392 protein-coding genes, 12 tRNA genes, 1 other RNA gene, 3 pseudogenes, 1 riboswitch and 1 other annotated feature (2 of these 410 cut by a window edge) are annotated in these 461,373 nt (G+C 44.7%); of the genes and pseudogenes, 149 read left to right on the top strand and 259 right to left on the bottom strand.

Translation table 11 applies throughout. The annotated features are described in order from the left end of the window. From hutI to AC6I7V_RS05980, 5 genes are all read left to right on the top strand, one after another. Positions 1–969, top strand: partial view of an imidazolonepropionase gene (gene hutI / locus AC6I7V_RS06000; protein WP_498011536.1) — the 3' portion only. It extends 276 nt beyond the left edge of the window; 969 of the gene's 1,245 nt are visible here — the last part of the coding sequence; its start codon lies off the left edge, out of view; it ends in the stop codon at positions 967–969. Continuing rightward, complete coding sequence (gene hutG / locus AC6I7V_RS05995) at positions 956–1,951, top strand: formimidoylglutamase (protein ID WP_498011535.1); 996 nt, start codon at positions 956–958, stop codon at positions 1,949–1,951. The genes hutI and hutG overlap by 14 nt, the downstream gene beginning before the upstream one ends. 44 nt (positions 1,952–1,995) lie before the next feature. Then, positions 1,996–3,690: a urocanate hydratase gene (hutU, locus tag AC6I7V_RS05990; protein ID WP_032549217.1), complete on the top strand. Its 1,695-nt coding sequence runs from the start codon at positions 1,996–1,998 to the stop codon at positions 3,688–3,690. A 14-nt stretch (positions 3,691–3,704) separates the two neighbouring features. Beyond that, complete coding sequence (hutH, locus tag AC6I7V_RS05985; RefSeq protein WP_498011534.1) at positions 3,705–5,237, top strand: histidine ammonia-lyase; 1,533 nt, start codon at positions 3,705–3,707, stop codon at positions 5,235–5,237. A gap of 267 nt (positions 5,238–5,504) precedes the next feature. Continuing rightward, positions 5,505–6,230 carry a DUF3581 domain-containing protein gene (locus tag AC6I7V_RS05980; protein WP_498011533.1) on the top strand — a complete coding sequence of 242 codons (726 nt, stop codon included), beginning with the start codon at positions 5,505–5,507 and terminating at the stop codon, positions 6,228–6,230. Between the two features lie 161 nt (positions 6,231–6,391). Here AC6I7V_RS05980 and AC6I7V_RS05975 read toward each other — a convergent pair whose 3' ends face one another. From AC6I7V_RS05975 to ydiJ, 3 genes are all read right to left on the bottom strand, one after another. Then, complete coding sequence (locus AC6I7V_RS05975) at positions 6,392–7,996, bottom strand: S1 family peptidase (protein WP_498011532.1); 1,605 nt, start codon at positions 7,994–7,996, stop codon at positions 6,392–6,394. Positions 7,997–8,129: 133 nt separating this feature from the next. Further along, positions 8,130–8,591, bottom strand: a complete 462-nt coding sequence (locus tag AC6I7V_RS05970) for a methyltransferase family protein (protein WP_255230873.1) — start codon at positions 8,589–8,591, stop codon at positions 8,130–8,132. 59 nt (positions 8,592–8,650) lie between these two features. Continuing rightward, on the bottom strand, positions 8,651–11,686 hold the full coding sequence (ydiJ, locus tag AC6I7V_RS05965) for a D-2-hydroxyglutarate dehydrogenase YdiJ (protein WP_498011531.1): 3,036 nt from the start codon (positions 11,684–11,686) through the stop codon (positions 8,651–8,653). A 220-nt stretch (positions 11,687–11,906) separates the two neighbouring features. Here ydiJ and AC6I7V_RS05960 point away from each other — a divergent pair, with 220 nt between their 5' ends. The 7 genes from AC6I7V_RS05960 to AC6I7V_RS05930 all read left to right on the top strand — a co-directional run bounded on the left by AC6I7V_RS05960 (position 11,907) and on the right by AC6I7V_RS05930 (position 17,856). Continuing rightward, positions 11,907–12,590, top strand: a complete 684-nt coding sequence (locus AC6I7V_RS05960) for a DUF3334 family protein (RefSeq protein ID WP_255230875.1) — start codon at positions 11,907–11,909, stop codon at positions 12,588–12,590. 180 nt (positions 12,591–12,770) lie between these two features. Then, entirely contained in the window at positions 12,771–13,460 is a 690-nt protein-coding gene (locus AC6I7V_RS05955; RefSeq protein WP_498011530.1) for a DUF2786 domain-containing protein, read from the top strand. Between the two features lie 119 nt (positions 13,461–13,579). Next, positions 13,580–14,248: a YiaD family glycine zipper/OmpA-like lipoprotein gene (locus AC6I7V_RS05950; RefSeq protein WP_032549227.1), complete on the top strand. Its 669-nt coding sequence runs from the start codon at positions 13,580–13,582 to the stop codon at positions 14,246–14,248. 62 nt (positions 14,249–14,310) lie between these two features. Next, positions 14,311–15,324, top strand: a complete 1,014-nt coding sequence (locus AC6I7V_RS05945) for a hypothetical protein (protein ID WP_498011529.1) — start codon at positions 14,311–14,313, stop codon at positions 15,322–15,324. Between the two features lie 165 nt (positions 15,325–15,489). After that, on the top strand, positions 15,490–15,678 hold the full coding sequence (locus AC6I7V_RS05940; protein ID WP_255230878.1) for a hypothetical protein: 189 nt from the start codon (positions 15,490–15,492) through the stop codon (positions 15,676–15,678). Positions 15,679–16,097: 419 nt separating this feature from the next. After that, positions 16,098–16,520, top strand: coding sequence for a SulA-like leucine-rich domain-containing protein (locus tag AC6I7V_RS05935; protein ID WP_255230879.1), 423 nt, complete (start codon positions 16,098–16,100; stop codon positions 16,518–16,520). A gap of 232 nt (positions 16,521–16,752) precedes the next feature. After that, positions 16,753–17,856 carry a phosphoribosylaminoimidazolesuccinocarboxamide synthase gene (locus tag AC6I7V_RS05930; RefSeq protein ID WP_498011528.1) on the top strand — a complete coding sequence of 368 codons (1,104 nt, stop codon included), beginning with the start codon at positions 16,753–16,755 and terminating at the stop codon, positions 17,854–17,856. Between the two features lie 151 nt (positions 17,857–18,007). Here the strand turns inward: AC6I7V_RS05930 and AC6I7V_RS05925 are convergent, their stop codons facing one another. Then, the gene (locus tag AC6I7V_RS05925; RefSeq protein WP_255230881.1) at positions 18,008–18,385 is read right to left on the bottom strand and encodes a transporter; all 378 of its coding nucleotides are present in this window, start codon (positions 18,383–18,385) and stop codon (positions 18,008–18,010) included. Positions 18,386–18,591: 206 nt separating this feature from the next. Then, positions 18,592–20,982, bottom strand: a complete 2,391-nt coding sequence (locus tag AC6I7V_RS05920; protein ID WP_498011527.1) for a helicase-related protein — start codon at positions 20,980–20,982, stop codon at positions 18,592–18,594. A 184-nt stretch (positions 20,983–21,166) separates the two neighbouring features. Here AC6I7V_RS05920 and AC6I7V_RS05915 point away from each other — a divergent pair, with 184 nt between their 5' ends. From AC6I7V_RS05915 to AC6I7V_RS05905, 3 genes are all read left to right on the top strand, one after another. After that, complete coding sequence (locus tag AC6I7V_RS05915) at positions 21,167–22,855, top strand: NAD-dependent malic enzyme (RefSeq protein ID WP_255230883.1); 1,689 nt, start codon at positions 21,167–21,169, stop codon at positions 22,853–22,855. A gap of 146 nt (positions 22,856–23,001) precedes the next feature. Next, positions 23,002–23,730, top strand: a complete 729-nt coding sequence (locus AC6I7V_RS05910) for a SanA/YdcF family protein (protein ID WP_261882968.1) — start codon at positions 23,002–23,004, stop codon at positions 23,728–23,730. Between the two features lie 197 nt (positions 23,731–23,927). Next, positions 23,928–25,298: an SLC13 family permease gene (locus tag AC6I7V_RS05905; RefSeq protein ID WP_255230885.1), complete on the top strand. Its 1,371-nt coding sequence runs from the start codon at positions 23,928–23,930 to the stop codon at positions 25,296–25,298. A 183-nt stretch (positions 25,299–25,481) separates the two neighbouring features. Here AC6I7V_RS05905 and AC6I7V_RS05900 read toward each other — a convergent pair whose 3' ends face one another. Further along, complete coding sequence (locus AC6I7V_RS05900; RefSeq protein ID WP_498011526.1) at positions 25,482–26,777, bottom strand: GGDEF domain-containing protein; 1,296 nt, start codon at positions 26,775–26,777, stop codon at positions 25,482–25,484. 285 nt (positions 26,778–27,062) lie between these two features. Here AC6I7V_RS05900 and AC6I7V_RS05895 point away from each other — a divergent pair, with 285 nt between their 5' ends. Together AC6I7V_RS05895 and AC6I7V_RS05890 are read left to right on the top strand one after the other, a co-directional pair. After that, positions 27,063–27,887: a DUF2797 domain-containing protein gene (locus tag AC6I7V_RS05895; RefSeq protein ID WP_255230887.1), complete on the top strand. Its 825-nt coding sequence runs from the start codon at positions 27,063–27,065 to the stop codon at positions 27,885–27,887. Between the two features lie 195 nt (positions 27,888–28,082). Further along, complete coding sequence (locus AC6I7V_RS05890; protein ID WP_255230888.1) at positions 28,083–28,514, top strand: MarR family winged helix-turn-helix transcriptional regulator; 432 nt, start codon at positions 28,083–28,085, stop codon at positions 28,512–28,514. 58 nt (positions 28,515–28,572) lie between these two features. Here AC6I7V_RS05890 and AC6I7V_RS05885 read toward each other — a convergent pair whose 3' ends face one another. The 3 genes from AC6I7V_RS05885 to AC6I7V_RS05875 form a co-directional block, all read right to left on the bottom strand. Continuing rightward, positions 28,573–29,808 carry a cysteine desulfurase-like protein gene (locus AC6I7V_RS05885; RefSeq protein WP_498011525.1) on the bottom strand — a complete coding sequence of 412 codons (1,236 nt, stop codon included), beginning with the start codon at positions 29,806–29,808 and terminating at the stop codon, positions 28,573–28,575. Continuing rightward, positions 29,792–30,448, bottom strand: a complete 657-nt coding sequence (locus AC6I7V_RS05880; RefSeq protein ID WP_255231749.1) for a 2OG-Fe dioxygenase family protein — start codon at positions 30,446–30,448, stop codon at positions 29,792–29,794. The genes AC6I7V_RS05885 and AC6I7V_RS05880 overlap by 17 nt, the downstream gene beginning before the upstream one ends. A gap of 680 nt (positions 30,449–31,128) precedes the next feature. Beyond that, positions 31,129–31,908, bottom strand: coding sequence for a hypothetical protein (locus tag AC6I7V_RS05875; protein WP_498011524.1), 780 nt, complete (start codon positions 31,906–31,908; stop codon positions 31,129–31,131). Positions 31,909–33,273: 1,365 nt separating this feature from the next. Here AC6I7V_RS05875 and trxB point away from each other — a divergent pair. The 4 genes from trxB (at position 33,274) to azu (ending at position 38,673) form a co-directional block, all read left to right on the top strand. Continuing rightward, on the top strand, positions 33,274–34,233 hold the full coding sequence (gene trxB, locus AC6I7V_RS05870) for a thioredoxin-disulfide reductase (RefSeq protein WP_255230891.1): 960 nt from the start codon (positions 33,274–33,276) through the stop codon (positions 34,231–34,233). A gap of 154 nt (positions 34,234–34,387) precedes the next feature. Continuing rightward, entirely contained in the window at positions 34,388–36,172 is a 1,785-nt protein-coding gene (gene cydD / locus AC6I7V_RS05865; protein WP_255230892.1) for a heme ABC transporter permease/ATP-binding protein CydD, read from the top strand. Beyond that, positions 36,165–37,886 carry a heme ABC transporter ATP-binding protein/permease CydC gene (gene cydC / locus AC6I7V_RS05860; RefSeq protein ID WP_255230894.1) on the top strand — a complete coding sequence of 574 codons (1,722 nt, stop codon included), beginning with the start codon at positions 36,165–36,167 and terminating at the stop codon, positions 37,884–37,886. Before cydD ends, cydC begins: the two co-directional genes overlap by 8 nt. Positions 37,887–38,220: 334 nt before the next feature. Continuing rightward, positions 38,221–38,673: an azurin gene (gene azu, locus AC6I7V_RS05855; protein WP_261882962.1), complete on the top strand. Its 453-nt coding sequence runs from the start codon at positions 38,221–38,223 to the stop codon at positions 38,671–38,673. Between the two features lie 83 nt (positions 38,674–38,756). Here azu and AC6I7V_RS05850 read toward each other — a convergent pair whose 3' ends face one another. The 8 genes from AC6I7V_RS05850 to AC6I7V_RS05815 all read right to left on the bottom strand — a co-directional run bounded on the left by AC6I7V_RS05850 (position 38,757) and on the right by AC6I7V_RS05815 (position 49,085). Further along, positions 38,757–40,640, bottom strand: a complete 1,884-nt coding sequence (locus tag AC6I7V_RS05850; protein ID WP_255230896.1) for a methyl-accepting chemotaxis protein — start codon at positions 40,638–40,640, stop codon at positions 38,757–38,759. 460 nt (positions 40,641–41,100) lie between these two features. Beyond that, positions 41,101–42,672: a BCCT family transporter gene (locus AC6I7V_RS05845; protein ID WP_255230897.1), complete on the bottom strand. Its 1,572-nt coding sequence runs from the start codon at positions 42,670–42,672 to the stop codon at positions 41,101–41,103. Positions 42,673–42,995: 323 nt separating this feature from the next. Next, a complete protein-coding gene (locus AC6I7V_RS05840; protein WP_032549257.1) occupies positions 42,996–43,634 on the bottom strand; it encodes a response regulator in 639 nt (212 codons plus the stop codon). Further along, entirely contained in the window at positions 43,627–44,982 is a 1,356-nt protein-coding gene (locus tag AC6I7V_RS05835) for a cache domain-containing protein (protein WP_255230898.1), read from the bottom strand. Before AC6I7V_RS05835 ends, AC6I7V_RS05840 begins: the two co-directional genes overlap by 8 nt. 153 nt (positions 44,983–45,135) lie before the next feature. Continuing rightward, the gene (locus AC6I7V_RS05830) at positions 45,136–46,419 is read right to left on the bottom strand and encodes a TRAP transporter large permease (protein WP_032549260.1); all 1,284 of its coding nucleotides are present in this window, start codon (positions 46,417–46,419) and stop codon (positions 45,136–45,138) included. 10 nt (positions 46,420–46,429) lie between these two features. Continuing rightward, entirely contained in the window at positions 46,430–46,963 is a 534-nt protein-coding gene (locus tag AC6I7V_RS05825; protein WP_255230899.1) for a TRAP transporter small permease subunit, read from the bottom strand. Between the two features lie 181 nt (positions 46,964–47,144). Next, positions 47,145–48,239 carry a TRAP transporter substrate-binding protein gene (locus AC6I7V_RS05820; RefSeq protein ID WP_255230900.1) on the bottom strand — a complete coding sequence of 365 codons (1,095 nt, stop codon included), beginning with the start codon at positions 48,237–48,239 and terminating at the stop codon, positions 47,145–47,147. A 453-nt stretch (positions 48,240–48,692) separates the two neighbouring features. Further along, entirely contained in the window at positions 48,693–49,085 is a 393-nt protein-coding gene (locus AC6I7V_RS05815) for a hypothetical protein (RefSeq protein WP_032549263.1), read from the bottom strand. 221 nt (positions 49,086–49,306) lie between these two features. On the opposite strand from AC6I7V_RS05815, the gene AC6I7V_RS05810 reads away from it, so the two are divergent. Next, on the top strand, positions 49,307–50,062 hold the full coding sequence (locus tag AC6I7V_RS05810) for a DUF2982 domain-containing protein (protein WP_255230901.1): 756 nt from the start codon (positions 49,307–49,309) through the stop codon (positions 50,060–50,062). Positions 50,063–50,122: 60 nt separating this feature from the next. Here the strand turns inward: AC6I7V_RS05810 and AC6I7V_RS05805 are convergent, their stop codons facing one another. The 15 genes from AC6I7V_RS05805 to nrfB form a co-directional block, all read right to left on the bottom strand. Beyond that, entirely contained in the window at positions 50,123–50,776 is a 654-nt protein-coding gene (locus tag AC6I7V_RS05805; protein WP_498011523.1) for an MBL fold metallo-hydrolase, read from the bottom strand. A 138-nt stretch (positions 50,777–50,914) separates the two neighbouring features. Further along, positions 50,915–51,463 carry a peptidoglycan L,D-endopeptidase MepK gene (mepK, locus tag AC6I7V_RS05800; protein ID WP_255230903.1) on the bottom strand — a complete coding sequence of 183 codons (549 nt, stop codon included), beginning with the start codon at positions 51,461–51,463 and terminating at the stop codon, positions 50,915–50,917. Positions 51,464–51,637: 174 nt separating this feature from the next. Continuing rightward, positions 51,638–53,182 carry a L,D-transpeptidase family protein gene (locus AC6I7V_RS05795; protein ID WP_498011522.1) on the bottom strand — a complete coding sequence of 515 codons (1,545 nt, stop codon included), beginning with the start codon at positions 53,180–53,182 and terminating at the stop codon, positions 51,638–51,640. 82 nt (positions 53,183–53,264) lie between these two features. Continuing rightward, complete coding sequence (locus AC6I7V_RS05790; RefSeq protein WP_498011651.1) at positions 53,265–54,353, bottom strand: DUF1513 domain-containing protein; 1,089 nt, start codon at positions 54,351–54,353, stop codon at positions 53,265–53,267. Beyond that, positions 54,343–55,401, bottom strand: a complete 1,059-nt coding sequence (locus AC6I7V_RS05785; protein WP_498011650.1) for an imelysin family protein — start codon at positions 55,399–55,401, stop codon at positions 54,343–54,345. Before AC6I7V_RS05785 ends, AC6I7V_RS05790 begins: the two co-directional genes overlap by 11 nt. Positions 55,402–55,561: 160 nt before the next feature. Then, positions 55,562–56,950, bottom strand: coding sequence for a di-heme oxidoreductase family protein (locus AC6I7V_RS05780; RefSeq protein WP_498011521.1), 1,389 nt, complete (start codon positions 56,948–56,950; stop codon positions 55,562–55,564). Between the two features lie 153 nt (positions 56,951–57,103). Further along, the gene (locus AC6I7V_RS05775; protein ID WP_255230906.1) at positions 57,104–58,363 is read right to left on the bottom strand and encodes an imelysin family protein; all 1,260 of its coding nucleotides are present in this window, start codon (positions 58,361–58,363) and stop codon (positions 57,104–57,106) included. A gap of 172 nt (positions 58,364–58,535) precedes the next feature. Then, entirely contained in the window at positions 58,536–59,135 is a 600-nt protein-coding gene (locus tag AC6I7V_RS05770) for a GTP cyclohydrolase II (protein WP_261883130.1), read from the bottom strand. A gap of 227 nt (positions 59,136–59,362) precedes the next feature. Continuing rightward, positions 59,363–59,539, bottom strand: a complete 177-nt coding sequence (locus tag AC6I7V_RS05765) for a hypothetical protein (protein ID WP_255230907.1) — start codon at positions 59,537–59,539, stop codon at positions 59,363–59,365. Positions 59,540–59,629: 90 nt separating this feature from the next. Beyond that, positions 59,630–60,064, bottom strand: a complete 435-nt coding sequence (gene nrfF, locus AC6I7V_RS05760) for a heme lyase NrfEFG subunit NrfF (protein ID WP_255230908.1) — start codon at positions 60,062–60,064, stop codon at positions 59,630–59,632. Continuing rightward, positions 60,061–60,630 (bottom strand): DsbE family thiol:disulfide interchange protein, encoded by a 570-nt coding sequence (locus AC6I7V_RS05755; protein WP_498011520.1) that lies wholly within the window; start codon positions 60,628–60,630, stop codon positions 60,061–60,063. The genes nrfF and AC6I7V_RS05755 overlap by 4 nt, the downstream gene beginning before the upstream one ends. Next, on the bottom strand, positions 60,608–62,542 hold the full coding sequence (locus tag AC6I7V_RS05750; protein ID WP_498011519.1) for a heme lyase CcmF/NrfE family subunit: 1,935 nt from the start codon (positions 62,540–62,542) through the stop codon (positions 60,608–60,610). Before AC6I7V_RS05750 ends, AC6I7V_RS05755 begins: the two co-directional genes overlap by 23 nt. 55 nt (positions 62,543–62,597) lie before the next feature. After that, positions 62,598–63,572 carry a cytochrome c nitrite reductase subunit NrfD gene (gene nrfD / locus AC6I7V_RS05745; protein WP_498011518.1) on the bottom strand — a complete coding sequence of 325 codons (975 nt, stop codon included), beginning with the start codon at positions 63,570–63,572 and terminating at the stop codon, positions 62,598–62,600. Positions 63,573–63,574: 2 nt separating this feature from the next. Continuing rightward, positions 63,575–64,261 carry a cytochrome c nitrite reductase Fe-S protein gene (gene nrfC, locus AC6I7V_RS05740; protein WP_255230912.1) on the bottom strand — a complete coding sequence of 229 codons (687 nt, stop codon included), beginning with the start codon at positions 64,259–64,261 and terminating at the stop codon, positions 63,575–63,577. Positions 64,262–64,264: 3 nt separating this feature from the next. Beyond that, positions 64,265–64,849, bottom strand: a complete 585-nt coding sequence (nrfB, locus tag AC6I7V_RS05735; RefSeq protein ID WP_255230913.1) for a cytochrome c nitrite reductase pentaheme subunit — start codon at positions 64,847–64,849, stop codon at positions 64,265–64,267. A gap of 481 nt (positions 64,850–65,330) precedes the next feature. On the opposite strand from nrfB, the gene nrfA reads away from it, so the two are divergent. Further along, the gene (gene nrfA / locus AC6I7V_RS05730; protein ID WP_498011517.1) at positions 65,331–66,761 is read left to right on the top strand and encodes an ammonia-forming nitrite reductase cytochrome c552 subunit; all 1,431 of its coding nucleotides are present in this window, start codon (positions 65,331–65,333) and stop codon (positions 66,759–66,761) included. 210 nt (positions 66,762–66,971) lie between these two features. On the opposite strand, the gene AC6I7V_RS05725 is transcribed toward nrfA, so the two are convergent. Then, a protein-coding gene (locus AC6I7V_RS05725) for an IS1182 family transposase (RefSeq protein WP_498010706.1) occupies positions 66,972–68,407 on the bottom strand; the annotation gives its coding sequence in 2 pieces (ribosomal slippage) (positions 66,972–67,234 and positions 67,234–68,407; 1,437 coding nt in all). A gap of 141 nt (positions 68,408–68,548) precedes the next feature. Between AC6I7V_RS05725 and AC6I7V_RS05720 the strand changes: the two genes are divergently transcribed. Continuing rightward, positions 68,549–68,893 (top strand): rhodanese-like domain-containing protein, encoded by a 345-nt coding sequence (locus AC6I7V_RS05720; protein WP_498011516.1) that lies wholly within the window; start codon positions 68,549–68,551, stop codon positions 68,891–68,893. 92 nt (positions 68,894–68,985) lie between these two features. Here AC6I7V_RS05720 and AC6I7V_RS05715 read toward each other — a convergent pair whose 3' ends face one another. Together AC6I7V_RS05715 and gyrA are read right to left on the bottom strand one after the other, a co-directional pair. Further along, a complete protein-coding gene (locus AC6I7V_RS05715) occupies positions 68,986–69,612 on the bottom strand; it encodes a TPR domain-containing protein (RefSeq protein WP_498011515.1) in 627 nt (208 codons plus the stop codon). A gap of 161 nt (positions 69,613–69,773) precedes the next feature. Beyond that, on the bottom strand, positions 69,774–72,404 hold the full coding sequence (gene gyrA, locus AC6I7V_RS05710; RefSeq protein WP_255230917.1) for a DNA topoisomerase (ATP-hydrolyzing) subunit A: 2,631 nt from the start codon (positions 72,402–72,404) through the stop codon (positions 69,774–69,776). Between the two features lie 258 nt (positions 72,405–72,662). Between gyrA and ubiG the strand changes: the two genes are divergently transcribed. The 4 genes from ubiG (at position 72,663) to yfaE (ending at position 77,700) form a co-directional block, all read left to right on the top strand. Continuing rightward, complete coding sequence (ubiG, locus tag AC6I7V_RS05705) at positions 72,663–73,406, top strand: bifunctional 2-polyprenyl-6-hydroxyphenol methylase/3-demethylubiquinol 3-O-methyltransferase UbiG (protein WP_498011514.1); 744 nt, start codon at positions 72,663–72,665, stop codon at positions 73,404–73,406. 505 nt (positions 73,407–73,911) lie between these two features. Further along, complete coding sequence (gene nrdA, locus AC6I7V_RS05700) at positions 73,912–76,188, top strand: class 1a ribonucleoside-diphosphate reductase subunit alpha (protein WP_498011513.1); 2,277 nt, start codon at positions 73,912–73,914, stop codon at positions 76,186–76,188. A gap of 100 nt (positions 76,189–76,288) precedes the next feature. Further along, on the top strand, positions 76,289–77,422 hold the full coding sequence (gene nrdB / locus AC6I7V_RS05695) for a class Ia ribonucleoside-diphosphate reductase subunit beta (protein ID WP_032549288.1): 1,134 nt from the start codon (positions 76,289–76,291) through the stop codon (positions 77,420–77,422). After that, entirely contained in the window at positions 77,422–77,700 is a 279-nt protein-coding gene (gene yfaE, locus AC6I7V_RS05690; protein WP_255230919.1) for a class I ribonucleotide reductase maintenance protein YfaE, read from the top strand. The genes nrdB and yfaE overlap by 1 nt, the downstream gene beginning before the upstream one ends. Before the next feature lie 101 nt (positions 77,701–77,801). Here the strand turns inward: yfaE and AC6I7V_RS05685 are convergent, their stop codons facing one another. Further along, a complete protein-coding gene (locus AC6I7V_RS05685; RefSeq protein WP_498011512.1) occupies positions 77,802–79,037 on the bottom strand; it encodes a CinA family nicotinamide mononucleotide deamidase-related protein in 1,236 nt (411 codons plus the stop codon). A gap of 210 nt (positions 79,038–79,247) precedes the next feature. Between AC6I7V_RS05685 and AC6I7V_RS05680 the strand changes: the two genes are divergently transcribed. From AC6I7V_RS05680 to AC6I7V_RS05665, 4 genes are all read left to right on the top strand, one after another. After that, complete coding sequence (locus AC6I7V_RS05680; RefSeq protein WP_261882941.1) at positions 79,248–80,156, top strand: DUF3943 domain-containing protein; 909 nt, start codon at positions 79,248–79,250, stop codon at positions 80,154–80,156. 217 nt (positions 80,157–80,373) lie between these two features. Next, positions 80,374–80,886, top strand: a complete 513-nt coding sequence (locus tag AC6I7V_RS05675; protein WP_372065394.1) for a glycine cleavage system transcriptional repressor — start codon at positions 80,374–80,376, stop codon at positions 80,884–80,886. A gap of 219 nt (positions 80,887–81,105) precedes the next feature. Next, complete coding sequence (locus AC6I7V_RS05670) at positions 81,106–82,722, top strand: DUF1566 domain-containing protein (RefSeq protein ID WP_498011511.1); 1,617 nt, start codon at positions 81,106–81,108, stop codon at positions 82,720–82,722. Beyond that, positions 82,722–83,264, top strand: coding sequence for an Lcl C-terminal domain-containing protein (locus AC6I7V_RS05665; protein WP_498011510.1), 543 nt, complete (start codon positions 82,722–82,724; stop codon positions 83,262–83,264). Before AC6I7V_RS05670 ends, AC6I7V_RS05665 begins: the two co-directional genes overlap by 1 nt. 56 nt (positions 83,265–83,320) lie before the next feature. Here AC6I7V_RS05665 and nspC read toward each other — a convergent pair whose 3' ends face one another. The 10 genes from nspC to uvrY all read right to left on the bottom strand — a co-directional run bounded on the left by nspC (position 83,321) and on the right by uvrY (position 93,528). Further along, positions 83,321–84,460, bottom strand: a complete 1,140-nt coding sequence (gene nspC, locus AC6I7V_RS05660; RefSeq protein ID WP_498011509.1) for a carboxynorspermidine decarboxylase — start codon at positions 84,458–84,460, stop codon at positions 83,321–83,323. A 201-nt stretch (positions 84,461–84,661) separates the two neighbouring features. Next, positions 84,662–85,915, bottom strand: a complete 1,254-nt coding sequence (locus AC6I7V_RS05655; protein ID WP_261882937.1) for a carboxynorspermidine synthase — start codon at positions 85,913–85,915, stop codon at positions 84,662–84,664. Positions 85,916–85,923: 8 nt separating this feature from the next. Beyond that, positions 85,924–88,845: a pyridoxal phosphate-dependent class III aminotransferase gene (locus tag AC6I7V_RS05650; RefSeq protein ID WP_498011508.1), complete on the bottom strand. Its 2,922-nt coding sequence runs from the start codon at positions 88,843–88,845 to the stop codon at positions 85,924–85,926. An 872-nt stretch (positions 88,846–89,717) separates the two neighbouring features. Beyond that, a tRNA-Gly gene (locus AC6I7V_RS05645) sits at positions 89,718–89,793 on the bottom strand. Between the two features lie 30 nt (positions 89,794–89,823). After that, positions 89,824–89,910, bottom strand: a tRNA-Leu gene (locus AC6I7V_RS05640). A gap of 77 nt (positions 89,911–89,987) precedes the next feature. Then, positions 89,988–90,063, bottom strand: a tRNA-Gly gene (locus AC6I7V_RS05635). Positions 90,064–90,088: 25 nt separating this feature from the next. Beyond that, positions 90,089–90,162 (bottom strand) — tRNA-Cys (locus tag AC6I7V_RS05630). Between the two features lie 269 nt (positions 90,163–90,431). Continuing rightward, positions 90,432–90,989: a CDP-diacylglycerol--glycerol-3-phosphate 3-phosphatidyltransferase gene (gene pgsA / locus AC6I7V_RS05625; protein WP_032549299.1), complete on the bottom strand. Its 558-nt coding sequence runs from the start codon at positions 90,987–90,989 to the stop codon at positions 90,432–90,434. A gap of 46 nt (positions 90,990–91,035) precedes the next feature. Next, positions 91,036–92,868: an excinuclease ABC subunit UvrC gene (gene uvrC, locus AC6I7V_RS05620; protein ID WP_084181804.1), complete on the bottom strand. Its 1,833-nt coding sequence runs from the start codon at positions 92,866–92,868 to the stop codon at positions 91,036–91,038. A 15-nt stretch (positions 92,869–92,883) separates the two neighbouring features. Further along, positions 92,884–93,528 (bottom strand): UvrY/SirA/GacA family response regulator transcription factor, encoded by a 645-nt coding sequence (uvrY, locus tag AC6I7V_RS05615; RefSeq protein WP_032549301.1) that lies wholly within the window; start codon positions 93,526–93,528, stop codon positions 92,884–92,886. Between the two features lie 439 nt (positions 93,529–93,967). Here uvrY and AC6I7V_RS05610 point away from each other — a divergent pair, with 439 nt between their 5' ends. Continuing rightward, the gene (locus tag AC6I7V_RS05610; protein WP_498011507.1) at positions 93,968–96,331 is read left to right on the top strand and encodes a DNA polymerase II; all 2,364 of its coding nucleotides are present in this window, start codon (positions 93,968–93,970) and stop codon (positions 96,329–96,331) included. Positions 96,332–96,397: 66 nt separating this feature from the next. Here AC6I7V_RS05610 and AC6I7V_RS05605 read toward each other — a convergent pair whose 3' ends face one another. Further along, positions 96,398–97,165 (bottom strand): nucleotidyltransferase domain-containing protein, encoded by a 768-nt coding sequence (locus AC6I7V_RS05605; protein WP_261882933.1) that lies wholly within the window; start codon positions 97,163–97,165, stop codon positions 96,398–96,400. Between the two features lie 137 nt (positions 97,166–97,302). Between AC6I7V_RS05605 and efpL the strand changes: the two genes are divergently transcribed. From efpL to AC6I7V_RS05590, 3 genes are all read left to right on the top strand, one after another. After that, complete coding sequence (efpL, locus tag AC6I7V_RS05600) at positions 97,303–97,872, top strand: elongation factor P-like protein EfpL (RefSeq protein ID WP_032549304.1); 570 nt, start codon at positions 97,303–97,305, stop codon at positions 97,870–97,872. 9 nt (positions 97,873–97,881) lie between these two features. Further along, positions 97,882–98,211: an HI1450 family dsDNA-mimic protein gene (locus AC6I7V_RS05595; protein WP_032549305.1), complete on the top strand. Its 330-nt coding sequence runs from the start codon at positions 97,882–97,884 to the stop codon at positions 98,209–98,211. Positions 98,212–98,309: 98 nt separating this feature from the next. Next, positions 98,310–98,792 carry an RNA methyltransferase gene (locus tag AC6I7V_RS05590; protein WP_032549306.1) on the top strand — a complete coding sequence of 161 codons (483 nt, stop codon included), beginning with the start codon at positions 98,310–98,312 and terminating at the stop codon, positions 98,790–98,792. 241 nt (positions 98,793–99,033) lie between these two features. Here the strand turns inward: AC6I7V_RS05590 and rluB are convergent, their stop codons facing one another. The 3 genes from rluB to rnm all read right to left on the bottom strand — a co-directional run bounded on the left by rluB (position 99,034) and on the right by rnm (position 101,772). Beyond that, a complete protein-coding gene (rluB, locus tag AC6I7V_RS05585; RefSeq protein WP_032549307.1) occupies positions 99,034–100,074 on the bottom strand; it encodes a 23S rRNA pseudouridine(2605) synthase RluB in 1,041 nt (346 codons plus the stop codon). Between the two features lie 160 nt (positions 100,075–100,234). Continuing rightward, the gene (locus tag AC6I7V_RS05580; protein ID WP_032549308.1) at positions 100,235–100,855 is read right to left on the bottom strand and encodes an L-threonylcarbamoyladenylate synthase; all 621 of its coding nucleotides are present in this window, start codon (positions 100,853–100,855) and stop codon (positions 100,235–100,237) included. Beyond that, positions 100,852–101,772 (bottom strand): RNase RNM, encoded by a 921-nt coding sequence (rnm, locus tag AC6I7V_RS05575; RefSeq protein ID WP_255230930.1) that lies wholly within the window; start codon positions 101,770–101,772, stop codon positions 100,852–100,854. The genes AC6I7V_RS05580 and rnm overlap by 4 nt, the downstream gene beginning before the upstream one ends. A gap of 119 nt (positions 101,773–101,891) precedes the next feature. Here rnm and trpL2 point away from each other — a divergent pair, with 119 nt between their 5' ends. From trpL2 to AC6I7V_RS05530, 9 genes are all read left to right on the top strand, one after another. Continuing rightward, positions 101,892–102,017 (top strand): tryptophan operon leader peptide, encoded by a 126-nt coding sequence (trpL2, locus tag AC6I7V_RS05570; RefSeq protein WP_255230931.1) that lies wholly within the window; start codon positions 101,892–101,894, stop codon positions 102,015–102,017. After that, positions 101,964–102,078: a sequence feature (Trp leader region), on the top strand. It overlaps the preceding gene by 54 nt. Positions 102,079–102,203: 125 nt before the next feature. After that, positions 102,204–103,799, top strand: a complete 1,596-nt coding sequence (locus tag AC6I7V_RS05565) for an anthranilate synthase component 1 (protein ID WP_498011506.1) — start codon at positions 102,204–102,206, stop codon at positions 103,797–103,799. Positions 103,800–103,801: 2 nt separating this feature from the next. Next, positions 103,802–104,410, top strand: a complete 609-nt coding sequence (locus AC6I7V_RS05560; RefSeq protein ID WP_408694163.1) for an aminodeoxychorismate/anthranilate synthase component II — start codon at positions 103,802–103,804, stop codon at positions 104,408–104,410. Positions 104,411–104,419: 9 nt separating this feature from the next. Then, a complete protein-coding gene (gene trpD, locus AC6I7V_RS05555; RefSeq protein ID WP_255230934.1) occupies positions 104,420–105,418 on the top strand; it encodes an anthranilate phosphoribosyltransferase in 999 nt (332 codons plus the stop codon). Positions 105,419–105,442: 24 nt separating this feature from the next. Next, the gene (gene trpCF, locus AC6I7V_RS05550; RefSeq protein WP_498011505.1) at positions 105,443–106,870 is read left to right on the top strand and encodes a bifunctional indole-3-glycerol-phosphate synthase TrpC/phosphoribosylanthranilate isomerase TrpF; all 1,428 of its coding nucleotides are present in this window, start codon (positions 105,443–105,445) and stop codon (positions 106,868–106,870) included. Between the two features lie 138 nt (positions 106,871–107,008). After that, positions 107,009–108,199: a tryptophan synthase subunit beta gene (gene trpB, locus AC6I7V_RS05545; protein ID WP_498011504.1), complete on the top strand. Its 1,191-nt coding sequence runs from the start codon at positions 107,009–107,011 to the stop codon at positions 108,197–108,199. Beyond that, complete coding sequence (gene trpA / locus AC6I7V_RS05540; protein WP_255230936.1) at positions 108,199–109,005, top strand: tryptophan synthase subunit alpha; 807 nt, start codon at positions 108,199–108,201, stop codon at positions 109,003–109,005. Before trpB ends, trpA begins: the two co-directional genes overlap by 1 nt. Positions 109,006–109,431: 426 nt before the next feature. Then, entirely contained in the window at positions 109,432–110,631 is a 1,200-nt protein-coding gene (locus tag AC6I7V_RS05535; protein ID WP_253895403.1) for a dicarboxylate/amino acid:cation symporter, read from the top strand. Positions 110,632–110,758: 127 nt separating this feature from the next. Then, positions 110,759–112,195, top strand: a complete 1,437-nt coding sequence (locus AC6I7V_RS05530) for an IS1182 family transposase (protein WP_498010782.1) — start codon at positions 110,759–110,761, stop codon at positions 112,193–112,195. Between the two features lie 150 nt (positions 112,196–112,345). Here AC6I7V_RS05530 and AC6I7V_RS05525 read toward each other — a convergent pair whose 3' ends face one another. The 5 genes from AC6I7V_RS05525 to hisC form a co-directional block, all read right to left on the bottom strand. Then, the gene (locus AC6I7V_RS05525) at positions 112,346–113,653 is read right to left on the bottom strand and encodes a TRAP transporter large permease (protein ID WP_498011503.1); all 1,308 of its coding nucleotides are present in this window, start codon (positions 113,651–113,653) and stop codon (positions 112,346–112,348) included. A 21-nt stretch (positions 113,654–113,674) separates the two neighbouring features. After that, complete coding sequence (locus AC6I7V_RS05520) at positions 113,675–114,154, bottom strand: TRAP transporter small permease (RefSeq protein WP_255230939.1); 480 nt, start codon at positions 114,152–114,154, stop codon at positions 113,675–113,677. A gap of 67 nt (positions 114,155–114,221) precedes the next feature. Continuing rightward, positions 114,222–115,181 carry a TRAP transporter substrate-binding protein gene (locus AC6I7V_RS05515; RefSeq protein ID WP_498011502.1) on the bottom strand — a complete coding sequence of 320 codons (960 nt, stop codon included), beginning with the start codon at positions 115,179–115,181 and terminating at the stop codon, positions 114,222–114,224. Between the two features lie 565 nt (positions 115,182–115,746). Next, the gene (locus tag AC6I7V_RS05510; protein ID WP_498011501.1) at positions 115,747–116,520 is read right to left on the bottom strand and encodes an ABC transporter substrate-binding protein; all 774 of its coding nucleotides are present in this window, start codon (positions 116,518–116,520) and stop codon (positions 115,747–115,749) included. Between the two features lie 10 nt (positions 116,521–116,530). After that, on the bottom strand, positions 116,531–117,655 hold the full coding sequence (hisC, locus tag AC6I7V_RS05505; RefSeq protein WP_498011500.1) for a histidinol-phosphate transaminase: 1,125 nt from the start codon (positions 117,653–117,655) through the stop codon (positions 116,531–116,533). Between the two features lie 181 nt (positions 117,656–117,836). Between hisC and AC6I7V_RS05500 the strand changes: the two genes are divergently transcribed. The 6 genes from AC6I7V_RS05500 to AC6I7V_RS05475 all read left to right on the top strand — a co-directional run bounded on the left by AC6I7V_RS05500 (position 117,837) and on the right by AC6I7V_RS05475 (position 121,353). Beyond that, positions 117,837–118,724, top strand: coding sequence for a LysR substrate-binding domain-containing protein (locus AC6I7V_RS05500; protein WP_255230942.1), 888 nt, complete (start codon positions 117,837–117,839; stop codon positions 118,722–118,724). A 302-nt stretch (positions 118,725–119,026) separates the two neighbouring features. Then, entirely contained in the window at positions 119,027–119,275 is a 249-nt protein-coding gene (locus AC6I7V_RS05495) for a hypothetical protein (protein ID WP_255230943.1), read from the top strand. 109 nt (positions 119,276–119,384) lie between these two features. After that, positions 119,385–119,948 (top strand): septation protein A, encoded by a 564-nt coding sequence (locus tag AC6I7V_RS05490; RefSeq protein ID WP_255230944.1) that lies wholly within the window; start codon positions 119,385–119,387, stop codon positions 119,946–119,948. A 118-nt stretch (positions 119,949–120,066) separates the two neighbouring features. Then, on the top strand, positions 120,067–120,462 hold the full coding sequence (yciA, locus tag AC6I7V_RS05485; RefSeq protein WP_255230945.1) for an acyl-CoA thioester hydrolase YciA: 396 nt from the start codon (positions 120,067–120,069) through the stop codon (positions 120,460–120,462). A gap of 197 nt (positions 120,463–120,659) precedes the next feature. Next, the gene (locus AC6I7V_RS05480; RefSeq protein ID WP_032549334.1) at positions 120,660–120,956 is read left to right on the top strand and encodes a YciI family protein; all 297 of its coding nucleotides are present in this window, start codon (positions 120,660–120,662) and stop codon (positions 120,954–120,956) included. A gap of 1 nt (position 120,957) precedes the next feature. Next, positions 120,958–121,353 carry a GspS/AspS pilotin family protein gene (locus tag AC6I7V_RS05475; RefSeq protein WP_255230946.1) on the top strand — a complete coding sequence of 132 codons (396 nt, stop codon included), beginning with the start codon at positions 120,958–120,960 and terminating at the stop codon, positions 121,351–121,353. A gap of 116 nt (positions 121,354–121,469) precedes the next feature. On the opposite strand, the gene metE is transcribed toward AC6I7V_RS05475, so the two are convergent. Then, positions 121,470–123,785: a 5-methyltetrahydropteroyltriglutamate--homocysteine S-methyltransferase gene (metE, locus tag AC6I7V_RS05470; RefSeq protein WP_498011499.1), complete on the bottom strand. Its 2,316-nt coding sequence runs from the start codon at positions 123,783–123,785 to the stop codon at positions 121,470–121,472. Between the two features lie 270 nt (positions 123,786–124,055). On the opposite strand from metE, the gene AC6I7V_RS05465 reads away from it, so the two are divergent. Beyond that, the gene (locus tag AC6I7V_RS05465; RefSeq protein ID WP_498011498.1) at positions 124,056–124,967 is read left to right on the top strand and encodes a LysR substrate-binding domain-containing protein; all 912 of its coding nucleotides are present in this window, start codon (positions 124,056–124,058) and stop codon (positions 124,965–124,967) included. Positions 124,968–125,086: 119 nt separating this feature from the next. Here the strand turns inward: AC6I7V_RS05465 and AC6I7V_RS05460 are convergent, their stop codons facing one another. Both AC6I7V_RS05460 and AC6I7V_RS05455 read right to left on the bottom strand, forming a co-directional pair. Continuing rightward, positions 125,087–125,287, bottom strand: a complete 201-nt coding sequence (locus tag AC6I7V_RS05460; protein ID WP_150871959.1) for a DUF4250 domain-containing protein — start codon at positions 125,285–125,287, stop codon at positions 125,087–125,089. A gap of 152 nt (positions 125,288–125,439) precedes the next feature. Next, a complete protein-coding gene (locus AC6I7V_RS05455; RefSeq protein ID WP_261882917.1) occupies positions 125,440–126,120 on the bottom strand; it encodes an HI_1241 family integral membrane domain in 681 nt (226 codons plus the stop codon). A gap of 246 nt (positions 126,121–126,366) precedes the next feature. On the opposite strand from AC6I7V_RS05455, the gene AC6I7V_RS05450 reads away from it, so the two are divergent. Continuing rightward, positions 126,367–128,736 (top strand): YgiQ family radical SAM protein, encoded by a 2,370-nt coding sequence (locus tag AC6I7V_RS05450; RefSeq protein WP_498011497.1) that lies wholly within the window; start codon positions 126,367–126,369, stop codon positions 128,734–128,736. Between the two features lie 134 nt (positions 128,737–128,870). On the opposite strand, the gene AC6I7V_RS05445 is transcribed toward AC6I7V_RS05450, so the two are convergent. The 3 genes from AC6I7V_RS05445 to AC6I7V_RS05435 are packed head-to-tail and all read right to left on the bottom strand — an operon-like array spanning position 128,871 to position 131,801. Beyond that, entirely contained in the window at positions 128,871–129,332 is a 462-nt protein-coding gene (locus AC6I7V_RS05445) for a GtrA family protein (RefSeq protein ID WP_255230951.1), read from the bottom strand. Continuing rightward, positions 129,310–130,785 (bottom strand): ArnT family glycosyltransferase, encoded by a 1,476-nt coding sequence (locus tag AC6I7V_RS05440; RefSeq protein ID WP_498011496.1) that lies wholly within the window; start codon positions 130,783–130,785, stop codon positions 129,310–129,312. The genes AC6I7V_RS05445 and AC6I7V_RS05440 overlap by 23 nt, the downstream gene beginning before the upstream one ends. Beyond that, entirely contained in the window at positions 130,782–131,801 is a 1,020-nt protein-coding gene (locus AC6I7V_RS05435) for a glycosyltransferase family 2 protein (protein ID WP_498011495.1), read from the bottom strand. Before AC6I7V_RS05435 ends, AC6I7V_RS05440 begins: the two co-directional genes overlap by 4 nt. Positions 131,802–131,931: 130 nt before the next feature. On the opposite strand from AC6I7V_RS05435, the gene AC6I7V_RS05430 reads away from it, so the two are divergent. The 3 genes from AC6I7V_RS05430 (at position 131,932) to AC6I7V_RS05420 (ending at position 134,936) form a co-directional block, all read left to right on the top strand. After that, positions 131,932–132,609: a response regulator transcription factor gene (locus AC6I7V_RS05430; protein ID WP_255231754.1), complete on the top strand. Its 678-nt coding sequence runs from the start codon at positions 131,932–131,934 to the stop codon at positions 132,607–132,609. Continuing rightward, positions 132,606–133,877: a sensor histidine kinase gene (locus tag AC6I7V_RS05425; protein ID WP_498011494.1), complete on the top strand. Its 1,272-nt coding sequence runs from the start codon at positions 132,606–132,608 to the stop codon at positions 133,875–133,877. The genes AC6I7V_RS05430 and AC6I7V_RS05425 overlap by 4 nt, the downstream gene beginning before the upstream one ends. A 135-nt stretch (positions 133,878–134,012) precedes the next feature. Continuing rightward, on the top strand, positions 134,013–134,936 hold the full coding sequence (locus tag AC6I7V_RS05420; RefSeq protein ID WP_498011493.1) for a pyridoxal-phosphate dependent enzyme: 924 nt from the start codon (positions 134,013–134,015) through the stop codon (positions 134,934–134,936). 54 nt (positions 134,937–134,990) lie between these two features. Here AC6I7V_RS05420 and AC6I7V_RS05415 read toward each other — a convergent pair whose 3' ends face one another. The 12 genes from AC6I7V_RS05415 to AC6I7V_RS05360 all read right to left on the bottom strand — a co-directional run bounded on the left by AC6I7V_RS05415 (position 134,991) and on the right by AC6I7V_RS05360 (position 147,282). Continuing rightward, positions 134,991–136,244, bottom strand: coding sequence for a D-amino acid dehydrogenase (locus AC6I7V_RS05415; RefSeq protein ID WP_255230956.1), 1,254 nt, complete (start codon positions 136,242–136,244; stop codon positions 134,991–134,993). Between the two features lie 257 nt (positions 136,245–136,501). Beyond that, on the bottom strand, positions 136,502–137,491 hold the full coding sequence (locus tag AC6I7V_RS05410; RefSeq protein WP_255230957.1) for a DHH family phosphoesterase: 990 nt from the start codon (positions 137,489–137,491) through the stop codon (positions 136,502–136,504). A gap of 56 nt (positions 137,492–137,547) precedes the next feature. Beyond that, positions 137,548–138,354 (bottom strand): ETEC_3214 domain-containing protein, encoded by an 807-nt coding sequence (locus AC6I7V_RS05405; protein WP_255230958.1) that lies wholly within the window; start codon positions 138,352–138,354, stop codon positions 137,548–137,550. 2 nt (positions 138,355–138,356) lie between these two features. Continuing rightward, positions 138,357–138,527, bottom strand: a complete 171-nt coding sequence (locus tag AC6I7V_RS05400; RefSeq protein ID WP_255230959.1) for a hypothetical protein — start codon at positions 138,525–138,527, stop codon at positions 138,357–138,359. A 77-nt stretch (positions 138,528–138,604) separates the two neighbouring features. Next, positions 138,605–140,098, bottom strand: a complete 1,494-nt coding sequence (locus tag AC6I7V_RS05395; RefSeq protein ID WP_255230960.1) for a transglycosylase SLT domain-containing protein — start codon at positions 140,096–140,098, stop codon at positions 138,605–138,607. 84 nt (positions 140,099–140,182) lie between these two features. After that, complete coding sequence (locus AC6I7V_RS05390; protein ID WP_255230961.1) at positions 140,183–140,794, bottom strand: lipoprotein; 612 nt, start codon at positions 140,792–140,794, stop codon at positions 140,183–140,185. Positions 140,795–140,797: 3 nt separating this feature from the next. After that, positions 140,798–141,784 carry a hypothetical protein gene (locus tag AC6I7V_RS05385; protein ID WP_255230962.1) on the bottom strand — a complete coding sequence of 329 codons (987 nt, stop codon included), beginning with the start codon at positions 141,782–141,784 and terminating at the stop codon, positions 140,798–140,800. A 66-nt stretch (positions 141,785–141,850) separates the two neighbouring features. Next, positions 141,851–142,834, bottom strand: coding sequence for an LPP20 family lipoprotein (locus tag AC6I7V_RS05380; protein WP_255230963.1), 984 nt, complete (start codon positions 142,832–142,834; stop codon positions 141,851–141,853). Between the two features lie 753 nt (positions 142,835–143,587). Next, the gene (locus tag AC6I7V_RS05375) at positions 143,588–144,373 is read right to left on the bottom strand and encodes an HAD-IIB family hydrolase (protein WP_498011492.1); all 786 of its coding nucleotides are present in this window, start codon (positions 144,371–144,373) and stop codon (positions 143,588–143,590) included. 35 nt (positions 144,374–144,408) lie between these two features. After that, positions 144,409–145,692 carry a TRAP transporter large permease gene (locus AC6I7V_RS05370; RefSeq protein WP_150871913.1) on the bottom strand — a complete coding sequence of 428 codons (1,284 nt, stop codon included), beginning with the start codon at positions 145,690–145,692 and terminating at the stop codon, positions 144,409–144,411. A gap of 9 nt (positions 145,693–145,701) precedes the next feature. Beyond that, positions 145,702–146,166, bottom strand: a complete 465-nt coding sequence (locus AC6I7V_RS05365; RefSeq protein ID WP_261882902.1) for a TRAP transporter small permease — start codon at positions 146,164–146,166, stop codon at positions 145,702–145,704. A 102-nt stretch (positions 146,167–146,268) separates the two neighbouring features. After that, a complete protein-coding gene (locus AC6I7V_RS05360) occupies positions 146,269–147,282 on the bottom strand; it encodes a C4-dicarboxylate TRAP transporter substrate-binding protein (protein WP_498011491.1) in 1,014 nt (337 codons plus the stop codon). A 244-nt stretch (positions 147,283–147,526) separates the two neighbouring features. Here AC6I7V_RS05360 and AC6I7V_RS05355 point away from each other — a divergent pair, with 244 nt between their 5' ends. Then, positions 147,527–148,231 carry a glycerophosphodiester phosphodiesterase family protein gene (locus AC6I7V_RS05355; protein WP_498011649.1) on the top strand — a complete coding sequence of 235 codons (705 nt, stop codon included), beginning with the start codon at positions 147,527–147,529 and terminating at the stop codon, positions 148,229–148,231. 9 nt (positions 148,232–148,240) lie between these two features. Next, complete coding sequence (locus tag AC6I7V_RS05350; protein WP_498011490.1) at positions 148,241–148,993, top strand: DeoR/GlpR family DNA-binding transcription regulator; 753 nt, start codon at positions 148,241–148,243, stop codon at positions 148,991–148,993. A 10-nt stretch (positions 148,994–149,003) separates the two neighbouring features. On the opposite strand, the gene AC6I7V_RS05345 is transcribed toward AC6I7V_RS05350, so the two are convergent. Next, a complete protein-coding gene (locus AC6I7V_RS05345) occupies positions 149,004–149,936 on the bottom strand; it encodes a LysR family transcriptional regulator (RefSeq protein ID WP_255230969.1) in 933 nt (310 codons plus the stop codon). A 271-nt stretch (positions 149,937–150,207) separates the two neighbouring features. Between AC6I7V_RS05345 and AC6I7V_RS05340 the strand changes: the two genes are divergently transcribed. Both AC6I7V_RS05340 and AC6I7V_RS05335 read left to right on the top strand, forming a co-directional pair. Further along, positions 150,208–150,879 carry a DUF1826 domain-containing protein gene (locus AC6I7V_RS05340; RefSeq protein ID WP_498011489.1) on the top strand — a complete coding sequence of 224 codons (672 nt, stop codon included), beginning with the start codon at positions 150,208–150,210 and terminating at the stop codon, positions 150,877–150,879. 679 nt (positions 150,880–151,558) lie between these two features. Beyond that, the gene (locus AC6I7V_RS05335; RefSeq protein ID WP_498011488.1) at positions 151,559–152,593 is read left to right on the top strand and encodes a sensor domain-containing diguanylate cyclase; all 1,035 of its coding nucleotides are present in this window, start codon (positions 151,559–151,561) and stop codon (positions 152,591–152,593) included. Positions 152,594–152,764: 171 nt separating this feature from the next. Here the strand turns inward: AC6I7V_RS05335 and AC6I7V_RS05330 are convergent, their stop codons facing one another. From AC6I7V_RS05330 to AC6I7V_RS05300, 7 genes are all read right to left on the bottom strand, one after another. Then, positions 152,765–153,661, bottom strand: a complete 897-nt coding sequence (locus AC6I7V_RS05330) for a DUF7281 domain-containing protein (protein WP_498011487.1) — start codon at positions 153,659–153,661, stop codon at positions 152,765–152,767. Continuing rightward, positions 153,658–156,450 (bottom strand): Mks condensin complex protein MksF, encoded by a 2,793-nt coding sequence (locus AC6I7V_RS05325; protein WP_498011486.1) that lies wholly within the window; start codon positions 156,448–156,450, stop codon positions 153,658–153,660. Before AC6I7V_RS05325 ends, AC6I7V_RS05330 begins: the two co-directional genes overlap by 4 nt. Further along, complete coding sequence (locus AC6I7V_RS05320) at positions 156,444–157,013, bottom strand: condensin complex protein MksE (protein WP_498011485.1); 570 nt, start codon at positions 157,011–157,013, stop codon at positions 156,444–156,446. Before AC6I7V_RS05320 ends, AC6I7V_RS05325 begins: the two co-directional genes overlap by 7 nt. Beyond that, positions 157,003–158,280, bottom strand: coding sequence for an MksB family condensin complex protein (locus AC6I7V_RS05315; RefSeq protein WP_498011484.1), 1,278 nt, complete (start codon positions 158,278–158,280; stop codon positions 157,003–157,005). Before AC6I7V_RS05315 ends, AC6I7V_RS05320 begins: the two co-directional genes overlap by 11 nt. Positions 158,281–159,484: 1,204 nt before the next feature. After that, positions 159,485–160,546, bottom strand: a complete 1,062-nt coding sequence (locus AC6I7V_RS05310) for a tyrosine-type recombinase/integrase (protein WP_498011483.1) — start codon at positions 160,544–160,546, stop codon at positions 159,485–159,487. 370 nt (positions 160,547–160,916) lie between these two features. Further along, entirely contained in the window at positions 160,917–161,237 is a 321-nt protein-coding gene (locus tag AC6I7V_RS05305; RefSeq protein ID WP_498011482.1) for a hypothetical protein, read from the bottom strand. A gap of 100 nt (positions 161,238–161,337) precedes the next feature. After that, positions 161,338–162,285 (bottom strand): hypothetical protein, encoded by a 948-nt coding sequence (locus AC6I7V_RS05300; RefSeq protein ID WP_498011481.1) that lies wholly within the window; start codon positions 162,283–162,285, stop codon positions 161,338–161,340. Positions 162,286–162,465: 180 nt separating this feature from the next. Here AC6I7V_RS05300 and AC6I7V_RS05295 point away from each other — a divergent pair, with 180 nt between their 5' ends. Next, the gene (locus tag AC6I7V_RS05295) at positions 162,466–162,840 is read left to right on the top strand and encodes a hypothetical protein (RefSeq protein WP_498011480.1); all 375 of its coding nucleotides are present in this window, start codon (positions 162,466–162,468) and stop codon (positions 162,838–162,840) included. Continuing rightward, positions 162,827–164,062 carry a VapE domain-containing protein gene (locus tag AC6I7V_RS05290; RefSeq protein ID WP_498011479.1) on the top strand — a complete coding sequence of 412 codons (1,236 nt, stop codon included), beginning with the start codon at positions 162,827–162,829 and terminating at the stop codon, positions 164,060–164,062. Before AC6I7V_RS05295 ends, AC6I7V_RS05290 begins: the two co-directional genes overlap by 14 nt. A gap of 104 nt (positions 164,063–164,166) precedes the next feature. Here AC6I7V_RS05290 and AC6I7V_RS05285 read toward each other — a convergent pair whose 3' ends face one another. From AC6I7V_RS05285 to AC6I7V_RS05255, 7 genes and pseudogenes are all read right to left on the bottom strand, one after another. Continuing rightward, the gene (locus AC6I7V_RS05285) at positions 164,167–167,115 is read right to left on the bottom strand and encodes a type I restriction endonuclease subunit R (RefSeq protein WP_498011478.1); all 2,949 of its coding nucleotides are present in this window, start codon (positions 167,113–167,115) and stop codon (positions 164,167–164,169) included. A 36-nt stretch (positions 167,116–167,151) separates the two neighbouring features. After that, positions 167,152–167,826, bottom strand: a complete 675-nt coding sequence (locus AC6I7V_RS05280; RefSeq protein WP_498011648.1) for a restriction endonuclease subunit S — start codon at positions 167,824–167,826, stop codon at positions 167,152–167,154. Between the two features lie 48 nt (positions 167,827–167,874). Further along, positions 167,875–169,410, bottom strand: a pseudogene (locus AC6I7V_RS05275) (type I restriction-modification system subunit M); the annotation flags it as partial. A 773-nt stretch (positions 169,411–170,183) separates the two neighbouring features. Beyond that, complete coding sequence (locus AC6I7V_RS05270) at positions 170,184–171,491, bottom strand: site-specific integrase (protein WP_498011477.1); 1,308 nt, start codon at positions 171,489–171,491, stop codon at positions 170,184–170,186. 89 nt (positions 171,492–171,580) lie between these two features. Then, positions 171,581–171,668, bottom strand: a tRNA-Ser gene (locus tag AC6I7V_RS05265). Between the two features lie 154 nt (positions 171,669–171,822). Beyond that, positions 171,823–172,272, bottom strand: a complete 450-nt coding sequence (locus tag AC6I7V_RS05260; protein WP_261882887.1) for an L-alanine exporter AlaE — start codon at positions 172,270–172,272, stop codon at positions 171,823–171,825. Between the two features lie 247 nt (positions 172,273–172,519). Continuing rightward, positions 172,520–174,955: a hybrid sensor histidine kinase/response regulator gene (locus AC6I7V_RS05255; protein ID WP_498011476.1), complete on the bottom strand. Its 2,436-nt coding sequence runs from the start codon at positions 174,953–174,955 to the stop codon at positions 172,520–172,522. 138 nt (positions 174,956–175,093) lie between these two features. Here AC6I7V_RS05255 and AC6I7V_RS05250 point away from each other — a divergent pair, with 138 nt between their 5' ends. Further along, positions 175,094–175,663: a UPF0149 family protein gene (locus AC6I7V_RS05250; RefSeq protein ID WP_255230974.1), complete on the top strand. Its 570-nt coding sequence runs from the start codon at positions 175,094–175,096 to the stop codon at positions 175,661–175,663. 98 nt (positions 175,664–175,761) lie between these two features. Here AC6I7V_RS05250 and AC6I7V_RS05245 read toward each other — a convergent pair whose 3' ends face one another. From AC6I7V_RS05245 to aspS, 18 genes are all read right to left on the bottom strand, one after another. Then, complete coding sequence (locus AC6I7V_RS05245; protein WP_498011475.1) at positions 175,762–176,817, bottom strand: potassium channel family protein; 1,056 nt, start codon at positions 176,815–176,817, stop codon at positions 175,762–175,764. A gap of 178 nt (positions 176,818–176,995) precedes the next feature. After that, a complete protein-coding gene (nadA, locus tag AC6I7V_RS05240; RefSeq protein ID WP_255230976.1) occupies positions 176,996–178,057 on the bottom strand; it encodes a quinolinate synthase NadA in 1,062 nt (353 codons plus the stop codon). 117 nt (positions 178,058–178,174) lie between these two features. Next, entirely contained in the window at positions 178,175–178,957 is a 783-nt protein-coding gene (gene ybgF, locus AC6I7V_RS05235; RefSeq protein WP_498011474.1) for a tol-pal system protein YbgF, read from the bottom strand. 31 nt (positions 178,958–178,988) lie between these two features. Then, a complete protein-coding gene (pal, locus tag AC6I7V_RS05230) occupies positions 178,989–179,531 on the bottom strand; it encodes a peptidoglycan-associated lipoprotein Pal (RefSeq protein ID WP_255230978.1) in 543 nt (180 codons plus the stop codon). A 110-nt stretch (positions 179,532–179,641) separates the two neighbouring features. Then, positions 179,642–180,994 (bottom strand): Tol-Pal system beta propeller repeat protein TolB, encoded by a 1,353-nt coding sequence (gene tolB, locus AC6I7V_RS05225; protein WP_372068355.1) that lies wholly within the window; start codon positions 180,992–180,994, stop codon positions 179,642–179,644. A 12-nt stretch (positions 180,995–181,006) separates the two neighbouring features. Further along, positions 181,007–182,074 carry a cell envelope integrity protein TolA gene (gene tolA, locus AC6I7V_RS05220; RefSeq protein ID WP_498011473.1) on the bottom strand — a complete coding sequence of 356 codons (1,068 nt, stop codon included), beginning with the start codon at positions 182,072–182,074 and terminating at the stop codon, positions 181,007–181,009. A gap of 13 nt (positions 182,075–182,087) precedes the next feature. Further along, the gene (gene tolR / locus AC6I7V_RS05215; protein ID WP_255230981.1) at positions 182,088–182,531 is read right to left on the bottom strand and encodes a protein TolR; all 444 of its coding nucleotides are present in this window, start codon (positions 182,529–182,531) and stop codon (positions 182,088–182,090) included. A gap of 3 nt (positions 182,532–182,534) precedes the next feature. Next, the gene (gene tolQ / locus AC6I7V_RS05210; protein ID WP_255230982.1) at positions 182,535–183,218 is read right to left on the bottom strand and encodes a protein TolQ; all 684 of its coding nucleotides are present in this window, start codon (positions 183,216–183,218) and stop codon (positions 182,535–182,537) included. Then, a complete protein-coding gene (ybgC, locus tag AC6I7V_RS05205) occupies positions 183,208–183,645 on the bottom strand; it encodes a tol-pal system-associated acyl-CoA thioesterase (protein ID WP_498011647.1) in 438 nt (145 codons plus the stop codon). The genes tolQ and ybgC overlap by 11 nt, the downstream gene beginning before the upstream one ends. Before the next feature lie 166 nt (positions 183,646–183,811). Beyond that, positions 183,812–184,114, bottom strand: a complete 303-nt coding sequence (gene ybgE / locus AC6I7V_RS05200; protein WP_372068359.1) for a cyd operon protein YbgE — start codon at positions 184,112–184,114, stop codon at positions 183,812–183,814. Next, positions 184,107–184,214 carry a cytochrome bd-I oxidase subunit CydX gene (gene cydX, locus AC6I7V_RS05195; RefSeq protein WP_000270284.1) on the bottom strand — a complete coding sequence of 36 codons (108 nt, stop codon included), beginning with the start codon at positions 184,212–184,214 and terminating at the stop codon, positions 184,107–184,109. The genes ybgE and cydX overlap by 8 nt, the downstream gene beginning before the upstream one ends. Before the next feature lie 31 nt (positions 184,215–184,245). Then, the gene (gene cydB / locus AC6I7V_RS05190) at positions 184,246–185,382 is read right to left on the bottom strand and encodes a cytochrome d ubiquinol oxidase subunit II (RefSeq protein ID WP_255230984.1); all 1,137 of its coding nucleotides are present in this window, start codon (positions 185,380–185,382) and stop codon (positions 184,246–184,248) included. Between the two features lie 13 nt (positions 185,383–185,395). Further along, on the bottom strand, positions 185,396–186,982 hold the full coding sequence (gene cydA / locus AC6I7V_RS05185; RefSeq protein ID WP_261882882.1) for a cytochrome ubiquinol oxidase subunit I: 1,587 nt from the start codon (positions 186,980–186,982) through the stop codon (positions 185,396–185,398). Between the two features lie 555 nt (positions 186,983–187,537). Next, positions 187,538–188,548: a Holliday junction branch migration DNA helicase RuvB gene (gene ruvB, locus AC6I7V_RS05180; RefSeq protein WP_498011472.1), complete on the bottom strand. Its 1,011-nt coding sequence runs from the start codon at positions 188,546–188,548 to the stop codon at positions 187,538–187,540. Positions 188,549–188,671: 123 nt separating this feature from the next. Then, positions 188,672–189,283, bottom strand: a complete 612-nt coding sequence (ruvA, locus tag AC6I7V_RS05175; RefSeq protein WP_498011471.1) for a Holliday junction branch migration protein RuvA — start codon at positions 189,281–189,283, stop codon at positions 188,672–188,674. Between the two features lie 91 nt (positions 189,284–189,374). After that, positions 189,375–190,835, bottom strand: a complete 1,461-nt coding sequence (locus AC6I7V_RS05170; protein ID WP_498011470.1) for a methyl-accepting chemotaxis protein — start codon at positions 190,833–190,835, stop codon at positions 189,375–189,377. 153 nt (positions 190,836–190,988) lie between these two features. Then, on the bottom strand, positions 190,989–191,510 hold the full coding sequence (ruvC, locus tag AC6I7V_RS05165) for a crossover junction endodeoxyribonuclease RuvC (RefSeq protein ID WP_032549418.1): 522 nt from the start codon (positions 191,508–191,510) through the stop codon (positions 190,989–190,991). Positions 191,511–191,659: 149 nt separating this feature from the next. Then, the gene (aspS, locus tag AC6I7V_RS05160; RefSeq protein WP_498011469.1) at positions 191,660–193,444 is read right to left on the bottom strand and encodes an aspartate--tRNA ligase; all 1,785 of its coding nucleotides are present in this window, start codon (positions 193,442–193,444) and stop codon (positions 191,660–191,662) included. A gap of 306 nt (positions 193,445–193,750) precedes the next feature. Here aspS and AC6I7V_RS05155 point away from each other — a divergent pair, with 306 nt between their 5' ends. From AC6I7V_RS05155 to AC6I7V_RS05130, 6 genes are all read left to right on the top strand, one after another. Further along, positions 193,751–194,635 (top strand): DUF72 domain-containing protein, encoded by an 885-nt coding sequence (locus tag AC6I7V_RS05155; protein ID WP_498011646.1) that lies wholly within the window; start codon positions 193,751–193,753, stop codon positions 194,633–194,635. Between the two features lie 132 nt (positions 194,636–194,767). Beyond that, positions 194,768–195,496 (top strand): carboxy-S-adenosyl-L-methionine synthase CmoA, encoded by a 729-nt coding sequence (gene cmoA / locus AC6I7V_RS05150; protein ID WP_498011468.1) that lies wholly within the window; start codon positions 194,768–194,770, stop codon positions 195,494–195,496. A gap of 216 nt (positions 195,497–195,712) precedes the next feature. Then, the gene (gene cmoB, locus AC6I7V_RS05145) at positions 195,713–196,684 is read left to right on the top strand and encodes a tRNA 5-methoxyuridine(34)/uridine 5-oxyacetic acid(34) synthase CmoB (RefSeq protein WP_032549422.1); all 972 of its coding nucleotides are present in this window, start codon (positions 195,713–195,715) and stop codon (positions 196,682–196,684) included. 248 nt (positions 196,685–196,932) lie between these two features. Further along, the gene (locus tag AC6I7V_RS05140; RefSeq protein WP_255230991.1) at positions 196,933–197,670 is read left to right on the top strand and encodes an ATP-dependent zinc protease family protein; all 738 of its coding nucleotides are present in this window, start codon (positions 196,933–196,935) and stop codon (positions 197,668–197,670) included. 18 nt (positions 197,671–197,688) lie between these two features. Then, complete coding sequence (locus AC6I7V_RS05135) at positions 197,689–199,194, top strand: inactive transglutaminase family protein (RefSeq protein WP_255230992.1); 1,506 nt, start codon at positions 197,689–197,691, stop codon at positions 199,192–199,194. 3 nt (positions 199,195–199,197) lie between these two features. Beyond that, complete coding sequence (locus AC6I7V_RS05130; protein ID WP_255230993.1) at positions 199,198–200,163, top strand: alpha-L-glutamate ligase-like protein; 966 nt, start codon at positions 199,198–199,200, stop codon at positions 200,161–200,163. Positions 200,164–200,323: 160 nt separating this feature from the next. Here AC6I7V_RS05130 and AC6I7V_RS05125 read toward each other — a convergent pair. The 6 genes from AC6I7V_RS05125 to cmoM form a co-directional block, all read right to left on the bottom strand. Beyond that, positions 200,324–201,759 (bottom strand): IS1182 family transposase gene (locus AC6I7V_RS05125; protein WP_498011467.1). Its coding sequence is split into 2 segments (ribosomal slippage): positions 200,324–200,586 and positions 200,586–201,759, totalling 1,437 coding nucleotides; the frame shifts between segments, so codons are not numbered across the junction. 137 nt (positions 201,760–201,896) lie between these two features. Then, complete coding sequence (gene fdhF / locus AC6I7V_RS05120; RefSeq protein ID WP_498011466.1) at positions 201,897–206,123, bottom strand: formate dehydrogenase subunit alpha; 4,227 nt, start codon at positions 206,121–206,123, stop codon at positions 201,897–201,899. 239 nt (positions 206,124–206,362) lie between these two features. Next, positions 206,363–210,817: a chromosome partition protein MukB gene (mukB, locus tag AC6I7V_RS05115; protein ID WP_498011465.1), complete on the bottom strand. Its 4,455-nt coding sequence runs from the start codon at positions 210,815–210,817 to the stop codon at positions 206,363–206,365. Then, complete coding sequence (mukE, locus tag AC6I7V_RS05110) at positions 210,814–211,578, bottom strand: chromosome partition protein MukE (protein ID WP_255230996.1); 765 nt, start codon at positions 211,576–211,578, stop codon at positions 210,814–210,816. Before mukE ends, mukB begins: the two co-directional genes overlap by 4 nt. Next, positions 211,559–212,896, bottom strand: a complete 1,338-nt coding sequence (mukF, locus tag AC6I7V_RS05105) for a chromosome partition protein MukF (protein ID WP_498011464.1) — start codon at positions 212,894–212,896, stop codon at positions 211,559–211,561. Before mukF ends, mukE begins: the two co-directional genes overlap by 20 nt. A gap of 136 nt (positions 212,897–213,032) precedes the next feature. Further along, a complete protein-coding gene (gene cmoM / locus AC6I7V_RS05100; protein WP_498011645.1) occupies positions 213,033–213,815 on the bottom strand; it encodes a tRNA uridine 5-oxyacetic acid(34) methyltransferase CmoM in 783 nt (260 codons plus the stop codon). A gap of 115 nt (positions 213,816–213,930) precedes the next feature. Here cmoM and elyC point away from each other — a divergent pair, with 115 nt between their 5' ends. Next, the gene (gene elyC, locus AC6I7V_RS05095) at positions 213,931–214,806 is read left to right on the top strand and encodes an envelope biogenesis factor ElyC (protein ID WP_255230997.1); all 876 of its coding nucleotides are present in this window, start codon (positions 213,931–213,933) and stop codon (positions 214,804–214,806) included. Positions 214,807–214,926: 120 nt separating this feature from the next. Here the strand turns inward: elyC and torR are convergent, their stop codons facing one another. Next, positions 214,927–215,640, bottom strand: a complete 714-nt coding sequence (gene torR / locus AC6I7V_RS05090) for a two-component system response regulator TorR (RefSeq protein ID WP_255230998.1) — start codon at positions 215,638–215,640, stop codon at positions 214,927–214,929. A 256-nt stretch (positions 215,641–215,896) separates the two neighbouring features. On the opposite strand from torR, the gene torD reads away from it, so the two are divergent. From torD to AC6I7V_RS05060, 6 genes and pseudogenes are all read left to right on the top strand, one after another. Beyond that, positions 215,897–216,544 carry a molecular chaperone TorD gene (gene torD / locus AC6I7V_RS05085; RefSeq protein WP_255230999.1) on the top strand — a complete coding sequence of 216 codons (648 nt, stop codon included), beginning with the start codon at positions 215,897–215,899 and terminating at the stop codon, positions 216,542–216,544. A 321-nt stretch (positions 216,545–216,865) separates the two neighbouring features. Continuing rightward, positions 216,866–217,870, top strand: a complete 1,005-nt coding sequence (gene purR, locus AC6I7V_RS05080) for an HTH-type transcriptional repressor PurR (RefSeq protein ID WP_498011463.1) — start codon at positions 216,866–216,868, stop codon at positions 217,868–217,870. Positions 217,871–218,041: 171 nt separating this feature from the next. Beyond that, positions 218,042–218,126, top strand: a riboswitch (cyclic di-GMP riboswitch). A 128-nt stretch (positions 218,127–218,254) separates the two neighbouring features. Next, on the top strand, positions 218,255–218,845 hold the full coding sequence (locus AC6I7V_RS05075; RefSeq protein ID WP_498011462.1) for a TfoX/Sxy family DNA transformation protein: 591 nt from the start codon (positions 218,255–218,257) through the stop codon (positions 218,843–218,845). Between the two features lie 117 nt (positions 218,846–218,962). Then, positions 218,963–220,399, top strand: a pseudogene (locus tag AC6I7V_RS05070) (IS1182 family transposase). Between the two features lie 182 nt (positions 220,400–220,581). Continuing rightward, positions 220,582–221,262, top strand: coding sequence for a TVP38/TMEM64 family protein (locus AC6I7V_RS05065; protein WP_255231002.1), 681 nt, complete (start codon positions 220,582–220,584; stop codon positions 221,260–221,262). Between the two features lie 13 nt (positions 221,263–221,275). Then, positions 221,276–221,596 carry a putative signal transducing protein gene (locus tag AC6I7V_RS05060; protein ID WP_498011461.1) on the top strand — a complete coding sequence of 107 codons (321 nt, stop codon included), beginning with the start codon at positions 221,276–221,278 and terminating at the stop codon, positions 221,594–221,596. A 126-nt stretch (positions 221,597–221,722) separates the two neighbouring features. On the opposite strand, the gene AC6I7V_RS05055 is transcribed toward AC6I7V_RS05060, so the two are convergent. The 4 genes from AC6I7V_RS05055 to topA all read right to left on the bottom strand — a co-directional run bounded on the left by AC6I7V_RS05055 (position 221,723) and on the right by topA (position 228,568). Next, entirely contained in the window at positions 221,723–222,520 is a 798-nt protein-coding gene (locus AC6I7V_RS05055; RefSeq protein WP_255231004.1) for an alpha/beta fold hydrolase, read from the bottom strand. A 225-nt stretch (positions 222,521–222,745) separates the two neighbouring features. Further along, positions 222,746–224,200 carry a glycogen synthase GlgA gene (gene glgA / locus AC6I7V_RS05050; RefSeq protein WP_255231005.1) on the bottom strand — a complete coding sequence of 485 codons (1,455 nt, stop codon included), beginning with the start codon at positions 224,198–224,200 and terminating at the stop codon, positions 222,746–222,748. Further along, positions 224,190–225,407, bottom strand: a complete 1,218-nt coding sequence (glgC, locus tag AC6I7V_RS05045) for a glucose-1-phosphate adenylyltransferase (protein WP_498011460.1) — start codon at positions 225,405–225,407, stop codon at positions 224,190–224,192. Before glgC ends, glgA begins: the two co-directional genes overlap by 11 nt. Positions 225,408–225,937: 530 nt before the next feature. After that, entirely contained in the window at positions 225,938–228,568 is a 2,631-nt protein-coding gene (gene topA / locus AC6I7V_RS05040; protein WP_255231007.1) for a type I DNA topoisomerase, read from the bottom strand. 437 nt (positions 228,569–229,005) lie between these two features. Here topA and AC6I7V_RS05035 point away from each other — a divergent pair, with 437 nt between their 5' ends. Continuing rightward, the gene (locus AC6I7V_RS05035; RefSeq protein WP_150871813.1) at positions 229,006–229,251 is read left to right on the top strand and encodes a YciN family protein; all 246 of its coding nucleotides are present in this window, start codon (positions 229,006–229,008) and stop codon (positions 229,249–229,251) included. A 139-nt stretch (positions 229,252–229,390) separates the two neighbouring features. Here AC6I7V_RS05035 and aroA read toward each other — a convergent pair whose 3' ends face one another. Then, the gene (gene aroA, locus AC6I7V_RS05030) at positions 229,391–230,671 is read right to left on the bottom strand and encodes a 3-phosphoshikimate 1-carboxyvinyltransferase (protein WP_498011459.1); all 1,281 of its coding nucleotides are present in this window, start codon (positions 230,669–230,671) and stop codon (positions 229,391–229,393) included. Positions 230,672–230,834: 163 nt separating this feature from the next. After that, positions 230,835–231,290, bottom strand: coding sequence for an outer membrane lipoprotein (locus AC6I7V_RS05025; protein WP_498011458.1), 456 nt, complete (start codon positions 231,288–231,290; stop codon positions 230,835–230,837). Between the two features lie 50 nt (positions 231,291–231,340). On the opposite strand from AC6I7V_RS05025, the gene aat reads away from it, so the two are divergent. From aat to infA, 3 genes are all read left to right on the top strand, one after another. Next, positions 231,341–232,054, top strand: a complete 714-nt coding sequence (aat, locus tag AC6I7V_RS05020; RefSeq protein ID WP_498011457.1) for a leucyl/phenylalanyl-tRNA--protein transferase — start codon at positions 231,341–231,343, stop codon at positions 232,052–232,054. Beyond that, positions 232,051–232,749, top strand: a complete 699-nt coding sequence (locus tag AC6I7V_RS05015; RefSeq protein ID WP_498011456.1) for an arginyltransferase — start codon at positions 232,051–232,053, stop codon at positions 232,747–232,749. Before aat ends, AC6I7V_RS05015 begins: the two co-directional genes overlap by 4 nt. An 82-nt stretch (positions 232,750–232,831) precedes the next feature. Next, positions 232,832–233,050: a translation initiation factor IF-1 gene (gene infA / locus AC6I7V_RS05010; protein WP_001040192.1), complete on the top strand. Its 219-nt coding sequence runs from the start codon at positions 232,832–232,834 to the stop codon at positions 233,048–233,050. Between the two features lie 232 nt (positions 233,051–233,282). Here infA and clpA read toward each other — a convergent pair whose 3' ends face one another. Both clpA and clpS read right to left on the bottom strand, forming a co-directional pair. Beyond that, positions 233,283–235,553 carry an ATP-dependent Clp protease ATP-binding subunit ClpA gene (clpA, locus tag AC6I7V_RS05005; protein ID WP_498011455.1) on the bottom strand — a complete coding sequence of 757 codons (2,271 nt, stop codon included), beginning with the start codon at positions 235,551–235,553 and terminating at the stop codon, positions 233,283–233,285. 42 nt (positions 235,554–235,595) lie between these two features. Next, on the bottom strand, positions 235,596–235,916 hold the full coding sequence (clpS, locus tag AC6I7V_RS05000; protein ID WP_255231014.1) for an ATP-dependent Clp protease adapter ClpS: 321 nt from the start codon (positions 235,914–235,916) through the stop codon (positions 235,596–235,598). A 541-nt stretch (positions 235,917–236,457) separates the two neighbouring features. On the opposite strand from clpS, the gene cspD reads away from it, so the two are divergent. Then, positions 236,458–236,679, top strand: coding sequence for a cold shock domain-containing protein CspD (gene cspD / locus AC6I7V_RS04995; protein WP_255231015.1), 222 nt, complete (start codon positions 236,458–236,460; stop codon positions 236,677–236,679). 128 nt (positions 236,680–236,807) lie between these two features. Here cspD and AC6I7V_RS04990 read toward each other — a convergent pair whose 3' ends face one another. Continuing rightward, positions 236,808–239,033 carry an NADP-dependent isocitrate dehydrogenase gene (locus tag AC6I7V_RS04990; protein WP_498011454.1) on the bottom strand — a complete coding sequence of 742 codons (2,226 nt, stop codon included), beginning with the start codon at positions 239,031–239,033 and terminating at the stop codon, positions 236,808–236,810. A 621-nt stretch (positions 239,034–239,654) separates the two neighbouring features. Between AC6I7V_RS04990 and AC6I7V_RS04985 the strand changes: the two are divergent. Continuing rightward, positions 239,655–240,251: pseudogene (locus AC6I7V_RS04985) on the top strand (pseudouridine synthase); the annotation flags it as partial. Positions 240,252–240,412: 161 nt separating this feature from the next. On the opposite strand, the gene AC6I7V_RS04980 reads toward AC6I7V_RS04985, so the two are convergent. After that, complete coding sequence (locus AC6I7V_RS04980; protein WP_255231018.1) at positions 240,413–241,408, bottom strand: porin; 996 nt, start codon at positions 241,406–241,408, stop codon at positions 240,413–240,415. Positions 241,409–241,922: 514 nt separating this feature from the next. On the opposite strand from AC6I7V_RS04980, the gene dinG reads away from it, so the two are divergent. The 5 genes from dinG to AC6I7V_RS04955 all read left to right on the top strand — a co-directional run bounded on the left by dinG (position 241,923) and on the right by AC6I7V_RS04955 (position 246,765). Continuing rightward, entirely contained in the window at positions 241,923–243,998 is a 2,076-nt protein-coding gene (gene dinG, locus AC6I7V_RS04975; protein ID WP_498011453.1) for an ATP-dependent DNA helicase DinG, read from the top strand. A gap of 107 nt (positions 243,999–244,105) precedes the next feature. Next, positions 244,106–244,885: a sulfite exporter TauE/SafE family protein gene (locus tag AC6I7V_RS04970; protein ID WP_255231020.1), complete on the top strand. Its 780-nt coding sequence runs from the start codon at positions 244,106–244,108 to the stop codon at positions 244,883–244,885. A gap of 16 nt (positions 244,886–244,901) precedes the next feature. After that, entirely contained in the window at positions 244,902–245,450 is a 549-nt protein-coding gene (locus AC6I7V_RS04965; protein WP_498011452.1) for a primosomal replication protein, read from the top strand. Continuing rightward, positions 245,440–245,610: a pleiotropic regulatory protein RsmS gene (rsmS, locus tag AC6I7V_RS04960; protein WP_255231022.1), complete on the top strand. Its 171-nt coding sequence runs from the start codon at positions 245,440–245,442 to the stop codon at positions 245,608–245,610. Before AC6I7V_RS04965 ends, rsmS begins: the two co-directional genes overlap by 11 nt. Before the next feature lie 21 nt (positions 245,611–245,631). Then, a complete protein-coding gene (locus tag AC6I7V_RS04955; RefSeq protein WP_498011451.1) occupies positions 245,632–246,765 on the top strand; it encodes a ribosomal protein uL16 3-hydroxylase in 1,134 nt (377 codons plus the stop codon). Positions 246,766–246,836: 71 nt separating this feature from the next. Here AC6I7V_RS04955 and AC6I7V_RS04950 read toward each other — a convergent pair whose 3' ends face one another. Continuing rightward, a complete protein-coding gene (locus AC6I7V_RS04950) occupies positions 246,837–248,954 on the bottom strand; it encodes a methyl-accepting chemotaxis protein (RefSeq protein ID WP_498011450.1) in 2,118 nt (705 codons plus the stop codon). Between the two features lie 270 nt (positions 248,955–249,224). On the opposite strand from AC6I7V_RS04950, the gene xthA reads away from it, so the two are divergent. Next, entirely contained in the window at positions 249,225–250,031 is an 807-nt protein-coding gene (gene xthA, locus AC6I7V_RS04945) for an exodeoxyribonuclease III (RefSeq protein WP_255231025.1), read from the top strand. Positions 250,032–250,078: 47 nt separating this feature from the next. Here xthA and AC6I7V_RS04940 read toward each other — a convergent pair whose 3' ends face one another. The 6 genes from AC6I7V_RS04940 to AC6I7V_RS04915 form a co-directional block, all read right to left on the bottom strand. Then, positions 250,079–252,811, bottom strand: a complete 2,733-nt coding sequence (locus tag AC6I7V_RS04940; protein WP_498011449.1) for an ImpA family metalloprotease — start codon at positions 252,809–252,811, stop codon at positions 250,079–250,081. 178 nt (positions 252,812–252,989) lie between these two features. Further along, positions 252,990–253,667 (bottom strand): ABC transporter permease, encoded by a 678-nt coding sequence (locus AC6I7V_RS04935; protein ID WP_255231027.1) that lies wholly within the window; start codon positions 253,665–253,667, stop codon positions 252,990–252,992. Positions 253,668–253,669: 2 nt separating this feature from the next. Next, positions 253,670–254,410 (bottom strand): ABC transporter permease, encoded by a 741-nt coding sequence (locus AC6I7V_RS04930; RefSeq protein ID WP_255231028.1) that lies wholly within the window; start codon positions 254,408–254,410, stop codon positions 253,670–253,672. A 79-nt stretch (positions 254,411–254,489) separates the two neighbouring features. Continuing rightward, complete coding sequence (locus AC6I7V_RS04925) at positions 254,490–255,257, bottom strand: ABC transporter substrate-binding protein (RefSeq protein WP_255231029.1); 768 nt, start codon at positions 255,255–255,257, stop codon at positions 254,490–254,492. 107 nt (positions 255,258–255,364) lie between these two features. After that, positions 255,365–256,135, bottom strand: coding sequence for an ABC transporter ATP-binding protein (locus tag AC6I7V_RS04920; protein ID WP_032549478.1), 771 nt, complete (start codon positions 256,133–256,135; stop codon positions 255,365–255,367). A 240-nt stretch (positions 256,136–256,375) separates the two neighbouring features. Then, a complete protein-coding gene (locus tag AC6I7V_RS04915; RefSeq protein ID WP_498011448.1) occupies positions 256,376–257,818 on the bottom strand; it encodes a hypothetical protein in 1,443 nt (480 codons plus the stop codon). 440 nt (positions 257,819–258,258) lie between these two features. On the opposite strand from AC6I7V_RS04915, the gene AC6I7V_RS04910 reads away from it, so the two are divergent. The 8 genes from AC6I7V_RS04910 (at position 258,259) to AC6I7V_RS04875 (ending at position 270,839) form a co-directional block, all read left to right on the top strand. Then, complete coding sequence (locus tag AC6I7V_RS04910; protein ID WP_255231031.1) at positions 258,259–259,800, top strand: DUF3360 family protein; 1,542 nt, start codon at positions 258,259–258,261, stop codon at positions 259,798–259,800. Between the two features lie 342 nt (positions 259,801–260,142). After that, entirely contained in the window at positions 260,143–262,419 is a 2,277-nt protein-coding gene (pflB, locus tag AC6I7V_RS04905; protein WP_255231032.1) for a formate C-acetyltransferase, read from the top strand. Between the two features lie 201 nt (positions 262,420–262,620). Further along, positions 262,621–263,622, top strand: coding sequence for a lipid A deacylase LpxR family protein (locus tag AC6I7V_RS04900; protein ID WP_261882850.1), 1,002 nt, complete (start codon positions 262,621–262,623; stop codon positions 263,620–263,622). A gap of 163 nt (positions 263,623–263,785) precedes the next feature. Further along, positions 263,786–264,526 (top strand): pyruvate formate lyase 1-activating protein, encoded by a 741-nt coding sequence (pflA, locus tag AC6I7V_RS04895; protein WP_255231034.1) that lies wholly within the window; start codon positions 263,786–263,788, stop codon positions 264,524–264,526. Between the two features lie 238 nt (positions 264,527–264,764). After that, positions 264,765–265,265: a YfbU family protein gene (locus AC6I7V_RS04890; RefSeq protein WP_498011447.1), complete on the top strand. Its 501-nt coding sequence runs from the start codon at positions 264,765–264,767 to the stop codon at positions 265,263–265,265. 707 nt (positions 265,266–265,972) lie between these two features. Continuing rightward, complete coding sequence (locus AC6I7V_RS04885; protein ID WP_255231036.1) at positions 265,973–267,907, top strand: PrkA family serine protein kinase; 1,935 nt, start codon at positions 265,973–265,975, stop codon at positions 267,905–267,907. Between the two features lie 86 nt (positions 267,908–267,993). Then, on the top strand, positions 267,994–269,265 hold the full coding sequence (locus AC6I7V_RS04880) for a YeaH/YhbH family protein (RefSeq protein WP_255231037.1): 1,272 nt from the start codon (positions 267,994–267,996) through the stop codon (positions 269,263–269,265). A gap of 11 nt (positions 269,266–269,276) precedes the next feature. Next, complete coding sequence (locus AC6I7V_RS04875) at positions 269,277–270,839, top strand: SpoVR family protein (protein ID WP_255231038.1); 1,563 nt, start codon at positions 269,277–269,279, stop codon at positions 270,837–270,839. Between the two features lie 101 nt (positions 270,840–270,940). Here the strand turns inward: AC6I7V_RS04875 and sohB are convergent, their stop codons facing one another. Then, complete coding sequence (gene sohB / locus AC6I7V_RS04870; RefSeq protein ID WP_261903855.1) at positions 270,941–272,008, bottom strand: protease SohB; 1,068 nt, start codon at positions 272,006–272,008, stop codon at positions 270,941–270,943. A gap of 133 nt (positions 272,009–272,141) precedes the next feature. Between sohB and AC6I7V_RS04865 the strand changes: the two genes are divergently transcribed. Continuing rightward, complete coding sequence (locus AC6I7V_RS04865; RefSeq protein ID WP_255231041.1) at positions 272,142–272,885, top strand: YciK family oxidoreductase; 744 nt, start codon at positions 272,142–272,144, stop codon at positions 272,883–272,885. A 77-nt stretch (positions 272,886–272,962) separates the two neighbouring features. Here AC6I7V_RS04865 and AC6I7V_RS04860 read toward each other — a convergent pair whose 3' ends face one another. The 7 genes from AC6I7V_RS04860 to hinT all read right to left on the bottom strand — a co-directional run bounded on the left by AC6I7V_RS04860 (position 272,963) and on the right by hinT (position 279,233). Beyond that, positions 272,963–274,252, bottom strand: coding sequence for an NAD(P)/FAD-dependent oxidoreductase (locus AC6I7V_RS04860; RefSeq protein ID WP_498011446.1), 1,290 nt, complete (start codon positions 274,250–274,252; stop codon positions 272,963–272,965). A 454-nt stretch (positions 274,253–274,706) separates the two neighbouring features. Further along, positions 274,707–275,246: an alpha/beta hydrolase YcfP gene (gene ycfP, locus AC6I7V_RS04855; protein ID WP_498011445.1), complete on the bottom strand. Its 540-nt coding sequence runs from the start codon at positions 275,244–275,246 to the stop codon at positions 274,707–274,709. Positions 275,247–275,354: 108 nt separating this feature from the next. Further along, positions 275,355–276,209, bottom strand: a complete 855-nt coding sequence (locus tag AC6I7V_RS04850) for a phosphotransferase (RefSeq protein WP_498011444.1) — start codon at positions 276,207–276,209, stop codon at positions 275,355–275,357. 127 nt (positions 276,210–276,336) lie between these two features. Next, positions 276,337–276,927 (bottom strand): penicillin-binding protein activator LpoB, encoded by a 591-nt coding sequence (gene lpoB / locus AC6I7V_RS04845; protein WP_255231045.1) that lies wholly within the window; start codon positions 276,925–276,927, stop codon positions 276,337–276,339. Positions 276,928–277,027: 100 nt separating this feature from the next. Beyond that, positions 277,028–277,411, bottom strand: a complete 384-nt coding sequence (locus AC6I7V_RS04840; protein WP_255231046.1) for a YcfL family putative periplasmic lipoprotein — start codon at positions 277,409–277,411, stop codon at positions 277,028–277,030. Continuing rightward, positions 277,411–278,736, bottom strand: coding sequence for a COG3014 family protein (locus tag AC6I7V_RS04835; RefSeq protein ID WP_498011644.1), 1,326 nt, complete (start codon positions 278,734–278,736; stop codon positions 277,411–277,413). The genes AC6I7V_RS04840 and AC6I7V_RS04835 overlap by 1 nt, the downstream gene beginning before the upstream one ends. A gap of 146 nt (positions 278,737–278,882) precedes the next feature. After that, positions 278,883–279,233, bottom strand: a complete 351-nt coding sequence (gene hinT, locus AC6I7V_RS04830; RefSeq protein WP_150871736.1) for a purine nucleoside phosphoramidase — start codon at positions 279,231–279,233, stop codon at positions 278,883–278,885. 278 nt (positions 279,234–279,511) lie between these two features. Here hinT and AC6I7V_RS04825 point away from each other — a divergent pair, with 278 nt between their 5' ends. Then, entirely contained in the window at positions 279,512–281,503 is a 1,992-nt protein-coding gene (locus AC6I7V_RS04825; protein ID WP_498011443.1) for a methyl-accepting chemotaxis protein, read from the top strand. Between the two features lie 182 nt (positions 281,504–281,685). Further along, positions 281,686–282,852 carry a DUF1887 family protein gene (locus tag AC6I7V_RS04820; protein ID WP_261882840.1) on the top strand — a complete coding sequence of 389 codons (1,167 nt, stop codon included), beginning with the start codon at positions 281,686–281,688 and terminating at the stop codon, positions 282,850–282,852. 191 nt (positions 282,853–283,043) lie between these two features. Here AC6I7V_RS04820 and udp read toward each other — a convergent pair whose 3' ends face one another. The 3 genes from udp to AC6I7V_RS04805 form a co-directional block, all read right to left on the bottom strand. Next, positions 283,044–283,802, bottom strand: coding sequence for a uridine phosphorylase (gene udp, locus AC6I7V_RS04815; RefSeq protein WP_285403279.1), 759 nt, complete (start codon positions 283,800–283,802; stop codon positions 283,044–283,046). 298 nt (positions 283,803–284,100) lie between these two features. Next, a complete protein-coding gene (locus AC6I7V_RS04810) occupies positions 284,101–286,425 on the bottom strand; it encodes a zinc/cadmium/mercury/lead-transporting ATPase (protein WP_498011442.1) in 2,325 nt (774 codons plus the stop codon). 148 nt (positions 286,426–286,573) lie between these two features. After that, entirely contained in the window at positions 286,574–286,990 is a 417-nt protein-coding gene (locus AC6I7V_RS04805; RefSeq protein WP_255231051.1) for a CBS domain-containing protein, read from the bottom strand. Between the two features lie 405 nt (positions 286,991–287,395). Between AC6I7V_RS04805 and AC6I7V_RS04800 the strand changes: the two genes are divergently transcribed. Continuing rightward, positions 287,396–287,665: a hypothetical protein gene (locus AC6I7V_RS04800; RefSeq protein WP_152468425.1), complete on the top strand. Its 270-nt coding sequence runs from the start codon at positions 287,396–287,398 to the stop codon at positions 287,663–287,665. Positions 287,666–287,759: 94 nt separating this feature from the next. On the opposite strand, the gene AC6I7V_RS04795 is transcribed toward AC6I7V_RS04800, so the two are convergent. Then, positions 287,760–288,716, bottom strand: coding sequence for a glycosyl transferase family protein (locus AC6I7V_RS04795; RefSeq protein ID WP_255231052.1), 957 nt, complete (start codon positions 288,714–288,716; stop codon positions 287,760–287,762). 310 nt (positions 288,717–289,026) lie between these two features. Between AC6I7V_RS04795 and AC6I7V_RS04790 the strand changes: the two genes are divergently transcribed. Beyond that, a complete protein-coding gene (locus tag AC6I7V_RS04790) occupies positions 289,027–289,521 on the top strand; it encodes a peptidylprolyl isomerase (protein WP_255231053.1) in 495 nt (164 codons plus the stop codon). A gap of 59 nt (positions 289,522–289,580) precedes the next feature. Here AC6I7V_RS04790 and AC6I7V_RS04785 read toward each other — a convergent pair whose 3' ends face one another. From AC6I7V_RS04785 to AC6I7V_RS04775, 3 genes are all read right to left on the bottom strand, one after another. Next, entirely contained in the window at positions 289,581–290,444 is an 864-nt protein-coding gene (locus AC6I7V_RS04785) for a DMT family transporter (RefSeq protein ID WP_498011441.1), read from the bottom strand. 205 nt (positions 290,445–290,649) lie between these two features. Further along, positions 290,650–293,751 carry an efflux RND transporter permease subunit gene (locus AC6I7V_RS04780; protein WP_498011440.1) on the bottom strand — a complete coding sequence of 1,034 codons (3,102 nt, stop codon included), beginning with the start codon at positions 293,749–293,751 and terminating at the stop codon, positions 290,650–290,652. 7 nt (positions 293,752–293,758) lie between these two features. Next, a complete protein-coding gene (locus AC6I7V_RS04775; protein ID WP_498011439.1) occupies positions 293,759–294,847 on the bottom strand; it encodes an efflux RND transporter periplasmic adaptor subunit in 1,089 nt (362 codons plus the stop codon). A gap of 207 nt (positions 294,848–295,054) precedes the next feature. Between AC6I7V_RS04775 and AC6I7V_RS04770 the strand changes: the two genes are divergently transcribed. Then, positions 295,055–295,669 (top strand): TetR/AcrR family transcriptional regulator, encoded by a 615-nt coding sequence (locus AC6I7V_RS04770; RefSeq protein WP_498011438.1) that lies wholly within the window; start codon positions 295,055–295,057, stop codon positions 295,667–295,669. Positions 295,670–295,689: 20 nt separating this feature from the next. Here AC6I7V_RS04770 and AC6I7V_RS04765 read toward each other — a convergent pair whose 3' ends face one another. Then, on the bottom strand, positions 295,690–296,580 hold the full coding sequence (locus tag AC6I7V_RS04765) for a LysR family transcriptional regulator (RefSeq protein WP_498011437.1): 891 nt from the start codon (positions 296,578–296,580) through the stop codon (positions 295,690–295,692). 423 nt (positions 296,581–297,003) lie between these two features. Here AC6I7V_RS04765 and AC6I7V_RS04760 point away from each other — a divergent pair, with 423 nt between their 5' ends. Both AC6I7V_RS04760 and AC6I7V_RS04755 read left to right on the top strand, forming a co-directional pair. Beyond that, positions 297,004–297,309: a monooxygenase gene (locus AC6I7V_RS04760; RefSeq protein ID WP_498011436.1), complete on the top strand. Its 306-nt coding sequence runs from the start codon at positions 297,004–297,006 to the stop codon at positions 297,307–297,309. A 60-nt stretch (positions 297,310–297,369) separates the two neighbouring features. Further along, positions 297,370–297,747, top strand: a complete 378-nt coding sequence (locus AC6I7V_RS04755) for a hypothetical protein (RefSeq protein WP_498011435.1) — start codon at positions 297,370–297,372, stop codon at positions 297,745–297,747. Positions 297,748–297,799: 52 nt separating this feature from the next. Here AC6I7V_RS04755 and AC6I7V_RS04750 read toward each other — a convergent pair whose 3' ends face one another. Next, complete coding sequence (locus tag AC6I7V_RS04750; protein WP_498011434.1) at positions 297,800–298,324, bottom strand: lipocalin family protein; 525 nt, start codon at positions 298,322–298,324, stop codon at positions 297,800–297,802. A gap of 205 nt (positions 298,325–298,529) precedes the next feature. On the opposite strand from AC6I7V_RS04750, the gene AC6I7V_RS04745 reads away from it, so the two are divergent. Continuing rightward, complete coding sequence (locus AC6I7V_RS04745) at positions 298,530–300,206, top strand: amidohydrolase (RefSeq protein ID WP_498011433.1); 1,677 nt, start codon at positions 298,530–298,532, stop codon at positions 300,204–300,206. 124 nt (positions 300,207–300,330) lie between these two features. Here the strand turns inward: AC6I7V_RS04745 and AC6I7V_RS04740 are convergent, their stop codons facing one another. Beyond that, entirely contained in the window at positions 300,331–300,930 is a 600-nt protein-coding gene (locus tag AC6I7V_RS04740; protein WP_255231062.1) for a LysE family translocator, read from the bottom strand. A gap of 120 nt (positions 300,931–301,050) precedes the next feature. Between AC6I7V_RS04740 and AC6I7V_RS04735 the strand changes: the two genes are divergently transcribed. Next, on the top strand, positions 301,051–301,536 hold the full coding sequence (locus AC6I7V_RS04735; RefSeq protein ID WP_004739989.1) for an Lrp/AsnC family transcriptional regulator: 486 nt from the start codon (positions 301,051–301,053) through the stop codon (positions 301,534–301,536). A 103-nt stretch (positions 301,537–301,639) separates the two neighbouring features. Here the strand turns inward: AC6I7V_RS04735 and AC6I7V_RS04730 are convergent, their stop codons facing one another. Continuing rightward, positions 301,640–303,010, bottom strand: coding sequence for an L-serine ammonia-lyase (locus tag AC6I7V_RS04730; RefSeq protein ID WP_498011432.1), 1,371 nt, complete (start codon positions 303,008–303,010; stop codon positions 301,640–301,642). Between the two features lie 25 nt (positions 303,011–303,035). Beyond that, complete coding sequence (locus tag AC6I7V_RS04725; RefSeq protein WP_255231065.1) at positions 303,036–304,577, bottom strand: sodium:solute symporter family transporter; 1,542 nt, start codon at positions 304,575–304,577, stop codon at positions 303,036–303,038. Positions 304,578–304,925: 348 nt separating this feature from the next. Between AC6I7V_RS04725 and AC6I7V_RS04720 the strand changes: the two genes are divergently transcribed. From AC6I7V_RS04720 to AC6I7V_RS04705, 4 genes are all read left to right on the top strand, one after another. After that, entirely contained in the window at positions 304,926–306,221 is a 1,296-nt protein-coding gene (locus tag AC6I7V_RS04720; protein WP_498011431.1) for an MFS transporter, read from the top strand. A 128-nt stretch (positions 306,222–306,349) separates the two neighbouring features. Next, positions 306,350–307,366, top strand: coding sequence for a nuclear transport factor 2 family protein (locus AC6I7V_RS04715; RefSeq protein WP_498011430.1), 1,017 nt, complete (start codon positions 306,350–306,352; stop codon positions 307,364–307,366). Positions 307,367–307,562: 196 nt separating this feature from the next. Further along, complete coding sequence (locus AC6I7V_RS04710) at positions 307,563–308,657, top strand: porin (protein ID WP_498011429.1); 1,095 nt, start codon at positions 307,563–307,565, stop codon at positions 308,655–308,657. Positions 308,658–308,873: 216 nt separating this feature from the next. Further along, positions 308,874–309,899, top strand: a complete 1,026-nt coding sequence (locus AC6I7V_RS04705) for a LacI family DNA-binding transcriptional regulator (RefSeq protein WP_498011428.1) — start codon at positions 308,874–308,876, stop codon at positions 309,897–309,899. A gap of 70 nt (positions 309,900–309,969) precedes the next feature. Here the strand turns inward: AC6I7V_RS04705 and AC6I7V_RS04700 are convergent, their stop codons facing one another. Together AC6I7V_RS04700 and AC6I7V_RS04695 are read right to left on the bottom strand one after the other, a co-directional pair. Next, positions 309,970–311,472, bottom strand: coding sequence for an arylsulfatase (locus AC6I7V_RS04700; RefSeq protein ID WP_255231069.1), 1,503 nt, complete (start codon positions 311,470–311,472; stop codon positions 309,970–309,972). A gap of 10 nt (positions 311,473–311,482) precedes the next feature. Beyond that, the gene (locus AC6I7V_RS04695; RefSeq protein WP_255231070.1) at positions 311,483–311,872 is read right to left on the bottom strand and encodes a DUF4345 domain-containing protein; all 390 of its coding nucleotides are present in this window, start codon (positions 311,870–311,872) and stop codon (positions 311,483–311,485) included. A gap of 140 nt (positions 311,873–312,012) precedes the next feature. On the opposite strand from AC6I7V_RS04695, the gene AC6I7V_RS04690 reads away from it, so the two are divergent. The 4 genes from AC6I7V_RS04690 (at position 312,013) to AC6I7V_RS04675 (ending at position 316,016) form a co-directional block, all read left to right on the top strand. Next, positions 312,013–312,780, top strand: a complete 768-nt coding sequence (locus AC6I7V_RS04690) for a hypothetical protein (RefSeq protein WP_498011427.1) — start codon at positions 312,013–312,015, stop codon at positions 312,778–312,780. Between the two features lie 446 nt (positions 312,781–313,226). Next, positions 313,227–314,129 carry a DMT family transporter gene (locus AC6I7V_RS04685; protein ID WP_498011426.1) on the top strand — a complete coding sequence of 301 codons (903 nt, stop codon included), beginning with the start codon at positions 313,227–313,229 and terminating at the stop codon, positions 314,127–314,129. 260 nt (positions 314,130–314,389) lie between these two features. Beyond that, positions 314,390–315,358: an acetylxylan esterase gene (locus AC6I7V_RS04680; protein WP_498011425.1), complete on the top strand. Its 969-nt coding sequence runs from the start codon at positions 314,390–314,392 to the stop codon at positions 315,356–315,358. Then, positions 315,348–316,016: an esterase family protein gene (locus AC6I7V_RS04675; RefSeq protein ID WP_498011424.1), complete on the top strand. Its 669-nt coding sequence runs from the start codon at positions 315,348–315,350 to the stop codon at positions 316,014–316,016. Before AC6I7V_RS04680 ends, AC6I7V_RS04675 begins: the two co-directional genes overlap by 11 nt. A 99-nt stretch (positions 316,017–316,115) precedes the next feature. Here the strand turns inward: AC6I7V_RS04675 and AC6I7V_RS04670 are convergent, their stop codons facing one another. Beyond that, positions 316,116–316,673, bottom strand: a complete 558-nt coding sequence (locus AC6I7V_RS04670; RefSeq protein ID WP_498011423.1) for a YceB family lipoprotein — start codon at positions 316,671–316,673, stop codon at positions 316,116–316,118. A 202-nt stretch (positions 316,674–316,875) separates the two neighbouring features. Between AC6I7V_RS04670 and AC6I7V_RS04665 the strand changes: the two genes are divergently transcribed. Then, complete coding sequence (locus tag AC6I7V_RS04665; protein WP_498011422.1) at positions 316,876–317,277, top strand: thiol-disulfide oxidoreductase DCC family protein; 402 nt, start codon at positions 316,876–316,878, stop codon at positions 317,275–317,277. Positions 317,278–317,298: 21 nt separating this feature from the next. Here the strand turns inward: AC6I7V_RS04665 and AC6I7V_RS04660 are convergent, their stop codons facing one another. Further along, positions 317,299–318,384 (bottom strand): alpha/beta hydrolase, encoded by a 1,086-nt coding sequence (locus AC6I7V_RS04660; RefSeq protein WP_261882818.1) that lies wholly within the window; start codon positions 318,382–318,384, stop codon positions 317,299–317,301. A 219-nt stretch (positions 318,385–318,603) separates the two neighbouring features. Here AC6I7V_RS04660 and AC6I7V_RS04655 point away from each other — a divergent pair, with 219 nt between their 5' ends. The 3 genes from AC6I7V_RS04655 to AC6I7V_RS04645 all read left to right on the top strand — a co-directional run bounded on the left by AC6I7V_RS04655 (position 318,604) and on the right by AC6I7V_RS04645 (position 321,070). After that, positions 318,604–319,308 carry a response regulator gene (locus AC6I7V_RS04655; RefSeq protein WP_261882817.1) on the top strand — a complete coding sequence of 235 codons (705 nt, stop codon included), beginning with the start codon at positions 318,604–318,606 and terminating at the stop codon, positions 319,306–319,308. A gap of 31 nt (positions 319,309–319,339) precedes the next feature. After that, the gene (locus AC6I7V_RS04650) at positions 319,340–320,686 is read left to right on the top strand and encodes an ATP-binding protein (protein ID WP_498011421.1); all 1,347 of its coding nucleotides are present in this window, start codon (positions 319,340–319,342) and stop codon (positions 320,684–320,686) included. A 96-nt stretch (positions 320,687–320,782) separates the two neighbouring features. Then, the gene (locus AC6I7V_RS04645; RefSeq protein ID WP_255231080.1) at positions 320,783–321,070 is read left to right on the top strand and encodes a Bor family protein; all 288 of its coding nucleotides are present in this window, start codon (positions 320,783–320,785) and stop codon (positions 321,068–321,070) included. Positions 321,071–321,159: 89 nt separating this feature from the next. Here AC6I7V_RS04645 and AC6I7V_RS04640 read toward each other — a convergent pair whose 3' ends face one another. Beyond that, on the bottom strand, positions 321,160–321,426 hold the full coding sequence (locus tag AC6I7V_RS04640) for a DUF5062 family protein (protein WP_032549558.1): 267 nt from the start codon (positions 321,424–321,426) through the stop codon (positions 321,160–321,162). 147 nt (positions 321,427–321,573) lie between these two features. Further along, positions 321,574–321,909, bottom strand: coding sequence for a zinc ribbon domain-containing protein YjdM (locus AC6I7V_RS04635; RefSeq protein ID WP_498011420.1), 336 nt, complete (start codon positions 321,907–321,909; stop codon positions 321,574–321,576). Between the two features lie 195 nt (positions 321,910–322,104). Between AC6I7V_RS04635 and AC6I7V_RS04630 the strand changes: the two genes are divergently transcribed. Next, positions 322,105–322,353: a DUF3297 family protein gene (locus AC6I7V_RS04630; RefSeq protein ID WP_032549560.1), complete on the top strand. Its 249-nt coding sequence runs from the start codon at positions 322,105–322,107 to the stop codon at positions 322,351–322,353. Positions 322,354–322,396: 43 nt separating this feature from the next. On the opposite strand, the gene AC6I7V_RS04625 is transcribed toward AC6I7V_RS04630, so the two are convergent. The 4 genes from AC6I7V_RS04625 to adhP all read right to left on the bottom strand — a co-directional run bounded on the left by AC6I7V_RS04625 (position 322,397) and on the right by adhP (position 325,566). After that, positions 322,397–322,726, bottom strand: a complete 330-nt coding sequence (locus AC6I7V_RS04625) for an AzlD domain-containing protein (protein WP_032549561.1) — start codon at positions 322,724–322,726, stop codon at positions 322,397–322,399. Further along, complete coding sequence (locus AC6I7V_RS04620) at positions 322,723–323,442, bottom strand: AzlC family ABC transporter permease (RefSeq protein ID WP_032549562.1); 720 nt, start codon at positions 323,440–323,442, stop codon at positions 322,723–322,725. The genes AC6I7V_RS04625 and AC6I7V_RS04620 overlap by 4 nt, the downstream gene beginning before the upstream one ends. 85 nt (positions 323,443–323,527) lie before the next feature. Beyond that, on the bottom strand, positions 323,528–324,355 hold the full coding sequence (locus tag AC6I7V_RS04615; protein ID WP_498011419.1) for an AraC family transcriptional regulator: 828 nt from the start codon (positions 324,353–324,355) through the stop codon (positions 323,528–323,530). A gap of 194 nt (positions 324,356–324,549) precedes the next feature. Further along, the gene (gene adhP, locus AC6I7V_RS04610; RefSeq protein ID WP_255231085.1) at positions 324,550–325,566 is read right to left on the bottom strand and encodes an alcohol dehydrogenase AdhP; all 1,017 of its coding nucleotides are present in this window, start codon (positions 325,564–325,566) and stop codon (positions 324,550–324,552) included. 289 nt (positions 325,567–325,855) lie between these two features. Here adhP and AC6I7V_RS04605 point away from each other — a divergent pair, with 289 nt between their 5' ends. Both AC6I7V_RS04605 and AC6I7V_RS04600 read left to right on the top strand, forming a co-directional pair. Beyond that, positions 325,856–326,206: a hypothetical protein gene (locus tag AC6I7V_RS04605; protein WP_498011418.1), complete on the top strand. Its 351-nt coding sequence runs from the start codon at positions 325,856–325,858 to the stop codon at positions 326,204–326,206. Positions 326,207–326,355: 149 nt separating this feature from the next. After that, positions 326,356–327,117, top strand: coding sequence for a transporter substrate-binding domain-containing protein (locus AC6I7V_RS04600; RefSeq protein WP_498011417.1), 762 nt, complete (start codon positions 326,356–326,358; stop codon positions 327,115–327,117). Between the two features lie 408 nt (positions 327,118–327,525). Here the strand turns inward: AC6I7V_RS04600 and AC6I7V_RS04595 are convergent, their stop codons facing one another. The 19 genes from AC6I7V_RS04595 to AC6I7V_RS04505 form a co-directional block, all read right to left on the bottom strand. Continuing rightward, positions 327,526–327,966, bottom strand: a complete 441-nt coding sequence (locus AC6I7V_RS04595) for a DUF411 domain-containing protein (RefSeq protein ID WP_390519363.1) — start codon at positions 327,964–327,966, stop codon at positions 327,526–327,528. A gap of 20 nt (positions 327,967–327,986) precedes the next feature. Continuing rightward, positions 327,987–328,505: a hypothetical protein gene (locus AC6I7V_RS04590; protein WP_498011416.1), complete on the bottom strand. Its 519-nt coding sequence runs from the start codon at positions 328,503–328,505 to the stop codon at positions 327,987–327,989. A gap of 58 nt (positions 328,506–328,563) precedes the next feature. Continuing rightward, positions 328,564–329,103 (bottom strand): copper-resistant cuproprotein CopI, encoded by a 540-nt coding sequence (copI, locus tag AC6I7V_RS04585; protein ID WP_498011643.1) that lies wholly within the window; start codon positions 329,101–329,103, stop codon positions 328,564–328,566. Positions 329,104–329,175: 72 nt separating this feature from the next. Next, positions 329,176–332,301 (bottom strand): efflux RND transporter permease subunit, encoded by a 3,126-nt coding sequence (locus AC6I7V_RS04580; RefSeq protein ID WP_390519367.1) that lies wholly within the window; start codon positions 332,299–332,301, stop codon positions 329,176–329,178. Next, the gene (locus AC6I7V_RS04575; RefSeq protein WP_498011415.1) at positions 332,298–334,010 is read right to left on the bottom strand and encodes an efflux RND transporter periplasmic adaptor subunit; all 1,713 of its coding nucleotides are present in this window, start codon (positions 334,008–334,010) and stop codon (positions 332,298–332,300) included. Before AC6I7V_RS04575 ends, AC6I7V_RS04580 begins: the two co-directional genes overlap by 4 nt. A gap of 13 nt (positions 334,011–334,023) precedes the next feature. Beyond that, positions 334,024–335,409 carry a TolC family protein gene (locus tag AC6I7V_RS04570; RefSeq protein WP_498011642.1) on the bottom strand — a complete coding sequence of 462 codons (1,386 nt, stop codon included), beginning with the start codon at positions 335,407–335,409 and terminating at the stop codon, positions 334,024–334,026. Positions 335,410–335,507: 98 nt separating this feature from the next. After that, positions 335,508–335,918: a hypothetical protein gene (locus AC6I7V_RS04565; RefSeq protein WP_498011414.1), complete on the bottom strand. Its 411-nt coding sequence runs from the start codon at positions 335,916–335,918 to the stop codon at positions 335,508–335,510. A gap of 77 nt (positions 335,919–335,995) precedes the next feature. Beyond that, entirely contained in the window at positions 335,996–337,315 is a 1,320-nt protein-coding gene (locus AC6I7V_RS04560) for a heavy metal sensor histidine kinase (protein WP_498011413.1), read from the bottom strand. Then, positions 337,312–337,995 (bottom strand): heavy metal response regulator transcription factor, encoded by a 684-nt coding sequence (locus AC6I7V_RS04555; RefSeq protein WP_498011412.1) that lies wholly within the window; start codon positions 337,993–337,995, stop codon positions 337,312–337,314. The genes AC6I7V_RS04560 and AC6I7V_RS04555 overlap by 4 nt, the downstream gene beginning before the upstream one ends. 35 nt (positions 337,996–338,030) lie before the next feature. After that, positions 338,031–338,366, bottom strand: a complete 336-nt coding sequence (locus AC6I7V_RS04550) for a P-II family nitrogen regulator (protein ID WP_498011411.1) — start codon at positions 338,364–338,366, stop codon at positions 338,031–338,033. 76 nt (positions 338,367–338,442) lie between these two features. After that, positions 338,443–338,823, bottom strand: a complete 381-nt coding sequence (locus tag AC6I7V_RS04545) for a DUF3316 domain-containing protein (protein ID WP_152471219.1) — start codon at positions 338,821–338,823, stop codon at positions 338,443–338,445. A 419-nt stretch (positions 338,824–339,242) separates the two neighbouring features. Further along, positions 339,243–339,467 carry a hypothetical protein gene (locus AC6I7V_RS04540; RefSeq protein ID WP_152471220.1) on the bottom strand — a complete coding sequence of 75 codons (225 nt, stop codon included), beginning with the start codon at positions 339,465–339,467 and terminating at the stop codon, positions 339,243–339,245. 20 nt (positions 339,468–339,487) lie between these two features. Then, positions 339,488–339,775 (bottom strand): hypothetical protein, encoded by a 288-nt coding sequence (locus AC6I7V_RS04535; protein ID WP_152471221.1) that lies wholly within the window; start codon positions 339,773–339,775, stop codon positions 339,488–339,490. A 180-nt stretch (positions 339,776–339,955) separates the two neighbouring features. Then, complete coding sequence (locus AC6I7V_RS04530) at positions 339,956–342,676, bottom strand: heavy metal translocating P-type ATPase (protein ID WP_152471222.1); 2,721 nt, start codon at positions 342,674–342,676, stop codon at positions 339,956–339,958. Position 342,677: 1 nt separating this feature from the next. Further along, positions 342,678–343,112: a MerR family transcriptional regulator gene (locus AC6I7V_RS04525; RefSeq protein ID WP_253895671.1), complete on the bottom strand. Its 435-nt coding sequence runs from the start codon at positions 343,110–343,112 to the stop codon at positions 342,678–342,680. Between the two features lie 678 nt (positions 343,113–343,790). After that, the gene (gene cas6f / locus AC6I7V_RS04520) at positions 343,791–344,408 is read right to left on the bottom strand and encodes a type I-F CRISPR-associated endoribonuclease Cas6/Csy4 (protein WP_152471224.1); all 618 of its coding nucleotides are present in this window, start codon (positions 344,406–344,408) and stop codon (positions 343,791–343,793) included. A 9-nt stretch (positions 344,409–344,417) separates the two neighbouring features. Continuing rightward, the gene (csy3, locus tag AC6I7V_RS04515) at positions 344,418–345,449 is read right to left on the bottom strand and encodes a type I-F CRISPR-associated protein Csy3 (protein ID WP_152471225.1); all 1,032 of its coding nucleotides are present in this window, start codon (positions 345,447–345,449) and stop codon (positions 344,418–344,420) included. A gap of 13 nt (positions 345,450–345,462) precedes the next feature. Further along, on the bottom strand, positions 345,463–347,544 hold the full coding sequence (locus AC6I7V_RS04510; protein ID WP_498011410.1) for a type I-F CRISPR-associated protein Csy2: 2,082 nt from the start codon (positions 347,542–347,544) through the stop codon (positions 345,463–345,465). 2 nt (positions 347,545–347,546) lie between these two features. Next, on the bottom strand, positions 347,547–348,758 hold the full coding sequence (locus tag AC6I7V_RS04505; RefSeq protein ID WP_152471226.1) for a TniQ family protein: 1,212 nt from the start codon (positions 348,756–348,758) through the stop codon (positions 347,547–347,549). Between the two features lie 250 nt (positions 348,759–349,008). Here AC6I7V_RS04505 and AC6I7V_RS04500 point away from each other — a divergent pair, with 250 nt between their 5' ends. Continuing rightward, positions 349,009–351,489 carry a PAS domain-containing hybrid sensor histidine kinase/response regulator gene (locus AC6I7V_RS04500; RefSeq protein WP_498011409.1) on the top strand — a complete coding sequence of 827 codons (2,481 nt, stop codon included), beginning with the start codon at positions 349,009–349,011 and terminating at the stop codon, positions 351,487–351,489. A 160-nt stretch (positions 351,490–351,649) separates the two neighbouring features. Here the strand turns inward: AC6I7V_RS04500 and AC6I7V_RS04495 are convergent, their stop codons facing one another. Both AC6I7V_RS04495 and AC6I7V_RS04490 read right to left on the bottom strand, forming a co-directional pair. Beyond that, positions 351,650–353,029, bottom strand: coding sequence for a DEAD/DEAH box helicase (locus tag AC6I7V_RS04495; RefSeq protein ID WP_498011408.1), 1,380 nt, complete (start codon positions 353,027–353,029; stop codon positions 351,650–351,652). Continuing rightward, a complete protein-coding gene (locus tag AC6I7V_RS04490) occupies positions 353,023–353,568 on the bottom strand; it encodes a VspR family transcription factor (RefSeq protein ID WP_152471229.1) in 546 nt (181 codons plus the stop codon). Before AC6I7V_RS04490 ends, AC6I7V_RS04495 begins: the two co-directional genes overlap by 7 nt. Before the next feature lie 101 nt (positions 353,569–353,669). Here AC6I7V_RS04490 and AC6I7V_RS04485 point away from each other — a divergent pair, with 101 nt between their 5' ends. Further along, complete coding sequence (locus tag AC6I7V_RS04485; RefSeq protein ID WP_152471230.1) at positions 353,670–353,984, top strand: helix-turn-helix domain-containing protein; 315 nt, start codon at positions 353,670–353,672, stop codon at positions 353,982–353,984. On the opposite strand, the gene AC6I7V_RS04480 is transcribed toward AC6I7V_RS04485, so the two are convergent. From AC6I7V_RS04480 to AC6I7V_RS04460, 5 genes are all read right to left on the bottom strand, one after another. After that, on the bottom strand, positions 353,981–355,075 hold the full coding sequence (locus AC6I7V_RS04480; RefSeq protein WP_172974337.1) for a TniB family NTP-binding protein: 1,095 nt from the start codon (positions 355,073–355,075) through the stop codon (positions 353,981–353,983). The genes AC6I7V_RS04485 and AC6I7V_RS04480 overlap by 4 nt on opposite strands. Next, entirely contained in the window at positions 355,044–356,909 is a 1,866-nt protein-coding gene (locus tag AC6I7V_RS04475) for a Mu transposase C-terminal domain-containing protein (protein WP_498011407.1), read from the bottom strand. The genes AC6I7V_RS04480 and AC6I7V_RS04475 overlap by 32 nt, the downstream gene beginning before the upstream one ends. A gap of 2 nt (positions 356,910–356,911) precedes the next feature. Next, the gene (locus AC6I7V_RS04470; protein ID WP_498011406.1) at positions 356,912–357,535 is read right to left on the bottom strand and encodes a Tn7 transposase TnsA N-terminal domain-containing protein; all 624 of its coding nucleotides are present in this window, start codon (positions 357,533–357,535) and stop codon (positions 356,912–356,914) included. 118 nt (positions 357,536–357,653) lie between these two features. Further along, positions 357,654–357,750, bottom strand: an RNA gene (gene ffs, locus AC6I7V_RS04465) — signal recognition particle sRNA small type. Between the two features lie 214 nt (positions 357,751–357,964). After that, positions 357,965–358,708 (bottom strand): VP0952 family biofilm-associated protein, encoded by a 744-nt coding sequence (locus tag AC6I7V_RS04460; protein WP_498011405.1) that lies wholly within the window; start codon positions 358,706–358,708, stop codon positions 357,965–357,967. 51 nt (positions 358,709–358,759) lie between these two features. Between AC6I7V_RS04460 and AC6I7V_RS04455 the strand changes: the two genes are divergently transcribed. Beyond that, complete coding sequence (locus tag AC6I7V_RS04455; protein ID WP_255231089.1) at positions 358,760–359,062, top strand: MGMT family protein; 303 nt, start codon at positions 358,760–358,762, stop codon at positions 359,060–359,062. 43 nt (positions 359,063–359,105) lie between these two features. On the opposite strand, the gene AC6I7V_RS04450 is transcribed toward AC6I7V_RS04455, so the two are convergent. Beyond that, entirely contained in the window at positions 359,106–359,546 is a 441-nt protein-coding gene (locus AC6I7V_RS04450; protein ID WP_372069023.1) for a YbaY family lipoprotein, read from the bottom strand. Between the two features lie 167 nt (positions 359,547–359,713). Here AC6I7V_RS04450 and tesB point away from each other — a divergent pair, with 167 nt between their 5' ends. Then, positions 359,714–360,574 carry an acyl-CoA thioesterase II gene (gene tesB, locus AC6I7V_RS04445; RefSeq protein ID WP_498011404.1) on the top strand — a complete coding sequence of 287 codons (861 nt, stop codon included), beginning with the start codon at positions 359,714–359,716 and terminating at the stop codon, positions 360,572–360,574. 116 nt (positions 360,575–360,690) lie between these two features. Here the strand turns inward: tesB and AC6I7V_RS04440 are convergent, their stop codons facing one another. Then, entirely contained in the window at positions 360,691–361,146 is a 456-nt protein-coding gene (locus tag AC6I7V_RS04440) for an Lrp/AsnC family transcriptional regulator (protein WP_255231092.1), read from the bottom strand. A 147-nt stretch (positions 361,147–361,293) separates the two neighbouring features. Here AC6I7V_RS04440 and AC6I7V_RS04435 point away from each other — a divergent pair, with 147 nt between their 5' ends. Next, positions 361,294–362,358, top strand: coding sequence for a PLP-dependent cysteine synthase family protein (locus tag AC6I7V_RS04435; protein ID WP_498011403.1), 1,065 nt, complete (start codon positions 361,294–361,296; stop codon positions 362,356–362,358). Positions 362,359–362,448: 90 nt separating this feature from the next. On the opposite strand, the gene AC6I7V_RS04430 is transcribed toward AC6I7V_RS04435, so the two are convergent. The 3 genes from AC6I7V_RS04430 to AC6I7V_RS04420 form a co-directional block, all read right to left on the bottom strand. Further along, positions 362,449–362,769, bottom strand: a complete 321-nt coding sequence (locus AC6I7V_RS04430; protein ID WP_032549579.1) for a DUF1244 domain-containing protein — start codon at positions 362,767–362,769, stop codon at positions 362,449–362,451. Between the two features lie 113 nt (positions 362,770–362,882). Then, complete coding sequence (gene vexH, locus AC6I7V_RS04425) at positions 362,883–365,996, bottom strand: vibriobactin export RND transporter permease subunit VexH (RefSeq protein WP_498011402.1); 3,114 nt, start codon at positions 365,994–365,996, stop codon at positions 362,883–362,885. After that, positions 365,996–367,063 (bottom strand): efflux RND transporter periplasmic adaptor subunit, encoded by a 1,068-nt coding sequence (locus AC6I7V_RS04420; protein ID WP_255231095.1) that lies wholly within the window; start codon positions 367,061–367,063, stop codon positions 365,996–365,998. The genes vexH and AC6I7V_RS04420 overlap by 1 nt, the downstream gene beginning before the upstream one ends. Positions 367,064–367,476: 413 nt before the next feature. Here AC6I7V_RS04420 and AC6I7V_RS04415 point away from each other — a divergent pair. The 7 genes from AC6I7V_RS04415 to AC6I7V_RS04385 all read left to right on the top strand — a co-directional run bounded on the left by AC6I7V_RS04415 (position 367,477) and on the right by AC6I7V_RS04385 (position 368,755). Next, a tRNA-Tyr gene (locus AC6I7V_RS04415) sits at positions 367,477–367,561 on the top strand. A gap of 114 nt (positions 367,562–367,675) precedes the next feature. Then, positions 367,676–367,760 (top strand) — tRNA-Tyr (locus AC6I7V_RS04410). A 114-nt stretch (positions 367,761–367,874) separates the two neighbouring features. Next, positions 367,875–367,959, top strand: a tRNA-Tyr gene (locus tag AC6I7V_RS04405). 115 nt (positions 367,960–368,074) lie between these two features. Continuing rightward, a tRNA-Tyr gene (locus tag AC6I7V_RS04400) sits at positions 368,075–368,159 on the top strand. A gap of 113 nt (positions 368,160–368,272) precedes the next feature. Next, positions 368,273–368,357 (top strand) — tRNA-Tyr (locus AC6I7V_RS04395). A gap of 113 nt (positions 368,358–368,470) precedes the next feature. Further along, a tRNA-Tyr gene (locus AC6I7V_RS04390) sits at positions 368,471–368,555 on the top strand. A gap of 115 nt (positions 368,556–368,670) precedes the next feature. Further along, positions 368,671–368,755, top strand: a tRNA-Tyr gene (locus AC6I7V_RS04385). Between the two features lie 308 nt (positions 368,756–369,063). On the opposite strand, the gene AC6I7V_RS04380 is transcribed toward AC6I7V_RS04385, so the two are convergent. Then, entirely contained in the window at positions 369,064–369,972 is a 909-nt protein-coding gene (locus AC6I7V_RS04380) for a Tim44 domain-containing protein (RefSeq protein WP_498011401.1), read from the bottom strand. A 209-nt stretch (positions 369,973–370,181) separates the two neighbouring features. Between AC6I7V_RS04380 and AC6I7V_RS04375 the strand changes: the two genes are divergently transcribed. The 3 genes from AC6I7V_RS04375 to AC6I7V_RS04365 all read left to right on the top strand — a co-directional run bounded on the left by AC6I7V_RS04375 (position 370,182) and on the right by AC6I7V_RS04365 (position 373,765). Further along, a complete protein-coding gene (locus AC6I7V_RS04375) occupies positions 370,182–370,772 on the top strand; it encodes a TetR/AcrR family transcriptional regulator (RefSeq protein ID WP_255231097.1) in 591 nt (196 codons plus the stop codon). A 49-nt stretch (positions 370,773–370,821) separates the two neighbouring features. Next, positions 370,822–372,696 carry an MFS transporter gene (locus AC6I7V_RS04370; RefSeq protein ID WP_498011400.1) on the top strand — a complete coding sequence of 625 codons (1,875 nt, stop codon included), beginning with the start codon at positions 370,822–370,824 and terminating at the stop codon, positions 372,694–372,696. 148 nt (positions 372,697–372,844) lie between these two features. After that, entirely contained in the window at positions 372,845–373,765 is a 921-nt protein-coding gene (locus AC6I7V_RS04365; RefSeq protein WP_498011399.1) for a YeiH family protein, read from the top strand. Positions 373,766–373,869: 104 nt separating this feature from the next. On the opposite strand, the gene AC6I7V_RS04360 is transcribed toward AC6I7V_RS04365, so the two are convergent. The 7 genes from AC6I7V_RS04360 to AC6I7V_RS04330 form a co-directional block, all read right to left on the bottom strand. Then, positions 373,870–374,037, bottom strand: coding sequence for a hypothetical protein (locus AC6I7V_RS04360; RefSeq protein ID WP_255231100.1), 168 nt, complete (start codon positions 374,035–374,037; stop codon positions 373,870–373,872). Between the two features lie 108 nt (positions 374,038–374,145). Continuing rightward, positions 374,146–375,546, bottom strand: a complete 1,401-nt coding sequence (gene menE / locus AC6I7V_RS04355) for an o-succinylbenzoate--CoA ligase (RefSeq protein WP_498011398.1) — start codon at positions 375,544–375,546, stop codon at positions 374,146–374,148. A gap of 74 nt (positions 375,547–375,620) precedes the next feature. Next, positions 375,621–376,628: an o-succinylbenzoate synthase gene (gene menC, locus AC6I7V_RS04350; protein WP_255231103.1), complete on the bottom strand. Its 1,008-nt coding sequence runs from the start codon at positions 376,626–376,628 to the stop codon at positions 375,621–375,623. A gap of 74 nt (positions 376,629–376,702) precedes the next feature. Then, positions 376,703–377,569, bottom strand: a complete 867-nt coding sequence (gene menB / locus AC6I7V_RS04345; RefSeq protein WP_032549592.1) for a 1,4-dihydroxy-2-naphthoyl-CoA synthase — start codon at positions 377,567–377,569, stop codon at positions 376,703–376,705. 130 nt (positions 377,570–377,699) lie between these two features. Continuing rightward, positions 377,700–378,500, bottom strand: coding sequence for a 2-succinyl-6-hydroxy-2,4-cyclohexadiene-1-carboxylate synthase (menH, locus tag AC6I7V_RS04340; protein WP_255231104.1), 801 nt, complete (start codon positions 378,498–378,500; stop codon positions 377,700–377,702). Positions 378,501–378,509: 9 nt separating this feature from the next. Beyond that, complete coding sequence (gene menD / locus AC6I7V_RS04335; RefSeq protein ID WP_498011641.1) at positions 378,510–380,234, bottom strand: 2-succinyl-5-enolpyruvyl-6-hydroxy-3-cyclohexene-1-carboxylic-acid synthase; 1,725 nt, start codon at positions 380,232–380,234, stop codon at positions 378,510–378,512. 11 nt (positions 380,235–380,245) lie between these two features. Further along, a complete protein-coding gene (locus AC6I7V_RS04330; RefSeq protein ID WP_255231105.1) occupies positions 380,246–381,553 on the bottom strand; it encodes an isochorismate synthase in 1,308 nt (435 codons plus the stop codon). Positions 381,554–381,844: 291 nt separating this feature from the next. Here AC6I7V_RS04330 and AC6I7V_RS04325 point away from each other — a divergent pair, with 291 nt between their 5' ends. Together AC6I7V_RS04325 and yfbR are read left to right on the top strand one after the other, a co-directional pair. After that, positions 381,845–383,062: a pyridoxal phosphate-dependent aminotransferase gene (locus AC6I7V_RS04325; RefSeq protein WP_150871535.1), complete on the top strand. Its 1,218-nt coding sequence runs from the start codon at positions 381,845–381,847 to the stop codon at positions 383,060–383,062. Positions 383,063–383,306: 244 nt separating this feature from the next. After that, on the top strand, positions 383,307–383,834 hold the full coding sequence (gene yfbR, locus AC6I7V_RS04320; RefSeq protein ID WP_498011397.1) for a 5'-deoxynucleotidase: 528 nt from the start codon (positions 383,307–383,309) through the stop codon (positions 383,832–383,834). A gap of 240 nt (positions 383,835–384,074) precedes the next feature. On the opposite strand, the gene AC6I7V_RS04315 is transcribed toward yfbR, so the two are convergent. The 15 genes from AC6I7V_RS04315 to rimK form a co-directional block, all read right to left on the bottom strand. Next, positions 384,075–384,554, bottom strand: a complete 480-nt coding sequence (locus AC6I7V_RS04315) for an Hsp20 family protein (protein ID WP_261882778.1) — start codon at positions 384,552–384,554, stop codon at positions 384,075–384,077. A 232-nt stretch (positions 384,555–384,786) separates the two neighbouring features. Further along, the gene (gene groL / locus AC6I7V_RS04310; RefSeq protein WP_255231109.1) at positions 384,787–386,391 is read right to left on the bottom strand and encodes a chaperonin GroEL; all 1,605 of its coding nucleotides are present in this window, start codon (positions 386,389–386,391) and stop codon (positions 384,787–384,789) included. 32 nt (positions 386,392–386,423) lie between these two features. Further along, positions 386,424–386,714 (bottom strand): co-chaperone GroES, encoded by a 291-nt coding sequence (locus AC6I7V_RS04305; RefSeq protein ID WP_255231111.1) that lies wholly within the window; start codon positions 386,712–386,714, stop codon positions 386,424–386,426. A 276-nt stretch (positions 386,715–386,990) separates the two neighbouring features. After that, a complete protein-coding gene (istB, locus tag AC6I7V_RS04300) occupies positions 386,991–387,731 on the bottom strand; it encodes an IS21-like element ISVch3 family helper ATPase IstB (RefSeq protein WP_046225198.1) in 741 nt (246 codons plus the stop codon). Positions 387,732–387,741: 10 nt separating this feature from the next. Then, the gene (gene istA / locus AC6I7V_RS04295; RefSeq protein WP_046225199.1) at positions 387,742–389,274 is read right to left on the bottom strand and encodes an IS21 family transposase; all 1,533 of its coding nucleotides are present in this window, start codon (positions 389,272–389,274) and stop codon (positions 387,742–387,744) included. Between the two features lie 493 nt (positions 389,275–389,767). Then, complete coding sequence (locus tag AC6I7V_RS04290; protein WP_255231112.1) at positions 389,768–389,977, bottom strand: helix-turn-helix domain-containing protein; 210 nt, start codon at positions 389,975–389,977, stop codon at positions 389,768–389,770. 9 nt (positions 389,978–389,986) lie between these two features. Next, positions 389,987–390,502 (bottom strand): DUF2975 domain-containing protein, encoded by a 516-nt coding sequence (locus AC6I7V_RS04285; protein ID WP_498011396.1) that lies wholly within the window; start codon positions 390,500–390,502, stop codon positions 389,987–389,989. A gap of 31 nt (positions 390,503–390,533) precedes the next feature. Continuing rightward, positions 390,534–390,791, bottom strand: a complete 258-nt coding sequence (locus AC6I7V_RS04280; protein WP_261882775.1) for a hypothetical protein — start codon at positions 390,789–390,791, stop codon at positions 390,534–390,536. A gap of 459 nt (positions 390,792–391,250) precedes the next feature. Continuing rightward, positions 391,251–392,126 carry a universal stress protein gene (locus AC6I7V_RS04275; protein WP_261882774.1) on the bottom strand — a complete coding sequence of 292 codons (876 nt, stop codon included), beginning with the start codon at positions 392,124–392,126 and terminating at the stop codon, positions 391,251–391,253. Positions 392,127–392,296: 170 nt separating this feature from the next. Further along, entirely contained in the window at positions 392,297–392,860 is a 564-nt protein-coding gene (locus AC6I7V_RS04270) for a mechanosensitive ion channel family protein (protein ID WP_261882773.1), read from the bottom strand. Next, entirely contained in the window at positions 392,860–393,795 is a 936-nt protein-coding gene (locus tag AC6I7V_RS04265; RefSeq protein ID WP_255231117.1) for a CorA family divalent cation transporter, read from the bottom strand. Before AC6I7V_RS04265 ends, AC6I7V_RS04270 begins: the two co-directional genes overlap by 1 nt. Positions 393,796–393,869: 74 nt before the next feature. Then, positions 393,870–395,213 carry a magnesium transporter gene (locus AC6I7V_RS04260; RefSeq protein WP_498011395.1) on the bottom strand — a complete coding sequence of 448 codons (1,344 nt, stop codon included), beginning with the start codon at positions 395,211–395,213 and terminating at the stop codon, positions 393,870–393,872. Then, a complete protein-coding gene (locus AC6I7V_RS04255; RefSeq protein WP_255231119.1) occupies positions 395,206–395,346 on the bottom strand; it encodes a hypothetical protein in 141 nt (46 codons plus the stop codon). Before AC6I7V_RS04255 ends, AC6I7V_RS04260 begins: the two co-directional genes overlap by 8 nt. A gap of 47 nt (positions 395,347–395,393) precedes the next feature. Beyond that, positions 395,394–396,416, bottom strand: a complete 1,023-nt coding sequence (locus AC6I7V_RS04250) for a succinylglutamate desuccinylase/aspartoacylase family protein (protein ID WP_498011394.1) — start codon at positions 396,414–396,416, stop codon at positions 395,394–395,396. Further along, positions 396,416–397,321: a 30S ribosomal protein S6--L-glutamate ligase gene (rimK, locus tag AC6I7V_RS04245; RefSeq protein WP_255231121.1), complete on the bottom strand. Its 906-nt coding sequence runs from the start codon at positions 397,319–397,321 to the stop codon at positions 396,416–396,418. Before rimK ends, AC6I7V_RS04250 begins: the two co-directional genes overlap by 1 nt. Before the next feature lie 339 nt (positions 397,322–397,660). Between rimK and AC6I7V_RS04240 the strand changes: the two genes are divergently transcribed. Beyond that, positions 397,661–399,004 (top strand): anti-phage deoxyguanosine triphosphatase, encoded by a 1,344-nt coding sequence (locus AC6I7V_RS04240; RefSeq protein WP_498011393.1) that lies wholly within the window; start codon positions 397,661–397,663, stop codon positions 399,002–399,004. Between the two features lie 25 nt (positions 399,005–399,029). Here the strand turns inward: AC6I7V_RS04240 and AC6I7V_RS04235 are convergent, their stop codons facing one another. Continuing rightward, positions 399,030–399,647 carry a tRNA-uridine aminocarboxypropyltransferase gene (locus AC6I7V_RS04235; RefSeq protein ID WP_498011392.1) on the bottom strand — a complete coding sequence of 206 codons (618 nt, stop codon included), beginning with the start codon at positions 399,645–399,647 and terminating at the stop codon, positions 399,030–399,032. A 9-nt stretch (positions 399,648–399,656) separates the two neighbouring features. Between AC6I7V_RS04235 and rrtA the strand changes: the two genes are divergently transcribed. After that, positions 399,657–400,190 carry a rhombosortase gene (gene rrtA / locus AC6I7V_RS04230; protein WP_498011391.1) on the top strand — a complete coding sequence of 178 codons (534 nt, stop codon included), beginning with the start codon at positions 399,657–399,659 and terminating at the stop codon, positions 400,188–400,190. Positions 400,191–400,299: 109 nt separating this feature from the next. On the opposite strand, the gene AC6I7V_RS04225 is transcribed toward rrtA, so the two are convergent. From AC6I7V_RS04225 to tig, 7 genes are all read right to left on the bottom strand, one after another. Continuing rightward, positions 400,300–400,596: a ComEA family DNA-binding protein gene (locus AC6I7V_RS04225; protein WP_255231126.1), complete on the bottom strand. Its 297-nt coding sequence runs from the start codon at positions 400,594–400,596 to the stop codon at positions 400,300–400,302. Positions 400,597–400,957: 361 nt separating this feature from the next. Beyond that, positions 400,958–402,823 carry a peptidylprolyl isomerase gene (gene ppiD, locus AC6I7V_RS04220; RefSeq protein ID WP_255231127.1) on the bottom strand — a complete coding sequence of 622 codons (1,866 nt, stop codon included), beginning with the start codon at positions 402,821–402,823 and terminating at the stop codon, positions 400,958–400,960. A 216-nt stretch (positions 402,824–403,039) separates the two neighbouring features. Next, the gene (locus AC6I7V_RS04215) at positions 403,040–403,312 is read right to left on the bottom strand and encodes an HU family DNA-binding protein (protein ID WP_004736083.1); all 273 of its coding nucleotides are present in this window, start codon (positions 403,310–403,312) and stop codon (positions 403,040–403,042) included. A gap of 192 nt (positions 403,313–403,504) precedes the next feature. After that, complete coding sequence (gene lon / locus AC6I7V_RS04210; protein ID WP_255231136.1) at positions 403,505–405,856, bottom strand: endopeptidase La; 2,352 nt, start codon at positions 405,854–405,856, stop codon at positions 403,505–403,507. Positions 405,857–405,988: 132 nt separating this feature from the next. Then, a complete protein-coding gene (gene clpX / locus AC6I7V_RS04205) occupies positions 405,989–407,269 on the bottom strand; it encodes an ATP-dependent protease ATP-binding subunit ClpX (protein ID WP_255231137.1) in 1,281 nt (426 codons plus the stop codon). 83 nt (positions 407,270–407,352) lie between these two features. Next, on the bottom strand, positions 407,353–407,979 hold the full coding sequence (gene clpP / locus AC6I7V_RS04200) for an ATP-dependent Clp endopeptidase proteolytic subunit ClpP (RefSeq protein ID WP_032549604.1): 627 nt from the start codon (positions 407,977–407,979) through the stop codon (positions 407,353–407,355). A 105-nt stretch (positions 407,980–408,084) separates the two neighbouring features. Continuing rightward, positions 408,085–409,383: a trigger factor gene (gene tig / locus AC6I7V_RS04195; protein WP_255231138.1), complete on the bottom strand. Its 1,299-nt coding sequence runs from the start codon at positions 409,381–409,383 to the stop codon at positions 408,085–408,087. Between the two features lie 628 nt (positions 409,384–410,011). Here tig and AC6I7V_RS04190 point away from each other — a divergent pair. The 3 genes from AC6I7V_RS04190 to AC6I7V_RS04180 all read left to right on the top strand — a co-directional run bounded on the left by AC6I7V_RS04190 (position 410,012) and on the right by AC6I7V_RS04180 (position 413,448). After that, positions 410,012–411,826 (top strand): sensor histidine kinase, encoded by a 1,815-nt coding sequence (locus tag AC6I7V_RS04190; RefSeq protein WP_498011390.1) that lies wholly within the window; start codon positions 410,012–410,014, stop codon positions 411,824–411,826. Between the two features lie 10 nt (positions 411,827–411,836). Beyond that, on the top strand, positions 411,837–413,174 hold the full coding sequence (locus AC6I7V_RS04185) for a sigma-54-dependent transcriptional regulator (RefSeq protein WP_255231140.1): 1,338 nt from the start codon (positions 411,837–411,839) through the stop codon (positions 413,172–413,174). A 94-nt stretch (positions 413,175–413,268) separates the two neighbouring features. Continuing rightward, on the top strand, positions 413,269–413,448 hold the full coding sequence (locus AC6I7V_RS04180) for a hypothetical protein (protein ID WP_261883118.1): 180 nt from the start codon (positions 413,269–413,271) through the stop codon (positions 413,446–413,448). Between the two features lie 42 nt (positions 413,449–413,490). Here AC6I7V_RS04180 and AC6I7V_RS04175 read toward each other — a convergent pair whose 3' ends face one another. The 12 genes from AC6I7V_RS04175 to prmB all read right to left on the bottom strand — a co-directional run bounded on the left by AC6I7V_RS04175 (position 413,491) and on the right by prmB (position 427,504). Beyond that, complete coding sequence (locus tag AC6I7V_RS04175; protein WP_255231141.1) at positions 413,491–414,852, bottom strand: TRAP transporter large permease; 1,362 nt, start codon at positions 414,850–414,852, stop codon at positions 413,491–413,493. A gap of 2 nt (positions 414,853–414,854) precedes the next feature. After that, positions 414,855–415,589, bottom strand: a complete 735-nt coding sequence (locus tag AC6I7V_RS04170; RefSeq protein WP_255231142.1) for a TRAP transporter small permease — start codon at positions 415,587–415,589, stop codon at positions 414,855–414,857. A 66-nt stretch (positions 415,590–415,655) separates the two neighbouring features. Beyond that, positions 415,656–416,651 (bottom strand): TRAP transporter substrate-binding protein, encoded by a 996-nt coding sequence (locus AC6I7V_RS04165; protein WP_255231143.1) that lies wholly within the window; start codon positions 416,649–416,651, stop codon positions 415,656–415,658. Positions 416,652–416,959: 308 nt separating this feature from the next. Further along, on the bottom strand, positions 416,960–418,072 hold the full coding sequence (locus tag AC6I7V_RS04160; RefSeq protein WP_032549615.1) for an ABC transporter ATP-binding protein: 1,113 nt from the start codon (positions 418,070–418,072) through the stop codon (positions 416,960–416,962). 6 nt (positions 418,073–418,078) lie between these two features. After that, positions 418,079–418,936: a carbohydrate ABC transporter permease gene (locus AC6I7V_RS04155; protein WP_008218366.1), complete on the bottom strand. Its 858-nt coding sequence runs from the start codon at positions 418,934–418,936 to the stop codon at positions 418,079–418,081. Further along, on the bottom strand, positions 418,933–419,871 hold the full coding sequence (locus AC6I7V_RS04150) for a carbohydrate ABC transporter permease (protein ID WP_498011389.1): 939 nt from the start codon (positions 419,869–419,871) through the stop codon (positions 418,933–418,935). Before AC6I7V_RS04150 ends, AC6I7V_RS04155 begins: the two co-directional genes overlap by 4 nt. A 181-nt stretch (positions 419,872–420,052) precedes the next feature. Beyond that, a complete protein-coding gene (locus AC6I7V_RS04145) occupies positions 420,053–421,300 on the bottom strand; it encodes an ABC transporter substrate-binding protein (RefSeq protein ID WP_261882760.1) in 1,248 nt (415 codons plus the stop codon). 110 nt (positions 421,301–421,410) lie between these two features. Beyond that, a complete protein-coding gene (locus tag AC6I7V_RS04140; protein WP_498011388.1) occupies positions 421,411–422,856 on the bottom strand; it encodes an ATP-binding protein in 1,446 nt (481 codons plus the stop codon). 16 nt (positions 422,857–422,872) lie between these two features. Next, entirely contained in the window at positions 422,873–423,601 is a 729-nt protein-coding gene (locus AC6I7V_RS04135; protein WP_261882758.1) for a response regulator, read from the bottom strand. Positions 423,602–423,748: 147 nt separating this feature from the next. After that, positions 423,749–425,215 (bottom strand): protein adenylyltransferase SelO, encoded by a 1,467-nt coding sequence (locus tag AC6I7V_RS04130; RefSeq protein WP_498011387.1) that lies wholly within the window; start codon positions 425,213–425,215, stop codon positions 423,749–423,751. A 434-nt stretch (positions 425,216–425,649) separates the two neighbouring features. Then, the gene (locus AC6I7V_RS04125; protein ID WP_498011386.1) at positions 425,650–426,291 is read right to left on the bottom strand and encodes a LysE family translocator; all 642 of its coding nucleotides are present in this window, start codon (positions 426,289–426,291) and stop codon (positions 425,650–425,652) included. Positions 426,292–426,571: 280 nt separating this feature from the next. Further along, positions 426,572–427,504: a 50S ribosomal protein L3 N(5)-glutamine methyltransferase gene (gene prmB / locus AC6I7V_RS04120; RefSeq protein ID WP_498011385.1), complete on the bottom strand. Its 933-nt coding sequence runs from the start codon at positions 427,502–427,504 to the stop codon at positions 426,572–426,574. 102 nt (positions 427,505–427,606) lie between these two features. Between prmB and smrB the strand changes: the two genes are divergently transcribed. Then, positions 427,607–428,098, top strand: coding sequence for an endonuclease SmrB (smrB, locus tag AC6I7V_RS04115; RefSeq protein ID WP_498011640.1), 492 nt, complete (start codon positions 427,607–427,609; stop codon positions 428,096–428,098). 145 nt (positions 428,099–428,243) lie between these two features. On the opposite strand, the gene sixA is transcribed toward smrB, so the two are convergent. Continuing rightward, complete coding sequence (gene sixA, locus AC6I7V_RS04110) at positions 428,244–428,708, bottom strand: phosphohistidine phosphatase SixA (protein WP_498011384.1); 465 nt, start codon at positions 428,706–428,708, stop codon at positions 428,244–428,246. A gap of 303 nt (positions 428,709–429,011) precedes the next feature. Between sixA and AC6I7V_RS04105 the strand changes: the two genes are divergently transcribed. Beyond that, positions 429,012–431,789, top strand: coding sequence for an insulinase family protein (locus AC6I7V_RS04105; protein ID WP_498011383.1), 2,778 nt, complete (start codon positions 429,012–429,014; stop codon positions 431,787–431,789). Between the two features lie 244 nt (positions 431,790–432,033). Here AC6I7V_RS04105 and fadJ read toward each other — a convergent pair whose 3' ends face one another. After that, positions 432,034–434,235, bottom strand: coding sequence for a fatty acid oxidation complex subunit alpha FadJ (gene fadJ / locus AC6I7V_RS04100; RefSeq protein WP_498011382.1), 2,202 nt, complete (start codon positions 434,233–434,235; stop codon positions 432,034–432,036). Then, positions 434,235–435,542 carry an acetyl-CoA C-acyltransferase FadI gene (gene fadI / locus AC6I7V_RS04095; protein WP_255231153.1) on the bottom strand — a complete coding sequence of 436 codons (1,308 nt, stop codon included), beginning with the start codon at positions 435,540–435,542 and terminating at the stop codon, positions 434,235–434,237. The genes fadJ and fadI overlap by 1 nt, the downstream gene beginning before the upstream one ends. 553 nt (positions 435,543–436,095) lie before the next feature. On the opposite strand from fadI, the gene AC6I7V_RS04090 reads away from it, so the two are divergent. The 4 genes from AC6I7V_RS04090 to AC6I7V_RS04075 all read left to right on the top strand — a co-directional run bounded on the left by AC6I7V_RS04090 (position 436,096) and on the right by AC6I7V_RS04075 (position 440,483). Next, positions 436,096–436,644: a sigma-70 family RNA polymerase sigma factor gene (locus AC6I7V_RS04090; RefSeq protein WP_255231154.1), complete on the top strand. Its 549-nt coding sequence runs from the start codon at positions 436,096–436,098 to the stop codon at positions 436,642–436,644. After that, the gene (locus AC6I7V_RS04085; protein WP_498011381.1) at positions 436,637–437,365 is read left to right on the top strand and encodes a DUF3379 domain-containing protein; all 729 of its coding nucleotides are present in this window, start codon (positions 436,637–436,639) and stop codon (positions 437,363–437,365) included. The genes AC6I7V_RS04090 and AC6I7V_RS04085 overlap by 8 nt, the downstream gene beginning before the upstream one ends. Positions 437,366–437,662: 297 nt before the next feature. Further along, positions 437,663–438,931, top strand: a complete 1,269-nt coding sequence (locus tag AC6I7V_RS04080) for an outer membrane protein transport protein (protein ID WP_498011380.1) — start codon at positions 437,663–437,665, stop codon at positions 438,929–438,931. Between the two features lie 298 nt (positions 438,932–439,229). Further along, complete coding sequence (locus AC6I7V_RS04075) at positions 439,230–440,483, top strand: outer membrane protein transport protein (protein ID WP_498011379.1); 1,254 nt, start codon at positions 439,230–439,232, stop codon at positions 440,481–440,483. Positions 440,484–440,561: 78 nt separating this feature from the next. Here AC6I7V_RS04075 and AC6I7V_RS04070 read toward each other — a convergent pair whose 3' ends face one another. The 22 genes from AC6I7V_RS04070 to flhA all read right to left on the bottom strand — a co-directional run. After that, complete coding sequence (locus AC6I7V_RS04070) at positions 440,562–441,350, bottom strand: MlaA family lipoprotein (protein WP_498011378.1); 789 nt, start codon at positions 441,348–441,350, stop codon at positions 440,562–440,564. 116 nt (positions 441,351–441,466) lie between these two features. Next, positions 441,467–442,687: a c-type cytochrome biogenesis protein CcmI gene (ccmI, locus tag AC6I7V_RS04065; RefSeq protein ID WP_498011377.1), complete on the bottom strand. Its 1,221-nt coding sequence runs from the start codon at positions 442,685–442,687 to the stop codon at positions 441,467–441,469. After that, positions 442,687–443,172: a cytochrome c-type biogenesis protein gene (locus tag AC6I7V_RS04060; protein ID WP_498011376.1), complete on the bottom strand. Its 486-nt coding sequence runs from the start codon at positions 443,170–443,172 to the stop codon at positions 442,687–442,689. The genes ccmI and AC6I7V_RS04060 overlap by 1 nt, the downstream gene beginning before the upstream one ends. Then, complete coding sequence (locus AC6I7V_RS04055; protein ID WP_255231162.1) at positions 443,169–443,720, bottom strand: DsbE family thiol:disulfide interchange protein; 552 nt, start codon at positions 443,718–443,720, stop codon at positions 443,169–443,171. The genes AC6I7V_RS04060 and AC6I7V_RS04055 overlap by 4 nt, the downstream gene beginning before the upstream one ends. Continuing rightward, positions 443,720–445,690, bottom strand: a complete 1,971-nt coding sequence (locus AC6I7V_RS04050; RefSeq protein ID WP_255231163.1) for a heme lyase CcmF/NrfE family subunit — start codon at positions 445,688–445,690, stop codon at positions 443,720–443,722. Before AC6I7V_RS04050 ends, AC6I7V_RS04055 begins: the two co-directional genes overlap by 1 nt. Then, positions 445,687–446,169 carry a cytochrome c maturation protein CcmE gene (gene ccmE, locus AC6I7V_RS04045; RefSeq protein WP_498011375.1) on the bottom strand — a complete coding sequence of 161 codons (483 nt, stop codon included), beginning with the start codon at positions 446,167–446,169 and terminating at the stop codon, positions 445,687–445,689. Before ccmE ends, AC6I7V_RS04050 begins: the two co-directional genes overlap by 4 nt. Beyond that, positions 446,166–446,372: a heme exporter protein CcmD gene (gene ccmD / locus AC6I7V_RS04040; protein WP_032549636.1), complete on the bottom strand. Its 207-nt coding sequence runs from the start codon at positions 446,370–446,372 to the stop codon at positions 446,166–446,168. The genes ccmE and ccmD overlap by 4 nt, the downstream gene beginning before the upstream one ends. Positions 446,373–446,387: 15 nt before the next feature. Then, complete coding sequence (locus tag AC6I7V_RS04035; RefSeq protein ID WP_255231165.1) at positions 446,388–447,128, bottom strand: heme ABC transporter permease; 741 nt, start codon at positions 447,126–447,128, stop codon at positions 446,388–446,390. Between the two features lie 136 nt (positions 447,129–447,264). Further along, on the bottom strand, positions 447,265–447,933 hold the full coding sequence (gene ccmB / locus AC6I7V_RS04030; protein ID WP_255231166.1) for a heme exporter protein CcmB: 669 nt from the start codon (positions 447,931–447,933) through the stop codon (positions 447,265–447,267). Position 447,934: 1 nt separating this feature from the next. Further along, a complete protein-coding gene (gene ccmA, locus AC6I7V_RS04025; protein ID WP_032549639.1) occupies positions 447,935–448,552 on the bottom strand; it encodes a cytochrome c biogenesis heme-transporting ATPase CcmA in 618 nt (205 codons plus the stop codon). Between the two features lie 273 nt (positions 448,553–448,825). Further along, positions 448,826–449,332, bottom strand: a complete 507-nt coding sequence (locus tag AC6I7V_RS04020; protein WP_255231168.1) for a DUF2802 domain-containing protein — start codon at positions 449,330–449,332, stop codon at positions 448,826–448,828. Next, positions 449,332–449,826 carry a chemotaxis protein CheW gene (locus tag AC6I7V_RS04015; RefSeq protein ID WP_032549641.1) on the bottom strand — a complete coding sequence of 165 codons (495 nt, stop codon included), beginning with the start codon at positions 449,824–449,826 and terminating at the stop codon, positions 449,332–449,334. The genes AC6I7V_RS04020 and AC6I7V_RS04015 overlap by 1 nt, the downstream gene beginning before the upstream one ends. Before the next feature lie 37 nt (positions 449,827–449,863). After that, positions 449,864–451,009 (bottom strand): chemotaxis protein CheW, encoded by a 1,146-nt coding sequence (locus AC6I7V_RS04010; protein WP_498011374.1) that lies wholly within the window; start codon positions 451,007–451,009, stop codon positions 449,864–449,866. Beyond that, a complete protein-coding gene (locus tag AC6I7V_RS04005; RefSeq protein WP_255231170.1) occupies positions 450,996–451,778 on the bottom strand; it encodes a ParA family protein in 783 nt (260 codons plus the stop codon). The genes AC6I7V_RS04010 and AC6I7V_RS04005 overlap by 14 nt, the downstream gene beginning before the upstream one ends. Before the next feature lie 10 nt (positions 451,779–451,788). Next, positions 451,789–452,901, bottom strand: coding sequence for a protein-glutamate methylesterase/protein-glutamine glutaminase (locus tag AC6I7V_RS04000; protein ID WP_498011373.1), 1,113 nt, complete (start codon positions 452,899–452,901; stop codon positions 451,789–451,791). A gap of 13 nt (positions 452,902–452,914) precedes the next feature. Continuing rightward, on the bottom strand, positions 452,915–455,107 hold the full coding sequence (locus AC6I7V_RS03995) for a chemotaxis protein CheA (protein WP_498011372.1): 2,193 nt from the start codon (positions 455,105–455,107) through the stop codon (positions 452,915–452,917). Positions 455,108–455,116: 9 nt separating this feature from the next. Beyond that, positions 455,117–455,848, bottom strand: coding sequence for a protein phosphatase CheZ (locus tag AC6I7V_RS03990; RefSeq protein WP_255231173.1), 732 nt, complete (start codon positions 455,846–455,848; stop codon positions 455,117–455,119). A gap of 111 nt (positions 455,849–455,959) precedes the next feature. Continuing rightward, entirely contained in the window at positions 455,960–456,328 is a 369-nt protein-coding gene (gene cheY, locus AC6I7V_RS03985) for a chemotaxis response regulator CheY (RefSeq protein ID WP_008218307.1), read from the bottom strand. Positions 456,329–456,371: 43 nt separating this feature from the next. After that, positions 456,372–457,106, bottom strand: a complete 735-nt coding sequence (locus AC6I7V_RS03980; protein ID WP_255231174.1) for an RNA polymerase sigma factor FliA — start codon at positions 457,104–457,106, stop codon at positions 456,372–456,374. After that, a complete protein-coding gene (locus tag AC6I7V_RS03975) occupies positions 457,099–457,986 on the bottom strand; it encodes a MinD/ParA family protein (RefSeq protein WP_032549648.1) in 888 nt (295 codons plus the stop codon). Before AC6I7V_RS03975 ends, AC6I7V_RS03980 begins: the two co-directional genes overlap by 8 nt. A gap of 13 nt (positions 457,987–457,999) precedes the next feature. After that, positions 458,000–459,475 carry a flagellar biosynthesis GTPase FlhF gene (gene flhF, locus AC6I7V_RS03970; protein WP_498011371.1) on the bottom strand — a complete coding sequence of 492 codons (1,476 nt, stop codon included), beginning with the start codon at positions 459,473–459,475 and terminating at the stop codon, positions 458,000–458,002. Between the two features lie 27 nt (positions 459,476–459,502). Beyond that, positions 459,503–461,373, bottom strand: the 3' portion of a protein-coding gene (gene flhA / locus AC6I7V_RS03965; RefSeq protein WP_255231178.1) for a flagellar biosynthesis protein FlhA. It continues 229 nt past the right edge of the window; 1,871 of the gene's 2,100 nt are visible here — the last part of the coding sequence; its start codon lies beyond the right edge, outside the window — the gene reads right to left on this strand; its stop codon occupies positions 459,503–459,505.

Here is a 461,373-nt window from a genome sequence, read left to right as displayed (position 1 = left end):
AGATTAAAAGGTGCAGCCTACACTGACATCGCAGCGCAAGGTGGCGGAATCTTATCGACAGTTCGAGCAACACGTGCCGCGAGTGAAGAAGAACTCATTGAGCTAGCGCTACCACGCCTCGATGGTCTGCTAAGTAGTGGCGTTACCACGGTTGAAGTTAAGTCCGGCTATGGATTGACACTCGAAGACGAGTTAAAGATGCTCAGAGCAGCTAAGGCTTTAGAAAACCATCGTCGTGTGCGTATCACAACTACACTTTTGGCGGCACATACCGTTCCACCTGAGTTTAAAGACAACGCCGATGAGTATGTCGACCTTATCTGTGACACTATCATCCCACGAGTCGCTGCGGAAAAGCTTGCAGATTCAGTCGATGTGTTTTGTGAGTCGATTGGCTTTACGTTAGAGCAAACCGAGCGCATCTTTCAAGCGGCCATAAAGCATGGCTTGTCTATCAAAGGTCACACTGAACAACTCTCTAATATGGGCGGCAGTGCATTAGCCGCAAACTATGGAGCGACCTCTGTCGATCATATTGAATATCTCGACCTTGCTGGCGTGCAAGCACTAAATGAAAACAATACCGTCGCAAACCTGCTACCGGGCGCTTTCTACTTTTTAAAAGAGACCCAGTTACCACCTATCGAACATCTACGTGAATACAAAGTACCAATGGCTCTTGCTACCGACTTAAATCCCGGTACTTCACCCTTTGCTGATCTCACGTTGATGATGAACATGGGCTGCACTCTCTTTGGTTTAACTCCGGAAGAGTCTTTGAGAGGCGTTACCTGCCACGCAGCGCAAGCCATTGGCAAAGCCGGTTCTCGCGGGAAAATTGTAGAAGGTTACGACGCAGACTTCGCAATCTGGAACATTGAGCACCCAGCGGATCTTAGCTATCAGGTCGGTGTACCACGTCTATCCAAACGTATCGTTGCAGGAGAGCTATGTCATGACAGCTTCTAATCTAACCCAGCACAATCACAAGTGGACAGGTCGTGATGACCTAGAAGATGGAGTGGATGGTAAACGAGTTCACCACATCACGCAGATCGTTGATTGTCAGAATATCCCTTCTGAGCAAGGCGTTGCCCTTATCGGCTTTGAAACTGACGCTGGCGTCGCACGAAACAAAGGACGCGTCGGAGCTAAGCAATCACCGAACCTCATTCGCCAAGCACTCGCAAATATGGCTTGGCATAACAAAGCGAATGTTTACGATCTCGGAAATGTAACGTGTGAAGGTGATGATCTGACTCACGCACAAACACAGTGTGCGGAGGTTGTGACTGAAGCCCTTAAGGAAACACGCACTATCGTATTGGGGGGTGGACATGAGATTGCTTGGTCATCATTTCAGGGGTTAGCCAACCACCTTGATCAGAGATCACAAGACCAACCACCTCGTATCGGCATCGTCAACTTCGACGCGCATTTCGATTTGCGTGAACATGAAAGCGAGATTGCCGATGTAAAACCAAGCTCTGGCACGCCATTCAATCAGATCCACCAATGGTGCCAAAATAATGGCTGGCCGTTTCATTACGCTTGTTTAGGCGTGAGCGCTGCGAGCAATACGCAAGCTCTGTTTAAAAAAGCAGACGCGCTCAATGTGTGGTATTTGAACGACCACCAGATCACCTACCCTAACCTAGTCGGTAACTTAGAAAAGCTGTCTGAATTTATCAAACAGTGCGACTACTTATACCTAACCATCGATCTTGATGTTTTCCCAGCAGCTACTGCACCCGGAGTCAGTGCTCCAGCAGCACGTGGAGTCAGCTATGACAATCTCGCGCCGCTGTTAGAACTAGTACTTCAACACCCTGATAAATTGCTACTCGCTGACATTGCTGAGTACAACCCAAATTACGACATAGACCAACAAACGGCTCGACTTGCTGCGCGCCTATGTTGGGATATCGCCAACGCTATGGCAAACGCATAACTTTAATAAAAACAAAAGATAACGTGAACATAAGGAAATCCAACATGACGGAACATCACAATAGCGACCCTCGCCTAGATACCTCACGTGAGATTCGCGCTCCGCATGGTACGACACTGCGTACTAAATCTTGGCTGACAGAAGCGCCACTACGCATGTTAATGAACAACCTAGACCCAGACGTAGCTGAGCACCCTCACTCGCTGGTTGTATATGGTGGTATTGGCCGCGCTGCTCGCGACTGGAAATGCTTCGATACTATTGTTGAAGTACTAGAGCGCCTAGAAGACGACCAAACCCTATTGGTACAGTCAGGCAAACCAGTGGGCGTTTTCCCAACTCATAAAGACGCACCACGTGTATTAATTGCCAACTCAAATATAGTACCGCACTGGGCAAACTGGGAGCACTTTAACGAGCTCGATAAACAAGGCTTGATGATGTACGGCCAAATGACCGCAGGTAGCTGGATCTACATCGGCTCACAAGGCATCGTTCAGGGTACTTACGAAACCTTCGTTGCAATGGCTAAACAGCACTTCAATGGTGATGCAAAAGGTCGCTGGATCCTAACTGGCGGCCTTGGCGGGATGGGCGGCGCTCAACCTCTAGCGGCAACCATGGCAGGTTTCTCTATGATCGCGGTTGAGTGTGACGAATCTCGTATCGATTACCGTCTGCGTACTGGCTATGTAGACAAAAAAGCTACCAGCCTAGATGAAGCAATGGCTATCATTACAGAATCTGAAACACCCGTCTCTGTTGGTCTACTTGGTAACGCAGCCGACGTATTCCCAGAACTTGTTGAACGCAACATCACCCCAGATGCCGTAACAGACCAAACCTCTGCTCACGACCCACTCAATGGCTACCTACCTCAAGGTTGGTCAATGGAGAAAGCAGCGGAAGAGCGCTTAGCCGATGAAGCGAAAGTAGTAAAAGCTGCGAAGCAATCTATGGCGATCCAAGTGCAAGCGATGCTAGATCTGCAAGAACGCGGTGCAGCAACCGTGGACTATGGTAATAACATTCGTCAAATGGCACTGGAAGAAGGCGTCGAAAACGCATTCGATTTCCCAGGTTTCGTTCCTCAATATATCCGCCCTCTTTTCTGTGAAGGTATTGGTCCATTCCGTTGGGCTGCACTGTCTGGTGATCCAGAAGATATCTACAAAACTGACCAGAAAGTAAAAGAGTTGATTCCGGACAACCCACATCTTCACAACTGGCTAGATATGGCTCGTGAACGCATTCAATTCCAAGGTTTACCTGCTCGTATCTGTTGGGTTGGTTTGAAAGACCGTGAGCGTTTAGGTCAGGCGTTCAACGAAATGGTTAAAAATGGCGAACTAAAAGCACCCGTCGTTATTGGTCGTGACCACCTAGATTCAGGCTCAGTAGCAAGCCCTAACCGTGAAACAGAAAGCATGATGGATGGCTCTGACGCTGTATCAGATTGGCCACTACTCAACGCACTACTGAACACAGCTGGCGGCGCAACTTGGGTATCTCTGCACCACGGTGGTGGTGTAGGTATGGGCTTCTCGCAGCACTCAGGCATGGTGATCTGTTGTGATGGTAGTGATGATGCGTCTCGTCGTATTGCTCGCGTACTGCACAACGACCCAGCGACTGGTGTAATGCGACACGCTGATGCAGGCTACGACATTGCGAAGCAGTGCGCGAAAGACCAAAAACTAGACCTACCTATGCTAAACGCTGAACTACGTAAGCTTTAAGAGTGAGAGAAGATATGTTGAACCTATTACTGAAACCAGGACAACTTGGCCTATCCGAGCTTCGTAAAATCAGCCGTAGCCCAGTGAACCTATCGTTGGACCCTGAAGCCATTCCGGATATCGAAGCAAGCACTCAGGTCGTTGAACAAGTGATCGCCGAAGATCGTACCGTGTATGGCATCAACACTGGTTTTGGCTTACTCGCAAACACGAAAATCGCACCTGAAGATTTAGAAGTACTACAGAAAAGTATCGTGCTTTCGCATGCGGCTGGTATCGGCAAGTTCATGTCTGACGAAACCGTTCGTCTAATGATGGTGCTAAAGATCAACAGCTTGTCACGTGGCTATTCAGGTATTCGTCTTAAGGTCATCAATGCACTTATCGACCTAGTGAACGCGCAAGTCTATCCTTGTGTGCCACAAAAAGGCTCTGTAGGTGCATCGGGCGACTTGGCACCCCTTGCTCATATGAGTACGGTTCTACTGGGTGAAGGTCAAGCGCGTCACAACGGCAAGATCATTACTGGCCTAGAAGCGATGCAAATTGCAGGGCTTGAGCCAATTACCCTCGCACCGAAAGAGGGTCTAGCACTACTCAACGGCACTCAAGCTTCTACAGCATTTGCACTAGAAGGCCTGTTTGCGGCAGAAGATCTATTTGCGTCTGCAACAGTATGTGGTGCGATGTCAGTAGAAGCGGCGCTTGGAAGCCGTCGACCTTTCGACCCTCGTATCCACCGCGTACGTGGCCACCGTGGTCAAATGGACGCTGCACTGGCTTACCGTCACCTACTCGATCAAACCAGTGAAATTGGTGAGTCTCATACTTGTTGTGAAAAGGTTCAAGATCCGTATTCACTGCGTTGTCAGCCTCAAGTGATGGGTGCTTGTTTGCAACAGATTAGAAATGCAGCGGATATCCTAAATATTGAAGCAAACTCTGTGTCTGATAATCCATTAGTGTTTGCAGACGATGGCAATATTATTTCTGGTGGTAACTTCCACGCAGAACCTGTGGCAATGGCCGCTGATAACTTAGCCCTCGCGATTGCAGAAATCGGTAGCTTGTCAGAGCGACGCATGGCTCTGCTTATCGATAGCGCATTAAGCAAACTACCTCCATTCTTGGTCGATAACGGTGGTGTGAACTCAGGCTTTATGATCGCTCAGGTAACTTCTGCGGCACTAGCAAGTGAAAACAAAACACTCGCGCACCCTGCTTCGGTTGATAGTTTGCCAACCTCTGCAAACCAGGAAGATCACGTATCAATGGCAACATTCGCAGGCCGTCGCTTACGTGACATGGCCGAAAATACCCGTGGCATCCTTGCCGTTGAATACTTGTCAGCAGCGCAAGGGCTTGATTTCCGAGCGCCAAACAAGTCTTCAGCTAGAGTGGAAGAAGCGAAGCAAATTCTACGAGAGAAAGTCAGCTTCTACGACAAAGACCGCTATTTCGCGCCAGACATTGAACAAGCTAACTTGCTGCTTAAGCTTTCAGTACACAACCATCTAATGCCTGACGGTATTCTATGTAGTTTCTAAGTAGCAATTTTCTAAGCTAATAAATTAGCTGCTTAACCGACTAAGCCTGCACTTCATTACCCCGAGTATCGAGTGCAGGCTTTAATAATTTGCCCCTTTACCTTCCTAGTCACCCCTGCCATTTGCAGCATCAATATAACAATCAAGATCACATAAAACCTACACGGTCGATCAGTAGAATATGAACACAGTCACTAACTGGATAGACCATTAGATTCGAATTAGTCCGTTATAATCGCCCCAGTTTTGATAATGAATAGCGGTATTATGTTTCTAACACCATACGTTTCTACTGAAGAAAACAAATTTCAATTCACTCGTGAACAAGCTAGTCACTTCGCAAAAAAGGTTGCTGGTGATTTCAACCCAATTCACGATGAAGATAACAAACGCTTCTGTGTACCTGGCGACCTACTATTTGCGGTTCTACTGCAAAAGCAAGGCATCAGCCAAAAGATGCGTTTTGATTTTTCAGGCATGGTAAGCGATGGCATTGCATTAGATGTAGAAAACAAATGCGATAAAGAAAGTGCTGTTGTTGATGAGAAAGGCAAAGAGTACCTACACATGACATGTGAAGGTGAAACAAGCCAAGATCAAGCCTTCATCGAGCATGTCGTGACTAACTACGTTCAGTTCTCGGGCATGAACTTCCCGCACATCATGGTTCCTCTTATGGAAGAGCAACAGATGATGATCAACTGCCAACGTCCTCTGGTTATCTATGAAAGCATGGAAGTAGAGTTTTCTCGTTTAGACCTAACTCACCCAGAAGTTGCGTTCTCTGGCGCAACATTCGACGTTGAAGGCAAGCGCGGTGTGGTAACTCTTAACTTCGATTTTAAAGAAAATGGCGAAGTGGTTGGTAAAGGCGTTAAACGCATGGTAGCAAGTGGTCTTAAGCCATACGACCAAGCGTCAGTTGACGACCTAGTAAACCGCTTCAACGAGCGCAAAGATATGTTTCTAGCACAGTTCGCTGCAGCCGCTTAATGAGTCAAACTTCTCTATAGCGCAAAGCAATAGCAAAAATTATAAAGCCCAGCTTGAGATAAGCTGGGCTTTTTGATGTCTGCAACCTAATTGACGACAGGTAAGGTTTCAACAAAAAGAGCTTCACACTATGAAGCTCTTTAAATCAAAACACTGGGAAATTAGTGGCGTTTTCTTAGTAAACCAACGCCCACTAACATTAGCAACCAGTGCCAGCTAAATGAACCACCGCCGCCGCCCGACTTAGCGACTTGAGTACCACTTGATTTAGAGATCACAACCTCATTAGTGTATTTAAGGTTGCTGAACTTAATTTTATCTTGGCCACCAATACCATTTTCGTCCTTTGCATAAGCAATCATTATGCTATTGCCAGTTTCACGGACTAATCTAAGCTGAGCAGTATCTGATCCAGTACCCGACTTAGAGTATTCTAACTGTCCATTAACAAAAATAAGCATATAATCGTAGTTTTGCTCAGTCGACACATTCAAGTCTAACGATACTGTACCTCTTGGAATACCCTGGATACTGATACGAGCTATTTGAGCATGACTTAGTGATGGTGAAACGATCTCACTGCCTTCCACTCTCCACGCTTCGGTGCTCAATATTTCACTGTTTGGAATATTAATCAGAGAGGCGGCATTTTGATTTAACTCACGAGCACCTATCACATTCACATTACTTGTTACCACCTCAGACCCTGCCAAATCGGTATTTATCTGGACACCAAATGGGTCCTTGCCGATTAAATTAATCTCTTTGGTCACTTGGATTTGACAAGTTTCACCAACCGCAATGTTGTTACAACCGTTGTTAACGATGACAGCACCTTTCAACGGAGTGACATTAGAAACCGTAATTACCTGATCACTGTAGTTTGCAAACTCAAAGGTATGAGTAAGCTCTCCAGGAGTACGCATACCAAGGTACTCATTTTCACGATAGCTAAAGCCTTTTGTTTTATCAGCGATCCATGATTCAAAATGGCTTATGTTGGTGTAAACACCATAAGCATTAGCTTGGGCACATCCATCTCCCCAACTAACAATACCTAACTGTTCGTAACTCCCATTGGTTTCTAAAATGATGGGGCCACCACTGTCACCTTGACAAGAGTCTTTCCCACCAGCAGGAAAGCCCGCACAGAACGCATCATCGCCAATAAAACCATAGTTCGAGTTATTATCACCCGCAGCTTGGCATATAGCTTGGTCGACTAGAGGTACATTCACCTGGAACAAGTTACTATTTGAAGCGTAGCGGTCTGAGGCGTCTTGATCTCCCCATCCCATGACCGTTAAGGTTTGACCATTTTGTAGATTCCCGCGTGTAAAGCGATCAACTAAAGAAACCTGTTTCTCTTGAGGCTCTTCCGTTAATTCCAATATAGCAATATCGTTGTTCAATCGAATGCGGTTGTAATCGGCATGCATGTAGATATTTTTCACAGAATATCGATGGCTCTCCGCCTCACTTGAAGCGAGATTCGATGTCCCGATAACTACATCGAAATCTTTACCACTCATAGCGTCAACACAGTGTGAAGCTGTCAAGACATAACGCTTTCCTATATAACTTGCACCGCAAAATTGTCCGTTGTACGCATCAATATCTTTAAATACAAGTGCCGTCATAAATGGCCAGCTATCCGTAGCAGCTTGCTCACCATTAATTATTCGAGAAGAAACGTCAGCGAACGCTGATGTCGAAGACAAACATGCCAATCCAATAACAGCGGACAGCAATTTAGTCTGTTTCATATTTTACCTAGCCTTAAATACTTCTATTAGTTGGCGCAGGCTAATTTATAAATAAAACATATGAAACATGAGTTTTGTATTTTTGTGACGTACATTAAGGTGTGAGATTTATTCTCATTTACAGATCACCTTTTTAAATCCAGCGGCGAACTTTCTGTTTGTAATCAACGTATTCAGCCCCAAATAGCGATTCCAATGCTTGCTCTTCAGGAAGGATTTGAAAGCGGTTCATATAGATAACGAACAACAAGCTAAGCGCAAGACTAAATAGATTTTGAAGATAATATCCGAAACAAAAGAGCAGGATGAAGAGCGCAAGATACATTGGGTTTCTGCTGTATCCGAAGATACCTGAATCAACCACCAATGAGGCACTGTCCACTTTGATTGGATTGACGGTAGTTTTATATTTTTTGAATTCCCAAACCGCAGAAAGGCCAATCACACCGCTACTCAAGATACCCACGAATAATATGAGCTGATGATAAGGAAGAGAGAACGAGGCTGACGTCAGACTATTGGCTAGCCAATACGACAACAACAAAAAAACAACAAATAGCGCGAGCGGTGGTACTTTTAATTCCAAGAACTTCATAGCCTTCCCTATGCGATATTGAGATATTAAAAAGCCCAGTCATTGCTGGGCTTCATCATTTATATCAATCTTTCAAGTGCTTGTAGTGGGTGAGCAAGTTTCTCTCCCTCGAAGCGCTTAACCTGACTTCTGCAAGAATACCCGGTTGCAAGGCATCGATCTTTCGGAAGATCTTGAATTTGTGGCTTCCAACTCAATCCATAGATATCTTTCGACATCTGTAGCTTATCGACTTCGTGACCAAAAGTACCGGCCATACCACAACAACCCACAGGCACCGTCGTTAACCCGGCACCAAAGTGAGCGAATATTGCGCCCCACTCTTTCTCTGCATTTGGCATTTTGGTCTTTTCAGTACAGTGAGCAAACAGGTACCACATCTCTTCGCTAGACTCGCGAGTAGCAAACTCTTGAAGACGTGGCAGCATCCATTCATGCACGGTGAGTACATCAAAATCACCACGCTTATCACCGAGAACTTCTAAGTATTCATCGCGGTAACAAAGTACCAGAGCCGGATCAACACCCACAAGTGGTATACCGATATCCGCAATAAGCGATAAGAAATCAGCGGTCGATTTGGCGTTCTTAGCAAATTTGCTCAAGAAGCCCTTTATATGTTGAGCCTTACCATTTGGTTTGAATGGTAGAACAACCGGAGTTTTCCCAAGCTTAATAAGTAACGAGACAAAGTCTTCAACCACGTCTGCGTCGTAATAACTGGTGAATGGGTCTTGAACGATCAGAACGTGCTGTTGTTTTTGTTCCTTCGACAGACCTTCTAAGTACTGTAAGTCAAACGCCTTGAGCTGCTTTTCAGATAGTCGCTTATCCAGCGTAGGCACAGACATCAAAGGTGCATCAACATAACCTACGGTTTTTGCTGTCGCGCTTTTCACCCACTTCTGAGACAGAGCCGCGTTGACAACTTTTGGCGCTTTTGCCATTAACGGCAACATGGTTTCAATGTTCGCCACCAAATAGTCTTTCGCCGGACGTTGGTAACGAGAGTAGTAGATATTTAAGAAACGAGAGCGGAAGCTTGGAACGTCAACTTTAATCGGACACTGGCTCGCACACGCTTTACACGCAAGACAGCCATTCATCGCTTCATGTACTTCATGAGAGAAGTCGTATTCGTGACGCTTGTTCAGCGAGTTACGAACACGTTCAATCATGGTCTTAACGGGTGTTGAGTCGCTAAGTGCTTGTTGCTCCAAATCGAGGATATCGACACCCTGCTCGGTCAATTGACGTAACCACTCACGCACTAAGCCCGCTCTGCCTTTTGGAGAATGACGACGATCAGCCGTCACCTTCATCGATGGGCACATCGGTGAGCTTGTATCGTAGTTAAAACATAGACCGTTGCCGTTACACTCCATCGCTTGCTTGAAGCTATCACGGACTTGCACATCAATCTGACGATCGTAGTAACCGCGTTTAGTGTCGGTGACTTTAACCAGCTCTGCATCACTATCAAGCGGTGTACAGATCTTACCTGGGTTCATCTTGTTGTGCGGGTCAAACGCCGCTTTTACTCGACGAAGCTCCGTGAACAGCTCTTGACCAAAGAAGTCTGGACCATATTCAGAGCGATAACCCTTACCATGTTCACCCCACATCAAGCCGCCGTATTTCGCCACCAGCTTAACGACGTCATCGGAGACTTCATGCATCAACGCTTCTTGTTTCGGATCGCAAAGATCCAGCGCTGGACGCACGTGCAGAACCCCCGCATCCACGTGGCCAAACATGCCATAGTTTAAAGACTTAGCATCAAGCAGTTCACGGAACTCCGCAATAAAGTCAGCTAGGTTCTCTGGTGGCACACAAGTATCTTCAGCAAATGCAACAGGCTTAGCTCGTCCTTTTGCGGCACCCAACAGGCCTACGGCTTTTTTACGCATGTTATAGATACGACCTATGCTCGCTAAGTCACTGCACACTTGAAAACCGATAATACCCGCTTCTTCCACTTCTAGCATTTGGTTCAAGCGTTCAGTCAGTGCACTCACTTGAGCTTCAACTTCAGCCTCATCCTGACCAGCAAACTCAACCATATTGATACCGAGCATCTCTTTATTCGGCACATCAGTCAGCAAATCACTCACTGTATGCCAAACAATATCTTGCTTAGCGAGATTCAATACTCGTGAGTCAACGGTTTCGACAGACAAAGCATTCGCTTCCACCATAAATGGCGCATTACGCAATGCAGAGTCAAACGAGTTGTATTTCACGTTGACGAGCGTTCGAGCTTTGGGAATAGGAGTAAGATTTAGCTTGGCTTCAGTAATAAAAGCCAACGACCCCTCTGCACCACACAAGACGCGAGTGATATCAAAACGGTCGTTTTCTTCATTCAACGCGTTCTTTAGGTCGTAACCCGTAAGAAAGCGGTTCAATGGTGGGAATTTTTCTAGGATTTGTTGACGTTTTTCACGACAAACAGATTCCGTCACTTCTAACGCTTTATGGGCGTACTCACCAACGTTAGGTAACCCATTTGAAAGGTCTGACTCCAGAATAGAACCGTCAGCAAACACCGCTTGTAGCGATAACACATGATCGGACGTTTTGCCGTATTTCAGCGAGCCTTGACCAGAAGCATCCGTATTGATCATACCGCCAAGTGTGGCGCGGTTACTGGTCGAAAGATCGGGGGAAAAGAAATAGCCATAAGGTCGAATCGCATCGTTCAATTGATCTTTGACGATACCCGCTTGAACACGCACCCAACCCTCTTTCTCGTTTATCTCAATGACTTGATTCATGTATCGAGAGAGGTCGACCACCACACCTTTCGTCAAGGATTGCCCATTCGTACCAGTACCACCGCCACGTGGCGAAAAAGTCACTCTTTCATACGTGGATTTGGCACTTATTTTTCCGACCAACGAAACATCGTGAGTAGTCTTAGGGAGTACCACCGCCTGTGGCAACTGTTGATAAACACTATTATCGGTTGCGACGGCTAAGCGGCTTGAATAATGAGATTCGATGTCACCAGTAAAACCGGCCGCTTTTAACTCTTCTAAAAAGCGAACAACAACTGGATCGACATCAGCATTGAGTTGAAGTCTTGGTAACATTTGCTTCCTGCCCCTACTTCGCTGATCCTATCAGCAATGGGTTAAATTAGAATTTTAATAATTTTCTTTGAATTTCGTCACTTTACTACTAATAAGTTCATATAAAAAGGTGATCAAATAAGAATCTCAGTGCAAGAATGCAATAATAGTCACTTTTCTATTCATTCAGCACCAGTATACTGAATGGTGTTTTATTAAAGATACCCATGAGCGCAATATAATGAGAAAAAATAAGACAGTCACAACAGAAGACATTCTTCTAAAACTTTGCCAATCGGTATCAAGCGTACTGACTTCTGCAACTGCCTCCTCTGTTCAATACTCAGCGATGGTTCAAAAGATCAGTAAGACCAGCCTTAAACCAGATTTTGGTTGTTTTGTTCTGTTCGATGGCGGATTTTCTGGCCTTGTTGTTATTAATTTTACTTCAAAGGCCGCACTAGAGATCTACACCAACTACATGCGCAACATGGGCATGCCGGAAGATGAGCTTGCTGTACTGCACACCTCTGACGAAGTGGGTGATGTTTTGGGAGAGCTGATGAACCAATTGGTTGGCGACTTTACCAACAAAGTACGTAAAGAGCTGCAAACTAACATCACCCAAAACCAGCCAAAAATGTTAGCACTGAACAAGCAAGTTAACCTATCAGTAGATACGAACTTGGACCGCCCACAAGCGCGCCGTGTGACTTTCTCTACTGAAAAGAACAACATTTTCTACCTAGAGCTGGCAATGGACAAAACCGAGTTTATCCAACTTGAGGAGTTTGAAATTTCTGAAGATGAGTGCCCAGACAGCATATTAGAAGCAACTCAAAAGAAAATGAATGATGGCAAGACAGACAACAAACTGTCTGACAACGACGCCGCAGCAGACTTGCTTGACGAACTCGGCATCTAGTAATCGAAACCTCGCTTTCACCTTCTCAAAACACCATCAATAATTTGATGGTGTTTTCATTTCTAAGATGACTTTTAGATCAAGCACTCCCATTGCTAACAAGACTTTTACTTTCTGTTGCTCACTAAAACGGGTAAAATATCGGACTTTTAAAAAAATGTGGTAATGATTAGTCGATCGATGGATAAGAAAAGAGCCCTCAAAAAAATTGCCAAGTGCTTAGAGCTTGGAAACTCAGCCAACGTTAACGAAGCCGCTAACGCGATCAAAATGGCACATAACTTGATGCTCAAATACGGCCTCAAGAAGGACGATATTGAATTCATCAAGATGGGGAAAACTCAATCAACACATCTTCTGCCCGCTAACATTAGCTCAACCCTTCTACGTGTCATTCGTGGTATCAATACCAAATTTGGTGTGGAAGCAGTGCTTCTCAATCACAAAGGCCTGAAGCGCGCCGAATTCATCGGTGAAGCCGACCGTGCGATATTCGCAGCCTTCGCTTTTGACATTATCTACCGTGAAATGAATGAGCACACTGGCCAGTTCCGTAATAGTTTTGCGGGTTCAGGCACGAGTTCACCTGAAGTGACTCGCCGAGTAAACTCGTTTGTCTCTGGCTGGGTTGAAGGCGCATTGGAAAAACTGCCGACTATCACGCCTGATGATGAGTCAAACAACAAAATCAATAACTACATTGATAAAGAATTTAAAAACATCGACCGCGAAACCTTCAAGCAACAACTAAAAGAAGCAATGAAAAACCTTACTGCTGATTATGAGGTAGGGTTAAAGAAGGGTCGTAAGTTATCTGTAAACCGTCCTGTCGCTGGTGCACAGGCGGCCAAGCGGATAACAAAGTCTTAAGACTGGCTATATACTTAAAAATTAAACCGCTAATAGAAGTTTCCTCGACGGATATACAGAACAATATGTTTGTCATACACATCGACTGTATGACTGAAGTACAACATGGAGACAACACGTTGAAAAAAATCACATTAGCACTTGCGCTGACTATCGCTCTAACCGGCTGTCAGGCGACTCAGCGTCAAAACGCAACGACAGGTGAATCTGAAACAAACTCTGCGACACAAGGTGCTCTGATCGGTGCTATCGCTGGTGCCGTAGCGGGCGCAGCAACGGGGGATGACTCTAAAGATCGTCGTAAACGTGCACTCATTGGTGCTGCAGGTGGCGCGGCTGTCGGTGGGGGTATTGGTTACTACTTCGACCAACAAGAAGCGGCATTACGCCAAGAGCTACTTAACTCTGGTGTTCAGGTTGAGCGTGTTGGCGAAAACCAACTGCTACTTCGCCTAGAAAACGGCATCGGTTTTGAATCGGGTTCTTACGCTCTTGAGCCAAGCATCCACAAAACACTGCGCGGTGTGGCCCGTATTCTGGTTGAGTACCCTGACACAAGCCTAGTGATCGATGGTCACACAGATAGTACTGGTAGCGAATCTACCAACCAAATCCTATCTGAGCGTCGTGCTGAATCTGTGCGTGCATTCTTGATCTCTCAAGATGTCGCAGCAGGCCGTGCTATTGCTCGTGGTAACGGTGAACGCTACCCAATCTGTGACAATGGCACATCACAAGGTCGAGCATGTAACCGTCGCGTAGAAATACAAATTCTACCGTTGAAATAATCTCGATTAAGCCCAGCCAATCGCTGGGCTTTTTTATAGGAACTACCAAGAAAGATGGATCTATGTTGCACAAGGTCATTTTAATTCCCCTACTTTTTTGTCTTCTTAGCGCCCAATCATTTGCAGAGATAACAAAGCAAGAACTGACTCAGCTTCAAGAGAAGGCTAATCAAGGCAACTCAGAAGACGAGTTTCGTCTGGCACAGATCTACTTGAATGAGCCGAGCATCAAAAACGAAGAAGAGGCTTTTTATTGGTTTTCTCAAGCTGCAGAACAAGGTCACCAGCAAGCTCAACTGCAAACTGCTGATATGCTGCTCACGGGGCTTGGAACTCATAAGGATATTAACGCTGCTGCCCTTTGGTATACGCAACTTGCTATAGAAGGCAATCATCAAGCGGCATTCAACTTGGGCGAGCTTTATGAACAAAAACCCGAGTCATTTGATGGACTTGACCAAGCCGGGTTGTGGTATCGTCTGGCAAGCTCTCAACTGCCTCAAGCTCAGCAAGCTTATGAACGAGTACTCCAAGCACAATTTAATCAGCGACGCTCACAACAAGTTTCATCATTTAAAGCACTAGATGAGCAATATAGTGAGCAGGCCACGACACAACCAACTCATTCATCTCCCGTAAATGTGTCGTCGACTAGCCAACAAAGCCAAGCTTCTCAAAATCTGACCATTGGTTTCGCTATTGTAATTACCTTGCTGCTTGGCTTAACAGGCTTTCTCATCGCTAAGTTGCGTCAAGGTGACAGTACAAAAACTGAAGACATCAGTCGAGAGCAAATCAAGCTCAAAGATATTCAGCTTAAACAACAAAAGCACCAAATCGCCACACTCTACAAAGAGCTGAAGAAACGACAAGGCAGTAAGAGTCACCACAACCTTCAGCTTGCCTGTGCTGTGTTCGGATACAATGTTTCGGCGATCCCTGAACAAAAGCAGATCAAACTTCGCTACAAGCAACTCTCTAAAATTTATCACCCTGATGGCCAAGGAAGTGATGAAGAGATGAAAAGGTTGAATGCAGCCCTGAAAACAATTTTACAAAATGTTACCAAAACGTAACAAATAAAATCTTTCAGGGATGACTTAGTGCACGGAAACCCATTTCTATTGGTGTCGCAAACGATCTCCCTCTCAAAAACAGGTAACAAACAATTAACTTATTAGTACTACTTGTGTCATAATTCACGCCGAAAATACACCTGACGATACAGGTGAGGAGAGGATATGTTCACAATTGAAGGCGTATGTGATTGGTGTAAAAAGCCAAGCCTAGTAAAAAAACATGACTACCTTGATGGTAAGTCTCATAGTTCATGCGAAAAGTGCAATGACATTGCAACCATGGACGTTCGCCAGTTCAATATCGGCGAAATGGAAATGAGAGCAAAACTCTCCGAGGCAACGAGAAGATAGTAGTCTCAACACGGAAGTAAAAAAGCGCCATCAAGGCGCTTTTTTGATCCTGCTCACTTACCGCATCTACCATCCCTATTCGATACACCATTACCTCCCTTTCGCCTTTGTCCTTAAGCCCTCTTTAGCTTCTAAAGAGACCTTCTATCCAAACAAGTCACCTCAGTGCCTATACAGTACTTTTATCAAACCACTGTATAAACCTGTATAGAAAAGGTGCTATGGATCTCAAACCTTCTTAATCATGAGAAATTTTGATATTTCAGTCGAATTTAAAAACACAATCTAAAACAATAGCTTAATATAAACCTCGAGTCAGATTTCGAGGTTTTGTTCAATATTCCCTCAAAAAATTGCTTGATCTTATGCACCACTAAAACTACTGTATACACATACAGCATGTATATAAGGACAGCAAAATGATTCAAGCTCACGTAAAAGCACAACACTCTAGCCCGCTAGTTCAATGCGCATTTTCTTCAGCATCACACCTGCCGCAAAGCTCTAATCAATATCGCCACCAAGCAAACTTGCTAGCGCGTATGGCTTTGCTGTCCAATCAAGAACAGTGGTTACTGTTTACTGCTCAAACCCCTCGCCCATCAGCAAAAGAACTCTCTCAGTTCAACATTTGCTGTGAGCGCATCATTCACATGAAACCTTCTCGCCAAATGAGCGAAATGGAGACTGTAGAGAAAGCGATTCGCTCTCGAAACGCGAGTGCCATTATCGCAAGCAACCAAATCGATTCATTTGGTCAACAGTATTTACGTGAGCTTGCGATCCAATACCAATGTGAAGTCTTCTTTGTCGAGCACAACACAACGCATCATGTCCACTAATCAAACACTGTCCGCCCTGCTCTTTACTGTTGAAACCACTGACAGCATTGAGCAGTTTTTTTTGCAATTAATTCAGTGCTAGGAAAGTGCAGATAAAAAAGAGATTTCAAAGAAAAAGGCAAACGTTTGCTTTTTCTCTGGAAGCTGAATTTAGATTGGGTATAATGCCCACCTAATCGAGTGTGTTATGCACTTCTCTGTACGACGTTTGATAAAAGATAGGAATGTCTAAATGAGCCTCGCTGATCAAGTTCTAGCCGTAAATGATGATCTACCCATCCGTACTGATAAACCTGTCCACAGTGGCAAAGTTCGTTCAGTTTACTGGTTAACCGAAGAAGATAGTCAAAGACTAATCAAAGAGAAAGGCTACGATGTCGCGCCTGATGCGCCGTTAGCCATTATGGTAATTAGTGACCGTATCTCTGCATTTGACTGTATTTGGCATGGCGAAGGTGGCTTGAAAGGTGTTCCTGGTAAAGGTGCCGCGCTCAACGCTATCTCTAATCACTGGTTTAAGCTGTTTAAAGACAACGGACTGGCTGATAGCCACATTCTAGATATCCCTCACCCATTCGTTTGGATCGTACAAAAAGCACGCCCTGTTATGATTGAAGCGATTTGTCGCCAATACATTACCGGTTCAATGTGGCGCGCATACGCTAATGGCGAACGTGAATTCTGTGGCATCGAAATGCCAGAAGGCTTAGAGAAAGATAAGAAGCTTCCTGAGCTACTGATCACGCCATCGACCAAGGGTATTCTTAAAGGCATTCCTGGCGTACCAGAAGCAGATGATGTCAACATCACTCGTCAGAACATCGAGCAGAACTTCGCTGCGTTTAACTTCACTAAAGAGAGCGATATTGCTCACTACGAGAAGCTACTCAAAGAAGGCTTTAGCGTGATTCGCGAAGCATTGAGCAAGGTTGATCAGACCTTCGTTGATACCAAGTTTGAGTTTGGTTACGTCAATGATGCTCAGGGCAATGAAAAGCTTATTTACATGGATGAAGTTGGCACGCCAGATTCATCACGTATTTGGGATACTCAAGAGTACAACAAAGGCAACATCGTAGAGAACTCGAAAGAAGGCTTCCGCCAGTTCTTGTTAAACCACTTCCCAGATGCTGATATTCTACTTAACAAAGAGCGTATGCCTGAACGCGAAGCATTAGCACGTGATAACGAACTGCCGCTTGATGCCTTAATGTCCCTGTCTCGCACCTACCTTGATATTGCTGAAAAGATCACAGGCAGTAAGATTGAACTGAGCGAGAATCCAAAACAAGAGATCGTCGACATCCTACGCGCTGAGTACGACCTAATCGACTAACATTCATTTTTATCAATAAGGTTTGTTACTCAAAGGGCCACTTACCACTTTATTAATCAAATAAATGAATTAATGAAGTAGATAAGCGGCCCTTTATCAGCATTAGACTTAATTCGTCATCGAATTCCGCGTTGAGATAACGCCTTGCTATCTATAACTTGATTGTGAACTCTTCAGCCGAATTTCCGGTGATCACCAAGTGGCTTCGTGATTCAATGTACTCGATCTGTTCATCTTCCAACGAATATGGCATTACAACTTTCAGTTCGTTGATACCTTCCAACTTTGCCAATTTAAGTAACACTACGATATTTGATTCGTCACTCTTCCTCGTAGAGAGTGATTTGAGTGCCTTTTCCCATAAACGATCTTCCGGAGTCGATAGATCTTTAATGCTATCTTTCCATACTGTACCGAACACAGGGGCAAATGTGGTGAGTGCTTCTAGAAAAGTCCATTTTTTATCGCATGACGCGCCAAGAAAGTTTGTGTAATCAAATTCTACACAGGTCTCTTTTTGTTTATCCATGATGTCCCCCGACACATTGGCAACACAATATACTTTTAATATCCACCAACTCTTTCTATATAGCAATAGGATATAGAAGAATGGTCTTTTATGACCTTTTGATTGGTTAAAATGGCATATAAAAATCAATTTTGTAACAAAAGACGAACTGAAAACTCATATATGCGCCTATTTGATTAATATTTTACAAATTGAAGTAATTCCTCTTATTTCACATCCACAATACGACTTGCTTTCTTATATTGAATGCGCCAACCAGACCAAACTGGTAGCTCCCAACGCTTAGGTGGTGTTTTACGTCCACCGCTCGAGTAATGAACATACACAAGCTTTCTTTGAGGAAGGTATTCAACATCGATATGAAGATCGGCCAATGATAAATGGAAAGGGTATTTTTCTGCAAACTCCTCATATTCCCAATAAGGAATACCGGCAAACGGGATATCTTCTGCGTTGAACATCTCTAATTCATCCACTTGGCTTACACCCAACTCTTCTAACTGCGCAGCAAACCAATCAACAAAGTTGAGCTTTTCAATTTCTTGTGAGTGTTCGTGACTTTCACTCAACCCCATTCGCACATAAAGCTGCCAATGTTTGATCTCCTGAGTTCTCTGCTTCGCGAATCCTCGCAAATACTGCTCGCTTACAACCATATCGATGACAGGCTTAAGTGAGAGTTGACCTTGCGCCTCGATCTGCTTGGTGTCGATCACACGACCCGCGTAAACCAGAGACATAATCGTATACACCTGCCCAGAACGGTCTGCTTGCTCTTCAACGACCGTGTCACCTTGCTTCCACTCTCCCAGCTCTTGATCTACAAGCAACGAAAGCGGGAGCGGCGCAACCGTAGTTGCTAAGGTCAATGTCTGCTTTACCCCTCTTCCCGGTAAACTATAGGTATCGAGCACAAGCAAAGCTTCACTGCCGTCTGGCACTCGATTTTCCCGACCTAACATCACTTCGAGCTGCCCATTGGCGAACGCCTCACGCCGCTTTGTTCGCCGTACAAAAGCCAGCTCAGGGTGCAGACGCAAAATCTCTTTGAGTAAATCGACTCTGTTGAATCGAGAAGCAACCTCCAATTGAGGAAGTTCAAACAGTTCGCGCATCTGTTCCGCTAAACCTTGAGCCTCCAACAGAGCTTGCTTATCAACCGTAACATGAGGGAACTGTTTACCTCGGACGAGACCGATTAGTAAAGCAATGTCACACCCCTCTCTCTCTTCTTTAAACAGAGCATCCAAATGTTCTGGATTGTTCGGCAGTTGATAAAGTCGAGCGGGAACGGAAAGCGCTGCGGTAAGATCTATCATCGCCTCTTTAAGCGCTTTAGATTTTATCCGAGTAACAATGTCGGCATGCAAGGCATCAATCGGCAAAGGATACATGCGTTGACCATGCTCTGTCGCCATTCCCTTTTCATCTATCGCCTCCATCAAAAGCAAAGCCTGCTTCGCTTTCAGCAATGATTTTTCTGGTAACTCATCTAATAGGTCTAAACCTTCAAACGTCATCTGACAACAAGCTGCCGCTAACATCGGCTCAATCAACTCTTCACGTTGCATCTCTGGTGGTGTAACAAGCTCCAATGCGGCATGTTCACCAAATAGACGTACACACTGGCCATCCATAACACGCCCTGCACGACCTGCTCGCTGTTTCGCACTGGCACGAGATATCGCTTTCAAGGTTAGCGTTGTTCGACCATTGCGCTGCACCGTTCGGCGCTCCAAACCAGAGTCGACCACCAACGCAATATTCGGGATGGTTAACGAGGTCTCTGCTACGTTGGTCGCCAAAATGACTTTGGTCTTACGCTGAGGTGTATCCAGTGGAATATCGGACAATGCGCGATTGCGCTCGCTATCGGAGACCGACGCATAAAGCGGGCAGACTTCAACCTCTTCGATGGCATGCAGCATTTGAGCCGTTTGTAGGATCTCTTTCTTGCCCGGTAGAAAAACAAGAATGTCACCCATGCACGCTTCTAGTTGTTGCTTCACTTCATCAGCAACGCGACGTTCGATATTACGACTATCAGGTAAGTGACGAGAGTCCAGCGCGCGATGTTCAATCGAGACATGATAATTTCGACCTTCACAAGTGATACGCTCTGCATCAAGATAGTGAGCAAGCTTGGCTCCTTCGATTGTTGCAGACGTTACAATTAATCGATGTTGGCTACGCGCTTTTAAGATCGCAACCAGCAAGTCAATGTCCCAGCGACGTTCATGAAACTCATCGACGACCACGATATCAAACGTCTTTAGCCCATCTTCTACTAACCATCGCAAAGCGACGCCGGGAGTGACAAAGGTCACCTGAGTCGATTCGCTGTATTTGGCGTCTAACTTGATCGCATATCCTACGTCTTCTCCCAATGGTTTACCGGAGGAAGTCGCCAAATACTCAGCCAGTGAAGTACATGCAATACGCCTTGGTTCAATCACCAATACCCGACCGTGCTTTGCCGCCCAAACAGGTAAACGCGTCGACTTACCAGAGCCAGTTTCAGCTTCTACAACGAGATGACTTGAAGGAAGGCTTTGATGAAATGCATGTTCATAACAATCGATGGGTAGTAGAGACATAAAAGGTGTTAATAGATAAAAAACGTGAGCTAAGTATACCTAAATCTTCACGCGATATTCGACAAGTGTGGTAAAGCAGTGAGATCATCATTTTGTTTGGTTATATCAGGGATAAACAGTTTACAATTGAATAACTAAACCGTTATCATTTTTCTGTTTTTCTTTCTCCCATATTAGGCTTCCAATGAACAACGACAAACGCCCTCTGTACATCCCATATTCGGGTCCTGCACTACTAAGTACTCCTCTTTTAAACAAAGGCAGTGCATTCACCGCTGAAGAGCGTGCTTCTTTTAACCTAGAAGGCCTTCTGCCTGAAAATACAGAAACGATTCAAGAGCAAGTTGGTCGTGCTTACAAGCAGTACTGCAACTTCGAAAGCGACATGGATAAGCACATTTATCTGCGCAACATCCAAGATACTAACGAAACACTCTTCTATCGTTTAGTTCAGAATCATATCTCTGAAATGATGCCAATCATCTACACACCAACTGTAGGTGCAGCATGTGAAAACTTCTCTAACATTTACCGTCGTGGTCGTGGTCTGTTTATCTCTTACCCGAACCGCGATCGTATCGATGACCTACTGAACAATGCGACTAACCACAATGTAAAAGTGATCGTGGTAACGGACGGTGAGCGTATTCTTGGTTTGGGAGACCAAGGTATCGGTGGTATGGGTATTCCAATTGGTAAGCTTTCTCTATACACAGCGTGTGGCGGCATCAGCCCAGCTTACATGCTACCTATCGTTCTTGATGTTGGTACCAACAACCCTCAACGTCTAGCAGACCCAATGTACATGGGCTGGCGCCACCCTCGTATCACAGGCGCAGACTACAACGCATTTGTTGAAGAGTTCATTCAAGCAGTTCAACGCCGTTGGCCAGATGCTTTGGTTCAGTTCGAAGACTTCGCTCAGAAGAACGCAATGCCACTGCTTGAGCGCTACAAAAACCGCATCTGCTGCTTCAACGATGACATTCAAGGTACTGCTGCTGTAACAGTTGGCTCACTATTGGCGGCTTGTAAAGCGGCAGGTAGCAAGCTATCTGAGCAACGTGTGACATTCCTTGGTGCAGGTTCAGCGGGTTGTGGTATCGCAGAAGCGATTATCGCTCAGATGGTGTCTGAAGGTATCAGCGATGCGCAAGCTCGCTCACAAGTTTACATGGTTGACCGTTGGGGTCTTCTACAAGAAGGCATGCCAAACCTACTCGACTTCCAACAACGTCTGGTTCAAACCAAAAAGAACACTGAAGGTTGGGAAACAGAAGGTACTGGTTTCTCTCTATTAGATGTTGTCCGTAACGCGAAGCCTACTGTACTTGTAGGTGTATCTGGGGCACCGGGTCTGTTCAGCAAAGAAGTTATCCAAGAGATGAACCTTCACTGTGAACGCCCAATCGTGTTCCCTCTATCGAACCCAACAAGCCGTGTTGAAGCGACGCCAAACGACATCATTCGCTGGACAGAAGGCCAAGCACTTGTTGCAACAGGTAGCCCGTTTGAGCCAGTGACTCACAAAGGCACGGTTTACCCAATCGCACAGTGTAACAACAGCTACATCTTCCCAGGTATCGGCCTTGGTGTTCTAGCGGTTAATGCTTCTCGCATCACAGACGAAATGCTGATGGAGTCAAGCCGTGCGCTAGCGACTTGCTCTCCACTAGCAATCAATGGTTCTGGTGCTCTTCTACCGCCATTGGAAGAGATCCACACGGTATCGAAAAAGATTGCTTTTGCCGTTGGTAAGAAAGCGATCGAGCAAGGTGTTGCACTAGAGATCACAGAAGAAGCGCTACAGCAAGCTATCGACCAACACTTCTGGCAGCCAGTGTACCGTCGCTATAAGCGTACTGCTTTCTAAGTCAGATTGAAGATCATCTCTAAAGCCTCTGCCCAGCAGAGGCTTTTTCTTTATCTAGAGATCACTTAATCGTTCATTTTTATAAGGTATTTTTGGTACTATCGACTATTCGTTAACGATGCTCAGGCGCAAGGACCCTACCTCGAGTGAAATTCAGTTCTTCAAATTTGATTGCACTTTTAAACAAGGCGAGCAAAAAGATCCAAACCACCCTACTTTCCGTGTTTATCATTGTGTTAATTGGGGCAGCGACAGTAATTGCCATTGATTACTGGGTTTCTTGGCAAGCTAAAGGGCGTATCATTACTCAGATTGAAGACGTTCCTCAACGAGAGGTTGCGGTTGTTTTAGGGACAAGTAAGTACCTAGGTCGTACTCTCAACGAATACTATAAGCACCGAATCGACGCCGCTATCGATCTGTATAACCAAGGTACCATCAATCAATTTCTTCTGAGTGGTGACAATGCACACCGCTCTTACAATGAGCCTTGGACCATGAAGCGCGATCTGCTTAAAGCTGGAGTACCTGAAGATCGCATCAATCTCGACTACGCAGGTTTTCGTACCCTTGACTCGATTGTCCGTGCCAAAAAGATTTTTGATACCGATAACTTTCTGATCATCACTCAAAAATTTCACTGTGAACGCGCGCTCTTCATCGCGAGCTCTTACGATATTCATGCACAGTGCTTGGCTGTTTCTGGGCCAACTAAACACTCTGGTTTCTCTATTCGACTGCGTGAAGTTTTTGCACGAACCAAAGCATTTTTAGACCTCTACATCATAGGGACCGCACCGAAATTTTTAGGCCCTAAAGAGCCGATTCAACCAAGCGCAACCCCTGAAAACAGTAATCCACAAACCGATGTGTAGAAATCTACACATTTTCGATTTGTCGCCTCACACTTTGCTACACCAAGAACAAAACACATCAACACTCCTTTATTAACTTGAGTAACATTCTGTCAACAAAGCCTGACCCTACATCAAGTCAAACACCTCGAACACAATAAGCGCCACATAAAAAATAGGCGCGCCTAATAACAGAGGTGAAACAAAAGGAGCGCCCTATGACGGCACTTGTTACTACACTGAAACACTGGTTGTTCACCCGCAACAGCATGATCCTAATCGGGAATTTCTTGTTGTTTGCGACCTTGATTAATACCCTGCCATTCGAATCGCAGGTCAACACTGGTCTGAGTATCTTGATCTTTGTTGCCATACTTTGGCTTACAGAGGCGATTCACGTCAGCGTCACAGCACTGCTTGTTCCATTGCTCGCGGTTTTATTTGGTGTCTTTAATACCCCTGCGGCACTGGCAAACTTCTCCAACCCAATTATCTTTCTTTTTCTAGGTGGGTTTGCGTTAGCTGCAGCATTGAATAAGCAAGAGCTCGACAAAGCGATCGCGGACAAAGTACTTCTGATTGCTAAAGGTAAAATGTCAGTGGCAATTTTCATGCTGTTCGGTGTAAGTGCGGGCCTATCAATGTGGATTTCAAACACCGCCACCACAGCAATGATGCTACCTCTAGTTTTGGGTGTGATGAACAAAGTCGACCAAAGTGAAGACCGCAATACTTATGTATTCGTTCTACTTGGTATCGCTTACTGTGCTTCAATTGGTGGTATCGCAACACTAGTAGGTAGCCCACCGAACGCAATCGCAGCGGCAGAAGTTGGATTAAGCTTTACGGAGTGGATGGCGTTAGGTCTTCCTATCTCTCTCATTCTTCTACCAACTGCAATGGTGATCCTATATGTGATGACTAAGCCGAAACTAAACCACACTTTCGAGCTAGACCATAAGCCAGTGGAGTGGACCAACAGCAAGAAAATCACACTATCCATCTTCTTGCTTACTGTCACTCTGTGGATTTTCGGTAAACCAATCAACGCAATGATCGGTGGCTTTTCGAAGTTCGATAGCTTAGTTGCTATTGGCGCTATCGTTCTGCTTGGTGCCTCTCGCGCTGTCGAATGGAAAGATATTGAGAAAACAACAGACTGGGGCGTATTGATCCTGTTTGGCGGCGGTATCTGTCTAAGTAACATCCTTAAAGCGACAGGCACAAGTGTTTTCCTAGCTCACTCTCTAAGTGGTTTCCTAGAGCAGGCTGGCGTGCTTCTGACTATCTTAGCGGTTGTGGCTTTTGTGGTATTCCTAACGGAGTTTGCAAGTAACACAGCAAGTGCAGCACTACTGGTTCCAGTATTCGCAACGATTGCTGAAGCACTAGGTATGTCACCAGTTATCTTGTCTGCTCTGATTGCAGTAGCCGCATCATGTGCCTTCATGCTGCCTGTTGCGACACCACCAAACGCAATCGTGTTCGGCTCTGGTCACATCAAACAGAAAGAGATGATGCGTATCGGTATGGTGCTTAACATTGTATGTATTATGGCACTAACACTGTTCGCTTGGATCTTCTGGTAATTCACACTCCTGCTCCACACTAACGGGTTGTGATTCCCCCTAGCAACCCGTTCCATAATCATAGCCTGCCACAGACTGAAAATAAGGCAGGCATGCTTTCCCTTTGGTGGCCTCACGCGCCACCTCTTTTTTCGATTCCCTTCGTTACATCCCCCCGCTAAATAGCCAGTCAAAACTCTAGTGTTACTGACTCACCACCACTTGGTTTCTGCCTGAATGCTTGGCTTGATAAAGTGCCTCATCTGCCCTAGCAATAGTTTCTGTCATCCGCTCCTGTTTCATTTGAGCAACGCCGATACTGCAGGTCAAAGGATCTCCATGAATCCATAAGTGTTGACCCACAATAGTTCGAATTTTCTCAGCTTTGGCTTGGGCTTCTGCAATAGAAGTCTCCGGACAAAAAACGATGAACTCCTCGCCACCCCATCGGACTAGCTTGTCGGTTGAGCTGATTAAGCTCCCCACTACCATAGAAAACTCACGCAGAATGTGGTCACCCATTTGGTGGCCATACTGATCGTTCACTGACTTGAAATGGTCGATATCAAAATAGAGCATGCTGAACAGACCATAACCCTGCTTTACGTCTTGAGATTGAGCTTTCAGCCAATCACGAACAGCATGACGATTCAGTGTTCCAGTCAGCTCATCGCGATTGGCAAGCTCTGAGAATTCAAAGTTCTGTTCACGAAGAGATTTGTTTACGTTCTTTAGATGTGCATGACGCTTTTCCGCAATCATCATTCGCTTGCGAGAGCTGTGTAGCTCCGACAATAAAAATACCGTACCAGTTCCAACCCACACAAACAGCAGAATAAGAAACAAACTTTCTGCACGGATGTAAGAACCTTCAAATTCGATACTCTTTATCACAATCTGATGATGACCGAGTTTGGCTCCTGACCCCGTTGCAAACTCCACCAAGTTGACATTTGAATATTCCGGTGCCGAGTGTTCCATTGCAATATCGTTATCCGCTAACCACCAGGTCATGACTTGCAAGTTTGCAATCGGGATGTCAATAACACCACCATCGACACCTGGCTGAAACTCCATACCATTGTATTTAAAGGAGTACTCGTCATCTGGTGTTGAATAGGCAGCGTTGTAATTGCGCAGATAAGTTCTCAGCCGACCGCTGGACGCTTCACTAGTGTGGTAATCGATATTGACTCGGAAAGTATGATATTGAGAAAGGTCGAGCCCGATGCTGGGATCTGAGTTGATTTTGATAGACAGGCCACAATAAGGCCACGGGTATTCAGACTCTATTAGTTCGCAGTCCAATACATAGCGACCACCTTTTAAATTTAAGACCGATGAACTTTTCCCGCTGTCCACCTTGTCGCTGGTCGCAATAAACTCGTATTTGTCAGGCGTTATAGCCGTAATGACGCGATTTCCACTGACTTGATATAGCAGAACAATCGCTAAAGTCGCCACAACCAAAAATATGACAACCTTATGTATCCACTTCACTGGTTTTGTTCCCAATTTTCTACGCTCTGATGGCGCTTTATTTACGACACTTACAACATTCTACGCTCTACGCCAAACAGTCGCAGCTCGCTCCCATCGTTATAACACGGCTTTTCAAAATGTCATACTCTAATTTAGAAGGTGCTCAATAAAAGCTCGAACACCTTGTCTCGTATCAATATTACGTACCTAGAGCATCTCTATTTGGTATACTGACTGGATAATCAATGCGGCAAAGGCTACGGCTAGATCGCGAAATATAATCAAAAACGCACGAGTAATGTCATGTCTTTATTAGCGAAAGGAACACTCAAAAAAATGAGTGCTTCTCTTGATGGTACAGTTACGTATCGTCTACCGGTCGGCGAAGAGTTTGTAGAATTAAACCCTCTGATCGGCAAAACCATTAACCTTACCCACACAGGCAATATTTTCTGCTGCTCTTGCGGTAAGAAAACCAAGAAAAGTTACTCTCAAGGCCACTGCTTTGTTTGCATGAAGAAGCTAGCCAGCTGCGACATGTGCATCATGAAGCCAGAGACTTGTCACTACGACCAAGGAACCTGCCGCGAGCCGCAGTGGGGTGAAGAGAACTGTATGGTTGATCACTTCGTGTATCTATCAAATACCTCAAGTCTAAAGGTAGGGATTACTCGTCATACTCAGATCCCAACACGTTGGATTGACCAAGGTGCTACTCAAGGCCTACCCATCTTGAAAGTGAAGACTCGTCAGATTTCTGGACTGATTGAAGTTGAATTGGCAAAACATATCGCAGATAAAACCAACTGGCGCACACTTTTGAAAGGTGATGGCGACAACATCGAATTGGTTGAACGCGCGAAAGAGTTGCTGCCTCTTGTGGAAGACAAAATTCAGGAAATCAAAGCTACATTTGGTGATGATGCCATTGAGGTTCTGAATGAAAGTATCACACCACTGAGCTACCCTGTTGAACAACACCCGGTGAAGATCACATCACACAACTTCGACAAAAACCCAGAAGTAAGTGGCGTACTGCAAGGTATTAAAGGCCAATATCTGATTCTTGATACGGGCGTGATCAACATTCGTAAATTCGGCTCTTACGAAGTAGAAGTCTCAGCTTAGTAACATTCCACATAAAAACGCCCAGTGAAAGCTTTCACTGGGCGTTTTTGTTTACTCGGTGTTTTTGCAGCGACTGCTGATTGATCGCAGTTTGACCCTTTATTCTCGCCCTCAGTCTTGAATTAGGTCCACATTAAGTTGATAATATCAACTATAATTCATTTTCAATAGCAACTCGTTGATTGAGGCGTTTTTATGTCGCAAGGTAAGTCACTGGATAGCCTGTTTAAATTGGTGCATGCCGTCAAAAGAAATGTGCATGAAAAGATAGAGGCGTTGGACCTCGATATCGCACCCATGCACGTGCGTGTATTAAAGATCATCACCAAGAAGCCGCAGTGTACTGCTGTTGATATCGCGAACTTTTTGGACCGAGATAAGGCGCAAGTGACTCGCCTTCTCAGTGCCTTAATTAAACAAGAATTGATCGTTAAAGAGCCCAACCCTGAAGACAAGCGCAGTCAATATTTGGCTATCACCGCGCACGGTAAAGCCATTGTTGATCAGCTAACTGAGGTTGATAGCGAGATGTTTGAGAAGATGAAGATAGGTATCCATAGCGATGAACTCGCAACCTTTGAGCGAGTGGCTAAAACAATGGCTCAAAACCTCAGTTCGAGAGGATAAAAAAACAAAGAGCGCACTATTTTCGAGTGCGCTCTTTTCATTGGATTGTAAATCCAGATTAGTCTTTACGAAGAATGCCTTCCAGCACATTGAACAGTAAATCGATCTCTTCGATTGTGTTGTAGTGCATACAGCCGATTCGAACAACGCCTGTCTCTTCAATACCCAGCTGCTTAACTAAACCAAGTGCGTAAAAGTGTCCATTCCAAACACAGATATTGTGCTCGCCTAGCGCTCTAGCTATCGATTCTGGTGAGTGATCATCGAACGTAATTGCGAACGTCGGTGTACGCAAGTTCGAATCATAAGTCGTTTTACCGTAGAGGTGAACTCCAGTTAGCTCACTCAACCTTTGTAAGAAATACTCACTTAACTGACTCTCATGGCGATTGTACAGTTTGTAACTCTGCTCCAAACGTGTTCTTAGGCTCTCTGCTGGGTCACCACACTGTGCAAGGTAGTCAACCGCGGCAATCACACCTGCTAGCCCTTCAAAACTCTGAGTACCGGTTTCAAAACGACCTGGGCCAACATTGGTGGCAGGTTCCACTTTGTAAGGCTTCAATGTATGTAACCACTGAGGAGCGACATACGCGATACCAACGTGAGGTCCGAAAAACTTGTATGCAGAACACGCTAGAAAATCACAATTAAGTTTCTGTACATCGATCAAGTGGTGAGGTGCATAGTGAACGGCATCCACATAAACCTGCGCACCTTTACTGTGCGCCAGTTCCACGACTTTCTGTACGTCAACAATTGAGCCTGTTGTATTGGAAGCAAAAGTCACCGCAACCAATCGAGTCTTATCACTCAGTAGAGATTCAAAATGCGCCATGTCTAGGCTACAGTCTGATTCGTCTACACGCACTTGATGTACTGCCACGCCTTTATCTTCCGCCGCTTGCTGCCAGCTTGATACGTTAGAGTAGTGATCGAGTGCGGTAACAATGATCTCATCGCCCTCGTTCCAATCACGACTGATTGCTCGGCTCAATTGGAACGTCAGCGAAGTCATGTTGGCACCAAAAACGATGTTGCCAGAAGACTCTGCGTTCAGTAATGCTTGAACCGACTCTCTCGCCTGCTGCATTAACCCTGTTGTTTTCTGGCTCGAAAAGTAGTGTCCACCTAGATTTGAATTAAAATGGCCAAGATACTCAGTCATTGAGGCTAGGACATTTTCAGGGACTTGCGAACCACCAGGCCCATCAAAAAAAGTAACAGGCTTGCCATTATGATGTTGGCTTAACGCGCTAAATTGCTGGCGAACTTCATTAAGAGTGAAGGACATTACGCTCATCCTTTGCTGTTAGTACGAATACATCCATATGACCCACTTCATCATGGTCAATCGTTCGAATCGGTTGAGCATTGTGCCAAAGCTTGCTGTCTGCGAGCATCGCCACTTCACCATCTTCAAGTACTTTTCTAAAGAATGGCGCTTCGTGGGAGTCTTGGTAAAGCATGATTTCACCACCAACAATGTTGTGGCGGTTCATACCGATCAGTGCGATGTGGTCAAAACCATCTTGGTGCACGCCTTCAGGGGCTACTTGCGTCTCTTCGTAAATTGCTGAGATGCGGATTTGATGAATTTCGATCTCTTGACCGTCTTTCAAACCATTCGTCTCGATGAAGAGCTCACACATCTCTTGCATGCCTTCACTCTGTAGAATGTTGGCTTCAACAGGTTCAAATTCGCGTACTACGTCGCCTTGAAAGTGATTAATGTCTTCTGATTGAACAAAGTTGTGCTTGTCCTGTTCCACAACCTTACCACCGCAAAAACGAATTACCGAGTATCTTCTTAGACGAAACTTGCCATCTGCATGTTCAGTGCTTGGTAGCTTTTCAAACGAAGGTGACAACTCTTCAACGGCATGGTTGCTGAGGTGGGTAATATGTAGGGTGTTTTCGTGAGCATGTAACATCATCGACTCCTTAATGAATGTCCACTTTACTTATTTTATTTAACCTTTTGTTTACATAAATGATACGTGAAGATCTGGTTAAATCAACTTTAAACAACCATTTATTCTGCTGTAGAGATAAATTTAAAACTTAATGCCAACTTGAATTCAAAAACCAGTGATTAAAACCAGTTCAAAAGTTGGGCACCTTTAAAATTCAGCACACTTCACTGGCTAGTTTAATTCACTATTTTTAATTAAAAAGGCAATGTTTAATTTGGCACGCTATTCTCTAATTTTCTGCGGAGCTTTGTGTTTTGAAGGGAATGAATGAGGAATTTGGGTGAGCAGAAATGGACAAACATCATAATGATTGCCAGAAAAAACGGTACAGATTGAAATGCGACACACCTAACGAAGCAACAGCTATTAATCTCTTACACAGTGATAGCACATTGGTTAGTTTATCAACGGTAAGTATCCAAACGCCTTTGCTTGCACGTCTGGAACAGGTCGAGTTCGGGGGGAACTCGGCCGCCCCAGTGTTACACTTGCTTTCTTAGTAAGAGAAAAATTAGCTTGCTTCTCGGCCTAGTAAGTACCCAAAATCAAAGTTGTGGAGGAAACGCGCTTCGCGATATCATGCAAATCTTCTAAAAGGTACTGACCAATACTTGTACCCGTATCATCCACACCAATGATTAATGTTGCTGTCGTTTTAAGTCCTTATCAGGCAATAAACTGATGAGAAAATCACGCCCCTCTTTCGCTTTTTTGGATACTGCACTTGGGTGATATGTGCGATAAGACTTAATTAGTCGATCTCCAAACTTTAAATCAAAGCTCCACAATTGTTTGCTTGATAAACCATGTTCTTGAAAATAGTGTTTCCGATTTATACATACATTGCTATCTCCATCTATGGGAAAAATCTGTCTGCGTGCAGATACGGAAGATTTATCGAATCCATTCACAAATAAGATGATATCGGGCTTTAAGATCTCTATTTGAGCAAATAACAACCTTTCTGATAAAGCTACTATTTCTTCGTAAATTGGAGATTTTTTAGGGATAGTCTTATTTAGCGCAAAACAGAATAGATTGGAGTAAATCAACCCTTCCGTTCCTGATTTTTCCGCCACACTTCTAGTGAAATTATGGAACGCTTTACCTCGGGAATTCTTCTTATTTAACTGATTGAAAAAAAATGAGCTATGGCATTTTAATGCTTGCTCGACACAATTTTTCCTATCTCTTAAATCAACGTCTTCTTTCTCATTCCACTTCCAACCCTTTGTCTCCCGACCGATGATCATTATCTTATTTTGTGCTCGATGATAATTGGGACTAACAGCTGTTAGAAACAATCCAGATAACCCTTTGACCTTTGGGTCATCTGACTTATTCGCAATAAGGTAGGCATCATCAACGTCTTTGAGGATATCTAAGTAGGCGTCTCGCAATTCTTCGTTTTTTGTCATTGTGTAACATATCCACTCTCTTAAAGAGGTAATGTTGCAGTGATTTACGCTGGAATCAAATCAATTGCATTAATGAGACTGTAAAAGAATGATAAGGAACGCGTTTTAATCAAGGCGATATACATTAACTACTAGAATTTAAATACTCCACATTAACTGGTGATTTAACTCACGAGTTGAATAGGAACACTTAAACTTCGAAAAGAGCAACGAAAGCCCAAACTCTGAATCTATACATGTATGGCTGATTTGTTGAATGAGAAGATACGTGAGCAAACTAAAGTTAACTAGTAATTCACTTTTTGGGGTTAGGATAGTGCTCGAAATGGAAATGGAAGCGAATTAGCGACAATGTGTTGCCCTAAAGCTATGTTTAGTTATTTAAGTATAAAAATACCATCTCTTATTTTAACCAAAGATCAAGAAATTTTATTTATGAGCGGACAAAATTAGATCATCATTAAAAAGTAAGTTTTCTACTGATAATCAGATACTAGTTCAATGGGTAAGTGGCCACTTACAGTTTTTTTTCAATATAGTAGTTATCCACAAGAACTCCTATTTCTTTGCCTTGAAAAAGTCTTTGGCACCTTTTATCTTGTAACTCGTCTGCCATATACCTACAAGATATAGTGGCTTTTAATCCACAATGTATGAAGGAGTTATACAGAATAGAATTGTTTCTTCCGACAGAAACGAAAGAACCCCACCAAAAGGCAGGGTTCGAATTCGGAGCCAAGTCTAGAGTAGTTGACGCTACTCGAAAAGTGACCAATGAGTATCTTTGTATTGATACCGACAATCGAGACTATAGATCGTGATCACTGGCTTGACAACAATAATCACTCAACTATGAGGAAGCCAAAATGCTCTACGATAACCTTAAGTCCTTACTACGTAAGGTCTTAGAGACAAGCGTAACTGTGTTTAAGTTACGACCGGATCTCTTTGTCAAAGGTTTAATCTACACGGCTCACGTTATACGCGACCTGTTTAGAGACTAGCGATACTACGAAAAGACAGCGTTGCTGCTGTCTTTTTATCTTCCTATAGTATTAATCTATTATACAATATCACTACCCAAAGCCCTTACGGGATCCCAAACTTCGTTTTTAAGGTTTCTTAGCAAACGAAGGGACGGCTACCACTCATTAAATGCTCTGCCAATGTTATCTCCCCTCGCTACACCTTAAACCTAGCGATGTTCTCACTGCCTTTTCAGCCACGAGAACGTTTGTCTCGGTTAAGTTCTAACCTATAACGATTAATTACATTTGCGCCCTTGTTAAAACTTTAATTGCCCTCATATTTTCCATACAATCATCAGCGATTATAAATAAAAACGAATTAAACCTCGGAGTCCTCATGAGCGACGTAAAGCATTGTAATTTATTGATTCTTGGTTCTGGCCCTGCCGGCTACACTGCTGCTGTTTACGCAGCTCGTGCTAACCTAAATCCAGTTCTTGTTACCGGCATGCAGCAAGGTGGTCAATTAACAACAACCACTGAAGTTGAAAACTGGCCTGGTGATGCCGAAGGACTAACAGGGCCGGGTCTTATGGAGCGTATGAAAGAGCACGCCGAGCGATTTGAAACTGAAATCCTATTCGACCACATTAACGAAGTGGATCTATCGAAGCGTCCTTTCACACTGAAAGGTGATTCGGGTGAGTACACTTGTGATGCATTGATCATCTCAACGGGTGCTTCAGCGAAATACCTAGGTCTTGAATCTGAAGAAGCATTCAAAGGTCGTGGCGTGTCCGCTTGTGCTACGTGTGATGGTTTCTTCTATCGTAACCAGAAAGTTGCCGTCGTGGGTGGTGGTAACACAGCCGTTGAAGAAGCACTTTACCTTTCAAACATCGCGTCTGAAGTTCACCTAATCCATCGTCGTGACACATTCCGCGCTGAGAAGATCTTGGTTAAGCGTTTAATGGACAAAGTTGAGAACGGTAACATCGTACTTCACACAGACCGCACGTTAGATGAAGTTCTTGGTGACGACATGGGCGTAACAGGCGTTCGCATTAAAGATACTCAGTCTGATAAGACAGAAGATATCGACGTAATGGGCGCGTTTATCGCTATCGGCCACCAGCCAAATACTGGCATCTTCAAAGGCCAACTAGAAATGAAGGACGATTACATTGTTGTTCAATCTGGCTTAGAAGGTAACGCAACTCAAACCAGTATCGAAGGTGTGTTTGCTGCGGGCGACGTAATGGATCACAACTACCGTCAAGCGATCACATCAGCGGGTACAGGCTGTATGGCGGCACTTGATGCGGAACGTTTCCTAGACGGACTGACCGATAAGTAAAACCTCAGTTTTCAATTTTGCCGATTGGCACGCTAAATACTGAGTTTAAATACACTTTGTTATAATTCCCTAGAACCCCGTGGTATATCCACGGGGTTTTCTTTTGTATACTAGCCGCCCTCAACCGAATAATAATTATCATTAAGCCTTCATAATGGATAAGAAAAAACAACGCAGCTTGAATAAATGGCTTAAGCAACAAAGCGGCCTCGCAAAGCGCTGGCTCATGATTGCTATCGGCCTTGGCGTACTTTCAAGCGTGTTCTTGGTGGCGCAAGCTGCCCTTCTCGCCTCTATTCTTCATCAACTGATTATCGAACATGTCGATAAATCTGAGCTAGTCGGCCATTTTGCAGGTCTGGCTCTGTCGGTGGTTGGTCGAGCTGGTTGTACTTGGGGGCGAGAGATCGCCGGTTACCGTTGTGGTGAGCAAGTTCGTGTTTATATCCGTCAACTGATACTCGATAAGCTTCGAGAGCTTGGCCCTGCTTACATCAAAGGCAAGCCTGCAGGCACATGGGCAACGCTATTGCTAGAGCAAGTCGAAGACATGCAAGACTTCTTCTCGCGTTACCTGCCTCAGATGTCTCTTTCGGTGATGATTCCGTTTGTTATCTTGGTGGTAGTTTTCCCAGTAAACTGGGCAGCCGGTCTTATCTTCCTTATCACTGCGCCGCTGGTTCCTATCTTTATGGCACTGGTGGGTATGAAGGCAGCCGATGCCAACCGCAAGAACTTTAAGGCGCTGCAACGATTGTCTGGTCACTTCTATGACCGTCTACAATCAATGACGACGATTCGCCTGTTTGACCGTACATCAGCGGAAACAGAAGTGCTGCACGGTGCATCGGAAGTGTTCCGTACTCGAACTATGGATGTATTGAAGATCGCTTTCCTATCTTCTGCGGTTCTAGAATTCTTCACGTCGCTTTCTATCGCAATGACCGCGGTTTACTTCGGTTTTACTTACATTGGTGAGCTGAACTTCGGTCACTACGGTGCTGGGGTTACTCTATTCGCTGGCCTGTTTATTTTGATTCTCGCGCCTGAGTTTTACCAACCCCTGCGCGATCTGGGCACCTACTACCACGCCAAGCAACAAGCGGTAGGTGCTGCAGAGAGCATTGTTGAGTTCCTAGAAACAGACATCAACAAAGTAAAATCAGGTGATACGCAGCTAAACAGCGACGCTGGAATATCCATTGAAGCTCAAGACCTTAAAGTGTTGAGCCCAGAGGGTGTTCAGTTAGTTGGCCCTATCAGCTTTGCACTTAATACTCAGCAATCCACGGCCCTTGTAGGCCCAAGCGGTGCGGGTAAAACGAGTTTGATCAATGCCATTCTTGGTTTCATGCCATATGAAGGAAGCTTGAAAATCAATGGTGTTGAGTTAAGGGAGCTTGATCTTGCGTCTTGGCGTAAAGCGATCAGCTGGGTTGGTCAAAACCCGCTACTATTGCACGGCACCATCCGTGACAATGTCACGCTAGGTAAACAGGACATCAGTGATCAAACTGTTCAACAAGCGCTAGAGCAATCTTTCGCGGATGAGTTTGTTCAAGAGCACGGGCTGGATTACATGATCTCGGATCGCTCTGGCGGCTTGTCTGTCGGTCAGTCACAGCGTTTAGCGCTTGCTCGTGCGATGATTCAAAATGGTCAATTCTGGTTACTGGATGAACCGACTGCCAGCCTAGATACACGCAGTGAAAAACTGGTCATGCAAGGCATCAACAACCGCATCCAAAACAACACTGCCCTACTCGTGACGCACCAACTTGCGCCACTTCAATCGGTAGATAACATCTTAGTTTTACGCGACGGTACGCTCGTCGAGCAAGGCAGTTTCAATGAGCTGTCTCAGTCTGGCGGTCTTTTTCAAGAGATGCTAAGCGCGAATTTGGCTCAACAAGATAATAAAGGTAATTTAGATGCGTGATTTACTGCCTTACCTGAAACTGTATAAGAAACATTGGTTTGGGCTGTCTTTGGGCATGCTCCTAGCCTTCTTAACTTTAGCTGCATCTATCGGTTTGTTGACCCTGTCTGGTTGGTTCATTTCCGCTTCTGCCGTTGCTGGCCTGACGATCGCTCGTGAAACCTTTAACTACATGTTGCCAGGTGGCGGCGTGCGTGGTCTTGCAATGAGCCGTACCGCTGGCCGTTGGGGTGAGCGTGTAGTGAGCCACAATGCGACCTTCAAGCTGTTAACTGATCTACGTATCTTCTTCTTCAAAAAGCTGGCACCGCTTATCCCAGGTCGTATTTCAAATCTGCGTGATGCTGACCTACTTAACCGCTTAGTTGCTGATGTCGATGCAATGGACCATGTTTACCTACGACTGGTCAGCCCGGTGACAGTCGGTGTGTTAGGCATCTTCTTCCTAACCGCATTTTTGATGTGGTTTGATAGCTCTCTAGGCTTAATTTTAGGCTCTATCCTATTGATCATGTTGATCATCTGGCCGGTATTGTTCTACAAGCTGGGCAAACGCAATGGTGGCGAGCTAACCCAAAACAAAGCCGAACTACGTGTTACCACACTGGACTGGATTGAAGGCTACAGCGAGCTAACCCTGTTTGGCGCTGAAGAACGCTACCGCAATGCGATTCTGAACACGCAACAAAAGCTAATGGCGAATCAGTTCGTCAATGCCAACCTAACGGGTATGGCGTCAGCGGCATTGATGCTGTTCAACGGCTTAACTTTAGTGCTGATGTTGTGGCTTGCTGCAGACGGTGTTGGTGGCAACGCACCAGACCCACTGATCGCATTGATGGCGTTCGCTACCATGGCGAGCTTTGAACTGCTAATGCCTATCGCAGGCGCGTTCCAACACTTGGGTCAAACGTTAACTTCGGCGCGTCGCTTGAATGAAGTAATTTTGTCTGAGCCAGAAGTTCAATTCAACGATAGCAAGCTTGATATTGACCAACCGTTGGATATTCAATTCAACGCGGTGTCATTCCAATATCCAGACTCTGAGCGCACGGTATTGAACTCGGTCGACCTATCGATTCCAGCGAACAACAAAGTGGCGATTGTCGGCCAAACAGGTTCAGGCAAGTCGACTTTGATTCAGTTGCTGACTCGCTATTGGGATCCAAAACGTGGCGTGATTTCGATTGCGGGTATCGACCTCACCCAATGGAATGAGAGCCAGCTACGTGAATCCATCAGTGTGGTAAGCCAGCGTGTTGATATCCTCAATGGTAGCCTGCGTGACAACCTACTTATTGCCAAGCCGCAAGCTAGCGACGAAGAGCTGAAAAGCATTCTGTCGAGCGTTGGTCTTGAGAAACTGCTTGACGACAATGCACTCGATGCATGGTTAGGTGACGGAGGCCGTCAGCTCTCTGGTGGCGAGAAGCGTCGTATCGGCATTGCACGTGCCATTCTTCACGATGCCCCTATCCTACTGTTGGATGAGCCTACCGAAGGCTTAGATAAGCAGACAGAGAAAAGCATCATGGCGCTGTTTGAGCAGCACTTCGAAGGCAAGACGGTTATCTTCATTACTCACCGTCTGATTGGACTAGAGAAGATGGATTCTATCGTCTTGATTGAGCAGGGTGAGATTGTCGAGCAAGGCTCTCATAGTGAGCTTCTGTCGGGTGAAGGTCGTTACTTCCAACTTCGACAAGCCATCTAAAACAGAGTCTCTACTATCGAGATACAACGACAAAGCCCGAGCACATTGTACTCGGGCTTTTTAGTGTCTCACCTTCAACTACTCTGTAGTGTTATTCTCACACTCTGAAGCCACTATACACATGAAAAAGTTAGCAACGACAATTGGCCCACGACTAAGGCAGCTCAACACTACCCCCTCACTTTCTACGAATATGATTTACTAACAAATATAACGCAACGAGTTGCTTATAATTCTGGGTGCAGCACATTTCTATGATCAACTCTCGAAGATAATACGTATCGATCGTTTTTAAGGAAAGACCTCCCCCAAAAACAATAATGGAGAACAAAGTATGTCTTTACGATTAATCGCAACCACCGTCGCTCTTCTCGGTGCGAGTTTTACTGCTCAAGCGGCTTCTGATTGTGAAATATCAATTGATGCCAGTGATCAAATGAAGTTTTCAACAGATACCCTAAGCGTTCCTGCTAGCTGCAAAGAAGTGACGCTAACACTGAACCACACTGGTTCTTTACCTGCACAATCAATGGGGCACAACGTTGTCATCACTGATACGGCATCGGTTCAAGCCGTCGGTATTGATGGCATGTCTGCTGGTCTAGATAACAACTACGTAAAGCCGGGCGATGATCGTGTGTACGCCTTTACGCGCATTATTGGTGGGGGCGAATCAGCTTCTGTTACGTTCAGCACTGAGAAAATGCAAGCCGGTGGTGACTACTCATTTATCTGTTCTTTCCCAGGCCACTGGGCGATTATGAAAGGTAAGTTTGAGTTCAAATAATCCGCTTCGAAATTGATTCCCAAAGTAGATATTAAAAAGCCCCAACCTAAATCCAGGTTGGGGCTTCGTTTTATTGAGTTCGTTTACAGCTTGAAGCGGCTGATTTCGTTCTCTAGTTCATGAGAAAGTTCAGACAGCTGAGCCGCTTGCTCTGCAGCTTGGTGCGCTTCATCAGCCAGTTGATTTGACACGTCACGAATACCTTCAGTATTGCGAGTAATCTCAGACGTTACCGATGCTTGCTCTTCTGCCGCAGAAGCAATTTGTGTCGCCATGTCACTGATACGTTCAACCGCAGCGTGAATCTGCGTTAGGCTCGCGGCAGCAGAGTTTGCATCATCTACACTGGTTTCAGCGAGCGAACGGCTATCGTTCATAATGCTAACCGCTTTACCCGTTGTGCCTTGAAGCAGTTCAATAGTTTGTTGGATTTCTTGCGTAGAGCCGTGTGTGCGTTGGCTTAGAACACGCACTTCATCAGCTACGACAGCAAAGCCACGACCTTGTTCACCAGCACGTGCCGCTTCAATAGCTGCGTTCAATGCCAGAAGGTTAGTCTGCTCTGCAATACCCTGAATGTTCGAAAGAATCGTGTTGATGCTGTTACCGTGTTCTTCTAGCTCAATAATAACATTGGTTGCTACTTGAACTTCTTGCGCAAGGTTCTGAATCGAGTTTTGAGTTTGAGTCACTTGACCCGTACCGTGCTCACATGCACCTACCGCTTCTGATGAGTTCTGTGCGGTGTGATCTGCGTTGCCTGCGATCTCTTGAGTAGCAGCTGCCATTTCATTTACAGCAGTCGCAACCATGTTGATCTCATCTTGTTGCATCTGGATACGAGCACTACGTTCTTCCGCTTGAGAAGCTGTTTGACGAGCTTGGTTCGCCAAAGAAGCCGATACTTCACTCAACTTAAGCACCATAGTATGCATATTGCCCACAAAGCGGTTAAAGTTTTCAGCCAGTTGACCAATCTCATCATCGCTCTTAGGTTCAAGACGTTGAGTTAAATCGCCTTCACCTGATGCAATCTCTTCAAGAGCAAGAGATACACGGTTTAGGTCACGGAACAAGAAGCCTACTAACCAAGACACTAGTGCGATAACCACTAAAGTGATGATGACAGCAGTCGTGATTAACTGAGTAAGAAGTGTTGAGTGGCTCGCTTCTTCTGTTGTGCGATCCATTTGAATTGCAAAGATCCAGTTCGTGTCTGGTACTTTAGTGAAGTAAAGCAGCTTCTCTTTGCCACCTTCGTTAATGACCTCGATACTACCGGTACGAACTGCGTTCTCAATAGTCGACATCGAGATATCGTTAGACAGTTCGCTCACTGACTTTAAGCTCAATGCTGAATTTGGGTGTGCTAAGAATGTACCGTCTGTTGCATCGATCAACATTGCGTATGCGTTGTCGCCTACATCAAGGCTGATTACATCGCTAACCAGTTGATCAATCAATACGTCGGCTCCAACAACACCAACGAATTGACCGTTCTTACGCACAGGTTCAGCGATTGTTACTAGAAGCGCTTTAGTGATCGCATCCGTGTACGCCGTTGTGATGATCTGCTTACCTGCAGCGTTTGCTTCTTGATACCAAGGACGCTGGCGTGGGTCATAACCTGCGCGGTTGCGCTCTGGATGAGAGCGGTACATACCACCTTCTGGTGTACCAAGGAAAATATCGTCAAAGCCACCTGCAATGCGAGCTTGTTTTAGATAGGGAACAACATCGCTCTCTTGCGAAAAATCATTAAATGCAGATGCAATGTCTCTACGAATATCAATCCAATTTTTAATACCTTCAGAAGCTGCTTCCGAGACACTTTCTGCTCGGGTGTAAATACCGCTGCGAGTTTGTTCAAATAGTTGGTTTGCAGAGAGCCATGTCAACACAGTTGCCATAACTACCACTGCTGATAAGCTTGCGCCTATCAACTTTTGCTTTAATGTTAATTTCATACTTAGTACACAAGTGGTTGGAAAACCCGCGCATACTAACCAAATTAATAACCAAATTCGAGTATTATTAACAAATAAATATGCAACCTAACGTCACTAAATTCATAACTTTATAAAATGACAAAAGCTTGTCACTTCGCCAATTTTACAACACTCAAATTGCTCTCTTTTCTGCTTATACCAATCACAGTAAGTAAGTGATCAAAAATAGCGCAGGAAAAAGGCTTGAGAACAAGGCAGTTTTTCTGCAACAGAGAGTTTCGATAAGTAGTTATTCTACAATCAAAAATTCTAACGCAGTTATCGAGCATTTTAACAAGCTAGGGTGAGCAAATATTTAACACGATTGGTATTATAAACCCTTTAAATTTTGTGTATTAAAAAGGCGAAAGAGCATCACTCTTTCGCCTCATATTTGGGTTGCTTCAAGTCTATTTCACCTGAAGACTAAACAATCTTATTAACGTTTCTCTGTGCGCATACCCATTAGCAGGCTAAAACACATCAATAACAAAATAAGTGTAAACGGAAGAGCCGTCGAAATCGCGCCAGCTTGCAGTGCTTGTACCGCTTCTGTACCACCAACCCAAAGCAGTGCTACCGCAATTGCACCTTCAAGGAAAGCCCAGAATACGCGCTGCGGTACTGGAGTATCAACTTTACCACCCGCGGTGATGCTATCGATAACTAATGAACCTGAATCCGACGAAGTAATGAAAAACACCAGTACGAGAATCACTGCGACAATTGACAGCAGCGTACCAAACGGCAGCACATCAAACATTTGGAACATCGCTAAAGAGATATCAGTGAGGCCTTCAGTACCCAGTTCGCCAACGCCATTCATAATTTGGTCAATCGCCAAACCACCGAACACTGACATCCAAATGATGGTTACTGTCGTCGGAACAATCAGTACGGCTGTGATAAATTCACGAACAGTACGCCCCTTAGAAACGCGCGCAATGAACATACCTACAAATGGTGACCAAGAGATCCACCAAGCCCAATAGAATACCGTCCAACCGTGGAGCCAAGCTTCATCTTCACGACCATGCGGATTACTCAATGGAATAATGTTCTCAATATACGCCATCAAGGTAGTTGGAATAGATCCCAAAGTAACAGCGTAGCCAATCAAACCAACCAAGATCAGTAGTAAGAACGCCACCAACATGTTGATGTTACTGATGACTTTTACACCACCATCAATACCACGCAGTACTGATACCACAGCAAGCAAAGTTACAACGCTGATAACGATGACTTGCAGTGACAACCCTGCTTCAATACCAAATACATGCTGGATACCTGAAGCGGCTTGCTGTGCACCTAAACCAAGAGATGTCGCAAGACCAAACAGCGTTGCCAGTACCGCTAAGATATCAACTAGGTGACCTGCCCAGCCCCACGCGCGGTCGCCTAAGATCGGATAGAAAATAGAGCGAATTGATAGCGGAAGACCTTTGTTGTAAGTAAAAAACGCCAAAGACAATGCAACCACACCGTAGATAGCCCAAGGGTGTAGACCCCAGTGGTACATGGTTGCACCCATTGCCAAACGCGCCGCTTCTGGAGTGTTAGGTTCAACGCCAAGAGGTGTCTCATACCAGCCGGTAAAATAGGCTGCTGGCTCTGCCACACTCCAAAACATTAGGCCAATACCCATACCTGCGGCGAACAACATTGCCAACCACGACATGAACGAGTAATCAGCCGTTGCGTCATTACCACCCAAACGAATCTTACCAAAAGGTGAGACGATCAAAGCTAGGCAGAACACCACGAAAATGTTACCAGACCAGATGAATAGCCAATCAAACGAGTTAATGATTTGCCATTTGACACCATCCAGTGCCGCCTTAGCCGACGCGGTATCTGTAACCAAGATCGCAATTAAAAACAGCGCAATAAGACCCGCACTAATACCAAAAACAGGGTTGTGAACATCAAAACCCCATTTTTGTACATTATCTTGACCTACCGTGTAGTCGGTACTATCGATACTATATTTATCTATACCTTTAGTCATTATCCCTCTCTACGGAATACTACTAATATCCCTAACCATATTGTGACTAAATAAAACAAACCAGAACATTCAATCCAAGTAGAGCAAGTTCGTTGTCACAGCAATTCAAATACTTGGATGTCTGAAGTTTAGCAGGTTAAAATATTGTTTTCAGTAAACCAGAGGCGGTTCGATGATTTTTTATTCAAATAATAATAAACCACCCTATCAAATGAATAAAAATAAGCCAATTACATCCTTCTAATTTAACCAAAATACTTTTAGGTCGAAGCATTTCTATTTTTTAAACGCAGTTTTTTTTAAGAGCAGAAACAAGAGAAGGTTCATTCAACAAGGCCTGAATTGACCGCGAATTTCGCCAGCTCAGCAGTCGAGTGAATATCCAATTTGTGCTTTATATTTTGCCTGTGCGTTTCTACCGTTCGGTAGCTAATATCCAATGTCTTGGCGATGGCTTTACTGCTCTCCCCTTTCGCAACGAGTTTCAATACCGCCTCTTCCCGCCGACTCAACGGATTCTTTGCTGTTTGAGTAGGAGTGATAGGCTGGGTAAACAGAGTCTGAGTCACCTTCTCACAGAAGTAGGTCGAGCCTTGATTAACCGTCTTAATCGCCTGCACCATTTTCTCTGCTGAGATCTCTTTGAGCATGTAGCCCACCGCCCCCGACTGCATCACCTTCATGATGTATTCGCGGTTGTCGTGCATGGTTAGCATCAGCACTTTGATATCCGGCGTCTCTTCTTTGATCAAGCGAGTGGCATCAATTCCATTCATGATCGGCATACTGACATCCATCAGCACCACATCAGGTTGTAGGTCTTTCACCACTTCAACCGCTTCCAAACCATTGCTAGCTGACCCAATGACTTCGATCTTAGGCTCCAAGTGCAAGCGCGCGATAAATCCATCTAATACCACTTGATGATCATCGACGATCACCACTTTAATTGGTTTATCCATAAACTAATCCATCTAATTTTAATAATACGGTGATTTCAGTGCCGAACCCCGGCTCACTTTCCAATTCAAATTCACCGCCGATAAACTCAACACGTTCACGCATATTGCGCAGTCCAATGCCCGACTTGCGTAGTGTTGCACTGACGTCAAAACCGACACCGTCATCGCGTATAATCAGCTGCAACATGCTTCCCAAAGGCTGAAGTGCAACACTCACACTATTGGCACTTGCGTGTTTCTCTATATTCGTTAGTGACTCCTGAGCAACACGATAAAGTGTTGTTGTCACTTCCGATTTCAACTTTAAACCGTTTAAACTGATTACCGCTTCCGTCTCTATCTCAGAGTGTGATTTGAAATCAATCAACAGTGAATTCAGCGCCGCTTCAAGCCCTAAATCATCCAAAGCACTTGGCCGCAGATTGTGAGAAATATGCCTAACTTCATTAATTGCCGTCATTAATGAGTTCTGGCACTTCTCCAAATGTCGTTTCTGGGTGTCATCATCCAGTTTAGTCCCTAACAGCTCTAGGTGACATTTACTCGATACAAGTAATTGATTGATCCCATCATGCAGCTCACGAGCCAAATGCTTTTTCTCGTCTTCTTGGAACATCACTGTCTTATATGCAAGCTCTTTCAGGCTCTTGTCTGCAATACGATGTTCATGCAGGTTAACCGCAAGTGTCAGCACCACAATCACGGCTACCGTCACCGTCACAATAACTATCATGGTGAAGAAAGTGGTTTCGATATTGTTATTGACCGCAGACTGCATATTGGTCACTTCTTGAGAGACATCTTCAATATATAGCCCGGTTCCTATCATCCAATTCCATTTACTTAGCCATGACGCGTAACTCAGTTTAGGAACAATCTCATTAGTCGACGGCTTCTGCCACAAATAATGGTGAAAGCCACCGCCACTTCTCGCCTGAGCCAACAACGACTCAATCAGATAATTGCCGTTTTCGTCTTGAAGATGAAGAAGGTTTTCTCCCTGCAGCTCAGGCATTACAGGATGAACCAGATTGGTGCCAAACTCGTCATAAACAAAGAAGTAACCATCTGAACCATAACTCAATTTACTGATGATCGCCTTGACGGTTTGCTGAGCTTCGTCTTGGTCCATATCGGGATCGTTGTAGATGTGAGAGATAGCATCAAACGCCAGATCAACCAGATCTTTCAACGCAGACTCTTTGGATTTAATCAGGCTTGCATGGAATAGCTCCACCTCTTTTTCACCCAAGGTCTTGGCTTGGAAAACAGAGATCCAACTGGTGAGAGCCATTACCAACAACAAGGGTAATAGACTTAACAGAATCAGTTTCGCTTTTAGAGGCATTTCCACTCCTTGGATACGTCAGCTCTATATGCTTTAATTATTTCGCTCTTTGGCCGAAACGGCCAATCTCCTTGCAGCTTAGTACAAAAACAAAGCTGCCCCTAAGAGCAGCTTTACTTTATCAAGACTTGTTAATTTTATGTAATCAGGCGATCACATTCCGTAGAATTCAGGGAATACCAATAGCGATGCAAGCACCAGTATCTGAATCCCGATAAACGGCATTACACCACGGTAAATATCACGAGTCGTCACACCTTTTGGCGCTACCCCTTTCAGGTAGAACAAACTAAATCCGAATGGTGGTGTTAAGAAAGAGGTTTGTAGATTCATTGCGATCAAGATTGCAAACCACGTCATGTTGATGCCCATGATCTCAGCAACGGGTGCAATGATTGGAACGATGATGAAACAGATTTCAACAAAGTCGATGAAGAAACCAAGAATCAAAATAACCAACATCGTGATGATCAGGAAGCCCCACTTCTCACCCGGAATTTGTAGCATCCACTCTTCAACTAGATAATCACCACCGGTGTAAGTAAACGCCATAGAGAAGGCTGTTGCACCCAGCAGGATAGCAAATACCATTGCTGTCACTTTCACTGTCTCTTTTGACGCTTCGTATACCATTGTCCAACTAAACTGACGGTAAAGCAGCGCTAATACGATAGCACCGGCACCACCAAGCGCGGCTGATTCCGTTGGCGTCGCAACACCCGCAAAGATTGAACCTAGTACCACAACAATGAGAGCTAGCGGCGGAATTACAGCTTTTAGCGCGGTGATAACTTCTTGCTTACGACTGATGTTATCGTCACTTGGAATAGCTTGCGCCGCTTCAGGGTTCATTTTTGCGTAGATGAGGATATACAGCACATAAGCGCCAACCAATACCAAACCAGGCCATACTGCCGCTTGGAAAAGGTCGCCAACCGGTACACCAAGCACATCACCTAATAGAATAAGTACGATAGAAGGTGGAATGATCTGCCCCAGAGTACCTGAAGCACAGATGGTGCCACACGCTAATCCTTTATCGTAGTTGTACTTAAGCATAACAGGGAGCGAAATAAGGCCCATAGCTACCACTGAAGCCCCTACTACACCTGTCGAGGCTGCTAGCAACGCACCAACTAAAACCGTCGAGATAGCGATACCGCCTCGTACACCACCAAACAGCTTACCCATGGATTCAAGTAACTGCTCAGCAAGACGAGTTTTCTGTAATACCAAACCCATGAACACGAACAGTGGCACCGCCATCAATACCGTATTTTCCATGATGGATTGGATTCGATAAGGCATGAAGGCAAACATATCCATGCCTTCGGCCCACACACCAAAAATCAACGCGATACCACCAAAGGTGAACGCAACCGGGAAGCCAAGTAGCAACGCAAATAAGGCTACAAAAAACATTACAATACCGATCATTTTTGTCTCCTTACTTTTGCTCGTGTGACTGAATCAGGTGTGGATTAAATATTTTGTTCAGCGAGTGCAGCATCAGGCCAACACCACTGATTGCCATAAATAGGAATGACAATGGGATCATCGCTTTAATAATCCAGCGATAAGGCAAGCCGCCCGGGTCTCCCGATGTTTCACCTAGTGAGTAACTCTCTTTGGCAAAATCAATACCGTACCAAGCTACCAACAGGCAGAACGGGAACAGGAAGAATATTGTTCCTAGTAGATCTATAATAGCTTGAGCGCGATTGGAAAGGCGCTCGTAGAACAGGTCAACACGTACGTGGCCGCCCGCTTTGATAGCATAAGGAACACCAAGTAGGAATACAGCCGAGAATAGGTGCCATTCCATCTCCTGAAACGCAATCGACACGTCGTTAAATACATAACGCATCACAACGTCGTACACCACATTGGCCAGCAACATGATGAACAGGATGCTGGATAACCAGCCAAGGAAATCACCAAAACGATTAAAGGCTCGTTCGATATAAATTAGACTTCTCATTCCCTACTCCATGGAATTTGAAATGGCTCCGCTCAATGCAACAGCGGAGCTGTATTAGAGGCTCTTGGCGTTTCGTTATTATTTAAGGTGAAACTGCAAAGAGGTTTTCTTGGGCTTCTCGGTAGCTTAAGACTTTCCCAAGCTACCGATTTTTTGGATTACGTCTTACTACACAAACCAATTATTGCGCTTGGCTGTTTAGGTAAGCACGGTGTGAGATGTTTGACCATGGACGAACTTGCTCGATGTAAGCCGCTTGCGAAGCTTGGATCTCTTTCGCTGTTGCGTCTTTGTCAGCATGCTCTTTCAATAGGCGGTCATTCGCTTCACGAAGTGCACTCATTACTTCAACTGGGAAGTCCTTTACCTGTACATTTGGGTACTCAGACTGGATTGAAGCCCAGTTCTTACCACTTTCGTGCTTAGATTGTGTGTACATATCGTAAGCCGCCGTCTTCATCGCTACTTGTAGAATCGCTTTCAAGTCATCTGGTAGCTTGTTCCAAGTACGTTTGTTGATTAGGAACTGAAGCTCTGTACCTGGCTCATGCCAACCTGTGTAGTAGTAAGGTGCGATTTTGTGGAAGCCCATACGTAAATCTAGAGATGGACCTACCCACTCCAGTGCATCAATCGTACGACGCTCTAGAGACGTGTATAGCTCGCCCGGTGCGATGTTTGTAGGCTTAGCGCCTAGCTCAGCTAAGATTTCACCAGCGAAGCCTGGGATACGCATTTTAAGACCTTGTAGATCTTCTACTGAGTTGATCTCTTTCTGGAACCAACCACCCATCTGAGTATCTGTGTTACCACCTGGGAATGAAAGTAGGTTATGTGGAGAGTAAACTTTCTCCATCAGCTCCATACCGCCACCGTAGTAGAACCAAGCATACTGCTCTGTTGGTAGCATACCGAAAGGCATAGAAGTAAAGTAAAGTGTGTTTGGCACCTTACCCTTCCAGTAATACGATGCGGAGTGACCCATATCGTACTGACCAGATTTCACCATATCGAATACACCTAATGGCGCTTTGTGTTTATTCGCAGAGTCGATACGAATTTGTAGACGACCGTTCGACATCTCTTCAGCCATCTTGGCCATATTCTTAGTGGTGTCACCGAAAATTGGGAAGTTTGGTCCCCAAGTTTCCGCCAGTTTCAAACGATAGACCTTCTCAGCAGCTGTTGCGCCAGTCGCAACCATTGCTAAACAAGCTGTTGCGGTAACCGCCACGTTTTTAAACACTCGAGTGAGGGAGTTAGAAATAAGACTCATGTTCACGTCCTTTGTTGGGTTCAATACTCTTTCTATGAGCACTTTATGATTCAACAAAAGAATGCATCGACATCCGTTAATAAGAAATGGGAATGAGCACGCAGGTTATTCCGCGAATAAATTCAGTATTAGACCAAAGAACTACGTAGTAATACGTAGGAATTCTACCAATATGACGCCAGTTAAAGCGACAGAGAAGAGATGAGCAAGAGCTCGCCAAGAAAACTTCGTACGTAGTAATCTAGGGCTAAAGTTAATAACATTTTACGAGAACGTGACAGACATCGTATGGAGTGCAATGCACATATGAGCCCAAGCTCTTATTGAGAACTGAGAAAGCCCTTGTAGATTTGCTATGTTCAGAGGCAGAAGATAGTCTGATCGGCACCAGATCAAAAAAGCCTCGATAAAATCGAGGCTTAAAACTTAGAAAGCGAATTAATTCCAAAGGAATTAGATTGCTTTGTAGACAACCTTGTTACCTGCAAGCTGTTCTTTCGCTACTAGGTTTTCTTCAAGAAGTTTTTTCAATGCGCCTGTTGCCCATGAACCAGCTTTCGCATCTTCTTGACCAGCCGCTAGGCCGATACCTTTAGGGTTGATGCCGTCGGCATTGCTAGCAACGATGTCTAGAACTTGTTGCTGTTTAGGAGTCAGTGATACAGACGCCGCTTTTGGTGCTGCTACTGTTTTCTCTACCGCTGGTTTTGCTGCTACAGTTTTTTCTGCTACAACTTTCTCTGCGACAGGCTTTGCTGTTTTTGGCGTTGCTTCTACTTTTGCTACAGCCGCTTTAATGCGCTTTTGCAGCTTCGCCTGCACCTTACGCTTATGAGCAAGTCTCATTGAATATTTCTCCAGTTCACTGCTCTAACTCGCAGTGGTGAAAATTTGAAGCGCGATTTATACCAAAAAACGGGAGCTATTTGTAGAGTGGAGCGTCGAAAGTCGACGAAAAATAACGATATTGTCTATCAACGTCTATTATTTAGACAGGGCATTATTAATTCGAGGTCATATCTACTGGTTATCCATCCAGACCCAAAATATGAAACTTGGTGAACCCTATGGAAACACGTCATATTGCAAATTTTTCACTGCCTAAATTCAAAAGTGCCTATCGTTATGTTGCTGTCATCTTGGGCTTCGTTTGCTTATTAGTTGCTCTCTATTATGACGCTCCACGCTTGCTTTTTGTTGGCGCCTTTTTAGTCATCGTTTTACTTGTCGCAGGCTACTATTTAATGCTGCGTAGCAGAGTGCTGTTTACGTTAACACCAACTCATTTCCAACAACACTTTTACAAAGGTGGTTGGGTGCTGAAATGGTCAAATATAGAAAAGATTGGCCTATGCACCTATCAACAAGATGGATGGCATCAACCTCTTCCTTGGATTGGCATCAAAATTCGAGACTACGCCCCTTACCTTGATTCCATCTGCCCTAAGATCACAACTGAACTGCTACTAAACCAACGAGCACTGCTCTACCTTGGTGCTAAGCAAGCGGGGCATGAATCTAAGTTTGAAGACATTGTTTTGGACTCATCGCAATTCAACGGAAAGATGCACTTCAGCGAAGATGACCATAATGTTTTTATCGACCAAGACGCGCTCAATGCTTCAAAGGTACAGACTCTAACAAAAGAGAGAGACAAGCGTTGGCAATATTCAGGTTTACAAGCGATGTTGGCCAACCGGATGCGTTATCAACGAGAGTATCATGGCTACGATATCTTTATATCAACCAATGACTTGAAAATGAGTGGAGAAGAATTTGTGGGGCTTGCTAGACGTTACCTTGCAGCGGCAGAACGTGAGTAATAAAAGCAATAAACAGCTCTTGAGCGAGCTGTTTATTTAGAAATCAGTTATACCGCTCGTTTAGTAAAGAGGCATTTCGTCAGCAACGAACGGGTTAGATGCACGCTCACGACCGAATGTCGATTCAGGGCCATGACCCGGAACAAACGTCACATCGTTACCCAGTGGCCAGAGTTTAGTTTTAATCGACGAGATTAGCGTATTGAAATCACCTTGAGGGAAGTCTGTACGACCAATCGCACCGTTGAACAGTACGTCACCAACAAACGCCATGCGCGCTTCTTCACTGAATAGGACAACGTGACCTGGGGTATGACCTGGCGTGTGGATAACATCGATCACTTGATTACCAAACGTCACCTTATCCCCTTCATCTAGCCATGCATTAGGTTCAAATGCCTTACACAGAGGGAAACCAAACATTTGACTTTGGTTCTCTAGACCTTGAAGCCAGAAGTTATCTGCCTTATGCGGTCCAACAATCTCAACATTTAAGATTTCTGCCAGTGGAACCGTGCCGCCTACGTGATCTAAGTGACCATGAGTAAGTACCAAATTCACCACCTTTACACCCAACTCTTCGATGATTACTGCTAACTGTGAAACGTCACCGCCTGGATCAACAACAATGCCTTCCATGGTTTCATCACACCACACAATCGAACAGTTTTGAGAGAAAGAGGTAACCGGTACAACTTGATACTTGAGAGACATATACAAACCTTAGAAAGCAAACTTAATAATGGCTAATTTAGCGTTCCATTACATAATCTGGCGCAAACTATGACATTTGATGTCTATTTTGACAAGTTTTGAGCTTGGTACAACCGAATCCAGTAACCGAGGAGTTGGTTACCAGCTACGCACAGGGCCAGTATCAATGTGAATGAAATTACTACGCGCATAATAACCTACACCTCCCGCTTGCAAACTTTTCGCGGCATCACGTAGCTCTTTCAGGTTTACACCATCGATACGAAAATCGATCGCTTTACCCAACATGTGGTAGCTCTTTTTCGCCACACCACTTGAGTTTGAGCGAAGCGCTTCATTGGTCGCTGGAGAACGGTAACCCGATATGATCTGTACTTCTTTTTGAATACCAAGAATATTTTGAATTTGGGTGATTTGATCAAACAGCTTTTTGTCCATTGGATGAATTTCATTACGACGGAAATCGCGACACAACTTACTCAAGCGCGCCATTTCATCACCCACGTAATTCTTACCATCGAAGTAGCAACTTTCCAATCGTTCACCGGTATGAAGGTTATTCATGCTAATGACTCTAGGTTGGTCTGGGTAAGAAGCAAACGCGAGAGAAGGAGTGAGCGAAGCTGCGACCACAGAGCCACCAGCAATAGTGAGAAACTGACGGCGAGAGAATACATTTTGAGACATACAGCAAAAAATCCCATTAAATCGAACAAAAAACGCACGATACATAATGGGTATAGCGACGTCAATGCGCAAAACTTGCTCAAAGACGCTATTTTGGATGCCTTAAAACTCTTAGTTATTGATAGGCTTTACAAAATCATCTATAAAATTTTGTTTGTAAACTTTTGGTTAAGATCACCCTTCACCACCTTCCTTATCGTATTGGTAAACGTCACCGCGATACTGAATTCCTTCTTCTTCAAACAGAACGGTTTGATAAATAATATGCACCGGGATTCGTTTTTTTAGCCTCACTTTGGTGTTCGGACCAAGCAAACCATCTTGTTGTGGTGCCTTTCTAACTTTAGTTGCAAACAACAACTCTGCGAGCTCTTCGGCATGTTCTACACGGATACAACCAGAGCTGTAAGCACGGAAATCATCATTGAATAGCCCCTTACTCGGCGTATCGTGTAAATAAATCGCCCGCTTATTTGGTGTATTGAATTTATACAAACCTAATGCGTTTCGCGAACCCGCTTCTTGCCTCATACGATATGGGAAGGAGTTGAAGTTGATGCTCTGCCAATCAATGAGCTCGGGATCTATGGTTTCCATCGTTCTCCAGCCATCAATAACTCGAAAATTGTTGCTAGTTAGGTAGCTCTCGTCGGCACGTACTTTCGGCAAAATATCTTTTACCATGATCTTCCACGGTACGTTCCAAGTCGGATTGAGAATCACGGAGTCGAGATTAATCTCTAACAACGGGGTCTTGCGTGATTTTCTGCCCACAACAACCTTAGATTCAAAGACCTCTTTGCCTCCCTCCCAATACTTCATATCAAAGCTAGGCACGTTAACCACAATCAGTGAGTCTCTATCTTTCGGCCACAAACGTGCACGCTCCGCATTCAACGCAATCGCTCGTAAACGATCATCAAACGGCATATTGATCCACTTCAATGTATTGGGGCCTATGATCCCATCAGGTTTTATTCCGTGAATCTTTTGGAAGGATTTGACTGCAATCTCTAACTCGAGATCGAACATCGGAATATTTGGGTCAACGTGCGAGGTATCGACGCCCACCAAAGCCATTCGCTCCAATAAAATGGGCTTTTGGGTAATCTCATCGTCAAGCCTTTTGAGTCCGATTTGGTCGTACATAGGGACAGTCTCACTCATCGCTTGAGATAGGACAGCGTACGACTCTTTAAGCTGATCGAAATTACCCACAGGCGGCGCATAAGAAAGCACCAATTCCAGCAGGTAGCCGTTATTGATACTGTCCAGTAAGCGTGCGATGGTCTCTGGGGTAGGCTCAGGTAGCCTATCTCGCAATTTCTCCGAGAAGTACCACTCTTTACCAACCAGCGGAGCCTTCTCTACATAGCTTAAATAATACAGAAGCGCATCTGTGGTGAGGATATCCACTTTGTCCCATTCGCCTGACGCTTTGTGCTCTGCGATTTGCTTAAATTGCTTACTAAAAAGAGGGGCAAATTGCGCTTTGTCGATGAGCGACAGCTGAAATTCAAAAGCATTAGATGCTGCTAATGACGCCCAAACCACGGGATAAGAGGTCTCTTGATAGATACGCTGAGTCAGCTCTGGATACAGGAGAGAAAATGACAGATCAGAGCCGGGCTTGATATCCTGTCCCATATGATGACCGGCGGAGCCCCACGAATGCGTGGAGACCACCAGTAATATGGCGAAAATATACTTCACTAACATGCGATGCTCCTGATGCCAAATCATCTTTTAAGTATGGCAAAGAAATGGAGCAAGCATGTTATTTTTTAAAGATTTTTATGCATTAGGTTGCACTCCAATGGTTATCCCATTGAATACCCGATTGAAGTATCGATTTATCGTTTGGTTTAGACTGACTGATCACACCACCAGCGCCTGAACTCAGCCGAAACTCATCATCAAATAGGACCACACCAGAAGCATCAGCTAGGTATGAAAGCTCGACCAGCTCACGCGTCTGTTTCGACCAAATTCCGTAGCAATTACCGCGCGGAGATGTCGCTAGTATCCACTCTTCAGATGCGGCAATACTCGCAATATAGTGATTAAACCTCGCCCACTGTTCTGGCTCAGCGTTCAAACTGACAAACTCTCCCCCTTTAGTGTGCATCGCGAGTAGAGATGGGTACTCGTCTGGTTCACCGCGATATTGCTGTCCGCATAACACAGTCTCTGCGCCATCATGCGCTAGATGTCGAATACTCAATTTCTTATCAGGCAATCCCACTTGGTCGAGAATTTGCCCCTTAGGAGAGAGGTAGGTCAGGCTTGGCATCATGGTATCGAGATTTTTCGGCGTGCGGCCATCAGTATGAACCCCGCCAACACCAATCGCTAAATCACCACTTGGCATGATGATCACTTCATGAGGGCCAATGCCAAAACCACTAAACTCTTCAACTTTGGCGTAGTGTTGCTCTACGTCGTAAACGCCAATCACCCCTTCACTGGTGTCACTCTTACCTTCGGTCGCATACAGATAACGACCATCTAGCGAGTAAACGCCATGTCCGTAGAAGTGGCGATTATTGCCTTTAACCGTCATTTTCAACTGTTGCCCAGTCATGTGGTCAAACACGATAAAGAAGTTACCCGGACGACGAGCAAATACCACAGCATGGTTTTGCTTGGGACTGATGGCAACACCATGCCCACGTTCTGGGATCGGCAACTGGCTCATTGGTTGACCAAATTGATCGGCAACCACCGCAGAGAAGCGAGCTCTACCGTTCAGTGCACAACCAATCAGTTTAGGCGAACCATCTGTTACTTGATTCGATTGATTGGAAGCACAACCAAACGGCAGCACTGGAACAGCGGCACAACCGAGCGCCGCCTTCAACAGGTTTCTACGTGTAGAATCAGTCACCATCGGTTGCATTAAACCCTATTACCACACCAAGTTCGATCGCCACTTCTTCGTGAATCAAATATTTCAGCTGTTCTAGTTTGTTGTATTGAGACAAAACTAAACGGTAGCCTTCTTTGCTTTGCAACAAGTCAAACAAGCTCTCTTGCTCTGGCCAAGTTTCAATGGTTTGCTCAAACTGAGTGAAAACACGGTCAGCAAGGTCCTGATGCCCCTGCTCTCGTAGAATTGCATCTAACCCTTTGCCATCGGCCAAATATAGCGCCTCCAATGCAACAACATTCGCTTTTAGTTGAGCTAATGAAGTTTGCGCGCGCCATGATTCAGAAAAGTATGGTCTTGGCTTACCAATTTTAGCGAGTGGACGGCTCAACTTCTTCATGCTGTAGTCGAGTTGATTCGTCATAAGCGCAATGTACTCAGATTCCCATTGCTTCTCATCAAGAGAGGTCCACGGGTTAACCTGCCAAGCCGATACAATGGTGGACGACTTCACAGCTAAATTTTGTGCAATGGCTGCAACGCTTTTGCAACCAGACTCTTTGTCAGTCAGTAATGGGGAAGCTTTGTCGTAAAAGGACCATTCAAGTGCGCCTAGGCCTTGAACCGTCACACTTTGAAGCGCGATATCTTGCTGCGTCCAACGTTTATCCTGCTGGTTAAGCTGACTCATTTTCAGCCCAGTGGTGTTCTTTTTATCTGGCCAGAACTGTACATTCCAGCTCTCTTCAAGTGCTTTTGCAGGGCCACGCTCCTGCCCTTGCAACGCCATCCAAGCCGTCATAGTTTGCTGCCACTCCGACTTTAGCTGATCCAATGTTACTGCATCGCTTTGGCAATAAGATTCAACCGCTGCTTCTAGCTCAGACGCTTGTTTCGCAAAATTTACCGCTGAATTGAATTCAGTCAGATAAACATTTGTGCTCAAGTGTTGAGTCGTATCGGCAGAGTAACCAAGATTTGTCTCTCGTGAAACGCTGGATTCTCCCGAAGACTGACACCCCGCCACAACCAGAGCTGAAAGCGGAAGAGCCCACAATTTGTTTTTCATGAATAGCTTATTTTTCATGTTATTACCTAATGTTGAGCATTGTTGCGCGTTTGATTATTGGTTTCCGTCACGCATAGCAAAGAAAATTCACAAGACTAAGGTCTATTGACCTTAATAAACATTGTGAATTTCTGATAAAGATATAGAGCCTGAACGTCGATTATAACGAGTTTAAGAACGCAATAAGTGCGTCACGTTCAGACTTATTCAACTTGAGCACGTTCTGCTTAGCTTGCTCAGCTTCACCACCGTGCCAAAGCACAGCTTCCATCACGTTACGAGCTCGTCCATCGTGCAATAGGAACGTATGGCCGTTAACTTCTTGCGTGTAGCCCAAGCCCCAAAGTGGTGTCGTTCTCCACTCACGGCCATTCGCCAAGTATTCAGGACGGTTATCTGCCAGGCCTTCGCCCATATCATGTAAAAGCATATCGGTATACGGACTGATAAGTTGTTTAGACAGTGCCGGTAGCCCTTCTCGCTCCATAGTACGGATATCGGTTTGGTGACAGCTTTGACAACCCGATTGCGCAAACAGTGCCTGCCCCTTAACGACTTGTGGATCCTCTACATTTCTGCGAATTGGTACTGCTAAGTGTTGAGAATAGAACTCGACAAAGTCGAGAATGTTGTCACTCACTTCCGGTTTACCGCCATCAGGGAAATCAGTGCACGTTGATTGCGCCGAAGTGCAGTTTTCATTTGGGAATAGGTTACTTGTTAGACCTAAGTCACCATTAAACGCCGCAGCATTTTGCTGCATGAGGTTCGGTTGCCCCGCTTTCCAGCCGAAGCGACCTAGAGACATTTCATTAGTGCGAACATCGAGCACTTGGTTTGCTTTACCAGACACTCCATTGTTCTCTAGCTGTTGCTGCTTAGCAAAACCTAGAATGGTCTCTTCTGGGATACTTTCTAATAGGCCAAGACCAATCATCGGTGGTGCGACACGCGCTGAGAATTGTGCTTTAGGGTGCATCTCGCCAAAGGCTAAATCGGTGATGGTTAATGTTGGCTTGCGAAGTGTTACAACACTGCCATCGGCAAACGTCACAGGCACATCAGTATAGGAGATATTGATCTTGCCTTCAGGCTGAACACCTTGAATTGCAAAGTCTTGAAGTTGACCACCGTACGTTGGCTCAGGAATCACACCATCACGAATAAAAGCGGTTTTCTGCTCTGCCGTTTCTGCAGGGATGCTGAGGCGAACCAACATCGAAACGGCATTCTCATCGCCTTTTTCAGGCGCGTGTCCACGTCCATCTTTGATGTGACAGTTTTGACAACCGTTAGTATTAAATAGTGGACCTAAGCCATCACGAGCATCTGTCGATGAAGGCGCCGGAACCCATGGGTTTCTGAAGAAGCTATTACCGACACTAAAGTCCAGACGCTTGGTCATGGGCAGGTTTGCTGCAGGAAGAGAGAATGCGTTCGCTCCCTCTTTTTTGACGGTAGTCTTACCGCCAGAGTAAACATCGTGGGCGTGTAATGGAGGAACGAAAAACAGAGCGGTTAAAAACGAGGCGGAAAGATACGACTTCATACATTGCCTTTGCTAAGTTAGTGAGTAGTTAGCTTCGTTGTACTTTTTATTGGCTAATACTTAGATTTATTAGATTGGGTTAGCTTTGATGATTAAGGCTCAACAAATAAGGGCTCAAACGAGCCCTTATAAATATCGAGACATCACGAAAGATTAAAATTCGTGATCAGCTGTATCTGGGTTTAAGCTATCGATACCAATGATGCCCGCTGCACGCTCGATTGCAGCCGTTTGAGATACCAGCGCAACAATAGTTTTATTCACAAGTGCGTTACCCGCCGCGTTGTCTGCTGCGATCAGTTGATCGAAATACTCGTTGTTCTTCTCTGCCGAAGAAACAAGCTCACCAACTTGTGCGCGTGCTAGGTCAAACTGCTTCTGGATCTCTTTTGCCGCTTGCTTATCTTTTTGCTCAACAAGATCGTAGATGCTTGGACCAGAAAGCAATGTACCGTCTTCACGCTTGTACAGACCTGTGTAGACGTTGTAGATGCCTTGCTCGTTGTAGTAGTGAGAGTTGTGCGTATTGTCAGAGAAACAATCGTGCTCATCTTCAGTAGAGTTAGCTTCTAATGCTACCTTCATACGCTCACCAGCAAGCTCACCAAGAGACAGAGAACCCATGCCGAATAGCATCTTACGTAGGCCATTGTCACTAGATTCTGCGAGTAGCTCTTGACGGTAGTTACCCTTCTCATCCGCAGACCACTGCTTTTCCATCCACTCAAGATCTTGAACTAGAAGTTCTGCCGCCGCTTTAAGGTAAGCGCCACGACGCTCACAGTTGCCATTTGTACATTCCGCCCCAACCACAAAATCTGTGTATGCACGCGCACCAGCACCAGCGTTAGTACCGTTTAGGTCTTGACCCCAAAGTAGGAATTCAATTGCGTGGTAACCCGATGCAACGTTCGCTTCAGAACCACCGATCTCGTTTAGGTCAGCGATAAGCTCTGGTGTGATGTTTGATGCGTCAACTTTAGTTTGACCAATTTGGAAGGTTTCGTTTGCAACGATGTTTGCACTCGCGCCTTCGTTACCTAGCTCGTATTGGTAGTCAGTTGAAACGTAGTCGATTAGACCTTCATCTAGTGGCCATGCGTTTAGTTGACCTTCCCAATCATCAACCACAGCGTTACCAAAACGGAACACTTCAGACTGTTGGTAAGGAACGCGAGACTCCAACCAAGCTTGCTTTACCTGTTCAAAGTTACTCGCAGACGGCGAAGCTAAAAATGTGTCGATAGAAGAGTTAAGAGCTTTCGCTGTAATCACAGAGTCAGCAAATACCGCGTGCGCGATGTCAGCGTAGTGCTCGACAACTTGATCTTGGGTCACTGCTGCAAAAGATGAAGCAGAAGCAAAAATGAGTGACGAAGTAACCGCTTTAGTCACTAAAGATTTAATGGTCATGAAGCATCCTTGTTGAGCTTGAATTATTATAAATATCGGTAGTGCAAACCATTATCATTTGCACTACTTATTGCAATAATACAAATTTACAATTTATTTGCAAGGCAAATACAAAAAAACCTCACAAATGTGAGGTTTTTTCTTCATTTTATGCTAACTGCAACATGTTACATCAGTCGATGTTTAAGTTGTGCTTACCGTGAGACACTTTTGCTTTGAGGTAATTTTCATTACCAGACTTGATATGAGCCGCGGTGTTTACGACCTCTTCGATCTCAATACCGTAAGACTTCAGCTCGTTGATTTTTTTAGGGTTGTTAGTAATTAGACGGATTTTAGTCACCTCTAATGCACGCAACATCTCTGCAGCTTCAGTGAAATCACGTAAGTCATCACCAAAACCTAGGTGATTATTCGCCTCGTACGTATTCATACCTTCGCTTTGCAAACGGTAGGCGTCAATTTTGTTGTAAAGGCCAATACCTCGACCCTCCTGACGAAGGTAAAGAATAATACCGCCAGACTCCCCCATGCGACGAATCGTCTCGTCTAACTGTTCACCACAATCACAACGTGACGAGTGGAACACATCCCCAGTCAAACACTCTGAGTGCATGCGAACGAGAGGGATTTGTTGCGTTTTGTCTGCTGCTCTGAAAATCACAGCAACGTGTTCTTTGTCTGTTTTTAAGCCGTGGAATGAAAGAAGCTCTGCATCAATGTTGCTGCTTGCTCCAACTTTAAAATCTACTCTGGCACGAACTTCCGCCATATCTACACTCACTTGCAATTCGTTGTATTTAACAGCGCTACGTTATTCATTTCAGTAATAATTTTGTAGCGAACAATCTAATGATAGACACTATGGCGCTGTTGATCACTTTTTTCAAGGCTCCGAACCAAGAAAATGTTATAATATAACACTATTTGTTAGCAGTATTAAAAAACCCCACACCAACTAGGTTGACATGGGGTTATAAATTAGGCTGTTAGATTGACTTAACCGACCTGTTTCTGCTTCCAGATCACGAGTTGAATCCAAGCGTTTTCCAACTCAGCCAGCTCTTCTTGCGTCAAAATGGAGACGGTTGACTTAGCACTGTACTTATCTGCCCACTGTTCAGACTGGACATGGCTATAAAACTCTTTTTTTAGATTTGAGATTACGTTTTCCACCAATACGTCCTTATATTGAAGTGCCAAGTCATATACGAGTCATATATGTTACAAAATACAGATCTTGAGGTAAACAATTAATTTAATTTTTTATGGACTCGCCTTAACACTTTTAATTAGCAAATATACAAATAGCAATAATAAGAGAAGCGGGAAGAGCCAAAGTAACCCATTTGTCATTTTGAACGCGGGTTTATATAAAACAAATTCCCCATATCGCTCAGTCATATATTCAATGATTTGTGTATCGGTTTTTCCAGACTTAACCATGCTAAATACATGAAGTCGTAAATCTTTCGCTATTGGCGAATTTGATTCAATCAAATTTTGATTTTGACACTGAGGGCAACGTAATGTTTTCGCTAATGATATTGCTTGTTGCTGCTGAGCTAAATTATCAAATTCAAACAACTCAACTTCTATCGCAACCTGTTTGTTATTAGAAACAAACAGCTCATTCGCTTTTATTAGTGGGCTGACACCTAACGCACTCAAGAACAACAATGCCAATACTAAGCACTTCATAACGTTGCCTTATTCGTAAAATAGTCAGCAAACTCCTCTTGCCACACTTGTTGTGTCATTGCTCCCACTAGCTTTTTAATCACTCTCCCCTGTTGGTCAACTAAGTATGTCTCTGGTGTACCAATAACGCCTAGATCCAACGCCAATTTGCCATTAGGGTCGCTTATCACTTGATAGTACGGATTACCGGAAGTTTGAAGCTCCTTAATTGCCGCTGCAGCCGTGTCACGATAGTTCAAGCCAATGATAGGAACATCATTATCTGCAAGCTTTAATAAGACTGGATGCTCTTGCTTACATATTCCGCACCACGAAGCCCATACATTCACTAATTGGTATGGATGTGCAGTCACATCTTCTCTCGTCAAAGTAATAGGGGCATTTCCGCCTACCGCACTTCCGACAGATATGGATAGACTCGCAAGCGAAAACTCAGGGAAATCTCTTGTATGTTGCTCGGTGACACTGACTTGTTGTTTTTTACCTAAAGCCAAACCAAAGACGACCATCACTACAGCAGTAATGGCAAACAGCATCACCATTTTATTGCGAACATTGGATTTCATAACCTGTCTCCTTGATTCGTCGCTGATACCTTTGCACGACTAACACTAAACCTCCTAACATCATGAGTAACGCACCCAACCAAATCCAGCGCACATACGCTTTGTACTGCACTCTAAATGCATAACCTTGACGATCGACCTTCTCTCCCATTGTGATGTAGATGTCGCCATGCCAGAACCACTTCATCGCAGGTTCACTCATATTCATCACCCGTACAGGGTAATGGCGACGTTCGGGGGCGATAACGAAACGATGCGCTTCGTTTGAGACCTCAATAACGCCTCTCTCTGCTGTGTAGTTGTTTCCTACATAAAGCTCTGTCTCTTGATAGGCCAACGTCCAGTCGATAAATTCAACTTGGCTCTGCGGTGCCAAACGGTAGCTCGCTTCAAAAGAGTGAAAACTGTTCATCCCAGCTCCTACCGCGAGAATAGCCACACCAAGATGCGCTATCGACATTCCAAATAGCTTACGCTGATAACGCGTGTTACGGGCGCGCCACAGGCCATAGCCATGGGTGAAAACGACCCAACACGCTAAGCACCAAGTAACCAATACCATCCTTGAGATTGAGTACACGTTGCTAGTTAACACTTGTGGTACGTATAGAAGTACGCCACTTGCCATTGAAACCACTGCCAATAACATCGCTAACTTGAGCGAACATTGTGGCTTACACACCATTAGTGGTGCGATACCCATCATCACAAGAGCCAATAGCCCTAATGGTGCAATCAACAGATTGAAATACGGCGCGCCAACAGAAATTGTCCCTAGACCTAACAATTCGAAAACCATTGGGTAGAAAGTACCAAACAGAACAATCGACATCGCCAATATCAACATCAGTGCGGCGATCAACACCATAAAGCCTTTACTTTTAAAACTAACAATCGCTTGCGATTCGAATTGCTCCCCTTTAATGATTAACAGGGAGAAAGAGCTCAGTAATACCAAAACTAGGATCAAAAGTAATGACATTCCTTTGGTCGGATCAACCGCAAATGCATGTACTGAAGTAAGCACTCCAGAGCGAACAATGAAAGTGCCTAAGATACTTAGACTAAACGTGATAAAAGCTAAACTGAAAGACCACTTCAATAACTGTTTCTTACCATTGGCAACGCCCAAAATATGCAGTAACGCCGTCGCGGTTAGCCAAGGCAACAAGCTCGCGTTTTCAACCGGATCCCAGAACCACCAGCCGCCCCAACCTAGCTCGTAGTAAGCCCACCAAGAGCCAAGCGCAATACCCGCGGTTAAGAAGCACCAAGCCACTAAGCACCATGTTCGGCAATGTCTTACCCAATCAAATTCAATAGGTTTGACCATCAAGGCCGCAACTGAAAACGCCAAAACAACAGAAAAACCGACGTAGCCAAGGTAGAGCAATGGCGGATGAAAAATCAGCCCAACATCCTGCAACATAGGGTTCAGATCGCGTCCTTCAGTAACAAACACTGAATTAAGTTCAAATGGATTGGAAGCAATCAAGGTAAACCAAGCGAACACCGTGATAAGTAGATTCATTACCCAAAGGACTGCATCACAATAGTCCGTTCGATAATGATCTCGTCTGGCGATAAGCCCTGCCCAGCAGCTTAAGGTAAGCACCCAAAAAAGCAACGAGCCTTCATGTCCTGCCCATACAGCTGCTATTTTAAAGGCGCTTGGTAGTTGGGTATTTGAATGCTCAGCGACGTAGAGAATCGAAAAGTCGTCCTGACAGAAAGCCAAAGCGAGGATACTCACAGCAGCAATCGATAGAACAGTGGCCGCTTGAGTCGCACTGCCAATGAAGGCGGAATGGCGCTTTGACTGAGTATACTTACCAGCCAAATAAACAATACTCACCAAACTGCTGAGGATTGCGACGCCAATGAGATTGAATAGCCCTAAAGAACCTAGCATATCACCTCGATATGGCCCCAACGAAGGGGCCGGATAGAACAAACGTCACTCACGCTTACGCTAGAGTTAGTTGACCTGCATAAAGTACAAAGGTACGAAGCATTAAAACGCCCGCCAAACTTAAGCAAGTCACAGCAAAAATGTAGACTCCAGTATGACGAACCGCTTTCGGGGTAAAAGCATTGAGCAGCAAAGGCAGAACCATGCCGATACCAATCACGCCATACCAGAACCAACTCGCCCAGAACCCACTGCCAATGGCATTCCACGCCGCTTGCTCGCTTTGACCACCAGCGAAGATCAAACCAGTGAAGAAGGTCACGAGAACGAACAGTTCAAACATCACCACTGGACGTTCGAAACCATGGATCCAAGAGATACTCGGGCCTTGAGGAGACTCTTTAAACACCAGAACCCCAAACAAAATGCAAGCTGCGGCACCCGAGGACAAGCTCGAGAACAAGAACAGTATCGGTAATACTGGGTTGTTCAACATTGGGAATGTGTTGAGCGCTGATAGTAGGAAACCGGTATATGCCGCAAGCAAGAGTGCTAGCACTGCCAAAAAGATTTCTGTTGCGTTTTCAAGAGGTTCAAGTTTGCTTATGAGTTTCCCAACAAAATCTAAACGTCCTTTAAGCCAGCTCTGCTCACTCAAAAACAGCGTGATCTGATCCCTGAATATGATTCCGATCCATACAAACAAGATCGCCATGTAGACTTGGAATAGGATCACACCCATCGACATCACAGATGTTGGGTTATAGAAGATCATGATCTTCCAGAAAGAGAGTGGCTTCGTAAGGTGAAACACCAAAATAAGCAGGCCCGAAATGATGCCAAATGGCGCAAGAAAAGCCGTTGCCTTCATCACTCCGTTCTTCGACGCATCACCTTCGATAACCTTTCTCTTGAGGTAGATAGAGATCATCACTGCACCCGCTGACATACCTGCTAAAAACAAGTAGATAGCAATAATCCAATCCCAGACCACGGTTCCAGATTGGAAAGCTGTATCCCATGCACTCATAATCAAATCTCCCCTTTCTGATGTGGCACTTTGTAAAGCTTAGGCTGAGTACCTAAGTGCACTTTATCTCTGTAAACCACTTCGGATTTCAGCACTTGATTGATCGTACTGTTCGGATCATTAAGATCGCCGAATATCAGTGCTGTTGTTGGACAAGACTCCACGCAAGCAGGCAGTTTTCCTTGTGCTAAGTTCGTATCGCGACAGAAATTACACTTGTCGGCCGAACCGTCTTTTGGATTGAAAAAGCGTACTTGATAAGGGCAAGCCAGTAGACAATAGCCACAACCAACACACTTCTCTTTGTGTACGTCGACAATGCCAGTCTTCTCATCTTTATATGCCGCACCTGTTGGACACACCATGACACACGGGGCGTTGTCGCAATGCTGGCAGGAGTTTCGTGTAAAGCGATAATCGACATCAGGGTATTCACCTTGTGGCTCGCTGCGCACAATTTCCAACCTTGAAACGCCTTCAGGAACCTTATTCACTTCCCGACACGCTTCTGTACAGGCTGTACAACCGATACATGCGGTTTCATCGTGGATCATTCCATAGCGCTTATTGCCATCAGTCTGTACACTAGCCAGTGTTTTTCTGCTAGTAACAACCGATGTGCCAGCGATCCCGGTTGTCACAATCACTGCACCGGCACCAGCTAAAAAGTTTCTTCTAGAGCAGCTCATAGATTACTCCTCCTCTTTCTTCTGGTTAAAGTCTGAGTGACAATCAACACACAGTTTGATCGTTTGTTTCTTATCTAAACTCAGAACCTTAGATTTATTAGCGTGTACATCGTGACAATTTGAACAAGTTAGGTTTTTAGCGTGAACGTCATGTGTCCAGTTATCTTCTTGTAAATATTCTGGTTTATGACAATCTGTGCATCCACTATTTGCTTGTAAGATCTTTTGAGGATCCAGAAATACCTTATTTGTTCCTTTTTGCGATTGTGCGGATCGATATTTGATCACCTCTGGTGCCCCTTCTCGGTGATCCGGACTTATATTACTGTGACAATCTGTACAGTTAATTTCTCGTCCAACAATATTATGTGCATCTATACCATGTGAACCCAATAATGTTTCTTTGGAATCTTTATGACATTGAACGCACTTATAATCTTTATCGCGAATTAATTCGACTGCATGCCTATTTGATTCCGTTGGCGTTATTTCAACGGATTCGGCAACAGTATGAATGGAATAACCATAGAGGCAGAATGCTAGAAGGGATTTAAGCATTATGACTATGGCCAATTTTATATTGCCCATTTTTCCTTTCCTTATATCGGATTTATTTAACTCTCAACTAAATAAAAATCCGATTAAACAAAAGTATCCTTAAACAGCACTATTACCGTTTAAATGATATCAATTCTTATTTTGGAAAAGCCACAACGCTTTCTGTTAATAAGGATATACCCCTAATGGGTTAAATTGAAATTTGCATTGATGATTATGTGAGCATAGTCACCACATTTAAATAATGGTTATATCCATAAGTTATTGTTCTTTAATGAGAATAATTCTTATACTTACCTACTCACACTGCCCCAACCTACCCCTTTAGGGTTATTACTGAACTAGCGTGATTCACATCACTAGTGATAATTGATCTAAAACAACAATGCCTCAACACGTAACAAAATGTGTTTGATTATGAATTAATATAAACAGGAATTCTCCAATTCTTAATTTGAAATAGCAAACTCACAACGCTTGGTATAAAAATCAGTATATTGGAGATATCACTGTGAAAAAGCACTGGATACGTAATTCCGTCACAGCCTTATTGCTGGTCAGCACTTCACTAGTAAGTGCAGCTAGCTTTGCTGCGTCAGAACAAAAAACAATTGGTGACCCTCGTAACGAGCAATTCGAGCAGAACCACCCTGACCAATACCACTCTTGGAAACAAACATCGGAGAGTGAACATATAGAAGACGCGTTACATGAAGACCCAAATATGGTGATCATGTGGGCGGGTTATGGTTTTGCAAAAGACTATAACAAGGCCAGAGGCCACTTTTATGCACTTGACGATGTCAGACAAACGCTTCGTACGGGCGCACCAATGGACGAAGGATCTGGCCCTATGCCAATGGCGTGTTGGAGCTGTAAGAGCCCAGATGTAGCTCGTGTTATCGAAGAGCGTGGCGAAGATGGTTACTTCGAAGGCAAATGGGCACGCCTAGGCGAAGAGATCGTCAACCCAATTGGCTGTGCAGACTGTCATGATACGCAAAGCGACGGCTTTAAAAACGGCGAACCCGCTTTGAAAGTGACTCGACCTTATGTTGAGCGTGCATTCGAAGCGATTGGCAAGAAGTTTGATGAGCAGAGCCGCCTCGATCAACAAGCTTCTGTATGTGCGCAGTGCCACGTTGAATACTATTTCACCGGCCCAAACAAAAGCGTTAAATTCCCTTGGGATCAAGGCACAACCGTCGAAGAGATGGAGCGTTACTACGACGCTCTGAACTTCAAAGATTGGACACATAAAGTCTCTAAAGCGCCGATGCTAAAAGCACAGCACCCAGGCTATGAAACATGGCGTGAAGGCATCCATGGTAAGAACAAAGTGGTTTGTGTCGACTGCCACATGCCGAAAGTGACTAAAGAAGATGGAACTGTGTATACCGATCATAAAGTCGGAAACCCATTCGACCGCTTCGAAGACACTTGTGCAAACTGTCATACACAAAGCAAAGAGACCATGCAGAACATCGTTTCTAGCCGTAAAGCGCAAGTGCTTAACATGAAGCTAACCGCAGAGAAACAGATTGTGGCAGCACACTTTGAAGCGGGCGCAGCCTGGGATGCTGGTGCGACTGAAGATGAAATGCAACCTATCCTACAAGATATTCGTCATGCACAATGGCGCTGGGACTATGCGATTGCCTCTCACGGTGTACATATGCACGCTCCTGAAGTTGCACTAGAAGTGCTAGGCACAGCGGTTGATAGAGCAGCAGATGCACGTACCAAACTGGTTCGCCTGCTAGCGAAAAAAGGAATCACAGAGCCTATCGTGATCCCAGATATCTCAACCAAAGCGGCTGCACAGAAAGCGCTAGGCATGGATATTGATAAGATGAACGCTGATAAGAAGCACTTCTTAGATACTGTCGTTCCAAAATGGGATGAAGCGGCTGAAAAACGCGAAGCGAATTACGACTATTAATCGTGACAGCCAAGGGCGGTAATTTCAGCCAAAACCGTGAGTATCCATACTCACTATGATCAAAGGCTGCTTTTTAACGCCCTAAAATAGACGTCACCATCAAATCAAGCCACACTCTACGTGTGGCTTCAGATTGCTGACGAACCCCACTTTTTGAAGTGGGGTTCTCTTTTTCGAGCGGCCGTAGGCCGCGATCGCGATATTTTTTTATTATGCGAAGTTTGGAAGAGCCCAACACTTAAATTGGCATCTAGACGCCATAATTTGACGTATTTGGGACATATTTAGCCCTATTTTTTGTAAATAGCTCACCACCAAGGCTATCTTCTTGATGTTTTGAGCGGCAGCTGCCAACCAACATTGCATTTGCACTTTCGAGAGCCCGCGGAAGCGGGCATAACGGTGACCATGGTGCTGCTTAGCGTCGGCGAAGCTCCGCTCTACCGTCTCACTTCTTCGCCTATACGTCTTTTTCCATAAGGTGAGAGCCGCATTTGGTTGGCTCTATCCATCGCGTCCGTATAGATGTGTCTTGTAATGACTTTCTTCATATTTTTACTTTGCGTACAGTCATCTCTCATTGGACAGAACGCACACTCTTTCGGGTCGGAGTGATACTCACGATACGCATCTCTAGACGTTGTTTTATAGATGAGCTCTTGACCGTTAGGGCAGCGGTAACTGTCTCGCTCTTCATTGTAGATGAAGTGCTTTTTCTTGAACGCATTCTTTGTTCTCGATGGTCTGCGATAACCGAACACGCCCAAGATATTTCGACGCTCTAATGACTCAGCGACTGGCGCAGTGAAGTAGCCCGCGTCGAGTCCAACGGCGATTGGATTAAGGTTAAATTGCTCTAGGGTATAGTCCAGACGCTTCACATAAGGTTGAGAGTCATTGATATTACCTGCTGTGACATGGGTATCTAAGATAATGCCATGCTGTCCATCCACTGTACGGTGGTCGAGATAGAAGAAGCCTTGGGGCTTATTATCTCGAGTCATGAAGCCACTTTCCGGGTCGGTAGTACTCGTTTTGGTGTTCTTAGTTTTAGGCTCAGCGGTACGTGACTTTAGAGGTTTCTTACCCTCTTTCTCTCGGTCTAGCGCGACATCTTCATCGAGCATATCAAGATAAGCACTGGCGCGAACCTTAGTCACTTTGTTCGTGTGCTTATTTTTGTTGGCATTGGCTTTTAGGTGCGTGCTGTCAGTAAATAGTTCTTGGCCTGCGACCAAACCTTTCGCCATTGCCTGCTCTACGATATTGATAAAGATACGCTCAAACACATCGGTACCATTAAAGCGGCGAATACGGTTTTGGCTGAGTGTCGATGCATGGATAACTTTCTCTGTCAGTGACATACGCAGGAACCATCGATAAGCGACATTGACTTCAATCTCTTTCACGAGTTGTCGCTCGCTTTTTATTCCGAAGAGGTAACCAAGCAGGATGATTTTAAACAGGCGTACAGGGTCAACAGGTGGGCGACCGTTGTCTTTACAGTAGAGGTGAGCGACTTCATTACGGATAAACTCGAAGTCGATGGCTTTATCTATCTTACGAACTAAATGGTTCTGAGGAACGAGCTGTTCCATGGTGACCATTTCGAGTTCATATTGTTGAGGTGAAGGCTCTTGAAGCATAGTGAGATATCCATATTTCGATACCCCTATTAGATCAAAGGTCTAGCTTGAAAGCTAGACCTTTGTCAGCAGTCTGAAGCCACACTCTACGTGTGGCTTTCTTTTATCTTATTCACCCACTCGAGAGCCAATGGAGAACCGATGAAAACAACATTAGTCATCACCGCATTGTGTGCAAGTTTAACCTGTGGCATCGCTCAAGCCTCTGAGCGTGCAGAAACGGGGTGGGAATGGATTGAGCAAGGCGCTTTGATTGTTGATGTAAGAACGCCTCAAGAATTCGCAGATGGTCATTTAGACAATGCGATTAACTATCCTCTCTCTGAGATAGAGCAGCATTTCGCGCAACTCGACAAGGACACTCAAATCGTTCTTTACTGTCGTAGTGGCAATCGCTCAGGTCAAGCCTATCAATGGTTAGAGAGGCAAGGCTTCACCAATTTGCATAACGCTGGTGGATTGGTAGAGATGCAGCAAAGTAAATAAGCTCTGGACTTTATTCGTCTTGATAGGAAAACAGAGTCTTTAAGCAAGATCGTTGGTTGATCCTAACAAGCTAATCAGTAAAAGGCGTTTTACTACAGCATCTGCTTAGCTTGATTGATTGAGTGGATGATTGAAGCCCTATCGAGCCCTTGCTGGTTCGAGTCTAGCAGCTGAGTCCAAACCTCGATCGCTTGCTCATATCGCATGCTAATGAAGTGATCGCTCGCAATGAGCATTAATGCTGTACGATCGTTAGGATCAAGCTCCAACGATCGTTTAAGAAGTGCATTAACCTCCTCTCCCATCGACTGCTTATTCACGTAGTATAACGCCGTAGCTTTTGCAGCAAACAAGCGTGCTACTGGCGTGCGCTCTAGTCGGATAGCGTAATCGTAGCTTGTTACGGCGGCTGCAAACTCCCCTTGTTCAAGGTAGACACTGCCGAGTTTAAACCACAGTTCTGCTTGGTTTGGATCTTGTTCAAGCTTGCTCTGCAGTTCACTTTGGTAGTTAGCGAAGGTAACGGGTTGTGACTCAGAAAGGTCAGGCTGTGGCAGATCTTGTTTCATCAGATACCATAAAATCGCTGTCCCTAGAACAGCGAACACTGCCAAGCTTAAATTAAAGCGTCGTGCCGTTTTGCTGCGACTACTCCTAAAGATCATCAAGACGATAAAGAGGCTTGTAAGTAAGATCGAGATCAACAACCAATTTTCCATGCATATCTCCTAGAGTAGAAGCCTTACTTTACCCCTTTCTTCAACAATATACTTTGATCGAGTTTACGAACTTTCCTGACTTTGGTGCTAAATTTGACACATAAAAAAACCGAGCACTAAGGCTCGGTTTTTATTCATAAAATCATGTTTAACGATAGATTTTATTCTGTGTCTTGCTCATCTGAAGATGCATCTGCAGCTGGCTGTTCAGCTGTTGCTTCTGGCGCTTCACCTTCTGCAACTTCACCTTCAACGACTTCTGCTTCTTCAACTTCGTCGATGCGCTGTAGACCAACTACGTTTTCGTCTTCAGAAGTACGGATTAGCGTTACACCTTGCGTATTACGGCCAACTTGGCTTACTTCCGCTACGCGAGTACGTACTAATGTACCTGCGTCGGTGATCATCATCATCTCATCGCCTTCTTCAACTTGAACTGCGCCAACAACTGGGCCGTTACGTTCAGAGACTTTGATAGATACAACACCTTGAGTTGCACGACCCTTAGTTGGGTACTCCGCAAGCTCAGTACGCTTACCGTAACCATTTTGAGTCACAGTTAGAATGTCACCTTCGTTAGAAGGAACAATCAGCGACACAACTTGGTCATCTTCTGGAAGCTTCATACCGCGAACACCTGCCGCTGTACGACCCATCGGGCGAACTTTATCTTCGTTGAAACGAACCACTTTACCCGACTTCGAGAACAGCATGATATCGCTATCACCATTCGTGATGTCTACGCCAATTAGCGAATCATCATCACGTAGGTTAACCGCGATTAGGCCGTTAGCACGTACGTTTGCGAATTGATCTAGTGATGTCTTCTTAACAGTACCGTCGCCAGTCGCCATGAAGATGAACTTATCTTCAGAGAACTCAGATACAGGTAGAATTGCCGTAATGCGCTCACCTTCTTCTAGAGGAAGAATGTTCACGATTGGCTTACCACGAGCAGTACGACTTGCTAGTGGTAGTTGGTAAACTTTCAGACGGTACGTCTTACCACGAGTAGAGAAACATAGGATGTTATCGTGAGTATTAGCAACAAGCAGACGCTCAATGTAATCCTCATCTTTCATCTTAGTCGCACTCTTACCTTTACCACCACGACGCTGTGCTTCGTAGTCGCTTAGGATTTGGTACTTAACGTAACCTTCGTGTGACAGTGTCACCACTACGTCTTCTTGAGCAATCAGCTCTTCCATGTCGATATCGTGGCTAGCTGCGGTGATCTCAGTGCGACGTGCGTCACCGTAGATATCGCGAACTGCTTCTAATTCTTCACGGATCACTTCCATTAGACGCTCAGTGCTTGCAAGGATGTGCATTAGCTCAGCGATCTCATCAAGAAGTGCTTTGTATTCGTCTAGAATCTTCTCGTGCTCTAGACCGGTTAGACGGTGTAGACGAAGTTCTAGGATTGCTTGCGCTTGAGTTTCCGTTAGGAAGTACTGACCGTCACGGATGCCATATTGGTCTTCTAACCAATCTGGACGAGCCGCATCAGTGCCTGCACGCTCAAGCATTGAAGCAACGTTACCTAAGTCCCAACCACGTGAAACTAGGCCAACTTTTGCTTCTGCTGGCGTTGGAGCGTTCTTGATAAGTTCAATAACTTCATCAATGTTCGCTAGAGCCAGAGATAACGCTTCTAAGATGTGTGCACGATCACGTGCTTTTCTTAGTTCGTAGATAGTACGACGAGTCACAACCTCACGGCGGTGGTCTACGAAGCACTTAAGCATGTCTTTCAGGTTGAACAACTGTGGTTGGCCGTTGTTTAGAGCAACCATGTTGATACCGAAAGTTGTTTGCAGCTGAGTTTGTGCGTAAAGGTTATTTAGAACCACTTCGCCCACTGCATCACGCTTACATTCAATAACAATACGCATACCGTCTTTATCAGACTCGTCACGCAGTGCACTGATGCCTTCTACTTTCTTATCTTTAACCAGTTCAGCAATCTTCTCGATCAGACGTGCTTTGTTTACTTGGTAAGGGATCTCAGTAACGATAATGGTCTCTTTACCATTCTTCTCTACTTCGATGTCCGCTTTTGAACGCATGTAAATCTTGCCGCGACCAGTCTTGTAAGCATCGACGATGCCTTTACGACCGCTGATCAGCGCTGCTGTTGGGAAATCAGGACCAGGAATGTAGTCCATTAGCTCATCAATCGTGATCTCTTCATTATTGATGTAAGCCAAACAGCCATCAACAACTTCACCTAGGTTATGAGGTGGGATGTTGGTCGCCATACCTACTGCGATACCAGAAGCACCGTTTACCAATAGGTTAGGAATTTTCGTTGGTAGAACCGCTGGGATCTGTTCAGTACCATCATAGTTAGGTACGTAGTCCACCGTTTCTTTATCAAGGTCAGCCAAAAGCTCGTGGGCAATTTTCGCCATACGAACTTCGGTATAACGCATTGCAGCCGCGGAGTCGCCATCGATAGAACCAAAGTTACCTTGGCCATCAACTAGCATGTAACGCAGTGAGAACGGCTGAGCCATACGAACAATAGTGTCGTATACAGCGCTATCACCGTGCGGGTGATATTTACCGATTACATCACCTACTACACGAGCAGATTTTTTATATGGTTTGTTCCAATCATTACCAAGTACATTCATCGCGAATAGAACGCGGCGGTGTACTGGCTTTAGGCCATCACGCACATCAGGAAGGGCACGACCAACGATGACGGACATCGCGTAGTCTAGGTATGAACCTCTAAGCTCATCTTCAATATTTACGGGCGTGATCTCTTTCGCTAGATCGCTCATAGAGCCATTTTCCCTCTATAGTCAGATCGTATTTTTGAATACGTATAAGACCGAAAAATATAACACAAATTTACCTTGTGAGGCATCACTTTCCCTATCCTTTTATCATCTTGTGAGCCTAGTAGCCAATCAATTGATGAGAAATTGCACGTCACCATCATATCTTGCTGAAAGGTGGTTACTTTGCGTCCAACAAATACGCAAAATTGTAGATCTTCTGGTCAGAGAAAAAAGCCAAGTTATAATGCTCTCAATTTCATGGATGCATTATTTAACTTGGAAATGCCGATTATGACCAAATCACAGAACGTCGACCCAGCAGAAATCAAAAAATTCGAAGACATGGCGTCACGCTGGTGGGATCTCGAAGGCGAGTTTAAGCCTCTTCACCAAATCAACCCTTTACGCCTAAATTACGTGCTAGAGAAAACAGAAGGCCTGTTCGGAAAGAAAGTTCTCGACGTGGGTTGTGGCGGCGGAATTCTCGCTGAGAGCATGGCAAAAGAAGGCGCAGTTGTTACTGGTTTAGATATGGGTAAAGAACCGCTCGAAGTGGCTCGTCTACACGCCTTAGAGACTGGCACCGAGCTTGAGTACATTCAAAGCACCATTGAAGATCACGCAGAGCAAAACCCACAAACATATGATGTGGTCACTTGTATGGAGATGCTTGAGCACGTGCCGGACCCACAATCGGTGATCACCGCTTGCTCTAAGTTAGTGAAGCCAAACGGCCACGTCTTCTTCTCAACACTAAACCGCAACTTTAAGTCGTACTTGTTTGCGATTGTTGGCGCAGAAAAGTTATTGAAGATCGTTCCTGAAGGGACTCACGAGCACGAAAAGTTCATTCGCCCTGCTGAACTTATCAAGATGATAGATAACACGCCTCTACAAGAATTAGGCATTACGGGCTTGCATTACAACCCATTGACAGACACCTACCGCTTGGGAAGTAACGTAGATGTTAACTACATTGTTCACACAAAGAATTTTGCGTAAATCCTATCAATAACCCCATAAAAAATAATTTAATTTAGACTAATGAAAAAGGTTGCAATTACCATAAGTTTGCGACTTTTTTCAGTCTAAATTTCGTGCTCTCGATTCCAATTTAACCATCTAGATTCAATTTTAACCTTTGAAAATCCGCCTCCTCTTTTAGCCAAAGATCAAGGAATTTTTTTTTATGAGCGCGCAAAATTAAACCATCATCGAAAAGCCAATTTTCTGCAATCAAGTGAGAGCTATCCTCATCAGTTAGTGGTTACTTACAGATTTTTTTCAATTCAGTAGTTATCCACAAGAACTCCCATTTCTTTGCCTTGAAAAATCTCCGGCCTAGCACTATCTTGTAACCCAACAAACAAATGACCCCTATATGTTGTGTTTGAACTACAATATATGGGTAGACCAAGATCACAAAGCCGACATGTAATTTACAAAAATTACACAGAAATAGACAAAAACACGGCTTTAATCAGTTTTGTTAGGGAAATTAAGCAGAATGAACCAACAACTTACTGTTACTAAGCGTAACGGTCGCAAAGAAACGATTGATCTAGAAAAGATCCACCGCGTGATCACATGGGCAGCAGAAGGCTTGCACAATGTTTCTGTATCACAAGTAGAATTGAAAGCTCACATTCAGTTTTACGATGGCATCACCACAACTGACATCCATGAGACAATCATCAAGTCAGCTGCGGATCTGATCTCCGAAGAGACTCCTGATTACCAATACTTAGCTGCGCGCCTAGCTGTATTTCACCTACGTAAGAAAGCGTACGGTCAATACGAGCCGCCAGCACTATTTGACCACGTTGCAAAACTGGTTGATATGGGTAAGTACGATAGTCACCTTCTGGAAGACTACACGCCGGCAGAGTTTGCAGAGTTGGATCAATACATCGATCACAAACGCGACCTAGACTTCTCTTACGCAGCGGTTAAGCAGCTTGAAGGTAAATACTTCGTGCAAAACCGTGTAACGAAAGAGATCTACGAAAGCGCTCAGTTCCTGTACATCTTGGTTGCTGCTTGTCTATTCGCTAAGTATCCGAAAGAAACTCGTCTTGATTACATCAAGCGTTTCTACGATGCAGCGTCGACATTTAAGATTTCCCTACCGACACCGATCATGTCTGGTGTACGTACTCCTACACGTCAATTCAGCTCTTGTGTACTGATTGAGTGTGGTGACAGCCTAGATTCAATTAACGCGACAGCAAGCTCAATCGTACGTTACGTTTCTCAGCGTGCAGGTATTGGCATCAACGCTGGTCGTATCCGTGCTCTAGGTTCAGAGATTCGTGGTGGTGAAGCATTCCACACTGGTTGTATCCCATTCTACAAATACTTCCAAACTGCGGTTAAGTGTTGTTCTCAAGGTGGCGTACGTGGCGGTGCAGCAACAGTATTCTACCCACTATGGCACGGTGAAGTTCAGTCTCTACTTGTACTGAAAAACAACCGTGGTGTAGAAGAAAACCGTGTTCGTCACATGGATTACGGTGTACAGCTGAACAAGCTTATGTACTCTCGTCTGGTTCAAGGCGGTAACATCAGCTTATTCTCACCATCTGACGTACCTGGCCTATACGATGCGTTCTTCGAAAACCAAGAGCGTTTTGAAGAGCTGTACGTTAAGTACGAAAACGATCCATCAATCAAGCGTGAAACAGTAAAAGCGGTAGAGCTATTCTCTCTACTAATGCAAGAGCGTGCTTCTACTGGACGTATCTACATTCAAAACGTAGACCACTGTAACACTCACAGCCCATTTGATGCTGAAGTTGCACCTGTTCGCCAGTCAAACCTATGTCTTGAAATCGCGCTACCAACCAAGCCGCTAACAAACGTAGAAGACGACGAAGGTGAGATTGCACTATGTACGCTTTCTGCATTCAACCTTGGCGCTATTGAGTCTCTTGATGACCTAGCAGAGCTGTCTGACCTAGTGGTTCGTGCACTTGATGCACTTCTTGATTACCAAGATTACCCACTGCCAGCGGCTTACAAGTCAACAATGAACCGTCGCACTCTGGGTGTTGGTGTTATCAACTACGCATATTACCTAGCGAAAAACGGTGTTAAGTACTCAGATGGCAGCGCAAACGGTCTAACTCACCGTACATTCGAAGCTATCCAATACCACCTATTGAAAGCGTCGGTAGAGCTTGCGAAAGAACAAGGTAAGTGTCCTTCGTTCCACGAAACGAACTACGCGAAAGGCCTACTGCCAATCGACACTTACAAGAAAGACATTGATCTCGTATGTGAAGAACCACTTCATTACGACTGGGATGCACTACGTGCAGAGATCGTTGAACACGGCCTACGTAACTCAACACTAACAGCGCTAATGCCTTCTGAGACATCTTCTCAGATCTCTAACGCGACAAACGGTATTGAGCCACCACGTGGTTTCGTTTCTGTAAAAGCATCGAAAGACGGTATTTTGAAGCAGGTTGTGCCTGACTTCCTAAACCTGAAAGACAACTACGAGCTACTTTGGAACATCGGTTCTAACGACGGTTACCTACACCTAGTGGGTATCATGCAGAAGTTTGTAGACCAAGCGATTTCAGCAAACACTAACTATGATCCAAACGTATACGAAAGCGGTAAAGTACCAATGAAGAAACTTCTTCAAGATCTACTGACTGCATACAAATACGGTGTGAAGACGCTTTACTACCATAACACTCGTGATGGTGCGAAAGATGAGCAAGGCGCAGTGGCACAAGAAGATGATTGTGCAGGCGGCGGTTGTAAGATCTAAGCACAAGTAACAAACATAAGAACCCAGAGAAGCCTCCTTCTCTGGGTCTAAAGCATTAACGAGGCCTGTTATATAGGTCTGGAAAGGATTTGAGGCATTCATGGCTTACAGTACTTTTACCCAAACAAAAAATGACCAACTAAAAGAACCTATGTTCCTTGGTCAATCTGTAAACGTAGCGCGTTACGACCAACAGAAATTTGAAATCTTCGAAAAGCTTATCGAGAAGCAACTGTCTTTCTTCTGGCGTCCAGAAGAAGTTGACGTATCTAGCGACCGTATCGACTACAACAAGCTGCCGGAGCACGAGAAGCACATCTTCATCTCAAACCTGAAGTACCAAACGCTTCTTGACTCAATTCAAGGCCGTAGCCCGAACGTTGCCCTACTTCCACTGGTATCACTACCAGAAGTAGAAACTTGGATTGAGACGTGGTCTTTCTCTGAGACAATTCACTCTCGCTCATACACGCACATCATCCGTAACATCGTGAATGATCCAGGCGTTGTGTTCGACGACATCGTAGAGAACGAACACATCCTAGCGCGTGCGAAAGACATCGCACATTACTACGATGAGCTAATCAAGTTGACTTCTGACTACCACCGTTACGGTGAAGGTACGCACAACATCAACGGCGAAGAGATCAAAGTATCTCTATACGAGTTGAAGAAGAAGCTGTACCTATGTCTAATGTCTGTTAATGCTCTAGAAGCTATCCGTTTCTACGTAAGCTTTGCATGTTCATTTGCGTTTGCAGAGCGTGAGCTAATGGAAGGTAATGCGAAAATCATCAAGCTAATCGCTCGTGATGAAGCACTTCACCTAACTGGTACTCAGCACATGATTAACCTGCTACGTAACGGTCAAGATGACTTCTCATTCATGCAGATTGCCGAAGAGTGTAAGCAAGAGTGTTTTGACCTATTTAAAGATGCGGCAGAGCAAGAGAAAGAATGGGCAGAATACTTATTCAAAGATGGCTCTATGATCGGTCTAAACAAAGACATCCTTTGCCAATACGTTGAGTACATTACGAACATTCGTATGCAGGCGGTTGGTCTAGGCACAGCTTACCCAGAAGCAACGTCTAACCCTATCCCGTGGATCAACGCTTGGTTGTCTTCTGATAACGTTCAAGTAGCACCACAGGAAGCAGAAATTTCATCTTACCTAGTTGGTCAAATCGACAATGAAGTAAGTGCGGACGACTTCGAAGGTTTCGAACTGTAATGCCAACACTGAAGATCAACAAACTCATCACGATTGAATCTAACCCATCTAATACTCTGTTAGAGACGATGGAGCAGGCAGGACTTGAACCTGAGTATAACTGCCGAGATGGTCACTGTGGTGCTTGCCGCTGCACGTTGGAGTCTGGTGAAGTCGAGTATGTTGGTTTTGCTATGGCGTACACACAAAGCGACGAGATCTTGCCTTGTATTTGTAAAGCCAAAACAGAGTTGTCATTGAGCAACGTGATTCACCGCAACAAGCAGAAACGCGCTTAATCATGCGATAGCTCGACAAAGGTATCAAAACACAAAGGGCCCGATAATTAATATTATCGGGCCCTTTTTCCTATATTGATTTTAACGTTACAAGCCTGTTTTCATAACACAGAATTAGGAATGAACAGCTCTTTGATGCGCTTAAGCGAAGTGAACTGACCAAACATAGGTTTATTTTCTAAGTGTCTTCGTAGCATGTCCGCTGCAACTGTTTTTATCACGGTTCTGGCGTCTTCTCTGCTATATGAACGATGAAACTCAAACACTTGCCCCCACTCACCCGCTGGCGTCGACAACGCTACGCTGAAGGTTTTACCTTCAAGTTTGCCGGTGACAATTGCGAGCTCAGTGGCGCACTTCTCTTTTGTCGCTCCGGCTAAGGCCAATGTTGCAGCCAAAGGATCGCTTTTATCAATCTCGCTCCCTTTACTCTCCGCCATCACCCAAGAATGACCAAAGCAGTTTTCAAGATTTTCGTCGGACTGTAACCAAGCAGATAAAGCCCCCTTAGTCGACACTTCTGACACAGATAAGGTTTGTTTTTTTTCGCTCAACAAATGCCCCAAATGCTCAACCATTGGCTCGTCTACACTCACTACATTGCCTTCCAGCAGCTTATAAACCATCTGAAGCAGTTTTACACGAACCTCAAGGCCCGCTTTAGGCCCGAATAGCTTCACTTCAATAAAAGGTAAGTAAGAACGGTAACCTAGTTCGTACCCTTCTGGCAGCTTGAGTTGATCTAGAATATCTGAGATACCGGATTCGGAGAGCCCAAAGGTGAAGAGCTTGCTGCATTCAAACGCGCTGGCTTCTGGGTAGCTTCGAGAGAGGTCTGGTAGGATTTGGTCCTTCACCATCTTTTTAAACTCACTCGGAACACCAGGAGTGAAGTAGAAAGTCGCGTCATTAATTTTAAGTTTGAAACCGCAAGCCGTGCCAACAGGGTTATCGACGATCTGTGAACTTTCAGGCAGCATTGCTTGTTTGAGGTTACTGTCTGGCATTTTAGCGCCACGCGCAGCGAACATGCTCTCCATACGCTGTAACCAATCAGGGAATAGAACCAATTTTTGATCAGTTGCGCTCGCAGCAGCAGCGGCACTCATGTCGTCCGTCGTTGGCCCTAATCCACCATTAACAATGACCACATCGTAGTTAAAACTCAGCATCAAAAGCTCTTCCACCAGCGCACCCATTTGGTCACCTACCGTGGAACGTTTTGCCAATGCAAAGCCGTGTTGATAGAACTCAGCGGACATCCAAGCGGCATTCGTGTCTACAATGTCTCCGTGAAGAACTTCTTCACCTGTACTTAACATTGCGATTTTGGTCATATTTTTATCCCTTGTTGTCATGTTGAGACGCGGCATTATTTGTAAAGTGGTCTATCTTCAATGTTTAGGCATTCAAGTCATTTCACAAGTATTAATGATGTGAAATTTAAGATTATCTTTAAGTATGTTCACAATTATTAGTTCCAAAAATCAGACAATTAATGGATAATTGTGACTCTGCTCAACTTATCATTTTTCATGGAGACCCTTGTGGCCAAATCCCCGTTATTAACAAAGGTTACTGCTGCATTTTCAATACTAATGTCAGCAAATTCGGTTGCAAACCAATACGACTTTGACCAACCATTCAACCTTTCATACTCGGATGATTGCGCACAAGAGTACTGCGTAAATGATAACTTGTATACCTACAAACCTAATACCAATTACGCGCTGAGTGAACCAAGCGACGAGTACGATTTCAGTATCCAACAGCCGATGTATCTTACCGTAAGCGACGAGAAAGATTGGGATTACCTGATGGGCCAAACCTACACTATTCTTGGTCTTAGTGTTGCAACTGTAGGTTTAATGACGTTTTTACCAGAATCCATTACCAAGTGGGATGATGACCAGCGTGACTTAAGTAAGCTTGGTCAAAAGTGGAAAGATAACGTCTCTGATGGCCCAGTATGGGACCGAGACGAGCACTTCTTGAACTATATAATGCACCCGTATTTCGGCGGCGTTTACTATACTGCGGCTCGCCATGCAGGTTACAACGAGTTTGAATCGTTCATGTATTCATGGACTATGTCAACCTTCTTCTGGGAGTACGGTGTAGAAGCGTTTGCAGAAATCCCATCTTGGCAAGACCTTTTCATCACTCCCTTTTTCGGCGCCGTTGTCGGTGAGCTTATGCTAGAAGCTGAGCAGGACATCGTAATGAGTGGCGGCGAAGTGATGGGCTCTAAAACCGTTGGTGATGTCTCTCTGTTCTTCTTGAACCCTGTTGGTCATATTCATTACTGGGTAAGTGATGCTTGGGGTGGTGATGCCGAAGTCAATCTGAACACCAACCCTTGGTGGGGTAACCAAGATGCCGCTAAATTTGCATACGATGCTGGTGCAGCATACGACTCGCAATTTGTCGGCATGAACTTCAAAGTGACCTTCTAAGTCACTCATTAAATGCAAATCTTTCTAAAAGGCGACTTACGAGTCGCTTTTTTTGTGCCCCAGTCTTCATTAACTTGATTCGCGCCGCGGCTTATTTTTAAAAATTGACGCAGGTCAAATATTGTTCTAATCCAGCTTCTAAACTGTAAGTAAGACAGATTATCTCGTTATTTCAAACGCTTATTAATAGCGTTCAATTGAATCTTTGGGGGCTGATATGAATAGCACATTTATCGTTAACTTTATTGGTAAAGCATCACCTGCAACCATCAAACAACTCGCTGCAGTCACTCATGAAAACGGGGGTAAGTGGCTTATTAGTAAAGTGAATTTCATTGAGGATCAAGTCGCCGGTGTTATCAAAATAGAGCTCCCTGCAATGAATGAGTCCACGGTCAAAGAGGCGTTTAGCGCCAATGTAGACTTAATCGTCCAATTTGTTGATGCCGACCACTCTCCGCAAGTTCAAGATACGATCCACCATCTACGTTTAGATTCGAACGATCGCGCCGGTATCGTCAACGAAGTCACTCACGTGTTAGATGGCCAAGGCATTACAATTCTCGATATGGACTGTCACCGAGTGTTTATCGCAGGTGGCGGAGGTGTCAGTTCAAGTCTGTTTACCGCCAAAATTGCTGTAAAACTTCCTCTTGAAGTACCAATCCAAGACGTAGCAAACGAACTTGAGACACTGAGCGAAGACACACGCGTTATGATTGAGAGTTGATTCACTTTCTCCTCCGGTGAAGCAAATCATCGGAGGAGCAAAACCTCCCCTCCTTCTTCCACTCCATCCTATAAACCACTTTGGATCCTTACATTACTTACAAATTTTATGTATAAATTCTACTTAAATCATAATTTTAGCTAGTGAAATAGGATTATCGGATTGCATTTTTTGTTACCATACGGCTACTTTCATTAACTTAGTCACTTAGGTTCATACATGGATAGAAACAAGCCGAGTTGGCCTCTTAATGCCGTCTCAGTAATCCTTCTAACTTCACTTTTTACAGGCTGTCAAAGTGGCCATGAAGATAGTGGTGATGGGTCCACAAACCCGACAGCCGTCAGCATTTCCATCCCAGAGACACATAGCGTGACCGAGCCAAGCTCAGGTTCTCGCACGGAAAGCGTGACCGTCACTCTTTCAGCCGCGCTTACTAACGATGTAAACCTAACCGTTACCACTTCCGACGTATCGACTCGTTCAGCGGGTAGTTTTAGGAACTACGACCCACTAAGTAGCTCCGTCGTAACTATTCCAGCAGGTTCAACAACCGCAACGCTACCGCTTAATGTATTGCACAATAATGTCTTTGAAGGCGCTAAAACGCTCCAATACTCGATTACTGCTCCTTCAAGTTCGTCGTACACCATTACCAATAACCAAACTACCGTAACGATCAACGATGCGAACAGCCAACCTACTATCGGGTTTAGCAATAGCCTAAGTACCGTCGTTGAGGGTGATAGCGTTGTACAACAAATGGTGCTAAGTAATTATTCAAGCCAAGACATCACAATTACCTTGGTTCAAACCGGTATTGCGGCATCAGACGACTACACTGTTGATATGGCGAGCCTCAACGTTACGCTCCCTGCTGAAACGCTGACGTCAGACATTACGTTCTCTGCTAAAGATGATGGTTTTAACGAAGGTGGCGAATCTGTCATTTACACAATGACAGAAGTTGGGAATGCTACGATTGACTCTGCGAAAAACACGCTAGCCTTCTATATTCCAGGCCAGAAGAATTTCAATGACACTGGCTACGTAACCTATTACGACGGTACCGCTTTCGATAGCACTACCCCACCAGCCAGTCATCCAAATCAAGATGCGGACTATGGTTTGGATAAAACCAATGGTACAGAGCACTCAGATGGCGAATATGGTTTTCGTTATACCAAAATCGATTCTCACGGCAACCCAATGGATCCAAGTGCAACAAGCTGGCGCTGTGTAAAGGATGAACACACTGGCCTTTACATCGAAGCAAAACAAGCCCCAACAGCTTTACCAAATCAATCTGATATCGACACATGGGTTGAAAACCATAAAAATAACCCAGACGCTTACCCTTATCCATATGATGCAGAGTCTTCAATGTGGCGCAGCTCATCGTATACGTATACTTGGTACGACGCAGATAGCACAACTAATGGTGGATACGCAGGAGCACCCAACGACGCACTATATAGTGAAGGGCCGATTTCGTCTGAATGCGCATACCCAGATGATAACTCAGGTACTCGCAACTGTAACACCAGCAGCTATGTTTCAAGTCTAAATACTTACGCGATATGCGGTATCACTGATTGGCGTTTACCTTCACCAGTGGAGGCGCGTTCATTCATTAACTTCAACGTTGGCACATCGCCTAGTGGCTCAGTGAACTTCTTCCCTAACCTTGGAGATCATCTGTTCACTCACTCAAGCTCTGTAAAGCAAGACGGTAGTGCGAGATGTATCGACTCTCAAACTGGTGAATTGGAACTGTGTAACAAGAACATCACAGGCTCAACAGGAATCGTCGCGGTAAGTGGAGGAATCGAGTAATGAAAAAGAAATTATGCTTTGGCGCTATTGCCGCTCTACTAAGTGCAAATGCTATCGCTCAAACATGTGTCACGACGCAAACCGCTTCTCATCAAGAAGGGCAGTTTATCGATCGTAAGGATGGCACTCTGCTAGACGTAACAACGAACTTATTGTGGTCAAAATGTAACTTAGGCGAAACCTACAACGTGTCTACAGATACTTGTGACGGAACCGCGCTAAAGTACCAAAATTGGAGCGATGCTTTGATTGTAACTGAGGACACCACGCTAACAACAATTGCGGAGCAATCCGGTTTTAGACTTCCAAACATCAAAGAGTTGAGTTCAATCGTAGATTACCGCTGCACTCGACCAGCGATCAACCTAACTTTCTTCCCAACAACGACCAATGAGCCTTATTGGACTAATACGCCAGATGCTCATAGTATCAATAGCCATTATGAAGGTCTTATTATCGACTTTGACGAAGCCCTAGAAGTGATTACTGATCCTAGTAGTGTGCCTTCGCCATTGGTGCGCTTGGTAAAAGAGTTTAACTAAGACTCTCTAATCCCATACAAAAAGAGCAACCCATCGGTTGCTCTATTTATTTCAATCTATTTTACAGACCACTGCGATAATGAACGCTTAAAGTCCGAATAATCGAATTCGTTTAGCTGCTGTACTTCGCCACTTGAGCGCTCACAGTAGACTGAAGGCATACGTAAACCGTTAAACCAGTTTAGCTTCACCATTGTATAGCCAGCACTGTCTAAGATGTGCAGACGCTGACCAATCTCTAGCGGCTCATCAAAACTTGCTTCACAGAACTGATCGCCTGCCAAACAAGAACAAGATCCAATGACGTAGTCATGCTTGCCACTCTCTGACGCTTCCAAGATAGATGCTGGCTCGTCATAGATAAGCGTATCTAAGCGGTGAGCTTCGGTTGCAGAGTCAACGATTGCAGTCTTCTTTACATTCTCTACGATGTCGACCACAGTCACCACAAGATCGGTTGTCTTAGTGATGATCGCCTCACCGGGTTCAAGGTACATTTGAACGCCGTGCTTCTCAGAAAATGCTTTTAGTGCAGCACCTAGCTTTTCAATGTCATAACCTGGCCAGGTAAAGAAGACACCGCCGCCCATGCTCACCCAGTCTAGCTTATCAAGGTATTCACCGAACTGATCAGAAATTGAATCTAGCAAGCCGATAAACGCATCCACATCTTTGTTCTCACAGTTCATGTGGAACATCACACCATCAATATCTTCAAAGATTTCTGGTTTGATGTGGTCTGCTTGAACGCCTAGACGAGAGAACTGACGAGCAGGGTTAGCCAAGTCTTGACCTGCGTAGCTGACACCCGGGTTCAAACGAAGGCCAATCGACGCTTTTCCCTCGATGATGTGTCGGTAAGCTGCTAACTGAGACTGCGAGTTGAAGATCATCTTGTCACAGATGTCCGCTACTTCACGTACATCATCTTCGCTGTAGCCCACACTGTATGCATGAGTTTCGCCACCGAAGGTCTCGTGGCCAAGTTTTACCTCGAACGGGCCAGAGCTTGTTGTGCCGTCTAGGTAAGGCTTAATGATGTCGAATACGCCCCACGTAGAGAAGCATTTCAAGGCCAATACCAATTTAACGCCAGAAATTTCTTTAAGCTGTTTTGCTTTCTCTAGGTTCTCAATCAACTTATCTTCGTTGATCATAAAATATGGGGTTTTAAGTTCTTCTTTCTTAAATGTCATTTTCTATACGCGCTCAAGCAGCATCTAAAGATGGAAAGGTAAATTAAACAAGTTTGGTGTGATTTATTTTGATTTTGTCCTGTTCGAACGCAGTGAGTTACAAAATCAAAATAAATGATACCAAAGCTTTAAGGAGATCATCATCGAAAAGGGAACAATCCATGTCCCCTTTAATTAACAATCAAAACAAGAAACAGATTCTTATTTTTTCAGCTCGTGAATCACAGGAAGACCTTGGCCTGCTTCAAGCTCTTGAACATGCCAATCTAGACCAATACTCGGCATAGTTTCTAGGAATGGGTCTGGGTTTAGCTGTTCCATGTTGAACACACCTTTGTCTGCCCACTCACCACGGAAGAACTGAAGTGCAGCTGTGATTGCTGGCACACCAGTTGTGTAAGAGATCGCTTGGTGCTCTACATCTTCGTATGCCACTTCGTGGTCTGCGTTGTTGTAGATGAACACGCTGCGCTCTTTACCGTCTTTCTTGCCTTGTACCCATGTACCGATACACGTTAGACCTGTGTAGCCCGGTGCAAGTGATGTTGGATCTGGTAGCAGTGCTTTAAGGACGTGCAGAGGTTGAACCACAGTTCCATCGTGCAGCGTTAGTGGATCTGGGCTCAGTAGGCCGATATCACGCATGCAGTTGAAGTAGTTTAGGTACTTGTCGCCAAAGCCCATCCAGAACTCAATGCGTTTCGCTGGGATGAACTCTTTCATTGAACGAACTTCATCGTGTGCCATTGAATAAACTTTATGAGAACCACAGTTCGGGAAGTCAAACTCTAGCATACGAGAGTGACACGGAACCTGTTTCCACTCTTCGTTTTCCCAGTAGAAAGAATCGCCTTGGATCTCAAGCATATTCGTTTCTGGATCGAAGTTAGTTGCGAACTTCTTACCGTGGTCGCCAGCATTAACGTCCATGACATCGATAGTGTCGATCTCATCAAACAGGTGCTTAACCGCGTAAGCAGCGAATACTGAAACCACACCTGGATCGAAACCAGCACCAAGAATACCTGTGATGCCCGCTTCTGCGAACTTCTCACGGTAACCCCACTGCCAATCGTAAGCTTGAGGAACCTGCTGACCTTCAGAACATAGGTCAACCGCTACTGACGTATCTAGGTAAGATACTTTTGCTTGGTAACACGCTTCCATGATCGCCATGTTTACCCATGGGGGACCTGCGTTGATCACTAGATCAGGCTGAACTTCTTTGATTAGAGCAACAAGTGCATCAACGTCATCTGCGTTTACAGCGCGAGCTTCTAGTTTCTTAGTTGAATCTTTAAGGTTGTTTTTACCTTTGATTGATTCGATGATCTTTTCACATTTCGCGATAGTACGAGATGCGATAGTAATGTCACCCAGAACGTCGTTGTTTTGTGCCGCTTTATGTGCAACAACCCAACCTACGCCACCTGCACCAATTTGTAGAATTGCCATAATATTTATTACCCTTGTTGTTCTGCTAGCTCAGCCGCTAGATTATGAATTTTTGTAATTAGAGATTCGAAGTCTGCCATGTCTAAACATGGATTTAGGATGGTGAACTTCAACGCGCTTTTGCCATCGACCATAGTTTCACCCAGTACTGCGACTCCGCGAGTTAGTGCTTCTAATCTTAATGTTTGGTTAAACGTATCTAAATCCGTAACGTTGCTGTTAACTGCTCTAAATAGCACTGTTGACAATGCTGGTTCCGCCAATAACTCAAAACCTTCATGATTTTGAATAAGGGCAGAGACCTGAAGAGTTTGCGCTAACAGGTGATCATACATCTCGCCCAGTTGTGCCTGCCCTACGCTCTGCATCGTCATAAAGACTTTGAGCGCATCAAAACGCTTGGTCGTTGCAATCGACTTATCAACCAAGTTTGGTAGTTCATCGTGCTCACGGTTCAAGTAGTCCGCATGATGCAATAAGAACTGGAAGTTTTGCTTATCTTTCAGCAACAGCGCGCCACAGCTGATCGTTTGATAGAACAGCTTATGGAAATCCACACTGACAGAATCCGCTTTCTCAATGCCTTTAAGACGTGATTTATGGCTGCTGAGGATCAAAGCACCACCGTAAGCACTGTCGACATGGAACCACAACTCTTGCTGCTGAGCGATCTGCGCAATCGACTCTAAGTCATCAATCGCACCGTGATCGGTTGTACCTGCCGTGCCCACAACTGCGAACGGAATCAGGCCTTCATCTTTCAGTTCCTTAATCGCTTTTTCTAACAATTCGGTTTTGATGGTGCCATTGCTGTTGGTATCAACACAGCACACCGAATTTTCACCAAGTCCCAACAAAGAAGCCGATTTCTGGACAGTGAAGTGCGACTTTTTAGAGCATAAAATACGTAATTTTTTTGCGTACTCTGGAAGACCCAATTTTTGAATAGAGTGACTATCGATTTTGTTCGCGATCCAGTCGCGTGCCAGTAGCAGCCCCATTAAATTGCTTTGGGTTCCACCACTTGTGAAAATGCCATCGCTCTTTTCACCAAGCTCGTACTTGCCACACATCCAGTCGATCACTTTCTGCTCAACATAGGTAGCCGCAGACGCTTGATCCCAGGAGTCCATTGATTGATTAAGTGCCGCAATCATAGACTCAGCAGCAACCGATGCCATCAATGGTGGTGTGTGAAGGTGTGCAATACAGTCAGGGTGTTGAACAAAGATGGAGTTCTTAGCAACCAAGTCAGCCGTATCTTCCACCACATCAACCAGTGAACCTTGAACGTTATCAAGATCGACTGCGGTAATTGCAGCTTCTAGTAGTTTAGGCTCGAGACCCGAATATGGGGCATCTACTTGTTCGAACACCGACTTCATTGCTTGAGTGGTTTGATTAAGAACCTTTTCAAATTCGTCGCTGCCACCTACACCTGTATGGATGAAGTGTTTCTTCCATTCACCGTTTGCACTGCCAGATTCAACATGGCTACCACCTGCAGCAAGAATCGCTTCTTCCATCACGCGAAGGGCAAAATCAATCTGTTCAAAGGTGATGATCATTGGAGGAAGGAAACGAATAACAGAGCCTTCACGTCCACCTTTTTCAACCATCAAACCGCGCTCAAGAGCTGCTCGTTGGATTTTCAGAGTCAGATCGCCGTCAGCAACGGGCTCACCAAAACGGTTCTTCTCACCGTTAGGGCTTTGAATCTCAACACCTAACATCAAGCCTTTACCACGAACTTCAGCAATACAATCAACACGTTGCTGTAGCTTTTCTAAACCGTGGCGAAGATATTGACCCGCGATATTCGCATGTTCAACAAGGTTGTCTCGCTCAATAATCTCTAGTGCTTTCGCACCTGACACCATTGCCAATTGGTTGCCACGGAAAGTGCCGGTATGCTCACCCGCTTTCCAAGTATCAATACTCTTATCGAAAACCAACAGTGACATTGGTAGGCCGCCGCCTATCGCTTTAGACAGACATAGGATATCTGGATTAATGCCAGACTCTTCAAATGCAAAGCGGTGGCCTGTTTTGCCCACACCGCACTGGATTTCATCAAAAATCAGTAGGATGCCGTACTCATCACAGATGCGTCGTAAACCACGTAACCAAGATGCAGGCGCTGGAATAACACCACCCTCACCTTGCACTGGCTCAACAATCATCGCGGCAGGCTTCATAATACCCGCTTCGTCATCGGCTAATAGACGTTCAATGTAACGAAGACTTGCTTGCGCACCTTGCTCACCGCCAAGACCAAATGGGCAACGAAGGTTGTATGGGAATGGCATAAAGTGCACATCAGACATCAGGCCACTACGACGCGCTTTCGTGCCTAAGTTACCCATCATGCCCATAGTACCGTTGGTCATCCCGTGGTATGCGCCACGGAAAGCAAACATAGTATTACGACCGGTAGTCTGTTTGGCTAACTTAATAGCAGCTTCAACCGCATCAGCACCCGATGGACCACAGAATTGAATCACTGAATTTTCAGCAAAGTCTTGTGGTAAGAATCCTTTAACGCGATTGATAAAGGTCTCTTTCGCCTGAGTTGTGATATCTAGAGTTTGATACGGTAGACCTGAATCCAACTGAGCTTTTAATGCTTGGTTGATCTCTGGGTGGTTGTAACCTAGCGCTAACGTCCCAGCTCCTGCAAGACAGTCTAGGAAGATTTGTCCGCGAGTATCTTCCACCAGAGCACCATAGGCGCGTTTTATTGCAATCGGTAGACGTCTTGGGTAAGAACGAACTGCCGATTCGTTTTGCTCTTGTTCAAGCAAAATAGCGTCTGGTGTAAGATCATAAGTGCCTTCAACGACTGGAACTGAAGTTGAAAACGAGTGTGCGATAGTATTTGTATCGACTTCAAAGGCGGTAGTCATAAAAAATCCCTTGAATGTATTCATACTCCCTCCTAACAGCACATTGCTAGAAGCGAGGTATAGTTGTACGCCCGTGCAAGTCAAATGACAAACACGACCAAGCGCCGCCTAACGACAGCAAAATTTACTTAGCGTAAAATCAAGGTTCAGTAATACTACTGTTTTGAAGGATCGGGCAAAGGTGAAGTACCGGCCCAATTGGATGTGAAAAGCTGATTCGCAGTGTTGTGTTAAGTGAGTTCAATGTTGGGTTTCCCATTAACATGGCACCAAGCGCCATAAGTATCCCGTCTATCAGTTAAAGAACTAACTGATACCTACCCTACGCAGTGTCACAATCAGCCTGAATGGTCACTGCGCGTATCCCCCAGAAGCAATCGTTGTCCAATCCGAGATTGGGCGGGAAAGTAACATAGTTTCTAACACACTAGCAATAGTTTTTAATATTAGGACTATAAATACGAGGGATAGGTAAACTCGTCGCGAAACGGAATAGATCCCCGGCTCGCTTGATCCACACGACCGAGGATGACGAAAATAACTCCAGTCGACCGTCATTCCCTAAAACGAGGGACGAGTGCACAGGGAATCTCAAACAGCGCGTGAATTTTTCAAACATCGGAATACAAAAAAGGCTCATCATTTCTGATGAGCTTTTTTGATTTGGAGCGACGCGGCCGGCTAGGACACGGGGTCAACTCGTGACCTAATGGCTCAAATAGCTTTACGATCTCACAGATGCAAAAAAAGGCTCACCGTTTCCGGTGAGCCTTTTTCAATTTGGAGCGACGCGGCCGGCTAGGACACGGGGTCAACTCGTGACCTAATAACTCAAATAACTTTACGACATCCCAAATGTAAAATAGCCCGAACATTGCTGTTCGGGCTATTCGATTTGGAGCGACACACGAGGTTCGAACTCGTGACCTCAACCTTGGCAAGGTTGCGCTCTACCAGCTGAGCTAGTGTCGCATTTGCTAAACTAAGTTTAGACTTTATAGATGGTGCCCCGGGCCGGACTTGAACCGGCACAGCGCGAACGCCGAGGGATTTTAAATCCCTTGTGTCTACCAATTCCACCACCAGGGCACGCAATTCTTTATTGCGATGCCGTTACGATTCGTAAACACCATCTTAATGTCGATGCTAATCGACATTACAAAATTTGGAGCGACACACGAGGTTCGAACTCGTGACCTCAACCTTGGCAAGGTTGCGCTCTACCAGCTGAGCTAGTGTCGCATAGTATTCAAACTCAAGGTTTGAATGGAGGCGCCTCCCGGAGTCGAACCGAGGTCCACGGATTTGCAATCCGCTGCATAGCCACTCTGCCAAGGCGCCTTAGTAACTCCAACCGAATCGCTCATTGCCATCCTCTTGGGTACGGGATGCATTCTACGGAATCACACGATTGAGTCAACACTATTTTTGTATTTTTAATTCGTTTGAATAGTATTTATACGAAAAGGGCTAAATAGCTAACTTAATGTACAAAAAGGTCGAAGGAATAGGCGATTAAAGTTGATCACCATCACACTGTCACGTCATATGATTACGTCAATGATGAAATTCAAAGATCAAAAAAGCGAGTCTAAGCTCGCTTTTCTCAATTAATGATGTTGTTCATCCAACAAGTCATCTTTGGCTGCCATTAAGTATTGAGCCATTGACCAGTATGTCAGGATAGTTGCGATATAAAGCGCGGCGTAACCGACCCAAATCATCCAGTCGTCGTAGCGCCAGATTAACACCCAAAGCGCAAACATCTGAGAAACAGTTTTAACCTTGCCTACCCAAGAAACCGCAACGCTTGCGCGCTTACCAATTTCTGCCATCCATTCTCGAAGTGCTGAAATAATAATTTCACGTGCAATCATGGTTACTGCTGGAATCGTCACCCAAATTGAGTGGTAGTGTTCAGTAATCAGAATCAGAGCCGTTGCTACGAGAACTTTATCGGCTACAGGGTCGATAAAGGCACCAAAACGAGAAGTTTGGCCTAGCTTACGCGCTAACATACCATCTAGCCAGTCAGTAAATCCGGCCACCCAAAAAACCATCGCAGCTGCAAAAGGAGCCCATTGATAAGGTAGGTAGAAAACGATAACGAATACTGGGATTAAGAAAAGTCTCAGTAGGGACAAAATGTTGGGTATATTCAAACGCATATTATTAGGCTCTTATCCATTGCGCGTTTATGGTGCGGGATTTTTACTATTGTTTCAATGCTTGATAAATGTTTTCTGCCAAAGAATGACTAATGCCCGGCACTTTGGCTATTTCTTCAACACTTGCACGCTTAAGTTCTTGCAGTCCACCCATATATTTCAACAGAGCTTGGCGACGTTTTGGCCCCACCCCCTCGATTCCTTCAAGCGCACTCGTGCGACGTGTTTTACCACGTTTCGCTCGGTGACCAGCGATTGCATGGTTATGGCTCTCATCACGGATGTGCTGGATTAGGTGCAAAGCTGGCGCGTCCGTTGGTAAGTTAAACTCTTCGCCTTCCAGAGTGATTAGGGTTTCAAGACCGGGCTTACGAGTAACCCCTTTTGCAATACCCATCATTCTTGGTCGAACAGGCCAATCACCCCAGTATTGCGAAATAATCTCATGAGCACGGTTCAGCTGCCCTTTACCGCCATCGATAAAGATAATGTCTGGAATCTTATCCACATCCAGTTGCTTGGAGTAACGGCGCTCTAACGCTTGACCCATCGCAGCATAATCATCGCCTCCGGTGATACCCGTGATATTATAACGACGGTATTCCTGCTTCACTGGACCTTCTTGGTTGAATACGACGCAAGACGCGATAGTGCTCTCACCCATGGTATGACTGATATCAAAACACTCCATACGCTTGATGGCATCCATAGACAAGACATCTTGAAGCTCTTTAAAGCGCTGATTAATCGTCATTTTATGATTAATCTTGGTCGTTATTGCCGTTAACGCATTGGTGTTCGACAACTTGAGATAACGACCTCGGGTTCCGGAAGGGTTGGTATTGAAGTGGATCTTTCGACCTGCGACTTCACACAAAGCTTGTTGAATCGGAGTCACATCCTCAATCAAGTCAGCATTGAGGATCAAACGAGTTGGGATGGTTCTCGCTTCATTATGTGCTAGATAATACTGACTCAAGAAGCTCGAAAACACCTCTTCCCTAACCGTATTGTTTGGGATCTTTGGAAAATGACTACGGCTACCCAACACCTTGCCCTGACGAATCATCAAGATATGAATACAAGCGACACCGTTTTCTTGCGCAAAGCCGAGTACGTCCATATCTTCCATTGAATCGTCAGATACGTATTGTTGCTCTTGTACTCGACGAATCGCCTGAATTTGGTCGCGAAATGTCGCTGCCTGTTCAAACTTAAGTTGTTGGCTTGCCTGCTCCATTTTTTGGACCAGAGTTTCCAACACTTGATTGTCTTTCCCTTGCAAGAATAAGCGCACATAACCAATCAGTTCTGCATACTCTTCATCGGAGATGATTGAACTGACACAAGGCGCGGCACATCGACCAATCTGATACATCAGACAAGGGCGAGTACGATTCGCATAAACGGTATCTTCACATTGTCGAGCTGGGAATATCTTTTGCAGCAAGTGCAGGGTTTCTCGCACTGCCCCAGAATCAGGATAAGGTCCGAAATACTCCCCTTTTTTCTTTTTTGCACCACGGTGCATCGACAGTCTTGGGTGTTTGTGACCACTGATGAAGATATAAGGGTAAGATTTATCATCGCGCAGCAAAACGTTGTACTTAGGTAAGTACTGCTTAATGTAGTTGTGCTCGAGGATTAGGGCTTCTGTCTCGGTATGTGTAACCGTTACGTCTATCTTGGCAATATTGCTAACCAAGGCACGCGTTTTCTCGCTATCGACTTTTTTACGAAAGTAGCTAGTGAGGCGTTTCTTTAGATTTTTTGCTTTGCCGACATAGATAACAACAGCCTCGGCGTTATACATACGATAAACGCCGGGCTGTTCTGTTACGGTCTTTAGGAATGAGACTGAGTCAAATGAGGATGTCACTATATAATCTCAGTGCTAGAGGGTCTCGGTGTCTAGCATTCCGTGTCTAATCGCTAAGTGAGTAAGCTCTACATCACCGCTGATGTCTAGTTTACTAAACAGTCGGTAGCGGTAGCTATTCACTGTCTTAGGGCTTAGATTAAGTTGTTCTGAAATGTCCGTTACTTTCTGACCTTTGGTGATCATCATCATAATTTGAAGTTCACGCTCAGAAAGATCAGCGAATGGATTTTCAGAGGCAGGCGAGAATTGGCTCAGTGCCATCTGCTGCGCAATTTCTGGTGAAATGTAACGCTGACCGCTGTTTACCACGCGAATCGCATTGACCATTTCGTCCGGACCTGCCCCTTTAGTAAGGTAACCAGCAGCTCCAGCTTGCATCACTTTAGTTGGAAACGGATTTTCCGTATGAACAGTTAAAACGATGATTTTAATGTCTGGGTTAAAGCGCAAAATCTTCTTGGTTGCTTCTAAGCCACCAATACCAGGCATATTCATATCCATCAAAATGACGTCGGTATTATTAGTACGACACCACTTTGCTGCTTCTTCACCGCTTTCAGCTTCCCCTGCTACGTTCATTCCACGGACGTCTTCAATAATACGTCGTATCCCTGTGCGAACCAGCTCGTGATCATCTACAAGGAAAACATTTATCAAACTTGTATCTCCACACTATTAATTGGCTCTGCAACCACCGTATTGATTCATCTAATTGAAACAATTGAATAAAGGAACAGTGGATCGCAGCATTGCTGTTCATCTTAACTTAAATCGTTAAAAAAAGCTCTGTTGAATATGTGCTGAAACGCGAACTTTAGCAAGTACTTATTTACAAGAGCCACAGTTATTCAGCTAAGCTTTATTAAAAAACAATCAGTTAAGATGCCAATCATTTAATTTACACAAGATAAATATATTTTCAATACCGCGATTTGAACAATTGTTACAAATTCACCTTTTTGTTCGGTAAGTCCCGTTATCGAGTCGCTAAAAGCAAAAAAAACTGGCTATTTTTAATCACTTTTGTCTCAGCTTCGACACTAAGTGCTAGAATCGCATCTTGTTTTAACACCAAAAATTATTACAGGCGACAATATTGGATATTCAGCAAGGCTTTGTGCTGACAAGACAAGCAAGAGATTTTTCTGGCCAGACTCAAATTGATATTTGGGTCAGTACTCCGGATGGGCCAACTTTGCTTACTGTTAAAGGCGAGCGCCCAATCTTCTTCATCGAGCAATCGAATATCGACACCTGTATCAAACTCGCTAAGGAAGCAGGGATTGAGTGCGAAATAAAAGCCCTGGAACTGACCAACTTCTCGCACACACCGCTAGCAGGTTGCTATACACGATTAATTCGTGAAAGCAGCGCCTTAAACCAAGTCTTCAATCAAGAGTCTATCGTGACGTTCGAGGCTGATATTCGTCTCGCCGATCGCTTCCTAATGGAAAGATTCATTAAAGGCAGCATTGAGTTTACCGGCAATGTCACTTCTCGAACTCAGCACCAGCGTGTCACTAACACTAAATGTCGAGCCGGCGATTACTTACCGACCCTATCTGTCGTCTCATTAGATATCGAGTGCTCAGAGAAAGGTATCCTCTACTCTATTGGTCTAGATAGCCCAATGGACAGTCGCGTTATCATGGTGGGTCCAGAGCAGGCAGCCGAAACCGCTATTCAATGGGTTAAAGACGAAGCGGCACTATTAGAAGCCATGATAGATTGGTTTAAACGTTATGACCCCGACGTCATTATCGGTTGGAACGTGATTGATTTTGATTTCCGACTGCTTCACAAGCGGGCTGAATGGAACAAAATAAAACTCAATATCGGTCGCGATAATCAACCTAGCTTCTTTCGCAGTTCTGCTCAAAGCCAGCATGGGTTTATCACTATCCCTGGGCGTGTGGTTTTGGACGGTATCGATATGCTCAAAACCGCAACCTACCACTTCAAGTCTTGGTCTCTAGAGTCGGTTTCTCAAGAGCTACTCGGTGAAGGTAAAGACATCCACAATGTGCACGACCGCATGGATGAAATTAATCGAATGTTTAAGTTCGATAAACCTTCACTTGCCAAGTACAACCTCCAAGACTGTGTTTTAGTCAATCGCATCTTTGAACATACACACCTTATTGAGTTTGCTATTGAACGATCTCGCTTAACTGGTGTTGAGCTTGATAAGGTTGGTGGCTCTGTGGCGGCCTTTACTAATCTCTACTTACCTCAGATTCATCGAGCTGGCTACATTGCGCCAAACTTACAGCCTGAGAACTGGATTGCTAGTCCCGGCGGTTATGTGATGGATTCCATCCCGAACCTTTACGATTCAGTGCTGGTGCTCGACTTTAAGAGCCTATACCCATCTATCATCCGATCTTTCCTCATCGACCCAATGGGCTTGATTGAAGGGTTGAAGCAAGAGATTGGCCGCGATGATGGCCAAGCCGTAGAGGGGTTTCGGGGTGGACAGTTCCATCGAAATAAACATTTTCTACCCGAGATGATTGAAACCTTGTGGGCTGCGCGTGATGTTGCAAAAAAGAACAATGAAAAGGCCTTCTCGCAAGCGATCAAAATCATCATGAACTCATTCTATGGGGTTTTGGGCTCATCCGGTTGCCGCTTCTTCGATACTCGTTTGGCGTCATCGATTACCATGCGCGGGCATGAGATCATGAAACAAACCAAGGTACTTATCGAAGAGAAAGGTTATCAGGTTATCTATGGTGACACTGACTCCACATTCGTGTCTCTGAATGGTAGCTACAGTCAAGAAGATGCGGATGAGATCGGGCAATCACTCGTCGCGTATATCAACGCTTGGTGGACACAACACCTCAAAGACAAATACAACCTGACTTCTATTCTTGAACTGGAGTACGAAACTCACTATCGCAAGTTCTTGATGCCCACTATTCGTGGTTCAGAGACAGGTTCAAAGAAACGCTATGCTGGTCTAATTGGCGAAGAAGGCGATGAGAAGATTGTCTTCAAAGGGCTAGAAAGTGCCCGTACCGATTGGACACCACTGGCACAGCGTTTTCAGCAAACTTTGTATGAGATGGTTTTTCATGACCAGGACCCAACCGACTACGTCCGTAATTTTGTCGATGAAACAGCCGCTGGCAAACACGACGACTTGCTGGTTTATCAAAAACGGCTAAGACGAAAGCTGCACGAGTACCAAAAAAACATTCCTCCACAAGTTCGTGCTGCACGCATGGCGGATGAGATAAACGAAAAGCTAGGGCGCCCTCTTCAATATCAAAACAAAGGGCGTATCGAATATTTGATTACCTTAAACGGCCCTGAACCTAAAGAATACTTGAAGAGTGCCATCGACTATCAACATTACATCGATAAGCAGTTGAAACCTGTCGCGGAAGCGATATTGCCGTTTATCGGACTCGATTTTGAACAAGTCAGTGGTCAACAATTAGGATTGTTTTAGACCCAGTTATTCCTAATAACAAAAAGCAGAAGCGCCGTGCTTCTGCTCTCTTTCATCCACTGGCTTCTAACCAATCCTAAACTCGGTTTTCTCGTACTGTTTGACCAACCATTCACCAAAACCATCGAGAATACCTATTACAGAACGCTTCGGTACCGGTTTGCCTGCAAGAAGTATCCCTAAGCGTTGAATCTCAACCTCTCGATCCGGATGATATTTTAGAAACTGTTGACCACATTCGCGTGGATCGTCATACCAATACTTGTCTCGGTACATGATCAGCGAATAACTGGCTCTGAGTAGCTTTTTAGCAATAATAACTTGCGCGGCAACCTGCTCTTTAGGCGTGGCAGCTCTGGCAATCCTGTTGCGGTAAACCGCTAGCCAGTTTTCGACATCCATATTCCAGTGCTTAGCAATCTCCCAACTGGTTTCGAAGTCTCCATAGCAATCTGAAAGATCCTCACCATGTACGCATACCGCTAGGTGCTTAAGCATAAAGCCCCAAGTGAAGATATTCTCAAAGTCGACAATGTCACTGACTAAAGCAGTTTTAATAGAGACTTGCGTTACCTGAGGAAAGCTCTTTTGGAAGCGCCACTTAATCGTATTGAGTAGTGTGGTTCTTTGATCAGAAAACGAACGGTGCGTGACTACAACAACATCAAGATTAGACTGCCCAGGTTTTGCCGTTTTCCTCGCTACACTGCCATAAATGTAAATGCTATGAAGATTCGAACCTAAGCCACTTTTCAAAAATGTAATCAGGTCGTTTACCACAGGTTGAAACTCAGGCTGGAAAGGCGCTTTCGGGTCAATAACAGGTAGCTGCATAAGTGAGTTCGTCAATAAATTGAATGATTTAACTATTTCTCTATGATCGCTTAGGAGACTTTATGATTCAAGCTATTCCTATTTATAGGTTCTCCGAGATATAATCGCCGGATAGAACCAATAAGGATAAACACAAAATGCCTAGAGCAAGTGAAATTAAAAAAGGTTTTGCGATCGACGTAGATGGCAAAACGCTTCTAGTTAAAGATATCGAGATCACAACACCAGGCGGTCGTGGTGGTCAAAAGATCTACCGTTTCCGTGGTAACGACGTAGCAACAGGCGTAAAAGCTGAAGTTCGCCATAAGGCTGACGAAATCGTTGAAACTATCGATGTGACTAAGCGCGCTGTCATGTTCTCTTACGTTGATGGCAACGAGTACATCTTCATGGACAACGAAGACTACACGCAATACATCTTTAACGGCGAGATGATCGAAGACGAGCTTTTATTCATCAACGAAGAAACTCAAGGTATGTACGCAATCCTAATCGATGGTAACGCTGCAACACTTGAACTTCCAACTTCGGTTGAGCTTGTTATCGAAGAGACAGACCCGTCAATCAAAGGCGCTTCTGCTTCTGCTCGCACTAAGCCAGCTCGTTTCGCAACAGGCCTAACCGTTCAAGTTCCAGAGTACATCGCAACGGGTGATAAAGTTGTGATTAACACTGCTGAACGTAAATACATGAACCGCGCAAGCTAAGATGCTGATATGACTGAAGCTAATGACTTAATGTCTTATGATGATGCAATCGACACTGCATACGACATCTTCCTAGAGATGGCACCGGATAACCTAGAGCCTGCAGACGTGATTCTATTCACTGCACAGTTCGAAGATCGCGGCGCTGCTGAACTTGTTGAAACGGGTGACGATTGGGTCGGTCATGTTGGCTTTGAAGTCGACAAAGAGATCTACGCTGAAATTCGCATTGGTTTAGTAAACGAAGAGGACGACGTTTTAGATGACGTTTTCGCGCGTATGCTGATCAGCCGAGACCCAGACCATAAGTTCTGCCACATGCTGTGGAAGCGTGACTAGAACTTAAGCTTGTGCTGCTCAGTTCAATGAGTACACCAATATCTTAGCCGGGCTTTATGCTCGGCTAATTTTTGTTACCGATTTCACCATTACCAATTATGACCAAAGCAAAAACTGATACTCAGTCAAAAGGCTATGCCTGTATTGGCTTGGTAAACCCCAAAACACCAGAAAACGTAGGCTCAGTTATGCGTGCAGCAGGCTGTTACGGCGCAAATTCTGTGTTCTATACAGGCACGCGCTACGACCACGCACGTCAATTCCATACCGACACTAAAGAGAAGCACTTAGAGCTACCACTGATTGGTGTTGAAGACCTAAAAGACATTATTCCGGTAGGGTGCGTACCTGTTGCTGTAGATTTGATTGAAGGCGCTAAGCCTCTGCCTGAATACAAGCACCCTCCTCGCGCGTTCTACATTTTCGGCCCTGAAGATGGCACATTGAAGAAAGAGATCACCGATTTCTGTCGCGAGACGATTTACGTTCCAACCAATGGTTGTATGAACTTGGCTGCAGCGGTGAACGTGATTCTTTATGATCGCATGGCAAAAGGCGATAACTTCTCGAATCATAAATAAAAAATCAGATGCGAGAGACGAGTTACGCGATGCGAAAAGAGTTGTAGACTCGCTTAAGCGAAATACTAGTTGCGAAGAGATTAATAGATGCGCGTAAACGAGATGCGAAGAGCGCACATACTGCCGATTGAGTCAGTTTGTTCGCTGCTCGATGACTCTCATCCCGCATCTTTCCCTTCTTCCAGATGCAAAAAAACCTGCTAACTTAGCAGGTTTTTTAGTATTCAAAAGAAGTCGTTAATTACTGACGAGTTCTTGGCTTAGCTGGCTTGTTCGGGCGGTTCGTGTTGTTGCCACGAGAACCATTTCCTGAACGAGAGTTGCTTGGCTTGCCCTTGCTGCTCGGTGCGCTGCGACCTGCATCTGGCGTTGTTGTGCCGCGAGTTGCTGGCTTCTTGCGCTTAGGTTGGTTGCTACGACCTTTTGGTGCGTTTGCACGCTCTTCGTGACGCTTAACAGCACGACGAATCTTCTGGCTACGAGAACGCTCACGTTTACGTGACGTGTTCGAAGGGTCAAGATCTAGTAGCGTCTCTTTCTCAGGCTTAAGCTCTACCAATTGACGTAGGTAGTTTACTTCTTGAAGATCGAGCTCTTTCCAACCGCCACGAGGCAGTTTCTTGTCTAGGTAGATATCACCGTAACGAACACGCTTTAGACGGCTTACTGTCGTTTCTTGTGATTCCCAAAGACGACGAACCTCACGGTTACGACCTTCGTTGATCGCTACGTAGAAAGTATGGTTCATACCTTCGCCACCAGCGTAAACGACGTCTTCGAATCGAGCCATACCATCTTCTAGCTCAACACCGCGTACTAGGTTTTTAACCTTCTGTTCAGTCACTTCACCGAATACACGTACTAGGTACTCACGCTCAACCTGGCGGCTTGGGTGCATTAGACGGTTTGCAAGTTCACCATCAGTTGTAAACAGTAGTAGACCAGATGTGTTTGCATCAAGACGACCTACCGAGATCCAACGTGAACCGCGGATTTTAGGTAGACGATCAAACACAGTACGACGACCTTCCGGGTCGTGGCGAGTACAAAGCTCACCTTCTGGCTTGTAGTAAGCAAGTACGCGACAAACCACTTCTTCAGACGCTTTACCTGATACAGTGTGACCATCAATACGAATCACTGAGTTTTCGTCTTCTAGACGCTCACCCAATTTCGCGACTTGGCCGTTAACACTTACACGACCTGCTCTGATTAAAGCTTCCAGCTCACGACGAGAGCCGTGACCAGCTCGCGCTAAAACCTTCTGTAATTTTTCGCTCATTTACTCTTTTCTACCTAATTGTCGTCTTCACAGACGTCGAATGAAATATACGCGACCAAAATCGCGGTCGCGCATTATCGCAAAGAACCTTTGAAAAATCACTCGTTATTTACACATTACCGTCGAATGCACAGTAACATGATGTGAACGAGTTTCACGGTTACTCGAACGGTTCTGGATCGCCTGAACCGACACGAACCACCACTGGATCATCGTCGCTAAAGTCAACTACCGTGGTTGGTTGCTCACCTAAATAACCGCCATTTAAAATCACATCAACGGCGTGCTCTAGGCGATCACGGATCTCTTCAGGATCAGATTCCGTTGTCTCGTTACCTGGCAGAATCAAAGACGTTGACATCAAAGGCTCGCCTAGTGCTTCCAAGAGATCGAGTGCAATCTTGTTGTCTGGAACACGAATACCAATAGTCTTTCTCTTCGAGTTCATTAGACGACGTGGCACCTCTTTCGTTCCCTTAAAGATGAACGTGTATGGGCCCGGCGTGTGAGCTTTTAATAGACGAAATGCCGTGTTATCAACACGTGCGTAAAGAGAAAGCTCAGAAAGATCACGACAAAGCAGCGTGAAGTTGTGCTTATCATCAATTTTACGAATCTGACAGATACGATCTAATGCTTGTTTGTTTTCAAGCTGACAGCCAAGAGCATAACCCGAGTCTGTTGGATAAACCACAACACCGCCATTACGGACAATAGCAACCGCTTGATTAATCAAACGAGCTTGCGGGTTATCTGGGTGTACATAAAAAAACTGACTCATTGTTTTTCCTCATTATCGAGTCTCTCGACTCTATCTTCAGAAGGAGCTTGTTCGTCTGATGATGTTTCAGATGACGAAAACGTTTGAAACTCCCAATCTTTCCATACTTCTTCGACTCCAGAAGGCAGCCAAAGATTGCGCCCTAACTCCATCCAAGGAGACGGGTAATGAAAATCACTGCCTTGAGAGGCTAATAGTTTGTATTGTATAGCATAATCGGCAAGAGTGCGTCTTTCTTGTTGCGCCTGTTGCGGTTGAGCCACTTCCATCGCATCACCGTTCGCCTCGACAAAAGCAGTCAATAGACGTTTCACCCATTTAGCGGTAAAGCCATAGCGCCCCGGGTGAGCAAGTACCGCTTGTCCGCCAGCTGCATGAATTGCCGTGACCGCATCACTCATGCTACACCACGTTGGTGGCACATAGCCTGGGTTATTGCGTGTTAAGAACTTCTTAAACACCTGCTGCATGGTTTTCGCGTAGCCATTATCCACTAGCCACTTGGCAAAATGCGCTCGGGTAATGGGAGCATCACCCGCGATCGCTTTCACTTCTTCTAACACACCCTCGCGCGTCGCTTTTTCCAGTCGTTGGGCAATCAGCTCTGCTCTGCCGATACGATGCTGTTTCTGCTGTTCAATTAACGTATTGAGCTCTGGTGATTGTGGGTCAACATTCAAACCAACAATGTGGATGTCTTTGTTCTGCCAAACGGTTGAGATTTCGATACCGTTAATCAATTGAATTGGCAGCTCATTATCAAGGATATAACGATGCGCCTCGTCAAGGGCATCAACTGTGTCATGATCGGTAATAGCCAGAACTTCAATATTGAAGCTCAACGCACGGTCAATCAGTTCAGGTGGTGTAAGTCGACCATCTGAAGCTGTGGTATGGCTATGTAGATCAATTCTCATATTTTCTATTCATTATTTTTTGTATTTAACACGATATTTGCTTTATTGGGCTTGACTTGCGAGCCATGAACTAGTTAACTAGTACACAAATACGAAGTACCTTTATTTATAGGCTCACTATGTTACAAGAATTTAACCGATACCATAAAGATAAAGTTTTAGAACTTTCTTCAGTAGAAGCAAGTTCAGAGCTGAATTGGTGGCGCACTTGGACAGGTTCTTGGTGGGCTAACGTGTACTTCTAATTAAACAGATTGTTTATAAAAAGTTTATCACTAAGCCCGCTTTCATAGCGGGCTTTTTAATTTGTCGGACATCTCACATTCAACTGACTAACAAATCAACGAATTGAACAGATTCTAGATTGGGCAAGCGGTATCTTTATGCGACTATGTACGGCAGGAAATTTAAAGAATCATAAAGGAGGTCTTGTGAACAAGGCCATTGAAATCAAAAAGCTGGGAACGATTGACGTTATCAATGCAACAGTTCCTTACTCGCAAGATCCAACAAGCGTGTTCCACACACTGTGTGAAAATAAAACAGACAGCTTGTTGCTAGAATCTGCTGAGATTGAGTCTAAACAAAACCTCACTAGCCTGCTGCTTATCGATTCTGCCGTACGTATCGTATGCGAAGGCCATCAGGTCACTTTCCAAGCTCTAACGGATAACGGTCAACACCTGATCGAACACCTAAGTGCGAACGTGAAATCAGACATTAAATCTGCATTAGAAGACAATGTAATGACTCTGAGCTTCACTCAACCAAGCATTAACTTAGACGAAGACTCTCGCCTAAGAGAAGCCTCTTCATTCGATGCACTTCGTTTAGTCCAGCACAGCTTTACACAAGACCCAGACAACAAGCACGCGCTCTTCATGGCGGGTCTATTTGCATACGACATCGTGGCAAACTTCGAGCCACTTGGCGATGCAGAAGCGACCAATAACTGCCCTGACTTTGTCTTCTACGTGGCTGAAACGCTACTTCGTTTTGACCATCAACAGAACGACGGTCTGCTTCACGCAAGCGTTTTCTCAGAAGATCAAACTATCAAAACTCGCCTGACTGAACGTTTAGCGGATATCCAAACTCAGTGCCAATCGTTAAAAGAGATTGCTGAAGTTACTCCTCTTGATGACGTTGAAGCTGTACCAAGTGTTTCCGACGAAGATTTTTGCCAGACGGTTCGTGACCTAAAAGAGTACGTGGTAAAAGGCGATGTATTCCAAGTGGTTCCTTCTCGTCGCTTTACTCTTCCTTGTCCTGCACCACTAGCAGCGTACAAAGAGCTAAAGCAGAGCAACCCAAGCCCTTACATGTTCTACATGCAAGATGAGCTGTTTACTCTGTTCGGTGCTTCACCAGAGAGTGCTCTGAAATACGAGAAAGAGACTAACCAAGTAGAAATCTACCCTATCGCCGGTACTCGCCGTCGTGGTAAGCGTCCGAATGGTCAGATCGACTTCGACCTAGATAGCCGCATTGAATTAGAGCTGCGCACCGATAAAAAAGAGAACGCTGAGCACATGATGCTGGTTGACCTAGCACGAAACGACGTTGCACGTATCTCTGAAGCAGGCACTCGCCACGTAGCGGACCTACTCAAAGTAGACCGTTACAGCCACGTAATGCACCTCGTTTCTCGCGTTGTGGGCCAACTTCGTGAAGACCTTGATGCTCTGCACGCTTACCAAGCTTGTATGAACATGGGCACGCTAACGGGCGCACCTAAGATTCGTGCGATGCAGCTAATTCGTGATGTTGAACAGACTCGTCGTGGCAGCTACGGCGGTGCAGTGGGCTACCTAACGGGTGAAGGCACGCTCGATACCTGTATCGTGATTCGTTCAGCGTATGTTGAAAACGGTATTGCTCAAGTCCAAGCTGGCGCAGGTGTGGTTTTCGATTCCGACCCACAAGCCGAAGCCGATGAAACACGCGGCAAAGCGCAAGCCGTCATCTCTGCGATTCAAGCAGCACATACTTCACCTAAGCAAACATCAAGTAAGCAGGAGTCTTAATCATGGCTGATATCGTATTTATTGATAACTTCGACTCGTTTACTTACAACCTTGTTGACCAGTTCCGTTCACTTGGCCACAACGTGAAGATCTACCGTAATAACATCCCTGCAGAAGCAGTAGAAGCAGCAATTAACGAGCTAGAAAACCCAGTTGCGTTGCTTTCTCCAGGCCCAGGTGCTCCTGCTGACGCCGGCTGTATGCCAGAGCTAATTCAACGCTTAAAAGGCAAAGTACCGATGATTGGTATTTGTCTTGGTCACCAAGCAATTGTTGAAGCATACGGCGGTAAGGTTGCAGGCGCTGGCGAAATCATTCATGGTAAGGTTTCGATGATGGAACACGACAATCACGCGACTTACCAAGGCTTGCCTTCTCCGCTTGCAATTGCGCGCTACCACTCTTTGGTTGCGACTCACGTACCGGAAAGCCTAACGATTACCGCTGAAGTCGATGATTTGGTGATGTCGGTTGTCCAAGAGCAAGACAAAGTGTGTGGTTTCCAATTCCACCCTGAATCCATCATGACAACATACGGTGCAACGCTATTGGCGAACGCTATTGAGTGGGCGTTAGAAAAGAACATAACTCTTGAGAAGAATGGAAAATAGGACACGATCATGGAACAGATTATTAATAAGCTTTACGACCAAAAGTCTCTTACTCAAGAAGAAAGCCAACAGCTTTTCGACATCATCATTAAAGGCGAACTTGATCCTATTTTGATGGCGTCAGTACTGACTGCACTAAAGATCAAAGGCGAAACACCTGAAGAGATTGCTGGTGCGGCGAAAGCACTGCTGGCAAACGCTAACCCTTTCCCACGCCCTGATTACGATTTTGCAGATATCGTAGGTACAGGTGGTGATGGTCATGACACAATTAACATCTCCACAACTTCAGCATTTGTTGCAGCCGCGTGTGGACTAAAAATTGCGAAACACGGTAACCGCAGCGTATCGAGCAAATCGGGTTCATCAGATCTTCTTGATAAGTTTGGTATCAACCTAGCAATGAGCGCAGAAGACACTCGCTCTGCCGTTGATAAACTTGGCGTTGCTTTCCTATTTGCACCGCAATACCACGGTGGTGTACGTCACGCGATGCCAGTACGTCAAACAATGAAAACTCGTACCATCTTTAACATCCTTGGTCCACTCATTAACCCTGCACGTCCTAACATCGAACTGATGGGTGTTTACAGCAAGGAGCTAGTGCGCCCTATCGCGGAAACCATGCTGCAAATGGGCATGAAGCGCGCAGCAGTGGTTCACGGCAGCGGTCTAGATGAAGTCGCCATTCACGGTGAAACCATCGTTGCAGAGATCAAAGATGGTCAGATACATGAATACACTGTATCTCCTGAAGATTTCGGTCTTAATCAGCATCCGCTAGAAGCAATTAAAGGCGGCACGCCAGACGAGAACAAAGCTATCACGACCAATATCCTAACAGGTAAAGGTACTGAAGCTCAGGCGGGTGCAGTAGCGGTTAACGTTGCTCTACTGATGCGTCTATTTGGTCATGAAGATCTAAAAGCCAACGCAGCGAAGGCAATGGAAGCGATGAACTCAGGCAAAGCGTATGAGCTTGTACAGCAACTTGCCGACCACGCATAACGAACGAGATTTGAGACTAGAAAGATGACACAGACAAACGAAAAGTTATCAACTCACGTTTCTGTAAAAGAAGCAGAAATGGCAGAAGTATTAGCAAAAATTGTTCGCGACAAGTATCAATGGGTTGAAGCGCGTAAACAGCAACAACCGCTAAATGAGTTCAAAGATGCGCTAACCGCATCAGACCGTAGCTTCTATGATGCATTAAGCCAAGAGCAAACCGTATTCATCACTGAGTGTAAAAAGGCGTCTCCTTCTAAAGGCTTGATTCGTGATGACTTCGACCTTGAATACATTGCATCGGTATACAACAACCATGCGAACGCGATTTCGGTACTGACTGACGAGAAGTACTTCCAAGGTGATTTCGAATTCTTACCTAAAGTACGCAGCATTGCTAAGCAACCAATCCTATGTAAAGACTTCATGGTCGATACTTATCAGGTTTACTTAGCTCGTCACTACTCGGCAGACGCTATCCTACTGATGCTATCTGTACTAAACGATGATGAGTACCGTGCTCTCGCTGAAGTTGCTCACTCGTTAGGCATGGGCGTGCTAACTGAGGTTAGTAACGAAGAAGAGCTGCACCGTGCTGTCGGATTAGACGCGAAAGTGATTGGCATCAACAACCGTAACCTTCGTGACCTAAGTACAGACCTGAACCGTACCAAAGAGCTAGCACCTCTGCTTCGTGAGTTAGCACCAAACGCAGTCGTGATATCAGAGTCTGGTATCTACACTCATCAGCAAGTGCGTGACTTAGCGACATTTGCAGACGGCTTCCTTATCGGTAGCTCATTGATGGCAGAAGAGAACCTAGAGCTTGCCGTTCGCAAAGTAACATTAGGTGAAAACAAAGTTTGTGGCTTAACTCACCCTGACGATGCAGCCAAGGCGTACCAAGCAGGCGCAGTATTCGGTGGCCTAATTTTTGTTGGGGCGTCTAAGCGTTGTGTTGACTTAGAGGCAGCACGCTTGACCATGAGCGGCGCTCCGCTTAAGTACATTGGCGTATTCCAAAACCATGACCAAGCTAGCGTTATCAATGCCGTGAAAGAGCTTGGTTTATACGGTGTTCAACTGCATGGTGACGAGTCACAGCAATACGTGACTGAACTAGCAAACCAGCTACCAGAACACGTAGAGATTTGGAAAGCTTACGGCGTTGAAGATTCGCTGCCTACGCTGTTAGAAAGCAATGTGTCTCGCCACCTGCTTGATGCAAAAGTAGGCTCCCAGACTGGTGGAACAGGTCAAGTCTTCGACTGGCAACTGATCAACGATCAGAGCTCTGTGATGTTAGCGGGTGGTTTGAACCCAGATAATGCACAGCAAGCGGCCGCATTAGGCTGTTTAGGGCTCGACCTTAACTCCGGTGTTGAGAGTGCTCCGGGTAAGAAAGATGCAGACAAACTCAACAGAGCGTTTGCTGCAATTCGCCAATACTGAGCGACTAGTCCAACTTAAGAACAGATGATTCACTGTAGATAGTCTACAGACCCTATTTCAGAGCATCGCAATGAGGTGCTCTACAAGATTAAAGACATTGGTATCCAGACATACCAAGCAAATTGAAGGAATAACACGATGGCTAAACTTGATGCCTACTTTGGTGAATACGGTGGTCAATACGTACCACAGATTCTAGTGCCAGCCCTAGAGCAACTGGAACAAGCGTTTATCGACGCTCAAGCGGATCCAGAATTCCGCAGTGAGTTCATGACACTACTTCAAGAGTACGCAGGTCGTCCAACGGCACTGACGCTAACTCGTAACCTAACGAAAGGCACTAAGACCAAGCTTTACCTAAAGCGTGAAGACTTACTGCACGGTGGCGCGCACAAAACCAACCAAGTGCTTGGTCAAGCTCTGCTTGCAAAGCGTATGGGTAAAGAAGAGATCATCGCTGAAACTGGCGCAGGTCAACACGGTGTGGCAACGGCTCTGGCTTGTGCGCTGCTTGGTCTTAAGTGTCGTGTATACATGGGTGCAAAAGACGTTGAGCGTCAAAGCCCGAACGTATTCCGCATGAAGCTAATGGGCGCAGAGGTTATCCCTGTGCACTCAGGTTCCGCAACGCTAAAAGATGCGTGTAACGAAGCGCTACGTGACTGGTCTGCAACATACGAAGACGCGCACTACCTACTGGGTACGGCAGCTGGTCCTCACCCGTTCCCAACCATCGTTCGTGATTTCCAACGCATGATTGGCGAAGAGACCAAGAACCAAATTCTAGCTCGTGAAGGTCGCCTACCTGACGCAGTTATCGCTTGTGTGGGTGGTGGTTCAAATGCAATCGGTATGTTTGCTGATTTCATCGAAGAAGAGAGTGTTCGCCTAATCGGTGTTGAGCCAGCGGGTAAAGGTATCGATACTGACCAGCACGGTGCACCGCTTAAGCATGGTAAAACAGGCATCTTCTTTGGTATGAAGGCGCCGCTAATGCAAGACCCTAATGGTCAGGTAGAAGAGTCTTACTCAGTATCAGCAGGTCTAGACTTCCCTTCTGTTGGTCCTCAACACGCACACCTTAATGCGATTGGCCGTGCAGAGTACGACAACGTCACCGATGATGAAGCTCTAGAGGCTTTCCAAGAGATCGCGCGCAACGAAGGTATCATCCCTGCACTTGAGTCTTCTCACGCACTAGCACACGCGTTGAAAATGGCTCGTGAGAACCCAGAGAAAGAACAACTATTGGTTGTAAACCTATCAGGTCGTGGTGACAAAGACATCTTCACCGTACACGCCATCTTAGAAGAAAAAGGAGCTATCTAATGAACCGTTATGAGAAGATGTTTGCACGCCTAAACGAGAAAAACCAAGGCGCATTTGTACCGTTCGTAACGGTTTGCGATCCAAACGCAGAGCAGTCTTACAAGATCATGGAAACCCTAGTTGAAGCTGGTGCCGATGCACTAGAGCTGGGTATTCCATTCTCTGATCCGCTAGCAGATGGCCCAACTATCCAAGGAGCCAACATTCGTGCTCTAGATTCAGGCGCAACTCCTGATATCTGTTTTGAGCAGATTGGTAAGATTCGCGCGAAATACCCAGAGCTACCGATTGGCCTTCTAATGTATGCCAACCTTGTGTACTCACGCGGTATTGAAGACTTCTACGAGCGCTGTTCAAAAGCTGGCATTGATTCTGTTCTGATTGCTGACGTTCCAACTAACGAGAGCGCAGAGTTTGTTGCGGCTGCTGAGAAGTTCGGTATCCATCCAATCTTCATCGCACCACCAACGGCAAGCGATGAAACATTGAAGCAAGTGGCGGAGCTCGGTGGTGGTTACACTTACCTACTTTCTCGTGCCGGTGTAACGGGCGCAGAGACAAAAGCAAACATGCCTGTCGGACACATGCTTGATCGTCTAAACCAATTCAACGCACCACCAGCGCTACTAGGTTTTGGTATTTCGGCACCTGAACAAGTGAAAGAAGCCATTGAAGCAGGCGCTGCGGGCGCGATTTCTGGCTCTGCTGTGGTAAAAATCATCGAACAAAATATAGAGCAACCACAGATCATGCTTGATAAGCTGGCTGACTTTATTGCACCAATGAAAGCGGCTACGCAAAAGTAACATAACACGCTCTCTGGCCGCTTGCTTTAAGGCCAGAGGGTGTTATTTTTAACGAGCAAAATCACCCTGCTATTAACCACTTGTTAACAACCTCAAAATCCTTTCCCCTTTCAGCGCAATAATACAAAGCAAATACTCATACTAAAAATTTATAGAATGTCATAATAAGGCAACAAGCAAACGTTTGCTTTTGTGCAAAATCTAATCACAATCACTTTCTACGCCTATTTTTAGTTGTATTTCGCCTTTGCTCATATTGATAAATGTAACAGATACGTGTAAAACTCATCGCGAAATATTTATCCAATTGTACGAAGTACATTGGCATGTAGTTCTAGGAATTTTACATTTTGTAGCACAGAGGTAACGGAAGTGTTAAAAGAAAAGAGTTTACTAGGTAATATCGGCATTCAAGTCGTTATTGCTATGATCGTGGGTACTGTAGTCGGTGCCATGATGGGTGAGAGCGCAACTATGTTTGCTCCTCTAGGCGCGATCTTCATCAATTTGATCAAGATGCTGGTTATACCATTAGTAGCCGTTGCACTGATCTCTGGTGCAGCAGGCTTAGGCAATAGCTCATCAGCAGGAAAAGTAGGTATCACTACTTTAGGTTACTTTGCACTGACTTCTGCACTGGCTGTTGCCCTTGCATTGATCATGGGTGAAGTATTCGAACCAGGACGCGGTATCGACGTTTCTGGTGTTGAAGGTATGTTCTCATCTGAGTATGCATCGAAAGGCGAACTTCCAACTTTCTGGGCGACCATCACAGGTATGATCCCAACCAACGTTTTCCAGTCTTTAAACGAAGCAAACATCCTTCAGATTCTAGTATTCTGCCTGTTCTTTGGTATCGCAATCTCTAAGCAAGCGAAAGAGAAACGCGAGCCAATCATCAATGGTGTAAATGCTATCGTTGACGCTATGGTATGGATGATCAACAAAGTTATGATCATCGCTCCTCTTGGCGTATTTGGTCTGATGGCTGAAGCGGTAGGTACGTTCGGTTTTGGCGCACTAATGGTTGTGTTCAAACTGTTTGTTGTTTACGTAGCTGCAATCCTAGTGTTCGGCTTCGTTGCGTACCCACTGATGATTCAAATCTTCACAAAGACATCAGCGAAGAAATTCCTGACAGCAATGAAGAAACCTCAAGCGGTTGCACTTTCAACAGCGTCGTCAATGGCAACACTACCCGTAACTATGGATACGGTAGAGAACGAGCTAGGTGTTCGTAACTCAACGGCATCATTCGTTCTGCCTCTGGGTGCAACAATCAACATGTCTGGTAACGCGATTTACTACGGCCTAGTGGCTATCTTCTTCGCACAGCTATTCAACATTGACCTATCAATGGGCGCGTACATCGCTATCATCGTAACATCAACTCTTGGTGCTGTAGGTCAAGCGGGTGTTCCAGGTCCATCATTCCTAGTTGTAGCCGTTCTACTAGCAGCGGGTATTCCAATCGAAGGTCTACCACTACTGTTCGCTCTAGACCGTATCTTCGACATGATTCGTACAGCTCTGAACATCACTGGTGATGCAGCGTGTGCGGTTATTGTTGACTCTCTAATCAAGGATGAAGAGAAAGAAGCTGAGCTACAAAAACAGCAAGCGTAGCCTTGTTGTTAATTTTAGACGAGAATATAAAACCGCCTTTATATAGGCGGTCAGACTGCTGACAAAGGTCTAGCTTTCAAGCTAGACCTTTGATCTAATAGGGGTATCGAAATATGGATATCTCACTATGCTTCAAGAGCCTTCACCTCAACAATATGAACTCGAAATGGTCACCATGGAACAGCTCGTTCCTCAGAACCATTTAGTTCGTAAGATAGATAAAGCCATCGACTTCGAGTTTATCCGTAATGAAGTCGCTCACCTCTACTGTAAAGACAACGGTCGCCCACCTGTTGACCCTGTACGCCTGTTTAAAATCATCCTGCTTGGTTACCTCTTCGGAATAAAAAGCGAGCGACAACTCGTGAAAGAGATTGAAGTCAATGTCGCTTATCGATGGTTCCTGCGTATGTCACTGACAGAGAAAGTTATCCATGCATCGACACTCAGCCAAAACCGTATTCGCCGCTTTAATGGTACCGATGTGTTTGAGCGTATCTTTATCAATATCGTAGAGCAGGCAATGGCGAAAGGTTTGGTCGCAGGCCAAGAACTATTTACTGACAGCACGCACCTAAAAGCCAATGCCAACAAAAATAAGCACACGAACAAAGTGACTAAGGTTCGCGCCAGTGCTTATCTTGATATGCTCGATGAAGATGTCGCGCTAGACCGAGAGAAAGAGGGTAAGAAACCTCTAAAGTCACGTACCGCTGAGCCTAAAACTAAGAGCACCAAAACGAGTACTACCGACCCGGAAAGTGGCTTCATGACTCGAGATAATAAGCCCCAAGGCTTCTTCTATCTCGACCACCGTACAGTGGATGGACAGCATGGCATTATCTTAGATACCCATGTCACAGCAGGTAATATCAATGACTCTCAACCTTATGTGAAGCGTCTGGACTATACCCTAGAGCAATTTAACCTTAATCCAATCGCCGTTGGACTCGACGCGGGCTACTTCACTGCGCCAGTCGCTGAGTCATTAGAGCGTCGAAATATCTTAGGCGTGTTCGGTTATCGCAGACCATCGAGAACAAAGAATGCGTTCAAGAAAAAGCACTTCATCTACAATGGAGAGCGAGACAGTTACCGCTGCCCTAACGGTCAAGAGCTCATCTATAAAACAACGTCTAGAGATGCGTATCGTGAGTATCACTCCGACCCGAAAGAGTGTGCGTTCTGTCCAATGAGAGATGACTGTACGCAAAGTAAAAATATAAAGAAAGTCATTACAAGACATATCTATACGGACGCGATGGATAGAGCCAACCAAATGCGGCTCTCACCTTATGGAAAAAAGACGTATAGGCGAAGAAGTGAGACGGTAGAGCGGAGCTTCGCCGACGCTAAGCAGCACCATGGTCACCGTTATGCCCGCTTCCGCGGGCTCTCGAAAGTGCAAATGCAATGTTGGTTGGCAGCTGCCGCTCAAAACATCAAGAAGATAGCCTTGGTGGTGAGCTATTTACAAAAAATAGGGCTAAATATGTCCCAAATACGTCAAATTATGGCGTCTAGATGCCAATTTAAGTGTTGGGCTCTTCCAAACTTCGCATAATAAAAAAATATCGCGATCGCGGCCTACGGCCGCTCGAAAAAGAGAACCCCACTTCAAAAAGTGGGGTTCGTCAGCAATCTGACCGCCTTTATATAGGCGGTTTTTTTTGGTCATTCTTTTTCAAGTCAATAAGCCCTGAACTTAAAGGCATTAATTAATTAATCCAAAAGCACGAGGAAGAGCCAGACTAATTGCGGGTATAAAAGTAATAGCCAATAAGGTAACGATTAATACGGCACAAAACGGCAGAATACTTCTTATTACATTCTCAATTTTCGAGCCACTAACACTACAACCTACAAATAACGCAGTACCAACGGGTGGAGTTGCAATACCAATACATAAGTTGAAGATGATCATCATCGCAAAGTGAATAGGATGCATACCTAAATGTTCAGCAATCGGCATAAAAATAGGGGTAAAAATCAATACAGCTGGCGTCAGATCCATAAACATACCCACAATCAGCAGAATCAGATTCATCAGAATAAAGATGATAATCGGATTATTTGAAATAGAGAGCATCCAATCACTGATCATTGTCGGTAGCCCTGTAAAAGCCATAGCCCATGACATAATAGTAGAAGCACCAATCAAGAACAGCATAATACCAGTAACCTGAACGGTTTCTCTACAAATTACCGGGAAGTGTGCCCACTTGAGGGTTCGGTAACAGAGTGACAATACAAAAGAATACAGTACCGCTATACACGCCCCTTCTGTTGCGGTGAACACACCTCCAATAATACCGCCGATAACAACGACAATAAGTCCTAAGCTCGGTGTTGCTTGCCAAACAACATTCAGAACATCTCTTGTTGTGAAGCCGTCATTCGCACTTGTTTTATAGCCTTTCTTTTTAGCGATGAAATAGGCTACGACCATACAACTTAAGCCCATTAAAATACCTGGGACATAACCTGCGATAAATAGTGCAGCTACGGATGTCCCACCCGATACCACTGAAAACACGATCAGTGAATTACTCGGTGGTATCAATAAACCCGCGGGGCAAGATGCCACGTTCACCGCCGTTGCTACGTTTTTATCATAGCCATCTTTTTCTAATTCAGGGCCTAAGGTTTTACCTACAGCAGCCGCTGCTGCAACGGCTGATCCTGAAACTGCGCCAAACATCATATTTGCAAATATGTTCACGTGAAAAAGTGACCCAGGGATCCAACCAACTAAAAGCTTTGCAAGGTTGATTAGTCGACTCGCGATGCCACCCACATTCATTATATTTCCAGCAAGAATAAAGAAAGGGATAGCTAATAAACTGAAACTATCGATACCGGTAATTATTTTTTGACCCGCAGTGATACTTGCAACTTCAAACGGTAAAATAAAATACATGATCGTTAAAGATGACATAGCAATTGCAATTGCAATCGGCATGCTTATCGCGATCATTAATAAGAAGAGGCCTAGCAGCCAAACACCAATGGACAAATCCATAATATAAAGTCCTTTTATAACTTACTTTTTATTAGGTTCACAAAAAAGATCCAACGTATTCATGATCAAATAGATGAGGATAATAACGGCTGAAATCGGCAGTATTGAATAAACCTCCGACATCGGTAGTTGCAATGCTGGAGATAATTGCTGTGTCGTCCTTCCCATTAGTGCAATGCCACCTTTAAGCATTGCAAGAGAAACAAATGCGCCTGAAATTATATTAATGAGTATATGTAATGCTATGTGTGCCTTACCCTTAAGAGCTCCATCCAATAGTGTTATTGCTAAGTGGCCTTTGGTGCCAAACAAGTAGCTTGCTCCTAGTAGGCCAAGCCACACCATCGCATAACGAGCAAGTTCATCAGTCCAATTACTTGGGTCGTTCAAAACATATCGACTAAAAACCTGCCAAGTAACGGTAACAACGAGTAGCATTAGTGCAAAAGAAGAGACAATAAGAATCAATCTATCAAGTAAGTTTCTGAAAGTGGCTAACATTGTGTGATACCTCAAAAAATTTTGCCTTAGAAAAACCAAGGCAAAATTATATTTTCACTAAGACGGGTTAAAGAGCTTCAATTTTTTCAATGAATGAAGCTAATTTAGGATCTTTTTTCGCATCATCAATCATTGGTTTCACAGCCGCGCGGAACGGTGCTTTGTCAACATTGACAAACGTTACGCCTGCTTTCATACCTTTCTCTTTGTTCATGTCATCTGTTGCGTCCCAGATTTTAATCTGCTCTTCAAGAGATTCAGCTGCTGCTTCTTTTAAGATTTTTTGCTCTTGCGGCGTGAGTGATCCCCATTTGTATTCCGAAATAATGATTACATCAGGGGTCATCATGTGTTGATCCATGGAATAAAACTTAGCAACCTCACTGTGTTTCATCTCAACCAAGCTAGAAATATTATTTTCAGCACCATCAATAACACCTTGTTGCAGTGCCGTGTATACCTCATTGAAAGGTACAGGTGTAGCTTTACCACCTAACAAATTGACCATTTCCATCATTGTAGGAGAGCCAGGAACTCGAACTTTCATACCGGCTAGATCATCTGGAGAGTTAATCGCTTTTTTAGCGTAGAAGCTACGTGTACCTGAATCATAAAATGTGAGGCCAATAAAGCCCTTCCCCTGGCTTGAAAGCAGCATTTCTTGCGCCGCTTCACTTCGCATGAACGTCCTCATATGTTGAACATCACGGAATAGGAATGGCAGTGCATTCACTTTAAACGTCGGTTCAAAAGATTCGGCTAGTCCGCCATTGATTTTTGCCATGTCAATCGCGCCAGTAACAACCTGCTCAGCTTGGTCACGCTCAGATCCAAGCTGACCGTTTGGAAAAATCTTAATAGTCAGTTCTCCATTCGATTTTTCTTTGACTTTATCAGCCATTATCACCATGCCTTGATGAGCAGCGCTTTCTAATGACATCGCATGTCCTAGGGTTAACGTTTTGGCTTGAGATCCAAATGCCAAGAGAACTGATGCCGCAGCAATCGTTAGTAGGTGTTTTTTCATGTTCTTCTCCAGAATCCATTTTAGTAAGAGGTACAGTTGTCTATGTCACGTTAAAGCCGGGCTTGAAATCTAAAAATCCATCGCACACTACTCGCCCTTGTAACGTTTCATTACAACATTTTTACCCTGACAAATTTGTATTACAATAACATTTGTATATTTTGTGAGATAAGTTTTATATGTGAGTCTTATGTTTTATTTGATTGTGATATCAATCATATTTGTCACTAATTAAGCCATTAAATGGCCAGTGCCACGGCATTTTTGAAATTTAATTTATTTTGAGAACAAGTTGTTAAGCCAAAATTAATTTATTTTTTTGTGCTATTTTAATACTTTAATGTGAATACAAATGCGTGAACTAGGAAGGATTAACCGATTGAAAACTCGTCGTATCAACTATGACTGGAGAATAGATCGTGGGAAAGCTTTAGATACAAAGATGAACAAACTGGTATGAAGAACGTTGATAGAATCACTAGATAGAATTTATTTGTAACAAAAACCCGAAAGCCTCATTGCTCTCGGATTTTTTTAGTAATTTAGTTTTAGGCGCTAGGCAAAATTACAAATCACTGCCATAGATATCAAAAGAGAAGTACTTCGCCGCAATTTTATCGTAAGTGCCGTTCGCTCGAATCTCTTCGATGGCATTATTGAACTGCTCCGCTAATTTTGAGTCTTGTTTTCTTAACGCCAGTGCTGTGCCTTCACCGATATACGCTTTGTCAGTTACCGCTTTGCCTTTGAATTCAAAACCCTCTCCTTCAGCCTTATCTAAGAACGCGAGAGACAGCTGATCTGAATTACCAAAGGTGACGTCTAAACGGCCATTCTGAAGATCAAGGTAGACTTCATCTTGACCAGTGTAGCGCTTGATGGTGGCGACACTGCCAAACTTGTCCGTCACATAGCGGTCGTGAATAGTTCCTTGTTGTACACCGATGGTTTTACCCGATAAACCCTCTTGATCGATCTCAAATGTTGCACTTTTAGCGGCAACGAATACTGCTGGGGTTTGATAGTATTTATTGGTAAACAAGATCTTACGCTTGCGCTCTTCAGTAATACGCATCGACGCCATGATCACATCTGACTTTCTCGCCAGTAAGCTTGGAATAAGGGAGTCCCAACTTTGCGATACCCAAGTACAGTCCAGTTTCGCTTGCTCACATAAGGCATCGGCTATTTCAATATCGAAGCCAACCGGTACACCTTCACTATTTTTGTAGTTAAAAGGTGGATAGGTAAAATCTGACGCCAAGCGAATCTCTTTCGCCTGTACAGAAGTACCAAGTAAAGCGGCCGCGCAAGTAAATCCTAGTAGTATCTTTTTCATCATTGCCATCCTAGATATGATCTTTATCAAGTTGAAATTGAGGTTCTTTATTCTGGGCTTGTTGTTTCTGATGCAGCTCTTTCTGATAGTGGCTTAGTGACGCTATCACTTCATCCATGCTCTCTTGGCTGCCAATACTGATGCGTACACAGTGACGCAACGAAGGTTCATGATGTTGATTCCTTGTCACAATGCCCTTTTTTGCCAACACGCTAAACAGTTGGTGTTCCGGCTTGTGCTTTAACAACACAAAGTTGGTTGACGACGGATAAACCTGTTCAATGAAATCAAACTGTGCCAATTGAACTGCAAAGCGGTTACGAACTTGAATCAGATCTAATGTCGCGTCTTGCATTACAGAAATACGCTCGTCAGACAGTGCCTCCAATACGATTTGCGAAGAACAATCAGGCATTGGGTATGGCGGAATCAGTTTTACTACATACTGCATCACGTTAGGGCTCGCTAACAGAAATCCGCAGCGTACTGCAGCCAATCCAAATGCCTTAGACAAGGTACGAATTACGACTAGATGTGGGTAGCGCTCAATCAGGTTTACAGCCGATGTCTGCGGTTCGAACTCAATATACGCTTCATCGACAACCACCAGCGACTTACCTTGAGTACCCTCAAGCACTTCAACCAAATCTGGTTTAGGAATCACATTACCAGTTGGGTTGTTGGGAGAGCAGAGGAAAACGATATTAGCTAGTTCCGCTTTCTCTATCACATCGGCAGTATCTAAACTGAAATCTTGCTTGAGCGGCGAATCTAACGTTTCGATCGCCAACGCATCAGCGCAAAACTCATACATTGCGTAGGTTGGAGAACAAATCAGTATCTTATCTTGAGCGGGTTCACAGAAGGTTCTGACTAACAGATCAATCGCCTCATCTGCACCACGCACCGCAACCGTCTCAGCATCTGTTCCACAATATGCTTGATACGCCTTCGCTATATCTTGCGGCAAAAAATCTGGGTAGCGGTTGTACCCAACTTCTTCCGGAAACAGTGGGCTCTCTAGTTCGTTTGCGTTTAACCAAACGCGACCATCACCACCGATTCTTCTCGCCGATTGGTAAGGTATTAATTTTTTTACTGCCTGTGGCACTAAGCTATCGATAAAAGATATCAAGAGGCGATCCTTTCCATTTAATCAGAATGTTATCACCATCGCGTTCATATTCAATTTATGAGAGATATACACATATTGAATCATAAATGATGATTAAGTATTTACATTCAAACAGAACACTATTGATAATTGAATCGAAATAATTACATAATAGCCATGATAAAAAGTCATAGGTAAATATATGAATCATACACTACCTTCAACCAAAACTTTACTTGCGTTTCTCTCTACCGCACGGCACTTAAATTTTACCCGTGCCGCACATGAACTCAACGTCACGCAAGGCGCTGTTAGCCGCCAGATCTTGGCGTTTGAAGATAGCTTAGGGTGTGATCTTTTTTATCGTCATGCTCGTGGTCTGTCGTTAACGCCAAAAGGCGAAGAGCTCGTTCCGCTTATTCAAGCAACCATTCAGCACCTGCAATCCGCGCTTAATCAAGTGTCAAGCTCTCCCTCAAAGATCAAGCTTAATGCCCCAAGTTGTATCACCTCTTGGCTACTCCCCAAACTGATGTCATTTCAACAGGCTTTTCCTGAGATTGATGTGGAACTCACTTCCACCATCAAACACGTCTTTGAGCCAAGTTTTGACCCATTTGACGCGGTAATTATCTATGGTAAGAAGCCAAATCAACACTCAATCGTGAGCCAACTATTGTTCAACGAACAACTGGCTCCGGTATGCCAATCGCAGATTATTGTTAAAGATCACCTAGCGGACATTAGCTCGAGCATTATCAAGCCACACAAGCTTTCCCACTACACTTGGCTACACGCTAACAATGAGCAGAGTGATTGGCGATTGTGGTTAGAGCATATCGGTAGTAATGAACTTTCAAGCAAAAATAACCAGCAATTCGCAACGCTCGATCAAGCCATGAACGCAGCGATTCAAGGTTTTGGTATCGCCATTGGTGACATTACGCTTGCGAAGCAAGACATCGATTTGGGTCGATTAGTGAAAGTGAGTGAAGGCAGTGTCTTTTCAGGAAATGGTTACTTCCTACTACAACCAAAGAATCGCCAAAATACCTCACTCTCAGCTCTGGTCGATTGGTTAGTGGATTGAGCTTGATCAGATAAGAACAGATGGTGAAATTTGTCAAAATGAGAATCGAGATATTCTCAAATTGATGTGCAAAATTACCTCTCAAATTAATACGATTCTTCGCGCTACACGTATTGCTTTTGTGAAAGCAGGCGAAGCAATCTTTTAACTGAATGAAAATATGAAACAAATCATTCTTTCAAGTTAAAAAGATCCATCCTCGACATGAAAATGGCATTCGAATTGCTTTGTCATAGATAACCCAACCAATATCAAGCAGGTTGCACTTTTATCTTATTGTGACTTGCAGCGGAGGATAGGCTATGACCTTACAAAGACACACATATTACGGCTTAATTCACCACGGGATTAAAACACTACTCATGGATCGCATTGGCCACTTCACAGAGCGTGAATATCACGAATATCTGGATCTTACGACGGGCAAATCAACATGCTTCATGATGAGCGAAGAAGAGCTCGAACAGACACTAGACAACCTAAGAAGTGAAGGTTACTTGGAAGACATCAAACAACTTATTCCACGTTATCAAACTGCATGTACACGATAACAACTTCACTCAATCAAACATTTCATTTTCATGTGCTTCGAGCTATTTTGCATCGGAGCACTTTTAGCTAGACTGAAAGGAACAATCTCAACTGGATGTTCGGTCTAACATGAAGCAAATTATCGACTTTGTCCCGCTTATCATCTTCTTTGCTCTGTATAAGATGTATGACATCTACACCGCGACCGGCGCGCTAATCGCAGCTACAGCCATTCAAATTGCACTCACCTACCTCCTCTACAGAAAAGTCGAGAAGATGCAGCTCATTACCTTTGCGATGGTTGCAATATTCGGTGGTATGACGATATTTCTGCATGACGATAACTTTATTAAATGGAAGGTCACCATTGTCTACGCGCTATTCGCCATTGGTTTAACGGTGAGCCAACTAATAGGCAAACCGGTAATAAAGGGTATGCTTGGGAAAGAGATTTCTTTGCCTGACTCTGTATGGCGCAATATTAGCTGGGTGTGGACGCTGTTTTTCGTGTTGTGTGCGATTTTAAATGTCTATGTTGCTTTCAACTTATCACTCGATGTATGGGTGAATTTCAAAGTATTTGGTCTATTGATCGCGACCATTACATTGACTTTATTGACCGGTTTATACATCTACAAAAATTTGCCTGACGACAAACAACAATATTCTGAGAAAAATCGAGACAAGGAGTAATGGTCGAATGAGATCTCAATCTCATTTTTTGTTACAATCTTGCACATTATTTCGTTCACAGTGGTCATTAGGATAAACGCTGGCCACTGACTTATTGATGTTTTGGGAATCCCTTATAATGAGTCACACTTCTGATGCGCCAAAAGGCCAACTTCTTCTTCGCACTCTTGCTATGCCTGCCGACACCAACGCCAATGGCGACGTGTTCGGTGGATGGATCATGTCTCAGCTTGATTTAGCTGGCGGCATTCTAGCGAAAGAAATCTCATGCGGTCGCATCGTAACGGTATCGGTTTCGAGCATCACGTTCAAAAAACCAGTCAAGGTGGGAGACGTGGTATGTGTTTATGGCGAATGTACCAAGATCGGTCGCACTTCAATGAGCATCGATTTGGCGGTTTGGGTTAAACCCGTTCGTGACCACGGTATCGAAGACCGCTTTATGGTCTGTGACGCAACCTTTAACTATGTTGCTATTGATTCTGACGGCAAACCTCGCGCTATCGCGAAATAATTCAACCACCTCATAACCAATCAATTTAGGGTCTTTAGAACGTTTTCTATGCAGCTTTTAAAGACCCAGCCTCTTCGACGCGCATCAATTCACACTTTCTTCTTTTCCCCTCTTCCAAATAGGATTAGTTCGCGTAAATTAGCTACATAGCTCATCGAGCCTCTTTTTTTGTGAAGTATAAATAAGGATATACCAATATGTGGTACGTGATTTTCTCTCAAGACGTCGAAAACTCATTGGAAAAGCGCTTAAGCGTTCGCCCTCAACATCTAGAGCGCCTACAAACACTTCACGATGAAGGCCGTTTATTGACTGCTGGCCCAATGCCTGCAATCGACTCAGATAACCCAGGTGAAGCTGGTTTTACTGGCTCAACGGTTATTGCAGAGTTTAATTCACTAGAAGAAGCGCAAGCTTGGGCCGACGCAGACCCATATATTGAAGCTGGTGTTTATGCTAACGTGATTGTAAAACCATTTAAGAAAGTATTTTAACGTGAAGAAGTGGATTATCGGATCACTGGCTGCGCTCGTCCTTGCGGGTTGTAGTTCAAGTGACCAAGACAAACAACGTCAATTAGAAATGATGGCGCAACACCGAGCTGGTGTGCTTTCAGCAGGCCTGCCTATCGAATATGGCCCATTGAAAATAATGCGTGTCTTGGCAAAGAACACCGTGATTGAAATCATGATGATCTACAACCAAGATGCTCAGGGAGCAAAGCCGCTCAATCAAGTGCTGAAAAGCAGTGTCAATAGCTACTGTACAAGCTCAGACGTACGAGCAAACCTAGATATGGGCTTAGTGTACAACATCAAGATTCGCAATACGCGCGGTCAGTTGATGGTAGAACAGCCGATCAGCAAGCAAACCTGCCAAAGCGGTAGCTGATTCGAGATTCGAGATTCGAGATTCGAGCAAAATTAGGAGTGAAAGCCTCGCGAGTGCGAGGCTTTTTTGTGCAAGTAAGGTCTCAGATACAAAGCCTTATCCAAGCTTTACGTACCTTAAACTGTTTCGGTTTGCCACTCTTTGCGCAGCGTTTTAGTTGCTGAAACAAGATTGGCTAATGCCGCTTCGGTTTCTTCCCAATTGCGAGTTTTAAGGCCGCAGTCTGGGTTTGCCCATAAGCGTTCTGCTGGGATCTTCTCTGCTGCTTTCTTAAGCAAGCCCACAATCCACTCCTCTGAAGGAATGTTTGGTGAGTGGATATCATACACACCAGGGCCAATCTCATTCGGGTAATTGAACTCTTCAAACGCTTTCAGCAATTCCATGTTTGAGCGAGAGGTTTCGATGGTAATAACATCTGCATCCAGTGCTGCCACTGACTCGATGATCTCATTAAATTCGCTGTAACACATGTGGGTGTGAATTTGTGTTTCTGGCTTCGCGCTTCCAGCAGAAACTTTAAACGCATCAACAGCCCACTCTAAATACTCCGCATGATCGGCTTTCTTCAAAGGCAACCCTTCACGAATTGCCGGTTCATCAATCTGAATAATGTTAATGCCGGCATCTTGTAGATCGGACACCTCGTCACGCAGTGCAAACGCTAATTGGTTTGCGATCTCTTTGCGGGAGATGTCTTCACGAGGGAAAGTCCAACACAAGATTGTCACCGGCCCCGTAAGCATGCCTTTCATCTGCTTAGAAGTCAGCGACTGGGCGTAAGTCGACCACTCAACAGTGACGGGTTTTTCTCGCTCAATATCAGCAACAACGATCGCTGGTTTCACGCAGCGAGAGCCGTAACTTTGAACCCATCCAAACTTGGTTGTTTGGAAACCAGCTAAGTTCTCAGCAAAGTACTCCACCATGTCATTACGTTCCGCTTCCCCATGAACAAGCACATCAAGATCGAGTGCCTCTTGACGTTTGACCGCGTCTGCAATGTGCCCTTTCAATGCTTGTTTGTACTCGCTTTCATTCAATTTTCCTGCGCGATACGCACTGCGTTGAACTCGGATTTCGCCAGTTTGCGGGAAAGAACCTATGGTTGTTGTCGGCAACAACGGTAAGCCCAATACTTCAGCTTGGTGAGCCGCTCGCTCTGCATAAGGAGCGCTTCGCTCACCAATCGCTTTCGTTAGTGTTTTCAATCTCGCCTGAACATGTGGCTTGTTTACATGAGCCGCTTGCTTACGAGCCTCAATCGGCAAACTGTAAGTCTCACAAGCTAATATCGCTTTCTGATCACCATCTAGCGCAGCACCGAGTAAGCTCACTTCTGCAACTTTCTGCTTGGCGAATGCGAACCAACTCTTCACCTCTTCCGTTAAGGTTTCTTCTAGCTCTAAATCGACCGGGCTGTGCAGTAGAGAACAAGAACTTGCCACCCACAGTCTTTCTCCCAAAGATTCTTTGATAGGTAGAAGCGACGCCAGTAGCGTAGCCAAATCAGCGCGCCATACATTGCGACCATTAATAACACCTGCAGAAAGAACCCAATCTTGAGGCAGTTTTTCAACCACGTCATTCAACTGTCGAGGAGCAGCAGCCAAGTCAATATGTAGTCCGTTTACCGGAAGGTCGATAATCTTATCTAGCGTATCGTTCACGGAATCAAAGTAGGTGGTTAGTAGTAGCTTTACATCGCCCTGAATCACTTGGTACGCAAGCTTGAATGATTCTGCCCATTTGGTTTCTAGCTCCAAGGCAAGAATCGGTTCATCGATCTGTACCCACTCCACGCCCAGCTTCGCTAACTTCGCCAAGATTCCCTGATAGGCAGTTAGCAAACGAGGCAGTAAGCTTAGACGATCAAACCCTTCTTCCACTTCCTTACCTAGGTAGAGGTAGGACAACGGCCCTAATAATACTGGTTTCACTTTATGACCCGCTTTGATCGCTTGATTGACTTCGTCAAACAGTTGCGGCCAGCTCACCTCAAAAGAATCATCCTTGCTGAATTCAGGCACAATGTAATGGTAATTGGTGTTAAACCACTTGGTCATGTCTGATGCCGCGGCGCCATCTTGGTCATGGTTATGATTTGAGCCACAGCAACTGCTCTGAGATTGGCCGCGACCAACACGGAACAGTGTATCCAAATCAGGGAACCCTTGGTTGTGACGCTTTGGCACATGTCCGAGAAGTAACGTAGTAGAAAGAACATGATCGTACCAAGCGAAATCGCCAGCCGTGACAAAGCTTAGATTGGCGTCTGATTGAACTTGCCAGTTACGCTCACGCAACTGACTACCGACGGCTCTTAGCTCCGTTTGATCGATTTCCCCACGCCAATACTTTTCTAAAGCGAATTTGAGTTCTCGTTTTTCGCCAATACGTGGGTAGCCTAAAATATGAGTCGTTGTTGTCATGAGCCTATTCCTTAATCACTATTTTTTAATCCGGTCAGACGCTGAATAATTTTTTAAAAGGCGTCTGGATGGCTAAACTATCTCGCCAAATGTGTTTGTGAACAATCTCCAAATATTCAACTTGTTTATTAGAAAACCTCATGTTGATGAATTCACATATGAGAAAACCGAAAACAATTAGACGTCTAGATGTTTACACATCCACAAAAACGACGTAGGGTAGTTATTAAGAAATATTGAACATCAGCTTAGGAACTATGAGGGTTACTCATGATAGAGCTCAAACATCTGCGAACATTGACCACACTGCGTGATAGTGGTTCTTTGACCGCAACCGCGACATCACTACACCTGACTCAATCTGCCTTGTCGCATCAATTAAAAGATCTTGAGGCTCGCGTGGGTGGGCAACTTTTTCTGCGTAAAACTCGCCCAGTTAAATTCACTTCTGAGGGAAAGATACTGCTAAGACTAGCGGATGAAATATTGCCAAAACTGGCGAAGGCAGAGAATGAACTGGCTAGCCTCAAAGAAGATGTGAACGGGCGACTTCATATGGCGATTGAGTGCCACTCCTGTTTTCAATGGTTGATGCCAGCACTCAAAGAGTACCAAGTGACTTGGCCAAGCGTGACTCTCGATTTCTCCTCTGGCTTTGGGTTCGAGCCTTTACCGGCTTTGATGGCAGGAGAACTTGATCTAGTGATCACCTCGGATATCCAACCGAGATCCGAAGTTCACTATGAACCCCTGTTTGATTTTGAGATGAGATTGATCACGGCAATTCAATCTCCTCTCGCAGAAAAAGAGACGATTCTACCTGAAGACTTGGCCGAGCTGACGATGCTCTCCTATCCGGTTCAGAAACAACGCCTTGATGTAGTAAAACACTTTCTTCAGCCGGCTGGAGTCGAACCTAAGAAGTGGAAACAGGCCGACAACACCTTGATGTTGGTGCAAATGGTCTCAGCTGGGTTAGGTGTAGCGGCACTGCCCAACTGGGCAATCAGTGAATTTTCAAGGCAAGGATTGGTCGCGAGTAAGCCGTTAGGCAAAGGGTTGTCTCGCCGCCTATTTGCCGCAGTCAGAAACTCAGATAGAAACAAACGCTACTTACAAGCCTTCTTCAGCACTGCAAGACAACAAAGTAAGAGTCACCTAGATGGAATCAAAGTCGTCTAACTTTGTTAAGTTTGTTTTCGATACAAAGTGCCGTTTTAAAAGCAAAGCCACAGACTGAGCATCTGTGGCTTTCATTTGTAACGATTAAACAATTTAAACTGTTCCCCTCTGCTACGCAGTTATCTGGGATAAGATTTAAATTGATTGGTCAATGGATCGTACTGGTAGCCGAGCATATCCAACTTACCGACCACGCTTTCAATATCCATTTCATACATACTGACAAGCTCTTCAAAACTATCACATTCAAGACGCAATTTTTCGTTGACGATTCCCAATAAAATAATGCTATCTAGGCTTTTGACGTTGCTTAAATCCATCTCGTACTCCTTACGAACACATCGATTGATTTAAGTTTAGAACGACAATAGTCAATCCGCTTATTAACAGATCACATTTCTCATTCAATCAAAGAGCAGTTTGCAATTTTATAAAGTTCCCAAATTGCTTTAGTGCCTGAATTACTATAGCGCTATAGTGCCCAGATTGGCTCTAAGCCCACAACCGACGCGATCAGCATCAGCAGAGCTACCGCAAGCTGGATTTTTTCAGGTGTTTTCGCAAATAACAGATGCCAACACCAAACCACAATCGAAGAGATCAACAAAGCAAAGCTGAACAGTAATGACGGCACCATAGGTTCCAATACTTCTTCAGAAAGCGAATAGACACCCAACACAGTAGTCAGTACCACCAGCATACCGCTCAAGATACCAGCAACCGGCAAGATACGATGAAATGCCTGAAGGCGTGTTCGCGCAATCGTCAACAGGAGATGAGAGAAGGCGCTACCTAGTAGAACGGTCAAAAGCAGAGAGGAAATTAAGCCAACTAATGTGGCCTTTTCGCTCGCTTGAATACCCACATAGGAGAGTGCCAAGCCACAAGCCAGATACATTACCCAGATAGGGCCTGCATCACGAGTCTTCTTAGTTTGAACTTGGGAGAAGAAATAGAAGATGGCAAATACCACTAAGAAAGCTTCGACCTTAAGTGATGCAACCGCCAACCAAAGTACACCAATAGCCGGCAATACCTTATGAATACGACCGCGCTGGCCTGGGCAGATGTCACCTTTCACTAAGATCAGCGTCAGGACAAGTTGTGCACCCAGCAACATAGGCGCGAATTGAAGTAATACAGATTCGATCATTGGGATCTACTTATATGGACTTATTTTGGCAGAATGATATCAAAAACTGCTTGGAACACTAATCAAAATCATCAATTTGCTCATTGTCTCCTATCCTTGGTCTATGCTCTTCCCAAGAATCTCTTCCCGACATAGCAATATAGGGTTAGCCGGGGTAAAGACAGTAGAATTAACAGGGGCATGTTCTACTGGCTAGTCAGGGCGCATGCCGCTATAATTCCCGCCTCAAAAATCAGAGGTCGAAATATGTACAGCGATATCACTCCTATTCATGAACACAAAAAATACTGGGCCGAATGCTACGGCACAGCGCCCTTTTTGCCCACCAGTAGAAAGGAAATGGATGCTCTTGGATGGGACAGCTGCGACATTATCATCGTAACGGGCGACGCTTATGTCGATCACCCTAGCTTTGGTATGGCGATCATCGGCCGCTTGCTTGAAGCACAAGGCTTCCGCGTAGGCATTATTGCTCAACCAAAATGGGACAATAAAGATGCTTTCATGAAGCTAGGTAAACCAAACCTATTCTTCGGCATCACTGCGGGCAACATGGACTCCATGATCAACCGTTACACCTCTGACCGCAAATTACGTCACGATGATGCCTACACGCCAAATAACGAAGGTGGTAAGCGTCCTGATCGTGCAACACTGGTTTACTCACAGCGTTGTCGTGAAGCTTACAAAGGCACGCCGATTGTTCTAGGTGGCATTGAAGCAAGTCTTCGCCGCGTAGCGCACTACGATTATTGGTCTGACAAAGTTCGTCGTTCTGTTCTTTTCGATGCAAAAGCAGACATTCTTCTATTTGGTAACGCAGAGCGCGCTCTGGTTGAAGTGGCGCACCGCCTAGCCGATGGTGAAGAGATCGCGAACATGACCAACATTCGTGGTACTGCCGTCAACTTGCCTGCTGCACCAGAAGGCTACAAGATCATTGACTCTTCTCGTATCGAAAAGCCAAATAAAGCCTACGTACCGGTTAACCCATACGAGGTTGAAACCCAGTGCGATACGAAGAAAGACGAAGAGCCAAAAGCGCAGCCGATTACGATCCGCCCTTCTCGCCATGATGCGAAAACAACAGCGGTTCGTATCCCTGCGTTTGAAAAGCTAAACAATGACCGTATTCTTTACGCTCACGCTAGCCGTATTCTGCACTTAGAGACGAACCCATACTCTGGTCGTGCTCTGATTCAGCGTCACGGTGACCGCGAACTTTGGGTAAACCAAGCGCCAATCCCTCTGACAACAGAAGAGATGGACTATGTATTTGGTCTTGCATACAAGCGTGTCCCTCACCCTATGTATGGCAAAGCGAAGATTCCTGCTTACGACATGATCAAAACGTCAGTTAACATCATGCGTGGCTGTTTTGGTGGTTGTTCTTTCTGTTCTATCACCGAACACGAAGGTCGTATCATCCAGAACCGCTCAAAAGAGTCTATCTTGGATGAAATCGAGGACATCAAAGAGAAAGTACCTGGCTTTACGGGCACGATCTCTGACTTGGGTGGTCCAACAGCAAACATGTACCGCTTAGGTTGTTCTGACCCGAAAGCGGAAGTGAACTGCCGTCGTCCATCATGTGTGTTCCCTAAGATCTGTGAGAAACTAAACACAGACCACAAACACACTATCGACCTGTACCGCTCTGCACGTAAAGTGGAAGGTGTTAAGAAGATCATGATCGCGTCTGGCGTTCGTTACGACCTAGCAATTGAGTCTCCAGAATACGTACGTGAGTTGGTTACACACCACGTTGGTGGCTATCTGAAAATCGCACCAGAGCATACTGAAAAAGGCCCTCTTGATCTGATGATGAAGCCGGGTATGGGCACTTACGACCGCTTTAAAGAGATGTTCGAGAAGTACAGTGCTGAAGCAGGTAAGAAACAGTATCTGATCCCATACTTCATCTCGGCGCACCCGGGTACAGAAGATGAAGACATGCTTAACCTTGCGCTTTGGCTGAAGAAGCACAACTACGAGTGTGACCAAGTACAGAACTTCTACCCTTCACCAATGTGTAACGCGACGTCGATGTACTACTCAGAGACCAACCCTCTGAAGCGCGTTAAATACAAGAAGCGTGAAGATATTCCTGTGCCAAAAGGTGACCGTCAACGTCGTCTGCACAAAGCACTATTACGTTATCATGATCCAGAGAACTGGAAACTGATCCGTGAAGCGCTGATCGACATGGGTAAGAAGCACCTAATCGGTGATAAGCCAGGTTGTTTGGTGCCAGAAGAAGACTTTGATGCACAAACACCAGCACAACGTCGTAAGTCTGGTCGTCACGGTGCTCACCGTTTCGCGACCAAGCACAGCAAGTCTCAACCGGGTCTGGGCGGCGAGAAGCCACGTAACCATTCAGGCAAGAAGCCAGGTGGTAAGAAGCCTAACAGTAACAACGGCCAAAGTAATGGTCATCAGGGCAACGGAAATGGCGGCGGCAACGGTCGTAAACCAGCGAGCGGTTTCATTAAGAAAGGTCCGGGCGCCCAATCTCAAGGAAACGGCAAACCAAACCGCAACAAAGCAGGCAATGGTCAAGGTGGCAAACCTTCTGGTAACGGAAAGAACCGCCAACGTGCGGCGCAACGCTAACTCTTAGTAACAACGCGAGCTTTCAGTAGCCACGTTAATTTTAAGTAGCCAAGCGACAACCCTTCGCTTTAAATGACAAAAGTCCAAGTGATCCACCACTTGGACTTTTTCGTTTCTGTAACTAAGTTGAGAGGCTAGGCTTGAGTTTGTTTAAACACCCAAGCCTTGCTGAGTAAGTAGTTACTGACCATTCCAACCAACACCCCGACCGCCATAGCCAAAAACAGCGAGCCATAAAACTCCGGCAGTATTAATGTGAGAGCCTTGAAACAGATTAAGTTGGGTATGGCCGATATCATTGCCGAGGTCATGAATTTTTGCCACTGCTTAAAATCATCCCTGCGTGACCCTGTCCCTTGGTATTCGAACGTTAGCAGTCGGTTACCAAACCAAGTGCTGGTTGCCGCAACTAGAAAGGCCAACACCCTTGCCCACATCACCGACAAATCACCCACATAATGAAACAGTACAAAAGCGGCACAATCAACGACAAATCCACCAGCACCAACACATGCAAACTTAATCAGCTGCTCATAACTCCTCAATACTCTCTCACAGCTTGATGTCATCGTTCTAAAGTGAAATGGCATTTTCATCGAGAATCTTTACGGCAACGGGCTCAGAAACTCCTGTCGAACCCATTGGCTTACAACTAAATAGCGCCCGCTTCTGTTTATCAACGGGTTCTCGCACACAGCTCAATGCATTCTGTGCAATGACCGACTCAACTTCTGCCTTCTTGCCAATCAAGTAGAACTTATCACTCGTATCTGCCTCTGAGATATCGGTGATTTTCTTGGCTTGTCCTAAGCTATAGAACTGCCCCGAAAATGGACGCTTGCCTATGTAGTAACTTGGGGCGTCGTCTTGAATATGATTGAAGATAATACGGTCACTCTTCTCGTTCGCCTTGCCTAAATTCAAATACACCATGGCTATCATCAGCAATACAGGCAACACTAGCGCGACACTTGAGAACCATTTCTTATCTTTCTCTACCACCAGCATTGCCACAAGCAGACCCAACGCTGGAATACCCGGTAACACGTAAGCAGGGAGAATATTTCCCGCCATAGTGAACAGCAACACTGGTGAAATCAACCAACAAATTAGGAACGAGAATAAGCCTGTGTTAGTTTGGTTTTGCTCTTTGATTTTTTGGCGACGAGCACATGCCAATATCGGCAGTACAATCGACCAAGGGGCTGCAGCTTGAATCCAGAACACCCAGATCATGCCTCGAGCTTCATTGTGAGCTGAACCATAGAGGTCGCCTTCCCAACCGCTTACAACAAAACGCTTGAAGTGTTCGCCGACGATAAAGTAATCGATAAAACCCGGTGTCGCCATTTCTGCCATGATGTACCAAGGCAGCGCAATCGCCATCATCAACGCCAAACCAGAGACAATTGGAAAACGCTGCCACAGGGCTTTGAATCCACCAATCAATCCATGTTGTAAAACAAGCCAAGGGAAAACCGCGATACCCATGATCACAATCGCGACAGGACCTTTGGCAAGCAGACCACAAGCAAGGCCAATAAAACCGACGTAGCCCCAAGCATTATTAATACGCTTGCTGCCCTCTCCTTTCCAACACAGATAAAAGCCAAGCATAGCGATGGTCATAGCCAGTGTAAGAGCAATATCCGTCATCACCGCGCCTGCAGCAATCGAGAAAATGCCACATGTTGCCAATACCACAGCTGCAACCAATGCGCTCTGCTCGGTACGTTTCGCAAAATAGGCGATCAATAAGATCGTGAAAACACCCGCTAGCCAGTGAGGAGCTCGCACTGCAAATTCAGTCAACCCAAACAGCTCGATGCCAACGGCGCTCATCCATGTAAACAGTGGCGGCTTACCCCAAAAAGGCACACCGTAGTCAAACTGAGGTGTGAGCCAGTTGCCGGTTTCAACCATCAGGCGAGCCATTTCGCCGTAACGTGCTTCAGTCGTATCCATCAACGGGTACGTCGCCAGTGACAGCAACCTAAGAATTAGCGCGAAGGCTAATAAATACCACAGGTGCGTTCTGTTCAGACTCATGCTGATTCCTCTAATTTATACGTTGTTTTGAGTGCCGGTTTATCGACAACAGATTGAATGAGATACAAAGGACGATTCTTGGTTTCGATGAAGATACGGCCAATGTATTCACCCATCAGACCAATACTAAGAAGCTGGATACCACCAAGTGCCAACTGGACAACCATCATCGACGGATAACCCGTAATCGGTTCACCAAACATCAAGGTTTTAAAGATGATAAACATGCCGTAAACAAAGGCACTGAGAGCGACCATACTGCCGATTGCGGTTGCGATACGCAGTGGTCTAATAGAGAAAGAGGTGATGCCATCCATCGCCAAGCCAAGTAGCTTGAGGTAGTTCCATTTGGTCTCACCACAAAAGCGTGCATCGCGTTTGAATTGCACTGTGGTTTGTTTAAAGCCAGGCCAAGAGAAGATGCCTTTCATGTAACGATTACGCTCTGGAAGCTGATTGATGTGATCGACAACTTCACGGCTTAACAGACGAAAATCTCCAACGTTCTCAGGTACATCAATTTTTGCGGCAGCGTTCATTACGCGATAGAAACTGGCGGCTGAAAACTTCTTAAACCAAGTCTCGCCATCACGCTGACTGCGCTGCATATTGACAACGTCATAACCTTCTCGCCATTTAGAAACCATATCTGGAATCAGTTCTGGCGGATCTTGTAAGTCCGCATCCAATATGATCACCGCTTGACCACGACAATGTTCTAAACCTGCGCTCATTGCAGACTCTTTACCAAAATTACGTGAGAGACCAATGACTGAAATAGAGCTCGCAATTGACGTAAAAGACTCCACCAAAGCCAAGCTATTGTCTTTGCTACCATCATCGACATAAACAATCTCACTCGATATGGGCAGTTCATCAAGCACCTTAGTTAAGCGCGAGTGGAACTCGGGCAGTACTCCCTCTTCATTAAAAAAAGGCACAATGATGGACAGCGAAATTACTGGGCTAATTTGAGGTTCGCTTGAGCGGCGCGAATTGATGTGAAGTTCAGTCATAATACGGTCTTCTATTTTTTTGATTCCGTAAGCAGACTAACTAACGCGCCATGAAAGTTATGTTGTTGACATATTTTTCACGTCAATTCAGGATGATCGGAGTAACGAATAAGTTCTAATGGGTAATAAGATGAAGCGAGTGTTGCTGGTAGAAGATAACCGTGAGATTGCAGGTGTACTGTTCGATTACTTCGAATGTATTGGCATGGAACTCGATTACGCTGATAACGGTGAACTCGGTTTGCAACTCGCAACGGATAACTCATTCGATATCATTATCCTAGACCTGATGCTGCCTCGCATGGATGGACTCACAGTCTGCAACAAACTGCGAGAGAACGGCAACACCACTCCTATTCTGATGCTTACTGCACTAGATAGCCGAGACGACATGCTTGCTGGTTTTGAACATGGTGCCGATGATTATCTGACCAAGCCATTCGACCTCGATATCCTCGAAGCTCGAATGAAAGCCTTAGTTCGTCGATATCACGGCACCGTCGCATCAAGTAAGTTAGTATTTGGTGAAATCAGCATTGATCAAAAGACACGTAAAGCTTACAGACAAGACAAGCTATTGGCTCTCAATCCAACCACTTATACCATCCTTGAGATGTTATGTAAGAGCGCGCCCGATGTGGTTACCCGCGGAGACATCTCCTACAAGCTTTGGGAGGAAGACGAACCCAACAATGATGTTCTACGCAGCCATATTTATCAGTTAAGAAATCAATTGGACAAACCTTTCGATCAACAGATGCTGATTACCGTGCCTAAAGTCGGTTTTAGATTGGAGTCTAACTCGTGATATTAAATGTACTGAGCAGCACCAAGAGCCTAACCGGTCGACTCGCTCTGTTCTTTGGGTTGATGGCCGTTATCATCACAGCCTTTGTCTACGCGGTCTTTATCGCTGCTCTGTACCTGTCAGAAGACCGAGTCGGTGAAAGACGCATCCTGATTGACAGAAACTACGCTGTCACCCTCTTTGAAGCTGGAGCCCAAGGTGAGGTGCGGATTGATGACCTGACTATCGCTTTCAATGACCCTTCTCTGGTGCCTGATCGCTATCAAAAATATATAAATAGTAAAGAGAGTTTCATTGGCGAAGTTGGCGAAGAACCACATTCACGCATGGTGTATATCGGAGAGTACTCTCACGAAGGGGTAACCTATCCTCTTATCCTACTCTCCGAAATAGACCGAATAGAATTTAATGTCACAGAGATTCTCTATGCGACTTCTTCTGTCTTGACGTTGTTAGCCATTCTAATCTTCAGTTTTGGGGCACTGCTTTATCGCCTCTCTCGACGATTAATCGAGCCATTTAATTCACTAGCAAAGCAGTTGGAGAACAATAAAAACAACCTCAATCAAGAGTTTTCAGTCCAAGATGGCGCAGCGATTGAGTTTCGCCAACTTACCAACCAACTCAATGAATACCGTCGTGAAATCAATGCGCTAGTAAAGCGTGAGCAAGCATTCGCCCGCTACTCTAGTCATGAACTGCGTACACCTCTTACCGTTGCGCGAGGTTCGAACAAACTGCTTCTACGTAGCCAGATGACGGAATTCCAACACCGCCAGGTGAAACGTGTCGACGATGCAGTTTCTCAAATGTCCGAGATGGTTGATGCGCTACTTGGGCTAGTACGTTATGAGCGAAATCAAGACGACGCACCAATTCGCCTGTTCAGCCAACAAGAGCTGGAACAGATCATTGCTAAGAACTCTGTACAAGCGAGCGAAAAGCAAGTGGATGTGACACTCGAAGTGAATGGTGAGCCAAGCATTCGAGCCACCAGCGCGATACTTAACATGTTGATTGGTAACCTCCTGAGAAATGCCATTGCTGCTACCAACCGTGGCAAAGTGGAAATCACTTTGACCCAACATTTGATCAGCATCCATGACCAAGGGGAAGGTTTGACTGAGCAGTACAACCCAAGTGGGCACGGCTTGGGGTTGTTAATCGTGGAAGATCTGTGTAGCCGATACCACTGGGATTTTGAGCTCATTAACCATCAAGATGGCGGCTGCGTTGCACAGGTGGTGTTTGACCCACAACCACAGTGAGGGCTCTCTCACCCTAAATGCTCAAGAGCCGATGTTTGGATGACCAAACATTGATTTAAACGGTTTACTTGAACTACCAGTTACCCGATACTGCGTCTTCAATGTTCAACATATGCCTCGTGGCATCTACCCAACATGAAACTCAACAACAGCCCTATTACCCAACACCAGTTCAATGGTCGAACTTTCTTCTTAAAGCGCGATGACCAATTGCACTCCCATTTTTGTGGCAACAAAGCCCGGAAATTCATGCAGCTGCTTGAACAAGAGCACTCGAACATCACGACATTGATCTGCTATGGTTCGGCTCAAGCAAATTCACTCTTATCACTTGCTGCGCTGGCGAAGATAAAGGGTTGGAATTTTGAATTTTACGTTGACCACTTACCTCAATGGTTGATTGATAAACCAATAGGAAACTATCGTGGTGCGCTAGACCTTGGCGCCAAAGTCATCAGTATGCAGCTGGTCGCCAGTGAACTGCACCCAAGAGATTACATCGAGCAAGTCAGGCAGCCAGGCCCTGAGTGCATTGTGCTACCAGAAGGTGGACGCAGTAAGATGTCAGAGTATGGGGTCAAGCAGCTCGCTATGGAGATCCTAAGCTGGACACGTTTCGAATCTAAGCATGACTTTGTCGTCGCCTTACCAGCAGGCACTGGCAGCACCGCCCTTTATTTACACAAACATCTGAAAGTGCATAATCTTCCCGTCATTACCTGTGCTTGTGTTGGCGGTAGTGGCTACCTGACCAAACAGTTTAAAGAGCTGGGCGAGGACGATCATCCACAAATTTTACCTCAAGAAAACAAACACCACTTTGGCAAACTCTATCGACGAGATTACCAAATGTGGCTCGACCTTCTAGAAGAGACCGATGTTGAATTTGATCTGCTCTACGACCCTTTGATGTGGCAATGTTTGGAACAGTGGCAACGCGACAACCCAGACAAAACACTTATCTACATTCATCAAGGTGGCTTGCTCGGCAATGAATCTATGTTGCCTCGCTATCAACGTAAATATCCAGAGATGACCGTCAAGCGGACATTAGATTGATAATCATCGTCTGATATTTAAATACTGCCGTTTGCTGCTGATATCTTCAAGATTCTACTGATATCGAGAAACACTTAGGTCGTCACTTTCGACTTCTGGCGCTTTACCGCTCACCACACTGGCGAGAATTTTTCCTGAGCCACACGCCATCGTCCAACCTAAAGTTCCGTGACCAGTATTCGTATAGAGATTACCCACGGGCGTTTTACCTATGATTGGCGTACCGTCAGGGGTCATCGGGCGCAACCCTGTCCAGTATTCCGCTTTCGCATGGTCACCCGCCTCTGGGAATAGATCTTTGATCACCATATCGATGGTCGCTTTACGCTTTTCTGGAATATCAAAGTTAAAACCCGCCAGCTCTGCAGTGCCCGCAATACGAATACGATCGTCAAAACGTGTCATTGCTACTTTGTATGTCTCATCCATCACCGTAGATGTTGGAGCCTTATCAGCGTTGACGATCGGCAGTGTTAATGAGTAACCTTTCACAGGATAGACTGGAATATCAATATTTATCTGCTTCAAAAGCTTTGTCGAATAACTTCCCGTTGCCAGAACAAAAGCATCTGCTTTCAATTCTCCGACACTCGTGTTGATGCTCACAAGCGATGAGCCTTGTCGATTCAAAGAGTACACTTCGGTATTAAACTTAAATTCAACACCCAAGGCTTTGGCTCTTTCAGTCAGCTCTAGACAGAACTTATGGCAATCGCCCGTTTCATCTCCCGGTAAATAAAGCCCACCGACAAGCTTATCTCTCACTGATTCAAGCCCAGGCTCGACTTTGATACACTCTTCAACATCCAACAAAGAGTGCTCAATACCACTCTCTTTGAGCAATTTCATATCTTGTTGAATCGCTTCCAGTTGCTTAGGATCACGAAACACTTGAAGCGTTCCTTGCTGACGACCCTCATAGTCAAGATTTTCCGTTTCCCGAAGCTCGGTTAAACAATCTCGGCTGTAATTCGCAATGCGTAACATGCGAGATTTATTGATGGCGTATTTTGCAGGGCTGCAATTAGACAACATTTGTGTCGCCCATTGAATCAAAGCAGGTGAAAGAGAAGGCTTCACTTTTAACGGTGCGTGCTCTTGCGTCAGCCATTTGAGAGCCTTAACGGGAATACCGGGTGCAGCCCAAGGCGACGAATAACCGTAAGAGATTTGACCAGCATTTGCGAAACTGGTCTCTTTACCACTGCTATCTTGACGGTCGATAACCGTTACCTTATGCCCTTCCTTGGCTAAATACCAAGCACTGGTCAACCCAATCACTCCACTACCAATAACAATCACTTCCACTGCTTTGCTCCTGAATTTAGCAACATCTTCGTAACTTTAAGACACTTTATGAAGCGAGCGTTGACTTAACAAGCATAGATATATTGACTTAAAGTCAACAAAAGAGATTTGTCACTCGCGACTTTGGACAGCAAGGCACTTTTTTGATTGTTTTGTTTAAAAAACAGGCAGTGACAAACAAAAAGCCCCACTGAATCAAACATTATTCAGCAGGGCTAATGGGGAGAGACTGGCCTAATAAACGAACCAGCATTCACCTACGTCGATACTGCAGCATCAAGGACTAAATTTGGTCGGATAAGCTCATAAAGGCAATCTAGCTCTTCACCTGAACGAAACTTTCGTGGGATCATACCTGCTGCCATATGCGGATGCCCTCCCCCAAAACCAATGCCTTTTTCATTCAACGTTTTCTTAATTATTTGAGCGACATTGTTTTCTGAGCACTCTGAACGCAGCGAGATAAACGTCTTTTCACTGGTTCTTGCAGTCAGCACAATAATATCGAGTTCATCAACACTCAGAAGAAAATCACCTAATACCCCTAGCATGTTTTTAGGGCAACCTTCTGGCAAGACAGCAAAAGCAGCGTTTTTTTCGCGTCGCATACTGGCCAGCATCGAATTGAACAGTTGCAGCTCTTCAAACTGAACTTGGTTTCGACAAATCTTATTCACGATTGCGTTGTCAGCTTTGGCTTGAAGGTATGCAAGCGCTTTAAGATCCGCTGCGCCAACACTTCGAGTAAAGTTGGCGGTATCAAAACTCAAGCCTACCAATAACGCTGTTGCGACTCGTTGAGGCATATTTATAGAAAAATATTGGTAATACTCGACCATGATGGTAGCCGTCGCGCCGTAATTCGAACGTATGTCGCTATACCAAACCGACTCCGGTGCTTCCACCTGATGGTGATCGATGACCCCGACCTCTTCGCCGGTAAAGTCAGTGATATTTTTCTCACCAATACAGCCATCAACAACGATGATCTTATCGTCTGGCTTTAGATGCAGATCTTGTGGCTTACTCACAGGAATCTCTAACCAATCGATCAGATTTCGTAGTGACACTCTATCGATATGCCCTTTAAAGGTAATAAAGGGGTTCAAACCTTGCGTGTTCAGCAGATATGCCAGTGCAAAAGCAGAAGAGATCGCATCATGATCTGGGAAATCATGCGCTTGAACAATCACTCTTTTATTCGCTTTAAGCTTGTCTAGAAAAGCTTCAAATTCAATATTTGCCATTATTAAATTGCTCATAAAAAACTAGCCCCCGAAGAGGCTAGAGAAGATAAGGTGTTCTAAATCTTATGAATTAATCGATACTCGGTATTAGAAAGAATCGCTTCCTCTAATGCACCAACACCCAAAGTGCTGTATCCATAAAAATTCGGCTTCGCATTGCTACGCAGAGACTGCACGCTTTCAACAATGTTTTCATCCATTGTTAAGGCATCGACGACCTCTGAAAGCAGCTTTCTGTTCTCTTGTGACATCGGCGAAATGAACTCGCTTGAACCACTGATTGATGAATACAAGTAGCCAAACTCGCCACCATTATTCTCTTCAATGTAATAGTTACCTGTTCTTGCAAACGATGCACGTATCTCATTGACACTCTCAATGGAACTGAATGTCTGTGAAAAGAACTCCGAGCCACCAGCATGTTCTAGCGTCTCTGGGGCAAAGCCTTCATCAGGGAAAACAAGATAAGCCACGATCGCATTGTCTCGAGTAATCGCAGACAGAATGAAGTTGTCGTCCTGATAGTACTTAATCACATCATCCGTTGTTGCACGCTTAATATAAACGGGCGCACCAAATGTTTCGTCTAAGACCTCAGCCGATGAGCGAATGTAGATTTTATCCAACTTCCTGTGTGACGGGATATCTGTCATTTGAGAGAGGCCAAAGTCAAACATCTTCTCCAATGCGTCAAAACTATCGTTAAAGCCACCTAAAGCGATCGAAATAACCGACACTAAACCAATAGTACGCGCGATTCCGCCCTTCTTCTGTTCTTCCAACAGAGACTCTTGAGTGTCTTGAAGCTCTTGCAACTCATCCTGTATATCTTTTTGAATATCCTTGTTTTGCTTTTCAGACATTTTTAACCTTTGATCTCGTCGATTTTATCCATCAGCGCATCTGTACCGTCTTCAGCAGCCTCTTGCACTCGCTCGAAAGCATCAGTATCCATGATACTTTCAATTTCATCGCTGTAATTAAGGCCGAGATAGATGCCAACACCAATAAAGACTAAAGCGAAAATTTTAAACATTGTTACTCTCAATTTATTAACTGGTAAACCAAGCACATGCTAATGACATGCGCTTGGCTTTTTACTTGCCCGATTGATTACTGATATAAAGCGATACGACTGTTTACTTTCTTCAAGTAGTTTTTGGTTTCGTCGTACGGCAGGTTAACCACTAGATGGTCATAAACTTGTTGAGGTGTCATTTGATTAATAATCTTCGATGCTTTACCAATGCTGGTAGAGCGATCTTTATTGAACGCTTTAGCCACATTACCCGCACCAGTATTGTATGCCGCAATGACACAGTACAAACGACTTTCGTCGTTCTTTATCTTGCGAAGATACTTACTATTCAAGATATCTAAGTAAGCCGTTCCTGTTTCTACGTTGATAACCGGTTGATATAGATCTGCCACTTTCATTGGCGCATCGATATTGCGGACTTGTTTATTAACATCATGACCCGCACTGGTTGGTACAACTTGCATCAAACCAAACGCAGGCACGTGTGATTTAGCATCCGGGCGGAACGCCGATTCCGAGTGCATGATTGCCATAATCAGTGCAGCGTCGACTTCCCAGTTTTTGCTCTCTTTCTCAGCTAGCGCACTGTACTTGCTCGCGCGTGCTTTTAAGCTGTTCTCAGGGAGCTTCACTTTATAACTGATCACTTTTTTTGGCTTAGCCGGGGTCGCAGCAACTTCAACAACAGGCTTAGGCTTTACCAACTCTGGCTTCGGAGCTTTTTCAGCAACCTTTTCCACTACTTTTGGCGGTTGCTTTTCTGCTGGCGTTGGCTCTACTTTGGCAACGTCTTTTGGCGATTCAACCTTTTCAACTGGTTTTACGACTTCCGCCGCAGGTTCTGGTCGTTTGACCTCAATACCATGCTTCGCACGCATTTCATCAAACAGTTTGGTTTGCGCTGCAATACGCTCTTGAGCCTTTGCCAGAAGAGCCATCTTCTTATTGTGGGCACGCTGATAAATGAAAGAGTCTGGAATACCCGTGTTAGATAGAATCAGTCTTTCAGCCTGCACATCTAACTCATTCATCTGGCTTTGCGTCTGTTGGATAACGAAGTTTTTCTCTTGTTGCTCTTTCTCTAACGAATAAAGTACTGCATGGTCTTCTGCTTTCAGTTCCGCTAGCTCAACATTTTTACCCGCAACTTCAACCGGAATGTCTTTAACAAGTGCTTCGATCTCTTCTGGGCTGCTATCTTCATCCACCAATACAGATACTGTTGCCGTATTGGTTTCGTAGTCGATGGAAGTTTTCACTTGATCGTCTTGGGAATAATCAACCTGTTTGGTTTGGGAAGAAACCTCACCCTCACCCCATGTCTTGATTAAATCTGCTCTGCGCTCATCAAGATTATTAGTGTATTCATCACGCCACGCTTCGTACTCGTCCAAGTAAGCATTAACGTAAGCATGAAACTCTTTGATCTTGTCTTCTTGTGATTGGCTAGCTTTGGTAATGGCACTATTTAGCTGCTGTTTTTGATCTTCCGATACAGCAAACGCTTGAGAACTGATCGCTGCTGAAATCACTACAGCTAGCACAGTCTTGTTGATCATTTGATACATAGTTAACTCCCATAGGATATAGAGACAAAAGGCCACTCAAATGGCGGCCTTTTTCACTCATACTAATCGCGATTCAGTTGGCGGTTATTTTTTCAATGCTTCGAACGCTGCCGCTAAGTCTGCAGCCGCTTTCTCATTATTGAATTGATCCCATAAAGCAGAATCTTCGCCACCCACTTCATCGATAACTTTGTTCATGTTTGCGTCGTATGCCGCTTGGTCCATACCAACTAGAACATAAAGACCACCAGTTGGGCTTGCTTGGCTTACGATAACGCGACTGTTAGTAAGCGTTTTGTTCACAACTGTCTTGGTGATGTTTTCGAAAGTCTCTTGAACATCTTCCGTCACAAGCGTGACACCTTCCGCCGCTGATGTTGAAGTCACACCTTCAGTAGCCGCTTGGAAAAGGTTGCTCACGTCAGTTTCAAACTCAGCTGCAAGGTTTACACGAGCATCATTTACCGCGATTTTACGCATAACGCTCATACCGGCTGCACTCTTCTTAGAGTAGCCTTTTGCCGCTGCAGCGATATCGCTTGGGATCACATCACAAATCCAACCCGGTGCTGATACCGTAGGTGCATCTGGGAAAGTACATGGTGCGAAGTTTTGTGCTTCCTTAACCGTTGCGTTGTTGCTCTGACAGCCAGCAAGAACGGCTACAAGTGAAGTTGCAATAAGTAGTTTTTTCATAGATTAAAATGATTCCATTAATATCTTGCCTGTACATTCTGGGTCTAAAAAGTTACAACTTAAACTTGCGTCCACTTTACTAATGGTGCCTTTTTTCATTTTCAATGAAACTTCTTCGTCTACCACTACCCAAGAATACTTATCTGTTACCGCGTTGATCTCATTATTTACAACGTAGCCTTCACCAATCGGGTGAATCTCAGTTTCACCTTCCATAGATTTCATAGCGTTAGAGAACAAAATATCTACGCCTGGTTTAATCTTCTGATTTTTGCCCATAGCAATGCGTACCTGTGTGCCCGCCTCACACTGGCGCATCTCAAGAACTGGAGCACTTGCTGCTAGCATTTTATTAATTTCTGCGGAGTAGTTTACAGCTTCTGTTGCAGCTTTAGTCGCCATGGACCCATAAGTTGCGTTACTAACAGGACAACGTGAGTTATTTGTTTCGCTAGACGAATACTTGTCGCCTTCAAGCTTGATTCGCTTAACAACTTCCATACTTGGCAGAGCAACGACTTTAGCGATCGCCTCTACGTCAAAATCATAACTACATGATGCTGGAATAACCTTAGTTTCGCCGTCATCGTTCTCGTAAGTACGGCGCTCACTGAATGATGTACTCAAGTCAGCGCGAGTCACCTCTGTAATAATCGCATAATCAGCGATCGGGACACCTTTGCTGCTTAAACGACCACTTTGTTCCGCTAGCTTGATCTCGCCTTTTACCTTATTAGCAATTTTGCGGTCAACAAGGTTCGCACCAGTTTGATCAACCTGTGTCTCTAGTGCATTTCGCATTGCAGACTGGATTTTTTTCGAAGCAGAGTTTTCAAACCCAATGTCGACAGGAAGAACAACAACCTTCATATTCTCTGAAGATGGGATTTGAATTTCAGCAGTTTCAATATCTACACGCGTATCAGGAGTACAAACAACATCCTCCTTGATAACACAGCCAGTTAGACCAGTGATTACTGCAGTAGCCATTAACGTTTTCTTTAACATCTATTCTCTCCGAATATGTTTATTTTATTTTTTAGGACTATCAGATCGCTATTTGATTAAACCAAGCGCAGTCCAAATCCCTTTTTTCTTTATTTGCTTATCAAAGTGGCGTGCAGCCCCTTCGTCGGCATATTTATAGCTGGTGACAGAGTTACCCGTAGAGATGATTTCACTACGAGAGACTGTTTTAGATTTGTTATTTACGATTTTGATATTAGAGACCAAGGTTGAAATATACGCATCGCCAACTTTGTTTCTTCGACGCTCAGATTCCACTTTCAACACATGAGTTTGATTCTTATTCTTAGAAGTAGACGTTGCAATGTTGAACTCTGATAACTGGTTTCCTAAAAGTTCAATGGCTTTTCTTGATTCTCTATCTGATGAGAGGCGAATGTTGATCTGACTGCTTAGTTTTTGGTGAATAATCGTCAACTCTTCGATTGAACTGATGTCAGGTTTATAACCCGGCTTAAGAGATGAAAGCATGGCGATACGCACAGAAGCATCATGCTCAGTTTTATAAACACTACGATTATCCAACCACCAAAGTAATTTATCTTCGTGTGCAAGCGCATCAAGCTCGATTTCAGACTTTCGATTTAGGTCATTAATTTCGCGCATCAATTGTTGAGTCACAAGAGATCGTTTTACTCTTACTTCAACAAATGCACCAAGATCGTTCTCTTCCATCTGGACATATTCGATTCCATTCAGAGTCAAAGATTCTGTCTTAGTATTAACTTTGTTATCCACTAGACTATTTGAAAACCCGTTGCCATTGGTTTCTCGAACGGTGTCTCGCATGTAGAAAGATGACTCGACTTGAGTCCATAACTTTTCGTTAATGTTGTTTACCGCGATTTTTTTTGCATGAGATAACGTTCGTGCTTGAGATACCGCATAAATATACTCGCCACTGTCTGCTTGAGGTTTTAAGTACCACTCAGGCTTTGTCGATTGACAACCAGAAAGAACCAACAACGCGAATAGCGCAATGAAAAAGCGAACTATTTTTTTATTTGAAGACATTTGGAACCAACATCGAAAAATTTTGTCGCAATGTTATATTCTTAAAACTAAACATTCAAACGACCCAATTCGCAGTTAGATTCATTTTCAGGCGAAATATGTTTGTTTTTTATCGTTCTCCCGCATCAAACTCATACAAAAACCTCATTAATTAATAAAAATAACAATACAAAGTCTTGATTTTGAGACAGTTAGTAAAAAATAGAAACTTCACAATAACACTATGATTTTCATTGATAAAAACGTGAACAAGGTCTTAAAAAAATTGAATATCAGTTCAAAAAAGCACATTTGTTCATCTAAGAAAGTGATATTTGTCCAATCAGTAAAATCCATTTTTTCTAAAAACGTCTTTAATCTTGCAGATAAATTTAGAACCTGAGCTTTAAAAAATGTGTAATACGATCACTGAAACGTTAACGCCAAGTTCATTATTTACATTTTTGTAAATAATGAACTTGGCAGTAGAGAAGGGTTAATTGTTTATTTTTCACTCCGATATTGATATAAATGAAAATAACAATTTTATAAAAAGTGGGTTCTTTATATAAACTTATCCCTTAGTAGGAATATAAAGCGAAATGACGGGTTAAGAGAAACTGTCTGTTATGGAAGCTAAACTAGATGGCGTTGCAAAAATTAATTAATGACTATTTTCTCTATTTCAAACCTCCTTCATAGATAAAAAACACCGATACCACCTTAAGGGTAGTTTCACTTTCATCTATGAAGGGTTCAAGCCTGTCTATCTAACTACTTTAACGCGAGTAACTTGTCCGTAAACTCGGCAAAACCATATCCACCCGGTTGAGTCATCACAACGATTGGGTGGTGTTCAAGGCGTTGCCAATAGTGCTTAATGTTCGCTACCCCAACGCTATTTGGTAAGGCTTCAAACATGTATTGATCGTTCATAGAGTCACCAACATAACAACTATGTTTGAATATCTCTTCGGATGATAAGCCCTTCTCCTCGAGAAAAGTCGTCGCGGTGGCTTTTTTGGAGTGTTCGCCATACCAAGCATTGATATGTATCGAGCTGGCTGTGGCATGAGCGCCCAATGCACGTATTTTTGCAACAACCTCTTCAATAATGTTCTCATCGACACGTGGACGATTCTGACCGATATCAATAGCAACTTCACACAGTCTGTACGATTGGTCCAACGTCAACTCGAGATCAGGATATTGGTTTAAGATTGTTAGCACTTGCTGTTTGAGCTGTTGTTGTTTCTCACTGATCACGCTTAACGGCAAACTTGAACGAAGGGTAAGGAAACCATTTTTCTTTTCCATAATAAAAGCGCCATTCTCACCAAGCACTGCATCAACAGGCCAAAGTTGAGCAATATGATCGCACCATCCTGCGCAGGCACCGGTTACCGCAACCACTTTTTTGCCCGCATCTCGAAGCTTTTTCAATGCGATCAGTGTTTCGGGCGGCAGTTCGCCTTTCCAAGTCAGAGTGTCATCGACATCTGTTAAAACCCAATCTATGCTTTTCCAATTCTGGTTTAATTCATTCGATACCGAATTCATTTTTACACCTCTAAATAATGATTAACGACACAGTGTTAAAGCAAATTCGGCAAGAACATCACCACGCTCTCTGAGAACGTCAGCAACATTAATACCGCTAACAGTGCTAGCAACAGGGGAGCCACTTCTTTAACGAAGTCGACCATACGAACTTTTAATATTGAGCAGACCGTAAACATCATGGAACCGAATGGTGGAGTGACACCACCAATCATAATATTCACGATCACGATAATGCCGAAGTGAACCGGATTAACTCCCAAGTTCAATACCGCCGGAAGCAGCAGTGGCGTCAGGATGATCATTGCTGCACCACCCTCAATGAACATGCCAACCACCAGCAGCAAAACGTTGATCAGTAACAGCAGAACCAGCTTATTGTCCGTTAGCTCAATCAAAGCTGATGCAACGTTGTGAGGGATCTGCTCCAGTGTCATGTAATAACCAAAGACCATAGCACCGATGATAATGAACATCACACTGCTGGTGCCCTGCACCGTCTCTCGCATAATTTGAGGAATGTGTTTGAAACTCAGTTCTCGGTAGATAAACGCACCAATAATGACACAAAGTAGAACTGCAATAGCCCCGGCTTCCGTTGGGGTAAAGAGCCCAAAGCGCATTCCCAGAATAATGCCAAACGGAATCAACAGAGCTGGCACAGCCTTAAAGAAGTAATGAAGACGTTCTTTAGCAGTCGCAGGCTTCGAACGCGAAGGTTTATAGTTTCGCTTGCGAGAGATGAACCAAATGGTGACCATTAAGGACAGAGCCATTAAAAACGCAGGTACATAACCCGCGATGAACATTTGGTGCACGGAAACATTCGCCAATAGAGCGAAAATAATCAAGTTAATACCAGGTGGGATTACCGGACTAATACTTGAAGATGCTGCTGTAACAGCCGCAGTAAACGGTAAGTCGTAGCCGCGTTTGGTCATCTCTGGCGCTAAGATTTTTGACTGCATCGCCGCATCTGCGTTGGCTGAACCCGAGATACCCCCCATCAAGGTACTCAATGCCACGTTCACCTGAGCTAATCCGCCCGTCTTATGACCTATCATTGAATCGGCAAACGCGAGTAAACTTTTACTGATCCCCGCATAGTTCATCACCGAACCCACCATGATGAAAAATGGGATCGCCAGTAACGGAAACGACTCTGCCGAACTGATGAACCTCTGCATAACCAAGGTCACGGGAATCGAATTATTGATAAATAGGAAATAGACCATTGCAGACGATATCAGGGAGAATGCAATCGGAATATTCAGTAGGAAAAGAGCAAAAAGAATGAAAATTGGAAGATAGCTTTCCATTGAGAGTACCTACTGCTTAGAACTTTTTAAACAAGCTACATCGTCTACGATGAACTTAACGGTGTGGATAGCCATCAAAGAAAAACTAAGTACCAACACGCCATTAATAGCAAAATAAGACATCCCCATTACTGGCGTGACTTTGCTAGAGAGCATCAAATACTGATAACTAAGAACTGACATCAAAATGTTGATGCCCAATAGGAATACCGAGACCCCTAGTTTAAAAATGCGTTGGGGACGCGTTGGTAACATGGCCACAATCACATCCACGCCCATATGAAGTTTGTGCTTGTAGCATGAGCTGATGCCTAGATAGACAGCCCAGATAAAACAGATCACTGAGAGCTCTTCGCTCCAAGGGACAACAAAGCCAAATCCATAACGCAAAACCACATTAACAATCACAACAAGCACTGTGATTGAAATAGCAATCGACGCTAAGATTTCTTCAAGGTTTCTTAATAAAAACAAGAGTTCCTCCTAGATTTACTCGCTATGAATGCTGCGAGCAAATAGGAATCAAGCGACCCAAAACTATTGGGTCGCTAGTGTTAACAAATGGGATTCTAATCGTTATTGAGCCGCACGAATCGTCTCAAGCTCTTTCATGATGGTCGCGTGAACACCTTCGCTCCAAGTAGGGAACTGGTTGTAAACGTCTGCCGTCAGCTGGTTAAACTCTTCAGAGTTCACTTCATTGAACGTCACACCCAGTTCTTCTAGCTTCTGCTTGTATTCTTCATCAAGTTTAACCAGTTCTTGAGTATTAGATTCAACACCTGCTTCTAGCTCTTCGTTGATAATGGCTTGCTGTTCTGGCGTGAACTTATCCCACAACGTTGGAGAAATGTAGATACCAACAGAGCCAAGGAAGTGTTTAGTCAATGACATGTTCTTAGCAACTTCGTAGATCTTCGTCGAGTACATAGTCAAGATAGAGCCTTCTAGACCATCAACAACACCTTGCTGAACACCAGCGTATGTTTCTGGGAAAGGAAGAGAAGCTGGCGCTGCGCCCATAGCAGAGAGTGTGCTAATAAACAGTTGGCTTTGTGGTACACGAATACGCATCCCCGCCATGTCTGAAGAGTTAACAATCTCTTTATTGGTGATCATATGACGGAACCCAAACATGTAATCCGCGTTTAATACTTTAATGCCCTTCTCTTCAGCTTGCTGCTTGAGGCCTGCGACATAGTCTGTGTCCATCATTGCCAGGTATTCATCGTAAGAGTTGTACAACATAGGACCCGCAAGTGCTGCAAAATCAGGAACGTAATCACCAAGGTAAGTCAGGTCTTCCACGGCAATCCAGTTAGCACCATTTACGACCTGCTCAAGGTTGTCTTTATAAACTGGTAGTTGGCCACCAGGGAAAACTTTAATGTTAACTGAGCCATCAGTGCGTTCACGAATCTTGTCCGTCACCTTCACTAGTTCTTGCGTTAGAAGCTCATTCTGAGTGAACACCAAGCTCATATTGATATCAATCGGCTCAATCTTTGCTTCTGTTGCTGATTCATCTGCCTGACCACAACCGACAAGAAGCGCCGCGGCTGTCATTACTGTTCCTATTAGCTTTTTCATTTTGAATCCTTTGTTTTGGATGTGTTACTTCAATTGAGTATAGAAGGCTAAATTTTGGTTGAGTATGCGATTCAATTATTACATTCATATGAACATAAAAATGTTTATTTGAACATTATCAAAAATATGATCTTGCCCATAAAACCCAACTTTGGCCGCCATATTTTCATATTCTTAGTAATGAATCTGTAACAATAGAGAGATAATGTTCACTCAAATTTCAAATGAACAATTAGATATTGATATGATCACAGGCCATCGCGGTGCAGCACTTTTGGCACCAGAAAATACATTGGTAAGTATTGAACGAGCAGCCCGAGCGGGTGCCAAATGGGTAGAGATTGATACTCAGCTAACTGCGGATAAAATCCCAGTCGTTATGCATGATGAAACCGTTGATCGTTGTACTAACGGCACTGGTAAATTATCCGAACTGACACTCGCAGAGATTCAGGCGTTAGATGCTGGTAGTTGGTTTGGTAAAGAATTCAAGGGGGTTACGATTCCTACCTTGGAAGAGGCGATGCTCAAGTGTATGGAGCTTGGAGTAACCCTCAACCTTGAATTAAAGGTCTATAACCAGCACACAACACAAGCACTGACCGATGAAGTACTTGCGACGGTTGAACGTATCAATTACCCGCTAGATAAGTTGCTGTTTTCAAGCTTCAACCAAGATGTGTTAGCTCAATGCAAAACACACTACCCTCAAGTACGACGCGGCTTTATCTGTGATAAGTGGGATCAAAGCAGCTTAGACACCCTTCTGTGCTTAGACCTTTATAGTATTCATATCGACCACCAGCTACTCGATATTTCCATCGCCAATGAGATAAAAGAATCGGGTATAATCCTCAAGATATGGACACTCAACGACCCATCGAAAGCGAAAGGATTCTATGAGATGGGTGTCGACAACATCATTACCGACATGCCGAACCAATTTTAGTGAAACACTATGGAATTAAACCAGCGCCAAAAGCAGATACTTGCCACTCTTAAATCCAATCAAGATGTTCAGATCGACCATCTCGCTGACCAGTTTGCTGTTACTACGCAAACAATTCGACGTGATGTAAACCAACTGTGCGAACAAGGATTAGCAAGACGTGTACATGGTGGCGTGAGTCTGCCGACCGCACTAACCAACACCAGCTATCGCTTTCGCACTGGCGTTGAATCCGACACCAAAGACAACATTGCACTCGCAGTAGCCGATGCGATACCAGAAGGTTCAACAGTGATGATGGGTATTGGCACCACTGTAACTCGAATCGCTCAGTATCTGCTTGCAAAGCCTGCTCTACGCGTTATCACTAATAACCTACAAGTTGCGCGAATTTTAGAAGCGAACGACCAAATCGAGGTCTATTTAGCAGGCGGTTTACTGCGCCGTGAACACCAAGACATGGTAGGCAGCAGTGTGGTTAACTTCTTCTCCGATTTCGAAGCTGATATTGGCATTTGTGGCTGTGGCTCTATAACAACGAGCCATTATGCGATGGAGCATGAGCAAGTTGAGGCCGATCTTTCCAAAGCCATTCTCAACAACAGCCGTGAATGCTGGCTAGTCGCAGACGCGAGTAAATGGGGTCGTTTTGCTGCACTAAAAGTCGCTCCCCTAGATCAATTTGATCGTATCTATACTAATAATCGTCAACTCCCAGAAGAGTTAAACGTTCAGTTCATCGACGATACCGTATCGGCTTAATTCCCGTCGATTATCGAACCAGCCCACTTGCATCGCTACGAAGGAAGTGGGTGTTTTCAACTAGGAAATCAAGCAATGTACTCGCTTGCGGGCTCAATGCCCGACCTTTTAGTGACTGCACTTTCACTCGAGCTTTAGACAAGATCTCAAGATCAGTCGGCACGATCTCAATCTCTCCCGATTCAACCTCTTCCAAGACCGTTAGCTTCGGCATAAAAGTAACGCCCAGCCCCGCAGATACGAAGTTTTTCAACGCACTCACTGAGTTGGTCTGTAGCTTTGGTGAAAGGTTCAAGTGAGACATCTGCTGCGCATGATGGACTAGCCTGCCCATGCCGGTCGAGTTATCGATGAGCGCGAGAGGCAAAGCCTGCAGATCTTGCAGTGTAGTCGGTTCCTCTTTCAACGTTAACAAATGCCCTTTGGGAACAATCAGCTCTAGCGGATGACTTCGCTCAACATGGGTATGTAGCTTAGGATGAGGCGCAGCAGCGTAGGTTATCGCAAAATCGATCTGCTGATCTTCAAGCAGTTTAACCGCATCTAACGCTCCAGCGATTTCAATCGATAAATTGATATCAGGATAACGAGTCATAAAGGTTTCCATTGGCTTGGAAACGAGATTAGTAATGAAACCCTCTCCGATTGCGATACTGACACTACCGCCTGTTAAATTTTTCAATTTCGTTAGCTGAGAGAGCACCGCCGCTTCACTGCGTATAATGTTGCGATAGTGATTAAGAAGCTCATTGCCAGCCTCGGTCAAATACGATTGACGGTTATTACGCTCCCACACTTTCATTTCAACTTGAGCTTCAAGCTGACCAAGCATACGGCTCATGGCTGCCGGGTCTACATTGAGCATTTTTGCTGCCTTGCGCAGTGAGCCGTACTTAGACAACCCATTGAGATACTCTAGAGCACGTATATTAAAGTGATGCATGATAAGTCCTTGTACAACGGCAATTCACCAAGATTCTCATATATACGGCTATCTAATCTCAATAAATTTTCTTGTTGCTATTGTTAAGGGGAAAATCTGTGCTTGAGGTCACCATCTACTGCCAAACCGAAAAGTTATTCCAGCTCTGTTTAGTCACTGCAGTTCAATCATCATAAATGTTATGATATAACATTCCACTTATAATCTATTATTTATTGATGCTGTGAAATGTCATATAGCGTCAACCGACTGGGAAATTGAGGATCACGTAATGAACACCGAGACTACTGAAGTATTCACTGCTGATAACAAAACGAGCGAAACACCTTCGTTCAACAAAGGAAAGCTGCCAACCGTGCTGACGGATATCTATAAAGATCATCTCAATATGGTGGTTTGGGAGCGTGCTTTCAGTGAGGAACTGACACAAGCCATTGATGAGTTTATTTCTAATAACCCGGATTTCAGTAAGTCAGTGAATGTGTCTTCTGAAAGTGCTTATCAAGAATTACAAAAATCACTCGACGACTTGCCCCCAACTTTAGTTCAGAACATTGCTGAGCTAGTTGATATGTTCTGTTGCTTATTCGATCTCAAAGATGCTGGTGTACGCCTAGCAACATTAAACAGTGCTATGTGCCCACGCTTTCATGTCGACCGTGTCCCTTGCCGACTAGTCACCACTTTTCATGGTACAGCAACACAATGGCTACCTAACCATGTGCTTGATCGCTCTAAGCTTGGACATGGCAGCAACGGACAACCCGACCACCTATCCGGCTTATACCAAGATGAAAGTGACGTTCAACAGTTATCGTGTGGTGACGTCGCGCTGTTAAAAGGCGGTGCGTGGATTGGTAATGAAGAAACAGCATTAGTACATCGCTCACCAATGATTTCTGCACAAGAAAATCGACTGCTGCTGACTGTAGACTTTGGTTAACTATCGACTTCGGTTAACCGCAACTCGCCAATAACCCTAATCTAATCATTAGAAAGAGGCCCCACGGCCTCTGCCCGAAAATGTATCCACTTCAAGAATAGTACTCAATCACTACATGCTGAATTGGGTTAACTAATACCGATGCAAAAAAGATATTCACGTGTTGAATTTAGGTACTATACTCAAAATCGCTCCATCTCATCAATAATCAACGGAAAGACATGGCCGACTATTTATTCATATAAAATGAGATTTCAGTTACCAGATCATTATATAGCCAAAGAAAGGTAGTAACAAAAATTTAATATAAACCATGGAACTTATTAAACATCTAACTATTTTACAAATGTCACTTAGTCAAAATTCAACCAATTAAAATAAAAGGAAAATAATTAAATCAATAATCCTTTATGGTTAATTCTCAATTATTTGAACCTCGTCCAATTTATTTGCAACAATTATCTTACTCTGGTACGATTATTGAGCTAAATAATTACTATCCCTTAATAAGTAGCAGTATTGAACCTCTGTTTATTGAGTATGTATTTATCCATATTCACTTCCAATATCGCAAAAAAATCATTAACTCCTTACCCTGACTATCGAGGGTTTTGATTTTATATGCACTATTGAAGTTACTACATGCAAAAAAAAAGATAAGAGCATTAAGAGGTATCTCTTGCACCAAGAACGAGTATTTGAACCTGACTGTTTATTAAAAAGCCATTCAAATAATAAAGTATGCTTCCCGATAGCCTTTATTAGCCTTCTCACACAGGCTACCGACTTACAACAGGTATTAGACATTGCTGCGGAGTGGGTAGATACCATCATCCCTTGTGATAGAGTCAGTGTGGCAATTCCGGAAAACACACACCAATTAAAAGTATTCGCCTTTCATGGCAACAAAGCGATACCGCTCAACATGCTTATTCCAATCGAAAACTCATTCGTTGGAAGAGTCTTTCAAACTCAAAAATTGACTATCTGTGATCATGTTCAGCAGTCGCTAGAAATAGACTGCACTCTACTGTCTTCACATGGGCTGTCTTGCTGTATGGACGCGCCACTTATCAATAATGGCATCTGCTACGGCACATTAAACATCGCCCATAAAGAAGGCGCCTTTTACAACGAACAACATGCTGCACTATTACAAAGCATTGCGAGCTGGCTAGCTCTAAATATTGCTCTGCATACACAAGCTCAAAGAATGGAGCAGCTAGCAAGCATTGACGACTTAACCCGCGTTCCGAACCGTCGCAAGTTTATGAACACCATAGAAAACAAATTTAAAAACTACAAAGCGACAGGAAAAGGGTTTTACGTCGCGATACTCGACCTCGATAACTTCAAATTACTGAATGATAACCACGGCCACGATGCAGGCGACTTAATGTTGGTAAAATCAGCAGATGTCGCTAAATTTGTTATCGGAAAACAAGACTTCCTTGCTCGAATAGGCGGTGAAGAGTTTGCATTTATAATCGAACGAGATTCTTGGGCCGAAGTTGTTGAGGCAATGGAGACTGTCAGGTATTCAATTGCATCCTTAAAAGTCGAACACAATAACCTACCAATTGGTATCACTACTAGTATTGGTGTGACCCACGTAAGACCTCAAGACGCAACGTTTGGCGAAACGATGGTGAGAGCAGACCAAGCGCTTTACGTCGCGAAAGAGAGAGGCCGTAACTGCGTTGAATTGCTGTAAATTGTCTAAACTCGCTCTGCATCATGCCACCATTACAATCAGCATTAAATGGCGGTGTTATCACTTTAAGCTGAAATGTTAGATACACTCACTCTTTCGCTAACGTGGTGCCTTCAACGATAGCCACTCTGCTTGTTGCAATCGAGTTAATATTACCTTTTCTTGTTTACCTTATTCGAACTGCAGATCCGAGTCACTCAACCAAACAGCCTCTTGCTCTAAAGCTAAACCTTGTTTCTTCATTTCCGCCACGAGCCCTCGCAACGTTGGTAATTGCTCTAGAAGTCTTTGGCTATTTCGCTCGAAAGAATCAAATTCACGGACAGTATCATTCCAAAGTTGGTTTTGCCCGTAACGGTTCAAAAGTTCCTTCCAATTAGGCATCACCCAAAACTCTGTTCTTTGTTTAAGCCTCTCATTCAGGCGTCGGAAGTTATTCAGCCCGACTCCATCATAGTCAGCAAAAAAGTAGACCATCGGCGCCCTTTGGGGTACCGATAACCAATCAATCAGTTTGTTGTGTAACTGCCCTCGGTACCATATAACGGTAGTGGGTTCGTTATTGGGTAGCCAATCTAGACGGTCAAACAATGCTTGGTTTTCCACCAGCCAAATAGAATGATGAGTGTTAAGATCCCTATTTCTTTCTCCACCCACTTCAAGGGAAAAAACGCCAAACTCTTCTGTCGATACATTTAAGTGCTTAGTTGCTCCCCCAGAACACTCCCATAGCGGATTCGCAACCGTTTTAGCCAGCACGTAGGTGACATCGTGACCTACTGTTCCTTGTTTGCTGCTGCGTGTAGAGGCTATGTTTACGGCTCTTTGTGGGGCAGATGTAGGCACGTTTTGATTTGGTGCCAGTTGCTCCAGTGTGACTTTAACGACATCCATATCTAGAATGCCGTAGACAACGCCACGCCCTTTAGGAGTCACTTGTACACTCTGAGTTTTGCGGCAGAACTCTTCAAGCTGCCTCTTCTGAGATGGCGTCAATGTGCTTCCGGCAATAGAACCAGGATACGCCTCGACTAGTCGCGTTAGTGCTTTAACTAATACCTGACTCATAATGATGGCTCCACTTGTGACTGCAGTAGTTCTTGGTTTTCTACTGGTTCGAAAATCTGCCAACTATTTTTGCTGATGTGGTTCTTACCATTAGCCTGGTGGATAGGCACACAATAACGAGCTGTGGTTAACGGTGCTGGTGAGGCAAAAATCAATGCAAAACCGAACTGTTCGGCAATCGCTATTAAGTTAGCTTGGTTCTTGGTATCTAGGGCCAACGCCTCATCCAAATAACATACCGCTTTCATTTGATGACGTTTGTCTTGCATTAAGTGAAGCATCGCAAGGCCGGTCACAAGCTTAGCCATCAATACGGTTCCGTTAGAAGCCGCACTATCAATATCTTCAAATGACTCTGGTTGCTGCCCTTGCTTGGCAACGATAAATTCAAGTCTGAATAAGTCTGCTACTCTTAGGCCTTGGCGAGCATTACCTTCCTCAATCAACAGGCTCTTCGCTCGGTCTAACTCCGCATCATCGAGAATACTGCCTTGGTCAAACAGTTCAAAACTCTGACCACTTTCAGTTTGCTCTGCTTGCTGAATGAGTACATTTATCGCATCAACAAGCTGACTCTCTTCAACAGGTTCAATTTTGAATGTTTTGAGATCCGATAACTGCCTGTGACTGATTAGTCGGTTGAATTCCTTCATCTTACTTTGTAGTGCATAGAGTCCACTTCGTAGTTCTCTTAAACTCGCAGTGACGTTGACCACTGCCGAGCGGGCACGTCTTTCCAACGCTTTCTTCTCATCATCCAAACAATGGCTGAATTTAATAATGCCTTTTAACTCTTCATCCTGAGTTTGAGCCATCTGAAATTTGGTAAGCCCCTTTTGAGATAAGTCATTTTTTATTTGGCGCAATTCTTTGGACAACTTATCGAGGTCTTTGCAATCCTCTATGTATTGTTCAAGGCGAGCAGGTAGATATTCAAGAGACCATTCGTCCATCACGATCCAAGGGGTATGCGGTCGCTCCGAAAGCATACTGAACAAGGCCTGATCATCAATTCTTTGTTTTTTCAGCTTCTCAACACTTTCACTATCCGTTGTAAGCTGAACTAACTTAGCTGCAACTTCAGTTATTTGGGCAGCTATCGATTTATGCCTTTGCCCTGCGTTATCCAGCTCAGCAGTAATGATATTTAACTCTTGCTCTAACGCCTCTTTTTGTTCGGTTCGCTGATGCTGACTATTTATTAACTGTTGAAGCTGTCGGTAATCCTCAAGGTCTTGTTCACACTGCCTTACTGCATGATTTAATTCATTCTTTTTGCTCTCAGCAAACTCACTTTCTTTGCTTGCTTCCAACAGATCTTTGAGGTTCTCTATATGTTCATTAACACTGTGTATTTCTTCCAGCAGCTCTTGCTCTGTTTTTTGAACATATTGAGGAATAAGCTCATCAAGCGATAACGTTAAGCCAACCAGAGAGAGTTTCTCGACTGGTCCTTCTTTCAACGCTTCTTGCAGCTGATTGATATCGAATGAATACTGCTCTGGTGATAGTCGCATCACTTGTGAACTAAGCACTTTATTCAGCTTTTGTAACTCTGCAGTATCGAGCTGTTTAGATAGATTAAGATACAGGTTGTCTCCCAACGTTTTTCGTTGTGACTCTAAACTAACAAGTTGAGCCTCACTTTCAGTCAGCTGCTTCTCCAGTTCTTTTGAGGAGAATCTCTGAGATTGAACACACAATGCTGTTTGAATATCGTATTCACGCTTAGCTGATGCTAGCTGTCTATTCAAATATGAATCATCGGGGATCAGAGCAAAGCGAATAGATAATGATTCCTGCTCTTCATCAGCCTTCTGAAGCTCTATCAGGTTACTGTTAAGTTGCCCCTTCTTTTCGACGTTATTTCTATCCTCTGTTTGCAAGCTAGATTGTTCTGTGTCCAGCTCTGCTCTCTTATGCTCCAGGTTATGTTTTTTAGTTTGTACATGACCATGCCAGTCTTGCAGCAACGCATTCAATTTAGGCTGGCATGCAGCGATCTTTCCTCGTAACGATAAGGTGCGCTCATACTTTTGTTCGAGACCTTGAATCGTCTCGAGATTGTTTACGGCTGCTAGGTACTGTTCGCGTTCTAGATTGATGTCGTGAAATGCTTTTTCCCATTCTTGCTTAAAATCAATGCTGGAATTCGGTAGTTCTCGACTAAAAATCTTCAACAAGTAGTCTTTCACATCACTGGAGTTTAGCTTGTCGAGCCTGAGCGTTTTGGTGAGGACTTGCTGGAACGAGCGAGCATCACTCACATGCTCAAGTTTGAATACCGTAAAATCGATGTCGCTGTTTTTCTTACTTTTTGCACCGCCATAAATCGAGTGTCGAAACTCTTTATCATTGAATTTATAGACTCGATGCTTCTTTGTCGCTAAGTGGTTGACTAACTTTGGTTGGGCAACAATATTGCCATCATCCAAACGAAAATCGTCTAGGTTTAATTCACCTTTGTAAGCGAAGTATTCATAGTCATAACCTACCCCTTTACCAACACAGCCAAACACCACGGTGCCGGTTTGTGGCAGGATGACTTCTAGCAAGATGTAAGCACTGTTATTTGGGAAGTAAAAACGGCGAGCCTTCTCTAATGAATGAGAACCAAAATCCATCCTTCTTTGGTCGATGATGAGCAGAAACTGGAGTGCATTGATTAGGCTTGTTTTGCCATGGTTATTTGGCGCAATTAATGACACAGAGTCGTCAAGAGGAAGTTCAGCTCGCTGGTAACCAGCACTGCCAATTAACGCTAAACGTTGAAAACCGTAACTTAACATGATTCATCTTCCTCATAAGCGGCCACATCGCTGCCGGATTCTTGCTCAGTAATAGCTTCGAAATGGTCTAGGTAGCGATACACCGAAGGCAGCAAACGCCAATGATTGTTCTCTTGAACCGCAAAGCCTTTTCGCACTGCATTATCGAGTATCTTTGCTAGTGCATCTTGGTCGAGCTCTTCTGCATCTAAAAGTTCTTGGTGCTTTTTGTAAACCTCATCTAGAAAGGCATTATCAATTGTCCATTGGTAAAACTGACCAAGAGAGCGGCCGTAATCAGCTTGATTGTCAAATATCACCATCAGTAATAGTGCTAACTGGCGCGATTGTTTATTAATATTATGGTTACTGTCTTCATCATGAAACCAAGCAAAACCCCGTCCATCAATGCGCAAGTCAAAACCTAAGTTAGCAAATAGGTACTGATACTGCTCTGTTTGCTGTTCTAGCTCATGCCATAGAGCAGCATCCGTCGAGCGGTTGAGATGTCGACCAGAGTTAAAAAGATTAAATAGCTCAGTCAGATGAGCTAGCTCACTTAAATCGATTTTGCTAGTTTGCATTATCAGCATCCTTTTCATTTGTTGAGCCAGTCAACATCTTTATTTCGTGAGGGTGGTAGGTTACGACTACTGTATTGAGCGCTGTAGTACTTGAGCTCACCCCTAATGTGCTTTGCCACTGAGGGTCACGGACAAGCTCGTGATAGAGTCGCAACAGTTCGGCATCTGATAGGTGTTGATAGTTTCCTCTGAGCCACGTCATTAGATTAGTGACCGGCAGCGAGTCAGCAAGTTGTTCCCTCAGAAGCTCTTCATCAACCCAGTTGATCATTGGAGTTTCAGTCGCTTCCTCTTCATCTGGGAACGGTATAGAGCTAGGTTCAAAGTCCAAGAATTCTGCTATCAACTCACGTACTTCATTACCCAATTGAATTTTAGTCACGCGGCTACTTTTCCACATAGGCAAACCTTCGGCATTCAGTCCTCGCGCTAAACCCTTTTTACGTACTTGGCTTAGCTGCTTGCTAATCACCGCTGAAAGTTGATTGTGTTGTCTGGCTTCCTCTCTTAATGGCAACAAAGTATCGGCACATTGCTGAGCAATGACTCGTCCTTGGTATCGAAGATCTTTGACTTGATAAGCTATCTGACGCATTACCAACCTTTGTTGATACAAAGATCCACGCATGGAAAGTATGTCAACAGCAGTATCGAGTGCTTCTTCTGCCTTTTCTAATAAGGGGTAGAAACTGCCTCCAAGACCGCTATCCATCATTTCGTTCATGGGTTCTACGTATTGGTCATACACTTCCAACACTTCACGGTAACGCCGTTCAATTGGGACACTGGTGTCCGCAGACTTCGCCAATTCTGCTATTTCAAAGATGGCTTGTTTGTCCTGAGTTAACTGTTGAGTAATTTTTCGAACCAATTCCGACAACCTGTTCGCACCAGTACGAAGTAAATCGTTGTCTGCCACATCAAGCCCCTCTAACACTTGGCTGGTGGCGTCTTTAATCGCATCTACTCGCGCTTTAAGTACCGCTGATAAGCCTAACTCATGCTCTTGGGTTAAGCCTCTAACAAAGTCCACAACTAGCGTGTTTAGCTGATAGTCGCTACTGCGATTGACAGGCTGCAATATGTCTGCATTAACAAGGCTGGTGAGCACAGTATTACTTTCCGCATTTTTACTTTTGTACTGATTAATCACCTGTTCAAGTGCTCTTAGCTCAAACGCTGGAAACTCTCTCGAAAGCCGAGTTAACTGTTCAACCACTTCCCAGTGTTGATGTAGCTGAAAGATGAGACTTTTGGGGGCTGCCATTGAAACCTACTCTTTATAATAAAACTAACCTGATATTCTAATCGACTCTACTTGCAGAAGTTGCATAATACATCAATTTATAAGCATCAAACTGCTTATATACTAACAGAACAATAGTAAATTGCTCTGGATGACAACATGCAAACTTACCAAGTACTAAAACAGCGTCAAAGCGTTGAGCGAGACGGCCATCCTCAGAATCTTGGCCTGCGTGTCCATCGCGCTTTAAGTTGTTTGAATAAATCCGAACTTTGTAACGATGATGACTCTACCTGTGGATCGCTTTCCACTCCGCTTACGCGCAAGAGTTTGACCAACGGCAACACTATGGAGAGCAATTACACAATTTTGTTTGGGACGAGTATTCCAACACGATTCGAGTCATCTTGGATAACGAATTTATCCTCCAGGCATATTGGGATTATCATGCCGGTAGGATCACCGAAGATAGCTGGAAGAGCGAACGCAGCAAAGCCAAAGTCGCCGCTAACAAAGCACTGAGTCAAAATGATACGGCGAAAGTCCTATCTATACTGTTTTCTCGCCTATACACCCTACGTAACCAGCTAATCCATGATGGAGGTATAATTTACCTCCATCCCCTAGTCGGTAAGCCTTATCTATGGGTTTCGCTGTCGATACTTCTCTTGCCGTTAGTTTTGCCATTGCTCTCTCCTTTCTATCGGAAATTGATCACACAGTACGCAGATTTTTGACCTATTCGGCTCCCTCAAAATTAAAGTATGCAAAACAGGTGAATCTATATTTTTCAAAGAGATAAAAATGGAATAAGAAACTTGGCAATCCTGCTCCTCCGTAAACTGTATGCTGCATTTTTAACGCAAATGTATGCTGATTTCTTTCAAACCTTAGAAGCATACACTTAGGCATACAACAGTACTTGGGATTGTAGAGGAAGGATGGAACGTTTTGAGACTTGGGTTTCGATATAAAACAATGAGTTATAAAACGAAAAAAGCCCCTAGACTCGTCTAGGGGCTTGAATGTGGCGGTGAGGGAGGGATTCGAAAGCTCTCTCTCCCACCTAAAAAATCACAAATAATCTTGTATAAACATGCACTTATCAAAATTCATTAGCATAATGAATTGGCAAATTAGTGCCAAATCGTAGCATTCCATCGACTCACCGTCTAGACACCTTCTGATAAAAAAAGAGCACCTCAATTGGTGCTCGTTGCTTAAGTTAAGCATAAAAATGATACATCGACTCTTCATTGCGAGATTCACGGAAATCTTTACTACCTCGCAGGTTTACTTCCCATGATAAGTAATGTTTCTTCAGTGTATGCACATTTGTGTGACCAATATGAGCAGCGACATCTTTCTCTTCTCGATCGCTCTCAATTGCACGGTTTACAAAAGAGTGGCGACAGGGCTGCATGCCACGAAACTCAACATTTGCGAGTTTAAAATATCGCTTTAACGCTCGGTAAATATGAGTGCTATCCCACCAGTACTTATCTGTGTCCTTGTTATAAAAGAAAAACTGGTTCGTACACTCCACTTCGTCACCTTCAACCACCATAGGGTGTGAGTATTCCAGTAGCTCACCGTTATCAATAATCTCATTGAAAATCAAACAAGAAAGCTTACTGAGTGTGATATGACGTTTTGACTCCGTTGTTTTGGTCTCTTTCATTTCGCCAAGTACAATTGCATGAGTTACCTTATAGGTGCTTTCCGACTTACAATAGTTACCCGCTGTAAGAGCAAGCACTTCAGAAACCCGTAACCCTTCTTCGCAGCCAACAAGGAATGCTTGTACAACACCATCCTCTGAACGGACATCCATGAGCCGCTTAATTTCATCAGTGGTGTAGGCTTTTGTTGCTGTGAAATTACCAACGGAACGGACTGGCTGAGACATTTTTTCAATAGGATTCACACGTAACTCACCTTTTGCTACAAGATCAGCAAACATATCCTTTACAGCAGATCGAATATGTTGACGCGTTTTATCTGCATAGCCTTCATAGCTTTTTTTATTTGAATTTGATGGTTTCGCTGCCTCTCCTAGCTTGTGAGCTCGCATGTCTGCTTTGTTCTCAAATTCAGTCTTAATATTGAGCAAAGTCGTATTGAAGTAATGATCAAAGTCGACGCCTTCTAAATCTTTGACAAATCGCTCTGTTGGAAAGGTGCGTTTAAATGTTTCTAATGCCGTCTGGATACCCTTTTCTGTTGATCGTGCGATGAGCCCTGCATCACGCTGATTTCTAATTTGCTTCTGTCGCTGGTTAATCACTGTATATAGCTGTTTGCGAGTTAGGCGTTTTAATGTCATATGTAGCTCTTTATTCGTCCATGCTGGCACTATTCTGTGCGTTATTCATGCCGCCACTCTAACCATATATCAGAGCCACATCAAGCAAACGTGCAGCTAAAAAACCCGAAAAGCAAGCAACTAGCAGCCAAAATTCACAAAACCGCACAATAAACATCAAGAGGTGGATATTGATGTTTTAACAAGAATAATTGATATAGAAAACTAGAACAAAAAGCGGTGACTTTTCCTGAAAAAATTTTTTTCAACTTATGTTCAAGTGCTCGTTTTTTAAACAGCATGAAAAAAGATGCTTGTAATAGCATCTTTCTATCGCGTCAAATCCACAGAATTAGCGTCGACGAGGAAAAGGAGGGCGTGCACTCATAAGTCTTTCAACTATGTCATGCACAATCGAGTTGAATAACTCACAACCATCATCAGGTTTGGCGTGCTGGAACATTAACCTTCGAAGCAGTCCAGACCCCATAATATGATCATCAACTACCTCTTCCACCCAGTGCCATTGTTTCGAGCTAGTGACCACATCTAGTTGTGTAAGCAATCCAACTTCAACGCAGATGTCTTCAACTTGTTTAAGCAATAGTGCACGTTTAATCTCTTTGTCGCCGAGTAGCGCCCTTCCCAAGGGAGTCGTAGGAACTTTTCGCATGTTTTTTCTTAAACATACATAATTTGTGAATGGCGCCAAATTATTTGTTCGGTAGGTGGCTCCGTTTTGTCCAAAAGCTGGATAGAGAGCGACTGTTAGCTCAAACTGATAGCTGTTGCATTCTACTTGTAAGTCGCCCTCCTTTCTGAGCCTTCATTTCCACCTTACAAACCAAATCCTGCATGAAATCATACAGAGAAGCTGTTTCTTCATTTGAAGCATCAATGGCATCCATCCCCTTGATTAATCGATTGTATTGTCTATTCATCTGCTTAGTATCACCGACTTCATAAGCGTGGAGCCATTTATTAGCTTGATTGATCATCTTATGCAGATGCTTCTCTTGTAACTTAAGAGCCTCTTGTTTACGTGCTGATTTCACTTGCCAAGTGGGGACTCTTTTTCTCGCCTCACCACTGTATGGCTTTCGTGGTTTATAGGCACGGTGATCGACACCAACAGCTTCAAGCACTGCTGTATTAAAAGCGCTTTTGAATAATCGAGTTGTACTTTTACGCTGTAGCTCAGCTAGATAAGTAAGGTCGTCTGTGAATTTACCGACGATGATATGTATGTGATCACCACTACCTTTGACGCTCATGTCTTGTTTCTGCTGATGAACTACTGCTCTAACAATAGAAGGCAGCTGATTTGTTGATAAATTGAGATGTGAAGCTAGGTTGACCATCAGTATCTTTAAGATCTGCCGCCATTGATTTTCATCAGGGCGTACTCCTTTCGGCAGTGTACACACGAACTCTACGGATTGAGTCGGCGGACGCCCTCCCTTCCGTTTAGTGGCTTGTTTGAGTTTATAACGCTCACAATTACGCAAGATATTGAGCGATTGCTTCTCAGAGCCGTGTATGTTGATGATATTTTCAGTTTGTCGATGATTACGATGACTCGCATTCATTAAATAGTGTTCACGAGCTATCACATCGCGTGTGGCTTCGGTAATGACCGTCCAATTCTTAAGCATGTTTTTATCAACTATACAAATTTTCATAGTTAAAACAAAACCATGCAATGCAGGCTGTGTAGTCAAGATAGGGAAACCCACCGCTAACTTCGTTCTCGGGTTTCCCGTATCTTGTAAGAGGGAGACCCTCTTAACTCCCGAAATTTTTATCATTTAGAAACCAATGAGATACAAAAAATTATGCGATAGTTTTTATTTTCCTATTGCTTTGTTATTTAAATAGATCGAGCTTTAAGAAAAAGAACAATGCAAAATAATTCTTCTTATAAAGTCAGCAGAGACTCTAAACCTGTACCTGAACAACAACTTGAATTGGGTCTAGGCTTATCAAAGCAACAGATGATCAAAGCTCAACAATATATTGAAACACGTTACTTCTCTATTGATGAGATCAACGACATCTTACATTTGTTCGAAACCTGTGGTCATCGACTTGAAGTGAAGATGCTAATTCGAAATATTCACAACTGGACTGATTACCCAAACACTGAAATGGGCTCACTACTTCTATATGCTGATAAAAAGTCTCGCAGTGGAGTCTTTACGCTGATGGACAAATTTGCAGAGGGTAAATCGTTAGACCAACTTCTAAATCAAGACTTCCTCTATGAGCAATTCTAATGACATCACTGAAATGCGGTTTCCTGATATAAAAATTGGAGGGAATGGGCAATCTATTGTGCTGAACACTGCCGAGAACTTAAATGCACTACTTGAACTTTCTGGCTATGAAGCGCGAATTAATAAAATGAATCTAGAACCAGAGCTCTTCCATGGTGGGGTGTACATTGGTAGCCCAGACATTATTCGAAGTAAGCTGATTTCATTGTCTTCTGTTTGTGGTTTGCCTAAGGCAGCCATTGACGATCATCTAGCTGCAATTGCGCAGGCAAATTCTTACCACCCAGTTGTTGACTGGCTTGATGGATATGAATGGGACAAAGAGTCCCGAGTGGATAAAGTAATCGCTTGTCTTAAATCAAAGGACGATGAGCTCACAGCTATTGTTCTCAAACGTTGGTTCATTGGATGTATTGCTTCTCTGCTAATCCCAAATTACAAAAGTAAGCTTGTACCTGTCTTAGCGGGGCTTCAATCCTATAGAAAAACCGCATTCGTCGAACGTATCTGTTCGGTGTTAACAGATGCTTTCCTAGAAGGAGCAGAATTAAACCCAGATAACAAGGATTCTATCCTCAGTTGCATTCGTAGTTGGATTGTTGAATTGGGCGAGCTAGAGCGCACGACAGCGCATTCACAGGGCGGTCTTAAAGCATTCATAACTCGTTCGGTTGATACTGTTCGCCCACCCTACGCAAGAACTGACATCAAAAAGCCAAGACAAACTAATTTAATCGCTACGGTGAATGGTACAAGTTTCTTAAAAGACCAAACGGGTAATAGTCGTTACGCTGTAATTGAGTTGATTGAGCGAACGGATATGGACACCCTCAACGAGTTGTTAGGTTGGGAGTACAAATCAACAGGTGAAATCAAGCTGGTTGATGAGAACAAACTCCGCCAATTTTGGCTAGAGGTGCGACATCTCCTTGAGGAGGAAGGCTATTCATGGAATTTAACTTCAGAAGAACAAGCGAAAGTCAGCAAACAGACTGAAAAGTATGTTGATAAAGGGGATTACTATGCGACGCTGAAAGACTACTTAGCTGACTTTAAAGACAATGACTTACGTTGGTGTACTAGCACTCAAGTCTGCAGTCTTGTCGGTATCCATGTAAGCAAAGCGAATATGGTTGGAAAAGCATTGGCTATATTAACTCAGGAAGAAGCCATCAAACGTAAATTCACGGGCGGAGTGAATCGATACCACTTTCCGATTTAATCGAAGTTAGCCCGACTTTCTATCCGATCTTGGTGGTGGAGGTGGGGTACTATCCTAGATTTATACAAAAGAGGCAGCTTGTATTCGCTGCCTCTTCTAGGTTGTTAATGAAAACCTTCGATAAATGTCGCAGCAAACCCTTTCAACCGCTCAGCTATACGAGGAAGGATCGTTCGGCGTGTTCTAAAAGTCATCTTCTCAGTTGTTAGCTGGGCGATATCATCCGACTTCAAGCTGTCTACGCTCATACCGTTCTCTATGTTCGTCACCATTTCGCTAAACTTATCAGTATCAAGCTTCTCTTCTTCTGCTATCTGGCTTAGTTCTTTTTGTTTCTGCTCTTCTATGTACTCATCAAACTCAGCACCTTGCACTAAGCCTTGCATACTCTTCTCAATAAAATCTTCGATGAGAGAGCGCTTGCTATACAAGGTCGGTTCAGTAGCCAGCAAGTTAGCGATAACTTGGCGCTTCTTCTCTTTCGCTTCGTCACAAGATTCTTCGAACATTGTCATCAACAAGTGACGGATATAACTAACGTTGACTTCATCTCGTTGGAGTAGCTCTAATTCGAAATCGATATCCGCTAAGATAGACTCCTTATCAGCAGGACTTTTCTTAAGCTCACGGGCTAAATCGCTGTATTTAGAAGCGTAGTCAACGAACTCTTGCTCAGATATACCAAGTGTTTCAATGTCGAAGTCGCTAAATGTCTCTAGCTGGTTCTTTAAACGCATCAAGATGCGGAACTGCTTAATAAAACCTACTTGCATGTCCTCGTCAGGCAAGTCATCGACACTTTGCACATCAGGAGCAATTGCTTTCAACGCTTCAAGCGCTTTAGAAAAGTCTTCCGTCAGCCCGTTAAGATCTGGTACTTCAATAAACTCGATTGGCTGTTTATTTGAGAACAGCGTAAACGCCTCGTCCGCTTGTGGTTTGAGGTTGCGATAACACATGACATTACCATGCGACTTCACCGTGCCATTTAGGCGGTTAGTACGGGAGAAGGCTTGCACCAATCCATGATACTTAAGGTTTTTGTCGACATAGATGGTATTTAAGCCGGGAGCGTCAAACCCCGTGAGGAACATATTTACTACGAGCAAGATATCCACTTCACCGTTCTTGGTACGGTTCGATAGATCCTTGTAGTAGTTGTAGAAACTGTCGGTATCTTGGGTTGAGTAGCTCGTACCAAACTGCTGATTGTAGTCTTCGATGTAAGCATCTAGCTTGTCTCGACTATGCACTTTGGCATTGGCTTCCGCTAAGCCTTTAACATTGACCTCACCTTCGAACTCTTCTTCCTCATTTACGCCATAGCTAAAGATGGTGCCGATATTGAGCTTGTGTTTGCCCTCTTCTTTGAGTGCTTTGAAGGTGTCGTAATAAGTGATGAGATCAGGCACACTCGCAACACACAGCATGGCGTTAAACTTGCGCTTGGTCTTATGACCGTGGATACCAATGATGTGCTCACATACTTGTTTGATACGCTTTGGAGAGCTAAAAAACTCGGCGACATCGATACTACTCACATCGACATCCATGCCATCGTTTTTATGCTTCAGCTTGCCGTAATACTCAATAGCAAATGGCAACACGTTATCGTCTTTGATGGCATCAACAATTACATAGCTATGGAGGCGTTCGCCAAATAGATCCTTTGTGGTTCTTTTTTGTGTGCCTTTACCTTCCACTTTTTTAGCGGTCGCATTGTCAGCGAAGATAGGTGTTCCCGTAAAACCAAATAGCTGTGCGTTTTCGAAGAAGTCGACGATGTTTTGGTGCGTTTCGCCAAATTGGCTGCGGTGGCATTCATCAAAGATAAAGACCACTCGTTCTTGGCGTAAGTGTTCAACCTGCCCTTTAAATCGAGGCTTAGTGATCAGGTTATTAAGCTTTTGAATTGTCGTAATGGTCAGCTTGTTGATGCGATTGACTTTATTACTGTAGATAGGCGCATACTCTGCGACTTGTGGCAGCTCTTCAACGTCGTTGGCACTACTATCTTTCGTGTTTAGCGCTTTCTTCGCCATGTTCTTTAGTGGAAGTGGTCGTGAACCGAGGAACTGATTCAGAAGGCTTTTAGTATCCCCCGTGCTGTCGACACTGCCTCTTAAAAACGCATCAAACTCTTTGGCGGTTTGATAATCGAGGTCTTTGCGGTCGACCACGAATACCACTCTGTCCACATCTTCAAGTGTAGAAAGAATCTGAGCGGTTTTGAAACTAGTCAACGTCTTACCGCTACCCGTTGTGTGCCAAATGTAACCGTGGTTATTGTTGGTTTTTACCTGATTAACGATCGCTTCTACCGCATAGAATTGGTAAGGGCGCAGCACCATCAAAAACTTACCAGACTCGTTCTGTACGATGTAGCGGCTGAGCATCTTGGTCAGGTGAGATTGATTTAGAAAAGCATCAGCAAACTGAGGCAGTGCGTTAATCTTGTTGTTTTCAACGTCTGTCCAGTTGAAAGTCTGCTTAAACGAAAGCTCACGGTTGTTAGAGAAATATTTGGTGTTGACGCCATTAGAGATAACAAACAACTGTACGTAGTTGAACAGTCCGCCTTGTGCACCATAGGTATGTTTGTCGTAACGCTTAATCTGGTTGAACGCTTCTGCTAGCTCAATGCCTCGGCGTTTTAATTCAATTTGAATGAGCGGTAAACCATTCACCAAGATGGTGACGTCATAGCGGTTCTCGTACGTGCCTTGAATGGTGATCTGATTGGTCACTTGGAAAAAGTTCTTGCTTGCATCATCAAATAACAGAGTCAGGTAATCGGTGGTGCCGTCTTCACGAGTGACATCCACCTTTCCTTTCAAGCGCTTGGATTTATCGAAGATGTTGCCCTTTTCTAGCTTGATAAGCACACTTTCAAACTCACGCTCGGTTAGCGTAACACCATTGGCTTTCTCAAGTTGAGTTTTGAGGTTCGCTTTTAACGCTTCCGCATTGCCAATATCAACAGGTTTGAAATCGGCAGCGACAAGCTGATCGATTAGCTCTTTTTCAAGTTGTGCTTCTGATTGTGTGCTCATAATTCTTCTATTTATAAATCCAACTGGCGGTTCCAACTACACGAACATTTGCTGCAACAAGCCCTTCTTCCACTCTTTGGCTTTCTCAAGCTCTGAGTTGGCTAGATCGATCTTCTGGTCAATCGCTGATAGGAAGTTAGCTATTCGCGTTTGCTCTTCTAGGCTTGGGGTACATAGTTTTACTTTACCTAAATCGTTCAGGTATAAACCGGGCTGGGCTCCTATGGTCTTTTTTGTCTCTAGCTGCTTCTGCACATAGGAAGACTGGAGTAACTGACAAATATAATCAGTATTTGATGTAGGAAACCTTAATATGGCGACACTACGTTGAAAAGCAATATTCTTAGTGTCTAAGACTTTTGCAACTCGTCCAATAGTACCAACAATCGTCAGAAGAACGTCACCTTTATGTAGTTCGTAATTCTTATATATTTTGTCGAATTCCGATTGTGAAATTTTCCTTTCAGAATCAGTTATTCTGATAGAGTTATTGACTATGTTTTTCGCACTCAATAGAAAGTTAGGAGCCCCTTCTTGATCAGGATGGGAGCCATGTGTCCCATCTTTTAGCAAATTCACTAAACTCTTCAACGTTCTCTCTTCCCAATCAGGAAACTCATTACCGTCATCCGCTTTAAAGCGTAGTGTCGGTGGGGTAAAGGTTAGCTGTCCATCTTGTTCGTCCCACCTGCCATTAAACAATTGTTGCATCACACCTTTCTTGTACTGCCTTAACAAGGGTAAACTTCCACCGCTACGGAATGGAATACCTAACTCTTCCGTATATAGTTTTATTTTTGAATCTACAAATTCTGTGGCTTCATGTAATGTCTCTAAAGCATCAGATACAACATTAAGATCTATCGACTCTTCCTCTTCAAAGGTATCCACATATCGAGGGATGTTGAGGTTGTAGTCGTTCTCTTCAACCTCAGTAATCTTGGCGACATGGGCAAACTTTTCGACGGATTCACGTTTACTGTAAGCTACGACAATGCGTTCAACGTCTTCGTGGCGCATAAAGTTTTGCGCTTTGCCTTTTTCGAAGTGGTTAGAGGCATCGATAAACAGCACGTTGTCATCGTTCTTACGGTTCTTTTTGAATACCAAGATACAAGTTGGAATGCTTGTGCCGAAGAAGATACCCGCAGGTAAGCCAATAACGGCATCTAGGTAATTCTTTTTCTCGATAAGGTGCTTACGGATATGACCTTCTGCCGCACCACGGAATAGAATGCCGTGAGGGACAACTACAGCTAATGTGCCCGTTTCATTCAATTGGTGGATCATGTGAAGCACAAAAGCAAAATCAGCTTTCGATTTAGGGGCAAGCTTGCCGTAGTCAGCAAAGCGTTCACTGTTTAAGTGCAGTTCGTTAGCACTCCAGTTCGCTGAAAACGGAGGGTTCGCTACTACTGCATCAAAACGCTTATCTAGGTGCATTGGGTGTTCTAGGGTGTCATCGTTTTTGATATCAAACTTATCGTAACGCACACCGTGCATCAGCATGTTCATCCGAGCGAGGTTATAAGTGCTTGGGTTTTGCTCCTGACCACAAAACTCAAGATTGTGGCTACCTACTTCACGAGCAACACGCAGTAGCAATGAGCCTGAACCACAAGTAGGGTCGTATACGGACTTTACGTTGCCATCTAGGCTAACCAACTTAGCAAGGATTTTAGATACTTGTTGAGGGGTGTAGAACTCGCCTGCTTTCTTACCTGCACCAGAAGCGAACTGACCAATCAGGTATTCGTAAGCATCACCAAGTAGATCGATTTCAGTGTTCTCTAGATGGAAGTCGATGTTATCTAGGTGAACCAACACCTGACTGATTAGCTTATTACGTGCGTCTGGGTTTTTACCTAACTTACTTGAGTTAAGATCTAACTCTTCAAACAAACCATTGAAGTCATCAGCAGAATCCGCCGCTGTAGTGGATTGTTCAATATCAGCAAGGGTGCGTTCAAGCTCATCGATAATAAACTCTTGTTTCTTGCCTCGCTCTGCTAGGCTAGAGAAAAGCTGCTTAGGAGCAATAAAGTAACCAAGGTTCTCGACACACTCTTCACGAAGGTCATTGAGCAGTTCTTTATCATCAGCAGCACCAACAAAGGTAATGCCATCTTCTGCAAGTAGCTCATCACAGTAGCGGTTTAGCTTGTCTGATAAATACTTGTAGAAGATAAGCCCCAGAATGTAGTCACGAAAGTCGTCTGCCGACATATTGCCACGTAGTGTGTTGGCAATGTTCCAGAGCTGTTTTTGAAGTTCTTGTTGGTGTTGTTGAACCATGGTTTACCTGTTGATGTACGTTCAATCTGTATTTAGACCGAATTGTACCAGAAACCAAAGTGTTGCGATTGTTTTATGTCACGACCAAAATAGAAATAATACCCCACCTGCCCCACCTAGAAACCACCACTACACCCCAACAGCGTTATCCGTACACAACATGAGTGGCGCAGGATACTACCATAAAAAAATGAGATGAAAAGCCATTAACTTTGCCCTCGAAGATGGTGTCACCATCTCACTATGCATAAACAATGGAAGAAATATGCAAGAAGAGACACCCTCGACAATCCCACTTAAAAACCTAGACCGATTAATCCTACAACTTAACCTATGAGACCTATTTTTTTTCTTATTATTTTTTTTCTTATAAAAGGCCTATAACATACCTATAGAGTAACCTATAAATACCTATAAATACCTATAAGAAGCCTAAAAGACACCTAACCAATTGATAGTAGAGACTTAATCTGAGTGAGCTTGACTTGAATTGGGGATCTGCTGACTTGAATTGGGGATCTGCTGACTTCATTTGGGGTTTTGCTGACTTGAATTAGGGATCCTACACAAAAAATTGACTTGAATTGGGGATCTGCTGACTTCATTTAGGGTTTTGCTGACTTGAATTGGGGATCTTAAGCCCAAAAACTCACTTAAAATAAGTCACACAAGCATTGAACTCGGTCAAAGATGACTTATTCCAAGTGAGTTCCGCTCATTGATTAAGCACCTCACAAATCAACCCATTATCATTTAATTCAAAATAATTGAATTTAAATGCACAATACTGCGACATCTAATTTTTCTACTGCCATAGATAAATTTTCAATAGACGCTGTCTTTCCGTATCTTCCGAAAGTAATGCCCTTCGTAGTGTGCCCAATTAATTGCGCAACAATGTGCTCATCTACCCCAACTTGTTTGAGTTCATCGACAAATGTGTGACGTAGACCATGAAGAGTACGACGAGAGTTACCAACAAAGCCTTGCGACTTCAATACACGTTGGAATCGTTGGGCAAACTGTTTCCCCCAATCGTTGTACATTCCGATAGGGTTGAGCGAGAAAAGCTTCTTTTCACGTCTTTGGATGCGATTTTGAACATAGTCGACGAAACCAAGTTCAATCAGTTTGGAGTGAAGTGGAACGATGCGCCTAGCGGATAAACTCTTGAGAGTTTTGTTGTCGCCATCATCATTAATCGAGATACACCAGTGCCCATCGACTTGCAAAACATCAGCCGTATCAAGCTGGCAAATTTCAGCACTTCGAGCGCCCGTATGCAGGAGTAATAAGGGTATCCAATAGTCTTCTAGTTGAGATTGGATGGTCTTTTTACCTGATTTCAAAGTTTTGTAGTCTTTAAAATTTTCATGGCTAAACAGGTGTTTTAGTTGAGAGTGCGACCACCTACTACGCTCTTCAAACGCTTGTTGAGACTTCTTCTTCACTTTAATGTTATCAAGTGGATTCACCTTGATAACCTCTTGTATTTTCAACCATGAATAGAATTGTCGGTTGGCGGCAAGATATTCATTTGTCGTCTTCTCAGAACTCCCCTCTTCAAGCAAATACTGTTTGAACGCCATACCATCTTTTGGTGACACCTCTTGTACGTCAAACTTTCTGACAAACGTAAAGAATCTACCCAAGCGAAGCTTCAACTGGTTAACACTTCTTAGTGAGATTCTCTCTGCACTTTTACCCTTCAAAAACTCATCGACATGTCTCTGGTAATTACTTTGTGTCGGAGACTTCTTTTTCTTAGGTCTAGCCACAGGCTTTTTAAATTTCGACTTTGACGTCGTAGCAACTGAGTTTTGCTTAAACCCATGAGTCCTCATATCTGACAGCACCCCTTTCAGCTCACTAAGCTGTTCCTTTGCAGGTTTTAGAGTATCGAACTTACTAACTTGAATTTGAATCGCAGAGATGACAGCTATCATTCGCTCTTTTGCGATAGCGCGTTGCTTTGTTGATAAAGAGAATCTAAGTTCAGGAGGGAAACCTCTCCCAACTAATTCTTTGGAAAAGTAGTAGCGAGCATAGTAGCTAGCATTGCGGTCTTTAAGAAGAAACATGATCGTATCACTTGTACGTATCATGCCAATTGAATTTTGGTGCAGACACAAAAAAGCCCTTGTAAAACAAGGGCTTATTCGTAAAAATATGGCGGTGAGGGAGGGATTCGAACCCTCGATACGTTTCCGTATACACACTTTCCAGGCGTGCTCCTTCGGCCACTCGGACACCTCACCAAATTTTGTTGTTAAGCTATGTCGCTCAACGAGGCGCTACTTTATTGATTCTGCTCGCTTTGGTCAAGGGGCATTATCAAAAAAGTTACCCTAATTGGTCTGTTCGCTTACAAATTAACTCATTCGTTTGAAAACAGACCAAATATCAGCAGGATTATGCTTGTTGATAGTAACCCGGTACACGGAACCATCTACGGCACATATCTAAGAAGTAACCGTATAGCACACCCATACCGCACGAAATCACGGCATTACTCGTCACCGCAGTCACGATTTGATCTGTTGACGCGCCTACCGCGAACAAGATACCAGCATACACTGGTGACTGAAATAGAACATACGCGATCAGATCAGACAGGTTTTTTGCCAATGAACTGCCAGACAGCTTCGCACCGTTGCGTAGTACCCAATCACGGAAAACACCGTAAGGCCATGCGATTGCAATATTGACAGGAATAGAGAGTGTTCGTGATGCAAGAGACTGCTCAAACGACATACCCGAGATAAAAATCTCAACAATCATGCCAGAGATAAAACAGAAAACTACCATAGCAAAAGTATCCGCCGCTGCGTTACGAATACAAAATGGTCCACGAGACTTCATTCCACCAAACCCAAAATATACCACTGCCAATCCAGTGATTTAGTAACATATAACAAGGGCAAATCAATACCCAGCCAGATTATGTCACTATTAGAACATAAGATTTGCAGTGATAGATTTTGAATTTAAAATAAAGTTGTAAATTTACAACCAGAATTTAGAGTAAAACCAGTTACTTCCACCAGTAAAGTAGATTTAGCTCAAGCTTTACTCAAAATGTATTTCATTTACCGTAACTAAAGTACACTTATTCGACTGGAATATTGACGGTTATCGAGTTAATGAGTTCTTGAGGGGGGAAGCGCCCTTTTGAAAGCTCTTGAATCGCTTGAGTTAATAATGATGGAAGCAAAGAGTTCTCTGTAGGCTCGATATGAATAAGTAGGTTCTCTAATGCAAACGTCGCCAACTCTATGTTTTGGTCTTCCAGGGCAATGTACAAAGTCACCAAGAGTTCCTCGGTGTTATCTGGCGTTTTGTTTACCGGCTCTTCACTCTTCTTTGTTTGAGAGTCATGATATTGATAAAGCTTGCTAGAGAATCTAAAGAGCGCGTCATCAAGCTCTCGCTCATCAATCGGCTTAGCTATGATGTAATCAACCCCTGCCCCTATCATTCGCTCACGCGTCTCTTTAAAGACATCCGCAGTACAGCCAAAAATAAGCACCGATGACACTTCATCAGCCAGTGAACGTATTGCGGTTGTTGACTCTACGCCATCCATAACGGGCATGTGATTATCCATAAGAATCAAGTCAAAGCGCTCGGACGCCAAAGCCTGAATCGCAAGCTCTCCATTTTCAACACTCTTACAAGTAAAGCCTTTGTTTTCCATGAAAGTTTCAATGATCACAGTGTTCGTTCGGTTATCTTCCACAATCAAGACTTTTAAACCTGAGTAGTTAAGCTTGGAGTGTGGCACGCTTTCTAGCTCTCCAGGCTCTGTCGGTTCGATTTTTAAGTTCACATCAAAGCTGGTTCCAATCCCCTCTTCACTGGTCACTTGAACATCACCACCCATTAACTCGGCAATTTGCTTCACAATCGCTAAACCTAATCCCGTGCCGCCAAAGCGACGCGTCGTGGACGACTCAGCTTGCTCGAATGGATTAAAAATACGTTTTTGCGCTTCTTTGGAGATGCCAATACCAGTATCACGAACTCGAATGTTCAGATAGGTATTGCCATTCTTAGCAATTTCTTTGAAATAGACTTCGACAAAGCCGCGTGAGGTAAATTTCACCGCGTTGTTGAGCAAATTAAACAGAACCTGACGCAGACGCGCCTTGTCAGCAAAATACCAACGGCCTGCTGGCACTTCAGTGTAGACCTTAAACTGAAGCCCCTTCTCAGCAGATAAGGTGTAGTAAACACTATTAATACTGCCAATGAGTGAATCCAGTGGGAAACGCGTATTATCGAGTTCGAGTTTGCCCTGCTCTATCTTCGAGAAGTCCAAAATCTCGTTGAGCAACGTCATCATGTGATCGCCAGATTCATAAAGCCCACGCAGAAGTTTCTCTTGTTCGCGGTTTAAAGGTGTCTTGAGAAGAATTTGTGCCGTACCCAAAACCCCGTTCATTGGCGTTCGTATTTCGTGAGAAAGTGTTGCTAAGAAGGCAGTTTTGGCATTGGTCGACGCTTGAGCTTTTACTTTCTCAGCTTCTAGGAATACCGTTTTTTCATTAAATGTTTTGATTAGGTAGCCAATTTCATCTTGGCTTTGATAGTTAACATCTATGACCCCTCCCGCCTTGGAACCATCGACCTCAGCTGCAATCGTCGTAATGGGGCTAATTAGATATCGGTTTAATAAGTAGTAACCAGCCATCACGCACAAAAGCAAGAAAGGTGCGATACCCCACTCAATACTGATGACCTGTCTAGACACTTCGTCAGCAACCAACCATTTGGAATTGACAACATCGACCTGCCAATCAAACTGACCAAATTTGTGCTGGCTGATATAGATGCCATCAACCAAGTTATAGTTGTGTGTTACCAATATCTGCTGATCTTGGTCACGTAACGTAATGCCTAGGTCATACTCTTCAGCATGGCTCTTTATAAAGTTGAGAAGTTCGGTGAGGGATAAATCTACCGTTGCAACACCCGCGAACTCGCCGTCCAGATAAAACGGAGCGGAAGCCGTAATCATCTGGATATGAGTGTATGGTTCTAAGTAAACATCACTCCACGACACCGTTCCCATCGGTTTATCGACAACTGACCTATACCAAGCCTCTTGATGATAGAGCATGGATTTGGGGTTGTTGTACGAGAAGATCTGATCAACTTTGCCATCATCAGCTTTATTGAAGAAGTAACTGTCTTGTTCTCGCTCAGGATTATATACATAAGGTTCAGGCCAGATGCCGGCACTAATTATGGTGTCGTCACTGGCCGCGAGGATTGACTTGAAATGCTGAGCCAATAAATTGGGGTCAGGTTGAGCTTGTGCAAGTCCGACAAGGCTACGTAAAAAGCCCTCTGAGCTATTAAGCGGTGCCTCAATTAATGATGAAAGGATTTCTGCCCTTAAGTCTAAATTCTGTTGGAGCTTAGCGCGTACCGGCGATTCAACAACGAAATAGGTGACACTGCCGATAATGGCAATAAAGGTTGCAAGGTATAATCCAAGGGCAACCATGCTTTTTTTCTTAAGAGAGGAACGTATCTGCATATAATTTTATTGCTGCTTTTTTGTTTAAGCTAGCGACTATATCCAGTTACATCAAGCCTTTTTAGATTGGGTTTTGATTGCGACAACAAGATTGGTACTATAAGCACCAATTTGTTTCACCTACTACGGTACTTCAGTTTGACACTACAAGAAATTCTTTCGCTTCCTGAGTTGGAAGGCAAACTTATCACAGAACACAAAACACTTGGCTTTGTGACTGCAATGGCAGCCGCGCCAAACGTGTTAACGCCACACGAGTGGCTTCCATTCTTATGGGGAGGTGAAGAAGTTGCTCCTTTCGCTGATGGCGAACAACTAGAGAGCTATATTGAGCTTATCATTGCGCTTTGGAATGAAACTCGCCCAGCTTTGATGGAAGGTAGCTGGACTTGGCCAGAAGCTTGCCAATTAGACGAAGAAGAGGTAGTGAACGAAGCAACGCGTGACTTCTGCGAAGGCTTGCTGCAAGGCTGGCAAATCGCTCGTGATGACTGGGAAACATTGATGCCAGAAGAGAGTGAAGACAACGCATTAGTTGGTGGCGTTCTTCTATCTATTAGCATGCTTTACGATCCAGAAACGTCGATCGCGACACTAGCAGAACAAGGTGTTGAAGGTTTGGAGCAGTTTGAAGAGATCTTCAATGCTGTACCCGTTATGCTGTGCGGCTTAACGCAACGTGGTATCGCTCTAGCTGAAGCTCAATAACGATTTATGTCGAACTTGCATCGCTAGGTGTAATGAACGAAAAAGTACTAGGCTTCCCCAACGGAAGCCTTTTTTCGATCTGATTGACGCAGGAGTGTCTAACTCCTCAATTTGTCTGTGATGATTTGCCAGTTAAACTCCGGAATACGCTCGTCTGCGATATAAAAGAGTTTTGATCCTCCAGTCACTTCCACATCCAGTTCTGGGTTAAGTTCGATCCCCCGCCCCTTGCCGTGATCAATCGCGATCAGCGTTGCTTGATAACGCTCTTTGAATACACTAAAGATTGGCGCGACCGTTGTCTTCTCTGCACTCTCTGGGTAGTAAGTAGAATATTGCGTCATGCCACGAGTGGAGCTCAGTAGCTCTTGGTGTAAAGCGCTCGAGCCTGGATCAACAGCCGCTTTAGCCAGCATTTCTGCGCCCACGGCTGGAATACACTCAGAGTTTGGACAATGCTTGTGGAGAAGGTCACTCAAGGCTTCGTCTTTAAAGTAAACCAACAAGTGAGCATTTGGATTGCGATTGGCGCAATAAAGCGCCGCCGATAGAGTGATGTCATCTTCTGGGTTATCGATAAGAATACAGCTTGCCGACTCAATCCCCGTTTTTTTCATCTCTTTACCATCGGTATAACTGTTCACTTTAACGAAGTTGATCTCTCCAGGCAGAGGGTTTTCAATATCAGAACGCGTACACAACACAATTGGTCGCTTACCTGTCTCTTCATGTTGCAGCATTCTTATGAGATGAATCGTTCTTTGTTCATTCCAACCTAACATTAAAATGTGGTTTTCCACTCGGATTCTCCTTTTACCCAACAGGCCCGCACGCCAATATTCAACACCTTCAGTCGCAACTTTACCGAGTAACGCGGCAAACAAACTCAAGCCTCCGGGGATCACAAATAGAATCACTATCCATTGGCCAAACGCTGTGGCTGGTGACAAATCACCATAGCCAACCGTTGAAGCAGTCACGACCAGATAGTAAGCGAAGATAGTCAATGAAGACGTAAGATCATGCTCACCAGCAATGAACAACAGTAGCCACGCCGTGAACACATAGCCTGCAAACGCCACCAACAAGTTCTTCCCGTTTAACACAAATAAGTTCGCTTGAAGCCAGCGTTTAAGCTGTAACCAGATAACCATCCACACCTCAATTAAGTTTTTTGTTAATTACATGCTAGGAAAAATTTGCGATATCAACAAGATATCAGGTGTAAAACTCGAAAAAAGGTACAAAAAAAAGACCCCCAATACTTGGTGTCCAACTATTGGGGGTCATTCAGAATAGAGACTAGATTTTAGATACTGACGGAGAGCGAACTCACGCGTTACCTTTCACTTGCAGATTCAACTGCTCAGCAAAATCAAGCATACGGTTTAATGGGATAAGAGACTTCACGCGCAGTTCTTCAGAAACGAAGATCTCGTGTTGCTCACCACCATTCTCAAGCGCATTTTCAATCGCCTCTAGGCCATTCATCGCCATCCAAGGACAGTGTGCGCAGCTACGGCATGTTGCACCAGCACCTGCTGTTGGCGCTTCAATCAGTTCTTTTTCAGGCACCAATTGCTGCATCTTGAAGAAGATACCTTTGTCTGTCGCGACAATCATTTGCGGGTGCGGCAACTCTTTCGCTTTTTTAATAAGCTGGCTAGTAGAACCCACTGCATCAGCGAGCTCTACCACACTTGCTGGAGACTCTGGGTGTACAAGAATTGCTGCTTCAGGGTATACAGATTTCATCTTTCTCAATGCATCTGCAGAGAACTCGTCGTGAACAATACATTCACCTTGCCATAGAAGCATATCTGCGCCTGTTTGGTTGGCGATGTACGAACCTAAGTGACGGTCTGGGCCCCATATGATTGGTTTGCCTTCAGCATCTAGGCTTTCGACAATCTCAAGTGCAATACTTGATGTGACAACCCAGTCAGCACGCGCTTTTACCGCAGCTGATGTATTCGCGTAAACCACAACCGTATGGTCTGGATGCGCATCACAAAACTCAGTGAATTTATCCGCTGGGCAGCCCAGATCAAGCGAACACTCAGCTTCTAGAGTTGGCATTAAAATGCGCTTTTCAGGTGTCAGAATTTTCGCTGATTCGCCCATGAATCGAACACCACCGATGATCAGTGTGCTCGCTGGGTGACGGTTACCAAACTTAGCCATCTCTAGCGAATCACCAACGAAACCGCCCGTCTCTTCTGCGAGTGCCTGGATTTCAGGGTCCGTGTAATAGTGAGCAATCAAAACAGCGTCTTTTTCTTTTAGTAGCTTTTTGATGTTCGCTATGTGAGCCTGCTTTTGAGCATCGTTCAATGGAACTGGCTTCGGTGGGAATGGGTAAACAGTGTCGATTTTATCTAATATATGGCTCATTGCTTCTGCTCTACGCAACTTCTTCCGAGAATTAGAGCATTCTACACAGTACAACGATTGGGATCAAAAAGGATTGGGTATAAAAAAAGGCGCTAATGCGCCTCTTTTACTAAAGAACTATAAATGAGTCTTGGCTACTTTTGCCGATGCACTGTTCGGGTACTCAGCCACCACCTGTTCGTAGTACTTTTTCGCTTGCTCAGAGTTATTGTTACGCGCAGCGATGTCTCCAAGCTTCACTAAAGCATCAGCGCGCTTATTAGAGTCTTTGTAAGCTACAACAGCCGCAAAGCTCTTCACTGCCTCTTTATCTTGCTTCTTAGCAAAGTAGAGCTGACCTAACCAGTAGTGTGAATTAGGTGTGAACGTAGAATCTGGGAAGTCTGTTTGAAACTTCTGGAATGCAGTGATTGCACCCGTGTAGTCTCGCTGTTTTAGGATCATATCCACAGCGTTTTGATAAGCGGTTTGCTCATCCACATCAGTACTGAAGGTTCCTTCGGCGCCTTTCGCGTCTGTTTCGGGAACAACCGCAGCTACAGAGCCTGATGTTTTCACTTCACTTCTTACTTTATCTAGTTCAATAAACAGTTCACGCTGACGCTCTAACATCTGTTTCATGTCATAGCTATTGCGCTCAAGTTGACCACGTAGCTCACTGACCTCAAGAGCCATGTCGTCCATTTGTTGCTGCATTTGAAGTTGAACGCGATTGCGATTTTGTAGCAAGCGCTCTAGACGCTCGATATCGGTTTCATTGGAAGCCGCTCGAGTAGAAGAGGAAGTTGAATTGGTTGTGGTGCTATTAAGATCGGATACTGGAGCAGGTGCAGCGAGCGCGGTGCCCGCTGCACTTACCAGTAACGAAAGCATAATGACACGCTTTTTGTTACTGATCATGAGGCTATTCCTCAATTAAAAAGTCTACTAATTAGTAAACTAGTACTGCACGACGGTTTTTAGCGTACACGTCTTCAGATTGACCAAGAAGAAGTGGCTTCTCTTCACCGTAGCTTACGATAGAGATTTGGTCAGCTTGAACACCTAGAGCTTGTAGGTATTTAGCAACTGCTTGAGCACGACGCTCACCTAGAGCGATGTTGTACTCAGGAGTACCGCGCTCATCAGCGTGGCCTTCTACAGTAACTTTCATGTCTACGTTTTTGCTTAGGTAAGCTGCGTGAGCCGCTAGCATCTCTTCGTAATCGCCCGCGATTGTAGCGTTGTCGAATGCGAAGTAGATAGTTTGAGTTTCACGTAGTGCTTGCTCTTTAAGCTCTTGCTCTGACAGTTGACCGTTCGCGTCAATTGGTGTCACAACAGTTGTATCTACGTTGTTTTCTGAACCTGAAGTTGCTTGGTTAGTTTCAGTACCAGAAGTCGCAGATGTTGCATCATCACTTGAACTACATGCTGTTACTGCCATCACTGGTAGTGCAATCATCAAGCCTTTAAGAACTTTATTAAGTTGCATCTTATTTTCCTTACGTTATCAAACTTAGTTTCTACAGCTGATAAATTGCTATAGATAGTTGCTTGCTACAATAGTTATTACTATCAATAGCTAATTGCTTTTAGGCGTGGCTACAGAAACGGCGACCACGCTGGTGCTCTTACGCGTCCATTAGTAGCCGGTAATCTAGCTTTAAAACGACCATCGATAGAGACCATCGACAGTACATTTGTTTGGTTGTAAATAGAGCTATAGATAACCATACCTCCATTTGGTGCAATACTTGGAGACTCGTCTAGCAAAGTTTTTGTTAATACTTGTACTGCGCCTGTTTCCAAATCTTGCTTGGCCAAGTTAAATCCAGAGTTGCTGCGATTCACCATGATCAGGAATCGACCGTCAGGGGTAATTTGACCACCTAAGTTCTGGCTACCTTGCCAAGTAATTCGTTGGGTAGAATTATCTGACAAATTTACATTATAAATCTGGGGTTTACCACCGCGATCAGACGTAAAAATGAGAGACTTGCCATCAGGGTGCCAGAAAGGTTCCGTATTGTTAGCACGGCCACGAGTAATTTGCGTTAACTTACGAGTTTGTAGGTCAAGCGTGTAAACCTGCAGGCTGCCTGTCTTCGAAAGTACTAATGCCAGTTTCTTACCGTCAGGAGAGAATCTTGGCGCACCATTGTGACGAGGGTATGACGTCACCTTTTCACGTTCACCGCTGTAGATGTTCATGATAAAGATTTCCGCTTGACCGTTTTGAAAGCTCACGTAAGCGAGTTTCTTACCGTCTGGTGACCAAGCTGGAGACATCAATGGTTGCTTAGAACGAAGTACCAAACGCTCGTTGTAACCGTCGTAATCCGCTACGCGCAGTTGGTACGGGTATTTATCTTTGTCATTCACCACAACGTAAGAGATACGTGTTAGGAACGCGCCCTTCTCACCTGTTAACTCTTCATAAACCAGATCTGAAATACGGTGTGCATATTCACGCAAGCGCGGGCCTGGCACAGTTGCCTTCTTATTGAAAAGAACGTGGTCTTTCGAAAGAACCAGTTGACCTTCATCGCTCAGTGCACGGCTTTGACCTTTAGTAAGCTGTCCACGAACAATATCGACCAATTGATAATTCACCACATACTGACCCTGCGCATCCTGAGTAATACTGCCAGTCAGGAGAGAATCAACACCTAGGTTTGTCCATGCATCGAAGTCAACTTCTGCTTCGCTGTATGGTGTTTGTGGCATTTTACTGGTTGCAACTGGGCTGAATTTACCACTGCGCTGTAAGTCTGATGCGATCACAGCAGACACATCGTGTGGCAGTTTCTCTTTACCTTCCCATTTAAAAGGCACAATCGCAATCGGTCGTGCCGAGTTGATACCATCGGTAATAACGAGCTCCAAAGCAGCATGTGCAAATTGACTGCTGGTCGCTATTACAAACACAAAACTTAGTAATAGTTTCTTTAACACGGGTTCGTCCTTTTACTCTGGTGATACTGTTAGGTTGATGTTTTTCAGAGAGTTTACGATATCTGGGTCTTTCGGTAGTGGGTAAGACTGCACCTGAGCTACGGCTCGTTTCGTCGCAGCACACAGACGGCTGTCACCCTCTAAAATTGAAAGATTACCTAAAATAGCGTTTGATCCAGTCGGGATCAGTTTTAGATTTACCCTACACGACTTTCCCCGAAAGCTATCCTCCAACAGCAGGTTTTGCTGTATAAGCTGGGTGTAAATCGCACCATATCGCTGAACTTCATCACCAATAAATTGTTGTCTTGCTGAAGAGTTTTGCGAGGCCTCGGTTTCAAGGCCAGCAAAGATGTCGTTAAGTGCCGCTTCTTGCTGCTTACGCTCTTCTTCAAGTCGCTTTAATCGCTCTTGCTCTTTACGTGCCTTTTCAGCTGCTTCTTTCGCTGCTTTCTCTTTCGCTAAACGCTCTTTTTCAGCGCGTTCAGCCGCTTCTTTCTCTTTACGTGCTTTTTCTGCCGCTTCTTTAGCCGCCTGCTCTTTTGCCAAGCGTTCCTGTTCTGCTTTTGCGATAGCCGCCTCTTTCGCTTTACGCTCTTGTTCCGCTTTAACTAATGCGGCTTCTTTGAGCTTACGATCGGCTTCGGCTTTCGCTGCACGCTCTTTCTCTTGCTTAAGACGAACTTCTTCTGCTTTACGCTGTTTCTCTTGCTCAACGCGACGCTTCTCTGCTTCACGAGCCGCTTTTGCCTCTTTGGCTTGCTTCTCTTTCAGCTTGCGAATGTTCTCTTCTTCCGCCTTGCGGTTTTGCTCTAAGCGTTCGCTTTCTCGGCGCAGCTTATCAAGGCGCTCTTGTTCTTTCTTACTCGCAGCTTCTCGTTGCTGACGAATCTGCTGCGCTTGCTGGCGAACCAATTGTGGATCAATAACCACAGCCTGAACCATTTGGCCGCTTGGCTCGGGCTCAGACATAGTAAAATCTGCACCCACAACCAGCACAACGAATAACACCACGTGCAGCGCTAGCGACACGATAAGTGGTGTACTTAAGCTATTCGATTTAGTCTTTTTTGTTTTCATGAATGCTACGGAGTTATTCCCTTATGTCCGTCAGTAGGCCAACCTTCGGCACCCCTGCTCGGCTTAATTCATCAAGTAGTAAAACCACTTCAGCATACGGCGTTGCAGCATCGCCACCAACCGCCACAGGTGAATTGGGCTTAATTGAAAGTTCCGCTTTCACTCGCACAATGATCTCTTGCAGTGACAGACCACGTTGCACTTCTTCGTTGTTCACACTTAGCCCTAGCTCACCGTCTTTATTTACTTCAACAATGATAAAGCTGGCATTATCGTCACCTAGAAGATCTTGAGCCGATTTTGCTGTTGAGGCTTGTGGTAGCTCTACATCCACTCCTTGAGTTACAAACGGCGAGGTCACCATAAAAATAATCAACAAAACCAGCATAACGTCGATGTAAGGTACAACGTTAATCTCTGCAGTCATTTTGCGCTTTTTAGGTTGGTATCCTGCCATTGATTACTCCCTGCCAGCCATCGCTTGGCGGTGAAGAATACTGTGGAACTCTTCAGAGAATGTCGCGTAGTTATGTTCTAGCTTACTTACACGACTGCTGAATCGGTTGTACGCCATTACCGCTGGAATCGCGGCAAATAGACCCATTGCGGTTGCAATAAGTGCTTCTGCGATGCCCGGTGCCACCATTGCTAGCGTAGCTTGCTTCACTTCACCTAATGCAATGAATGAATGCATGATCCCCCATACAGTACCAAAAAGACCAATGTATGGACTGATTGAGCCTACCGTTGCAAGAAATGGTAAGTTGGTTTCCAGCTCATCGACTTCACGGGCGACAGCAACACGCATCGCGCGACCAGTGCCTTCCATAATGAAATCTGGTGACGTCGCGTTAGATTTACGCAAACGTGCAAATTCGGTGAAGCCTGCATAGAAGATCTCTTCTGTACCAGACAACTCATCTTTACGCTTGTTGCTTTCTTGGTATAGCTTAGACAGATCAACACCTGACCAGAATTTATCTTCAAAGGTCTCTGTGTGTTTCGCCGCTTGAGAAAGCACCTTGCTTCTTTTTATGATCATCGCCCACGAGACGACAGACATACCCATTAGGGTAAGCATTACCAGTTTAACCAGTAAGCTGGCTTCTAAAATAAGGCCTAAAATTGAGATTTCAGCAGTCACTGTTTGTCAGCTCCGTAAGAATAAAAGTCGGCATAGCCTTAGGTTTCATTTTCTGATTGTCGATACATGCTACCTTAACCATTGCTTTACACAATGCTTTGCCATCAGGATTTACGATCTCCTGACAGAATACTAGGGAAGCCCGTTTCAGTTCATAAATCTTTGTAATGACTTGTAAAGCATCATCAAGGCGTGCACCTAGGATAAAATCGATATCCATGTGTCGGACAACAAAACCGATATTTTGTTCTAAAAGGACTTGCTGAGATACCCCTATTGAGCGCAGCATCTCGGTTCGAGCGCGTTCAAAAAATTTCAGGTAGTTGGAATGATAAACGACGCCACCCGCATCGGTGTCTTCATAATAGACGGTGATAGGCCAAGTAAATGGCTTAGATGATCCCTGCAAACTCATACCACAATACAAAAACGTTAAAGATATCACTATAACTCAACTCTTTGACATTAATACTATAACGGCATGAAATATTTGATTTGTGTGGTGAAAAAAAAGGCCATCTGTATAAGATGACCTCTTTTCGGCTAAAAACCAAACAGTGCAATAAAGCCTGTATTCATGGGCATTGACGCCACTATATGAACCTTAACACTGTTAAGTAGAGCAAAATTGTGAGTGAAGCATATGGGCTAAACAGCAGCTGCCATACCCATGCTCTAGGCTTAAAACCAACCCCGAAAACCATGCTTGAACACACAGCCCAAATAAACATTGGGCCGATGACAGCATTAAAGCCGCCAATGCTCTCAGCGTAGGCTTCTGGGTTCCACATAACCAAGCCAACATGCACAAAACCCAGTACCAGAGACAAAACTCGAAGCAGAGTCTTGTCCATAGGTTGATGCAGCTTAGTCACTTGCTCAGTGAGATTACTCACTGTCTTTATCCATCATTTCAGAGTGCTCTAACCAAAGAGCGTTAATGATGCCGAATGCACATGCTAGAAGTACACCCAAAATCCATGCGAAATACCACATAAAATTTCTCCTAAGTTATTTAACTTCTAGCTTAGTAAGCTGAAACGTCGTTATCTTCGATGTGTTTCTTATCCAGACGACCGAACATTTTGTAGTAAGTCCAAGTCGTATAAGCAAGAATCACAGGTACCATTACCGCCGCAACTGCAGTCATCAGGCCAAGTGTTAGTTCACTCGCTGTTGAATCCCACATTGTTAAGCTGTGGTTCGGGATTAGGCTAGAAGGCATCACGAATGGGAACATCGCAAAACCCGCCGTTAGGATAACACCAGCGTTCGACAAGCTTGAGAACAAGAATGCAAAACCACCACGCTCAAAGCGAGACGCAACCACTGCTAGCAATGGCATTACCACACCTAGGATAGGCGCAGCCCACATTGCTGGGTAGGTTTCAAAGTTTGCCATCCAAGCACCAGCTTGAACTGCTACTTCTTTGTTTAGTGGGTTTGAATCAGCCATTGTGTCTAGCGTGCTTGTAATCACGTAGCCATCGATAGACTGAACCCAGAGACCGCCCGCTACGAATAGTGCTACAGCGATTAGACCTGTGATTTGAGCAACACCGCGTGCACGCTCGTGCAGTGACTCAGTGGTCTTCATTTGCAGCCAAGTCGCACCTTGCATAACAAATAGCATCAAGCTTAGTACGCCACACAGTAGAGCAAATGGATTTAATAGAGCAAAGAACGAACCTTTGTACTCAGACATCAGCAGGCTGTTTAGCTCAAATGGAACACCTTGCAGTAGGTTACCAAATGCAACACCAAAGATAACTGGTGGCACTGTGCCACTGAAGCAAAGCGCGTAATCCCATGCTTTGCGCCATTTAGGATTTTCAATCTTAGAACGGTAGTCTAGAGCAAGTGGACGAAGCCAAAGTGCCGCTAGGGTTACGTACATCGCTAGATAGAATCCAGAAAACGACGTTGCGTAAACAAGAGGCCATGCAGCAAACAGTGCACCACCCGCTGTGATTAACCAAACTTGGTTGCCATCCCAGTGAGGGGCAATAGTATTCAGCATAATACGACGTTCAGTGTCGCTCTTACCGATAACAGGAGACAGAGCCGCAACACCCATGTCGAAGCCATCAGTCACGGCGAAACCTACCAGTAGAACACCGATTAGGACCCACCAAATAAGTCGTAAGATTTCGTAATCAAACATAATATTCCCTCACTTATACTTCTACTGAACGGCTAACTTTGTCTTCAACAGAGTTGTCGTTTTGTTCGAAGTGGTAACGGCCTGTCTTAAGGCTACTTGGGCCTTTGCGAGCAAATTTAAGCATTAGGTAAACTTCTGCAATCAGGAACACTGTGTACAGTGCAAGAATTGCAAATAGTGATGTCCAAAGCTCGCCAATAGTCAGAGCTGACGCTGCAACGTTGGTCGGTAGGATTTCACCTACAGCCCATGGCTGACGACCATATTCTGCAACAAACCAACCTGCTTCAATCGCAATCCAAGGTAGAGGGATTGAGAATAGCGCTGCTTTAAGAATCCATGGCTTCTGTTCGATTTTTTGGCGGCATGTTTGCACAAATGCTGCACCAAATACGAATAGCATGATGAAGCCACATGCAACCATGATACGGAACGACCAGAATAGAGGCCAAACAGTTGGGATCGAGTCGTCCGCAGCCATTTGAATTTGCTCTTCTGTTGCATCAACGACTTCGTCTGTGTAACGCTTAAGAAGCAGACCGTAACCTAGGTCACCTTTCACTTCGTCAAATGCTGCCATGTTTGCTTCAGACTTATCGCCTGCACGCAATTTTTCTAGAAGCTCGTATGCATACATACCCGTACGAATACGCTCAACGTGCTCGTCACGTAGATCACGCAGGCCTGTTACTTCTTTGTCAAAAGAACGCGTCGCAATGATACCCATAACGTAAGGAATCTTGATCGCGTAGTCAGTGTGCATCGTTTCTTGGTTTGGAACACCAAACACAGTAAATGCAGCTGGAGCTTCTTCTGTGTGCCATTCAGCTTCTACCGCTGCTAGCTTCACTTTCTGAACTTCACCTAACTCGTAACCTGATTCGTCACCTAGAACGATTACAGATAGAATCGCAGCCATACCGAATGATGCTGCAATCGCGAAAGAGCGGCGAGCAAAAGCAAGGTCACGACCTTTTAGAATGTAGTAAGAACTGATACCTAGGATGAACATTGCACCCGTTGTGTAACCAGAAGCCACTGTGTGTACGAATTTAACTTGCGCTACTGGGTTTAGGACAACTTCAGCGAAGCTCACCATTTCCATACGCATTGTTTCAAAGTTAAATTCAGCACCCACTGGGTTCTGCATCCAGCCGTTGGCAACCAAGATCCACAGCGCAGAGAAGTTAGAGCCAAGCGCTACCAACCATGTTACTGCTAAGTGCTGACGCTTTGACAATCTATCCCAACCGAAGAAGAAAAGACCAACAAAAGTAGACTCTAGGAAGAATGCAACAAGCGCTTCGATTGCCAGAGGGGCACCGAAGATGTCACCAACATAGTGAGAGTAATAAGACCAGTTAGTACCAAACTGGAACTCCATAGTTAAGCCGGTTGCTACACCTAGAGCGAAGTTAATACCAAACAATTTTCCCCAGAACTTGGTCATGTCCTTGTAAATTTGTTTGTCGGTCATTACATATAGAGACTCCATGATGGCAAGCAAAAACGCCATACCAAGAGTCAGTGGAACAAATAAGAAGTGATACATCGCTGTCAGTGCAAACTGCAATCGCGACAGATCAACAACATCAATCATGGTAACTCCTTTGTGTCGGCTGAATGACACTTGTGTGATTATTCACCGCAAAAATCCATGTTAAAACAATTAGCGTAATTGTTATTACAAGTTGAAATTTGTAGCAAAAACGTACCGTTATAGTTAGATTATTGTTAAGCATGAGCTAATATAGCTAGCGCTAATATTACTGGTAAAATCAGTATGTTTCAAAAGGTTTATAGGAGAAGCCTGCGTTGATTTGTATCAAATTTCTACGAGCAATTTAGAGTTATTTTTAACCAAACATGATTAAAATCACACCAATTATTGGGTTGGTAATAACGATGCATGATATCTGTGACATGCCGCTATCACTCACTCAACATTTGAATTACAACTACCCATAAAGTATTAACAAGGATTGTGACAACTTATTTCATTTTTTGTTAGCGACGTCAAATTTGAAATCAATGTTTTCAGTTTTGGAATGGCATATCGGAGACTAATATCGACTTGCGCAAAGAGTTGTTATTCTATAAATAACTAAAAACCCTGGCGCTTATGCAACCAGGGTTTATAAAACACAACAACCAATTAACTTGATCTATCTATTCCAAAATGAAGATATGCTCGATCAGTGGCGATTCGGCCCCTAGGGGTTCGCTGTAGATACCCCTGCTGAATCAGATACGGCTCTAACACATCTTCTATGGTGTCACGCTCTTCACCAATCGCTGCAGCCATGTTGTCGATACCAACCGGGCCACCACCAAACTTCTCCATGATCGCCAGTAGAAGCTTTCTATCCATATAGTCAAAACCCTTGGCGTCAACGTCAAGCATGTTCAGCGCCTTGTCAGCCACATCTGCACAAATATGACCATTGCCCTTCACTTCTGCAAAGTCACGCACACGACGCAGCAGACGGTTAGCAATACGAGGCGTGCCACGAGCTCGACGCGCCACTTCAAGAGCGCCTTCAGGGTCCATAGAGAGCCCCAAACAGTCTGCACTGCGCTGTACAATGTTTTGTAGATCATCGACCTTGTAGTATTCAAGGCGCTGCGTAATGCCAAAACGGTCACGCAGTGGCGATGTCAAAGAGCCTGCTCGCGTTGTTGCACCGATTAGGGTGAAAGGTGGCAAATCGATTTTGATAGAACGTGCCGCAGGGCCTTCACCAATCATGATATCCAATTGGTAGTCTTCCATCGCCGGATAGAGTACCTCTTCAACCATTGGGCTCAATCGATGTATTTCATCGATGAACAGCACATCGTTCTCTTCTAGGTTCGTTAACAGCGCCGCTAAGTCACCCGCTTTTTCCAATACAGGCCCAGAAGTCGTACGGATATTCACATCCATTTCGTTCGCTACGATGTTCGCTAGTGTGGTTTTACCCAAACCCGGAGGACCAAAAATCAAGAGATGGTCAAGCGCCTCACTACGAAGTTGTGCCGCTTTGATGAAGATTTCCATCTGATCACGCACGTGATCTTGGCCTTGGTAATCTGCTAACGCTTTTGGTCTTATCGCGCGATCGATGACGTCTTCGTCTTTAAATACTGGGTTGTCCGGCGCTATTAGGCGATCCGCTTCAATCATAGGTTATTCCAACTTAAGAGTGACAAGCTCTTATTCTATTTGAGTTCTTTACTGCACTCTCACGACACTAGCTTGAAAACTCAGTGTTACGGAGTGCATTTCATGTATCTAGGTAAACCGAGTTTATACCATCGATTTTAGTGCTTCACGAATAAGTTGCTCGCTTGTCATTCCATCTTGGGCAATCTGCGACACCACTTTAGAAGCTTGTGTCGGTTTATAACCGAGAGCAAGAAGTGCACTTACCGCTTCTTCTTCAGCATCTTGTGCATTCGGTGTTGAATCAATTGGAGCTGCATCCGTCGCTGGTGTAAACAGATCACCCGCGCCCCAACCTTTGAGTCGATCTTTCATTTCCACAACCAAACGCTCAGCGGTTTTCTTACCAACCCCCGGCAGCTTAACCAACGTTGAGATATCTTCACGTTCAACACTCTGAACAAACTGACTTGCCGTCATTCCCGAAAGGATACCAAGACCAAGTTTAGGACCAACGCCATTAGCCTTGATCACTTCTCGAAACAGAGCTCGCTCTTTAACAGTATTAAATCCATAAAGCAGTTGGGCATCTTCACGCACAACAAAATGCGTATAAATAATCGCTTCTTCGCCCACAGCAGGTAGTTCATAGAAACAGCTCATTGGCATTTGTACTTCATAGCCAACGCCACTCACTTCAATTAACAATTCTGGTGGCTGTTTTTCAATTAAAATACCGCGAAGACGTCCGATCACAACTTACTCTCTTGATGGAAAATGATTTGATGGACAGAATATAAAAGAACTGGATGCTTATCCAGTTCTTTCTATTTGATTGGGGAATTAATTAGGCATGTTTGGCGTTTGACACCGCGCTATTCAGGCTTGCGACTAATTGCTTAACGAGATCGACTTGTTGATTCAATTGAATACCGTTTGATGCAACTTGCCCTGATACGGTTTTGGTCTCTGCAACACTCTTTGCAACTTCAGTGCTAGCCTGATCGAGCTCATGCAAAGATCCCATCTGCATAGCCATGATATTGGTTAGCTGATTAACATCTGAAGATATGGTCTGAACCTCGGAAATAATGCCACTCATTTCAGCTTCCGTGGTTTCGATAATAGTGCGCCCGTGTTCCACTTCTTCTTTACTTCGGTCAAGCAGTGTTCTGATCTCTATCGCAGAATGGCTACTTTTCGCAGATAGTTCACGGACTTGATCCGCCACCACCGCAAAGCCTCGACCCTGCTCCCCTGCTCTCGCCGCTTCTATTGCTGCGTTGAGTGCCAGTAAGTTAGTCTGTTCTGCCACCGACGTAATCAAGTCTGCCACTTTCATGATCTCTTGGTTACTTTGGATAATTTGACTAATGGCATTGGTCGACGCTTCTAAAGATTCTGAACTTTTCTGCGCTTTCACTCCAACCGCTTCACTGCGCTCTTTCAGTTCATTGACGAAAGAGTTGGACTCTTCAAGCCCTTCTGTCATCTGGTGAAGCTGTTGGCTCATTTGTTCAGCAGCACTCGCTTGAGACTCACAGTTCATGTTTAGAACTTCAACTTGAGCGTGAAGATCTTTTGATTGCTGATCAAGCTGTACCGAGACGCCTTGCAAGCTCTGTGAATTATTGTTGGCTTGGTCTAGAACAACAGAGAGTTGTGCTTCACTTTGAGTAGCTTGAGCTGCAACGCTTTGGCTTTGTGTTTTCGCAGTCTCTGCTTGCTCAATCGCAATCTCTTTCTGCTTCGCGGTAAACGCTTGTGCAATACATATCACCACTAGAGGCATCACCACTCCAGACCAGGTTTCCACCACCATTGCTTGCTCATCCAACGTAATATTGGGGAATACCGCGCCATTCAGGTGCATAGAAGTCATCACTACCGCCACGCCTATCACTAGGGCACTCCATGCAAGAGCAATAATTCTGGTTCCTGACAGGAAGAAAGCAACAACCAGCAATGGCACCCAATAAGCTTGAGTAGAATCGACGACCCCGCCGCTTTGATAGATGATATTCAGTGCATGAACAGCCATACCGACAAAACCAAAATTAAGGGCCAAGATTGGATTTTTCGATAGCTTCAAAACGATGGCCGAAACCAGCTCAAGGACAATGAGGAAGATAGAGGTTGCAATCAGCAGTTGCTCACCGTGTTTGCTCCATTTAATCAGACTGTAAAGTCCAACGATAAAAGCAATGAAAGTAAACAGTAGTAAAATGTCCGCCTGTCGCGACTCATTGCTGCCCCATTGATGAGTTTTGGGTAGAAAGAGCGATCGCCACCATGTAATTGGGTTCATCGATAATCATCCTTGATTGACTTGTAAGACCTCCGACCAATGTTAGTTAATTGTTAAATGGAATGCGAACCTATTTAACAAAAACTGTTTTTGAAGTCTCATTTCATATCAAAGATAAGTAATTGATGGCGATTGGAATATCAGTTGGAGAGATTAACGATAACGACCACGTCTTGCTGTGGTTGCTTTACCTGCTAGTGCGATCAGTGTTTTGTTGGTATTGGCATGACAAATTGCGACGCCCAATGCATCGGCAGCGTCGGCTTGCGGTTTTGCTGGGAGTTTAAGCATGCTCATCACCATGTTTTGCACCAGTGATTTGTCTGCACCACCATTGCCAGTTACCGCTTGCTTGATAAGACGTGCAGCGTACTCATGTACTGGAAGATCCGCGTTTACCGCAGCAACAATCGCACTACCACGAGCCTGCCCGAGCTTAAGCGCCGAGTCAGCATTCTTTGCCATGAACACCTGCTCAATGGCGAATACATCAGGTTGGAACTGAGTGATGATCTCACTTACACCGGCATAGATCTGCTTCAGACGACCAGGAAGTTCTTTCTCCGACATACGAATACAGCCACTACCCAAATATTGTAGATGGCGACCATTTTGACGAATAACACCATAACCAGTGATACGAGAGCCGGGATCAATCCCAAGGATAATAGACATAACTTAAAATACTGATTATTTATACATACTTTATTTATGAGCTTAGTATATAGGAGCATAAAAAAAATGCCCGTTAAATTAACGGGCATTTCAATTTACATAAACAAAAATCACACCAAAGAAAGTGTCATTTAAAGAAAGTAGTGTGCTTATTCAGCTGACTCTTCTTTCTTTTCAGCAGCTTTAACCGCGATTGCTAGCTCTTCAAGTGCAGCTGGATTTGCTAGGCTTGGTGCGTCTGTTAGTAGGCAAGAAGCATTGGTTGTTTTCGGGAACGCGATAACGTCACGAATGTTCTCTGTGCCACACAGCAGCATGACTAGACGGTCAAGACCGAATGCTAGACCTGCGTGCGGTGGTGTACCGAACTTAAGTGCGTCTAGTAGGAAACCAAACTTAGCTTGCTGCTCATCAGCTTCAATACCTAGGATATCGAATACTGCAGATTGCATTTCAGCGTTGTGGATACGTACAGAACCGCCGCCAACTTCATAACCGTTAAGAACCATGTCATATGCGTTAGAGTTTGCAGCTGCTGGGTTCGCTTTAAGCTCTTCCGCAGTCACACCTAGAGGCGATGTAAATGGGTGGTGCATCGCGTGTAGGTTACCTTCGTCGTCTTCTTCGAACATTGGGAAGTCAACAACCCATAGCGGAGCCCATGCAGACTCGTCTGTCAGCTCTAGGTCTATACCCAGTTTTAGACGTAGTGCGCCCATCGCTTCAGACACAGTGTTTGCTTTGTCTGCGCCGAATAGGATGATATCGCCAGTCTCAGCGCCTGTGCGCTCAAGAATACCGTTGATCACTTCTTCGTTTAGGAACTTAGCCACTGGAGATTGGATACCTTCCATGCCTGCAGCACGGTCGTTAACCTTCATCCATGCTAGTCCTTTCGCACCGTAGATACCAACGAACTCACCGTAACCGTCGATCTGCTTACGAGTTAGCTTAGCGCCACCTGGTACGCGGATAACTGCAACGCGACCTTTCTCGTCGTTAGCAGGGCCAGAGAATACTTTGAACTCAACGTCTTTCACTAGGTCAGCAACGTCTACTAGCTCTAGTGGGTTACGTAGATCTGGCTTGTCAGAACCGAAACGACGCATCGCTTCAGAGAATGGCATGATTGGGAACTCACCTAGATCAACGTCTAGAAGCTCTTGCCACATGTTGCGAACCATCTTCTCAGTTGTTGCACGGACTTCTTCCGCGCTCATGAAAGATGTTTCGATATCGATTTGAGTGAATTCTGGTTGACGGTCAGCACGTAAGTCTTCATCACGGAAACACTTAACGATTTGGTAGTAACGGTCAAAACCAGACATCATTAGCAGCTGTTTGAATAGCTGTGGAGACTGAGGAAGCGCGTAGAAAGAGCCTTTATGAACACGGCTAGGTACTAGGTAGTCACGTGCACCTTCTGGTGTCGCTTTCGTTAGTACTGGTGTTTCGATGTCTAGGAAGCCATTGTCATCTAGGAAACGGCGAACAAAGCTAGACGCTTTAGCACGTAGTTTGATGCGGTCGCTCATCTCTGGGCGACGTAGGTCTAGGTAACGGTACTTTAGACGCTGCTCTTCTGAGTTCTTCTGGTTGAAGTCTAACGGCAGAACGTCAGCACGGTTGATGATTTCAAGACCTTTAGCGATGATCTCAACTTCACCCGTTGCCATGTCTTTATTTACTTGGCTGTCTGGACGAACGCGTACTTCACCCGTTAGTTTGATACAGAATTCATTACGAAGTTGGTTAGCTACTTCGTACGCATCTGCCATATCTGGGTCTACAACTACCTGAACGATACCTTCACGATCTCGCATATCGATGAAAATAAGACCGCCCAAATCACGACGACGGTTTACCCAGCCGCAAAGTTCTACAGTTTGTCCCGCCAGGGACTTGTTCAGGTTACCACAGTAATGGGTACGCATAATGAATTTCCCAATCTCTTAATAATTACTAATTTCTATGCTGTAACTAGACCGAATCTAATTACAATTCAAAGATCCATTTATACGCGGAAACTTATCTAAAATCGACCTTTCCCACGCCTATTTGTTGTGTTTTATTCAGCTTTGACGCTTTATAGCTCACGAAACAGCCAAAGCGGCACAAATCTCGCACAAATATTCATCAACACTGAAAAAATTGCGCTAATTATATATTGAAAGTACCCAAGTCAGCAAAAGTCTCGTAGAGTGTTTTTGATTAAAGCAACCAAAGCACTTTTAGATACCATGACAAGATTACCTTTAAGACTCGGACTGACTATGTGGTCACACTCAGAGTGGCAGAGCCAATTCTATGGAAAAGGCACCAAACCTGCAGAAAGACTAGAGAAATATTGTCATGTTTTTCATACCGTTGAAGGTAATACTACCTTCTATGCAACCCCTTCTATCACTACGGTAAACAATTGGCGCAGCGCAAGCCATGATGACTTTCGATTTACATTTAAGTTGCCGAAATTCATCACCCATCAACAGCAGCTCAGACACTGCCAAGCAGAGTTGAAAGAGTTCCTACAAATCATGTCACCGCTGCATGAACGTATTGGTCAATGGACAATTCAGTTGCCTCACCAGTTCGAGCCAGAATCACTGCCTGTGCTGCAACAGTTTTGTAAACTCTTCCCAAAAGAGATGAAACTTGGCGTAGAAGTACGTCACCTTGGCTTTTTTGATAAAAGCGACGACGAAAAGCGCTTTAATCATTGGTTAGTTGAAGAGAACATCAACCGCATCATTATGGATAGTCGCCCTGTGTTTGCCGCAGCACCAACAACAGAAGCCATTATTGATGCACACAAGAAAAAACCACGCGTACCCGTGCATGCAATCGCGACATCGAACAACCCGATGATTCGTTTTATTGGTCAGCATGACGAGAAGCCCAATCTTGAGTTTTTCAAACCTTGGTTATCCAAGCTTCCGACGTGGGTAGCGGAAGGAAAACAGCCTTATTTAATGATCCACACTCCAGATAATGACCATGCTCCAGAACTGGCAGCCACGATATACAAACAGCTAATCGAGCAATGTCAGCAGCATCACAATATCAATCTGCCCCCACTCTCCGAATTTCCGGCTAATAAGGGGGATACGCAAATCAGCATGTTCTAACTCACCTACACCAAGCCATTGGCAGTGAAACCTGAGTTTTCGTGACACAGTGACATTTTTTACGTAAAATACGCCCCCTTTTATTTAGCACGCGAAAGTGCGCTAATTTGCTGACTGTCGAGAGAGAACGCTATGAGCAACAAAGACACTATCTTTTCCGCTCCTATTGATAAAATCGGTGATTTCACCTTTGATGCAAGGGTCGCTGAAGTATTCCCAGATATGATTCAACGCTCAGTTCCAGGCTACAGCAACATCATTTCTGCGATCGGCATGATGGCGGAACGCTTTGTCAAACCACACTCAAACATCTACGACCTAGGTTGTTCTTTAGGTGCTGCGACGCTGTCTATGCGCCGTCACATTCAACAAGAAGGCTGTACAATTTACGCCGTTGATAACTCAGAAGCCATGGTCGAACGTTGTAAGCTTCACGTTAACGCTTACCGTAGCGACACCCCTGTAGAAGTGATTGAAGCGGACATTCGCGAAATTGAAATTACGGATGCTTCCGTGGTGGTACTCAACTTTACGCTGCAGTTTCTTTCGCCTGAAGATCGCTTCGCTCTACTAGAGAAGATCTACGCTGGTCTTCGTCCTGGTGGTGTGCTTATCTTGTCTGAAAAATATGTCTTTGAAGATGAGAACGCAAACGAGCTGCTGATTGACCTGCACCACGACTTTAAGCGTGCGAACGGTTATAGCGAGTTGGAAGTGAGCCAAAAACGCAGTGCCATCGAAAACGTGATGCGCCCAGATTCAATTCAAGTACATAAAAATCGCTTCGATAAAATTGGCTTCTCTAGCCACGAAGTTTGGTTCCAGTGTTTTAACTTTGGCTCGATGTTTGCGGTTAAGTAGTTGTCAACTTAACGCTACAATCTTGGAATCATAAGAGCGACACAAATAACTCGTATCAAAGTGTCATCCTCAAGAGCGAGGAACGAGCGAGTTGGGGATCTCAAACCCAATACGATATAACCGAGATTCCCTATCATGTTCGTCCCTCACTGTAGGGAGTGACGATTTTAATTTTTACTTTAGGGTTATCGTCCCTAATTAACTCAGTGAAAAACTATGTTTAACTTTGCCAATTTTTACCAACTCATTGCTCAAGATACGCGCCTGCAACCTTGGCTGAATATTCTTCCTCAACAGTTAACGGATTGGCAAAATGCGGAGCACGGTGATTTCGACCGCTGGTTACGCGCTTTAAACAAGATCCCACAAGGAGCTCCGGATCAAGTTGATCTGAAGAACTCAGTAACGCTGACTAACGATACCCCTTTTCATGACGGTGAATTGAAGAAGTTAGAAAACCTGCTTAAGACGTTCCACCCATGGCGCAAAGGCCCGTACACGGTTCACGGCATTCATATTGATACAGAGTGGCGCAGCGACTGGAAATGGGATCGTGTTCTTCCACACATTACACCATTGAAAAACCGCAGCGTTCTTGATGTGGGTTGCGGTAATGGTTACCACATGTGGCGTATGTTGGGTGAAGGTGCTCGACTGACTGTTGGTATCGACCCTTCTCATCTGTTCCTAATTCAGTTCGAAGCCATTCGCAAACTAATGGGGGGCGACCAGCGTGCTCACTTGTTGCCACTCGGCATTGAGCAGCTACCAAAACTAGAAGCGTTCGATACGGTGTTCAGCATGGGCGTTTTATATCACCGCCGCTCTCCACTTGACCATCTGATTCAACTTAAAGACCAGCTAGTGTCAGGCGGTGAGCTAGTGCTGGAGACTCTGGTCATCGAAGGCGATGAAAACGCGGTACTTGTGCCTGTTGACCGCTATGCACAAATGCGCAATGTCTATTTCTTCCCTTCGGCGCGAGCTCTAAAGCGCTGGCTAGAACAAGTGGGTTTTAAAGACGTACGTATTGTCGATGAAAACGTAACTACGGTCGGTGAACAACGCACCACCGAATGGATGACACACAACTCACTGCCTGATTACTTAGACCCGAATGACCCAAGTAAAACGGTTGAAGGGCATCCCGCGCCACGCCGTGCAGTTTTGGTGGCAACTAAGCCATAGACGGCTAAAAGGTCTAATCTTTCAAAAACATCAGACGCTGACAAGCATTTGACGAAAGAAGGCTCGAAATTGGATAAAATCCGAAGAGTGCTCAATGAATGAGCTATTTCGTCGAATGATAATTGGCTCTATGCAAACATAGCCTGTCAATATGACCGGACGCTAACATTAGGATGCTTCACGCATCCTTTTTTGTGGGCTAAACTATTCAATAGTCTGAACTATTTTCTAATTTCAAAGGTTTATATATGTTTAAGCGATTATCGCCTATTCTGGCGGTTGGTTTGCTCTCTGGCTGCACTCTCACTAACGGTGCCGCTTATCATCAAGAAACTCTGGATGCTATCGCAAAATCAGAAACAAACATCGCAAATAAAGTTCAAAACTTAGAACTTCAACTTAGTAATCAAAGTGACTATATCGAAAGTCTAGAAGAAGAAATCATTGCCTTATCCAATGAAGTTGAAGTCCACCTTACTACTCTCGAAAAACAACAGATCGAAGAGATCGAAGAGGAAGAAGTGGTTGCCACTAAAGCCCCAGTTGTTTCAAACGATCAGCCAACCATTCTTGGTGCCATTGAAAAGGTCACGATTGAGTCAATCCAACAAAAGTTTGATGCGCGTGTAGATACAGGCGCGACAACATCGTCATTGAATGCGGTAGATATCAAAGAATTCGAACGCAACGGCAACAATTGGGTTAAGTTTCATCTAGCTGACAAGTCACAATCAGAAGAAGACCAAAAGTGGATTGAAGCCCCCGTTGTACGCTACGTGAAAATTCGCCAATCGACCAGTGACGAGACAGAACGTCGAGCTGTGATCGAATTATGGGTGAAAGTTGGAAAAATCCATGAAAAAGCGCAATTTACATTGGCGGATCGCTCGCAAATGAGTCACCCTGTATTACTGGGGCGTGAGTTTATCAAAGACATTGCCCTTGTGGATGTAAGTAAAAAGTACGTACAAACGGAAAATAAATAACAAATAGTAGGGTAAGCTATGACGTCAAGAATCCCATTTTATGTTTCGATCGTGCTGCTCATCGTAGCTGGCATTGCATTGAGTGTGTTCAGACACACGACTTACGGTGTGCCATGGACACCAGGTGAGACCAGACAAGTTTGGGACGTTGAGGCTCGAATCGAGTTCAACGCAATGGACCAAGAAGCGAAAGTTTCTCTGGCCGCTCCTCACACACAATCAAATTACACACTCATCGGCGAATCCGCGTCTTCACCAGGCTACGGTATCTCTTACGTAAATACTGACACGGGTCGACGTGCAGAGTGGTCTATCCGTCACGCTAGCGGCGCCCAAACCATCTATTATAAGACCCAGTTCTTAGTTGACCCTCAAGCGCAGGTTAACGCGATTCCACCGGAAGGCGAAGTCGCCACGCCAAGCTTTGACGGCCCTGAAGAAGCGGCAGCAAAGGCTCTTATCGACCGCGCAACTCAGCGCTCTGCAGACAACCTCACTTTCACTCGTGAGCTCGTTAAAACACTCAATGATCCAGACAGCCAAAACTCGGCACTTATCCTCAACAACATGGACAAAGTGGAAGCAGCACACAAGTTACTTTCCTTTGCCGGAATCCACAGTAAAGTTGTTGGTGTTATCGAGTTAGAAGATGGCCGTCGTCGCCAATCTATCCAACATATGATTCAGATTTGGGATAAAGACCAATGGGTACTTTTCTCTACAGAGTCTAGTCAAAAACAAGTTCAGCCAAACCTACTGATCTGGGATGAATCGAACGTTTCACTACTAGACGTTGTCGGCGGTCAGAACAGTAAAGTTCACTTCTCTATGATTGCACAAGAGGTGACACCGACTGAAGCGACAAACAGCAAGATTTCAGCAGACCAACTACTGAACCTTTCGATCCACAGTTTACCACTTGAAGAACAGGCGATGTTTAAGACCATCATGCTGATTCCAATTGGTGCGCTCATCGTTGTGTTCCTGCGTGTTATCGTCGGTTTGAAAACATCAGGCACCTTCATGCCTGTTCTGATCGCGGTAGCGTTCGTACAAACGCAATTGGTCACCGGTATTGTCGGTTTCCTACTTATCGTTGGTACGGGGCTGGTGATTCGTAGCTATCTATCCAAACTTAACCTTCTGCTGGTGGCGCGGATATCCGCGGTGATTATTACGGTAATCATGATCATTTCTATCTTTACTGTAGTCGCGTTCAAGGTGGGTTTAACTGAAGGTCTATCGATTACGTTCTTCCCAATGATCATCCTATCTTGGACTATCGAACGTATGTCTATCCTTTGGGAAGAAGAAGGTGCAAAAGAGGTGGTGCTGCAAGGTGGTGGCTCGCTACTGACTGCTGTTCTTGTTTACTTGGCAATGACCAACCCATTCATCCAGCACTTAACGTTTAACTTTATTGGCCTACAACTTATTGTCCTAGGCGGCATCTTACTACTAGGTACTTACACAGGTTACCGCTTGACTGAGCTACGTCGCTTTAAACCGCTAGCGGAGGATTAAGTTATGTTTGAACAGTTTACATCGCCGTTTAAGTTGAAAGACAAAGGCATCATGGGGATGAACAAGCGTAACCATAGCTACATTGGTCGCTATAATGATCGCTCCAAGTACCCTTTGGTGGATGACAAGCTAAAAACCAAAATCATCGCTGAACAAGCGGGTGCTACCGTACCTAAACTGATTGGTGTCATTAGTCACCAAGCAGAAGTGAAGACTATCCACAAGATGGTTCAAGACTGGCCTGGGTTTGTCATCAAACCTGCACAAGGCAGTGGTGGTAAAGGTATCTTGGTTATCACCTCTCACAAAGACGGCGTTTATACCAAACCATCCGGTTCGACGATTGGTAAAGAGGACGTTGAGCGTCACATCAGTAACGCACTTGCGGGTCTGTTCTCGTTAGGTGGTAAAAACGATGTGGCTGTGGTTGAGAACTTAATTAAGTTCGACAGCTGCTTTGATGGCTTCAGTTATGAAGGGGTGCCTGACGTACGTATCATCGTATTCAAAGGCTATCCTGTGATGGCAATGATGCGCCTGTCAACATCGGCTTCCGATGGTAAAGCTAACCTTCACCAAGGTGCGGTAGGTGTGGGCATTGATATTGCGACCGGTAAAGCGGTACGAGCGGTTCAATTTGACCAACCCGTTACTCACCACCCAGATACGGGAAAAGAGCTTGCCCTATTACAAGTACCTCACTGGGAAAAGCTGCTAACTCTGGCATCAAGTGCGTGGGAGATGACAGGTCTAGGTTACATGGGGACCGACATGGTGCTTGATGAAGAAGAAGGTCCGATGGTACTTGAGTTGAATGCTCGTCCAGGATTGGCGATTCAGATTGCTAACGGCGCTGGGTTGCTACCACGCCTTCATCATATTGAAAGCCTTGGCACGCCTGCAGAATACCCAAAACCTGCGGAGCGTGTTGCGTATGCTGCTAAGCAGTTTGGTGTACACGTCGAATAAGAGTAGCCGCAGTCAAAAGTATCAACGACATTAGTGTTATCAAATAAAACGAAAGCCGCATAGTCAGACTATGCGGCTTCAGATTGCTGACGAACCCCACTTTTTGAAGTGGGGTTCTCTTTTTCGAGCGGCCGTAGGCCGCGATCGCGATATTTTTTTATTATGCGAAGTTTGGAAGAGCCCAACACTTAAATTGGCATCTAGACGCCATAATTTGACGTATTTGGGACATATTTAGCCCTATTTTTTGTAAATAGCTCACCACCAAGGCTATCTTCTTGATGTTTTGAGCGGCAGCTGCCAACCAACATTGCATTTGCACTTTCGAGAGCCCGCGGAAGCGGGCATAACGGTGACCATGGTGCTGCTTAGCGTCGGCGAAGCTCCGCTCTACCGTCTCACTTCTTCGCCTATACGTCTTTTTCCATAAGGTGAGAGCCGCATTTGGTTGGCTCTATCCATCGCGTCCGTATAGATGTGTATTGTAATGACTTTCTTCATATTTTTACTTTGCGTACAGTCATCTCTCATTGGACAGAACGCACACTCTTTCGGGTCGGAGTGATACTCACGATACGCATCTCTAGACGTTGTTTTATAGATGAGCTCTTGACCGTTAGGGCAGCGGTAACTGTCTCGCTCTTCATTGTAGATGAAGTGCTTTTTCTTGAACGCATTCTTTGTTCTCGATGGTCTGCGATAACCGAACACGCCCAAGATATTTCGACGCTCTAATGACTCAGCGACTGGCGCAGTGAAGTAGCCCGCGTCGAGTCCAACGGCGATTGGATTAAGGTTAAATTGCTCTAGGGTATAGTCCAGACGCTTCACATAAGGTTGAGAGTCATTGATATTACCTGCTGTGACATGGGTATCTAAGATAATGCCATGCTGTCCATCCACTGTACGGTGGTCGAGATAGAAGAAGCCTTGGGGCTTATTATCTCGAGTCATGAAGCCACTTTCCGGGTCGGTAGTACTCGTTTTGGTGTTCTTAGTTTTAGGCTCAGCGGTACGTGACTTTAGAGGTTTCTTACCCTCTTTCTCTCGGTCTAGCGCGACATCTTCATCGAGCATATCAAGATAAGCACTGGCGCGAACCTTAGTCACTTTGTTCGTGTGCTTATTTTTGTTGGCATTGGCTTTTAGGTGCGTGCTGTCAGTAAATAGTTCTTGGCCTGCGACCAAACCTTTCGCCATTGCCTGCTCTACGATATTGATAAAGATACGCTCAAACACATCGGTACCATTAAAGCGGCGAATACGGTTTTGGCTGAGTGTCGATGCATGGATAACTTTCTCTGTCAGTGACATACGCAGGAACCATCGATAAGCGACATTGACTTCAATCTCTTTCACGAGTTGTCGCTCGCTTTTTATTCCGAAGAGGTAACCAAGCAGGATGATTTTAAACAGGCGTACAGGGTCAACAGGTGGGCGACCGTTGTCTTTACAGTAGAGGTGAGCGACTTCATTACGGATAAACTCGAAGTCGATGGCTTTATCTATCTTACGAACTAAATGGTTCTGAGGAACGAGCTGTTCCATGGTGACCATTTCGAGTTCATATTGTTGAGGTGAAGGCTCTTGAAGCATAGTGAGATATCCATATTTCGATACCCCTATTAGATCAAAGGTCTAGCTTGAAAGCTAGACCTTTGTCAGCAGTCTGAAGCCGCATAGTCAGACTATGCGGCTTTTTTGTGTTCTGGACTTTTAGGTACTTTCAAACATCACGCGTGAATACTCTGCTCTTTGAATACGGGCTCGACCTTAACAGCTGCGACTTTAAACTCAGGGATCTTCGCATGTGGGTCTGTTGCTGTTGTTGTGAGACGATTCACTGGTGACTCCACAAAGTGGAACGGAATAAACACTACACCTTTCTGCATACGCTTAGTAACAAATGCAGCGATCTCAATTTCGCCACGACGTGTTGATACCTTCAGCATCTGACCATTGTTGATATTGAGCGCCTCAGCATCATACACACTGATCATAGCTCTAGGCCCCGCCAAATTATCCAACCCTTGGGTTTTGCGAGTCATGGTCCCAGTATGGAATTGCTCAAGGATACGTCCTGTAGTTAGTACTAGAGGATACTCTTCGTCTGGCAACTCTGCAGCGTATCTAAATGGAATAGCCTCCATCTGCCCTCTCCCACGTGTAAACTGAGTTTGGTGCATAATACGAGTGCCATCAGGGTTGTTCTTGTTACTCGGCCATTGAATGCCGTAGGTTGTAATGTTCTCCCAACGTAATCCGCCATATTGTGGCGTGACACGAGCGATCTCATTGGTAATATCCGCGACTGACTGATATTGCCAATCGCTGCCCATCGCATTCGCCAGCATTTGAATGATTGCCCAATCCTCTTTCGCCTCACCTGGCGGTTTTACCGCAGGGTTGATACGCTGCACACGACGCTCCGTATTAGTGAAATGCCCAGATTTTTCTGCGAACGAGCATGACGGCAAGACAACATCTGCGTATTGAGCCGTTTCGGTCAAGAAGATATCTTGTACCACCAGAAAATCGAGTGCTTCAAGACCTTCAATCACATGGGCTTGGTTTGGATCACTCAGTACTGGGTTTTCCCCCATCACGTACAGTCCACGAACTTCACGCTTGCACGCACCATCAATGATTTCAGTCAGTGTTAAACCGCTCTCAGCAGGCAATTCAGCAACATCCCATTCCATCTCAAATTTCTTACGAACCAGAGGATTATAGACTTTCTGATAGCCCGGCAGATTGTTTGGCAACGCCCCCATATCACAAGCTCCCTGCACATTTGACTGACCACGCAGCGGATTAATGCCGCCTCCCTCAATCCCAATGTTGCCACACAGCAACTGCAAATTGGCAATCGAGCGAACGTTATCGTGTCCTGTCGTGTGCTGGGTAATGCCCATTGAGTAATAGACAGCTGTACGTTCAGCTGTGCCTATCAATCGCGCCATCGCAAAAATATCTTCTGCTTTAACGCCGGTTACGAGCTCTACCTTTTCCAGCGAATAGCTTGGCGACATCACCTCTTGCAATAGGGTGTCAAAGCCATCGACCCGCTCTTCGATATACTCTTGATCGTACCAGCCATGTTTAATGATCTGCTGCATTACGCCATTAAGCAACATAACGTCAGTGCCCGGCCTATGCGCTAGATAAAGCTCGGCGTGATCGGCAATATCAATGCGCTTAGGATCAGCCACAATCAGCCGTGCGCCGCCATGTCGCACAGCCTGCTTAATGTGAGAGCCAATGATAGGGTGTGCCGATGTAGTATCCGAGCCGATAATAAAGATAACATCGGAGTGTTTGATACTCGGAATATCATTAGTCATTGCACCACTGCCCAGTGACGCTTCAAGCCCAGTGACGGTCGAAGCGTGACAAAGGCGTGCACAGTGATCGACATTATTCGTGCCTAGCTCTCGACGTATGAATTTTTGAAAGACGTAGTTGTCCTCATTGGTGGTTTTTGCTGAAGAGAAGCCCGCTAGCGCCTGACTGCCAACCCCTTTCTTAATAGCGGAAAACTTATCGGCGACCAAACGAATGGCTTCATCCCAGCTAGCAGGCTGTAACCAACCATCTTTACGAATCAAAGGTGTTGTCAGTCGCTCGTCACTAGCAACGAAATCAAAACCAAAGCGCCCTTTCACACACAGCATTCCTTCATTGACTGGCGAGTTAGCCCCTTCTATGTAACGAATCTTATTCGCCGACTCGTCAACATGCATAGTGAGCTTGCAACCCACACCGCAATAGGTGCAGATGGTATCGACTTTTTTTAGTTGTTCTACAGAGCCTTGCTGTTTGTATCTGGCATCTACCATTGCACCCGTAGGGCACGCTTGAACACAAGCGCCACACTGAACGCAGTTAGAGTCGCCCATTCGTGTCTGATTCGGACCAAAATTCGGTCTAAGCTCTGGTCTAGAGCTTGGCTTGCCATTTTGTGCACACATGAAACTTAAAACACCATGAACATTTTGCTCTCGACAAGCTTGAATGCACTGACCACAGCTGATACATCGATTGGCATCAAAGACAATGAACTCTGAACTCGCATCCACTTCGAATTTATGTCTTGGTTGCTGGCTACTATTCCCTTGTTTAGCTTTTACTGCTTGCCAGACCGCATCATCCGTAACATCGACCTTATAATCATTGAATGTTTGCACGGCTTGGTATTCTGTCGCGTAGTCTCGCAGGTCACACTGAGTGTTCGCTTGGCAACCACACTCTAGGCAACGTTGCGCTTCTTCAATCGCATCAGCGTTGGTGAAACCGAGTTCAACTTCATCGAAGCTTTGTTCACGCTGCTCTGCGCTGAGCTCAGGCATAATCTTTCGGGCGACACTTTGAATCGCTTGATATTGTTGCCGTTCAACTGCTTTTAATTGCTTCTCTTTGCGTGAATTGAAAGGCTTCACTGGTAACTGTGTCATAGTGCCGCTAAAGAAACGGTCAATCGCCTGTGCAACAATACGACCATCTCCCACCGCCTCAACCGCTGTTGCAGGGCCGCGTCTGAAATCTCCAATACTGAAGATATTGCCCACACCTGTGTGCATGGTATCGGGGTCGGCATCCGCTGTATTCCAACGAGTAAGTGGAATTTCTAAAAGCTCATCAGTCATGAAGCTCAGGTCTGGCTTTTGGGATACCGCTGCAATCACTGTGTCAAATGCTTCTGTGAAAAACTCTCCGGTTGCTTTCGGGCTACGTCGCCCTGAAGCATCTGGTGCCCCGAGTTCCATTCGCTCTAGACGAATCGCTTTGACACGGCCATCTTCATCTGCGAGATTTTCTGCAGGATTGGTCAAAAAGTGAAATTTAACACCCTCGTGTTCAGCTTCTTCGATTTCATAATCTTCTGCTGGCATCTCGTCTCGAGTACGACGATATATAAGTGTTGTCTCAGCACCTGCTCTGACGGCGGTTCTAGCGCAATCAATCGCGGTGTTACCACCACCGATAACCGCCACTTTTTTGCCAGTTGTATATTGCTTGTCAGTGACGTAATCCTTTAGATAGTCGACACCGAGGTAACAACCCTCTAAATCGCTACCCGTATAATTCATCTCTACTGCACTGGAAGCGCCAACCGCTAAACAAACGGCATCAAAACCTTGTGATAAACTCGACAGCGAAAAGTCTTCACCCAACTTCTTATCGCATTCAATCACCATTCCATTGCGGCACATCAACTCAATTTCTTTGTCTAGAATCGATTTTGGTAGACGGTACTCAGGAATACCATAACGCAGCCAACCACCCGCTTTAGGCATCGATTCATAGACAACAACTTGATAGCCTTCATTCGCCAAATAGTAGCCTGCCGTCAACCCACCAGGCCCACCTCCCACAATCGCGACTCGCTTTCCATTGTCCGGTTTCTTCGGGGGCGTATAGCTTTGTTGCGCTTCTAAGTCGATATCTGCAGCGTGGCGCTTTAACTGACGTATCGCGATTGAATCGTCCACTAAGTTGCGGCGACATTCAGTTTCACAAAAAGCTGGGCATACGCGGCCAATCGACAATGGCATAGGTAAGGTTTGTTTGATGACCTCTATCGCTTTCAACGAATCGTTTTGCGCGATGTGATGCAGGTAAGATTGGATATCTACGCCAGCAGGACAAGCCGTCTGGCACGGTGCTTCACAATCGGCGTAGTGATCAGACATGATTCGATTTAGCGCGCGATGGCGATGTTGACTGATTTGCTCAGATTGCGTGTTAACGGTTAAACCTTGGTAGACTTCCAGTTCACAAGCTCGTTGCATACCCTCACTTTCAACCTCAACAACGCAAAGGTCACAAGGGATCTTTTCACCAGAGCGGTTCAACCCACATAACGATGGAATATCTACGCCACATGTATTCGCAGCTTCGAGCACTGTTTGCCCCTGCTCGACAATGCGGTATTTCCCATCAATCACAATCTGAATCATAGTGAACCTTCCTTACACAGCATCTAAAATGAACAATTAAGTAATACAATATTATTAATATTTCATCATGGTTACTATTACCATACATTAATTGTGGTTTTGTGCGTGTGACCGCAAACTCGTTCCATTGATATTAACCATAAAGTATGAAGGGGAATTAATGAGGGCTGTTTCGGGCACAAAAAAACCCCTTCGAAAAGGGGCTTGGTTATCTATTGTTTGCTATTCACTCGCGCTTGTTACGCTTCTTCAATCAATTCTTGAACGGATGACTCTGTTCGGTTTTGAGCAAAGCCGCGCAATCCCACAACGTGTACGTGTTCATGATCTTTAAAGACCTTACGAACCAGTTTGTAGGTTGTCCCTTTCTCAGGGCTAATGTTCTCCGGTGCTGCAATCAGAAGTTGCATGCCTAGACGATCACACAGCTCAAACAGAGTAGAGATGGACTTCGCATCGAGACGCGCTGCTTCATCTAAGAACAGCAGGCGACATGGAACAATGTCTTTACTACGCAAGCGACGTGACTCTTCTTCCCAGCTTTGAACAACCATCAATAGGATAGATTGACCAGTACCGATCGCCTCACCTGTTGATAACGCGCCTGACTCAGCTTGTAGCCAACCGTCAGAACCACGATTTACTTCCACGCTTAGCTCTAGGTAGTTACGGTAATCAAGCAGCTCTTCACCGAGTACTTGTGGCGAGCGTTGGCCCATATCGATGTGTGGATTCACACGCTGGAACAGCTTCGCCATTGCTTCAGAGAAAGTGAAGCGAGAACTTTCAAACAAGTCTTTGTGTTGCTCTTGTTGAGAAGCTAGACCCGTCAGCAAGATCTCGTGGCTTTCACGGATCTTCACATTCAAGCGCACGCCCTTAACTTGACCGAAGTAGATATTCGATAAGCCTTGGTTGAGCATACGAATACGGTTTTGCTCACGCTGAATCGTCTTATTGATGATGCTTGCTACCGACTCAGAACTGATCGCTAGACGGTTTTCACGTTGTGTTAGCTCTTCCGTTAGTCGAGCAAGCTCCACTTCCATCTCTTCGATCGCTTCTACAGGATCATCCGTATGGATAATGTCTTGACGGATACGCTCACGCAGATGTTGGTACACAGCGATGTAGAATAGAACCTTACGCTCTGGGTGTGCATTGTCTTCCGACAGACGCAGTGCATCTCGCAGATCATCATTATCGGCAACAGCTAAACGCAGTGCACCCAGTGATTTATCCGACATAGAACGCAGTTCACCAGCCGATAGATAAGCCAATTCACGCTTGTGTAGGCGACGCTCAACATCGTTTTCACGAGCCAAACGAAGCACTGAACACCAACCCGCTTTTGCTGCAACCACAAAAGTGCGTAGCTCAACGTACTCTTTCTGTACCTTCTTCAGACGTTTAGCCAGCGACTTCATCTCAAGCTCAGTTGAAGTGATGGTACGCTCGTATTCGCTCTTACGGCTACGTGACGTATGCAGACGCTCTTGCAGTTCATCACGACGACGAACCGCGCGCTCTTGAGCACCTTCATCGGCGTTCACACCGTACTCTTGAAGTTCTTGTTTGAACTCTTGCACCGTTTCTAGTTTCGCTTGGTGTGAACTCTTCAGCGCCGCCAATACTTGATTGTATTGGTTCATTTGCTCACGAGCTTGCTTCAAGCCATCACGACCTTTAGCACGTGCTTGTTCAGCTTGAACCAGTTTCGCTTTTAGTTGCTCGCTCAGCTCGCTGCTCTTGTTGAGTAGGTCTACTGAATCTGAGTAAGCAAAATAGTGACGACGTTCAATCAGATCAGACAGTGCAAACACCTTCGCCTTTAAGGTTTGCAGTGCTTTGTCTGCTTGCTTGTATTCCGTTTCCAGTGCATCAAACTGCTCTGGGTCTGCATCTAGAGCAGTCGCGATTTGCTCTAGGCTTTGCAACGCTTTACCGTGATTGCTCTGGTAAGATTTCGCTTCACCTAGACGCTCCAGTTGCGCTTCTAGCTCAGCCAAACGCTCTGCTAAGGTTTCGTCTTCTAAAATACGAACCATAGGGGCAAGCTTATCTAAAGCGGCTAATGCTTGTTTGCTTTGTGCAAGCTGACTACGTTGCTGCTGCTCTTTCGCATCCAACTCAGCTAGGGCACGAACCACTTGGTTACGCTTATCTCGTACCGATGCCAACGCCTGCTCAGGATCCGCATTGAACGCGACATGCAGGTGTTTCGCAACAAACGTATTGAACGCTTGGTACAGACGGTTTAGCTTCTGAGAGTCAAAGGCAGCTTTCGCATGATTTTCAACGACGACATCACGCTCTTCACGCAGTTTCTCTAGACGCTGTTCACGAGCCGCACGACCAAACAACGGGATGTCTGGGAAGCGTGAGTAACGCATTTGGCGATCATTTAACTGAACGCACACTGCGCCTTCCAGTTCATCGGCATTGAATGAACTGTCGTCGAATGCGTCAACGTCACCCTCAAGGATGTACAGATCTTCTGGACAGTCTTCAAGATCCACCAACTTCTCTTTAATACCGTCAAGATCCGATACCACGATCGCGTGACGAGCAGGACCATACATTGCACTGAAGTACGGTGCATCGTCGATGGTAATGTCGTCGTAGATCTCTGACAGAAGCACGCCACCTAGAGTATCAGCCAGGCCTTTCAAACGAGGATCGTTTGAGCCACCAGGTGAAGCCAAACGCTCAATCTCAAGTTCGAGTTCGCTGCGACGTTTCGCCAATTGATCTTTCGCAACAGACTGTGCTTTTTCATCTTCAAGCACTTGCTGCATTTGAGTCATCACCGCTTGGCTGTCTTCTAGCTCAGCCCCCGTTTGCTCACGCAGGTTGTCTAAGGCGTCGTTTGCTGTAATCCACGCAGGAGCAATTGCTTCAAGTTTTTGAATCTCTTGATCATAATTATGCTGTACACGACGCTTTTCACTCTTCGCTTCACGCAACTCTTCTTGAGCATACTCAAGCGTTTCGATCTGCATCGCATGACGCTCGCGCTCTTCTTCAAAGACCACTTCATCATTCAGCTGAGTGTTGTGTTGCTTCTGGTACGCTTCAGCCAGCTCTTTTGCTTGACGCTGCTGTGCAACATCACGAGCCATATCGCGATGCTGAGCTCGCCATTGCTGTTCGTTTTCAACAATATGTTTTGCGTTGCGACCTTTATCAAGCGCTTGCTTAGCCGCTTGTGATGCTTCGCTACGCTCTACTGTACCTACAATGCTTTTTACAAGAGACAGTGCTTTTTCAAACTGAGCAGACGCCGCTGACGACATATCCAGTTTATGCTTCGTTGCTAGAAGGTGTTGCGTGCTCTGTTCTTCTTGCGTCTTAAGGTCAGAAACCAGCGTCAACGCACCTTCTGCAGTGATGGAATCATCGCCCAAAAGATGCTTAGTCTTTTCTAGCGCTTGTACAGCCTGCTGGTATTGAAGTGCACGCGTTTGCTGAACGTCTAGAGCTTGTTGGTAGTCAGCAAGCTGGGTTTTTAGGCTATCCACTTCTTCTTCAGTAATGGTCGCCTGCTCTTCCGCAAGGAGAACACGCTCTTGCGCCTCTTCAACGACCATCATCTGCTCTTCAAGACGCTCGCTAAGCTCTTCAAGATCTTCGCTGTAGCGCTCAATTTTCTCTTGTTGGCGCAGCGCTGTTTGTACAAGTTGTAGATGGTCTGAAGCCGCTTGGTAATCTTGTTCAAGCGAAGACTCTTGTTCAACTAGCAGCTCAAGCTCTTCTTGCACTCGATTAAGTAAGTTGTTCTGTTCAAGCAAGGTTTCACGAGAGCCGAACAGCTCACCACGTAGCTTCATCGTCTGATCAAGCTTATTGCGACGATCATTCGCATGACGCATGTAGTCTGCTGCCACGTAATTAGTTGACTCTGTGATCAAGTGTTTGAACAAATCACGATCAGACTGCGTTGTCTTGATCGCTTCTAGTGTCATTCGGTTTTCGCGTAGCGCCGATTCCATGTCTTGGAAGGCTTTCTTTACGCCACCGTTTTGTGGCAATAGGTAATCACGTAATGAACGCGTAATTGCACTTGAGATACCACCGTACAGAGATGCTTCAATCAGACGGTAGAACTTAGAACGGTCGCCACTGTTACGCAGCTTCTTAGGTACAACACCAAACTCGAACATTTGAGCGTGGTAATCAACGATAGAAGAGAACGCTTTAAAGTGAGCACCTTCGTACTGAGCAACCGCTGCTTTTACATCATTAAGCTGACATACGCGCGCATGGCTGTCCGATACGTTTTCAATCAGTACATCCGTTGGCTTCACATGGCTTGGAAGACCTTGAATTAGGAATGGCTTGATGTCTACTTTTTTGTCACGACCCGCTACTTGTTGAAGCTTAACCGCAAACAATAGGCGCTGATTTCGCGAGTTCACCACATCAAGAGCGGCATAACACGCACCCGGTTGTAGCTTACCGTATAAGCCTTTATCACGAGATGACTGTGAGCTACCCGCTTCCGTTGTGTTTCGGAAATGAAGAAGCGTTTGGTCAGGGATCAATGCCGTAATAAACGCGGCCATCGTAGTCGATTTACCCGCACCGTTACCGCCAGAAAGGGTTGTCACCAAACCATCGATGTCAAAAGTACGTGCGAAGAAGCCGTTCCAGTTAACCATGGTCAGCGATTGATACTTACCTCTTTCAATCATGCTTCACCTTCTTCTTTTGTCTGTTCGTTGCTCATGATCTCGTCATCGAAAATGTCTTGTTGAGCATCTTGTTCTGTCTCTTCTTGCTCTTCGTTAAGCAAGCTACCTTGATTTGGTTCTTGAGTATGAACTACGGCTTCACCATCACGGATTAGGCGCAGTTGCGCTTCGCGCATATCGTCACCAACGCGTACGTCCGCACCAAAGCGGAATACAGCCTCACTGATACGGAATTTACCCGTTTCACCGATAGAAATTAGCATGCCGATACGACGCAGACGACGCAGAGACGTTCTCACTTTCTCGAAAAGCTTCTCTTTATCTAGATCAGAACCAGAAGCACGATTGGTTGCCAGCTTCATCAGTTTCTTTTCATCAGCCAGAGTCATTAACTCTTCAAATAACTCTTGGTTAGTGAAGATACCTTCGTGAGCCAAGCGCTCTGGGCTCAGGTAAAGGAAACACAGCACCTTACCCACCAGCATATCAAGCTCTGAGAGTACACTTCGACCAATCAAAGAGGTTGAACGAGGACGAAGGTAGAAGAAGCCCTCTGGCGCTTTTACCAACTCAGTATTATAGCGCTGGTAAAATTGTTGAAGTTCCAGTTCGAAGTCCGCCAACAGTGCGTGATTATCTAGGTCTTCTGTTGAAATATGCTTACCTGAACGCAGCATGCTATCAAGCGCTGGGAACAGTGGGTTCGCAATCGCTTTTACCAGTTTCTCTGGCATGTAATCATCAGTACTTGTTAATGACATTTGCTTGTACCTTTGCACCGAAATCGTTGATTGCCTGCCAATCAGGTTGGATCGCCTGATAGTCAGACTCTGAGTAACCTAAGCGCACCGCTTGGTCGACAACAATTCTGGCTAAATCAAAATGGTGTGTGCGAGGGTGTTCTGCAAGGTAGTCTCGCAGTACTAGGCCAAGGTCGATTGGCGTCCCTTGCTGTTTGTGAACCTTCAACATCTCAGCGATTTTGTCTGAGAGGTAATCATTCACTTGTTCAAATTCTTCATACTCGACATCAAGTGGCGCTTGTCCCATCACCTCGTCATCACGCAGAACCAGTGCTTCATCACGTAGATCTGTGAGCTTTTCAGCGTCGGCGCAAGTAAGTAGCCAAGGTGCGTCGAAGTAGTCAGTAACCGACTGGCGCAGACGTTGGCTGAACGCTCGGTTCTTATCCATATCGATGGCAGTACGAATAAACTTATGTACGTGGCGGTCGTAGCCAATCCATAAGTCGATGGCTTGTTGGCCCCAACTTGTGATTCGGTCTAGTTTCATCTGCAAACCGAACAGGGTTTCACCAACAAACTCCAGCTCGTCGTCACCATACACAATCTCCTGGATATCAAGAATCTGTGTCTGCAGTTCATCACCAGCAGCTTGTAGAGTATCTTGAAGCTCTTTCAACGTTGCAGAGGTTTCAGATAACAGAGCTTCACAGTTGTTGATCGCTTCACGCCAATCTTTATTAAGAAGGTCTGCAATCTGCTGTTTAACCGTCTGTTGCTGCTCATCCATTACACGCTGGTTAAGATCAATTTGGTCAAAAATCTCGCCAACTGAGTATTTTAGGACACCGTAAACGTTTTTGCGCCAGTGACCCGGCGTTCCGCCTTTTTGTGCGGCTTCAATAGCCTTCGCCATCTCGTCCGCGACCATCGATAATTGAATTGAGAGTTTCAGCTTCGAGAATTGGCGGTGACGTAGGTAGTAATCTGAAATACCAATTGCGAGCGGCGATAGACGATAAATGCTCGCACCATCGGTAATCTCACTGGTAAAACGGCTAATCAATTTCTGTTTTACCAGTTCATTGATTGCGTTGTTTGCGCGAAACGCTGAGGCTTCGCCGGTATCTTCGAACAGACGAGTGACAATGGTAAACGCATCGTGCAGTTCACCCTCACCTAACTCTTCATCGAACCTTTCGTTGCTTAGTACTGCGATGGCAATTAGAAATGCCAATCGCTCAGGCGGCAAATTTAATGAAAAATCATGCTGCTTGACCCAGCCCACCAACTCATCAATTGGCTGCTCTTCGGCAGTTTGAGTCATTTCACTCATTGTGGTTCCTGTTACTGTTCTTTGTAACACCGAGCAGATGTCGATGTTACGCCTTTTCTTTATAACGCTGGCTATCAGGTTATCGACTGTAGCCTAGGAATGCGATGGCAACTCTTGTACCACACTCTCCGTTTTTTTATTCTGGTTTTTGCGCCCAAACGTGAATATAGCGACCTAAAGAGAGGTAAGGCTCTTGACGACATAGCTGTTTTTCAAGCTCTAGCACATCTTCGAATTGATAGTCGCCCATGTACTCCATATTACCTATGTAATCGCTAAACGAGCGAATACCCGACTTTCCTTTAATCTCAAGACCCGCCTCTTCTATCCACTGATAGACCTCTTCAGGTTTCAAACCTTTTTGGGGTTGCAGCTTAAACCGTTTTCGATGTGGCATCCCATTTAATACATGAGGAATATTGCCACAAATCACATTTTTGAGGACTAATCCGTGATGGTTGTAAAACATAATTGATGCCACACCACCCGGCTTCACTTGCTTAAGCAGGATATCCAAAGCCTCTTTTGGATCAGCTAACCACTCCATTACGGCATGAAACATCACCATATCCACTGGCTCTTCTATATGCTGTGCAATATTTTGAACCGGAGAATGAATGAATCGATACTGTTCAAGCAAGCCGGCTTTATCAATATCTTGCTGTGCCAATTTCAGCATTTCAGAAGAGAGGTCGCACAGCGACACTTTATGCCCCAAGCTAGCTATCTTTTGCGACATCTGCGCTAAACCACCTCCTGCATCCAGAATGTGCAAAGGTGTTTCTTCGGTTTTAAATGTGCTTAACGCTTGCTCTAAATCTTCCCATACGATGATCTGACGGATCTCTCCTTTGTCAGAGCCGTAAATATTTTTTGCAAATTTGTGGGCAATATCGTCGAAATTACGGTCTTCAGTCACAGCTACTTGGGTTATCATGTCCTATCGTGCCTGCTATTCTGTCACAGGAATTTCAGGAATAAAGAGGCGATGTCTCTTTTTAGTACTAAGTGATGTTTTTTCGGACTATTCGGATATGTTTGAGCTGAAAAAAGTAGTGTCTTCACTGTTGATGCCACTGCCAGCAATGTTAATTCTCGCTTTTCTGGGCCTAGCCCTTGTTATGTTCACTACAAAACGTAAAACAGGGTGCCTTATCACGCTGTCTGCACTCTGTGGTATTTTCCTGATCGCGTTCCAACCCGTTTCTAGCCAACTTCTTATGCCAATGGAACGACAACACACCGCTTTTTTGCCGACAAATGAATCTATCGACTATGTGATGGTATTGGGTAGTGGCCATGTCGTAGACGACCAAATCCCGCCTACATCTGAACTCAGCCGAACAGGTCTGATGAGATTAAGTGAAGGCATCCGCATTCAACGAATCTATCCCGGTGCTAGATTGATTTTATCTGGCTATGGTGGTGGTACTGAAGTCAGTAACGCACGCATGATGGCGAAGGTTGCCTTGGCCTTGGGTGTGTCTAAACCTGACATTATCCTACTTGAGACAGCTAAAGATACGTGGGAAGAAGCGCGTCAGGCTGCTGCATTTGTGAAAAACAAACGAATGGTACTCGTGACTTCCGCTAGCCATATGCAGCGTGCTCTCAACGAATTTCATGATGCAGGAATGAAGCCGATTCCAGCGCCTACCAATTTTCTGGCTCAAGAAGGCATTGAGCAACCTTGGAACAAGTACATGCCAAAAGCGATCTACTTAGAGCAGACCGAACGATATTGGCATGAAACGATGGGGTTAGTTTGGCAATCATTGCGCGATTGGCTAGATAACCAAAGCACCGAAATAGAAGAGCCGATGATCATCCCCGAACCTTCTATGCTTGAAGAAGAGCTCTCTGCCGCCTCTGATGCACAACCAACAAGTGGCGCACAACCAGCCATTTAATGCTGTATGAAATGACTTTAAGTCCCTAGACCTTTCAAGCTGATTTCATAAACAAAAAGCCGAGATACTGAATATCTCGGCTTTTTCAATTTCGCTTGTTGAACATTTCAATGCTGGCTGCTAATCGCCTGCAAACATATAGCCTTCACCATGAACCGTCACAAAAATTTGTGGATTCTTTGGATCAAACTCCATCTTAGCACGCATACGACGAATCAATACGTCGATGGTACGATCGTTTGGTGCATCAACGCGGTGGCTAATCATATTTAAGATTCGCTCACGACTTAAAACCTGGTTAGGGTATGACGACAGCGCAACCAATAACTCATATTCAGCTTTGGTCAATTTCACTGGCTCACCGTTTTTACTCAGTGCGCGACGTGGAATATCAAACGTCCATTCACCAAAGCGAACGATTGACGCGTCTTCCGCCTGCTCAGTTGCACCTGCTGGTGACTTGCGAGCCGCAGAAATTCTCCAAAGTAGGTTTTTCACTCGAACCAATAATTCGCGAAGTTCAAATGGTTTGGTAACATAATCATCTGCGCCCATCTCTAGGCCTACAATTTTGTCGATGCTATCCGTGCGTCCAGTAACTAAAATAATCCCAATGTCTGATTGACTGCGTAATTCGCGAGTTAGCATCAATCCATCTTCGCCTGGTAAGTTGATGTCCAGCATAATGAGATCTACGTTATTTTCTTCTAAAACATTTCTCATTTGAGCGCCGCTTTCTGCTTCGCTTACTGTGTAACCCTCATTCTGGAAATATCCAACCAGCTTACTACGGGTTACCACATCATCTTCAACGACTAATACGTGATAGCTCATCTACACCACTTTTCTTATTTAATAGTTTCAGTGACCATTCTATTCATAACTAGTAACAATTCTAGTAGTAGGTAAGATAAAAGCCAGAAACCTGAATTTTTTTTGATACAAGACAATCTTAAACCTTGCTATTTACCCCCCATCGCAATTCAATATAGGCATTACTACTAACGAGTGACTTTGCAGTTAGCAAATACAAGGGTTAGTAAGCCTTCGTACCGCAGATATTACGAAAGACGATATTAGGATTATTGAGATGAAAGAAACCAAAGCGTTCAATGAACAACGAGCTGAAATCTACTGGTGGCTATCGAGCCTGTTCGCGAAAGAACTGACTCAAGAAGAATTGGAGAAATACCACTCGGTTGAGATTCGTTCGTTTTTAACCGGCCTCGGCGACAACGAGACGCTTAAGCCATCAATCAATAACCTAGTAGATGCACTTAACCGATTACAGAACCGTGAAGATGCTCAATTAGAGCTTTCATCCGATTTTTGCGAGCTGTTCTTAAAGTCGGATAAGTACGGTGCTCTGCCGTACGCTTCTATTTATCTAGACAAAAGTGGACTACTGAATGCGAAACCAGCTCAAGACATGGAAGCCATCATGGCGTCTTACGGCATCGCCGTAAACCAAGATCTAAAAGAGCCTGCTGACCACTTAGCCATTGAGTTAGATTTCCTAGGTAACATCATTATTCGCTCCAACGACCTTGAGAGTGAACAAGATCTAGAAACGGCTTTCGCTACACAACACGAGTTTGTTGAACAACAGCTCCTTAGTTGGGTTCCACAGTTCGCAGTAAAATGCCGTGAATTTGATGAGTTTGGTTTTTACGCATGTGTTGCAGAATTGCTAGTCGCTTTCTGTAAACTTGACGCACAATATTTAGCTGGTGAATAAATTCACTGATGACTAAGGGTACAATTTAGGTAGAATGTGACAACTCACCCAGATTTCTGGGTGAATTTTATTGCGAGTATTTTCTAGTCAGTCTAAAATTGTGACCGCAAACGATAAAATATGAAACATTCTCGAAATGCTATGCTTTAAATTAGCTAAGAGCATTTCGGTGTTAAGACAAGCCGCTCTCATAAGCGGTTTTTTGTTTTTTAGCACTTTAGTACCGAGAGAGCCCTCCATATTCTAAGCTCTTGTTCTGGTAGCTTTAAACGGCTACTTGCTCCGTACTGCTGAGGAAGTAGCTATCAATAGGATAAAGCCATGGCAACTATAAAAGATGTCGCTCGCTTAGCCGGCGTATCAACAACCACCGTTTCTCACGTGATCAACAAGACACGTTTCGTCGCAGAAGCGACTCAAGAAAAAGTAAACAAAGCCGTCGATGAACTAAATTATGCACCAAGTGCTGTTGCTCGTAGCCTGAAATGTAACTCTACGCGCACAATCGGTATGCTAGTGACTCAATCAACCAACCTATTCTTCTCTGAAGTGATCGATGGTGTAGAGAGCTACTGTTACCGTCAAGGCTACACGCTGATTCTATGTAACACAGGTGGTATCTACGAAAAGCAACGCGACTACATCCGAATGCTTGCTGAAAAACGCGTAGACGGTATCTTGGTAATGTGTTCTGACTTGACTGAAGAACTGCGTGAAATGCTTGACCGCCACGCAGACATTCCAAAAGTTGTTATGGACTGGGGCCCAGAGAGTTCACAAGCGGATAAAATCATCGACAACTCAGAAGAAGGTGGCTACCTCGCCACTAAATACCTGGTTGAACGAGGACATGATCGTATTGCTTGTCTAAGTGGACATTTGGATAAAGCGGCATGTGTAGAGCGTATCGCGGGTTATCGTCGTGCTCTTGAAGAAGCAAACATTCAAACAGATGACAATCTAATTCTTGAAGGTAACTTCGAATGTGACACCGCAGTTATCGCGGCAGATAAAATCGTTTCAATGGAGAATCGCCCGACAGCAGTATTCTGTTTTAACGATACTATGGCACTTGGTCTTATGAGCCGTCTGCAGCAGCAAGGCATTAAGATCCCAGAAGACATTTCAGTGATTGGTTACGACAATATTGAGCTGGCAGAGTACTTCTCACCACCGTTGACAACTGTTCACCAGCCAAAGCGTCGTGTCGGCAAAAACGCATTTGAAATCTTGTTGGAACGCATTAAAGACAAAGATCACGAAAAACGCGTGTTCGAAATGCATCCAGAGATCATTGAGCGAGCTACAGTTAAAACGTTAAAATAACGTAAACTTTAGAGAAATCTAATAAAACGCACCGCTTGGTGCGTTTTTTTTATTCTGACAAAGTAAAAACCTTGTTGCATATAAAGACAACAATTAACTGAATTAAGATCACATTTTGGAATAACAAGTGTGAACCTCATTCAACAAAAAACTTTATTCTTCGTTATACAGTCACGCACAGGGCAAATCACTTGAAAGGGTGAGACGCAAAGCCTCCGGCCTAACCCATTATTGGTATGGTAGCGGGGTTACCGATGGCAAAATGCAGTATTTCCTACCTTTAGTAGTAATTTACGGCTTATTGACAATTTTATTGCGACATTTTGCTAATCTCTCGGACCTGCTTATTTGGTGGCGTAATTCAAATACACCGAGATAAACAATATGGATAAACCGATACTCAAGGACTCAATGAAGTTATTTGAGCCACTTGGAAAGATTAAGTCACGCTCAATGTTTGGCGGTTTTGGCCTATTTGCCGACGACACGATGTTTGCACTGGTCGTTAACAATCAATTACACATTCGAGCTGACAAAAATACTACTTCAAAATTTGAACAACAGGGTTTCGAACCTTACGTATACAAAAAACGCGGATTCCCAGTCGTTACTAAGTATTTTGCTCTTCCAGAAGATCTCTGGCAGACTCAAGAACGTATTATCGAACTGGCAAAAGCGTCCCTTGACTGTGCCAAAAAAGAGAAGCAAATCCAATCATCAGCGAAGCCTACACGATTAAAAGATTTGCCCAACCTTCGACTTGCCACAGAGCGTATGTTGAAAAAAGCGGGCATCGATACCGTCGAGAGCTTGTATGAGTCAGGTTCTGTTAATGCATACAAAGCAATAAAAGAGTCTCACTCATCCAGTGTCAGCTTAGAGCTGCTTTGGGCACTTGAAGGTGCCATCAACGGTACTCATTGGTCGGTCATACCTCAACAACGACGCGATGAGCTTATCAACTCTATCAATTAAGTCCACCTCACTTAATTGTCAAAAGCCACATCAATGTGGCTCAGACTGCTGACAAAGGTCTAGCTTTCAAGCTAGACCTTTGATCTAATAGGGGTATCGAAATATGGATATCTCACTATGCTTCAAGAGCCTTCACCTCAACAATATGAACTCGAAATGGTCACCATGGAACAGCTCGTTCCTCAGAACCATTTAGTTCGTAAGATAGATAAAGCCATCGACTTCGAGTTTATCCGTAATGAAGTCGCTCACCTCTACTGTAAAGACAACGGTCGCCCACCTGTTGACCCTGTACGCCTGTTTAAAATCATCCTGCTTGGTTACCTCTTCGGAATAAAAAAGCGAGCGACAACTCGTGAAAGAGATTGAAGTCAATGTCGCTTATCGATGGTTCCTGCGTATGTCACTGACAGAGAAAGTTATCCATGCATCGACACTCAGCCAAAACCGTATTCGCCGCTTTAATGGTACCGATGTGTTTGAGCGTATCTTTATCAATATCGTAGAGCAGGCAATGGCGAAAGGTTTGGTCGCAGGCCAAGAACTATTTACTGACAGCACGCACCTAAAAGCCAATGCCAACAAAAATAAGCACACGAACAAAGTGACTAAGGTTCGCGCCAGTGCTTATCTTGATATGCTCGATGAAGATGTCGCGCTAGACCGAGAGAAAGAGGGTAAGAAACCTCTAAAGTCACGTACCGCTGAGCCTAAAACTAAGAGCACCAAAACGAGTACTACCGACCCGGAAAGTGGCTTCATGACTCGAGATAATAAGCCCCAAGGCTTCTTCTATCTCGACCACCGTACAGTGGATGGACAGCATGGCATTATCTTAGATACCCATGTCACAGCAGGTAATATCAATGACTCTCAACCTTATGTGAAGCGTCTGGACTATACCCTAGAGCAATTTAACCTTAATCCAATCGCCGTTGGACTCGACGCGGGCTACTTCACTGCGCCAGTCGCTGAGTCATTAGAGCGTCGAAATATCTTAGGCGTGTTCGGTTATCGCAGACCATCGAGAACAAAGAATGCGTTCAAGAAAAAGCACTTCATCTACAATGGAGAGCGAGACAGTTACCGCTGCCCTAACGGTCAAGAGCTCATCTATAAAACAACGTCTAGAGATGCGTATCGTGAGTATCACTCCGACCCGAAAGAGTGTGCGTTCTGTCCAATGAGAGATGACTGTACGCAAAGTAAAAATATAAAGAAAGTCATTACAAGACATATCTATACGGACGCGATGGATAGAGCCAACCAAATGCGGCTCTCACCTTATGGAAAAAGACGTATAGGCGAAGAAGTGAGACGGTAGAGCGGAGCTTCGCCGACGCTAAGCAGCACCATGGTCACCGTTATGCCCGCTTCCGCGGGCTCTCGAAAGTGCAAATGCAATGTTGGTTGGCAGCTGCCGCTCAAAACATCAAGAAGATAGCCTTGGTGGTGAGCTATTTACAAAAAATAGGGCTAAATATGTCCCAAATACGTCAAATTATGGCGTCTAGATGCCAATTTAAGTGTTGGGCTCTTCCAAACTTCGCATAATAAAAAAATATCGCGATCGCGGCCTACGGCCGCTCGAAAAAGAGAACCCCACTTCAAAAAGTGGGGTTCGTCAGCAATCTGAGCCACATCAATGTGGCTTTTTTTATTTTCTATTGAAAGTTAATCTCTCCTACTCCTGTCTAACTATACTAACTACAAGCAAAAAATTTAGGGACACTCTCATGAGTAAGAAAATGATTTTAGGCATAATTTTAGTTGCCACGATAGTGATACTGGCTGTCAACTTTGGCCAGTACTTAACGCTTGAAAATGCCAAGGCTCAACAAGCACTTCTCAACGATTACATAGAGAGTCATTTTGTTGCAGCAGCAGCAACTTACTTCATTCTCTATGTGATGATTACTGCATTTTCAATTCCAGGTGCTGCGGTGGTTACGCTGCTCGGTGCGGCTCTATTCGGTTTCTGGACCAGTTTATTACTCGTCTCGTTTGCAAGCACTATAGGTGCAACACTGGCGTTTTTGAGCAGCCGTTTTCTATTGCGAGACTGGGTACAAAGTAAATTTGGTGACAAGCTGTCTACCATTAACCAAGGTGTAGAAAAAGACGGGGCATTCTACCTATTCTCTCTACGTTTAATTCCGGTGTTCCCATTTTTCTTAATTAACTTACTCATGGGTTTAACACCTATCTCCGTAGGACGTTACTATTTAACCAGTCAGTTAGGGATGCTTCCTGGCACTGCCGTTTACTTAAACGCAGGTACTCAACTGGCAGAGATCGAATCTCTATCAGGTATCGTATCTCCTTCTGTACTCATCTCTTTTGCACTACTTGGGGTGTTCCCAATCGCCGCAAAATGGATTATGGGTAAGCTTCGTTCGGCACCAATAGTAGAATAGACAAGGAAAGTGGATGAAGATCTTCAGTGCTGCAAACCCAACTGAGGCTCATATAATCTGTGGGCTGCTAGAGAGTGAAAAGATTGCCTGTGAGGTGCGTGGAGAAGGGTTGTTTGGTTTGAAAGGAGAAATCCCCTTCTCTGAGGAGACAGACCCATATGTGTGGCTCTACGAGCCCTCTGACGCGCCTGCGGCATTGAACCTCATTAACGCTTATAAGAAACAACAAGACTCCATCACCTATGAAGAGTGGCGTTGCAGCCAATGTCATGAAATCAATGAAGCCCAATTTGGCTCATGTTGGCAGTGTGGCTCACCCTGCCCTGAAACATGAGTTAACAAAAGGCGCTTAAAAGCCCAATCTCCAAAAGCTCATTCTCCAAAAAGAAACAGGAAGCATCATAGCTTCCTGTCTTTGTATCTTGCTCGGTGTCGTGAGGGATGCCCCATCACAATCGCACTATTTGATTTGCTTCTGAATAAACGCGATTGAACGCTGATTAAACTCTTCTGGCTGCTCCACGTTACAAACGTGACCACAGTTAGCAATTTCCACCAGCTCGCTCGACTTATGAGCCGCTACCATCTCTTTCACGGGCTTAATGAACATATAGTCACGCTCTCCCATCAGGTACAAAGTTGGTATAGGCAACTCTCGTTCTTTGAAGTAACGCATCAACGGATTAACATCAGCAGTAAGAATAAACCAGCGCTTAAACTCTTTCTGACACAACTTTTTCGCTTCACGGATAAAAAGGTGTCTCGACTCTCGCTGGCTCTTTTGCGGCATCACAATGTAAGCAAATAAGCTATAGAGCCACATATAAGGAATAATATGTTTACTGAGGTTTCCGAGTTTAACCAAAACTTGAGAACGTGTATTCAAACGCGTTACAGCGCCACCGAGTACCATCGAACGCACACGTTCTGCAGCCAACTCAGCCACATTTCGCACGATAATGGTTCCAAGAGACATTCCGACAAAATGTGCCGAACGGATCTTGAGGTGATCGAGAACTTTAAGAATATCGAGGGTTACCGCTTTAAAGGTGTACCGGTTGCTGATCAACTCTTTTAAGAGATTGTCAGACTTGCCATGCCCTCTTAGGTCAATCAACAACAAATTAAAGTGCTGTTTGTAAGCTTTGATCTGCTTAAACCAAATGGACGAGCTCCCACCAGCACCGTGGACAAAAACGACCCACTCATCACTGGTCGGGTGATTGAATGTTTTATGGAATAATAAACTCTCAGACATACCTATCGCTTTAATTCTACTTATTTGCTTGGACACCGCTGTTAGGTGCTCGGTAATGATAGCACGCTATTAAACCGATTAAGTGATGGTAGTGTCAATCATCTTATCAACGTTCTGAATAGCTCGACCACAATTACTCCTAAAGCACTAGGCGGAGCGATTGTTCACGCGACAGGAAAAATAAAGGTGTTCACAATGGAACACCTTACTTTGCAAATAAACGAATTAAAATGCTGTGTGATACATATCTAGATAAGATCTAGCGGCATCTTCCCAGCAAAAATTCTGTTGCATTGCATAAAGCTGAACTCGACGAACTTCTGCAGGTTTTTGCGCATAAAGCAGCAGAGAGCGATGCAGTACAGAAAGTAGAGCCTGAGGCGTTGGCTCTTTGAACGCGAAGCCGGTTGCCTGTTCTGGGTTGTCATCGTAATGATTAACACTGTCTTTCAAACCACCCACCGAACGAACAATAGGCAATGTGCCATAGGCCATGCTGTATATCTGATTCAAACCACAAGGCTCAAATTCAGATGGCATTAAGAAAAAGTCTGAACCGGCTTCAACTAAGTGAGCCAACTCATTGTTGTAAGCTTCAACAAACGAAAACTTCTCTGAATGCAACGCGGAAAGCTCTTTAAGTTGACTTGCCAAGACAGGGTCACCAGTACCAACAATCACGATTTGCAGCTCATTTTTGAGAAACTCTTCAATGATCGGTATTAAATAGTGGACACCCTTCTGATTGGTTAAGCGACACACCATGCCATACACAGCACAATCAGTCTCAGGTAAACCAACTTCTTGTTGTAACTTTTGCTTACAGGCAGATTTTCCCTGTACCATACTGTGCTTCGTCGCTTTATATTTGCGCGGTAGATACACATCCGTTTCAGGGTTCCATGAACCGTAGTCACAACCATTTAAAATACCAAATAGGTCATCAGAACGTTGTTGGAACTCTCGCGCCATGCCATGACTTCCAAGCTCTGTTTTGAGCTCTTCAGCGTACGTTGGGCTAACAGCATTGATCTTGTCTGCGCACATCACACCAGCCTTTAACATTGTGACATGAGTGTCACTGACTGCGGCTTCAGGCACATGTCGACTGTGCATTTCCGGTAGGTTTTGCAGCTCCTCGTAAGAAAACACACCTTTAAAGACAGCATTGTGTATCGAAATAACACTGCGCATCCCTTTAAAAAAATCATGATCTTGATAACGAGACTTGAGTAAGTACGGAACAAAGCCTGTGTGCCAATCGTTGGCATGAACAATATCAGGTTGAAAACCTAGCTTTGGCAGCATATCTAAACAAGCGGCGCTGAAAAATGAAAATCGCTCACCATTATCAGCGTATGCCTGGTTGTGCTCAGCATACATCTCGGCGCGGTTAAAGTACTGTGGACATTCAATACCAAAAACTTGAACGCCCTCAACACTTAATTTCTTAACTTGATAAGCAGTATGAGGCCAGTGATCGAGCTCAGTCGTTAGAATCACTTCTGCTGATTCAATGTTTGGAATTTTGCTGTATGCGGGGATGGTCACTCGAACGTCCTGTTCGAGTGTTTGCAACGCTTTAGGCAGTGCCTTGGCTACATCAGCCAAGCCACCACTTTTTATTAAACCTTCAACTTCAGACGCTACAAAAAGTACCGAGAGAGTTTTAGTAACCAACTCTTGCTCCTTTAGGGATGACTACCACACCATCTTCGGAAACGTGGTAGTGCTTTTTATCTTCTTTCAGATTCACGCCGATTTGAGTGCCCGGTGCGATATCTGCATCTTTATCGACGATGACACGACGAAGGACACAGCCTTCACCCACTTTAACGTCGCCAAGTAAGATACTTTCGCTGATATCACAAGCAGATGCAATATTACTACGGAAACCAAGTACACACTTCTCGATGCGAGAGCCACGTACATAACTACCGTTACAGACCAAACTATCAATGATCTGAACTCGTCCATTCGCAGAGTCGGTGAAGGTTGCCGGCGGTAGTGGCGGGTAGTAAGTGTGAAGAGGCCATTTACGGTTATATAGAGAGAATGGCGCATCTTTTTCTAGCAGGTCCATATGTGCCTCCCAGTAAGCGTCAATCGTACCAACGTCACGCCAGTACACTTCCTCTTTTTCACCAGTAATACGGTTGGTGCTAAAGTCATAAACAAACACGTCACCACGCGGGAACATATTTGGAATGATGTCCTTACCAAAATCGTGAGTAGAACCTTCACGATCGGCATCTTCTACCAGTTCAGCAAATAGCTCGTCTGCTTCAAAGACGTAGTTACCCATTGAAACGAGTGCTGAATCAGGGTCACCAGGGATTGGCTTAGGATTCGCCGGCTTCTCTTCAAAGCCGATCATACGCCCTTCCGCATCCACCTCGATAACACCGAACTCTGATGCGTCAGCCAAAGGCATACGTAGTGCAGAAACCGTCAACGCCGCTTTCTTCTCTTTGTGGAAATCAAGCATCTGCTTAATGTCCATTTTATAGATATGGTCAGAACCAAAAATACAAACTTGCTCTGGTTCTTCTAGTTGCATGAAGCGGAGGTTTTGGTAAATTGCGTCCGCTGTACCTTCATACCAACGCTTACCCGTACGCATCTGCGCAGGGATTGGGTCGATGAATCTATCTGTTATCCCACTGATATTCCATCCTTTTTTCATATGGTGGAATAGTGATTGCGATTTAAACTGCGTCAAAACGTAAATCTTCATAAGATCTGCATTTACGAAGTTATTTAAAGCAAAATCAATCAAGCGGTAGCTTCCGCCGAATGGAACCGAGGGTTTGCTGCGAGATTCAGTCAAAGGTCTTAAGCGAGAGCCTTCACCGCCAGCAAGAATCATTCCCAATACACCAGCCATTTTATTCTCCATATACTTATAGCTTGTCGATGTTGGTACTTAGTTTAGGGGTAAGCCTATGGGGGTAAGTATCAACTGTTATTTTAGGCACTTAGTACATATCCATTCATATTCAGTGACAAAATACTAAGCCAAACGTTGTTATATGTGCACTATGCTTTGCACTTGGTTTTATATACGTTATCGACTTTTCCGTCGATTTCAATTTTTAAGATGCCATTCTGTGGTGTGTGAAACGATTGCTTTTCTAAGTCTCAGAGCAGCTCACATTACACAGACTTTCAGAAACATCACATTAACAATGAAAACACATGCCTTCTACATCAAAATAGTGATCTGCCAATTACAATATTTTAATTCAGTTACATTAATGTTAATGCTCGCAAAGAAATCATACTTTCTTTTCCAGTATATTTCACATTCCAAAATAAATAATTTTTCAGCTTCGAGGCAATTTTTGTATCGGGTTGCACAAAATTCGCATATTCAATACAAAAAAAAGCAGCCAAACTAGGCTGCTTTCTTGATAATTATTTCTCTTTTGGCTTTTTGCGCTTATCGGTGACTTCCCATTTTCCGTCAATAAACAGCGCAGTCCAACCCGAAGGCTTACCATCTACTTCTGTACGTACGTAGTTCTCTTTGGTCTTACGACTAAAGCGAACTACGGTTGGATTGCCATCTGGGTCAGCAACCGGTGCTGTCGTCAGATATTGGAACTTCGGCGAGATACGGTCTTTAAAGCGAACCAGTTCTTCCACTAATGGTGCACGTGTTTCACGAGATTTAGGGAAGTTGCTTGCCGCCATAAATAGACCAGAAGCACCGTCACGCAGCACAAAGTACGCATCTGAGTTTTCACATGGAAGCTCAGGGAAGTGAACAGGGTCTTCTTTCGGTGGCGCAACCTCACCGTTTTTCAGAATCTTACGCGTGTTCTTACAATCGTCGCTTGTACAGTCCATGTATTTACCGAAGCGACCGTTTTTCAGAACCATATCTGAACCACACTTGTCACATTCAACAACAGGACCATCGTAGCCTTTTACTTTGAACTCACCGTGCTCTACAACATAACCATCACAGTTCGGGTTGTTACCACAAACGTGCATCTTACGCTTGTCATCAATCAGGTAAGCGTCCATCGCTGTTTCACAAATAGGACAGCGCTTCTTAGCTCGCAGTGCAGCGGTTTCAACGTCTTCTTCAAGCACATTGATAATGCCTTCTTCGTCACCAAGGTTAATCGTTGTCTTACAACGCTCTTTTGGTGGCAGTGCATAACCTGAACAGCCAAGGAATACACCGGTAGAAGCAGTACGGATACCCATGTTACGGCCACACGTCGGACACTCAATATCAGTCTCTACGATATGGTTCGGCTTCATGCCGCCCTCTGACTCATCGAGATCCGCTTTTTCAAGGTCACCCGTGAAGTCAGTAAAGAAGTTATCCAGAACACCTTTCCAATTCGCTTCACCTTCCGCGATTTGGTCTAACTTTTGCTCCATTCGAGCAGTAAAGTCATAGTTCATCAGGTCGTTAAAGCTCTGGTCGAGGCGGTCTGTAACGATCTCCCCCATCTTTTCAGCGTAGAAACGACGCTGCTCAACCTTTACGTAACCACGATCTTGGATCGTTGAGATGATGGATGCGTAAGTCGATGGACGACCAATACCACGTTTTTCAAGCTCTTTAACCAAAGCAGCTTCAGTGTAGCGTGCAGGTGGCTTAGTAAAGTGCTGCTTAGGATCAAGCGTCACAAGTTTAAGCTTATCGCCTAGCTCAACTGATGGCAGGATTGTGTCGTCGTTCTTACCCATAGGGCGTTGTACACGAGTCCAACCATCAAACTTAAGGATACGACCCTTAGCTTTCAGAGTGTACTCGTCTGCTTTGACACTGATTGTTGTTGAATCATATTGTGCTGGCGTCATTTGACACGCGACGAATTGATTCCAGATCAATGAGTACAGTTTGTGAGCATCAGCATCAACGCCTTTTAGGTCTTCAGACTTAACATCAACACTTGATGGACGGATTGCTTCGTGCGCCTCTTGTGCGCCCTCTTTGCTGCCGTAAACAAGTGGTTTAGCTGGTAAATACTTATCGCCAAATTCAGAATTAATGTACTCACGCGCCATATCTACAGCTTCTGAACTCAAGTTCGTCGAGTCAGTACGCATATAAGTAATGTAACCCGCTTCATAGAGTCGCTGAGCCAACATCATTGTTTTCTTAACGCCATAGCCCAAGCGCGTGCTCGCAGCTTGTTGTAGCGTTGAAGTAATGTAAGGTGCTGAAGGTTTACTCTTAGTTGGGCGGTCTTCACGCTTGCACACTTCGTATTCTGCTTTTTCAAGAATACTCAGTGCTGCTTTTGTCTGTTCTTCATTTTCAGGCTTAAAAGCAACACCTGCTTTCTGAGCGACCTGAAGACGGAAATCGGTTTTGTCGCCTGTTTGCGTATCAGCATGGATATCCCAGAACTCTTCTGGAATGAACGCATTGATCTCACGCTCACGCTCTACCAGCAGCTTTACGGCGACCGACTGTACACGGCCTGCAGAAAGACCACGTGCTACTTTTTTCCAAAGTAGTGGCGATACCATGAAACCTACAACACGGTCCATGAATCGACGCGCTTGTTGAGCGTTCACGCCATCAATATTGAGCTCACCCGGAGTTTCGAACGCTTGCTGAATCGCGTTCTTGGTGATCTCGTTAAATACTACTCGTTTATATCTCGCTTCATCGCCACCGATGATCTCACGAAGGTGCCATGCGATAGCTTCTCCTTCGCGGTCCAAATCGGTTGCGAGATATACATGGTCTGCATTCTCAGCAAGCTTCTGCAGTTCTGCCACGACTTTCTCTTTGCCTGGCAAAATCTGGTAGTTCGCTTCCCAATCTTTATATGGGTTTATACCCATCTTTTTGATGAGTGCCTTGCGGTCTTTTTCTTTCTTGATACGAGCTTTCTCTTCTGGGCTCATACCCTTTGTTGAAACAGCAGCCGCCTTCTTGCCTGTGCTTTGTCCCGCCGTTGGTAAGTCACGTACGTGACCTACACTCGACTTAACGACAAAGTCTTTGCCAAGATATTTATTGATAGTTTTTGCCTTGGCTGGCGACTCCACTATAACGAGCGATTTACCCATATTGACACTAACGTCCTTAATCACGATGCTTCAGCACCAACAAATCAACTGTGGGCTTTTACGCATGATATTCTAAATTCATTGCTTCTTTTTTTACTATTGTGCGAGATTAAAAGAAGATCAACCGCTTTTTTCAAAATTGGATCTGATCGCTCGACAATTCAGCGACTCAGTTGAGAAAAGGGGCACAATAGGATTTGAGAATAAAGTACAATCAAACCGTACTTCAATACGCCTGTTTTTCAAGCTTCTTATATAAACGAGGTCATACTAATCTCGTCTATGTTTCAATGGCGAGCCCTGTTCAATTATTTTTGTCATAAATCACAAAATATCGAACATAAAATCGAAAACTCCTATTCGACTTGGGGTCAGGTCATTGAATTTCTACTCTGTCGCTCTAAACTCCATCTATCCATCGTTATTAGAGAATCTCAATGAGTAAACAAGTAATCACAGAGTTCGATCTTTTGCTTATCGCAAACCAAGTCATCCAATCTCACGCTGACTATATAGAGGGGATGCGTGCAGATAGCGTCACAGAGAAAGATGACGTATTGGTTTTCAAAGGCGAATATTTCTTGGACAGCAATGGGTTGCCTACTGAAAACACCACCGCGGTGTTCAATATGTTCAAGTACCTAGCGCATCACCTCTCCAAAGAGTTTACGCTGCAACAATAACGCTCAGGTCGGGACAACTTAAAAACGCGAAGTCTGCGAGATTGTCAGCAATACTGACTTGCGTTAAATCGACTTCAGTGGCGCCAAACTACCAAATAAAAAGCTTGCCCTTGAGCAAGCTTTTTTGATTTCCAATGTACTACTGGCTAAGCATTTTCAGCTTGTCAAAGTAGTCTGGGAAAGTCTTCGACGTACAACCAGGATCGTTAATCGTCACTGGGGTATCGCTCAGCGCAACCAAAGAGAAACACATTGCCATGCGGTGATCGTCGTACGTATCAATTGCCGCATGTTTAAGCTCAGAAACAGGCTGAACAATGATGTAGTCCTCACCCTCTTCCACTTTCGCGCCGACTTTACGTAGTTCTGTCGCCATTGCAGCAAGACGATCTGTCTCTTTTACGCGCCAGTTGTATACGTTGCGGATTGCTGTCGTGCCTTCAGCAAACAGCGCGGTCGTTGCAATTGTCATCGCAGCATCAGGGATATGGTTGTAATCCATATCAATGCCTTTTAGCTGGCCAACACGAGAGATAACGTAATCGTCGCCCCATTCAATCTCAGCACCCATTTTCTCGAGCGCGTCTGCAAATTGAATATCACCTTGGATACTGTTTTTACCAATACCCGTTACCTTGATCTCACCGCCTTTAATTGCAGCGGCTGCTAGGAAGTAAGATGCAGATGAGGCATCACCTTCGACAAGGAAATCGCCAGGCGCAACGTATTGCTGGCCTGTTGGGATAACAAATTCTTGATAGTCGTTGTTAATTACATCAACACCGAACTGCTTCATGATATGCAGAGTAATGTCAATGTAAGGTTTAGATACCAATTCACCTTCTATCTTGATGGTGATTTCACCTTCAGCTAACGGAGCGGCCATCAAAAAAGCGGTTAGGAACTGGCTAGAGATCGAGCCGTCAATTGATACGGTACCGCTCTTCAAACCCGTACCTTTAATTTTCAACGGAGGGTAGTTTTCATTTTCAAGATATTCAACGCTTGCGCCCGCTTCTCTAAGTGCTGTGACCAGGTGGCCAATCGGACGCTCTTTCATGCGCGGTTCACCCGTTAGTACGTATTCACCAGAACCTAAACACAGTGCTGCGGCAAGTGGACGCATCGCCGTACCAGCGTTACCAAGAAACAGTTCTAACGCTTCTTGGCTCGCAAACGCACCGCCAAGACCTTCAACTTCACAAACCGTTTTGTCATCCGACAGTTGGTAACTAACACCTAGCTTAGTTAAAGCATTCAGCATATGACGAATATCGTCACTATCTAGAAGGTTAGTTAGGCGAGTTTTACCACTTGAAAGCGCTGCAAGTAGCAACGCTCGGTTAGAAACACTTTTAGAGCCAGGTAGGTTAACTTCCCCACTCACTTTTTGTATTGGTTGTAACGTAAGGCTTTCCATTTAATCTATTTAATCCTTGTATCACCTGACTGACCGTCTTCGATTTATTTTCAGGCGATGAATAATTCTTCGTACTTGCAGACTAACGAACTTTTTCGATGAACTCCAGAGCAAATCGACCAGAAAAACCACAATCAATCACCAAACAAAGTGCAATAGCAAACTAGTACACAAGATCAACACGAACACCGTCAGAAAAGTATAAAATTCTAACGTCGTCACCACGCGAGAAAAGCATCGAACTGTCCACGTCTTGAATGATATTGACCAGCTTATTGTCCTCTGTTTTAACCAATAACTCGACAAGTTTGTACTCTACCCGATACTGGGTATTGGCTCTATTTCTTGCGATACCTGCCCCAGCAACTGCACCAACTGCAGTTGCCACTTCTTTACCCGTGCCTCCACCAAACTGATTACCAATCAAACCACCAATAGCCGCACCGAGCAGGGTTTCCCAACCATTGGCTTTTGACTCTACAATCTCTTGTTGGGTGATATAACGTACAGTATCAATCTCTCCATACACCACCTCATTGACCGGTCTAGCTTGATTCCTGTTGTAGGCTGCATTTGCTATAAAAGGCAAAAACAGTAAAATCCAAAGCAGTTTCTTCATAACAACACTCCTAACGACCTTTGGTCTAAGTAAATCTATAAGCGATAGCGATGACTATATACTTAACAGAGTTGGATACTACTAGTATAGAATTCCCTTCACCATTTGAAGCGCTGGATGATCCAAACGGATTGCTAGCATTTGGTGGCGATCTTTCTCCTGCCCGTATTCTCAATGCATATAGTTATGGCATTTTTCCATGGTACGGACCTGGCGAACCTATCCTTTGGTGGAGCCCAGCTCCGCGAGCCGTATTTAATCCTAAGACATTTCAACCGGCTAAAAGTCTCAAAAAATTTCAGCGTAAACACAAGTATCGTGTAAGCATCAACCAAGCGACAGACAGAGTGATTAGTCTTTGTTCATCACTACGCCCCGCTGAAGAGACATGGTTAAACCAAGATATGCAGCGCTCTTACATCGAATTGGCGAAAATGGGCCATTGTCATTCCGTTGAAGTGTGGAATGAAGACGAGTTGATCGGTGGTTTGTATGGCATTCTTCGTGGCGAGCTTTTTTGTGGTGAGTCGATGTTTAGTACTAAAACCAACGCCTCGAAGATAGCCCTATGGTACTTTTGCCGCCATTTTTCACAACATGGCGGGCAACTGATTGATTGCCAAGTCATGAATCCTCATTTGGAGTCGCTCGGTGCGATGGAAATCGAAAGAGAGACTTTTCTCGAATCTCTGTCATTATTAAAAGAGCGTTCTATTGCTGCTGCATGCTTTCAACCACAATGGCTCGAGGATTGTTCGGAATGAGTTCAGGCTTACATCAGATCAGAATCGGATTAACCGATAATCATAGTTGTAGCTACTTACCAGAGCGACAAGAACGTGTGGCTGTCACACTTGACGAACACATGCACACACCAGATAACTACGAAATTTTGTTAGCCAATGGATTTCGTCGCAGTGGCGCAACCATATACAAACCTCATTGTGATAATTGCTCTTCTTGTCACGCTTTAAGATTACCCATTCCCGACATACAGCTTTCGAAAAGCCAAAAGCGTCTTCTTAACAAAGCCAAATCCTTTAATTGGACAGTGAAGCCGAAAATGGATGAATCGTGGTTTGATCTATATAGCCGTTACATTACGGCTCGTCACCGTTCTGGCACCATGTATCCGCCGAAAAAAGAAGAATTTTTGCAGTTTTCAAAAAACGATTGGCTAAACACCCAATATTTACACATCTATCAAGGTGAAAAATTGGTGGCGATCGCCGTCACTGATGTGATGAATCACAGCACTAGCGCGTTTTACACCTTTTTCGACCCAGATATTGATCTATCATTAGGTACGCTTGGTGTTTTATTTCAAATTCAACATGCTCAACAAACCCAAAAACAGTGGCTCTATTTGGGTTATCAAATCGACGAATGCCGCGCTATGAACTATAAAGTGCGATTTCAACGTCATCAAAGGCTAGTAAATCAAGTGTGGCAAGGGTAGAATACGCCACAACTTTATATAATTTGATTTTGACGGCACATTCAGCGCCGTTGAAAACCGCCAAATGTCGAAAGAGGATTAGATGGCTAAAGAAGACGTAATCGAGATGCAAGGCACTGTCCTTGATACTCTACCAAACACAATGTTCCGTGTTGAGCTTGAAAACGGTCACGTAGTGACAGCACACATCTCTGGTAAAATGCGTAAGAACTACATCCGTATTCTTACTGGTGACAAAGTTACTGTTGAGATGACTCCATACGACCTTTCTAAAGGCCGCATCGTCTTCCGTGCTCGTTAATGTCTCATTAGTGAATACGATAAGAAACGGAGCCTAGTGCTCCGTTTTTTATTGCCCAACGCTTGGGATTTTGTTCTATCCACTTTCCCAACTCCTCGTATCTCGTATCTCGTATCTCGTATCTCGTATCTCATATCTCGTATCTCATATCTCGTATCTTCAAAACATAAAAAAACGCACAACCTGAGTCATGCGTTTTTAAAGTTAAGTTTTTAGGTAACTACTCACCCTGTTAGTGCATCACTTCTTCTTTCGCACCAACATAGCTAAATTGCAGCTCATCTTTCTCCAGCGTTACCTTCACAGTACCGCCATCAACTAAGCTACCAAACAACAGCTCGTTTGCCAGAGGCTTCTTAAGTTGCTCTTGAATCACACGCCCCATTGGACGCGCACCCATCGCTTTATCATAGCCTTTTTCTGCTAACCAATGGCGCGCATCTTCTGATACCTCTAGGGAGACGCCACGAGCATCTAGCTGAACTTGAAGCTCAACAATGAACTTGTCAACCACTTGGCTAATTACTGTTGGATCTAAGCTGTTGAACCAGATGATATTATCAAGACGGTTACGGAACTCTGGAGTGAACACTTTCTTGATTGCACCCATTGCATCTGGCGCATGATCTTGCTGGATCAGACCGATTGATTTCTTCTCTGTTTCAGTCACACCCGCGTTGGTTGTCATCACTAAGATCACGTTGCGGAAATCCGCTTTACGGCCATTATTGTCCGTGAGAGTACCGTTATCCATTACTTGCAAGAGTAGATTAAAGATATCTGGATGCGCTTTCTCGATCTCATCAAGTAGGACGACAGAGTGCGGGTTTTTAATAACCGCATCAGTTAAAAGGCCGCCTTGATCGTAGCCCACATAACCTGGAGGCGCACCAATCAAACGGCTCACCGAATGACGTTCTCCGTACTCAGACATATCAAAACGCAGTAGTTCAATACCCATCAGTTTCGATAGTTGTACTGTCACTTCCGTTTTACCCACACCCGTTGGGCCAGCAAACAAGAATGAACCAACCGGCTTGTTATCAGCACCTAAACCAGCACGTGTAAGCTTAATTGCCTCACTCAATGCGTCGATAGCCGTATCTTGGCCAAATACCAACATTTTCATACGGTCATCTAGGTTTTGCAGAATGTCTTTGTCTGAAGAAGAGACTGACTTCTCAGGAATACGAGCCATCTTAGCAACCATCGACTCGATATCAGCAACACTCACCGTTTTCTTACGACGACTTGCAGGTGCTAATCGACTACGTGCACCCGCTTCATCAATGACGTCAATCGCCTTATCAGGAAGGTGACGCTCATTAATGTACTTAGCCGATAGTTCTACTGCAGCGCGAAGAGCTTTATTGGTGTAGCGAACTTCGTGGTGCGCTTCGTACTTAGGCTTGAGACCAATTAGAATCTTAGTTGTGTCATCAAGTGAAGGCTCAACAATATCAATTTTTTGGAAGCGGCGAGCCAATGCACGCTCTTTCTCAAAGATAGTGCTGAACTCTTGATAAGTCGTTGAACCAATGCAGCGCAACTTACCGCTACTCAGTAGTGGTTTAATTAGATTTGCCGCATCAACTTGACCACCCGATGCTGCACCCGCACCAATAATGGTGTGGATTTCATCGATGAATAAGATCGCATCTTCTTCTTTCTCTAACTGTTTAAGAATCGCTTTAAAACGTTTCTCAAAATCGCCTCGGTATTTAGTACCCGCAAGTAGAGAGCCGATATCTAGTGAGTAGATAACACTGCTTTGAATCACTTCCGGCACTTGGCCTTCGACAATTCTCCACGCAAGCCCCTCAGCAATCGCGGTTTTACCTACACCAGCTTCACCTACAAGCAGAGGGTTATTCTTACGGCGACGACATAGCACTTGAATTGTGCGTTCAAGCTCTTTGTCACGACCTATCAGTGGATCAATATTCCCGTTCTTCGCGACTTCATTTAGGTTGGTCGCAAAGTTTTCAAGTCTATCCTCTGAATTCGCCTCTTCGGCGTTTTCTGCGCCGAATGAGTCAGGCGATGAAGCGCTATCGCCTTCGTTACTTGCTTTGGTGATGCCGTGAGAAATAAAGTTAACAATATCTAAGCGACTGATATCGTTCTTTTTCAACAAATACGCCGCGTGAGACTCTTGTTCACTAAAGATAGCAACAAGAACGTTGGCACCAGTGACTTCACTGCGACCTGATGATTGAACATGGAAAACAGCACGCTGTAGTACGCGTTGAAAACTAAGTGTTGGTTGAGTTTCACGCGTTTCATCGCTTTCTGGGATAAGAGGAGTGGTCTGGTCGATAAAAATATCGAGCTCGTTACGCAAAGCATCCAGATCGGCTTGGCATGCCAATAACGCTTCCTTAGCCGCATCATTTTCCAATAATGCAAGTAGGAGGTGCTCGACAGTCATAAACTCATGTCGCTTTTCTCGCGCTCGAGCAAAAGCGCCATTCAAGCTTGATTCTAATTCTTTATTCAGCATAAGTACCTCCTAAGGGAACAACAGTGTTGTCCGAACAAGTCTTTAAGCTTGCTCCATTGTACATAGTAGCGGATGCTCATTTTCCTTTGAATACATCGTCACTTGCGCTACTTTTGTTTCCGCTATCTCTGCGCTGTAAGTCCCACAGATAGCTTTACCGTCATAATGAACCTTGAGCATAATTTCCGTTGCTTTCTCGATATCTAATGAGAAGAATCGCTCTAAGATCTCGATTACAAAGTCCATTGGCGTGTAATCATCGTTATTAAGTACGACGTTATACATTGCCGGTGGCTTAACTTTCGTTTTTTCTTTCTCCAGTAAATCAGAGCCTGGAGCCGCCCATTCAAAGTTTCTACTCATGTTAGCTTTGCTAAGGTTGTTTTGGGAAATCGGACATGTGCGATATTTAAATCTACCACATTCACCGTTTGGGGTGTACTAAGAAACGGTGTTAGAAAACGAGACCAAAAATCCAACCCATATATTGAGCCTAATCCACCATTTACCTTGCTGCAAATAAAAGATGCTTATTGCTTCGATTAACATATGTGATTGATTAAAAAGGCAGCACAAACGTACATAAAACAAATATTTGCGCCCTTAAGTTATAGATTAGTTAATGGATAGTTGAAATTCTCAGGTGTGATTTGTTATTAAAAATGTTCAATTTTATACCAATTTGCTATTGACTGTGCGCAATCATTAGCTACATTGGAGCTAAAAGGTTTTTTTACATTAAAATTTAACAACACGGAATAATTACGCAAGGCAGCGATATTTCATGTCAGCAATGTATAAGTTCGGAACAACGACGATAAGTGTCGTGGTTCCAGAATCGTAACAATGACACATTTAAGGTTGATAACAACATCAGTAACAAAATGCATGAGGGATGTATAGCATGGCTACAGGTACAGTAAAATGGTTTAACAATGCCAAAGGGTTTGGTTTCATTTGTCCAGAGGGTGAAGAAGGTGACATTTTTGCACACTATTCAACGATACAAATGGAGGGTTACCGTACACTTAAGGCGGGGCAACAAGTTGATTATGAAGTTGAAAGCGGCCCGAAGGGGTCTCACGCAAGCTCCGTAGTACCGTTAGAAACTAGCCAAACAAAGTAGTCGCTATTCATCTACCGCTCTTATTACAAACGCCCTGTTTCAAACAGGGCGTTTTTAGTTGGTGCAATAAAAAAACGCTCCTGAAGGAGCGTTTTTGGCGAGATTTAAACTAATCTAAAAAAGAAAGACTATGCATCAATCACTGCATTCAAAGTCGCACTTGGGCGCATCAGAGCTGAAGTCAAAGCATCATCAAATAGGTAGTAACCACCCAGTTCGCCTTTAACACCTTGAGCACCGTTTAGTTCACTAATGATCGCTTCTTCACTTTCAGAGAGTTTAGCTGCGATACTTGCGAACTCTTGTGCTAGCTCAGCATCAGCCGTTTGCTCTGCAAGAGCCTTAGCCCAGTATGTTGCTAAGTAGTAGTGGCTACCACGGTTATCTAATTCACCCACTTTACGCGATGGTGACTTATTCATGTCTAGGAATTCACCTGTCGCTTTATCTAGCGCATCCGCCAGTACTTGAGCTTTTGCATTACCCGTTACTGTACTTAGGTGCTCAAGTGAAGCCGCCAGTGCTAGGAATTCGCCCAAAGAATCCCAACGTAGGTGATTTTCTTTTTCTACTTGCTGCACGTGCTTAGGAGCAGAACCGCCAGCACCTGTTTCAAACAGACCACCGCCGTTCATTAGTGGAACGATAGACAGCATTTTCGCCGATGTGCCAAGCTCTAGAATTGGGAATAGATCCGTCAGGTAATCACGTAGAACGTTACCAGTAACTGAGATTGTATCTAGACCTTCTTTGATACGAACTAGAGAGAACTTAGTCGCTTCTAGCGGAGAAAGAATCTTGATTTCTAGACCGTCGGTATCGTGTTCAGGTAGATAAGCGTTCACTTTCTTAATCAGCTCTGCATCATGTGCACGAGATTCGTCTAGCCAGAATACCGCAGGAGTGTTTGAAGCACGAGCGCGCGTTACTGCAAGCTTAACCCAATCTTGAATTGGTGCGTCTTTAACCTGACACATACGGAAAATATCGCCTTCCTCAACGTCTTGCTCAAGAAGTACCGCACCATTTGCGTCAACAACTTGAACTGTACCAGCAGCATCTAGAATGAAGGTCTTATCGTGAGAACCGTACTCTTCTGCTTTTTGAGCCATAAGGCCAACGTTTGGCACACTGCCCATTGTTGTTGGATCAAATGCACCATTCTCTTTACAGAAATCGATAACCGCTTGATAGATGCTTGCGTAGCTACGATCAGGGATCATCGCTTTAGTATCTTTCTGCTTGCCATCTGGACCCCACATTTGACCAGAAGAACGTAGCATCGCTGGCATTGACGCATCAACAATGATGTCACTTGGTACGTGTAGGTTTGTGATGCCGCGATCTGAGTCAACCATAGCGAGTGGTGGTTGAGTCTCGTATACCGCTTGTAGATCCGCTTCGATAGCTTCTTTCTGCTCTTGTGGTAGTGCTGCGATCTTAGCGTACACATCACCAATGCCGTTGTTCACATCAACGCCCAGCTCTTCGAACAGTTGACCGTGCTTTGCAAATACATCTTTGTAGTAAACCTTAACCGCATGACCAAAGATCACAGGGTCAGACACCTTCATCATTGTCGCTTTCATGTGCAGAGAAAGCAGTACATCTTGCTCTTTAGCTAATGCAATCTCTTTTTCAAAGAAAGCAACGAGTGCAGCTTTGTTCATCACTGAAGTGTCAATGATCTCTTTGTCTTGCAGAGCAAAAGCTGGTTTCAGTGTTTTCTTCACACCATCTTGACCAACAAACTCGATGCTTACTTCTGTTTCACCATCAATAGTGGTTGATTTTTCGCTACCGAAGAAGTCTTTGCCGTCCATGCTCGCGACATGAGACTTAGAATCTGAAGCCCATGCACCCATTGAGTGTGGGTTTTTCTTCGCGTAGTTTTTAACAGAAAGCGGCGCACGACGGTCAGAGTTACCTTCACGCAGTACAGGGTTTACAGCACTGCCTTTAATCTTGTCGTAGGTTGCTTTAATCGCTTTCTCTTCCTCAGTGCTTGCTTCTTCTGGGTAGTTAGGAAGTGCGTAGCCTTTTGCTTGAAGCTCTTTAATGGTTGCTTGAAGTTGCGGGATAGATGCTGAAATATTTGGAAGCTTGATGATGTTTGCTTCCGGTGTTTTTGCCAACTCGCCAAGTTCAGCAAGTGCATCACCAATACGTTGCTCTTCAGTTAAATACTCTGGGAAGTTAGCAATAATACGCCCTGCAAGTGAGATATCACGAGTATCAACGTTGATACCAGAAGAAGCAGTGAATGATTGAATGATAGGCAGTAGAGAGTATGTCGCTAGTGCTGGTGCTTCGTCTGTAATGGTATAGATGATGGTTGGTTTTTCAGTAGGCATGAAATTTCCCTATAGTTCTGACAAGCTCACACGTTGTGAGAATGTTTAAATTGACCAGTAGACAGTGCTTGAGAGCGACGATGGTCTACTCGATAGTCGTACTCTATCTTATACCAATCGTAGTAAATAATTGCTCACCCTAGCTTGTTAAAATGCTCGATAACTGCGTTAGAATTTTTGATTGTAGAATAACTACTTATCGAAAAATTCCGCCTTGTTCTCAAGCCTTTTCCCTGCGCTATTTTTGATCACTTACTTACTGTGATTGGTATTATTTTTCATACCGTTTTATGACGGCATGAACCAAATCCGTGAGTGCGTTGTTATAATAAAACACGTTGGTATAATTAAACAAATTGGACTTTATAGTCCATTAACTTGTTCTATTTTGTGTCTTTTAGGCGCGCAAATGATAGCTCAATTCCGTTTCAGTGAAAACTTTTCAGCACACTTCGTTTACATTTTTGCAAGGTAGTTAACATGTCTACTCGCTCTCGTAGCACTTCGCGCTCTAATGGCTCCTCTCGACAAGGTGGTCAATTTAAACAAGGCAGCACAACCACATCGCGTACCAAGCATAAGGGAAATGAACGCCGTTCCTCTTCTGCTACCAAAAGCAATTCGTCGAGTAAGCAGCGCTATAAACGTAAACCACGCACAGAAAAACCTAGAGTCGCCATTGAAAATAGAAAAGTGATTCTATTCAATAAACCATTCGACACACTCAGTCAGTTTACCGATGGTGAAGGTCGCAAAACCCTAGCCGATTTTATTCCGGTAAAAGATATCTACGCGGCAGGTCGCTTAGATCGCGACAGTGAAGGACTAATGGTGCTTACCAACGACGGCATCTATCAAGCTAAATTAACTCAACCCAATTCAAAGTCACCGAAGACTTACTGGGTTCAAGTTGAAGGTGTGCCGAATGAAAGCGATTTAGATAAATTGAGAAAAGGTGTTGAACTCAAAGATGGTATGACACTGCCCGCTAAAGTCGAAGTTATGCCAGCGCCTAGTGTTTGGGAACGCAATCCACCAGTGCGATTTCGTGCGGCAATTCCGACGACCTGGCTTGCGATTACGATCATTGAAGGACGTAATCGTCAAGTGCGTCGTATGACGGCTAATATTGGCTTCCCTACTCTTCGCCTTATTCGTTACTCAATGGGTGAGATGAGTCTAGGTGATTTACAGCCTGGAGAGTGGAAAGAGGTATAGTGCGATAATCATCGCCTCCTATACACCCAAACCCCAAAAAACAGCCGCACAATGCGGCTGTTTTTATATAAATTTACAACTATTCACCGCATATAGACGTAAAAAAGCCAGTCATGAGACTGGCTTTTATCAATTTCTAGCTATTACTTATTAAGTAATGATTAGAAGCTGTAGAATGCAGCAGCGAAGATGTGAGTTTCTTCGTCAACAGCGTCACTACCAGTATCTAGTTCTTGCTTGATATCGATACCCATGTCTACGCGGTCGTTTAGAGTGTACATTAGAGCAACGTTCATGTAAGACTGATCAACGTCAGCTGTATTTGCAACATCAGACTCTGTAGTGTTTGCAGCATAACCAGCAGCTACAGTAAGTTTTTCAGATGCTGCGAAAGCACCAGATACGTAGTAACCTGTTTCTTTACCAACTTTCTCTGCGTCGTTGATCCAGAAGTTCGCGCCAAGTGTGAATGCATCACCTAGCTTAGTCTTACCAGATACAGAAGTTACGTTGATGTCGTTGTCGCCATTTTCACGAGTTTCGTAACCCGCGTAAACGCTGAAGATTTCTTTTTCTAGGCCAATGTAACCATTGTAACCAGTTTCTGCAGCTTCACGGTCATCTTTTGTTTCGAATGTAGAGATACCGTATGCAAAACCAGAAGTGTTACCTTCGAACTTGAACACGTTGAACGCATCAGAAGTGTCGCCTGCAGATGCACCAAATTCGTAAGTAAGGTCACCAGCGCCATCTACTTTATCAAGAGCTGTGTCGTTTTCCCAACCGAAAGAAACTAGACCGAAATCTGTTTCGTAACCTAACCACGCTTTATCAACGTCAGTGCCTGGGCCAGATTGGATGTCTTTCTTAGACTCATCCGTGCTGTAGTTCAGCTCTAGGTCAACTTCGATGTAACCGCGTAGACGGTTGTTCTGGTAGCTAGTTGCAACTGTTAGTGCAGTAGCCCAGTCATCGTACAGTGCCTTAGAACGTGTATCGTAGTAACCACCGATACCGAAAGCACCAGAAACTGAGAACTGGTCTTTGTGCATTGGGTCAAATTCGAACTCTGGCTTAGAGTTTTGAGAGCTTGTTTCTACAGCAAACGCAGAAGTTGATACTGCTGCGATTGTTAGAGCTAATAGAGTCTTTTTCATAATAAATCCACTGCCTTTTCTAAGAATGGGAGATCCTTGCCCGGTTCCCTTTTTATTTATTGTGATGGTCATTACCACTCTTTGTTGGTTAATCACCGTCACCAAATTTCGAGGTCTAGATTGCAAAAGATTCCTCTGCGTGTCAAATCTTCTAAAAACAAATCTAAAAAAAAGACAAATTAAACAAATTCAATTACTTACATTTTTTTTCATGGTTTTACGAGACGTATCTCGGGCTGTTATGGTGAAAATATAATACACTTTAAAACAACAAATACAGCACAATATACTAGAAATAGCACCAATATTGCGCACAATGCAGAATTAAAATCTTTTGGCAGTGTTTTTTATGATATTTATATTTTACGCAATAAATAAAATCGCTAACTTCATGAAGGTTCAGTTTTTTTTTGTGAACAAGATCTAGCTTTGATTCAAAAGCAACCTATTTCGTCGAAAATGAACAGACTAGTGAAATGTGCTACTATCGCGACTCCGTTACTTGGGTCACAGTATGCTAACCACTAAAATACAGAATTCTATTCGCACCAGTTATCAAAACCTTCAATCTCAGTTGGAAAACTTTGTACCTAGGCGTGCTCAAAATTACCTTGTTGCTGAAATAGCAAAGACTCTTTGTGGTCAGTACCATAAAAGCAATCGCATAATTGTGGCAGAAGCCGGTACTGGGATCGGAAAGTCCCTCTCCTATTTAATGGCCACTATTCCTGTGGCTGTATTGAATAACCGAAAAATCGTCATTTCTACCGCTACCGTTGCTTTACAAGAACAACTGGTCAATAAAGACCTCCCTCTATATAGACGACTTACCGATAGAGAGTTTTCCTTTATATTGGCAAAAGGACGACAAAGGTACTGCTGTGCGGAAAAACTGGCCGTGGCGTGTGGTGCTGATGGTGGTCAGATGGCGATGTTTGAGTCAAAGCCAAAGAAGAAAGACATAGAACAGCTGGAAACCATGTATCGAAGCCTAGCTCAAGGTAAGTGGGATGGTGACAGAGATTCATGGCCTAAGCCAATTGACGATATGATTTGGCAAATGATTGTCAGTGACAAGCATAGCTGCAATAACAGTATGCCCGCACACCGAGATTGTCCTTTCCAAAAAGCACGCTCTGAACTCGACAAAGCAGATGTCATTATCGCTAACCACAGCTTAGTTATGGCAGACGCAGATCTAGGCGGTGGCGTCATTCTACCTGAGCCAGAAAACAGCATTTATGTGTTCGACGAAGCACATCATCTACCTCATGTAGCACGTGATCACTCTTCAGCAGCAGCAAGCTTAAAAGGCGCAGCCTCATGGTTGGAGCGTTTGAATCAATCAATCAGTAAACTTTCGGGCCTTGCGGAAGAGAAACGGGTCTATCGATTTAGAAATGAACTGCAAGATTCTGTTCAACAACTTATTCCAACTCTTTCTCAACTGAGTAAGCGCTTCGATGCTACCCAATTTGAAGACGGCTTATATCGCTTTGAACACGGTGACCTTCCAGAATGGCTTGAAAGTGAATCAAAAGACCTCAAGCAGTTGAGTCAGAAAGCCAGTCAAGCCGTGGCAAAGATAGCCGACCTGATTGCCGAAAGAGTAAAAGATGGTGAGCTCTCAGCCAAACTCGCAGAACCCGCGCTTGCTGAAATTGGTTTCTACATACAGAGAACTGAAAATTTGGCCCAAGTTTGGCGTTTAATGGCTGAGCCTAAACGTGACAAAGGAGCGCCACTGGCACGCTGGTTGGAGCTTAATAAAGAGAATGAGGGCGATTTCATTGTTAATGTTTCACCTTTGGAAGTCGGCTGGCAATTAGACCAGCAGATCTGGAGCCGTTGTGTCGGCGCAGTATTAGTCTCTGCCACCATGCGAGCACTAAATTCATTCAGTTTCTTCTGCCATCAAGCTGGTATCAGTCAAAAACCTGAAGATGGCGTGCAGTTTCTGGCGTTAGCCTCTCCGTTTGATTATCAAAATCAGGCAGAGTTAATCGTGCCAGCAATGAAATACGAACCTCAGGCTCCGCAGTTTACAGAATATCTTATAGAGATTCTGCCTAAAGTCATTGAGGACAACAAAGCTAACCTCGTTCTATTCTCTTCATACTGGCAAATGAATCAGGTTGCGGAAGGTTTATCTACAGATTTCGTTAAAAAGGGGTGGGCATCGCAAGTACAAGGGGATACTTCCCGCTCAGAAATTCTAAAAAAACATAAAAACCTTGTAGATAAAGGAAAAACCAGCGTGCTTTTTGGTACAGGTAGTTTTTCAGAGGGCCTTGATTTGCCTGGAGAGTTATTGGAAAACCTAATCATCACCAAGATCCCATTTGGTGTTCCAACCTCACCGGTAGAACAAGCCCACTCAGAGTATATCGAGTCCAAGGGCGGAAACCCATTTATGCAAATTACCGTTCCTGAAGCGAGTAAAAAACTGATTCAATCTGTTGGCCGACTGCTGCGTAAAGAGCGAGATTCTGGTAAAGTCACGATCCTTGACCGACGCATTGTCACAAAGCGCTATGGCAAGTCCTTGTTAGACTCCCTACCGCCTTTTAAACGTACAATTAAATATTAATGAGTAGGGTTGTTAAGCGCTCCTGCTAAATTTTGTTTTAGATTTACTCCGGCAAATTTGAAAAACAACGCTGCTGATACAGCATATAACGAGAATAATAGCTATCTATGGAAATGATTGAACCAACCATGTTGGTCATACTTGCACTGGTTGCCTTCGCTGCCGGTTTTATCGATGCCGTTGCAGGCGGTGGCGGTATGCTCACCGTGCCAGCCCTGTTGTCTTTAGGTTTACCACCGCATATCGCGCTAGGCACTAACAAACTCGCAGCCACCTTTGCATCATCAACCGCGGCTTTTACCTACTACAAAAAGAAGCTATTCAAGCCTCAGTGCTGGGTCAACGCATTTATTGCGACTTTAATTGGCGCAACGGTAGGTACATTGGTCGTCGATGCCATCAGTACTCAATGGTTAGAAAAAGTGTTACCGCTAGTGATTTTGGCCGCCGCAATCTATACGATTTTCCATAAAACACCGAATGCTAACCAAAACGTGTCCCCAAAACCTTGTCCCGTTCTTAAGAAGAAGCAGATTGCTCAAGGTTTTACTTTGGGTTTCTATGATGGTGTTGCCGGGCCTGGAACCGGTGCATTTTGGACTGTAAGCTCTATGGCGCTTTATCGCTTGAACATTTTGCTCGCGTCAGGCTTATCGAAAGCGATGAATTTCACCAGTAACTTCACCTCCCTAGTGACTTTTGCCATTCTAGGGCATATCGATTGGGTTCTCGGATTGACGATGGGCGTCTGTTTGATGGTTGGCGCGTTTGTTGGTGCTCACTCAGCTATACGCTTTGGTGCCAAGTTTATTCGCCCGGTATTTGTTACCGTGGTGAGTGTACTCGCGATCAAGCTGGCTTATGAAGCTTGGTTTGTAAACCTGTAAAAAGTTTAGATGTAGAATGTCTCACTTTAAGCAACTCAGCAAAATTATCGACACATTAATCGGGCACTGTAAACAAGTAGATAGCGCTCGTGGCACATACCATCAACCGCTATTTGATAGTACCCTCTTTAAATCTCGAGCTAAGGTGCTGATGCCGTATGCGCTAGAAGCACAATCCAACTATCATAGGATTCTCTCCGAGCAAGCAAAAAACCAACTAACAGCAACAAGAGCGGTTCACTTAACGGAAAAGTTAACTAACCAGATAGCGGCACTCCAGAGAGAGCTCGCAAATTACGACTTGCGTGACGATCGTAATCTGCACCAACCACACTCTACCAATCAACTTTATAATGCCCTAGCTCAGCATCAAGATTGGCAACGGCGTTTAACCGCTCTCGTGCAGCAAAAAAAAGCTCAGTTTGATGCCTGCCCTGCTTATCAAAAAGATCAGGCTGAACAAGCTTGGCAACTGGCGATTGAACGGCTAGAGCGTTGCGAAGAGTCAATGAAGAAGATACATAGGCAAATAGATTTAGAGGTCCCGAATAGAGATGAGCACTGAACAAGCCCCACCACCACTTGATAGCGCACCAGATGAGATCAAACTTGCGGTTGACCTTATCTACCTTTTTGAAAGCAACGAGATTGACCCAAAAGTCGCTTTAAAGGCGATAAAGATCGTTGAGAACGACCTTCAAGCTAAACTAGCACCTAGCACCTAGAACGAATATTACAGGATACACATGTACCAACTTAACTTCTCTATGGCCGAGTTTGTTGAACAATACTGGCACAAACAACCGACCATCATCAAAGGCGGATTCAAGGATTTCGTTGACCCAATTAGTCCAGAAGAGCTGGCGGGATTATCAATGGAAGAAGAAGTCGACTCGCGCTTTGTGTCTAACCAAGATAATAAGTGGTCAGCGGAACACGGTCCATTTAGCGAAGATAAGTTTGCACAACTCCCACCAAGCCACTGGCAGCTGATCGTTCAAGCAGCAAACCACTGGCACCAAGGTGCAGCTCAATTAGCAGAATCGTTTCAACAACTGCCAAACTGGTTATTTGACGATCTGATGATCTGCTATTCAGCTGAGCATGGTGGTGTGGGTCCTCATATTGATCAATACGACGTATTTATCGTTCAAGGTCACGGCAAACGTCAGTGGAAAGTGGGCGCTAAAGATCAGGGACAATATAAAGAGAGCATTCAAGCATCTGCGCTTCGTCAAATTGAAGGTTTTGATCCTATCATCGATCAAGTATTAGAACCGGGTGACATTCTCTACATTCCACCGGGCTTCCCTCATGAAGGGACAACTTTAGAGCCTTCAATGAGTTACTCAATTGGTTACCGCTCACCTAAAGAGCAAGAGCTGATCAGTAATTTTGCTGACTTCGTGCTTGCGCATGACATGGGTGATACACATCTTCATGATCCGGAGTTCAAGGCGCAAAACAACTTTGGTCAAATCCGTCAGTCAGACCTTGCAAACCTGACAAAAATGCTCCATTCCGCGTTCGAACGACCAAACACGATAAGTGACTTTATGGGTTGCCTACTGAGCCAGTCGCGCCATCAGCTTGATATCGTAGCGCCAGAGCCATTGTGGAAAGCAGAAGAGGTGTCTAATCATTTAGCGGCACAAGGTGAGATATACAAAGTTTCTGGTCTCAAAGCCCTTTACCATGAGGCAGAGCCAAACGTGGCCTATATCAATGGTGAAATTATTAAAGTCGAAGATGGTGACAGCACCCTGTTAACATCACTATGCAATGAATCCATCATCACACCAGAACAAGCATTCAGCCCATCTGCTATTGCTCTTATTACGGACCTAGTAAACAAAGGCTATTGGTTTATCGAAGAGTAGCTAAACCTCAAAGCATACGAAAAGGGACACGCAAATACGTGTCCCTTTGTTGTTCTAAAACGAAGAAAAGATTACACCTTGAATTGATTAACTAGCGCTTGCTGTTGCTGAGATAAGGTATCAATCTGATTGCCTTGCTCTTCAGATCTTGAAGCCTGCTCAAGAATCTGTGCGCTTAGATCACGAATGTTCACTACGCTTTGATTTACTTCACCAGAGACCGATTGTTGCTCTTCTGCAGCTCTGACAATCTGGTTATTCATATCGCTAATAGCCTCAATCGAAGTAAAGATAGAGCCTAAATCCTCAACCGCATTCTGAACGTGTAGAGCTGTATCATTCGCTAAGATATTTCCTTCTTGAATGGCTTCAACGACATCCTGCGTTCCAGCTTGAACCTTATCAATCACTTGACGAATTTCGCCTACCGATGCTTGTGTACGGCTTGCAAGATTACGAACTTCATCCGCAACAACGGCAAAGCCTCTCCCCTGCTCACCCGCACGCGCCGCTTCAATCGCCGCATTCAAAGCCAACAAGTTTGTTTGTTCTGAGATACCTTCAATCACACCCAAGATATCTGTGATGTTGGCGTTGTTCTTGGCAAGCTCTTCAACAATCGGTACTGCGCTCGACATACGCTCCACCAACTTCCTCATCTCGCCAGCGGACAACTCAATGACTTGCTGCCCTTGTTTTGCAGAAGAGTTAGCTTCACTTGCCGCACCTACTGCGATTTCAGCGTTCTGGACAACTAGACTTGCAGTCTGCGTCATCTCTTCTGCCGCTGTCGCGACCAAGTCGACCTCTTTAAACTGCGATTCACTGCTTTGACGCGTACTCGAAGCTGACGACTTTGCTGCACTGGTCGTATTCGCCACTTGCTCTGATGTTGCGATCACTTCTTTGATCGTTGGCTGTAGCTTATCGAGGAATCGATTAAAGCCTTGTGCTAACTGCCCTACTTCATCTTGAGATTTGACCTCAAGTCTTTGAGTTAAATCGCCTTCACCTGACGCAATATCGTCCAACCTTTCAACCACTTGACGAATCGGTTTTACAATAGAAAGTGAAGCAAACGCAATGACCCCTAGACCAATAACAATGAACAGGCCACCAGCAATCAGTTCCGTTTTAACACCTTCACTCAATTTATCACTGATAATTGCATCCAGCAGATCTGCATCCGCAACGACACTGTCGCGTGGAATCTCTAACAACACGCCCCAAGTCTGATTCGCTGCAACAACCGGAGCAAAAGCAAGCAACCATTCTCCGTTTTCGCTCCATTGAGTCATTGCCTCACCGCCGAACATAAAGTCGGTAAGTTGGTCATTACTTGTATTTGTACTTACGAATTGAGAACCAATTGAAATTGATGTGTCATCTGCAGCAATCACCGAGCCATCTAGACTCACTACATAGAGCGCACCATTACCGTCAAACAGATCCGCATCTGATTTAGCAACAATCTGGGTCAGGGAATCAAGTCGAAGGTCGATACCTAAAAAACCAATTGGTGTATCATCAATCATGATTGGCACAGATATCGACGAAGTTAACAGTGACTGGCCACCACTCGTTACAACCTTAGGTGTGCTGATACATGTTTGACCGCTCGATAGCGGACAATAAAAACGTTCACTGTTTGAGTTGTCATTAAGAGTTTGCTCAGACAGAACATTTGACAGTACGTTCTCTCCGTTATCTGCCACTTTCCAATACGGCGCAAAACGACCCACTTCGTTTGAACCTACGTAATCGGCATCCACATAATTTCCATCTTCACCATCGAGCATTTCAGGACGAAATACCAAGTAAGCACCAAGAATTGAATCAAAATCTAAAACTGAACGACGAATCATCTCATCTAATGCAGTACGTAGCTCTTCACTTGGCGTGAAGTTCTCTTCCGCATTGGTCTTTAGGAACTTAGCACTCGCGGCTAGCATTTCAGCTCGATAAATCGCTTCATCGACATAGCGCTGGGTTTCCTGCGCATTTAACTGCGAAACTGATGACAACAACTGTTCCGTTTTGTGAATAACAGAATCTGAGCTTTGAGACTTAATCACCTGTTGGTTACTTGAAGCGTTGTAGATCGAAAAACCAATAAGAGAGAGTGAAGTGATAAGTAGACAACACCCAGACAAAAGGGTGATCTTCCACTGTACTGAAAGTGAGCGCATTGAATATCCTTATTTAAGCCAAAAGACTTCCGTAGACCTAACAACATACCGATAGCGAAAATGCAATTCTACTTATGTCTGTTAGACGAATAGCTTAGCTTGCAATTACAGCACAAATCGGTCACATATAAAACGAAAGTTTATATAAATGTTAATAAATCGTGTCTTCTATTTTTTAACGCTTATTTTCAACCGCTTTCGGTGTTGTCACCTTAGCTTGGGGTGTTAAGATTTAGCTATTATCCCCACTGACCTCCCCTGAGGAAATTTATGAAAGTCATCAGTTTTAATATTAACGGCCTTAGAGCTCGTCTACATCAACTTCAAGCAGTCATCGATAAACATCAACCGGATGTGATTGGCCTACAAGAAATCAAAGTTCATGACGAAGCATTCCCTCTCGCTGATGTTGAAGCTATGGGCTACAAGGTCTACTTCCACGGCCAAAAAGCGCACTACGGTGTTGCAATGCTGTGTAAGCAAGAGCCTGTTTCTGTACAAAAGGGATTCCCGACAGACACCGAAGAGCATCAGAAGCGCATGATCATGGCCACGTTCGAAGATGAGGCTGGCGAAAAGACTACTGTGCTTAATGGTTACTTCCCTCAAGGCGACAATATCAATCACGAGACTAAGTTTCCTTATAAGCGCCAGTTCTACCAAGACCTAATGACTTACCTCAATGATCACCACAGCAATGACGAACAGATCGTTGTGATGGGTGACATCAACATCAGTCCAATTGACGCTGATATCGGTATCGGTGAACCGAACGCAAAACGTTGGCTAAAAACAGGCAAATGTTCATTCCAACCTGAAGAACGTCAATGGCTAAAAACACTATTGGATTGGGGCTTTGTTGATACTTTCCGTCAACTTCACCCAGACGTGACCGATCAATTTTCATGGTTTGATTACCGCTCAAAAGGCTTTGTAGACAATCGTGGCCTGCGCATTGATGTGGTTCTAGCCACACCAAAACTCGCTGAAAAGTGCACCGAATCAGGCATCGATTACGAACTGCGTGGCATTGAAAAGCCATCAGATCACGCACCGATTTGGTCAACATTTAAGTAATGAGTTGATATGTAAAAGGGGGAAACCTCTGAGGCTCCCCCTTTATCTTAGTTTAGCGGCCAAGCCGTTACTCCATCGACACTAATTGGCGCTTTCGCAAACTCATCGACACAATACCCTCTGCTGGAACTGGCAAAATAAGTCAGAGGCATTGGTGTTAAACTGAGCGCAGCCACTTGAGACTTAGCTTTATCCGTAAAATTAAAGCCCCACATGTCTAGGTAATTTCTCATATCACGCTCATTGACGTAGCTCAGTGCAATCAACAACCAATCATCATTGGTGATTTGATTTGCCTCTTCCCTTGAGTAGCTATTGTAGCCAATCGTCTGTTTATTGATGTTCCAAAGATCGTCACTTGATTTAAGTCTATTAAACTCTCGTTCAATCAAGTGAAGTCGACCAAGCATATGCCAGCCGTAATCCAAAACACCCTGCTCTTGCGCTAACATCATCATTTGAATGAAAACACGGGCTCCCCAACTCCAGTGAGTTTGGCTTTGCTGCGCCATGAACGCATTAGGATCAGGTTGTGTCCGACTCTGTTGAAGAAGTTCATATTGACCTTTAAAGTCTAGACTTTGGCACGATGATACGGTGCCTGTATCTTGGTAATATCGTGACTTACTGTAGTAGGAGTAATAGTTGGTTGTAGAGTGCCCTTCCCAACCACTAAAACGGAATCGGCCTTTTTCTAAGCCATGCCCTAACTCATGTAAGTCACCGTGACCCAGTGGATGAAAAGCCCAATAAGCATCATAAGGGTTGCCAGAGCAGCCATAGCCACAAGTCGCTTGGTCGGCGTTCATATGTTTGACGATGTCAATCGTCTCAACTTGCCAACCTTTACTGTCTCCATACCCATGCACTTCGGCGATTTCATCGATTCCCGGCCCTCTAAAGCCAGCCAACGCATGTGGAAAATTATGCATGTATCGTTCGGTCGCCAAAGCCATGTCATGCGGTTGGTTCCAATCGCTTGAACCGATTGATGTTTGCATTTTGTCCAACTTTGAGTGCACCTCAAAGCCAGGTGTAATCAGCTCTGCCCAATCAAATTTCGCTTCTTCGAGCTCGGCAACAAAGCGTTCGTTGTCTTTTTCACTTCGCCACACCGGATGCTGAGCAACATTCTCGAACTTCAGCTCAACGTTGATATCATTCTTATCAAAATGAACCTGCAGTGTTCCGCCATACGCAGAGGTCAAAATGATGGTTTCTCCAGGTTCAACCGGATAAGCCACCGATGTTAAGAACTTAGGCCTCGCATAACCGCCGTCTTTTGAGAACTCGTGAGTGGCACCACTGCGTAGTGAGTTGAATGCGATGGATGTACTCACATCATTGCGATCAACACGTGTGACTTTGATGGTCTGACCGGGAAGTGCATACACCCCCGCTGAGCGGAAATTGCGTTTTGATTCCAACGTCACCGTTTTGTTAATCAGCGGAACGTCTTCAAACGTTTTGGTGCTAAAGTTACCTAGGTTTGGCTGCGCGGCATTTACCGATCGGCTTTGGTATTGTACGTAATCACTGAAATAGGACCTTAGAAAATCGATTCTTTCAGTGTTGTTCTTATCCATTGGGTACGAGACATCTTGTCGATAACTGTCAGCTAACAGCAGTATCAACTTTTCATACTCATAATCACTATTAGCGAACAAGTCGACTTTCTGCTTATCTAAGCCATTCAGGTGCATACGAAGGGTATTAGCTGCCCGGTAAAACTCGGCATCCATCAACGATTCATCAGCGCAAGACTTATCATCACATAGCTTCAGATCCACATTAAAACTGTCGTTTTTGAGGCGCTGTAACAAGGCTTGCTCCGCCAAAATAAAATCTGGGATTTGATCAAGAAGTTGCTTTGGGTCCCAATCAGATAGCCCCAATTTACGCCAATAGTTGTCACCCTCATATTGAATGTGCATTTCAGTAAACAGAGCACGCCCGAGTTCCGTAATCCCCCCGTCTAAATGCAGATACAGCACAGGGATCTGATGTTCAAATGCGTAGTTTAAGCCTTCAACTACATCGATTACGCGGTCGCCATCATTTAGCTGCTGAGAAATGATCAAGAGCTCGGGTTTCTCTTCGAGGCACGCCTTTAGCTTACCGGCATCACATGCATCATCATCGTTGATCAGTGCATGTGAATTAATATTATTTTTAATCCAGTTTCGGGTCGCACCATCATCAGGAAAGTAGTAGGACTGATCCATTTGAGCTAACACGATCTTCGCGGGCTTATCCGATCCTGCCGCCCAGTTAACCAGATTCTTTAACCATGTCTCCATTTGCTTGTTAACCGAGCTAGGATACCGTTGTAGAGTGCGGAAAGGGTTACTTGCCAATGCTGCATAGCGAGTTTGCGAAGCGGTGTATCCAGCCACACCGATAACTAACTCTTGGTCGGTGTAATCTTCATTCATCGCTTTGTTGGTTTTAAGGATGGGATCGTTAAAACCATAAGTAGAAGAGATGATAGCGGCGTCATGGGTAGGGTCCCAGAACAGCTGATTAAGGGTTTCTCCACCCTCACCTTGCATCAGATGGTTTTTGATCTGATTGTGTTGACGATTTAGCTCCGACACGAACGATTCGCTCGCAGCAATAAACTCATTCGCATCAGAGACTAACGAGGCGTCACCACTCTCAAGAGCTCTCTGTACTGCTGTTTTGGGCTGAGTAGAATCATTAGAATCACTGCCTCCACCACAAGCAGTGAGTAGCAGAGAAGGCACTGCCATGTATAAAAATAGTGTGCTTTTTTTCATTGCTGTACAACACTCTAGTAAAGTTGAACCGAGTGTATCTATCGATCTGGTCAAATCAATTTATAAACTCAATACCAAGGTGAGATCTGAACCAAGTTAACGATTTTAGATAAATCGCGATAAAGCCTAAAAACGAGTGAACAACAAAATAGAAACGGCGCTAAAAAGCGCCGTTTCGTTAACTAAGTGGTCTTAGATAAGCCAAGAATCGTTTCTCAGCATGTTTAAATAGAGCGATGATGATAAACGTTAGCGCCATATAGAACAGACCTGCGGTGAGGAAAGATTCAAATGGTGCATAATAACGTGAGTTAACCAGACGCGCTGCACCGGTTAGATCCATAATCGTTACAATACCTGCAACCGCTGAACCATGAAGCATGAAGATGACTTCGTTACTGTATGCTGGTAGTGCACGACGTAGAGCGCTTGGTAAAATAATGCGGCGGTAAGTTTTCGATGTGCTCATGCCATACGCTTTCGCAGCTTCAACTTCACCTTTCGGCAAACCATTAATCGCACCTCGGATAATCTCTGCGGTGTAAGCCGAGGTGTTTAGAATGAATGCAACCAAAGCACAGAACCAGGCGTTCTCCCATAATGTGTCTTTTACAGGGAAGAATTGGTCCATACCGTAATAGATAAGATACAGTTGAACCAAGAGTGGCGTGCCACGGAAAAAGTAGATAAATGACCACGCTGGCCCATTAATCAGCATGTTATGGCTGTTGCGCGCTATCGCCAGTGGGATAGCCACAAAAAGACCGATAATTAGCGCGACTAATACCATCCACGCCGTTGTCCAAAGACCGCTCAGGTAAATTGGAAAACTTTCGACAATCAATGAAAAGTCCATAGTTACCTCGCGTGAATACTAAATTTACGTTCAACGAGCTTTAATAAGCCGGTTGAAACACTGGTAAAGAATAAGAAAATCAGTGCGACTGCCATGTAAAAAGTAAATGGCATCTTCGTTGAACCTGCCGCTAGCGCGCTGACTCGTACCATATCTTCTAGACCAATAATCGACACTAGAGCGGTTGTTTTGAGCAGTACAAGCCAGTTGTTGCCAAAGCCCGGCAATGCGTGTCGAATCATCTGAGGAAGCAGTATGCGGTAAAATGCCTTAACAGGGCTCATACCGTAAGCTTTTGCTGCTTCCATCTCTCCAGAATCAACCGCCATGATCGCGCCGCGGAACGTTTCGGCCATATAAGCGCCAAAAATGAATCCAATGGTCAGCACACCGGCAATAAACGGGCTAACATCAATATAATCAGGTAGGTATGACGTCCATTCATGGTTCGGGTCGCTAGAAGTGAACCACTCATTGAGCCACTCATTGATGGAATACAAACTGTTGTTTAAAAGGATCTGTCCACCAAAGAAGATCAACATCATCAATACGAGGTCTGGAATGCCGCGAATAATGGTGGTGTAAAGTGTGGCAATGGCTCTTGCCCATCGATAAGGTGCTAATTTTGCTAATGCGCCTAACATCCCCAGCACCATAGCTAGAAATAGCGAAAGCAACGCAACTTGAATTGTGAGTACAGCTCCATTAAGTATCGAAGCTTCATACCCTTGTAAATCAAACATAATGAATTCCAACAGAACAGCGAAAAAGTTGGGAGAGATAGGGAGAGATGCGCTCTCTCCCTAGAGTCTTCTCAGGATGTTACTGACCGTATACGTCGTAGTTGAAGTATTTAGCTGCGATATCTTGGTAGATACCCTTTTCACGTAGCGAGATGATCGCTTCGTCTAGTTTCTTGGTTAGGTCTTTGTCTTGCTTACGAACTGCGATACCCATACCATCACCGAACCATTTTGGATCAGTGAGTGATGGACCAACAAACTCGTACGCTTCACCGCCCGCTTTGTTGATAACACCTTCTTCAAGTGCTGATGCATCACCTAGAACTGCTGCGATACGACCATTGTTCAGATCAAGATATGCCTCGTCAAAAGAGCCATAGCGTACAATCTCAACATCTTTGTAGTTATCTGTTAGGTACTTATCGTGCGTTGTTGCACGCTGCACACCAATCTTCACACCGTCTAAGTTATCAAAGTCTAAGCCTGCACCTTTCTTAGCAATAAATTTGTTAGGAATTTGCGCGTATTTACCAGTGAAATCTACTTTCTTCTTACGCTCTTCAGTGATAGACATTGCCGCAATGATCGCATCATATTTACGCGCAAGTAGAGAAGGAATAATACCATCCCAGTCTTGAGCGACGATCTTACATTTCACTTGCATCTCAGTACAAAGTGCATTTGCCATATCCACGTCAAAGCCTTTAATAGAGCCGTCAGCTTCGGTCCAGCTAAATGGAGGGTAAGCACCTTCAATACCAAAACGAACCGTTTTCCACTCTTTTGCTTGAGCTACGCCAGTTGCAGCAGTTGCAGCAAGTGCTGCTACCAGTAACCACTTTTTCATATCCCTACTCCTGTGATTTAGATATTTTCAATGTTGTGTTTATAGTTTGGTTGTTGTGTTCATTACTTAGCACCGCCTCATACCTTGATAGCGATACTGGTAATACGTTAATAAATTGATGAGATAAACTGTTGTAAGCGTTCAGACTCAGGATTAGTAAAGAGTTTAGCTGGATCGCCCTGCTCTTCCACTAGACCTTGATGCAGAAACATCACATGATTAGAAACGTCACGCGCAAACGCCATTTCGTGCGTCACCACCAGCATGGTTCGACCTTCTTCAGCCAAATCACGCATAACACCCAGTACTTCACCCACAAGCTCAGGGTCAAGTGCCGATGTTGGTTCATCAAACAGCATTACTTCAGGATCAACAGCCAGTGCTCTCGCGATAGCGGCACGCTGTTGTTGACCACCAGAAAGGTGACCAGGGTAGTAATCTTTACGCTCGTACAGTCCCACTTTCTTAAGCAGCATCTCCGCGTTTTCAATCGCTTGTGCTTTAGGCACACCCAGTACGTGTACAGGTGCTTCAATAACATTCTCAAGAACTGTTAAGTGAGACCACAGATTGAAGCCTTGAAAAACCATCGCCAAGCGAGAACGGATTCGCTGAACTTGTTTTTCATTGGCAGGAACGGATTCACCAAGGCGGTTGTTCTTCATTTGGATAAGTTCACCGTTTACCCAAATTTCACCGGCGGTTGGTGTTTCTAGAAGGTTGATACAGCGAAGAAAGGTACTCTTGCCAGAGCCAGAGGAACCGATGATTGAAACCACGTCCCCTTTGTGTGCAGAAAGCGAAATTCCTTTTAAAACTTCATTTTGACCAAACGTTTTGTGTAAGTCCTTTATATCCAGCGCTGGTACATCTTTCATGCGCTTTCTCTCCCAAGTTTGTGTAAATGCAAGGTACTCCGACCTTTTCATGCGATACAAACTAGCACCCAACGCAGCAACATGCAACAAATTATTAACCTATCATTTTGGAATAAATAGCACTTCACTCTGATTTATTATGCACTAAGTAGCGTTTTCCTCTCAATTCGATGAATAGCAGCTATAAAAAAGCCCCGATTGACGGGGCTTTTATGTTTTATTTTTGTTAAGTTCGCAACATTAACTAGCAGGTATTTCTTTCTCGATTTTTTGATAACTCAACTCAGATTTGTCGAGAATAGAACTTCTTGTTACCGTAGGAGGAAGCAGTAATGAAACTCTATCCACGAATTTGTCAGAGCTTTGTGGGCTTGAATACTCATTAGCTAAAAGCTCAAACTCTGTTGAAGTAACGGAATCCAAAGACATATATGTCACTTCAATTGTATTACCGTCGGTAGGCAATGCACTATTTGAAATACCATCATATTCTGGGATATTTACATCAACAACAGAGGAAGATGATTTTGCATATACTGCATGTTTAGCAACAGTATCCACTGGAATATTAATTCTGACTATTGTCTCTTCATCTAAATCAACTGCACCGTTACTACTAACCTCGCAGCCACTCATTCCACAATCTAGCCTTGGGTTACTATTCGTAATTACCGCATCTGCATCAACAAAATCAACGTTCAGAACATTACCCATGCTTGAGATATATTGATTTTTGTCAATAGCCCATCCCTCATCGTGGTCGGCACTCGTCAATATTGAGTAAGTGAAATCATCAGAGTATTTCAAGTTAAGATCTAATGAAGTTACAGCTTGCCATTTGTACCGTGCTGTAGCCGCGTTTGCATTGACAACTGCAGATTCCGAGCTCAATGAACTATTGGAATTCCATGATAGTGGCACACTATCAGTTAGCTCTTTCAATGACACAGCATTCGGAGTTGTTCCGTCATCATTCGACAGATCACCACCCTTTATTGATGCGTATTCGATAATTGAACCGCTGGCATCATACCCAGCCCCCAAAATATCCTCATTGCCATCAATAATGCTAAGTTCTTTGATAAGAGAATTTCCTAGTTTTTGTCCACTCCAATAAGTTTCAACCGAATATGAAGCGATACTATTGGTGCTTGCGAGTATAACCGCTTTTTCTTCAGATGCTCGCGAGAGCTGATTTGATGTATAACACGCAGCTGTACCTTGTGTCGCTTCAATATTGATTAGATAGTTTCCTAAAAGCTCTTTTTGAATTGACAACGTATGAGCAAATTCAGTACCGGCGAAACTTACACTATCAATTACAGTAATAAAACCACCGTCTTCAACGTCATTTTCTGTGAATGTCAACTTACCGTTAGATAATTTATCCTTCAAAGATTTATTGAACGAGCCATTGGCATTGTAACTATGAATATCGTACACCGTTGTAGCTATCTTTGCGTAGTCAAAGTTGCCATCACTGTAGGTTCTAAAAATAGTTGGGCTACTAGTATTCGTACATTCTGAAGTCGACTTGTTTACTTCCATCTGCACGAATTCAAATGTATAACTTTTTATTGTGGGGCCACCACCACCACCACCACCGCCGCCGCCTCCGCCGCCACAGCCAACAAGTAGTCCTGAGATAATTGCCGCTAGTGGCAACATTTGTGTCTTTTTCATCTATTTCCGTCCTGTTTGTGGCAACAGCGCGCCAAAATTTAGTCTCTACGGATGATATAGCAAAAAACAAGCCAAGCATTAAAAGGCTTACTTGTTTTTCTAATAGAAATGTGACGGGATGAGATAAACGTCAAGTTGTGAAAACAAATTACACGTTTTTTTAAAGATTACTTATTGAGCATTGTCATTTTGTAGCTTTCTTTCACATAAACTCATAAAGTGATCAAGATCAATCACCCTAAAGGGTAAGCTTGTTAGACTCCTCGACACACAATAAGGCATATAAAAATGCCAGATGTTTCTTTTAACTTAGCTGCATAAGGCACGCAAAAATCGTGCAACATTGTGTTAATGAGTTATAAACAAAAGAGATGACGCAGTTTTGCGCATTTATAGAATTCATTTTTAGAATTACTACCAAATAAAAATATGAGGAATCTATGTCAGACGTTGTCAACAATGCGAACTCTGAAGTAGAAGAAAAGAGCTATCAAGAGCTACACCGCCCTGCTTCTGAATTCGAAAGCCGCTCCGACTATCTAGATCACGAGCTGCAAATCATGAAGCCTCGCCGCTTCGGCCTTAACCTTCCTGGTCGAGACTTCCGTTTTGAGCTTGAAGACCTTGTGCCGGCACTTGCTGGTACTATCGGCATCATCGCGATGTACTCTGCGGTTATGATGTCTTGGGCTGAAGGTCTGACGCAAGCTTGGGATCACGTGAACCTAGGTAAAGACTTCGCTATCGAAGTTGCTCGTGTAGAGATGCTTATTCCAGCACTGCTCTTCTGTATTCTTGCCTCTGGTTTCTTCAACCCGAAAGCAAACCTTGCCGGTAACCACGGCCCAATGATCCCACTTATCGGTACCATCGCTCTTGCAGGTGCTCACCCTCTTGCATTGGCTATCCTTATTGGTGTATTTGGTTTAATCCTGAGTCTGCTCAAAGGTGGCTCTAAACTGGTTAACCTCACTTCCGAAGGTACTGCTGGCGGCTTACTTATTTTCCTTGGTCTAACGGGAACCATGAGTCAGATCAACTCGATCCAAGCGTGGGCTGTGGGCCTTGAGTCTGACACGGTTGCTGCTGGTAGCATGGGTTATATCGGACTTGTTGTACTTGCGGTTACCATCGGCTTATATGCTTTCCTTGCTAAAGTGAACAAGCGTTGGTTAGCGATTCCTGTCTGTGCTTTCACTGGTCTAGCGATTGCGCTAGTACTTGGTGCGGGCTTCGACATTAAATTCGTAACAGAAACCGGTCTTCCAAACCTAAACCCAGTTTACTGGTGGGGTTCTACTGAAGAAGGTTGGATGCTGGGTCTTCCAAACTTGGAACACTTCATTGCATCTCTACCATTCGCAATCCTTGCAGTAGCAATGTGGTCACCAGATTTCCTAGGTCACCGTATCTTCCAAGAGCTGAACTACCCTAAAAAATCTGAAAAAGTACTAATGGATGTGGATGACACAATGACAATGTGTTCAGTTCGTCAAATGGTTGGTACAGCAGTAGGTGGTGGTAACATCACTTCATCTTGGGGTACTTACATGATCCCAGCTGCGATCGCTAAACGTCCTATCCCGGGCGGTGCAATCCTACTTGGTTCTCTATGTATCATCGTTGCGATTCTTGGCTTCCCAATGGACGTTGCAGTATGGCCTCCAGTGATGCGTGTTGCGCTTCTAGTTGGTGTATCTCTTCCTCTACTTGAAGCCGGTATGCAGATGGTTAAAGACAGCAAAGATTCACAAGCAGCGGGTATCTGTATCTTCGGTTCGGCGGTAGTTAACCCGGTTCTAGCTTGGGCTCTAACTATGCTGCTAGATAATAACGGTCTGATTGGTGACAAAGAGCGTCCTAAGCGTCTATCTTTTGTAGACAAGATTGTTATTCCAGTAAGCGTTCTTGTTATCTGTCTTGTTGCAATGCTTGCAGTAGGTATGCTTGAAGGTCAATATGGCATTAAAGCTTGGCTATAAATTGGTCTGGATACTCTGACCAAACGTATCTAGTCATCACAACTAGATTCAAATAAACAGAGTAAATTCAAAAAAAGTTTGGGTGATGAAAGTCATCACCCCTTTTTTCTCAACTTTTTTTAGCATTTATTGATTTAGTTTAAGGTTTGCAGATTTTTTTTAGCGTAGTCTTGAATACATAGAGACGAGACAAGATTTGAAAGGTAGTGACAATATATATAATCATATGAACCCGATGTGATAATACATATTGTTATTAATAAGAGTGTACTACCCTATACAGGGGCGCTGGCTCAACAGCGTTAAAGTACGTGTTTTTTCTACTAAAAAGGTAGGTATGTCATGGCAGAGCAATTTGCTAAAGCTTGGGAAGGTTTTGCTGCAGGTGAGTGGCAAAATGAAGTAAACGTTCGTGATTTCATTCAAAAGAACTACGCGCCGTATGAAGGCGACGAATCTTTCCTAGTTTCTGAAGGTACTGAGGCAACTAACAAGCTTTGGGCTTCGGTAATGGAAGGTATCAAACAGGAAAACGCAACTAAGGCACCTGTAGAATTCGATACTTCTGTTATCTCTACCATCACTTCTCACGATGCTGGTTACATTGAGAAAGACCTAGAAACTATCGTTGGTCTTCAAACTGAGAAGCCACTTAAGCGTGCTATCATCCCTAACGGCGGTATCCGCATGGTTGAGGGTTCTTGTAAAGCATACGGTGAGACTCTTGATCCAGCTGTTTCAAAAATCTACTCTGAATACCGTAAAACACACAACGCAGGTGTTTTCGACATCTACACGCCTGACATCCTAAAATGTCGTAAGTCTGGTGTTCTAACTGGTCTTCCAGATGCATACGGTCGTGGTCGTATCATCGGTGACTACCGTCGTGTAGCTCTATACGGTATCGACTTCCTAATGAAAGACAAGCAAGCTCAGTTTGCTTCTCTTCAAGAGCAATTCGAAAGCGGCGAAAACCTAGCTGAAACAATGCAACTTCGCGAAGAGATCTCTGAGCAACACCGCGCTCTAGGTCAAATCAAAGAGATGGCTGCAAAATACGGCTTCGATATTTCTGAGCCAGCTCAAACTGCTCAAGAAGCTATCCAGTGGACTTACTTCGGCTACCTAGCGGCTGTTAAGTCTCAAAACGGTGCAGCAATGTCTCTAGGTCGTACTTCGACTTTCCTAGACATCTTCATCGAGCGTGATATCGCTGCAGGCAAGATCACTGAAGTTGAAGCTCAAGAGATGATCGACCACTTCGTAATGAAACTACGTATGGTTCGTTTCCTACGTACTCCTGAGTACGATGAGCTATTCTCTGGTGACCCAATCTGGGCTACTGAGTCTATGGGTGGTATGGGTATGGACGGCCGTACGCTAGTAACACGTACTAACTTCCGTTTCCTAAACTCGCTATACACAATGGGTCCTTCTCCAGAGCCAAACATCACTGTTCTTTGGTCTGAGCAACTACCTGACGGCTTCAAGCGTTTCTGTGCGAAGGTATCTATCGATACTTCTTCTATCCAGTACGAAAATGATGACCTAATGCGTCCTGACCTAGAGTCTGATGATTACGCTATCGCTTGTTGTGTATCTCCAATGATCGTTGGTAAGCAAATGCAGTTCTTCGGTGCTCGTGCTAACCTTGCGAAAACAATGCTTTACGCAATCAACGGCGGTGTAGATGAGAAGCTTAAACTTCAAGTAGGTCCTGTTTCTGACAAGATCACTGACGAAGTTCTTAACTACGATGACGTAATGGGTCGCCTAGACACATTCATGGACTGGCTAGCTAAGCAGTACGTGACTGCACTTAACAGCATCCACTACATGCACGACAAGTACAGCTACGAGGCGTCTCTAATGGCTCTTCACGATCGTGACGTTCGTCGTACTATGGCTTGTGGTATCGCTGGTCTATCGGTTGCGGCTGACTCTCTATCTGCAATTAAGTTTGCTAAAGTTAAGCCAATCCGCGACGAAGACGGCATTGCTATCGATTTCGAAATCGAAGGCGATTACCCTAAATACGGTAACAACGACGCTCGTGTAGATGATATCGCTTGTGAACTCGTTTCTACGTTCATGAACAAGATCCGTAAGCTTAAGACTTACCGTAACTCTATCCCTACACAGTCAGTGCTTACTATCACGTCTAACGTTGTATACGGTAAGAAGACTGGTAACACTCCAGACGGTCGTCGTGCTGGTGCTCCTTTCGCTCCTGGTGCTAACCCAATGCACGGTCGTGATGAGAAAGGTGCTGTAGCGTCACTAACGTCTGTAGGTAAACTACCGTTTGCTGATGCACAAGATGGTATCTCTTACACGTTCTCTATCGTACCTAACGCTCTTGGTAAAGACGTTGAAGGTCAGAAAGCGAACCTTGCAGGCCTAATGGATGGTTACTTCCACCACGAAGCTGGCATTGAAGGTGGTCAACACCTTAACGTAAACGTTCTTAACCGCGATACGCTAGAAGACGCAGTTAAGCACCCTGAGAAATACCCTCAGCTAACAATCCGTGTATCGGGTTACGCTGTTCGCTTCAACTCTCTAACTGCAGAGCAACAAGCTGACGTAATCGCACGTACATTTACTGAATCTCTATAATCTTATAGCTGACTAACACAGTAAAAATATTAGCCTCGCCAATGTGCGAGGCTTTTTTATATTTGCAAGATATTTCGTGTACTTGCTCGACAAAATGAAATGTTAAGTTGCGCAAAAACTGTTTTGTTACTTTCACTTTTTTTCCACACCTATTGCCAATTTACGGTACTATTTCGGTTCGTTACCAAAGAGTACTTTTTAATGAAGCTTGTCCGTTGTTTACCTCTACTTCTATTGTCTTTTTCATCGATTGCCTCAGAACGTTCTACCGTTACGTTCGCTCTCGATAACGACGGCATTTTTGGCGTTGACCAAGACTATACAAACGGCTTGTTTTTAAGCTACACCTCATCGGGAATCACCCCCTACAGCTGGGCCAAACCATTAAGCCTTTCGGCTTGGGGCGCTAGCTCGCTTGATAAATGGGAAATCACCATCGGTCACAAGATGTACACTCCATCGGATATTGAGGTAACAGAACCGCTGGCTAATGATCGCCCGTATGCTGGTTTTCTCCATTCGGAATTTAATTACATCAGTCTTCATCCACAACAGGCTCAACGATTCAACCTCACTCTGGGTACAACAGGTGAAAGTGCACTTTCGGAACAAGCGCAAAAACTCGTGCATTCCATTACCAAGTCTGACGAACCAAACGGTTGGGAATTTCAAGTTGATGATAAATTCGTCGGCAGTGTTGGTTACCTCAGCCACTTCAATATGATGCGTGCTCGCTCTATTGCAAACACCGATTTCGAAGTATCTAACGTATCGGAAATCAACGTAGGTAACTTTAGAAGCGATGTTTCAACAGGTTTTATGCTGCGCTGGGGTACTGACCTGGGTGGAAACTTTGGTGCCGCCACCATCACTTCAGAAAACCCATTCCGCCCCGGGATGATTGGGGCTTCTAACAGAGGTTGGTTTACCTATGCAGGTATTGAAGGTCGCTACCGCTTCAATGACATTACGATTGAAGGAGACCGATCCGGTGTTGAAAAATATGCGCTTGAAAATGGCGAGAACCCAGCCATCTATGATGTGACCCTAGAGAATATTCAAGCGACTGCAGTAGCGGGTGTTGCTTGGTACAATCAACATGTGGGTGCAGCACTGTCATTAACCGTGAAAACGCCTGATTACAAAGAGGCTCAAGAGTCCATTTATACAACCGGCGGTGTAACTTTCTTTGCATTCTTTTAGATAAAAAGTAACGAAATTATTCATTTGCGAAACATAGAGATTAAGGCAACCAACTTCACCGTTGATTGCCTTTATTTTTAGGCGTCCGCAAGGCATTGACCCTATTTTATGTACCGTTTTTGTAATAAAATAACCAACATAAATACTAATACGAGAATAGCTCATGTCTACAACTGGTCGCATTCACTCATTCGAATCTTGTGGTACGGTCGACGGCCCGGGAATCCGCTTTATTGTGTTTCTACAGGGCTGTTTAATGCGCTGTATGTATTGCCATAACCGTGATACTTGGGATACGCATGATGGCAAAGAAGTTACCGTTGAGGAGATCATCAACGAAGCAAAATCGTATCGTCATTTTATGAAAGCTTCTGGTGGTGGTGTGACATGTTCAGGCGGTGAAGCCATGCTTCAACCAGAGTTTGTACGTGACTTTTTCCTAGCGGCGAAAGCGGAAGGTATCCACACTTGTCTCGACACTAATGGCTATATCCGTAAGCACACCGAAGTGATTGATGAAGTTCTCGATGCAGCAGATTTAGTGATGCTCGATCTCAAACATATGCGAGATGAAATTCACCAAGATTTCATTGGTGTCTCTAACAAACGCACTCTGGATTTCGCACGCTACCTGCATAAAATCGGCAAGACGACTTGGATTCGTTACGTTGTGGTGCCTGGTTACACAGACAACCCTGAAGATGCTCGCCTGTTAGGTGAATTCATTAAAGACATGGACAACATCGAAAAGGTTGAGCTACTGCCGTACCACAAACTTGGCGCGCACAAGTGGGAAGCTCTAGGCATTGAATACCCTCTAGAAGGCGTGAACCCACCAAGCAAAGAGACGATGGATGAGATCGTATCAATACTGAGTGAGTACCACTCAAACGTAAAATACTAATCCGCACATTTCTTTATCAGCGCTTCATTTAATGGGGCGCTTTTTTATCGACGCTTTGCTCCCGCACCGGTTGATTGCTTCTATTCATCTCCTCTCATTTTTCGTTACAACTTCTGTTGATCTTTTCAAAAAAGCGTATTAAATCCGTGTTGAGATCATGTTTCGGTAAGTAGAATTGCTGTTACTCTTACTTCAACAAACAAATTACAACATTTAGTTTTTTAGTGAGGTTCCTCCCATGGAAATGACCAATGCTCAGCGTCTAATTCTATCAAATCAATACTACCTAATGTCTCAAATGGATCCTGAGAACTCAGCTAAATACCAACGTCTACAAACGATTGTAGAGCGTGGTTACGAACTACAGATGCGTGAACTGGACAAAGAGTTTGGTTGCCTAACAGAAGCAGAGTGTCGTGAAATTATCGACATCATGGAGATGTACCACGCGATGCAAGAATCAAACAAGATGCTTGCAGATGAAGAGCGCAAAGAGGTGGACCAACGTCGTCTACAGTTCCTAGGTTTTGACATCGCATCTGAAGCACAGATCGTACATTACGTGCGTTTCCTAACTGATTCAGAAGGCCTTTACCCGCAGTTTGATAAAGCGGATCACCACTTCAACAGCCAGATGCCGATGATTGATAAGTACCGCCGTATGCTGACGACATGGCGCAACTGTCCTCGCCAATACCACCTATGTGCGACAGAACTCTCTCAAATCTTCAACGCATAATAGATAAGCAAAATTATAATGGGTTGCTCGTGAGCGACCCTTTTTTCTTTCTGTTCCCGCAAACAAGAAGCGTACTTCGACCAGAAGGCGTCAGCAATCACAGCATGTGCCGGGGTTCCCTTTGACTCTATACATACCCCCTTTTCAATACTAGGGCGTGTTGACCTTTCGTGGTTAAATTTTGTTCGGATGGGGACGCCTAGTCAAAAGCGTTTTAATCGCGGCGAGGGAGAAGTAGCCTAGTCATTCTAAGCAAATCTCCCTCAACAAAGAGTAAAACGCTTTTTGCGGGGGCGCCCAGCTCGAACCCTTCGGGCAGCGTTTGCTGGTCATTTCTACTGCGTTATCGGCTTCTCATGTAGGCTAGCTACACATCAAAGCCTCTGCCTTGTATAAATACCCAGCAACTCGCTGCAAAAACCAGCTCGAAAGATCAACACGCCCTAGATATCACACGTTTTTATCGATCAAATAGCAAAAACTCATAATTAAAAAACTCTATTTAAAAAGGCTTCGTATAAAACATAATTGGTTTAAGCATAAACCTAGAGTTCGCAACATTAGCGGACATCACAATTCGGACAAAAATGTAAATAAATGCATAATTGTTAAGCAAAATTGTGTAAGCGGGTCTAGTCTTAAGTTGTGGGGAGTTCGTAATTTCAATCGCTCGTCAGTTTTGACAGGTTAACAAGGGGAATGTGACTATGAGTATTTTCGACCACTATCAATCACGCTATGAAGCAGCCAAGGAAGAAGAGCTGACTCTGCAAGAGTTCCTTGGGCTATGTAAAGACGATAAAAGTGCTTACGCCAACGCTGCTGAGCGCCTGTTACTTGCGATCGGTGAACCAGAAGTCATCGATACCGCACAAGACCCTCAGCTCAGCCGAATTTTCTCTAACCGAGTGATCTCTCGCTATCGAGAGTTTGAAGACTTCTACGGCATGGAAGACGCTATCGAACAGATTGTTTCTTATCTAAAACATGCTGCACAAGGACTCGAAGAGCGTAAACAGATCCTATACCTCCTTGGCCCAGTAGGTGGTGGCAAATCCTCTCTGGCTGAGAAGCTCAAAGCATTGATGCAAAAAGTACCAATTTACGTACTTTGTGCTGACGGGGAGAGAAGCCCGGTCAACGACCACCCATTCTGCCTATTTGATGTAAACGAAGACGGTGACGTGCTTAAGCAAGAGTATGGTATTGAGAAACGTTACCTACGCTCGATCATGTCTCCATGGGCAGCAAAACGTCTGCATGAGTTTGGCGGCGATATTTCCCGCTTTAAAGTGGTAAAAGTGCGCCCTTCAATCCTTGACCAAGTTGCGATTGCTAAAACTGAGCCGGGCGATGAGAACAACCAAGACATCTCGTCACTGGTGGGTAAAGTCGATATTCGCAAACTCGAACACTTCTCTCAAGATGACCCTGATGCCTATAGCTACTCGGGTGCGCTGTGTAAAGCAAACCAAGGTCTGATGGAGTTTGTAGAGATGTTTAAAGCACCAATAAAAGTGCTACACCCTCTACTAACCGCAACCCAAGAGGGCAACTTTAACGGTACAGAAGGCCTATCAGCACTGCCATTCGACGGTATGATTCTCGCACACTCAAACGAATCTGAGTGGCAGACATTCCGCAACAATAAAAATAACGAAGCCTTCTTAGATCGTGTGTACATCGTAAAAGTTCCTTATTGCCTACGCGTATCTGAAGAGGTGAAAATCTATCAGAAACTGCTTGAGCATAGTGAACTGTCAAAAGCGCCATGTTCACCGAGCACGCTAGAGCTGCTCTCTCAATTCAGTATTTTGTCTCGCCTTAAAGAGCCTGAAAACTCGTCGCTATTCTCGAAAATGCGTGTTTACGATGGCGAAACGCTCAAAGATACCGATCCAAAAGCGAAAAGCTATCAAGAGTATCGTGATTATGCCGGCGTCGATGAAGGTATGTCAGGTCTATCGACTCGTTTCGCCTTTAAGATTCTTTCAAGAGTGTTTAACTTCGACCAAACCGAAGTCGCGGCAAACCCAGTACATCTTTTCTACGTCATTGAACAACAAATCGAGCGTGAACAATTCCCGCAAGAGACCGCAGAGAAGTACCTAGAATTCTTGAAAGGCTACCTAGTACCTCGCTACGTGGAGTTCATTGGCAAAGAGATTCAAACCGCATACTTGGAATCTTACTCTGAGTACGGCCAGAACATCTTTGACCGCTACGTCACTTACGCTGATTTCTGGATTCAAGACCAAGAGTACCGAGATCCTGAAACAGGTCAGCTATTCGACCGAGCTTCACTCAACGCTGAACTTGAGAAAATTGAGAAAACAGCTGGTATTAGTAACCCGAAAGACTTCCGTAATGAAATTGTGAACTTCGTACTTCGTGCGAAAGCGAACAACAATGGTAAGAACCCAGTTTGGACCAGTTACGAGAAACTGCGTACTGTGATTGAGAAGAAAATGTTCTCGAACACCGAAGAGTTACTACCGGTTATATCTTTCAACGCGAAAACATCTTCTGAAGACCAGAAGAAGCACGATGACTTCGTCGCTCGTATGATGGAAAAAGGCTACACCGAGAAACAAGTAAGACTGCTCTCTGAATGGTATCTAAGAGTTCGTAAGTCCTCATAAGCCAAAACGTGTAGAGCTGCCTAATGCAGGCAGCTCCACTACTCACAAGAAGTAGGTTCACGACGTAAATTTGAGAGGGAGTTCTTATGGCACAATTTATTGATCGGAGGCTCAATGGTAAGAATAAGAGCGCAGTGAACAGGCAGCGCTTCATTCGACGCCATAAAGAGCAAATCAAAGAGTCGGTAGCAGATGCTGTTAACCGTCGCTCAATCACCAATACCGAAACGGGTGAGGATGTCTCGATCCCGCATAAAGACATCAAAGAGCCAAGCTTCCATCAAGGACAAGGAGGCGTACGCGAGCGCGTTCATCCGGGTAACGACCAATTCATCACTGGCGATAAAATTGAGCGCCCGAAAGGTGGCGGACAAGGCGGAGGTTCAGGACAGGGTGAAGCGAGTCCAGATGGTGAAGGGCAAGACGAATTTATCTTTCAAATCTCGAAAGACGAGTATTTGGATATTCTGTTTGAAGATCTCGAACTGCCGAATCTAGAGAAAAATCAGATAAACAAAATCACCGAGTGGAAGACACACCGCTCTGGTTATCAAACGGCAGGTATTCCATCGAACATTGCGGTGGTTCGCTCGCTGCAACAATCGCTGGCACGAAGAACAGCAATGACAGCAGGTAAACGCCGTGAATTGAACTCATTGATGGAGCAACTCGACAAAGTTCAAATGACAGAGCCGGCTCAGCCTTTCGAAGAGACGCGACTTAAAGAAGAGATCGCCGAACTAAGAAAGAAAATTGAAAGCGTGCCATTCATTGATACGTTTGACCTGCGCTACAAAAACTACGAGAAGCGCCCTATCCCATCTAGCCAAGCGGTTATGTTCTGCTTAATGGATGTGTCAGGCTCAATGGATCAAGCAACAAAAGACATCGCAAAACGCTTCTATGTGTTGCTGTACCTATTCTTGAACCGTACCTATGAGAACGTTGACGTTGTTTTCATTCGCCACCACACACAAGCGAAAGAAGTCGATGAACATGAATTTTTCTACTCACAAGAGACAGGCGGAACGATCGTATCCAGCGCTCTCAAGTTAATGGACGAGATCGTTGCTGAGCGTTATCCGTCAAATGAGTGGAACATATACGCAGCACAAGCATCCGATGGCGATAACTGGGCGGATGATTCCCCTCGCTGTAAAGAGCTGCTTATTAACAAACTACTGCCAACCTGTCAGTACTACTCCTATATAGAAATCACTCGTCGTTCACACCAAACGTTGTGGCATGAGTATGAGAAGTTAGAGGCAAGCTTCGACAACTTCGCCATGAAAAACATAAAAACCGTGGACGATATTTTCCCGGTATTCAGAGAACTGTTCCAGAAAGAGACAGCGTAAGGAGGCTTTTCATGACAGCAAAATCAAGCGTTGCAGAGAAAGATAGCCCTGCGGAAAAAAACAGAGGCAAGATGCTGCCAGACGGCCCTGATTGGACGTTTAACCTCTTAGAACAATACCATGTCGAGATCAAACGTGTGGCTGAGCACTACCGACTCGACACTTACCCCAATCAAATCGAAGTAATTACTTCTGAGCAGATGATGGATGCCTACTCCAGCATAGGTATGCCGATTAATTATAACCACTGGTCGTTCGGTAAGAAATTCATTCAAACCGAGCAAAACTATAAGCATGGTCAGATGGGACTTGCTTATGAGATCGTGATTAACTCTGACCCATGTATCGCTTATCTTATGGAAGAGAACACAGTGACTATGCAAGCGCTGGTGATGGCGCACGCTTGTTACGGCCATAACTCTTTCTTTAAAGGCAACTACCTGTTCCAAACATGGACCGATGCAAGCTCCATCATTGATTATCTGCTGTTCGCGAAGAAGTACATCGCAGACTGTGAAGAAAAATATGGCGTCTCTGAGGTCGAACAGTTACTCGACTCGTGCCACGCGTTGATGAACTATGGTGTAGACCGCTATAAACGACCAGAAAAGATCTCCATCGCTGAAGAGACAGCACGTCAACAAGAACGAGAGGCGTATCTACAATCTCAAGTAAATGAACTATGGCGCACTGTACCGAAGAACCGCGATAAAGAGGAAGAGCAGCAGGTACGTTTCCCTAGTGAACCGCAAGAGAACATTCTCTACTTCATTGAGAAAAATGCCCCGCTTCTAGAGCCTTGGCAACGTGAGTGTGTTCGTATCGTTCGCAAAATCAGTCAATATTTCTACCCACAAAAACAGACTCAAGTGATGAACGAAGGCTGGGCGACTTTCTGGCACTATACAATTCTGAACCACCTTTACGACGAAGGTTTGGTCAGTGATAAGTTCATTCTGGAGTTCCTGCATAGCCACACCAGTGTGGTCGCGCAACCTGCCTACAACAGCCCTTACTTCAGTGGGATTAACCCTTACGCACTTGGCTTTGCAATGTTCCAAGATATCCGCCGCATCTGTGAAAATCCGACGGATGAAGACAGGGAGTGGTTCCCTGAGCTCGCGGGAAGCGATTGGCTTGAAGCGGTTCACTTTGCCATGCATAACTTCAAAGATGAGAGCTTTATCAGCCAGTATTTATCTCCGAAAATTATCCGAGACTTTAAGTTGTTTTCAATTCTCGATGATGATCGTAAGAGCGTGATTGAGGTGAGTGCGATTCATGACGAAATGGGCTACCGCATGATTCGTGAAAAGCTCGCTGCGCAATACAACCTAAGTAACCTAGAGCCGAACATTCAAGTATTTAATGTAGATGTACGCGGTGACCGCTCGATGACCCTGCAATACGTGCCTCACGACCGTATACCGCTTGATAAAGGCTACGATGAAGTAATGAAACACCTCTACCGATTATGGGGCTTTGACGTGGTCTTGGAAGAGCTCAAAGACACAGGACATAGAGAAATCCTTGCGACGTGTCCAAAGCGCAATGATTATGGCTCGAAGATCTAACTTGGTTCCAAAGTACATCATGTAGAAAACAACTAACCTAAGCAAAAAAGCGCACTGGCCGAAACCAATGCGCTTTTGCTTTTCTTCGCAGCAACAGATCGTTATACGATCGGCTTTTGGCCACGCTCAATCAGCTTAAGTAAAATGTTATCTGCCGATTTGCCCGCTACACCAGCAAGTTTGTCTGATAACTTCTTCTTCTGAACATAGTGGATCGCAAGTACCGTTTTCTCTTTGCATGCATCTACAACGATGTCATCAGAAGTACGAATCTCATCCACAAGACCTAAAGCGTGAGCTTGAGTACCAAACCAGTGCTCACCAGTGGCTACTTTCTCTAAATCTAACTCTGGACGATGATCGCGAATAAAATCTTTAAACAAGCCGTGAGTCTCTTCAAGCTCTTGCTTAAACTTCTCGCGCGCTTTATCGTTATTCTCACCAAACATAGTCAAGGTGCGTTTGTACTCACCGGCTGTCAGTTGTTCAAACTCAATGTCGTACTTTTTCAGTAACTTATTGAAGTTAGGCAGCTGAGCGATAACACCGATAGAGCCAACAATAGCAAAAGGCGCTGAGACAATCTTATCGGCAATGCACGCCATCATGTAACCGCCACTTGCCGCTACCTTGTCGACAGAGATAGTCAGAGGAAGACCCGCTGCTTTAATGCGGTCAAGCTGAGAAGACGCTAAACCATAGCCATGTACCATGCCGCCGCCTGACTCAAGCTTAAGCAATACTTCATCGCCCTCACGAGCCACCGCTAATACAGCGGTTACCTCTTCGCGAAGAGAAGCCACCTCTTTTGCATCAATACTGCCGTTAAATTCCAAAACAAACAGGTGCGGTTCGCGCTTGCTGTCCAACTCGCCCTCTTTCGCTGCTTTCTTCACTTCTTTGCCGCGTGACTTGGTTTTCTCTTTTTCCGCTTTCTTTTCAGCCTTATCACGAGCCTTGATGAACGCATCATCATGTAAGTGATGCTCTAGCTGCTCAATCGTCTGTTTATGGTGATCAGATAGGTTAGTGATTTCCAGCTCACCTTTTATCGCGCTCGATTTGCCGCCCACCGATTTAGCAATCACTAAAATAGCAATAATGGCGATCACAACAGTCGCAATTTTGGCTAAAAACAAGCCGTAGTCCAACAAAAATTCCAATGTCATATCCCCTAATGTACGAATTAGTGTATTGTAACCATCTTGTCACGATTACCAAGAATTTCTAATCATTCCTGCGGTTATCTGTGTGATTAAACATCAATGGAATGACGAACATAAAAATAGAAGGATAAGCACAGTGGATTACCCAATCTCTACAGATGCCCTCAAAGATAAAGTAATTTTGGTTACAGGCGCTGGAGCCGGTATTGGCCGCCAAGCTGCATTAAGTTTCGCTCAACACGGTGCGACCGTAATTCTACTCGGCCGTAACGTAAAAAACCTTGAGTTTATTTACGATGAAATCGAGAAAGCGGGCTACCCACAACCTGCGATCATCCCGCTAGATCTTAAAGGCGCAACCAAGCAGAACTACATCGACATGGCTGAAACCATTGAATCTCAATTCGGTCGCTTAGACGGTCTACTGCATAACGCGGGTGTGCTTGGTACTCTGAGTCCATTCGATCAAATCGAAGAAGACACGTTTGATGATGTTATGCAGATCAACGTAAAAGCCGAGTTCCTAATGACTCAAGCTCTTCTACCGGTACTGAAGAAAGCGGAAGCGGGTCGAATCGTATTCACCTCTTCAACAGTCGGCCACTCTGGTCGTGCGTTCTGGGGCTCTTACGCTATCTCTAAATTTGCGACTGAAGGCATGATGCAGATCCTAGCCGATGAAGTAGAAGGCACAGCATTACGTGTCAATGCGATTAACCCAGGTGCGACTCAAACGCGCATGCGTGCAAAAGCTTATCCAGGTGAAGATGCAAACCAGCTGAAGACACCGCTCGACATAATGCCACTTTACCTACACTTGATGAATCCAAGTGTGACTGATGTGCACGGCCAATGCATCGATGCGCAACCTAAGCGATAACCGCGCAATAATTTAAACGAAACATAAAAAAAGAGCTCCTCGGAGCTCTTTTTTAGTCATAACCGTTTTTAAGTAGATTAATGAAGCTTCAGGTTTGGACGCAGTACGCGGTTAATACGGCCTACCAACATCATCAATGACGTCTTGATAATGCCATGCAGCGCCATTTGGTGCATACGATATAGCGAGATGTAAACCACGCGAGCAATGCGACCTTCAACCATCATTGAGCCTTTGGTTAAGTTACCCATCAGGCTACCAACGGTCGAGAAGCGGCTAAGAGAAACCAAAGAGCCTTTATCTTTGTAGATGTAAGCCTTCTGCTCACGACCATTTAGCTTAGCAATGATGTTGCTGAATGCGCAGCTAGCCATTTGATGTGCAGCTTGAGCACGTGGTGGTACAAAAGAGCCGTCCGCTTGCGTGCATTGTGCTAGGTCACCAATGACGTAAATATCGTCATCACGTGTCGTTTGCAGAGTATCTTTCACGACCAACTGGTTGATACGGTTTGCCTCTAGACCGCCGATATCTTTAATGAAATCTGGTGCTTTGATACCTGCAGCCCAAACCATGATCTGAGCAGGGATCTTCTCACCATCTTTGGTTGTTAAGCCATCCGCGTCAGCTTGCGTCACCATAGTCATAGTACGAACATTCACACCAAGCTTAGTCAGCTCTGAGTGCGCAGCACTTGAAATACGAGGTGGAAGCGCAGGGAGAATACGCTCACCCGCTTCGATTAGGTTTACGTTCAGCTTGCTTGAATCTAGATCACCAAAGCCATAAGTACGCAGCTCTTTTACGGCATTGTGCAGCTCAGCAGATAGCTCAACACCGGTAGCACCTGCGCCAACAATAGCGATATCTACTGTACCTTGACCGTTCTTAGCATGTAGCTTTAGAAACTCATTGTTCATTTCGGTACGGAAACGGTGCGCCTGCTCGGGGCTGTCTAAGAAAATACAGTTGTCACGAACACCAGGCGTGTTGAAATCATTCGACGTTGAGCCAATCGCCATAACTAGAATGTCATATTCCAGCTCACGGCTTGGCATTAACAACTCGCCATGTTCATCACGAAGTTCGCTTAGGGCGATAACCTTACGCTCACGATCGATGTCGTTTAGGCTACCCATCTGAAAATCAAAGTAGTGATTCTTTGCATGTGCACGGTAGCTCAATGCGTCGACACCTTCATCCAAAGAGCCGGTTGCTACTTCATGCAGTAACGGTTTCCAAAGGTGGCTCGCTTTGCGGTCAACCAGTGTAATCGTTGCGCGTTTTTTACGGCCTAGGGTGCGCCCTAGCTTGGTTGCTAGTTCCAAACCACCAGCACCACCGCCTACTACGATAATTTTTGTCACGATGACAATCCTCTACAAAATAAATAAATGGGGCTCGGCTCGATTACTCCAACCGATAAATTCTGTTTTCTACTCAGCAACCTGCGTTATCGCAGTGTGGAATTTGATTCACTTCCGATCACCGAGTGTTTAGAGGGGCGAAGACTAAAGTCATCTGCTTTAGTAAGTTCACGCGGAAAAAAGGCTCACCTGAGAGGTAAAGCGCAAATAATGGGCAAGTTTATGACTCGCTCTCAATTTTTTTTGATATTTATCAAAATATTTTATTACCGGACATTATATATAGCAAAAACGTGACCGCAACTAAAATCCTTACCTTGAATGAGGTTTCGAAGAAAAATCGCTAACCTTCATACCATTTAGATACCATTTAGATACCATTTAGTATGGTGCTGAATATAAAAAAGCAGCACTAGAAAAGTACTGCTTCTTGCCGATAAGATTTTACAAAAAGTTAAGCGTTCTTGAAGGCTTTCATCGCTTGTAAATGTTGAGAGATCTTCTTGAACTTGTGACTCTCTTTTTCATCCCAGATGATCTGATAGTAGTCTTCGAGTGCAGCTGCGGTTTTGTTGTTGTCGTGAATTTCGTCTTCTCGAGACAGAATAACTAAACAGCGATCTTTGTTCTTCACGCGATACTGACTGACACACTTTGTTGCAATGTCCTCGTACTCTTCTGGACGATCAATTCTGCCAACCATGTTCTTTTCAGGTCTCAAGTTCGGATTGAAGATCACCTGTTTGATACCACACAAGAAACCAATGCGCTCAGACCAATATCCACCTAATCCGACACCACAAATTAGTGGGTGCGGGTCATCTGACTGTTCAATCACTTTATGGACTTCTTTAAGTAGGTGTTGCATGTCGTGTTTTGGATGGAGTGTACTGTAGTTAATGAAACGAACGTCATCATCAATGAATTGCAACTGCAGTATTTTTTCGTGGTTGCCCGGGCTTGTAGAATCAAAGCCGTGTAGGTAAATAATCATTGTACCTCCCTGGTAAAATGCTGGTACGTTTTGATAAATCTAACACGAAAAATAAGGTTTTAAAGTACAGATAACTGAATTTGCATTTTTCCCCTCCTAAACGTGATCCTAACTACAGAAAGTGCGACTGAGTGCTTGCGCTTCATCCATATATTGCTCATCTCCCCACAATTGATGAGCCAGCAAATACCAAAGCATCGCCATCATTTTGCTGCGGGGTTGCCAAGCTTCGACGCCATCTATCCATGCTTGAGTATCATGGATACCTCGAAACTGGCAGTATTGTTGAACGGCCTCTTCGACCGATACATTAGCCACCGAAATCGTCAATGTTAAATCGAGTCGAGGGTCCGCTAACACAGCATACTCCCAGTCAATTATCTTAATCGCATCATGCTGGCGCACAAGGTTGTAGCCACCGAGATCAAAATGACAGAGCCTGTTTTCGATTGGAGGTAGATTGGGTGCTGAACGCCATTGTCGGTAAATCGCTTCAAACTCTTCACCTCTATGCTCTTTATCAAGTCGTAACCAATAGTGGTCCACTCGAGCGGTAAAACAGAAAGGGTGCAGGGGTAGTCGCGATGTGTTAACTAAATGCACAGACACCAGAGTTCGCATTAACTGCTGCAGTGAAAGGTCATCATGAATGGTATCTCCTTCAAGCCACTCGACTAACAAACCTTGCTTATTGATGGTCATCGCTTGAGGCGCAATGTGGAGCTGCCCTATCGCTGAGAGTATTTGATACTCTTCGTGGCGCGAAATTCCGAAGGCTTCAGTAATTGAGGTGGCTGGTCGCCACACAAAAGCTTGCCCATCAGCGGTTTCAATCTTCCAGCAACGGTTGGTAAGACCACCAGTTAACGTCTGTGCTTTAACAGGAGGGAGATCGAAATAGTCATCAAGTGAGCCTAAACTCGCATCCAGTTTTTTAGCCTCACTCCAGCAAAAAATCGCCATACTCTCTATTCTCCCCATAAAAAAGACACCAACGTCACCGCAGGTGTCTTTTATTCTCACTCAGTCTTACTATAGCGTAAAGAGCAACACATCACGCTTGTCACTCTATATCGCGCCTTAGGCTCAATTATAGCCCCAGTAAGCTCTTAGATTTTTGCTTGCGGATTTCTGTCTCGTCCGCCCATTCGATAAGACCAGACTCAAGATCCATTAAACGCATGGTCATCTTGTAGTATACGTCTTGATCACTGCCGTCTTTCTTCACGATGCTTGATAGGTTGCCGTAAAGCATGTATTGAGCGCCAACCATCTTACCGAATTGAATCGCTGAGCTTTGGTTTACAAGCTCATCGTTGTTTTGGAAGTTTAGCTGCTCACGAACTGACTCAACGCGGTCCATGTCCACGAAACGGAACTTACCTGAGTTCAACATCTTAGTGCTGATCGTATCTGTGATGGATTCCGTATCGATGTGCTCGCTGGTTTTATTCTTAATACGCTCTACAAACACGATCGGACGCTGATCGCGGGTGATGTAAGAAACCGAACCAGAAGCCATCATGCTATCAACCATTTCGCCAGCAATCGTTTGAAGGTCCGTTGAACCGAAATCGATGGTTGTGGTCTCTACAGCTTGCGCATCACCATAACTTACTTTGTTTGAACAACCGCCTAGAATTACAGCCAATCCTAATAGCGCAATGACACTCTTTTTCATTTTATTTCCTCACATATCCGAGCAGAACCACGCCCTACTCATAAATTTGGTTGGCTTAGCTTGCCGATAAATAGTCACGCTCAGCTTAAACCGTTAAATATTACTGTTCCCGAAACTGCACGCGAAACTGCGTTGCCTGCGGGTTCACTGAAATCTCTGACAAGGTGATGGTCTCATAGCCACGAACGATGGCCTGTTTCCAAGGTCCTTGCTTCAAGTTCACCTCAAGACCTGCATCGTCATACCAATAGAATCGATATAGGATATTCTGATCGCCCTTGTAATCACTCGTGAGACGTACAAGCCCACGGGTATGACCATCAACTTGATCAGTTCTGACATCATCAACTAACAGCCGACTACCTAGAACCTTGTCACCAAAAAATACGTTTTGCGTTAGGCCATCAACACGTACACCTGCTGTGTTCTCAGCACACCCGGCTAAGGCTGCAACAGCCGCTAAGCTCACTAACCACTTTTTCATTACAGCCTCCCTAGCTGCTTATGCCACATGGTGGCGTTGTTCCCTTGGCGAGAAACCCAAACTAATGTGGTTTGTCCATCTCGCACATCAAACTGATATGATTTACCGCCGGCTTCTAGCGTGTAGTTACCAGAAGTCGCCACATAGGTGCTGCTCTTCACTTGAGCAGGCAGCGACTGCCAACTGCGGGTATCTGGTTGTTCAGTTAGCGTATTCCAGACGTTGAACAGCAAGTTACCCACATCATCACCTTTGGTCGCTTCTTTACGAATCCGGTCTTTCGCGACCACTCGCAGGGCTTGGCGAATCACAATACCCGGCAGGCGTTCAGATAAATCGTTTTGTGCCATTGCGTCTACATCGGTCAACAAACTGCCATTGAGCGAAGTACCATTGATACGAATTGACGCAAATCTTTCGTTTGGCTGCTTTGAATAGTATGGCAGAGCTAGAGAATATATGGCGCCTTGATCACGACTGTCATAAACCGGTAAATCTAAACGCCAGCTGTCCATTGCTTGCACAACGCTCTGCTCATCTAAGACGATCACTCGCCCTTCACCAGATTTCAGAGACGCAGGCATTGAGTAGCGTTTCTTCAACTTTGCCAAATCTTCACGCATACCCAGACGCTGAGCCACCAGCATGGTGCGTTCAACAACTTGCTGGTTGTCAGGCATCACCGCCAAGGCACGTCGATAATCAACATACGCATTGTTAAGGTCATTGGACGCTTCATAAAGAAGACCAGATAAGAACATTAGGTACGCATTTTGTACCGATTGCAGCTTTTTGCCCGCATCTGGGTAGTTCGAGAGAATACTGCCGACATTCGCCGAAAGACCTTGTGACCGAGCATCGTTTGCTGCTTGCTGCAATTCGGCTTCACGCTGTTTCTTCGCTTGCTCTTGAACCTGGTTAGCACGACGCATCTCAACCAATGCGCCCTCTAAATCATTCTGTTTGAGATAGTTCAGACCAAGATAAAGATGCAGAAAACCTAATTCATAATCGGCTGGAGTATATTCGGTAATGTTGTCATTAACCGCTAACGCGCCTACGCTCGCTGCGCTGTCTGTCACCGAGACTACGGCTTTATCTTGCTGAACTCTCACTGCTTGGTCTGCTTGTTCAAACCAAGACTTACTCTCTGCGTACTGTTGGTCTAGTAAATATACGCGGCCTTTTTCAAGGTTATCCAAAATATCGCCTGCGGCATAATCAGGTAGCTCTTGCTGCGCTTCTGAGTAATCACCCGCTCTCAAGGCTTGATACACACTCTGATTTTGAGCGCTGTAGTGACTAAACAAATTCCCCGCAGACATGCTTGCACACCCAACGGTTAATGCCGATATCATCGCGACTGAAACGAACTTGACGTACTGTTTCAAAGATTAACTCCTGCCTATCTATACCAACCATTGCTTTGGACTACAGTTCACGCAAAAAGTTGGTATAGAAGTCATTTTTATTAGCTCATTAATAGTGGACCTAGAGGGCGACCGCCTACAAGGTGCATATGGATATGATAGACCTCTTGGCCACCATGAGAGTTACAATTAACAATCAGTCGGTAACCATCTTCTGCAATACCCTCTTCTTTCGCCAGTTTACGAGCAACGGTAAACAGACGACCCATCATCGCTTCATCTTCTGCTTCAACGTCATTCGCTGTTGGGATCAGCTTATTTGGAATAATCAGGATATGACTTGGCGCACGCGGATTAATGTCACGAAACGCAGTAACGAGATCGTCTTGGTAAAGAAGGTCTGCTGGAATCTCTTTATTGATTATTTTGCTAAAAATGGTTTCTTCAGCCATGTTTTTCTCCAATAAAACATTTACTTCTAAGAGCTTTGAGTATGCGTCAAGCCACTAGAAACCTCAATCAACCTAAGCTAAAGCATAATAAAAAACAGTGTTCAAATCAAAGAAAACCCAACCGAGTGCAAAAGAATGCCGAGTCGCCTATTGCTGACAGCTATTTTTGACGGGTGCGTCATAAAATGTGTTACTGGAACTCAATAGAATGCTGACACTTTTGTTACTTTGTTTTGGACCGGATTTTCGGTCTGTATTTATTTTTAGGGAGAACGGCCATGAAAGGCTCAGTGATAAAACGCATGTATGCGGGCTTCGCACTGATCATCATCATGTTTGCAATTACGATTACAATCATGATGAGCAGCATGAATCAGATACACAGTAACTTCGAAAGCGTGTCAAAATCTTCGCTGCCCCTTGTTACTCTCTCTAATCAAACCAGTGTGCAGCTACTCTCTGCAGACAAATCCTTCAAAGATTATCTCACTACACAAAATCAAGAACGCATGACGGCAATGCGCAGTGAATTTACCCAATCACAACAAGCATTCTCTTCTGTACTTAAAGAGCTTGAAATCGCTAGCGCGACAAATCCTGTACTTGTAGAGCGTGTTGAGCAACTAAAACAACTCGAAGAGCGCTACTTCTCTGAAGCAGAAGAAGCGATGAACAACTACGTCGCGATGTTTGAAGCTCAAGAGCAAGTACAAAAAGCATCGCGCGAATTCCAACGTCTGCATTCGGAATTGACGGTTGGAATGAAAGAGTATGTTGCCGATCAGAAAAGCATCTCTGTTAAGGTCATGGCAAAAAGCTACTTTATTAAGTTGAAAGACGCAGAAGTGATCACCTCTGATGCTCTAGCAAGTTCCGATGTTGAGTTAGTGCAAAGCGCAGTAAACAAAAACAAAAAAGCGGTAACACACCTTAACTACGCATACCGAGGTTTAACCACTCAACTGCCTGAGCTAAAAGGCGCGTTCGATGAGTCGGTACAAAAGTTCACCAAAGACGTTGGTCAGAAAGGCGGTGTACTTGATAAGCACAATAACTACCTACAAGCGAAGAAGGCGCTCTACATCAACATCGCTAACCTAGCGGTAGACGTTGACCAAGCAATGGCCGTTCTAGACTCATTCAACGTCACTGCGGGTGAACAGCTTAATAGCTCGCTAGCAGATGCCGGCCAAATCTACGACCAAGGCCTAATGAAAGCTATTGCGATTGGTGTTGTAGTGACGGTATTCGCAGCAGCGATTGGCTATCACATTGCCCACAGTGTGCGCGAACCTTTGACTCGCATTTTGCATGCACTTGAAGGGCTCACACAGGGTGATATGACTAAACGTATCGACATTCGTTACGACAACGAATTTAGCCGTGTAAGTCGCCACATCAACACGCTTGCCGATAACCTGCATAACATTCTAGTTAAGCTTAATGAAGCATCTGATGAGCTAACTGAAACAGCCAGCATTAACCAGAAGACCTCTTCAACAACGCAAGGACAACTGAGCAATCAGCGCGAACAAACGGCAAATGTGGCAACCGCCATGACAGAGATGTCGCATTCGGTACAAGAAGTGGCGAACAGTGCGCAGAGCTCATTAACTATGGTTCAGCAAGTCGAGTCAGCATCGGAATCTGGCCGTCAAATCATGAACACCAACATCAGCACCATTAATCAACTGGAGACTCGCCTCAATGAGTCAGTTGTCGCTGTGGGTGAACTGCAGCAGATGAGCAGTCAGATTGGCTCAATCCTAGATGTCATTCGTGGGATCGCAGAACAAACCAACCTACTTGCACTCAATGCTGCTATCGAGGCAGCACGTGCGGGTGAACAAGGCCGCGGCTTCGCTGTGGTGGCAGATGAGGTGCGTGTTCTCGCTCAGAAAACCACGCAATCTACGTCTGAGATTGAAACTATGATCAGCAATCTACAATCGAGCTCTAAGACAGCAGGTAACGTGATTGAGAGCTGTATGAATGATATGGAGATGTCCGTTGAGCAGGCTTCCAATGCCAATAGTGCGATGGAAGAGATTCAAGCACTTATCCTAGAGATCAGCCACATGAGTACACATATTTCTGAGGCTGCGGCAGAACAAAGCGAAACATCAAGCGACATTGCGCGTAACATTGAAGACATCAACCACATTGCGGACGCAAGTTATCAAGCGATGTCATCCATTGCTAAAGCAAGTGAGAACCTGACCATTCTTGCTAATCAGCAAGGTGATTTAGTGCATCAGTTCAAGCTTTAAACCTTTACTAAAGCGACTAAAGGTATGACTTTACTCGCATCAATTTGTTAACCACCTGAACCAGGGTAACTTTTGTCAAAGGTTACCCTTGTTTTTTTAAGCCATTGTCATCATATGAGTATTATGGCTTGCTGCTTTCCGTTACGTTCCCATTTTGAGCGAGCCAATATTAAGGAATTTATATGGCTGTTCACGTTGGCATTATTGATCAAGACCCCATTAGGCTGATTACCCCATTATTGGATAATCGAACCACCAGCTCACACATCGTTTTTATCGGTGACAAGACTCAAGAAGGCATGTATCTGCGCCTTCACTCCGTACTCCAAAAGCGCGATATCACCAGTGAGTTTTTTGAAATTCCTACCATCGTTAATACTTCTGTTATCAAAGAATCAATTCAAGTCTTGGCTGAAGACCTCAAGGCACGCGGACAAGAAGTAAAACTTAACGCAAGCTGCGGTTTAAGACATCGCCTGCTTTCGGTTTACGAAGTATTTCGCACTTATCACTGGCCGATTTTCGTGGTTGAACCAAACAGTGACAAACTGTGTTGGTTATACCCAAATGGCAAAGAAGACACACAAGTACAAGATCGTATTACTATCGATGATTACCTGACCGTATTTGGTGCTCGCGGTGAATTTAATGACTTCGAACTGCCGCCGCAGCTAGATCAAAAACTCTACGAACTGGGTGAACGCTGGGCGAGTAATGCCCTTGAACTGGGGCCAGGCCTTGCAACGCTAAACTACCTAGCAACGACATGCCGCAAAGAGCAGAAACTGGATGTTGAGCTTTCAGAGAAGCAACAGGGCTATCGTGAGCTGAACATGCTGCTTACCGATCTCGTCGAAGCAAAGATTGCGACCTACCAAGACGGTATTTTGACCTTTGCTAACGAAGATGCGCGTCGTTTCTCGAACGGTGAGTGGCTAGAAACACTGGTACACAGCACGGTGAAACAGATTCAAGATGACATGCCAACCATTCAAGACCGTTCGTTGAACGTTCAGGTATATCGCCAGCTTGGTGAGCGCGAAGTACGTAATGAGCTGGATGTTGCTTCAGTAGTCAATAATAAACTGCACATCATAGAGTGTAAGACCAAGGGTATGCGTGACGATGGTGATGACACCTTGTATAAGCTGGAATCGCTGCGCGACCTATTAGGCGGCCTTCAGGCTCGTGCTATGCTGGTCAGCTTCCGTCCACTGCGCCATAACGACATCACTCGTGCAGAGGATTTAGGACTTGCTTTGATTGGTCCTGATGAGTTGAAAGATCTTAAAACGCATCTAACATCTTGGTTTGCTGCTGCAGGCGGTCACGAAGACCTAGAGTACTAAGAAAATAAGCAAATAAGCTGTCAAAGGCTCACTACTCACACACTAAAGGCGCATCATGCGCCTTTTTATTTGTCTTTATTTTCCCCAAACCTAATCGACAAATACAAAAAAGCTGCACCATTAAGTACAGCTTTTGAGGATTTAAATCAGGCTATCTTGGACGATAACTTAAGTTAACTAGGATCTCGCGATTAAAGCATCTTACGCGCAGCTTCTACAACCACTTTGATTGAGCGAGCTTCTGTCTCTTTTAGCGTTTCGTGATCTGGGATTTCTTTCTGTGTACGGTTGATAATAACGCCCGCGACACAACCTGCTTTCAGGCCAGAACTTGCACACATAGTTAGCAGTGTTGCAGATTCCATTTCGAAGTTAAGAACGCCCATGTCTTGCCACTCTTGCATAGAACCTTGGAAACGCTTAACAACGCGGCCAGAGAAGGTGTCGTAACGCTCTTGACCTGGGTAGAAAGTATCGCTTGATGCTGTAACACCAGTGTGAACCGTTGCGCCAGACTCTTCTACTGCCGCTTTCATCGCTGTTGCAATTTCGAAGTCAGCTACTGCTGGGAACTCCATTGGAGCGAAGTGTAGGCTTGCACCGTCCAGACGAACAGAACCCGTTGTTACAATCATGTCACCCACGTTGACGTGAGGTTGGATTGCACCAGTTGTACCAACACGTAGGAAAGTACGTACACCTAATTGTGCTAACTCTTCTACAGCGATAGATGTTGATGGACCACCAATACCAGTAGAACAAACAACCACAGGCTTTCCATCTAGCTCAGCGCGGTACAGCGTGTACTCACGGTGGCTTGCTAGAAATACTGGGTTTTCCATTTCGTCAGCAATTTTTTGTACACGTGCTGGATCACCTGGGATGATCGCGAGTGTCGCACCTTGAAGATCAGCTTCAGTAATACCTAAGTGGAAAACAGCTTGAGACATAGTTTGCTCCTTGTGGCTTATTGAGTGTTCATCACCCTTATCTAAGCGCATTATAAGTTTGTGGGGTACGTGTTTACTCTAACCAAGCTATTCACAAAATGAAGTGACAGACATCACACCTCTCCACGCAACATGTAATCCATTTTCACAAAAAACAGATCGCAATCACATTTACACCGTAATCGTATAGCTTTGTTGCATAAGAATGGCGAAAAAAACGCCTCTAGTTCATAAAACGCAAATCAAACAACATGCGCTCAATAAACCAAAAGCGTTCTGAAACTAGTAAAACAAGACCTTAGTCAGCTTTTGACTTAAATCTCAGTAGTCTTAAAGCATTGAGTGTCACAAGCGCGGTTGCGCCACTATCAGCAAGCACGGCTACCCATAAGCCAGTAATACCAAATAGGCTGGTCACCAAGAACACACCTTTTAACCCCAACGCCAAAGCGACGTTCTGACGAATGTTTCTCATGGTGGCCTGTGACAGCTCAATCATAGCTGGTAGTTCAGTTAGACGATTGTGAGTCAGTGCCGAATCAGCGGTTTCTAAAGCGACGTCGGTGCCGCCACCCATCGCAATACCAACATTTGCCGTTTTCATTGCTGGAGCATCATTAATACCATCGCCCACCATAGCAACATGTGAATGGCGAGTAAGCTCTTCAACGTAACTCACTTTATCCGCTGGCAACAGACTTGCTTTGTATTGCATACCAACCACAGAACTGATTGCCTCGGCACTGCGCGGGTTATCGCCCGTCAACATAATCGACTCAACACCCAGCTGACTTAGTCTTTCTACAGCAGTTTTGGCGTCACTACGCAGTGTGTCTTGCCAAGCAATCAAACCAATGACGGTTTGAGAGTACTCTACTGCCACGACTACCGTCTTACCTTGCATTTCAAGCAAAATAACCTGCTCTTGTACTGACGAATCAAGATCAAACGTCACTTTTGATGGTGAAAGCACTTGATATGTACGCCCATCGACATCACCTTCAACACCACTACCAATAAGGGCACGTTTGTTGTCAGATTCCGGGATATCAATCCCCTTCTCTTTAACTTTATTGACGAGAGATAGCGCTAGTGGATGGCTTGACCCCACTTCAATCGCACCGACCACACGCAATAACTGTTGCTCATTCCAACCTTGCAACGGTAACACGTCAGTAACTTGTGGCTTGCCCTCGGTCAGTGTGCCAGTTTTATCAAACGCAATGGTTTCAACCTTACCTAACTGCTCTAGCGCAGCACCGCCTTTAATCAAGGCACCACGTTTTGCTGCTGCAGCCAAGCCAGAAGTAATCGCTGCCGGCGTTGAGATAACCAACGCACAAGGGCATGCGATCAACAGCAACGCAAGACCACGATAAACCCAAGTTTCCCAAGGTTGAGCGAACAAACTCGGCGGAATCACAATGACCATCAAGGCCACAAACATCATTAGTGGCGTATACCAACGGCTAAATTTATCTAGGAATCGTTCTAGAGGTGCTTTGCGTGATTCTGCTTCTTCAATCAAATGAAGAATTCGGTCTATCGCATTCTCACCTTGTTTAGAAGTGATCGTGATACGAACAACCTTGTCGACCACAACCGCACCCGCCATGATGGTGTTGCCTTTGATGTGTTCGACAGGGACAGATTCACCAGTGAGTGCACTCTCATCGAAGCTAGCGGCGTAAGTAATCAATTGGCCATCTGCTGGCAGTCGAGCACCAGGAGAGACTTCAATAACATCACCAGGCATAAGTTCCGTAACTGCAACTTCGACACGTTCACCATCGACAATTTGAGTGGCATTTTCAGGCACCAATGCCATCAATGCTTGTACACCACTGCGTGCACGGGATGAAGCAAAGGCCTCTAAACGCTCACCGATTAAGAACAACAATAGAACCATGGCTGCTTCTACTGTTTCCCCCAAATACAGGGCACCCAGAGCAGCAACACTCATCAAGGTTTCAATGGCAAAAGGAGTGCCTGAGCGGGCAAGCTTCACCGCTTGTTTTGCGACAGGGTAAAGTCCAAGCAAACAGGTGACAATGAACAATCGCTCACTTAAAACAGGGCTGACGTCTTTAATTAAGGCCGCGAATAACATCGCAGCGGCAATCGCAATGATCTGGAGATTTGGCTGAATGTATGATTGCCAGAAGGTCGCTGGCTGTTGCTTTTTCTTAACGCCAACTTCACTCAAACTGAAGCCCGTTTTTTGAACGGTGGTTTCAATGGTTTCTGTGAGTTCAACTTGATCGTATTTCACGACCAATTTTTCCGTCGCAAACAGAACCTTGGCTTCAATCACACCAGGAATAGAAGAAACGGCTTTTTCTACCTTTCGTGCACAGGCTGGGCAGTCCATACCTGAAACGAGCCAGCTTTTAGTGAGCTTGCTTTTTAGTTCGTCAACTGAGGACAGCCGGTCTTCTTCTCCACTGTCTGAACCACAACAACTCTCGCCGCCAGCAGAGGGCTCAGAGGTTGAACAGCACGAAGATGGGCTGGTAGAAGCTGCTGTAATACTAGTGATTTTAGGGCTACCGCAGCTTGAAGCTACAGGTTTGTTTTGAATCTCCGCTTTGGTTGAGCGGCACGCGGCATGTTTTGCACACATAATAAATTCTCCTTAAGTCTCGACTGCTGAAGGGGTTTCTAGTTGTGGTAAGCTAAAGTCCCCCTCCAGTACACCTGAAGTATAAACCTTGGAGTCGCCTCCAAGGTCAAGGAGAAGTGAGTAGAAATAACTGTTTAGAACAAAAAAGTTATACTGGATGCTGGAAGCAATCATCTAAGTTTTTACCAATGGCTCTCAAAACATCAGTACGAGTGATGATGCCAACCAGTCTGTCATTGTCTATAACTGGGTACGCTTTAGGCTTGCCAACTTTCATCAAATCTGCCAGTTCAATAATTGAAAGATCAGGCGATACTGAAAGCACCTCTTTGTACATGCAATCGCCAACAGTGTGCGTGTCTTGGCAGAAGTAACTCACTTTGACCAGTTTTTCCAACAAGTCCTGTTCCGACAAGAAGCCTATCACTCTCTCATTTTCATCAATCACGGGACCGCCCATATGGTGACTGCGCATTACCTTGTCTAACGCGAGACTTAGCGGCATATCAGGAGTGAACGTCACAACCTGCAGCGTCATGTAATCTTTCACTTTAATCGAATTCATCGCTTTCTCCCTAAAATTTCTCAGCTAGGTCTTATATCGAACCTATACGTTAATTGTTGTCTAAAATCTTGATTTTACTAAATGGGTTTTAACAATTTTATTTATAGGCAAAACCTCATTTATCAGAAATGTGAGGCGGTACAAGGGCTGAAGCATATAAAGCGAGATGTAACAAACCGTTCGATAAGATTCAAAAAAACAGAATATCGACTTGAGTTGCTTTGTGGAGTCATGTTCGAGAATCGATCGGCATCGAAAGGTGCGCCGATGAATGTGGCGTTCAAAAGTGATAGAGCTTATTGACGGCGGATGCCCGAGTAGAAATTGAAAAAGCAGGCAAGTTCTCGTATCTTAGCCGACAAGACGCATGTCTAACCTACTTTGAACACATAACCTCGGCACATTATGGCTTCCAAACTGCTTACTTCGATCAAATCATTCTTCAACGAAGTCTTAGACTTTCAATCTCGTATATGGGTTATCCATATCGTGGAAGAAGCAATCACAGATCAATCTTTCGTCATCAATGAAGACGGTTTTAAAGAACCTTTAGAGTGGATGAAAAAGCGCGGATATAGCGAGAATATGCTTGAACGTGTCGACAAAATGGGCATATCTCAAATCATCGAATTGCAACTGGGCGACATTTCGCATCGCTTGATGCGAGTAAAGTAACCCTCAGCAGCGCTTAGACGCCAGTCAACATCGACTCTCTGATAAACGGCAGATATTAAAAAGGCCAGCACTGCTGACCTAGTTTATTCGAACCCTACGTTCGACAATACGCTTCCCAAAGCTCTGAAGCTCGCTTGTATGCCTCAGGTTTGTCATGAGTCTCAGCAAACAATACCGCGGTCATAGTGTCGACGACACTGTTTGCCATCATCTCCATTTCGTCTTCTGGTGTACCGAGTACGCAGCTATCAGGCAACGATAGTCCTTCATGCATACTGCCTTTCCAATAAAAAGACTCGACCTTCTCAGGAGAGCTCAACCAAACAGTTTGACTCACCTTAGGGTTATATTCCGACTCACCGTTCTGACCCTTAAAAGAGATCACTGAGTGCGATTTATTGCCGATTACATGCTCAACTTCCGCGTGTAATTGAGGGAAACCTGGGTGGAAACTACCACGAACGCCCAATCGACCACCTCCAGGGTTAAGAGCACGAACCACCGTATTAATTGGCGTGCGTAAACCGTAACGATGTTTCCAACCAATCATGGTTTGAGCTTCAGGGGCAAAGTTTGCCAAAGGAAGATAGGCAATCCCCTCTTTCTCTAGAATCTCTCTCGCGTGCTCAGGGTTGTCAGCACACTGCACATTCACATCATGGAGGTGCGTTTCTACATGCGTTCGGCCACTCGGTTTGTCCATATAACCGTGCATTAAAATCTTATAGCCGCTGTCCGCTAAAATTCTCGCCGCCAGTAAATTCCATGGCTTACCGCTACTTGAATCGTTGCGTTTACCGGCATAACAAGGCCAATCAATGTCTGCGCCCAAATCTGGAACTCGAGATTGAAATGCTTTAACAAAGCCAGCAATCTCTTCATTCGTCTCGTTTTGTACGCGAATTAGCATCAGTAGCATCGCCATCTGGTCGTCTCCAACTTGACCACTCAAATACTCATCCATGATGCGATAGGCCTGTTCAAACGTAAGAGGCTTACGACCTCTTTCTCCTCGTCCAACAGTACGAATACACTCTAAAATACTACTCATTGATGTCTAATTCTCTTCTCTCTAAACAACTAAAAAAATAAGAAACCTGTTTCGACTCTATACTACCCAAGCAGTCATGCAAAGCGTTACAACACCATCCTTGATACAAAAAAACAAACCAGTTAGAGAAAAACAATAGAACGGAGTGTTAATCTGAGATTAAGTTGTGTTTTTCATAACTGTTCAAAAATACCGGACAAACAGAAACGTGAAACCTCGAACACATCATTACACTGCTGGCTGTTCTGCATGGTTCACGTATACTTCCTCTCATCATTTATCTAGCACTACCAATATAACGAGTAACTCTATGATCATTTTAACGACCAACTTTGGTGATATCGAAATAGAACTGAACTTTGATAAAGCGCCAGTGACTTCTAAGAACTTTCTGAAGTACTGCGAAGACGGCTTTTATGAAGGGACAACTTTTCACCGAGTGATTGAAGGTTTTATGATCCAAGGCGGCGGTCACACCATTGATATGACCGAAAAACCAACACGAGCACCTATCGTCAACGAAGCAAACCGTGGTTTAAAAAACGTCGTAGGTTCAATTGCAATGGCGCGTACTGATGCCCCACACTCAGCGACGGCTCAGTTCTTTATCAACCTCGATAATAATGATTTTCTTGATCACACAGCAACCACCAATGCAGGTTGGGGCTACGCCGTGTTTGGTAAAGTCATCGCTGGTATGGATGTTGTAGAGAAAATTGGTGTTGCGCCAACAACGACACGCTGGGGTCATGAAGATGTACCCTGTGAAGATATCGTCATTTCAAAAGTAACCGTTAAGCAATAAGGCTAACGCCTTCCGGTAGCCCTGATATCCCCGCTTGGATGTTACCAAGCGGTGGTGGCCTACCCCTTTCTCGACAAGCGAATATAGCAAAACAGCGCGCCAATAATCACCGCACCGCCCGCAAGCTTTTGTAGTTCAACCGTCTCACCCAGCATGGTCACGCTTAAGATCAATGTCCATACAGGTTCAAGGATCATAATAAGCGCGGCAACTTCCATGTTCACTGAGTGTTGCCCTACCGTTTGTAGCAAGTAACGAATCGCTGTCGCTACCACCGCAGACACCGTAAACCAGAAAACCAACGAACTGGTAATTTCGAATTCAGGCTGTCCCGTCATTGCAGCAAATGCCATTCCGCTGATACCCACCATAAACAGCTGAATACATATCGAAGCGATAGGCTTAACATTGTTCGTCACTCGTTTGTTCATGACAAAATGCAGTGACAGCATGATTGAAGCGAGTAGAAAGTAGATTTGGCTCTCTTCAAACGCCCAGCCATTAGTGAGCGTGAGCAGCAACATGCCGATGATTGAGATAGGAAACGATAACCAGAATGCACGATTTGGCTTCACACGGAAAATAAGCCAAGAAACGAACGGCGCAATGATCATCGCGAGGCTGGTAATGAATGCCCCTTCAGACAGGCTATCAGTAATTGAGACGGCATATACCCACAACTGCAGTGAGCCCGATAGAATCAGACCAACACCCGCTATCCCAAACAATTGAGACCAACTCAATTGACGAATCAAACGAAAACAGAATGGTAGAAGAATCAAACTAGCTATAAAAAAGCGAACACCGATGAACAATGGGCCTGGCATCTCCAGTACTACCAGCTTTGATGCAATCCATCCGACTGCTGCTAATAGCGTTGCACCTAATAGATAAGCTTCACCACCGAGTGTTTTTAGTTTCATAAATCCGAACCCTAGAGCTTGCTCAGATTAACAATTACCTGAGCCAGAACAAAAAAAGCAACCTCACATAAGCAAGGTTGCTAATTTACAAAGTAAAGCAGTATAAAGCTTCTTTATTGATTAGGCAGTATATTCTGGATAATCCGTTAGACCTTTTTCAGCACCACCTTTTCTTTATTCGTGTTTTCCAAACGTTCCAGAAAAACTAATGCGCTAATGCGGCTGAGGTATGTAACCCCTTCTTACGCGTCATTAAGTGGAACACCACTGGCACAAAGTAGAAAGAGATTAAAGTAGTCAGTACCGTACCGCCAACAATCGCGACCGCAAACGGAGGCCAGAAGCCGCCACCAGCGATGATCAGCGGCATAAAGCCTCCGACTGTGGTGATTGTGGTTGAGCTAATATGACGAGTACAAGACATGACTGCGTTCACCACTGCATCCACACTACCCGACGATGCCTCTTTGTCTAACTTCAATTCCGTCAGAATCACAATTGCCGCATTAATGGCAAGGCCTGCGATACCGAGCATTGCAATGATCACCGTAAAGCCAAATGGATAGCCGAATATCCAAACCGACAGTAAACCGAGTCCACCAGCCAAGGCTGCTACCATGAAGATAATGGTACTTAGCCTGAATGAGTTGAAGGACATCACGACCACCAACACCATCAATACCACAACCACCGCTACATTAGAGATCAAGCTATTCACTGAGTGGTCACGCTCGGCAGACTCACCACCAAAATCAATGGTGTAGCCCGATGGAATCTCGTAGCTCTCTAAACGCTTTTGGAACTCGTTGAGCACAGTTTGTGGCAAAACACCCGCCTCAATATAGCCTTCAATCGTATTCACTCGCTGACCGTTACGGCGAGTAATTGCGCCGCGACTGGTTGTTAACTCCAGCTCAGCCAAAGTCGAGACATTAATCCCCGTCGAATAAACCTCTGAGTTAATCGGCAGACGAATATTACTTAGATGAGTTAAGTCTTCACGAGCGTCATCAGCAACACGCACACGAATTGGCACGGACTCACTGCCCTCAATCACCGAACCACTCTCACGGCCAGTAAGTGTGGTTTGCAGAAGCCCTGCGAACTGATTCAATGAAATGCCATTTAACTTGGCGGTGTCTTCATCCACTTTGAGCCACACTTTTGGCGTGCCCGGCTGCAGTGTTTCACGAGTGTGCGTCACATGCGGAATACCCGCTAAGATTAGACGAACATCTTCACCAATCGCTTTCAATGTATCGAGGTTCTCACCGTATACACGCAGCTCCACAGGAGCCGTAAACGGAGGACCTTGGTTCAGCTTACGCACCAGAATTTGAGCTTCAGGCACCTCTTTATCTAACACCTTCTGCAACTCAGGGATCAGGGCATTGGCTTGGACAAAATCCCCGGTTTTCACCATTGCTTGAGAGAAATAAGGCGCGTTGTTTTGCCTTGCTTGAAGGTTGTAATAGAACGATGGGAAGTTCGCACCCACCAGCCAATCGATACGTTCTACCTCAGAGTAGCGGTGGATGATTTCATCAATTCGTTCCGAGGTTTGCTTGGTCGCGTAAACACTTGCTTGTGGCGGCATGTAAACCTGAATCTCGAACATGTCTCGATCCGAAGGTGGGAAAAACTGCTCGGTCAGTTGCGACATACTCCAGTAGCCAGTAAATGGCACCAAAAGAACTAAAGCAATAGTGATGATGGGATGGGTAACACCAAAACGCACCGATGACGAGAACCAACGAGTTAATGCAGGAATACGAAGCCCCGTCATGTACCAATGATGTTCTCCTCGCTTATCAACATCGCTTAACTGCTTCGGCAGTAATCGAGTTGCGAGACCAGCAATCAGAGTATGAGAAATCACATAAGAGCCAATCAGTGAGAAGGATACGGTAATCGCAATGCCACCCACAAACTCACCAGAAGCACCCGGCATCAGAATGATCGGCGCGAATGCCAATACCGTGGTTAGTGTTGAGCCCAATAGCGGCACCCACAAATGCTTCAATGCATTCATAGTCGCTTCAGCTCGATGCTGGCCCTTGAGTCGATACGCTTGAATGGTATCCACCATCACTACCGCGTTATCTACCATAATCCCGAGAGCCACAATCAAGCCCGTCACCGACATCTGGTTGATAGGTACACCAGTCATTTTCATGATGGAAAGCGTGAGCAAAGACGTTAAAGGCAGCGAGATAGCGACCAAGATTGCAGCACGAACACCAAGGGTGACAAACAGAACAATCAAGATAAGAACAAAACCAATCAACAAGCTCTCGCCGAGATCGTTTAGACGTGTCTCTGTATAACCTTGCTGATTAAAGAGCACATTAACGTGAACATTGCTCGGCAGCTCTTGCTCGAACTTCTCAATTACCGCGTTTGCACGTGATGTCCAATTATCGACACGCAAATCTGGGTGCATGCGCGCAGCAACAATCACACCCGGCTCACCATCGATAATCGCGATCTGGTCTTGTGGCGTTTTTTCACCTCGTGATACCGATGCGATATCTTCAAGGCGAACGATGTGACCATTAGCGTCGGTTGCAATTGGTACTTGCTTGATGCGTTCAATGGAATCTAGCTCGGACTCAATCTCTAAACCAAAGCGAGAGTATGAACTCACTAACTCGCCAGCCGAGTTCTTGGCATCAGCCCCTTCCAGAGACTCAGCAATATTCGCACTTGAACGACCGAGCGCAGCAGCATCGGCAGTGCGCAAGTTAATTTGAATCTCTTCTTGCGGCATACCGTATTCATCAACGAACTCAGTACCCGACAAGGTTCTCAAACGCTTAGCAAGCTCTTTGGCATAACGCCCTAGAGTTAAGCGGTCCGGTTCTCCAGCTCCGGTCCAAGTCAATGCAGTAATAGTGGTAAACGCGTAGGTGTGGTCACTATCCAAATCTGGGGACTGTGCACCTGCAGGAAGTAGCGGTTCAACGTCGGACAACTTGTCTCGCGCTTGTGACCAAACTGGTTCAGGCTCTGTGATGGTATCGTCTAGTTCAAGTGTCACAATCGACACATTAGGACGAGAGGTTGAACTGACTAGCTTCACTTCACTTAACTCACGCAGTTTATTCTCGATAACCTCTGTCACTAAGGTTTCGACTCTCTCTGCACTCGCCCCAGGGAAACTAGTGGTGATGTTAGCGTAGCGGTTGATGATGACTGGATCTTCTGCACGCGGCAGAGTCATGAAAGCGGAGATACCGCTCACCATCAGCAACGCCGTCATTAAGATAAGCAGTCGCGTATTGGAAATCGTCTCGATGATCTTCATGGGCAACCTACTTAGACGCCAGTTGAAGAGGACTCACGGTTTGTCCCGGAACCAAACGATGAAGACCACTTGCGATAACCTGTTCACCTTCACTGATGGCGCCCGTTACGTAAGCTTGCTGATTATTAGCAAACAACACTTGTACGCTGCGTCGCTCGACTTGGTTATTCTCACCAATCACGAATACATTCCACACTCCGCGCAAGCCATCAATCAAACCCGTTAATGGAATCCAAAAACCTTGGTCATCAATACTCTCTTCAAATTGAAGATAAGCCAATTGACCTTCTAGCACCAAGGCTTGTTCAGGAAAAAGATAACGCAGCCCAACGCTTCGAGATTGCGTATCAACCATCGCACCCGGATTAAGGAGGCTCACACCGTAAGACTCACCACCGACACGAATATGAGGTTGTGACAATGACGTCACTTTCTGCATTTGGTGAGCAGGGATACCAATAAAAGCCTCTTTGCCCTCGGAAGCGAGTAAGGTCAGCGTCGGATTACCTACATTGACCACATCACCCAGAGAAACAAAACGGGTGGCAATAGTTCCAGAATAAGGAGCGAGAATTGTCGACTTAATCAGTCGCAGATCGTTGGCTTTCAATGAAGCATCAATACGCAATAGGTTGGCTTGAAGAACGCGCTGCTCACTGGTCAGCGAGTCGATTTCGGCCTCCGCACTAAAGCCCTTTGCTTTCAATGAACGCTGACGCTTTAGGTTCGCGGCCACTAAATTCAACTGAGCTTTGACTTCTTCAGCTTGTGCCTTGAGTTGGCTAAGTTCTGTTTCTAGCAACTGGGTATCTAAACGAATCAGAGGTTGGCCTTTTGTGACTCTGTCACCAACATCAACCATGATCTCTTCAACTTTGCCCGCCAACTCGAAACCGAGATTGGCCTGCTGACCTGCTCGAACCACACCAACATATTCACGTTGCACCGCGTAAGCGTCCGACTGTGCCAAAACGAGTGTTTCAACCGTAAGAATGGTTGGCTCAGCGGCTGGCTGTGCTTGCGTTGTTTCACCGCACCCTACAAGAAGAGTAGAAAGCGCGACAGCGACTGCGCTGCTCTTCATCAATTTATACATAATACTGTTCCTGTGCAGTATGTAGTTGTCCTATTTTTAGACTAACCAAACCAAACTAGACTGTCTAGTTTGGTTATGTTAAAAATAGGTTTCATCGTTATTGATTGATAAAAGTGTCACAAAAAGCATAATGCTTACCCTGTGACAAATGACGCCGCATTTTGCACGCCAAAGACTGGCTAATATCGAACCAACGAGAAGACAGACGTGACTAAAATCATTAAAAGTGAACAGAAGAGATCGCAAATTTTAACTGCAGCAAGTGAGCTTTTCTCTGAGTACGGCTACAAGATCAATATGGATCAGATAGCCAAAGCAGCTAATGTATCGAAGCAGACTGTTTACTCTCATTTCAAGAGCAAAGACGTACTATTTGAAACATGCATGCAAACCAAATGCGCCGAGCGAGAACTTAGCCCCGATGCTTTTGATATGAATGCCACGTTGGAAGATGAATTGGTAAAGTTTGGTGTGAAATTTCAAGATTTGCTGTTAGATGAGCAGTCACGACAAACCTTTCAGAACGCTGTCAGTCAATCCAGTACCCATCCTGAGATCGCCTCTATCTATCTGGAAACGGGGCCTCAAAAGACCACCAAGCTACTGGCTGATTATCTACAGGCGAAAATCGATTCTGGAGATCTAACGTTGTCGACCTCTAGCTCGGCCATCATTGCTGCTCGTCAGTTGCTGCTGATGTTTCATGGCAAGTCCGCGTACTGGTCATTCTTCGGGCACGACAGCGGAGAATCTGATCAAGAGAGGCTCAACTACACTCGCGAATGTGTTGCACTGTTCTTGAATGGAAATAAGAGCCACTAAGTTGAGATTGAAGTTCAGCGCTAGCGAGAGGCAGACTCTAACAGTAGTTCATAGAAGCGTTTTGCTGCAGGGCCTGTCTTTACGCCTTTTGGCAGCGTGAGATGAAGGGGGACGTGATAACCACGACCGTTTTCGACATTAAGCACGGTCAGCTTATCACTTCCTCGGCTATCAACAATGTGCTTAGGCAACCTGCAGTACCCTACTCCTTGCTCAACCGCGCCAAAGGCATGGTCGAAATTATCGACCGTAATCCGCTGGCTTGATTTAAGCCAACCCACGTCTTTTTTATCTGCCAGTTTCTCTACTGAACCTAAATCTCTCACCACAATTTGCGGCAGCGACGATAGTTGATTGAGTGATAGAGATTCTTCCTTAGCTAGAGGATGCGAGCTAGTAACTACAGGCTCCATCACCGTGAAACCAAAAGCTTCCGCTGGGTAGTTAGTCACGGGCAAATTGATGATGGCAACATCGGCTAGCTCTTGGGTGACCATTTCTGTCGTTTTAGATAACGATGTCTCTATCACCTGAATCGAGGTGGTGTTGTTCTCGGCCACAAAGGCAGCCATCGGCCCGTATAGACGTTCAAGACAACATAGATGATCCACCGCCACCACGATTTCAGACTCGACTCCCTTGGCTAACTGCTCACTAATCAATTCGAGCTCTCGGGCTTGCTCTAACATACTGCTTGCCCTACGAAGTAATGCCTTACCATCTTCCGATAACACCGCTTTACGACCTTCGACCTGAACCAAAGAGACGCCAAGCTGGTCTTCCAGTTTCCTCAATGCATAGATCAAGGTGGTATGGCTCTTGTTCAGTTGTAACGCCGCAGCTTGAATGCTCCCAGCACGATCAATCTCGAACAGTGTTTGCCATTGGTCCAAGGTTGTCTTCAATCTCATTGGTCTAAAATCCTGACAGTTAATGACAATATTATGAACTTTTTTGTCGAATTTTTATAGGTAATATCTATCTCAACGGGCAGTCAAGCCTTCAAGATTTTTGCGAAATGGCAGCTCGCCTTAACGCAATGTTTAGGGCGTGTTGATCTTTCGAGCTGATTTTTGCAGCGAGTTGCTGGGTATTTCGACAAGGCAGAGGTTTTGATGTGTAGCTAGCCTACATGAAAAGCCGATAACGCAGTAGAAATGACCAGCAAACGCTGCCCAAAGGGTTCGGCTAAAAGCGTTTTACTCTTTGTTGAGGGGGATTTGCTTAGAATGACTAGGCTACTTCCCCCTCGCCGCGATTAAAACGCTTTTATCTCGAACAAAACTTAACCACGAAAGGCCAACACGCCCAAATAACTATTTGGAGAGATAACCATGAAACTACTACAAGTCGATTTTGAATTTAATGGCCCATTTGGTGAAGAGATGTCAAACGCCCTCATTGACCTAGCGAAATCCATCAACAACGAACCGGGCATGATCTGGAAAATCTGGACAGAGAACGAAGCAGAAAAGCTTGGTGGCGGAGTCTACTTGTTCGAAGACCAATTGAGTGCCGAAGCTTATCTAGCCATGCACAGTGCTCGTTTAAAAGAGATGGGCGTCTCGGAAGTGCGTGGGGTGATTTTTGACGTCAACCAGCCACTAACGACCATTAACAAAGGTCCAGTTAACAGCTAATTGAGCGACTCGTTATTGCAATAAATTGTAGATATTGAAAGACAGAAGAAGAGATACGACATGAACAATAAAACGTTTCTAAGCCTACACGGCATCATTTACGCAGGTTTTGCCATCGCCCTGTTCTTCCTACCGACCGTTATGTGGCCAATGTACGGTGTGGAGATCAATGATAAGTACGCTTATTTTCTGTCTCAACACACCAGTATCTTCCTTGGTGGCATCGCAGCAATAACCTGGTTGCTACGTGATATTGAGTCAGGAATAAGCGCTAAAAAACTTATCCAAGCCTTGGTTGTGACCAACATACTTGGTGCCATAATCACCTTGTATGCTGCTTTCACAGGCATCTTTATAGGCTTTGGATGGAGTGACCCTGCATTCTTTAGCTTCCTATCAATATTAAGTATTCGACAGTTACAGCTGCAAAAATCGTAAACAAAAAGGAGAGCGTAAAATTTGCGCTCTCCTTTTCCTATCAAATTACGTATTAGTTAATCGCGTCGTGCGTGACGTAAATCAGCTCATCGGTGTTAAAACCGCGCTCTTTCGACATCTGCTTAAACTTCTCTAGTACCTCGGGGGCGACTTGTGGCGTTCTAGACAGCAACCATAAGTAATCCGTGTCAGGGCCAGAGACAAACGCATATTGGTAACCCTGTTTATCTAACTCAAACACCACATATGAGCCGTAAAACGGACCAAAAAACGATACTTTCAGATAACCCTGGTCACTCCCTTCCACGAAATACGCTTTGCCTTCCGCTTCCTTCCACTCGCCCTTTTCTATTGAGAAGCCGCGATTAATCACTTTCACGCCACCATCGTCACGCAACGAATATTGAGCGCTGATATTACTCAACCCTCTTTCAAACGAATGATCCAAACGGGCAACCTCGTACCACGTACCTAGATAACTATCTAATTGGAATCCATTAACCGGTTTCACCGACTGAGGCATACCCAGACAGCCTCCCAAAAACACGACCGACATCAGCAACAAAAATCTTTTCATTCTTAGTCCTTTTTAAATGCATCAACGACAAGCAACTAATACGTTAATAATAGAAAAAGGTTCAGCGTTCACCTATTTAATCAGTGAGTTAACTAACAATTATCTCATTAAAGTCACACATTCCATTTTATAAAACGTAGAATCTCGCTCATCCCATTCAGGGTGTTTCTATAATTAGAAAAATGGATTAAATAAGCGAATCATTATGAGCCTATCTTCATCGGTTATTGCTCGTTTCGGTCTACTGCTTTCCGCTCTGTTGGTTTCCCTCGCGAGCAAAGCCAGTGACCTCCAAGTATTCTCCAATGCCATTATTTATGGACATTACGAATCAGACACCTTAGTTACTGAAGGCGGCGTCATCACCTTTATAGGTAATCGAGACAAGGCTCTGTCTTTTGCAGGCTCTAATGCTCCTGAAATCGACCTGGAGCAAGCTTTTGTTATGCCGGGCTTCATTGATAACCATAATCATGTATTTGAAGCTGCATCTGAAATGGGTGGCGTGTGTGAACTCGACTCAGAAGCAACGCTAGAAGAGCAGATACCTTATCTTGAAGTGTGCGCCGATGATGACTCCAAAGGCTGGCTCATGGGCTACGGTTTCTCGCTCGATGCGGTCATGAACCACCCATCTGATTACACTCCACTCGAGATAATCGATTCTATCTTCCCCGATCGCCCGGTCGTGATCATGGAGCAAACTTCGCACTCTATGTGGGTCAACTCTAAAGCGTTAAAAATCGCTCGTATCAGCGAACAGTCGCCCAACCCTCAAGGTGGTTATTACCTCAAAGATGAACAGACAGGAATGCTCAATGGCATCTTGCTAGACAATGCCGGAGACCAAGTCATGGAAATCGCTTGGAACAGCCAAAACGAACTGTTTGAACAGAGCTATGAAGGTTTGATGGCAGGATTGGAAGAAGCCGCAGCGCACGGTATTACCACGATTGGTGATGGGCGCATGTATTGGAAACGCGGTTGGTATGAGGTTTGGCAAGAAGCTGAAGAGAACAAGGATTTAACGGCACGAGTTTCTCTTCGCCCTTGGGTTTATCCTGAAATGGCGATGCCTTCTCAGCTTGAAGTATTCGAGAAGATGTATTCCAGCGATAAGTCTCGATTGCTTTTGGTCAACCAAGTCAAAATGTACAGTGATGGCATCGTAATTAATGGTACAGCGAAAACACTCGCCCCTTATCTGGACACCTACTTAAAAGACTCACCTTATGGTATTAACTACGTTCCACCAGCGCAGATGAAAGATTGGCTTGTGGCGCTAAATAAGATCGGTTTTAGTGCTCATATCCATGCAATTGGTGATGGGGCGGTGCGCGAGTCCCTCGATGCCGTAGAGCATGTGCGCAAACTGGGCTCAGACAAACCATACACCCTGACTCATGTTGAGCTGATCGACCAACAAGACATTCCACGTTTTCGCCAACTAGGCGTCTCAGCCGATTTTCAAGTGGGCTCAGATTACGTTGCACAACATGACCATGAGTGGGCGATTGCATTCTTAGGAGCAAGAAGAGCGAAAGCCATGATGAACCTCAATGCCATTCTCAGAACCGAAGCCAACATTACTCTAAGCAGCGATTGGAATGTGCACGACATTAATCCCCTCGTCGGGATTTCAAACAGTTTGATCATGGGTAAAACAGGGCTCACCGATATCTATACAGCCATCGATGCCTACACGCTTTATCCAGCCAAAAGCCTCGGTATTGATGACATCACTGGCACAATTGAAGTGGGTAAATCAGCAGACTTTGCCATTCTCGATAAAGATATCACCACGCTGACAGCAAGACAGATCGCCAAAACCAAAGTCCTGATGACGGTTCTTCGTGGAGATGTTGTTTACGAATCTGAATAAGTTTTTGGAATCACACATACCAAAAGAGCCACCATCTACGCTGGCTCTTTCTACTCTAAGTCATCTGTTATGAAGCTTGTGATTGTTCTGCTTGCTTGTAAAACTCGCTATTACTTAGGGTAACTTAAGCAGGCTGATACAACATAAATGCCACTACCATCGCTAAGCTTCCCCCCAAACAACGGTTAACCATCACCATCTGTTTTGGTGATTGCAATAGACGCTGCAGCATGGTGCCACAATACGCCCAAACCAACATACACAACACACCGGTCACCACCATGATGGTGGTAATCGTCACTACTTGAATCAGGTAATCTGCCTGAGTAGTGATGAACTGAGAAAATACGGTCAGTGAAGCAATCCACCCTTTCGGATTTAGAACTTGAATCAAAACACCAGACATAAATCCTGAGCGATTCACAGAATCCTCTTGTTCAATCTCCATATTGGCAATCGACCAAGCCATAAACAGTAAATAAGCCGCCCCAAGGTATTTCATTACCGTGTAGATCTCTGGGTAAAGGGTAAACAAGCTCACCAAGCCAGCACTGGAACCCGCAAGTATGATGATGATGCCAAAAGCGTTACCAGAGACAAAAGGCAATGTAGCCGCAAATCCATATCGGCTTGATATCCCAAGCAATGCGATGTTTCCTGCTCCCGGTGTAATTCCAATCGATATTGAAAACAACAAGAACGCCAGCATTAGTTGAGCGCTCATTCTTTCTCTCCTAGTAAATAAAACGTTATTGGGAGAAGAGTTTACCGATTTGAGTAGGAATTAAATTGCTATATGCGCTAGTATAAAATCAAATTTGAGCAGAATTTTTCTAAAAAAACCATGAAAGTGAAAGAATCCACCAATGAAGTGCTAGATGATACAGATATTGCCATTCTTGGACATATCCAAAAAGATGGACGCATGAGTAACAGCAAGCTTGCCGAAAAGGTCAACCTAAGTGAGACACCTTGTTGGCGTCGTTGGAAGCGCATGGAAGAGACAGGCTATATCGATGGCTATACTGCGCAACTGAACCGCAAAAAGCTGGGGCTGCATGTGGCAGGTTTCACCTTAGTGACACTTGGCAACCATGAGGTCGAAAACACCGAGCCTTTTGAAGAGTTTGTTGCAGTAACAGACTGGATAACCATGTGTCACTGTATTGCAGGCGGTGCCGATTACATGATTCAAGTGTTGGCGAGAGATCTGGAAGAGTACTTTGAGCGAATCAGCTCTATTCGACGAGTAAAAGGCGTCAGCGCAATTCAATCTAACATCTCAGTGAAAGAGCTTAAAAACAGCTACCAACTGCCACTGCAAGATTAGAGGATTTAAAAATAAGAAAGCCCAGTCAGCGATAATGCGACAAGGCTTTTTGTTGTTCTTACAAGAGTATCGGTCTCACAAAGGCTTGGGACTGGGTTGGCGTCTATTCACAAGGGTGTGCGAGATGAATAAGCGCTAAGCCGCCCAATGACGTTTCACGATACTTCTTATTCATGTCTTTACCCGTTTGGTACATGGTCGCGATAACCTTATCAAGTGAGATCAGAGATTTACTATTTCTCTTCAGTGCCATGCGAGACGCGTTAATCGCCTTCATTGCACCCATCGCATTTCGCTCAATACACGGCACTTGTACTAAACCACCAATTGGGTCACACGTCATGCCCAACGAATGTTCCATTGCAATTTCTGCGGCAATACAAATCTGCTCGTTACTGCCACCGCGCAACGCCGTTAAACCCGCTGCCGCCATAGAAGACGACACGCCAACTTCACCTTGGCACCCCACTTCAGCACCAGAAATGGAAGCGTTGGTTTTGTACAAAATACCGATCGCGCCCGATACCGCTAAGAAATCTTTTAATTGCTTGGTATCCAACTCTTTAATGAAGCGATGGTAATACATCAACACCGCCGGAATCACACCTGCAGCACCATTAGTTGGTGATGTGACAACTTGCCCCCCAGCTGCATTTTCTTCACTCACGGCAAAGGCAAACAAGTTAATCCAGTCCATGATTTCCATTGGGTCGTTCTCAACCGCAGCATTCGCTTCCAACTTCTTCAGTAAATTTGGCGCTCGGCGAGTGACGTTCAGTCCGCCATCAAGAATGCCTTCAGTTTCAAAACCACGTTCCATGCAACGCAACATCACGCGCCAGATTTGATCGGCTTTTTCTGCAATCGCATCAGCGTCTTGGAAAGCAGACTCATTTTTCAGGATCATGCCGCCTAAGCTCATGCCATTCTTTTCTGCCTGCTCAAGCATCTCTTCAGCATTACTAAACGGGTACGTCACTTCAACAGACTTAGTTTGAGTGCCGTTCTGGAGTTCGTCAGCGGTTGCAATGAAACCACCGCCAATCGAGTAATAGGTTTCCTCAACAATGGCATTTCCAGCTTGGTCAAAGGCGGTGACCATCATACCGTTCTCATGAAGTGGTAAATTGTCTTCATGGAATAGCATGTCAGTTTTGTAGTTGAAACCGATAGTGTGACTGCCACTTAACTGCATCTCACCACTATCAATTGCTCGACGCATCGCTTCATTAGCACTGGTGATTTTGATGGTATCGGGTTTGTTGCCAAGCAACCCCAAAATAGTTGCTCTGTCGGTGTGGTGTCCGATTCCAGTGAGTGACAGTGAACCATAAAGATCGACCTGAACACGAACTACCTCTGTGATTTTATCGGCAACTAACTGAGTGAAATGAAAGCCCGCAATCATTGGGCCGTTGGTGTGTGAACTCGAAGGTCCTACACCAATTTTGTAGATATCAAAGATCGATAACATAGAACTACCAGTAAAAATCGGTCAATTAAGAAAGAACGGCATAAAGCCAGTCAGGAATAACGGTACAAGCAGCGACGGTGATTACGGCAAATACCAATAAGCCGTAATGACTTGTCGTCGGCTTGGCAAACAAGTGCTTTTGCTTAGCGATAAATTCATTTTGTTGTTGAGTGACTTCACCAAAGAAACGACTCACGGCAACGCCAAGAATGAGAAAAACGACGGTGCCAATCAGTGCAAGCCAAGGCCAAGAAACACCGCTGTACTTAGCCACAAAAACCACAACCACACTGCCTAGGCTGCCCGCAATTACGCCTTGCTCATTCGCTTTGTTGAAAAACAACCCAAGAATGAAAGACCCAAGACGAATACCAACAAAAATTGAAGTCAGGCTCGCAATGGTTTTTAGTACAGATTCATTTGAAACAGCGAGCAAAGCAGGTACCACCACCGAAGCAGCAGCAACAAGGCTCATCTTTCTGGCAACCGATTCATAATGAGCGTCTGATGCTCGCTTGCGGAAAAAGCGTTTGTAAAAATCGAACGTTGCGACGGTTGCCATCGAGTTATAAGTCGAGTCCAGTGTCGACATAGCCGCTGCCGATAACGCAGCAATCACCAAACCGACAATGATTGGGTTGGTATGGTTAAACACAAAGTCGAGGATCACTTCATTGCTGTTTTCAAAGCTATTGTCTTGATAGAAGACGCTTAGCAGTACGCCCATCACCGCAAAAAATAGGTAGATGAAAAACGCACCGTAGCCACACAGCAGCATGGATTTCTGTGCTGTTTTCACATCTTTTGTCGCCAGAGTTCTTTGAATAATCAGTTGGTTAGTGCCGTAAACGCTAAGATGCAAAAAGCTCACTGCGACCAAACCCGCCCATAAAGTGGTATCAACGCCCAAGTCGAAATCTAGGTTGATGATGTTAAGTTGTTCTGGCGACGGCATCTCGCCAGCTTCAATTTTCATTAGAAGCAAACCAAAAATCGCAACGCTACCGATAATCAGTACCGCAGACTGCAGCATGTCGGTCCATATTACGGTTGAGATACCACCTGCATAGGTATAGAGCGCTGTGAACAAGCTGATGTAAATAATCGCTTCGGAAATACCGATCGGTAGTACTTGCACCACAATCAAAGCAACGGCATACAAGATCACACCCGCCGAAATACACTGCACGACAATAAACACGATCGAGTTGATAGTACGGGCAACAACGCCAAAGCGATGCTCTAGGTATTCATAGATCGAAGTCAGACCTAGCTTGTAAAACACAGGAACAAAGAAAACGACAGCGAAAAAGATAACGACCGGATAATTTAGGTGAACACTCATCGCTTCCATACCTGAGCTATAAACCCAGCCGGGCATACCCACGAACGTCATTGCACTGATGTAGGTTGCTAGGATCGACACACCTGCCGTAAACCAACCAAACTGTTTCCCACCAGTTGAAAAATCGCCACCAACGCTATAGCGCTTATTCACTAAGTAGCTGATAAATAGTGTGGTTAGCACATAGAGAGCAATCACCACAAAGCTTGAGTACGTAACCATTCTGGGATTCCGTTTATTATATTTCGCAAATCGTTCGCTGCCAATATTACTCAAAATTGGATATTTTCCCTCAAAAACCCCCTGTAAGTGTGAGTATTGTCACTAAGATAGATGAATAATCACTCAAAACATGCATAAAGCGCCCAAAATGCGATCTAATGGGATCAAGATCACCAAAATAGACAAAATGGGTACGCACTCATTTCAAAGTTGACTTTGATCACGGATCTAATAACCACAAAAACTCTATTATCTCTCCCGAAACGAAGACAGCGTAGTAAACACCAATAACTACTACACTGGAATCAAAACTCATAACACCCTATATAAAATAAAGGTTTATCGGTCATGACTACGAAAAAACACATGAGCGAAGTTCCTATGATTCAAAGGGTAGCTGCTTATCTTGCAATTCTAGTGGGCTACTTTTTCTATTGTTATAACTTTGTAATTATTGACTACGTACGCCCATACATTGTTGATGCATATGACGGAATTAGCCTGTCAGACACGGCTCAATTCTATACATGGCAGTCAGTCGGAGCCTTAATTGGTGCCCTAAGTTGTGCATGGTTCGCGACCAAATTTGGTAAGAAAAACACCCTTATCGCGATCACCGCATTAAACGGCGGCGCAACCATCATCAACATGATGTTTACTGACTACGCAACTTGGGCTGCGATGCGTTTCATCATTGGTCTATCACTAGGTGGCTATTTCACAGTAGCAGTAAGTCTAATGATTGGCCTATTCACACCAACGGTACGAGGTAAGCTTACAGCGTTTGCTTCTTCAATGTTCTCTGTCGCACTTGTTGCAATGGGGGCTTATGCAGCATTTATTACAAGCATCGATGCACCATGGGAAAGCCTAATGTGGGTTGGTGGCATACCACCACTAGTAGCCGCTGCTGCAATGATCTTTGTTCTACCAAGCGATAAAAAAGTCATTGCGTATGGTGAAGAAGAGCAAAACGATAACTCTGACGAAAATGTAGAATCAAAGAAAGGCTCTTGGGGCGAAATGCTTAGCAAGCCTTATCGTACGATTACGATCACGTGTCTACTGCTGTCTGGTCTCAACTTCTACGGATTCCAGTTCTTTGGTGGCTTTGTAACCACTTATCTACGTGAAGTACGCATGTTCGATGGCGCAACCGTCGGCCTAATCTTCTCTATCTCGGCCTTTGGTTCACTATTTGGTGCATGGTTCTGGGGTTGGGCGGCAGACAAGTTTGGCCGTAAATTCAACGCTCTAGGCTTCATTCTAGCAGGTATCATGGTTTCGATATTCTTCATCGCACCGGGCGATGTAATGATCGGCAGCCTAAACATGTTGGCAATCCTAGGTCTTATCTACAACTTCGGCTTGTCTTCATCAGCGGTTTGGGGCGGTTACTTCTCAGAACTGTTCCCAGCACATCTACGCAGCTACGGAGCAGCTCTATTCCATGGTGGTCGTATTATCGGTATGTGGGCTCCAATGGTGCTTATCTTCATCCAAGAGCGTACCGACCTGCAAACCGCGATGTGGGGCTCACCAATCGTATGGGTTGTGGCAGGTCTGCTGTGGTTCACCTTACCAGAAACACTGAAAGGCGGCGTCTTCGACAAGAGCAAAAAAGTGGAATCGGCAAAAGCTTAATCCCCCTATCGTTGAAGATCTTTCAATATTACGAATAAACAACATTCCGGCTGAGCAATCAGCCGGTACCAAAATCCAAATCGAGTCCTGTTCCGAATGTTGACTCGACAACATAAAGAGAATGAATTATGTCTAAATATCAAGAAGCTAAACGCATTGTTCGCGAATATTTTAATGCGATGGAAAATGCAACTCACGAGAACGTTGCTGAAGTACTAAAAGAACACACTTCTGAAGACTACTTGTGGCGCGGTGTTTACCCATTCCGTGAGCAAGAAGGCGCTCAAGCAGCAGCTGACGTATTCTGGGCTCCAATGATGAAATCAATGACTCGTATGCAGCGTCGTCAAGATATCTTCATCGGTGGTAACAACGAAATCAACCCGGATGAGATTTGGGTAATGAGCATGGGTCACTTCATGGGTCTATTCGACGCTGAATACCTAGGCATGCGCCCTACTGGCAAAATCATGAACGTTCGTTACGCAGAGTTTAACTGTGTTGTTGACGGCAAAATTACTAAGACAGGCCTATTCCTAGACCTACTAGGCATGATGGACCAAGCGGGTTGCTACCCACTACCACCATCGACAGGTAAGCACTTCGTATACCCTGGCCCACGTAACCACGACGGTCTACTGTTTGAAGATGCAGCTCCAGAAGAGGGCGTTGCTACACTTGCTCTAGTGAACAAGATGGTTGATGACCTATCTGCACTTAACGACAGCGGCGCAATGGGTTGTCCACCAGAGGTTCTAGAGAAGAGCTGGTCTAAAGATATGATCTGGTACGGCCCTTGTGGTATCGGTGCATCTTACACCATTCCTCGTTACCAGAAGCAACACCAACTTCCTTTCCGTAATAACCTGAAAGACAAGAAGTTTAATGGTCACGTTTGTCGCTTCGCTGAAGGCAGCTTCTCTTGCTTCTTCGGTTGGCCAAACCTATCAAACACACCAACAGGTGGCTTCCTAGGTATGACTGGTGGCGAAGTTCGCGCAGACATGCAAGTGGTTGACGTTTACTACCGTGACGGCGACAAGCTATCTGAGAACTGGGTACTGATCGACCTTCCTTACTGGTTGAAACAGCAAGGTCTAGACGTGTTCGAACGCACTTCTACTATCATGAACCCAACGCTGTAACTCTGCCCTATTGTCTACTTAGTCCATACCTACACTAGGTCGACATGACTGCCGAGGGCTCCTTCTCGCCCTCGGCAACTTGCTCCGCTCAAAATAACCAACCTGTGCCTCACGGATGAGTGCACCCTCTGAACCACTACATTTAACGGGCTTGAAAGCACGGTGGCTTTCTGCGGCCTGAATAAAGAGAATTACAATGAAAAAGTCGATTCTTTCTGCAGTGATCCTGACAGCACTGACTTCAGGTTCAGCTTTTGCTGCACACACTTTTACCAATGACGCGGGCGATAGCCTGACACTCGATGGTCGTTTTGACGTTCGTTACCATGATAAGGGCGGCGATCATAATGGCGAATGGAACAGCGGTAGCTCTCGCTTTGGCTTAAAAGGTCAAATGGGCTTAGACAACGGTTGGACTGGCTTTGGCCATGCCGAATGGGGTTACAACTCTGGTGCTAACGGCGACAATATTTATGACCGACTTCTATACGCTGGCGTAGAGCACGATAAGTACGGCAAGATTGCAGCAGGTACTAAGCAGTGGTCGACGTTCTACGATGTCGCTTGGTTTACCGATATGGGCCGTGTATTTGGTTCACGTGGTTCAGGATACTACAACCTGTCTGACTGGGGCATTGCTTCTGGTACAGGCCGGGCTGAAAACTCAATTACTTACCGCAACAACATCAACGACAACTGGAAGTACGGCTTCACTTACCAAACCACTCGCGAAGATGTGTCTGTTTCTAAAAGATACAACCAGACTGAATCAGATACTGTAACGTTGAAAAATGGTATCGGCGCGTCAACGCTATACACAATTATGGATGGCCTAACTATCGGTTTAGCCTACCACCAGAATGAGTTTGACGATGTTGATGCGGGTGTTCAGAACATCAAAAATGGCGATACTCAACGCATCGGTTTATTGGGTGTGAACTACACCAACAACGGATTGTTTATTGGCTTCACTTACAGCCAAGGCTCAAACTGGGAAACCACCAGCCAGTCAGAGTTCTACGATCACCGTGGTGCTGAATTCTTTACTTACTACCACTTTGAGAATGGCCTTCGCCCAACCCTTAACGTTAACTACTTAACGGATACAGATAACAATGCCAATGGTTACGAGCGTCAGTTGATTATCCCTGGTCTTGAATACCACTTTAAGAAAAACAAATTCTTAGTATGGACCGAGTACCAATTCGATAATGGTAACGATTCATACAACGGTGCGAAATACGAAAATAGCGATGACCAATTCGCTGCAGGTATTCGATACTACTTCTAATCTTTGGATTCTCAATCAAACGATATAACGATGATCTAAAAAAGCTCTGCCACGTTAATCACTAACTAAGCGGAGCTTTTTGGGTTATACCCAGCCTACAACCCAACCTCACCATCTAAGCCTTATTTTCATAGGACTTTACCGAATTGATTTTTTGAATACGTACCTACTTATGGTACTCTATATGACATCAATTCTGCTTATAATGCATGGTCTATGAACTCTCCAAAACACTCATCTTTACCGAAAGCAACCGTAACCTCAAAAGATGTTGCTAAGCTTGCCGGCGTTTCTCAATCTACTGTTTCTCGTGTATTTGTGCCGGGCAGTTCGGTATCAGAAAAGACCAAGCAAAAAGTATTTGAAGCGGCGAAAGCTCTTAACTATCGCCCAAACGCTTTTGCGCGGAGCCTGACTACCAACGAGTCTAAATTGATTGGATTGGTTTTCCCAGATGCCGATTACCCTATCCACATGAAAACCCTACAACTCATTTCCACAGAGCTGCAAAAACAGGGTTACTCAGCCGTACTTATTCCGTGGCAGGTTGATGCAAACGACAACCACTCGATCCCTAATATCTTCCAATATCGAGTTGATGGTGTCATTGCTGCATCTGCAACCTTCAACAAATCGCTCTATGAAGAGTGTGAAGAGTTCGATATCCCTATTGTTCAGTATGCTCGTGTAGTTGAAGGCACGAAGAGCAGCCATGTAGTCAGCGATAACTATGCTGCCGGGCAGCTTGCAGCACAGCAGTTTCACAGCAGCGGCGTCACGTCTGCAGTTTACCTAACTGGTAACGTCCCAACGTATACCAATGACGAACGCGAGGCCGGTTTTTGTTCTGAGTTCGAAGACTTAACCGGTAAACCAGCGCGCGTGATTGAAGCGGATTATGACTATCTTGATGCGCTAGAAACGATCAGATCTCTGTTTTCAGAATCTTCTAAACCAGAAGCAATCTTTTGTGCGACGGATAACCTCGCAATGGCGGTGATGGATGTGGCTCGTTTGGAGTTCAATCTCAGAATCCCTGAAGATCTACAAGTGATTGGCTTTGATGATATCCCGCAAACACAGTGGCTTAACTATCAACTCTCGACATTCAAGCAGGATTTCAAACGCCTAGCTCGTGAGTCCGTGAAAATCGTGGTAAACCAAATCCAAGAGCAAGACACAAGCCTAGTTAAGCTAATGGTTCCGGTTAAGTTCATTGAGAGAAAAACGACGCTCAGGTAAAGCCAACAAATAGATACATTCTTATAAAAATCCCGCTCATCGAGAGCGGGATTTTTACATTTAAAAGCGGTTAGTTTCCGACACCACCGGTGTTTTCGGGTTGAGTTTCCGACGTTTTTGCCGGCCACTTTTCGAAGGTCGCTAAGTGCTGTTGTACCGCTGCCTGTGCAGGACCAAATGCCCACATCTTCTGTCCCATCCATTTCAGGTACATACCCGACTCTTCCGCCGCTCGCTCATAAGGGTCGCGTCGTAAGTTAAACAGTAGTGGCGCGTTCAGTTCTTCTTTAGGACCGCTCCAACCAAGATTTTGAACCACAAAGTGCGCCTTCCAATCCCCAACTCGAACCGCTTGCAGCTTATCTCTTTCGTAGTAGTAAATCTCTTTACGGTTGGATTCGCCTTTCTCAGTCAGCATATCGACTTGGTTATAGCCATCGAGGTGCGCTTTAAAGCCATCGTAGCCTTTGAGCATTTTCTCTTTCAGATCCGCTGGGCCACCAGCTGCGGCAACAAGCGTTGGTAGCCAGTCCATACCATCGAAGATGCCGTTGCCCACACTGCCCGCCGGAATCTTACCTGGCCAACTTACAAGAGCAGGTGCACGAACGCCACCTTCCCAAGTTGTACCTTTTTCACCGTGATACGGCGTCATACCACCGTCTGGCCATGTCATGATTTCAGGGCCGTTATCCGCAGTGAAAATGATGATGGTGTTATCGGCAATACCAAGCTCTTCCATTTTCGCCATCATTTCACCAACATGATCATCAAGATCTTTCATCACCACTTCTTGAAGTCCCCAACCATTTTTGCCGAGCATCGCTTCGTATTCAGGTGAAAGATGCGTCCAAACGTGACCACGTGATGGACAATACCAAGTGAAGAATGGCTTATCCGCCTCAACCGCCCTTTCGATGAAGTTGATCGCGTGTTTGTTTACTTCATCATCTAATGTACGCATACGCTCGATGGTCAGCGCGCCATCGTCCTCAATGGTTTGACCGCCTTTGCCGTCCGACTTAGCGTAAATCACATTACGTGGTGCGAATGCATCCAATGAACCATCTTTTGGCCAATCTGGATCTTCTGTGTATTCCATCGCATTCAAGTGATACAACCACCCCCAATACTCATCAAAACCGTGCATAGTCGGTAAAAATTCGTCTCGGTCACCTAAGTGGTTTTTACCAAACTGGCCTGTCACATAGCCCATGGTTTTGAGAATTTCTGGCAGCGTTGGTGTGTCCGCGTGCAGCCCAACAGGTCCACCCGGCAAGCCCACTGTATGCATGCCCGTTCGAACAGGCAATTGTCCAGTTAGAAACGCTGAGCGCCCCGCCGTACATGAAGGTTGAGCATAATAGTCTGTGAGCAACATGCCCTTCTCGGCAATGCTATCAATATTCGGTGTTTCACTGCTCATCACCCCGTTGTGATACGCACTTAGGTTTGAAATCCCAATGTCGTCGGTAAAGATAACAAAGATATTCGGTTTATCTTGAGCCGAGAAAGCGGACAAAGACCAGCTTCCCATAACGACCAACACCAACAAGTGAAGTATCCTTTTCATCGTTCCTTCCTTAAGCCATTTTAGACTGTTCGTTTCTAATCATTTTTATTCCCACCACGCCAAAGCCAACCTCTAGCACCAAATACACAATCAGCAACCAATGTGGCATACCATCAACCACCAAACTCAGTACACGACCAGCAGCGAGCCCCAGCATAAAAATCACCAAGCTATAGAGAGCAGGAAGACGATACTTTTGAATCATTGCACCAGAGAGCCAAAACAGCACCAACGCCAAATACAGCCCCATCACAGCCCTAAAGATATGAGAGACGTTTACCGGAGTCGCATCGATAGCGAAAAGATAATCAAGAGATACAGTCGGTGCGTAACCGTATGAGAGGGCAATGGGCGTCAGACCGAAGGCTGCAACAATGAGAAAAATACTCTGTGGATTCATGCGATTGCTCTTTATTTGACCTATTTCAGAAAACATAGCCTACAATCAAAATTAAACAAGTTGCATACTTAACAAGTAAGTTTCTTGTCATAGTTATTTAACTAATCATTCGCACATTGGAACGTTATAAGGATATTTATATGACTCGATGGAACTACTTGCTTACTCCCCTTATCTGTACAGGCTTTGTCACCGAGGCTCAAAGTGACGAAGGTCGTGATTCAACAAAACAGTGGCAACACAGCGTAGAGATCTATGCACTGGCTCTTAACATTCGAGGCGATACCTCGATTGCAAACCTCTCAACCGATGTCGATGTCGATCCTTCGTTCATCATGGATCATCTAGACATGGGCGCTATGTTGAGACTAGAGGGTATCTACGGCAATCAATGGGGCTATTATGTCGACTACAGTTTCATGAAGTTAAGCGGTAAAGCAGACTCAATCGTTGGGAACTCTGGGTTATTGAAAGGCGAAGTAGACATCAGGCAAGGCGTACTCGAAACCAAGGGCTTTAAACGCTACCAGTACGACTTCGGTATGATCGATTACATGGTGGGTTTTCGATGGTGGGACAACGACATCGATACCAAGATCTATTCCAGTGGAGGGCTGCTCAATAACTCGCGATCATTGGATGAGGATTGGATCGATTATCTGATTGGTGTGCGTTGGACACAAAAACTCAATGCTAGCTGGCAAACTCATGCGAGCCTTGATATCGGTCTAGGTAGCGATACCGACTTCACATCGGGTCTGCTACTGGGGGCGCGCTATCAAATTAATGATTGGTCCGATTTAAACATCGCCTACAAATCGACCTGGGTCGACTATAACAACTCAGGAACATTCAGTTACGACACTGCGTCGCAAGGTTTCTTAGTCGGTTGGGCTGCCTACTTCTAAGTCTTACCTTATATGAGGCCTATTTTATAACACTCCTACGGCCTAATTTTGATACCAATCACAGTAAGTCAGTGATTAGAAATAGCGCAGAAAAAGGCTTGAGAGCAAGACGACTCTTTTCGACAGAGAGTTAAAGACAATGAGTTATTCTACAATCAAAAGTTCTAACGCAACTATCGAGCCTTTTAGCAAGCTAGGGTGAGCAGTTATTTACTACGATTGGTACAAGTCCAATATCAAGAGTTTTTGTCCAAGCTTGTTCGACCTGTACATCATAGGTGTGGGTCGAACTTTTGACCGTAGGGCAACTTAAACACTAATCATACCCAAACAGTCCGGCGATTTTGTAAACGTAAAGTGGAATAATTTTCAATTCGCTTACGTTCGACGTTCGCAATTGAGGTATGATTCACATTCAGCTCTAACTCAACTCACAAAGAAACCCTATGCCTTCACTCTCTTTCTCGTTCATCCCCGTTGGGGTTCGCTTTATGTTGCTATCCGCATTAGGGTTCGCGCTGATGTCAGCATGCGTAAAGTACGTGAGCAACTATGGCATTCCTGTCTTTGAAATTGTCGCTGCTAGGGCCTTGGTGTCTCTTATCATCAGCTATGTTGATGTGAAGCGTAAGGGAATCTCAGTTTGGGGGAACAACAAACCGTTATTATTTGTACGGGGTGTCGTGGGTACTGCAGCGTTGATGTGTGTTTACTATGCAGTAACGACACTACCTCTGGCTGAAGCGACCATCCTTCAATACGTGCATCCTGTGTTTACGGCTCTACTTGGTGTTCTCTTTCTCAAAGAGCGAGTTCAAACCTCAACCATGATCTGTATTGCCTTCTGCCTAGCTGGTCTATTTGTGATGGTTCAACCAAATATGAACAGCGATATCACCAATGAACTGCCTCTATTCAGCATCTTGGTGGCATTGATTGGCGCATTTGGTAGCTCGATTGCTTATGTGATTGTACGAAAGCTCAGCCAAACCGAGGACAGCTCAGTGATTATCCTTTACTTTCCAATGGTTGCGCTACCAATCTCGATAGCCCTGATTTGGAACGACTTTGTTTGGCCAAGCTTGTTCATCACCATCATGTTGGTATTGGTCGGAGTGTTCACCCAGATCGGACAATATGGCTTAACCAAAGCGATGCAAACTCAAGCTGCCGGTAAAGCTTCGGCTTATTCCTACGTACAGATTGTTTTTTCGGCGCTGCTTGGCGTTTGGCTATTCAACGAAATACCATCTGTTTGGACTTACCTAGGTGGTGGCTTGATTGTGACAGGCGCGCTTATCAACGTATTTGGAAAACAGTTGCTCAAACCGTTTAAAAAGATTGCATAAGCAATTCAGTCTTATCCCCTCAATATACAAAGTCGTCCCCGTGGCGACTTTTTGTTTATTTTATCATTTCTTATATTTCAACTGGATAGAATGCTATCTGTCGGTCTATAAATAAAGAAGCATCGTCGTTTCATCTAGATCTCATTGACGGATATTTAAACAAGTTTGTGGCTTAGCTCAAACACGGTGTTCGCAATAAGCATGTAACATGAGATCAATAAGGTTTATCTTTCCACGCTCAAATCAGTAGCGAGATGCCAGTGACTTTTAAACATAATTACGATTTCGATCCAACCTACGGATATGACCTAGACCAGCTCTTGCGCGTTGACGCGAGCGTTACACCAGCCGACTTCGCCTATTTTTGGCAACAGAAATATGAGCGAGCACTGCAGGTGACGCCCTATGTCAGCTTGCAAGATACTGGACGTATTGTAAATCACTGGCGCGTGTTCGATTGCTACTACAACTCGACCGACGGCGTGCGAATCGGTGGTTGGCTATTACTGCCTGAGACAGAAGAAATTCACTGCGCAGTCGTTTGGGCTCACGGCTACGGCGGACTTGATGAACCAGATACAACTTGGAAGCTAAAACATACAGCGATATTAGTCCCATGTGTGCGTGGTATCAGTCGCAGCCACCATCACCCCATCTCAGACGACCCGTACTGGCATGTGCTGCATAACGTACAAGACAGAGAGCACTACATCTTAGGTGGGTGCGTTCAAGACTTGTGGTGTGGGATTTCTGCGGTGCTCACTCTATACCCCAACCTCAAATACAAAATTGGCATGATTGGTAATAGCTTAGGGGGCGGTCTTGCGATCTTTGCTACAGCCTTTGATAGGCGCATCAAGCGCTGTCACTTTCATGTGCCTACTTTTGGTAATGTATCGCTACGCTTAACTATGCCGACTATTGGCAGTACGCAAGCTCTCATCGATTTTGGTAATCAAGCTCTGCTTGCTCGTAACCTCCCCTATTTTGATACTTCATGCGCCGCCAAGTTTATCTCTCAACCTTCTCACTGGGGTTTAGCACTGTTCGACCCTTATGTCGCACCTCCTGGGCAATTCAGCGCCTACAACGCCTGCAAAGGTCAAAAAGAGCTGTTTGTATTAGAAGCAGGACACTTTATTTACCGAGGCGAAGGCAAACAGCGTCGTGAGCTACGTAAAAGTGTTGAGTTGTTCTTTAAAACCTTGGGGGACTGTGATGAGACGTGAGTATCACAAATGGTGGAGCCCCAACCTCAATCGCAACATGGAACTACTGATATTCGGTCATACGGGTGCCAAAGTTCTGGTCTTCCCCACTCGTACAGGCCGTTTCTTCGAATATGAGAACCTTGGGTTAGTCGATTCAATTGCCGACAAGATCAATGCAGGGCAGTTACAACTCTACTGCGTGGATAGTGTCGATACCGAAAGTATGTACTGTTTCTGGGCGCACCCTTTTGGCCGAATGCACCGTCATTGCCAGTATGAAGAGTATATTCTCAGAGAAGTGCTGCCATTGATGGCGAGTAAGAACAGCCATCCTTGTACGATTTCACACGGCTGCTCACTGGGTGCTTACCATGCCGCGACTCTATTTTTTAGACATCCTCACTTATTTCAGAAATTGGTCGCGTTTTCTGGTCGCTACGACCTCACTTGGAGTACTGAGTCATTTAAAGACCTGTTCGATGGATGGTATAACGACGAAATTTATTACCACACCCCGACTCACTTCCTACCGGGTTTGTCCCCCTCTGACCAACTCACCCAAATCAAAAATAGCGACATTGTGTTTGCGATAGGTAAGGAAGATCCATTTCTGCAAAACAACCACCAGCTCAGTCAGATTCTGAACCAAAAAAGGGATTCAGCACCGAATGTATGAATGGGAAGGCCGAGCGCACAGAGGGCGTTATTGGCGTCAAATGCTCCCGTTATACCTTTGAATAGAGAGTTGCAAAATCAACTTTTCGCTAAGTTATGTTTAATCGAACAGCTCAATAACGAGTGCATTGTTCTTGATAACCAAGTTCGGATCGGCCGATTTTAATAGTGCCTCCTGAACCTTTGTCGCACTTAGCTTATAAACTGGCTGTTGAGACAGCGCCAACCCAATCATAGACACTGCAGGTCGCAGTAGATTAGCGATATTCTCAGGTAGCTGCTTACCGTTTTCATCAATGCTCTCTAAGCGCAACGATTTCAAATACACTTCACCATTCTCTTTGTCGTACTCTGGAATCGCGCTAAATTCAATATCGAGATCCAGTCCGATATTAGGCATATTGAATACTTGCACTTGAGCATTCGTGTTTGCAAACACAGACACGCGATCCGCATCTGCACGTCCAATCTTAACTTGTAAGTCTTCGACTGCGACTTGAGCGTACATCATGCTCTCCACACCAACGGATTGATTGATATTGATGGAATCTTGCAAATACCGAGTCATATCTTTCTCTGAGATACTGTAACTAGCGCAGCCTGCTAGAATCGAAAAAGCGGCGGCAAGAAGGGAAAATTGTGAGACTCTTTTTATCATGAGTATCCACTCTAGATGATGACTGGGGACGTGAGTTTACCTAGAAGATGCAAAACAGCAATGTTAGGCTCACTTTGAACAAGTATAGTTTTTCATAGAACGGCGTCTAATCTAACTGAAAAACAACCGATTATGATGATCAAACGGGAGTCACTTTGCGTATGTCTATAACAGAAAAAACAATGCAACCAATGGAAAAGCAATGCCTCAACTGACGATATTTTATGATGGAACCTGCCCTCTGTGCTCAAAGGAGATGAATGCCCTCACCAAACAAAACATCAACAACAGCATAAAGACAGTCGACATTTATAGCGATGAATTTGCTCAATACTCAAACATTGACGCTAACGCGGCCAACACGGTCTTGCATGCATTGAATGACAAAGGGGAGTTAATACTCGGGTTAGACGTAACCCATAAGGCTTGGGACTTGGTAGGTAAAGGATGGTTATATGCACCACTACGCTGGCCACTCATTAAACCTTTGGCCGACTGGTGCTACTTACGCTTCGCTAACAACCGCTACAAAATATCGTATTGGCTAACAGGCGTTGCGCGTTGTGATAACAAAAGCTGTAAAATTAACAGTGACGCCAAATGACGTCACTGCCGTCAAGTACCACTACTCAATATGAGTGATAAATTGATACTTATCTGAATCCGCTTTGGTTATCCAATGCTCTCCATTAAATGGAGCAGAATCTAACGTAAACAGATAGAAGTCGACACCTTTATCACCCATTACCGTATTGAAATAAGTGGCTTGTTTGCGGTGACTTTCATCCGTATAAGGGAAATCCTTCGCAGTTTTACCCTCACTCCCCCAACTGTGAACACCGATTTGCTCAAGCGTTTCAAAGTTATCAATCTTCTTCGCTCGCTGAAGCGTACGCGTTTGACCTGCTGCGAATAGATCGGTGCCGCCAGAAAAAACCGAACCGTTAGGTGTGACTACCGTGTGCATCTTGGTTTTATTGATCAACAAGCCCGTGTACATGTTGATATCATCATCGCCACTGCCACCGATATGATTATCAAACTTCATCGTCATATCTTCTCCAACATACTTTTCCACAAGACCTTTTAGTTGTAGAAACGTCGTCACACCTAATGTCGATCGATTTCGAGGGTCATCTACCGGTTTAATTTCTCGATAGATATCATCAAACGCAAATGAAGTGACAATATTCACCTTACCGTCGACTTCTGAGGCCGTTAAGATGGTAGACCCCATGCTGCCTAACGCTTCAAATGCCTCATTATAGTACTCAACCATTACCGATTGGCGTGAACCCTCAACTTCCGACTGTATCAGCGTTTTATCTTCACCTACCGAACGCTTATTGGCGCGACAATCAAACGTTTTTAACCGTGTTTTTGGAGAATAAATATAACAACCCGGTCTGTCGTTGTAGATAGCAACGTCAAGGGTCTGACCGTGATCGTCTGCCAATCTTGCTATAAGTAAAACGTTACCGAAACCCTCTGCAAACTGAACTTTATGGTATGATTTTCCATCATAAGTTAAGCTCATGCCTTCAAAGTAATCCTCTCTATCTTCGATGATTTCATCCAACGCACTTTCAGTAAACTTGTAATCCGCCGCAGGCTTAGCGACTTTAGCTTTATGAGTACCGTTCGAAGTCGAATTACATCCAGCTAAAGCAATCAGAGGCAGGGCTAATAATAGATTTCGATATTGCTTCATAATTTTCTCCAATGTTGGTTTGAAGAAAATTCTAAGGAATATTTTTGTCATTAGCTGTCTGAGTGATGTATGGAAATGTCGTACCACATCACTACAATACATTTCCATGCTTTATAATACAGCACGCTAATGGGATAGAACTATAGACTTTGCACCCATGATTTACACTGTGACTAGCGTTCTTAATCTTAACCTTTTATACAATACGGCCATAAACTTATGACACAACATTCCATGCTCATCGTAGAAGACGACTTGAAGCTTCAACAGCTATTAAAGAGTTACTTTGTTACCCAAGGTTTTGATGTGACGACATTAGATGATGGCAGTGAAGCGATTGACCACATGCTAGAGCACCAACCCGATATTGTTCTACTCGATCTGATGCTGCCTGTCATGGATGGCCTTACAATCTGCCGACAGACACATGCACACTTCAAAGGTAAGATTCTAATGCTGACCGCAAGTGATGATGATTTTGATCATGTCGCGGGGCTAGAGACCGGAGCCGACGACTATGTTATCAAACCGACGAAACCTCGCGTTTTATTGGCGAGAGTTCGGAGTCTTCTGCGTCGCCAAAGCGAGAGCCAAACAATTGAGCACGATGAAGATGTGCTGCAGTTTGGTCAGCTGATGTTAAACAACAAATATAAACGCTGCGAACTTGAGCAAACTGCGATTCCTCTGACGGATAGTGAATTCGACTTACTGTGGATACTGGCTAACAAACCGGACACTGCCCTTTCAAGAGATCTGCTCACACAAGAACTCAGAGGGATTGAGTATGACGGATTTGACCGCACCGTAGATAACAAAGTAGTTCGCCTTAGAAAGCTGCTTGGTGACCACGGCTCCCCAGCAGACAAAATACAGACGCTAAGAGGCAAAGGTTACCTATTTGTTTCCACCGCTTGGGGTTAGTTCACACAGCCACTTTAATAGCGAGAGAATCATGAAACGCATCTATCTGGAATCCATTATAGGCCTATTCGCCTGCTTTATGGCGGGTTTGGTTGCTTACGAGTTTTCAGTCTACCAATGGACCACAGATTACGAGTTTGTTCTAGAAGATTATGAAGCAAGCGCCCACCAACAATTAGTTGAGAATATCGCTTTAAATCAAGGCGTGACCGAAGCGGAAAAAGCCATTGAGCAGTTTGCAAAGACGACTCGTCATACGCTCAGCCGTTATTCAATCGATGACCCGGCTCCCGTTGCCATCAGTGACTTTTTTTCACGCCACCCAGAAAAATCTATCTTGTTTGATGATGAGCGCGATCTTTGGTTTCACTTCGCGGGTTCAGATGCGCTATATCGTTATGCTCCCGATGAAAAGACGCTAGTCCGTCAAAAGATTGAGTTGGAAGATGACTTGCTGTGGCTATTTTTTATTGCCAGCTTTGTTGTATACACACTGGGTCACTTATTTATCATTTTTCGTCGTGTCAAAAAACTTGAAAAGGCGACATTGAGCTTTGCTTCTGGTGACTTTTCGACTCGAGTTACAACCTCCAGTGGTAGTGCCATCGGTACATTAAACCAATCGTTCAATGTTATGGCCGATCATATAGAACACCTGATTAGTACCAATCGTTCACTCACCAACGCCATCGCCCATGAACTGCGCACACCCGTTTTTAGAATCCAATGGCAGGCTGAACTGCTTAAAGACACGACGCTGAGTGACGAACAACTTACGACCATTGAGAGCATTGTCGAAGACACTGAAGAGATGGAAAGCATGGTAGACGAACTGCTTTACTTTTCTAGGCTCGACAGTCAAAAAGTAGAGCCAGAGTGCGAAGAATTAGTTTTAAGTGACTATCTCAAAGTCACCTTACCGCGCTGGCATCGAGAAACATCGCTCAATCTTGTGCTTCTGTCTGTCGACACAACACTGACTCAAGAGAAGATTAACGCTGATGAAAACCTCCTCAAAAGAGCATTAGACAACGTGATTCGCAATGCCTTTAAGTTTGCCGATGCGCAAGTATTCATTGAGCTATCAGAGGAAGAAAATGCATCCGGCGATCGGAATTACCTTGCGATTCACATTCATGATGATGGCCCTGGTGTCGATAACAAGCATATAGCGCACCTGTTTGACCCTTTCTATGTCGGCAATGAAGCACGGAACAAGGGCAAGAGTGGGCACGGTTTAGGGCTATCCATTGTTCAGAAAGTGTGTGAGCAGCACGATGGTTACGTCACTGTTCATCGCAGTAAACTCTTGGGCGGTGCACAATTTACACTGCACTTTCCTAAATGTAATTCTGAACCTGACAAACCTATACAGTAACAAAATAAGAACTTTGGAATAATTGACTCCATCAACCGTTATCCAGCACCGCTGAGCGTTGGTTAACCGAAACATGATTACTCAATGGAGAACACTATGAAAAAGCTAATTCTTATCGCGGCACTATCTATGGTAGCAACAGGCTGTGCTCAACAAACATTTGTTATGGCACCAGACGAAGCAGAAGTAACATCAGAAGCGCCACAACACTTCTTTATTAACGGTCTGGCTCAAGAAAAAGAGATCGATGCTGCGAAAGTTTGTGGCAGTGCAGATAAAGTAGCAAAAGTCGAAGTTCAAGAGACGTTCGTTAACGGTCTACTGCGCACAGTAACATTTGGCATCTACACTCCGCGTGACGCGCGTGTTTACTGCAAAGCGTAATCAGAACTAAAAAGCAACCCAAGACGTTTGACATGCAAAAAATCCCCAATCAGAGGCTAGACTGATTGGGGATTTTTATATTCATTTGCTTATTTAAGAGGATCACCCTCTGGCAAGGCACTGTGAATCCAAACGGCAAGGCGCTTTTTAATATCCTTACCTTCTTGCTTGTCAGCAGGGAGAGGCGTAATTTGCTTTGCATCGACTAAAAATAGATAGATAGCCTTTGCTTTTACCGACTGTGACATACTCGGGTCATTGAGCTTAAAGCCTTGCATTTCGGCTAGCTTAGTTCCAACTTCCATCGCCTTTTTAAACAGTTTGTCTTCGTTTTGTAGCTTAGTGGTTTTCGACATTTCGTCACCTTCATGGTTACAAAGCAGTGACTTCAGTATATATCATGTATTCACGTCGACTTTTTGCATACTTAGCAGTTTCGAACAAAACAAATCTTGATTTTGAGGGGTAATACACAGTCTCACCCAACTCTCCAAAGCGACATGCTACGCCTTTTTCACATACTTAGCAGTCACCATCATTTCACCAGCACCATCAAGCTTGCAGTCTAACTGGTGGTCTTTGCCGTCGTTCATTCGTTTGATAACCCCTTTGGTGCCAATCTTTAACACCAGAGAACTGCCTTTGACTTTTAGGTCTTTAGCCAAAGTGATCTTATCCCCTTCCGCCAACAAGCTTCCGTTCGCATCTTTGATGTTGAGCTCGTTATCTTTCGCGACTTCTTCAGGGTTCCACTCATAAGCGCATTCAGGGCAAATGAGGTGGTTTTGATCTTGATAAACAAATTCAGAGCTGCAGCTCGGACAAGGAGGAAAAGACATAGTAGTTACTTCCAAATACAAATTTATGCTACATGGTAAACGCTCTGTCTATGCATAGCGAGTGGAATTGCTTAGGGCGTGTTCACGGTTCGCTCCAACCTGACAAATAACCCCAGAATAATGACAACTTTTCTTGATGCTCAGGTCTTATTTTGTCTACAATGACGCACTTTTTATTTACTGTAAGTAAGCATCATGACAGATAACACAGCAAAGCCAGCTCTACCAGATCGTCTAGCAGGTAACCCGCGCAGCCCACACCACGTAGCTGAGTGTTTCGAACACCACATCGGCATCCGTCTAAACGGCAAAGAGCGTACTGACGTTGAAGAGTACTGCATTAGCGAAGGTTGGGTAAAAATTCCTTCACCTAAAGCGCTAGACCGTTTCGGTCGCCCAATGCTAATCACATTGAAAGGCACAGTTGAAGCTTTCTACAAGTAAGCTGAGAACACAAAAAACAGGGCTCACATGAGCCCTGTTTTTATTAGTGAAAAAGATAATCGACTAGCACCAAGTTATACAAAAGAAACACTCCCATGCTGAGCAGAATGGTGACTAACACATTGCCTGTTTTCCAGATCAGCAAAAAAGTCACTAGCGCTGCGATTAAGTAAGGGTTTTCTGCACTCACCCATAGCTCTTTCTCTGGAGCAAATACAATGGGCCCCCAGATCGCCGTCAATACCGCTGGGCCAGAGTAGCGCAGTAACCTACGAGCTGAGGCGTTCAAACGAAGTGGAACCGCAGGCTCAAGAAACAGATAACGACTCACAAACACAATCGCCGTCATCAACAGTATGGTTAACCAGATCATGATGACTCTCCTTCTGTGATCGAATGACTTGAAACATTGCCATCTTTATAGCTTTCACAAAGGAAGCCAGAAAGCATACCCGCAATTGAAGCCACCATTAACGCCCCTTCGACTTGGTTAACCGTCAACACCACAGACACCAGCAATGAAACAAGTACGCACACAATAACTGGCATGGTATTAATCAGCGGGAAGACTAGCGCAATGAAGGTCGCGGCAACGGCGAAATCCAAACCAATTTCATTCAGAGATGGAATTTGGCTACCTGCGACAATGCCGACAAAACTCGCCAGATTCCAGAAGAGATAGAACACACCTCCAACGCCTGCCGCATACCAACGATTGAACTCTTGTTTGGATTGACCACTACAGATCGCAAACAGTTCATCCGTCAGCCAGAAACCCAACAGTAAACGCCATCGCGTCGGTAAATCACTGATTTTATCGCGCATAGAGACGCTGTATAAAAAGTGACGTGACGTAATAAACAGCGTGGTCAGTAACATGGTGCCGAGGCCAATTCCTGCCTTGAACATACCCGCCGCAACCAGCTGCGCTGAACCTGCAAACAAAATCGCAGACATCGCTTGTGCTTGAAGAGGATCGAGCCCTGCATCTATGGCATACGAGCCCGCCAATATTCCCCAAGGAATCACCGCAATACTCAACGGCATCCCGGCAAGCGCCCCTTTCCAAAGCTGAGATTTTCTCGTCATATTGAAACTTCCATTTTTAATCTTAGGGAACAATTTAGTCAGCCTATGTTATTCGCGATTGTACAAACTTGCTCAATATTATGCCTTATAACATCTTAATGTATTGTCCGGGCGTGTAGCCATTAGCCTTTTTAAAGTGTCGATGAAAATGACTCTGATCGTGAAAGCCGCACTCTTGAGCCGTATCCGATATAGAGTGACCACGTTTGAGCAAAGTTCTCGCAAGACGCAAACGAGACTGGATTTGATAAGCATGAGGCGGCAACCCAAACTCTTTCTGGAATGAACGAACTAAGTGGTATGGACTCAGAGCCGCTAGCTTTGACAACTCTTCCAAAGAGACGTCAGCTTGCGGAAAGTCATCGAGAAACTCTTTAACCAACACAAGTTGCCGCTGCGTTTTGCTGTCGAGTTGAGGTTTGAGTGGGCTTTTACCATGACGGCTAATGAGTTTGACTAACATGCCGTACATCAAAGTCTCACGCAGTAAACGATTGTCCGATTCATCAATAGTATTGAAGACCAGACGTAGCTGATTGGCGAGTTCAGGATCTTCAACCACCGCACGCGGAAAATAAGGCGCTCCATAATTGGGTAAGTTAAGCTCCTGGGTTATTTTCACAAGTTGTTCTGGCAACGGGTACATAGCACGATACGCCCAGCCACCTTCTGTTGCAGAATGCCCACTATGCACTTCATCGGCATTGACCAAGATAATGGCATCTTGAGGGGCAATGTGATGTCCACCGGTGCGATAAAAGCGTTGCGCGCCCTGCTCAATCACTCCGAGCGTGTACCCTTCATGGCTATGGCGAGAGAAATTCTGCTTCTCATATTCTGCGTTCAGGATCTCAAGGCCACCAAGCTCTTCTGTGATTTTGTAATCCGCCTTTTCCTTTTTCGCTTTCTTCATTACGCCGTTCCTTAGGTATCGACATCCTCTCAATCCATCACTCTACTCTATAAGTTCACGAAGCTTTTGTACAAAATTGCGGTTTGTGGTTTAGACAAATGAAAAATTATCCCACTCGTCCTCTAAGAAATAAAAAAAGCTCCGCACTTTTTCAAACGCGGAGCTTTCATCATTGGATATACGAGAGAACTTTTCTAAGCCAGTTCCATCACAATACGGCCGGTAATTTCACCTTTCTCCATATCAGCGAAGATGTCATTGATATCTTCTAGCTTCTTGGTTTCGGTGATCGCTTTGACCTTGCCCTCTGCGGCAAATTGAAGGCACTCTTGTAGGTCTTTTCTTGTTCCGACAATGGAGCCAATAATTTTCACACCATTAAGTACCGTGTCAAAAATTGGGATTGGCATCTCTTCTGGCGGCAACCCTACTAGCACACAAGCTCCTCCACGACGTATTGAGCGATAAGCTTCTTCAAAGGCTGGCTTTGATACTGCCGTACACACCACACCGTGCACACCACCTTGGGTAAGTTCAGCGATCACTTGCGAAGGCTTGTCTTTCATAAAGTCGATACAGTGAACCGCACCCAACTCTTTAGCAAGAGCCAGCTTCTCGTCGCCTGTATCAACCGCAATTACATTCATTCCCATCGCCACTGCGTACTGAATCGCCAAATGCCCAAGACCACCTGCGCCAACAATGGCAACCCATTGGCCTGGTTTAACCTCTGTCACTTTTAGGGCTTTATAGGTGGTGACTCCCGCACAGAAAAGAGGTGCGGCATCCACATAGTTAAGCTCATCTGGCAACTTCACCACATACTCACCATGTGCGAGACAATACTCAGCGTAACCACCATCGACAGAGTAGCCAGCATTGTGCTGATCAAGACAGAGTGTCTCTTTACCATCTAAACAATAATCACAATGCCCACAAGCACTGTATAACCAAGGCACGCCAACACGGTCGCCGACGTTCAAATGCTTAATCTCACTGCCAACTTCAACAATCTCACCGACACCTTCATGCCCAGGTACCAGTGGCATTTTAGGTTTTACAGGCCAGTCACCATGGCAAGCATGTAAATCGGTATGGCACACACCGCAAGCGTGCACCTTCACAAGCACATCTCTTGGTTTGATGTTTGGTAGAGGAATGTCTTTAATTTCTAAAGGCCCTTTAAATTCACTGACAACCGCCGCTTTCATATGATTCTCCATTTTCAAAAAAAAACACATGATAACAATTATCATTCAACGATAACTATTTATGTGACAGAGCGCATAAGATCAAACAGAAAACAGAATTAAACCAATACTAATCAATGATTTATAACGTTATAACATTCCAAACCCACCTAATTTACCATCTATACAAGGATCCAAATTACACAACGTGTACAAATACCTTATTGTTGAATAGCTTTGGACAAAATTGACAATCAATGGAGAAAATGTAGACATAATTCATAAAAACCACCAAACATCGGACAAATGAATGAAAACCGTTATTTCTATTTCTCTTCTTGTTCTTTTAACGGGCTGTACTCATAACCAATCAAAAGCGCTGAATGCTAACACCTCATCAGTCAACGTTTATGCGCAATCAATGTCGAACATGCAGTTGTGCGACACCCTCTATTATGGCCGACCAAGTAACCAAACGCTGGCCGCGATTGGTGCTGAGTTCAACCGTAGAGGCCTGTCTAAGAGTTGGTGTGACACCGAAGCTAACAAGCTCTATCTAACCCAAGCCCTCAACTGGCTAGCACAACAAGCCGATAACAGTGACGAACAGACCGAAAGTGACGACTCAGCCGTAATTCTGCCTGTAAATGAATCCCTTTAACCATCAACAAGCACGACCAAATCGCAAAAAATGAAAATATCCATTGATTAAAATTCATGCCTTACTTCACAGGGATATGCATTTACATTGATAGTTGTTAACGAATCGTTAATGATGAGCATCTATATCTAATATAAGGACATAATGAAATGAAGTGGATATTGGTTGCGTTGGTTAGTCTGTTTTCTGCGTTCACTTACGCAAAAGAGTGGAAGCAAATACGCTTTACTGTAGAGGGCGCTTACCCGCCTTTTAGTTGGACTACTCAAGACGGTAAATTGGAAGGCTTCGAAGTTGACCTTGCTAACGCACTGTGTGATGAACTCAAGGTAAAGTGTGTAATATCTAAAACCGACTGGGATGGCATTATTCCCTCTCTGCTTAGTCGCAAGAACGACGCAATTATCGCTGCAATGACTATTACAGAAGAGCGAGAAAAGAAAGTTAATTTCACTATCCCATACGCTAAGGTGCCAACTCGTTTCGTGATGAAGAACGACCGTGAGATCAACATGGAAGATGGCAGCTTAAACGATCTAACGATTGGAGTGCAGCGAGCAACTATCGGAGATAAGTACCTCTCTGAAATCTACCCTAACGTGGATATCCGCCGCTACGGTAGCTTTGACGAGGCATTCACCGATTTATTGAATGAACGCCTTGATACCGTATTTGGTGGCTCTATGGGCCTAAACAATGGATTCTTACAGACAGAACAAGGTAAAGACTACCATTTCACCGGACCAAAATTCACAGAAGAGAAGTGGTTTGGACGTGGCATCGGTGTTGCCGTTCGTAAACAAGACGACGATTTAAAACTACTGATTAACGATGGAATTCAAAGACTTATCGATAACGGTCAACATGCCAAGATCGCCAGCAAGTATTTCTCGTACAGCATCTACGAATAGCGCCTAATAGCAGTGAATCTGTTAAATTAATGAATTTAAGAAGTCCCAGAAAGCAAAAAGCCGTTACATCAGTAACGGCTTTTTTAAAGTGATGCTTGCAACATAAGTCTTCATAACGCGAACCAACTCTCAAAGAGTTAAAATACTATTTGCAACACAAGTTCGCATAAAACTGTATCGAAAGTCTGCAAATTTGAACAACAACTTAAGTTCAAGGTTGTAAAATTACCACACTCAAGTCAGCTGTTCGAAAAGCATAGTTGTAATATGTGTACCTATCTAATAAAAATAAATTATTAAAGTCGCTTGTGTTGGTGAACATACTGAGTTGCGAGATTGCATGAAAAAGGCTCTTTCCCTATATCGAAGAAAGAGCCTGATCCAAGAGCATAGTAGAAACTAAGTCCTTTAATACTTACTGTATAGTTTCATTTGACCTGTCTTATCAAAAGACACAACGTTAAAGTCTTTGTACTCCTGCCCCGGTCGTGCCATTCCCGGCGAATGCTGCGGCATACCGGGAGCGGCAATTCCTGAAATATTTTCGGGTCTCTCCTCCAGCAAGCGCTTGATATCAGACTCAGGAACATGCCCTTCAATCATATACCCATCAATGACAGCTGTATGGCAGGACATAAGTTGATTAGGCATACCAAACTCTTGCTTGACATCACTCCAATCACGAGCAGGGTTAACATTAACTTCGTAGCCTTTCTTCTCCATAATTGCAGCCCATTCTTTACAGCAACCACACGTAGGAGATTTGTATAGCTCAATTACTGGCTTAGCAAGTACATTAAAACTAAAAAGTAGAGAGGAAAGCGCAATAATTCTCAATTTGTTATTCATAATAATTACCTAACTAAGTTCTATTTTACATCAATGTTTATGACTTCATTACCATAGTTCAGCTCATAGACACCTTTCTCGGGGAGCCATTCAAATAGCTGAGTCTCGTAAGGCTCAACACGCAAAATTAAATGCTCACCAGCCAAAGAAGAAAGATCAATCGACATTGGCTCAAAAGTTTTATTGAACACTACCAATTGGCTCTTTGCACCATTCATTATTGAGAAAAAAAACTTTGAACCTTCAAAGTCTTCATAAATCCAATCTACTAATTGAAACGCACCAAGGTATTCCAAGTAATTCGCTAGATTTACCTTATCTTGGTGACTCAATACGTCACCTAGGAGCTTCATTGTGTTTTCATGCTTTAGGCTATATTCCAAGTCTGCAAGAGTGCTCCCCCTAACATTTCCGCCGACATTGCCCCCACCTTGTCCGTAAAGTCCATGACAAGCAATACATCCATATCCACCTACAGTACGAAAAGTGGATTCACCGACCGAAATTGAGTCTTCTGAAGCATAAGAGAATAAGCTCACACTAAACATACTCGCGAGTATGAATGAACGCTTTAGCATCATCAGATTCCTTTATTGCCTATAAGCTCACCTTTTTAATCATGCCAGCTTCTGCATGTCCTGGAATATTGCATGCAAATTCAACCTTGCTATCACCGTGAAAGTGCCAAATCAACTGCTTAGCTTTACCCGGTTGTACTGTAATTGCATTCCCAGAATCATGCATATGATGAGGCATCTTCTTCATCATTTCTCGGTGTTCAAGTTGCTCTTTCGCTGAGCCAATAGTGAATTCATGATCAATTTTGCCAACATTCATAACCACAAATTGAACTACATCATTAGGTTCAATTTGTACTTCTCTTTTGAACTTGATTGTCATGTCATCTGCCAGCAAGACATGGACCACTTTATCTGGCTTTGCACCTGTTGCTGGCATACCAACGTCAGACATCCCTTCCATAGACATCATTGAGTGATCCATTTTGCTATGGTCCATATCACCATGATTCATATTACCGTGATCCATCTTTGAATGATCCATTTTAGAGTGGTCCATTTCTGCCATTGCAGATGTTGCTGTAATCGAAAGAAGAGCGGCAAGTAGTGTTTTTTTCATGTTCATATTGTGTTCCTTAGTAATTCATTTATGAGTTTGACGGGCTAAGTTCATTCTTAGCCCGAAGGTGTTTTAGCCGTGTTTAAGTTCGTGTGTTTTCCAAAGCTTGAAAATCGCTGGAAGTACAAGGAGTGTTAATAAGAGAGCTGAGGCCATGCCACCAATCATTGGGGCAGCGATACGCTGCATTACCTCAGATCCAGTCCCCTCACCGTACATGATTGGGATCAAACCGATAATCACAGTAAGTACCGTCATCATTACCGGACGAACACGCAAGCCAGCACCTTCTTGAATCGAGTTACTTAAATCCTGTTCATTCAAGGATTTACTTTGCTCTTTGGCGTCCAGCTTTGTGTAATGCCATGCTTGGTTGAGGTACACCAACATGATGACTCCAATCTCAACAGCAACCCCAGCTAGAGCAATAAAACCAACACCTACCGCGATTGAGAAGTTGTAACCGAGGTAATGCATGAGCCACAAACCACCAACCATCGCTAAGGGCAGAGTCAGCATGATAATCATCACCTCACCTACGCGTCTGAAGCTGAAATAAAGCAGTAGCATGATGATGGCAATTGTTATCGGCACAACGACACCCAAGCGTTCTTTCGCACGCTCCATGTATTCATATTGACCTGACCATGCAATTGAATAGCCTGCTGGCATATCAAGTTGCTCTGCAACTGCCTGTTTTGCCTCCTCAACGTAAGATCCTAGGTCTCGGCCATCAATATCAACAAACACCCAGCCATTTGGGCGAGCATTTTCTGTTTTAATCATTGGTGGTCCATCTTCATAGCGAATATCAGCGACATCAGCCAAAGCAATTCTAGCCCCACTAGGTGTAACCAATGGCAATTGCTGAAGCTTAACGACTGAATCACGATAATCTTGTGGATAGCGGACATTAATTGGGTAACGCTCGAGACCTTCAATGGTTTCCCCAACATTCATACCCCCGACTGCGGTAGAAACAACTTGTTGTATCTCTTTGATGTTAAGACCGTATCGAGCTGCTGCTGGTCGATTGATATCAATAGTGACATAACGACCACCGGCAACACGCTCTGCATATACAGATGCAGTGCCTGCAATATTGTTAAGAATAGGTTCTAGTTGAGCACCTATTTTCTCAATTTCAGCTAAGTCACTCCCTGCGATCTTGATACCTATTGGAGTTTTGATACCCGTTGCTAACATGTCGATGCGTGTTTTTATAGGCATCACCCATGCGTTAGTTAAACCAGGAAATTGAATTAAGTCATCAAACTCTTTTCTTAGCGACTCAGTTGTCACACCCTCACGCCACTGATCGCGAGGTTTAAGCTGAATGACCGTTTCAATCATAGTTAAGGGAGCAGGGTCTGTTGCTGTGTCAGCACGACCGACTTTACCCCATGTTGTCTGCACTTCAGGTACGGTCTTAATTAGCTTGTTTGTTTGCTGAAGTAACTCTCGTGCTTTACCAATGGAAATACCTGGATAGGTGGTTGGCATGTACATCAAATCACCCTCATCAAGAGGAGGAATAAACTCACTACCTAGCTTCGTTGTTGGATAGTAAGCAGACCCCATGAGAGCAATAGCCAATACAATCATACTTTTCGGGTATTTAAGACTAATATTCAGTAAGGGCTTATAAAGAGCAATTAATCCTTTATTAATAGGATTTTTGTTCTCTGGTAATATTTTTCCTCGAATAAGGTACCCCATGAGAACCGGTACCAACGTAATCGCAAGACCTGCCGCTGCCGCCATTGCATAAGTTTTAGTAAACGCAAGTGGTGAGAACATCTTGCCTTCTTGACCTTCCAATGCGAATACAGGGACAAAACTCAGCGTGATGATCAGTAGCGAGAAGAATAACGGTGCACCAACCTCCTGCGCCGCATCTCCAATAACTTGCCATCGGTTCTTGTCAGTCAATGGCGTCCGCTCAATGTGTTTATGTACGTTTTCTATCATAACGATAGCACCGTCTACCATTGCACCTATTGCGATCGCGATACCACCCAACGACATAATATTGGCGTTGATGCCTTGCCAGTGCATGACAATAAAGGCCCCTAGAATACCGACAGGAAGGCTCAATGCGATAACTAGCGAAGATCGTATATGGAATAGGAACAGCGCACATACAATAGCGACAACAATGAACTCTTCAGCGAGCTTTTTCCAAAGGTTCTCAACCGCTGCATTGATTAACGTAGATCGGTCGTAAGTAGCAACTATCTCAACCCCATCCGGTAAGCTACGCTGAAGTTCGCTTAGTTTATCCTTAACATCACTGATCACTTCGCTCGCGTTTTCTCCAAAACGCATAACAATTACGCCACCTACGGCTTCACCTTCACCATTTAACTCAGAGATTCCTCGTCTCATCTGAGGTCCGAGATCAATATCAGCCACATCACCTAATAATAGAGGAGCCCCCTTTTTACTTACTTTGAGAGGAAGCGCTTTAATGTCATCAATACTAGACAGGTAACCAGTTGTTCGTACCATATGTTCAGCTTCTGCAACTTCTACTACAGATGCTCCACTTTCTTGGTTACCATTTTGAATAGCCATATTGACCTGTTGTAAGGTAAGGTCATATGCACGTAATTTAGCCGGATCAATTTGTACTTGGTACTGTTTAACCATACCGCCAACAGTCGCAACTTCAGACACTCCATCAACAGTTTGTAGCTCATATTTCAAGAACCAATCTTGTAAGCTGCGAAGTTCTGCAAGGTCGTGCTTTCCAGTTTTATCTTGCAATACATAATTATAAATCCAGCCCACACCTGTCGCATCTGGACCAAGGGTAGGCTTGGCGCTTGGAGGAAGGTTTGGCGCTACTTGACTCAAGTACTCAAGTACTCGCGAGCGAGCCCAGTACATATCTGTATCATCATTAAAAATGATATACACATAAGAATCACCAAAGAACGAATATCCACGAACAGTTTCAGCACCAGGAACGGCAAGCATTGCCGTTGTCAGCGGATACGTGACTTGGTCTTCCACCACTTGGGGTGCCTGACCCGGGTAACTTGTTTTTATGATCACTTGTACATCTGATAGATCAGGGAGAGCGTCAACTGGTGTATTTTTTACGCTATATAATCCACCAAAGACTAGAGCAAAAGTCGCTACCAATACCAAAAAGCGATTATTGATAGACCATCGGATGATTGCACCTATCATTGCTTATCCTCTCTTTTAACTAACTCTTTGAGAAGATAATCAGAGCCTTGTTTCTCCACTAGAAACCGAACTTTGTCACCCTCCTGAAAACTTGAGAGTTCTATGTCGCCACCTACTGAAAAGTTGAGCTCACCAGCGTCCCATGACCAATCAGCCACAGGAACATGATTTAGAGTCACCATACCAAAATCCGCCATCAACATAGAAACATCACCGTCTATCCATATTTCCGTATTTATGCTCAGCTCAGTTACTTTGTAATCAACGATTTCATATTGACCCGATTCAGATTTTTTCATCTCAAAGTCAATCGTTTGACCCTTTGAAAGTGGTTCCATTTCAACGTGCTCTGACACTATGAAATTCATGGTCATTCCTGGCCATTCCCATTCAGGAACAGGCTTATGATTAATAGTTAGCATTCTATGTCCAACCATTGCATCAGTAATTTCACCTGTTGCCCACGCCGTTTCATCAATTGATTCGAGGCCATTGATTCTTGATAGATCGGCAGATTGGCTTGATTCAGAGTCCAACATAAAGTGTGCTGAAGTAACAACTCGCTCTCCTTGTCGTAATCCCTTTAGAACCTCAATCTTGTCAGCGGCTTCACGACCAACTTCGATTCGAGCAGAACGGTATTTTCCATCACCTTCAGCAAGTACTACTCGAGTCATACCACCAGATCGAATGACCGAAGACCGAGGGATAGTTAACACTTCATCACTTGATAACGGTTTCAGTGCGACGTTAGCGAACATATTCGGCTTAAGTTCACCTTGTGGATTATCGAATCGAAGGCGGACACGCAATGTACGCGTACTAGGGTCAAGAATGGGATAGACATAATCCACTTCACCATTCCATTCTCCACCTGGTAATGCATCCAATGTCATAGATGCTTGACTGCCTTGTTTAATCCAACGAGATTGACGCTCAAAGACTTCTGCATCTACCCATACTTGATTCAAAGGACCTGCGCTGATCACCGCTTGAGCTGGAGAAAGGTAGCCACCTTCACGAATATTGAGGCTTGCAATAACGCCGTCTGCCGGTGCTTTAATTTCAATGGTTTGTGACGCTTTGCCTCGACGGGCGATGGATTTAATTTGATTGCGGTCAACACCCAAAGTGATCAAACGATCGGTAGCACCTTGTATCATTCCTTTACGCTGGCTCTTATAGGCACTGATCAGTTCTTCTTGTGCTTTTACAAGCTCTGGGGAATACAGAGTGAACAGCGTGTCACCTTGTTTCACTTTTTCACCAACAGCATTGATATAAAGCTTTTCAACCCAACCCGATACTCGAACATTGGTCTGCCAAAGTTGACTCTCATCAAAGGCGACATAGCCGACGGTTTCGATGCGTGGTGCAAGGACCTCTTGCTTTACGGTATCTGTTTTTACACCGAGGTTATTTTCAACCGCAGGATCGATTTTTACTGTTCCAGGTTTGTCGTTACTACCATTGAGGTCATCAGCATAAACAGGAATAAGATCCATCCCCATTGGCGATTTACCTGGTTTATCACGTTGGTAATTTGGGTCCATCGGCGCAACCCAATACAGTGGTTCGTCACTTGATTTCGACTCCGAAACCGCCATATCAGCCATATTATGGCCCATACCTGAAAGGTAAATATTCGCTCCGAACCCCAATGCACCACCAACCAGTAGCGCTAGGCTTGCAACTTTAAATGTACTCATCTTGATTCCTTTATTATTGTTCTTTGTACTGAGTGTTTGGCGCAGAAACTTGATATTCGAAACCACCAAGTAACATGGATAACTTGCTATTGACCTGGTTCATATCGGTGATTAGGCGAGCAAGCTCCATTTGAAGAGCCAATTCATCGGTTGATGCAGTGATGACATCACCAAACTGAGCGGTATTGTTCTGATAACCGCGCTCTACCGCTTCAATGCGGGCTTTGGACTGAGGTAATAAGCGCTCTTGGTAGCGCTGAATGCGTTCAATGAGATTCATTCTGTCCGTCATTAATGCGTTTACTTGGGCGTTCATTTGAGCGAGCAGCGTATCTTTTTGATATTGCGCTGCGCCCACTTGGTATTGAGCGGCCGCTACATTTTTATCTTGGCGGTTATCAGTGAACAAAGGGATATCCATAGTAAGATAGGCACTCAGTAAATCTGAAGCTGGCTCACCTTTCATGTTGTCAGATTGACGGTAGGCATACATCACCTCAACACCAAATTGTGGCGTGTAAGATTGTTCAGCAACCTCCACTTGGGTGCGATTGGCAGAGATGTTGGCGTCAGCCATTTGCGCCATAGGATGTTGGTTAAGCAGTGAGTAGTACTGGGTGTTGCTGGTTTGCTGCTCTAAAAGCGTATTCAAACGCGACCAGTCTAATTGATAGCCTGCCTGATTCGAATCAATGGAACGATGATTTAACCACTCTGAGCCTAGCCATTCTGATAACTGAGCTACGGCTCGATTTTGCATTTGTTGATTCGATTGCAGCTTTTCGTCAAGCTTGTTGACTTGAAGCTGGGTGTTAAGCAGATCTTGCGCTTCGCTCTTACCAATTGAGTAATTGGTTTGAATATACTGCTCCATCTCTACCATGAGATGTTGGTTAGATTCAATCAACGTTTCTGCGTATTGAAGGTAGCCCAGCTCCAACCATAGTTGAGTAATACTATTCGCTACTTCACGTTCACGAACTTGAACCTGATAGGCCATGCCATCGGCCTGTTGATTCGCTTTACGTTGGTTAAGATCTAACGTTGCACCCCGTTCAAACTGTTGCATTAATCCAACAGAAATGTTCGTCATGGGATCTTCGTCAAACTTAAATGAATCCACAGGTAAACCGCCAAAGCCCACTTTAAGTTTTGGATCCATGAGAGTAGAGCTTGCAACGCCCGTTTCACGCATCGCCTGTGACTGCGCAGCATATTGAAAGCGACTCGTATCATTTGTTAGAGCCGCTTCAATTAGTGCATTCAACTGCTGCGTCGAAGCTGCGATAGTTTGTGGAGTCGCGTTCGACCCCGAATGTGACAGGGCAGGCATTGCATAAAGTGCAATTGCAACCCCAAGGCTCAGGGGTTTAAATGCCCTGAAACCGTTTAATTCAATACTCATTGTTGTTTATCCACGATAAAACGATATGGACATACCTCAACCTCTGCCTTCCAGCAGATAGAATTGAGAGCTAAATAGTTATGATAGTTGAATTAAGCAGAGGGTGGACGCAGTAAACTCTGAATACGAGTTACTGTAACGCCTATTTTGATTGGGTGACGTAGAGCTTGATCAGGTTCAGAGACGCTAATTAATCGAGAAAATGAGAGTGGAAAAAATACGCTAGTACACACACTTTTACAGCAGTCCCCACCAGAGGTAGATGAGCTATCGCAATGTATAGAACTATCGCTCTTTGTCATCTCCATCGATGGGCAGCCTATCATCGCATGATGGCTTGCTGTAGTCTCAGACATTTCCATCGAGTCATGATTAGAAGGTTGAACTGAAGAGGTCGATATTGGACTCATATCCATCACTGGCATACTTGAGACGTAGTTCGACATCAACATCGCTAAGATGCTGATAATCAAAATGCTTGTTTGTCTCAAAGAGTTTGTCATGTGGTACCTTTTCACTTTGCATTCATAATACAGTATAAGAACTGATGGGCAATAGTGATATTTAAAATTTGTTAGAACTAAAGGTTATTGAAAATAAAGACGAACTCACTTCGCTCATCCTTCACATTAACTAAGATATCCCCATTATGTGCTTTCATAATAGCCTTAGCTATAGGGAGCCCTAATCCAGCTCCAACACTTCCGTTATGGACACGCGACTTATCGGAACGATAGAACCGTTCAAATAGATAGGGCAAAGAGCTCAAAGGAATAGGCTCACCAACATTGCTGATTGTCACCTTGTTGCTCGTTTCTGATTCGGAGATTACTACCGATATATCCGTATTATTAAAGCAGTGCCTCAACGCATTAGACAACACATTACCAAATGCGCGTTGAAGCATATCTTTGTCACCGAACAGAGTCGACGAGCCATCTAGGGTAAATCGAACGTTTTTCTCTTCCGCCAACACCTCATAATACTCAAGTAAGGGTGTGATAACCTCTTTCAACTCTAACTCTGATTCGGTCTTATGCAGAAGCTTGTTCTCTGATTTAGCTAGGTACAGCGTATCCGAAATGGTCTTACTAAGTCGTTCTAGCTCTTCAATGTTCGATACTAAAATATCTTGGTACTCTTCAATGGAACGTTCTATACCAAGTGCCACTTGAGTCTGGGTCATGATATTGTTCAACGGTGTTCTTAACTCATGAGCAATATCGGATGAAAACTCACTCAACCTTAGGTAGCCTTCTTGCAACCTCTCTAACATTTCATTTTGAGAAACAATTAAGCTGCTTAACTCCCTTGGAAGTGAGTCACTTGGTATACGCATGCTGAGGTTGCTCGTATTCACTTGCTCAATATACTTCTTCAATGTTTTTAGAGGTAGCAGGCCATTTCTAACAATAATTAAAGCGTAAGCACCAGATAAACTTACAGTCAAAACCAATGTCCAAAATAGGATAGTATTTAACTTGTCGAAAAACAGCTTGTGGTGAGTCACATCTATTGCAAGAACAATAGCACCACCTTCTACCTCTGAATAATCAAACTTAAAAGCTTGGTAATGATTATTGCCTACACTCCATTCGTATGAGGAGCCGTCTATCAGTTCAGGTGGAAAGTCAATAGTTCCATTATTCGTTTGAACCACTTGTTTGTTGTTTAAGATCCAAGCCGAGATATCCCAAGAATGAAAAATATCTAAATCTCGCTCGATAGTGCCCATCAAAGGGCGGAGTTTTGTTTCTAGATGTTTATAATCTTGTTCATTAAAGTGATTCTTGATAGCGTGTTGGATCGTTAAAGCAAAAACGATTAAAACAACAAAAGAGGCTGTGACAAACATAAACACCAGTTTGCGTGCAATTGATTGATTTAGTAATTTATTCATTCTACGGCGTCATCAAGCTTGTACCCCATACCTCGCACGGTCTGGATAAGTTTTTTCTGATAAGGCTTGTCGATTTTCGACCTCAATCTTTTCACTGCTGCATCAATAACATTTGTATCACTATCAAAGTTCATATCCCAAACAGCGGACGCTATTTGTGTACGAGTCACAACTTGTCCTTTTTTCGAAAAGAAATATTCTAGTAAGGAGAACTCTTTCGCCGTCAACTGAATCGTATCACTTTGACGTGTAACTTTACGTTTGAGTAGATCAAAGCTCAAATCGGCAATATCTAAAGTGGATACCTCTCGGCTTGTACTAGCTTGATTTCGCAATACGTTTTTTACTCTCGCAAGTAACTCTACAAATGCAAAAGGCTTAACAAGATAGTCATTCGCCCCCAGTTCAAGCCCTTTAACTCGATCTTCAACTTCATCCTTTGCCGATAAAATAATTACTGGGATCGAAATGTCACTGCTTCGAAGTGTGTGTAATATCTGCCAACCATTCAATTTTGGAAGCATGATATCCAAGATGATGAGGTCGTAATCACCAGACGTAGCTAAGTATAATGCGTCGACGCCATCCTTTGACAAATCTACACTATAGCCCGACTCAATTAGCCCTTTCTTAAGATAAGCTCCTGCTTTTTCTTCGTCTTCGACCACTAGTAGTTTCATATAACATTAAACCTTTTTCAGATCTCAAATTTGACTCACGGCTTGTGATTGTATGAGGATAATGAAATCTGCTGTTTCGTGTTGTTATCATATACTAAAACATTTCTTTCTACAGAGGTCACCCCATTGCCTTCTTGCGATACACTTACGGTATTAAGCAATATTTCTGTTAATCTCCTAGTGTAATTTTGACCAATAAACACATCCAGTTTGTAGTACGAGCTCAATACATGTGTATCAATTAAGTTGGCTTGAGTCCCGCGACCTTGCACTGGATAGATAGTGAACTTTCGAACACCTTCATCCATAAGAATAGATTCGATTTCTTCGAGTCTATGCTCCTGAAATATTACTGATACTTTATCAATCATAATTCGCTCCTTAGCTCCTTAGCTCCTTAGCTCCTTAGCTCCTTAAGTAGTATAGAACTCTAAGAACATTGCCAGTTTAGTTATTACTATCTCGTTCCTGATAGTGGACATTAATGTGGATTTTGGCTACGTACTCAAGCTGCCCTTGACTGTTCAGCCTTTCTTGAACAGTTACGTACCCTCCATCTTTCAGATGAGTAGAATTTCGTCGGCTACCATTGGTTGTTACAGGAATAAGAGTCGTACTTAATTCTCTGCCACTCATCCCCTCAAACTCTGACAATTTTTTTGCCCCTAACATATATGCTCTTTGTTTTGAGCTAACCGCATCGATAGAAACAGTTTTATGGTCTACTCTGCTCACATAATTACCAGAGGAATGTAATGGCTGTGCAATTGATACTGAACTAACCAATAAACAAGTAACTGATAACAAAATCTTATTAAGAGTATTCATTCGTCTTTCCTTTCTCGTTGTTGACGAATTTAATTTAGCAGGTCAGGTCTGACTCTATTGGTATCCAATTATGACATTTTTGTCATAATTGGATGAGCCCTTCATTTTTATCGTTAATCCGCAATTCGAAATCGCCTAAAACTAATTTGTATTTTATATATGGAACCGTTAGTTAGCTGTGTCTATCAATCCAGGAGATCAAGGTTGGGGCTGGTAGGGCCGTTAGCCAATAGATACAGATCACGTAAATGCTGGGAGCTCAATTGGCCAAAAATATCAACAGTTCTTATAATTCGTCCTACACCTTTCAAAGCTTCAGCACTATGTTTGATGTTCATTAAAAAAAGAGCTACTTCAAAAGTAGCTCTTTACTTAATTGGAAGAATTGAAGTCCTTTCGCTAATCCTACATTTCCATGTTTAGACCTTATCCATCATTTTTCTGCAATCGTTAAGCATATTCTCCATACTCTTACCATCCATCATACTATTGGATTCCTGTTGACTGCTCATCTTAGATTGCTTCATGTGTGTCTGAACATCTTGATTTGTATAACTCTTGAGATGCTGCTCACTAGTACTAGTCGCAAACACTGGTGCAGCTATCAAACTACTAAGAATTACTGATACATATAACTTTTTCATAAAATCACCTAAACCCTTACTTATGCTTTGAACTCTGGATTGTTTTCAATCTTTGCCATCGATTGATCGTTAGTTTCTGAATCTTTCTTTTCACTCGGCATAATCATCTTCATCATTAAACCGTGCATAGCTAAACAGATGATTAACGGAACAATCGCACTACTCAGGTATGCCCAACTAAACACTTCTTGACTAGAAGTGAGAATAAACAATGGAATACCTACCATTAATAACGCACATAGAATCATCATCCATCCATGACCTTTGTGATGACCATTCTTGTGACAATCAGGCTTTTTGCTTTTCATTCTCTTGCTCTCCAAAGTTACTTGAACTCGTTTAACTTAGACTCAGTTTATCGCAGCACTTAGATCAGTAATGGGGAGGGGTTCATGACAATTTTGTCATCTTAGCCGTTCTTCTTACCCCAAAACCACCAGACGATAAATACGATTGCTGTAAGACCTAAAAAATTGACTAACATGGTACTACTCCTCATTGGTTGTAGGGGCTGAAGGTGGGGTATATAAGCGCAAGCGGTTCGCATTGGTTACGACGGTAACAGAGGACAGTGACATCGCTGCCCCAGCGATGATCGGACTTAATAGCCACCCTGTGAACGGAAACAGAAGCCCTGCAGCCACGGGAATACCTAAGCTGTTATAGATAAACGCCCCCCACAAGTTCTGCTTAATGTTCTTCATTGTGGCAGTACTGATCCCAATCACATCTGAGATACCGTGGAGTGAGCTGCGCATCAAGGTAATATCGGCACTTTCAATCGCGACATCCGTACCACTGCCAATAGCAAAGCCAACGTCTGATTGAGCAAGTGCTGGCGCATCATTGATACCATCACCGACCATGCCAACAACATGCCCTTTCGCTTGCAACTGCTTGATCCAGTGAAGCTTATCCTCAGGCATCAATTGCGCGTGATATTCATCAACATTCGCGAGTGATGCCACCGCTTTCGCTGTATTGTGGTTATCCCCCGTTAGCATCACGACATGGATGCCTTGCTGATGAAAACGATTTATCGCACTTCGAGCATCATCTCGAATCGGATCACTGATACCGAACAGCGCTTTCAGTTGATCGCCTATCGCAAAATACACCACTGTGTTAGCTTCTTGCTCCCACTGCAACGCATGCTCTGTTACCGATTCAACATTGACCTTAAACTGGTTCATCAGCTTGCGATTGCCAAGCAACACGCGTTGACTCGCATACTGAGCCTGAACACCAAGTCCGGTTAATGACTCGAAGTCTGACACTTCTAGTAGATTCGCTTCATCACTCACTTCACTTTGAGTAAATGCGATTAACGCTTTAGCTAGCGGGTGGTTAGACCCTTTCTCCAAAGCATTGACCAAAGGCAGAAGCTCTGAGTCCTCTGACAACAAGACAAAATTTGTTACTTCAGGTTTACCTTGAGTAATCGTGCCAGTTTTATCCAATACAACGACATCCAATTCACTGGCTCTTTGCAGTGCTTCACCATTTCGGATTAGCCCACCAAACTCGGCGGCCTTACCGACACCGATCATAGTAGAAATCGGCGTTGCGAGACCAAGTGCACATGGGCATGCGATGATCAACACCGAGGTTGCTGCCACAATCATATAAACTAAGGAAGGTTGAGGGCCAAAGTTATACCAAGCCAGCGCTGTCAGAATCGATAGAATCATCACAGTTGGTACAAACACTGAAGACACTTTATCGGCTAGATGGCTGATTGGTGGCTTTGAGTTTTGCGCGTTCGACACCATACTGATGATCTGAGCAAGAACAGTATCACTGCCCACTTTCTGTGCCTCAAAAACGAAACTTCCGTGGTCATTAATCGTCCCGGCAGACACTGAGCTGCCCACTTGTTTAACAACAGGAATTGGCTCTCCAGTGAGCATAGACTCATCAATGGTTGTCTCCCCCTCTGTAATCACACCATCAACAGGGACTTTTTCACCGGCTCTAACGCGAATCAAGTCGCGTGCGATAACTTGTTCAATCGGTATAGACATCTCTTTGCCGTCACGAATCACCATGGCAGTTTTGACTCTCAAATCAAGCAAACGCTTGATGGCCTGCGAAGTTCTGCCTCGCGCCTTTAACTCAAGCGCCTGTCCTAAATTGATTAAACCAATGATCATGGCAGTAGCTTCAAAGTAGAGATGCCTTGCACTTTCTGGAAGCCACTGCGGCCCGACTACGACCACCATTGAATAGAGCCAGGCGGTACCCGTTCCCAACGCTATCAACGTATCCATGTTCGCATTACGGCTCAGAAAGGTCTTCCAAGCTCCAGTAAAAAAGTGCTTGCCCGCACGGACTAAAATAAAAAATGTCACTAAACCTACGGCCAACCATAGCAACTGCTCAGATTGCGTATTAACATTCATTGGTCCGCCGAACAGACCGTATACCATCAACGGCACGCCGAGACCAAGACCAATAACGCTTTGTTTTACTTTAAAGCGATACTCCTCAGCTTCACGCTCTTCTTTTAGGTCGCTTGCTAACGCCTGATCGACAATTTCTTCTGCGTCATATCCTGCGCCTTGTATCGCCTCAATGAGTACGCTGGCAGGCTGACTTGAAACCACGGTCGCCGTACGATTCGCAAAGTTCACGTCAACAGAGTCGACTCCTGACACCGATCTAAGCGCACCTTCAATCGTATTGACACAACTTGCGCAAGTGACACCGATTAATGACAGCTCAATACTGACATCCACCGCCTGTGTTGTTTTCACTTTATTCGATTTAGTAACATCCGTAGTTTGTGGTTGTGTGCCATCAGTACTACCGCTATAGCCCTGTTCGACTAATACGCTTTCAATTTCATCGCCGTTCAAACTGCTATTCACCACCAATGTTTGCTTGTCTAAATCAACAACTACTTGAGCGGTAGCGTCCAGTTCAACTATTGCTTTAGTGATTTTACCTACACAGTGTTGACAAGTAACATTGGATACTGATGTACGATACTCTTGTTGCGTAGGTATTGAAGCCACATATCCTAACTTTGCAATGACTTCTATCGCGCTTTCCGGCATTAACGTGGTAATAAGCTCTGCTCTGTGTTTTGTCTCATTAATAGTGAAAGATACATCCGGGTCTCTTTCACGTAACTCATCTACAATTTTAGCGACACATCGGCCACAATTAATGCCGGAAAGTGCTAGAGAATACTGTGTGGTGTTCATGTTAGTTTTCCTCGGGTAATACTTGATGGTGTTTCTCGGACCAGTCTTCGATTAGGCAACACAATGCGTTGCCGTTGGGCTCCATATCCGGTTTTTCATCCCACTCTGTATAAGTCGCTTCCATCATCGCTAAATGTCGTTGGTATTCTTCGATCTTTTGCTTGGTTTCTACGATTTTATCAGTCAGCATTTGCCTCACAGCAGGGCAAGGAGTCTGCCCTTGCTCAGAGTAATCAATGATTTCTTGAATCTGACTAAGGCTAAAACCAATAGCTCTTGCATGAGAAATGAACTTCAGGCGATTAACCGCACTTTGCTGGTATATCTTGTAGCCATTGTTAGGATCTCTCTCTGCATAAAGAAGACCTTTTCGAGTGTAAAACCTGACTGTTTCAGCGGTCACACCCGCTACTCTCGCAATTTCAGTTGTCAACATAACCAACTCCTCTGAAGGTTTAATGCACATGAGACTTTGTTCGTTTTATGTTGCTAGCCAAAAATAAAGGCGACTAAAAATATAATCACAAACAACCCGATGAACAGTTTTAACAACAACTTAGGGTCACTGCTCCCACCATTTGGGGCTTTGTTACAACAACTCATAACTCTCTCCAATTCGTAATTAATGATGTATTAGTTGTAGCTTAAAACCTATGTGTTAGACATAGGTCAAGCATATTGAGAAAAAATCTAAGAGGAGTTTTATTGATGAGTGCAAGAGTTGTGGGACAACTAATATGATAATCGCACGAGTATTTTTTAACTGACGTGGGGACAAAGATAAATTTATTTCCGTATTAAAAATCACCCCCGATAAAATCGACCAACTAATAAAAAACCATCAAGCCTAAACATGATGGTTTTGATTATCTACTGCTTGTTCAGCAGGTAGGTTGCTTTCTTCCTGACCTATTCTTAGCTGCCTATTCGGCAGGACACATGATGATCGGAAATGCAGTACCGCCGGAAATTTTCTTAGCTGCCTATTCGGCAGGACACTGTAGAATATAGTCTTTAACTATCTCATTCTGTATGCTTAAAGTCACAATTCACCAAAATACCCTTTTTCTTCTTACTTCTGTAGCCCTTGTTTTTACTTCTCTAAAAAAGAGCTTTAGAAAAAAGGTAAAAAGCGTAACTCAGGTACCGTGCCTTTTCTTTCTTGATTGGTGGCTAAACCATAGCTATTAAAGTTTGCTGCAACGCGCTCATCGACAAACTCCTTTTGCACGAACAAAATATAATCTTGCGCTGAGGAGCCGCTAGAAACTGGGATTCGATGAAAACTCTCGATGACTCGCTCTTCATTAGTGGCTGGTAACGATGTTCCAGCGCCAGATAGTTCCACTCTCGCCATGCTACGTTTGATTCGGCGTTTCTTAGAGCCTAAAAAGCTTTTCCCAATCGTTTGATTACGGGTAAACCTTACCTCTAAAGCATTGGCTGGAACCTCACATACACTAGAGATCTCAAATAAACCTTCATTTACCATCACAGAGAAATAGGGCTGAAAAGAGAGCCCAACCATCATCTCTTTATCTTCGGCAACAAAGGCAATAGTTTGGCCGACTGTCGATTCATTCCAATCAGGAAAGCTCACACCAATCCTATTCATCGCTTGTCGGTTATTGACCATAAACAAGTGCACTTGAGATATACACCGCCCTGCCAATAATTCATGGTCGGCTTGTGCAGGCATGTAACGTATTAAGAAATAGTAACGCTTAGTCATATCTATCCCTTACTTCGCTTTGGAACAATTGAAGAGACCACCTTTAATCAAGACCGACATAATAAAGTGCACGTCATTTGGGATGGTCTGAGAAGCTATCATTGTCTCAATCCAATTCTCTGTATTTCTGACTAACTGGTAAAAGTCATTCCCATAGGAAACATGTCGCCTTGCTATAACGTACTCTCGGTCAGCTCCATACTCATTCACTCTTAAGGGCTTATCTGCATCTTCATGCCACCAATCGTCAATCGATTGCAACGCTGCACCAATTTTTTGACCATGAAATGCAACAGTTTCCTTTCCGTTTAATAGTTCGACAGTAGCTAACTGCTTGGTAGGAACACCATCTTCTCGATCATCCAAGAACTCTTGGCTTGGGTAAACCTCATCCCCCCAACCAACTCCAATTTTAGCTTTGACATCCATGTAGAAATATTCGGTCGGGTCAGATAGGGCTCGCATCAAATAGGCTGTGAGCTTTTCTAGGCATTCTGCTGAAGCTTTATCCCAATGACCATACCAAGAAAGCCTTGTTGCGTTTTCTACAATCAAGGTTTGTGAATCACTGGTGGCCACTTCTATCGACAATTTTCGACACTCTCTGTTTCTCCAAAGCCAAGTACCAAGCAGAATGTTCTTCGCGTATCTAAGAGCAAGTTCCTGATACCCATTGAGCTCTTGATATGTTTTCGCAAGTAACGAAAGTTTAGAGCGCGCTTCGTCATCACTACAGGTATCTGGAGTTAGAGAATTGGCTCGAATTCGAAGGGAGAATGCACAGTAGATATCATCGACACCAGGTTTTACATAACACTCTTCGATAAACTGTGGATTGGAGTAAGCTAAATCTTGTGGAGCAACATTCTTTTTTACGAACTTACCTCCTTTATAGGCTTCTGAATAACCACCTTTTGGCGCACGCAACCTAGTCCTATCAATGTCAAGGGGACACATCTCACCACTTTTAGATAGATAGTAGAAATATGCTTTGCCAGCAGAGAGTGATCGAACGTAGTTTAACTGAGTGCAAAGTTCCATAAACGATTAATCCCTATAGTTTTTTTATAAGAATAGTTTCGCTACTGCATTCTATCGACCAAAAGGCATGGTTTAAAAAGTGATCTCTTCCACTAGAACGTACTTCTATTGGATTCACCTTTTTAGCTAACCCTATGGCGTTCTCTGCATACGCGTGACAATCAGTGATCGAGTTGCACCGTTTAGTTGGACGTTCTAACAAATGGTAGCCAATAGAAACTGGCAAATTATCGGCATCTTTAGTCACTAAACGCTCTAGTTCATCAAAGCTACTCGGTTGGCTCTCACTTGGGTATAACCATCGCCCGTATGCGGGTAACCCCTTTATGACGTGGAAGAGCTCGCTCCTACTGGTAAACGTCTTAAGCCACTCAACCTGTGTCGAAAGCTGTGGTTGGTATAATGCCCCTCCGGCGAAAGCAACGGGAAGTGCCGTTTTAAGCGCGGACTTAAAATCTGAAATTCGGCTGTCGCTATGTACTCTGATAACTAAGTCTATTTCTAGGTCCGCCAATCGTTCACTACGAATGGTTGGTCGCTTAGCGTTCGAAACCGTTCGTGCTTTGGCGACAGAGTTGGGTTCGGTAAGCTTCGCTGTCGGTTGAATCTTCTCGCTTCGAACATAAAAAGAGAAACTCGAAAACTCAAACGGGGAATCACAATTAACTAGCTTATTAAACTCTCTTTGGTAATGGTGCATGAACCCCCAAATAGCCGCCAAAGAAGGAGCACCACACAGATATGGGCTACTCATTGCGACCGCATCTTGCACTCTCATTGATGACAAATAGATATACTGCTCACCCGTTACCTTATCTTCATTGCCATTTGGTTTACTGAGCTGTTCAAGTATCCATACGATTTGGGCTTTGATGACCTGCATTAGCTTAGGATGATAGGCAAACTTGGCGGCATACTTGTTATTCTGAAACGCGAGATGTAAGCAACGGTTAAACTCGCTAGCTAAAGAGCCCAAATCCGATTCTGGTTGGGTCAAAAAGGCTTGAGCCAAAGTGTCATCATGTTCCAATTGCTGTTGATTAGGGTCAACATCAACGATATCTCTTAATTCAATTAATGGAAGCATCCACAGGGCTATCTGCTTTCGCAATATCTTACTTCTAACCTTACGAGCGCTCTCCCTTTGCTTCTGTGTTTTTGATGGCTCTGAACCAATTAGATGATTTAACACCTGACAGATTTTAACGTTAGTTACCTGATGGTCATCAAAGTAGTGGCCACTCTTTTTGCGACTTTCAGTTAACGTCCCACCCTGCGCTGGTTTGACGTCTAACGGGTAGTTTAGGACTTTCATATGCCCACCTAAACTGCCACACAGATTCCCGATACTTGCCGAGTTTGGCAGCGATGAAGACACAAAGCTGAGCTTACTTTCTCGACTTCTCGATCTCACTTCTAATTCTCTTTGGATGGCATGACTGACCACTGGGGTCACCGAAACATAATCCCCCCCCCATGGAAACCGCAGTTGCTTGCTGTAAGTGCTGACACTGTCAGGAAAACTATTTTCAGGAAGTTGTTCTTCAATTGTATGTTTTAAGCGAGCAAGTGACTTAATGCCTAAACCAAATTCTTTGAGCAGCTCAACCCAAACAGAGGTTTCTTGCTGAACAAGTAAAAGAAGACACTCGGACTGTGATTGCCAGCGGAAAGGATTCAATAACCACAATGTATGGCGATACACTGCAGAATTATGCGCCCACCCTAAGCGTTGCTCTAATACTGCGCTTGAAATCAATGCCTCGGTTGTCAAAAGAGGCTGTGCAATTATTCGCTGAACTTTAACTCGGCAGTCTGGAAACTTGAGATTATGAGTGTGGAACCACTTAATTTCATCAAGGGATGCCTCTAGGCTCTCTGCGGCTTTTAAATGCCTTTTAGCACGGGCAACATCCAACCAATCCGAGCATCTATCTGATTGATGGCTTGAGCTGAGATTGAGCAAGATCGTTAACGCTTCTTTTTCACACCCTTTGACACAGACATCTTCCGTATAGGGCATGAACATCTTCTTTAGCGTAACCTGCTTTACCGCTTCGTCTTCAATTGCCAATAAGTCACTTAATTTCGTCATAATTACCACTCTGGCAAATACACATTTAAGCCATCACTTTCAGAGCTCATTCGAGTCAGCTTTGTCTCGATGACACTTCGTAAAGTAAACGCCGATTCATGACTCGCTATCTTTGTATGCATTCTCGGCCTAATAACGGCTTTGATCTCACCAAACTCATACAACCGATATACCTCATCTGTGGTGCAAGAGAGCAATGTAGAAGCTTCTAAGGGACTGAGCAGTACATCACCAATATTTCCTTTCACGCTTGAAGGTACTGCTGCCATCAGCTGTGTAAAGTAAGCTAACACCTGAGTAAGCACGATATTGTGACTCAACTGCCGACTAGGTAACTGGCGACAATCTTTAAGCAGAGCACCAAAAGCTTCATTGAAAAACACCTTTTTCCAATCTTTTACTCGAACAAGTTCTGCCTTCTCTTTCAAAACATCGAGGTCTTGCCACAGTGCCGCTGGCCAAGCGCAACAATATTCAATGAATGACTCAAAGCTAGGGTCATCGATATCACCATAACGATTTACATACCAAAGTAAAAAGCCATAGCGCTCGGATAACGTCATTTTCCCCGTTAACAATCCCAAGAGTTTTGAATCGCTTCCTGACAACCATTGAGCGACCAATACCTCAACCTCTTGCGCATCCTCTACTGGCGAGTTTCGGAGTTCATAACCGCATTCACACTGACTAATACTCTCGGTGCTTTGGTATTCAAGTCTCGACTTACACTCAGGACAGTGATGAACCAGTTTACAGCCATGGTGTTCACAAGCTTGGTGAGAGATAAATTGCCACTGCTGGCGAATGTAGGGAGCTTCGTCAATACACAGAGGACAAATAGGCGTGAAGCATTTGCGGAGAAAAGCATAAGGGTAGTCAGCACCAAATCTATGCACAGCTTTGTATTGCGGAGAGAATTGAGCTTTTGAATGTGATAGCGCTAGGCGAAGTACGCCAAAGTTATTGAGCTTTAATTGGTTCTCAAGGTGGATAAGAACCCGCACTCGCATTTGGCTTGTCGTTTGAGCGTGGTAGATATTGACGCGATTGAGCTCTAAGGGGAAAGCACCAGCAATCGCCTTATGCTGATCCATGGTGTCGAACCAGATATCTTCGGCAAAATGAGAAAATCGCTCGTAACCTTGCTCTTGCGATAAACGCAACAAGAAGCTTTCGAGCGATTCGTCAAGGTAAAATTGAATGTCCGTTTTCACATGCCACCACTAAAACTTAGAATTGCTAAGTTTTAGTATTGAAGATCTTTCGTATATTGCAACCATAATATTTATTTTGTGCTGTGATGATGCATTTCTGCCTAACTGATAGGGCTTTCTAAAAATTTCGTAACGAAATACTTTTTAGTTGAGCAATTTGATAAAAATGGACTCCCTCACTACTTTAGCAACGTTATCTATTCTATAGTTTTCATATGAATTAATCGGAACCACATAGAAGTCATTTGATATGGTCAAACTATCCTCAGTTAGCCCTAAAGTGTTGCTATTTCTTTTCATATTACTCACATCTTTAACATTCGGTGGTATATCACTCTATGTGCTTTCTAATCATAGTCAATCGACTGCCAAACAGTTACAAAAAGGCAACAGCAGTTTCGAGATTGAATCCGCTAAAATTTTTATGGAAAAGTATCTAGAGGTGGCGGAGGACCGCATTGTATTAGCCTCTCAACATCAAGGAGTGATTGACGCCGCATCACAATCGAACATAGAACGCCTTTCTTATCACCTAGAGCGCTTCAAAGGGCAAAACCAATCGATGCAATTTGCAGTCCGAGACCGTACAGGGAAATTATTGTTTGAAGATACTTTTCGCCACCCTGCAGCTAAACAAGAACAAGCAATCTTTTCTGCAATCGCAAATCAAAACGTGCATGAACGTATATTGTATCTTTTGCATGACGATACTAACCATATTTGCATAAAACTGTTTATGCCTTTGTATCAATCCGGTGAGTTTACTGGTGTTATATATGGGGAAACTGCCGTTGACTACGATGACTTTTTTGGATCATTTGTAACAAATAGGGAACGTTGGTATGAATTGAGCCAGACGGAGCCTCCAGTTGCTTCTCTAGTAGAGACAAACCGTAAACTTGAGCACAACCATCACTCATTTAGCTCACACGCAAGTAAATACAATGAAAAGGACTGGTTGCTAACTCAAACCCCCCTCGCTAGAGGCAACTTAGTGTTAACCCAAGGTATCAGTCGCTCTTTTCTTAAAGAACAACTATCAACTCTTAAAAGAGAACTATTGAATGGACTTTTGATCGTTCTAATCACTAGTTCTATTTTGGTCTTTTTACTGGGCCAAAAGCTATTTGTAAACCCCCATAAGGAGTTAGAAGGATCAAAGAAACTACTAGAAGAGTCTAACAAATTACTAGCAGAAAGAGAGCATGATAGCCACCTTCTTGCAACAGTAGTCAAAGCTGCAAGAGATGCCGTTGTTATTACTGATAAAGAAGGGCGTATTGAGTGGGTCAATAACGCTTTTGAGGTCATGACTGGGCATCAATTAGACTCGGTGAAAGGTTTGACGCCAGGTTCATTTCTTCAAGGTGAGGACACATGTAATGAAACAGCAAGCCGAATTGGCTCTGCACTGAAGAAAGGTAAACAAGTTAAAGCTGAAATTTTGAATTATACAATTGATAAAGTGCCTTATTGGGTGGATATTGACATCGTGCCTTTACGTAACGAAGACGGCGAGATTGCACATTTTATCGCGATTGAACGTGATGTTACTGACTTCAAAAAGCTTGAGATTGAGCTTGAAGAGCAAGCGAGCAAAGCACATCAGGCCAATCAAGCGAAATCACTCTTTTTGGCAACGATGAGCCATGAAATTAGAACCCCTATGAATGGTTTACTTGGGCTCCTACAGATGCTTGTAGACGAATTAGAGCAAGAACAACAGAGAGAGGTTCTGAGATTAGCCCTAGGTTCAGGAGAACATTTGATAGCAATTCTAAATGATATTTTGGACCTAGCTAAAATAGAAAACGATAGCCTTGAGATTGATCAGCACGCATTTAAAATGTCTGAAATTATTAGTCCAGTATTAAACACTTACCAAACTTTGTGTTCGGAGAAAGGCCTTAAGTTCAATCTGACCGATCATTGCGATCCGTCGTTAACATACTACGGTGACTCTGTCCGAATCCGGCAAGTACTACTTAATTTGGCTGGAAACGCAATGAAGTTTACTGAAAGTGGTTCGATTGATATTGATATTAAACAATTAAGTCATTCTAAAATGGAGTTTGCTGTTCAGGACTCGGGTATTGGGATCCCTAATGATAGGTTGCAATCAATCTTTAATGAGTTTGAACAAGCTGATATATCAACAACGCGAAACTACGGTGGCACCGGGCTGGGGCTAGCAATTTGCCACAAGCTTGTAACATTGATGAATGGTCAAATCAGTGTGGAAAGTGAGCTTTCTAAAGGAAGTCGATTCAGTTTTGTCATTGACCTCCCTACAATTGCCCACTCGGATGAGAAGAATACAGAATCTCAGGTAGTAGACCTATCCCAATTTAAAGCCCTTGTTGCTGATGACAACAAGATGAACCGGATTATCGCCAAAGGTTTTTTAGATAAGTTGAACGTTGAATGTGTTACTTGTGGGGATGGGTTTGAGGCCTTGAGTCATCTGGAGTCAGGTAACTTCAACCTTGTAATCATTGATAATCACATGCCGAAAATAAGTGGTGTGGAAACGGTTAGGAGAATACGAGAAGCAGTTAAAGGTAACATTGTAGTCATGGGGTGGACTGCAGATATTATGCAAACGTCAACGCATGCTTTCTTAGAGGCTGGAGCGGACGAAGTATTAACTAAGCCTCTGATAAAAAAGGATCTCATAGAAGCACTTTCTCGACATATCAATCAGGTTAAAGCAATAGATAAAGCAAGCTAATTGTCTCTTGTAGCATATTGGTCACGTGCCAATAACAAGTTCAATCAAGTTATGGGGTATTACCACACTCGGTGAGCTTTCAGTTACAAGTTAACGAGGTTACTAGTTGATTTGTTTTGTCCAAGTACGAATATCAAATTAGTACTTGGACGAATATTCTTCAGTTCAAAAAAGCTGACAATACCCTTTTCTTAAAACTTCCAAAGCAAAGCTCCCTGTTGAGCGACGAGAGGGGGTCTAGACTAAAATCTAATCTGTCACCCCAAGCAACAGTATTATCCACCTTAGTAGAAACCAAGCCACGTAGCTCTTTACTTTGATGATCCGATTTTAATTCACTATGTTCGTAAGTAACAAAATGTAGATTCGACTCTACTAACATACAAACTTCTGGAACATCCTGTTCAATTCGTTCAGCAAACCCAATCAAACTTTCTTCGGCAAAGGTATACAACCATGCTTCTTGGTTGGGTGAATCATTAACTCTCAATATCCTTCCAAGGACTTGTCTAAAGTAAAGCTCTGTTTTGACCGAACTCATATGACAACAAACCTGCAGCCGAGGGATGTCCGTGCCTTCACTGATCATTCCAACACTGACTATCCACTGAACATTCGAATGACGAAAAGACTCAATTTCATTCAACGGATTATCATGATGATAAGTCACTATGCATGCTGACTGATTAAAGTGCTCAATCAGTCGCTTTTGAATATGTTTAGCGTGCTTGATAGAAGCAGCGACGACTAAACCACCTGCATTTGGGGACTCTTGTCTTATTTGGGCTAGCTTTTGGCAACCGTTATTTAGTATGTAATTCATAGCGTCTTCGTTGTGGATGACGCTTTGATAAGAGACATCGGATTGTTTAAGGCAATCAAGAATAGAGGCGAAGTGTTGATTGTCACTGCCAGCCTTAACGCTCAGGTGTTCATTATCGATTAAAACGATTTTAGGGCGGCGGCATACCTTATCTTCAACGGCCTGTTGCAAGCCGTATTGGTAATCGCAAACAACCTTGCCATCAGGACCAGAATACTCGGCCATAACAATCGGCAGTCGATCAGAACGCCAAGGAGTGCCGGACAGCGCCAAAGTATAATGAGCAAAGCCTTGGATCTTCGAGACAATTTCTAGCCCCCATGAGTTTGACCTCCCTTCGTCATCAAACGAACAATGGTGGGTCTCATCAAATACGACTAGTACCCGATATTTACTGACAGTGTTCCAGAAGTTTTCATCTAAAAAACGGATGGATTGATAGGTATAAGACCCACCTAAAGAGCCCAAGCCTCCATTAAAGGAACATTCCAGTTTCCATGAAAAGGTCTTTCTCATTCCTTCAGCGACCGAAAGTGATGGTGAGAAACAGAGCACTAAGTCAATCATACCTTCTTGAAAAAGACGCTTAGCAACCTCTGCAGCCATAACAGTTTTACCTGCTCCTGGAGTCGCTTGACAGAAGAAGTGTGAACGTTTGTTTGAAGTGAATTTATCGATAACTTGAGCTGCACATTCAGCTTGCCATGTTCTTAACATTGGGAAGCCTTGCTTTGGGCTACTTGCATCCAGTTGGTTAGTGCATTGATTTTGCCCAATAGCTTAGCTGATCGCTCTCTCGCTGCATTGAATAACGGCTCCATATCATGTTTGTTGTTTGGAAAACGCGTTAACAAAGATTGATATTCCTCAATCTCGCCCAAAGTAATCGCTAACTCACCTTCATGTTGTTTTTTCTCTTGTTCTAGTGCATTTAGAGAGAACTCCGGAGTTTGAACAGTTATTGAATCAACGTTTGCTTTCTTATTTCTAGCTGCTCGAGGCTCAATTGTGAGCGCTTTGAATTCATTAGTTTGATGGTAACGCTTCCCTCTACGAGCCCCAATGGCAGAAAGCCAGCCTTTCTCCTCAAGTGATAGAAGTTGCTTATAAACATACTTTCGAGCTTCGTCACTGCTCGTAAAGGTTGAAGTACCATTTAACAAAGCATCCCTAGCTTCTATAACAGAGAAATTGTCCATCCCTTTTTCAATCAATAGGTTAAACATATGAGGGTTAATTCTGGTTACTTTCTTCATGTGACTCTTACATGCAATAAAAACTTAGGATTGCTAAGTATACAAAAATCAGTAAAACTTAGACAATCTAAGTTATCTAAAGGTTGAAAAGAAATGTGTAAGTGCAGAAAGACAACCCAATCCCAGCGAGGCTCAAAGCTGCGCGTAAAAAAGCCAAGATCACCCAAAAAGATTTAGGGGTGAAAATCGGCATGGAACCAAGTTCTGCTAGTGGGCGAATGAACCATTATGAGAAAGGTAGACACGTACCGGATATTGGTACACTCGAACGAATGGCTGAAGAGTTAAATGTTCCCTTGAACTATTTTTTCTGTAGGAACGAATTAAGTGCTGAACTGGCGTGTGCCATTGATAAGATGAGTGATGAAGAGAAAAAGGCGCTACTGGAAAACCTAAATGGCGAAAGTAATCTCTAAGCTTTAAGTCCGCTTTTACTCAACAACATGCTCAACGGAATTGCATCTGTAAATCGCGGGGCAAGTATTTTATCTTCTGCGGCAATAGCATTTAGGTTGTACGCAGAGCCAGAGTCAATTTGATGAAGACGAAGCTCCTCTACAGGAGCATCAAATGGGTTATCCAAATAGGGGAACTTAAATGAAAACGTGCGCGACAATATCGCTTTGTCTATCGTATCAACGTTGTCATTGAAACTCATCAGTAGTGCATCTTTCAGGAAGTGCTTCAACGCTCGGCATTCTCCCTTACACATAACAAACAAAGGATATAAAACTTCATTTTTTGTAAGCACTGGCGGTTCATCAAAACTCATTCTCGCACTCAAACCCGCGACAAATTTCGCAAAATGCTTTTTTTGTTCCAAGTCAAAAGCATAAGATGCCGTTCCACTCGAATAACTGTTAGCTTTCAAGATCTTGAAATACTCAATCTTTCGTCTCCAACTTAACCTCGAGTTCCATTGTGGCTCTGTCGCTATCACATCGGCATAAGGCATACCAACCAACACAAACGAGACTTTTGCTTCTTCACTTATATATTTGAACGTATTAGCAATAGCTTGCCTTTCTTCTGCTGTAGAAAATTCCACAAGCTCTTGAATTTCATTGACGATAATCAGCTCAACAGATTTACGTTTAAGTTGCGTTACGACTGCCTCACCAAGGGCAATTTCATTAAGTCGACGGGTACCTCTTCCGCCGGACTTTCCATTTAAATCGACTAAAAACTGCGTAAGCGTACTCTGTTCATTTATGCGACTCGGCACTCTGGTGCTAAGAACAGGTTGCTTGCTCCAAGTTGAACTCGACGGAAAGCGTGATAGGTAATTATTAATCAAAGCCGTCTTTCCACTTCCGGCCTCGCCTGTTAACAAGAAAGACTCTGGTTCACCGCCAAGGGAGTGATTAAAACGAAGTTGATCGAAAATAGAGTAGATTTCAGTTATTGCAGGGTATTCGATAAAACAGGTTTCGAAAGATCTTAGCTGCTCAAACTGACTAGATGTTAAGTTCAAATTAATACCCCTCAATATCTTCGAAATCATCATCAAATAACTGCTCTGGGGCATCGAACACTGAGGTGGTATCTTGTTTATCTGGAGTCGTATTAATTGAGCTTGGCCCTTCAGAACCTACATCATTAAACTTTGCTAACTTCGAAGTATTGCCCGTTTTAGGCAAGCTAGCCTTATTACTTTTTGCATTGCGGAATCTATCAGTTTCTTCCTGAATACGATTTTTCATATATAAAAATGTATCTGCAAGCGACTCATCATCAGCAAGTTGTCTGATGTTAAGCCTGCGTACTCTCTGTATGCGTTCGTGCTCAAAAAGTGATAGACCACTTGTATATCCGGTGTTGTCTACCGCTGGAACTTTTATGTACTTCTTTTCCGATTCTAGATAAACATGAATAGAGCTGATATCAGAAGGGTCTGTTTTGGTCTTAACATACAGCTTTTTGCCATTGTTGGACGCCCAATATTTACGGTATTCAATAAGTTCTGAGGACTGATAGCGGAGGTTATGAAGCCTGATCCCTGACACTCCAATGGTTCTGTGTCTAAGTAAACCTAGCTCAACTCTCAACTGCTCCTTCTCAGCACCACTGTAGTAAGAGGGAGTCCACTCCGATTGTTTCCACTTGTGGTATGGAATGTCACGTTCTCTTGAATCAGGTGCCATATGGTAATAGTCGACAATCCATTTATGAAGTAGTTCTAGAAATACAGAAACTCTAACCACCGCATCCTTCTTTGGGTTGTAATCTTCTAGTTGAGTAGGGTTGGTGAATGTTTTTCCAGGTAGTGAGTTCACTAACCCTTTATTCATCTGGTCAAAGAGTTTTTCGATCCCTGACTTTCGCCAAGGTTTAGCAGTTTGACTATATTGAATGTCAGTTACAAATGGTCTTAAAGAATCTTCTAAGCTATCGGTCCAAAATTCAGCGCCATTATCAACAACTAGGTAGTCAATCTTTCCGTGACATGGCCAATCATTCTTTATAGAAGGGTAGCTATTTTTTAACCAGCTTTTATCTATTAGAGTATTAAGCAAAGCCTTCCGCACAGAGTCGAAACTGGGATCTCTAAAATTCACACTCAACCCTACGATACACTTACTGAAACGATCATAAAGCATAGTCAGGTAGGGGCGCCCCAAAGGAATATCCAACTCATCATCAATCAAAATCACTGGTACTGGGGTATGGTCAATTTCGACATATTCCATTGGTTTGGTCGCAGCTACTTGCTGACCAACCGAACGAAATTCTCGGTCTGCGTATCGTTTGCCAAACCTTGCGATCGCGACCTCATATGGAGGTAAGCCGTGTATTCGATTGTAAAAAGAGCGCTCTGAAATTGGTTTAATTTTCCCCTCAACAATCCCACGATTTATTTGAATCACTCGACTCTTATAGTATCGGTATGCTTCTGCAACGCTAAGTCGCTCACGTGTCAGGTATACGTTCTGAATTGCCTCGTCAATCAAGGATTGCGAATCCATTTCTTTTTGGCGATTGCCCTTAAACGTATGCTTCGGAATAAGTGCACATGGGTCTTTACCCGCTTCAAAATAATATTTTTTCCAAGTTGCTAAAGTTCGCCAACTCGGGGGAGTGAGCTGTAATTCTGGTTCAATGAGACTTAAAATAGGGTTCAAGTTTTTCTCGGTCCATCCACCTTTTAAACGCTTCTCCACGAAATCGATAATTTTAATACGACGGATAACTTCTTTCTGTACCTTCGGTGATTGAGAATCAATAGTTGAAGAGATTTCAATAGGTTCTTGAATTAGCTCTATTGGAAGCGGCTGAGACCCTCCCTCTGAAGCTTCAAACTCATCAAAGAACCCAAATATGTTATTAGAGTCCGATGACATAGTTAACACCAAACGTAAGTTTCGAGCCCAAAGCCAATATTATTGAGGTCTGTTTTAACTTGCCCTGAAGAGATCCAAGGTAGAGTAGAGATAAGTGTGTCCTGCTCCGATAAACCGAAATACAAAGACACTTCTTGTAACTTCACCATTTGTTTACGTTGAATAAACGCCAACACTAACTTTTGAAACTCAGTCACGGTTCGCAATCCGGAGTAACGGTGTAGTAGCTTGAAGTTATCTAAAGTTGGTCCCATTCTAATTTGCTTCTCAGTAACTAAAACCAAGCGTCTGTTAAACTCACTGAACGCAACTCTTTGTTTTTCTTCGAATCGGTCCCTGAAGTTAGGTTTGAGAATCTGACTGGAGTGTTTTACTTCGAAGAAAGTTGAATGATCATCGTGATCTGTCGCCAAAAAGTCGGGGGTATATCGGCACTTTCGATTATTAAATTGATAGTGGAAACCAAAAGGTTGGGACGTAAAGCTTTTGATGTCTGCGTTATATTCGAGGTGAAAGCAGAAATCGAACTCTAAAATGGAGAGAGTACGAACAACCGCATCATTCTTCAAGCTCATGAACTTACAGATGTTGTGTACGTGAGATGATTTCTTGGTTTGGTCGAACATAGCAAAATCACTTTTGTTGTAAACCTACAACAAAAAATAGACTATGAAGACTTATGGTGCAAATATGAAGAAAGCCTGCAATTTATGCGAACATATATTGCAGGCTTCATAAAGGGTGGGAACCCAGCCACATCCCGGCACACAAGTCACTCGCTGCGGCTGCTTCCTTCCGGACCTGACCGAGTTCACGAGCTATTGTTGCGAGAGGACCAGGCCCCCATAGATTCGTTTTCTAAGAGGCTTGCCTCAAAGAGTGACTGGATTATTAAGCATCCCCGCAACCATTGCAAGCCCTTCCACCCTATTTTTGAACAATTGTGGTCTAAGTGCTTATCCTTTATTCAAACCACGAGTAAATCGCAGGGAAATTGGTCATTTACCTACGATTAAGGTGGAGCAATAGTCATAACAAATGCACGAGTCACTCGCTTATATATCGATGTCTTCGTTATCTTCTGTGCGAATGATGTAGTCGGTCATCCATGCCGTGCCTAACAGACACAACCACACCACAAATACTGGGCTCGGTACTTCAATGCTTGGTGTGACCACTAATGCAGCAAAACCGGCAGTGGGCAGTGTCCAGCACAACAGCTTATTCCAACGGAAGGTTTTGAGCTTAGTCATCGCCTCCATTGACGCCATGATGCCCGTTACGCATAAGGCTACTAGCGCCGCGTAAGGTAAGTCTGCTATCCAGAGTGGCAATATTAGAAACAGTGACCACCAGCTGTGTCGACTGGCCGGTTTGAGGTGATTCGCTGCCCACCAGATAACTATGATTGATAGGGTTTGAAGAACCGTAACCCAAGGCGTACCATCAAGCTTGCCTGCAGATTGAGTCACCATAATGCCGACTTGTAGAGTCGTGACAATTAATCCGGATACCATAACCACTGACAAGCTGCTACGACGAGAGAAAACGACCATCAGCAGAGGGAACAACACCCAAGCACTGACTGATAAGGTTATCGGCTGCATTGGAAGTGTCAGGCCATAGACGGTCATTGAGGCAAGTAGAGCTAAGCCAGCGACTCCTCCTTGAGGTAATATCCATAACGCAGGGATAACCATAGCTAACACTGGAATATCGCCTTCACTTAGGCTAATGGCTCGGGCACAAACAACCGCCAACAGGGTTGTCACTAAGAACTGAAACGTTGAAAATACCATAGCTCTCTCCTTCTACCGATCCGTGGTATTAATGAACTAGGAATAGTTAGTATGGACCAATTTTTACCCCAAATCTTTGCTGTAATTCACCAAATTCCCTATGGGAAAGTAACAACTTATGGAGACATAGCACGTTTTTCGGGCTTTCCAGGTTATGCGCGTCACGTAGGCAAAGCTTTGGGCAATTTACCAGAGGGAAGTCAGCTCCCTTGGTTTAGGGTCATTAATAGTAAAGGCGAGATTTCGCTAAAAGGCGAGAACTTCGAACGACAAAAGCGTCATTTAGAGGCGGAGGGCGTTGAAGTGAGTGAGGCGGGAAGAATCAAGCTCAAAAAATACAAATGGCAGCCGTAACGCTGCCATTGCTTTTCATTTAATCATTATCTGGTGCAGCGAACTAACGCACGCCAACCAAACGCAAATTGAGTGACTCTGTATTTGCTGCATCAGTGATCACTGGAGCTATCGTGTCTGTAGTAAAGCGTAACTTGTCATCAACATGAATGGTTGCACGTACATTGTAGCGATGATTATCCGCAATTTGGCTCGCGTCATACTTTAATTCAAACGCAAACGGCACTTGTTTACCATCGGTTGTAAACTCTTGAGTTGCCAATACCTTTGAAGGTGCATCAGCCAATGAGATATCTTCCAGTGTTACTGTTACCAGTGCATTTTCAGGAAGAGCAATGCGTTCTCGATAACTTACCGTACCCGTCACCATTTTGATGTTCTCTGCGACAACTTCTTGGGGAGCCTCACTTTGTTCCGTAGTTTGGCAGCCCGATAGGAAGCCAAAAGAGATTAAAGACGTTGCAATTAATAAAGCCTTTTTCATAAGATATTTCTCTCAATGTGTTTGCAGGATTTAGCAAAACTGTATGCTAATTATAAGAGAGCTTTCATATTCTGTCTTGAAACCCTATGATTTATTGACAGATATTTGACTGAGCAGCCTGGTTAACCCTTTAACCTGCTCTCATTTTATTAAGAGGTACTCTGGCAATGAGTCAACCACTAAAAGAATTACTACGTTTACTTCAGCTAGAAAAACTGGAAGAGGGTCTCTTCCGAGGACAAAGTGAAAACCTTGGGCTGCCACAAGTCTACGGTGGACAAGTACTTGGACAAGCCTTGTCTGCTGCGCGCTACACGGTAGAGGAAGATCGCAGTGTCCACTCTTTCCACAGTTACTTTCTGTATCCGGGCGATCCGGAGAAGCCAATTATTTATGATGTAGAGAACTTAAGAGACGGGCGCAGCTTCAGCACTCGCCGTGTTAAAGCGATTCAAAATGGTCGCCCTATCTTCTACCTCACCGCTTCATACCATGGTGATGCTGAAGGCTTTGAACACCAAAACACCATGCCTGACATTCCAGGGCCAGAAAACTTTGCATCAGAGACAGAGCTTACGAGCCATATCGCTGAGTTCTTACCTGAGAAGCTAAGAAAGACTTTTTGTGGCGAGAAGCCAATTGAGATGCGCCCAGTTACGGTTGTCAATCCACTCAAACCTCAGAAAGCAGAACCAAAGCAGTACCTTTGGGTTCGCGCAAATGGCGAGATGCCAGACAACCATCTGATCCACCAATACTTACTGGCTTATGCTTCTGACTGGGGCTTTCTTGTGACGGCACTTCACCCTCACGAAGTTTCTTTAATGACACCTAACTTCCAAGTAGCCACGATTGATCACTCAATCTGGTTCCATCGTCCATTCAAGATGGATGAGTGGCTGCTTTACGCGATAGAGAGTCCTACAGCGAGTAATACCCGAGGCTTGGTACGAGGAGAGATCTACAACCAGCAAGGTCAATTGGTTGCAACAGCCGTTCAAGAAGGTGTGATGCGCTTTACTAAATAACTCTCGTGAAGTCTTAGCCTGCATTAACAAACCAATAAAACAAAGGGTTTGAGTTCTACTCAAGCCCTTTTCAACTTTGTCCTACTTAATTAAACGGCGAAAAATCTCTCTATTTATTACAACGGCAGTGCGGTTGTGTACTTCAAAGGTTCCATCGCAAATGTAGAAGTGACATTAGAGAGGCCATCCACACTGTTCACAAGTCGCTTATAAAACTCATCAAAACACTTCATGTCTCTAACCTGAACTTTGAGCATGTAGTCATATTCACCCGCCATTCGGTAGAACTCCATCACTTCCGGGAATTCCGAAACTGTGCTGACAAAACGTCCGTACCATTCATGTGAGTGGTCGCTGGTTTTAACCAAAACAAATGCCGTAAATGACAGATCCAGCTTCTCAGGGTTGAGCAGCGCGACCCGTTTTTCGATTACCCCCTCCTCTTCTAAACGCTTAAGACGCTTCCAACAAGGGGTCGTGGTTAGGTTCACAGCTTCCGCAATATCGTTAAGTGACAGCGTGCTGTCTTGCTGAAGCAAACGCAGTATATTTTTGTCCGTAGCATCAAGCATTTTTCAATAAAACCCCTTCAAATAGAAAATTTTTCTATCAAGTCATCAATAAACAGTAAATATAGCAAAGTTTTTCTCTGCAGATCTCGTTAATTTAATGGCATAGCAAACATAAAAAGAATAACGTCAAATTCGTGGAGATTCCCTATGTGTACTGACCATAAATGGATTAATAACGCCATTCGCAAAATCGAAGCAGACTTTCAACGCTCTGCTGATACTCACCTTATCAAGCTTGATTTGCCGAGTGTCGAGGGCATTGATATCTACCTAAAAGATGAAAGTACACACCCTACGGGTTCTCTAAAACACCGCTTAGCGCGTTCACTTTTCCTATACGCGATTTGTAATGGTTGGGTTGGCCCAGAAACAACGATCATTGAGTCATCGTCTGGCAGTACCGCAGTATCAGAAGCGTACTTTGCTCGTTTGCTCGGTCTGCCTTTTATTGCGGTGATGCCAAAGTGCACAGCCAAGAAAAAAATTGAGCAGATTGAGTTCTACGGTGGCCAAGCTCACCTCGTTGATCGCTCTGACCAGATCTACGCTGAATCTCGTCGCCTCGCGAAAGAGTTAAATGGTCACTACATGGACCAATTCACCTATGCAGAGCGAGCAACCGACTGGCGTGGTAACAACAACATCGCCAACTCGATTTTCAACCAGATGCAAATGGAAGATCACCCTATTCCAGCATGGGTGGTGATGAGCCCTGGTACTGGTGGCACCTCTGCAACCATTGGTCGTTTCATCCGTTACCAACAACATGAAACAAAACTGTGTGTGGTAGACCCAGAAAACTCGGTATTCCACGACTTCTTTAAGACAGGCAACGTAGAACTCACTGGCGACAAAGGCAGTAAGATTGAAGGCATTGGTCGCCCACGTGTTGAACCAAGCTTCATTACAGGTGTCGTCGATGAGATGCGTACTATTCCAGATGCAGCAAGTATTGCGACAACGCACTGGTTGTCAGAGCTGCTTGGCCGTAAAGTCGGCGCTTCAACAGGTACAAATATGTATGGTGTATTGCAGTTAGCGAGCGAGATGAAAGCACGTGGCGAGAAAGGCTCTATCGTAACTCTGTTGTGTGATAGCGGTGAGCGTTACCTAGACACCTACTTTGATAACGAGTGGATTCGTGAAAACATCGGTGATATTGAGCCGTTCGCGGAAAAACTCAAAGTGTTTAACCAAACTGGCGAGCTGTAAATATTCGATTGCTTAGATCACGCAGGAAGGCTTACAACGAAAAGCGGCATGAAAAGGTTCATGCCGCTTTTTTAATATGGATCGAGTTGTTTACTCAGGCTTTTGCTTCGCTTCGAACGCGGCTAGCTGCTCTGGTGTCGCTTTTGGTTGGTGGTTCTGTTTCCACTCGTCATAAGTCATACCGTACACTCGCTCACGAGCATCATCGATATCGATGTCTAGGCCTTGTTGCTCTGCCTCGGCTTTGTACCACTTACTGAAGCAGTTGCGGCAGAAGCCCGCAAGAATCATTAGGTCAATGTTCTGAACGTCTTTGTTATTATCTAGATGTGCCAATAGACGACGAAAAGTCGCCGCATCCAGCTTGTCTTGTTCTTCTTGAGACAGATTTTTATATTTGAATTCAGCCACTTTACATTCCTTATTTTTTCTATTTGTATTGAGCTCTATTGTTATACAAAAAAAGCCTGCTGTTCGCTAGGAACAAACGCAGGCTTTTATAGATTGCTAAGTTAAATTAACGATCAACCATGTGAAGTACGACCAACCGTGTCGTGACTCAGGGCTTTGTTCAATTCAGCCTCTACGTGACCCGGAGATCGCGTCGCACCTGAGATCAAGCGATACATCGCAGGGATAACAAACAGCGTCACCAGTGTCGCAAAACCCATACCAAAGAAGATAACCGTACCTACCGCGACGCGGCTTTCGTAACCCGCTCCGGTCGAAGTAATCAACGGAATGGCGCCAGCGAGTGTGGTAAACGCTGTCATCATGATTGGACGCAAGCGACGTGCAGATGCATCCACAATCGCCTTCTCAAATTCAATGCCACGGTCACGCAGTTGGTTGGCAAACTCAACGATCAAGATACCATTCTTCGTTACCATACCGATCAACATGATCATGCCGATCTGACTGTAAACGTTCAAACCTTGGCTCATTAGCACCAAACCTAAGAAGCCACCGAAAATCCCCATAGGTACGGTGAACATCACCACTAACGGGTTGATGAAGCTTTCAAACTGCGCCGCTAGTACGAGGTAAGCAACCAACATTGCCAAAGCAAACACAACAAGGATGCTCGATTGGTTCTCTTTGAAGTCTTTAGACTCGCCAGAGTAGCTCACTGAAATATCGCCTGGCAGCATCTCAATCGCCTGCTCATCAAGGAAATCAAGTGCTTCACCTAGAGTGTAGCCATCCATCAAGTTTGCCGTTATGGTGATCGACTTCTGCTTGTTGTAGTGAGACAAACGAATAGACGAAGCGACTTCTTCAATTTTAGTCAACGTATCCAAGGTGACGAGTTCACCCGACGGGGTTCTCATGTATATCTGGCTAAGATCACTCGCGTTGTTGAAACTGTTTTCATCGCCACGCAGATACACGTCATACTCTTCCCCGCGTTCTACAAAGGTAGTTTCACTCTTACCGCCGAGCATGATCTCTAGCGTGTCTGAGATGTCAGAAACACTAACGCCTAATTCAGCAGCGCGTTGCTTGTCGACAGTGACCAACAGTTCAGGCGTCTTCTCTGAGTAATCGATGTCGGCACCTTCCATCATTGGCGAATCTTCAGCCGCTTGCTTTAAGATCTCAGCCCACTTTTGCAGTTCAGGATAATCAGAGCCACCAAGCACAAACTGAACAGGCTCGCTTGAACCGCCACGGAAACCCGGCATGAATGGGAAAATACGTACATCTGGAATGCCCGTCAGTGCTTTTCTCACTTGGCCTAGTGCTTCTTGAGCGGTCGTTTCACGTTCATTCCAGTCTTCTAGAATCATGATTACGAAGCCAGTTTGGTCACCTGCGTTACCGCCAAATGCTGGCGATTGTAAGCTAAACGACTTCAAGAACCCTTGACCTAGTAGCGGCATCAAACGCTCTTCAACCAGATCCATGTTGGCAGACATACGGTTATAACTGGTTGCGTCTGCGCCACGAACAAACGCAAAGATCACACCTCGGTCTTCTTGTGGTGTTAGTTGTGCTGGCACTTGTTGCATTAAGCCATAGCTACCACCCAAACACGCGATAATGATGATTGGTGCAGCCAAGCGCCAACCCAGCGCGCGGCGCAAGATACTGCGGTAACCTTTCTCTAGCTTGCCGAAAACATGCTCAACGAAGTGGTTAAAGCGATTCGGTTTCACGTTAGCTTTTAAGATCTTACTACCTAATACCGGCGTCAGAGTTAAAGCAACCAGCGACGAGAAGATTACCGACATTGCCAATAACACGGAAAATTCAGTGAACAGTAGACCAACCATACCGTCCATAAAGGAGATAGGTAGGAATACCATCACCAGCACTAGCGTGGTCGCAATAACGGCAAAACCAACCTCGCGCGTGCCTTTGTAAGCCGCAAGCAGAGGCGATTCACCCCGCTCGATGTGGTGGAAAATGTTCTCGACCACAACAATAGCGTCATCGACAACCAGACCAATCGATAAAATTAGCGCCATCAAGGTGATCAGGTTAATCGAAAACCCAAAATAGTACGCCGCAATAAATGAAGATATTAGAGATACAGGCACGGTTACCGCAGGAATCAAAGTGGCACGTGCTTGTCCAATAAACACGTATAGCACCAAGATCACCAAACCACCTGTGATAAACAGCGTGCTATACACCTCTGTAATAGAGCGATCGATAAATACGGTTGAGTCGTAGTCAATGGCTAAACGAGTACCATCCGGCAAGAATTTTTGAATATTCTCCACTTCTTTATGAACAAGGTCAGCCACTTCTAGCGGGTTCGCATCCGACTGCGGCACGATACCCATGCTCACATTGACGATACCGTCACTCTTAAAGGTCGAGTTTTCGTTCTCTGCGCCAATATAGACATCAGCGACATCTTTTAGGTAGATCGGTGAGTTGTCCGATGCGCGCTTAACAACCAGATACTCGAAGTCTTCCGCTTGGGTATACGAGCGCGCAGTGCGAACCGACATCACAATCGCATCGTTACGTACCTCACCGCCCGGGCTCTCAATGTTCTCATTGCGCAGTGCAGTCGTAATGTCCGTTGCCGTCACACCGCGTCCCGCCATTAACTCAGGCTTAAGTTTGACGTACATAACCTTATATAGACCGCCCGAAATATCGACCGAACTGACGCCTGAAATCAGACTGAACCTATCGATTAGCACACGCTCGGTGTAGTCCGTCAGTTGGGTTCGGTCCATTTCAGTGGAGCTGAGGTTGATGTATAACGACGCTTCACCACTACCGTTGTTCTTATAAACAATCGGATCATCCGCTTCATCAGGCAAAGAACGTTGAGCGCGAGCAACCGCATCACGAACATCACTGACACCCGTATTTAAGTCATAACCTAGCTCAAAGGTAATTGTGATACGTGAAGAGCCGTTTCGGGTCGTCGATTCGATTTCATCAATCCCGCTAATTCCGGAAAGCTGGTCCTCTAAGTTAGAGGTGATCTGGCTTTCAATGATGGTCGCAGAAGCGCCTTCATAGCGGGTACTAATAGAAACAACTGGGCTCTCAATATCGGGCATTTCTCGTACGGCAAGTTTGCTGAACGAAACGATACCAAACACCACTAACAGCAAACTGAGAACCAGCGCTGCTACTGGTCTTTTTACTGAAACATCAGATAACAGCATTAGTTAGCTTCCTCTTGCTGAGGTTGACGCTTTGCTGATGTTGTCACACCAAGCTCTTGAACCTGAACGCCATCTCGCATGTTCACAATGCCTTGAACCACAATCTTGTCACCAATGTTGATGCCTTTTTCGATAACCACTTCATTATCAATACGAGCACCTAAGAATACTTCTGTGCGCGTCGCTTTGTTATCTTCACCGACGACATAAACGTAACGCTTAGTGCCAGAGTATTGCAGAGCCTGTACAGGGATAATCGGCGCTTCAACGGGTGGAAAGTCCATCTCGGCAGAAACCAGCATACCCGGTTTGAGGTAGTCGTTCGGGTTATCGAAGTGAATACGAACACGCAAGTTCAGTGTTTCAGTGTTAATACGAGAGTCAATACCCACCACAGTGCCAGAAAACTCGGTATCACCCCACGCACTTGTACGCGCTGTGACTGTCATCCCCTTTGATAGCTTCGATAAATAACGCTCTGGCACCTGAAGATCTAACTGCATGACAGATAAGTCATCGAGCGTCACCAATTCAGTGCCTGAACTGACTAATTTGCCTCGACTAAAATCGATAAAACCAACGGTGCCGGAAAATGGTGCTGAAATATGAAGGTCTTTTAGATTGGCATTGGCTGCCGCCAGTCTTGCGAGTGCAATCTCGACACTGGTCTTCTGTGCATCAATTTCAGTTTGTGTGATCGCGTTTCTTTTTACTAAACGCTCAAATTCAGCCAATTTACGACGCTCGTCTTTTAGATACGCTTTTGCTTCTGCCACAGCTGCCTTAGCTTTATCGTCATCCAGTTGAACCAGTAGCTGCCCCTTTTTGACTTCTTGATTGGCTTTAACGTGAATAGAGTCAACTTTGCCAGAAATCTCAGACGAGACGATTACTGATTGCTCAGCTTCTAGCTTACCGACAAGGGAAAGGGACTGGTTCACTTGATGAATATCGACCTGTTCAGTAACGACAGTCACTGCGCTTGGTCCCATGCGCTTAGCAACTACGGCTGGAGACGCCAAGAGAATAGATAAGCTAAGTAGAGATAAAATGGATTTATGTGTCATAACGATAGTCTGTAAGTTAGATTCGAGATCTCTATAAAGTAATTGACCGTATTCTAACAATTGATAGCAGTGAATAACGTCAAGAAGTGTAAATGTCACTAAATTATACTGACATTCGGTAAAATATCGTGGTTCTAATCAACGTAGTTGAGCAAGTAAATACAATTACTTTCGATAATTACGTACTCTGTAACTTAAGACAGCAGTACGGTACAGCCAGAACATATGTTCACTTACCGAGCAAAACGCGCACTTTTCGCTATCTTTGCCCAAAAAGGCAGCATTCAACACAAAACCATAAGAAAAACTCTTTACAGGTTAAACGTGTTTGCTATGATGCGCTCCGCACTTGAGAGATGCGTTGGGAAAAACATTTCTTAAGCCTATCCACTAAGAGATAGGAAAACACCCCTGGAGGGGTTCCCGAGTGGCCAAAGGGAGCAGACTGTAAATCTGCCGGCTCCGCCTTCGATGGTTCGAATCCGTCCCCCTCCACCATATTTCTTCTTAACTCTTTAAGAGGTAAGAAATCCTCGATTGAATCGTTGGGAAAACTTCAATTGAGCCTATGTTTTAACGGCTTTTAGCTTTTAAAGACTGGGAAAACACCCTGGAGGGGTTCCCGAGTGGCCAAAGGGAGCAGACTGTAAATCTGCCGGCTCCGCCTTCGATGGTTCGAATCCGTCCCCCTCCACCATATTTCTTCTTAACTCTTTAAGAGATAAGAAAACCTCGATTGAATCGTTGGGAAAACTTCAATTGAGCCTATGTTTTAATGGCTTTTAGCTTTTAAAGACTGGGAAAACACCCTGGAGGGGTTCCCGAGTGGCCAAAGGGAGCAGACTGTAAATCTGCCGGCTCCGCCTTCGATGGTTCGAATCCGTCCCCCTCCACCATATTTCTTCTTAACTCTTTAAGAGATAAGAAAACCTCGATTGAATCGTTGGGAAAACTTCAATTGAGCCTATGTTTTAATGGCTTTTAGCTTTTAAAGACTGGGAAAAACACCCTGGAGGGGTTCCCGAGTGGCCAAAGGGAGCAGACTGTAAATCTGCCGGCTCCGCCTTCGATGGTTCGAATCCGTCCCCCTCCACCATATTCTTCTTAACTCTTTAGAGATAAGAAATCCTCGATTGAATCGTTGGGAAAACTTCAATTGAGCCTATGTTTTAATGGCTTTTAGCTTTTAGAGACTGGGAAAAACACCCTGGAGGGGTTCCCGAGTGGCCAAAGGGAGCAGACTGTAAATCTGCCGGCTCCGCCTTCGATGGTTCGAATCCGTCCCCCTCCACCATATTCTTCTTAACTCTTTAGAGATAAGAAATCCTCGATTGAATCGTTGGGAAAACTTCAATTGAGCCTATGTTTTAATAGCTTTTAGCTTTTAAAGACTGGGAAAAACACCCTGGAGGGGTTCCCGAGTGGCCAAAGGGAGCAGACTGTAAATCTGCCGGCTCCGCCTTCGATGGTTCGAATCCGTCCCCCTCCACCATATTTCTTCTTAACTCTTTAAGAGATAAGAAAACCTCAATTGAATCGTTGGGAAAACTTCAATTGAGCCTATGTTTTAATGGCTTTTAGCTTTTAAAGACTGGGAAAAACACCCTGGAGGGGTTCCCGAGTGGCCAAAGGGAGCAGACTGTAAATCTGCCGGCTCCGCCTTCGATGGTTCGAATCCGTCCCCCTCCACCATATTCTCTTAAGAGATCGAAAAGCCAACTCACTGAGTTGGTTTTTTTGTATCTAGCCGCACCAAAATCACCATAGATTGAACTCATACTTCCCTTATTCCCCAATATCATTAGTCGCTTCTACCAATCAAAAAGATCAGCCTTGTTCTCAAGCCTTTTTCCTGCGCTATTTTTGATCACTTGTTTACTGTGATTGGCATGACTTTCTGTGATTACCACAGAGTCACGCTCGCTTTGAATTACCACCAATAAAAAAGAGCCCTTGCCATAACAGCAAGGGCTCTTAGATAAATCACGAAACTGGACTAACTAGCCTTGGATACCAACGATCAACCAAGGTGCATTTGGCGCCGTAAGGTCACGCTCTAAATGCCAGATATCGGTAATATCTTCTTCAATACCTTCTACTGAATCACGGTAACGACCGCTGAATTGAAGGCTCAATTGCGCCTTGCTACCATCATGATCAGCACGAACGATCTCCGCATCTACGTACATTACATCTGTGTGCTGCTCACCTTCAAGCTTGCTGCGCTCTGCTTTTAAGTCTTCAAACAGGCTTGGAGACACGTATTCTTCAATCGTGTTCAGCTCATTGTGGTTCCAAGCGCCTTGTAGAGTGCGGTAGTGCTCACGAGAACCGTTGATGAACGCTGCTTGGTCAAAACCCGGTGGGTAGTTATGAGGAACATCGCTTTGTGCACCAAAACCAAAACCACCAGCTGTACTCTGTGATTGAGGTTGTGCCTGTTCGAAGCTCTGTACATTAGGCTGCTGTTGTGGTTGTTCAAACTTATTCTGACCCATACCACCAAACGCAGGTTGTTGACCGCGTTGCTGGTTCATTGAACCCTGCTTAGCACCCAACATGCCACGTAGGAATTTAAATGCTAAGAACGCAATCAGACCCATGATCAAGATATCCATGAACTGGATACCTTCAAAAGCGCCACCGAAGAATGCCGCTAACAGACCACCAGCCAATAGACCGCCTAGTAGACCACCCATAAGACCCTTTTTACTAGAGCCTGCCGCATTTGTTTTGCCAGCTTGGTCTTGCTTAATCGAGTTAGTATTTTGCTGTTGTTGCTTAGGAGCGGGAGCCGTTTTGAAACTTTTACCAAATGACTTACCACCACCAAACTTTTTCGCTTCTGCGATTGGTGTCACCGCGACTGATACCATCATTATCGCGATTAGTGAGAAAAATCGTTTCATTGTTATCCTTTATAGGTTTCGTTATCTTTCGACTCTTTAATCATACTCGTTAACAATGAACAATGAAATATTCACAGCCGCTACACATGTATCATAATATTGCTGAGATTAATTTAACCCTTATTGAGTAAAGCATTGACGCCTACTAGAGCGGGCGACTAAAATATTGAACATTGTTCATTAATAGAAGTTCAAAATAGAAATTCAAAATGGCTAGAAGAAACGATCACACGCGCGAGCAATTAGTTCAGCTTACACTAGACACCGTGACTCAATTTTTGGAAGACCACTCATACCATGAGCTGAGCCTTCGAAAAATCGCGAATATGATTGGATATGTGCCAAGTACTCTTGTTAATGTATTCGGCAACTACAACTTACTTCTTCTGCACGTCGTGGCTAAAACGCTTGATGAACTGTCGGCTGAAGCGACCGTTGCTGTAGAAAAATCAAGCTCCCCTCAAGACGCACTGTTTAACCTAGCCTACTGTTATCACGATTTTGCTCTTAAGCATCCGAACCGTTGGCAATTAGTGTTTGAGCATAATATGAATGGTGAGAACCTACCTCAGTGGCAATCGAGCCGTATCGAAAAAATGACAGGTATGCTTGAGCAACTGTTACTCGCTATCGCACCTCATCACACTGAAAAAGAAGTGCTTAAAGCCAGCCGCGTATTATGGTCTGGTGTACACGGTATTACGCTACTAAGTGTCGATGACAAGTTCTTCGCTTCCGAGCCTATTGATGGTAAAGACCTGATTAATAACCTATTATCAAATTACTTAACCAATTGGTAAGCCATCAAAATAACAAATGCATAAGGTCTCGCATGAACAAGGTTCGCACATGAAGAGCAGCAGCCAATCTTCGCTGTTAACACAACAAAGGTTCCTACCCTATTTTATCACCCAGTTTCTAGGGGCCTTTAATGACAATATCTTCAAGAATGTATTGCTGCTGTTTGTCGCTTTCGCGAGTGTCGATACACTGCCAATCTCCAGTAACCTCTTTATTAACCTAGCGGCTGGTCTGTTCATACTGCCGTTCTTCCTGTTCTCTGCTCTGGCAGGCGTACTCGCCGATAAATACGAAAAGTCGTGGTTCATTCGTAAGGTTAAGCTACTCGAAATCGTCATCATGTCACTAGGTGCCATCGGCTTTATTTATGAAAGCTACGGTATTCTATTGCTATTATTGTTCCTGATGGGAACACAGAGTGCCTTCTTTGGACCGGTGAAATACGCGTTATTACCGCAACAACTAGAACCTAAAGAACTGGTTTCTGGTAACGCCTTGGTCGAAACAGGCACCTTTCTGGCGATTCTTATTGGCACTTTGGGCGCGGGACTTATTGCCTCTCATGAGAGTGCAAAGGTCGTCGCCTCGGTATGTATCGTTCTGTTCGCAGTGATGGGCTATGGCGCTAGCTGCTTTATCCCAAATGCACCGAGTAATGCGCCAGATATAAAAATAAAATGGCGACCAATTGCACTAACCCGCCAAACTTTAAACATTACTAAAAAAGACCGCCCGACCTTCCAAGCACTGATGGCTATTAGCTGGTTCTGGTTCCTAGGCGCAGCTTATTTAACCCAATTTCCTAACTTCACCAAAGTTCATTTGAACGGTACTGAAAGTGCTGTGGCTTTCTTGCTCGCCATGTTCTCTATTGGTATTGCTATCGGTTCATTAGCTTGTGACAAGCTCTCTAACCATCGTATTGAGATTGGCATCGTGCCAATGGGGAGCTTAGGTATTTCCTTGTTTGGTTTGCTGATGGCTTTGTCAGTCCCAGAGAATTTGCCTCAATTCGAATCCTTTGATCAGTTTATTGTTCACTCTGATCTCTGGCCACTATTCGCATACCTACTGCTTCTCGGTATTTCCGGCGGTATTTTCATTGTTCCGCTGTACGCTTTAATGCAGTTCAGGGCTGAACCAAACGAGCGAGCTCAAGTGATTGCAGGGCTAAATATTTACAACTCTCTATTTATGGTTGGCAGTGCAGTCCTTGGCATCATCTGCCTGAGCCTACTTGAAATGGACATTATTGATCTATTCATTTTACTGGCAGCAATGAATACGCTCGTAGTGATATACCTTGTCTATCAAGTACCTATATACGCGTGCAGGTTCTTAACTTGGATCGTCACTCATACTATGTATCGTGTAAAACATAAGAATCTGCACCACTTGCCTGAGAAAGGCGGTGCGTTGATTATTTGTAACCACGTAAGCTATATGGATGCGTTGCTGCTGAGTGCGGTTTGCCCTCGTTTGATTCGGTTTGTGATGGAAGAGGACTACGCCAAACTGCCGCCGCTCCGTCGATTCCTAAAACGCGCTGGGGTGATTCCGATTTCAGCGACCAACCGCCGCTCTATTCGCAACGCCTTCAATGAAGTCGAACAAGCTCTGCATGATGGTCACATCGTCTGTATCTTCCCTGAGGGCCGCTTAACGTCAGACGGTGAAGTAGGCGAATTTATGCGAGGCATGGAACTGATCATCAAGCGCTCTCCTGTGCCAGTCATCCCTATGGCATTGAAAGGACTTTGGGGCAGCTACTTCAGCCGCTACAAGGGACGAGCTTGCAAAGGTCTACCCACTCGATTCTGGACCAAGCTTGAGATTGAGGCGGGCGACGCTATCGATCCAAGACGAGCTTCATGCGATGTACTGCATCAGAAAGTCGTCGAACTACGCGGTGATTTTCGCTAGATAACACGCTTAACAGTCAGAGTATAAAGGCTTGCGAACAAACGTTCAGTTTTTCTAAACGTTTGTTCAATTCATTTAGACTTACTTATCGACTATTTATACGTATAGTGCTCTCTAACGTAACCTAATAATAAATACTGGCGCCATCATGAGCTTCAACAAAAGTATCCCTTTTTACCTTGCAGCCCTTTTTTGCCTTACCCCTTGGGTAAGCTCTCCTACTGCGCTTGTTATCGGCTTTTTGCTGGCAAGTTTAGGCTGGGTTCCCGCTCACCTTGAAGTCGGTAAAATCACTAAAAAGCTGCTCGCCTACTCCATCGTTGGCTTGGGCTTTGGGATCCAATTTGAGCAAGCACTGTCAGTTACCGGTGATGGTATTGGACTTATCGTGACCACCATTATCGGTACGCTAGTGATTGGTTGGTTTTTAGCAAAACGCATGGGGCTGGATCGCACAACAGGCTACCTTATCTCTTCTGGCACTGCGATTTGCGGTGGTAGTGCCATTGCTGCCGTTGCTCCAGCAATTAAGGCGGATGATGAGCAGATCGGTTTAGCTTTAGCGACGGTTTTTGTTCTCAACTCCATTGCGCTGTTTATCTTCCCAATGATTGGTCATGCGTTAGAACTGAGCCAACATACCTTTGGCACATGGGCGGCAATCGCAATTCATGATACCTCATCGGTGGTGGGGGCAGCCTCTGCTTATGGTGAAGAAGCATTAACAACAGCAACCACACTGAAACTTGCTCGTGCGCTCTGGATCATTCCAGTGGCTCTCGTCAGCGCGATGATCTTCAAGAGTGAAGAGAAGAAAATCACTATTCCTTACTTCATTTTCTTCTACTGTGCCGCTATCGCCGTCAGCGACTTGCTACCGCAATTTGACGTGATTTACCAAGGGATCTTTGACATCTCCAAGCGCGCATTGGTTGTTTGTTTATTCCTAATCGGGTGTGGAATTTCTGTCGAGAAGCTCAAAGCTGCAGGGCCTAAGCCGTTGATGTTTGGTATCACAATGTGGGTGTTGATCTCTGTTGGATCGTTAAGTTGGCTACTATTCGCTTAACCTAAAAACAGTTAGCTTAAAAACCGTTAGCTTAAAAACACCTCATTCACAAGCGAAAAACCCTCACCATTGTGACCACACTGGTGAGGGTTCTTTGTATCTGGTTACTGCTCTTGTACTGAGGTACTAGCCTGACTCTCTTGCTTTTTCATCATCACTAGTACAACCACCAGAATAAAAGCGGTGAACTCAGCCAACGATCGAGTCAGTCCGTGAGAGGTCACTGCTTGTCCTATTTGCAGCAGCACCGCAATGATCAGCGCGATTTTCATACCTGAAACCTTATTCACTAGTTCCTTTAAATCAGGCTTTATTATGATGGATAGTTATAAAGATACTAAATTCTGTTTTGAACTATTTTATCTCCAAATCAACTAACCTCATCCAGAGCGCGCTCTCTTAAGCCAGCGTGCAAGGTCAGCTCTTGAAACTTTAATACCCTGTTGATCTAGCACTGGCATTCGATGGTATTCGATCGGCAATTTGAATTTTTCCAAACGCCCCACCAGCTTTTCACAAAACCAGTCCTTGGTAGGTAGCTCGTCGCAATCAACAATGGCGACAGGACGAAAACCGAATTCGCGGTCCTCTACCGGTACGACAATCGCTTGATTGATACCTGATAGTTTACTCAAGGCTTGCTCAATCTCTTCACAGTGAATGTTCTCTCCACCCGAGATAAATTGGTTATCTGCACGACCAATAATCAACAGCTGATCATCAACCCATTGACCGAGATCTTTACTGTCAAACCAACCTGCCCCGTCAACCAAAGGCGCCAGTTGTCCTTGATAGAAGTACCCGCTAGCTAACGTCTCCCCAGAGATATAGATTCGACCATCTTCGACTTTTACTCTCCGTTGGGGAAGCACAAAACCCGTTGTATTGCTTTCATCAACAGGTTTCGCCGTCACCGTTGATGCCGCTTCTGTCATGCCATAACCCAGCCAAGTTGTAATGCCACGCTGGTTGGCTTCTTGTGCCAATTGATTTGGAATATGGCTGCCACCAAGCAACACATGACTCAACGAAAGTGGACACTCACTATCAAGCAAACGGCGAAGCTGAGTCGCTACCAGAGAGGCATGGGTACAACCATCAATGTCTTTTTCTATACCCTGATTACCCACTTTGAGCGTCGCGCCCGCCACTAGCCAGCGATAAAAGATGGCTAACCCTGAAACGTGGTACATAGGTAGGCTGAGCAGCCAAGTGTCATCAGAACCAAACTCGAAGTGTTTTAATAACCCTGTAGCCGACGCTATATGCTGTTTGACTGTGTGCGCCACCGCCTTTGGGTTACCTGTGGAGCCGGATGTAAAAACGATTGAGGCAAGATCACTCGTTTCACCCAAAGATTGTTTTAGTGAGTGTGGTGTAATACCTGAAGCCTCTTTGATGCTTGGGAGCGAGATAAGCTTTGTTTTGGCACTCAACGCTTCGCCATGCTCGCCTGTAAATGCAACGAAACGAATTTTGCCTTCTGGATAAAGGGTATCTAGTTTTTGTTCAAGCTTCTTCGACGGCTGAGGCATCGTCATCGCCACCAATACACCAAGGTGAAGAGAAGCGAGATAAGCAACCACTAACTCACAACTGTTTTTTCCAACAATGGTTAGGACGTCACCTTTGGACAAACCTTGTGTATTTAAGTAGGCGCTATAGCGTTCGACAAGCCCATCAAGTTCACGCCAATTTAGCGTGTACGAAGGGGTAATTAACGCGCGGCTGTTTGGTGAGGCATTTGCCCACAGCTTCCATAATGAATTGGTGAAGGTCACGAGTGTACCTGATGCTGACAGAGCCAGCCCACCACATTAGGGTGAGCTGAACAGATGTGAATACTAAAAAGCCGTTAAGACTGCCAAATCAACTGCTGGCTTTCCAAAGTCTCTAGCGGTAAATCGCAATTTGGCCAAGCAATTTCAAGTTGAGATTGGAACAAACCAATAGTGTCCAATCCGGGCACTTCTTCAGGCAAGTATTGATGCGCCAAACGAGCAATCTGAGTCAGACCAAGACTTGTCTCAATACTTGAGCTCAGCACTGGCTTAATGCCTAATTGCTTCGCTCGCTCAATGATTGCAACGCAGCGCTCTACGGAACCAATCAGTGTTGGCTTGATCACCACAGCTTTCGCACCAGTGAGGTCGCTCAGGTTAAAGTCTGGTCGCTTCACCGCATCTTGTAGGGTTTCATCCCACGCAATCGCGACACCGTTATCTATGGCAAACGCCAGACTATCCTCTGGTTGCTGGCATGGCTCTTCGATAAAGCTGATACGTTGGCGCAGAGAAGGAGAGATGTATTTGATGAACTGCTTGGCTTTTTCCGGTTTCCAAGCGCGATTGGCATCCAATCGCAAGCTTAGGTCTGGAATGGACTCTAGGAAAAGGCTAACCAGCATCCCATCGCGAATCGCTTCGTAAAGACCAACCTTCACTTTAGCGACCTTCTCACCTTCCATCTCATTGAGTACAGGAATGAGTTCATCAGGGTCTCCCGTACACAGAGGAGCAGCGCGATAGTTACCTTGCTCTCCCAGTTCCCCTTCCAACTCCATCATTGCCATCGACAGGCCAAATGCAACCGAAGGATACAGTTCTTCATATGGCGCCAAAGGTTTGTTGTGGCTCCATAACTCCAACTGTTCTTGCAGTTGAATACCGGCTTGATCGGTATCTTCCACACTAAACCCAGGTAGAGGGGAAACCTCACCTAGCGCTCGCTTACCGTCATACTCAAGCTCAATAACGTAACCGATACGTTGACTCAGCTTGTTATCTCGTAGCACCACGCCGCTATCCATAGGTAATTGATAACGATAAAGTTTAGCGCTACGTGAACAATTCATAGTGTTCATAAGTCTTCCTTGCGAACAGAGCATCAAAAACACAAAGAGCCGCATTGTGCGACTCTGTGTGAGCGTAGATTTGATTATGGGTTACGAGGGAACTTGTCGAAATCTGGGCGACGTTTCTCATTAAATGCGTTTCGACCCTCTTGGCCTTCTTCTGTCATGTAGAACATCATGGTCGCATTACCCGCTAGTTCTTGCAGACCTGCCTGACCATCACAGTCAGCGTTCAGCGCAGCTTTCAGGCATCGTAGCGCCATAGGGCTGTGTTGTAGAACCTCACGACACCAACGTACTGTCTCTTTCTCTAAATCCTCGACAGGGACAACTGTGTTCACTAGGCCCATATCTACGGCTTCTTGTGCATCGTAGAAACGACATAGGAACCAGATTTCGCGCGCTTTCTTCTGACCGACAATACGCGCCATGTAAGAAGCGCCCCAACCGCCGTCAAATGAACCCACTTTCGGGCCGGTTTGACCAAACTGAGCGTTTTCAGCAGCAATCGTCAGATCACACATCATGTGTAGTACATGACCACCGCCCACAGCCCAACCAGACACTGCTGCAATGACAGGCTTAGGACAGGTACGGATCTGACGTTGGAAGTCCAGTACGTTCAGGTGGTGCGTGCCAGAATCATCTTGGTAACCGCCGTAGTCACCACGGATGCTTTGGTCGCCACCAGAGCAGAATGCTTTTTCACCAAGTCCGGTAAGAATAATCACACCAACTTTCTCGTCATAACGAGCGTCGGCCAGAGCGTTAATCATCTCTTTTACGGTTTGTGGACGAAACGCGTTGTGAACTTGAGGGCGAGCAATCGTAATCTTTGCAATACCATCGTCTGACTTATGGTACTGAATATCTTCATATTGACTGCCTACATCGCTCCAGTTTACTGCCGCGTATAGTTCTTCTTCGGTGATGCCTACTGTTTTCGCCATGGTGGTTCCCATTGTTATATTCATGATCACAGCCGTTATTCGGCAGTGTCGCAATCTCTGTTTATATCAAGTGCTCTATGTCGAGATCGGTTTACATCAAGCGTTTTTACGTAATGCGTTGACTGCGAGTTCAATCGTGCTTGTTAATGCATTGGATGATCAAATTCGAAAATAGTTCAGGCTGTTCAAAATGGACATTGTGTCCAGCGTGATCGACCTGACTACACTCAAAGCCGCTACTCTCTGCCAATTCAATGAATTTACGATCTTTTTTTCCACAGATATAGTGCAACTGATGCTCGCAAGATTTCAATGTGGCACGTAAATCCGGTTGCTTGGCAAGTGATGTAGATAACAACATATTTGCTACGGATACTCCAAGATTACCACTACGCTTTATGACTAAAGTTTGTCTTTGCTCATGATTTAGTGAAGAAAAGACACTTTGCTGATACCAATCGTCTAAAACATCTTCAATTGATTGCTGTGCAAAGCGAACTGCCCATTGCGTATCATGGACCAGACGCTGTGCTCTTGCATCATCACCGTCGAGTCCGAAGTTGCCTCCTTCGACAATAACTTTCACCAAATTAAGCGTGGCAAACTTCCCACTCGTCACTCCATACATCGCTAAGCGACCACCGAGAGAGTAACCAATTAAAACAATAGGATAGTCATCAGGTAGCTGTTGTCTCTGACACTGAAACTGGACGTTCTGAACGATTTTATCGCAGCAATGATCAAAACCAATCGGATCGACAAAACAGCTCTTGCCGTGACCCGGTAGGTCAATGCACAAACGCGGATATTCAGACAGATATGAGTGACATGCACTCCAATCTTCTCCGCTTCCCAAAAGACCATGCAGGAACACAAGCAAAGGTTTCTCTAACGAGGTTTGCTCAGCGGGATAGTACGTGGAGAAAAGCATGTCGACTCCTTAGGCTTGCGCCTCTTTTAACATTGAATTGAACTGCTTCAACAAGTGAGAGGCTTGTTCTGGCGGTGTTTTTACTTCGACTAACAGTGTTCCCTCACCCTGTTCAAAGTGTGAGTCAATAGCATCTTGATACTGTGTTCGAGTTTCAGGGGCAGCATACTGCAATCTGAATTGAGCAGCAGTATGGGCAAAACTGTACCCGTGAGGCATTTGATAGAGGGATTGTTTCTGCTGTTGCGGTACGGGGAGCAAGTCAAAAATCGCACCGCCGTCGTTATTCGTCACCACGATTACCATTGGTGTTTTTGAGTCACTAAGCAGTGCCAATGAATTGAGATCGTATAGAAGCGACGTGTCACCAATTAACATCATCATAGGGTGCTGATGGGCTTTGAGTACCCCCGCCGCAGTAGCCACCAGCCCATCAATGCCTGACGCGCCTCGATTACTGTAAACTGGGCTATTAGGAACTGCTGACAACATATCGACCAGTCTCACCATTAGGCTGTTTCCGACAAACAGCGATCGCTCTTTAAGTCTAGTCGACAAATCGACCGCAATACTGAGCTCGGTGAGTTGATCATCATTCATCAACTGTGCGCGAGACAGTTGAGCGATATTTTGTGAGGCTAACTTAAGACCATCTGCCCAACCCGCACTCTGCGCATGCAGGCTTGGTAACGATTGACCAGCCAACCACGCTCTAGGCTGAGCAACGATATGAGTCTGAGGCAGGTGGTCTTGATTGATACAGTGCGTATCGGGCGATATTACGAGATACTGCTGCGGCGAAAAATGAATCGCTTGTTGCTTGATCCAGTGATTTAAACGCTTAGAGACAATGCGCTCACCAAACTGCACGATACAGTCGCAATCACTCAATTGCTCAGCGGTTTCAGGCACCTGAAGCCAAAGGTCGTAGTGCTGCCAATCGCTCGCGACGCCAGATTGGGCATCACAAAACACAGGCCAACCTAACGACTGGGCAAACTGTTTTGCTGCCTTTGCTTCTTCTAGTTCCAAAGAGCCAATCACAACCACCCCACGACGCTGATAGTAATCACTCGATGAGATGCAAGGGCGAGTTGTGCTTATATGGTACGACTTGGAAGTATATGGCTGGTCGCTTACCTTCCATGCAGCAATCGAAGAGAGGTACTGATGATAAATATCTGAACTCTCGTTGGAATAAAGCGGCTCTGGGTAAGGGCAATTAATGTGAATAGCCCCGCCCTTCGCAGTCTGCTGCGCTAACAGATCATCCAACGAACACAGTAACCAGTTGAGTGACACTTGGGTATTTGGGCTCGGTAAATTCAATGCACCTTCAACATGTTGAGAGAAAATTCCCAGCTGTTGTATAGCCTGGTTTGCGCCACAGTTAACTAATTCAACGGGTCTGTCTGAGGTCAAAAGAATCAATGACTCGCGAGTAAGTCCCGCCTCAGCCACTGCAGGCAAAAGATTCGCCACCGCAGTTCCAGAAGTCACGATCACCGCGACTTTGCTCTTGGTTGCTTTAGCTAAGCCTAAAGCAAAAAAGCCTAAGCCACGCTCATCAAAATGCGTGTGAATGGTGAATTTTTTGTTCGCTTCTGCCTCAAGAGTCAAAGGCGTTGAACGTGAGCCCGGAGCGATACAAACATGCTCAACACCGGTGCGCGCCAACTCCTCAAGCAGCGTCGATGACCAAACTCGATTCAACACCGCTTGGTCATGCTTCAATAACGGTGAATTCATGATGCTACACCCAATGGTGGGTGCTCAGAGATAAGGCTTAGCAAAGTCGACATTTTCTTATTCAGCTCTTGCCACTCATGCTCAGCAACCGATCCTGGAACGATCCCCGCTCCTGCGAACAACTGAACTTGATCGCCAACGATCAAAGCACTGCGAATCGCTACGCAAAATTCAGCGCGTTGGTGACTAATGAAACCAACCGATCCTGCATACCAGCCTCGTGCAAAAGGCTCGTGTTTTAAAATAAATTCCATTGACTCTTTGCGAGGCAAACCAGCGACTGCTGCGGTCGGTTGCAGTGTACCGAGTAGTTGCACTCCGTTGACCCCTGCGTGCAACTGCGCATGAATATGGCGTTTTAAATGTTGAACCTTACGAAGACGAACCAAACGTGCCTCTTTCTCGACGTTCACAGCGTGAGAATACGCTGTTAAGCGATCAACAATATCGTCGACAACGTATTGATTTTCATTGAGGTTCTTCTGGTCTTGAGTCAACCAGTTGGCAAGTTCCATATCAGACGATGCATTCTTGCCGCGCCCAATGGTGCCAGCGAGAGCCTCTGTATCGAGTTCCGTGCCGTGGCGACTGTAGAGCCTTTCTGGTGTCGAGCCAATAAAGCTGTGCTTGGAGTCCAGCACCAACATGAAATGGAAACTGTTGTGGTTTTTTTGATAGCTGGCTTTTAATAGCTGAGCAGCACATATCGGTTCATCCAACTGAACTGTCGTTTTACGCGCAAGCACCACTTTTTTGAAATCGTCGTTATCGATGCCAGTCAGCACTTTCTCTACTAAAGCGTTCCACTCTGGTTGCTCTGGAAGATGGCTAATCTCTTCAATATGCGCACTGATTGGGGCAAGTATTGCGGCATCAACTGACAACTTCTTAAGCGCATTGATTGAAGCGACGCGATCTGGCGTCAAGTTGATGGCTAAAGACCATTTGTCATCAAATCGAATCAGCTCTACCTGTGGAAGGAAGAAAAAAGACTCCATACAGCGTCGATTCTTCTCTGTGTGACCATCGAAAGAGCGCCCACCCCAGATACGTTGGTCTTCGCCAAGAATCGTATACGCCGGTGCAGGATCCGAAAAAGTGTGGATCTGCCCTAACGCAACGACTTCTTCTCGGGTGTCTCGAGATTGCCAATAGAACTTCGGAAACAGCGGTTGAGCATGAAGCCATTCAATAAATGCAAACGGTGGTTTCTGCTTAAGAACTTCAACACAACGAACTTCGCCAGCTTGCGCATTTTGAACTCGCTCAATCAAAGTGGAGATGGTTTGTTGGAAATGTGACAAATCGACCTCGTTCACATCTAATTTATTATTATATTAGTTTGATACTTTATGGGTAGCACCTACTTAGATCAAGAATGTCTAAAATCTTTTCAGTATTCCTGTGATTTTGCACGTTTCACCCCTCAGTTTATCTAAACACAATCCGAGTTTACGAAATCCCTCACGACCGTGACTGAACAGCCTTTGGTTAAAGGTTATTCGGAATTCGCTGATTGTTCAGATTTTTATTCTAAAAAACGTCAATTTAAGGTACTTTAATAAAGTATTTAAATAATTTTTAGGAAATCGGCAATGCAAAATATCGGGATGTCGTCAAAACTCAACAGTGTATGCTATGAAATCAGAGGACCAGTACTAAAACATGCTAAGCGCATGGAAGAAGAAGGACATAAAATCCTAAAGCTAAATATTGGTAACCCCGCCCCGTTTGGTTTTGACGCCCCAGATGAAATCCTAGTTGACGTAATTCGTAACCTGCCGACATCTCAAGGTTACTGTGATTCAAAAGGGATCTACTCTGCCCGTAAAGCCGTCGTGCAGCACTATCAAAAGAAAGGTCTGCGCAACCTAGATGTCGAAGATGTTTACATTGGCAACGGGGCTTCTGAGCTTATCGTAATGTCGATGCAAGCTCTGCTAAATAATGGCGATGAAATCTTAGTTCCCGCTCCTGACTACCCGTTGTGGACAGCTTCGGTTGCACTCTCTGGTGGTAAAGCCGTTCACTACATGTGTGATGAAGAGAACGACTGGTATCCAAACCTAGATGACATGGTCGCTAAGATCACACCGAAGACTCGCGGTATTGTTCTTATCAACCCGAACAACCCGACCGGTGCAGTTTACAGCCGTGACTTTTTGCTAAAAGTGGTCGAAATTGCCCGTGAACATAAACTGATGATCTTCGCCGATGAGATCTACGATAAAGTGCTTTACGACGGTGCCGTACACACGTCTATTGCAACCCTAGCAGAAGATGTGCTAATGGTGACCTTTAACGGCCTCTCGAAGGCATATCGTGTCTGTGGTTTCCGTGGTGGCTGGATGTTCTTAACGGGTCCTAAACATTTGGCTAAAGGCTATGTTGAAGGCCTCGAAATGCTTGCCTCGATGCGTTTGTGTGCCAACGTACCCATGCAGCATGCGATTCAAACAGCACTAGGCGGCTATCAGAGTATCAATGAGCTTATCTTGCCGGGCGGTCGCTTACTTGAGCAGCGTGACCGAGCTTGGGAGCTGATCAACAAGATCCCGGGTGTCTCTTGTGTGAAACCAAAAGGCGCAATGTACCTGTTCCCGAAAATCGACACGGAGATGTACAACATCAAAGATGACCAAAAATTCGTGCTCGATTTCCTTAAGCAAGAGAAGGTACTGCTAGTACAAGGTACTGGCTTCAACTGGCCGAAACCGGACCACTTCCGTATCGTGACACTGCCGCATATCGAAGACTTGGAAACGGCTATTGGTAGACTCGAACGCTTCTTGTCGACCTACAGCCAAGAATAATCTTAGACTACAACGCTTTAAATTAGATGCCCTCAAAGGCTCCTATCCACTAGGAGCCTTTGTCATTTAAAAGAGGAAGATGATGAGCATTCATAAGCTATACCCTCCTTATTTGACTTAAGCTCGAATCTGACGAATAGTTACTTTGTAAGATAAATAACAATAAGGGAGCATAGTGAAGCACGAAGAGAGCACATTCCTAGCATGGATTACACGTATGTCCTTCATTCAAAGATGGGCACTCATGCACACGTTTCAGGCTGAGAACATTTCGGAGCACAGCCACCAAGTCGCCGCTATCGCACATCTGCTTGCGGTAATAAAAAATAAACGCTACGGCGGCAACCTTATCCCCGAAAGAGCGGCGACTGTTGCCATCTATCACGAAGTTTCTGAGACGCTCGTACAGGACATCAACCATAAGACGAAATACAGCAATCCAGAAATAACCAAAGCAGTAAAATATCTTGAGGACTTGGCAGAAAAGAAGTGTTTGAAGACTCTTCCAGATGACTTACAAGATGAATTTGAAAACTTGCTAGTACAGGAAAAAGTGGAGCCGGAATATAAGGTGATCGTTAAGGCCGCTGACATTCTGCAAGCTTACATAAAAGCCATGAACGAGCTGAGGTTCCAAAACGAAGAGTTTCTTCATGTTAAAGATGGTCTCGATGAGCGTATTAAAGATCTCGCCGACTCAATGCCCGAAGTTCGAGATTTCATCGATATCTTTATGGGCAGCTGTACGACCACATTGGATAAGATTGCTTAAATAACCTAGTAGATCGCTGTATCACTCTATGCGGTTTTCAAGTCGGAAACGAGATTTTTCAATCTATCACCAGAGCTACTGTCAACTCTAACCAAGCCAAGAGCCACGTATTTCAACATGCTGTTAGGTGATAAGCTGGAGTTCCACTTCAATAGCTCACTGTTCAATGTTTAGAACACACTAAAATATGGATAACATCCATGAATAATATAGAGGGTGCATTACGCACCCTCTAATTATCTATTTTTTATTGGATTTAGTGTTACTAATTCCTTCGGATTTATGCTCTAGAACATTACCACCCTGGTTAATAGCAATGGATTTAGGCTTCATTTCTTCAGGAATTTCTTTAACTAAAGTTATTGTCAGTAACCCATGCGAGAGATCAGCGTCGGTAACTTCAACATAATCCGCTAAGTTAAATTTACGCTCAAATGCGCGATTAGCGATACCCTGATATAGATATTTACTTTCTGACTCAGAGCTCTTATTACCACGCACGGTCAGTACGCCTTTCTCGACTTGAATATCGAGTTCTTCTTGAACAAACCCCGCTACAGCTAATGTTATGGCGTAACGGTTGTCACTGAGAACTTCAATATTATACGGTGGGTAACCACCAACAGTTGTTTCACTGGTTAACGCATGATCTAACAGTGACGCTAGACGGTCAAATCCTACACTATTTCGATATAGTGGAGTTAGGTCGATTGAGTTCATAATATATCCTCCATAAGAAGCAATACAAAATAAAAACAACGAATATAAAAGCTTCTACTTAGACAACTTTTACAATCACTTTATAGTATTTTACAAATACGTTTTCAAGTCTATTCTCATAATATTCACTTATAAAAATACGTGTGAAATATTATTTAATAATAAGGATCATCTTAGCTTAAATCTTCTATAAGTGATGATTAAGTGAGCCTCATTACGTGCCTTAGTTTTATTAAATATGTTCCATTGATTGCTTGTCCGCCACTTTCTCGGAAATCATAGCTTCAGTAGTAATCATTAATCCAGCTACAGACGCCGCGTATTGAAGCGCTGAACGCGTCACTTTTGTAGGATCTAGAATACCCATTTCAAACATGTTGCCGTATTCACCTGTGGCAGCGTTAAAACCGTGGTTCACATCACCAGCTTTAACATTATTTGCGACGACAGACGCTTCATCGCCTGCATTAGTAGCGATTTGACGAAGTGGTTCCTCCATCGCTCTCAAAGCAACACGAATACCAACATTTTGATCTTCGTTATCACCAGTAAGGTCAGCCAACTCTTGACTTATTTTAGCAAGCGCGACACCTCCTCCGGAAACAATACCTTCTTCAACTGCCGCTCTTGTGGCATGCAACGCATCATCAACACGATCTTTCTTCTCCTTCATCTCAACTTCTGTCGCAGCACCAATCTTAATAACTGCAACACCTCCAGAGAGCTTCGCTATTCGTTGTTGAAGTTTTTCTCTATCGTATTGAGAAGTCGATAACTCAATCTGACTTTCTATCGATTTCACTCGATCTTTGATGATCTGCTCATTCGCTACACCGCCAACAATAGTGGTCGTATCCTTTGTTACTGTTACTTTCTTGGCACTACCCAATTGCTCTAGCGTCGTTTTTTCTAGTTCATGACCTAGATCTTCACAAATCAAAGTACCATCGGTCAGAACCGCAATATCTTCCATCATCGCTTTGCGACTATCACCAAACCCAGGAGCTTTAACAGCTGCAGCCCGAACAATACCACGCATATTGTTGACGACGAGTGTTGCTAACGCTTCACCTTCAATATCTTCGGCCAAAATAAGTAGCGGTCTAGACTGTTTGGTGACTTCTTCTAGTACAGGTAATAACTCTCGAATATTGCTTACCTTTTTATCAACAAGCAGTACGTAAGGGTTATCCAGCTCTACAACGCCGCTCTCCTGATTGGTGATGAAATACGGGGAAAGATACCCACGATCAAACTGCATACCCTCAACAACCGCAAGTTCATTGTCCAAGCCCTGACCTTCTTCAACCGTAATGACACCATTACGCCCTACCTTGTCCATCGCCTCCGCTATGATGTCACCAATCGATCTGTCACTATTGGCTGAAATACTAGCAACTTGCGTGATCGACTCTTTGTCACTACAAGGTTCAGACATGTCACGAAGTTTTTCGACAGCCGCTTCGGTTGCTTTGTCTATACCGCGCTTTAAATCCATCGGATTCATACCAGACGCAACCGCCTTCAACCCTTCATTAATCAATGATTGCGCCAATACGGTTGCTGTTGTTGTTCCATCACCTGCTTCATCATTAGCTTTCGATGCGACTTGCTTTACCATTTGTGCGCCCATGTTTTCAAACTTATCTTCAAGCTCGATTTCTTTGGCGACAGAGACCCCATCTTTTGTAATGGTTGGTGCCCCATATGACTTATCAAGTACAACATTTCTACCTTTCGGACCTAAAGTAACCTTAACAGCGTCTGCTAACAGGTTTACCCCTTTAAGCATCTTTTGACGCGATTCATCAGCAAATATAACTTCTTTTGCAGTCATGATTATCTCCTCAAAAAACAGTGAAAACTAAATTACTCAACAATTGCCAACACATCAGATTCAGAAAGAATTAGGTACTCTGAACCATCGATTTTTTCTGATTTGACACTATAGCCGTCATTAAAAATGACGATATCATCGACTTTAACGTCCATTGAGACCCGCTCTCCATTTTCCAGTCGCTTGCCCAAGCCAACGGCAACAACCTTCCCTCGATTGGATTTATGAACTGACTGAGACGTAAGTACAATTCCTCCTTCCGACAAGCGTTCTGCTTCAAGTCTCTCAACGATCAGCCGGTCATTTAAAGGACGAATATTCATGAGGTTAGCCTCCTACAATTGTTAAACATAAAAGACATAATAGTGATGGATAGAACCGATGTAGTGCTCTTCCGATTAGGAAGATAGGGACAACAAAAAGTGACTTCAAGAGGAGTTTTTTAAAATTTATATTCGATTTAAAATCAATTTAAAACTTTAATATTCAATTTGGTTATATGTCAATTCTTAGGGAATCGTGCGTATTTCGGTGATTGCGATCGCTCGTTTCGGTTTATTCCGATCACCTGATCCTGCCGTTTTTCTCTCTTCCTATTTTTACTCTAAGTGATCGGATTGCGCCAGTTTTCTCATTGACTCACCTCCCAGTTCTATTCGATGGCTATTGTGTACTAGCCGATCCATGAGAGCGTCTGCGACAGTAGCGTTGCCGATCATGTTGTACCACTCCTTTACAGGTAATTGGCTGATGACGATTGTGCTGCTGTTTTGGTAGCGGTCTTCAAGCACTTCTAACAAGTGACCTGCATGCTCTTGAGTCAGTTTTTCCATCCCCCAGTCGTCTAGGATCAGTAAGCCTTTCTTAGCCAGTGATTGAAGCTGTTTTTGATAGCTACCATCCAGACGACCTGCGGTTAGGTCATCAAGCAAGCGAGTTAATCGGTAGTACCTCACCGTTTGTTGTTGGTCGCAAGCGTTGGTCGCCAATGCGCAACCAAGATAGGTTTTGCCTGCGCCTGTTGGGCCTGTGATCAAGATGTTCTGGTGCTTGTGCAGATAGCCACCAGTTAGAAGTTCGCTCATCTGCTTGCGGTTAAGGTTTCGCCCCTCCTTGTAGATGAGCTGACTCGGCTGAGCATCCACTCTCAGCTTGGCTTGCCGTTTTAGCCGTTGGATTTTGGATTGGTTGCGGTTCAAGATCTCACTTTCCAGAAGCAGGCTTAACCGTTCTTCGAAGTTTAGCTCTGCGTAGGTAGTCAGTTGTTCTTGTTGCTGTTCTAGCGCTTTCGCGGCATGGCTCAAGCGCAGGGTTTTTAGTTGGTCATTGAGTGCGTTCATATCTTTTCTCCTAGTGATAACAGTTCGGGCCACGAACATTGCTGTGAACAAGGTTCGGTGTGCTCGTGTTGTCTTTGCTCAGTTGGCCTTCACGATTGTGCTTCAACAGGTTGTTAATGAAGGTGTAGTTGGTTTTTGTCAGCATCAGCGCATCTTTACAGGCTTGCTCTAGGCGCGATTCACCATGGGCTTTGCTTAGGTTGAGTAACCCGAGACAAGAGCGATAAGACTGCTCAGGATGGGGCTTGGAGTTCAGCATCTTGTTGACGACTTCTCGTGTGGCTGGGCCGATATTGGCACCCCAGTTGAGCAGGCGCCCTGGCGACCACTTCTGATGTTGATGATTACTCGGCATGTGCTCTGGTTGGGTGCTGTTTCCGCGCTCTCTTTGACTACGTGGATGCTGAGCGATCAAGTTGCCTTGGTGATAGATCTGCACCAGACGGTTGGAGGCTTCCAGTTCGACATGGTGACCAACAAGTTGATGTGGCACCGAGTAGTAGTGGCGGCGATATTCGATGTGATAGTCAGGCCCGACTTTGGCTCGTTTGGTTTCAGTATATAGGTAACGCTGTTTGGGGAGGGGCTTTAACGCAGGCTTATCGAGTTTCTCGAACAGCGCTTTACGACTTGCACCATACTGCTTCATTTCACGTTGGTTTAAGTCGTTCATAAGATCACGGATAGCGAGATTGAGTTCCTTGAAGGTGTGGAAGGTTTGGTGTCTTAACCGCATCATGATCCAGCGCTCCACTAAGAGCACAGCATTCTCGGCCTTGGCTTTGTCTTTGGGTTTGTAGGGGCGGGCTGGCATTACGGCTGTTTGATAGTGATTCGCCAGTTTTTGATAGCTGTCGTTAAGCCTTGGCTCATAACGGTTAGCTTTGGTGACCGCGCTACGTAGATTATCGGGAACCAAGAGCTGTGGTACCCCACCAAAGTGCTCGAACGTATTCGCATGCGCTTCTAACCAGTAAGACTTACCTTGGCTTGGGAAGGCTTCAACATAGGTGTAATTGGACGCGCCCAAGGTCGCCACGAACACTTCTGCTTCGCGCACTTCACCTGTATCAGGGTTGACTACTTGAAGTCGAGGTCCACAGTAATCGATAAACAACTTGTCACCTGCAACATGGAGCTGACGCATGCTGCGCTTTTGGGTTTTGAACCAACGAGTAAAGTGCTCGCAGAACTGAGTGTAAGCGTAAGCTTGCTCTTGATATTGCTCATGGTATTCCTGCCAGAGCAACATCTTCGTCATGCCTTTACGTCTGAGTTCGACTGCGTATTGCGTGAAGTCTGGCATGACTTTATCGCGACTGGTTTTCTTGCCGTGATACAGAGCTTGAGTGAGATCAGTATCGCTACAACTTTCAGGTAGAGGCCAACCAAGTTGACTTTGTCTAAAGCGAGTCAGGAGTTCCGATATGGTGGAAGGGCCGAGTTTAAGGCAAGAAGCGATGCTGCGATTTGAAAGACCGCAGTCGTACTTAAGGCGTAATACCTCTTTGATTTTCTTCATTGGAGTTCTCTTTTTTGCCATTGTCGCTTCCTTACCTTCTTGTTTAAGAAGTAAAGAATAGCGAGCTATTGATTTAAAAGAGAAAAAGGTGGGATTTCGGGCATTCCGATCGCGGTTTTCGCTATTCCGATCGCTGATTTCGGAGTTAGGCTAAAAGTGATCGGATAATCGCGGAATCGGCGATCGGTTTAAACCGAAATGGGCGATCGGATAATCCCGAAATGACTGATCGGAATGCTCCGAAATATGCAGGAATCGCCTCGATAAGCATTTACAATCAGTGTATTAAGTGCGAATTGTGGTTAGATTTATCAGTCGAAAGTCTGGTTATGACGAAAGAAGAGTATCTTTAACTCAAAAGCCCCCTAGTCACAGATCTGATCACAAAAGAGCGGCAACAACTTCTTTAGTAAGTGCTGCCGCATATGGAAAATACCTTGAAGCTCTCACTATCTGAACAGGGAGCAACCTAACCCAGTAAGGAGGTTTAAATATCTTATGAATGGATCAATAGCTAATCTTCTTCAACATACTCTAAAATATCGCCCGGCTGACACTCTAAGTGTTTGCAGATCGCATTTAAAGTCGTTAGTTTTATCGCTTTTGCTCGACCATTTTTCAAAACCGAAAGGTTCTGTTCAGTTATGCCAATCAAAGATGCGAGCTCATTTGATCGCATTTTCCTCTTAGCTAACATTACATCTAAATTAATAACAATAGACATCCCAACCACCTAAATAGTCATCGATTGTTCTTCATAAAGCTCATTTGCTTCATGCATCACTTTTGCCACAAGTCTAACAATTACACTCATTACGATTAATGCAACATCAATATCTTCAATACTAAACGTAAAGCCGTTAGGTGAATAGAACCAACTAAATACCATACTTTCGATGAATCTGAATAAAACATAGATAAGAATACAATAAGATATTTTAGTATATTGATCTGCATTTTTCTTAGTGAAGACAAACCCATCTTTATACAGTTTAAATAATTTTATCAATTGCCATGTAATTAAGGTTGCAGCCACCATTGTAATATTGGAAATAAAGTAACCGTAAATATAGCCTTCATTACTAAAATAATCCTGCTCCCCATTAACGGTTAATATCACTCCATCATTACCACCGAATGCACCATAAAACCATAAGAACGCATGACTTATAGGGTTTAAAAATATTATAAGCCAAAGGGAAATCAAAACTTTATTACTTAAAGACGCAACTGAATTTAAACTTGACATACTTTATATCTCACAAATTGTATTTTTTAAATTAGAAATAATCTCGGTAGATTCTTTCTCTACCATCAATGCTAAATATAATAAATTCATCTGTTAATTCATCATATAAAAAGCTCCCTTGTTCGAGAATGATGCTTTCATAATAGTCATCAATAAATACATCATCGTAGTAACTATCAACCACAATGACATTCTCACTGTGAGTCTTAAATCGAGACTCAGATACCACAATAGGTTCAACACTTATTGGTGCCTGTAGTGCTACAGAAAGCGCAATTCCTAAACTCATGTGAATGCCTATACAGTCATTTTATTGGTTAGCTTGGTGTCCTCATGTGTGTCTATCGTAAGGATAACAGAAACGCATGTCAATCATAAATTATCGTAAAACGATAATTTATGATTGCTTTTCATTTATTTTTTAATGAGAAAGCCTAGGGATATTAGGCATAGTTAGCTTCATTTCGTCACTAAAGGGATGTGAAGAGATCCAGCTAGGGCCTGCAAAACAAGCGTTACTCTCGTCGCTCAGAATCGCTTGATGACCAAGGTTGCACGCAGACAGTCTTGCCGTAGAGGTTTGATTACTCAGTAATAAGTAATAAGTAAAGGTTGAGGCAGCGAAATAATCAGAGATGGCGTAGATAAAAATCAGACAAGGCTAAAGATGTATACAACAACTTTAGCCTTACTTATTCATCTACTAAATTAAGGTTGGGTTAGGAGGTGTAAACCGGTCAATGGGAGACTAATCTATATGACTTCCGACTAGTAGTAAGTCACAAGGTGGCTCTTTTAATAAAACATCTACTGTACTACCAGCCCAATAACGGGAGAGAGCGCCCCGTTTGCACGCCCCCATTACTAAAATTGATGCTTTCAGAACATTCACCGCTTTTGGTAACCCTTGCTCAGGGTTACCTTTAACAAAGGTCAAACCAACTTGATGCAACTTCTTCTCAACGAGAAATTCTTGTATCGCAAACTTCTGGTTATCCAGAATCTCTTTGGTGTATTTATACAGGTATGGGGCTACGTACTGGCAGTAAACCAGAGACATTTCCGCATCTAATGCTTCTTTTAATGCTTGGCTACGTTTTACAAGTAATTGGTCAACGTCCGCCTCTTTGTCTTGTCTATGCAGAGGGTCAATAGCGACGGCAATTCGCAAGTCACTTTTCCAACTCTGCCCTGTCATTAACAGAACGTCAAACCTGTGGCGCGTCAGCTCTCTAAGAACTTGAGGTGACATTACGCCAGACGCATAGTCGATACAAAGTAACTTAGAAGCACCTGTCGACTCGTCCGTTAACCCTTTGAGCCATTGTGACCCAGGCAAATGAACAAAATCGACCTCGACAGGGAGTAATTCGAGTTCTGAATTAATATCTTCAATCAATTCAAGAATCGAGCTACACCACTGAACGTAGTAATCATTATATCGAACCGAGTTTCCCTCACCCTGGAGTAAAAAATCTAAAAAGGTATGATCTTCACTTCGTCGATAATCTTCGGCATAAAGCTTCAATGGTTGATTGAAAGAATGCGCAAGCAATAAAGCCTTCTTCAAGACGCGCTTTGATGGCGTGGTAGAGACTCGGGTTAACAAACAAATAGCGTTCATCTGTGTACTCCACATCTGTTGAGTAATGCTGCGTTAATAAATGGCGTTTAACTTGAAAAACTGGTCGAGGGAAAAAGAACTAACAATAACCTTAGCTTCCTATCACTTTCTATTTAAAGTATGTGACAAATTAAAGTTCCCAACAAGTTTTATCCCGCCTTTCATTGCTCTTATTGGTCAACAACCTGTTCGGTAGAATCCGAAGTAAGTGGCTTGACTGTATTTCCAGTTATTTTTATGACACCCTTTTGCAGCATAAGGCTATTGGGATAGGTGATCATGTTGCCATTTTCGTGGCGAATAATAACGTGAAACATGGTGATATCACTAATAGTACCGCTGATATCTTCGTCTTTATCGCAAACCTTAATCTTGTCACCAATTCGATATGGGAACGCGAAGAAAATCAACACGCTTGCCGAAACGTTACTTAAGATCGACCACTGAGCAAACAGTGCGACACCAAGAACAGCAAAAATCGAGGAGAGGAACAACGAAATATCACCGTACCCTAGATCCAGTAATAGGGTAAGTAAGGTAATAAAGACAAAAAAGGTCGATACATTGAACGCCTTAACCACAAAGACTTTTCTTTGACTAGAGACCTGCTTTTTATGAGCCAATGATAACAAAGTCTTCTCACCGACTCGTCTCAATAGCACGTACATTACAACCAACACAGCTCCAAGCATGAGTTGATGTAACAATTGTGACTTAAACAATATCTCGCTCATTAAATAAACTTCAACCTTTTCAGTAAAACAACTTCCAGCGCAATTATGACCACAAGTCCAATACTAAACAATAAAAATGCGAGCGGATTGTCGACGCCAGGAATACCACCAATGTTCACACCGAGTAGACCAGTAAAGAAGCCTGCTGGAAGAAAAATACCTGCAATGACAGAAAATAAGTAGGTATTTCGATTCATGATTTGAGCTTGTTCTTGTGCAATATGGGCAAGTAAATGGTTAATTTGGTCCAGATAGAACTCAATAGACTCATTGATACGCGTAATGGTGTCTAGGCAGTTTTTAAAGTGCTGTTTCTGCGACTCAATAAGAGGTATGCCCGACTCAAGTAAATCTTCAAAAGCGTATTTTTGCGGCTTCAAATAGCGACGCAAACGAAGTAAACGAGCGTGAAGAGCATTGAGTGAAGTGAGATCATCAACGGTCGGCGCTTCCATATTATTAAGTTGCTCATCAATAGGGGAAAGAAAATTCGATATCAGCTCGCTGATACCACTGGAAATAGCAACAAGCAAAGAAGGAATGTTGTCGGGACCTTTACCTGCCTGGAGTTGTTGAGACAAGCAAGAGATGGCCTTTGAAGGCACTTTACGTGTCGAGACCAATGCCCCCTTATACCACATCATGCGTAAGCTCAACATATCATCAGGTTCAGCGCCCTCGTTTAAATTTATACCTCTTAAAATCAATAGGAAGCAATCAGAACCATACTGTTCAAAGCGCGGTCTCGTATCATCAGCAAGAAGCGAATTAATTAACGCTTCAGGTAAAGGGTGTGACTCTAACCACTCCTTCAAACCATCAGCATCCCTCTGGCAGTGATACCAATGATTTTCTTTAATGCTACTGCCCCGGTCTACGACAGAAGTCGCCTGCCCAGAAGTAAAATCCCAACAGGAAATTAGAAATTCGCTCATATGTATCTCCAAGTCGAGTTAGCGAACAAAAAATGGTGAGTATATTGATTAAAAAAGAATACGTTTATTCATGTTTAAACTAAGAAAAGAGCTCCTAGTCCAAGAAATACTAAGAACCCGACCACATCAGTGACCGTCGTTAAGACAACAGAGCCCGCTACAGCAGGGTCTATGTTAAGTTTTTTGAGTGTAAAGGGAATAAGCGTACCTGACAATGCAGCTGCAAGGCTATTCACACTGATTGCACAAAAAATGATGATACCCAAGCCTACTGAATCAAACACCCAATAAACGATCCCACCAATGACGGCCCCCATCACCAAGCCATTAACAGCAGCGATCTTGAGTTCTTTATTGACAAGTAGCTTTAGGTTGCTTTGATGTAAATGATTGAGCGCGATGCCACGTAAAGAGACGGCCAAGGTCTGACTACCCGCAATCCCCCCCATACTGGCAACAACAGGCATTAAAATAGCAAGGGCGACAACTTGTTCAACAACAGTATCAAACACGCCAATGATTGCTGAGGCCGCAAATGCCGTAATGAGGTTAATGACAAGCCATACCCCTCTAAGTCGAGCTGCAACCCCTAAAGGCATAAAAAGGTCTTCCTCGCTCTTTACGTTTTCAGGGACCACCGCCTGTAATCCTAACTCCCTTAAAGCGATCGCTAAAGCACTCATGGGCAAGACACCAACGACCTTCCCCCCAGACAAAACAGGAAACCAATGACTCTTACCATCAATAGAAACTAATTTGCCCACATCGTAGATATTTTGAGTGTCCTCGAGAATCGGAGTTGGCGTCAATATTGAAGACAGCACCTCACTGTCGGATGCGGTCAACAAGGCTTCTGGAGAAACGCACCCAACGATTTCAGTGCCATCACGTACAACAATTAAACGTACAGGGCTATTTGAGCGGCGCTGCATTTCACCTTTAACCCTACCGATCGTGTTTCGCTTATTGGCCGTGATATAGCAGGACTCCATGTAACGCCCTACCGTATCATCTTTATAGGAGAGCGCCTGTTGAATGTATGCTGCGCTTGCATCACTCTGCTGTAAGAGAAATTCATCAACAAATGCCACAGGTAGAAAGTCAGCAAAATTGATGACATCGTTCTCGGAAATATGAGCTAGGCGTTCACTCAACATTGCTTCATTCAATAATGAATGTACATGTTGAGCCGTTTCATACTTTAGCAGGTGTAATATTGGCCAGTATTTCTCCGCAGGGACGACATCAATTATGGCTTTACGTTTTGGTGGGTTGACGGACTCCAAAACGTTCGCAATGTCTGACTTAGATTGATTTATCAGCCCACTTAAGTCATCACCTGCATCGATCGCTTTAATAAGATCCGCAAGTAAATTTGGCGGCGTCTCTATAGACTGGGGTTGTTGTAGTTCAGTCATTTCCTGACCCCTTATCATTTTGTACTGGGTCACCTTTAACGATAAATAAACGGCTAGGTTCTATGTAGATAAGTTCGCCCATTCCCTCACGGCCAAGCAGCATCATATGACTCGTCTCCATACGGTTAGTCATTGTTATTCATTGGTTAAGTATGCTTACCGATAACCAATCTGTCCATTTCACACACCTCGATCATTCTCTACTAAGTCATGCAATAACTCGATGTGCTCTGCTACATCATCTTCATCTTTGCCAAAATAAGCAACGTGAAACATGGCATCACCTTCTTGAACCAGTGGGATATTTTGTTTGCCAATAATGATTCCTGATCGCGTTGAGGTCACTTTCTGTATTGGCGCACCTAAAGGTGAGTTGATTTCCGCGAGAACCTGACCTTTTTCTACTCTTTCTCCTAACTTGACCGCTTCATTGACAAACCCACTGCCCGCGGCTCGAATCCATTCACTCTTATTCGACACAAAAGGCTCAATAGGGTGCTTTTTACGTCGAGATTTTCTTAACAACCCTAAGCTCATTAGTACATTCTTAACCCCTTTTACACCCGCCTGTATGGATAGAGGGTCAAAGCGCAGCGCTTCTCCGGCTTCATAGAGTAAAATTCGAGTGTTATTGGAGGTCGCCGCTTCTCTTAGTGATCCATCACGCAGATTGGCATTCATCAAAACAGGAACGCCGAACGCTTTCGCCAAAGACAAGGTTTCTTCATCAGCTAGATTAGCTCTGATTTGAGGCAAGTTGGAACGATGAATGGCACCAGTATGTAAGTCGATACCATAATCACAGTGTTGAACGATATTGGTCATAAAAGTATGGGCGAGTCGAGAGGCCAAAGAGCCTTTCACTGAGCCGGGAAAACATCGATTCAAGTCCCGTCGATCCGGCAAATAGCGACTTTGGTTCAAAACACCATAAACGTTAACCATAGGCACCAAAATCAGGGTTCCTTTTATGATATTGAGCTTTGATGCGATAAGGCGGCGAATTATTTCGACCCCATTGAGTTCATCACCATGAATTGCAGCACTAACAAAAACCGTAGGCCCAGCTTTATTAGCTCTTTGGATATGAACAGGAATGAAGAGTTCTGTGTCAGTATAAAGCTTTGCGACTGGAATATTAATTTGGCAACTTTGACCCCTAACAATAGTTTGACCCGCTATGAGGATGGTATCGTCTGTCATTAGCCTTTCCCACGCGTTTTAGTTGCATTAGGTTTTGCGTTTTTCTCAATAAAGTCGAAAATCATCCCTGCTACATCTTTACCTGTAGCATTTTCAATACCTTCTAAACCGGGAGAAGAGTTAACCTCCATCACCACAGGTCCGTTGTTTGATTGCAGTATGTCGACGCCACATAAATTTAACCCCATAACTTTGGCAGCGTTGACGGCAGTTAAGCGTTCTTCCTTAGAAAGCCTCACCAGTTGAGCGGTTCCTCCACGGTGTAAGTTAGAGCGAAATTCGCCCTCTTCAGCTTGACGCTTCATCGCGGCGATCACTTTGCCACCCACAACAAAACAGCGTATATCAGCCCCACCTGCTTCTTTAATAAACTCCTGAACAAGAATGTTAGCTTTTAGCCCCATAAAAGCCTCTAATACGCTCTCAGCCGCTTTGTTTGTCTCTGCTAGGACAACACCAATACCTTGTGTGCCTTCAAGGAGCTTAATAACGAGCGGGGCACCACCGACATTCTTAATCAGATCTTGGATTTTATCGGGTTTACTAGCAAATCCAGTTCTCGGAAGCCCAACACCTTTGCGCGACAGTAGCTGTAACGAGCGTAACTTATCCCGCGAACGGCTGATGGCAATGGATTCATTGACACAAAAGGTTCCCATCATCTCAAACTGTCTAACGACTGCAGTTCCATAGAAAGTAATTGACGAACCAATTCTTGGGATAACAGCGTCATACAAAGGTAAATCTCGGCCTTGATATCTTACTTTAGGGTGACTGCTGGTAATATCCATGTAGCAGTGTAGAGTGTCGATGATATCTACCTCATGGCCTTTCATCTCACCAGCTTCTTTTAGACGTCGGGTCGAATACAGGTTTTCATTTCTAGATAAAATTGCGATACGCATAGTACCTCCTCCAATCATGACTTAGGCGTTAAAGCTCAGTAATGGTCGATATTTGATTGCGACCAGTCTCTTTAGATAAATATAGAGCACTATCCACTTGCAATCATTGAAAGGACATACATCTACCGACGGTTGGGTTGGTTATTTTTCGAGCGAGGACAAGAAATCACGAATTTGCAGCGGCCAAACGCCATTTAAACTATCTCGTTCTCAGAGCGTCAGGCTAGAAATGAACTGTTTTTTAACAACTTTCTCCCGAAGCTTCAAATTATTGCTAGACGAAATCAGTTAGCCGGGTATAAGTTGTGATATTTACTTTCAACCAATGTAGGTGCTCATTTGACGCTTTCAAACTCACCTAATCTATTGCTTGCCGAGCAATGGAAAGCTCGTAACGACGATGAACACAAAATTCGCCGTGATGACCACAGAAGTCCGTTTCAACGCGATCGTGCTCGCGTACTTCACTCTGCGGCGTTTAGACGATTACAAGCCAAGACCCAAGTTCATGGAACCGCAATCAACGACTTCCACCGGACACGTCTGACTCACTCTCTAGAAGCCGCACAACTGGGAACTGGGATCGTTGCTCAGCTTAAAAAGAAGCAACCTGAGTTCCGAGAACTGCTGCCATCAGACAGCTTAATTGACTCTCTGTGTCTTGCCCACGATATCGGTCATCCGCCCTATGGCCACGGCGGTGAAGTCGCACTGAACTATATGATGCGAGATCATGGAGGCTTTGAGGGCAATGCCCAAACGTTTCGTATTGTGACTCAGTTGGAGCCTTATACAGAGCACCACGGCATGAACCTATCAAGACGCACTCTCCTTGGTTTGATCAAGTACCCGTCGCCAATCAGCAAAATCAGAGCGGCATCAATGCCAAAACCAGTTAAACATCAAAGGCAACTGCGAGCCCGAGACTGGATGCCCGCTAAAGGCATCTACGACCACGATAAAGCACTGTTTGAGTGGGTACTTTCACCCTTATCTGAGCACGACCAAACTCTTTTTCAACAACCAAGAAAAGCGCACGTCGAGCCATTTCAACACAATAAGACCAAGTTCAAGTCACTCGACTGCTCCATCATGGAGTTGGCAGATGACATCGCCTATGGTGTACATGATTTGGAAGATGCGATTGTGCTTGGCTCGGTGACTAAAGCGCAGTGGATGGAATCAGCTTACCCGCAATTGTTGGAAGCTAACGATCCTTGGATCGTAGGCCACCTCGACTCAATTACTGAAATGTTGTTCTCAGGAGAACAATACCGTCGCAAAGATGCCATTGGTGGCATTGTTAACGCATTACTTACCAGCATCTCAATCAAGCCAGTGGATGCGGGTTTTGAAAACCCACTGCTCTCATATAATGCCTACCTAGAACCGAGCATGGATTTAACCCTAGATAAGCTGAAGCACTTTGTGAGTGAGTTTGTGATTCAGGTGCCTCAAGTTCAAGTCATTGAGTACAAAGGACAACAGATCATTATGGATATGTTTGAAGCCTTCAGTGCCGACCCTGAGCGTTTGTTACCTCTGGCAATTAAAAAGCAGTGGCAAGGCCACACTGAAGAGTGTCGTAAGATGAGGGTTATTGCTGATTACATCTCGTCCATGACCGATGACCTCGCTCAAAAGATGCACCAGCAGCTGTTCTCAGCGCATACCGAGTTCTGACTGGCTGAGCTTCGTTGAAGAGTACTCAACTTAAGTAGTTTTTCTCAAACACGCCTGGTGGCATTTGGTCGATTTGAAACTGAATCATTCGATCAAATGCCGCAAGTAGCGGAGCAAACTCATGATAGGGTTGCAGTAAGCTCAGCAAATGATAACCCGCCTCTACGGTGGATAGGCTGTTTTCACTCGGCGCTTTACGAATCCGATAGTTCCCTTTCAAATCTTTTGGTAAATGAACGGTAACGAGCTGCTGTAAATTGCTGGAAACTTGCCACATTTTGAACGCTTTCTTCCACGTTCCGTCGAGCAAGATGATTCTCCGTTTTGGCTTATCCGTACCATTCCAACTGGACTCAGATAACTGCTCAACTGACACCGAGCTCTCACCTGGGTACAAGATTGCATATTGATAGTTGGGGTCGCTCAACAGAAGATTGAGTTCTTCGTGTTCAGAAAAGTCTTCGCCAATGAAAGTAACGCTGTTTTCCAATGACAAGGATAAAATCCGTGCTGTACCCATCGGCCTATGCTCTTCTGATGGGTGCTGAAGAATGATAAGCTCAACGTCCGATTCAAGTGGAGTGATCCACTGACAAATACACGCTTTCAAAGCCTTGCGGCACTGGGGGCAATAACGAGACATGGATTTACGGTGTACCCTGCTTTAGTTTTTACTTCACTGATGTGTGTTTTGTTCCAATTTGACCCGATTCAAGCTTGGGTCGTTTGGGATCACAATGCAATCGCCGATGGACAATGGTGGCGAATCGTAACAGGAAACTTTTCCCATACCAACCTTTCGCATTTGGCGATGAACCTAATTGGATTATGGGTAATCAGTTATCTATTTCAACCTAATGCTATTCGACTGATTACGTCACTATTGATTATCAGCTTGTTCACTGGTACTGGGCTGCTACTGACCAATATCCAGAGCTATGTCGGGCTGTCTGGCACACTGCACGGGTTATTTGGTTTCTTTGCGCTGACAGAGGCGCTGACTGGGCGTCGTTCAAGCTGGTTGCTCGTAGGTGGTCTGATAGTGAAAGTGGCTTGGGAACAGTTTGTTGGCCCTTCCACCACGACTGGCGCGTTAATCAATGCACGCGTCGCGATTGAAGCTCACCTGTTGGGTGCCGTTGGTGGCTTTATCTTGGCTTGGCTGAGACTAAAGAGGTGGACTTAACTCTATCAAAATGAGTGAAACCGAAATGTGGCTTAGCCATAAATTCAAACGAGGATGGGAGTGAATGGCGGTCACTCCCTTTTTATTGCTATCTTTGTTTTGACCCTATTTAGAGTTCAATTCTCTTACGGTTCTTCTCAACAGTGGCAACACCGATGCCTTTGACATTCGCTAAGTCGTCAGGCTTTTGAAACGCGCCATGTTGGTCGCGATACTGCACGATTTCTTCAGCTTTTTTATCACCGATACCAACTAACAAAGCTGACAGCTCTTCCGCTGTGGCCGTGTTGATATTTACCGTTACCTCAATCCCTTCATAAAGTTCTGCTTTAGACGGACTATCGGCCCAAACTGAAGCACTAAAAGCAATCATAAAAGACATTAAAAGAGTGTATAAACTTTTCATTCTCGTTCCGTTCCATGTTGTGAAAACTAATACCAATCACAGTAAATAAGTGATCAAAAATCGCGCAGGAAAAAGGCTTGAGAACAAGGCAGCTTTTTTGCAACAGAGAGTTTCTGATAAGTAGTTATTCTACAATCAAAAATTCTAACGCAGTTATCGAGCATTTTAACAAGCTAGGGTGAGCAATTATTTACTACGATTGGTATAAACATTACTCTTTGAAAACCGACTACCGAAGTTTATTGAGACAAAAATAAAGCGGGCCACCTAAGTGACCCGCTTTGAGTTACAACTGATTTTCATCGTCGTGTAGGCTAACTCGCAAACCTACTCTTCAAGCTATCTTTTACTGAGCTTGCTATTATTGACCTTGACCTACGATGTAGTATTCAACGTCTGCGTTCTTACGAAGTACGTTCAGAACGTTGGTTAGGTCTTGCTGGTTACCAACTCGCTCTAGCTGCGCACCAATTTGAGTGCTGTAATCTGGGTTGATATCTGCAGTAACCTTAGACAGTTCGACAACGACGATATTACCGTTTTGGTCTTTCGCTTGACCAAACACTGGTTGATCCGCTTCTGGCTTAGCAAAAGCAAATACAGAACTTGCTAGTGGTGAGCTACGGTCAATCGTTTCAAGCTCGCTAAACGTCAGGTTGTTTTCCGCTAGTACGGCTTCGTTACCTGCTTTTAGTTCATTCACAAGTGATACGCCTAGCTCAATCGCTTGTTGTTCCGCTTTAACAGCAGACAGCGCAGCAACGACTTGATCTTTCACTTCTTCAAGAGGAAGAACTGTCTCATCACGAGTCTCTTCAACGCGAACCACAATTACGTGTTCAGGCGCAACTTCGATAACTTCTGAGTTTAGACCATCCTCTTTCACTTCAGGACTTAGAATCGCTTGCATTACAGCAGGCGTTTTCAGTAGCTCAGGAGCGTCGATTTGAGAAACGAAGTCTGTTGTCTGGATCTTAGCGTTAATCGCCTCTGCAGAGTCGTCTAGTGAGTCTGGGTACTCAAACGCAACCTTCTCTAGTTCAGTTTGTAGCTCGTAGAACTGGTCTACGGCTTCCTGATCCAATAGTTCTTGCTTGATCTCAACCGCTACTTCAGAGAAAGGCTGTGCTTTAGAAGCTTGCAGTTCGTCTAGCTTGATGATGTGGTAACCAAACTCAGACTTAACTAGGCCTGTTGTATCACCGACGTTTTCGAGAGCGAAAGCCGCATCTTCAAACGCTGGATCCATCACATCACGTTCAATCCAACCTAGATCACCGCCAACATCCGCGCTGCCGAAATCGTCAGATTTCTCTTCAGCTAGTGCAGCAAAATCAGCACCTGCATTTAGCTCATCAAGAATGGCTTGCGCTTTAGCTTCATCATCACCTTGAACAAGGATATGACTTACTTTACGTTGCTCTTCAGTCGAGTACTTGTCTAGGTGTTCTTGATAGTACTGTTCAGCTTGTTCGTCAGAGACTTGGATTTGACCTTTCAGCGCTTCTGCAGAAAGCTCAATGTAAGACACCTTCGCTTGCTCTGGACGAGTGTAAGCTAATGGGTTTTGCTGGTAGTACTCTGAAATCTCATCTTCCGTTAGCTCAACACTTTTCGCAAGTTCAGCAACCGATAGCGTCACAGTACGGATATCACGAGTCTGAGCAATCAGCTTGCTTTGAGTATCGATCTCGCCTTGAAGAACAAACTCACTGCTTTGTAGCGCTGTCACCAATTGGTTTCGCATTAGATCACGACGCATGTATTCTGCAAAGCTTTCAGGGCTAAAACCAGCGCGACGAAGTGCTGCTTGGTAAACTTCTTGATCAAATTGACCCGCAGTTTGGAACTGTGGCATCTCTAGAATCATAGTGCGAATTTGTGAATCACTGATGCGTAGACCTAGAGATTCAGCTTGCTGTTCAAGCAGTACATCGTTAATCATACGATCAAGTACTGATTTACGGAAAGACTCTACGTATGCAGGGTCTGCAAGCATTTGAGAAAAGTAATCGCCAAGTTGAGATTGCATGCGATTACGCTCGTTTTGATAAGCTTGTTCAAACTCACCACGACCGATTTCGGTATTGCCAACTTTCGCTGCGGCGTTGTTACCACCACCTGTGATGTAGCTACCTACACCTGCGAATACGAATGACAGGATAATCAACCCAAGGATAATTTTTACCGCGATGCTGTTCACGCCTTCGCGTAATCGATCCATCATAATTTAAGTGCTCTCCGGATATGAAGCATGGGCTTCAACATAAAAATCTTATTCACGCGATATTATCAGAAAAAGAAATGCGCATCAGTAGGATGCGCATAATTTAAATTAGTTCAATGTGCTTTACACAATCACTGCTTAAGGATGAAACATCATTTTTCAAACAGCTAACGCATCTTGCTACCTTGGCTTAACGAAAACCGAGGTAACGCAATCTTAGTTACATGCGTCTTTTAGTGCTTTACCCGCTTTAAAGCCAGGTACTTTTGCTTCTGCAATTTGGATTTCTTCACCAGTTTTAGGGTTACGACCTGTGCGAGCTGCACGAGTACGAACACTGAAAGTACCAAAACCAACAAGTGCTACTTGGTCACCTGATTGAAGTGTTGTGCCAACTGCTTCGATGAATGCGTCTAGTGCGCGGCCAGCTGAAGCTTTAGAGATATCTGCGTTTTCTGCGATTGATTCTACTAGTTGTGTTTTATTCACTGTGTTTCCCCTCTTTGTCATCTGCGACTAATTTAGGATGACGGTACGTTCCATTTTGGTTTTAATTTAGCCGAAAGCCTTATTGCAAAAGGGCTTGCGGCTTTAGTCAATTAACTTAGCGCCCAAAAAAAACGCTGACAAGCCTTTTTAGACTCATCAGCGTAAATCTTTACTTATTTTTGCTACGCATCACTATTTTTTAGCGACAAACTCGACCCCTGACGGATCTCGTTCTAGAGCAACTTTCAATACTTCATCAATCCATTGAACAGGAATGACTTCTAAGTCAGCGATGACATTGTCTGGAATCTCTTCCAAATCACGCTCATTATCTTTTGGAATCAGTACTGTTTTGATACCACCACGATGCGCTGCAAGTAGCTTTTCTTTCAAGCCACCGATAGGTAAAACTTCACCACGAAGAGTGATTTCACCTGTCATACCCACTTCTGCTTTTACAGGGTTACCTGTCAGGCTAGAAACAAGTGCAGTACACATTGCGATACCCGCACTCGGGCCATCTTTTGGTGTCGCGCCTTCAGGTACGTGAACGTGGATGTCACGCTTCTCGTAGAAATCTGAGTTAATACCCAGTTTTTCAGCACGAGAGCGAACTACGGTCATCGCAGCTTGAATCGACTCTTTCATCACATCACCAAGAGAACCGGTTTGCGTTAGCTTACCTTTACCTGGCATTGCTTCAGTTTCAATCGTTAATAGATCACCACCAACTTGAGTCCACGCTAGACCAGTTACTTGACCAATGCGGTTACTCTCGTCTGCTTTACCGAAGTCATGACGTTGAACACCTAGGTAATCTTTTAGGTTGTCCATAGTCACAGTCACAGACTTAAGATCGCTATCTAGCAGGATGTTCTTCACCGCTTTACGACAGATCTTAGAGATCTCACGCTCTAGGCTACGTACACCCGCTTCACGCGTGTAGTAACGAATAATGCCGATGATTGCAGAGTCTTCAATCTCAATCTCATGAGGCTTAAGACCGTTGCGTTTCACTTGCTTATCAACAAGGTGACGTTTTGCGATGTTTAACTTCTCGTCTTCTGTGTAACCAGATAGACGGATAACTTCCATACGGTCCAGCAGTGGGCCAGGAATGTCCATCGAGTTAGACGTCGCAACGAACATAACGTCAGACAGATCGTAGTCTACTTCTAAGTAGTGATCGTTAAACGCGTTGTTTTGCTCTGGGTCGAGTACTTCTAGCAGTGCTGAAGATGGGTCGCCACGCATATCAGAAGACATCTTATCGATCTCATCCAATAGGAACAGTGGGTTTTTCACGCCAACTTTAGACATCTTCTGGATTAGCTTACCCGGAAGAGAGCCGATGTAGGTACGACGGTGACCACGAATCTCTGCTTCATCACGTACGCCGCCTAGCGCCATGCGCGTGTACTTACGGCCTGTAGCAGCAGCGATAGAGCGACCTAGCGAGGTTTTACCGACACCTGGAGGACCAACAAGACAAAGGATAGGGCCTTTCAACTTATTGATACGGTTTTGTACCGCCAAGTACTCAAGAATACGTTCTTTAACACGCTCTAGACCGTAATGGTCTTCGTTTAAGATCTCTTCTGCTTTCGCTAGATTCTTCTTAACCTTAGAACGCTTCGCCCAAGGCACACCAACCATCCAATCGATGTAGCTACGTACCACTGTTGCTTCTGCCGACATTGGCGACATCATCTTCAGCTTTTGCAGCTCTTGTTCGGTTTTTTCGCGCGCTTCTTGAGGCATTTTCGACTCTTCGATTTTCTTCTTCAGAGCCTCAAATTCATCTGGAGCATCGTCCATCTCGCCAAGTTCTTTCTGAATCGCTTTCATCTGCTCATTCAGGTAGTACTCACGCTGAGATTTTTCCATCTGCTTCTTAACACGACCACGGATGCGTTTTTCTACCTGCAGGATATCAATTTCTGACTCCATTTGGCCCATCAGGAACTCTAGACGCTCAGTCACATCTAGAATCTCTAGTACGTGCTGTTTGTCTACCAGTTTAAGTGGCATGTGTGCTGCGATGGTATCCGCTAGACGAGCGGCTTCATCAATCCCATTCAGAGAAGTTAATACTTCTGGTGGAATCTTTTTGTTTAGCTTAATAAAGCCTTCGAATTGATTGATCGCGCTGCGAACAACCACTTCTTGTTCTTTTTCGTCAAGTTCTGAGGTGACAACGTATTCTGCATCTGCAAGGAAGAATTCACTTTCTTTAAATTGGTGAATTTTCGCACGCTGCTGACCTTCAACAAGCACTTTTACCGTGCCGTCAGGTAGCTTTAAAAGCTGAAGAATCGTAGCAACAGTACCTACTTCGAATAGGTCGTCGATTGAAGGCTCATCAGTATCCGCTTCTTTCTGCGCCACGAGTAGCACTTGTTTGTTGGCTTCCATTGCCGATTCAAGGCAAGTAATCGATTTTTCACGACCAACAAACAGTGGAATAACCATGTGTGGGTAAACCACTACATCACGTAGAGGCAGTACGGGGATCTCGATACGCTCGGAACGTTCCAAGTTCATATATTTCTCTCTTCCGCTTTAACTTATAAAGCAGTATATGGGGCTTAAACGACTGGATTCAATGGAAGAATAAAAAAAAGGAGGTAATTGCTTACCTCCTTTTGGAATTTGAGTCACTAGTCTAAAAAAGACCTACTCTGCTACCGCCGCTTGGTTCTCTGAATTGCTGTAAATTAGAAGAGGTTCAGACTCTCCGTTAATCACAGACTCATCAATCACAACCTTGCTCACATTGGTCGATGATGGCAGTTCGTACATCGTTTCTAGTAGCACGCCTTCTAAGATAGAACGTAGACCACGAGCACCTGTTTTGCGGCTCATCGCTTTCTTCGCAATGGCACGCAGTGCGTCTTCACGGAACTCAAGCTCTGTATCTTCTAGTTCGAATAGCGCAGCATACTGTTTGGTCAGTGCATTCTTCGGCTCACACAGAATTTGGATCAGTGCTTCTTCGTCTAGCTCTGTCAGTGTGGTTGTTACCGGTAGACGGCCAATGAACTCTGGAATTAGACCATATTTCACTAGATCTTCAGGTTCAACTTGAGTGAATAGCTCACCAATAGTTTTGGTTTCGTCTTTTGAACGCACTTCTGCGCCAAAGCCAATACCAGAGCCTGTTTCTACACGCTGCTCAATCACTTTATCTAGGCCGGCAAATGCACCGCCACAGATAAACAGAATCTTAGATGTATCCACTTGCAAGAACTCTTGCTGTGGATGCTTACGGCCACCTTGTGGTGGAACTGAAGCGACTGTGCCTTCTACAAGTTTTAGAAGTGCTTGCTGAACACCTTCACCTGAAACATCACGAGTGATCGATGGGTTTTCAGCTTTACGAGAAATCTTGTCGATTTCATCGATATAAACAATGCCGCGTTCCGCTTTCGCAACGTCGTAATCACACTTCTGTAGCAGCTTCTGAATGATGTTTTCTACATCTTCGCCCACATAACCGGCTTCGGTTAGTGTGGTTGCATCTGCCATGGTAAATGGAACGTCTAGGAAACGAGCCAATGTTTCTGCAAGTAGTGTTTTACCACTACCAGTAGGACCGATAAGAAGAATATTACTCTTACCAAGTTCTACACCTTCAGCTGTTGTATCACCATTACGTAAACGCTTGTAGTGGTTATATACTGCAACTGCTAACACTTTCTTCGCGTACTCTTGACCGATTACATAGTCATCAAGGTGCTCTCGAATCTCGCGAGGCGTTGGTAACGCTTCAGACTCTTTTTTAGGAAGAACATCTTTGATTTCTTCACGAATAATGTCGTTACAAAGGTCGACACATTCGTCACAAATGTAAACAGAAGGGCCTGCGATTAACTTGCGAACTTCGTGTTGGCTTTTGCCACAGAAAGAGCAGTAAAGTAGTTTACCGCTACCACCCTCTTTGCTTTTATCTGTCATTCGCTAACCTCTTAGCCTTTACTCTCTATGATTTGAGTGTATATCAATTTGCATCAATTTGCGTTAAACAATTGCTTGTGCAATTACTCGCCGCGATGATTTAGTACTGAATCCACCAAACCGTATTCTACAGCTTGTTCTGCAGACATGAAGTTGTCACGATCGGTATCACGCTCAACGATTTCTAGAGGCTGACCTGTGTGCTCTGCCAATAGTTTGTTTAGCTTCTGTTTGATCGTTAGGATCTCTTGCGCGTGGATTTGAATATCAGACGCCTGGCCTTGGAAACCGCCAAGTGGCTGGTGAATCATTACACGAGAGTTTGGAAGCACATGACGCTTACCTGGCTCACCACCAGCAAGTAAGAATGCACCCATCGAGCAAGCTTGACCCATACATACCGTGCTCACGTTTGGCTTAATGAACTGCATTGTGTCGTAGATAGACATACCCGCTGTTACGCTGCCGCCAGGTGAGTTGATGTATAGATAGATATCTTTGTCTGGGTTTTCTGATTCCAAGAAAAGCAGTTGAGCCACGACAAGATTTGCCATGTGGTCTTCCACTTGACCGGTTAAGAAAATGATTCGTTCTTTTAAAAGACGAGAATAGATATCGTAAGAACGTTCACCACGGGAAGTCTGTTCAACCACCATTGGAACGAGTGCATCCATAATCGATGGCATTGTATTTTTTTCTTGGTAGCTCATATTCTTATGTCCCTAAAATAAATGGCCCGAATGATTAAATCATACGGACCATTGTTAGCAGAATTGTTGACCGTACGTCAACCTTCTACGTCAGATATTACTATATTAAGCAGGTTGCTGATTCATTAGCTCGTTGAAGCTAACTTCTTTCTCAGAAACTTGAGCTTTAGCGATGATTGCATCAATTGCTTGCTCTTCTAGAGCTACGTTGCGCATGTTGTTCATCATTTGCTCGTTTTGCTCGTAGTAAGCAATAACTTCAGATGGATCTTCGTATGCAGTTGCCATCTCTTCGATGATTGCTTTTACTTTCTCATCGTCAGCTTTTAGCTCTTCAGACTTGATTACTTCACCAAGTAGAAGGCCAACAACTACGCGACGTTTAGCTTGCTCTTCGAACAGCTCACGTGGAAGTTGGTCAGCAGCTTCAGTGTTGCCACCGAAACGTTGAGCAGCTTGTTGACGTAGAGTACCGATCTCTTGGTCAATAAGTGCAGCTGGAACGTCGATGTCGTTTTCTTTAACTAGACCGTCGATAGCTTGCTCTTTGATGCGGTTCTTAACAGCTTGCTTAAGCTCACGCTCCATGTTCTTACGAACTTCAGCTTTAAGACCTTCAACGCCGTCAGTCGCGCCGAACTTAGCAACGAACTCTTCGTTTAGTTCTGGAAGTTCACGAGCTTCAACTTTGTTTACTTTGATTGCAAACTTAGCTGCTTTACCTTTTAGGTTTTCAGCGTGGTAATCTTCTGGGAAGTTTACGTCGATTTCGAATTCCATACCTTTAGTTTTGCCAACGATACCGTCTTCAAAACCAGGGATCATGCGACCAGCACCCATCTCTAGTGGGAAGTTCTCAGCTTTACCGCCTTCGAACTCTTCACCGTCGATAGAACCAACGAAATCGATAGTTGCGCGAGAACCGTCTTCTACAGCTGCATCAACTTCAGTCCAAGTTGCTTGTTGCTTACGTAGAGTTTCGATCATCTCTTCAACGTCAGCGTCTTTAACTTCTACTGCTGGTTTCTCAACAGAGATGTTCTCAAGACCTTTCAGCTCAACTTCTGGGTAAACTTCGAAAGTTGCGTTGAATACTAGATCTTCGCCTTCTTTGTTTTCTACTGGTGCGAAAGTTGGTGCGCCAGCTGGGTTGATCTTCTCTTTAACGATCGCTTCGATGAAGTGGCGTTGCATTACTTCGCCCATCACGTCTTGACGTACTGCTTTGCCGTACATTTTAGCAACCATCTTCATTGGCACTTTGCCTTTACGGAAACCATCGAAACGACGGTTTTTCGCGATGTTGCGTAGTTCAGCTGTAACTGCATCTTCGATGTTAGCAGCAGGAACAGTAATATTAAGACGGCGCTCTAGGCCTTCTAGCGTTTCAACAGTAACTTGCATTATATAAAACCTCAAAACTGGCTCAGATAATCTGAGCATATGAGCCGTAACGTGCATTCTTTTGGAAAGCGTGTTGTTGGCTGCATCCTTGTGTAGTGCTCTATCCGAACACCTAATTTAAAATTGAGCATTGATGTCTGAGTGACTATTCAATCAAACACCAGACTAATCAGCGATATCTTTTTTCTATGTTCTTTTGTGAAGTTCATAGCCTGTTTTACAACAAGGAAAGGTATCTCCGATTAGCCTCTGGACAGAAATTTTAGACGCGACATTCTAGCGATCTGTTTAATCTCTGTCGAGCCAATCACCTCAGCTTGATGATGAATGCTCTAAATTCGTCCGCCTGAGAGGGTCATATTCAATCAAAACACCACTCGACACATCGGAAATGGGGACAATAGCGGCTTTTTCAAGGGAATCGAGGGCTTTTTTTCCGAAAAAGCTTAAAAAGAGATCTTGCTCTTGTTTTACCCCTCAGAGTCGATAACTTTTTCAACAATCTGCGTTACAAAGCCTTAACCTATAACTACCTGTCAGCCCTCATTTTTTGAACTTTTTATGACACTTTGAGCGTTTCAGGCACATGACACGCTTTTCGACACCGTAATACACAGCGAGATCTCTTATGCTTCAACCTTCCCGCCTACCCATTCTGCTGCTCATCACTTATGGGTTGCTGATGATTCTTGGCGGTCACTGGGTGTGGAAAATAAGCCATCAAGGTTTGCTCGAAGATCACCAATCAAAGCTTGACCGTTTCTCCGTACATATCGCCAGTCAACTGGACAAATTCGCCCACATTCCAGAACTGCTTTCCAAAGACAAAGAGTTAATCGATGCGCTGCACGCGCCTGATAACTCTGCGCAGATTGAGTTAACCAATCGCTATCTGGCTCATGTAAATCAAGTAATACAAGCCTCTGACACCTATTTGCTCGACCATATCGGTACCACGATTGCAGCCAGCAACTGGAATCAAAGCCACTCATTTGTTGGCCGTAACTTTGCTTTTCGTCCCTATTTTCAGCACGCTTTTAGCGGTAAAGAGAATCAGTATTTCGCTCTAGGCTCGACTTCTGGAAAGCGCGGTTATTACTACTCTTACCCTGTCTCTTACGCCGCCGAAATCATCGGTGTGATCGTTGTCAAAATGGATCTATCACTGATCGAAGCCAGTTGGAAAGGCAAACAGAGTTACTTCGTTGCAGACGATAAAGATCATGTGGTGTTTATGTCGAGTAACCCCGACTGGCTATTTAAAAGTCTGAAACCGTTGGACAGTGAACGTAAACGTAAAATCCAAGAGGGAAGGCAGTTTCTTGATACTGATATTAAGAGCCTGAACTTCAACGGCGACCTTGGCTCATCCACCAGCACCATTCAGTCTCTTCATCCTCTGGTTCATGAGCAGTTTTTTGTCTCATCACGCTTTGTCGAACAGCCGAGATTAACGGTAAGGGTGCTCTCCCCTACGCATTTAGTGTGGTGGGATCTGATCTCTTATCTAGTGGTATTGAGCTTAGTCTTTGCCATCATCTATCTCGCCTTGCAGCTCAACCTCAACCGTATCCATCGTCGAGTACAGATAGATAGACTGCAATCAGAAGCCAAACAGAAGCTCGAGTTTTTAGTGTTAGAACGAACCTCTGAATTACACGCAGAGGTGCTGCAACGCACCGAGACAGAAAAGGTCCTGAGACAGACCCAAGACGAGTTGATCCAAGCCGCGAAATTGGCGGTTTTGGGGCAGATGTCCGCCAGTATCAGTCACGAGTTAAACAATCCACTTGCCGCAATTCGTAGCTATGCCGATAACGGACGCCTATTTTTAGCCAAAGAGAAGTTCGAGCGTGTTGATGACAACCTATCTCGCATCTCATCACTGACTGACCGTATGGCTAAGATCAGCCATCAACTTCGATCATTTGCTAAAAAATCAAACGCGGAAGACCTATCGCAACTGCAACTGCTCCCGCTTATTCACTCTTCCATTGAATTAATGAAACCTCAGCTAAAAGCAGAAAGAGTGACGATATCCCCCCTTCCGGACAAGCTAGATGCACTCATTCAAGCCAATGCAATCCAGCTTGAGCAAGTGATCATTAACCTCATCACTAATGGTATGCAGGCGATGGAGGGGCAAGAGAACAAGCAACTTAGTCTCGAGTTCGAATACCATACCAATGCCAACTCAGAACGATGTATTCAACTGCATATTGACGACAATGGCCCCGGCTTTGTACATGACACGCCACAACAGTTTTTTGAACCATTTCATACCACCAAGAAGAATGGTTTAGGTCTAGGGTTATCGATATCACAACAGATTATTAGAGGCATCAACGGCGAGCTCACACACGCCAAAAGTCCATTAGGCGGAGCAAGATTTACTATCTGTCTGCCGTTAATTACAGAACAACAAAATAACAATAACGAGTAAAGGAACCATTATGTGCCATGTCTATTTCATTGATGATGAGCCAGATCTGCGGCTAGCCAGTGAACAGAGCTTTGAACTGGCGGACATTGATGCTCAGTTCTTCCCCGATGCGGAATCCGCATTAATTGCGATCAAAGAGCATGGACTGCCCCACGTCATCATCACCGACATCTGCCTTCCGGGATTGTCTGGTCATGACCTACTGAATACCGTCATCCACAAAGATAAAGAGCTGCCAGTTATCATGATTACAGGGCACGGTGACATCTCAATGGCGGTTAAATCAATTCATGATGGCGCTTATGATTTTATCGAGAAGCCATTTGCCAACGAAAGGTTGATTGAGACCACTAAGAGAGCTATCGAGAAACGTCAATTAATCCTCGAAAACCGCGAGCTCAAACAGTCACTCAAAGCTAGCCAAACCCTCGGACCACGCATCATCGGCGACACACCAGTTATCCAAGAGCTGCGTTCAACCATTACTCATGTTGCGGACACTAGCGCCGATATCTTGCTGTTTGGTGAAACCGGAACGGGTAAAGAGTTAGTGGCGCGCTCGCTTCACGAACAGAGCAGCCGACGTGAGCAGAACTTCGTCGCAGTAAACTGCGGTGCCGTACCGGAGAACCTAATTGAGAGCGAACTCTATGGTCACGAAAAAGGCGCCTTTACTGGCGCTGAAACCAAGAGGATTGGTAAGTTTGAACATGCTCAAGGTGGCACCCTATTTCTAGACGAGATTGAATCAATGCCAATGCAGGCGCAGATTCGTCTGCTTCGCGTTCTTCAAGAGCGCGTTATCGAGCGTATTGGTTCTAACCAGCTTCAACCCTTGGATATTCGCGTTATCGCCGCTACTAAGGTTGACCTTAAGAAAGCCGCTGCTGAAGGCACATTTAGACAAGATCTCTACTATCGCCTCAATGTCGTCACACTCGATTTACCCCCTTTACGTAGCCGAAAAGAGGACATCGCCGCCCTCTTCCATCACTTCCTTTTGGTTGCTGCGGCACGTTATGGCAAAACGGCGCAAGCCCTCCCAAGTAGCGATCTGCACAAGTTAATGGCTCACGACTGGCCCGGTAATGTTCGAGAGCTTAGAAACACCGCAGAACGTTTTATTCTGCTGGGTAAACTGGCTCAACTAGGGGATGTTATAGAACAAGAGACATGTTCGAGTTTAGCTGACCAAGTCGCAAGCTTCGAAAAGTCTGTGATTGAACAAGCTTTGATCGACAACGAAGGCAGTATCAAGCTAACAATGGAGCAACTCAATGTTCCAAGAAAAACGCTTTACGACAAGATGCAACGCTACCAAATCGACAAAGACGATTTTAAACAGTAAACGATCTGCTGCCGATTTAGGTACTGGATTGGCACAGACGGATAAGCTCGACCATACTGTCAATATTCCAGTGTTCAGCATACCCAATCGAGCCATGAACGAAAAAATCACAGTTCCCGCGATATCCGATACCGTCCTAATCGACGGACATTACGAAGAAGAGAAACGTTCAGGGCGAGAGCGACGTAAAAGGCATGTTCGCTGGAAAGGTTACGACAGAAGGAGCAGAACTTCTCGTCGAGAGCCAGGCAAAAAAATAGATGAAGAGGTTTAACTCTTCATCTATTCGTTAAGGATAAAGTTGTACTTAATCGTGTTACTTAGTGATGATTTCCGGTCCCATCAGGGTGGTCGGTAGCCATGTTGATACCCAAGGCACGTAAGTTACGATTATCAAGAACAGGAACATAACACCAACCCACGGCAGTGCCGCTTTCACCACGTTCATCATCGACATTTTCGCAACCCCAGCGGTCACAAACAAGTTGAGCCCCACCGGTGGGGTTATCATCCCTATCTCCATGTTCACCACCATCATGATACCTAGGTGAATTGGGTCGATACCCAGTGCAATCGCGATTGGGAAAACCAGTGGTGCAACGATGATAAGAAGACCAGAAGGCTCCATAAACTGACCACCAATCAGTAGCAACAAGTTCACTACGATCAAGAAGGTAATAGGCCCTAGACCTGCCGATAACATCGACTCGGTGATCATTTGTGGGATGCGCTCTTCTGTGAGTACATGCTTTAGTATCAAGGCATTCGCAATGATAAACAGCAGCATAATGGTCAGCTTACCAGCGTCGTACAGAGTATCTTTCGTGTCTTTGTGGACAAAGGTTTGCAGTGCTTTCACTAACATCGGCTTTTTGTTTTCTTTATCAGCGAATGGTCCCATGTCTTTATAGACAAAGTTCGCGATAAAGAAGGCGTACACCGCTGCTACCGCCGCCGCTTCTGTTGGTGTAAAGATACCGCCGTAAATACCACCAAGGATGATGACGATAAGTAACAAGCCCCAGCTCGCGTCTTTCGCAGCATCAAACATTTCGCCCCAACCAACAAAAGGTTGTGCCGGGATTTTTTTGATACGAGCAGCAATGTAGATAGCGATCATCAGCATCACGCCAGCCAGTAGTCCCGGAATAACACCACCTAAGAACATACGACCAACAGACACGTCCGTTGCTGCTGCGTAAACAACCATTACAATCGATGGTGGGATCAGAATACCCAACGTACCCGCGTTACAGATAACGCCTGCTGCGAACTCTTTTGAGTAGCCATTTTTCACCATACCGGCAATCACAATACTACCGATTGCCACCACAGTCGCCGGAGAGGAACCAGACAGTGCCGCAAACATCATACACGCCACAACCGACGCCATTGCCAAGCCACCGCGGAACCAACCTACCATCGCGATAGCAAAACGGATAATACGCTTCGCCACACCACCCGTAGACATAAAGCTAGACGCTAAAATGAAGAATGGGATTGCAAGCAAAGTGTAGTGCCCTGCAAACGCATTAAATAAGGTTTGCGCAACCGACGCGAGTGACGCATCAGAGTGAATCAACAAAAACAGAATACTGGATAGACCCAGTGAGATAGCAATCGGCACGCCCACCAGCATGAAAGCAATTACCATCAAGAATAGAAATAACATCGCCATGATTAGTCGTCCTTGCTTTTCGATTGTTGATTAGATGGCTTTGAGTCTTCCGCTTTCACGGAGTTTTGTGAATCCAAAATCGCTGTTGCGTCTTCGTCACTTCCCGCTTCTACCTGTGCTTTAAGCGCATCAAGATCTTCTTCCGCTTCATGACCTGCAATCATGCGATCAATCTTGCCTGTCGCGACTTGATAAGCGATCTGTGCAAATCGGAAGGTAAGAAGTGCCATGCCGATCGGTAGTGCCATATAAGGAATGAATCGAGGCAGCTTTTCGTAACGCTCGCCCTCATTGAGCCAGTCAGCCAAGAACTGCAACATCTCTGGCATTGGAATATCGTCGGTTTCGTACCATGCACGCTCGGTTGCAAACGGATACCAATAGTTCCAAGAACCAATCAAAAGTAGAATCGAGAAAGCGAGACAACAAGTGACAGCGACTAAGGCATACACTTTTCTCAATTTCTCTGGCGCTAGGTTGATCACCACATCAACCCCGATATGAAAATGCTTTTTAACGCCGTAAGAAGCGCCAACTAGCACCATCCATGCAAACATGAATACGGTGAGTTCCAATGCCCATAAAATGTTGTCATTGAACGCGTATCGAAAGACCACGTTTGCAAAAGTTAATAGGGTCATTGCGCCCAAAAAAAAGGCGATTAAAGACTCTTCAATTAAATCGGTAACTCTTCCGACTTTGGAAAATAAAGACTGTTCCATTTGAGACTGTTCCATAAAATGCTCCGCTTATAATTGTTTTAATAAAGGGCGGCGGTAGGGGTCCGCCACCCAATAGCGGTATTACTGGTTAGAAGCCAGTGCAGCTTCGATTAGATCAGAGCCGATGTCTTTCTCAAACTTCTTCCATACTGGTTGAAGCGCTGTTACCCAAGCTTGACGCTGTTCAGGTGTCAGAGTACGAACTTCACCACCCGCTTCGATGATGTTGTTTTTGTTCGCTAGGTTAACTTTTGCAGACTCAGCGTTACGTGTCTCGGAGACTTCTTTAACGATCGTGTTTAGCTGGTCACGTACATCTTCAGGTAGACCCTTCCAGAAGTCGTTTGACGTTACCACTAGGTAATCAAGAATACCGTGGTTGGTCTCTGTTACACCGTCTTGTACTTCGAAGAATTTCTTACCGTAGATGTTAGACCAAGTGTTCTCTTGACCGTCGATAACCTTAGTTTGTAGGCCACCGTATACCTCTTTGAACGACATCTTCTGAGGGTTAGCACCTAACTGCTCAAACTGAGCAACCAGTACATCAGACGCTTGTACACGGAACTTCAAACCTTCTGCATCTGCAGGGCTGATAAGAGGCTTGTTTGCTGACATCTGCTTCATGCCGTTATGCCAAAACGCAAGACCTTGTAGGCCACGACGCTTCATTGCATTCTTCAGCTTTTCACCAGATTCTGAGTTTTGGAAACGGTCAACTGCGTCAACGTCTTCAAACAGGAACGGAAGGTCAAAAATGCGGTATTTCTTAGTGAACTTCTCAAATTTAGACAGCGAAGGTGCCGCCATTTGAACATCACCGTTTAACAGGGCTTCCAGTACCTTGTTGTCATCGTATAGCGTTGAGTTAGGGAAAACTTGCATACAAGCTTTGCCGTTCATTTCCGTGTTTACTCGCTCTTCAAGTAAAGAAGCAGCAATGCCTTTCGGGTGCTTGTCAGTATTTGTTACGTGGCTGAATTTGATAACAATTTCACCAGGGTCACAGTTCGCAGCAGCATTAAAACTTGTAAGCGCAAGCGCAGATACAGATAGCAGGGTAAGAGGCTTAAACATTATTATTCTCCTTAGTAAACAAAGCAGCCCATCAATGGGAACTGCATGTCATCACTAAGGCAATTAGCGCGCCAACTCGCTACAATTATTTAACAACCCTTTAACCGCAAGGCTTGGCGGATGATTGGACGAATCTGTAGAGAAACCGACGCGTAAGTAATGGGTGGAAAATGACACATCGAATATTTGTAAATGGGTGGAAAGCCACCGAGAGACTCAATGTTAGTGTCGCTGCTATCGGGGCGAGAAAATAGAAAAAGCAGCCCCTACCTAGGACTGCTTCTGTTTACGCTAAGGCGCTAAATCAATTAGAAATCAATTCGCCTTTCAGTCTGCGCATCAAAGAATACCGCTTTCGATAAATCAAAATGCAGCGGTGCCATCTGCCCTACCGAGACTTCAAATTCCGGTGATAAGCGACACGCCACTTCTTGGTCATTTACCTTCACCATCGCAATCGTATCTGGCCCGGTCGGTTCTAGCACTTCCAACTGCAAGTCCAATTTAGTGGTTGCCGACAGATCATCACCTTGTTGCTCAGTAATGTGTTCAGGGCGCAGGCCAATCACCACTTCTTTGCCGTCTTGTTCACGCATGCTTTGCGGCAGTCGAATATGGTGCTCCTGATCAGCGGTACCAATAACCTTAATGATCGGATTCTGCTCTTCATCGAGATCCACCATGGTCTTGATGAAATTCATCGATGGGGAGCCCATAAAGCCTGCCACAAACATATTACTTGGTTTGGTGTAGATCTCTTGTGGTGTGCCTAACTGCTGCAATTCGCCATCTTTCATTACTGCGATGCGATCAGCCAGCGTCATCGCCTCGATTTGGTCATGGGTTACATAAACAATCGTGGTATTAAGCTTTTGATGTAGGCGCTTAATCTGGTGGCGCATTTCCACACGCAGTTTGGCATCCAAGTTAGAAAGCGGTTCATCGAACAAGTACAGCTTAGGACGACGCGCCAGTGCACGCCCCATCGCGACACGTTGACGCTGACCACCCGATAGCTGTGAGGGTTTGCGATCCAGCAATTGCTCGATTTGCAGCATTTCAGCGACGCGATTCACTTCAGCATCGATCTCGTCCTGCGGCATCTTGCGGATCTTCAAGCCGAAGGCGATATTGCCGCGTACTGTCATGTTTGGGTATAACGCATAAGATTGAAACACCATCGCAATGTCGCGATCTTTGGGTTCAACCTGAGCAACATCGACACCATCAATCACAATCTCACCCGAGCTAATATTTTCTAACCCAGCAATGGTGTTCATTAAGGTGGATTTTCCACACCCCGAAGGGCCGACAAGTATCAAGAATTCCCCCGAATCGATACTAATGTCGATGCCCTTTAACGTTTCGTTGTCCGCGTTGCGATAGGTTTTACGGATCTGTTTTAAATCTAATGTTGCCATGGGTAATTATCCTTTTACTGATCCTGCCGTTAGGCCACGAACAAAGTATTTTCCTGCAAAGACATACACCAACAATGTTGGCAGTGCGGCGATGATCGCAGCAGCCATATCGACGTTGTACTCTTTAACGCCCGTACTGGTGTTGACTAAGTTATTTAATGCTACGGTGATTGGCTGAGTCTCTGAGCCGGAATACACCACCCCGAATAAGAAATCGTTCCAGATAGCGGTAAACTGCCAGATCACCGTCACCATGATGATGGGTGTGGATATTGGTAATAAGATCTTGAAGAAGATGGTAAAGAAGCCCGCTCCATCCAGTTTTGCCGCCTTGATCAATTCATCTGGAATCGAGATGTAGAAGTTACGAAAGAACAGCGTCGTAAACGCCATGCCGTAGATAACGTGCACAAGTACCAGACCAACTGTGGTGTTTGCTAGGCCCATCTTGCCCAGCACGGTCGCCATAGGTAACAACACCACTTGGAATGGAATGAAGCAACCAAATAGCAGCAAGCTAAAGAACAGGTTTGAACCACGGAACTGCCACTTGGTGACAACATAGCCATTGAATGCACCGAGTAGTGTTGAGATAGCGACCGCAGGAATCACCATTTGGAACGAGTTCCAGAAATAGCCTTTCACCCCTTCACATTTCACGCCAGTACACGCGCTATCCCACGCTTTATACCAAGCATCGAAAACCCACTCTTTTGGTAAGCTCATCAAGTTACCCGCCTTAATATCTGGTAGGGTTTTGAATGAGGTCAGTACCATGACGAACAGCGGCATGAGATAAACCAAGCAGAAGAAGAGCAGCGCCGAATAGATAAACATTCGAGCAAAGTTGATGTTATTCATCATGACTTTTTCTCCCTAAGTTCAGAGTAAAGATAAGGCACGAGAATCGCTAAAATACCGGCTAGCATCATCATCGCACTGGCAGCACCGAGGCCGATTTGTCCGCGTGTAAATGAGTGTGCGTACATGAATAGTGCTGGAAGATCCGATGAATAACCCGGGCCACCTGCCGTCATTGCTGTCACAAGGTCGAAGCTCTTAATCGCAATGTGTGAAGTGATGATCACCGCACTGAAAACCACAGGTCGCAAGCAAGGTAAAATGATTTTGAGATAAATAGTCGGTAAGCTTGCACCGTCAATTTGCGCCGCTTTAATAATCGAAGAATCGATACCACGCAGGCCAGCTAAGAACATCGCCATCACAAAGCCTGACGACTGCCAAAGCGCGGCAATCACTAAGGTGTAGACCGCCATTTCATAGTCAACCAACCAGTCAAATTTAAAGTCGGTAAAGCCCCAATCTTGCATCAACTTTTCAATACCCAGACCCGGGTTCAAAATCCACTTCCAAGCGGTACCCGTCACGATGAATGACAGTGCCATTGGGTAGAGATAAATAGTACGAATCGCTCCTTCTTGTCGGATATTCTGGTCAAGCAGAATCGCCAAACCGACACCCAACACAATAGCAATCACCATGAATAGGATCCCAAACACACCGAGGTTGGTGATTGAGGTGATCCAGCGATCGTTTTCCATCAGCTTTTCATATTGAGCAAAGCCAACAAAATTGAAGCTCGGTAGAAATCGAGAGTTAGTAAACGACAGCGCTGCCGTCCAGAATATATAGCCGTAGATACATACCACGGTCACCAACGCGGTCGGTGCCAGCACAATCTTAGGTAACCAATGTTGTAACCTGTCAGCAAAACTGGGCTTGGGTGCAGGCTGGCTCCTTGTCGGTTTTGGAGTCGACTTAGTCAAAACATGCTCCATAACTTTTCCTTGTTGCACAATTGAGCCAATGGCTTACCTCTCGGCACCACATCAGCATCACGTATATCAGAATTGAGGTGAAGAGCGGATAGGTTCCCTACGAACCTACCCACCCTGGGGGTTAGGGATAAGCAACATAGTCAGCACGTCGCGTTCTGTTCATGTTGCGTATCAAGCTAGGTTAGATAGCCGCTTTTACCGCTTTTGCTAACTTAGCTGCTGCCTCTTTAGGATCGGCATCTTTTTCGTTGAAGAAGTTAGTCACAACGTCATAGATGGCGCCTTGGGCGTAGCTTGTTGTAGATAGACCGTGAGCCATACTCGGTACAAGGTCACCAGACTCCGCACTCGCTTTGAAGGTTGCCATTGAGTCCAACGCACATTGGTCGAACTTAGACATATCCATATCAAGACGAACTGGAATCGAGCCTTTGTTTAGGTTGAAGACCTCTTGGAAGTCTTTAGTAAGAATGGTTTTCGCAAGATCTTGTTGCGCTTTTTGATTCTCTTTATCGCCTAGCTCGAAGAAAGCAAAGCTATCGATATTGAAAGTAAATTGGCCGTCAGTACCCGGAGCTGGTGCACAGATGTAGTCTTTACCTGGCACTTTGCCCGCAGCCGTAAACTCACCCTTCGCCCAGTCACCCATGATTTGCATCGCCGCTTCACCATTGATAACCATTGAAGTCGCTACGTTCCAGTCACGGCCCGGAGAGTTACTGTCGATGTAGTCTCGCATCTTTTTGAACTTTGTGAACACTTCGACCATTTTGTCGCCAGACAGTACATCCATATCCAAATCAACGAACGCTTTGTTGTAATCTTCGCTACCAAGTACATCAAGCGCTACCGCTTCGAAAACGGTCGCGTCTTGCCAAGGCTGACCGCCGTGCGCCAGAGGAATGAAACCTGCTGCTTTGATTTTGTCTGCAGCAACAAAGAACTCATCTAAGGTAGTTGGAACCGTCACACCCGATTTTTCGAGTACTTCTGGGTTTGCCCAAAGCCAGTTAACACGGTGAACGTTCACAGGGACCGCTACGTATTCGCCGTCCCATTTCATCACTTTGGTGACAACAGCGGGCAGTATGTCATCCCACTTTTCTTGTTTCGCGGTTGCATCGAGAGACGTTAGAAAACCTAAACCACCCCACTCCTGAATATCATGACCTTTGATCTGCGCGGCAGATGGCGGATTACCAGATACTGCTCGTGTTTTTAAAACGGTCATTGCACTTTCACCGCCGCCACCAGCAACAGCGAAATCTTTCCAAGTATGACCTTGTTGTTCAATCATCTCTTTAAGCACTGCAGCGGATTTAGCTTCACCACCAGCAGTCCACCAGTGAAGCACTTCCACTTCACCAGCCTGAGAAAATGTTGAGGTAGCAAGAAGAGATAGAGTAAGTAGGGTTTTATTGATTTTCATTATAATCTTCCATGTTTAGCGGACTCGACGCCCGGTTCAATAAAGAGTCTACTTATTTTGATTTTTAGGATTGAAACAAAAGGTAAGCCCAATGTAACACAATTGTTACATTACACTTCTAGGCCGCGTGGGATATAGACTTTGGCTTCTAAACCACCCTGAGGGGAGTTGCAAATAATGAGATCTCCGCCGTGTCCGTGTAGGATATTTCGACAGATTCCGAGCCCTAAGCCGTGTCCTTGATCGTCGGTCGCAAGCCTGAAGTAGGGTTCAAACACCAACTCAAGTTTGTCTTCAGGAATACCCTTGCCATGATCCTGAATCGTTATGATTACCCACACAGAGTCGCTACTGATGTCGACTCTAGCGGACGTTCCGTATTTCACCGCATTGTCGATAAGGTTGGTCAGCACACGTTTAATCGCTAATGGTTTGGCGACTAAAGGCTCCACCACAATGGGCTCAAACTCTACTAAGGTTTGATGCTGGTTATGCGATTCAATAACCGAAGCCACCATGTCATTAAGGTCGATAATGGCGTTGTTTTCGTGAAGGTCTGTATCTCTTACCGCTTGCAGGGCACCTTTAACCATCATCTCTAGCTCATCCAGATCCTTGTTGAACTTCTCTTTCTTAACTTCGCTTTCCAATAGCTCAGCTCTGAGCCTCAGTCGAGTGATCGGTGTCTTTAAATCATGAGAAATAGCAGAGAAAAGATGCTCCCTATCGGCCACATAACGACGAATACGTTGCTGCATCCGATTAAATGCCCGAGTCGCAGTCACCAGTTCAGTCGCCCCCTCTTCGTTAAGTGGCGGCTGCTGAATATCCATACTCATCTCATTCGCTGCCCTTGCTAGCTTTTTAAGCGGACGCACTTGGCGGCGAATCATTAAGTAAGTCAACACCAGCAAAATCAGCGTTGAAGAGAGCAAGAAGATCACCTGCTCGCGGCCAAGAATGGTGTCATCCAGTTTGACGTAGGGTGCTGGCAACAGTGCTGCAATGTAAACCCATTCATGACTGGCTAACTCTATCTGAACAACCAGAATCGGCGGATTAAGCGGCTCTAAGGTTAAGGTATGATGCGCCCAAGATCGCGGGAGGTCGCTCAAGTAGATGTCATTTTTCAGCAACCTAAGATGTTCTGGGCGAGAGAAATCGACGCGCACCGACTCCACTTTATTGAGTTTGCTACTCAAGACACTCTCTATCGCTTCAATCGATGCGGCTTTTAAACGGGTATCGGGTATCGGTTCAACAATCAATGCCTCTTTATTGAAAGAGACGAAGAATCGCGTCCCACCCATATTGCGGATCTGATCTAACACGATGTGGCGATACTTGACGGGCAAAGACTGAAAGAAAGTCACCGTCGAAGCAAACATATTAGCCATGCTTGATGAAGCAGAACGAATCCCCTCTAACTCTTTTTGTTTGGATTCGCTATACCAAATCGAGGTTGCGATACCTTGTGCGATCACGACAGCGAGCAAGGTCAAAAGCAAGGTTCGAGCAACCAAGGAGTTTGGCTTTAAACTTCTCAACCACTTCATACGCAGTTCTTCTTACTCAGTGCTCATAATGTACAGGTACAGCCAATATATAGCCGTTGCCACGCATGGTTTTGATGTAGTGCGGGTATTTAGCACTATCACCGAGTCGGCTTCGCAAACGACTGAGCTGAACATCAATACCGCGCTCAAAAGGCAACGCTTCACGCCCTCTGGTTGCAAAAGAGATGGTATCTCGGTCTAACACTTCGTTTGGGCGACTAAGGAACAGCATCAACAATGAGAAATCACTGCCCGACAAGTCCATCTCTTCGGCGCTTTCATTGTGTGAGATTCGGTGCGCAAGTGTGTCGAGCGTCCAATCACCAAAGATGATCTGTTTAGGCAATGCATCACTCGGCTTGTCATCAACCACTTGAACACGGCGTAACAGAGCTTTGATACGAGCCATTAATTGGCGCGGGCTAAACGGCTTGGCGATATAGTCATCCGCGCCAATTTCCAAGCCAATAATCTGATCAGTTTCATCTGATACCGCAGTCAGCATAATGATAGGCACATTGGAGTTTTTACGAACACGCTGACACAAGGTAAAACCATCGTCACCAGGCAGCATTACATCGAGAAGAATCAGATCAGGGTAACCTTGACTCTGAAGGTGAATGTCTAGTTCCGCCCCGTCTCCAACCGAAGAGACATCGAAGCCGGATTTTGAAAGGTACTCTTCCAGCAACTCGCGGATTTCTTGATCGTCATCCACCACGAGAATTCGAGTATTTGTTGGCATCGCCCAAACCCATAAAATTTACAACTTATTCACATAGTGTATAGGCAGGTCGAGTATTTGATTATTGATATGTCTATAAAATTAGAACAATGAACAGATAGAGATCACAACTAGATAACCTCTACCTGCATTTGCTAATGACTCGCACTAAGACGAACAGCTGATCTCCATCTCTTTGCCCCATTCAGGAGGCAAAGCAGCCAAATATTCATAGGCAGGATGTTCAGCATATGGATCGGCAAGCACGACCATCAATGCATCAACCACACTGCTATCGCCCTCTTCCGCTTTATCAATTGCCAATTGAGCCAGATAGTTACGCAGTACATATTTAGGGTTGATTGCACGCATCTTTTGACAGCGCTGCTCTGTACTTTCCTGCTCCAGTTCACAGCGCTTAAGATAACTATCGACCCAAAGCTTGGCTGCTTGGCGATCGATAACCAGATCAATGACCTCTTGCTCAGATTGCGTATCGAGATCCGATAGCGCTCTGAAGAAGCGAGGATAATCGACGCGGTTTTGTGACATCAGCTCGAACATAGACTCGAACAGGCGACTGTCTCCCTCTTGTTTCGATAGCAGCCCGAGCTTTCTACGCATAAGCTGACTAAAATAGCCATTCATTTGAGGTTCGTACATCTCAAGCGCAGCTTCTAAATCTGCTCGTTCAATCAGAGGAGACAACGCATGCGCTAGTGCAGACAAGTTCCACATACCAATACGAGGCTGTTGATTGAATGCGTAGCGACCTTGATAGTCCGAATGATTACAAATAAGGCGAGAATTATACTCATCCATAAAGGCAAACGGGCCGTAATCAAACGTCTGGCCAATGATCGACATGTTATCCGTGTTCATCACCCCGTGAGCAAAGCCATTCGCCTGCCACAACGCAATCATCTCCGCAGTGCGGTCAACGATTTGGTTAAACATCGCCGCGTATGGCTTTTCTTCATCTAAGCACTCTGGGAAGTGCCACTCAATCACCTTATCAGCCAATAGCTTTTGCTCTGCAAGTTGATTGGTGTAAAACAGATATTCAAAATGGCCAAAGCGAATATGAGATTCAGATACACGCAATAGCAGCGCACCCTTCTCCTGCTTTTCACGGTACACCGGCGTGTCACTGATCATCATGGCGAGTGCACGTGTGGTTGGAATATTCAGTCCCGCCATCGCTTCACTACATAGATACTCACGCACAGTCGAACGGATAACCGCACGCCCATCGCCCATCCGTGAATAGGGTGTTTTACCTGCACCTTTAAGGTGTAAGTCGAACGTTTCACCACTTTTAGCGACAACTTGAGCTAAGAGTAGCCCTCTTCCATCACCAAGATCTGGGTTGTAAGCACCAAACTGATGACCCGCATACTTCATCGCTATCGGGTCAAAGTTTTCGTTATCGACCAAACCGGACAATGAATTCAAGAGATCTGGATCGAGGCTCTGAGTTCCGTCCACAGAAGGAAAACCAAGTTCCGTTGCCAAAGCGTCATTCCACGCAAGCCAACGCGGGTTCAACAGTGGTGTTGGATCAACACGAGAATAAAAGGTCTGAGGCAGTTCGACGAATCGATTGTTAAAAGAGAGATGGTCCCAAATAGACATAACGACACACTTTAATTGAATAGTAGTGTCAGATTATCACAGTTTGGTAACAACTTCTGAAAAGGTTGAATGGCTAACTACTGGGTCTCGGCGGTTTGTTTGCTGAGGTAGAAAGCCACGTTTAATGTTTAGAAAAGATTGAACGATAAGATCGTGAAAAAGAGTTATTCATAACAATTTTCGAGTTGCGTAAACCTAATTAGATTAAAGCGAGAATAGCGACTAGAGAAACCGATGCGAAAAGCCAAGTACGACCGATAACGCCAAAATGAGAGTTTTGAATCATTTCTTGATGCTGCATAAATGCGCTCCTTAACTATATATACCGTGTATATACAATATATCGACAAGCAGCCAAAATCGGCAAGCACATTAATATTAACTTTTTATTACAACACCAAGAAATTTTCGTAACAATTGAGATTTCTTTTACTTTAAGCACGGGTGGTCGTGGATAAAAGTGCGCCTGCACCGATAAATACACCACCAGTCACTCGGTTAAACATCTTGGCTCTACCCTTAGCAAATAACCAGTTAGATGATTTAGCCCCAAGATAGGAGTACATCAACAACCACGACAGCTCCATCACTGCGAAAGTCGTCGCAAATACGACAAACTGCGGAAACAGTGCCGCTGTAGGGTCAATAAACTGGGGAAAAAGAGCGGTGAAGAACAAGATAGCTTTAGGATTACTCGCGCCTACAATAAACCCGCTTAAGTAGTGCTGTAGGTGAGTGCCTTTGTTTTGCTTACTGCCTTCTTCTCCTTGTTCATCAAGCTGATAACTCTGCTGATCTGAGCGCAGTGACTTCCAACCTAGATAAATCAGATAGGCAGCACCCGTCCATTTGATGATGTTAAACACGACCTCAGATGAAGCGATGATGACGCCAAGCCCGGTAAAAGACAGGGTTAAGATTGAAGTAATCGCCGTTAAACTACCAAGAGCGGTAAAAACAGACAGCCTGAATCCTGATTGCACCGCCTTCGTCATACACAACAAAGAGCTTGGTCCTGGTGATGCTGTTAGCACCAATACGGCAAGAAAGTAATAAACCCAAATATCAAAACTCATCGTGAATCCTCCGTAACTCACTAGGGCGTGTTGATCTTAAATATAAATGTTGAGCTCCAATATGAATCAGATGTGCAACTTGATCAACTTCACCACGTTGCTTTCTCTATCACTGCGCGGGGCTTACTTTCGTAAAAGCCATCGCCATACGGTGTAATCATCCGCCCCATAGAAAAATAACAAAGCTTTTATTCAAAGATAGAAACAAACCAAGCATGACTCGCCAAAAACAAAAAAGCCGCACTGTTCAGCACGGCTTTAGATTCGTGAGTTCTGTTAATTAATCTTTGTAGATAGAGAACTCATCAGCGTGCTCAAGCATCTGAGCGCGTGTGATCATGAATACGCCGTGACCACCATTTGCGAACTCAATCCAAGTGAATGGAATGTGTGGGTACTGTTCCATCATGTGAACCATAGAGTTACCCACTTCACAGATAAGGATGCCTTCGTCCGTTAGGTAATCTGGTGCGTTAGCGAGAATACGACGAACCAGCTTCAGACCGTCAGTACCCGCAGCTAGACCTAGCTCAGGCTCATGAGTGAACTCGTCTGGCAGGCTATTCATATCTTCTTCATCCACGTATGGTGGGTTCGATACGATCAGGTTGTACTTCTCTTTTGGCAGATCGCGGAACAGATCTGAACGGATTGGGAACACTTGCTGCTCCATACCGTGATCTTGAACGTTCTGTTCAGCCACTTGCAGTGCGTCAGTTGAGATATCAATCGCATCCACTTCCGCTTCAGGGAATGCATGTGCACAAGCAATCGCAATACAACCACTGCCAGTGCATAGGTCCATGATGCGAGTTGGCTCTTCAGTCAGCCACGGCTGGAATTGCGCTTCGATCAGCTCGCCAATTGGAGAACGCGGCACTAGTACACGCTCATCAACGAAGAATTCAAGGCCACAGAACCACGCTTTGTTGGTTAGGTAAGCAGTCGGTGTGCGCTCATTGATTCGTTTAATAACGCGCTCAACGATACGTAGACGCTCACTGCTGGTTAGGCGAGAGTTCAATACGTGCGAAGGAACGTCAATCGGCAGATAAAGGGTTGGTAAAATAAGTTGTACCGCCTCATCCCACGCATTATCTGTGCCGTGACCATAAAATAGGCCCGCTGCATTAAAGCGGCTAACAGTCCAACGAATCACATCTTGAAGCGTGTGTAGTTCTGATACCGCTTCTTCTACAAAAATCTTATCCAAAATCATCTCCGAAAAGCGCTACAATACTGCTAATTACATTTCAATTTAGAAATTATAACCTGATGAGCAAAAAAAGACACCGATCTCGATGACGATTTCGCCCTGTTCAGTGAAGCAGTAAAGGGCGTTAAAAAGTTGCAACAGGATACCATAATCCAGCAGCCAAAAAGAAATACCAAACAAAAAGAAATTACGCGAACAGCCAGACAAGCCAGTGACAGCGAGTTTTATTTTTCGGACGAGTTCATCCCTCACCTAAGTGAAGATGGCCCGACACGTTACGCGCGTGATGATGTGTCTAAGTACGAAGTGAAAAGACTGCGTCGTGGTGTCTATGTACCGGATGTCTATCTCGATATGCATGGCATGACTCAACAAGAAGCCAAACGTGAATTAGGCGCGATGATTGCTCACTGTGTGAAAGAGGGCGTCTCTTGTGCTTCTGTGCAGCACGGTATTGGTAAGCACATTCTAAAAGAGAAAGTACCATTGTGGCTTGCTCAGCATCCAGATGTGCTTGCGTTCCACCAAGCTCCATTGGAGTTCGGTGGTAATGGCGCACTACTCGTTCTACTCTCTATTCCTGAGAAATAACGCCTCCAATTGCAATCAGCGTTAAGACGCAAGGGTGCAGATAAGCATAGTCACACACATTGAGATACAAAGAAAAAGGCACATCCGACGATGTGCCTTTTCGTTATTCGACTTTTGGCGAATGGCTTAGTTTAGAGATAACCGATTAAGGGTTAATATTCCAAGCTAGCTCACCTTTTTTGGTCTCTAAATCAAAGTCGATACAGACCAATCCCGACGTTGGGAACATAGGTGGCGTCATACCAGTGGCAAACTCTGCTGTTAAATAGCCCACCAGTGGCAAGTGCGACACAAACAGCACACTCTCCAGATTTTCAACCTCAGCCATCGCAATGGTGTAATCGAAGACCTGTGCAGAATCACCGTAAGGCGTGATGTCTTCGCTCGTTTCTACCTTATTGCCAGAAAACACTTCCGAGATCTCTAACCAAGTCTCTTGCGCTCTCAAGTATGGGCTGACCAATACTTTATCAAAATGAGTTACGCCTTGTTCTGCGGCAGCTTGGGCTACTGCAAGCGATAACTTCTTACCACGCTTAGTGAGCGCTCGTTCTGCATCTGAGTTTGCAAAATGCTCTGCTTCACCGTGACGCATAATGAATACTTTCATGTTCTATCCTGTCTATGTAGCCGTTAAAAGCTGAGCAATCAATTGACTGCCTGAACGCTACTTAGGGGTGACTCTAAAGTTATGGAAACTTTGTTCGTTGTAAATAATTATACCAAGTCACTTGCCAAAGAGTTCGACTTTCTTAACAATCTTATTAAAAGATAATAAATCACTGATAAAAATCGATAAAATCGAGTTCAAAAACAACAAAAAGCTCTTCATATCCCAAAATAGGATTACAAGGTTTGCACCGATTTACATCGGGTACATAATTTAAACACTACCTTCTCTGGAGACACGCGTGTGCATCTAAGCCCAAACGACGAACACCAATACCGCTATTTAACGCTTGATAATGGCTTAAGAGTGTTACTTGTTCATGACCAACACGCTCAAAAAGCCGCCGCCGCATTAGCGGTCAATGTCGGGCACTTCGATGACCCAAATGATCGAGAAGGTTTGGCTCATTACCTAGAGCATATGCTTTTTTTAGGAACTGAAAAGTATCCAAAGGTCGGAGAGTTCCAAAGTTTTATTAGCCAACATGGTGGCAGCAATAATGCTTGGACTGGTACCGAACATACCTGTTTCTTTTTCGATGTTGAACTCGATGCGTTTGAAAATGCGCTCGACCGCTTCAGCCAGTTCTTTACCGCGCCGTTATTCAATGAGGAAGCGCTGGATAAAGAGCGCCAAGCGGTTGATTCTGAGTACAAAATGAAGCTCAATGACGACTCACGACGCCTCTATCAAGTGACCAAAGAGTTAGTCAACCCGGCTCACCCTTTCGCCAAGTTTTCGGTCGGTAACATTGAAACGCTCGGAGATAGAAATGGACAAACCATTCGCCAAGAGATTCTGGACTTCCACCAGCAACAATATTCCGCCGATTTAATGACGCTGACCTTGTCGGGTAATCAACCTCTTGATCACATGCAGAGTTGGGTTGAGAAAAGGTTCAGCAGCATTGTCAATCATCAGCGACAAGGGAAAAAAGTCGACATTTCAATTGTAGGTCCAGAGAGCACGGGCGTTCAGGTGTTTGTCGAACCAATTAAAGAGATCCGCAAACTGATATTGACCTTCCCGATGCCAAGCATGGATGAGCATTACAGCATTAAGCCCCTCTCCTTCTTTGCACATTTACTCGGCTATGAGGGCGAAGGCAGCCTGATGATGCAGTTGAAAGAGAAGGGTTGGATCACTTCGCTTTCTGCCGGCGGTGGAGCCAGTGGCAGTAACTATCGTGATTTCACGGTGAGCTGTTCACTCTCTGTCGAAGGTTTAACCAAAGTTGATGAGATCACCCAAGCGGTATTTCAATACATTAAGCTGATTGAAAAAGAGGGTATGCAGGAGTGGCGCTACCTTGAAAAACGCGCGGTTCTAGAATCAGCATTCCGCTTCCAAGAGCCTGCTCGTCCAATGGATGTTGTTAGCCACCTTGTGATGAACATGCAACACTATCCAGAACAGGACGTAGTCTACGGCGACTACAAAATGGAATGTTACGATGAAGCATTACAGCTCTCTTTACTCAAGCATTTCACTGTTGAAAACATGCGTTCAACCTTGGTTGCTCATGGGCTTGAGTACGATCGTCAAGCAAAATGGTATTTCACTCCTTACTCGGTGCGGCCTTTTACTAAGGAGCAGAAACAAGCTTTCCAACGCATTAACCCTGGATGGGAGTTTGAATTACCGGGGAAAAACCCATTCATCTGCTATGACTTAGATCCTGCAGAGCTTGAAGAGCACAAAACTCACCCAACTCTTCTGCAAGAGCTAGACGGATTTAAACTGTGGCACCTACAAGACACCGAATTTCGCGTTCCTAAAGGTGTGGTTTACGTCGCGATCGATAGCCCTCACTCTGTGGCAAGTCCTAGGAACATTGTTAAGACGCGATTGTGCGTCGAAATGTTCTTAGATTCGCTCGAAAAAGAGACATATCAAGCTGAAATTGCCGGAATGGGATACAACATGTATACCCATCAAGGCGGCGTAACACTGACGATTTCTGGCTTTAGCCGTAAGCAACCGCAGCTTCTGAATATGATTCTGGAGCGTTTTGCATCTCGCCAGTTCAGCCCTACTCGCTTTGAAACGATTAAGAGCCAACTGCTTAGAAGCTGGAGCAACGCGTCGCAAGATCGCCCTATCTCGCAGCTATTTAACGCGATGACTGGGTTGCTGCAACCGAACAACCCACCCTACTCAGTGTTAATTGAAGCGTTAGAAACCATCGAAGTGGATGAGCTCTCCTCATTCGTGCAAGCCATCTTAGCCGAACTGCATGTCGAAATGTTTGTTTACGGTGACTGGCGTCAAGACGATGCCTTGCAGATGGCAGAATCACTGAAAGATGCGCTAAGAGTCAAAGACCAAGCGTACGAAGAGTCATTGCGACCACTGATTATGCTTGGGGAAAATGGCAGTTTCCAACGCGAAGTAGTGTGCAACCAAGACGATTCTGCGATTGTGGTTTACTACCAATGTCCTGACATTTCGCCACAAAGCATCGCGCTCTACTCTTTGGCTAACCATTTGATGTCGGCCACCTTCTTCCATGAAATTCGCACCAAGCAGCAGCTTGGGTATATGGTTGGTACTGGCAACATGCCACTCAACCGCCACCCCGGTATCGTGCTCTATGTACAATCACCTAATGCCGCCCCTATTGACCTGATTGCATCCATCGACGAGTTTCTTAATGCTTTCTACATGGTGCTGTTAGAGCTCAATGATTATCAATGGCACAGCAGTAAGCGCGGGCTTTGGAATCAGATATCGACACCTGACACAACATTACGTGGTCGTGCTCAGCGCCTATGGGTCGCAATCGGCAATAAAGATACCGACTTCAACCAGCGTGAACGTGTACTGGAAGAGCTAAAAGAGTTAACACGTAGCGACATGATTCGTTTTGTGGTTAACCAACTCAAACCACGCACCGCTAACCGCTTGGTTATGCATGCTCAGGGCAACGCTCATCAAGAAGAACCACCGCTGTCTATGGGCGTTGAGATTGGCTCTATTGAAGAGTTCCAGCTGCGCCCGAAAGATACAGAACTCGGTTAATTCATAGCCAGTGAATACAGAGGTTGATGTCAACGTATCAACCTTTTTTAAACTATCTCGCGCTAAAAGAGATCGCCTACTACGCTCCTTCGTCGCTTTAGGAGATGACGTCATTTTTTCTCGAACTTTTACCGTCATTTCCGAGACGGAGGAAGGATTAAGTCGGGAATATGCTTATTGCGAACACCAAACAAAAAGCCCGCATCGTCAATGGATGCGGGCTTTGTCATAAATTTATACCACTCTACTTATAGAACGGCTCATCCAGACCGGCGCGAGTCAGTAGACCATCACACGGAGCGAAACGATCGCCGTACTTCACAGCAAAGTCGTTCATCATCTCAACCAGCGACTTCACGCCAATTTGATCCATGTAACGGAACGGACCACCTAGGAACGGAGGGAAACCGATACCGAAGATAGCACCGATGTCGCCATCACGTGGGCTGCGAATTATGCCTTCATCGAGACAGCGAACCGCTTCATTTAGCATTGGTAACACGCAACGCATCGCGATATCGTTATCACTCAACTTAGGATCAGGCTGAAGTTTCAGAAGTTTGTAGACTGACTTGTCGACCTCTTTCTTCTTACCTTTGTAAGTGTAGAAACCCTTGCCGCTCTTGCGCCCTTTACGGTCATCATTCAGTAGAACATCGAACACATCAGGACCTTGGAAGCGGTCACCCAACTCATTGACAAGGATCGGCATGATTTTCGCGCCAATATCTACGCCCACTTCATCTAACAGAGTAATTGGCCCTACAGGGAAGCCGAAATCAAGCAGCGCACTGTCGAGCTTTTCGATAGGCTCATTCGCTAGCAGAAGGTGAGCCGCTTCGTTCATGTATGGCGCCAGAATGCGGTTTACGTAAAAGCCCGCTTTGTCTTTTACCACGATAGGCGTTTTGCCTTGCTTCTTAGCTAAAGCAACCACTGTTGAGATAGTCTGATCTGACGTGCCTTCATGAGGAATAACCTCAACCAACGGCATTTTTTCTGCTGGGCTGAAGTAGTGAAGACCGACAACATTCTCAGGACGCGCTGCTTTCTCTGCAATCTTATGGATCGGTAGAGACGAGGTGTTAGTGGCAAAGATGGTTTCAGGCTTGGCGTTTTCTTCGATATCCGCGACCATTTTCTGCTTAAGATCCAGATCTTCGAATACAGCCTCGATAACCACATCAATATGGTTGAAGCTAGTAAAATCGATCCCACCTGACAGTTGGAGCATTTTGCTTTCCAGACCTGCGCGACTCAGGATGCGGCGCTTTTTCTGCTTGTTGAACAACTTGTAGTTGTAATTCAGAGCGTTCAGAACACCATCGTTCGATACATCTTTAATACGAACTGGCACCTTAGCTTTGGCAACTGTTACGTGACTGATACCCGCACCCATTAGGCCGCCACCTAACACACCCACACGGTTAACGCGATTTGGCTCAGCATCGGCACCATGCTCTTTCTTCATTTCTGTTGTTGCGAAGAAAATAGAGCGTAGCGCTTTAGACTCCTCACTCATTACCAGTTCAGAGAAACGCTGCGCTTCGTATTTCAAACCTTTATCGAAACCGTGCTCTAGACCATAACGAATCACGTCAAGAATCGCGTCAGCCGCTGGGTAATTACCGCGTGTTTTCTGGTTGGTCTTCTTCGCAGCTTGTTCGAAAATAACCTTACGGCCCAAACCGTTACGCGAAATCAATTTCTCTTTGGTCGAAGCTTGGCTCTTCGACGCAAGGCGTTTGCCCTTCTTGCTACCTGAGTTCTTCTCAACGAAGTCTTGCGCGACTTTCAATAGAATAGTTTCAGGCACACAAGCATCAACAACACCTAGATTGTTCGCCTTTTTCGCACGTAACTGCTTACCCGTTAAAATAAGATCCAGCGATGGTAATAAGCCGATTAAACGAGGCAAACGTTGCGTGCCGCCAGAGCCCGGTAACAAACCAAGCTGCACCTCTGGAAGACCTAAACGAGTTTTATCGGAATCAGTACAAACTCGGTAGTCACACGCCAGAGCGAGCTCTAGACCACCACCTAGACATGGGCCGTGAATCGCAGCCACTACCGGATATGGCAAGTCAGACAGCTCTTGGAACATCTCCTGACCTTGTCTTGCTAACGATTCAGCTTCACTGGCACTGGTGCACGCGTCTAGCATTCGAACATCGGCGCCGGCAATGAAGTTGTCAGGTTTCAAAGAGTGAACAATCAAACCTTTAACGCTATTTTGCTTCTCTTTGAGCTGTTCAAAGATGCTCTTCATCTCTTCAGCAAAGGCGGCCTGTAGCGTGTTCATTTTTTCATTTGGAACATCAATCGCTAACCAAGCGATGTTTTGGTCATCGATGCTCAGCGAGAACGCCTTCTCTGCTGACGCTGGAGCTGACTCATTATTGATAGCAACTTCGTTTTCTGTGTTCACTTCAGCATTATTAGACATTACTCTACCTCCAAGATCATTGCTGCACCTAGACCACCAGCGGCACACGCTGTATTCAACGCTAAACCACCGCCACGACGTTTTAGTTCACGCAGAGTCTGCGTCATCATACGTGCCCCAGTTGCGGCAAATGGGTGACCATAAGCGATGGAACCACCGAGAACGTTGAACTTGTCCATATCGATTTCACCAATCGCTTTACCTCGACCAAGGTTTTGCTGAGCAAATTCATCACTTGCAAACATTTTCACGTTCGCTAGAGCTTGTGCTGCAAACGCTTCGTGCATATCGATAAGCGTCAGATCAGACAGCTCTAACCCTGTATTCTCTAGCACTTTTGAAGTCGCGTAAGTTGGCCCCATGAGCATGTCGGTCTCAACACCGATTGCTGAGAAAGCGAAACCACGAATGTAGCCCATCACTTCTAAGCCAAGCTCTTTTGCTTTGCCTTCGCGCATTAACATAACCGCTGCTGCACCATCGGTTAGTGGTGTCGCGTTTGCTGCCGTCACACTGCCGTATTTACGGTCAAAGGCTGGACGCAGTTTGGCGTAGCCCTCTAGCGTTGATTCATGGCGAATATTGTTGTCTTCTGAGATGTACTTCTTATAAGGTGCAGGGAAAGCTGTCATCACTTCATCTTGGATCTTGCCGTCTTTCCAAGCTTGAGAAGCTAGAGAGTGTGAACGGTGAGCGAGCGCATCCTGTTCTTCACGCGAAATACCATGCGTTTTTGCCATCTGTTCAGCCGTTTGTCCCATCGACAAGCCGGTAGAATACTCAGCGACCGCTGGTGGAACTGGCATTAAATCTTTCACTGATAGGCTTTTTAGTATTTTTAGTTTTTGGCCTAGCGTTTTGGTTTTGCTCAGAGCAAGTAGGTTAGCCGCAAGTTTCTTCGACACACCAATCGGCAGCACAGATGACGAATCTGCACCACCCGCAATGCCCACATCAATGGTGCCTGCCATGATACTTTCTGCAACATTAGCCGCGGCTTGAAAACTTGTCGCACAAGCACGCGTCACACTGTAAGCGTCTGTGTGAATGTTCATTCCTGTACCCAGCACAATTTCACGCGCGATATTTGGCGCTTCTGGCATTTGAACCACTTGACCAAATACCACCTGCTCAATCAGCGCAGGGTCAATATCTGTTCTCGCAAGCATTTCGCTCACGACCATTTTTCCTAGATCTACCGCAGGCACTTGACTAAATTCTGTACTTTGGCGAGCGAATGGGGTTCGTAATCCAGCGACAACGGCAACACGCTCTCCCGAACGAGTTTTGACTTCCTGTTTGCCCATGGTTTCTCCTTAAGTGTAAGAGGTCTGACCTGACACATTGTAAAGAAGTTGTTAATTTAATCAAACGGCCGTTTAAATAAACGTGACACGGGTAGAAAGCGGGCATTGACAAGAAGTGTGATGTTGAATCGAACCTTTCAGATTATTAAGGCTCAAATAAGCGCTAAACTAAATGCAAGAACAACCATTTGCGAAACATAAGAGTTGTGTTGCTTATTGAGTTGTTGAGGCAAAAAAAAACCACACAGAACTGTGTGGTTGGAATGTTTTAAAGCAATTAACATTACGCCAATTGAAAATAATCAGTTTCCTGATTAGGAGAAAGTAAAGTCAGCCTTCAAAAGGAAGTGTCGTCTTGCTCAACATGCTAGCCATAAGGCTAACTAGACGACAAGATGTACTATAGCCTGTTCGAAGTCTCAGATTTTGAAGTAGATCAATTTTAATGTGATTTTACCTCCTCCAATTGATTACAGCATAGAAAACAAAGCACAACGAACAAAGACACTCTATCCACAGAGCGAATATGGAGGCTCATGTGTCGATAATAAATATGTTTGGAAAGAAAACTGCCAAGCGTCCGGTCAACTCTGATATGGACAAACAAAGAAAATACGAAGCGCTCGTGCGTGCTTATCATCGAGACCTATTTCGCTACGCCTATTGGTTATGTAAAGACAAAAGCATTGCCGAGGATCTAGTGCAGGAAACTTGCCTAAGGGCTTGGAAGTCATTAGACAGCCTACAAGATGAAAAAGCAGCGAAATCATGGCTAATCACGATTTTACGCCGTGAAAACGCCCGACGTTTTGAGCGCAAACAGTTTGATCTGGTTGATATTGATGACCACGGCAACGATGCTAAAGTCAGTGATGACCCACATCACCAGCACCAGTGGCTTCAAGCCCAGATCATGAAATTAGACGTTGATTACCGTGAACCTCTTTTTCTTCAGGTGATCGGTGGGTTCAGTGGTGAAGAGATCGCAGAGGTCTTGGAGCTAAATAAAAATACGGTAATGACACGATTATTTAGGGCGCGAAACCAGCTCAAAGAGATGTTGGATTCAGAAGAGGCAGAAAGGGGGCAACATAATGGATGATTTAGAATTCCGTCGTCGTATATTGTCGGAACCGAAACAACGAAATCAAGACATCATGGATGCTGCAGCAAACAGTGAGGCAAACAGTAAATTTTTGGATGATGTTCTTGCTCTCGATAAGCAAATTCATTCAGCCATGAACGTCGATGTGCCTGACGATCTTGCCGATCGCATCTTGTTCAATCAAACCTCTTATGAAGAGAGTAAAGTGGTTAAGCCTACTTTTGCTCGCCGTGCAATGGCAATGGCCGCATCGGTTGCGTTTGTCGCTGGGTTACTCGTGGGACAGATAAATTGGGGCAATGCACTTGTGTCTCCTGCTCAAGCGAGCTTAGCGGATACGGCTCTGAAACATGTGGTCACTGAAAAACCGTTTGTTGAAGTATTGGATGAGAATGTATCGTCTGAGCAAATCAATACTAAGATGAACCCATTCGCGTTCCAATTTGATGATACTTTCCCATATCACGTCTATTACCTAAACCACTGCGGCTTTGGTAAATCCAATGCCATGCACATGGTATTCCAAGGCGAAAAAGGCAAAGTCACGCTGTTTTTAACGGGGATACCTTCAGACAAAAGCCAAAACTTCGAAGAAGATGGTATGTCTGGTTCTATTACCCCTATCGATAACAGCAGTTTGATACTCGTTGGCATGGAAGGTGAAGATGTCGACAAAATTGCAGAAAAGTTATCTAAAATGATCAAACCGATGAGCTAACCTGCTCGTCAAACGCCCGTAAACACTGAGCCCAGCACTATATCACTGATATTGCTGGGCTTTGTTTTGTAGATAAAACCTCAATCATTCACAGAAAATATAACGCTAGAGTTAAAACTCTAAAAAACAGCGTTTCCTACCATTTTCGTGTCAGATAGGCGTCATTTCCGTAATTTTATGCTCAAATTTTTCAATGGTCGGATTTGTATACTCTATACTTACGCTTAGGATCAGCCCCATTGAGCAAAAGCTCAAATAAATCGCCCTGTAGAGGCGGATACATAAAGGAATTAATAAATGACAAACAACACGCGTCTGTTTAAAAAGTCTCTCTTAGCAGCGACAATTACGACAATTACACTCGCCTCTTCACAAGCAATGGCAGCAGGTTTTCAACTTAACGCACAATCAGCAACAGGTATCGGCCGTGCTTTCGCTGGTGATGCAGTAATCGCAGATAACGCGTCAGTAATGGCACGTAACCCAGCAGCAATGGCGCTATTTGATGAAACATCTCTTTCTCTAGGTTTTGAAAGCATCACTTCAATGATCGAAGTAAAAGATGCGACTTACAAAGGTTTTATGGGAAGCAATCCTAGCAATGCTGATTATGACGATGCTGGTGATACTTCTATTGCACCTAATATCCACCTTATTGTTCCAATCAACGAAAAGTTTGCAGTTGGTTTTAACGCATACTCAAACTTTGGTACTAAAACTGAGTTCAGTGATGATTACGTTGGTGGTGAGTACGGCGGCCTGACAGACGTGAAAAGTGTCAACTTTGGTTTAGCTGGTTCATACCGTTTGAACGAGCAGTGGAGCTTTGGTGCAGGCCTAGACCTAATCTACGGTAAAGGTGAGTTAAAGCGTACAATGAGCTCTCAAGTAGGAACCCCACCATTACCTGGTGTTCCACAAGCTGGCCAAACAGTTTTAGATGCGGAAGCTGATGGTTGGGCACTTGGTTTCAACGTAGGTACGGTATTCGAACTAAACGAAAACAACCGTTTTGGTCTAGCTTACCATTACTCTCCAGAACTTGAAGCTGAAGGCGATATTAGCTACCAAGGCACTGAGTATAAGAACGATACTCTTTATATGCCTCTACCTGACCTTCTTGAATTCTCTGGTTACCACAAAATTGAAGACACCAAGTTTGCTGTTCACTACTCTGTTCAATGGATCGGTTGGAGCTCGTTCGACAAGTTAGAAGCTAAAGATGCCGGTGTTCTGAATGATTACGAATGGCAAGATGGCTGGCACTACTCTATTGGTGGTACATACTACCTAAACACTGATTGGACACTACGTGCGGGTTACATGTACGACACAAGCGCGCAAGACGAAATCACTTCAATCTCGGTTCCTGATTCAGATCGTCAGTGGTTCTCAGCAGGTTTCACTTACCACATCAACGAGAAGTCTAACGTAGACTTTGGTTTCACCTACCTAATGGGCGATGATGTGAAAGTGAATGAATCAACCTCTGTTGTTTCCTCTATCTCAGCAACAACACATGCAGATGCGATCCTAATGGGTCTACAATACAGCCGCAGCTTCTAATCAAAGCTAAGCTTAAAAACCTCAAAGGGTCGCGACTAGCGACCCTTTTTTATTGTCTAAACAGCTCAATTCTCTCCCAATTAAGCTTACACCTGTATCCTCTATCACCGTTATATCACTACAAGTGTACGCTCAAAATCCGTAACACCATCGAAACATTCAGTTTTTTTGACTGCCAATAGTTAAATTTTAATCATTTAATACCTAAAACTGTGTTTTATTCGAATTTCATTTTTAAAGTAATAGCTCTAAAAGTAAAATCATTGACCTTGATACTTATGATTCAGCGAACATAATAATGAAAATGAATAAGACTCTTCTATCTACTGCAGTGGCAGTTGGTTTACTTTCTACATCTGGCGTAACACAGGCTGCAGGCTTCCAACTCGCAGAATACTCTGCAACTGGACTTGGTCGTGCATACGCAGGTGAAGCAGCAATGGCAGACAATGCTGGCGCACAATGGCGCAACCCTGCAATGTTGACATACCTAGAAGGCACACAAGTTTCTGTTGGTGCAATCTATGTTGATCCGAACATCGATCTCGAAGGTACGTCTGGCGCAAATACTCCAGCAAGCAGCAAAGATTTTGCCCACAGCGCTGTGATTCCTAACTTTTACGTATCTCACAAGTATTCAGAAAAGTTAGCAATCGGCTTCGCTGCGGGTACTAACTACGGTATGGAAACTGACCTAGGTAAAGATTTTGCTGGCGCTAACCACGGCAACGAAGCAAGCGTAATCAGCATGGAGCTGAACCTAAACGCAGCTTACCAAGTCCTAGATAATGTATCTGTAGGCGGTGGTATTCGTTATGTAATGGCTGAAGGTAGCTTCGGTGCTACAGCAGCTGCTACCTTACCTGTAGGTACAACGTTAAAGTACATGGAAGGTGATGACACGGCATGGGGCTGGCAAGTTGGTACTGCATGGCAGATCAATGAAAACAACCGCCTAGGCTTTACCTACAAATCTGAAGTTGACCTGACGCTTGAGGGATATGCGAAAGGCTTTGCTTTTAACAGAGCAGACTCAAATGCGCACAAACCTGGCTCTATGGATCTCGCATTACCAGCGACAGCTGAAATCGCTTCTTTCCATCAGCTATCAGACACAGTAGCAGTACACGCAAGCATTAACTGGACAGACTGGAGTAGCTTCAAAGAGCTAGTAGCAGACTTCCCTGGCGAGCCTTCGAGCTTAATCAAAGAAGAAAACTGGGAAGACAACTACCGATTTGCGATCGGTACTACTTACCAAATGACACCAAAGCTAGCTCTGCGTTCAGGTATTGCTTACGACACGTCAGCTGTAAGCGAAGAGCACCGTACAGCGACAATCCCTGAGACGGATCGTACTTGGTTAAGTATCGGTGCTGGTTACCAATGGTCTGAGCAACTTACTCTAGATGCGGGCTTCACTTATATCCTAGCGAAAGATGCGAAGATGCTAGAGGACGATGCAGCGTCAGCACCTTTCGGCGGCTCATTCGAAGGCGAAGTCTCCGGTAGCATCTGGCTAGTCGGTGTTCAAGCGAACTACCGCTTCTAAGCTACTCTAATACAAAGCAAGATCAAAAAAGCTCGGAAGTTTCCGAGCTTTTTTATATCAACTTAATTAGACTATGCGTTAAAAATCTTCCAAATAGTCATCAATTAAATCTTCTTCCTCTAGATCAACCGCTTCAGGCTCAATTTCTGCCTTAAAATCACGACGCTGTATATAGATATCACGTGTCAGAGCGTAAGGATCTGGAGAGTCATCGAGTAACGCTTCTTGCGATACTAACTGAGCACGTGTTTCCATACCTTCGAACGCCCACTTCCCTAGACTTGCCCAAAAATTCAATAACGAGAGCGGTAAGTAGAGACCATCAACCTGCTCTGTTACTTCACGTGTGGTGACAGGACCATAGCCCGGAATCATGAAGTACGGACCATTACCTACCCCATAATGACCGATAGCATCAGAGAAAGACTTATCGTCATACTTAGTGATACCCGCTTCACTCGCAATATCGATCAGACCAACCAAACCAAAGGTGGTATTAATCCAAAAGCGGTTGAAGTGATCAAGCGCTTTTTCACCATTACCCATGATCAGATTATTGACCATACTGGCTGGCTCATCCAAGTTGGCTAGAAAGTTAGAGATACCGGTACGCACAGGAACTGGCGTGTAGTTAACATAAGCAAGAGACACAGGGCGCACTAGATATGGGTCAAGATACTCGTAGTTGATATCCCACATCGCGCGGTTGAAGCTTTCAAAAGGGTCATTAGGATGCGATTCAGCTTCATACTCTGTGGTTGCTTGGTTTTCTGAGTGGGCCACTTCTTCATCGGGGACACTAGAACACCCGACCATAATACTGGCCGCTAGAATTAAGCTAGAAAGTCTTAAAGCGCTGATAGACATAACACCTTTTCCATAAGGAATAAGAGAAAGGCCAGCAATCGCTGGCCTCAATTGTTTGCGTAAGTCTATAACGTTTCAAAAGAAATCGGAATAGCCACGCCTATGCAATTCGCTGATTAATACTGTTGATCAATGCTCAGTGTGACTGGCGAGCCAAGCTCTACTACTTCACTTTCACCGTACCAATCGCCTTCGCGAGTTGCCACGTTACCATCTGTATCAAGCCTAGCGCGAACCATCAGAGCTTCAAGGCTAGAAAGCTTGATGCCTTCCATCATGCTATTGCCATCGTCCAGCACAACGGTACGAGGGAATGCACCTAATGGGTAGCGAGCTGCGGCTACCGGCATAGGAGAACCATCTGCCCTGTGTACTGATACAATAAGGACAGCATCAGGATCGGCGTTAACGTGCTCACCCAGATTTAGAGTGACAGCAACGCTCTTACCTTCCGCTACGCCCATCAAGTTACCCATTTTTTTCTGAGCACTTTCGATGCTGCGCGATAACATCTCGTAACGGCTGTCTTGCGGACCGATCATCTGTTGCATGATGCTCCAGTATTTCACCGCTGACGGGTAGTCTTGACGCTCAAATGCATCAAACGCTAGTAGCGAGAACACACGCAAGTCGACATAGTCCTTCTGTACCAAACGGCTCAGTAGTAGGCGAGCTTGGTTCTGTTCCGCTTCATCTGGAGATAGCATCAAGGCTTGTGCAAAACCTAACTGAACATCTTCGTTATTTGGTTCAAGCTTATAAGCGCGCTCCATTGCATCGATTGCCGTTTGCGCATCGCGGTTTGCTAGTGCGATACGACCTAACAATAACCAACCCGTCGAATCTTTAGGCTGATAATGCAGACGGGTACGAAGTGCAAGCGTTAAGTCTTCCAACTCATCATCCGTCAGCGCACTGCCCTCTGCAGACATCAACTTCTTAGACAGAGCCGGTAGATTTGCACTCACTTGTTGCCAGTGCTGAACCTTGTCCATCGCACCAAATTGAAAGTACATACCGTAACTAAGCGCGATTACCATCAGCACAGACGGCACAACCACAACAGCGGTTGAAATCTGCGTCTTCTTGGTCGCCTTTTCTGCTGGAATATCATCAAGAAGAGACTGCTTAAGATCAGCAATCAGCTCTTGTTGGTTATCAACTAAACCTTCTTCCGCTTCAACTTCTAGCTCATCAAGACGATCTTTATAGAAAGCCTTGTTCAATTCATCACGAAGCGCTTCATCATTGTTGGCTTTCTTGTTCACAAATGGCAAGACAATCAACACGACAGCAGCGAATGAAAGGATAATTGTAGAAATCCAAAATAGAGTCATTACTTCTTGTCTCCGTCGTTCTCTTCATCGAGTAACGCTTTTAAACGTGCTTCTTTATCTGCATCCCAGTCGTCATTTGACTCTACGGCTTTCGCTTTCGACTTTCTGCTGCGCAGTACAATCAGTGCAAAACCAAATACCACAACAGCAAATGGCCCAACCCATAGAATTGATGTTGCTAGCGTTAGTGGTGGATTGTAAGTTACAAAGTTGCCGTAGCGGGCGATCATGTAATCGATGATCTCTTGCTCAGACTTGCCCTCTTTCGTCATCTCATACACTTTTTGACGCAGGTCGACTGCCAGTTCAGCATTCGAATCACCAATGGTGTTGTTCTGACATTTTGGACAACGCAGCGTGTTGCTCAAATTTTTGAACTGCTGCTCTTGTTGCAAGTTATCAAACTCATGAACCTCAATAGCCGCAGTCGCTGTCAGAGAGATAGCAAACGTTGCTAACAGCGCAATCAGTGCGTGTTTCATCATTTTGCTTCCTCCAACAAGTCTTGATACATAGGCTCAAGGGTCGATGCCCAGTTAGTTGGGTTTACATCACCAACGTGGCGATAACGAACAACGCCGTTCGCATCAATTAGGAAAGTCTCTGGAGCGCCATACACGCCTAGGTCTAGACCTAACATGCCATTACCATCAAACAAGCTGATAAGATAAGGGTTACCAAGCTCATTCAGCCAGCCTACCGCTTTGGTCCGATCGTCTTTGTAGTTCAAGCCGATGATCTTAACGCCTTGCGCCGCTAGCTTATTCAGATATGAGTGCTCTGCATAACACGTTGGGCACCATGTCGCCCAAACGTTTAGCAGTAGAGGTTCACCTTTGAATATAGCTTGGTCGTACAGTTTGCCCGGCTCTGCTAGGTCTTCTAGACGGAACTCAGGCACTTCTTTGCCAATCAATACTGATTCAAGCTTAGTCGGGTCATCACCCGACTGGTTGCGAACAAGCTGAGTTGCAAAAATGACAGCCAATGCCATAAAAGCAATCAATGGAATGAAAAGTATCTTCTTATTCATTAAGCCTCCTGCTTCTTGGCTGTCTTTTTCGCTGGCTTGCGGAATCGGTAACGGCGGTCACTGATCGCAATCGCACCACCAATCGACATGATCAAAGAGCCAGCCCAGATCCAACGAACGAACGGTTTGTGGTAAATGCGCACAGCCCACGATTTGTTGTCGTCTAGACGCTCACCCATCGCAATGTACAGGTCACGAGTCACGCCGCGATCAATCGCAGCTTCTGTCATCATAGACTTAGCGGTAGTGTAGAAACGCTTCTCCGCGTGCAATGTGTTGATGTACTTACCATTTTTAGTGATCTCAAAATCAGCGATGTAACCATCATAGTTCGGACCATCTTTGTCACGAACACCTGCAAAGTAGAAATCGTACTCTTCAAGTTGGTAGTACTCACCTGGAGCCAAACGCACATCACGCTCGATGCTGTAGTTTTGCACCATAGCGATACCGATAACAGTTACAGCAAGACCAAGATGACCTAACATCATCGCCCAGTGGCTGCGCTGAATCTTAGTCACACCCGTCCAGAAACTGTGGCGGTGCGTTGCTCGTTCATGCAGCTCGAAACCGTGCATGAAGATAATCCAGAACGCCATTAGCCAACCAGCAAACGCCGTACCGCTGAAGTATTCAGCCAGTAAGCTTACCATCAACCAGCTCAAACCAAGTGACAGCACACCGGATACAACCATCGGTTTCGCGAGCTTAGACAAGTTGTCGCGTTTCCAACGGATCAGTGGACCGATACCAAGTAGGAATGAGAATGGAATCATCAGCCAGAAGAACAGCATATCGAAGAATGGAGCACCGATAGAGACTGAACCAAGACCAATCTGTTTGTGCACAAGTGGTAGCAATGTACCGACGAGTACCACCACCAGCGCGGCAATAAGTAGCACGTTATTCGCAAGCAGTGAGTTCTCGCGAGAAACAAGGTCGAAGTTACCACGAACTCGTACTGCTGCGCCTTTCACAGCAAACAGGAGTAAAGAACCACCAATAACAAAGACTAAGAAGCCTAAGATAAACATACCGCGAGCAGGATCCGATGCAAAGGCGTGAACCGATACCAAGATACCTGAACGAACCAAGAAAGTACCCAGTAAGCTCAATGAGAATGCTGAGATTGCCAGCAGTACTGTCCAAGCTTTAAATGTACCGCGCTTCTCTGTCACAGCGAGAGAGTGCATTAGTGCAGTACCCGCTAGCCAAGGCATAAATGATGCGTTTTCTACTGGATCCCAGAACCACCAGCCGCCCCAGCCTAGTTCGTAATAAGCCCACCATGAACCTAGTGCGATACCTAGCGTTAGGAAGAGCCAAGCCGCAATTGTCCAAGGGCGAGACCAACGCGCCCATGCCGTATCCAAACGACCACTTATTAGAGATGCAATAGCAAAAGAGAATGCAACCGAAAAGCCTACGTAGCCCATGTAAAGCATTGGCGGGTGAATGATCAAACCTGGATCTTGAAGAAGCGGGTTTAGGTCACGACCGTCAACTGGGAAGAATGGCAAAGTACGCAGGAACGGGTTCGAGGTCACAATGATGAACAGCAAGAAGCCGACAGTAATCAGACCCATGATCGCCAAAACACGCGCTACCGACTCTTGTGGCATACCACGGCTAAACACCGCTACCGCAACAGTCCAACCTGCTTGGATTAACACCCAAAGCAGCAGTGAGCCTTCGTGTGCCCCCCATACTGCCGTAATACGGTAGTACCAAGGAAGCTGGCTATTTGAGTTACTCGCGACATACTGAACCGTAAAGTCGTTGGTGTAGAACGCGTAACATAGGATAAAAAACGAAATCGCTAGGAAGATGAACATGCCCCAAGAAAGTGGGCGAGCACTGTTCATCAACAAAGTGTTGTTGCGAGCGGCTCCATAGAGTGGGAGCACACTCAGCAACAATGCCAATCCTAGCGATAGGATCATGGCAAAGTGGCCGATCTCGGCTATCATTTAGCACTTCCTTCTTTTTGTTCAGTCGAGTATTGCAAAGGCTCATGTGTCTTTTTCATCGCTTCAGCAACTTCAGAAGGCATGTACTCTTCGTCGTGCTTCGCTAGAACTTCAAACGCTTCGATAGTCGTCGCATCTTTTAATACGCCCTGAGCAACAATACCTTGTCCCTCACGGAAAAGATCAGGAAGAATACCATCGTAAAGAATGGTTACCTTAGGGCCAACATCCGCTAAGTCGAAGCTCACACGCAAAGATTCGTTGTCACGCTTAACAGAGCCAACAACAACCATGCCGCCAATACGCAGGCGTTGACCTACTTCTGGCTTATGACCACCTTTACCGTTTACCAATTCCGTTGGTGTGTAGAACAGATCCATGTTTTGATTCAGTGCATAAACCATCAAGCCGACAGTTGCACTAATACCAATAAAAATAGCTAGGACAATCCCCAGTCTCTTTTTACGCCTTGGGTTCATAGAGTGTTCTCCATTTTTTTCGCTGCGTCGATTCGCGCCTGACGATCAACTTTAGCTTGTACTTCATTGAGCAATTGTTTACCACGACGAACACTGACTACCAGCAGGATGATCATCGCAAGAAAAGTGATTCCGAATGCACTCCAAACGTAAGAGGCGTAACCGCCCATCGCAAAGAAATCACTAAGAGATTCAAAATACATAATTACCTACCCCGATTACGCTTTTTCGGCCGCTAGTTTGCGGACCCACGGACGATGACCCTCTTTGCTGATGATTTCATTACGGAAACGAACCATCAACACAGCGCCGAAGAAGAATGCAAAACCGAAAATATTGAGAAGCAGTGGCCACAACATATCGCTTGAGATCGATGGCTTATCGAATTTAGTGATCGTTGCACCTTGGTGCAGTGTGTTCCACCACTCTACTGAGAAGTGAATAATAGGTAGGTTAATCACACCGACAATCGCAAGAATACCTGCTGCCTTTGCCGCTGTTTTCTGATCATCAAAAGCGTGGTGTAGAGCGATAACGCCCAAGTACAAAAATAGTAAGATCAGTTCGGATGTTAAACGCGCGTCCCATACCCACCAAGCGCCCCACATTGGCTTACCCCAAACTGCACCAGTCAAAAGCGCAATAAAAGTAAACACAGCACCGATTGGCGCCATTGCCAGAGATGCCATATCCGACAATCTCACCTGCCATACAAGACCGATAAAGGCTGCAATCGCCATCGACATGTAGACACCCATCGACCAAATCGCAGATGGTACGTGAATGTAGATAATTCTAAAGCTATCGCCTTGTTGATAATCGGAAGGGGCAAATGCAAGCCCCCAAACGGTACCGACGGATAGACACACTAGTGCTAGAACTGAGAACCAAGGCAGAAGTTTACCAGCAAGCTGATAAGACGTTTCCGCTTTAGCATAGGGATGGAGCCATTTCCACATGTTGTAATCTCACTTTTACTTCATATTACTTACAGCTATAAGAGCTATAATTATTATAATTTATTTATGGTTGCTTGGTGCATGGCGACTCTATGAGTCCAATGGTGTCAATTAGTTCACACCGCAATCTGTTTAATTAGTTCACGCTCACACGTAATGCGGCACTAATAGCAAAAGGCGTTAACGTCATCGCACCCATGAGCATTGCACCTAACACGGCCAGTTGACCGTTATACGCAACACCTAGTGCTGCCGCATCAATTGCCGAGGTCGCAAAAATCAAAATTGGGATATACAGCGGGAGAATGAGCAAACTCAACAACACGCCCCCTTTTTGCAACCCAACCGTAAGTGCAACACCAATAGCACCAATAAAACTCAACGCGGGCGTGCCGACCAACAGAGTCAACACCACCGAAAGCCATGTATCAAAATCCAGCGATAGTAGAACAGCCAAAAGTGGGCTAATTAAAATTAATGGTAAACCAGTCAATAACCAGTGTGCTATGACCTTGGACAATACTACCAACTGCAACGGGATGGGCATGAGCATCATCTGCTCTAGTGCCCCATCCTGAAAATCATCACGGAAAAGACGCTCAAGTGAGAGCAGCGCTGATAACAGAGCAGCCACCCAAACGATACCTGCAGAGATACGCGCAAGAAGGTTTGGCTCCGGACCAATACTCAAAGGAAATAGGGTGATGACGATAATAAAGAACCACAACGGGTTGAAAATATCGGCCTGACGACGAAACGCAATAAGAAGCTCACGTCGGATAATCATTGTCATTGAAGTGATCATATTATTCACCCAGCTTTATTTTTCTTAGTTTCGGGCTGTCAGCGAACATATCTTGGTGCGTTGTGAGAAGCACAATTCCGCCGTTGTCTGCATGTTGCGAAAACAAATTCTCGAGAACTTTCACACCCTGCTTATCAATTGCTGTCAATGGTTCATCTAAGATCCACAACATCTGTTTACTTAACCATAAACGAGCCAATGCAACGCGGCGCTGCTGACCTGCGGACAACTGTCCTGCTGGCACATCTTCTCGCCCAGCCAAACCAACCTGAGCAAGAGCACCATACAGCTCTTCTTTGCTTGCCTTACCACTATGAATAGATTGGTAAAAGCTTAAGTTCTCGTAAGCGCTGAGCTCACGCTTGACACCGGTTTGGTGTCCAAGAAACAGTAGGTTTTGATGGTAAGCATCGCGATTGGACTCTATGGACTGGCCATCCCATGAAATGGTGCCTTCGTCTCGATCGCCTAATCCGGTGATGATCCTAAGTAGTGTCGTCTTGCCTGTACCATTCCTTCCCTCAACCTGAACGAGTTCGCCAGCTTTAAGTTGAAAAGACAGAGATTCAAAGAGAACTCTTTCGTCACGAATAGCGGTTAAATTTGAGACTTCTAACATAGGAAATATAGGTCCAATAATAAGAGGGGTATAGTAGCACACCATTATGGTGACAAAATAGGTATAGGTCTTTGCGAAAGAACAAACTCAGTAAGAAACTGTTAACGCTGTGTCAAAATTTACATATATTATGTTTAAATCATAATACCTCAGAGATACAAATACTTAGACACAGCGTTTTATAAGTAAAATTTCACAATTCGTAAACTTCAGAAACAAAAAAAGAAGCCTGAGCTTCTTTTTTGGATTCGCGATTTCGCGCTTAACTTATTTTTAGCGACGTGGTGGCTTACGACGGTCGTAAGGCTTACGTTGCTCATCGTAAGAGGATGGGTTGCTACTAAGAGATGGAATTTTCTCTTTGCCCGCTAATTTATTCTGTAAAGACATCATTAACTCAGCTTCTGCTTTTGGCAATTCACACTCTTCAATAAGCTCGTTTATTCCAGCCCCAAGTTGAACCATTTTTGTCGCTCGAGTGTAGAGCCTGCCGTCAGTGTCAGCATGCTCTAACTCAACAATACGCTCATTTAGATGCTTAATCACATCTTCTTGCTCTGTCACTTTCTGGCCAAGACCAACCACAACAGAACGCACCTCTAGCAACTGCTTGTTCGATTTTTGAAGCTCTTTTTCCAAGCTACGAACTTGCGCGCGAGAGTGGTCGAGCTGCTTTTGAAGGACACGTTTCACTTTGCCCAGTAGCACGACGATAAATAGCGTAAAACACCCAACGCCAATAATCAGAGCAGCTGGGCTTAAAGGAAGCGCTTCAAACATTACAGGTGAGCCATCTCATCCCATTCGTCTTCGCTTAGTAGCTTATTCAAGTCAACCAAGATCAGAAGCTTGCCGTCACGGTTACTCACACCTTGAATGAACTTAGCACTTTCATCAGTACCAACGCTTGGCGTAGTATCGATTTCAGAAGAACGAAGGTAAACAACCTCTGCCACGCTATCCACTAGGATACCAATCACTTGGCGTTCTGATTCGATAACGATAATACGAGTGTTGTCAGTGATCTCGCCTTGCATTAGGCCAAAACGTGAACGTGTATCGATAACGGTTACCACGTTACCACGTAGGTTGATAATACCCAGTACGTAGTCTGGAGCGCCTGGTACTGGAGCAATCTCACTATAACGAAGAACTTCGCGCACCTGCATTACATTGATGCCGTAAGTTTCTTCCTCAAGTTGGAATGTCACCCATTGAAGTACTTCATCATTCGTTTGATCTTTTCTTACTTCAACTTCACTCAATTGAGACATATTTAATCCTCTTGCCGCCGTTACCGGCTCACTATTATTAATCTAATGCTTTTACATCTAACCCTGCATTTAGCATGGCGATCAATGCTTCAACATGAATCAAAGCACACATTTTTTCTTTAACCATACCCGCGAGCCACGGACGTTTACCCGCCATTTCTCGCCAGCGTACTTTATCTGTATTTAAGAGCTCGGTACCTTTGAGCTCTGTGCTCGCCAGCCCCCACATGCTCTCACCAAGCATCACTATATATTGATAGTTTTCTTTGTATTCGTCACTGGTTAACTTCTCAGACATCACCCATTTTGCGGTATCCACCACATCTAATTGGCTATCTCTATTAGATTGAAGGCCTAAATACCAAGCTGGGCGACCAATTAGGTGACTCAACTCTTCTAGACGGTGTATGCCGCCAAGTTCATCCAGTGGGACAGCGAAAGTCACACCATTCACATCAAAGTAGAGAACTTGGAAATCTTCACTACGAACTGTGCTCTCCCACGAAGTGAAGTGATTAGCCCCACCCGCTTGAGTTTCAAGCTCAACTTCTTGTTCTGTCGTTTCTAAATCTTCCTCTACGGCAACCGTCTCTTCAACAGCTTCAACACTCGGCTGATAGACAGGCTCTGTGAAGGCTTGAGGCTCTTCGATGTCCCAGCTTTGAATCTCTTCTTCAGCTTGTTGCTCTACCACTGGTGGTTCTGGCGTTTCCAATTCTAGAGTTGGCGAAGCCACTTCCATCTTAGGTGCCAAATCCGTTTCCACAGGCATATCAACCGTGGTCGTTGAATGGAGCGCAATTTGCTGCGTGTTCTGATCCATTAAGTCGTCGAGATTTAACTCTTCAACAAGATTGGTTGATTCCAGCTGGCTGAGTAGCTTTTGAACGTCCTCAAGATTTGGGACTTCAAACTCCGCCGAGCGAATCTCAGAATAACTCGAATATTCCGCCAATTTTGGCTCTGGCTCTGGCTCTGGCTCTGGCTCTGGCTCTGGCTCTGGCTCTGGCTCTGGCTCTGGCTCTGGCTCTGGCTCTTTAGGTTGTTGTTCTACGACCTCGTCGTCAACCCAAATCTCTTCGGTTTCAAAGCTTTCATCAAGCAAAGCTGTGAAATAATCATCCAGGGCTTGTTCGCTTGATAAGCTACCTTGCTCGATAGTTGATTCTTTACTGGAGCTCATTAATACCCAGCCTCTCGAGATAAATAAGCAGCTGCTTATACGCAAATACGCCACGACTGCCAGATGCAAAATGAGACGCTGGTAAACGCTTCAAACTTGCATCTCTAAACTTGGTGTCGATCGGTACTGCTGATGTCCACACCTGATTCGGATAGTCATCTTTTAACTGAGTTAATGTTTGCAGCGACGCCTTGGTGCGTTTGTCGTACATAGTAGGAACAATCGTAACTTTAAATGGCGCTTTACGAGACTTCTGCATGATGGTCAGTGTTCGGATCATTCGTTCAAGACCTTTCATAGCCAAGAACTCTGTCTGCACTGGGATCAAAATGCGATCGCTGGCTGCTAACGCGTTCACCATCATCACACCAAGAATAGGTGGGCAGTCAATCAACACGTAATCATAGTCATCTTTCACCGCTGCTAGTGCGCGCTTTAAAATCAAGCCCATACCGCTACGGTTTCCCATCACTCTGTCTAAGGTGGCCAAAGACATGTGCGCGGGAATGATGTCGATACCCTCAACCTCTGTTTGCAGAGTCAAAGGTGCGACTGTTTCAGGCGTAAATTCACGCAACTGAAACAGGTCAAATAAACTGGATTCAACGGTATCTGAGTCGTAACCCAGATACGTTGTCAGTGATGCATGTGGATCGGTATCGACCAACAAAACGCGGTGACCTTTTTGGCTCAAAAGCCCAGCTAAAGTCACCGTTGTTGTAGTTTTACCTACACCACCTTTCTGGTTTGCAACACTCCAAACAATCATGATGCGCTACCTAAGCTAAGCCAACTTCAACCAACATTCTCTCGGCGATTCGCTCAAGAGGAAGGTCTTCAGTTGAAATGCCCGCTTTAGCAACGGCTTGAGGCATACCATACACCACACAGCTCTCTTCATCTTGTGCCCAGATAGTTGAACCTGCAGATTTAAGCATGCGTGCACCCTCACGACCGTCTGCACCCATCCCGGTAAGCACCATAGACAGCACTTTATCGTGATAGATCTTTGCAGCAGAACCGAAAGTTACGTCCACACATGGTTTGTAGTTCATACGATCGCCACCATCGATGATACGCAGTCGAGCAGAACCCGGACGACCATCTATCATCATCTGTTTACCGCCTGGTGCCAAATACGCAACGCCTGGTTTTAAGATGTCGCCATCTTGAGCTTCACGCACTTCAATCTTACACAAGGTGTTCAAGCGACTCGCAAATGCCGCGGTAAAGGTTGCCGGCATATGTTGAATCAACACAATTGGATGTGGGTAATTGGCAGGTATGCGCGTCAGAATCTTCTGAAGTGCCACTGGACCGCCAGTCGACGTACCAATAGCCGTCAATTGATATTTCTTGCCCGATGCACGGAACTTAGCTGCTACAGGCTTAACTAACGCAGCAGGTTGGCGCAATGAAGAGACTGTAGATGCTGTCGTTGAAGCAACTGGCGTCACGGGGCGAGTAATCGAAGCGGTGCGTCTTAGTAATGCACGCTTCGATGCAATCTCAATCACACGCTGCTGTAGCAGTGATACGGCTTCATCACGATTTCGAGCAATGTCTTCGAACTTTTTCGGCAAAAAGTCTAGGGCGCCTGCATCCAATGCATCCAGCGTCGCCTTCGCACCATCGTGTGTCAGTGAAGAGAACATCAGAATTGGCGTTGGTGTTGCTGCCATGATTTCACGGACGGCAGTAATGCCATCCATAACGGGCATTTCAATGTCCATTGTGATGACATCAGGTCTTAGCCTTTTGGCTTTTTCGACCGCTTCTTTGCCGTTTACAGCAACATCAATGACCTCTAGGCGCGCCTCTGAATTAATGATCTCGCTTACTCGACGACGGAAAAAGCTCGAATCATCAACGACTAATACTTTAATCGCCATATTTATCCTTAAATTAAATTCTAGACGCTGCTGCGTACTGCTTCAGTAGATCGGGTACATCTAAGATAAGAGCGATATGACCATCACTGGTGATCGTCGCCCCTGCCATACCTGGTGTGCCTTGCAGCAAGTTATCTAGAGGTTTAATTACCACTTCTTCTTGGCCAATCAAAGTATCAACCACAAAGCCAACACGTTGACTTCCTAGCTGTACAATAACCACGTGACCATGACCTTTACGTAGCTCAACGATGCCTGATTTCGGTGCCAACCAGTTCTGTAAGTAGAACAGCGGAATCGATTTATCACGAACAATGATCGTCAACTGACCATCAACGACATTGGTACGACTTAGATCTAAGTGGAAGATTTCATTCACGGATGCTAATGGCAATGCGAATGGGTGACCGGCTACACCTACCATCAATGTTGGTAGAATTGCTAGCGTCAGTGGAACTTTGATAGTGATCTTAGTTCCTTTACCCATTTCAGAGTCGATATCGATAGAGCCATTCAGCGTGTTAATCGCCGTTTTTACGACATCCATACCAACGCCACGGCCAGAGATATCTGAAATTTGCTCTTTACTTGAGAAGCCCGGAGCGAAAATCAGGTTGAAACACTCTTTGTCTGATAGACGAGAGGCTGCATCTTCATCCATCAATCCACGTTTCACCGCAATTGCACGAAGCTTGTCAGGGTCCATACCACCGCCATCATCAACGATAGCTAGCTCAATATGATCGCCCTCTTGTGAAGCCGATAGAATCACTTTACCAGTGCGAGGCTTACCCGCAGCTACACGAGCTTCAGGCATTTCAATGCCGTGGTCAACCGAGTTACGAACCAAGTGAATTAATGGATCCGCAAGAGCCTCAACTAGGTTTTTATCAAGGTCGGTCTCTTCACCGCGCATCTCAAGCACAATGTCTTTCTTCAAGCTACGAGCCAAGTCACGGACAACGCGCGGGAAACGGCCAAATACTTTCTTAATTGGCTGCATACGCGTTTTCATTACCGCGCCTTGTAGGTCTGCAGTAACAACATCTAGGTTAGAGACCGCTTTCGACATTTCTTCGTCGTTGCTGTTCAAACCTAAGCTCACAAGACGGTTACGTACCAATACTAGCTCACCAACCATGTTCATGATGGTATCCAGTGTTGATGTATCTACACGTACGGTCGCTTCTGCTTGTTGCTTCTTAGCCGCTGGTGCTTTCGCTTCAGATTTAACAGGCGCTTTCACTGGCTCTGGTGTCTGTACCGCTGTAGGTGCTGAAACAGGCTGCGCTGCAGCAGCAGCTGCTGGTGCCGGAGCTGGTTTCACTTCAGCAGGCTTGGTCGCGACATCTAACTCTTCTGCTGATGGGCCATTACCTGAACCATGCAGTTGGTCTAGCAGCTTTTCAAACTCTTCATCCGTCATTAAGTCGTCGCCATCTGCACTTGCAGAAACAGAGGTAACGGGTGCTACTGGCGGTGGAGGTGGTGGCGCTGAGGTCGCGTTAGATGGACTATTGCCTGCACCGTGCAACTCATCAAGCAGTTTTTCAAACTCATCGTCAGTGATGTCACCGCTATCTGCCGTTCGCGCTGGCGCTGCTGGAGGCGGTGTCGGTTCTACTGTTGCGGCTGTCGGTGACCCACCTTTACCGTGCAGTTCATCTAGCAGTCTTTCGAATTCATCTTGAGAAATCTCATCGACAGATGCTGCATTAATATTCGTATCCGCTGGTGCTACAGGTTCAGGTGTAACAACAGGTTCGACTACAGGTGCAGGAGCTTCAGCTGCAGGAGCAACAATCTCATCCTCTGATTCTGGTTTACATAGACGATGCAACTCATCAAGTAGAGATTGTTCAGCAGGCTCCAGAGGCTCTCTATTTTGAACAGCTTGGAACTGCACGTTAACGGTGTCCAGTGCTTGAAGCATGGTATCCATCAAGCCTGATGTTACGCTACGTTGGCCATTTCTTAGAATGTCGAACACATTCTCGGCGCCATGACAGGTATCAACCAGTTCAGTCAGTGCAAGGAAACCTGCACCACCCTTAACGGTATGGAAACCTCGGAAAATAGCATTTAGTAGATCTTTATCATCAGGGTTGTTCTCAAGCTCTACTAACTGTTCTGAAAGTAGTTCGAGAATCTCACCCGCTTCGACTAAAAAGTCCTGAAGAATGTCTTCGTCTAATTCGTAGCTCATACGTTACCTTTAAAATCCAAGACTGGATAACAAGTCATCGACTTCATCTTGAGATGCCACTGCATCTTCTCGCTCTTCAGGGTTCATGATTGGCCCTTCAGGTGCGGTTGACGCTTTTTTATCGGTCTCATTATTCTGGCTAGCTTGATCCGCACCAAACACGGTCAGGATCTCAACTAAGCGACCCTCGACTTCATTGACAAGAGTGATAACCTTACCAATGATCTGGCCGGTTAAGTCTTGGAAGTCTTGAGCCATCAAGATTTCTGTCAGTTGTCCACGCAGTTCGGTACTATCACCCTCTACCTGAACAAGTAGTCCATCAATGCGGTGACATAAAGCTTTAAATTGTGCCAGCTCAATGCGGCCATGCATCAGTTCATTCCATTGAGGCCTTACTTGAAGTAAACACTCGTGTAGGTTGTCTGCAATTGGCATACAACGATCGACCGCGTCCATCGTTTTATTTGCAGCGACTTCCGTTTTATCAATGACATATTGAAGGCGATCCCGAGCGTCTGGGATTTCATCATTTGCGATAACGCTAATGCGTTCATCCAAATTGAATTGTGTCAAAGAGTCATGGAGATCGCGGGTCAGAGAACCTATTTCTTGAAGCATTGGGTTGTCTTGAAGACCAACATTCTCTTCATACATGCTTCTAACAAGAGAATCAGCTTGTTGCTGCTCATCGTTTTCAAGCAGCTCTACTAATTTTTTTGCTTGTTCTAATGAAATCATCCTGAATTCGGCCTTACTCCGCATATACTGCGACGCTTCAATTTTTGGGATAACGGGGAAACTAAACAGTTCTTCCTCCCCTAGAAGCGCCTAAATCTTTTGCTCCGAGGCTTATAAGCGCTCAAAAATCTTGTCTAGTTTTTCTTTTAGCGTTGCAGCAGTGAAAGGCTTAACAATGTAACCATTCACGCCTGCTTGCGCCGCCTCAATGATCTGCTCACGTTTCGCTTCTGCAGTGATCATAAGTACAGGCAAATGCTTGAGTTCAGCATCAGCACGAATGTGTTTAAGCAAGTCGATACCTTGCATTCCAGGCATGTTCCAGTCAGTTACCACGAAATCAAATTCGCCTTTTTTCAGCATAGGAAGTGCGGTTAGACCGTCATCTGCTTCTTGAGTGTTATTGAAACCTAAGTCACGAAGTAGGTTTTTAACAATACGGCGCATCGTTGAAAAATCATCAACAATGAGAATTTTCATGTTTTTGTTCAAATTAGCCTCCACTGAATAAAAATCAGTGTTGTTAGTCGTTCTGTGTCCAAGCACTTAATTTAGTGCGCAGACGCTGCATAGATTGGCTCAATATCTGGCTGACACGAGATTCGCTGACACCTAATACTTCCCCAATCTCTTTTAAATTGAGTTCTTCGTCATAGTAAAGAGATAGGACTAAGCCCTCTCTTTCTGGAAGTTGTTTTATTGAATCGATCAAAGCTTGTCGAAACGACTCATCAGCAACTCCTTGAAAAGGTAAGTTATCTTGAGAGTCTTCATTCGGAGATATTACATCATCTGAGACGCCTAAATCTTCGATTCCAACCAACTTTGAGCAATTTATATCCGTTAAAGCGCTGTGATACTGCTCTAAAGTCAGTCCCATGTGCTTCGCGACTTCAGAATCGCTAGGGTCTCGGTTTAAACTCGCTTCCAGTTCAGCAATGGCATTGCTAATTTCGCGGTTGTTTTTATGAACCGACCTCGGCACCCAGTCGCCTCGTCGGATATCATCCAGCATTGCACCACGGATTCGAATACCAGCGTAAGTTTCAAAGCTTGCGCCTTTTGAACCATCGTAGTTCTGCTGTGCTTCAATCAAGCCGATCATACCAGCTTGAATCAAGTCATCCACCAATACATTAGGCGGCAATCGCCCCAACAAGTGATGAGCGATACGTTTAACCAACACAGAATACTTCTCGAAGAAGGCTTGCTGCCCGTCGAGGTTGCCGCGTTGATTGTAGGTAAGCGCTTTATTCACCAAATGGTTCCTCTGCATATGTACTGCGATTTAACAGACGTTCCACAAAAAATTCCAAGTGACCACTTGGGGTTTTCGGAATTGGCCAAGTTAACGCTTTATTCGCCAATGAGCTAATTGCTAACGCGGCTGGAGAGCGTGGGAACGCATCCACTACGATTTTCTGTCTCTTAACTGATTGACGTACTTTATCATCTAGCGGTATACATGCCACAAGCTCAAGGCTCACATTCAAGAAACGCTCTGTGACAAGCGTCAATTTTGCAAATAATTCTCGCCCTTCACGGTAACTTCTGACCATATTTGCAACAACCTTGAAGCGCTGAACCTGATGTTCACGGCTCAAAAGCTTAATCAAGGCGTAGGCGTCAGTGATTGATGTTGGTTCATCGCAAACCACCACTACCACATCTTGTGCCGCTCTTGAGAAACTCACAACCATGTCAGATATACCAGCTGCCGTATCGATTAGCAAGACATCCATTTCATCTTCTAACGTACCAAACGCTCGAATCAGACCGGCATGTTGCGCATGCGATAACTCGGTCATGCTTTGTGTGCCCGACGTCGCTGGGATAATCTTAATTCCGTGTGGGCCTTCCACTATCGCGTCTTTTAGCTCACATTCACCCGCCAACACGTGGCCTAGGTTTCGTTTTGAACGAATACCCAACATGATGTCTACGTTAGCCAGACCTAAATCGGCATCCAGCACCATTACCTTCTTGCCCTGACGTGCCATACAGATTGCCAGTCCAAGAGTGACGTTAGATTTACCCACACCACCTTTACCACCAGTTACTGCAATAACTTTAGTTAAAGAAGGCTTTGTTAAGCGACGGAGGCCGCTAGCTTGGTCATGTATCATATTTTCAGTCATATTTATCCGCCGCCTAGAGTCCTTCAGAATCGCTATTCCAGTAGTGAGGTTCATTCTCTGTTGATTTTTCGAGTAGCTCATTCGCCTTAGCAATCATGTACTTAGGTTGAGCAATAACGATATCTTCAGGAACTCGTTGACCATTTGCGATATACGCAACTGGTAGTGCATTTTGTATTACTACACTGATGAATTCACCCAAACTTAGTGATTCATCAAGTTTAGTTAGGATGCATCCCGACAGCGGGATTCTTCTAAAGTGTTCTATCGTCTCTTGCAGAACTTTACGCTGCGCTGTCGCGGGCAGCACCAAGTAGCTGTGAATGACGGAACCACTCTCTTGCATCAATGTGTCTAACTGCTCAGACAGACGCACGTCGCGCTGTCCCATACCTGCAGTATCCACCAGAATCAGGCGACGGTTACGCAGTTGATATATAACATCGGCCAATTCTTTAGAATCTTTAGCAACTCTTACGGGACAACCCATAATTCTGCCGTATATTGAAAGTTGCTCATGTGCACCAATTCGATAGGTATCGGTTGTAACGAGTGCGACATTGTCGGCACCGTACTCCATTGCAGCTCGAGCTGCGAGCTTAGCAACGGTTGTGGTTTTACCAACGCCCGTTGGCCCTAACAGAGCCACAACGCCACCACGTTTAAGAATATCTTTCTGGGTAACTGAGATTTGATCTGCCACCAGCGCCAACAATGCTTTCCACGCTCGGGCTGGTTTGGTGTCTTCAGGGATATAGCAAGCCATTTGGTCAGCAAGCTCTGGAGAGATGCCCATACGTTCAAGACGCTTGATCAACATTGCACGTAGTGGTTCACGACGCTCTACTTCTTGCCACATCAACCCTGACACTTGATGTTCAAGTAGTCGGCGAATCGATGTCATCTCCTCACGCATCGTTTCCATTTCAGAATCAGAGCGATGTGAAGACTCAGGCTCACGCCCACGATCGTAACGCGTCGGGTCTAAACGATGTTGTGGGCGCTCAACTCGGCGATCTTCTGCTATTAATTTAGCAAGGCCAGACTCATGAGAAGAGAATGCGGTGTCAACATTATGTTTACTGCCCGATTGTCGATTTAACAAAGCCGATAGTGAATCTTCGTTTTCAGCTCGGTGTTGCGACTCTTCCTCTGCACCATGACTATACTGCTTAAGCATGTTCGCAAAGCGCTTCGTCATTGAGCGACCACTTTCTGCTCCCGAACCGCCAATACTCACTCTGTCATCATCCAACTGACGTTGGCCCGATTTCGATGCAGCCATTTGTGTATACTGGCTCTGCATAGGCTGAGGCTTGTTGACTCGTGGCGCTGCTGGTTGATTGGACTCACCATCTATAGCTGCAACGATTTCAACGCCACCTGCGACCTTTTTGTTAGACATGATCACAGCATCAGAGCCAAGTTCTTCTTTCACTTGGAGCAACGCTGTTCGCATATCTTTCGCAAAAAATCGTTTAATTTTCAATTCAATAGTCCGTTCTAATTACGCGGATTAGTTTCCAACAGCTTGTACGATTCGGATCTGCTTTTCGTCTGGAATCTCTTGATAAGAGAGGACTCGTAAGCTCGGGATCGTGTTCTTAACAAACTTGGCTAATGTTGATCGCAATACACCAGAGGTAAGCAGTACCGCTGGTTCTCCTTTAAGCTCTTGCTCTTGTGTTGCCTGACTCAGTGATGTCTGTAGACGCTCGGCCAAACCAGGTTCAATCCCTGCAGATTCACCGCCGGAGGCTTGCATGGTCTGATGCAAGATTTGTTCCAACTCAGGGATTAACGTTATTACCGGCAGTTCGGGCTCTATGCCATTGATTTCTTGAACAATTAAGCGTTTCAAAGAGATACGAACAGCGGCGGTGAGAATGTCAGGTTCTTGACTCTTGCCTGAATACTCCGCCAAAGTTTGTACGATGGTACGAACATCTCGAATCGGTATCGCTTCATTGAGCAGGTTCTGAAGCACTTTAACCACCACACCCAGTTGCAGTTGGTCTGGTACAAAGCCTTCCACCAACTTAGGTGCAGAGCGACTGAGCATCTCCAGTAGATTTTGAACTTCTTCATGACCAAGTAGCTGTGACGCGTTGTTCGTCAGCAATTGACTCAAGTGAGTTGCTAATACTGTGGATGAATCGACTACGGTATAGCCCAGTGCTTGCGCATGTTCACGTTGCTCTTCACGGATCCAAACCGCTTCTAGGCCAAACGCAGGGTCAATGGTTGGCTCACCATCGATCATGCCGTAGACCTGACCAGGGTTAATCGCCAGTTCCATATCTGGCTTGATTTCCGCTTCACCTACCGCCACACCCATTAGGGTAATCCGGTAGCTGTTAGGGGTAAGTTCGAGGTTGTCACGAATATGAACCGCTGGAATCAGGAAGCCAAAGTCTTGAGACAGCTTTTTACGTACACCTTTCACGCGTTCAAGCAGCTCACCGCCTTGGTCTTTATCAACCAGTGGAATTAGACGATAGCCCACTTCCAGGCCGATAGTATCGACAGGTTGAACATCATCCCATGACAACTCTTTCTGTGCTGGCGCTTCGCCTCCTGGCTCCATCGCAGCAGGAAGTTTTGGTTCCTTAGCTTTTTGTTTCTGCTTTTTATCAATGAAATAAGCGCCTGCCCCTGCAGCTATTGCTAGAGTTAAGAACGCAAAATGAGGCATCCCCGGAACAATACCCATTACACCAAGGATCGCCGCAGTGATCATCAAAGCTTTTGGGTTGTCGAACATCTGGAAGACCAGTTGTTGCCCCATATCTTCATCAGTGTTCTGACGAGTTACCATCATTGCCGCGGCAATCGAAAGCAATAGCGATGGAATTTGCGCAACCAAGCCATCACCAATGGTTAATAGAGTGTAGATCTCAATCGCTTCACCAAAGCCCAGACCGAACTGCGCCATACCGATGCTCAAACCACCGATAATATTGATAAAGAGAATCAAGATGCCGGCAATGGCATCACCTTTAACGAATTTTGACGCACCATCCATTGAGCCGTAGAAGTCTGCCTCTTTGGTCACTTCAAAACGACGAGTGCGCGCTTGCTCTTGGTCAATCAATCCGGCATTCAAGTCGGCATCAATCGCCATCTGCTTACCCGGTAACGCATCCAAGGTAAAACGTGCACTTACTTCTGAAATACGCCCTGCACCTTTGGTTACAACCATGAAGTTAATGATCATCAAGATCAGGAAGACCACAAGACCGACGGCATAGTTACCGCCAATTACCACGTTACCAAACGCTTCAATCACATTACCGGCTGCATCTCCCCCTTCATGACCATAGAGAAGAACCACACGTGTTGATGCCACGTTCAGGGCAAGTCTTAATAGCGTGGCGATAAGCAGCA

Source organism: Vibrio sp. KUL70, from assembly GCF_059725515.1.
This window is presented reverse-complemented; position numbering and strand designations above follow the sequence as displayed.

What these genes read in the sequence shown, in the direction of transcription:
- AC6I7V_RS04670 (WP_498011423.1), bottom strand. Translation starts at nt 316,673, where the DNA reads ATGATAAAAAGAGTCTCACAATTTTCCCTTCTTGCCGCCGCTTTTTCG.
- AC6I7V_RS05075 (WP_498011462.1), top strand. Translation starts at nt 218,255, where the DNA reads ATGGATAAACCGATACTCAAGGACTCAATGAAGTTATTTGAGCCACTT.
- AC6I7V_RS04760 (WP_498011436.1), top strand. Translation starts at nt 297,004, where the DNA reads ATGAAACTACTACAAGTCGATTTTGAATTTAATGGCCCATTTGGTGAA.
- AC6I7V_RS04925 (WP_255231029.1), bottom strand. Translation starts at nt 255,257, where the DNA reads ATGAAAAAGTGGTTACTGGTAGCAGCACTTGCTGCAACTGCTGCAACT.
- AC6I7V_RS05650 (WP_498011508.1), bottom strand. Translation starts at nt 88,845, where the DNA reads ATGAATACATTCAAGGGATTTTTTATGACTACCGCCTTTGAAGTCGAT.
- AC6I7V_RS05355 (WP_498011649.1), top strand. Translation starts at nt 147,527, where the DNA reads ATGATCACAGGCCATCGCGGTGCAGCACTTTTGGCACCAGAAAATACA.
- purR (WP_498011463.1), top strand. Translation starts at nt 216,866, where the DNA reads ATGGCAACTATAAAAGATGTCGCTCGCTTAGCCGGCGTATCAACAACC.
- hutU (WP_032549217.1), top strand. Translation starts at nt 1,996, where the DNA reads ATGACGGAACATCACAATAGCGACCCTCGCCTAGATACCTCACGTGAG.
- glgC (WP_498011460.1), bottom strand. Translation starts at nt 225,407, where the DNA reads ATGGCTGGTGTATTGGGAATGATTCTTGCTGGCGGTGAAGGCTCTCGC.
- AC6I7V_RS05135 (WP_255230992.1), top strand. Translation starts at nt 197,689, where the DNA reads ATGACGTCAAGAATCCCATTTTATGTTTCGATCGTGCTGCTCATCGTA.
- cydD (WP_255230892.1), top strand. Translation starts at nt 34,388, where the DNA reads ATGGATAAGAAAAAACAACGCAGCTTGAATAAATGGCTTAAGCAACAA.
- AC6I7V_RS04785 (WP_498011441.1), bottom strand. Translation starts at nt 290,444, where the DNA reads ATGAAACTAAAAACACTCGGTGGTGAAGCTTATCTATTAGGTGCAACG.
- AC6I7V_RS04885 (WP_255231036.1), top strand. Translation starts at nt 265,973, where the DNA reads ATGAGTATTTTCGACCACTATCAATCACGCTATGAAGCAGCCAAGGAA.
- azu (WP_261882962.1), top strand. Translation starts at nt 38,221, where the DNA reads ATGTCTTTACGATTAATCGCAACCACCGTCGCTCTTCTCGGTGCGAGT.
- AC6I7V_RS04840 (WP_255231046.1), bottom strand. Translation starts at nt 277,411, where the DNA reads ATGAAAAAGTGGTTAGTGAGCTTAGCGGCTGTTGCAGCCTTAGCCGGG.
- AC6I7V_RS05670 (WP_498011511.1), top strand. Translation starts at nt 81,106, where the DNA reads ATGGATAGAAACAAGCCGAGTTGGCCTCTTAATGCCGTCTCAGTAATC.
- AC6I7V_RS04280 (WP_261882775.1), bottom strand. Translation starts at nt 390,791, where the DNA reads ATGAGTTTAGGAATTGCGCTTTCTGTAGCACTACAGGCACCAATAAGT.
- AC6I7V_RS05775 (WP_255230906.1), bottom strand. Translation starts at nt 58,363, where the DNA reads ATGACCATTAAATCTTTAGTGACTAAAGCGGTTACTTCGTCACTCATT.
- AC6I7V_RS05380 (WP_255230963.1), bottom strand. Translation starts at nt 142,834, where the DNA reads ATGTCTTCAAATAAAAAAATAGTTCGCTTTTTCATTGCGCTATTCGCG.
- AC6I7V_RS05750 (WP_498011519.1), bottom strand. Translation starts at nt 62,542, where the DNA reads ATGCTAGGTTCTTTAGGGCTATTCAATCTCATTGGCGTCGCAATCCTC.
- nadA (WP_255230976.1), bottom strand. Translation starts at nt 178,057, where the DNA reads ATGAGCCATATATTAGATAAAATCGACACTGTTTACCCATTCCCACCG.
- AC6I7V_RS04525 (WP_253895671.1), bottom strand. Translation starts at nt 343,112, where the DNA reads ATGTTGACAACTGAAATTGCGAGAGTAGCGGGTGTGACCGCTGAAACA.
- AC6I7V_RS05895 (WP_255230887.1), top strand. Translation starts at nt 27,063, where the DNA reads ATGTCTTTATTAGCGAAAGGAACACTCAAAAAAATGAGTGCTTCTCTT.
- ccmD (WP_032549636.1), bottom strand. Translation starts at nt 446,372, where the DNA reads ATGTATTTTGAATCTCTTAGTGATTTCTTTGCGATGGGCGGTTACGCC.
- clpX (WP_255231137.1), bottom strand. Translation starts at nt 407,269, where the DNA reads ATGACAGATAAAAGCAAAGAGGGTGGTAGCGGTAAACTACTTTACTGC.
- AC6I7V_RS05595 (WP_032549305.1), top strand. Translation starts at nt 97,882, where the DNA reads ATGACTGAAGCTAATGACTTAATGTCTTATGATGATGCAATCGACACT.
- AC6I7V_RS04775 (WP_498011439.1), bottom strand. Translation starts at nt 294,847, where the DNA reads ATGTATAAATTGATGAAGAGCAGCGCAGTCGCTGTCGCGCTTTCTACT.
- AC6I7V_RS04460 (WP_498011405.1), bottom strand. Translation starts at nt 358,708, where the DNA reads ATGGTATTTTCAACGTTTCAGTTCTTAGTGACAACCCTGTTGGCGGTT.
- AC6I7V_RS04750 (WP_498011434.1), bottom strand. Translation starts at nt 298,324, where the DNA reads ATGAAAAGATTTTTGTTGCTGATGTCGGTCGTGTTTTTGGGAGGCTGT.
- AC6I7V_RS05270 (WP_498011477.1), bottom strand. Translation starts at nt 171,491, where the DNA reads ATGTTTCTTCTTAAAGACCGCAATGCTAGCTACTATGCTCGCTACTAC.
- AC6I7V_RS04825 (WP_498011443.1), top strand. Translation starts at nt 279,512, where the DNA reads ATGAAAGGCTCAGTGATAAAACGCATGTATGCGGGCTTCGCACTGATC.
- AC6I7V_RS04935 (WP_255231027.1), bottom strand. Translation starts at nt 253,667, where the DNA reads ATGGACTTTTCATTGATTGTCGAAAGTTTTCCAATTTACCTGAGCGGT.
- AC6I7V_RS05410 (WP_255230957.1), bottom strand. Translation starts at nt 137,491, where the DNA reads ATGGCAAATATTGAATTTGAAGCTTTTCTAGACAAGCTTAAAGCGAAT.
- AC6I7V_RS05520 (WP_255230939.1), bottom strand. Translation starts at nt 114,154, where the DNA reads ATGTTAGCCACTTTCAGAAACTTACTTGATAGATTGATTCTTATTGTC.
- AC6I7V_RS04035 (WP_255231165.1), bottom strand. Translation starts at nt 447,128, where the DNA reads ATGTGGAAATGGCTCCATCCCTATGCTAAAGCGGAAACGTCTTATCAG.
- AC6I7V_RS04710 (WP_498011429.1), top strand. Translation starts at nt 307,563, where the DNA reads ATGAAAAAGTCGATTCTTTCTGCAGTGATCCTGACAGCACTGACTTCA.
- AC6I7V_RS04910 (WP_255231031.1), top strand. Translation starts at nt 258,259, where the DNA reads ATGTCAGACGTTGTCAACAATGCGAACTCTGAAGTAGAAGAAAAGAGC.
- AC6I7V_RS04725 (WP_255231065.1), bottom strand. Translation starts at nt 304,577, where the DNA reads ATGGTTACGTACTCAAGCTTTGTGGTGATTGCTCTCTATGTGCTAACC.
- AC6I7V_RS05480 (WP_032549334.1), top strand. Translation starts at nt 120,660, where the DNA reads ATGTGGTACGTGATTTTCTCTCAAGACGTCGAAAACTCATTGGAAAAG.
- AC6I7V_RS04950 (WP_498011450.1), bottom strand. Translation starts at nt 248,954, where the DNA reads ATGCGCTCACTTTCAGTACAGTGGAAGATCACCCTTTTGTCTGGGTGT.
- AC6I7V_RS05305 (WP_498011482.1), bottom strand. Translation starts at nt 161,237, where the DNA reads ATGCGAAAAGTTCCTACGACTCCCTTGGGAAGGGCGCTACTCGGCGAC.
- hutH (WP_498011534.1), top strand. Translation starts at nt 3,705, where the DNA reads ATGTTGAACCTATTACTGAAACCAGGACAACTTGGCCTATCCGAGCTT.
- AC6I7V_RS05830 (WP_032549260.1), bottom strand. Translation starts at nt 46,419, where the DNA reads ATGATCGGTATTGTAATGTTTTTTGTAGCCTTATTTGCGTTGCTACTT.
- elyC (WP_255230997.1), top strand. Translation starts at nt 213,931, where the DNA reads ATGTTTGAGCTGAAAAAAGTAGTGTCTTCACTGTTGATGCCACTGCCA.
- AC6I7V_RS05340 (WP_498011489.1), top strand. Translation starts at nt 150,208, where the DNA reads ATGAACACCGAGACTACTGAAGTATTCACTGCTGATAACAAAACGAGC.
- trpB (WP_498011504.1), top strand. Translation starts at nt 107,009, where the DNA reads ATGGCTAAACTTGATGCCTACTTTGGTGAATACGGTGGTCAATACGTA.
- AC6I7V_RS04165 (WP_255231143.1), bottom strand. Translation starts at nt 416,651, where the DNA reads ATGTTTAAGCCTCTTACCCTGCTATCTGTATCTGCGCTTGCGCTTACA.
- AC6I7V_RS04155 (WP_008218366.1), bottom strand. Translation starts at nt 418,936, where the DNA reads ATGATGAATAACATCAACTTTGCTCGAATGTTTATCTATTCGGCGCTG.
- AC6I7V_RS05975 (WP_498011532.1), bottom strand. Translation starts at nt 7,996, where the DNA reads ATGAAACAGACTAAATTGCTGTCCGCTGTTATTGGATTGGCATGTTTG.
- AC6I7V_RS04500 (WP_498011409.1), top strand. Translation starts at nt 349,009, where the DNA reads ATGGTCAAACTATCCTCAGTTAGCCCTAAAGTGTTGCTATTTCTTTTC.
- AC6I7V_RS04675 (WP_498011424.1), top strand. Translation starts at nt 315,348, where the DNA reads ATGAGACGTGAGTATCACAAATGGTGGAGCCCCAACCTCAATCGCAAC.
- adhP (WP_255231085.1), bottom strand. Translation starts at nt 325,566, where the DNA reads ATGAAAGCGGCGGTTGTCAGTGAATTTAAAGGGCCTTTAGAAATTAAA.
- menH (WP_255231104.1), bottom strand. Translation starts at nt 378,500, where the DNA reads ATGCTTTTCTCCACGTACTATCCCGCTGAGCAAACCTCGTTAGAGAAA.
- hinT (WP_150871736.1), bottom strand. Translation starts at nt 279,233, where the DNA reads ATGGCTGAAGAAACCATTTTTAGCAAAATAATCAATAAAGAGATTCCA.
- AC6I7V_RS05945 (WP_498011529.1), top strand. Translation starts at nt 14,311, where the DNA reads ATGTTGCACAAGGTCATTTTAATTCCCCTACTTTTTTGTCTTCTTAGC.
- metE (WP_498011499.1), bottom strand. Translation starts at nt 123,785, where the DNA reads ATGACAACAACGACTCATATTTTAGGCTACCCACGTATTGGCGAAAAA.
- AC6I7V_RS05390 (WP_255230961.1), bottom strand. Translation starts at nt 140,794, where the DNA reads ATGAAAAAACTACTTATTGCAACTTCACTTGTAGCCGTTCTTGCTGGC.
- mepK (WP_255230903.1), bottom strand. Translation starts at nt 51,463, where the DNA reads ATGTCTCAAAATGTATTCTCTCGCCGTCAGTTTCTCACTATTGCTGGT.
- AC6I7V_RS05920 (WP_498011527.1), bottom strand. Translation starts at nt 20,982, where the DNA reads ATGTCTCTACTACCCATCGATTGTTATGAACATGCATTTCATCAAAGC.
- AC6I7V_RS05665 (WP_498011510.1), top strand. Translation starts at nt 82,722, where the DNA reads ATGAAAAAGAAATTATGCTTTGGCGCTATTGCCGCTCTACTAAGTGCA.
- AC6I7V_RS04290 (WP_255231112.1), bottom strand. Translation starts at nt 389,977, where the DNA reads ATGTCTATTGTTATTAATTTAGATGTAATGTTAGCTAAGAGGAAAATG.
- AC6I7V_RS04880 (WP_255231037.1), top strand. Translation starts at nt 267,994, where the DNA reads ATGGCACAATTTATTGATCGGAGGCTCAATGGTAAGAATAAGAGCGCA.
- AC6I7V_RS04185 (WP_255231140.1), top strand. Translation starts at nt 411,837, where the DNA reads ATGTGCCATGTCTATTTCATTGATGATGAGCCAGATCTGCGGCTAGCC.
- AC6I7V_RS04160 (WP_032549615.1), bottom strand. Translation starts at nt 418,072, where the DNA reads ATGGCAACATTAGATTTAAAACAGATCCGTAAAACCTATCGCAACGCG.
- lpoB (WP_255231045.1), bottom strand. Translation starts at nt 276,927, where the DNA reads ATGAAAAAGAGTGTCATTGCGCTATTAGGATTGGCTGTAATTCTAGGC.
- AC6I7V_RS04315 (WP_261882778.1), bottom strand. Translation starts at nt 384,554, where the DNA reads ATGAACTCAATCGACCTAACTCCACTATATCGAAATAGTGTAGGATTT.
- AC6I7V_RS04735 (WP_004739989.1), top strand. Translation starts at nt 301,051, where the DNA reads ATGAAAGTGAAAGAATCCACCAATGAAGTGCTAGATGATACAGATATT.
- AC6I7V_RS04370 (WP_498011400.1), top strand. Translation starts at nt 370,822, where the DNA reads ATGAAGAGCAGCAGCCAATCTTCGCTGTTAACACAACAAAGGTTCCTA.
- tolR (WP_255230981.1), bottom strand. Translation starts at nt 182,531, where the DNA reads ATGGCAGGATACCAACCTAAAAAGCGCAAAATGACTGCAGAGATTAAC.
- fadI (WP_255231153.1), bottom strand. Translation starts at nt 435,542, where the DNA reads ATGGGCAAACAGGAAGTCAAAACTCGTTCGGGAGAGCGTGTTGCCGTT.
- AC6I7V_RS04810 (WP_498011442.1), bottom strand. Translation starts at nt 286,425, where the DNA reads ATGTGTGCAAAACATGCCGCGTGCCGCTCAACCAAAGCGGAGATTCAA.
- ccmI (WP_498011377.1), bottom strand. Translation starts at nt 442,687, where the DNA reads ATGACTCTATTTTGGATTTCTACAATTATCCTTTCATTCGCTGCTGTC.
- AC6I7V_RS05495 (WP_255230943.1), top strand. Translation starts at nt 119,027, where the DNA reads ATGACCTTACAAAGACACACATATTACGGCTTAATTCACCACGGGATT.
- AC6I7V_RS05435 (WP_498011495.1), bottom strand. Translation starts at nt 131,801, where the DNA reads ATGACTGAACTTCACATCAATTCGCGCCGCTCAAGCGAACCTCAAATT.
- AC6I7V_RS04020 (WP_255231168.1), bottom strand. Translation starts at nt 449,332, where the DNA reads ATGTTTGAAGCGCTTCCTTTAAGCCCAGCTGCTCTGATTATTGGCGTT.
- tig (WP_255231138.1), bottom strand. Translation starts at nt 409,383, where the DNA reads ATGCAAGTTACTGTTGAAACGCTAGAAGGCCTAGAGCGCCGTCTTAAT.
- AC6I7V_RS04555 (WP_498011412.1), bottom strand. Translation starts at nt 337,995, where the DNA reads ATGAAACTACTAGTGGTCGAAGACGAAGAAAAAGCAGGAGCTTATCTT.
- AC6I7V_RS04780 (WP_498011440.1), bottom strand. Translation starts at nt 293,751, where the DNA reads ATGAAGATCATCGAGACGATTTCCAATACGCGACTGCTTATCTTAATG.
- AC6I7V_RS04145 (WP_261882760.1), bottom strand. Translation starts at nt 421,300, where the DNA reads ATGAAAATCAATAAAACCCTACTTACTCTATCTCTTCTTGCTACCTCA.
- AC6I7V_RS04135 (WP_261882758.1), bottom strand. Translation starts at nt 423,601, where the DNA reads ATGCCAACAAATACTCGAATTCTCGTGGTGGATGACGATCAAGAAATC.
- AC6I7V_RS04060 (WP_498011376.1), bottom strand. Translation starts at nt 443,172, where the DNA reads ATGATGAAACACGCACTGATTGCGCTGTTAGCAACGTTTGCTATCTCT.
- AC6I7V_RS04495 (WP_498011408.1), bottom strand. Translation starts at nt 353,029, where the DNA reads ATGTTAAGAACATGGCAAGCTGAATGTGCAGCTCAAGTTATCGATAAA.
- AC6I7V_RS04745 (WP_498011433.1), top strand. Translation starts at nt 298,530, where the DNA reads ATGAGCCTATCTTCATCGGTTATTGCTCGTTTCGGTCTACTGCTTTCC.
- AC6I7V_RS05960 (WP_255230875.1), top strand. Translation starts at nt 11,907, where the DNA reads ATGAGAAAAAATAAGACAGTCACAACAGAAGACATTCTTCTAAAACTT.
- AC6I7V_RS04695 (WP_255231070.1), bottom strand. Translation starts at nt 311,872, where the DNA reads ATGAATCCACAGAGTATTTTTCTCATTGTTGCAGCCTTCGGTCTGACG.
- nrfC (WP_255230912.1), bottom strand. Translation starts at nt 64,261, where the DNA reads ATGAGCTGCTCTAGAAGAAACTTTTTAGCTGGTGCCGGTGCAGTGATT.
- ydiJ (WP_498011531.1), bottom strand. Translation starts at nt 11,686, where the DNA reads ATGTTACCAAGACTTCAACTCAATGCTGATGTCGATCCAGTTGTTGTT.
- AC6I7V_RS04605 (WP_498011418.1), top strand. Translation starts at nt 325,856, where the DNA reads ATGAAAACCGTTATTTCTATTTCTCTTCTTGTTCTTTTAACGGGCTGT.
- AC6I7V_RS05440 (WP_498011496.1), bottom strand. Translation starts at nt 130,785, where the DNA reads ATGAGTCTGAACAGAACGCACCTGTGGTATTTATTAGCCTTCGCGCTA.
- AC6I7V_RS04640 (WP_032549558.1), bottom strand. Translation starts at nt 321,426, where the DNA reads ATGTCGAAAACCACTAAGCTACAAAACGAAGACAAACTGTTTAAAAAG.
- rnm (WP_255230930.1), bottom strand. Translation starts at nt 101,772, where the DNA reads ATGAGAATTGATCTACATAGCCATACCACAGCTTCAGATGGTCGACTT.
- AC6I7V_RS03990 (WP_255231173.1), bottom strand. Translation starts at nt 455,848, where the DNA reads ATGATTTCATTAGAACAAGCAAAAAAATTAGTAGAGCTGCTTGAAAAC.
- ppiD (WP_255231127.1), bottom strand. Translation starts at nt 402,823, where the DNA reads ATGATGGATCGATTACGCGAAGGCGTGAACAGCATCGCGGTAAAAATT.
- ccmA (WP_032549639.1), bottom strand. Translation starts at nt 448,552, where the DNA reads ATGTTAGAAGTCTCAAATTTAACCGCTATTCGTGACGAAAGAGTTCTC.
- AC6I7V_RS05255 (WP_498011476.1), bottom strand. Translation starts at nt 174,955, where the DNA reads ATGCAGATACGTTCCTCTCTTAAGAAAAAAAGCATGGTTGCCCTTGGA.
- AC6I7V_RS05360 (WP_498011491.1), bottom strand. Translation starts at nt 147,282, where the DNA reads ATGAAAAAGCTAATAGGAACAGTAATGACAGCCGCGGCGCTTCTTGTC.
- AC6I7V_RS05315 (WP_498011484.1), bottom strand. Translation starts at nt 158,280, where the DNA reads ATGGCAGCCCCCAAAAGTCTCATCTTTCAGCTACATCAACACTGGGAA.
- AC6I7V_RS05170 (WP_498011470.1), bottom strand. Translation starts at nt 190,835, where the DNA reads ATGAACCCAATTACATGGTGGCGATCGCTCTTTCTACCCAAAACTCAT.
- AC6I7V_RS04850 (WP_498011444.1), bottom strand. Translation starts at nt 276,209, where the DNA reads ATGGCGATTTTTTGCTGGAGTGAGGCTAAAAAACTGGATGCGAGTTTA.
- AC6I7V_RS04955 (WP_498011451.1), top strand. Translation starts at nt 245,632, where the DNA reads ATGTACCAACTTAACTTCTCTATGGCCGAGTTTGTTGAACAATACTGG.
- nrfD (WP_498011518.1), bottom strand. Translation starts at nt 63,572, where the DNA reads ATGAGTGCATGGGATACAGCTTTCCAATCTGGAACCGTGGTCTGGGAT.
- trpL2 (WP_255230931.1), top strand. Translation starts at nt 101,892, where the DNA reads ATGTTACAAGAATTTAACCGATACCATAAAGATAAAGTTTTAGAACTT.
- aroA (WP_498011459.1), bottom strand. Translation starts at nt 230,671, where the DNA reads ATGGAAAGCCTTACGTTACAACCAATACAAAAAGTGAGTGGGGAAGTT.
- AC6I7V_RS05455 (WP_261882917.1), bottom strand. Translation starts at nt 126,120, where the DNA reads ATGATCGAATCTGTATTACTTCAATTCGCGCCTATGTTGCTGGGTGCA.
- AC6I7V_RS05875 (WP_498011524.1), bottom strand. Translation starts at nt 31,908, where the DNA reads ATGACAAAAAACGAAGAATTGCGAGACGCCTACTTAGATATCCTCAAA.
- AC6I7V_RS04265 (WP_255231117.1), bottom strand. Translation starts at nt 393,795, where the DNA reads ATGAGCGAATTTCTAATTTCCTGTTGGGATTTTACTTCTGGGCAGGCG.
- rimK (WP_255231121.1), bottom strand. Translation starts at nt 397,321, where the DNA reads ATGCGTATCGCAATTTTATCTAGAAATGAAAACCTGTATTCGACCCGA.
- AC6I7V_RS04480 (WP_172974337.1), bottom strand. Translation starts at nt 355,075, where the DNA reads ATGATGATTTCGAAGATATTGAGGGGTATTAATTTGAACTTAACATCT.
- AC6I7V_RS04980 (WP_255231018.1), bottom strand. Translation starts at nt 241,408, where the DNA reads ATGAAAAAGACTCTATTAGCTCTAACAATCGCAGCAGTATCAACTTCT.
- AC6I7V_RS05655 (WP_261882937.1), bottom strand. Translation starts at nt 85,915, where the DNA reads ATGGCAATTCTACAAATTGGTGCAGGTGGCGTAGGTTGGGTTGTTGCA.
- istA (WP_046225199.1), bottom strand. Translation starts at nt 389,274, where the DNA reads ATGGCAAAAAAGAGAACTCCAATGAAGAAAATCAAAGAGGTATTACGC.
- clpP (WP_032549604.1), bottom strand. Translation starts at nt 407,979, where the DNA reads ATGAGCTACCAAGAAAAAAATACAATGCCATCGATTATGGATGCACTC.
- AC6I7V_RS05955 (WP_498011530.1), top strand. Translation starts at nt 12,771, where the DNA reads ATGGATAAGAAAAGAGCCCTCAAAAAAATTGCCAAGTGCTTAGAGCTT.
- AC6I7V_RS05140 (WP_255230991.1), top strand. Translation starts at nt 196,933, where the DNA reads ATGTTTAAGCGATTATCGCCTATTCTGGCGGTTGGTTTGCTCTCTGGC.
- AC6I7V_RS04890 (WP_498011447.1), top strand. Translation starts at nt 264,765, where the DNA reads ATGGAAATGACCAATGCTCAGCGTCTAATTCTATCAAATCAATACTAC.
- clpS (WP_255231014.1), bottom strand. Translation starts at nt 235,916, where the DNA reads ATGAGTAGAAACTTTGAATGGGCGGCTCCAGGCTCTGATTTACTGGAG.
- AC6I7V_RS05805 (WP_498011523.1), bottom strand. Translation starts at nt 50,776, where the DNA reads ATGTCTCTCAAGTATCAAGTTGTACCGGTTACCTCTTTCTCTCAAAAC.
- pflA (WP_255231034.1), top strand. Translation starts at nt 263,786, where the DNA reads ATGTCTACAACTGGTCGCATTCACTCATTCGAATCTTGTGGTACGGTC.
- menC (WP_255231103.1), bottom strand. Translation starts at nt 376,628, where the DNA reads ATGAACACTATGAATTGTTCACGTAGCGCTAAACTTTATCGTTATCAA.
- yfbR (WP_498011397.1), top strand. Translation starts at nt 383,307, where the DNA reads ATGCACACGTTTCAGGCTGAGAACATTTCGGAGCACAGCCACCAAGTC.
- aspS (WP_498011469.1), bottom strand. Translation starts at nt 193,444, where the DNA reads ATGCGTACCCATTACTGTGGTAACCTGAACAAGTCCCTGGCGGGACAA.
- udp (WP_285403279.1), bottom strand. Translation starts at nt 283,802, where the DNA reads ATGTCTCAAGCTGTTTTCCACTTAGGTATTACTGAAGCTGATCTTCAA.
- AC6I7V_RS04375 (WP_255231097.1), top strand. Translation starts at nt 370,182, where the DNA reads ATGGCTAGAAGAAACGATCACACGCGCGAGCAATTAGTTCAGCTTACA.
- AC6I7V_RS05375 (WP_498011492.1), bottom strand. Translation starts at nt 144,373, where the DNA reads ATGAATTCGGTATCGAATGAATTAAACCAGAATTGGAAAAGCATAGAT.
- AC6I7V_RS04225 (WP_255231126.1), bottom strand. Translation starts at nt 400,596, where the DNA reads ATGAAAAGTTTATACACTCTTTTAATGTCTTTTATGATTGCTTTTAGT.
- csy3 (WP_152471225.1), bottom strand. Translation starts at nt 345,449, where the DNA reads ATGGAACTTTGCACTCAGTTAAACTACGTTCGATCACTCTCTGCTGGC.
- AC6I7V_RS04800 (WP_152468425.1), top strand. Translation starts at nt 287,396, where the DNA reads ATGGCTTCCAAACTGCTTACTTCGATCAAATCATTCTTCAACGAAGTC.
- AC6I7V_RS04645 (WP_255231080.1), top strand. Translation starts at nt 320,783, where the DNA reads ATGAAAAAGCTAATTCTTATCGCGGCACTATCTATGGTAGCAACAGGC.
- AC6I7V_RS04565 (WP_498011414.1), bottom strand. Translation starts at nt 335,918, where the DNA reads ATGACAAACTCTTTGAGACAAACAAGCATTTTGATTATCAGCATCTTA.
- mukB (WP_498011465.1), bottom strand. Translation starts at nt 210,817, where the DNA reads ATGATTGAAAGAGGTAAGTATCAATCGCTGACCATGGTTAACTGGAAC.
- AC6I7V_RS05490 (WP_255230944.1), top strand. Translation starts at nt 119,385, where the DNA reads ATGAAGCAAATTATCGACTTTGTCCCGCTTATCATCTTCTTTGCTCTG.
- ccmE (WP_498011375.1), bottom strand. Translation starts at nt 446,169, where the DNA reads ATGAACCCAAGGCGTAAAAAGAGACTGGGGATTGTCCTAGCTATTTTT.
- AC6I7V_RS04755 (WP_498011435.1), top strand. Translation starts at nt 297,370, where the DNA reads ATGAACAATAAAACGTTTCTAAGCCTACACGGCATCATTTACGCAGGT.
- topA (WP_255231007.1), bottom strand. Translation starts at nt 228,568, where the DNA reads ATGGGTAAATCGCTCGTTATAGTGGAGTCGCCAGCCAAGGCAAAAACT.
- AC6I7V_RS04635 (WP_498011420.1), bottom strand. Translation starts at nt 321,909, where the DNA reads ATGTCTTTTCCTCCTTGTCCGAGCTGCAGCTCTGAATTTGTTTATCAA.
- AC6I7V_RS04805 (WP_255231051.1), bottom strand. Translation starts at nt 286,990, where the DNA reads ATGAATTCGATTAAAGTGAAAGATTACATGACGCTGCAGGTTGTGACG.
- clpA (WP_498011455.1), bottom strand. Translation starts at nt 235,553, where the DNA reads ATGCTGAATAAAGAATTAGAATCAAGCTTGAATGGCGCTTTTGCTCGA.
- AC6I7V_RS05320 (WP_498011485.1), bottom strand. Translation starts at nt 157,013, where the DNA reads ATGCAAACTAGCAAAATCGATTTAAGTGAGCTAGCTCATCTGACTGAG.
- pflB (WP_255231032.1), top strand. Translation starts at nt 260,143, where the DNA reads ATGGCAGAGCAATTTGCTAAAGCTTGGGAAGGTTTTGCTGCAGGTGAG.
- AC6I7V_RS05445 (WP_255230951.1), bottom strand. Translation starts at nt 129,332, where the DNA reads ATGAAAATGCCATTTCACTTTAGAACGATGACATCAAGCTGTGAGAGA.
- AC6I7V_RS05055 (WP_255231004.1), bottom strand. Translation starts at nt 222,520, where the DNA reads ATGTCTGAGAGTTTATTATTCCATAAAACATTCAATCACCCGACCAGT.
- xthA (WP_255231025.1), top strand. Translation starts at nt 249,225, where the DNA reads ATGAAAGTCATCAGTTTTAATATTAACGGCCTTAGAGCTCGTCTACAT.
- AC6I7V_RS05285 (WP_498011478.1), bottom strand. Translation starts at nt 167,115, where the DNA reads ATGAGCACACAATCAGAAGCACAACTTGAAAAAGAGCTAATCGATCAG.
- AC6I7V_RS04435 (WP_498011403.1), top strand. Translation starts at nt 361,294, where the DNA reads ATGTGTACTGACCATAAATGGATTAATAACGCCATTCGCAAAATCGAA.
- AC6I7V_RS05930 (WP_498011528.1), top strand. Translation starts at nt 16,753, where the DNA reads ATGAGCCTCGCTGATCAAGTTCTAGCCGTAAATGATGATCTACCCATC.
- nrfB (WP_255230913.1), bottom strand. Translation starts at nt 64,849, where the DNA reads ATGGGCAATATAAAATTGGCCATAGTCATAATGCTTAAATCCCTTCTA.
- AC6I7V_RS04380 (WP_498011401.1), bottom strand. Translation starts at nt 369,972, where the DNA reads ATGAAACGATTTTTCTCACTAATCGCGATAATGATGGTATCAGTCGCG.
- AC6I7V_RS04055 (WP_255231162.1), bottom strand. Translation starts at nt 443,720, where the DNA reads ATGAATAAGAAGATACTTTTCATTCCATTGATTGCTTTTATGGCATTG.
- AC6I7V_RS05330 (WP_498011487.1), bottom strand. Translation starts at nt 153,661, where the DNA reads ATGAGTCAGGTATTAGTTAAAGCACTAACGCGACTAGTCGAGGCGTAT.
- trxB (WP_255230891.1), top strand. Translation starts at nt 33,274, where the DNA reads ATGAGCGACGTAAAGCATTGTAATTTATTGATTCTTGGTTCTGGCCCT.
- AC6I7V_RS04365 (WP_498011399.1), top strand. Translation starts at nt 372,845, where the DNA reads ATGAGCTTCAACAAAAGTATCCCTTTTTACCTTGCAGCCCTTTTTTGC.
- dinG (WP_498011453.1), top strand. Translation starts at nt 241,923, where the DNA reads ATGCTAACCACTAAAATACAGAATTCTATTCGCACCAGTTATCAAAAC.
- AC6I7V_RS04700 (WP_255231069.1), bottom strand. Translation starts at nt 311,472, where the DNA reads ATGAAAAGGATACTTCACTTGTTGGTGTTGGTCGTTATGGGAAGCTGG.
- AC6I7V_RS04730 (WP_498011432.1), bottom strand. Translation starts at nt 303,010, where the DNA reads ATGTTATCGATCTTTGATATCTACAAAATTGGTGTAGGACCTTCGAGT.
- AC6I7V_RS04420 (WP_255231095.1), bottom strand. Translation starts at nt 367,063, where the DNA reads ATGACACATAAATCCATTTTATCTCTACTTAGCTTATCTATTCTCTTG.
- AC6I7V_RS04255 (WP_255231119.1), bottom strand. Translation starts at nt 395,346, where the DNA reads ATGACTAACCGTATGGAGACGAGTCATATGATGCTGCTTGGCCGTGAG.
- fdhF (WP_498011466.1), bottom strand. Translation starts at nt 206,123, where the DNA reads ATGATTCAGATTGTGATTGATGGGAAATACCGCATTGTCGAGCAGGGG.
- nrdB (WP_032549288.1), top strand. Translation starts at nt 76,289, where the DNA reads ATGGCTTACAGTACTTTTACCCAAACAAAAAATGACCAACTAAAAGAA.
- AC6I7V_RS04620 (WP_032549562.1), bottom strand. Translation starts at nt 323,442, where the DNA reads ATGACGAGAAAATCTCAGCTTTGGAAAGGGGCGCTTGCCGGGATGCCG.
- pal (WP_255230978.1), bottom strand. Translation starts at nt 179,531, where the DNA reads ATGCAACTTAATAAAGTTCTTAAAGGCTTGATGATTGCACTACCAGTG.
- yfaE (WP_255230919.1), top strand. Translation starts at nt 77,422, where the DNA reads ATGCCAACACTGAAGATCAACAAACTCATCACGATTGAATCTAACCCA.
- AC6I7V_RS05510 (WP_498011501.1), bottom strand. Translation starts at nt 116,520, where the DNA reads ATGAAAAAGATACTACTAGGATTTACTTGCGCGGCCGCTTTACTTGGT.
- cydX (WP_000270284.1), bottom strand. Translation starts at nt 184,214, where the DNA reads ATGTGGTATTTCGCATGGATTTTGGGTGTACTTCTAGCATGTGCATTC.
- AC6I7V_RS05450 (WP_498011497.1), top strand. Translation starts at nt 126,367, where the DNA reads ATGTACAGCGATATCACTCCTATTCATGAACACAAAAAATACTGGGCC.
- AC6I7V_RS05560 (WP_408694163.1), top strand. Translation starts at nt 103,802, where the DNA reads ATGGCTGATATCGTATTTATTGATAACTTCGACTCGTTTACTTACAAC.
- AC6I7V_RS04150 (WP_498011389.1), bottom strand. Translation starts at nt 419,871, where the DNA reads ATGGAGCATGTTTTGACTAAGTCGACTCCAAAACCGACAAGGAGCCAG.
- AC6I7V_RS05605 (WP_261882933.1), bottom strand. Translation starts at nt 97,165, where the DNA reads ATGCAGCTACCTGTTATTGACCCGAAAGCGCCTTTCCAGCCTGAGTTT.
- AC6I7V_RS04235 (WP_498011392.1), bottom strand. Translation starts at nt 399,647, where the DNA reads ATGTCTCGTTATTGCCCCCAGTGCCGCAAGGCTTTGAAAGCGTGTATT.
- AC6I7V_RS04715 (WP_498011430.1), top strand. Translation starts at nt 306,350, where the DNA reads ATGTCTAAATATCAAGAAGCTAAACGCATTGTTCGCGAATATTTTAAT.
- AC6I7V_RS04325 (WP_150871535.1), top strand. Translation starts at nt 381,845, where the DNA reads ATGCAAAATATCGGGATGTCGTCAAAACTCAACAGTGTATGCTATGAA.
- AC6I7V_RS04690 (WP_498011427.1), top strand. Translation starts at nt 312,013, where the DNA reads ATGACTCGATGGAACTACTTGCTTACTCCCCTTATCTGTACAGGCTTT.
- AC6I7V_RS04535 (WP_152471221.1), bottom strand. Translation starts at nt 339,775, where the DNA reads ATGAAAAGCAAAAAGCCTGATTGTCACAAGAATGGTCATCACAAAGGT.
- AC6I7V_RS04765 (WP_498011437.1), bottom strand. Translation starts at nt 296,580, where the DNA reads ATGAGATTGAAGACAACCTTGGACCAATGGCAAACACTGTTCGAGATT.
- ruvB (WP_498011472.1), bottom strand. Translation starts at nt 188,548, where the DNA reads ATGATTGAAGCGGATCGCCTAATAGCGCCGGACAACCCAGTATTTAAA.
- AC6I7V_RS05890 (WP_255230888.1), top strand. Translation starts at nt 28,083, where the DNA reads ATGTCGCAAGGTAAGTCACTGGATAGCCTGTTTAAATTGGTGCATGCC.
- AC6I7V_RS05850 (WP_255230896.1), bottom strand. Translation starts at nt 40,640, where the DNA reads ATGAAATTAACATTAAAGCAAAAGTTGATAGGCGCAAGCTTATCAGCA.
- hutG (WP_498011535.1), top strand. Translation starts at nt 956, where the DNA reads ATGACAGCTTCTAATCTAACCCAGCACAATCACAAGTGGACAGGTCGT.
- trpA (WP_255230936.1), top strand. Translation starts at nt 108,199, where the DNA reads ATGAACCGTTATGAGAAGATGTTTGCACGCCTAAACGAGAAAAACCAA.
- AC6I7V_RS04920 (WP_032549478.1), bottom strand. Translation starts at nt 256,135, where the DNA reads ATGAAAGATGTACCAGCGCTGGATATAAAGGACTTACACAAAACGTTT.
- AC6I7V_RS05420 (WP_498011493.1), top strand. Translation starts at nt 134,013, where the DNA reads ATGAAACTCAACAACAGCCCTATTACCCAACACCAGTTCAATGGTCGA.
- AC6I7V_RS04990 (WP_498011454.1), bottom strand. Translation starts at nt 239,033, where the DNA reads ATGCCTACTGAAAAACCAACCATCATCTATACCATTACAGACGAAGCA.
- AC6I7V_RS04270 (WP_261882773.1), bottom strand. Translation starts at nt 392,860, where the DNA reads ATGAGCGAGATATTGTTTAAGTCACAATTGTTACATCAACTCATGCTT.
- AC6I7V_RS04790 (WP_255231053.1), top strand. Translation starts at nt 289,027, where the DNA reads ATGATCATTTTAACGACCAACTTTGGTGATATCGAAATAGAACTGAAC.
- AC6I7V_RS04090 (WP_255231154.1), top strand. Translation starts at nt 436,096, where the DNA reads ATGTTTGGAAAGAAAACTGCCAAGCGTCCGGTCAACTCTGATATGGAC.
- AC6I7V_RS04965 (WP_498011452.1), top strand. Translation starts at nt 244,902, where the DNA reads ATGTCTCACTTTAAGCAACTCAGCAAAATTATCGACACATTAATCGGG.
- AC6I7V_RS04190 (WP_498011390.1), top strand. Translation starts at nt 410,012, where the DNA reads ATGCTTCAACCTTCCCGCCTACCCATTCTGCTGCTCATCACTTATGGG.
- AC6I7V_RS05675 (WP_372065394.1), top strand. Translation starts at nt 80,374, where the DNA reads ATGAATAGCACATTTATCGTTAACTTTATTGGTAAAGCATCACCTGCA.
- AC6I7V_RS05015 (WP_498011456.1), top strand. Translation starts at nt 232,051, where the DNA reads ATGAGTTCAGGCTTACATCAGATCAGAATCGGATTAACCGATAATCAT.
- nspC (WP_498011509.1), bottom strand. Translation starts at nt 84,460, where the DNA reads ATGACATTTAAGAAAGAAGAACTTAAAACCCCATATTTTATGATCAAC.
- AC6I7V_RS05790 (WP_498011651.1), bottom strand. Translation starts at nt 54,353, where the DNA reads ATGGTGACTGATTCTACACGTAGAAACCTGTTGAAGGCGGCGCTCGGT.
- AC6I7V_RS04940 (WP_498011449.1), bottom strand. Translation starts at nt 252,811, where the DNA reads ATGAAAAAAAGCACACTATTTTTATACATGGCAGTGCCTTCTCTGCTA.
- AC6I7V_RS04260 (WP_498011395.1), bottom strand. Translation starts at nt 395,213, where the DNA reads ATGACTGAACTACAACAACCCCAGTCTATAGAGACGCCGCCAAATTTA.
- nrfF (WP_255230908.1), bottom strand. Translation starts at nt 60,064, where the DNA reads ATGAAGTGCTTAGTATTGGCATTGTTGTTCTTGAGTGCGTTAGGTGTC.
- AC6I7V_RS04285 (WP_498011396.1), bottom strand. Translation starts at nt 390,502, where the DNA reads ATGTCAAGTTTAAATTCAGTTGCGTCTTTAAGTAATAAAGTTTTGATT.
- AC6I7V_RS05405 (WP_255230958.1), bottom strand. Translation starts at nt 138,354, where the DNA reads ATGTCTGAAAAGCAAAACAAGGATATTCAAAAAGATATACAGGATGAG.
- AC6I7V_RS03995 (WP_498011372.1), bottom strand. Translation starts at nt 455,107, where the DNA reads ATGAGCTACGAATTAGACGAAGACATTCTTCAGGACTTTTTAGTCGAA.
- AC6I7V_RS04665 (WP_498011422.1), top strand. Translation starts at nt 316,876, where the DNA reads ATGCCTCAACTGACGATATTTTATGATGGAACCTGCCCTCTGTGCTCA.
- cydB (WP_255230984.1), bottom strand. Translation starts at nt 185,382, where the DNA reads ATGTTTGATTACGAAATCTTACGACTTATTTGGTGGGTCCTAATCGGT.
- AC6I7V_RS05580 (WP_032549308.1), bottom strand. Translation starts at nt 100,855, where the DNA reads ATGAGTCAGTTTTTTTATGTACACCCAGATAACCCGCAAGCTCGTTTG.
- AC6I7V_RS04655 (WP_261882817.1), top strand. Translation starts at nt 318,604, where the DNA reads ATGACACAACATTCCATGCTCATCGTAGAAGACGACTTGAAGCTTCAA.
- AC6I7V_RS04180 (WP_261883118.1), top strand. Translation starts at nt 413,269, where the DNA reads ATGAACGAAAAAATCACAGTTCCCGCGATATCCGATACCGTCCTAATC.
- AC6I7V_RS05280 (WP_498011648.1), bottom strand. Translation starts at nt 167,826, where the DNA reads ATGCAACAATTGTTTAATGGCAGGTGGGACGAACAAGATGGACAGCTA.
- AC6I7V_RS04275 (WP_261882774.1), bottom strand. Translation starts at nt 392,126, where the DNA reads ATGAACGCTATTTGTTTGTTAACCCGAGTCTCTACCACGCCATCAAAG.
- sixA (WP_498011384.1), bottom strand. Translation starts at nt 428,708, where the DNA reads ATGAAAGTATTCATTATGCGTCACGGTGAAGCAGAGCATTTTGCAAAC.
- AC6I7V_RS05755 (WP_498011520.1), bottom strand. Translation starts at nt 60,630, where the DNA reads ATGAAATCCAATGTTCGCAATAAAATGGTGATGCTGTTTGCCATTACT.
- yciA (WP_255230945.1), top strand. Translation starts at nt 120,067, where the DNA reads ATGAGTCACACTTCTGATGCGCCAAAAGGCCAACTTCTTCTTCGCACT.
- AC6I7V_RS04625 (WP_032549561.1), bottom strand. Translation starts at nt 322,726, where the DNA reads ATGATCTGGTTAACCATACTGTTGATGACGGCGATTGTGTTTGTGAGT.
- pgsA (WP_032549299.1), bottom strand. Translation starts at nt 90,989, where the DNA reads ATGCGTTTGAATATACCCAACATTTTGTCCCTACTGAGACTTTTCTTA.
- infA (WP_001040192.1), top strand. Translation starts at nt 232,832, where the DNA reads ATGGCTAAAGAAGACGTAATCGAGATGCAAGGCACTGTCCTTGATACT.
- AC6I7V_RS04705 (WP_498011428.1), top strand. Translation starts at nt 308,874, where the DNA reads ATGAACTCTCCAAAACACTCATCTTTACCGAAAGCAACCGTAACCTCA.
- AC6I7V_RS04175 (WP_255231141.1), bottom strand. Translation starts at nt 414,852, where the DNA reads ATGGCGATGTTATTTCTATTCTTGATGGTAATTGCTTTCATGCTGGTG.
- AC6I7V_RS05720 (WP_498011516.1), top strand. Translation starts at nt 68,549, where the DNA reads ATGAAAACAACATTAGTCATCACCGCATTGTGTGCAAGTTTAACCTGT.
- AC6I7V_RS05785 (WP_498011650.1), bottom strand. Translation starts at nt 55,401, where the DNA reads ATGAAAAACAAATTGTGGGCTCTTCCGCTTTCAGCTCTGGTTGTGGCG.
- AC6I7V_RS04450 (WP_372069023.1), bottom strand. Translation starts at nt 359,546, where the DNA reads ATGAAAAAGGCTTTATTAATTGCAACGTCTTTAATCTCTTTTGGCTTC.
- AC6I7V_RS04580 (WP_390519367.1), bottom strand. Translation starts at nt 332,301, where the DNA reads ATGATAGGTGCAATCATCCGATGGTCTATCAATAATCGCTTTTTGGTA.
- AC6I7V_RS05535 (WP_253895403.1), top strand. Translation starts at nt 109,432, where the DNA reads ATGATCGTGGGTACTGTAGTCGGTGCCATGATGGGTGAGAGCGCAACT.
- menB (WP_032549592.1), bottom strand. Translation starts at nt 377,569, where the DNA reads ATGGCGAAAACAGTAGGCATCACCGAAGAAGAACTATACGCGGCAGTA.
- fadJ (WP_498011382.1), bottom strand. Translation starts at nt 434,235, where the DNA reads ATGTCTAATAATGCTGAAGTGAACACAGAAAACGAAGTTGCTATCAAT.
- AC6I7V_RS04305 (WP_255231111.1), bottom strand. Translation starts at nt 386,714, where the DNA reads ATGAATATTCGTCCTTTAAATGACCGGCTGATCGTTGAGAGACTTGAA.
- AC6I7V_RS05940 (WP_255230878.1), top strand. Translation starts at nt 15,490, where the DNA reads ATGTTCACAATTGAAGGCGTATGTGATTGGTGTAAAAAGCCAAGCCTA.
- AC6I7V_RS04050 (WP_255231163.1), bottom strand. Translation starts at nt 445,690, where the DNA reads ATGATAGCCGAGATCGGCCACTTTGCCATGATCCTATCGCTAGGATTG.
- AC6I7V_RS05770 (WP_261883130.1), bottom strand. Translation starts at nt 59,135, where the DNA reads ATGGCGGAAGTTCGTGCCAGAGTAGATTTTAAAGTTGGAGCAAGCAGC.
- cydA (WP_261882882.1), bottom strand. Translation starts at nt 186,982, where the DNA reads ATGATTGATGTTGTTGATCTGTCGCGATTGCAGTTTGCACTGACAGCG.
- AC6I7V_RS04440 (WP_255231092.1), bottom strand. Translation starts at nt 361,146, where the DNA reads ATGCTTGATGCTACGGACAAAAATATACTGCGTTTGCTTCAGCAAGAC.
- AC6I7V_RS04080 (WP_498011380.1), top strand. Translation starts at nt 437,663, where the DNA reads ATGACAAACAACACGCGTCTGTTTAAAAAGTCTCTCTTAGCAGCGACA.
- AC6I7V_RS05245 (WP_498011475.1), bottom strand. Translation starts at nt 176,817, where the DNA reads ATGGTTATCTGGTTACAGCTTAAACGCTGGCTTCAAGCGAACTTATTT.
- AC6I7V_RS05385 (WP_255230962.1), bottom strand. Translation starts at nt 141,784, where the DNA reads ATGGCTACTGCAGTAATCACTGGTCTAACTGGCTGTGTTATCAAGGAG.
- AC6I7V_RS04740 (WP_255231062.1), bottom strand. Translation starts at nt 300,930, where the DNA reads ATGAGCGCTCAACTAATGCTGGCGTTCTTGTTGTTTTCAATATCGATT.
- AC6I7V_RS04650 (WP_498011421.1), top strand. Translation starts at nt 319,340, where the DNA reads ATGAAACGCATCTATCTGGAATCCATTATAGGCCTATTCGCCTGCTTT.
- AC6I7V_RS05295 (WP_498011480.1), top strand. Translation starts at nt 162,466, where the DNA reads ATGCAAAATAATTCTTCTTATAAAGTCAGCAGAGACTCTAAACCTGTA.
- AC6I7V_RS05815 (WP_032549263.1), bottom strand. Translation starts at nt 49,085, where the DNA reads ATGAGACTTGCTCATAAGCGTAAGGTGCAGGCGAAGCTGCAAAAGCGC.
- efpL (WP_032549304.1), top strand. Translation starts at nt 97,303, where the DNA reads ATGCCTAGAGCAAGTGAAATTAAAAAAGGTTTTGCGATCGACGTAGAT.
- AC6I7V_RS05395 (WP_255230960.1), bottom strand. Translation starts at nt 140,098, where the DNA reads ATGTATCAAATGATCAACAAGACTGTGCTAGCTGTAGTGATTTCAGCA.
- nrdA (WP_498011513.1), top strand. Translation starts at nt 73,912, where the DNA reads ATGAACCAACAACTTACTGTTACTAAGCGTAACGGTCGCAAAGAAACG.
- AC6I7V_RS05325 (WP_498011486.1), bottom strand. Translation starts at nt 156,450, where the DNA reads ATGTTAAGTTACGGTTTTCAACGTTTAGCGTTAATTGGCAGTGCTGGT.
- AC6I7V_RS04140 (WP_498011388.1), bottom strand. Translation starts at nt 422,856, where the DNA reads ATGAAGTGGTTGAGAAGTTTAAAGCCAAACTCCTTGGTTGCTCGAACC.
- AC6I7V_RS05345 (WP_255230969.1), bottom strand. Translation starts at nt 149,936, where the DNA reads ATGCATCACTTTAATATACGTGCTCTAGAGTATCTCAATGGGTTGTCT.
- AC6I7V_RS04540 (WP_152471220.1), bottom strand. Translation starts at nt 339,467, where the DNA reads ATGAAAAAGTTATATGTATCAGTAATTCTTAGTAGTTTGATAGCTGCA.
- rsmS (WP_255231022.1), top strand. Translation starts at nt 245,440, where the DNA reads ATGAGCACTGAACAAGCCCCACCACCACTTGATAGCGCACCAGATGAG.
- AC6I7V_RS05820 (WP_255230900.1), bottom strand. Translation starts at nt 48,239, where the DNA reads ATGAGTCTTATTTCTAACTCCCTCACTCGAGTGTTTAAAAACGTGGCG.
- vexH (WP_498011402.1), bottom strand. Translation starts at nt 365,996, where the DNA reads ATGCTGTTATCTGATGTTTCAGTAAAAAGACCAGTAGCAGCGCTGGTT.
- rluB (WP_032549307.1), bottom strand. Translation starts at nt 100,074, where the DNA reads ATGAGCGAAAAATTACAGAAGGTTTTAGCGCGAGCTGGTCACGGCTCT.
- AC6I7V_RS04015 (WP_032549641.1), bottom strand. Translation starts at nt 449,826, where the DNA reads ATGTCTCAATTGAGTGAAGTTGAAGTAAGAAAAGATCAAACGAATGAT.
- AC6I7V_RS05835 (WP_255230898.1), bottom strand. Translation starts at nt 44,982, where the DNA reads ATGCCTCTAAAAGCGAAACTGATTCTGTTAAGTCTATTACCCTTGTTG.
- AC6I7V_RS05915 (WP_255230883.1), top strand. Translation starts at nt 21,167, where the DNA reads ATGAACAACGACAAACGCCCTCTGTACATCCCATATTCGGGTCCTGCA.
- AC6I7V_RS04005 (WP_255231170.1), bottom strand. Translation starts at nt 451,778, where the DNA reads ATGATTGTTTGGAGTGTTGCAAACCAGAAAGGTGGTGTAGGTAAAACT.
- ycfP (WP_498011445.1), bottom strand. Translation starts at nt 275,246, where the DNA reads ATGATTATTTACCTACACGGCTTTGATTCTACAAGCCCGGGCAACCAC.
- AC6I7V_RS04470 (WP_498011406.1), bottom strand. Translation starts at nt 357,535, where the DNA reads ATGTTCGACCAAACCAAGAAATCATCTCACGTACACAACATCTGTAAG.
- AC6I7V_RS05780 (WP_498011521.1), bottom strand. Translation starts at nt 56,950, where the DNA reads ATGAAGTCGTATCTTTCCGCCTCGTTTTTAACCGCTCTGTTTTTCGTT.
- AC6I7V_RS05970 (WP_255230873.1), bottom strand. Translation starts at nt 8,591, where the DNA reads ATGAAGTTCTTGGAATTAAAAGTACCACCGCTCGCGCTATTTGTTGTT.
- AC6I7V_RS04600 (WP_498011417.1), top strand. Translation starts at nt 326,356, where the DNA reads ATGAAGTGGATATTGGTTGCGTTGGTTAGTCTGTTTTCTGCGTTCACT.
- tolA (WP_498011473.1), bottom strand. Translation starts at nt 182,074, where the DNA reads ATGAAAACAAAAAAGACTAAATCGAATAGCTTAAGTACACCACTTATC.
- AC6I7V_RS04010 (WP_498011374.1), bottom strand. Translation starts at nt 451,009, where the DNA reads ATGAGCTCCAGTAAAGAATCAACTATCGAGCAAGGTAGCTTATCAAGC.
- AC6I7V_RS05825 (WP_255230899.1), bottom strand. Translation starts at nt 46,963, where the DNA reads ATGAGAAGTCTAATTTATATCGAACGAGCCTTTAATCGTTTTGGTGAT.
- AC6I7V_RS05065 (WP_255231002.1), top strand. Translation starts at nt 220,582, where the DNA reads ATGAGTAAGAAAATGATTTTAGGCATAATTTTAGTTGCCACGATAGTG.
- ubiG (WP_498011514.1), top strand. Translation starts at nt 72,663, where the DNA reads ATGGATGCATTATTTAACTTGGAAATGCCGATTATGACCAAATCACAG.
- AC6I7V_RS04875 (WP_255231038.1), top strand. Translation starts at nt 269,277, where the DNA reads ATGACAGCAAAATCAAGCGTTGCAGAGAAAGATAGCCCTGCGGAAAAA.
- AC6I7V_RS05290 (WP_498011479.1), top strand. Translation starts at nt 162,827, where the DNA reads ATGAGCAATTCTAATGACATCACTGAAATGCGGTTTCCTGATATAAAA.
- AC6I7V_RS05025 (WP_498011458.1), bottom strand. Translation starts at nt 231,290, where the DNA reads ATGAAGAAACTGCTTTGGATTTTACTGTTTTTGCCTTTTATAGCAAAT.
- AC6I7V_RS05525 (WP_498011503.1), bottom strand. Translation starts at nt 113,653, where the DNA reads ATGGATTTGTCCATTGGTGTTTGGCTGCTAGGCCTCTTCTTATTAATG.
- AC6I7V_RS04125 (WP_498011386.1), bottom strand. Translation starts at nt 426,291, where the DNA reads ATGAGTTTTGATATTTGGGTTTATTACTTTCTTGCCGTATTGGTGCTA.
- AC6I7V_RS04070 (WP_498011378.1), bottom strand. Translation starts at nt 441,350, where the DNA reads ATGTCTATCAGCGCTTTAAGACTTTCTAGCTTAATTCTAGCGGCCAGT.
- AC6I7V_RS04530 (WP_152471222.1), bottom strand. Translation starts at nt 342,676, where the DNA reads ATGAACACCACACAGTATTCTCTAGCACTTTCCGGCATTAATTGTGGC.
- AC6I7V_RS05840 (WP_032549257.1), bottom strand. Translation starts at nt 43,634, where the DNA reads ATGGATAAACCAATTAAAGTGGTGATCGTCGATGATCATCAAGTGGTA.
- AC6I7V_RS05795 (WP_498011522.1), bottom strand. Translation starts at nt 53,182, where the DNA reads ATGTTAGTGAAGTATATTTTCGCCATATTACTGGTGGTCTCCACGCAT.
- AC6I7V_RS04835 (WP_498011644.1), bottom strand. Translation starts at nt 278,736, where the DNA reads ATGTCTGCGGGGAATTTGTTTAGTCACTACAGCGCTCAAAATCAGAGT.
- AC6I7V_RS05260 (WP_261882887.1), bottom strand. Translation starts at nt 172,272, where the DNA reads ATGAAGTCTCGTGGACCATTTTGTATTCGTAACGCAGCGGCGGATACT.
- mukF (WP_498011464.1), bottom strand. Translation starts at nt 212,896, where the DNA reads ATGAGTGAAATGACTCAAACTGCCGAAGAGCAGCCAATTGATGAGTTG.
- AC6I7V_RS04455 (WP_255231089.1), top strand. Translation starts at nt 358,760, where the DNA reads ATGGACCAATTTTTACCCCAAATCTTTGCTGTAATTCACCAAATTCCC.
- AC6I7V_RS05460 (WP_150871959.1), bottom strand. Translation starts at nt 125,287, where the DNA reads ATGGATTTAAGCAACGTCAAAAGCCTAGATAGCATTATTTTATTGGGA.
- AC6I7V_RS05430 (WP_255231754.1), top strand. Translation starts at nt 131,932, where the DNA reads ATGAAGCGAGTGTTGCTGGTAGAAGATAACCGTGAGATTGCAGGTGTA.
- AC6I7V_RS04250 (WP_498011394.1), bottom strand. Translation starts at nt 396,416, where the DNA reads ATGACAGACGATACCATCCTCATAGCGGGTCAAACTATTGTTAGGGGT.
- cas6f (WP_152471224.1), bottom strand. Translation starts at nt 344,408, where the DNA reads ATGACTAAGCGTTACTATTTCTTAATACGTTACATGCCTGCACAAGCC.
- AC6I7V_RS04575 (WP_498011415.1), bottom strand. Translation starts at nt 334,010, where the DNA reads ATGAGTACATTTAAAGTTGCAAGCCTAGCGCTACTGGTTGGTGGTGCA.
- istB (WP_046225198.1), bottom strand. Translation starts at nt 387,731, where the DNA reads ATGAACGCACTCAATGACCAACTAAAAACCCTGCGCTTGAGCCATGCC.
- AC6I7V_RS04085 (WP_498011381.1), top strand. Translation starts at nt 436,637, where the DNA reads ATGGATGATTTAGAATTCCGTCGTCGTATATTGTCGGAACCGAAACAA.
- AC6I7V_RS04685 (WP_498011426.1), top strand. Translation starts at nt 313,227, where the DNA reads ATGCCTTCACTCTCTTTCTCGTTCATCCCCGTTGGGGTTCGCTTTATG.
- gyrA (WP_255230917.1), bottom strand. Translation starts at nt 72,404, where the DNA reads ATGAGCGATCTAGCGAAAGAGATCACGCCCGTAAATATTGAAGATGAG.
- trpCF (WP_498011505.1), top strand. Translation starts at nt 105,443, where the DNA reads ATGACACAGACAAACGAAAAGTTATCAACTCACGTTTCTGTAAAAGAA.
- AC6I7V_RS04660 (WP_261882818.1), bottom strand. Translation starts at nt 318,384, where the DNA reads ATGAAGCAATATCGAAATCTATTATTAGCCCTGCCTCTGATTGCTTTA.
- AC6I7V_RS05370 (WP_150871913.1), bottom strand. Translation starts at nt 145,692, where the DNA reads ATGGAAAGCTATCTTCCAATTTTCATTCTTTTTGCTCTTTTCCTACTG.
- ccmB (WP_255231166.1), bottom strand. Translation starts at nt 447,933, where the DNA reads ATGATCACTTCAATGACAATGATTATCCGACGTGAGCTTCTTATTGCG.
- ruvC (WP_032549418.1), bottom strand. Translation starts at nt 191,510, where the DNA reads ATGTCTATTATCCTTGGGATTGATCCCGGCTCTCGTATCACTGGTTAT.
- trpD (WP_255230934.1), top strand. Translation starts at nt 104,420, where the DNA reads ATGGAACAGATTATTAATAAGCTTTACGACCAAAAGTCTCTTACTCAA.
- AC6I7V_RS04900 (WP_261882850.1), top strand. Translation starts at nt 262,621, where the DNA reads ATGAAGCTTGTCCGTTGTTTACCTCTACTTCTATTGTCTTTTTCATCG.
- AC6I7V_RS05935 (WP_255230879.1), top strand. Translation starts at nt 16,098, where the DNA reads ATGATTCAAGCTCACGTAAAAGCACAACACTCTAGCCCGCTAGTTCAA.
- cmoA (WP_498011468.1), top strand. Translation starts at nt 194,768, where the DNA reads ATGAGCAACAAAGACACTATCTTTTCCGCTCCTATTGATAAAATCGGT.
- cheY (WP_008218307.1), bottom strand. Translation starts at nt 456,328, where the DNA reads ATGAAAATTCTCATTGTTGATGATTTTTCAACGATGCGCCGTATTGTT.
- AC6I7V_RS04130 (WP_498011387.1), bottom strand. Translation starts at nt 425,215, where the DNA reads ATGTCTATTTGGGACCATCTCTCTTTTAACAATCGATTCGTCGAACTG.
- AC6I7V_RS04930 (WP_255231028.1), bottom strand. Translation starts at nt 254,410, where the DNA reads ATGTTTGATTTACAAGGGTATGAAGCTTCGATACTTAATGGAGCTGTA.
- AC6I7V_RS04170 (WP_255231142.1), bottom strand. Translation starts at nt 415,589, where the DNA reads ATGGAACAGTCTCAAATGGAACAGTCTTTATTTTCCAAAGTCGGAAGA.
- AC6I7V_RS05980 (WP_498011533.1), top strand. Translation starts at nt 5,505, where the DNA reads ATGTTTCTAACACCATACGTTTCTACTGAAGAAAACAAATTTCAATTC.
- AC6I7V_RS04000 (WP_498011373.1), bottom strand. Translation starts at nt 452,901, where the DNA reads ATGGCGATTAAAGTATTAGTCGTTGATGATTCGAGCTTTTTCCGTCGT.
- AC6I7V_RS05810 (WP_255230901.1), top strand. Translation starts at nt 49,307, where the DNA reads ATGGAAACACGTCATATTGCAAATTTTTCACTGCCTAAATTCAAAAGT.
- AC6I7V_RS05880 (WP_255231749.1), bottom strand. Translation starts at nt 30,448, where the DNA reads ATGTTACATGCTCACGAAAACACCCTACATATTACCCACCTCAGCAAC.
- AC6I7V_RS05845 (WP_255230897.1), bottom strand. Translation starts at nt 42,672, where the DNA reads ATGACTAAAGGTATAGATAAATATAGTATCGATAGTACCGACTACACG.
- torR (WP_255230998.1), bottom strand. Translation starts at nt 215,640, where the DNA reads ATGAGCTATCACGTATTAGTCGTTGAAGATGATGTGGTAACCCGTAGT.
- AC6I7V_RS04360 (WP_255231100.1), bottom strand. Translation starts at nt 374,037, where the DNA reads ATGAAAATCGCGCTGATCATTGCGGTGCTGCTGCAAATAGGACAAGCA.
- AC6I7V_RS05350 (WP_498011490.1), top strand. Translation starts at nt 148,241, where the DNA reads ATGGAATTAAACCAGCGCCAAAAGCAGATACTTGCCACTCTTAAATCC.
- AC6I7V_RS05515 (WP_498011502.1), bottom strand. Translation starts at nt 115,181, where the DNA reads ATGAAAAAACACCTACTAACGATTGCTGCGGCATCAGTTCTCTTGGCA.
- AC6I7V_RS04720 (WP_498011431.1), top strand. Translation starts at nt 304,926, where the DNA reads ATGACTACGAAAAAACACATGAGCGAAGTTCCTATGATTCAAAGGGTA.
- AC6I7V_RS05685 (WP_498011512.1), bottom strand. Translation starts at nt 79,037, where the DNA reads ATGACCAAAATCGCAATGTTAAGTACAGGTGAAGAAGTTCTTCACGGA.
- AC6I7V_RS04075 (WP_498011379.1), top strand. Translation starts at nt 439,230, where the DNA reads ATGAAAATGAATAAGACTCTTCTATCTACTGCAGTGGCAGTTGGTTTA.
- AC6I7V_RS04475 (WP_498011407.1), bottom strand. Translation starts at nt 356,909, where the DNA reads ATGTCATCGGACTCTAATAACATATTTGGGTTCTTTGATGAGTTTGAA.
- AC6I7V_RS04795 (WP_255231052.1), bottom strand. Translation starts at nt 288,716, where the DNA reads ATGAGTAGTATTTTAGAGTGTATTCGTACTGTTGGACGAGGAGAAAGA.
- AC6I7V_RS04490 (WP_152471229.1), bottom strand. Translation starts at nt 353,568, where the DNA reads ATGAAGAAAGTAACCAGAATTAACCCTCATATGTTTAACCTATTGATT.
- AC6I7V_RS04915 (WP_498011448.1), bottom strand. Translation starts at nt 257,818, where the DNA reads ATGAAAAAGACACAAATGTTGCCACTAGCGGCAATTATCTCAGGACTA.
- torD (WP_255230999.1), top strand. Translation starts at nt 215,897, where the DNA reads ATGAAAGAAACCAAAGCGTTCAATGAACAACGAGCTGAAATCTACTGG.
- AC6I7V_RS05465 (WP_498011498.1), top strand. Translation starts at nt 124,056, where the DNA reads ATGATAGAGCTCAAACATCTGCGAACATTGACCACACTGCGTGATAGT.
- AC6I7V_RS05530 (WP_498010782.1), top strand. Translation starts at nt 110,759, where the DNA reads ATGCTTCAAGAGCCTTCACCTCAACAATATGAACTCGAAATGGTCACC.
- AC6I7V_RS04510 (WP_498011410.1), bottom strand. Translation starts at nt 347,544, where the DNA reads ATGACGAAATTAAGTGACTTATTGGCAATTGAAGACGAAGCGGTAAAG.
- copI (WP_498011643.1), bottom strand. Translation starts at nt 329,103, where the DNA reads ATGAAAAAAACACTACTTGCCGCTCTTCTTTCGATTACAGCAACATCT.
- aat (WP_498011457.1), top strand. Translation starts at nt 231,341, where the DNA reads ATGACTATATACTTAACAGAGTTGGATACTACTAGTATAGAATTCCCT.
- AC6I7V_RS04970 (WP_255231020.1), top strand. Translation starts at nt 244,106, where the DNA reads ATGGAAATGATTGAACCAACCATGTTGGTCATACTTGCACTGGTTGCC.
- AC6I7V_RS05130 (WP_255230993.1), top strand. Translation starts at nt 199,198, where the DNA reads ATGTTTGAACAGTTTACATCGCCGTTTAAGTTGAAAGACAAAGGCATC.
- cydC (WP_255230894.1), top strand. Translation starts at nt 36,165, where the DNA reads ATGCGTGATTTACTGCCTTACCTGAAACTGTATAAGAAACATTGGTTT.
- AC6I7V_RS04550 (WP_498011411.1), bottom strand. Translation starts at nt 338,366, where the DNA reads ATGATTGATAAAGTATCAGTAATATTTCAGGAGCATAGACTCGAAGAA.
- sohB (WP_261903855.1), bottom strand. Translation starts at nt 272,008, where the DNA reads ATGACATTGGAATTTTTGTTGGACTACGGCTTGTTTTTAGCCAAAATT.
- AC6I7V_RS05925 (WP_255230881.1), bottom strand. Translation starts at nt 18,385, where the DNA reads ATGGATAAACAAAAAGAGACCTGTGTAGAATTTGATTACACAAACTTT.
- ybgF (WP_498011474.1), bottom strand. Translation starts at nt 178,957, where the DNA reads ATGATCAGTAACAAAAAGCGTGTCATTATGCTTTCGTTACTGGTAAGT.
- AC6I7V_RS04595 (WP_390519363.1), bottom strand. Translation starts at nt 327,966, where the DNA reads ATGAATAACAAATTGAGAATTATTGCGCTTTCCTCTCTACTTTTTAGT.
- AC6I7V_RS05155 (WP_498011646.1), top strand. Translation starts at nt 193,751, where the DNA reads ATGACAAGATTACCTTTAAGACTCGGACTGACTATGTGGTCACACTCA.
- AC6I7V_RS03975 (WP_032549648.1), bottom strand. Translation starts at nt 457,986, where the DNA reads ATGACTGAAAATATGATACATGACCAAGCTAGCGGCCTCCGTCGCTTA.
- AC6I7V_RS04545 (WP_152471219.1), bottom strand. Translation starts at nt 338,823, where the DNA reads ATGAATACTCTTAATAAGATTTTGTTATCAGTTACTTGTTTATTGGTT.
- mukE (WP_255230996.1), bottom strand. Translation starts at nt 211,578, where the DNA reads ATGTCATTAACAAGTACTGATGATTACATGCCAGAGAAACTGGTAAAA.
- AC6I7V_RS04615 (WP_498011419.1), bottom strand. Translation starts at nt 324,355, where the DNA reads ATGAAGAAAGCGAAAAAGGAAAAGGCGGATTACAAAATCACAGAAGAG.
- AC6I7V_RS05060 (WP_498011461.1), top strand. Translation starts at nt 221,276, where the DNA reads ATGAAGATCTTCAGTGCTGCAAACCCAACTGAGGCTCATATAATCTGT.
- cmoB (WP_032549422.1), top strand. Translation starts at nt 195,713, where the DNA reads ATGTTTAACTTTGCCAATTTTTACCAACTCATTGCTCAAGATACGCGC.
- AC6I7V_RS05885 (WP_498011525.1), bottom strand. Translation starts at nt 29,808, where the DNA reads ATGTCCTTCACTCTTAATGAAGTTCGCCAGCAATTTAGCGCGTTAAGC.
- AC6I7V_RS04560 (WP_498011413.1), bottom strand. Translation starts at nt 337,315, where the DNA reads ATGAATAAATTACTAAATCAATCAATTGCACGCAAACTGGTGTTTATG.
- AC6I7V_RS04630 (WP_032549560.1), top strand. Translation starts at nt 322,105, where the DNA reads ATGACAGATAACACAGCAAAGCCAGCTCTACCAGATCGTCTAGCAGGT.
- AC6I7V_RS05400 (WP_255230959.1), bottom strand. Translation starts at nt 138,527, where the DNA reads ATGTTTAAAATTTTCGCTTTAGTCTTTATTGGTGTTGGCATCTATCTC.
- AC6I7V_RS04820 (WP_261882840.1), top strand. Translation starts at nt 281,686, where the DNA reads ATGGCTGTTCACGTTGGCATTATTGATCAAGACCCCATTAGGCTGATT.
- AC6I7V_RS05590 (WP_032549306.1), top strand. Translation starts at nt 98,310, where the DNA reads ATGACCAAAGCAAAAACTGATACTCAGTCAAAAGGCTATGCCTGTATT.
- AC6I7V_RS05500 (WP_255230942.1), top strand. Translation starts at nt 117,837, where the DNA reads ATGAATCATACACTACCTTCAACCAAAACTTTACTTGCGTTTCTCTCT.
- AC6I7V_RS05715 (WP_498011515.1), bottom strand. Translation starts at nt 69,612, where the DNA reads ATGGAAAATTGGTTGTTGATCTCGATCTTACTTACAAGCCTCTTTATC.
- AC6I7V_RS05905 (WP_255230885.1), top strand. Translation starts at nt 23,928, where the DNA reads ATGACGGCACTTGTTACTACACTGAAACACTGGTTGTTCACCCGCAAC.
- groL (WP_255231109.1), bottom strand. Translation starts at nt 386,391, where the DNA reads ATGACTGCAAAAGAAGTTATATTTGCTGATGAATCGCGTCAAAAGATG.
- cspD (WP_255231015.1), top strand. Translation starts at nt 236,458, where the DNA reads ATGGCTACAGGTACAGTAAAATGGTTTAACAATGCCAAAGGGTTTGGT.
- lon (WP_255231136.1), bottom strand. Translation starts at nt 405,856, where the DNA reads ATGAACTTGGAACGTTCCGAGCGTATCGAGATCCCCGTACTGCCTCTA.
- tesB (WP_498011404.1), top strand. Translation starts at nt 359,714, where the DNA reads ATGAGTCAACCACTAAAAGAATTACTACGTTTACTTCAGCTAGAAAAA.
- AC6I7V_RS05035 (WP_150871813.1), top strand. Translation starts at nt 229,006, where the DNA reads ATGAGTAAACAAGTAATCACAGAGTTCGATCTTTTGCTTATCGCAAAC.